We start from the raw sequence: 428375 nt of genomic DNA, 5'->3' as shown, positions 1-428375 counted from the left end.
TGAATCAAGGTAGGCCGCCATGTTGCCGTCGGGCGGGTCGATGATCGTGGTGCTGCCGTTGAGGACGTGGTCGCCCGAGAACAGCAGGCCGTCTTCTTCGACGACCAAGCACAAGTGGTTGGCGGCGTGGCCTGGCGTGTGGATCGCACACAAAGTCACCGGGTGCTCCGGGTCGGCAAGATGCACGCGCTCGCCGTCGCCGAGTTCGCGATCGGGCACGAACAGCGAATGATCCCGAGCGGTCGGTGCCGACGCCATGCCGAGAATGGGCGGACGCCGGCCGGTGCGGTCGGCGCAGAGTTGCGCCAGCGGCTTTGCGCCTGGCGAATGGTCGGGGTGCGAGTGCGTGCAGAGGATGGCCCGGATGTTCCCCTCGGTCGCCCCGAACAGGCGCGCCACGTGCTCGTCGTCGGGTGGGCCGGGGTCGATCACGACGAAGCCGCCGGCCGCGCTGCCGATGATGTAGCTGTTCGTGCCGGGCCCTGTCATCACGCCGCGGTTCGGCGCCGTCAGCCGCCACAGGTGGCGCAGCAGTTGCACCGGCCGTTCGTGCTGCCAGTCGAGCGCATGTTCGAGCTGGCCGTCGGGGCAGACCATCTCGAGCTCGCCGAAGGGCAGGTCGTGCTCCATGTAGCGTTGCGGCTGGCCCTTGACGAGGGCGCCGCGCGGGCACGACTCCCACAGCGGCCGGCCGCTCGCGCAGGCCTGCAGCGCGGCGTCGACGTCGCGGAACGGCGCCAGCCAGCGCAGCGTGCGCAGGGTCGGGAAGATCAGCGGCAGCGTGCCGCCCTGGTGACGCTGCAGTGCGTCCTCGGCACGCAACCAGACCGGTTCGAACTGTTCGGCGTCGTCGGCCACCGCGGTCTGGCCTGCGGGGATGCGCGCGATCAGGAAGGCGGTGTCGAAACGCCGCGGTCCGACGTCCCGATCGGTGGTCCAGCGCGCCAGCGTGCGCACCTCGGTCGCCGCCAGCTTGAGCCGGTGTGCCCGCAACTGCGGGTACAGGGCCTGGTCGCGCCGCAACGATGCAATGTCCCGATGGGTCAAGGGGCCGCCGTCGTCGCGCACGGCGTGCAGAATTCCCAGTTCCTCGAAGCTTTCGCGCAGCGCGGCCAAGGCCGGCGTCAGACCCTCGGCCGGGTGGCCGGCAGCAGCGCCGTGGACCAGGTCGAGGGCGTCCGCGTCCTCGGCGTCGATGCGTCCGCCGGGGAACACGAACACGCCGGGCAGGAAGCTCGCGGTCGGCGAGCGCCGCGTCAGCAACACCTCGGGGCCGGCGGCGCTGTCACGCAACCACAGCAGGGTGGCCGCCGGCCGCGGTGTGGCCGGGGTGCGGGCGGCATGGAGCTGCAAGGTGGGACGGACCATCGGTTCGGCTTCCTCTGTCAGGCACTGGCGCTGTTGGTGCGCAGCAGCTCGTCGAGCGTGCGCTCCAGATGGCGCAGCGAATTGCATTCGCGCGCGATGTGGCAGTAGGGTGCGTAGCGCTTCATCTCCGAATCGCCCAGGCCCCAGAACGACACCGGCTCGGGGTTCAGCCAGATCACGCGCCGCGCGCGCCCGTACAGCGTCTTCATGATCTCGGCGTGCGCCTCGCCGCGGTTGTTGCGCGCGTCGCCCAGGATCAGCACCGTGGTGCGGCGGTCGATGCGGTGCATCAGCTGCTCGTCGATGTCCTCCAACACCTGGCCGTAGTCGGTGCCGGAGCCCCCCACCGCCTGCATCACCTTGTCGACCGCCTGCTCGACCGGCAGCGACTCGAAGGTCGCGCTGACGTCGACCAGGTGGTTAGTGAAAGCGAAGGACTGCACGTCGGACACCAGCTCGTCCAGGCTGTACAGGAACAGCAGCAGGAAGCGCGCGTACTGGCGCACCGAACCGCTCACGTCGCAGATCGCCACCACGCGCGGTCGCTCCACTTTCGTGCTGCGCCAGAAGGTCTCGAACATCACGCCGCCATAGGCCGCGTTGGCGCGCATCGTGCGGCGGAAGTCGAGCTGACCGCGCTGTTCGCGGCGCTTGCGGCGCGCGTGACGCTCGGCCAGGCGGCGCGCGATCTTGCGCACGATCTCGTGCATGCGGGCGAAGTCGCGACGGTCGATGTTCGACAGCTTCTGGGTCTGCAGAAAGTCGTCGTGCAGTTCGCGCGTCGGCGCGGTGCCGTACATCGAGAGCTTGCGTTCGACGAAGTTGCGCACCTCGTTGAACAGGTGCTTGCGGGAGCGCTCCAGCGCGGCCAGGCGCTCGGGCGCCAGTGTCTGCCGGCGCGCGTCGCTGATCTCGCGGTCGAGCAGCTCCAGCCCCATCGCCTGCTGGATCTTCTGGGTGTAGTAGCCCTTCTGCGTGAAGAACCAGATGTCGGTCAGGCCGACCTCGCGCGCGGCCTGCTGCATGCGGCGCGACAGCGCCGCCGAGTCGCCCGACTGCAGCAGCTGCGACAACGCCTGGCCCGCGCTGCCCTGGCAGCCGCCGGGTCCGCCGCTGCCCCCCCCGCCTTCGGCGTTCGAGGGCTGATCGGCCTGCGGCGGCGGAGCCGGTTCGGCACCGGCCGGCGCCGGGGCCAGCTGGCGCGTGCCGAAGGACTCGAAGCGGAAGAAGCGGTCGAAGGTCTGGTCGAACACCGCGCGGTCGGGCAGCGTCTTGGCCAGGGTCGCACCAAGCGCGCTCTTCAGCAGATCGCGTTCGCGCCAGCCCACCAGCGCGGTGGCGCGTGCTGCATCGATCTGCGCGTTCAGGCTGATCTCGAGGTCGCTGCCGCGCAGCGCCTTGAAGAAGTCTTCAAGAGTGGCTTGCAAGAGGTAACTCCGCGCCCTTGCGCGCCTGGGCCAGCAGCGCCGGGAGCTGCTCGGTGGCCGACGCGATGTCTTGCTCGAACTTGAGGAACACGTTGAGGGTGTCGCGCACCAGGTCGAGGTTCAGGTGCTCGGCATTGAGCAGCAGCAGGGTCTTGGCCCAGTCGATTGTCTCGCTGACCGAGGGCTGCTTCTTCAGGTCGATGGCGCGCACCGCCTGCACGAAGGCCACCAGTTCGCGGTTCAGTGTCTGCGACAGGCCGGGCACGCGGCGTTCCAAGATCTGCCGTTCGACCACCGCCTCCGGAAACGGGATGTGCAGGTGCAGGCAGCGGCGCTTCAGCGCGTCACTCATCTCGCGCGTGTTGTTGCTGGTCAGGAAGACCAGCGGCTTGACCTTGGCCACGATCGTGCCGAGCTCGGGCACCGAGACCTGGAAATCCGACAGCACCTCGAGCAGGAAGGCCTCGAACTCGGGGTCGGACTTGTCGATCTCGTCGATCAGCAGCACGCAGCCGCGTTCCTGGTGCAGCGCCTGGTAGAGCGGCCGCGGCTCGAGGAAGTGCTCTGAGAAGAACAGGTCGTCGTGCGCATGCAGCTTCTCGATCGATGCCGCGAGGCCGACCGCGCCCTGCATCATCTCGGCCAGCTTGTCCTTGAGGAGTTGGGTGTACAGCAGTTGCTTGCCGTACTTCCATTCGTACAGCGCCTTCGACTCGTCGAGGCCTTCGTAGCACTGCAGTCGGATCAGCGGCACTTCGAGGATGCTGGCCATGCTCTTGGCGAGCTCGGTCTTGCCGACCCCGGCCGGCCCTTCGACCAGCACCGGCTTCTCGAGGTTGAACGCGAGGTAGACCGCGGTGGCGAGCTGCCGGTTGGCGATGTAGTCGACGTCCGAGAGTCGCGACAGCACGACATCAACGGTATCGAAATGGGAATCATGCAGGGACTTCATCGGGTTCCTTCTTGGTGAGCAGGCCGGTGCCTGCCGTCAGTTGTCGCGCTTCGCCGACGCCGCGTGCGATGCCGAGCACCGTGCGGATGTCGCGTCTGAGTTCGAGCAGATTGCGGCCGTGATCGTCCAGCGGCGCGGCAAACGACTCGCAGGCGTTCTGCCAGCGTTCCAGCGCCAGGCGAACGCCGACGTTCAGGTCGGCCAGACGATCGTCCGCACCCTGTTTGTCGAGGTGCGAGGCGGTTACGGCGGCCAGTTGCGCCAGCGCCGCGAGCTCGAGTTGCAGCGCACCGAGGGTGCGCAGGGTCGCGGGCGTCGGTGCGGCGCCGCGTTGCCACGCCGCCAGCGCGTCGAGCTCGGCCTGCATCGCGCCGCACACGACACCTGCCAACAGGGCGTCTTCGAGCGCGCGCAGCGGCCGGGCGATCAGATCGAAGGCGCGGCCATCGGTGCGCAGGCGGCCGGCGCGGGCCACGTGGCAGGCGTCGAACGCAAGCCCGCAATGGCCGAGCGGCGGCAGCGCGGCCGGGCGACCGTTGGGCAGCCGCTTCAGGCCGGTCGCATCGGTATCGACGACGAAAGCATCGAACATCTTGCGGCCGCCCGCCTCGCCGGTGACGGCCAGCACGACGACGGCGTCGGCGGCAGGGCCGTTGCTGACGAAGGCCTTTTCGCCGTCGAGCTGCCAATGGTCATCGTGACGGCTGGCGAAACAGCTCAGGTGCTTGGGGTGCGCTCCGACCTTCGGTTCCGAGATGGCGAGCGCCACGATCTTGGCGCCGCGCGCCATCATCCGCACGAGTGCCCGCTGGGCTTCGTTGCGGGCGTGCGGGCCGATCACGAAGCGCCCCAGCATTTCGTTCATCAGCCACGCGAGCGCCAAGCCCACGCTCGCCGTCTCGCGTGCGATCAATCCTGCCAGTGCCGAGATGACCGTCCAGTCGGCGCGAGCCGTGCGGCCGTCGGCATCGAAACCCACGCCGAGCAGACCGCGGGTAGCCAAGTGCTGCCACCAGGCGCGCGGGAACGCACCCTCGCGGTCGACGGGTGGTGCGCAGCGCAGGGCGATTCGCATCGATTCGAGCAGGTCTTCATCACAGGTGGCGATGTCGGCGGGGCGGATGTTCATGGCATGCGGCCTGCACTGTGGAACCCGAGCTGGCGCGCGGCGAGGTCGCGCATCACTTCCTCGGCGCCGCCGCCGATCGCGTTGACCTTGACCTCTCGGTAGATGCGCTCGACCGTGACGCCGCGGATGAAGCCTGCGCCACCGTGCATCTGCACCGCTTCGCTCGCGCAATGCGCCATGGTCTGGGTGGCCTGGTTCTTCAGCAGGCAGATCTCGCCCACCGGCGTGTCGCCCTGTTCGACGCGCCAGGCCAGCAACTCCAGCAGAGCCTGCGTCGCCTCGATGCGCATCGCCATGTCGGCCAGCTTGTGGCGCGTGACCTGCTGGTCGATCAGCCGCCCGCCGAACATCTCGCGCGCGCGCGCCCAGGCCAGCGCCTCGTCGAGGCAGACGCGTGCGAAGCCGTTCGCGCCGGCGGCCAGGAAGATGCGCTCGCGGTTGAAGTTGAGCATGATGGCCTTGAAGCCCTGGTTCTCGGTGCCCACCAGATTGCCCACCGGCACGCGGCAGTTGTCGAAGTACAGGGTGGCGGTGTCGGAGCACAGCCAGCCCATCTTCTCGAGTCGCGTCTGCGTGAAGCCGGGCGTGCCCTTTTCGACCAGCAGCAGCGACACGCCGCCCGCGCCCGCGCCGCCGGTGCGCACCGCCACGGTGTAGAAGTCGGCGCGCATGCCCGAGGTGATGAAGGTCTTGGAGCCGTTGAGCACGTAGTGATCGCCATCGCGCCGCGCCGTGGTCTTCAGGTTCGCGACGTCCGAGCCGCCCGACGGTTCGGTGATGCCCAGGGCGCTGATCTTCTCGCCGCTCAACACCGCGGGCAACACCTTGCGCTTGATCGCCTCGGACCCCACGTTGACGATCGGCGGGCAGCCGATGGTGTGCGACAAGAGGCTCGCCAGCACGCCGCCGGCGCCGCAGCGCGCCAGCTCCTGTGCCGCGATGATGGTCATGAACAGGTCGCCGTCGTTGCCGCCATGGGCTTCTGGAAAGCCCAGGCCGAGCAGGCCGATCTCGGCTGCTTTGCGGTACAGCTCGAGCGGGAAGCTCGCAGCCGCTTCCCAGGCCTCGACGTTCGGCGTGATTTCGCGCGCGACGAAGCGCCGCATCGCGTCGCGGAAGGCCGCGTGCTCGGCGGTGTAGAAGGGGCTGCTGGCAGGGGTGGCGTTCACGGTGTTGCTCATGGGGGTCGATGCCGCGCTTAGGGCGCCGCAACCTCGTCGATCAGGGTGACGATGACGGCCCGGTTCGCGACCTGGTCGCCGGGCCGCACGCCGACCCGTTCGACCACGCCGTCGCGACGCGCGACCAGCTGGTGTTCCATCTTCATCGCTTCAAGCACCGCCAGGCGCTGGCCCTTCGTGACCGCGTCGCCGGGCTGCACCAGCACCGCCAGCACGCGCCCGTTCATCGGCGCGGTGACGCTCGACTCGGCCGCCTGTTCGCTGCCGCGCGGTGGTGCATGGGTGATGTCGTCGAAGGCGTTCACATGGCCGTCCAGCGCCAGGTGCAGCGTGGCGCCGGCGAAGGCGCGCGTGCCTTGACACTGCAGACCGTCGATCGACAGCGGCACGGCCGCGCCGTCGGCCGTGCCGATCGCGATGTCGTGCGCCGTGTCACCGTCGAGTTCGACGCGGAATCGCCCGTTGCCCAGCGCCGTGACGTGGGTGGGGTGTCGGCGCTCGCCCTCGGTCAGCTCGAGCGGCCAGCGCGGCGTGCCGTTGGAGCGCCAGTTGGACTGCGCGCCGCGATACGCCGTGGCGTCGAACCACAGCGCCGCTGCCACGGCCACGGCTCGGTTGGCGGCCGTCGGGCGCTGCAACACCTCGGGGCCGAAGTGTCGGTCGATGAAGCCGGTGGTGGCCGCACCCGTTGCGAATTCGTCGTGCGCGGCCGCCGCCTCCAGAAAGCCCAGGTTGGTCGGCAGACCCAGCACGCGGGTGTTGCGCAGCGCGCCCAGCAGGCGCCGCCGGGCCTCGTCGCGGGTCGCGCCGAAGGCGATGATCTTCGCGATCATCGGGTCGTAGAACGGGCTGACGGTCTGGCCGCTGACCAGCCCGTGGTCGACGCGGATGCCGGTGCCGGTCGGCGGCTGCCACAGCGCCACGTCGCCGCTTTGCGGCAGGAAGCCGGCCCACGGGTCTTCGGCGTAGAGGCGCACCTCGATGGCATGGCCCTGCAGCCGCACCTGGTCCTGCGTCAGCGGCAGCGCCTCGCCGCGTGCCACCGCCAGTTGCCAAGCCACCAGGTCCTGCCCGGTGATGCATTCGGTGACCGGGTGCTCGACCTGCAGCCGGGTGTTCATCTCGAGGAAGTAGAAGCTGCCGTCGCGGTCGAGCAGGAACTCGACCGTGCCGGCGCCGACGTAGTCGACCGCACGCGCGGCGGCCACGGCCGCGGCGCCCATGCGTTCGCGCAGCGCCGCGCCGACGGCGGGTGAGGGCGCTTCCTCGAACACCTTCTGATGCCGGCGCTGGATCGAGCAGTCGCGCTCGCCGAGGTGGATCACATGGCCGAGCCGGTCGGCAAAGACCTGCACCTCGACGTGGCGCGGCTCGACCACCGCGCGTTCCAGGATCAGCTCATCGGAGCCGAACGCGCTGGCGGCCTCGGAACGCGCGCTGACCAGCGCCGCCGGCAAATCGGCCATGTTGGTGACCAGCCGCATACCGCGGCCGCCGCCGCCGGCCGCCGCCTTGACCATGATCGGCACGCCGATCTCGTGCGCCTGTGCCAGCAAGGTCTTGTCGGACTGGTCGGCGCCCTGGTAGCCCGGCACACACGGCACGCCGGCCGCGAGCATCAGGCGCTTGGCCGCGGCCTTGTTACCCATCTGCTCGATGGCATGCGGGTCGGGGCCGATGAAGACCAGCCCGGCGGCCTGCACGGCACGCGCGAACTCGGCGTTCTCGGACAGGAAGCCATAACCGGGATGCACCGCGCCGGCGCCGCTGGCGGCGGCCGCGCGCAGCACCGCCTCGATGCTCAGGTAGCTGTCGCGCACCGGCGGCGGGCCGATGCACAGTGCCTCGTCGGCCTGCCGCACATGCAACGCGTCGGCATCGGCCTCGCTGTAGACCGCCACCGTGCGATAACCCTCGGCGCGCGCGGTGCGGATCACGCGGCAGGCGATCTCGCCGCGGTTGGCGATCAGGATCTTGGTGAACGCGGTCCGGGTCATGCCGAGCTCACATCCGCGCCACGCCGAAGCTGTTCGGCCGCGGGTTGCGCGCACGCCCCTCGCGACACACCGCCAGCGTCATGGCCAGCACCTGGCGTGTGTCGCGCGGGTCGATGATGCCGTCGTCCCACAGCCGCGCGGTGGCGAACAGCGATTGCGACTCCATGTCGAAGCGCTGCAGGATCTCGGCCTTCATCGCCTCCAGCATGGCCGGCTCGGGTGTCTTGCCGGCGCGCGCCATCTTCTCCTCGGTGACGATGCGCATCACGGTCGACGCCTGCTCGCCGCCCATCACCGCGACGCGGGCGTTGGGCCAGGCGAAGACGAACTGCGGGTCGTAGGCGCGGCCGCACATTCCGTAGTTGCCGGCGCCGAACGAGGCCCCGATCATCAGCGTGATGCGCGGCACCGTGCTGTTGGTGACGGCCTGGATCATCTTGGCGCCGTGCTTGATCATGCCGACCTGCTCGACCTCCTTGCCGACCATGAAGCCGGTGGTGTTCTGCAAATACACCAGCGGCGTTCCCGACTGGTTGCACAGCTGCATGAACTGGGTGGCCTTGTTCGCACCCTGCGGGTCGATCGGTCCGTTGTTGCCGATGAAGCCGCAGGGCTGGCCCTCGATCGCGCCATGCCCGCACACGGTGGCGGCACCGAATTCGGGCTTGAAGTCGAGGAAGTCGGAATCGTCGATCAGTCGCGCCAGCAGTTCGCGCACGTCATAGGGCTGGCGGTAGTCGGGCGGCACCAGCCCGGCGATTTCTTCGGCAGGGTATCGCGGCGGCTTCCAGGCGCGGCATGCCTGCGCCGGCAGCTGGTCGTTCCAGGGCATGCGCGCCAGCACGTCGCGGGCGATGCGGATGCCGTCGGCATCGTTCTCGGCCAGGTATTCGGCGACGCCGGAGATGCGGGTGTGCATCTCGGCCCCGCCCAGTTCTTCGTCGGTGGCGATCTCGCCGGTGGCCGCCTTCAGCAGCGGCGGGCCGGCCAGAAAGGCCTTGGCCCGCCCGCGCACCATGACCACGTAGTCCGACATGCCTGGCAGGTACGCGCCGCCGGCGGTGGAATGGCCGTGCATCACCGTCACCTGCGGGATCCCGGCCGCCGACAGCCGCGCCTGGTTGGCGAAGCCGCGACCGCCTTCGATGAACACTTCGCCGACGTGCATCAGGTTGGCGCCGCCCGATTCGACCAGCCGCACCACCGGCAGCTTGTTCTCGAGTGCGATCGCCTCGGCGCGCAGGCTCTTGCGCATGCCCATCGGCGTGATCGTGCCGCCCTTGATCGCGCTGTCGGAGGCGAACACCATGCAGCGCACGCCCGAAACGATGCCGATGCCGGTGACGATGCCGCCGCCGAGCACGTTCTTCTCGCCGTCGTCGTCGTGCATGCGGTAGCCGGCCAGCGTGGACAGCTCGAGCCAGGGCGAGCCGCGGTCGAGCAGGCGCGCCACGCGCTCGCGCGGCAGCAGCTGCTTGCGGGCGCGGAACTTCGCCTCCATGCCGTTCGAGGTGTCGCGGACACGGGTTTCGAGGCCGCGAAACTTGGCGATCATCGCGAGCATCTGTTCGCGATGCTGCATGACTCGCTCCGAGCCGGGGTCGATCAGGGTCTGCAGAACTGGCATGCGTCTCGGGTGGGTTCGATCCGGATCAGAGGCTCGGCCGGCGACGACGCTGGAAGCGCCGCCATCGCTCGAAACGAAGGCTGCTGGCCGCAGGAGCGAATCAAGCGACGGCGCTCTCGAACAAACCTAACGACCGTTAGAAAGCGAGATGGTACAGGAAAACCGGCCGGCGGTCAGGCCGCGCCGGTTGGACACCGCTCAGCGCGTGATGCGCAGTTCCTTCAGCAACCCGTCGGGATCGACGATCGTGCGCAGCACCGCCAGTTCCTGTGGCGTGGGCGGCTCGGTTTCGACCACCGTGGCCGGCACCCTGACCTCGAAACCGGTCGCCGCCTGCACGTCGGCCACGGTGACGCCGGGGTGCAGCGAGAGGATGCGCATGAAGCCGCTGTCGGGCGCGAAGTCGAACACGCCCAGCGGCGAGAACACGCGCTTGGGCGGCATGCACAGCGTCTGCACGTGCTTCGCCCGGTCGGCGGTGTGGCCGGGCGAGCTGATGAAATCGACCTCGTCGACGAAGATCTTGCGGTTGTGGTGCATCGTGAAGAAGTACAGCACCCCGAACGACACGCCGAAGCACAGCCCCACCGTGCCCACGCCGCGCACCTTGGGCGCGGCGTAGTCGCCGACGCAGACCATGTTGCTGCTGCCGCGCTTGTCGATCTGGATGCCGCCGATGACGGCGACGATCTGCTCGTTGCCGCGGTTGTGGCGCCACATCTCGATGTCGACGATGTCTTCCATGTCCATCACGTACTCGGCGCCGCGGATCATGCGGTGGTCCGAGGTCGAGGTCTGCAGCTTCGAGCTGGAATTGATGGCGCCGCCGCCGCCGGCCAGCCACCACAGGTTGGGGGCGTAGAGGATGCGCGCGAGTTTGATGCCGGCCGCGGGCAGCTGCGAATAGGCGCCGACCGCGGCCCAGTCGCCGTCGTGCTCCTTCATCTGGCGCGCGATGGCCACGGCCATCAGTTCGCCGACCGAATAGTCCTGTGCTGTCTTGATGTTCGACATGGCGGCTCCTCAGATCGATTCACGCAGGTTCAGCAGGCGCTCGATGCCGAACTTCTCGAGGTACGCGAAGTGGTCGGCGGGGCCGAACACATGGTCGCGCAGGTAGGCGTCGATGTCTCCGTCGCGGTAGGCGATCAGCGCCGGCTCGTCGTGGTTGTAGACGCCATGGCACGACAGCGGGTGCGAGCCGTACGGCACCTTGACCACCATGTCGATGTAGTGGCCCGGGATGCTGGTGCGCTTGGGGTCGGCCTGGATGCTTTCCAGCGTGACGATCTCTTCGGTCGTGACGATGGTGCGGCGCGAGGCCTTGGCGATCAGCGCGTCGCCGACCACCGAGCCGAGGTGCACGACGTTGCCGAAAGGGTCGCACTTGGCGGCATGGATGATCGCCACGTCGGGCGCGATCGCCGGCGAGACGATGATCTCGCGTCCGGTGTAGGGGTCGGTGGTGCGCCGGTAGGTAGGTTCGCGCTTCGGGTTGTCGCGCGCCTCGTGGCCGGGCGGGTAGGGCACGAAGGGCAGGCCCAGTGCGCCGGCCTTCAGGCCCAGCACGTAGTAGATCTCGTCGCCGTCGATGACCTTGATGCGCTTTTCCTCGACCGCCTTGCGGTAGCGCGGCGCCATGCCCAGATGCTCCATGCCGACGTAGCAAACCGTCAGCGTGTCGACGCAGCCGGCGCCCACCAGCAGGTCGGCCGGCATGCCGGCGCTGACGTTGGCGATCAGCTTCAAGCCCTTGGTGCCGCGGCGGACGATCTCGCGGATCAGCGCCATCGGCCCGTTGTGCGAGTGGATGCCGCCGAAGGCCAGGGTGCTGCCGTCGGTGATGAGCGCGGCGGCCTGCGCGAGCGTGCCGAGCTTGGGGGTGCGCTGCGGGGTGTCGATGACTTCCATGGTCTTGGTCTTTCGTCGGTCGGAGTTCAGTTGAAGCTGACGCGCGCGGGCAGCTCGCGTTGCAGGATGTCGCGCGCCTGGTCGATCATGCGCGTCACGATCTCGTGCGCCGGCAGCACGCTGGCTATGCGCGCCACGCCCTGGCCGCAGAAGATGCCCGACTCGAGGTGGCGCCCGACGCGCGCCGCGCCCAGCGGCATCGGCGTGGTCAGCAGCGCCTGCTCGGGCATCGGCAGCGCCGCCAGGCCCGAGGCGTCCCAGGCGGTGTCCCATTCGCTGCGCAGGTGGCGGCAGGTCTTGCCGGTGTACCACTTGCTGCGCACCGTGGCGCCGTCGCCGGCGTCGACGATGCGCTGCTTGTACCAGTCGGGCGCGCTGCATTCGCGGCTGGCGATGAAGCGCGAGCCGACCCAGACGCCGACCGCGCCCAGCGCCAGCGCCGCGGCCAGGCCGCGGCCGTCGACGATGCCGCCGCGCGCGACGCTGACCGCGTCCTTCACCTTGCCCACCAGGCTCATCACCTTGATGCCGAGCGCATGCGCTTCGGCGACCATGAACGCGGGGTTGCCCAGCGCCGAGACGAACAGCGCCGGCCGCGCCAGCAGGATCGCCTTGACCTGTTCGCGGCTGAAGGTCTCGCCGAGCTTGAACGAGGCGACCGAGCTCATGCCCGGCGTGGCGCGCGCGTCGTCGTCGTCGAAGGGGATGCCGCGCTCCTGCAGGAAGCGCTCGCGCAAGGCCAGGTGCTGCGGCGGGAAGTGGGCCTTGGCAGCGGCGGCGCGGAAGTCGTGGCCGTAGGTTTCCACGCGCGCCGGCAGGCCGATGTCCATGCCGAAGGGCTTGCCGGTCAGCTTGCGGGTCTCGGCGGCCATCGCGATGATCTGCTCCGGGTCCTTGTCGGCGCAGGCCAGCACGCCGATGCCGCCGGCTTCCGAGACCGCGGCGACCAGCTTGGGGTCGGAAATGTCGGGCGCCATCGCGGCGAGCATGATGGGCAGCTCGATGCCCAGCAGGTCGCACTGCGGGGTGCGGAAGCTGGTTGCGGCCATGCCGGTTCTCCTGTGGCCTCGCTGGCTGCGGCGGCCGCTTTCAGCGGCGCGGGTACAGCCCGAGGTTCTTGCTGATGATCTTCAGCATGATCTCGTCGGCACCGCCGCCGATCGAGCACAGCCGGCCGTCGCGGTAGAAGCGTGACACCGGCGTTTCGTTGACGAAGCCCATGCCGCCATAGAACTGCAGGCAGCTGTCGGCGACCTCGCGTTGCAGGCGCCCGACCTTGAGCTTGGCCATCGAGGCCAGCGTGGTCACGTCCTGGCCGCCGATGTAGAGCTCGGCCGCGCGGTAGACCAGCGCGCGCAGGGCCTCGATCTCGGTCTGCAGTTCGGCGAGCCTGAAGTGCAGGTACTGGTTGTCGAGCAGCGGCGCGCCGAAGGCGGGGCGCTGGCCGGTATAGGCGGCGCATTCGCGGATCGTGCGCTCCATCAGCATCAGCGAGGCCGCGCCGGCCCACAGGCGCTCTTCCTGGAACTGCTGCATCTGGTACTCGAAGCCGCGGCCCTCGTCGCCGATGCGAAAGCGCTGCGGGATGCGCACCTCGTCGAAATACAGCGGCGCCGTGTCGGAGCTGCGCATGCCCAGCTTGTCGAGGCGCTTGCCGCGTGTCACGCCGGGCGTGCCCAGCGGCACGCACAGCAGGCTCTTGTTGCGGTGCGCCGGGCCGTCGCCCAGGTTCACCAGCAGACAGACCCAGTCGGCCTGGGTGGCATTGGTGATCCACATCTTCGAACCGTTGACGATGTAGTCACCGCCGTCGCGCCGCGCCGTCGTCGTGATGGCCGCCACGTCGCTGCCGGCGTGCGGCTCGGAGACGCCGATCGCCGCCACCCAGTCACCGGCGATCGACGGCACCAGGAACTCGCGCCGCAGCGCGTCGGATCCGAAACGCGCCAGCGCTGGCGTGGCCATGTCGGTCTGCACGCCGATCGACAGTGGCACGCCCATGCTGTGGGCATGGCCGAGGGCTTCGGCCATCACCAGCTCGTAGCTGTAGTCCAGGCCCTGGCCGCCGTACTCGGTGGGTTTGTGAATGCCCAGCAGGCCGAGCGCTCCGAGCTTCTTGAAAACCTCGTGCGCCGGGTAGATGCCCGCGGCCTCCCACTCGTCGACGTGCGGGTTGATCTCGGTTTCGACAAAGCGCAGCACCGTGCGGCGCAGCTGTTCGTGCTCGGCGGTGACAAGCATGGCGCGCCCGTTACGCCTGTGGCGGCGAGTCGGCACCGGAGCAGGGCTCGGCGCGCAGCCTGCGCGCGTGGCCTGGCAGCTGGGCCAGAATCAGGACGGCGCAGCCACCGATGAGCCAGGCGCTGATCGGCCGGTGCAAGAACGCCATCAGCTCACCGCACGCCGATGCAAATGAAAAACAGCGCGCCCGTTTACAGGAACTGGCAGCCATCCGAAAGTGTCCTCTACGCGGGTCAGACCATCACCCGACCCGAACGGCGAGTCGAGTGACCTTCCTAACGATTGTTAGATAGATGGTAGAGTATAGGCAATGACAGGGCTGCGCGACAACGGGCGTCGAGAGTTGATCCTGCGGACGGCGGCCAGCCTGATCCGGGAGCGCGGGTTCGAGCGCACCTCGGTGCGCCACATCGCTGAGGCGGCGGGCATCACCTCGGGCTCGCTTTTCTATTACTTCGAAAGCAAGGAAGAACTGCTGGTGGCGATCATGGAGGAAGGCGTGCGTGACATCATGAAGTCGGTCCGTGAAGGACTGGAAGGCGAGTCGCGTCTGCCGGAGCGGCTGCTGGCGATGCTGCGCCACCACCTCACTGCCTTGCTCGGACCGAAGCTGGATGCGATGTCGGTCGTGCTCTACGAATGGCGCAGCCTGTCGCCGCCTGCACGGGCGCGGGTGCTGAGCGCCCGCGACGACTACGACGATCTCTGGATGCTGCCGCTCGGTGAAGCCGCCGCGCTGGGCTTGGTGGACGCCGACACGGTGCTGGTGCGCCAGACTGTGCTCGGTGCGCTGAACTGGGCCACGCAGTGGTACCGGCCCGGCGGCCGCCTGGATATCGATGCGTTGGCGCGATCCTTGTTCTTGCTGCTGCTGCCGCGCGTGGCGGGCCGCGCAGCGAGCTCTTCCTTTCATGTACCGATGGAGATCAAGTGAAGATACTCGTGGCTGTCAAGAGGGTGCTCGACTACAACGTCAAGGCCCGTGTCAAATCCGATGGGTCGGGCGTCGATCTGGCGAACCAGAAGCTGTCGATGAACCCGTTCGACGAAATCGCCTGCGAAGAGGCGGTGCGGCTGAAGGAGGCCGGTGTCGTCACCGAGATCATCGCGGTCTCGTGCGGCGCCTCCGGCTGCCAGGAGACGCTGCGCAGCGCGATGGCCATCGGCGCCGATCGTGGCGTGCTGATCGAGACCGACGCCGTGCTCGAGCCGCTGGCCGTCGCCAAGCTGATGCAGCACGTCGCCAGCAAGGAAGGTGTGCAGCTCGCCATCTTCGGCAAGCAGGCGATCGACGACGACGCCGGCCAGACCGGCCAGATGTTCGGCGCGCTGATGGGCTGGGCCCAAGCCAGCTTCGCCTCCAAGGTGCAGGTCAACGGCGAGACCGCCACGATCACGCGCGAGATCGACGGTGGCCTCGAAACGCTGGAGATGAAGCTGCCGGTGGTCATCACGACCGACCTGCGCCTGAACGAGCCGCGCTTCATCACGCTGCCCAACATCATGAAGGCGAAGAAGAAGCCGCTCGAGGTCCTGAAGGCGGCCGAACTCGGCATCGACGTCGCGCCGCGAACCACGGCCCTGCGGGTCAGCGAGCCGCCGTCGCGCAAGGCCGGCATCAAGGTGGCCGATACCGCCGAACTCGTGAAACGCCTCAAAGAAGAAGCGAAGGTGCTCTGATGACGATCCTGATCCTTGCGGAACACGACAACACCGCGCTCAAGGGCGCGACCCTGAACACGATCGCGGCGGCCTCGAAGCTCGGCAGCGACGTCCATGTGCTGGTCGCCGGCGCCGGCTGCGCGGCGGCCGCCCAGGCGGCGGCGGCGCTTTCGGGCGTGGCCAAGGTGCTGCTCGCCGACGCGGCCCACTACGGCGACCAACTGGCCGAGAACCTGGCCGCGCTGGTGGTCGATCGGGTCCGTGCCGATGCGGCTTGCAGCCACGTGCTGGCACCAGCCACGCCGTTCGGCAAGAACGTGCTGCCGCGCATTGCCGCGCTGCTCGACAGTTCGCAGATCTCCGACGTGATCGCGATCGAGTCGGCCGACACGTTCCAGCGGCCGTTCTACGCGGGCAACGCGATCGCGCGGGTGCAGTCGAAGGACACGATCAAGGTGCTCAGCATCCGCACCACGGCCTTCGACCCGGTCGCCGCCGGCAGTGCCGCGGCACCGGTGGAAGCCGTCGCCGCATCGGCCGATCTGGGCCTGACCCGACTGGTCGGTCGCGAGGTGGTCAAGCTCGAGCGCCCCGAGCTCACCGCGGCGTCGGTCATCGTCTCCGGCGGGCGCGGCCTGGGCGCGGCGGACAAGTTCCATGCCGTGCTGGAGCCCCTCGCCGACAAGCTCGGTGCGGCGCTGGGGGCGTCGCGCGCGGCGGTCGATGCCGGTTACGCGCCGAACGACTACCAGGTCGGCCAGACCGGCAAGATCGTCGCGCCGCAGCTGTACGTCGCGGTCGGCATCTCGGGCGCGATCCAGCATCTGGCCGGCATGAAGGACAGCAAGGTGATCGTCGCGATCAACAAGGATCCGGAGGCACCGATCTTCCAGGTCGCGGACTACGGGCTGGTCGGCGACCTCTTCGTGCTGGTGCCCGAGCTGGCCGCTGCGCTCTAATCCAGGTTTGCACATGGCGTTCGGGGCGGCGTCGCGAGTCTGACTCGAGCGCTCGTCCGCTTGACGCGTCCCCCCAATACTCCTTGCACACCCCAATCCCATGTCCGAAGCCCGCGAACGTCATCCCGAACTGCGCGCGGCATTGCGCGATCTGTTCAAACGCTTCCCCGACGCGTACTTCCGCGGTGTCGACGAGGCGCGCGGCTACCCGGTCGAGTTCGTCGATGCCTTGACGAAGGCCGGCTGGCTGGCGGTGATGATCCCGCAGGAGTACGGCGGCGCCGGCCTCGGCCTGGGCGAGGCCTCGGTCGTGATGGAGGAGGTGAACCGCTGCGGCGGCAACGCCGGCGCCTGCCACGGCCAGATGTACAACATGGGCACGCTGTTGCGCCATGGCTCCGATGAGCAGAAGCGCCGCTACCTGCCCGGCATCGCGACCGGCGATCTGCGCCTGCAGTCGATGGCAGTGACCGAGCCCGGCACCGGCACCGACACGACTCGGCTGAAGACCACCGCGGTGCGCAAGGGCGACCGCTATGTCGTCAATGGCCAGAAGGTCTGGATCTCGCGCGTTCAGCACTCCGACCTGATGATCCTGCTCGCCCGCACCACGCCCTTGGGCGAGGTCAAGCGCAAGTCCGACGGCATGTCGATCTTCATCGTCGACCTGAAAGACGCGATCGGCAAGGGCCTTGCCGTCACGCCGATCCGCAACATGGTCAACCACGAGACCAACGAGCTGTTCTTCGACAACCTCGAGATCCCGGCGGAGAACCTGATCGGCGAGGAAGGCAATGGCTTCAAGTACATCCTGGACGGCCTGAACGCCGAGCGCACGCTGATCGCCGCCGAGTGCATCGGCGACGGCCGCTGGTTCGTGCAGCGCAGCACCGCCTATGCCCGCGAGCGGCGCGTGTTCGAGCGCCCGATCGGCCAGAACCAGGCCGTGCAGTTCCCGATCGCCGAGAGTCACATCGAGATCGAGGCCGCCGACCTGATGCGCTGGCAGGCCTGTGACCTGTTCGACGCCCACGAAGCCTGCGGGGCCGAGGCCAACATGGCCAAGTACCTGGCGGCCAAGGCCTCGTGGGAAGCGGCCAATGCGGCGATCCAGACCCACGGCGGGTTCGGCTTCGCCTGCGAATACGACATCGAGCGCAAGTTCCGCGAGACCCGCCTGTACCAGGTGGCGCCGATCTCGACCAACCTGATCCTGTCGTACGTGGCCGAGCATGTGCTCGGGCTGCCGCGCTCGTTCTGAAGGATTCCGATGCTTCCGTTGCAAGGCATGCTGGTCGTCACGCTGGAACACGCCATCGCGGCGCCGTTCTGCACCCGGCAACTGGCCGACCTGGGTGCACGCGTCATCAAGGTCGAACGCCCCGGCGAGGGCGACTTCGCCCGCGCCTACGATACGCGCACGCGCGGCTCGGCCTCGCACTTCGTCTGGTGCAACCGCAGCAAGGAAAGTCTGACGCTGGACCTGAAAAACGCCGGCGCGCGGGCGGTGCTGCAGAAGCTGGTCGAGCGTGCCGACGTGCTGGTGCAGAACCTCGCGCCCGGTGCGGCCGCACGCATGGGCCTGGACCATGGCAGCCTCGAGCCCATCAACCCGCGCATCGTGGTGTGCGACATCTCCGGTTACGGCGACGGCGGCCCGTACACCGAGAAGAAGGCCTATGACCTGCTGATCCAGGGCGAATCGGGCTTCGTCTCGGTGACCGGCACGCCCGAGCATCCGTCCAAGGCCGGGCTGTCGATCGCCGACATCGCCGCCGGCATGTACGCCTACAGCAGCGTGCTGGCCGCGCTGCTGGAGCGTGGGCGCACCGGCCGCGGCCGGCGGCTCGAGATCTCGATGCTCGAGGCGATGTCGGAATGGATGGGCTACCCGCTGTTCTACACCTTCGAGGGCCAGCCGCCGCCGGTGCGTGCCGGTGCCTCGCATGCCGCCATCTACCCCTACGGCCCCTTCACCTGCGGCGACGGCAAGTCGGTGGTGCTGGGCGTGCAGCACGACCGCGAGTGGACAGCCTTCTGCGACAAGGTCTTGCTGCAGCCGGCGCTGGCCAAGCAGTACCTGGGCAACGCCAACCGCCTGGCGCAGCAGGACAAGCTGTTCGGCATCATCGACGCCGTGCTCTCCAAGCTGACGGCGGCGCAGTTGATCGAGCGTCTGGAAGACGCGCAGATCGCCAACGCCCAGCTCAACGAGATGGCCGACCTGTGGAAGCATCCGCAACTGCAGGCGCGCCAGCGCTGGGCGGAGATCGGCACGCCGGGCGGGCCGGTGCCGGCCTTGTTCCCGCCGCACCACCTGTCGGGCGACGAGCCGCCGCCGATGGGGCCGGTGCCGGCGCTCGGCGAGCACACCGACAGCATCCTCGCGGAGCTCGGCTACGCGGCGGACGACATTGCGCGCTTGCGCGCCGACCGGGCGATCTGACCCACCCCGCATGGCCATGACCACTTCGAGTTCACCCACGGCGGCGCTGGCGGCCTTCGCGGCCGGCCTGCGCTACGACGACATCCCGGCGCCGGTGCTGCGCCGCACCGAGGATTTGCTGCTCGACTGGACCGCGTCGGCGCTGGCGGGCAAGGGGGCGCGGCCGGTGCAGGCGATCGAGGCCTATGCCCGCGCGATGGGGCCCGGCGCCGGCAGCGCGGAAGTGCTGATCACGCGCCGCACCACGTCGCCGCACTTCGCCGCCATGGTCAACGCCGCGGCCTCGCACTTCGCCGAGCAGGACGACGTGCACAACGGCTCGGTGTTCCACCCGGCGGCGGTGGTGTTCCCGCCCGCCCTCGCGGTGGCCCAGGCGCTCGGCGCAAGCGGGCGCGAATTGCTCACCGCGGCGGTGGCGGGCTACGAGGTCGGCATCCGGGTCGGCGAGTTTCTCGGGCGTTCGCATTACCGCGTCTTCCACACCACCGCCACGGCCGGTACGGTGGCTGCCGCCGCCGCGACCGGTCGGCTGCTCGGTCTGGACGCGACCACCATGCTGCATGCTTTCGGCAGTGCGGGCACGCAGGCCGCCGGGTTGTGGGAATTCCTGCGCGATGCGGCCGATTCCAAGCAACTCCACTGTGCCCATGCGGCATCGAGCGGGCTGGCGTCGGCCTACCTGGCGCGTGAAGGGTTCACCGGCGCGCGCCAGATTCTCGAAGGTGCGCAGGGCATGGCTGCGGGCATGTCCAGCGACGCCGACCCGGCGCGCCTGACCGATGGCCTGGGCACTCGCTGGGCCACCGCCGAAACCTCGTTCAAATACCACGCCTCGTGCCGCCACACCCACCCCAGCGCCGACGCACTGCTGCAGCTGATGCGCACGCACGGCCTGAAGGCCGACGATCTGGCGAAGGTGACCGCGCATGTGCACCAGGGCGCGATCGACGTGCTCGGCCGTGTGGTCGTGCCCGGTACGGTGCACCAGGCCAAGTTCTCGATGGGCACGGTGCTCGCGCTCGTGGCCGAGTTCGGCTTCGCCGGCCTGGACGAGTTCGACCAGCAATTCCTCGCCCCTCGCGTGGCGGCGCTGCGCGACCGCGTCACGATGCAACTCGACGCCGAGATCGACCAGGCCTACCCGCGGCGCTGGATCGGCCGCGTCAGCGTCACCACCCGCGACGGCCGCGAGCTGGGCGCCCGCGTCGACGAACCCAAGGGCGACCCCGGCAACACGCTCACGCGACCCGAACTGGAAGACAAGGCGCGCCGCCTGGCAACCTACGGCAAGGGCGCGACGCCGGCCGAGATGGACGCGCTGATCGCACGCATCTGGTCGGTCGCCGAGTGTCCCCGGATCGAACGATGGATGGCCGAATGAGCGACGCCGGCCTGATCGCGCCGCTGCCGCGCGCCTACCTGTTCGTTCCCGCCGATCGGCCCGAGCGTTACGCCAAGGCGCGTGCCTCGGGCGCCGACGCGGTCATCGTCGACCTCGAGGACGCGGTCGCCCCCGAGGCCAAGGTTCGGGCGCGCGACGCGCTCGCCGCCGCGCTCGACGAAGCGGCGCCGCTGGTGGTGCGCATCAACGCGCACGGCACGCCGTGGTTCGCCGACGATCTCGAACTGTGCCGTCACCCGGGTGTCGCGGCCGTGATGCTGCCCAAGGCCGACGGCTTCGACGCCGTCTGCCAGGTCGTGGAAACCACCTTCAAGGATGTGCTGCCGATCATCGAGTCGGCACGCGGCCTCGCCGAGGTGCGCGCGATCGCCCGCGTGCCCGGGGTGGTGCGTCTGGCATTCGGCAGCGTCGATCTGGCGCTCGATCTCGGCATCGACTGCAGCCCCGACGGCCATGAAGAGGAGTTGCTTCCTTTCCGCATGGAGCTCGTGCTGGCATCGCGGCTGGCCGGCCTGGCGTCGCCGGCCGACGGGGTCAGCACCGCCATCGACGACGCCGACCGCCTGCGCGCGGATACCGAGCGCGCCAGGCGCATGGGGTTCGGCGCCAAGCTGTGCATCCATCCCAAGCAGGTCGCACCGGTGCAGGCCGCCTTCTCGCCCACGGCGGCGCAGGTGGCGTGGGCCCGCCGGGTCCGCGACGCCTTCGCGGCCGCCGGCGGCGCCGCGGTGTCGGTCGACGGCCAGATGATCGACCGCCCCCTGAACGAACTCGCGCTCGTCATTCTTCGCCGTGCCGGCGCCGCGACCTGACCCATCATTCACTCAAAGGACACTCCATGCCCCGCAAGACCAAACCGATCCGCTCCGACATCGCCTGGAGCACCCCCGACCGCATCGAGGTCCGCGGCAAGAGCCTGCCCGATGAACTGCTCGGCAAGATCAATCTCGGCGACATGGCCTTCCTGCAGATCCTCGGCCGCATGCCGACGCCGCAGGAGTCGAACATGTTCAACGCGATCTCGGTGACGCTGGTGGAGCACGGCATCACGCCGAGTGCGCTGGCCGCCCGCCTGGCCTACGCTGGCGCGCCCGAGTCGCTGCAGGCGGCCGTGGCGGCCGGCCTGTGCGGGCTGGGCACGGTGTTCGTCGGCTCGACCGAGGGCACGGCCAAGATGCTTTACGAGGCGTTGCCGCAAGGCACGAAGGGCGCCGACCTGGAGCGCATCGCGCGCGACACCGTCGCCGGATTCCGGGCGCGCGGCCAGATCGTGCCGGGCCTGGGCCATCCGCTGCACAAGCCGGTCGACCCGCGGGCGCCGCGGCTGTTCCAGATCGCCCAGGACAACGGCTTCTTTGGCGACTACATCCGGCTCGAACAGCTGATCTGTGCTGAGGCCGAACGGGCGTCGGGCAAGATGCTGCCGGTCAATGCCACCGGCGCGATCGGCGCGATCTGCTGCGAGCTCGGGCTGCCGTGGAAGATCGTGCGCGGCATCGGCGTGTTCGCGCGTGCCATCGGTCTGGTCGGCCACATCCTCGAGGAGAGCAACAACCCGATCGCGGTGGAGATCTGGCAGCGCGTCGAAGACGAGGCGACCCTGCACATCCGGCCGGCCGCCTGAGCCGGGCAGCCGCTCGACCGTGGCCCGCCCCAGTCCGCCCCGTGCTCGATAGCCCGACCCTTCAAGAGCGCAGCCGCCGCGCCGTCTGGCATCCGTGCAGCCAGATGAAGCAGCACGTGTCGCAGCCGCTGCTGCCGGTTGCCCGGGCCGAGGGGGTGTGGCTTTTCGATCCGGAGGGCCGGCGCTACCTGGACGCCACCAGTTCCTGGTGGGTCAACCTGTTCGGCCACCAGCACCCCGACATCAAGGCCGCGCTGGCCGACCAGCTCGATCGGCTCGAGCATGTGATGCTGGCCGGCTGCACCCACGCGCCGGTGGTGGAACTGTCGGAACGCCTGGCGGCGCTCACCGGTCTGGGCCATGCGTTCTATGCGTCGGACGGAGCCTCGGCGGTGGAGATCGCGCTGAAGATGAGCGCGCACTACTGGCGCAACCGGGGTCGGCCGGAGAAGTCTCGCTTTGTGGGCCTGGAACAGGCCTACCACGGCGAAACCGTGGGCGCGCTCTCGGTCACCGACATGGCGTTGTTCCGATCCGCCTACGCCCCGCTGGTGCGCCTGAGCGACACGGTGCCGAGCCCCGATGCCCGCCGCGCCGAGCCCGGGGTGGGCGCGCTCGAGCATGCGCGCCACTGCGCGCTGGCGCTAGAGCAGTATTTGAAGGCGCAGCACCGGCAGACGGCGGCGCTGGTGCTGGAGCCGCTGGTGCAATGCGCGGCCGGCATGGGCATGCATGACCCCGAGTACCTGCGCTTGGCGCGCGCGTTGTGCGAGCGTTATGAAGTGCATTTGGTGGCCGACGAGATCGCGGTCGGCTTCGGCCGCACGGGCAGCATGTTTGCGCACCAGCAGGCGGGCATCCGGCCCGATTTCATTTGTTTGTCCAAGGGCTTGACTGGCGGTTTCTTGCCGCTGTCGGCGGTGCTGACCACCGACGAGGTGTTCGACGCCTTCTACGACGACGAAACCGCGCGCGGTTTCCTGCACTCGCATTCCTACACCGGCAACCCACTGGCCTGCCGGGCGGCGCTGGCCACGCTCGATCTGTTCGAGCGTGACGACGTGCTGGCGCGCAACCGGGGCACCGCGCAGCGCCTGAACGCGCTGGCGCAGCCGCTGGCATGCCACCGCAAGGTTCTGCGCTCGCGTCACATCGGCATGATCTGGGCCTTCGACGCCGCCACCGACGATCCCACATTCGCGCGCCGCTTCCACGCGGCGGCGCTGAAGCGGGGCGTGCTGCTGCGGCCCATCGGCAACACGCTCTACTTCATGCCGCCCTACGTGATCGACGACGAGGCCAGCCAATGCCTCGTCGAAGGCACCTTGGGCGCGCTCGACGCCTGCGTCTGAGCAAGTGGCTCGCGCAACATGAGCACGGGTCTCGGGGTCTTCGTCGCCGGTACCGATACCGGAGTCGGCAAGACGCTGGTGAGCTGCGCATTGCTGCACCGCCTGCACGGGCAGCACGCCAAGGTCGTGGGCATGAAACCGGTTGCGGCCGGCGCGCAGCGCACCGCGCTCGGGTGGGACAACGACGATGTGCGCGCATTGCGTGCCGCCAGCAGCCTGCGTGTGCCGGGCGAGCTGGACAACCCGTACCTGCTGCCCGAAGCCATCTCACCCCATCTCGCTGCGCGGCGTGCCGGTCAGCGGATCGACATCGCGCTGATTGTCGAACGTTACCGAAGCTTGGCCGCGCTGGGTGATGCGGTGGTGGTGGAAGGGGCGGGTGGCTTTTGCGTGCCCTTGACCGACACGCACACCGGTGCCGATCTGGCGCAGGCGTTGGGGCTGCCGGTCGTGCTGGTAGTGGCGTTGCGCCTGGGCTGCCTGAGCCATGCGCTGCTGACGCAGGAGGCCATCCGCGCGCGCGGTCTCGTGCTGGCCGGCTGGGTCGTCAACCGCATCGACCCCACGATGGCGGCGCAGGAAGAGAACGTCGCCACGCTGCGCTCGCGGCTGCAGGCGCCCTTGCTCGGCGACATCCCGTGGTTGCAGCGACCCCAGGCGGATCGCTTGGAGTTGGGTCTGCCGGACGGGCTGGTGAATCGGCAGGTGCCGGCATGACGCTGCCATTGGCCACAGTGGCCCAGAACGATTTCGAGGCCGGCCTGGCGGCGCTGGACCACACCGGCACGCGCCGCAGTCGGCGCGTGGTGCAGGCCATGGACGGCCCCCGCTTGCAAGTCGACGACCAGTGGTTGTTGTCCTTCAGCAGCAACGACTACCTGGGGCTGTCCCAACATCCCGCGGCGGTCGAAGCGGCACAGCGGGCCGCCGCGCAGTATGGCGTGGGCGCGGGTGCGTCGGCGCTGGTGAACGGGCACAGCGCGGCGCATGAGGCGCTCGAGCGCGAACTGGCCGATTTCGTCGGCCTGCCGCGGGCGCTGTACTTCGGCGCCGGCTACTTGGCCAACGTCGGCGTTGTGCCGGCGCTCGTGGGACGCGGCGACGCGGTGTTTTCGGATGCGCTGAACCACGCCTGCCTGATCGACGGTGCGCGGCTCTCGCGCGCCGCCATCCATGTCTATTCGCACAACGATGTGGTGTCGCTCGATCGGCTGCTTGGGGCATCCACCGCGCGGCGCAAGCTCGTGCTCACCGATGCGGTGTTCAGCATGGACGGCGACATCGCGCCGGTGCCGCAGCTACTGGAATTGTGTGAGCGCCACGACGCATTGTTGCTGATCGACGATGCCCATGGCTTCGGTGTACTGGGTCCGCAAGGGCGCGGCACCGCGGCCCATTTCGGGGTGCGCTCGCAGCGGCTCATCTACATGGCCACCCTTGGCAAAGCCGCGGGCGTCGCCGGGGCCTTCGTGGCCGGCCCGGCCACCGCCGTCGAGTGGCTGTTGCAGCGCAGCCGCACCTACATCTTCGCCACCGCCGCGCCAGCCATGATCGTCGAGGCGGTGCGCGCCAACCTGCGCGTGATCGAAGCGCAGAGCTGGCGGCGCGAGCACCTGGGCCGGCTCATCGAGCAACTGCGTGTCGGCTTGGCGGGGCTTCGTTGGCAGCTGTCGCCGTCGAGCACGGCGATCCAGCCGATCATCGTCGGAGCCAACCAGGCCGTGCTCGAGGCCGCCGCCGCACTGCGCGCGCAAGGCCTGTGGGTTCCGGCGATTCGCCCACCGACGGTGCCGCCGGGCTTGGCGCGACTGCGCATCTCGTTGTCGGCCGCGCACACCCAAGCCGATGTGGCGCAGCTCGTCAAGGCGCTCCAGGCCGTGGCCGCAACCTGATACACAACCAGAATGCGACCGCGCGCAGCGCGCCGACCCACCATTGAAACCCACTTGAAACCGATGCCCATGAACAACCCGACACTTTCCGCCCAACCCATCACCGTGATCCGTCCCGCTGCGCGACCTGCCGGGGCGGCCACGGCCGAGCGTTGGTCGGTCGACGCGGTGCAGGCGCTGTTCGACCTGCCTTTCAGCGACCTGCTGTTCCGCGCCCAGCAGGTGCACCGTGAGCACTTCGACGCCAACGAGGTGCAGCTGTCCACCTTGCTGTCGATCAAGACCGGCGGTTGCCCGGAAGACTGCTCGTACTGCCCGCAGTCGGTGCATTACGACACCGGCGTGGAAGCCAGCAAGTTGATGGAGGTCGATGAGGTGGCTGCCGCGGTGAAGGCCGCGCGCGACCAGGGCGCCACCCGCTTCTGCATGGGTGCCGCGTGGCGCGCGCCCAAGGACCGCGATGTCGAGAAAGTGGCCGAGCTCGTGCGCGTCGTCAAGGACCACGGGCTGGAGGCATGCTGCACGCTCGGCATGCTCAGCGACACCCAGGCGCGCACGCTCAAGGGGGCCGGCCTGGACTATTACAACCACAACCTCGACACCGCGCCCGAAGCCTATGGCCGCGTCATCACGACGCGCGACTACGCCGACCGCCTGAACACGCTGGGCCATGTGCGCGACGCCGGCATCCACGTGTGCAGCGGCGGCATCGTCGGCATGGGCGAGTCGCGCCGCGAGCGAGCCGGCCTGATCGCCCAACTGGCCAACCTCGAGCCGTACCCGGAGTCGGTGCCGATCAATCACCTCGTGCAGGTCGAGGGCACACCGCTGCACGGGATCGCGCCGCTCGACCCGTTCGAGTTCGTTCGCACCGTTGCGGCGGCCCGCATCACGATGCCGCGCGCGCGCGTGCGCCTGTCGGCGGGGCGCCAGCAGATGGGCGAAGCGGTGCAGGCGCTTTGTTTCCTGGCCGGGGCCAATTCGATCTTCTACGGCGACAAGCTGCTGGTCACCGGCAACCCCGACTGGGCCGCCGACAGGCGCCTGTTCGACACACTCGGCATCGCCGCGTGCTGACAACCAGCTTCGAGGTCAGATCATGTTCCGAACGCTTCTGAAATCCAAGATCCATCGCGCCACGGTCACCCACTGCGAGCTGCACTACGAGGGCTCGTGTGCGATCGACGACGACCTGCTCGACGCCTGCGACATCCGCGAGAACGAGCAGGTCCACATCTGGAACATCAACAACGGCGAGCGCTTCGTCACCTATGCGATTCGCGCCGAACGCGGCAGCGGCATCGTCTCGTTGAACGGCTCGGCTGCACGGCGCGCTTCGGTGGGCGACCTTGTCATCATCGCGGCGTTCGGCATGGTGTCCGATTCGCAGCCCGAGCCCCATCTGCCGCGCCTGGTGTTCGTCGATGCCGGCAACCGCGCCACCGGGCTCAAGCACCAGGTCGAGGTGCAGGCGGTCGCGAAGTGAGCGAGACGCGCAAGTCCGTCACGCTGCACCGGCTGCGTGCGATGCACGCGGGCGGTGAAAAAATCGCGATGCTGACCTGCTACGACGCCAGCTTCGCGCGGCTGCTCGACGCGGTGGGCGTCGACGTGCTGTTGATCGGCGATTCACTCGGCATGGTGCTTCAAGGCCATGCCAGCACGGTGCCGGCGTCGCTCGACGAGATGGCGTACCACACGCAGTGCGTGGCGCGTGGCAACACGCAAGCGTGGATCGTCGGCGACCTGCCGTTCGGCAGTTACCACGAAAGCACCGATCAGGCGATGCGCAGCGCGGCCCGCCTGATGCAAAGCGGCGCGCACATGGTGAAGCTCGAAGGCGGCGGCTGGACGGTGGACACAGTGCGTTTTCTGGTCGAGCGCGGCATTCCGGTGTGCGCGCACCTCGGGCTGACACCGCAGTCGGTGCATGCGCTCGGTGGCTACCGCGTGCAGGGGCGGGACGCACAAGCCGCCGACACCTTGCGCCGCCATGCCCATGCGCTGGCCGACGCCGGTGCCTCGATGCTGGTGATCGAGCTGATTCCGAGTGCGCTCGCCACCGAGCTCACGCAGGCCCTGCCGATCCCCGTGATCGGCATCGGTGCCGGCCCCGGCTGCAGCGGCCAGGTGCTGGTGCTGCACGACATGCTCGGCATCTCCTCAGGCCGGCTGCCGCGCTTCGTGCGCAACTTCATGGAAGGTGGCGGCAGCATCGAGGATGCCGTGCGCCGCTACGTCGCCGCCGTGCGCGACGGCAGCTTTCCCGTCGAGTCGATCCACACCTACTGAACCCGTTCCACCATGCGCGTCATCCACACCATTGCCGAACTGCGCCAGGCGCTGGCCGGCACCACCCGGACCACCCTCGTGCCCACCATGGGCAACCTGCACGCCGGCCACCTGTCGCTGATCGAGTGCGCGAAGGAAGCCGGCGGCCCGGTGGTGGCGAGCATCTTCGTCAACCGGCTCCAGTTCGCACCGCACGAAGACTTCGACACCTACCCGCGCACGCTGGAGCGCGACTGCGAGATGCTGCGCGCCGCGGGCTGCAACTTCGTGTTCGCACCGAACGAGGCCGAGCTGTACCCGGAGCCGCAGGCCTACAAGGTGCAGCCGCCCGGCGCGCTCGCCGACATCCTCGAGGGCCATTTCCGCCCCGGCTTCTTTACCGGCGTGTGCACCGTGGTGCTCAAGCTCTTCAATTGCGTGCAGCCCCGTGTGGCGGTTTTCGGCAAGAAGGACTACCAGCAGCTGATGGTGATCCGCCAGATGGTGCGGCAGCTCGCACTGCCGATCGACATCGTTGCGGGTGAGACGACCCGCGCCGAAGACGGCCTGGCACTGTCGTCGCGCAACGGCTACCTCGATGTCACGCGGCGGGTCGAGGCGGTCACGCTGTCGCGCGAACTCAAGGGCATTGCAGCGGCGCTGCGCAGCGGCCGGCGCGATTTGGCGGCGCTGGAAGACGCGGCGATGCAATCGCTCACCGCCCGTGGCTGGTCGCCCGACTACGTGGCAATCCGGCGCCGCAGCGATCTGGCGGCGCCATCGAGCGGCGAGGCGCTCGTTGTGGTGGCGGCGGCGAAACTCGGCACAACACGCCTGATCGACAACCTCGAACTCGACGCGGCAAGTTAGGCGATGCCCGACAGCGCTGCCCTGCCCATCGTCATCGTCGGTGCCGGCCTGGCCGGGCTGTGCACGGCCCTGCATCTGGCCGACCAGCGCCGCGTGATCGTGCTCGCCAAGCGCGGCCTGCACGAAGGCGCGACGGCGTGGGCGCAAGGCGGCATCGTCGGCGTGCTGGGCGCCGACGACAGCGTGGCTGCGCACGTGCGCGACACGCAGGAGGCCGGTGCCGGCCTCGTCGACGAACACAGCGCGCGCTTCATCTCGCAGAACAGCGCCGCCGCCGTCGAGTGGCTGATGCAGCAAGGCGTGCTCTTCACCGACGATGCGGCCGGCCCGCTCGGCCTGCACCTCACGCGCGAGGGTGGCCACGGCGTGCGGCGCATCGCGCACGCGGCCGACGCGACCGGCAAGGCGATCCACAGCGCCCTGCTCGCACGCGCCGCGGCGCACCCGAACATCGAGCTGCGCGAACACACGATGGCCGTCGACCTGATCACCTCGCGCCACCTGAAGCGCGCGCCGGCGCAGCGCTGTTACGGCGTCTACGCGCTCGACATCGCCCAAGGCCGCGTCGAAACACTCGCCGCCAGCGCGGTGGTGCTGGCCACTGGCGGCATCGGCAAGGTCTACCGCTACACCACCAACCCCGACACCGCCACCGGCGACGGCATCGCGATGGCTTGGCGCGCCGGCTGCCGGGTGGCGAACATGGAGTTCATCCAGTTCCACCCCACCTGCCTGTACCACTCGCAGGAACGCAGCTTCCTGATCACCGAAGCGTTGCGCGGCGAGGGTGCGATTCTGCGCCTGCCCGATGCACCCGCCGGCGATCCCGCCGGGGGCACACGTTTCATGCCGAACCACGACGAGCGCGCCGAGCTTGCCCCGCGCGACATCGTGGCCCGCGCGATCGACTTCGAGATGAAAAAACACGGCTTCGACTGCGTGCTGCTCGACGCCACGCACCTGGGCGAAGCCTTCCTGAAAGCGCACTTCCCGACCATCCACGCGCGTTGCCTGCAACTCGGCATCGACATCGCGCGCCAGCCCATTCCCGTGGTCCCGGCCGCGCACTACACCTGCGGCGGCATCGTCACCGACCTCGATGGCCGTGCCGACCTGTCAGGCCTGTATGCGGTCGGCGAAGCCGGCTACACCGGGCTGCACGGCGCGAACCGGCTCGCCAGCAACTCGCTGCTGGAATGCGTCGTGATGGGCCGCACCTGCGCCGAGCACATCGTGTGTCAGGCGCAGAGCGCGGGGCCGTCGGTGCCGGACTGGGACGAAAGCCAGGTCGAGGACGCCGACGAGCAGGTCGTGATCTCGCACAACTGGGACGAGCTGCGCCTGCTGATGTGGAACTACGTCGGCATCGTGCGCACCACGCGCCGGCTCGAGCGCGCGCTGCACCGCATCGCGCTGCTGCGCGGCGAGATCGACGAGTACTACGCCAATTTCCGTGTCAACCGCGACCTGCTGGAATTGCGCAATCTGGTCGACTGCGCCGAGCTGGTCGTGCGCTCGGCGCTGATGCGCCACGAGAGCCGCGGCCTGCACTACAGCCGCGACTTTCCGAACCCGCTGCCGGTGAGTTTCCCGACCGTGCTGACGCGGCCGGCGCGCAGCGAGGCGCAGGGCCATGCCGATGGCCCGCCGAGGGTGGAGGTTTGAGTTGCACGCTCGCGTCCAAGCGCTGAGTTGCGCCGGGATACTGTTCGCCAATCGTTCGCCGACAGGCGGCGACTCCTGCTGATCCCGGTCTGCGCTTGCGCTGTTCGGGGCCTTCGTCGGCGGCCCCGTATCATCCTCGGCAAGGAGCAAATAGTGTCACGGGTTTCAATGAGTTTGGCGGTCGATACGCGAACCAGGATCGCCGTGATGGGCGCGGGCGCCGTCGGCTGCTATTACGGCGGGATGCTTGCGCGTGCCGGCCACGACGTGGTGCTGATTGGTCGTTCGGAGCACGTCCGGGCGATCGAGCGGGATGGGCTTCGGCTCGAAGCGCACGGTTGGGACGAGCGGGTGCATCTGTCCGCCAGTGCGGAAGCGAGCGCCGTCAGCGGGGCGAACCTGGTCCTGTTCTGCGTGAAGTCGACCGACACCGAACCCGCAGCGGCCCAGATGCGCACGCACCTCGCACCCGACGCGGTGATCCTCACCTTGCAGAACGGCGTTGACAACGGACAGCGATTGCGCGCGCTGCTGCCTCAAGTCGTGGCGACCGCGGTGGTCTATGTCGCCACCGAGATGGCCGGCCCCGGGCACGTCAGGCATCACGGCCGCGGCGAACTGGTCATCGAGCGGTTCAGCGGCAGCCATGCCGTGCAACAGATTCTGATCGAAGCAGGCGTGCCGACCGAAATTTCCGACAACGTTCGTGGGGCGCTCTGGACCAAGCTGATCCTGAACTGTGCGTACAACGCCCTCTCGGCAATCGCGCGCCTGCCCTATGGCCCCCTGGTCCAGGGCGACGGCGTGAGCGAGGTGATGCGTGACGTGGTGGCGGAGTGTCTGGCCGTCGCGCGGGCCGACGGGGTTCAGATTGCGGGCGACGTCGATGCGGCCGTGCGCCAGATCGCGCGGACCATGCCAGCCCAATACTCCTCGACGTCGCAGGATCTCGCGCGCGGAAAGCGCAGCGAGATCGATCATCTCAACGGCTTTGTCGTACGTCGAGGCGAAGCGCTTGGCGTTGCGACGCCGGTCAACCGCGTGCTGCATGCGCTGGTCAAGTTGCTGGAGAGCAGCAGACCACCGATGTGCGCTGCTCGGGAGCCGATGGGACGTTCGACACTGTCCGCTGCGGTGGCGTCGAACGACTCAATGGCCGCTCATTCGACCCCGCCAGACACCCGCATCGAGTAGTCCACCGCCCGAACGTCCTTCGTCAGCTTGCCGACCGAAATGCGGTCGACGCCAGTGGCGGCGATGCTGCGCAGTTGCGCAAGCGTGACGCCACCCGAGGCTTCAAGCACGGCGCGACCTGCCGTGATGGCCACGGCCTCGCGCATCGCCGCCTCACTGAAGTTGTCGAGCAACACGCTCGTCGCTCCGGCGGCGAGCGCTTCGCCCAACTGGCCCAGCGTCTCGACCTCGCACTGGATCTCCACGCCCGACTGCAGTGCGAATGCACTCGCCAGCGCTGCCGCCACGCCGCCGGCCGCGGCGATGTGGTTTTCCTTGATCAGCATGCCGTGCCACAGCGCGAGCCGCTGGTTCTGCCCACCGCCCACCCGCACCGCGTACTTCTGGGCCAGGCGCAGGCCGGGCACGGTCTTGCGCGTGTCGAGCACGGCGCAGCCGGTCGGCTTCGGCGACGCGCCTTCGATCGCGCGCACGTGCTCGCGCGTGGTCGTGGCGGTGGCCGAGAGCAATTGCAGGAAGTTGAGCGCGGGCCGTTCGGCCGAGAGCAGGGCGCGCGCATCGGCTTCGATCTCGCAAACCTGGGCATCGGCTGCGAGGTCAGCCCCTTCGTCGAAGAGCCAGACGATGCGCGCTGTCGCATCGAGTGCGTGTACGCAACCGTCGAACCAGTCGCGCCCCGCCAGCACCGCGTTCTCGCGCACCTTCACCGTGGCGCGCACGCGGCGGCCGGTGGGGATCAGGCGGCCGGCCCAGTCGCCGGTGCCGAGGTCTTCGCGCAGCGCGTCGCGGATGTTGCGCTCGCGCGCCTGTTCCAGCGTTTCGTTGTGCTCGAACATGTCAGGCGGCGCCGAGGTGCGGGACGTGTGCCAACGGTTTGCCGGCCGGATGCGCCGCCACGAAATCGAGCATGCGTTCGATGCAGCCCAGCGCCTGGCCGCGCACCGGCTCGGGCACGCTGATCTCGCCGCGGCCTTGCAACAGACAGTCGAGCACCCCCTGCAGTTTGTTCATCGCCATCCAAGGGCAGTGCGCACAGCTCTTGCAGGTGGCGCTCTGGCCGGCGGTGGGCGCTTCCAGCAGTGTCTTGCCGGGGGCCAACTGGCGCATGCGGTGCAGGATGCCGTTGTCGGTGGCCACGATGTAGGCCGGCGCCTTGCCCAGCGCTACCGCGTTGAGCAGCTGTGTGGTCGAGCCCACCACATCGGCCTGCGCCACCACGCTGGCGGGCGACTCCGGGTGTACCAGCACCAGCGCCTGCGGGTGCTCGCGGCGCATCAGCTCCAGCTCCAGGCCCTTGAACTCGTCGTGCACGATGCAGACGCCGTCCCAGAGCAGCATGTCGGCGCCGGTTTCCTGCTGGATGTAGAGACCGAGATGGCGGTCGGGCGCCCACAGGATCTTCTGCCCCATGCCCTGCAGGTGGCGCACGATGGCCACGGCGCACGAGCTCGTCACCATCCAGTCGGCACGCGATTTCACGGCCGCGCTGGTGTTGGCGTAGACGACGACGCTGCGCCCGGGGTGGGCATCGCAGAACGCCGCGAACTCGTCGGGCGGGCAGCCCAGGTCGAGCGAGCAGGTCGCTTCCAGGTCGGGCATCAGCACCCGTTTGTGCGGCGACAGAATCTTCGCCGTCTCGCCCATGAAACGCACGCCGGCCACGACCAGCGTCTGGGCCGCGTGGTCGCGGCCGAAGCGCGCCATCTCGAGCGAATCGGCAACGCAACCGCCGGTCTCCTGCGCCAGGTCCTGCAGATCGCCGTCGACGTAGTAGTGGGCCACCAGCACCGCGTTGCGCGCCCGCAGTTCGTGCGCGATCTGCTTTTTGAGATCATGCCGAGTGGAGACCAGCGATGCGTCCTGAACGAGGTCACCTCCGGCTGCGGCACTGCCGTGAGCAGGCGCGGGGCGCCCGTTGAACCCACTCGAAAGAACGACCATGTCGTCGCGACCTGTTCCGACCGGGTCAGGCCGACGCGCGGTTGAGCGCGAATTGAAATTTCTCAACAGAGTCCCCATCAAGATCAGCCGCAGGTCACGCGGTCTCGCCCGTCATTCTTCGATTCATACAACGCTGCGTTGGCGCGGCAGATGAGCGCCCGGTTGAGCGCGGTCTGTGGCGGCAGGATCGCGAATTCCCCGCCGCCGTATCTTGTCACCGCATGCGGGGCGTTCGCCACCGAGTTACGCATGATCTCGCCCACCGCCCGGATCACGCGGATCCCCCACATGGCCATGGGTGTCGCCCGAATTCTTGACTTCAGCCGTCCCAGCCCAGATCTCGTTCAGCCGCGGCGAAGTATGCACATTCAGCGGCTTAACAATCGCTGACGGAGTGTACTTTGACAGCATTTCAATGCGGCCAGTGATGTTGCTTCATCGACGCTCGTGAACGTTGTCGTCCGGGATCCGGACGCGATCGCGCGCAGTGAACGTCAGAACCTTGGCGGCGACTGTCATACAAGAACATCCAAGGTCGAACGTCGATGCCGGTCCCCTCCATGGTGCACGACCCTGCACCGCCTCCGAGATGTTGGATCACGCCACCATCGGGCCGCATCGGTTCGCCTCCCGACCACCATCGGCCAACCTGCGAGAGAGGCATTTCAGAATGGCTGCCGGCTGGACAGGCCTTTCGTCTGTCATTTTGACGAGGCATCGAGCAAGGTGCCGAGGCCATGGACTTACAGCGCTTCTCGATCAGGGAACGGGTTCTCAGCGTCGATCATCCGCTGCTGCAGGATGCGTTGGCGCAAGTCCACAACACGCCCGAACGACCTCGGTGTCTGTGCGTCGCGGGGGGATTCGAGATGTATGTCTCCCCCCTACGGCACTTCGTCGTCAAGCGCATGCCGGCGGGCCAACGGCACCATCCCGGCTGCCCCTCCTACGAGTCGGACCCGGCACTGTCAGGCTTGGGTGAACTGGTGGTGATGCGGTTCGCGAGTCCGCCGTCGGCGCCATCGAACTGTCCGTGGACCTCCCTTGGACGCGATCCCCTGGCCACGGTGGTCACGCTCGGGCGTCGACTTGCCCGGCGATGTGGATGTGGGACGCCATCGCATCAACTTGCGCGGCCTGATCCACTTCCTGTTCGAGCGCGCAGGGTTCAACCGGTGGACGCCTGCGATGGAGGGCAAGCGCAACCAGGGCGTGCGCCGCAAATACCTGACCGCGGCCGCACACGAGGTGATTGCGAAAGGCGTTCCACTGACGGAGCGACTGTACGTGCCAGAGCCGTTCAACGAGGCCTCCCACCCGGCGGTGGCCCAGCGTCGCCGTGTGAAGCTCGACATCCTGCGACCCGTCGAAGGCCGCAGTCCTCTGGCGAACGTTCTCGGAGAGTTCAAGGCCGTCGAGTCCACCTCCTCGGGCCACCGAGTCTGGATTCGCCACATGCCCGATGCGCCTCTGCTGGTGGACACCAAGACATGGAAGCGGATCGAGAGGGTGTTTGCTCCATTGTTCGAGTCGCGAGGCGCAGACAAGGGATGCCGGGTGCACCTCGTGATGGCCGCGCTGATCCGCGCGCGCCGAGAGCACACCTACGAGATCGACGCGGCCAGCCTGGTGCTGACCAACGGGCACTGGATTCCGCTGGAGGGCGTGCACGAACTGCCGCTGGTGCAGTCGCTGATCGCGCAACGGCGCCGTTTCGTCTAGCCCCTGCGGTATGACGCGCAGCGTGCAGCGCGGTTTCCGAACGCGCTGTTACTGGACGTGGGCGAAGCGCCGGTGCCCCTGCGAGTCTTCAGCCCCTTCGTGACCGGCAGGGACCGCGAGATCAAGGAAGCCGCCCTGCGTGCTTGCGATCACGGCTGGGTCTGGCCCGCGGACACATCCGTCATGCCGGCGCTGCCGCTTGCAAGCCGATGATTCGCGCCCTTGACGCGGTCCGTTCGCGCGAGAGCATGTTTTGTCGAGATGTCTCGACACGCATGAGGGAGCGCAATCATGGTAAACGCCATCGTGACCATCCACGGCGGGCCGATGGCCCCCGCCACGTTGCTGGGCCAGTCGGCGGCTCGCTTCCCCACGGCCGGCAAGATCAGGGCAGGCATCAAGGTGCTGTCGCGCGCCGCAGCCGAACAACCGCGCGCCCGCGAAATCTACGACCAGGGCGTGACCGCTGGCGAGTCCTTCGACCAGATCGAGAAGTCACTGGCCGATGCATTGCCAAACCTGAAGACGCCGCTGATCCCGCGCAACGTGGCTTGGTTCACGGTGCGGGGTCAGGACTTCGCGAACCCGGCGCTGGCGGCGCAACTGCTGGACGCACACGGCGAGGACCGGGGTGAGGGCCGTCGGCTGTATCGCTTCCCGGTGGTATTCCCTTCGGACCACTGGCAGACCGTGATGCCGCACGAACTGGCCGCTTGGGGTGCCAACGAGAAGCGCTTCTGGTCGGAGTACTCGGCCGATGGTCACGTGCGGCACTGCCGCTGCCACGCGCCGGTGCCGCTGGTCGACAACGGCAAGCGCGCCATCCGGTTGTTCGGCGGCCGCAAGACGATGCTTCGGCAGGAAAACGGAGGCGTGTGCGAGCCTGAAACCTGCCTCGAGTACCAGACGAAGCAGTGCAATCTAAGCGGTCGTTTCCTGTTCTTCGTGCCTGGCATCCGCTCGATCAGCGCCTTCGAGCTGCACACCAACAGCTTCTACGCGATGAACGCCGCGATCCAGAAGTTCGAGACGATCGGCTTCCTGCGCGGCGGACGAATCTCCGGCTTCCTCGACCGACAGCGCACGCCGTTCTACCTGAGCAAGCGGCTGATGGAGGTCAGCCACATCGACGAGCAGGGCTGGGCGGTGCGCGTACCGCAATGGATCATCGAACTCGAGGCACCGGTCGATGTGTCGGCGCTGCTGCGCGGCCCTGAGGACGACGATGCCGCCATCGTGCAGGGCGAGTTGGCGAGTCAAGTGCTCGAAGGCGCTCAGTCAGTCGTTGAGGCCTCAGGGGTCACCGCCCGCGTGGCGGACTCGGGGACTGGGTCGGCCGGTGATGGCGGCGAACCGACACTCGACAAGGTGATCGCTCGCGCGTGCGCCATCGGCCTGAGCGCAGATGTGTACTTGGCCTACACCGACCGTCGATGGGGCAGCGGCTGGAAGCTCAACCGGCAGGGCCGTCGCCGGGCGTGGGACGAATTGGAGCGGTATCGAAACGATGCCCAGGGGTACGTCGACAAGGTCGAGAGCGAAATGAAGGCGGCCTCATGAACGCCGGCGCCCCGATCCGGATCGCACACTTCTCCGACCTGCACTACGGCCCGAAGAATCTGGCCGAGGCCGACCGCTGCTTCGGTGATGCCCTCGACCAGGCAATCCGTCTGAACGCCCAGGCGGCGGTCATTTCCGGCGACGCCACCGATCACGCGATGGACCTGCACGCCCCGGCCGTCGCTAGGCTGGCCGCCCAGGTTCGGCGGCTGGCCGATCACTGCCCGGTGCTGTTGCTGCAAGGAACGTACTCGCACGAGCCGCCGGGAACGCTGGCGATCTTCCGCTTGCTCGGCGGGCGCTATGCCGTGCATGTGGCGGATCGCATCCAGCAAGTGGGCTTGACGGCCGATCACGGCTGGGCCGCGTCCGAGGGCTGGCGCTTCGATTCAATACCGGCGGGCCTGCTGGCCTTGTTCACCTGCGTGCCCACCGTGAACAAGGCGGTCGTCGCAGCAGCGGTCGGTGCCGGCGCAGCGGCGCAGGCCGTGGGTGAGCAACTGACCGATCTGCTGCAGGGGTTCGCGCCGATTCATTGCGCCGCCCGCGCACTCGGCATGCCGACGATCGGCGTTTCGCATGGGACCGTCTTCGGTTGCGTGTCCGAGCACGGCGTCCCGATGGCGGGTTTCGACCACGAGTTCACTACCGGCAGCCTTTTCGCCGCACAGGCCCAAGCGTTCTTGCTGGGACATATCCACCGACACCAGTCGTGGCAATTCGACGGAGCGGCAGGCCGGCAGTGCATCGCTTACCCCGGTTCCATCGGGCGCTTCCACCATGGCGAGGAAGGCGCCAAGGGTTTCCTGCTGTGGGACGTCGATGCCAACGGAGCCCAGTTCACGCTGGAGCTGACACCTGCACGCCGCACCATCGATATCGTGTTCGACGGCAAGCCGGACCTTGATGTGTTGCGTGCAGCCACGGCACGGCAGGACATCGCAGGTGCGTTCGTGCGCGTGCGTTGGACCGTCGCCGAAGAAGACCGCCACGAGGTTGACCGCGCTGCCATCCAGCGGCTGCTGGAGAGTGCGGCGCAAACCAAGCTGGAGGGACGCATCGTGCCCGTGCTGCGCACCCGGGCGGCCGGTATCTCCCGGCTGGGGAGCCTGGAAGACAAGGTGCATATTTGGGCGCAGGCGACGCAAGCTGATCCCGCGCCCTTGCTGGCCTGTCTGGCGCAACTGGCCTCTGCGCCGCCGGAAGAGATCGCCGAGCGCGTATTGCGCTCTGACGCCGCCGTCACAGCCGTCAACGGTACGCCGGTGCTGCCGACCCCGCCGGAAATATTGCTCGACGCCAACGCAGCGCTTGCCGCCTGAGCGGCGTTCAGCGCGATCGAATTCTTGGAGGGCTCACCTGCTGGGCGCAGCGTCGACCTTCTTCTGTCGAGAGCGGGCCAGGTGGCCGACCATGTACTGTCCGATGCGGCTCATGCTACCCGGCGACAGCGCCGAGCTTGCCAAGGGCATGCCGGGTGTGACGCCCAGTTTGGCGGCAACTGGCCGCGCGCGCGGCGCGACCACGGCCCGGAAATCGTCCCCCTGCAACTCGAAGCTCAAGAGGTGCCGATCGAACAGCTTGTCGACATGCACGGCGATCAGCAACCCATTCGTCGGATCGAGGCGCTCGACGTTGCTCGAGTCTCGCCACGGCTTGATGTGCGACGCGATCAGCAACTCCGGCAAGGGAGACCGGTCAAGGCGCAGGTTTCGCCCAGGCCCCACAGGCGCGTGACATCTGCCTTGAAACGGCCCTGCCCGATGCGGGCTTGCACCAGCGCTTCCCGCTGGGTGACATCGGACTCGTTGCGTTCGATGGCGGCCAGATCGTCCGCCAGTTCGCTTGCGTCGGCCTGACCAAAGCCAGACAAGCAGGGTGTCGAACCGTTCCTTGTAGTCGGGCGAGGTCGGCAAGGGGTTGAAGTTCTGCCCGCTCGAAAAGTACCGGTGCACTTCCTGGCGGTCGTACCAGTCCGCCCTGGACAAGGGGATGGGCGCATCCGGAACCCGCACCGGCTGCATCGTCAGCTTGTACTGGAAGTCTGCCGGCTTGCCTTTGAGGTTGGCGAGTTGGAAGGGCCCGTCGCTGCGGCGGTGAATCTTGAAGAGGCCTTCCAACGCATAGTCCTTGCCGCCGTCCACCGCCACGTCCCCGGACACGACATACACGAGATCGCTCTCGCGCGCGTGGGAGCTGTTGGTGTGGTAGCTGCTCAGGCTGAACGGACCGAAGTAGTGCGTCAGGTGGTAAGCGAAGAAGATGCGGATCAAGCGGGGCCTCGGCTCTGGAGCATAGTGGTTCGAAGGGGCAAAGCATATCCGGGCAGGCATTGGGCGAGGGCAGGTGGCGTGCGGCCTGGGCTTGACCGCGACAACGTGCGCGCGAGACTGGGTCGGTCAATCCCGGGAGCGCCACCATGCAACCTCTGTCTCTGACTCTCAAGGGCTTTCGCGGCATTCGCGACGGCCTGGGTCTCGATGTCCTCACACTGGATTTCGAGCGTTTGGCCAATGGCGCACAACTCGTTGCCATCGTGGGCGCGAACGGGCGCGGCAAGAGCACCGTCATGGAATGCGCGCAGCCCTTCTTGACCATGCCATCGCGTGCGGCGGTGGCTGGCCCAGGGGGCTTCTCCTACTACGACCACGTCTGTCTGCCGGAGAACGAGAAAGACCTGACCTGGGCCCACGAGGGCAGGAGTTACCGTTCTCAGGTGGTGGTCCGATTGAACGGCCGGCGCCGCACCGAAGCGTTCCTGTTCGTGCTCGACGATGCCGGACGCTGGCAGCCCATGCGGCTCGATGACGGCACCGTCTCCGACGGCAAGGTGGAGACATACACGCGCTGCGTGGAGGTCATTTGCGGCAGTGCCGATACCTTCTTCACGTCGGTGTTCGCCGCGCAGGGCAAACGCCAGCTCAGCACTTATCGCAACGCCGAAATCAAGACCTTGCTGGCCGACTTGCTGGGACAGGAGGAGATCCGCGCTCTGGGCCAGCAGGCGGTCGAGACGGCGCGTCTGCTCAAGGCAGGGCTGACAGCCGTGAGGCAGGAACTGATCGCACTCGACGCCGAATCGACACGGGTTGCCGCTGAACAACTGCGCCTCGGCAGTGCTGGCGCAAGTGTGACGCAGGGGCTTGCTGCGAGGCACGCTGCGCAAACGGCGCTGGAGGTCGGGCGGACAGCGCAAGCTCGATTGGTGGCGCAGCGCGATCAGTCGCGAGCCACCGAAACGCGCCGCGCACAACTGCTGGCCGAACGCCAAGCCCTGGTCGATGCTGGCATCCAGGCGAGCGATGCGCTCGACGCCCAGGCCTCGAATGAGCAGCGGCGATTGGATCGTTTGCAGCAAAGCATCGCCCAGCGGTGGGCTCAGCAGCGCACCCGGTGGCAGGGGCTGATGAGCAAGCGGCAGCAGTGTCTGCGCGCCCTGGCAGTCGCCGATGTCGTGCAGCGGGCAGGCGCCCGACTGCCATTGGCCGAACAGGTGCTGTCGCTGCGCCTCGCGCGCATCCCGGCTTGCCGGCAGAGGGTGCAACTGCTCGCGCAATGCGAAGGTACCGAGCGCGTGGTCGTGAACCAGATCGCGGGCATCGAACGCGAGGCCGGGAAGGCTGCGCTCAAGGCCGATGAACTGGCTCGCCGTTTCGGGCTGACCAGCGAAGTGCCTTGCGTCGGAACCGATCTGCAGGGGCTGTGCAAGTTGCTGGGCGACGCACGCGAAGCGCAGGCGCTGATCCCGAGCGCGAAGGGGCAGATCACCCGGCTGGCGCGGGAGAAGGCGCAAGCCCAGCGGGAACTGGCGGCCGTGCGTCAGCAGCGCGCCGCCTTGGCGGAGGCACCGCAGGCGCTTGCCTGGGCCGAGCACCGATGCCAGATGGCCCGTGGACGGGCATCGAGCTTCGCTGTGTTGGCAGCCAGGCGCGACGAGATGTCTCAGGCTCGGATTTCGCTGGCCGACATCGACAGGGAATTCACGGTACTCGGGCCGGGCGGCGCCGATGGCCGCGTCACGGAGACTGCCGACGAACAGGCGGAACGGCAGCAGATCGCGGCAGCCAGGCAAACCATCGCCAGCCAGACCGAGCTACAAGCAAGACGGCTCAGCGCGTCGCTTGTCCGACTCGACGAATCGCTCGCGGCCTTGCCGGCGCCGTTCGATGGCCGGCAGTTGGATGCCGCAGCGCAGGCCATGAAATCGGCTGGTGAAGCAGTCGCCGCAGCCGAGGCATCGCACCTTACTGCGCTGCGCGACGCACAAGCGTTGGAAGTGCTGGCGCAGCAAGCGCATGTCTTGGCCACCCGACGCGGCAGTATTGCCGCCCGCGTGGTCGCGATCGAGACGGAACTGGGAGGCTGGAATCTCTTTGCGCGCTGCATGAGCAACGATGGCCTGATCGCGCTGGCGATCGACGATGCAGGGCCGACCCTGTCGGGGCTGGCCAACGACCTCCTGCTGGCCTGCTACGGTCCACGCTTCACGGTGTCCATCCGCACCTTGGTCGAGACGGGCAAGGGAGAGCAAAGAGAAGGCTTCGACATCATCGTGCACGACGGCGAAAGCGGCGAGAGCAAAAGCATCGGGTTGATGAGTGGCGGCGAAAGAACCTGGATAGAAATGTCCCTGACGCGCGCCATTGCCCTGTACCTGGCGCAGCACTCGGGCCGGCGCTACACGACGCTGTTCTCGGACGAGGCAGACGGTGCGCTCGACCCGGATCGCAAACGCATGTTCATGGCCATGAAGCGCGAGGTGTTGCGCCTGGGCGGCTACGAACGGGAGTTCTTCATCTCCCAGACGCCCGAGTTGACGGCGATGGCCGATGCGGTGATCGACCTGGATGCCTTGCAGGCGGATGCGGCGGAGAGGGTGGGGAGCGGGGCGAGGAAATGTCTGCTTTGAGAAGCAATGCGCCATAGAGCAGGTGCCCTGACCCGGAAGGGAAATCCTTCCAGGCCAGGCCCCTGTCAAGTTCATCGAAAACTCTTCGGCTCAACCGTCTCGCCGCGCATGAATGCGAGGTAGGCGCCAGCCTTGCCAATATCCTTGAAACGTGCGATCTCCTTGTCGTGCAGCAGCACGGCCCACGGATGCACGCCGTCGTCTGTCGGCTTGATGCCGAGGTCCGGTGCTTGGTAGGCAGGATGCCGGTACCGCGTTCTGCCACTGCGCCAGTCGATGATGCACAGGACGCAAGCAGTGAGGATTGCCCCACCGCCGTACTCACCATCCTCGATCAGCAGCGGAACCTTGAGCGAACCGGTCGAGCGCCCGATGGTGCCGACGACGTCGTACTCGTCGAGCCACGACTCGCCGGTGGTTGTGTCGCCAAGCACCAGGCGCACCTTGTTGCCGGCTTTGCGGCACGACTCCAACATCCGTGCAACCTCGGGCGCCGTGCCCGGGTCGAAGTAGGTCCGCCGGTTCAGCGCCGATTCGCCCCAGGCCCGCGTCGCCTGCAGGTACTTGGCATAGCCGGTGAGCGCCGAATGGTCCGAGGCAGAGAACGCGAGCTCGGGCTGGCAGAGCCGCTCGGCGATCTGATTGGCGTGGGCGCGAGCGTTGTCGAAACCCAGGCAACTGACACCACCGTCGAAGGCGATGACGTATAGCCGCTGTTCGTGATTGAGCGTCACCGTGTTCATCGGGTGACGTCTATGAAGTGAGGCATGTGAAAAGCTCCTGAAACGAAACAGGGCGTCGGCCTTGCGGCGCGACGCCCTGCGGGGACTCGGGGCCACCGAACGGTGGCGATGAATTCAGCGGACGATGGCGAGAGGCTGGCGCATCAGCCGGCGTCCTCCTCGTCGAATACCGGCAAGCCATTGACGAGGGCGGCGTCGCTGTCGAATTTCAGCCAGACGATGCCGGCGTTCTCGGCGACTTCGAAGATCGTGGCCAGGTCGGCCTCGGCGGGCACGTTGTAGCGTGGCGCGCCAACGTAGACGAAGCCGCCGAACTCATTGGGATAGGCGTTGACCGACAGGTCGTCTGCGGCGAGCCTCTGGCGCGTGGACGGCGTCAGATGCGTGATCGACAGCGCGGCCAGCGGTTCGGCCAGTTGCAGCAGGGATGCCACGGTGGACTTATCCAAGGCGGACTCCCTCTCGTTGGGGTGAGTGACTCGGTGAGGGCCGGGTGCGGGACGGACGATTGAAATCCATCCCGCAGTCGCAGCAGCGGTACCAGCGCAGCCGTCCCAACGTGCCGAGCAGCACGCCGTGCCCGGGGCAGATCGGGCAGCGCGGTGCGGTGCTTGTGGGCATGCGGTTTCCTTCGCTTGAATGAAGGGCATGCCCGGCCCGGTGAGGCAGGGCGCCCCTCGGGGGTGAGTGAATCGTGATGCGCGTGCGCCGCACGGCGCTACAGCAGGCCTCGCTCCGCAAAACTGAGCAGTTGGTCGCCGGATACGATGAAATGGTCGATGAGGCGCACGTCCACCAGGGTCAACGCGGCCCGCAGGCATTGGGTCAGGTGTTCATCGGCACGGCTCGGTTCCACGCTGCCGCTGCCCGGGTGGTTGTGCGCGACGATTAGCGCGGCGCAATTGCGAGCGAGGGCACCCTTGACCAACTCCCTCGGATAGACCGAGGTCTGGGTGAGCGTGCCGCGAAAGAGCTGCACCGCTTCGATCAGCGCAAGGTTCACGCTCAAGTAAAGCACGAGGAAGACCTCATGCTCCAGCCCGGCGCAGTACAGGCGCAGCCAGTCGCGGATTGCCTGCGGCGACTCCAAGACCGGGCCTTTGCGCATCTGCGCCTGCAGGTCGCGCAGCAGCAGTTCGCGGGCGGCGCCGAGCTTGCGGGCAAGCAGGCCGTCGCGCGAGGTCGCCGAATCGTACCTGGGTTCGACATCGCCGACGCCAATTGTTTGGGCAGCGCCAGCCATGGCCGGAGGTGCCATCAGTTCGGCGACCAGTTCCGCTCGTGACAAAGTGGATGCGGTCAAGGCGTTCTCCTTCAAATGAAAGCGGAACGCCGAACCCGTGACGGGAACGAGGTCCCCGCATGAGGTTGATGAGGCAGGTAACGACTGCGACGCCGGCTGCACGCCGGAGAGCATTCCGCGATGGAATGCAGAGAGCAGAGCAAAGTGTTGCCGACGGACGAAGGATGTTCAAGCCGGGCCGGTGCGGCGCCACCGCAAATCGCCGCGAGGCAAAGGGGTTGGTGGGTGGCGCCCCAGGGGGACGCACGGCGCCGCCAGCGTGTAGGTGTTGGCGCAAGCCGACAGCGCCGCTCGACAGCGTTGCGGACGCGGCGCAGTGTGATTGCAATGACACTGAAATCACGCTGGAGAAATCTTTGCTCGAAGTCTTGCCGATCAGCAGACAAGCCCTTGAAGTTCCGCCAAGATGGTGCGCAAACCGTTCGCTGCGACATCCTCATGATCCGCTTCGGCCAACAGATTCGACTCACCCGCCTGGAGGTCGAACGCTTCACCAAGATCACGGCCATCGAGCCGGTGGACATCCGCTCGCTCGCCGATCTGGACGCCTACATTGCGCGATGCAAGGCCCACTACTGGGGAGCGTCGCGCGACACCCAATTCCTTCACTGGCTGATCGACCGAGAGTACGGGCATTGCCGGGAGGCGGCGTAGCACGACGAAGAAATGCCCGGTCCGCCCACCGAGCTCGACGCGCCGGGCTTCAAGGGAGTTGATCTCATCGGTCCTCATGTTCCCTTCCTCTTTGCAAAACGGAAGAAGGTACGACCTCGCCACGGCTCACGAAGCGGCACTGGCAGGCCCCCCCTTTGGGGCCGGTGTCCTTCGGGGTGGGATGGCAGGACGCGACGCGCCCTGCCGTGGTTCAGGCGGCTTCTAGCATTCGGCCGAACAATTGCCCGATGCGCGAAGCGTCGCCGGTCCGCAGTGCGTCACAGGCATCGAGCACAACGGGTTGCGTCATGGGCGTGCGGCTGTCATCGGCTTCGATGCGGGCCAAGACCATGCCGCTTGGCGTCGCGACCGTCATCTCGCCCCGGTGCTTGATCCAACTGGCGGTGATCACATAGTCACCGTCGCGCGCGAGCCGGTCGCGAACCAGCTGAACCCCGGCGTCGAAGGATTCCACGGTGACGACATCTTCGAGGTCGCCGTAATCGTGCGCGTAGAAGTAGGCGCGATAGGCCTTCGGCAGAGAAGTCTCGAACACTGTCAAGCTCAGCGTCGGCATCAGAAAGTCCGGCGCGCTGGATTCGCTGCGCGGAGCACCGACTTGTTCACGCTCCCGATGGTCGAGTTTGAGCAGCAGTGAGTCGGCGTGAGCACGGTCTTCCAGCACGAGCTGGGTGCGCAGGCCGAGGATCTCTTGCATCATCAGGCGCAGTTCCTGGACGATGGCGCGTTCGGCGCGCGCTTCGATGGCGCGCAGGGTATCGGCAGCAGTGGCCATGGGAAGGTCCTTTCATGAGGGGTGCCGATCGGCGCTGGGCAGATCGACGGGAAGGTGGAGTCCTGGGCGGTGCCGCAGGCAGGCATCGGAGGCGGCAGGGCGCCTCGAAACGAAGGAGGAAAGAGGTGGGCGGCCGAACGCCACGCACCACCGGGTGGTGGGCGTGAACGTTCGGCGACACGGGACTGCGCAGCGAGCGCTGCGCAACCGCAACCCGGGACGGTGAAGCTCCGGTGCTCGGGGTCAAGCCGCCGTGCGGGTGGGCTTGGACCGAGGTGAGCGCGCGGCTTGAACCTGCGCGTCTGTGGTGGCGGGTGCCACGGTCGGCCGAGTGGCTTGCGGGCCGAAGCTCGATGCCGCTTGCGCGAACTCGGGCTCTCGGGTCAGCTTGCGCACCTGGGGCACGGCCGGTTCCTTGACGGACTCCGGCAGACACTCGACGGCGATGTCGCCGCCAAGGTGCAGTGCGCGTTGCAAGGCTTGCGCCGGCACGACGAACAGTCCGTGGCAGAACCGGCGGACGAACTGGCCGATCCGCTTGTTGCGCGCCTGTCGGGCCTTGTGCATGCGAAGGGACTCCTTGCAGCACAGGTACAGCGCCAGGTGGGCACGCTTCATTTCCGGATCGCCTTCGAGCTGGGCCAATACTTCCGTGGCGATGGTCACATCGTGACCGACGCGCCGGTAGAAAGTGACCCAGGCTCGCTCTTCCTCGAACTCGACGCCGGAGCGTCTTGCGCGAGGACGGAGTTTCTCAGGGGACATGGTGTTGACTCCAATGAAAGAGGGAACACCCATCCCCGGCGGGGAGCGGTGCGCTCCCCGAGGGTTGCAGTTGTGTGCGGTGCTGGTACGCTGACCAACTCACGCGTGGAGACCCACACGATGCTTCGTGCAGGCAAGGCACTACGGTTCACCCCCAACGAAATCGAGGAATTCCGATCGCTCGGTCTCGACTTCGACGGGGCGCGAACACAGGACGACATCGAACAAGCGCTGGCCGCGTGGACCGAAACGCTTGCCGATGAACGTCCCGATCTGCTGAACAAGATCGTCGCGGAGATGGCTAGAGGCAAAGGCGTCAAACTGCCTGCGCAGCTCACCGTGGTGAAAGACGCTTCGTCCTCATCCGGTTCTCTTCGGCAATCCTGATCCAGCGGTCGGCGATCTGGTCCAGGTAGGCCAGGTCGTCGGGCTCGATCTCGCCAGCCTTTCTCAGGCGGGCGATCACTTCCTTGACCAACGGTGGGTCATCCTTGGCGAGTTGAATCGCCAGGGCGGCTATGCGCTTGCGGTACAGACTGGTCAGCATGACCCGTCTTCCGCGGCGCGGTTCTCGGCAACCCCGCACGTCTGCACGAAGGCAGGCACAAAGGGCTTCATCAACGCGGCGACCTGCGGTACGCGCGTGGTCAGCATCCGGGCACGCCCGGAACCTCCCAGCAGCACGCCGACGGCGCGTATCTCTCTTGTCACAGTGACAGCGAACATGGTGTTCTCCTTCAGCGAGTGAAAGGGAACACCCATCCCTGGCGGGGAACTTGGGGTTCCCCGTTTGGGATGCTCCAGCCGTGAAACGGCGGAGCGGCTTCGTGGCAACACCTGGCGGTGCGCCATGGACTACTGACCTGAAGTTCTCTTGAACCCAGGCGACGACTCGATGCTGATCGACCAGCGGTCGATCAGCACAGCGCACTGTTCAGCCCGAAGGCCGAACCTGACATTCAGCCATTCGGAGGGCTGGACCGGATCGGAGTCCGGCATCTACAAGGCAGGTAACGACTGCGACGCCAGCAAGCTGGACTTCAGGAAGACCGAGGTCCCCGGTGAAGGCTGCGGGGACGCGATGTCCGCAAATAGCTCTTTGAGTCTGGCAGCGACTTCGATGCGGTTCAAGGCGGCAGGGAGCGGCGGCATTCGATGCCACCCGAAACGGCCGGTGATGTCGCGGGGTTTTGGGTGGCGGCTTGGTTGGGCCACTCCGCCATCAACCGCGTTCTGCCTTGAATGGGGCTGCAGTGCCGGACAATCGCTGCACCCGCAGGTGCGGGGGCAACTCAAATGACTCAGACATGAACAAAGCCGAACTGATCGAACACCTGGCCGCCAAGAATTCCCTGTCCAAGGCCGAATCCGGTCGCATCGTCGAGGCCTTGCTCGACGCCATCGTCACCACGGTCAAGAAGGGCGGCTCGGTGGTCATTGCCGGCTTCGGTTCGTTCAAGCCGCACGCGCGTGCGGCCCGCAACGGTGTGAATCCATCCACCGGCGCGAAGATCAAGATCGCCGCTGCGAAGCTGCCCAAGTTCACCCCGGGTACCGGCTTCAAGGCCGCTGTCGATCCGAAGGCTGCTGCCCGCAAGGCAGCGAAGGCGGGGGCCCCCAAGGTGGTGGCAAAGCCGGCAAAGAAGATGGCGAAGGCCTGAGACCGGGACTGAAGTCACGAGCTGGCGAGCGATACGGCTCGTACGAGCCTTGATGGCCCGGCACTTTCTTCGATTTCGGCCGCGCCAAACAAAAAACCCCCACAGCCTTTCGGCCATGGGGGTGAAGTTGTTCATCAGGCTGCCTGTTGCACCTCTTCGGCGTCGACCTTCGCGCTGCCCGCCTCGTCCTTGTCGAGGTCGAGTTGCCTGAGCAACTCGCGCTGTTTGACGAGCAGATCGGTGAGCCGCCCTTCGTGCTCGAACGGGCGGGCCAGATCCAGCCGGATGGCCTCGAGCCGCTTGCGGCGGGTCTCCAACTGTGCCATCGCATCGGCATGCAGTTTGCCGACCGATGCCAGCGCCGCCAACACCGCTGCCACCAGCGCCGGGCCTGTCTGATAGGGCTCGGCGTTGTACAGGCAATGCCCGGCCAAGTACAGGTTGGGTGTCTCTTCGCCGCGTGCGGCGATGATGGCGAGGTCGAAGCCGCCGAAGCGGCCGACGACCCGTTCGATCATTCGGCTGCCCGTGCGCACCTCTTCCCTGGCGGCCTTCACCAATCCGCGCAGCGCGTCGCCGGCCGCGTCCGGGCCCACGATCTTCCGCCCGGCCAACTCAAGGCAAATGCCCTGCATGGTCTGCGGCTCGATCCGGGTCGCATCCTGTGAATACAGTGCAATTTTCTTCTCCAGCGCCTCGATCATCATCGGCAGTCGGCCCACCTCGCTCTCGTTCGCATAGCGCTGGTTGCGCCACACCGAGAACAGGGTCGAGAGTTTGGCCACCTCTGCGTCGACGCCTGCCTTTTCGATCACGAGCGGGTTGCCTGAGGCCAAGGCCTTCACTTCGGCATACGACAGCGCCGCCAACTCCACGTCTTCCAGCGACCGCAGTCCTTTGTCGCCGCTCATCACCTGAGCGATGAAACGCGCCTTGGTCTCCAGGGTCTGCCACATATAACTGTCAAAGCTTCCTTCCGTCACGTACCGGAAGATCTCCACTTCTTCGCACTCGTTGCCTTGGCGCAGGATGCGTCCCTCGCGCTGTTCGACGTCACAAGGACGCCACGGCGCATCGAGGTGATGCAAGGCCACCAACAGGGTCTGCACGTTGGTGCCGATCCCCATCTTGGCGGTCGACCCGAGCAGCACCCGGACCCGGCCTTCTCGCACGGCTTTGAACAGCGTTGCCTTCTGCACGTCGGTCTCTGCATCGTGCACGAAGGCGATCTCCTTTTCCGGGATGCCGGCCTCGATCAGCCGCTCCCACAGGTCGTCATAGACACTGAACTCTCTGCCGCCCTTGGGCGACGACAGGTCGCTGAACACCAACTGTGTCCCGCGGAAGTCCGCCGTCCGTTGCCAGATGACGTGAATCTCCCGCGCGCAGGCTGCGACCTTGCCGTTCTCATCGAAGCGCGCGCTCGGCGCCACCAGCCGGAAGTCCAGCGCGGCCTTGCGGCCGTCGGTGGTGATCGCCAGCATGTTGTCGTCTTGCGGCTTCACCTTTCCATTGCGGATCGCTTCGGCCCGTTGCACGAGCGTCTGAACAAAGGCCTTCAACGCCTTGCTCGCCGGGCAAGGCACGATGCGCGGTTTGCCGCCACGCAATTTGGGCACCGGCAGGTTCAGCATCTCCGCCGTGCGGATGTCGGCCACTTCGCCAAACACCGCCATCAGCTCGGGCACGTTGATGAAACGCGCGAAGCGCGTGTGCATCCGGTAGCCGCTGCCGTCCGGCGCAATCTCCAGTGCCGTGACGCTCTCGCCGAACGTGGCCGCCCAGGCATCGAACTGCTGCAGCCCGAGTTCCTCCAGCCTTTTGGGCTGGAGGTAGCGCATCATCGTGTGGATCTCGGCCAGGGTGTTGGCCACCGGCGTCGCGGTTGCGAACACCACCCCACGCTGCGCATGCCCATGAATCTGCATCGTGTAGCGCGTCTTCAGGAATAGATCGAACGCGCGCTCCGAGCTGGTCATCGGCAGACCCGCCACCCGCGTCATCTTCGTGAACCGGTACAGATTCTTGAACAGATGCGCCTCGTCGGTGAACAGGCAATCGATGCCGAGGTGCTCCCACGTGAGCAGGTCGTCCTTCTTCTTGTCGGACAGCAGCCTCTCCAGCCGCACCGCCCAGTTCTTCTTCATCGCCTCGAGCTGCTTGACGATCCGGTTGGACCGGTCGTTGCTCTTCTCGGCGCGTACCGCCATCTCTATCTCGTGAATGATCTCCTTGATGAAGGTCTCGGTGAATTGCGGCGACATCTTGATGCGCTCGAAGCTCGAGTGCGTGATGACTACCGCGTCCCAATCGCCCGTGGCGATGCGCGACACCAGCTCGCGCCGGCGGTCGCCTTCCAGGTCTTCCTTGCTGGCCATCAGCACCGACGCGTTCGGGTAGAGCCGAACGAACTCTGCCGTGTACTGCTGCAACACGTGATTGGGGACCACATGGCACGGCTTGTTGACGAACCTCAGCCTGCGCAGCTCCATGCTGGCGATCACGCACACCGCTGTCTTGCCGGCGCCGACCACATGGAACAGCCCGGTGTTGCCGGACTGCACGATGCGCCAGACCGCATCTGGTTGATGCGGATGCAGTTCGTAGCAGCGTGAGAACCCCGGCAGCTTCAGATGCGAACCATCGAAGCGCCGCGGCCGTGTCGCGTTGAACAGGTCGTTGTAGATCCTGCACAGCTTCTCGCGGCGCTCGGTGTCCTCGAAGGCCCAGGCCGCGAAGCGCTCCTTGATCAGCCCCAGCTTCTCGCGTGCCGCCAGCGTCTCGTCCGGATTGACGAAGTACTTGTCGGTTTCCGGATCGCGGTCCCGCACGGTCGGCACTTGCACATTCAATGCGCACTGCACCAGCTCGATCGCGTTCATCCGCGAGGTGCCGAACTCCTGAGTCACCTTCACGTTCTGGCGTGCTTCCCACTCGCCGTACTTCACCGACCAGGCGCCGGCCTCGGCCGAATAGCCCACCTGGCAGTCCTTGAGCTCCAGCACTTGCTGGATGAAGCCCTCGACCTCCATCGCCGGAATCCACACGGCGCCCAAGCGCGGCTCGATGGCCGCAGGCAGCAGGTCTTCCGGCTGCACCTGTTCCAGTGCGTCAATGTTGCGCTGGTAGTCCGAGCCCGACATCGCAACCCGCTTGAGCTTTGCTTTCACGTTGCCCGACAGGTAGTCGTCGGCGGTTTTCCACTCTCCGTCGGATGGATCGAGGAACACCTGGCCCGCTTCGGCGAGCGCGTCCAGCACCGCCTGTTCGGGTGCAGCCAGTAACGCTGCCATGTAGGTCGGATCGACCCGGCCGCGCCATTGGATGGACGCGGCCAGCGCTTCGACTGGCTCGCCCGCCGTGCTGGGCTCCACCACCCGGGTCAGCGTGCGCCGCGTGAACAGCGCTGCCTTGCGCGCGGTGTCGCTCTCATCGTCGTAGTGCTCCAGCGACAGCAGCAGCGGGTAGTCCGGGTCGCGCCGAAACGCCAGTGCGTTGGCCCGCGTGGACAGGCATCCGTGCTTGGCGACGTAGCGGTCGTAGGTTCCGTTGAGCATGGCCCGCAGGTGCCCCAGCCGTCCATCGTCGTCGTCCGCCAGTTGCGCATCGAGCAAAGCCCGGGCATGGTCCCGGATCGCGCACAGTCCCGTCACGCGGGCGCGTTGCGTGGCGTTGAGCTGGTCATGGACATCGACCATCTCGCTGCCCTCGACCCGATGCACCCGCCCCTGATGGAGGCGATAGCTGCCCGGTCGGGCCCCGGCTTGCGCCGCAACCACCACCCGCAGGGGCGCAGGCTTGGCCGCCACCGGCTGGAAGACGCCCGCGGGCAACAGCGCGATGCGCTCCCGCAAGGCGGGCTCGAGGTCGCCTTCGAATACCGCCACCGGCACTTCCTCGTATCCGTTGCTCTCGCGGCGGATGCGGCCGATGCAGAACTCGGGATGCTGCGCGTACCACGCGTTGATCGTCAGGTAGCGTTCATGGCACTGCGGGTGCTTGAGACTCTCAGGCACCATGCCCAAGGTGAGCCACTCCGCCTTGACTTCTTCTGCTCGCTGCCGCTTGCGCAGGAACAGGATGTCGGCCTGCACATCCGTCGACGCAATGCCGGCGAACGCGCCCGTGGGCAGCCGGATGGCGCCCAACAGATGCGCCTGAGAGGCGACGTACTCGCGCACGCCGTCGTACTGGGCATCCATCGTGTGGCTGCTGGTGATGAAGCACACCAGCCCGCCGGGCCGCACCAGGTCGAGCGCGCGGCCGAAAAAGTAGTTGTGGATGCTGAAGCGGGCGTAGGCCCGGTTGCTCACGTCGGCGACCTTGTACTTGCCGAAGGGGACGTTGCCGATGACCAGGTCGAACCAGTTGTCGGGCAGCGCCGTCTTCTCGAACGGCGCGATCCTCACGTCCACGCCACTCGGCACGTAGAGCGTCTTGAGCAATCGCCCGGAAACCCGGTCGATCTCGATGGCCGTCGTCGTGCTGCGCTCGGCGAGTGCACGCGGCATGGCCCCGATGAAGTGACCGATGCCGGCGGCAGGCTCCAGGACGCGCCCGCCGGTGAAGCCGAAGCGTTCCACGGCCTGCCACATCGCCTCGATCACGTGGACCTCGGTGTAGTGGCTGTTGTTGACGGAAGCGCGCGCCGATTCGTAGTCCTCGGTGGCGAGCAGCGCTTGCAGGCGACGCGAACGGTCGGCCCAGCTTCTGTCTTCGGCTTCGAGGTTGAAGCTCGCGGGCAGACCGCCCCAGCCGGTGTAGCGCAGCATGATCTTCCGTTCGGTTGCGGTGGCTGGACGCTCTTCGGCTTCGATCTGGCGCAGCGTGTCGATGGCGGCCAGATTGGCTTCGAACTTCGCGACCGCGCCGGTCAGACCGTTCAGGTCGGAGCGTGTCAGCGGCGGCCAGACAACGCGGCCTGTGGCCTCTGAGGTCGCAGCGACCACGCGCCAGTTGGCACGGACGTTCGCTGGAGCTTGCTCCGGGCCAGCGTCGAGAGTGCTGGCTACAAGTGCCGACTCGACAGGCCCAGCGGGCTCGCAAGTGGCGGTTGAGGAAACGCCCTCGGTCAGGGATGACGGGGCAGGGGGCTTAGGCGTGTCCGGGTCGAACCCGGGCAGCCACAAGGAAGGCGCGGTAATGCGGGCCATCGGTGTGTTCTCCAAATGAATGGGGAACACGGCGACCCATCGGGGAGGCGTGCTCCCCGGGTGGGTTGGGCAAAGAAGGTCGTGGCCGACCCGCAGGCATTTGCCGGCGTCCGTGGACGCACGGGAGTTCAAGGCGAAGCGGTCAAGTCCGTCGCGCGGTGTCGACCGTGATGCGCGTGATGAGCCGGCCGGGCAGACACAGGACTCAGTTCGGCGCAGGGCGCGGAACCAGGTGGCAGCGGCGAGGCGCTGCCGATACATGAAGGCGGGTAACGTCCGCAACGCCCGACACGAATCGGGAGCGCTCCAAAGAGCGCGCGTGGCCGAAGCCGGGTGCCCGCTCAGTGTGCGGGCCAGCGCTCGGCGAGATCGGCCCGCCGATCAGCCGCCTGCCGAAATGCCTGCGAATTGGTGGTCATTGAGGGTGGCAATTGGTACTCGCCGACCGCGCGCTGTCATGGCGACAGGATGTTCGCGCGGAGATACCCAGCGAGTGGCATGACGGTGCGTGGATGTGGACAGGGGCGGGGCTTGCACAGCAGCCGCACTGCGCGAGGCTGCTCGCATGGACTCACGACACCCTGAACTCATCGGCCCGCTCCACCACGGCACCCGCTCGCAGGCGGCGACAGTCATCCTGAGGGAGGGCTTTCGTCGCGGCCGAAGTCGGAGCTACACCGGCACCGGCGTCTGTCTCAGCGAGACGCTCTCGGTGGCCTACGAGTACGGCATGTACGAGACGGGCGGCTGCGTGTTGCAGACCTGGCTGTCGCCGACTGCACGGTGGGTTGATAGAAGTGGCTGCATTGCATTGGAGCGCTCAGCCGAGCACGACACCTGGGATGACTTCTTCAAGACCTCCGGGCTGGACGCCGTTGGCGCCTACGCCGGCAACGTCTGGGTGGTCTGGAACCCGCAGGCCTTGACCCTGGTTCGCAGGCTGTCGCACCGCGACGCCATCCAGGGGCTGTGCGCGCAGTTCGACAGCGATGGCCCCGACCACGGCTACAACGGGGTGGTGTCGGACTACGCCGGCATCTGGTGGGGCCGCGAGACGGAAGACCCCAACCTCGGGCGCCTTCCGGATCATCTGCGCCGGCTGCAGCGCACGCTGGAGCGCTGCGTGGGCCGCACGCAGTCGCAGTTGCTGCGTTCCGTGACCGCACCGGCGGAACACGCCGCCTGACCGTCGCCGCGTCCCGCAACTCCGTGTCGACCGGTTCATCGCTCGACCTTGAAGACCTTGCCAGCGCGGGGACCATGAAGCATGCCCCGTGCGGGCCGCAACCCAGGAGAACCCATGCAACTGACCTTACCGATCTCTCGGATCGTGCAGGGAAAGAATCCCCGCGAGTACTTCGATCCCGACGAGATGGCCGAACTCGAAGAAGGCATTCGCGCCTTCGGCGTGATCGAGCCCATCATCGTGCGCCCCGTCCCGGACAGCGACCTGCTTGAGATCATCGCCGGCGAGCGCCGCTGGCGCGCCGCCAAGAACGTGTTCGGCGACAGCTACGACATGCCCGTCGTCGTCCGCGAAGCCAGCGACGCCGACAGCGAGGCTATCGCGTTGATCGAGAACTACCACCGTGCCGGCATGTCGGTGGCAGAAGAGGCGCGCACCGCGCAGCGCCAGTTGCTGAGGAACCGCGGTGACAAGCAAGAAACTGCGCGCAACCTTGGCTGGTCGCCGGACGTGCTGGAGCGCCGGCTGGCGCTGATGGCCTGCACGCCCGCCGTACTCAAGGCTCTGACGCAGCGTCAGATCAGGGAGGGACATGCCGAACTGCTGGCGGGTGTTCCCCCCGAGAAGCAGGACACCGTGCTCTCCGCCATCGTCGCGCACAAGGTGCCGGTCGTGGTGCTCAAGTCGCAACTGGGCCAGTACGTGCGACGACTGGCCGACGCCCTCTTCGACACGGCGCCATGCACCGGATGCCCACACAACTCTGCGCGGCAGGCGGGACTGTTCTCCGAGTCGCTCGGCGACGGCTACTGCCAGCACCCGACGCACTTCGACGAACTGACGTTGCAGGCCGTGGTCGCCAGGGCCGCGGCCTTGAAGGACGAGTACCCGGTGATCCGGATCGTGAAGCTCACCGATGGATTCACGCCACTGACGGTTTCGGCGGAGGGGGCGCTTGGCGTCGGTGACGATCAGTACGTTTCATGCCGAGGGTGCCAGTCATTCGGTTGTGCCGTCTCGGCGATGCCCGGCTCCTACGGTGAGGTCACGCGGTCGCTGTGTTTCGACGCGGGGTGCAACAGCCAGAAGGTCGCGGCGTGGCGCAAAGCGCAGCGCGACGCGGGTCCGAAGCCTGAGCCGCTCGGCGGAACGAGCCGGAAGAAGAGTGGTGCGCACAAGAGCGGAAAGCACACACACGAGCCGGCGAGGCGCGCGGTCGCAACCAAACCCTCGAACCAGACGCCACAACGCGTTGTGGATCACCGTATCGCGCAGTGGCGCCGATGGGCAGCGAACGCGCTCATGACGCAGCCCGAACGGAATCACCGCGTCCTGATCGCTCTCGCGCTGGCCGGACGCGGCAGCGATCTTCGCAGCGAGCAACTCGGCAAGGTGATCGAGAAGCTTGCAGCGAGCGGAGGCCTCCGTCACTCGGACCTCGGAGGCCACCTGCGCCGCGCGGACGCCATCGGAGCGGATCAACTGGCGAAGCTGGTGCAGGCCGTGGCCGCATCTGCTGCGTTCGGCGTCGATGTGCACAACCTTGAGCTGCTGTTGAACTACCTGGAGATCGATGAATCGCGCCACTTCCTACTGGACAAGACCTTCCTCGATCTGTTCACGATGAGCGAGCTGGAAAGCCTCGCCGGGGAGATCGGCTTGAAGCGAGCGATGGGTCAGGGCTTCAGGACTGCGCGGGCTGCCAAGAAGGCCGAGTTCATCGCAGCGCTGCTGGCTGTCAAGGGATTCGAGTACCGTGGCACGGTGCCGCAAGTCATGCGCTATCCGCGCCATGCCGTCACCGGCGCTGCATCCGACGAACAGGAGATGCCGCAAGAGACCACAGAGGATGGCGCCGCCGACGCGCCGTCCGACGACGAAACGCAGGCTCTGGCAGCGTGAACGCCGAACAGGCACTGGACACCCAGGGGACGCCCCATAGGATGAATCCATCGGGTGTTCCCGTTCAAGGAGTGAATGACATGAAGATGTTCGAAGAACTGCATGCGCTGGCGATCGGCGCGACCCTCACGATGACCGTGAGCGCAGACGAGAAGACCGGCAGGATGACGATCAACGTGATCCCGAAGCCGAAGAAGGACGTGGATGAACCGGCGCTGACGAAGGCGCTCAGCCTGACGGCCACGCCGCAGGAATTCGATGCCGGATTCGTGCAGGCCCTGCGGGGCTATCGCGAGGTCCGACACAGCCTCGCTGAACAGGCGGAGGCGACCAAGGAAGTGCTGGAAGCGGCCAAGCTGGCTTCGGTCAAGAAGGCCGGGGACGCGGCATCCAAGGCCGCAAAGCCTGCCGCTTCGGCCCGCTCCACCCCGGCCGCGGTCGCGACTGCGATCCATACCGCGAACGATGTGGCCGACGACGAGATCGAGAACGACAGCGCCGTGCCCGCAGCGACCACCGGCGGTGCCTCGTTGGACCTGTTCGGCTGAGAACGTGTGTCCTCCGATGACCGACCGCGATGCCTCGCCTGCACGACGGGGCTTGATGGTCGGCAGTCCGCTGAGAGACTGACTGCAAGGCAACCGAACTCTGGTTGCCGTCATTGAAGACACAAGGAGTGACGATGTCCATCGAAGTCAATGAAATCCAGCGGCGCTTCCGCTACAACGGCATCCTGCTGCCGGACGTGCCGGGGCTGGAGCCGCGTGAAGTGCGCGATCTGTACAGCGCGCAGTACCCCGAACTGGTCAGCGCCGAAGTCGAACCCGGCGAAGTACGCGACGGCGTCCAGGAGTTCACCTTCAGGAAGGCGGTCGGCACCAAAGGGGCGACACACCGTATTGGATCGCGCCTCGCCGCCTTGTTGGCAGAGGTCGGCGCCGAGGCCGATGGTGGCGTCTCGGGTGTGGACGGCAAACTGGTCAAGGCCATGAGTCGCGGCAGCGTGAAGCGTTGTGCGCAGGCCTGGAGTGCCTTCGTGCAGCGCGCGTACGCGGCCAATCCGAGGCAACGCGATGGCTCACGGCTCACGCCGCCGAGCGAAGCGCTTGCGCCACTGCCGTGAATGGCTCGATGACGCTGCCGCGTCTTGAAGCAGCCATCCCCAGGACCTTGGTGCCCTATGAGTTGGCGAGCGCCAACGCCGCCGTCTCGCGCTTTCTGATCCAGGCGGGTGCCGTCCGCGAGGGTGACATACCGGCCACGTGGGACGACACGCTGCGAGTCTGCGAGCAGGCCCTCGATGCATGGGTCAAGCGCGAAGTCGGCCCGCTGCATTGCCTCTCGCCGGGTTTCGCGATGGTGGCCGTGAGTGACAGCGGCGGTCATCGGGTTGCACGCTCCGGCGTGCCACTGAGATACAGCGCCGTCGACCTCTACTGGTACGAGACGCGGGAGCACGAGTGGCCGATAGGCGAGGGGCTGGAGACACTGGAACGCGCGCACCCGGGCTTGGGCGCCGTCGTACTGAAGGTGCTGAACGATCAAAGTCGTTACGTCTATCCGCTCTTCACGCCCGATCTGGCCTGCGACGTGGCGACCTACGTCTACTGGTGCGGCGAGGAGAACGAGGAGATCGCGCTGGACATGCAGTGCGGGGAGGATGATGAGGCGAGGGCAGTGACGCGCGAAGAGATGGTCACCCGCGCGACGCTGGAAGCGGCCTATCCCGAGTGGGCGAGGCGCTGGCCTCACACGGACCGGCGGCAAGGTCGGACGCCGAGCTTGCGCAGTGCGGCACGAACGCTCAAGGACCCGAAGGCGCAGCAGATCGCTGCCGATGCGCTCGCGTTGTCCCGTCTGCGGTTTGAAGACCAGTTCCGGCCCGACATCGAAGGCGAGTACATCGGCTTCGGCGCGGTGCTGTCCTGGCACGAGAGCGACGTCACGGTGCGCATCTACGACGATCTGCTGAACATGGCGCATCAGGCCGAGTGCTGCGACCGCATCGGTGAACTGCAAATTGCGCTGGACGCGCCACAGAGCATGGGCGCGTGGCAGAAGGCCATGCGCACGCGCTTCAAGGCCATCGGGCTGATCGACCGCTTGATCCACCAGCTTTCGGCGTGAGACTGGATGCCAAGGGGACGGATATGAATCAAGCGGAGTTTTCGATAAGGACCCAGACGGATGGCGTGCTGCGGCTGGATCGCGCAGTGCTGATCTACCACGGTGCATCGGGTAGCGCGTTTGCGACCGTGCATGCGGTCGAGGACGCGGATGGCGAGGCGGTGATCGGGGCGGGACAGGCGATGACGCCGCGCGCCGCCATCGATCTGGCGCGTGCACTCAGCAAGAGCGTGGCGCATGCCGGCTTCCTGCCGGAGACCGTGCTCTACATGGACGGCGACCTGTTGGTGTGGTGGTTGCCACCGGGTAAACGGCACATCTCGTTTCGTACCGAAGGGCACGAGCAACAAATGGGCGCGGTCGAGCGTGGCGAGACGGTGCCGCAGCCCGGGTTGGTGTTTGCGGCCTCGAACCGGGCCTGGAAGGTGTGGGCTGTCAAGGGCAGCGCCCGGCCCACGCCCGCCACACCGCTGTACCAGGCCCCGTACTTCAACGTGTACGCCAACGGCGACATCTGCCAGGGCAACGTGCCCGTGCCCGAGGGCACCACCGCAGAGAAGATCGGCGCGTGGAACGATGCTTTCTTGCGCTCCTACTTCACCCACCCCAACGCTCAAGGCGAGCTCGTGAGCTATCGCGGTGGTGCCTATGCGTTCTGGCGCGACATGCTAGACGGGAAGTTCAGCCGCTTCCCGGAGCGCGTTCTGGTGGACGCGAAGACCACGCTTGGGGCACTGCTCGGCATGAAGGAGGTCGCGTGATGGACCCTCGCGAAGTCGCACTGCAGACGGCCTGTCCGCTGGTCGCCGCGCCGCGCTTCGGCGAGCTGCCCGACATGCCCAACGGCCAGCGCGTGATCATGGCGGCCAATGGCGTGTTCGTGCAGATCAAGCTGGACTGGCTGGACTGCGTGCAGCGCTTGATGCCCTCCGTCCCCGGCATGCCCCTGCCCTATGGACAGGTGGACGAACGCATCGCCTTCTCGTTCGGCGTATTGCCGATTCGTCTGATCGAGGCTTTCGTGAAACAGGGGCGGTGGGGGCTGCCCGATGAAGTGGCCGGTGCCCTGATCTACTCGCGCAGCACGCGCACCCTGCGCCTGGAGATGTGCGAGGCGGTGCGAAGCTCACCGACCCGCATCGACTATCGGATGCTGGCGCTGGCCGATGACGAGACGCTGGCGGTGGACCTGCACACCCACGGTCAAGGCGCGCCGTTCTGGTCGGACGACGACGACAGGGACGACCAAGGCATCAAGGTCGCCGGTGTCTTCGGATGCCTGCACCACGATCAGCCCAGGGCCGAATTCCGCTTGGTGCTCAACGGCATGTACAAGGCACTGCCGCACCCTTGGCAGGCGGCGGAGCGAATGGCCGAGGACCACCGGGAGGACGCACTTGAGACAGGCGTCCTGCGAAAGATACTGAACTTGTTGCACAGAGCGAGGGGCTGACCGTGGAGCATCGAATCGACAGGGCACTGCTGGATCGTCGCGTCGCCATCCACTTGGTTGGCGTCGGCGGCAATGGCGCACAGATGGCGCCGTGTCTGGCGCGGCTGGACATTGCGATGAAGGCGCTCGGGCATCCCTACGGGCTGCATGTCGCGGCCTTCGACGCGGACCGCGTGAGCGAAGCCAATGTGGGACGCCAACTCTACAGCCCTGCCGACGTGGGGCGCTTCAAGGCACTGGTGACGATCCACCGCCTGAACCAGTTCTACGGCTTGGACTGGACGGCGCATCCGGTTCGCTACGAGGACTACCAGCGCGAACGCAGAATCCACCTGGATGCTGACATCCTGATCAGTTGCGTCGACAGCCGAGCGGCCCGTCGCGCGATGCACGCCCTTGTGTTCCATCCGCATACCAACTATCGCTACTGGCTGGACCTCGGCAACACCGAATCGACCGCCCAGGTGGTGCTCGGCCAAGCGCCCAAGCGAACCGGGTCGGTCGAGGGCGCGTCGCACCTGCCCTGCGTCACCGAACTGTTCCCCGAACTGTTGGACGAGACCGTGTCGGACGACAACCGACCGTCATGTTCGGTGCGCGTGTCGCTGGCCTCGCAGGGACTCTTCGTCAACGATGTCGCGGTGCGCTTCGCGGCGCAACTGCTCTACGAGTTGTTCTCCAGGGGAGGCATCTCGGAGCATGGCGTGATGGTCAACCTGGACTCGAAGCGCTGCGGTCCCATCGAAGTCGATCCGAGGACGTGGCAGCGCTTCGGGTACGTGGAAGCGAACGAGGAGGAAGCCATCCACGTAGGGTGAAGCAGTGGGTTTGATGGAATTGATGAGAGTGTATAGAATATCATCTGTTCCATCGGAGACCGGCGCAATGAGCAAATCCTCTTCTCAAGCGGCAGTGCCCGGCGATGTGCTGTCGTTTCAGCCCTGGACGCCGACCGCGGCGCAGACTCGGGCCGATCCCGCCCCGGAGAAGTCCAGCCATTCGTATCTGCTGCAGGTGCACAGCGACGCGATGTCGCGGGTACTGGAAGCGGTCATGCCGATGCTGGACCGCGTGCTGTCGCAGAAGACCGCGGAAATCCGCGAACAAAAGCTGGAAGAGTTGGTTGACTTCATCGCCGGGCAGATGGTGGTGCCGAGCCGGATCGACACGAAGATGGCGCAGCGGCTTGCGGCTCGGCACGCCCGGGTGCTGAACGAGTTCGGCTTTGCCACCGCCGAGCAGCTGGCCGACGCGAATCAGTCCCGCGCCGGGAACCGCAACGCGCTGGCAGACAACTGGAAGAAGCGGCGCCAGGTGTTCGCCGTGCGCCATCGCGACGAATCCGGCCGGCCGCGGGAGGTGTTCCCGTTGTTCCAGTTCGAGGACCACAAGCCGATCAAGGTGGTGCAGTCAATCCTTGAAGCCTTCGGCGAGCACAAAGCACCCTGGAAGCTCGCGCTGTGGTTTGCCTCGAACAACGGCTGGCTACCGGGGCAGGCTCGCCCGGTCGACCTGCTGGAGTCGGCACCGGACGCGGTTGTGCAGGCGGCCCGGCGCGACGCGGCCGGGAGCGCGGCTTGAGTTGTCGAGCGCCGGGAACGAAGCTCGACCCGCTGATCGAGCCATGGCCTGCGGGGCAGGCGATCCACGTCATCCACGATGCGGCGCTCGAACCGGAGAGCTTCAATCCGGGCATCGACGCCGCCGGCACGCTGCGCAAGCCGACGCGGTTCGCGCCGATTCGTGACGCCAAGGGTCGCGTCGTGCCGTACCTGTACGGCGGCTCATCGCGTGACTGCGCAATCTTCGAGACCGTGTTCCACAACGTGCCGATCGACGCGCCGGACAAGTTCGTGGACCTGGACGATTTTGCGAATCGCGCGTACGGCCGGATCGTGCCCAACCGCGACTTGCAATTGGTCAACCTGACCACGGACGGACTCCATCGCCTGAAGGTTCCGAAGTCCGAACTGATCACGAGCCCGCCCATCGACTACCTCGATACGGCGCGCTGGGCCGAAGCGATCCACCATCAGTTCGCCGGCGTGGACGGCTTGTTCTGGATGTCGCGGCAACGCGATCGTGATCAGGCGCTGGTGCTGTTCGGGGATCGCGCAGCCGCAGCGCTCACGGGCACGCGCATGGGTACCGCGCTGCGAGGCAACGACGTGCTGCGCCAGGCCATCCTGACGTTGGCCTTGCGCGTGGGCATCGATGCGTCGTGACGGGTCATCGATGTGCGCGGTGCGCGTATAGGAATGGTGACTCTGCCGCCGCGAAAACTTCGCGACAATTCAGCTCCATGAAAATTCCCAAACGAATCGCCGATGGGGCGGACCTGAGCGCGGTCGAGGTACGTCGAAGCGACGTCCACGGACGGGGCGTCTTCGCGCTGCGAAATCTGCGCGCCGGCGAGGTGATCGGGCACTACGCGGGCCGGCGCTACGGACCCGACGACACCCACCCTGGCTGGAACGACCAACTCACCTACTTGTTCGGATTGTCGGACGGGTCCGTCATCGACGGCGCGCAGGGCGGCAACGCGACGCGGCACATCAATCACGCCTGCATACCCAACGTCGAGGCAGTCGAACGACGAGGCGCCGATGACGAACTGTTGATCGTCGTTCGCACCATTCGCGCAATCCAAGCCGGCGACGAACTGTTCCTGGACTACGCGCTCGTGATCGACGGCGACGATCCGTCCGACTATCCGTGCGCGTGCGGCACGGATGCGTGCAGGGGCACCATGGCCGCGCCCGCCGCGATGACGACTTTGGCGGCCTGAGTTCACGCCGGGATCAGAGGACCGTTAGCTCAGGTGCGCGTTCACGAGCTTGGTCATCTCGAACATCGTGACCTGGCGTTTGTCGAACACGGCGAAGAGCTTGTCGTCGGCGTTGATGAGCCTGCGGTTCTGCTCGTCCTGAAGTTTGTGCGCCTTGATGTAGTCCCAGAGCCGCTTGGTGACCTCGGTGCGCGGAATGGGATCGGCGCCGACGACAGCAGCCAGCACCGGGCTGATCGTCATCGGTTTCGCAAACGCCGGGTTTGGCGCGCGCTTCTTGCCTTCGGGCTTCGCTGCGGTGGGCTTGGTGACGATGGTCGTACTCCTTGAAGTGTGTGGAACGGGCGTGGGCGGGAACCGCCTGCCTGAGGGGGCCGAATCATACGTGCGGCGCCTGCTGCGCTTCGTCCGCCCGCACCGACGAAGGTGTTGTTCGCGGCCGGTCACGGCGACGTGACTCCGGCTCCCGATCATCGTCCGGCCTTGGCGTCGGTGGGTTCAGTTTCTGGCTGGCAACTGCACGCTCTACTGCGCATAACAACCGACTGACCTAAATAAGCACCAGACGCGCGAATACGCGAATGCCCCGCCAGCCGGGACACCGCCTGCCGAGCTGCCGCATCGGCTTCCGGCGATAACGCATCACCACCACGCACCGGCGGCGCATGGCCGGTCAGTGACTCGAAGTGATCGATCAAGGCCTCGTGGCGCAGGCCATGCGCCGTCACCCCGAGTTGCTTGAACGTGATGCCGAATTTCTCCAGCACATAGTCGAAGCGCCGAAGGTTCTTCTTCAGGTCGTTGGCGGGATCGCCCATGTGGGCGTCCCGGCCGCTCACCACTTGCTGAGCGAAGGCCAGCGCGTCCGCGCGGGCGGGCCGGTCCAGCGCGATGTGGCGAACGCGACCGCCCTTGCCCTTGACCCACACATACCGATCCGCTGTCTGCTCTTCGTCCGGCAATCCGGTATCGGCAAAAGACACGACGTTTTCGTAGGGACGAAACAGAACCGACTCCTTGCGGCGCAGACCCATTGACTGGATCAGCCGCAGCGAAGCGCCGACGTAGCGGTCGTACTCGCACACCTTTGCGATCAGCGCGTCGATGTCCACGCCGTTCGCCGACCAGCTCTTGTCACGCTGCGCGTACTCGTGGCGCTGGTATTGCTCGACATTCAGCCCGTAGTACGCGGGCTCGCGCACGAAGCCGTTCTTGCCCATCCACATGCCGAGCCCCCGCAGAAAGCTCAGGTACGTCTGGATGGTGGCCGGCGCCTTATGCTCCCGCTGCCACACCTGCACCATCGCGCGCAGGTGCTTCTGCCCGAGGTTGCGCGGATCGGGCAGCTTTTTGAAGCCGGCCTTCTCGTTCAGATCACGAAAGAAGCGCCGCAGGAACTGAGCGCGTTCGTGCCGCGTCTTGTGCGACACGGTCTTGTCCAGCGAGGTGTGTCTGGCATTGAAGAGTTCCAGCAACAGGCCCAGGACTTTGAGCGGTGGTGCCCTGCCCGGCCGATAGCGTTCGAGGATCTGGTGCGGGGTCTGGCCCGCCCATTCTTGCCGGCGCACGGGGTCGTGCTGTGCCATGCGCCCAGCGCTCGCCGGCTCTTGGCGGCGGCGACGCGAGGAACGACGAGATGGGCGAGGAGGGGCCGGGCGCGAAGTGGTGTCAGACATGAGTTGTGCTCCGAGGTCGAGTGCCCGCCGCCCGAACGGCAGGCACGTTGTGATGAACGTGGAATCGCGTGGAAGACATCGGCAGGGCGGACTCCGTCGCCCTTGCCGGTGCGTGGTCGTGTGTTGGAGCGCAGCCCGCGACCACGAACGTCGCTGCGCCTACCCAGGGGTTTGCCGATCCGCACACATGCGCGGATCGGCTCGGTCGTTCTTAAAAATGAAACGGGGGTGATCCGTCCCACTCGCGCATTTCTGCGGCCGTGGGGTTGGTGATGCCGGCACACCTCGAGGGCGTGACGATCGACATCGGCGGCAAAGTCAGGCCTTGCACGCCACTGGTGGATCAGTTCTGGATTCGTGGCGCCATCCACTCGCATGGGTCCACCCCTGACCGAAAGTCCAGGGCGGTGTCGAGTCTGTGAGCGAGGGCGCGCGGGGAGCCTAAGAAGGCAAACACAACCGCGCGGTGCGTGGAACGCGTGCTCAAACGATGGCGGGAACATCGGTGCGGCATCAGGTGCCGACCGGAGGATCGAAGGCAGTGGCGCGTTTCAGGAACGCCCGGCGATGAACGCCGGCAAGCCACGGCACATGCACTACGAAGAAGACCTCGGGGCTACCACCTCGGGGGCGACAGCTGTTCCGGTTCGAGACCGGAGCTTGAAGGGCAGGTAACGACTGCGACGCCTTTTGCTCCATCAGGAGCATGGCCAGGACGGCCATCGGGAAACCGTAGTTGACGCCGGCGACGGCGATGGGTCAAGCAGGTATCGCCAAAACCGGCCTGATTCCGCGGGGGTTGCGGGTGGCGAATTCGGGTGTCGGGACGCGCGCTTGAGCAGTGCTTATTTTCCGGGAAGGGAGGGGAGCGAGACTGCATGCGGGGTTGACAAGGGAAAGTGCTGCCTCTGGTCCCTGGCGGAACATTGGCGGCGTTCGCTGAGGTGATCGACCCAGTGTCAGCCGCCGCGACCTGCGGGGTTGACGCGCGAACTTCGGGTGAGAGCGTGGTGACACACGTGGAGGCTCCCAAAGAAGTCTCGATCTCGAGTGTCAGCGCACTGCCTGCGCGTTGTCGGTTGACTGACGCTCAGCGGAGGCTGATCGCGATATCGGGCTCTTCCGGCGGGGATTCTGCGTGGCGCGACCGCATCGACCTGTCAATGCTGGTCACCCTCGAACCTGCCTTGGAGTCTTGAAATGGAATTGATCGTCAGAGCGGTGGATGTCGGGTCCGGCAACACAAAGTTCGTCACGGCCGCCGCGGGCACCGACATTCGCTGCATCAGCTTCCCGTCCATCGCCTATCCCAGCAGCGATGCGTCGCCATTGTGGCCGGCCAGCGAGCGCAGAAAGACCGTGTGCATCCCGGTTGGCCCGCTGTTCTATGAGGTCGGTCCCGACGTCGGCCTTGCGGCGGACACCTTTCGCGCCAAGCAACTGCACGACGAATACACCGAGTCACCCGAATACCTGGCGCTGCTGCGAGGTGCGCTCAGCATGATGAAGCTCAGTCACATCGACCTGCTGGTGGTCGGCCTGCCTGTCGCCCTCTTTGCGGTCAAGAAGGCCGCACTGGAGAAGATGATGGTCGGCAGTCACGACATCGGAGGCGGCAAGACCGTGACCGTCGGCAAGGCGCTCGCGGTGGCGCAGCCTCAGGGTGCGTTGGTTCACTACGCGTCCGAGCACAAGAAGATGGCCACCATCGGGAGCGAACAGAGCCTGATCATCGACCCAGGTTCGCGCACTTTCGACTGGCTCGTAGCTCGGGGCATGCGGCTGGTCCAGAAGCAGAGCCACTCGTTCAATCGGGGCATGTCGGACGTGTTACGCATCCTGGCGGCCGAGATCACGAAGAGCATCGGTTCACCGTACCGGGACTACGACGCCATCGACCTGGCGCTTCGCTCCGGTAAGTCGCCTGTGATCTATCAGAAGGCCTACGACATGAGCCGTCATCTGCCGCTGGCGGAGTCGGTCGCCGAGCAGGCCGTGTCGACGATGAAGGAATGGATCGCGTCGCCGCACAGCCTGCAGAACATCATCCTCGTTGGAGGCGGGGCGTTCCTGTTTCGCAAGGCGGTGAAGGCGGCGTTTCCGATGCACCGCATTCACGAGGTCAAGGAGCCGATGTTCGCCAACGTCCGCGGTTTCCAGCTCGCGGGGCAGAACTACGCGCGCAGTTCCATGGCAGGCGCTGGACGTGAGCGCGCGTCGGATACGGCGGGAGAGGGCGCATGACCAACGACGCGTCGAAGGATGCCGCGACCATCCGCCTGGTGTTCGAGCTTGCGCGCGCGGACCATCCCCGGCTGTACGACGATCTGATTCGGTTTCCGAAGGGTACGAAGCGGATCAACCGACTGCGTGTCCTGGCCTACGACGGCCTGCTGACCCAAATGGGCCAACTTGTGGCCGTCGACCTGGCGCCTCGCACGCGAGTGACACGGAGCGACGCCGAGGAAGGATGCGGCGAGGTGACGAACGAAATGTTCGCGCCGTCGCACGCGGAGTGAGGCCTCGATGGCAAAGCATCGCAAAGGGCCTCCGGGTGATCGCCCGATCAGCGCCTCAGAGCTGGCGCAAATGGGACGGTGTGAGAGGCTAGTGCTGTTCGAGCATCTGCATGGAACGCGCCGAACGGAGAGCCAGCAAAGAGACAGGAAGCGGGGACTGCTCGCACATCAGAAGTTCGAGCAAGAAGGACTCGATGCCTTGTCTGGAGACGTGCGGCGGCGAGGTCGATGCTTCATCTCCACCTGCTTGTTCGGTGAGGCATGGCAAACCGAGGTCCTTCGTCGGTTCCGGGAGGTCGCGTGGCGCCCAAGGCCTTGGGGGCGCTGGCTCATCAAGCTCTACTACCGCATGGCACCGGGCATCTGCTCGGTGCTGTGCCGATGGCCTGTCCTGCAGAAGCCTGTTCGAGTGGCGTTGGGTTTGATCGCGGTGGGCTCCCGCTGGTGGCTGAGACGACGTGGAGACGACGAATGAACGCGCTGGTATGGATCGTTTGCGGCTTCTCTGTTCTCGTCGCCCTACTGATGGTATTCCGGGCGCGAAGGGGAGTACCAGGTGCCCAGACGGCTTCGACAGAGCGAGCTTCCAGGCCTGCGGCGCTGCTCGATGCGGAACTGCTCTACATAGAGAAGTCGTTTCGTTTGTCGAGGCCAGTACACATGGTTGCCAAACTCGACCGGGCATACCGGAAGCCATCCGGCTTCGTCGTGCTGGTGGAGTTCAAGAGCCGGCGGATCCGCCGGCCGTTCCTGTCGGACGTGATTCAGTTGTCGGCCCAGCGGATGGCAGTGGCAGGCCAGACGCGACAGAACGTAGCACCCTACGGGTACGTGGTGGTCAAGACGCCGAGCAGGGCAGCCCAGCACACAACGCACCGTGTTGAATTGATGTCGGAGGAGGTCGTGGTCGCCTTGGTCAGACGACGGCAGGACATCCTTGCAAGTCGAGTCGAGCCTCGTTACGCAGAATCGAAAGCGATGTGCCGAACCTGTGCGTTCCGGTCGGAATGTGACGGTCCCCATCTTGCAGTCTCGCGCCGCCATTGAGTTCTTCGAAACGGTCGGCGCTTCGGATAGGTGCACGAGGATCCGCGTCTCCGAGACGTTGATGACGCCGGGGAGAGGCCCGAACACAACCTCGCGCGCACGAGCGTGGCCGCGGAGGTCGGTGGCGGCGAAGACGCAATGGCGTCAGGTCACTGCCCGGCATGGCTGACCCAACGCCGTTGGCGTGAAGTCAGACGCGCACGACCGATGACGTCGAGCCGAGCCTAGTCGCGTCGCAGCGTTCCGCCTTTCGAACGCCTACAGCATTTCTGGACGAGTTTCGAAGGCCTTTGGGCGGCGGCGCTTCCGCATCAGCAGATGTCGAAACGCCGCGTCCTTTGCCGTGTCTGGTGCTTGGGGAGTTGCGTGAGTCCACGTGACCATGATGACTCCTTGCCCTTCCAGCACCGCCAACAACCGATCCACTTCATGAACCATCAACAGGTCAGCGAGATATGCTTCGAAGAGACCTACGTCGTGCCAACCGATCAAACCGCACGTTCGCTGTTTACGCGCTTACCGCACGGAAAGGCCTACGCCGAAACGCTGATCGAGTGCCTCGCCACGGGGTATCTCATCGCAGTTGTTGAATCGATCTGCATTCGGGAAATGCAGCGGCATATCGATCCGGCGGCAGAGGTCGTTGTCGGACGCGACATCCGGATCGAACATTGCGGGCCGATCCCTTCCGGCGCGAAGGTTCGCCTCTCGGGTTGGGTGGAGCGACTGGGAAACCGCAGCACGACTTTCTGCGTGCGTGCCCATGATGACCATGAGCTTGTTTGCATGGGCCAGGTGACGCTGGTCGCGGCCGATCGCGCGTCAATCGAATCAAGGATCGCGACAAAGGTCAAATGCTTGCGGAAGATGGGCTTCGAGGACTAGGCTTGGTTGTCGAACAGCATGCGGCAGTAGTCAGAGGCCCAGGCCCAGGGTCCGAACGGGCTCAGTGCGTCCGCACTGAGCGCCTGCTCCGTTGCTACGCGTGAACGGGTACTCGGGTCGTTTTGCCAGGCGCGGGAAGGGAAGCCGACGCCTGCTTTCTTGCCGGCGTCCGCGCAATCCTCTGTCGGGGACTGCTGTCAACTGATCGACTCTTGGAGAGCCGGCGGACCTTCAAGACACGCGCCAGCTCGTTCTCCCAGAGCGCGAGAGCAGCACGCTTTTCGTCAAGGTAGTCGTAGCGCTCGTAGTGCTTCCCCTGCACTCCGGACGTGCGGCCGTGACTCAACAACTGCGCGCGCTCGTCGCGCGATACGCCCAGGGCCTGCAGGCGCGTCTCGACCGTTCGGCGGACGTCGCCCGGACGGTACCTCGTGTCAGCGGGGCAAGTTGCGGTGGCGATGGCCGCGATAGTGGAACCGAGCGTTGTGTGATGGATGGGCTTTTCGCCGAGCGTGGTCGAAAAGATGTAGGAGCCTTCGGTGTTCGCCTTGAGAAGTATGTCGAGTTCTCCGGCAACCGCATCCGAGACCGGCAGCAGGTGTTCGACAGGGCGCGCGCGTTTGCCCTTGGGATCCGCCAGTTTGAGCACACGCGCCGCCGCGGTGTAGTCGTCCTTCCTTGCCCGAAGGAGCTGCCTGAATCGCTGGCCGGCGAGCAACAGCACGCAACGAATCGTGACGGCAAGGTGCGGATGGACGGTTTCGAGCGATGTCCACAGCAAGCGCAATTCGTCGTTTGTGAGCACGCGGTCTCGAGTGGTCTCGAACTCCTCGATTCGAGGAAGCAAGCTGACCGGATTAGTCGTCAGCCGGAAGATCTGTGCCTCGTCTGCCGCACGCCTGGGATCGAGGTCCGCATGGGCGCCATGAACGAAGGCAGCGTGCAAGTACGAACGCGCTACGTTGGTCTGGCGGCGAATGCCGGCTTTGATCATCTTGGCCAAGATGTCTCGAATCATTTCCGGTGTGATGGATCTGGCCGGCAGCTCAGCCAGTCGAGGCCAGGGTTTCAGCACATGACGTTCGAACAATTGCTCGACCTCCTTTGCCGAAGCCTTGCCCTTCGCGCGCAGATGTGCAACGTAGCTCGCAAGCAAGGTCCGGAAGACACCGAGCGCTGCCTGCTCCCGGTGTGCTTCGATCGTTGCTTGCCGTTGCTCGAACGCGGCGATTCTCGGGTCGACGCCTTGCTTGACTTGCTCGATGTGCGTTCGGGCACGGGTCCGGGCTTCTTCCAGCGTCAGCGCTGGGTAGTCACCGAGGTGCATCTTGATCGTGTTGTCGCCAGTCCGAGCGCGAAAGATCCAGGCCTTTCGCAGGGCGCCTCGCGCCTTCGTGCATCGGACCATCAGGCGGCCGTACCCGATCGGCAGGCTCCCATCGGTTCGCGATTCGCCTTCGCGAAGTCCACGGATCGCTGCATCGCTCAGCGCTCGAGCAACCTTTCTGCCGGTCGCAGTCTCTTCAGGAATGGGGACCATACTGAGGACCATATGGAGGTGGATGAGGTGGTTCGTCTTGACACCATCTTTATACACCAGTTGGCCTGAAAGCTAGCATTGGCGCGGGTTACAGCGTGGTTCCTGATCCGTTATGACACCTCGTGAAACCGAACTTTCTCCGACTCTTAATCCGTAGGTCGAGTGTTCGAGTCACTCAGGGCCCACCAAAATTAAGTAGCAAAAACAAGCACTTAGCGCCAAGCGGCTCTAAGTGCTTTTTGCTGCGCTCGCGCAAAGTAAGCGTTGGGTAAGCAACGCCCGCGAATGCGAGTTCGCCTCACAGACCCCGTATCGGTTGTGCGAAATCAAATCGCGCCAAAGCGCTTGAGCAGCTCGAGCTGCTCTTGCAGCTTCTCAAGGTCCAAGCTGGAGTCCACTGTTACGTTGATCAGCGATTGGAGGCACCAGCATCACGCGGCGCACGCGCACGTCGCACCCGTCTTCGAGGCGCGCAAGGCGAGCGCGCGTAGTGGGTGAGATGCGCGCGTTCATCAGAGCCGTGCCTACGAGCGACACCAGAAGTGCAGTTCCATCCTCCAGTTGTGCCGCGCGTCAGCCGCGCCGCCATCATCGTCTGCCGCACTCCGGGAATAGTCGAAGTCGATATACCCAGCACCCGGGTACGGGACGAACGGGTCTACGACCACAACGGCAAGGTGTTGGCAAGGCAACTGGTTCTTGAAGGCGGTCAGGTCGCAGGCATCCGGCACTGCGAGAACAGGGCTGGATTGCGCTCGCTCAACGAGTCGAAAAAGCCGCCCGGACTATTTCGCCTCTCCGCCGGATGTCACACAAAGTGACACGCAGTCAAAGCGTATGCTCCGCGTCCCCCATTGTTCTAAGAGAACTGCATGCCCAATACCACTGCCCCCAAGACCACCGCCTTCATGAAGGCCCTGAAGCCCAGCACCGAACTCGCCGCGGTGGTCGGCCCTGAGCCGCTCCCGAGGACCGAAGTCACGAAGCGCCTGTGGGACTACATCAAGGCCCACAACCTACAGAACCAGGCGAACAAGCGCAACATTCTCTGCGATGCGAAGCTCAAGGCCGTCATGGGCAAAGACGAGGTCACGATGTTTGAAATGACCGGCCTCGTCGGCAAGCACCTCAGTCAGCTCTGACCTGGCGCCTGCAGCATCGCCGCGGTGTCATGCGTGTGCTCTCTGCACGACTAAGGCGACGAAGCCACCACCTCCACCGGACCGACGAATGGAGAACTCTCCGGAGAGTGCGCGCATTGATGAACGCTGACCAACAGGTCTTGGAGCGGCGCTTGCGATCCGTGCCAATGATTCGAACTGCCGATGTCGACTCGCGGCATTGTCGAGGGTGACTGTGACTCGCTCGAACACGAACGCTGCTAGCCAGCGTGTGAGGAAGAAGCCGCAGCGCTAATTTGCAATGTATTGGACTCCGTCGCCGCACCGCGCAACGGCCGACTTCCCCAGGGATCAGTTCAGACTGATCTGAGACAGTCGCGGCCGAGACTCGGACGCCTGCTTCCACCCTCTCCAGACATTCGAGTACCGCGGCCTCGACCGGCAGTTTTGCCAAGGACACCAGTCGTTCGACGATAGTGGACCAGTAGGTTGGCACGAACGGCGGCTCTGGCGTACCGCGCCGGTCTCAAGCAGACCGTCCGCCGGGGAAGCTGTCGCGCAGCGGGTGTCAGGAAGACGACTTGAGGGGCGAAAGGGCGCTGACACGGCGGTCCTGCGTTTTCATCAGAAAGGCCCTCAAGTCGCCCTCGTCGTTGACCCTGTGTCCTCCCGCCGTCGGGCCGACCGCCTTGCTCAAGGTTTGTCGGTACAGGGTGAGTTGGGCATCGGTCAGGCGATTGCCATTTGGACCACCGTCGGCTGTCAGTCGGGATCGGTATACGCCTTCGCTAGAAGCCAGCACGCAGCCGGGCATGCGCGTCAACGGCTTGTACACATCTTGGCTCTGAAGGGCGATGGTGATTGTCTGACCAAGCGATTTCGCAGGCAGCGAGCCGTACGTGTCCGTCGCGAGGTTGATCATTTCCTTGGCGTTCTCGGTACTCTTGTCGATGAGGGCGCGCAGCGTGCCCTCGAGAATGACATGCTCGATCGGACCGCCCGCCCTAATGTAGAGACGCAATTGCAGCATCTCGTAGCAGGCCCCGAGGGCACGGATGGTGGTGGACAGATCGGCGTCCTGACCCTCAGCCAGCTTGACGAACTGTCGGTACGCGAGCGGCCCAAGATCCAAGAGCATCAGCGGTTGTGCCCGGGAAGTGCGTGAGTGCGATGGCAATGCCCGGCGCGCCGACCGATAGACATCGCCGGCTGCCTTAAAAACGCCGCCGTCCCGGTCGTAGCCATGTCGCTCGGCGTACCGCGCGACTGGCTCCCATGGGTGCGGGAAAGGCGTCCCCAGGAAGTACAAGCCCAGCCAGGTGCCAGTCAGATCACGCATCAAAGTCCGCTGGTCCGTGACCGGCACGTCCGACCGATCTATTTCCACCAGACGACGCGCACGCCGCAGCAGCAAGCGCTGCAGGCGCTTCGGCACCCCACTTCGCATCCCGGCCACAAGGCGGTCCGGCAGATCCTCCAGATCAAAGCAATGTGAGTCGTCGCGACGGTTAGGGAGTTCCTTCAGCAAAGCAACGATTGCCACGCGGATGGCGCGTAGCGCGACGTTGAGCGCGCGATCTGCAGTGCTCATGCCAATCGGCTCCAAAGGTCGTGGACCGAGACCCGGCTCTGTCCCGGGAACATCGTGGCCAGAGCCTTGACGAACACCTTGGCGGAGGACTCGAAGACCAACGCGTCATCGAGCATCCCCAAAGCGGCTGTGGACTTGCGGGCGGTGCTGTTGATCCAGGCCTGCGCGCCGAGCAGTTCAAGCAGGTAGAGGAGATCAGGGGTCGCGTCGCCGATTGCCACCAATTCGGCGTCCCCTTGTTTGGATGCCAGCGTGGCCGCGTGGCGCAGTATGGCGAGCAGGTAGTCCTCACCCAAGCAGCCACGATCCGCGTAACGCCGCACCTCCGCGCTTGCCCACTGGACCATGCCGCGGTAAGTCTCCTGGGCCCCTGCGCTCAATGACAAGCCGTCTCGGTCGGCGATGACAAGTACCGCCGAACGGCTCCGTGGCTCGCGTCGCAACACTTGGAAGACCACACGGTCGGTGGCATGCACCCAGCATAGCGGTCTTGATACCCAAGCCCGACATTCGACTTGCAGCGAGTGCCTTTGCACTTCCTGCAGCACAATCCATTGCCACGCAAAGCCCAGCAGGTCGCCGAACAGCGGTTCACCACCTGCCGGACTCATCCGCCGATCCCACTCCTCAGAACCCGGCATCGGCAGGTCCGTGACAAAGCAGGCTCGCAATTTTCTGTTGTCTGGGCGCGTCAGTGCCCGGGCGAGATTCCGGCGCGCTGCAGTCGCGTGTTCTGGTTCCGGCCGGCTCGTTGCGTCTTCGAAATACCCCTTCCACGGGTCCTCCGCGTGCTTCGCGAATGACCACCACACCGGATCGATGTCATGCATGCGCACGACCGCATGGATCTCCTCGGCGGCCGCGTACCGCTCGTAGACGTCGTGAACGAAATGGCTGAGGCCGGCGTCTTCGGCCAAGCGGCCGGTGTAGTCCTTGACTGTGGCAAGATTTGCGGCCGCAGAACTGAGTTCCTTCGATTGGGCATTGAGCTCTTGGCGCTGCTCTTTGAGGTCGTGTTGCTGGTCCTTGAGGCCACTGTAGTGCTCGGCCGCGACGATGATCGCGATCAGCGCCATAACGAGCACCGCCGGCTGGTAGGCCTGATGCATGGTGAAGGCAAACAGCAGGACGACGAAGGACGCCATGCCAACTGCCCACCACCCGCGGCAGATCCATTCGCCGAAACTGTGCAACTTGGCGGAGTGGATACTTGCCAGCCAAACTGGCTTCGGGAATGAACGCCGTTCCTGTGATTGCGCCCGTCCCAGAATGCGGAACGCCCCGAACCACATCCAAGAGATCGCCGCAGCCGCAAAGATTTGGACGGTTGCGGCGACGATATGCGGCGAGCCATGCGGCGCCCCGCTGTGCTCGGCAGCAACGGCCGAGGCGGATTGCCCCCACCACTTGGCCGCCGTTTCAGACTTCAGCGAATACCAGTTGAACCCGTGGAGACTCTTGGCCAGCGCGCGTCCCTAGTGATCGGACAACGGATATGCCGGATCAGCATAGGAGGTTCAGCTGCCTCCTGCAAGGCCCAGCGAGCGCCGAGATTGGGGCCAGTACGGCGTTCAGCGACACGAGCGGGGCCGAATCGGCGATGGCCAGCATCTTCAGCCGCAACCCGCAGAACCGCACTCACCTTCGGGAAACCCATCCGAGGGTTGGCGGTGATGCCACCCTCGATACGGGCCTGCGTCAGGGCTGTCACTTCCTAAAGCGTGCCGTGATGGTCGCAGGCATTGCTGGCGCGATGATCAAATGCGACTGTGGGCCGCCGTCCGACCAGGATTCGAACAACATCGTCTGCTTTCCCTTGACCTGTGCCGGCGCGCTCACGGTGTTGGTGGAGCCGACGATAACGGTTCGCTTGAATGTCGCGACGCTGGCTTCTGTGCCAACCACAAGCTGCAGCCCAGAGGGAACTGTCTGAAACGTGAGATCCGTCGTCAAGGGATCCAAGCGAAGCTTCTTTGTGTCCGTCAGCCCGCCCGAATTCGTGGCCGTGAGAATCAGCTCCAGGGACGAGGGATAGGCGTGATCAGGAGCCACGAACGTCCCAGAACTTACGCCGGGATAGGAGGTCTGCGGATGTTGATGGCACTGCCCCTGGCTATCGCAATGGTTCAACACCACGGACCAGGACAACTTGCTTGCTGCCAAGGCACCATCCTGTGCATCGGACGCGGATCCCGAGAACGAGATGCTGTCGCCCACCTTCCATTTGAAAGTTGCGGGCGGCGAGACGATGACTGCCACAGGAGGCGTGTTTCCGCCGACGTTGATGGTACTGGTCGCGATGCTCACGGCCCCTTTCGAGTCCGTCACCCGCAGGCTCGACGTGTAGGTCCCGGCCTTGGTGAAGGTGAAAGCGGCTTGCGGGGAACTTCCATCATTGAACACCCCGTCGCCGTCCAGATCCCAAGCGTAGGTCAGCGTATCGCCGGCGTCGGGGTCAGTTGATTTCGAACCGTCAAAGCTGACCGTAAGGGGCGCAGAACCCGAGACCGGGGTCGCACTGATCACGGCCGAGGGCGGGTTGTTCTGACTGCCGGTGTATTGAATGCGCCGGATCGTGCCGCCGTTCAGATCCGCATAGAAGATCTCTCCGGTTGGCGAGATCTGCAGGTCCACAGGATTCGCCGCGCCAACCATGAAGTTCTGCGCGCTCGCGATGCTCGGCTTGCCGTCGGTCCCGTTGAGCAAGGCCCAAATGCACCTGCGCGTGTAGTCGGCAAAGAAGAGAGCGCCGTTGTACTTGAGTGGGTATTGAGCACCGGCATAGAACTGAAACGCGAGCCCCGAGATCGAAGAGCCACCGGTCGGGCAGGGATCATTCGGAACGACCTTTGCGCTGTGCGCGTAGGCGAAGAACGGCGGCGTCACCGAATTGGGCTGCGCGTACAGGGCCGTGCAAATCGGCAGGTTTGCCGCTTCGTAGGCACTTTGTCGAGTGGTCCCTTCGTAGCAGGGCCAACCGAAGTTTCTGGCAACTCGATCGGTGGTGTTGCTCACCACGTTGATCTCTTCTGTGGTGTTCCATCCGACATCGCCGACCCAGAGTTCGTTGTTGGCGCCCGGGCGCACATTGATTCGAAATGGATTGCGAAGGCCGTAAGCGATCACCCGCCGCGCGTTTGCGTCAGGGCTTGTGGCGAAGGGGTTGTCGGCGAGCCCGGCCCCCGTTTCCGGGTCAATTCGCAGGATCGTGCCACTGAGGCCCACTGGATCAGAAGGGGTGCGCAGGTCCTGAGCTCGCAGGGCCCCGCCCTCCTGGGCTGGATCGCCACACGGATTGCCGATCTGCCCGAAGTCGACGAAATTGAAGCTGGCTCCGTCGCCGCCGCTTACGTAGAGCGCGCCGTCTCGCCCGAACGCCAGACTACCCACGGAATGACTCGGAAACTGCTGGCACCAGTCGGAGATCATGACGGTCTCCGGGCCCGCATACAACTGCCCAGTCGCATCGGTCTGAACTGCGAACCGGCTGAGGCGTCCGCTCACGACGCAGCCTTGATCTGTCGGCCCTGGGGGAGAGGGACAGGGGTCCGAGTCGACGCCAGGACTCCCGTACTTGGGCGCGATGCCGTTGATGTCACCGTCGTAGGTGTAAAGGAGATAGAGATAGGGCGTGGACGGGAAGTTCGGGTGCAGCGCGATGGCGAGAAGTCCGCGATCCCAGAAGTTGTAGACGTTCGTCCGCAGGTCGATCAATGTCTTCGGAGCGGTGTCGCTGAGGCTAGCGAAGACCTTGACCACACCACGCTTCTCGGCCACGTAGAGACGACCGTCCTGTGCAAATCTCAATGCGGTGGGCTGGACGAGGCCGCTCGCGAAGACCACCTCCTGGAACCCCGCCGGGAGAGGGGGAACGGCCGTGGAGGGAACGTTGACCTCGCACGACTTCACGGTGCCATATAGGGGGTCAGCACCGAAGAATGCGTTGGTGCACTGTCCGGAAGTGATGCCCGTCTTCTCGATCCATGATGAGCCCGCACCGTAGCGGACGGTTTGCCCGAGTTCGATCGTGAATGAGCTTCCCTCTTGAGCGATCCACGTCCAGGCCGATTGCGCGATCAAAGGTGAGGGTGCCATTGCCAACGTGATGAGAAACGCAAGACACCACGCGAGTGTTTTCATGGTCACCTCGTTGAAATGGCTGACGCAGCAGCACAAACAGCTTAGGGCACTTAAATCTGGTGCTTGTTCTGATCCAAAAGTCCAACGTTCGTGTGTGGAACTCTCAACCCACGGCGTTTCGCCTTGTGTTGATCAAAGTGCCGGATCGGACTGATCGCGAGGGAACAATTCGTAAGCGTCCGGCGAACTCATCTTGACGCCGAGGCGTTGCTCAGCGCAGCTTCCTGATCGCGCGGTTTGCGTCGTTGAGGCTGAAGCTCGTGGGGTCGAACGGCCCACCGTTCCAGCGCCACATTTGCAGATGATCGTTGTGCATCGGATCGCTCATGGCCTGGACGAAGTCCATGTACCCCGGTGGGCCACCAACGTCCTCTGGCGGGCACGCATTGGCGCCAGCGATGCACATCGGCCAGGTATTGCGCTCGGTGTCGGCCGCGAGGCGCTTGTCGACCGCGATGCGGTGCTCCCAGCCATCGCCGAAGTCGTAGTCGTAGAAGAACTCGTCGATGTGCTCACCCAGTACGCTTCCAACGGTGAACTTGCGTTCGTCGAGCAATTCGCCAGGCGGGTCCCACTCGGGGTCTGGAACGCCATAGCGCCGCCCGTCGATCTGCCAAGCGTGGAGATGGCTGTTGGTCCACCCCATAGCCGCCTGGATGACGCGGTCCAGCTTGGGCAGGGTCAGCGTCTCGGGAACAAGGATCGTGCGCCAGATGACCGGCTCGATGAAGAGCAGTTCGAGGCGCAGCTGGTAGACGCGTAGAGGCTCGATGCGGCGCGACGGCTTGCTGGGGCTCATGCGCCCAGCGTATCAGCGTCGGTGCCTCTCCAGCGGTGAGGCAGCAACTCGTCGACCCGGCTCGCCGGCTGCGTGGGCAGCCGCTCGAGGACGTCTCGGATGTAGACGTACGGATCGTGCCCGTTGAGCTTGGCCGAGTGGACCAGGCTCATGATGGCGGCGGCCCGCTTGCCGGCGCGTAGCGACCCAGCGAACAGCCAGTTCTGCCGCCCGAGCGCGATCGGCCGGATCCGGTTCTCGACCCAGTTGTTGTCGATCGGCAAGTCGCCATCGTCGATGTAGCGCGTCAGCGCGACCCATCGCTTCAGGCTGTAGTCGATCGCCCTGCGTGGGCCATGCAGCCGACCTCGGTGACGCCCATGTCGTAGCAGGCCTTGTAGCCGCTGAAGTCGTCCGTCACCAGGCGGCCCTTCCAACCCGGGGCCTCGGCGCTGCCCGGCAGCCCGAGGAACGCGCGCACATGCTGCCCGCCGCGGCTGTCTGCGAAGTCGAAGACGACCGCCTTCATCGGGTTGAAGCTCGTCGTGCAGTAGCTCCAGATGTACGCCCGGTGTGTCTTGCCATCCCTCAGGTTAGCGGGCTTGAGCATCGCCACTGGCGTCTCGTCGGCATGCAGCACGTCGTGCTTCAGGAGTTCGGCCGTCAGCGCGTCGACCAGCGGCTGCAACTGCACGCCGCACTCGCCGACCCACTGTGCCAGCGTCGAGCGTGCGATCGCCAGCCCCGCGCGCTCGAAGATTGCTTCCTGGCGGTACAGCGGCAGGTGGTCCAGGTACTTGGCAACCAGCACCTGGGCCAGCAGCCCGGTCGTCGGGATGCCCTTGTCGATGATGTGCGGTGCCACCGGTGCCTGCACCAGGGTCTCGCACTTGGCGCACACCCACTTGCCGCGGACGTGGCGCTCCACCGTGAAGACGCCAGGCTCGTAATCCAGCTTCTCGGCAACGTCCTCGCCGATGCGCTTCATCGCGCAGCCACAGCCGCAGGTGGTGTTCTCGGGCTCGTGGCGGAACTCCCGGCGCGGCAGGTGCGCAGGCAGCTTCTCACGCTTGGGTTGCTGCTTGTCCTGCGGCGCCTTCTTGCCAGGGGTCTGTTGTTCGATCTCCCGGGCCAGCGCCGCCAGGTCGGCGTCGATGGTCTCCTCGATCAGGCTCTTCTGCTCGGCGGTGAACGCCTCGCTCTTGGCAGCGAACTTCAGCCGCTTGAGCACGGCCATCTCGTGCGTGAGCTTGTCGATGGTGGCCTGCTTGAACGCCGACTCGCGCTCATGGCGCTGGATGACCTCGTCCTTGCGCGCCACCTCGGCCTGCAGCGCGCGCAGCGCCTGGCGCATCTGCTCCGGATCCAGGGTGTCGAAGGACGTGTCGGCGATCACGGATCGTGATCGTGCCAGCGCATGTGCCGCGTCGCATCGGCACATCCGGCAATTGCACTACAGCACGGTGATGACCCCGGCCTCGCCAAGACGCTGCCACGGCAGACCCAGTACGAGAGCATCGAGTTGAACGCGCGTCATCGCCAGCGTCGAGCCCGCATCCTTGGGCCAGACGAACTTGCCGCTGTTGAGCCGACGTGCCGCCAGCCACACGCCGATGCCGTCATGCACGAGCACCTTCATGCGATTGGCGCGGCGGTTGGCGAACAGGTAGGCGTGGTGCGGCCGGGCGGCGCCGAACACGTTGACCACTCGCGTGAGCGCCGCTTCGGTGCCCGCGCGCATGTCCAGCGGCTCAACCGCGAGCCAGACCGCGTCGACCCGGATCAACGCAGGATCTCGCGCAGCCAGGCTGCGCAGGACGAAGCTCCTGCCATCGGCCAGCGAACTCGTACGCTGATGGCTCCGCGCTGCAGCTCGAGATCGACGAACGGCGCCGGCTCGCTCATCACAGTCGGCGCGGCTACGGCCACAGGGACGAACGCTGCCGCAACGACCCCGTCGCCGCCCTGCGCCTGTCGCCTCCACTTGTGCACGAGGTTCGCGTTCAAACCGTGGGTCATTGCCACCTTGGCCACCGACGCGCCAGGCGTCGCGCACTCGGCCAGCACTTGCCGCTTCAACTCCGGGCCGTGCCGCCGGCGACTCCCGAACTTGGCGTCCTTCTTGGTGTCCACTTGAGCTCCTTGGTGGACACCATCGTTGCCGATGTATCAGCGGCTTTCAAGACGGGTTCGCCGGACGCTTACAACAATTCTTCCGATCCGGAAAGACTTCGTCTAGCGGACCTCGCGACATTAGGGGGTGCAAGCAATAGATCGTGGCCGTGCGCGACCGGCGCCCTTAGCGGACGGGCCAGGTCACGGGGGCGTTCCTCAGGTCGAGTGTCTAGTCTTGCGGATCTCGAACCAGGCGGGCCCACCGCAGCACCAGGTACAGCACAAACCCGCTGAAAGCGAGGCTGGCCGCCCACCAGCTTTCTAGGTGGAAGACGCTGACTACAGCAGACCCCGTACACACCCCCAGCGCGAATCTCTCGGCGAACACGGGCAGTTCCAGCGGCGGTGTCGGGTCGGGATTGGAGGCAAGCATTTCCGTCACCAACAGGCGGGTGATGACTCTACTCCTTCGCCGCTTTCGTCTGGCTTTGAGTTAGCGCGAATCGTCCGGCTTCGCTGCTGGTCTTGAAGCTTCAGGCTGCTCGCTGTCTAGCCTACTCCCCAACAACGAATCGCGATTCTTCTGTCGGACCGTTGCACGGCGGCCTTCCACACGATCGATCTCGCGTTGTCGGGCGGCGAGTGCCCTTTCGGCCTCCGGACTTTGCCCTGTTGCGGTCAGAGCGTTGCGGCGACGCTCCGCCTTGCGTTCGTCCATTCGCTTCATCTCGCGGCGTTTATCGAGCCCTGTCGCGTCGGAAAACTTCCACCATAAAACCGCGAGTGCCAGCGGGGCAACTGCAAGCCACCAGGGGCACTCTGCAAATGGACCAATCGCAGCGGCCTTGAGTGCAACCAGCGCCAGGCCAATGAGGACGAGCAGCATCGTGTTTCCTTGCTTCCCGATGAGCGAGATGAAGTGACTAGCGGATTCGCCGCGAGGCCGCCCACTCGCGCGCCGATCTATGGGGTGATTGGGTGCTCCAGTACGGCCAGAGCTTCAAAGCAGCCTTGATCGCAGACTTCTTCGGCATTGGCGGATATGCGTGAAGAACTATTTCCTTGACGAACTCCGTCACCCAAATGTCCTTGTCCGCGCTCATGCGCCGCGCACCCTCGTCATGGGACGTTCGTCCCCGGATGCCCAACATCTGCGGGCGGCTCTTCAAGAAGATAGACTTCCACGGCCTCTTCAGTTGTCAGCTCACCTGCTTCGGGGTAAGTGGCCTCGGCCAGCGCCAGGTTCATCGCTTCGTCGCCAGAGACCTCAGTAATCAACTCCCGCAGCTTTCTGGCGTAGCGCGGCACCCACTCGTCCTTCGGAATCTTCTGCATAGTTCTCACGCTGTGCGCCGCTCCGGCACCGGCTCGGCAACCTCGGGTCCACGCCGTTCGTCCGCAATCGACGCTGATGGCGCTGATCCGAATCGTCCGCCCCAGCCCGGACGAGCCGGGACAGAGAAACGCGCTTTGCGATGACGGATCCGTCCGACACCGATGTCCCGGCTTGTGCGCGGCCGGCCATCATTGATCAGGCCGAACGACCCGTTGTGGGCTGTCAGAGCGCGACTGGGGCCGGGCGAGGAAGCGGTAGGCCGAATCATGAGCCGTCAAGTAGTTTCCCTGGGTGGTTTTGGGAGCGCGACCCCTTCAACTCTTTGCCTCCTGGTCGTAGCATCTAACCGACCTCTCAAAGCAATTGTGGTGTCCTCAAACGTGGCTACGTTCAAGTCTGCGCATGGGCCGCCGGCCAGACCGAAGAGGATGGTCTGGCGTATCAGCGAGCGCGCTCCTTTGGGGGAGTGGGTAGACCCGGAGGCTTCTCCTGATCCCGTGCGACTGTCCCCAACTGAATTGCCCGAGGTGTCAACGAACGGTGGCTGGCTTGTCTCGTCGTTCGACCTCCTGAGCGGGACAGACGTGGAGGAGGTGGAGACCACCGTGCCGGGGGAACTCTTCGATCAGATGTTCCCACCGACGGACCCGAAGCAGCTCAAGAGGTAGAGCGCGACACACGCTGTGCAGCGTCTGAGCTCGACGGTGACGTCGCGCTGCAGGAGTTCATCGATCTGCAGCCCCATCGAGCGGCTCTATCCGATACAGATCCTGCCAACCAGCACCGCCAATGTCAGGCGGTCGCCTCTCCTCAGGATCTCCATTCGAAGCCGTTTGCCCTCGACATGGGCGTCTCGCCAGGCGACCGGGTTGAGCACAATGTCGTCGGTCCGCAGGCCTGCCCTCGAGGCCGGTGTGTCGTCGCCGACAAGGATGATGCGGTCTGTGCGCGGGTCCGCGGTGATACCAATGCCGACATAGCTGCTTCCTGCGCACGTTGCTCGCCGTGTACCGAGGGTCGGTCTGATGTCGACCGCGACGATCTGTTCCCCGCCCCCGCGAAGCTTCGTCGCAGACAACGCATACGCGACCTCCAGGGGCCGTGGAGGCACCGCAGGGGCGGTAGCGCGCAGGAATTCCGAGAGCGCAAGCCAATGCAGCAGCAGCGTCGCCACCGCTGCGGCCGTGCGCATCCCAGTGTCCATGTCCCCTTTCGCGCGGAGTCGCGACCTGAGTTGCAGTGCGAATGCGCGTTTCGCCGCGCCGCAGTTGGCCGCACTCAGTTCAGTCAGGGGCGACCACGAGATGATCTCTCCGCTGCGCAAAACTGCGGGCTACATGGGTCAGGAGGAACGCACTTTCGCCTTGGCGCTCAGGCCGGCCGGGGCTCGGCTACTTGCGCTGCATGCCCGCCAGAACGGCTCCCAATTGCTCGTCATCGAGCGCCGGGCGCACGTCCATCTCCATCAAGTCGTTCCACTCCAGCGCCCAACGCGCCACCGCGGCAGCGTCGTCCGCCTCGCTGACGGCAAAGCCGGTGCCGTTCGCCACGTCGTGCCAACGACCGAGCATCTTGACGCCCTTGGGCGGCTGACCGCCGGTCTTCGCGAAGCGCTCGATCGTGGTGTCGCGATGACCGGGAAGAATGCGCCAGTGAGAAATGAAAAGCATGCCGTTCCCCTTTTGGCACGTCCATCGAGCAGTGCGGACTCGTGCCGCGCCCGCAGCGCCGGGCTTCAAACGTCTCGCCCTTGGAGATTTTTCGTCGCCCTGCGCGAAACTTTCAAGTGCCGGTCGGTCCGTGGCTTCGAGCCCTCGCATATCCCGGTTGATGGCGCCGCGATCCAGCGCCTAACCTAGCTGCGAGATGACGCGCGGTTGCGCGCCGCTGACGGAGAGCGATCATGTCCACCTTGCGCCAATGCGTCGCCATCACGTTGTGCACGCTCGCCATGGCGGGTTCACCAGACGTCGCGGTCTCTCGGGCGCCGTCCGGCCAGGTGATCGGGAGCGTCACGCAGTTCGCGGCGGGACTGCAATTCCCGCGCGGTTTGAAGTTCGGCCCCGACGGGCAGCTCTACGTCGCGGAGGCTGGCGAGGGGCCGGCCCTGACGCCGGCGCCGGCCGGATGTGAACTGGCGGGGCCGGTGGTGCGACCCTATACCTCGAGCGCGACCGGGGGGCGAATCTCGCGCATCGACGCCGCAGGTCGGCGCAGCACGGTCACGGACAGCTTCCCGCGCGCCGTGAACGGCCTGGGCGACGTGCTCGGCGTGGCCGATGTGGCTTTCATCGGCACCGACCTGTATGCACTCGTGGCCAGCGGCGGCTGTTCGCACGCGGTGAGTTCGATCCCCTCGGGCATTGCGAAGGTACTTCCCGGCGGTTCGTGGTCGATGATCGCGGACTTCAGCGCCTACCAGCGCAGCCACCCGGTCAGGAGTCCGGAAGCGGGCGACTACGAGCCGGACGGCACCTGGTACAGCATGGTCGCCGTGCGAGGTGCCCTGTACGCGGTCGAGCCCAACCACGGTGAGTTGGTGAAGGTGTCTCCGGATGGCCAGATCAGCCGCGTGGTCGACTTCTCGGCGACGCTCGGGCATGTCGTTCCCACGGCGATCGGCGAGCACGGCGTTTTCTATGTCGGCAATCTCGGCGAGTTCGATCCTGACCAGATCAATCGCCAACAGATCCTGCAGGTGACGCCCAGCGGTCAGCTGCGGTCGGTCGCCACCGGATTGAGCAAGGTGCTGGGCGTGGCGTTCGACGCAATGCACCGGATGTATGTGCTCGAGATGACGACCGACAGCCAGTTCCCCGCGCCGGGGCTCGGACGCATCGTGAGGATCTCGAATCGGGGCGAGCCCAAACTGATCGCCGCCGGCTTGTCGTTGCCGACGGCGATGACTTTCGGGCCGGATGGGAATCTGTATGTCTCGAACTGGGGATTCGGCCCCCCAGGTTTGGGCGAGATCCTGAAGGTCGTGGTGCCGCGGGACGACTGACAGGCCGCCGCGCCGCGGTCTCGCGCGCCAGTCTTGGGCCCAGAACGCCGCGCCTCAACCTGTCGGAGGCACCGCGAACGATGCTGATCGTCCAGTAGGCCGCGGCCGACGTCTTCGCCGACACCGCGCCGGCGATCGACAGCATCCATCGCAACCGCGCGTTGAACGCACGCGCATTGGGCCGCCGCCGCAGGCGCGCGTCGAACCTCAGGCACGTAGTACCCCATAGGCCGGAATCCGCTGGGACGCTATGCTGCGGGACACTAATCATTTCAAGCCCGCTGCTCCGTCGCCGTGTCTTCCGCCGTAAAAATCTTCCAGGGCCGCTTCGGCCGTGTGGCGCTGCTGGACATGGACGCGCCCCTGGTCGGCCATGCCCACCACCACTGCCACATCCTGATCAAGGCGGGTGGGGCGGACGGTGCGTTCAGCGTGCGCGGCGAGCGCGCGCCATTGACCGACGATTCGGCGGTGCTCGTCAACGCCTGGGAACACCACGCCTACGAGCACCGGGCCGCGCCGGGCCAGCGCACGCTGATCCTGGCGCTCTACATCGAGCCCGGCTGGCTGGCCGATCTGCAGCGTTCGCTGGCGCTCTCGGGGCATCCGCGCTTCTTTCCGCAATCCTGCGTCCGCATCTCGTCGGCCACCCGCAAGATCACCGAGGAGTTCGTACTCGAGCTGTGGTGGGCCGACGAGGTTTCACCGGCGCGGCTCGAAGACCTGCTGTTCAACCTGATCGTCGCGGTGATCGAGAGTTATTCGGGCTGGCGCGACCTGGCCAGCCTGCTGCGCAGCAAGCCACCGGTGGCGATGGACCCGCGCATTCGCCAGGCCATCGCGCTGATGAAGCAGGACACCGCGCACGAGCTCGACATGGATTCACTCGCGGCCCGGGCCGGCGTCTCGCGCGCTCATTTCTTCACCCTGTTCCAGCGCGACACGCAGGTCACGCCGCTCGTCTATGCGAACGTGTTGCGCTTCGAGGCGGCGGTCAAGCGACTGACGCAGGGCAACGAATCGCTCGGCGAACTGGCGCACGACCTGGGCTTCTCGGCGCCGGGCCATTTCTCGCGTTTCTTCCGCCAGCACCTGGGCATCACGCCGAGCGACTACCGGCGTGTCGTCAACCTGTTCGAGCCCCCCGCTGCCGCGGTGTCGGCGCCGCCCACCATCTGACCCGCTGCTGCACCGCAGCACGCAAGTGACCAGACGATTGGGTCATTGACCCGACGATCTGGATCGTCACCGGACTCTTGCGTTAACGACCTTCGATCCTTGCTGTCGACACTGTGCTCCCCGCACAACGACATCCAGGAGACAAGGGTGCACAGAGACCCCGGCCTTGCCGCCGCCCATGCCCAGGCCCACCTCGGGCGACCGCTCGAACGCATCGAAGACGATGCGTTGCTGACGGGGCGTGGCCGTTTCGGCGACGACCTCGGCGTCACCCCGGGCACCTTGCATGCCGCCGTGCTGCGTTCGCCCCATGCCCATGCCGAAGTGGTGTCGGTGGATGCGAGCGCGGCCCTGGTTCTGCCGGGCGTGCGCGCGGTGCTCACGGGGCAGGACGTCCAGCGCTGGTCAGCGCCGTTTGTCGTCGGTGTGAAGCAACCGATGCAGCACTGGGCGCTCGCCGTCGATCGCGTGCGCTATGCCGGCGAGCCGGTCGCGGTGGTGGTGGCCGAAGACCGCTACCTGGCGGAAGACGCGCTCGATGCGATCCGCGTCGAGTACCGTGCGCTGCCTGCCGTGGTCGAGATCGAGCTTGCCATCGGTGCCGATGCCCCGGTGCTGCACGAAGCGGTCGGCAGCAATGTGGTCTCCGAGCGCAACTTCCGCTACGGCGATCCGGAAAGCGCGTTCGCGCAGGCTGCGCACCGGGTGGAACTCACGGTGCACTACCCGCGCAACAGCTGCACGCCGATCGAATGCGGCGTGGTCGTCGCCGAGCACCTGGGTGGCGACGAAGGCTATGACGTGCTGTCCAACTTCATGGGCCCGTTCTCGCTCCACGCCGTGATGGCGTTGGCCCTGCAGGTGCCGGGCAACAAGCTGCGCCACCGCGTGCCGCGCGATTCCGGCGGCAGCTTCGGCGTCAAGCAGGCGGTGTTCCCTTATGTCGTGTTGATGTGTCTGGCCTCGCGCAAGGCCGGCGCGCCGGTCAAGTGGGTCGAGGACCGGCTCGAGCATCTTGGTGCCGCCACGTCGGCGACCGCACGCCTGACCCGCATCGAAGCCGCGGTCGACGCGAACGGTCGTGTGCAGGCCTTGCGCTACGACCAGTGCGACGAGGTCGGCGCCTACGTTCGTGCGCCCGAGCCCGCCACGTTCTACCGCATGCACGGGGCGCTGACCGGCGCCTACGACATCCCGAACCTGGCCGTGCGCAACCGCGTCGTCGTGACCAACAAGACACCGACCGGGCTGGTGCGCGGGTTCGGCGGGCCGCAGGTCTACTTCGCGCTCGAGCGCCTGATGGACCGCATCGGGGTCGCACTCGGGCTCGACGCGTTCGAGCTGCGCCGCCGCAACTTCGTGCGCGCTGAGCAGTTTCCATTTCACGCGGCGGCCGGCGCGGTCCTCGACTCGGGCGACTACCACCGCGCGCTCGAACTGGCGCGTGATGCTGCCGACATGCCATCCCTCATGGCACGGCGAGACGCCGCGCGGTCCGCAGGCAAGCTCTATGGCATCGGCATTGCCGCGATCGTCGAACCGTCGGTGTCGAACATGGGCTACATCAGCACCGTGCTGACGCCGGCGCAGCGCGCCAAGGCCGGGCCGAAGAACGGCGCGATCGCGAGCGCCACCGTGGGCGTCGACCTGCTCGGCGGTGTCAACGTCAACATCGCGTCCGCGCCGGCGGGTCAGGGCCACATGACGGTGTGCGCACAGGTCGTGGCCGATGTGCTCGGGCTCGAGCCGTCACAGATCGCCGTCAACGTCGAGTTCGACACGGCCAAGGACGCCTGGTCCGTCGCGGCCGGGAACTACAGCAGCCGTTTCGCCGGTGCGGTGGCCGGCACGGTGCATCTGGCGGCCTGCAAGCTGCGCGACAAGCTGGCGCTGATCGCTGCATCGAATTTCGGGTGCCCGGCAGAACGCATTCGCTTCGAAGGTGGCCAGGTGTTCGACGCCGAACAACGTGAACGCGCCACGCCGTTCACCCGCATTGCTGCGAGCCCGCACTGGGCCCCGGCGCTGTTGCCCGAGGGCATGGAGCCGGGCCTGCGCGAGACTGCGTTCTGGACGCCGCAGACACTCGCCGCGCCCGATGCGCAGGACCGTGTCAACACCTCGGCGGCCTACGGTTTCGTGTTCGACATCTGCGCCGTTGAAGTCGATTCGGCCACCGGCCGCGTGCGGGTGGACCGCTACATCACCGCGCACGACGCCGGCCGCTTGTTGAATCCGGCGCTGGCCGACGGGCAGATCCGCGGTGCCTTCGCGCAGGGTCTGGGTGCCGCGTTGTTCGAGGAGTTCCGATACGCCGCCGACGGTGGCTTTCAGTCGGGCACGTTCGCCGACTACCTGGTGCCGACCGCCTGCGAAGTGCCCGACCCGGTGATCGTGCACCTCGAGACGCCCAGCCCGTTCACGCCGCTGGGCGCCAAGGGCCTGGGCGAGGGCAACAACATGAGCACACCGGTGTGCATCGCCAACGCGCTGGCCGACGCGCTGCGGCCGCTGCGCGATGTGGCCGACCTGCGGCTGCCCCTGACGCCGTCGCGCGTGCTCGACCTGATCGGCGCTGCCGAACCCGCGCCGCCGGCTTCGTTGGCGCGGGCCCCGGCGCCGGTGCTCCCGGTTGGGGATGGACTCTCCTTGCGGGCGAGCGGCAGCATCGAGATCGCCGCACCGCCCGAACGTGTGTTCGCGGTTCTGCTCGACCCGGCCGCGCTCGCGAAGGTCATCCCGGGCTGTCACGCGCTCGACACCATCGGCACGAACCGCTACCGGGCCGACGTGACGGTCGGCGTCGGCCTGGTCAAGGCGCGCTACGAAGCGCAGATCACGTTGAGCGAGATCGACGCGCCGCGCAGCCTGCGTCTGGCCGGGCAGGGCGCTTCATCCCTGGGCACCGGCGCCGGCAGCGGTACCGTGCGGCTGGACGCCACGCCCACCGGCACCCGCTTGCACTACGACTACGCGGCGCAGGTCGGCGGCAAGGTCGCGGCGGTCGGCAGCCGCATGCTGGAGGGCGCGGCGCGCATGGTGCTGGCCCAACTGTTCGAGTCGCTCGGGCGCCAGGCCACCGGAGCTGCCGCGTTGACGTGGTGGCAGCGCGCGCTGCGCTTCTTCGGGGTGAAGTCGTGAAGCCGGCCGCATTCGACTACCAGCGCGCCGACAGCGCCGAGATGGCGGTCGCCGCGCTGGGCGAACTCGGCGGCGACGCGCGGATCCTGGCCGGCGGCCAGTCGCTGATGGCGGTGCTGAACATGCGCCTGGCGCAACCGAAGCGCCTGGTCGACATCTCGCGCTCGAGCGCACTGGCCGAGGTGCGCATCGACGCCGGCTGGCTGCATATCGGTGCCGCCGCCACGCAGGCCAGCGTCGAATGGCGGCCGCGCCTGGCCCAGGAATTGCCGCTGCTGGCGCTGGCGTTCCCGCACATCTCGCACTTCCAGATCCGCAACCGCGGCACTGTCGCCGGTTCGATCGCCCATGCCGACCCGTCGGCCGAACTGCCGTTGTGCCTGCTTGCGCTCGAAGGCGAGGTACTGTTGCGCAGTTCGAAACGGCGTCGCACGCTCAAGGCCGCCGACTTCTTCACCGGGATGCTGACGACGGCGCGCAGCGACGACGAGATGGTCGAAGCCGTGCGCTTCCCGCTCGCGCTGCTCGGCACCGGCCACGGTTTCGAGGAGTTCTCGATGCGCCATGGCGACTTCGCCGTCTGCGCCGTGGCGGCGGTGGCCGAGGCGAAGCGCCTGCGTATCGCCGTCGGTGGCGTGGCCGACCAGGCCGTGGCGCGCGACTTCCCGCTCCTCGGCGGCAGCGCCCTCGGCGATGCGCTGAACGAGTTCGCCTGGTCGCTCGACGCACGTGACGAACCCCAGGCCAGCGCCGCCTTGCGGCGCCGGCTGGTGCGTGAGCTCGGCCGACGCGCAGCCGAGCAGGCCCTTGCCACACGGAGCACCCCCCCATGAGCGTCCTGTCCCGCGACTCCTTGCACGAGGTCAAGCTGCAACTGAACGGCAAGCCCCGCACCGGCCACGCCCACCCGCGCCTGCTGCTGAGCGATTTCCTGCGTCACGAACTCGGTGCCACAGGCACCCACGTCGGCTGCGAACACGGCGTGTGCGGCGCCTGCACGGTGCGCATCGACGGCGTGGCGCAGCGCGCCTGCATGATGCTGGCGGTGCAGGCCGACGGCCGCGAGGTGCAAACGGTCGAGGGCCTGGCCGAGGACTGTGTGCTCGGCGATCTGCAGGCCGCGTTCAAGCGCCACCACGCGTTGCAGTGCGGCTTCTGCACCGCCGGCATCCTGATGTCGTGTGCCGATTGGCTGGGCCGCGTGAGCGACCCGAGCGAAGCGCAGGTGCGCGAGATGCTCTCCGGCCACCTGTGCCGTTGCACCGGCTACACGCCGATCGTCGCTGCGGTGCTCGAGGTGGCACGCCTGCGCAGGGAGGCAGCTCATGCTTGACCTCGGTCGCACGTTGTTGCAGAGCATCGAACGCAGCCCCGACCGCGTGGCGCTGGTCGACGGTGCAACGCGCCTGAGCTATGCCGACTGGGCGTTGTGCGTCGGCGCAGTGCAGCGTGGCCTGACTGACGCCGGTCTGCAGCGTGGTGACCATCTGCTCGTCGTGCTGCAGAACCGCTGGGAGATGGCGACGCTGCACTGGGCCTGTCAGTTCGCCGGCATCGTGATGACGCCCCTGAACTGGCGCGCCAAGGGCGACGAGATCGACTACTGCCTGGCCGACTCAGGCGCACGCGCGCTCGTCAGCGAGCCGGCCATCGACGCAGCGCTCGACGAGGCTCAGCTCGCCAGTGGCGTCACCCGCATCGGCGTTGGCGGGGCACGCGGCGCGTCGATTCGATTCGAAGACTGGCTGGCCGCGCCTGGTGACCCGTTGCCACGGGCGCAGGCCGACGACCTGTCGCTCATGCTCTACACCTCGGGCACCACGGGCAAGCCCAAGGGCGTGCCGCGCCGCCACCACGCCGAGCGCATCGCCGCGCTCGCGCACGTGGCGCAGAACCGCTACGCGAACGGAGAGTGCACGCTCGGCGTGATGCCGCTCTATCACACGATGGGGGTGCGGTCGCTGCTGTCGCTGGCGCTGATCGACGGCCGCTTCATCTGCATCCCGCGCTTCGATGCGAAGAGCGCACTCGCGGCGATCGAGGCCGAGTGCGTCACGCATCTTTACCTGGTGCCGACGCTCTACCACGACCTGCTCGAACACCCCGATTTCCAGCACACCGACATCGCCAGCGTGCGCAAGCTCGGTTTCGCCGGTGCGCCGATGCACGACGCGCTGCTGCAGCGGCTGGACAAGGCATTCCGCCCCGAGCTGTTCGTCAACCACTACGGCAGTTCGGAGATCTACACCTTCGCGATCAACCAGGACGCGGTCGGCAAGCCCGGCTCGGCCGGTCGCGCCGGCATCAACACGCGCCTGCGCGTGGTCAAGCTCGACCAGCACGACCCCGCGCTGCGTGCCGCGCCGCTCGAGGAAGGCCAGATCATCGCCGAGCTGCGCAGCGACGAGGCCTTCGAGGGTTACCACAAGCGGCCAGATGCGAACGCCAAGAGCCTGCACGAAGGCTGGTACTTCACCGGCGACACCGGGTACGTCGATGCCGACGGTGACCTGTTCGTCAGCGGCCGCGTCGACGACATGATCATCAGCGGCGGCGAGAACATTTCGCCGGTCGACATCGAGTCGGTGCTGTCGCTGCACCCCGACGTTGCCGAAGTCGCGGTCGCCGGTCTGTTCGACGCACGCTGGGGCCAGAAGGTCGTGGCCTTCGTCAAGACCCGTGCGCCGGTGGCGGCCGACACGCTCGATGCGCATTGCCGCACCTCCGACCTCGTGAACTTCAAGCGCCCGCGCGAATACGTGTTCGTGCGCGAGATCCCCAAGTCGCCGGTCGGCAAGGTGCTGCGCCGCAAGCTGGTGGCGGGTGAGTACGAGACCGACCTTGAGCGCCCACCAATTTGACCCCGAAAGGACTGCCATGAATCTCCAGCAACTGAACCACCCCGCCGTCACACTGCCATCCGAACTCGACGGCTTCCGGGTAGAGATCGACACCGCACGCGAACGTGCCGACATCGTGCTCGACCGGCCGCCGTTCAACGTGGTCAGCATGCGCGCACGCGACCAGCTGCGCATCGTGTTCGAGGCGCTCGACGCCGACGAACGGGTGCGGGTGATCGTCGTGCGCGGGCAGGGCGAGCATTTCTCCAGCGGGGGTGACATCAAGGGCTTTCTCGACGCCTCCCCGGAGACCGTGTCGCAGCTCGCGTGGAACGTGGCGGCGCCGGCGCGGTGCAGCAAGCCGGTGATCGCGGCCGGCCGAGGTTACTGCTTCGGCGTGGGCTTCGAGCTGTCGCTGGCCTGCGACTTCCGCATCGCCACGGACACCTCGCTCTATGCCCTGCCCGAGCAGAAGCTCGGCCAGATCCCCGGTTCCGGCGGCTCGGCACGGCTGCAGAAGATGGTGGGCGTCACGCGCACCAAGGACATCGTGATGCGCTCGCGCCGCATCCCGGGTGCGCAGGCCTTCGCCTGGGGTGCGGTCACCGACTGCGTCCCCGACGCCGAGCTCGAACAGGCCACCGACGCGCTCGTCGACGAACTGCGCAGCTTTTCACCGCTGGCGCAGCGCACCGCGAAGAAGTTGCTCAACGACACCGAAGACTCGCCGCTCGCGATCGCGATCGAGCTCGAAGGCCACTGCTATTCGCGTCTGCGCAGCTCGGAAGACTTTCGCGAAGGCGTCGAGGCTTTTCACGCCAAGCGTAAGCCCAAGTTCGTGGGCCGCTGATTTCACATCAACACAGGAGACAGACATGAAAGCCATCGCACGCACCGTCATCGTCACGGCCCTCGCAGCACCGCTGCTCGCGCTGGCCCAGACCGGCCCGATCCGCATCGGCGTGGTCACGCCGCTGTCGGGCACTTACGCCGGCATCGGCCAGCAGGTCAAGTGGGGGCTGGACCTGGCCGCCGCGCAGATCAACGCCACCGGCGGCGTGATGGGCCGCAAGCTCGAGTTGATGTACGAAGACGAGGAGGCGAACCCGGCCGTTGCCACGCAGAAGGCCGAAAAGCTGTTCCAGGTGAGCAAGGTCGACTTTCTGACCGGCACGGTGAACTCCGGCTCCACGCTGGCGGTCGGCCAGGTGGCGGAGCGCAACAACAAGCTGATCGCCACCACCGTCTCGTTCGCCGATTCGATCACCGCCGACAAGTGCTCGCCGAACGTCTTCCGCGTCAACGCGCGCGCCGGCATGCAGTCGGCCGCGCTGGCCGACTGGATGGCCAAGGAGAAGCCGAACGCCAACGTGTTCTACCTCGGCCCGGACTACGAGATGGGCCGCAGCACCGTGGCCGCCTTCAAGGCGGCGGCCGAGGCCAAGGGTGCCAAGACGGTCGGCGAGGTCTTCGCGCCGCTCGACAACAAGGACTATTCGCCGTTCTTCGGCCAGGTGCGTTCGTCGAAGCCAGCCGTGATCTACACCTCGGTGGCCGGCAACGACACGGTGCGCCTGTTCACGCAGATGGCCGAGTTCGGCGTGAACCGCAACGTGCAGGTGGTCGGCGCTTCGGGGACCGTGACCTCGCAGAACCTGGCGGCGGTCGGCAAGGCGGCCGATGGCTTCGTCACCGGCGTCGGTTACTCGCCCAACATCGACTCGGCCGAGAACAGGAAGTTCGTCGCCGAGTTCGAAGCCGCGGCCAAGACCAAGCCCGACCTCTACGGTGCCGATTCCTACGGCGTGCTGTTCCTCTACAAGGCCGCCGTCGAGAAGGCCAAAAGCGTCGAGACCGACAAGCTGCGCGACGCCATGCGCGGCCTGCAGTGGGCCACCCCGCAGGGTACGAAGACGCTGCGCGCCGGTGACCACCAGGCGATGCAGGACATGTACGCGGTGCGCGTCAACAACGGCCAGTTCGAGATCGTCGGCAAGGTCGCGGCCGCGGCGGCGATCGGGCCGGACACCTGCAGCAAGTTCTGAGCAACCAGGGGCAAGTCATGACCGAAGCTCTGGAGTGGCTGCAGTTCGTGCTGGCACCGCAGGTCATCAACGGTGCGTCGATCGGCGTGGCCGTGGTGTTGATGGCGCTCGGCCTGACGATCATCTTCGGCCTGCTCGACGTGATCAACATGGCGCACGGCGAGTTCTATGCGATCGGCGCGTACGCCGCAGTGGCCTTGCTCGGCGTCGGCGTGCCCTTCTGGTGGGCGCTGGCGATCACGCCGCTGCTGATGGCGGTCATCGGCTACGTCACCGAACGGGCGCTGATTCAGCGTGTCTTCCACTCGAAGGACCGCCACACGCTGACGCTGCTGCTGACCTTCGGCCTGGCGATCATTCTCGAAGACGCGCTGAAGATCGTGTTCGGTGCCAACCCGCTGCGGCTGGACGCGCCCATCACCGGGGCCACCGAGATGTTCGGCCTGTTCTTTCCGAACTACCGGCTGTTCCTGATGGCCGTGGGCACGCTCGTCATCGGTGTCGTGTGGATCGTCGTGTTCCGCACCCGGCTCGGCGCGATGGTGCGCGCCGCCGCGTTCGACCGGCACATGGCCGCGTCGCTCGGTGTGCCGGTGGGCGTGGTGTACGCCGGCACCTTCGCGTTCGGCGTGGCGCTGGCCGGCCTCTCGGGGGTGCTGCTCGCGCCGATCTATTCGGTCTTCCCGACGATGGGGCGCGACTTCGTGCTGATCGCGTTCTCGGTCGTGATCATCGGCGGCATGGGCTCGATCAAAGGCGCCGTGATCGCCGGTCTGGTGCTGACGCAGGTGCAGGCGATCTCGAGCTTGTACATCTCGCCGGTTTGGGGTGATCCGTTGCTGTTCGGGATCATGGTGCTGACGCTGATGTGGCGCCCACAAGGTTTGTTCGGGAGGCTTGGCCATGCGTGACATCGGCATTCCGGTGGTGGTGCGTCTGCCCAGTGCGCGCGCGCCGCGCAGTGCCACGCGCTGGCTCGCGTTCGTGTTCTTCGGTGTGTCGCTGACGTTTGCCGGCGCTGCCGCACTGCTCGGCGACGTGTTCTTCTTCCGGCTCGCGACCGAGGCGCTGATCTTTGGCGGGCTGGCGTTGTCCGTCGACATCTTGCTTGGCCGCACCGGCCTGCTGCCGCTGGGCCAGGCGCTGTTCTTCGGCTTCGGCGCCTACGTGTCGGCGCTGGTGCTCAAGCAGGTCATGCCGTCGTTCTGGCTCGCGCTCGCGGTGGTGCTCTTGAGCGCGACGCTGGTGGGGCTCGCCGCCGGCATGATCGCGATCCGCGCGAAGGGGGTGTACTTCGCGCTCATCAGTTTCGGGCTGGCGCAGGTGGTTTCGAAGGTCGTGTTCAACACCCGCGAGCTGGGGGCGTCGGACGGCATCATCGGCGTTCCGGTGCCGCAGATATCGCTCGGGCTCGTCAGCGTGGATGCGGCGCACGCGCCGAGCTTCTTCCTGCTGGTGCTGTTCGCGATGGCGGCGTTGTACGCCGGTCTGGCCTGGCTGATGGACACGCCGTTCGGGCGCCAGCTCGCGGCGATCAAGGCCAACGAGACCCGGGTGCCGTTCCTGGGCTTCGACCCGTGGCGCTACAAGCTCGCGGCCTTCGTGCTGGCGGCCAACGTGGCGGCGCTGTCGGGCGCGTTCTACCCGATGTTGCGCGGCTTCGTGTCGCCCGAACTGATGTTCTTCCAGGTCTCGGGCAGCGCGATCATCAACGTGATCGTCGGCGGCACCGGCACGCTGATCGGGCCCCTGTACGGCGCGGCGATCCTGACGGTGCTGAAGTCGGTGGTCGGCTCGTTCACCGCGCACCATCAGATCGTGATCGGCGTGCTGTTCGTCGTGTCGGTCATCTTCTTTCCGAAGGGTCTGGTCGGCTACCTCGCGCCGGCGCTCGAGCGGCGCTGGAAGCGCAAGGAGGCTGCATGAGCGCAATCCTGGAAGTGCGGGACTTGACGGTGCGCTTCGGTTCGCTGATCGCCGTCGACGGCGTGAGCTTCGATGCGCAACGCGGCAGCATCACCGCCGTGATCGGGCCCAACGGTGCGGGCAAGAGCAGCCTGTTCAACCTGATCAGCGGCGCCATCCGGCCGAGCGCCGGCAGCGTGCGTTTCGACGGCGCCGACCTGACCGGCGCGCGCCCCGACAGCATGCTGGCCGCCGGCCTGGCGCGCTCGTTCCAGATCACCAACCTGTTCTTCGAGTTGCCGGTGCGCGAGAACCTGCGGCTGGCAGCGCAGTTCGTCGAAGGCGGGCGCGGGCTGTTGCGTGGCGTGGCGCACAGCCGCGCGGCGCTGGCGCGGGTCGACGAGCTGATCGAACGCTTTGCGCTGCAGGCCAGGGTGGACGAGCTGGCCGGCTTTCTGTCGCACGGCGAGCAGCGGCGGCTCGAGATCGCCGTGGCGCTGGCCGCGCGCCCGCGCATGCTGCTGCTCGACGAGCCGACCCAGGGCATGAGCCATGCCGACACCCACGACACCGAGACGCTGATCCGGGGCCTGGCGGCCGAAGGCCTGAGCATCCTGCTGGTCGAACACGATGTCGAGCTCGTGATGAACCTGTCGGACCACGTGGTCGTGATGCACCAGGGCCAGAAGCTGGCCGAGGGACTGCCGCAGCAGGTGCGCAGCGACCCGGCCGTGCAGGCCGCGTACTTCGGTGAAGCGAACCCGGCGGTTCCTCATGTTGGAGACGCGGCCCATGCTTGAACTGGTCGATGTACACACCCACTACGGGCTGAGCCACGTGCTGCAAGGCGTTTCGATCACCGTCGGCGCCGGCGAAGTGGTCGGCCTGTTCGGTCGCAACGGCGTGGGCAAGACCACGGTGATGAAGACCATCGCCGGCTGGGTGGCGCCGAGCGCCGGCCGCGTCAGCTTCGCGGGCGACGCGATCGGTGGCGCGACGTCGGAGTCGATCTGTCGCAGCGGCATCGGCTTCGTGCCGGAAGATCGGCGAATCTTCCCGGGCTTGAGCGTCGAAGAGAACCTGGTGCTGGGTTTCATGCAGAGCCCGGGGCGCTCGCGCGCCGAGTCGCGGCGCAAGCTCGACGAGATCTATACCCGCTTCGCGCGCCTGGGCGAGCGTCGCCACCAACTTGGCACCACGCTCTCGGGCGGCGAGCAGCAGATGCTGGCGATGGCGCGCGTGCTCGTCGGCACGCCGAAGCTGCTGCTGGTCGACGAACCCACCGAAGGCCTGGCGCCGAAGATCGTCGACGAGATCTTCGTGTTGATGGAAGGCCTGCGGCGCGACGGCATTCCGATCCTGCTGGTCGAGCAGAACATGCAGCGCGCCGTCGGCCTGACGCAGCGCTTCTATGTGCTCGAACGCGGCGCCGTGGTTCTGGAAGGACGGGGAGACCATGAGCCCGACCGCATGGCGCTGCGGCACCAGCTGGCGGTGTAGCCGTGAATGCGTCCACTGCGGGTGCCTGCATGATCGGCTGGGCGATGACGCCAGCGACCATGTGCGCCCCGTTCGCCGAGTTGAAGCGAACGTTGGAAGAGATCGCGGCTGCCGGGATCGACGCGGTCGAGGTCCCGATCGATGCCACGGCGATGGACTCGGTGCCTGCATTGCGCGACGCGGCCGAACGTCTCGGACTGACCTTTAGCGCCAGGATGAGCGGGACCCGCTTCGACCTGTCCCCGCAACAGGCATTCGGCATCGCCCGCGATCTCGGCTGCAGCTTTCTGGTGGCGGACGCCCTTTCGGCACGCGATCACGCTCGATGGCATGACGCTTCGCAAGAAGCCGAGGTGACCCTCGTGCTCGATGCTGCAAGCCTCGACGGCTGCGGCCCGAACTGCGGATTCCGGACGAAGGTGTTGGTGGAACTAGGGGTCACGAACGATCCGACACGCTCGGGCAGTGCGCTTCTCCGCGCTGCGGGTGAACGCCTCGGATGCGTCCGTCTCGTGTCCGCCGATGACGGAGCAGGTGGCGTGTCGTCTCGGCTCGAGCGGGAGTGGGCCGCCGCGCTGGCCCGTTGTGCCTATGCCGGACCGATCATCTGCAGCGGCGGCACCCAACTCCCGCCTTCGTCCGGCGAATTGACCGCTGCGCGAAGGCTCTTGCGCTGGGTGGAAAAGACTGAATGGGAGCTGAGCTTCGGGCCGCATCCCTAGGAGTGTGATGATGAGGGCATCAGTGGCAGCAGGCGTTTGAGCCGCTTCGCGCTGGAATAGCCAATGACTTGTTCCTCGGGGTAGCGCCTCGGCCGGCGCTACACGCGTCGGCCGCGCCAGAGTCTGCGAACGAGAGGAACGGTGCACATCATCGTCACCGATGCGCCGAGCGCCAACGGCAGCATGGAGCCACTTTCGCCAGTCGCCCAGGCGCCGGCGAAGGTAGCGCCCAGGCCAACAAGGTAGGTGCGGAACTCGCGTTTCGTCTTCATCGATTCCCTTCGCTGTCCCCGTGCATCCTCGGCGTTGGCACGTGGACGCAATCAAACGAATAGCGGCCTTGTAGGACGAAGGCGTAACAGCGCAATGCGCGTCGTCTTGCTGCGCGACTGAGTCACTTGCGGGACCATGCTTCACCGTTGAACAGCGGCCGGATTCGCTCCTGCGATTTCCGTACCAACCACCTCCCAAGGAGATATACCCATGGCTGACCGTCCTCTGATGACTGGACTCTTCCCTGACCGCGAGAGTGCGGAGAAGGGTTACAACGCGCTGACCGAGCGCGGCTATTCGAATGACGATGTGAACGTCGCGATGTCGGACGAGACGCGCAAGACGCATTTCATCGCGGCTGGTACCGAGACCGAGCTCGGCAACAAGGCCGCGGAGGGGGCAGGCGTCGGCGGCGCCATCGGCGGCACCATCGGCGCCATTGCTGCAGCTGTGGCGGCGGTGGGCACCACCATCGCGCTTCCGGGCCTGGGGCTGGTCATTGCAGGACCGCTCGCAGCCGCCATTGCGGGTGCCGGTGCGGGTGCGGCCACTGGTGGCCTCGTCGGCGCGCTGGTGGGCTGGAACATTCCTGAAGAGCGCGTGAAGCGCTACGAGGAAGGACTCAAGAACGGCGGCATCCTGATGGGCGTCCGTCCACGCAACGACGAAGATGCCGACTATCTTCATCAGAACTGGACGACGAACCGCGCTGCGGACGTCTACCGGCCATAAGCGGTAGGTGCGAAGGAGGGGCCTCGCGTCCCTCCTGTTCGCAGCGCGCCGAGCCACTCAAAAGCGCTGCGGATCGTCGGAACGCTTCTGCGAATCCCTGTAGCCGGCCTGCACCTCGTCCAGCTCCACGAGGACGGCATCGACGGCCGTCATGTCTTTCACGGGTGCGCAGAGCAGGTCTTGAAGCCGCTGGCGCAGCTCGTTGTACTTTGCCTTCAGGGCGCCCGGCTCCATCGCGCCAAGCTCATCGTATTTCGACAGATCCATTTGCATTCCCTTTGATGTTCAAGCGCGCTTCCGGGCCGCGCACTTCTCCGGCGCCTTCTTTCTCGCCGCCGGTGCGGCCTAGGCGGCAGCCATCCCCGCTCGTTTGCCGACGCTCGTCGTCGTTTGGCTCGCTCGCAGCGGCTTGGCGATGACGCTCTCCGGGAGCGACGTCACGACGTCGAACGCCGACCGCGGGCAGACGAACTTGTCACCCTTCCTCTTGAACAGCAGCCATTGTTCCTGCTTGGCGCCGGTCTTCGTGATGTTCACCAACTCCCACAGGCCCCCTAGCTTCTGACCGTGCAGCACGAACATCAGCTTCCCGTCGGCCAGGCCCTTGCGCGGGTCGCCGATCGGCTCCCAGCTGCCGTTGTCCCAGACGATGACCGTACCGGCGCCGTACTGTTTGGGTGGGATCACGCCTTCGAACGACGCGTAGCTCATCGGGTGATCTTCGGTGCGCACCGCCAGGCGCTTGTCCGCCGGATCCAGACTGGGACCTTTCGGTATCGCCCACGACAGCAGCACGCCGTCAAGCTCCAGGCGGAAGTCGTAATGCAGGCTGCTCGCAGCGTGCTTCTGGATCACGAAAATCAAGCGGTCACCAGCCACAGTCTGCTCCCCGCGCGGCTCGGTGCTGATGTTGAAGTCGCGTTTCGCCCAGTATTTCGCGAGCGGCCCCGCTGGGGTCGAAACCGGTTTTGGAGCTCCGGATGTGCGTGAGGTCATACGACCCGAACGTACTGCTCGCCCAAAGGGACTGGTGACGGCCGTCCGCTCCCACGGCTGTCAGACGACGCCCTGACCCGGCACGCTGCAACAGGCCACGCGCCGATCGTCGACGTCGATCAATACGGGCCGCAGTGCGGCCGGTGCGATGGCGCAGAACGTATCTCTGTTCAGTGCTTCGCAGGGCTTGGCGGCGGTGCTCCGCGCTTGGATTGACCGCGGCGCGTTGCATGCGGCCAGACCGTGGGAACGCGGCTCAGTGGCGCGTCGATGGTGATCGGCGTCGACCGACTGGATGCGCGGCTTCAGGTCGCACGCCGTCTTGGCGCGGACCATGTGGTCGACGCGAGCCGCGAGGATCCGGTCGAGGCCATCACGACGTTGACCCGCGGTCGCGGCGTCGACGTCGCCATCGAGGCGCTGGGCACCCAACAAACGTTCGAGACCTGCTTGCGCGTGCTGCGCCCCGGGGCACGTTGTCGAGTCTGGGCGTGTATTCGAGCGACGTCACGATGCCGGTCGGACCCTTTGCCGCCGGGCTCGGCGATCACACCATCGTCACGAGCCTGTGCCCAGGAGGGAAGGAGCGCATGCGTCGCCTGATGTCGGTCATCGAGGCAGGCCACGCGGATCTCGGCGCGATGGTGACGCATCGCTTCAGGCTCGATGAGATCGAACAGGCCTACGAGTTGTTCGGCCAACAGCGCGACGGCGTGCTCAAGGTCGCCATCACGCCGTGACGCGGCGATGCCCGGCGAATTGCGGTCGTCGCGTTGCGTCGCCCATTTCTACCGTGTGAATTGCTGCTCCATGCCGTAGCGGATCAGCGCCGCCATGCTCGGCAGCTGCAGCTTCTCCTGGATCCGTGTCTTGTGCGCGCTGACTGTCTTCACGGAGAGGTGCAAGGCGTCGGCGATCTCGGTCAGGCGCTGCCCGGCCACCAGGCGCTGGAGTACGTCGCGCTCGCGTTCGGAGAGGCCTTCGCGACGCGGTGTCGGCGCCCTGCCGTTCAGCTGGCGAACGACCCGCTCCGCCAGGCTGGCCGAGATGTACGTGCCACCATCAGCCACCTTGTGCAGCGCGATGATCAGTTCGGCCGCGGCGCTGTCCTTGGTCAGGTAGGCACTGGCCCCGGCCTTGAAGGCGCGCATCGCGTATTGCTCCTCGGCATGCATCGTCAGCACCACGATCGCCACGGTCGGGTGATCCGCCTTCATGCGGCGGATCAGATCCAGCCCCGTCATGCCAGGCATCGAGAGGTCGACGATGGCGATCGCATAGTTGCCGCCACGCATGCAGTCGAGCGCCTGCGCGGCGCTGCCGGCCTCGCTGACGGTCCATTTGCCGGCCAGTGGGGCAAGAAGGCGCTTGATGCCCTCGCGCACGATCGTGTGATCGTCCACCAGCAGCAGCGTCGCGGGAGATGTCTGCGTTGACGGGCGACTCATGAATCCACGACCTTCCCGTGACGATGTCGGTTCGGGACATTCCGAACTGGTCTCGAGAGTCGAGGGTAACGGATGCCTGGGATCGCAAGCGCGTCGCCCCCCTGTAATAGGGGGTCAGGTCACTTTCGCCTCGCCGTCGCTCGTGGGGGGGTCGACGGGGATGCGTGACAGCGACAGCAGCACCACCTCGCGCTCGGCAGGGCGGGCGACGATGCGCCGCGCACCCAGCCTGACCCGCCAGGTGTCGGCGTCCGCAAGCACGACGTCGACCTGGCGGGCCTCCGCCGCGCCGGCGCTCTGCCAGGGTGTGGCGAGCAGTTCGCGGATTGCGGGGAGATCCCAGCGCCGCGCATCGATCTCGAAGAACGAACTGCCCACGGGAATCTTGGCAGTGCTGGAGAGTTGATCGTGGAACGCCTGGTTGGCCGACATGACGTGCCGTCGCGCATCGAGCACCACGAGCGGGCTCGCGACGGCATCGACGATGGCCTCTGCGAGCGCGCGAGACTCCTGGGCCGCGATCGCGTTGACGCGATCGGTCACGTCGTCGAAGGTCAGCACGACGCCGTCGACGACGTTGTCGACCGTTCGATAAGGCTGGATGCGCGCGAGGTACCACTGGCCGGTGACCGAGCGGGCTTCTCGCTCGGTGGGTTCCAGGGAATCGAGGACGACCTGCGCATCGGCCAGGAGATCGCAGTCCACCAGACTGCTCCGGATGTTCGCCAATGGTCGCCCGACATCGCTGCCGACCAGCGGAAACAACTTGGCCGCGTCTCGCGTGAAGCGTCGGATCAGCAGGTTCCGGTCGAGGAAGATGGTGCCCAGGCGCAGGTTGTCGAGCAGGTTCTTCATGTCGTCCTGCATGCCCGACATCTGCTCGATCTTGATCTGCAGCTCCGAGTTGACGGTGACCAGCTCTTCGTTGACCGACTGAAGCTCCTCCTTGGACGTCTCCAGTTCCTCGTTGGTGGACTGCAGCTCTTCGTTGGTGGACTGCAGCTCCTCGTTGGTGGACTTGAGTTCCTCATTCGAGAGCTGCTGTTCCTCGAGCATCGCGCGCAGGCTTTCCTTGGCGCGGGTGAGCTCGCGTTCCAGTTCCTGGCACCGTTGCCCGTCGGCGCTGAGCTTGCCGCGCGACTTGCGAGCAGGTTTGGCGGACGGGCCGTCGTCGACCGCTTGGAAACTCACCAGCAGGACCCCGGGATCGAGATCCGGGTCCGCCAGCTTGCGCACGTTCAAGCTCACTTCGCGACGCTCGCCGCCGGTCGTCGTCAGCGTCGAGCGACGCGACGAGGTCTTCCCCTCCGTTGCCGCGATGCGCAGTGCGTCGCGCAGGTCGAGCTGGAGCTCTTCGCACGCCATGTCGACGACGTTGTGCGACGGTTGCCCGGGCGCCGGCCGCAGGTAGGGGCCGGTGTCGCCGTGGACGTACAGGATGTCGCCCTGCAGATCCGTGACGACCGCGGCCGGCGCGAACGACTGCAACAGCGCCTGCTTGGCCAGATCCGCGAGACGGCGCTCGCTGCGCCGATCGGCGCTTTCCGTGGGCGATTGCGCGGCATGGGTCGCGGCCCAGGACGATCGATCGGCCAGCACACGGCGCGTCGACACCGGCGTCGCCCTCGCGCGATAGAACTTCCACTTCCGATCGAGCGTCTCGAACAGTTCCCCATGCTCACCGATGCTCTCGGACGGCGAGAGGAACAGCACGCCCCCGGGCTTGAGTGCGTAGTGGAAGCTCGGAATCAGACGGTTCTGCAGTTCCGGCTCGAGATAGATGAGCAGATTGCGGCAGCACAGCAGGTCGAGCCGGGTGAACGGCGGATCCTTGATCACGCTCTGGACGGCGAACACGACCATCTCGCGCAGTTCCTTCTTCACCCGGTAGCCCGCGTCCTCCTTGTCGAAGAAGTGGCGCAGCCGCTCGGGCGCCAGATCCTGGGCGATGTTGGGCGGGTACAGCCCCGCGCGCGCGACCCGGATGGCGTCGTCGTCGATGTCGGTCCCGTACAGCTTGACCTTGATGTCGCGCTGCGTCTCCTCCATCCACTCGCGCACGACCATGGCCACCGAATACACCTCTTCGCCGGTGGCGCAGCCGGCCACCCAGATCCGCAGCGGTTCGCCTTCGGGCTTGTCCTCGAGCAGCAAGGGCAACACCTTGCGCTTCAAGGCCGTGAATGCGCCGGTGTCGCGGAAGAAGCTCGTCACGTTGATCAGCATCTCCCGGAACAGGGTTTGCAATTCGGACGGGTGCTGCTTGGTGTATTCAGCGTATGCCGCCAGCCCGTCGAGGTGGTGTTGTGCCATGCGGCGTTCGATGCGGCGGCCGAGGGTCGTCTTCTTGTACAGCGAGAAGTCGTGCCCGGTCGCCGCGCGCAACTGGGCGAGGAGCTGGTTCAGCGCGCTGGTCGCTGCCGCGCTCGGGGCCAGAACCGTCGTGCCCGGCGCGGGGCGCTTGTGCAGGCCGTCTCGCAGCGCTTGGGGCATCTGCTCCACCGGAAGCACCAGGCTCGCGTAGCCCGCATGGATCGCGCTGTTCGGCATGCTGTCGTACTTGGCCGAGGCGGGTTCCTGCACCAGGCACAGGCCGCCGCTGCCGAAGATCGCACGCAGGCCGAGCGTCCCGTCCGTGCCCGTGCCGGACAGCACGATGCCCACGGCGTGCTCGCCCTGGTCCTCGGCCAGCGAGCGCATGAAGGCGTCGATGGGCATGCGCAGGCCGCGTGGCTCCGCCGGCAGGCTCAACTGGAGCCTGCAATCGACGATGGTCAGATCCCGATTTGGCGGGATCACGTGCACCCGATCTGGAAGCACTTCCATCTGGTCGGTTGCCTCGATCACAGGCATCTTCGTACTGCGCTGCAAAATCTCGGCCAGCATGCTGGGATGGGTCGGATCGAGGTGCTGGACGATCACGAACCCCGCGCCGCTCGGGACGGGCAGGTTCCGGAAAAACTGCTCGAGTGCTTCGAGCCCGCCCGCCGACGCGCCAATGGCAGCGATCGGAAAGCCGGCCGGGCGGTCGACCGCAGCGCCACGCGAGGCCTTGTGGTCGACTGTCATGGAGGCGCGCCGACGTCGTCGCGCGGCGCTTGGGCCATCTCCGCGTCCACAGGGGACGTGCCGATGAACACGGTGATCCGGCGCGCCTCGTCGGACAGCTCGCCGTACTCGATCCGGCCGTTGAGCAGGTGGACCTGGTCCCTGAAGTTCTCCGGCATCGTCACGGAATCGGCCCACGTCGCGCCGGGGCGGTCGTGGCCGGGCACGCTCTGGAACTGCAGCACCCAATCTCTCGGCCGCCGCAGCAGCTCGACCGTGACGCCCCCCGTCACGCGCCTGGCGAAATGTTCCAGGGCCACCTCGGTCAGGCGGTACACGGCGATCGCCAGGCGTTTGTCCGCGGATTCGACGTTCTCCTCGACATGGAGTTCCGCGGCCAGACCCAGGCCCGATGCCGTGGTGTCGATCAGGGCCTGGAGGGCCGCGCCCAGCCCCAGGTTTTCGAGCATCAGGGGATGCAGGTCTGTCGTCAGGCGGCGCACCAGGGCCAGCGCCTCGTCGATCTCGGCCGCCATCGAGTCTGCAAGCGATTGATGGGTCGCCTCCGACGCCCGCGCCGTCAGCGCGCCCAGGGTCATCTTCAGTGCCACCAGTCGCTGCGCCAGGTTCTCATGCAGTTCTCCGGCCACTTCGCGGCGTTCGGACTCGCGCGTGATGCTGCCCATGGCCGCAATGCGTCGATTCCGCTCCGCCAGCTCGCGCTGCGACGCGTCGGACAGGGTCAGGCGCAACTGCGGCTTCGAGCCGGAGCGCACGACACGCCGGCAGTCCAGCTGCGCGTGGAAGGCCTGGCCACCTTCGCGCAGCAGAAGCAACTCAGTCCGACGGAAGTCGCCGCGTCGAAAGGCCGCGCCGGCCAGCCGCTGCCACCGATCGCTGTCCGACCTCGCGACGAAGCGCACGAACGGACTTCCCAGCAGGGCGTCCCGGGTCGTAGCGAACTCCTCCGCAGCGGTCAGGTTGGCCTCGACGATCCGGCCGCCGCGATCCAGCGTGAGGTAGCTGACCGGCGCAAAGTCGAACAGGTCGATGAACCGGTCGCGCGCGGCGGCCAGATCGACATGCGCGCGGCGCAACTCCTCGTTCTGCTGCTCCAGCTCGACCTGATGGACCCGCAGCTCGTGGACGAGCGCGCGCTTGGACAGCGCTGTGGTCGCACCCGACGCCACCATCGGGTCCGCAGGCTTTGACGATGCGACGGCAGTTCGTCGCGCGGGCGTTCCGTTTCTCATGCTCTGACGAGCTCCTGTTTTGCGCCACTGTAGCGGAGGCGACCCGGACAGCTACCGGCCGGCGCCAATGGTGCTGGCGCCTGCGTGCCCAGTCCAAGGATAGGCGCCCGCGGGAAGGCGGCCTTGAGTTCGGTCAACGTGGTCCGACGAGTGCTGCCGTCGAGGAACCGCCTGCCTGCGTCGCCGCCTTTGAGTCGGCTCAAGGCGCTGGTGTTCGCGGCGCAGACGCAGGCGCAGGCCGCCATGAAGACCGCGGCGCTCGACCTGGCCGATCTGATCCGCACCGATATTCTGGGCAAGGGCGGAAAGTACGTGGCGGTGACCACCTGTTGAACATGGCGCTGACCCCCGAGGCGGCGGCACTCTCCCCGAGGGCATCAGGCCGATGCTGACGATCCTGCCGGAAACCTTCGAGCTTTGGCTGCGCGAAGGCCTGGCCGGGCAGCCGGTGCAGTTCCTCGACGTGCACGCCCTGTTCGACGATGCGATCGCCCGTCCCGCGGCGCACGGATTCGTCAACGTCACCGCGCCCGCGTGCGATGCCGCCCGGATGCCGGCCGCCGCCAAGGGCTCGGCAATGCAGGGTGGCGCCAACAACAGCGCTTTGCCCGCACGTACGCCGATCTGCTGGCGAGCCGGCGCTACGGTGCCGCCGCCGGGTTCTTCCTGGAGCAGTTGTACGGTCCGGTCGACTTCGCACGGCGCGACGTTCAGTTTGCGCGCGTCGTTCCCGCGCTGGTGCGGCTGTTCCCGGGCGACGTGGTCGAAGCGGTCGCGGTGCTGGCGAACCTCCACGCGCTGACCGAGTCGCTCGACACGGCCATGGCGACCCATGCCGTCCACGCGCGGTGGACGCCGGACGATTGCGCAAGAGCGTGGAGGGTGACGGGACGGCGCGCGGATCGGGAGACGCAGATCGCGTCGATCCTGGCACTGGCGATGCGCCTCGACCGCCTGACCCGCAGCGCGGTCCTGCGCGAAAGCCTGCGGCTGATGCGCGTACCCGCGCGGGCCGCCGGCCTGGAGGATCTGCAGCGCTTCCTGGAGACCGGGTTCGACGCCTTCCGCGCGATGCACGGAGCAGCCGAGTTCACGCAAACAATCGAGACGCGGGAACGGGCGTTCGTCGCGGCGATGTTTCCAGCCGAACCTTTTCGCGACGGAATGTCCGGGTCCGACGCGATTCGCTCGGCGCTATCCCAAGGTCACCGAGTCGCTCGAATTGGCGCTCGAGGTGGGCATCCTGGCCGCGCAGGCGCTGAAGTAGATCGCCATCGGCGTGCGCGAAGGCATCAGAGAGGTGGCGCACCGGGACGCGGCGCCGAAAGTCCCCCGCAAGGTCACGCGCGCTGCGCGGCGATGAACGGATCGCACGGTCGCGCGTGAGGGCGGCCGTGCGGGCGACCGCCCGGTGCGCCGCGCTACTTGACGGCGGACGCGCCCGGGTCCGCGGCCTTCGGAGCCGACGCGCCCATGTCCGTGGACGGGATCGGCGGCTTCAGCTTGTCGCATGCGGCCAGGCTGAGCACGGACGCGAGCAGCAGGGATGAGACTGCGCGAAAACCATTCATGAGTCGTTCTCCTTGGGCGGCAGGGCGACCACGCCCCGACCGAACACCCAATCTACGTCGCCGCGGTTCCACGGCGTTGAGCCGACTCAACTCGCGACATCGCGCGCCCGGGAGGTCAGCGTTCTTCGATTTCGTCGCTGATGGAAGCGAAACGCTCCGGCCAGTCCGCTCCCGCCCGTTCGCTGGCACGCGCGGCCGGCGGTTCTGCGCTGTACTGGTCGAGCCCATGAAGGGTCGAGTAGCGGATCAGCGCGGCCATGTTCGGCAGCTGCAATTTCTCCTTGATGCGCGCCTTGTGATTGCTGACCGTCGCCACGGACAAGTGAAGCGCCGCCGCGATGTCGGTCAGCCGCTGGCCGGCGACGATCCGGTACAACACGTCGAACTCGCGGTCCGACAGGGCGGAGTGCCGAGGTCGTTCGGCCAGGCCGCACATCTGCTGCACGACCCGATCGGCAAAGCCCTCGGGCAGGAAGACACCGCCTGAAGCGACGACCTCGACGGCGCGCACCAGGCCTGTTGCGGCACTGTCCTTGGTCAGGTAGCCCGTGGCTCCCGCCTTGAACGCGCGGACCGCGTATTGTTCTTCGTGGTGCATGCTCAACACCATGACCGGCAAGCCCGGGAAGTCGGTGCGAATGCGGCGGATGAGTTCCAGACCCGGCATGCCTGGCAGCGACAGATCGACGACCGCGAGCGCGAAAGAGCGCTGGCGCAGGCACTCGATCGCCTTGTAGCCTGACTCCGCCTCGGTGATCGACCACCGCGAACCCGGCGACTCGAGGATGCAGCGGATGCCCTCCCGCACGATGGTGTGGTCGTCGACGAGCAGCAAGCCGCGCGCCGTGTCGTTGGCGTCCTGCGGCGACCGCCAAGCGATCGGGCCGATGCGCGGCTTGGCATGACGACTGGGAAGGTCGTTGAAGGGGTACGGCAGGTCCATCGTGTCGGCCATGCAACCATTGCCACCGGGCAAGACGCCTGCTCAGACGGCTGCATTCACCTGACACCGAGTGTGCAACGGCGCGTTTCCTTTTCTCTCCCCCAAGTTAGGGAGTTGTCACCCCAAGATTCGGGGGGACTACCCGATTCGAATCCGCTCACGCGCCGCGCTGCGACGGCTCGGCCGTACCGGGCGTCAGGCGCATTCGGCGGATACGCGCGCTAGGAATTTTCCGAATGAAGGGCGAGAAGAGTTGTTTATCCCTAGGGGACCTGCGAAGAGAAAGTGGGCGGTAGTTCCGATGTTCAAAATGTTTCGCCGATAGCAAGCTGGCAACAACTGCCCAACAGCGCGACCTCATTCCATGAACAACTGCCTCGCCGACTTTGGACCCGCCGCCGACTTTCCCACGTTCGTGACTCCCGGGAGAACCCCATCCCCCACGAGCACGACGATGGGCGATCTCTTGCGCTTGATGGGCGTGCGGGAGTTCGCTGCCGGCGGCCTGCTCGACCTGCCCGTGCCAGTTCGTCGGCTGCGAAGCGGCGAGACCCTCTTTCACGAGGGAGCGCGGGTCGAGTCGGTGCACTTCGTCAGGAGCGGATCATTCAAGATCTTTCACACCGAGCGGGATGGTTATGAACAGGTCCTGGGCTTCGCCGGCCGCACCGCCATGATGGGGTTCGACGCGTTGTGCCTCGACGATCACCCGAACGAGGCGATCGCACTGGAAGAGTCGACGACCTTTGTGCTGCTGGTGCGCGACTTGTTCGCCCATTCGGAGCGCACTCCTGCGTTCGGTCGTGCGCTTCACATGCTGCTGAGCAGCGCGCTGGCGCGGCAGAGCGAGCATGCCGATGTGATGGCGGCGGTGTCTTCGGAGGCCAGGCTTGCGCGGTTCCTCCTGCACTTGTCGCGCCGCATGGCTGCCGATGGCCAGTCGCCACGCCGGTTGCTGCTACGCATGACCCGGCGGGACATCGCCAGCTACCTTGGTGTTGCGCACGAGACCATCAGCCGGTCGTTGAAGATGATGGCGGCGTGGGGACTGCTGGATGTCGACAACCGGGAGGTCGAGATCCTCGACATCGCCCGCCTGCAGGCGTTCTCTCAGGGTGCGCGGCGCCAGACCGACGACGGAGCCGGTGAGCGTCGCAGGACGCACGGCGCCGCGGCGTGGCGGCCCGTGCCCGTGCCCTGCGCGCGGCCGTGACACGAATCCACGGCCGGACGTGGGCTGCCCATGTACGAGAGGCATTTCGGTCTGGAGGCCCCGCCGTTCCGGCTGAGTCCCGACCCGGATTTTCTGTTTCCCGGCTCCGGCCATCGCGAGGCGATCGAGGCGCTGCGCCACCTCTTCGAGGATCCGCGGCCACTTCTGGTGATCGACGGCGATCTGGGCGCCGGCAAGAGCACGATCCTGCGCTTCCTGATCGCACAGTGGCGGGCCGAGGGCGTGTCCGTCGGACATCTCGCGAGCACTCAGCTCGATGCGGCCGAGATCGTGACGGCCGTGGCCATCCAGTTCGACGCCGTTCAGGTGGGCGAGGCGCCGACGGATTCCGGAGAACGGCTGCTGCAACGCTTCCGGGGGTTGAACGGGGGCCGTGCGGTGCTCGCGATAGACGAGGCGCAGAACCTGTCGCCGCAGGCGCTGCACGCCCTGGTCGCCCTGACAGGCCTCGCCGAGGACACGCGGGTTGCGCTCAGGATCTGCTTGGTGGGGCATCCCGAACTGCGCGCCAATGTCGCCCGCGCGTTCGCGGCAACGCTGGACACCCTGACCCAGCCGATGTGCCACATCGGCGCGCTCGGACCCGGGCAGACTCAGGGCTACGTCGAGCACCGTCTGCGCAAGGTGGGGTGGGCGGGTGTGCCGTCGTTCCAGGCGGCGGCGTTTGACGAGATCCAACGCGTCACCGAAGGTATCCCGCGGCGCATCAACGTGCTGGCCAACCGGCTGTTGCTGGCGCAGATGCTGGCCGGTACCACGTGCATCGACGCGGCCTGCGTCGTCACCGTGGCACGTGCGTTGCGATCCGAAACCGACCACGAGCGGCCGGGCGGGGCGTGGCGCGTCGCGCACAGCGCGGCGCCGCAGCCGGCCCCCCGGCGCGGCGGACTGATGCTCGTGGCCGGCGGGCGCAGCGACCATGTCAAGGCTGTGCCACTGCTCCTGGCGCTCGAGGCGTGCGCTGACCTGCCGCCGCCGCACCTGTTCAGCGCATGCGGCCGCCAGGGGTGGGAACTGAATCGGCAACTCCACCGGTTTGTCGGGCTTGCCACCGAGCCGATGGAGTCGAGCGCCGACGTGCCGCTCGAGCTGGACGAGTTGTCGACCCGGTTCGAGGCGGCGCTGGCGCGGCACGAGCCGGACGCGGTGGTCGTGTTCGACGGCAACGCGCGCTCGCAATGTTGCGCATCGATCTGCCGCGAGCGCGACATGCCGCTGGTTCACGTCGGCAGCGATCCGCAGGGCGTCGCGGAACTGTTCGACCCGGGCGCACCGCGGGCCGCGATCGCGCGCTTCGCCGATCTGCGGTTCCACTGTCAGCCGTCGGGGATCATGACCGACGCAGACGTCACGTCGCGCACGGTCGATCTGGGCAACCCGCTCATCGATGCGGTACGCCTTGCGCTGGAGATGGAGATGCGCGATGCCGAACTGGCCAACCCGGCGATCGGCGCGGCGCTTCTGGATGAACGTCGTGGCTACGGCGTGGTGGCACTGAAGGCCTGGGACGACGACGCGACCTCGCGCCGCTCGCAGGAACTGCTGACGCTGCTGCGGGAGGTGAGCCGCGACCTGCCGCTCGTGTGGCCGATGCGACGCGCGAATATGGCGAATCCTCAGCTCGCGCGCATGCTGCAGGGGTGCCACGTGATCTGCGTCGAGGAACTGGGCCATTCGGGATTCGTGAGCCTCCTGCGCGACGCGACCTGCACGCTGACCGATTGCCTCGACGTGATCGAAGAGGCCGCTGCGCTGCACGTGCCGGCCATTTCGCTCGGCGCGCGTCATGTCGGGCAGGCCGCGGACGGCGGCTGGCTGAACGATGCCGAGACCGACCGCAGCGTGGCGCGCGTCACCCGCGCGGTCTGGCAGATCGTGTTCAACGGCGGGCGCGAGGTCGACACGCCGCCGCGCTGGGATGGTCACGCTGCGCCACGCATGGCCGCATTCCTGTCTGAGTGGCTCGGCCTTCTGGAGAGAATCAAATGGACACCTTCACGTTCGCCCGCAATCCCCTCGAAGCGCAGCGCGCCGATCGCCGGATAGCCGGCAGACGGCGGGCGCTCCTGGTCGTGCCGGTGATCGCGCTCGGCGCGGTCGCCGCCTGCTCGACCCGCCCGTCGTACCCACCTGCGCCCCAGGCGGTCGACGCACCGAGCCTGCGCTACAAGATCGGCCCGCTCGACACACTCAACGTCGTCGTCTGGCGCAACCCCGAGCTGTCCGCAACGATCACGGTGCGTCCCGACGGCATGATCTCGATGCCGCTGGTCGAGGACATGCAGGCGGCCGGTCGCAACCCGGCGGACCTGTCGCGCGATGTCGAACGGGCACTCGGCAAGTACATCCGCGAGCCGGTGGTCAGCATCGTCGTCTCGACGTTCCAGGGGGTCTATTCCGATCAGATCCGCATCGTCGGCGAGGCTGCGAAGACGCAGGCCGTGCCGTACCGGCAGAACATGACGATGCTCGACGTCATGATCCAGGTGGGCGGCCTGACCGATTTCGCCGATGGCAACGGCGCGATCCTGATCCGCGGCGCCGAGGGCGGCAAGCAGTACAGCATCAGGCTGAAGGATCTGCTGCGGCGCGGCGACATCTCGGCCAACGTCGCGATGATGCCCGGCGACGTGATCATCGTCCCGCAAAGCTGGTTCTGAGCCGCGTGGACCCGCGCCGCTCACGCCTCGTGTGCGAGGCTGTCGCGATCGCCTGGGGCAGTGTGCTGCCGGTCGCGATGGTGCACGCGCAGTTGACGCTGCCGGCAGAGGGCGAGGCGAGACAGTCGCCACCCGCGATCCTCGAGGTGAGCAGCCAGATCGGCGCGACGGACAACGGCCGCTTGGACCCCAAAGGGCAGGAGCGCAGTGACGTCATCCTGTCCGTCCGGCCGCAGCTGCGGATGTCGCGGCGCAGCGCCGCGATGAAGTTCGACCTGGACGCCGCGGTCACATTGTTCGGATATACAAACGGCTCGCAGCAGGGTGGGGCGGTGCCCGACCTGCGCGCGTCGCTTCAGTCGACGCTCGTGGATCGTTGGTTGTACCTGGACGCCCGTGCCCACATCCGGCAGTCGGAGGCGGACGAATTCGGAACGCGCGCCTACCAGGGAAGCGATGTGAATCGGCGCATCGAAGGCATCTACCAGATCAGTCCCTACGTCAACCGCGAGATCGCACCCAACACCACCGTGCTGGTGCGCCACGATCTGGGTCTGACGATCCACGCCGCGGGCAACTCGGCACGACTGGTGACGAACCAGTCGCTCGCGCGCATCGAACGCAAACCGACACCGATCGGCGGGTCCCTCGAACTGTCGCGCCTGGACACTGAGACACGTCGCGAGACGCGTAACCGGTTTACGCTCGAAAGCGGGCGCGCGCAGGGCAATCTGGCCTTGGCCGAGGATGTCGTGCTGGGCGCGATCGTGGGCGTGGATCGCAGCCGGTTCTCGGGCAGTGACTACACCGACACGCGCTACGGCGCCGCGGTGCAATGGAATCCCAGCCCGCGCACTGAGCTGGCGGGCGAACTCGAGCACCGCTTCTTCGGGTCATCGGGCAACGTCGTGTTGCGCCACCGTACGCCGTCGATGTCCTTCTCGCTGAGCGCGAGCCGGCAGCCGGTGCTGGTGACGAGTTCGTTCGGAATGCGAAGCGGGGCGGATATACGCAACTTTCTGGATGCCATCCTGACGACCCGCTTCCCCGATCCAGCGACGCGCCAGGGCGTCGTCGACCAAGTGGTGAACAGTCGCGGTCTGGACACCCGCAGCGCCGGTGCCGTGAACATCATTGCCAACTACCCGCAGCTTGTTACGAGCGTTCAGGTGGACTGGACTTGGCTGAGCGCGCGGAATGCCGCGTCGGTGATCCTGTACGCCAACACGGGAACGCAGCTCTCCCGCGACGGCGACCCGCTGACGTCGTTGACCCCTTCGAAGACCGACACCCGACAATCCGGTGGGTCGGTCCAGTTCAGTCGTCGACTGACGCCACAACTCTCGGCGAACCTGTTCGGGCGCTGGTCGACGGTCAAGGGACTTGCCGCCCGCGAGGGCGATGTCAGCGACGAGCGCACGGTGCGGCTGTCGCTGCAACAGGCACTCTCGCCGCGAACCAGTGTTTCGGCGGGCGTCGGGCACACGCGATTCAGGACGACCGTCGCCTATCTTCACGACTACGGTGCGACACTTGCGTTCGTCGGCATGAGCCATCGCTTCTGAGTCACCGATGTTCGAGTCCCACTACGGGTTCAGCGCGCCGCCGTTTCAGCTCAGTCCCGATCCGAGCTTCTACTTCGCGAGCAAGGGCCACGGTCAGGCCTTGTCGTACCTGAAATACGGGGTCTACCAGCGCGAGGGCTTCATCGTCGTCACCGGCGAGATCGGGTCCGGCAAGACGACGTTGGTGCGCAAGCTGCTGGAAGACCTGGATGCTGCCGACGTCGTCGCGGCGCAGGTCGTCAACACGCAACTGGACACGAACGAACTGCTCCAGGCGATCTGCATGGCCTTCGGCGTGCAGGCCGCCGGCTCCTCGAAGGCGCAGATGCTCGGGACGCTCGAGGCGTACTTCACCGCGCTGGCGGCGAATGGCCGCCGCGCGCTGCTCATCGTCGACGAAGCACAGAACCTGGGCCTCAAGGAAGTCGAGGAACTGCGCATGCTGTCGAACTTCCAGCTGGGCAACCAGGCGCTCATGCAGACGTTTCTCGTCGGGCAGCCGGAACTGCGCAAGATGTTGCACTCAGCCTCGATGGAGCAGCTGCGGCAACGCGTCATCGCGTCGTGCCACCTCGGGCCGATGAGCGTCGGCGAAACGCGTGGCTACATCGAGCACCGGCTGCGCAAGGTCGGATGGGTCGACCGGCCGCAGCTCGGCGAGGTGGCGCTTGCTGCCATTCATCGGCGCACAGGCGGCATCCCCCGGCGAATCAACGTGCTGTGCACCCGCGCGCTGCTCGCCGGATGGCTCGCGGAAAGCCAAGAGATCACGCCCGAGAATGTGGCCGAGGCCGCGGCCGAACTGGGCGCGGAGCTCGCCGGTGAGGACGCAGCGGAGAGCGCGAATCGGCCGCCGGAGCGATCAGCGACTGATCGTCTCCCCTCGTAATTGCTCAGAACTGTCACAAAGCGCGTCGGCGACATATCCCTAGAAATACGTATCCAGGGGTGTTTGCGCCGACGCTTTAGGGCAACCTTGTTTCAAGTGTGTTGCCGAAGCGCCATATCGCGTCAGTCGATCTGACGAAGTTCACGCATCGCCCCCGTGCCGAACCGCCGGCCAAGCGAGTTGTGGCGCAACCGCGTGTAAATACCACTTGATGTAACTGCGCGCTCCCTGACCTGATTGACGCATTCTGTATCGAGGGTCGGGTTCAGCACCGGCCCAATACATCCGAGACAACCGACTCAGACCGGTTCGTCATGGTCCCGATGAAGTTCTGTCAGGGACACCTCTGAAGCGAAGCCCACGTTCCACGTCATACCGACTTTGGTCGGTTCGCTCCTTCCGAGGCACCGCATCCCAGTCGCTCGAGCGCCAGCTCGGCGGAGTGGCTTTTACTCAATTATTCATCGACCCTATGCAACCTGACTTCATTCATCGCAAGGCCTTGCTTTCTGCCCTGATCTCCACTGTGTTCCTGACGGCCTGCGGCGGGGGCGGTGGCGGAAGCGGCGCCGCCGATCCGGCCGCCGAGGCGGCCACTGTCGGCAGTTCGGCGCCGACCGGCGACGAGGCCCAGCCGACAGCGAAGGCCCTCGCCTACACCGGCACCACGACGGCCACCGCCTCGACAACGGGCCTGCTGCTCGGCTCGAACGTTGTCCAGTCGGGCGTGGACAAGAACCCCGCGGGCACGGCCGAAGCGTTCCAGTTTGCCGCCGGAACCACCGGCACCGCGGACACGCTGAACGTGTACCTCGACGCCGGAAGCACGGCGACCCGCGCTGTGGTCGGCGTCTACGAGGATGCCGCCGGCGCTCCGGGCCGGTTGCTGACCAGCGTGGTGTCGGACAGTCCCAAGGCGGGCGCATGGAACGCGATCCGGTTGACGACTGCGGTCAACGTCGTGGCCGGGTCGAGGTACTGGATCGCCGTCCTTGCCCCTGTCGGCTACGGCACGCTGCAATTCCGCGATGTCGCCTACGGCGGCGGCGCCACCGTGACGACGCTGGCCACGAACCTGACCAGCCTGCCCGGCAACTGGGCGGTCGGTGCGAACTACGCCAATTCCCCGGTGTCCGCTTATCTGTCGAGTTCCGCTGCACCGGCACCGGCACCTGCACCTGCACCTCCGGCGACCACGACGACCTGGACCCAGATCGCGACCGAAGGCCAATCGCTTTCGATGAGGGGTACCGCCTTGGTCCGGTATGGGTACGGCTCGTCGTGGGTCGCGAAGTCGGTGACGAATTCAGGGAAGTGCACGAACAGCTTCTTTGGAACTGACCCGCTTCCGGGCACCAAGAAGGTCTGCCAGATACAGACTTCGGCACCGGCACCGGCACCGGCACCTGCACCTGCACCGGCACCGGCACCGGCACCTGCACCTGCACCTGCACCTGCACCTGCACCTGCACCTGCACCTGCACCTGCACCTGCACCGGCACCTGCACCGGCACCGGCACCGGCACCTGCACCGACTGCAAGCGCAACAGTTTCGTGGGATGCGGCGGTCGGAGCTGCGAGCTATCGGGTCTACTACGGCACGGCCTCGCGGACGTATTTGCAAGCGCTGGGTGGCGGAGTGTCGGCGGGCTCCGCCAGTTCGCTCGCAGTCAGTGGTTTGACGGCGGGGCTGACCTACTACTTTGCGGTCACTGCCGTCGATTCCAACGGGAATGAGAGCTCGTTGTCAATCGAAGCGAGCAAATTGGCGCAGTGATGCGCAATGGTCTTGCCAAAGGCCTGCTCGGGCGCCGCTTGGCGAGTGTAATTTCGAACATCTGGCACCCCGCCGAGGGCGGGAAGAGCCTACAACTTATTGTCTGGAACAACTGACATGTCACAACGAACCCTGCCGTGGATGCCTGCCGTTGCAGCACTCGGCGTTGCTGCAACCCTCTTCGCGACGCCCTCATGGGGCGCGACCCGGAACGTCACTTGCAGCGGAGACATCACGGCTGCCATGAACGGCGCCATCTCGTCGTCGGTCGACGGCGACATCGTCAACATCAGCGCCGGCTCGTGCAGCATGAGCCGGCTCAACAGCATCAGCGACAAGAACATCACGATTCAGGGGGCCGGCAAGGCGTCGACCCTCATCACCGCCAACAGCGGATTTGGCCAGATCGTCAGCAATGGCTCGAAGAGTCCGAAGTGGAAACTGAGCGGCTTCAAGCTGTCGGGCACCACGAGCAACACGCAGGCCATCGTCGTGTGGGCGGATGCCGCCGCATCCTGGCGAGGGCCGTTCCTGATCAATGACATCGAACTGTATTACCCCAACAATACCGGCCAGGGCATGGCAATTTTCGGCCCGATTTATGGCGTGATTTCGAACTCCAAATTCACCAATTACATGGAGAGCGCGATTCTCACGGGGCTGCAACTCACCGATTCGCTCGAGTCCGGTGCGTCCGCCAACTCGCTGAAGGGCAGCTACGCCGCGTCCCTGGCCTATCGACCCGGGGCATCGGACTACCTCTACATCGAGAACAACACCTTCGTCGGCACGTCGTCGGGCGGCATCGCGGCCATCGACACCGGCTACACGGGCGGGCGCATCGTGTTCCGCCACAACGTATTGCAACGCGCGACGCTCTACTCGCACTGGACGACCGGCGGCAACTGGAACACCCTGTGGTGGGAGGTCTACAACAACACCTTCATCTGGGACGGCAACTCCGGCTACCAGCCGATGCGGATGCAGGGCGGTGGCACAGGGTTGATCTACAACAACACGATCAGCGGGTTCAGCAACAACAACATCACCATCGGCGAGGACAGGCTGACCCGCGGGTCCTCTCCGCTCAACACCTGCTCCGGCGCCAATTCGTGGGATGGCAACACGGATGCCTCTGCCCCGGGCTGGCCGTGCCTCACGCAGACCGGACGCGACGCGGGCAAGACGATGGCGCAGATCCAGGCCGGCAACAAGCAGGCTTCGTTTCCGCTCTACCTGTGGAACAACGGTCCGCAGGCGAAGTGCTCGAACCCGAACGCCTCGAGCTCGACTTGCGATAACTCGTTTAGCGTCGACGCGCTCAATCCGGCTTACTTCAAGAGCACGGCTCACAGCACGAGCGGGTTCGGAAATGGCGATGTCGATTGGTGCAAGAACACGGCGCAGCCCGCGAAGTGCGGCACTCATAACCTGACGTACACGCCGTACGCCTACCCGCACCCCCTGACGACGGGCGGCAGCGCGCCCGTGGTCCTGAGCCCGCCGTCCAACGTTCGCGTGCAGTGACGGACAGCGTGCTCGCGGATTGCGATTTCTCGTCGCACCCCCGAACCGGGCGGCCTAAGATCGGCCGCTCTGTCTGCACGTCGGTGGTCTCGAGACCGGCGGGCCGGACCGCCCCCTGCCGAATGGCGCGCTTCGGGCGGCGGCGTCGAGTCAGACACCGCGGGGGGAATGACGATGAACATTGCCTATCTCATCATGGCGCACTCCAATCCGCGTCACCTCCAGGCCATGGTGGAAACGCTGTCGTGCGAGGACTGCTCGTTCTTCGTTCACATTGACAACAAGATCGACATCGGCGCGTTTGCTGAGATCCGCGGGCCGAACGTCTTCTTCATCAAGAACCGCCTGACGATCTATTGGGCGGAATACTCCCTGGTGGAGGCGACGTTGCGGCTGATCCAGGCGGCATTGGACAGCCCGCAGCGCCCCGACTACCTAGTGTTGCTCAGCGGAAGCGACTTCCCGTTGCGTACCAAGGAATACATTCATCGATTCTTCGATGAACACCGCGGGCGCGAATTCATCAGTGTCGTCGAGGTTCCCAGTCGGGAGGGCGGCATACGGCTCTCCCACATCAATGTCCTGCGCGTGCCCGCCGCCCGCCCCGTGCTCCGTTTCGTCGTGCGCTCGCTGGCCAAACTGGGTTTCGCGCGCCTCGACTACCGAAAGGAGCTTCGGCACATGGCGCCTTATGGCGGAAGCCAGTGGTGGGCGCTGTCCAGCGAGGCCTGCCGTTACGTTGTCGACTTCGCGAAGGACAACCCGGACATTTGCCGGTTCTTTGCCAAGACCTCGGCACCCGACGAGACGTTCTTCCATACCGTCTTGGCGAATTCCAGGCTGCGTCCCAGGATTTCGAGAAGTGTCATGTACGAAGACTGGCACCCTGGCAGCCCCCACCCCGAGATGATCGGCGAACGGCATCTCGCCCACTTTCGGGCACATGACAAGATCATGGCGAACGATGTCTTCGGAACGGGAGAGCTGTTGTTCGCTCGAAAGTTCTCCGATGCCACGCTGCCGCAGTTGAAGCAGTTGACCGAGATGGCGGGGCGTCTGGAGCGGTTCGATGCATCCCCCGCGGTCGCGTTGCCGGCCCATGCGCTGGTGTCTCCGTGACGAGCCGAATCTGCATGGTCGCGCACTCGTTCTACGAGAGCGACAACCGGATCATCCGCTATGCCGAGTCCCTGGCGACCCGGGGCGACGAGGTGCACGTCATCGCACTGCGCCGCAGGCCGGACCTGCCGGCGGACGAACTCAGTAACGGGGTGCATGTCCATCGCATCCAGGACCGCTATGGGAAACGGGAAAGTTCCAGTTGGTCCTTCCTGTGGCCGCTGTTACGTTTTACGCTCGCAAGTTCGCGCTGGCTGGGCGCACGCGGGAGGCCGCGATTCGACGTCGTCCACGTGCACAACATTCCGGACTTCCTAGTCTTCGCTGCCTGGTCCGCCAAGCTGCGCGGCGCCAAGGTCGTCCTCGACATCCACGACATCGTCCCCGAGTTCTTCGCCAGCAAGTTCGGCGTGGGGAGTGATGCGCCGATCGTGAAGGCCCTGCGTCTCATGGAGAAGGCATCGGCGGCAATGGCCGACCGGGTGATCCTGGGCAATCACCTGTGGGTGGAGAAGTACGCGTCGCGCTCCGCATCGCGGGGGAAATGCACCGCCATTGTCAACCACGTCGACGAGAAGGTGTTCCGTCCGCTGCCGCGGCAGCGGGTCGGCAGCGAGCCCCGGATCGTCTTCCCCGGCGGACTGCAATGGCACCAGGGTCTGGATATCGCCATTAGGGCCTTCGCCGTCCTGCGCCGCAGCTTGCCCGACGCGCGCTTCGACATCTACGGCGACGGCAACGTGAAGCCGCAACTGGTGGCGCTCGCGGCCGACCTGGGGCTCGAGGGCGCGGTGCGTTTCCACGAACCGGTGCCGTTGCGCGCCATCGCGCAGATCATGGCCGACGCCGATCTCGGCGTGGTGCCCAAGCGGGCCGATTCGTTCGGCAACGAGGCTTACAGCACCAAGATCATGGAATTCATGTCGGTCGGCGTTCCGGTCATCGTGTCGGACACACGCGTCGACAGGCATTACTTCAACGACGAGGTGGTGCGGTTCTTTCCCTCCGGCGATCACGAGGCGCTGGCCGCCGCGATGCTGCAGATGCTCGCGGAGCCGGAGCTACGGCAGCGCCAGGTGGCACGGGCGCGCGACTACGTGAGCCACCAGGGCTGGTCGCGCCATCAACAGGACTACTTTGACTTGATCGATGCGCTCCTGGCGGTCGATGGAGTGGCCGTGGGCCTAGGGGGCTGAAGGCGTGGAGAGGACCGTGCCCCTGCCATCGTCGACGCGAAACACCGAGCGAGCGAAGGCGCTGGCGGGGGTCGAGCGCCGCCTCGTGGAGAGCTTGGATCGGCTCGAGGCCTGGGTACTCGCCCACCGCTACCGCGCGTACGACCCCGGCGACGGGCAGATGTCCTTTCTGCGTCACCTGACATTCGGAAGCCTGCCGCTGGAGCGGGCGCTGACGGCGGCCGTGCTGCGCACACCCCTGAACATCCGTCCGCTGGTCGGCATCCGGCCGCACACGTCGACCAAGGGCATGGGCTACATGGCCTGGGGCCATGTGCGCCGCTGGCGTGCGCTGGGCCAACCAGCCGACGCGGAGCGCGCGCGGTACTGCCTCGAGTGGTTGATGGAACACCGATCACCGCGCCATGCGGCGCCGTGCTGGGGCAACGAGTTCACGTTCACGACCCGGGCCGGCCGCATTCCGCGCGGGGAACCGACCATCGTGTGGAGCGGTTTGATCGGCCAGGCGTTCATGGACGCCTTCGAGTCGCTGGGCGATCCGCGTTACCTCGACGTGGCGAGGAGCACGTGCGAGTGGATCATGTCTCTGCCGCGCGAACGCACCGACCGGGGGTCATGCCTCAGCTACGTCGACTTCCAGCAAGTCTCCATCCACAACTCGAACATGCTGGGGGCCGCACTGCTCGCCCGGGTCGGCGCAGCGACGGGCCGGCGCGACTTCCTGGACCTGGCCAGCGAGGCCATGGAATACAGTTGCGCGCGGCAGAACGCGGACGGTGCCTGGTTCTACGGCGAGGCTGCGAAGTATCACTGGATCGACAGCTTCCACACCGGCTACAACCTCGACAGCCTGCGCCGCTGCGGCGATGCCACGGGAGATGGGCGCTTCGACGCGGCGCTCGACCTCGGCTACGCGTACTTCCGCGACACGTTCATCGAGGCGGGCGGAAGGCCGAAGTACATGAACGACCGCGCGCTGCCGACCGACATCCAGTGCGCGGCGCAGTGCATCGACACGCTGGCCTATTTCTCGGACCGCGATCCCGCGTCGCTCGAACTCGCCATGCAGGTTGCGACCTGGACGATGGATAGGATGCAGGCGCCGGACGGTCACTTCTACTACCGCGACCTGGGCTGGATGACGATCCGCACGCCGATGTTCCATTGGGGCCAGGGCACGATGTTCAAGGCGCTCGCCCACTTGCTGACGCGGGTCCGGCTTTTCAAGGCCGAGCCGGCGGCTTCCGTTACCGTCGCGGCATGAATACGCGATCCGCGCTGCGCCTCGTGCTCGTCACGCCAGCACGCAACGAGGAGAACTACATCGACGCGACGATCCGCAGCGTTGCTGCGCAGAACCGTCGGCCAATGCGCTGGGTGATCGTGAGCGACGGTTCGACCGATCGCACGGACGAGATCGTTCGCGCCGCGGCCAGCGAGCACGACTGGGTCGAGTACCTGCGCATGCCCGACCACCGCGATCGCACGTTCGCGGCAAAGGCCGTCTGCTTTAACGCGGGCTTCGAACGGCTCAAGGACCTGGACTTCGACGTGGTCGGCAACCTGGACGCCGACATCACCTTCGAGCCCGACTACCTGGCATTCCTGCTCGAGCGCTTCGAGGCGCTGCCGCAACTCGGCGTCGCCGGCACGCCGTTCGTCGAAGACGCCGACCATCCCGGGCGACACACCTACGCCCATGGCGGGGCGAACCTCGAGCATGTCTCCGGTGCGTGCCAGTTGTTCCGGCGCGAGTGCTTCGAGGCGGTCGGTGGCTACGTGCCCGTCAACGGCGGGGCCATCGATTGGATCGCGGTGACGACGGCGCGGATGAAGGGCTGGCAGACGCGGACCTTTGTCGAGAAGACGAGCCGGCACCATCGCAAGCTCGGCACGGCCGAAAGTGGTGCGCTGAAGGCGCGTTTCCACTACGGGGGCAAGGCCTACTACGTGGGCGGCCATCCGCTGTGGGAGCTGCTGCGCGGCGCCTTCCAGATGCGCACGGCACCCTACATCCTGGGCGGGCTCTGGTTCATCGCCGGCTACGGGTGGGCGGCGCTGACGCGCACGCGTCGCCCGGTGTCCGCGGAGCTGATGGCCTTCCACCGCAACGAACAGATGATGCGGCTGAAGCGTCTGCTTCGACTGGCATGATGGCGACCCGGCGAGAGCCACATCACGACGATGACCATGGCCTACGGTGAGATCAGCTGGCGCGGGCGGACCCTGCGGGTGCCGGCGCAGCACGTGGACGGTGCGCTCGTCGTCATCTCCGGGCGCGCTGTGCGCACGGCGACGGTACGCGACGAGGAATGGCTCGACGAGCTGCCGATCCGTCACGCGGCGAGCTTCGTGGACCGGTTGCGAGCCAGTGGGCTGCGCGCGGACGTGCTGTCGTTCGGCACCGGCCCGGCGCCACTCGAGTCGGCGGTGTCCGTGCCCGGTGCGGTTGTCGAGGCGGACAACGTCGCCGTCATCAACACCAGCGACTTCAAGGCGTGGTGGGACGGGTTGCCGCAGGAGGCGCGCAAGAACACGCGCCGGGCCGCGAAGCGCGGCGTCGTCGTGACGGAGGCCGTCTTCGACGATCGACTGGTCCGGGGCATCAAGGGCATCTACGACGAGGCGCCGATCCGCCAGGGTCGACGCTTCTGGCATCACGGCAAGGACCTCGCGACAGTTCAGCGCGAGAACGGCACCTACCTCGACCGCAGCACCTTTCTCGTCGCCCGGCTGGGCGACGAGATCATCGGTTTCATCAAGTGGGTGCGCGTCGGCAATGTCGCGCGGATCATGCAGATCCTTTGCCTCAATGCCCACCAGGAAAAGCGGCCGATCATCGCGTTGATCGCCAAGGCCGCAGAGGTGTGTCACGCGCAAGGTCTGCACTACCTCGTCTACGGCAAGTACACCTACGGCAAAAAGGGCGACTCGAGCATCACCGAGTTCAAGCGCCGGCTCGGCTTCACGCAACTCGACTACGCGCGCCACCATGTGCCCTTGAACGCCTGGGGTCGCGTGGCGCTGGCGCTGGGCCTGCACCGTGGCTTTGTCGGGCTCATCCCCGCACCACTGCTGCAGCGTTTGCTCCAATGGCGTTCCGCGTGGTACGTGCGCAAGACCCGCAATGCGGGTGCTGCGGCCGCGGCATCGGCGGACGACTGAGAAGGCAACTTCGCGCGTCGTTGCGAAATGTGGTGCACCGATGCGCCGAAACTTGGATTGCGGAGGTGTGCCGCTCGCCCCCGTGGATAGAATGAGGCGTGCCGGTGTAGCTTAACGGTAAAGCAGCCAAATTGTTTTTGGCAGTTGGAGCGTTCAATTCCTTCCGCCGGCTCCACCAGACTCAAAACTGGAAGTAGATGAACTGGGTCTTGCGGTAGACGCCGAACATCACGATGCCGAGCGCGACCGACGCGTAGGCCGACCAGCGCAGCGGCGTCGCCAAACGCGCGAACAGGTCGGCGATCGAGACCCGGGTGTGGACGTACTGCAGCACTTCTAGCAGCACGATCGCGCCGACTGCGAGCGGCATCTGGCGCATCAGAAACTGCTCGGTCCCGATGCGGCTGACATCCCAGTTCTGTCCGACGTGGGTCAGGATGTACCAGCCGCCGGCCATCGTGTCGGCGCGAAAGAAGATCCAGCCGACACAGACCAGCGCGAAGGTCGCCAGCACCGATGCAGCCGCCCGCAGCGGCGAGAGCGCGGTTCGTAGCGCCTCGGGCAACGCGCCGCCGAGTCCCGAGCGCGCGAGCAGCGCGTTCTTCACGTGGCTGGCGACGAGGTAGACGCCGTTCAGAGCGCCCCACAGCAAGTAGGTCCACGCGGCACCGTGCCACAAACCACTGATCGAGAAGGTGAGCAGCAGGTTGGCGTAGTGGCGCGGCCGCGAAACGCGGTTGCCGCCGAGCGGGACGTAGACGTAGTCGCGGAACCAAGTCGACAGCGAGATGTGCCACCGACTCCAGAACTCGGAGACCGAGCGCGCCGCATAGGGCCGGTTGAAGTTCTCCATCAGCCGGAAGCCGAGCACTCGCGCCGAGCCGATCGCAATGTCGGAATAGCCGGAGAAGTCACAATAGATCTGGTAAGCGAAAAAGATCGTCGCGATCGTCAGCTGCAACCCCGTGTGCTGATCCGGTGCCGAGTAGACATCGTTGACGTACAGCGCGAGGCGGTCCGCGATCACGAGCTTCTTGAAGAAACCCCAGGCCATGCGCTTGAGGCCACTGACGACACGGTCGTACTCGAACCGGTGCTCGACATGGAACTGGTGCAGAAGGTTCTGCGGTCGTTCGATCGGCCCGGCGACGAGTTGCGGGAAGAACATCACGTAGGTCGCGTAGGTGACGAAGTCGCGCTCTGCCTTCTGACGGCCGCGGTACACCTCAATGACGTAGCTCAGGCTCTGGAAGGTGTGGAACGACAGGCCGATCGGCAGAATGATGTGGATCGTCGGGCCGGTGAGCTGCCAGCCGAACAGGCCCGTCAACCCGATCGCGTTGTCGATGAAGAAGTGGAAGTACTTGAAAACAGCCAGGATGAGGCAGGTGACGACGACGCTGAGAATCAGGAGTCGCTTGCGCGGGGCGCCCTCGCTGCGCTCGATCCAGATCCCGGCGACGTAGTCGACGACGATCGTCACGGCCAGGATGAGGATGTAGACCGGGATGAATGCCATGTAGAAAATGCAGCTCGCCACCAGCAGGTGGAGCGTCTGCAGACGGTGCGGCAACCAGAAATACAGTAGCGCAACGACCGGAAAAAATATCGCGAACTCGAGCGAGTTGAAAAGCATCGTATGCCGCCGGTCTGCAAGTTGTCAGGCAAGGGCTTCGCTGCGAAGCTGTTCGCAGGCGGCCGACACGGTCAGCACGCGCGAACCCGAAGCCACCACGCGCTGAACGATGGTCTCGAAGAAGGAGGTGCTGCAGCCGAACGCTGCGTCGCCCTCGGCGATGTCGTGTGCCGCGAAGATCAGCCAACCCCCCGCTTCGGCGTTGCGGTCGATCAGCGCGGATACGGAGTGCAGATCGACTCTCGCACGACGGTCGATGAAGCAGGCGTTCAGCAGGTTGAGGTCGGTGGTGCCGGTGTTGAAAGTCTGACCGCCACCGCGGCAGCACGCGAAGCGCTTCGCGAGCGCGGGCTTCACCGCCGCCGTGGCGCCGCTCTTGGGATAAGCGAAGCTGTGAAACGTGTGTCCGGGCAGGAGGTCGTGCAAGGCCGCCCGGTTGCGGTCCACCGAGGCGATGTAGTTCTCGGGCGTGGTAGACCAGGCGTCGTGGTGATCGAAGGTGTGGCAGCCGAGCTCGTGCCCACCCGCGACCGCGCGTTCCAGATCCTGCGGCTCGGCGATGGGGCCGAGTTCGCCCGTCGTCGACAGCAGGGCGAGCGACAGGTAGTACGTCCCGCGGGCGCCGTGGGCTTCGAGGACGGCCGCACCAGTGACAAGGGCCGTGCGCGGCGCGTCGTCGAAGGTGAAAGAGACCGTCGGTGTGTTCCCAGTCAGTCGCAGGTCGCGACGATGCCGCCGAACGGCCAGCGTGCGCCGCACTTTGCCTGTCGCGCGCTTCATCAACGACTCGAGCATCGTTGTCCTCGTTGAATGGCGTGGCGCGTCATGGCGTCCAGGTCCGCGCCGGTCCGGGCGCGACGGTGCGCGCGGGCTCGTTCAGTCGCGCCCTGAATCTTCCGACTGCGACTTTGTTGCGCGCCGGCGACACGACGATCAGGCCGCACAGGAGCAGCACCCACATGTTGCTGACGCCGTAGAACGCCGCCTCGGTGTAGTTGTACGTGGCTGCCGCGACCACGAAGCACAGCCGCAGGTGGGCGAACAGCGGGTCGCTGCGGGCCAGCGAGCGCGCACTGAACACGCCGTTTGCCAGCAGCAGCACGATGAATGCCACGCCCACGTAACCGAGGTTCAGGTATTGCTCGATGTAGCCGCTGTGCGCCTGCAGAACGGGGGTGCCCAGGCGGGTCCAGATGATCTGCATCCGTTCCCCGGTCCAGAAGCTCATAAAGCCCGCGCCGAGCAGCGGGCTGTCGGCCACCTCGAACAGGATGGCCCACAGGTCGATTCGATTGGTGAGGTCGGGTCGCCGCCCCAACAGCGCAAACACTTCTCGCTTAAGGTCGAAGGCGCTGTCGAGCGCGAGCAGAAGCAGTGCACCGAATACCAGCAGGCCGACCAGCCGCGTCGGGCTGCGTTCGATGATGCCGAATCGGGAAATCCACAGGATGCCGACGACCATCAGCAGCGTGGCCAGCGAGGTCTGGCTGTCAGCCATCCTCAGCAGCCAGGCGACCATCGCGACGAGCGCCCAAAGGCGCCAGCGGCGCGCGCGCTGCCAAGAGCGGAAGTTCTCGCGATCCACCAACACCTGCCATGCGAAGTACACGCCCGTCACCAGGCACAGGTTGCCGAGCGCGTTCTTCTGGTGGCCTATCCCGGTGTACATCGGCGCGCCGTCCGCGTGATAGCCGCGCCCGAGTTCCGGGTAGTAGCGGATGAAGAGCACGGACAACGGCAGCGTCAGGTAGGCCAGCCTCCTCAGCACGAGGCCGAGGGCCTGCAACGGCCGCGGCTCAGTAAGGATCACAAGCGCCATGACCGGGTTGCCGAGGTCCTTGACCCAGCGCTTGAAGCCGACGAAGGGCTCGTCGGACCACAACAGGCTGACCAGGCAGAAGAACAGGTAGAAGGCCAGCAGCTTGTTGTCCGCAAGGAGGCGGCCCCACGGCAGGCGGCGGCGGTATAGAACGATTAGACCGGCGATAAGCAGACCAAAGAACACGGCGCGGTCGATCGGGCTGCCCTCGTCGTACGAGCCCGCCGATCCGGGTCCACCGAGGCTCAGCCACGACGACACGTAGCGCGAGCCCGCCAGGAACATCCAGACCAGCGGAACCCACAGCGCAGGCGACGCATCGGGGTTCTCGCGCGCGTCGGCCCGGAACAGGTGGACGACGAACCACAGACAGACCAGGATGGCGATCACGCCCATTACCACGCCCTTCGCGCCACAAGTCGACCGACCGCGCGCGCGTTCATGCGAACATCCACCGATACGTGCGGTCGATGGCCGAAGACCGGCTCCGCAAGCGCTCTGTCCACACGCACAGCGTCACGGTCGCCGCAGCCACGGCAGCAGCGATCAACACGAAGGTCCCTTCATCCGGGGCAGCGCGCTGGCCGCCGAGCCCGCGAAATACGCACTGGATGAGCAGGATCTGCACGATGTAGGCGGGCAGCGAGTAGCGACCGACCAGCGCGGCCAGTCCCAGCCATCGATCAGGCAACCAGCGCACGGCGTCGTGCATGAACTTCAGCACGAGCGCCACGCCGATGCAGTAGAACACGGGCGAACTCCCGAAGCGGCCGGCAAGCCAGAGTGCCACCAGCAGTCCGAGAACGCTGGCGAGCAGGCTGGCACGCTGCGCGCCGATCAGGCGCTCGGCCAGCACTGGCGTCCCCAGGCACAGGCCGCACAGCCCGACCGGAAGGAAACCCGCGACCGGAGCGCGGTCGGCCGAGCCGCCCGCGAACACCAAGGCCGCAAGCAGCAAGACGCCGGGCACCAGCGAGGGGGCCTTCTGCGCCATCATCAGGAACAGCGGTGCGAGCATCAGCAGGTAGGCAATCGGCAGCAGGATCAAGAACGACGAAAGAAGGCCGTCGCCGCGCAGGAAGATCGTCGCGGCGTTGGCGACGAAACCCTCCGCGCCGAGTTGCGCCTTGGCCGCATTGCCGAAGCCACTCGCGTGGATCGCGAGGTTGAGTGCCGTGAAGATCAGCAGCACCTTCAGTCCGCGTTGGACCAGGCGCAGCGACGTGTCGCGCGGCGCGCGCGCGAAGCGCTCCCACATGAAGCGCACCACCACGAAGCCGGAAATCAGCAGGAACGAGCCGCTGAGGAACCGGAGGTAGCGGAAGGCCTCGGCCCCGGCCGTGGTCGCGATGCTCAGCACGTGGTAGACGACCATCAAGACCACGAGTACGCCCCTGACGCCGTCGAAGGCGCCGTCGCGTGCGGATGACGGAGTGGTGCTCACGAGGATGGCTCTCGCGGGTGTGCAGCCGCCTCGAGGAGCCGTCGCTCGACGAGCTCGAGGGTCAGCGCGCGATGGAGATCGAGCGTGTGGTTGGCCCGGCCGCACGTGTGGGCTTCGACCATGGCGTGCAGAACCCCGGGGGCGAACCAGCGGGACGCGCGAGCGCCCGAATCGAGCAGCATGTCGCGCAGGTAGCCCGCCAGAGGACCGCGATACCAGGCGCGGAAGTGATAGAACTTGTGGCGACCCAGGAACAGCCGTTCGAGCTGCAGTGACGAGAGTGCCGAGTCGATGCTCACCAGCGGGGCGGGCATGCCGTAGTCGTAAGCGTACTCGGCGCGAACGCTGAACTCGCGCAACGCATGGCGCAGACGGTCCGTCCACGCCGTGGGGCCGCAAGTCAGGCCCCGATCGGTGGGCAGCGCGGCCAGTGCGGGCGAGCCGGCGTGGATCAGTTGCAGCGACGGCTCGCGGCTCGCGCGCATGACCGGCGAGGCGCGGAACATCAGGTCGACAAGCCGGTTGTCAAGGAAGGGCGATCGCACCGTCAGGATCGACTGTTCAACCGCCAGGCGGGCGTGGTGGTGCCACGGCACCTGCTTGAACGCGACGAACGAGAGGTCGGAGACGGCACGTTCGGCGCGGTAGTGGGCCTCGGCGCGATCGACCAGGCCGGCGAGGCTCGACTCCAGCAGTGTGCGGTCGAGGCGTCGCGGGCGGAACGCGACGTTGCCGCGCACGATCTCCGAGCCGTAGTTGCCGGTGATGCGGATCGGCGAGATCGCACGCGCCAGCCGGTTGACGTGCACCTCGACGGCGCCCGACACGTCCATCGTCCCGTCGGACGCTTCGATGCAGTCCTCGGCCAGTTCGGGGAAACGGTCCAGCATCTGAGCGTCGGCCGGCAGCGTGTGATGGTCCTGGGACGTCAACGCGGCGATGCGTCGGCCCAGCATGACGTCGTGGCAGTCCCGGTACGGACCGCCGAACGAATAGCAGGGCAGGGCGCCAGGCGCCGCGTTCGCCCAGGCCATGATCATCCGACTGTCGAGTCCGCCAGTGAGCGACATCGCCGGCCGGGAGTCGTCGGCCCCTGGTCTGAGGTACGACGGAAGGATCGTTGCGAAGGTATCGCGGAGTGCCTCGTGAAAGTCGGCGTCGGGCAAGGGCTCACGCTGCTCGAGCCGGCTCGGCTCGAAGTGGCGACGCCGGTCGATGTTGCCGTCGGCGGCGATGGTCCAGAAGGAGCCGGGCGGCAACAACGTGATGCCCTCGAAAAGCGTGCGATCCTGAACCACGCAGCCCAACGAAAAGGTCTCGGCGACGGCAGCTGCGTCGAGGCACCGCGTCCTGGGGAAGAGTCGCAGCAACCCTTTCGCCTCGGAAGCAGCGTAGAGGCCGTCGGGCGTCTCGTGCAAATAGAGCCGTCCAGCGCCGTAGCGGTCGTTGAACAGCATCGACAGGCCGCGACGCCGATCGACAAGCAGGCCGCAAAAGCTGCCGTTGAGGCACTCGAGGAACCCGTCGCCGTGCTCTTCGTAGAGCTGCATGATGTGGCTGGCCTTCGTGGCATCGACCGGGTGGCCACCTCGGCCCAGCGCGGCCAGATGCTCGGGCGCCGTGAACAGTTCCCCGGTGAAGAGGAGCACGACGTCGTGCGAGCCGTTCCAGACCGGCAGGCAGTCCGCGAAGCCGCCGCGGTGCAACGCCCAGCCGGCGTGGACGCCGGCCGGCCCATCCGAGTGGGTGCCGCGCACCTGGTCAGCGTCGTGCGAGAACGCCCCCAGCATCTGCTCGAGTTGCCGGGCCGCATCTGGATGGCGGCTGAAGATGGCAGCGAGTCCGGGCATGTCGATGGTCGGTTGTAGCGTTCGGCGGGCGTTCAGCGCGGGTGCGCTGCGAGTGCCTGTGCTGCGGGAGCGCGGTTCAGCGCGCGGTTCAGTAAGGTCGCAATGCGCTCGAAGCAGCATCGGTATTCGGCGTCCTCCCGGCCGTGCGGATCCGCGATGTCGATCGGCCCGTGTGGCCGGCCCGCCAATGTGGTCAGCAGGTATACGCGCCCGCGCAGTTCGCTATGGCGCCCCAGCAACTCGACCACATGTCGGCGCTCGAAGCAGACGACCGCGTCGAACCCCGGCTGTCGCGCCATCGCGCGGCGCAGGCTGCTCGACCGTAGGCCGCCGGCCGGTCGGCCGAGTGTCTCCTCGACGTAGGAGTCGGCCGCACGGCTCGCGCGGCGTCCGCTCATGCCGATCAGGCCGGCCGAGGCAACGCGCTTGAAGCCGTGGTGGCGCAGCACCTGCTCGGCGACCAGGCTGCGATTGATGTTTCCTTTGCAGACAAACAGCACGGCGTCGCTAGGACGCAGTTGCCGCGCCGAGGCGTTGCCGCCGTGCATGCGCCAGGCCAGCGCACGGGCGCGCATGGTCAACTTGCTCGCGAGATGTGCGAGGTGCCCTATCGCGCGCGCGAGCGACGGCAGCGCGTCTAGGCACCCGGCGCGTGCCGGCGCGGTCGTTGCGCCGCCCAGCACGGCACGGACCGCGCGGACGCCGTCGGCGCAAGCGAGGTCGGGCACGTCCGCCGGTCCGCAGTGCAGGTCCGCGAAGACGGTCCGGCTGCCATGACGGAACAGCTCGACGTGCAGCAATCCGGTCCAGCGCAGGCGTCCGACCAGATTGCGCGCGAATTCGGTCAGTTCGGGACGCGCCGGCGCCGCGAACGTCAATTCGCCGTCGTGCGCGGCCAGGAGCAAGTCCAGCCGCCGCCCCTGCGGCGGCGTCTGCAGCAAGAGGCCCACGCGCGGAAGGTCGTCGCGCAGCTTGTCATCCAGCGCGCGGTGGGTCTCGATGCTCCGCGTGGCGTAGCTCGCGGGTTCGTCGGCATCGATGGCCGCCGCGCGCTCGGGCCGGACGATGCACGGCAGTGCGATCGCGGCGTCAGGCTGAGCGCCCCGCGGAAGATAAGTCGTCGGGAGCGTCCCCAGTCCGAAGGCGGCGGCGAGTTCGCGCGCGGTGAGACGGTTCGTTGCGCTCGCGTACCCGAGGGGCGGCGGGCCGAGCAGTTGGACGTCGGTTGGTGGGTGCCATCGGCCGGAGCAAAGCAGTTCATGCGCCAGTGCGTCGAGCGGCCAGATCGCGAGGAAGCGGCCGACGGCCAGCAGTTCGGAAAGCCGCTGTAGCCACAGTTCCACGCCGTCGTCGACGGCGCCGAGCCACACAGACTCCGAACAATGTTTGGAGAAGTCCGCGAACGAGCGCTGTGCGCTCCATCGCAGCAGTGCCGTTGCATGCCCCGCGCCGCCTAGCCAACGGCACGCGGCGAGAGACGCGGGTGCGTCGCCGCCGACCAGCAGAACCCTGCGAGCATTGCCCGGGCTCATGATCGCCTCGGCTTGGCCACGTTGCGCAGGATCGTGTAGTAGCAATCGCTCGCGAACACGCGCCAGTCATCGCTGCGCCAGTTGTAGAAGCTCCCGCCGGGATGCCGGCGTAGCACGTCGCGCAGCGCGGACCAGAAGCTCGGCCAGTGGCGCATCGCGAGCGAGCGGCGGCCGCGCACCACGAACAGCAGGTGCATGAACTCGCGGCCGAGATTGCGACAGACAACGCCGTCGCGCGGCGCGGGCAGCGCCTCAACAGATGGTGCCTCCCCTAACGCCTGTAGGACGCTCCAGGCGGGGTACTCGAGTTCCAGGCGTCGCGCCAGGGCCATGCTGCCCCAGGCGCGACCGTTGAACTCCACGAAATGCAGCCTGCCGCCCCCGTCGCGAAGGAGTTCGATCATGAACATGCCCCGCCAGCCTGCATTGCGCAGCATCGCTTCGATCGGCCCTTTTGACGCATCGTCCACATGGCGCGAGACGCAGGCGCTCGAGCCCGAGCCATGCGGATTCATCATGCGCAGTCGCCGGTGTGCACTCCAGCCCACCACCCCCGTGTCGGTCATCAATCCGAACACGCCTTCGCCGGTTCCCTCGATGTAGGGTTGGACGAGCAGGGGGCCGTCGCCATTCCAGACGCGCAGCGCGGTGGCGAGTTCGCCGGAATCGGAGCAGATCCAGTTGCGACCCTTGCCGATTTTTGGCCCCGCCAGGTGCACGGCTTGCGCCGGACGCAGAATGAGCGGAAAGCCGAACGGCAGGTGCTCCAGATCGGCCTGTGACTCGGCGACCACGGTCGGTGGCACATCCAGCCCTGCCGCGCGCGCGGCCTCAACTTGGCGTCGCTTGTCTAGCGCCAGGGCCAGCGTACCGTCGCTGCCCGGACCGGAGTACAGCCATCCGGCCTCCCGCGCCGCTCGACCGCAGAGCCAGACCGCGGCGTCGTCCAACGGCAGCAGGACGTGGCGGGTGAAGCCACCGTGCTGACCGATCTCGACGAGAAGGTCCGTCAATGCGCGCTGTGTGAGCGCCGCATCAGTCTCGGGGGGCGGCACATCGTGCAGCGTGACGAGGCGGCTGTGAGACAGCGCCGTCGGGGCACCGCGGCGGGTTACGCCGATCACGGCAAAGCCGGCATCGACGAGGCTCCAGACGACCTCCGGCGCCGCCAGCGCTTCAGCGAATGCGACGACCACAACTGTGTGAGAGTCGCCGCGGGAGGTGCGGGTGGTGGACGCGACCATGGGTTCAGCGGGCGCGCACGGGGTTCATCCTCATCGCGGCGAGCAGGCGGCCCGCGTGGTCGCAGAAGCGGATGCAATACTTCATGAAGACGTGCTGGCCGAGCAGAAGAGCGAACGGCAGCACCAGTGTGTAGGCCGGCAGGGCAACGATGGACCTCGCCAAGAGCGGAACGCGGCCGCCAGGATGCTTGAGGATGTTGCGGCCGCGCAGCAGAGCGCGCCTAAGCATATAGCGTCGCGTCCAGCGCAACGGTGGCACGGTCTCGTAGGTGATCCCTTCGTTACACCAGCGGAAGACGTGACCCAGACGCGTCATCCGCATGAAGAAGTCCTTGTCTTCCCCGCCGGTACCGAACTCCTCGAGGAAGGGCTGTGCCTCGTCCGCCACGATGGCGCGGCGGAACAGCAGATTGCCGGTGCGACTTTCCTCCCACGCCATGACGCGGCCCGTCGGGTGGTCGGGCCGCTCGCAGAAGCCGCCCTTGACTATCCAGGCCGGCGGAGGCGAATCGAAATGCGGGCGTACCGGACCCAGCACGCCAGCGGCGTCGTAGGCCAGGCAGGCGGCGAGCATCTTCGCCAGCCAGTCCGGCTCCGGGAACTCGTCGTCGTCGATGAACGCGACGAAGTCGCCGTGCGCATGGCGAAGCGCTTCGTTGCGCGCGAGCGCGATGTTCTTGCGCGGCTCCTGGCTGTACACCACGGGCACGGAGCGTGTGGCGCATCCGTCCACCACCGCGCGCGCAGAGCCATGCGGATCGTTGTCCGTCACCACGACGGACAGGCCGAACCGACCGCCGGTGCGCTGGCGATCCAGGGCGTCCAGCAGGCGCGCGAGCATCGCCGGGCGCTGGAAGGTGCAGATGCACACGGTGATGTGGGGCAGCGTCGTGCTCATAAGAGTCGACCGGTCAGGGTTGAGGCCGCCGGGGGCTGGGCGCCCACAGCGTCTGCAGCAGCGCCGCGAAGGCGTCGCTCATCAGGTAGTCGTATTCGAGCCGCCAGGCGGGGTGGGCCATCAACTCGACGTCGCGGTCGCGCGCGAGCGCCGCGACCGCGTCGAGACGCGCCGCGCTCAGCTGTTGCGACAGCGAGAAGAACTGGTCCACCAGCAGATGCCGCCTGGCCAGCGTCTGATCGATCAGGGCCCGGTACAGGCGGTTCAGGGCGCTCTTTTGTCCGGGCGCGAACGAGAAGCTGCGCCGCACCCTCACGCCTTCGGGCAGCAGGCGCTGCCACAGCACGTTCGTGCACAGGTGCATGTGCTGGTGGCCGTCGACATGCGCCGGCTCGCGTCCATAGAGCCGCTGGAACTCGGCGAACTGGGCATCCACGACCCGCGCGAAGTCGTCGGCGAGGAAGGGGCGGTACAGCAAGAGCGCGTACTTGCTGCTGCGCAGGAAACGGCAGACGCGCGCATGGCTCGCACGCAGCTGCGGGTGCACATCGGCCGTGAACGGCTCCGACAGGTTCAGGTGCAGCCCGACGCGCAGATCCGCCGCGCGCGCGAGTCCCGCCGCCCGCTCGGAGTCGGCCATGTGGACCATCGCGCTGGCCGAGTCGATGCGGCCGCGCGCGTGGCAGGCCAGCGCGCTGTCCGTATCCTGCGGGCGGCGTCCGAGGTCGTCGGCATTGACGATCAGCATGGTGGTCAGCGCTCTCCGTTCAGCCCTGCGAGAACCCCGTCAGCGTTCAGCCGCGCCACCAGCTCGTGCGTGAACGCTGCGGCGCCGACGGTGTTGAGGTGCTGCGAGTTGTAGAAGTACGCGGCCCGCGAGGAGATCGGCGAGTCCGCGAAATCCAGCAGCACCGCGTCGTACTGGTTGCTCAGGGCCGCGAAGCGCGCGAAGATCTCCGCGCGGTTTATCGTGAGGGCCTGCATCTCGCGGTATTCGGGCGAATACGCCAGCACCACGCGGATGCCTTGCGTGGCGCACAGGCGCAGCAATTCTTCCATCCGGGCGACGCCGGCCGGCTCGATGCCGACGTTCACCCCCTCGGGATGACGGACGCGAAATCGGTCGAACTCCCCAGTCCATTCCGTGTCCCGCGGCTGGTAGCCCCGAAAGTGCGTCGGCGCCGCGGGCGGGCGCAACCATTGGCGCAGCCCTTGCAGCCAGCCGAATCGCAGGTCCTGCGCGGCGTAGCCGTACAGGGGCAGCAGACGGGCCTTCCACGCGTCCGCATCGATGCGCACCAGCGCGTCGTACAGGTCGGGCTCGCGGAGATAGGGAACGTATTGCCCCGGGTCATACACGCCGTCGTGGCTCACCTGGAAGCTGAAGGCGTCCAGGTTGTGGATCACCAGTCGAGGCTTGCGGTTGTGGCGAAGGTAGGTCTTCAACCGCGCCAGCTGCATGTCGGTCTGCGAGCCGTTGAGGCCGATGTTGTAGGCCGACAGCCCGGTCGCCGAAGCAAGCAGCCGCGGGTCGTAGTGCGTCAGCGCGCGCGACGAGCCGCTGATGACGATGTCGGCGTTGATTCGCCCGTCCACGATGCGGTTCCACTCGCCGAAGTCGCCCGTCGAGACGCTCCGCAGGCCGAAGCCGATGAATGCGTCGAGTGCGAACGCCAGGGCGACGACCAGACTCAGGAAGGCAGCGATGCGCCAGCCGCCGCGGCGTGCGCGGTCGCCCGCCGGCCGCCGGACCGACGGCGTAAGCACCACGGACGCAGCGGGGCCTGCCGGGCGACTCATCGGGGATCCCCGAACGCGAGGGTGCGAAGCGGGCCGCGGCGACGCGCAGCAGCCAACCCCTCGGCCCGCAAACGACCCTCCCAGAGTCGGCCGAGGGTGCGCCTCCACAGGCTTTGACGACTGCGCCAGCTGCCCTCTTGCATGTGGACACCATAGTCGCCGAACTGGTGCCAATGCCGCTCGTCGCACACGTCGGGCGGAAAGAGAACGTGCACGTGCGCGGTCGCGTCGGGGAACTCCGCCAGTGTGCGCGACACGAGGCCGGGCCCGGTGGTGTCCAGCACGTAGAACTCCTCGCGAAACATGTGCGGAATCGGCCGCCACATCGCGGCCGGCCACGACGGCTCGCGCTGCGCGCGGACGCAGTTCTCGATGATGGCGCCGAGGAAGGGGTGGCCGGCGGCGGCGCCGAACGCGTAGTTGCCGATCTCCCAGTCCATCCCGTGGCGGTCGCGCAGAAGCGCGTGGATCGACAACTCCTCGAACGGGAACACGCAGCCTTTCGGGCACAGGTCCTCGAGTCCGCGAGCCAGGAAGAGGTCGAGGTCGAAATAGAAGCCGCCGTACCGATACACGGACAGATAGCGGAAAAAGTCGTACTTCTGGATGCGGTACGGAAACGCGTCGAACAGCGAGCGATATTGCGGAAACTGCGAGTCGATGAAATTCTCGACATCGGCGTCGTCGAAGAACAGGTACTCGAAGTCCGGGTTCAGCGCCCGCACACTGGCGGTCGACGCCCGGGCGACCATTGCAAGGTCGCGCGACTTGCCGGTTTGGATGATTCGCTTGGGGATGCTTGGCGCCTTCATTGGGCTTTGCATGCAGTATGTTGACCTGACGCGCTGCGATCCAAGCAGTAGATCGCTTGCGCGCCGCGGGCCATAGCGTCGGCTGAGAATTGCTGTCGGACTCGTAATTGACCCTCTTCTGCCATGCGGCGTGCAAGGGTGCAATCCGTCAAAAGTTCGTTAATAGCGGCAGCGAGTCTTCCGCTGTCGGCAGCCGGGACCAAACGTCCCGTCACACCATCGATCACCGCTTCGTCTGTTCCGCCAATAGACGTTGCGACTACAGGTTTGGCTGCAGCCATTGCTTCCAACACACCAAGCGGAAGTCCTTCATATAGGGAAGGCAGTACAAACAAATCGCATGCATCGAGCAAGGCGGCCACGTCATTTCGGTGCCCTAGGAGCCGAACGCGCCCACCTAGGCCGAGTTCCTGAATTCGAGCCTGCAGTCGTTGGCGCTCGGGACCGTCGCCAGCCAGTAAGAACAAGGTATTGGGAACGGTGGTGGCGGCCTCTAGGAGGAAATCGAGTCCTTTCTGACGATGAAGTCGGGCTACAGTCAATACGATCCGTAGGTCTTTTCCCTCCAGCAAGTGTTTCCGCAGGTCAGAGGCGTTCGAGTGCGAAGCAACGCTTGTCTCGATGCCATTGCGTACGACGTTTACTTTGTTTCGAGGCACATGCAGTTCGTTGCACAGCCGCATAGCGACTTCGGAAGATACGGCGATATATTGATCGATGGCCGTCGCCTGTATCCATTGCTTAACCCTGGCGCAGGAAATGCCGTCGAGTGGAAAGTACAGGTGCGCTGTGGCGACGACGTATGGCTTTCGCGCCAGCTTCGCCGCGACGATGCCGTGTCGACAGCCAAGAGGCCAGCTCAAGTGCGCATGAAAGACAGCTGGCTGGTCAATCAAGAGCTGGTTGCGAAATGCCTGCCATGCTGCGAGGTCCCCGGCGTGCCGGGGCAGTGGGACAGACCTGCATTCGACACCAAGCTCTCGGGCCCCCGCCACCAACCTGGCAATGCCGGGATTGCCGTGCATATAAAGTAGCGGACGCCAATGACTTCGATCGAGGCGTGACAAGAGCATCAAGACAACCTGCTCCACGCCACCGAAGGTCGCAGCGTCGACATAGTGAACCACCGTCCTAGGTAACGCCGAGGATTGCGAACCATCGGGGCAAGTCTGCTTGGACCTAGCGTTGGGCTTCATGAGTTCCATGACAGTGAATATCTGCTTCAGAAATCATCTGCCGATATCGTGGTACACGGCGTAGGAGTTGCGATTGCGCTGCTTGCCAGAGTCAGGAAGCAACTTGGATAGAGTTCGAGAAGTAAGTCTGCTCCGACAAAGGAAAGCCAAAAGACGGAACACTGGCAGTGCCAGTGTCACAGGCAGGAGAGGCAAGAGCCGATTAAGTAGTGGCTCCAAAACGATGGCGTGAATACTTCGGCCGCCGCGGAACAGGGAGGCCTGTCGACACTGCTGCGCCAACTTCTCGGTAAACGTAGGTCGAAGACCCAGCAGCATGGCGCGGACTACTGCGTGCTCAAGGGATTCCGCGTAAGGCGAGTCTGTCTGGTCGATGAACTCTGCCCAATGGCGGTAAATGTCTGCACTCGTCTTCTCGGCATCCAACGCGGGCCGGACCGCATGCACCTGCGGCGCCGCTTGAAGTGCCTCATGCAGATGGGCCTGCCATCCGCTCCCCGTGTGATGCTTCCGGATCGAAGCGGCCAGTTCGTCGCCCAGCCTGCGACGTTCGTCTGCTGATTCCAGTAATGACACGATTGCGTTTCGGTAAGCCTGCATGTCCGGCGGTCGTACCAGCACTGCGTCCAGCGCCACGCCGTCAGATCCATACGGGGGAGGTGATTCGGCGGGCGCGAGGACCACCGGAACGCCGCGCAGGCCCGCTTCGAGCAGCGACGTCGTCGTGCCGAACGGAAAGCCTTCAACATACACGTCCGAGATCGCGTGCAGCCGTGCGAGCGTCGTTTGATCGACCAAACCGAGCGTGTGAATGCGACCGCCGAGGCCAGCCGAAGCAGAAGCCCAACGCACATCGCCGACAACACCCACGGCAACAAGATGTGCGTCTGCCACCCGCTCTAACACGCACTTGATCGCGGCGAGAAAGTCGAGGCGCTCGGTCTGCCCGTACTTGAAGCTCGCGCCGACCGTAAGCAACACTTTAGCGCTTTCTGGTACCCCGAGGCCGGCCTTCAGGGACCGAAACATGTCGGGATCCGCGGTGAGGGCCGGCTTCATTGCCGGCAGGGGAATCGGAACCGTTGTGGCGGGAGCGCCTCGGTGGCGATGCGCCCATCGCGTTTCCAGGTCCGAACCGCGGCAGTTCACGATCACGTCTGCGATCGTCGACCCGACCCAGAAGATGTGGGCAGCATGGTTGACGAGGAGAACGGGTGGCCCGCCCGAACGGCCGAACGCAGCGCCGAAAACGGTGTCGGAGACGCCGACATGGAGTATCACTACATCGGCGACATGTAGTGCCAACCCGCGCAGCCAAGCGGCGCGCTCGACGAATGAAGGGTTTTCGCCTAGGCTCCAAACTTCACCTCCGGATGCCTGGGTCGCGTCTAAAACTCGTTGTGGTAGCGGTGATTGCTGAGCAACCAATGCCACGCAATGGACGCGTTCGACACTGTCGTTCTCAATCCAGCGCACGGCCATCGCCGTCAAGCCCCCGGCCGGCAGGGCTTCCTCCAACACATGCAGGCAGACTTTTTTGCCGGTTTGCCGAGTCGACTTTTCATCGCCGCAATGCGCTTCGAGTTCTGGGCGGTCTGCCACCCGCTGCAGCAGATGTTCCAGGCGAGCACAGGTCAACCGTCGGTTCTGACGTGTCAGCACGCTAGCGGCGATGTGGGCATTGCGCAGAGATGACTCCACGGCGTCGTTGGCCAGATTTTGGTCCGCTTCATCCAGGAACCAATCCGCGACAGCATCGGCGAAATCCAACTCCTGATCGATCAACCAGTCTGCGGGGGCATTCGGGATGTATTGCATTCAGTGGGTCCGGTATGGGGACGTCGCGACGCGTGCGACGCGTACTGAAAGTCGGCAGCCTGCAGCAACATATGGCTGGCGAAGCAAGGACGGTGTCGTTAGACCCCGGTTGTGGCAGTGATGTGCCGTGAACCAGATCATCCTTGCCCTCTCCCGAAGCGAAGCAGCCAAGCAAATCTCTTCGGGAGACGCTGAGGCGAGACCAAGCGGCGAAGGGCGATCAACGAGATCAACGCGCTCGCGACCACTGCGACGAGCCCGAACGCGAGCGCGATCGATGGGGAAAACCAGAGAAATGCAACGTGGACGGCCGCGATGACGGTGACAAAGGCCACCGCCGTCCGGGCCGTAGCGCTTGACCAGCGGAAGCCGCTCGCGCGGCGGCACATCGGATACACCACGCAGAAGTGGAAGAGATAGGAGCCGAAGAAGGCCATCCCCGCACCGACTAGTCCGAACCATTGCACGCACACCCAGGTCAGCCCGATGTTCACCAAGGTCCACAGCAGATCCGCCATCACGAACTGGGTCCGCCTTCCCTTGGCCACGAGGATGTAGCCCAGCGGCCAAGTGATCACGCGCAGGGCCATGCCGAGGCAAACCCAGCGCAACAGTTCGGTCGCCGGCGTGAACTTTGCGCTGTAGAGCAGGGTCACCACCCAGGGCGCCAGGGTCAACGTGGCCACGACGCCCATGCCGGACATCAGCAGGCTCACCATCGCCTGCTCGTTGACGAGCCGGTTGCACTCGGCGTTGTCGTTCGACGCGGCGACGAGCCGAGGATAGAAGTCCGCCCCCATCGCCTGGAGGACGAAGGTCACGTAGAGGCCTCCCACGGCCCACGCCGCCTGGAAGAGCCCGGCGCCCTCGAGGCCGTTGCTGGCGATGAGGATGAGGCGCACGGCGTAGGCCGCACCCATGGTGAGCAGCGCACTGGCCATGAAGGCGAGACCCAGGCGAAGCAGCACCCTGGTTTCCTCGGCCGCCTCGCTGAAGGACATCGTGACCGGTTCGACGCGCACTTGGCGCGTGTACCACCAGGAGGTGATCATGTAGGCGGCTGTCCCGCTCACGAGTGCAAGGGCGACGCCGCGCTCCCCGAGCCAGTAGACCAGCGCAATCGCCGGCGCCGAACCCGCGAGTGCGCTGAAAATGTTGATCCTCGCAATGTCACCGATGCGCCGCATTCCCTGCAGCAGTGCACCCTGGCCGTCGGCCACCAGCCGGAAGAAGATCGCCAGGCCCATGATGGCCACGGCCCAGGCATGCGCTTCGTTCCCGAACGTGATGGCCGCGACCGGTGCGGCGAACGCGGCGAGGAGGCCGCCGCCCAGTAGCCCGAGCACCACCGCCCCCCTGCGCAGCACTATCACCGTGCGCGCGATCTTTCGAACGTCGCCGGTGCCGACCGACTCCGCGATCTGGCGCACGCCACTGTTGTTGATGCCCAGTTCGGCCAGTATCCGCGCCAGGTCGGACACGGCATTCAATGCACCCATGAGGCCGAGTCCGCCCGGGCCCAGCATCAGGGCCATGGCCTTGGTGCGGACCAGACCGATCACCATGTTGGCAATCGACGAGCCGCCGATGATGGCCGACGAAAGGAGGATCTGGCGGTAGCTGTTGCGGGCGCCCACGCCGGGTCGGTCAGCGCAGTCGTGAGCCTGCTTCGGCGTCACGACGGCGGCGCCCGCCGGCGATTCTTGCGCAAGTTCCATGGCGCCGCGGTAATCAAGGCGCTTGGGCGGCGCTGGCCACGTGGCCATGGGTCACGCTGATGTCTCGCGCGCTCGCGATCGGCACGCAAGCGCCGCGCAGCGCCTGCGCCACTCGGCGTTGGTCTCCGCCGCTCATCCCGGGATAGAGCGGAAGCAGAACGACTTGGTCCTGGGCCAGTTCGGACTGCGTCAGCGGATGCGCGAGGGGCTGGTCTCGGTACGCCGGTTCCCGATGGCTGCACATGATGCCGCGACGTGTACTGATGCCCGAATCGAGCAGGGTCTGCATGACTGCGCGCTGATCCAGCCGATCGGTCAATCGAACAGCAAAGCTCTGCCAGTTGCTCCGCGCCCACGTCGGTTCCGGTGGCAGACCGAGGTCCGGAGTCCCTGCTAGCAATCCCGCATAGCGCTTCGCTAGCGCGCGGCGTTCCGCGACGATCCTCGGCAACCGCTCAAGCTGCTCGCGCCCCACCGCGGCCTGGATATCGGTCATCCGGTAGTTGAAACCGACCGTCGGGTACGACTCGAAGATCACCTGGTTCGATCCGTGGCGCACGGTGTCGGGAACGCTCATCGCATGCTGCCGCAGCAGCTTGAACTGCCGGTCCCAGTCGGCGTGCCGGGTCGTCAGCATGCCGCCATCGCCGGTGCTGATGACCTTGCGCGGGTGGAACGAGAAGCACGCCACGTCCCCATGCGGCTTGCCGATCTTTTCCCACTCTCCGTTCCATTGGATCTCGCTGCCGATCGCGCAAGCGGCGTCCTCGATCAAAGGCAGGCCATGCTTGCGCGCTATCGGCACGATGCGGGCCAGATCGCAGGGCATGCCGATCTGGTGCACGCAGAGGATCGCGCGGGTCCTCGCAGTGATGGCCGGCTCGATCAGTGCGGGATCGATGTTGAAGGTGTCGGGCTCGATGTCGACGAACACCGGCGTCGCGCCGCAGTAGCGGATGCTGTTGGCGGTGGCGATGTAGGAGTGGCTGACGGTGATGACCTCGTCGCCGGGCTTCACGCCCGCCACCAGCAAGGCCAGGTGCAGCGCGGTGGTGCAGTTCGAGACCGCGCAGGCGTGCGGCGCACCGACGTACTCGGCGAACTCCTTCTCGAAGGCCGCCACCTCCGGACCTTGCGTGATCCAGCCGCTGAGGATCACGCGACGCGCGGCCTCGGCTTCGGCGTCGCCCATCACCGGCTTGGCGATCGGGATCATGCGTGTGCCTCGAACTGCCGGGCCTCGTGCCACCACGCCACGAGCCGCCTCAGGCCATCGCCCAGTCCCACCCGGGCACGAAATCCCAGCATGCGTTCGGCCTTGGTCGTGTCGGCCAGTCGGCGCGACACTGGGTTGATGCTGCGTTCCGGGCCGTGGACCGGGGTCAGGTCGCTGCGGTCCATCGCCGCGGAGAGCGCGGCGGCCAGGTCGCGCAGCGAGGTCTCGGTACCGCTGGCGACGTTGAAGGCCTCGGCGGCGGTGTCGGCGCGCAGCGCGAGCACGTTGGCGCGCGCGACGTCGTCGATGTAGATGAAGTCCATCGTCTGCAGTCCGTCGCCGAGGATCAGCGGTGGCTGCCCCTCGTTGAGGCGCTCCATCCAGCGGATCAGCACCTCGGTGTACTTGCCGTGGATGTCCATGCGCGGGCCGTAGACATTGAAGTAGCGCATCGCCGCGAACGGCAGGCCGTACATCGCGTGGTAGGAGCGCAGCAGGCCCTCGAGCATCACCTTGCTCGCGCCGTACCAGGTGGCGTCGTTGTAGGGGTGGTGGTCTTCGCGGGTCGGAAACGAGTCGGCCAGGCCGTAGATCGAGGCCGACGACGCGGCCACGACGCGTTTCACGCCGGCCTTCTGCGCTGCGTCGACGACGTTGAAGCTGCCGTCGCACATCACCTGCAGCGCGCGGCGCGGGTCCGCCGCGCAGGCGGTGATGCGCAGCGCCGCGAGGTGGATCACCGCATCGATGCCGGCACTCGCCTCGCGCACGGTGGCGACGTCGCAGATGTCGCCGCGCACGAAGCTGACGCGCGGGTCGCGCAGTGCGTGTTCGAGGTTGGCGCGCGAGCCGCGCACCAGGTCGTCGAGGATCACGATCTGGAGCGGATCGTGCTCGCGCAGCAGCAGGTCGACCGTGGTCGAGCCGATCAGACCGGCTCCGCCGGTGACGAGGATGCGCGCGCCGTCGATGTTCATGGTCGGTCAGGTCTCGTGGTCGTCTCTGGAAGCCGGGGATTGCGTCAGACCGCACCCTCGCAGCGCGCCACGACGAGCACGGTGCGGAGCAGGATCCGGATGTCGAGCGCGAGCGAGCACTCGCGGCAGTAGCGCAGGTCCATCCGCACCATGTCGTTGAAGGTCACGCGGCTGCGGCCTTCGACCTGCCACAGGCCGGTGATGCCGGGCTTCAGGTCGAGGACGCGGCGCAGGTGCCACGGCTCGTATTGCGCCGCCTCGTACGGGATCGGCGGACGCGGCCCGACCAGGCTCATCTCGCCCTTCAGCACGTTGAAGAGTTGAGGCAACTCGTCGATGCTCGTCTTGCGGATCAGGCGGCCGATCCACGTCACGCGCGGGTCGTGCTGGAGCTTGTAGGGGGCGCCCGAGCCGGGGGCGCCGGCCGGCACCGCGTCCTTGATCAGGCTCGCGACATAGGCGCGGTGGATCGCGTCGTCGGCGCGCGGAATCATCGAGCGGAACTTGTAGAACGTGAAGGGCACGCCGCCCTTGCCGAGCCGGGTCTGACGGAAGATCACCTCCCCGCGCGACGTCGTCGCGATGACCAGCGCGACGACGAGCATCAACGGGGCGAAGAAGATGAGTGCGAGCGAGGCGCCTACGACGTCGAGCAGGCGTTTGGCCGCGTAGGTGCCGTTGCTGCGCTGCGTGCCGTCCCGGGCGATGAACGGGGCTGCCGCCGGCCGCGGCCGCGTGCCGGTGCCCAGGCTCTCGAACAGCGCGTCCGGGTAGGTGGCGGTTTCGACGTTCAGGGTGGCGCCGCCGCACTGCGTTCGCACCTTGTCCATGAAAGCCTGCATGCCGGCTTCGTCGGTGTCCGGGCAGAGCACCGCCACGGCCCGGTCCTGCTGCAGGCCGATGATGTCGGTCGCTCGGGTCGTGCAGTGCAGCAGTTCGAGCAGGCTGTCGGCACCGAATGCGTCGTCCGGTCGGGTGTCGTCGATGCGGAACACCAGCAGCGACAGCGGTGTGTGCGAGCGCTCGGCGCGACGCGTTTCGCGCGTCAGGTCCTTCAGGAAGTCGTTGCTCGGCAACGTGGTGCGCGCCCGACCGGCATCGGGCGGTGCCTGACGATCCCACTCCACCGCACGCAGGCGGCGTGAGGTGCGCAGGCGGCCGGCGACGTTCCGTAGCGTCGCGCCCTCGTGGGACGGCCTCGCGTCGCTCGCCGGGGAGAGGATCGGGGATCGCTCCGTCAGGCTCGGGTTGGCGGTGGCGGCTTGGGCGTCAGGCATGTGGTCGACCTCGTTGCCATCAGGATGCGCGAAGCGCCTCCGGTCCCATTGCGTTTTCGCAAGCGCGCGACGCGGGTGCCCCCATACAACTGAGTCCGGGCTGTCGCTCTATGGGGGTTCGACGGACTCGAGGCATCGCCGGCGGTCAGCGCCCGCGGAAAGGCAGTCAGGCAGTGGACAACCCGATCGAGGCGTTCGTCGCGAACGTTCGGCACATCGCGCAACAGGTGCTCAAGCGGCGCCGGCTCGCGCTCGGGGTCAGCACGGTGGTGGCCGTGCTGGGCGCGGTCGCCGTCCAGTTCGTGCCCAACCGCTACCAGGCCACCGCGCGGATTTTCGTCGACACCCAGACGGTCCTCAAGCCGCTGATGACCGGCCTGACCTACCAGCCCGACATCGATCAGCAGGTGGCGATGCTCGCCCGCACGCTGATCTCGCGCGCCAACGTCGAGAAGCTGATGGAGCGCCCCGATCTGAACCTGGGCGAGACCGACCCCGCGAAGCGCGAGGCGACGGCCCTCCGGCTGATGGAACGGATCAAGATCGTGCCGACCGCGTCGAGCAACCTGTTCGAGATCACCTACCGGGGCACGGCGCCGGCCGACGCGCGCAACGTCGTGCAGGCGACCGTCGACCTGTTCATGAACTCCGGGACCGGTTCCAAGAAGCGCGACTCGCAGGAGGCGGCCCGTTTCATCGACGAGCAGATCGCCGTGTACGAGGTCAAGCTGACCGACGCCGAGAATCGGTTGAAGGACTTCAAGGTCCGCAATTTCGGCGTCTCGGGCGTGTCCAATCAGGACTATTTCCTGCGCATCTCGACGCTCGGCGAGGAGGTGAGCAAGCTGCGGGTCGAACTGAACGCCGCGGAGCAGGCGCGCAACACCTACCGGCGCGAGCTCGAGTCGGAAGACCCGCAGCTGCCCGCGGAGATGCTGGCGCGCGGGAGTGGCAGCGACGGTGAATCGCGTCTCGACGAGCAGCGCCGCCGGCTCGACGACCTGTTGCGCCGCTACACGGAAGCGCACCCCGACGTGCTGAGCACGCGCCGCACGATCGCCGAGATCGAGGCCGAGAATCGCGCCCGCAAGGAAGCCGCGACCCGCCTGGGCATCAAGCAGGGGAAGGCGGCGACCAGCCCGGTCTACCAGAAGTTGCGCGTCTCGCTGGCCGAGAACGAGGTGCAGGTCGCGTCGCTGAGATCGCAGCTCGCCGCCCAGCAGGCGCGCCTGGAGCAGACGCGGGCGATGGCAGGCCGCCTGCCGCAGGTCGAGGCGGAGCTGGCGCAGCTCAATCGCGATTACGACGTGATCCGCAAGAACTACGAGGTGCTGGTCGCTCGGCGCGAGTCGGCCACATTGGGCGAACGGCTCGACGAATCGTCCCAGCTCGCCGAGTTCCGCCTGATCGAGCCGGCGCGGACCGCGGCGCAGCCCGTGTTTCCCGCGCGCATCCACTTCGCGGTGCTGGTCCTGTTCGTGTCGCTGGTCGCCGGTGTGGCTGCCGCGGTGTTCGTCGACATGATGCATCCGACCTTTGAAGACACCGCCTCGCTGCGCCAGTTTTCGGCTCGGCCCGTGCTGGGTTCGCTGTCCCTCCAGGGCGCGATGGGCGATGCCCGTTCGGCGGGCCTTCCGTCCTTCTGGGCGTTGCTCGGCCTGTTGGTCGTCACCCAGGTCCTGTGGGTCGCGTGGATGGCCACCCGAGCCCCGGTGCAGTGAGAACCCCATGAGCATCATCGAGCAAGCGACGCGGCGGCTGGAGCAACTCGAGCAGGCGGGGCTGGCGGTGCCCTGGGCGACCGCGGCCGCCAGGGCGCCCACCGTGCGCGCCCTGCCGCGGGTGGAGCCGATCCACCCCGAGGTGCGTGATCGGCCTGCCGGCACGGCCAGCGGCGCGCGGCGGCCGCGCGTCGAACTGGATCTGGACGCGCTGAAGCGTTTCGGGTGGCTGGGCGAGCAGCACGCCGGCTCGTCGATCCCCGAGGAGTTCCGCCAGATCAAGCGGCCTTTGCTGCGCCATGCGCGCGGCGCCGATGCGGCGGACGGCAGGCGGTCGATGATCATGGTCACGAGTGCGCTGCCGGGCGAGGGCAAGACCTTCACCGCGATCAACCTCGCGATGAGCTGCGCCCTCGAGATCGATACCTCGGTCCTGCTGGTCGACGCCGATGTCCTGCGGGGCGAACTGCCGAAGCGGCTCGGCTTCGACGCCGACGAGGGCCTGCTCGACCTGCTCGCCGATCCGAGCCGCTCGTGGACCGACCTCGTGTGCGAGACCAATGTGCCCAAGCTGTCGATCCTGACCGCCGGCCGGCGCAGCGCGGTCTCCACCGAACTGCTCGCCAGCGATGCGATGGCCGCGTTGCTGGATTCGCTCGCGGCCGACGGGCGCGATCGGATCGTGATCTTCGACGCGCCGCCGCTGCTCGTCACCAGCGAGGCCAAGGTGCTCGCGTCGTGGGTCGGCCAGGTGTTGCTGGTGGTCGAGGCCGCCGCGACGCCGCGCCGGGCGGTGGCGCAGGCCTTGACGGAGCTCGAGAAGTGTCCGCTCGTGATGTCGGTGCTGAACAAGTCGAGCGAGGCACGTGTGCCGTACGGCTACGGGGAGTACGCCGGCTGAGCCCGGCGACACCGGGCGCCACGCGGTTTTGACAGGGTTCAGGAGTTGCCCATGAAGATTGCCACCGATCCGATCCGCCGCGTCCGCAGGCTCGCGGCGTGCACGACCGTCGGCCTCGTGCTCGCGGCCTGCGGCGGAGGCGACGACGCCCGCGAGGAGCGCGCCGCGGCCGACGCCGCGGTCGCGACCGCAGCCGCGGTGGAAGCGCCGACCGCGAAGGCCCTCAGCGCGGCCAAGAAGCCGAAGGCCAGATCGCTCGCGCGCAAGGGCGTCACCGCGATCGCGGTCGCCCCCGACGGCGGCTCGATCGGCATCGCGACGTCGGACGGCGGCGTCAGCGTGCTCGACCCGGGCAGCCTGAAGATCAAGAAGCTGCTCAAGGCCGCCGGTGGACCGGCGAGTGCCGGGCTGCTGTTCAGCGCCGACAGCCGGAACCTGCTGAGCGCGGGTCGCGACAGTGCGGTGAAGCTCTGGCGCGTCGGCGCCGGCGATGTGCCGCTGACGCTGCAAGGGCACGAAGGTGTCCTGCGCGCCCTGGCCGCAAACAGCAACGGCACGCTGGTGGCCGCCGGCGGCGAGGAGACCCGCGTGATGCTGTGGGACACGACCACCGGCCGCCTTGTGCGGGTGCTGCGCGGCGCGACCGATTTCGTCAACGCGCTCAGCTTCACGCCGGACGGGCGCCTGGTGGCCGGCGGGGGCGGCGATGCCCGCATCCAGGTCTGGGACACGGCGGGCGGCAAGCTGGTGCGCGTGCTCCTCGGTCATGCCGACGAGGTGAACGCGCTGGCGTTCAGCCCCGACGGGAGGCTGCTCGCGAGCGCCGGCGAGGACGGCAAGGTCATCGTCTGGGACATCGCGAGCGGCCAGCAGGTGCAGGCGCTGAGCGGGCAGCGGGCGGCCGTCCGCACGCTGGCATTCAGCCGTGATGGCGCGGTGCTGGCCGGTGGCGGCGCCGACGGCACCGTCTCGGTCTGGGACGTCGCGCAGCACGCCCTGACTCAGGAATTCGCGGCCCCCGGGACCGCGGTCAATGCGATCGCGTTCGACGTGCGGGACCCGACGCTGCTGCTGGTCGGTGACGACCAGGGGCAGGTCTCGGCCAAGACGATCAAGCGCGGGAAGACCTGAGGCGGCGAGTCCCCAGGTCGACGGCGCAGGTTGAACCCAAGGAACGACGATGAAAGAGCTTGCAGGGGTCCGGGCCGCGTTCGCGCGGATGATGTTGGCGGCCGCGGTGCTCGTCGGCGGTCTGTTCGGCGTGACCGGCGCGGCGGTTGCCGCCGACCCGGCGCAGGGGCCGGGCGGCCCCATCCTGGTCGTCACGACCGCTGGCGCCAACTACGGCAAGTATTACGCCGAGATCCTGCGCACCGAGGGCTTCAACAGCTTCGCGGTGGCCGACATCGCCTCGGTCACCGCCAGCCAGCTCGCCGCCTACGACGTCGTGATCCTGGCGCGCATGCCGCTCGCGGCCGGCCAGGCCTCGATGTTCGCCACCTGGGTCAACAGTGGCGGCAACCTGATCGCGATGGCGCCCGACGCGTCGCTCAACACGCTGCTCGGCGTCACCTCGACCGGCACCACGCTGTCCAATGCGTACCTTCTCGTCGACACCGGCAAGAGCCCGGGCAACGGCATCGTCGGCCAGACCATCCAGTACCACGGCGCGGCGAACCTCTACACGGTCGGCAGCGCGCAGCGCCTGGCCACGCTGTACAGCACCGCCACGGCGGCCACGAACAGCCCGGCGCTGACGCTCAACGCGGCGGGCAGCGGGAAGGCGGCCGCCTTCGCGTTCGACTTGGCCGAATCGGTCGTCACGACGCGCCAGGGCAACCCGGCGTGGCTGGCCCAGGAGCGCGACGGCTTCGCGCCGATCCGTTCGGACGACAAGTTCTTCGGCGCCGCAACGAGCGACCCCCAGCCGGACTGGATCGACCTCACCAAGGTCGCCATCCCGCAGGCGGATGAACAACAGCGCCTGCTGGCCAATCTGATCCTGCAGATGAACGCGAGCCGCAAGCCGCTGCCGCGCTTCTGGTACTTCCCGAACGGCAAGAAGGCCGTCGTCGTGATGACCGGGGACGACCACGGCAACGGGGGCACCGCCGGCCGCTTCGATCAATTCGCGGCGGCCAGTCCGGCCGGTTGCTCGGTCGCCAACTGGGAGTGCGTGCGCGGCACGTCCTACATCTACACGCCCACGCCGCTCACCAATGCCCAGGCCGTGCAGTACGACGCCAACGGCTTCGAGATCGGGCTGCACATCAACACGGGCTGCGCCGATTACGACCGCGCGTCGCTCGACTCGTTCTACAGCGGCCAGCTCGCCGACTGGCGCGCGAAATACACCGGCCTCACCGGGCCGCGCACGATGCGCCACCACTGCATCGTGTGGAGCGACGCGACGACCGCTGCGGACGTCCAGTTCAACAACGGCATCCGCCTCGATACCTCCTACTACTTCTGGCCACCCGGCTGGGTCAATGACGCGCCGGGGCTGTTCACCGGTTCGGCGATGCCGATGCGTTTCATGCGGACCGACGGCAGCTTCGTCGACGTCTACCAGGCGGTGTCGCAGATGACCGACGAATCGGGTCAGTCGTACCCATTCACCGTCACCACGCTGCTGGACCGCGCCGTGGGATCGCAGGGCTACTACGGCGTCTACACGATCAACGCCCACACCGACGCCGTCTCCTCGCCCGAGTCCGACGCCACGGTCGCGGCCGCGCAGGCGCGCGGCGTGCCGATCGTCAGTTCGCGCCAGATGCTGACCTGGCTGGATGCCCGCAATTCCTCGTCGTTCGGATCCTTCGGCTGGAATGGATCTGCGCTGGGCTTCTCGATCACGCGCGACCCGGCCGCGGTCGGCCTGCAGGGCATGCTGCCCACGCGCGCCGGCAACGGCCTGCTCAGCGGGATCACGCGCGCGGGTGCGCCAGTCAGCTTCACGGTCAGCGTCGTCAAGGGGGTCGAGTACGCGATGTTCGCGGCCGACGCCGGCGACTATGTCGCCACTTACGGCACCGACGCCGCAGCGCCGCTGTCGACGCTGGTGACGCCCGGCAACGGCGCGACCGACGTCAGCGCGCAGGCCCGACCGGCGGTGACCTTCAGCGAGGCGATGGACGCGTCGACGATCGGCGCGGCGACCTTCGAATTGCGCGATGCGTCCAGCGCGCTGGTCGCGGCGACCGTCACGTACGACGCGGCGACGCGCACGGCGACGCTCGTCCCGAGTGCGCCGCTGGCCGCATCCACCACGTACACGGCACTGGTGCGCGGCGGCGCCGCCGACCCGCGCGTCAAGGATGCCGCCGGCAACGCACTGGCCGCCGACCTGACCTGGTCGTTCACGACGAGTGCGGTCGCGTTCCCGAACTGCCCGTGTGGCGGCTTCGCGGCCACGGCGACCCCGGCGTCCGCCTCGGTCAACGACCCCAATTCGGTCGAACTCGGCGTGCGCTTCACCGCCGACGTCAACGGCACCGTCAGCGGCATCCGCTTCTACAAGGGCAGCACCAACACCGGCACGCACATCGGCAACCTCTGGACGAGCACCGGCACGCTTCTGGCCCGGGCGACCTTCACCGGCGAGACGGCCAGCGGCTGGCAGCAGGTGAACTTCGCGACGCCGGTGGCGATCACCGCGAACACGGTCTACGTCGCGTCGTACTTCGCGCCGGTTGGCAACTACGCAGCCGATGGAGCCTACTTCGCCTCGGCCGGGGTCGACCGGCCACCGATCCACCTGCTGCAGAGCGGCGTCGGCGGAGGCGGCAACGGCGTCTACGCCTATGGCGCGTCGAGTGCCTTCCCGGTGTCGACCTTCAATGCGACCAATTACTGGGTCGACGTCGCGTTCACGCCGAGCGGTGCCGCGCCGCCGGACACCACGCCGCCGACGGTGACATCGAGCACGCCCTCCGGCGGAGCCACCGGTGTCGCGCTCGGCGCGACGGTCACGGCGACGTTCAGCGAACCGATCGATCCGGCGACGCTGACCACCGCCACCTTCACGCTGACCAGTGGCTCCGGGGCGGCCGTGGCCGGGACCGTGTCGTACAACGCGTCGACGAACTCGGCGATGTTCCTTCCGTCGGCGCCGCTGAGCGCGTCGACGAGCTACACGGCCGCGCTCAAGGGGGGTGCGACCGATCCGCGCATCAAGGACGTGGCCGGCAACGCGCTCGCGGCCACCGCGAGCTGGTCGTTCAGCACCGGCGCCGCCGGGGGGGCGTGCGCCGCGCCGGCGAATCCGGTCGTTGCCGAGAACTGCCAGAGCGGCAATCCGGCCTCTGAGTGGGACGTGAGCGGCGCCGGGGATTCGACGCTGCAAGGGTTCGCGACCCAGATCAGTGTGAACCGCGGCAGCACGGTCAGCTTCAAGGTCAAGACGACGGCGACGGCCTACCGCTTCGACATCTACCGCATGGGCTACTACGGCGGCCTCGGCGCACGCAAGGTGGCGAGCGTCAATCCGTCTGCCGCGCTGCCGCAGACCCAGCCCGCGTGCCTGAACGACACCGCCACCGGCCTGGTCGACTGCGGCAACTGGGCGGTCTCGGGCAGCTGGGCGATCCCGGCCGACGCGGCGTCGGGCATCTACTTCGCGCGCCTGGTGCGGCCCGACACCGGCGGGGCGAGCCACATCGTCTTCGTGGTGCGCGACGACGCCAGCACCTCGGACCTGCTGTTCCAGACGTCCGACACCACGTGGCAGGCCTACAACCAGTACGGCGGCAACAGCCTGTACACCGGCTCGCCCGCCGGGCGCGCCTACAAGGTCAGCTACAACCGGCCCTTCACGACGCGGGCGGTGGACAACGGGCAGGACTGGGTCTTCAACGCCGAGTACCCGATGGTTCGCTGGCTCGAGGCCAACGGCTACCACGTCACCTACTTCACCGGGGTCGACGCCGACCGATTCGGCAGCCTGATCCTCAACCACAAGGCCTTCCTCTCGGTCGGGCATGACGAATACTGGTCCGGCGGACAGCGCGCCAACGTCGAGGCGGCGCGCGCGGCCGGCGTCAACCTCGCGTTCTTCAGCGGCAACGAGATCTTCTGGAAGACGCGCTGGGAAAACAGCATCGACGGCTCCGGCACCGCCTACCGCACGCTGGTGAGCTACAAGGAGACCGCGGCCAACGCGAAGATCGATCCGACCCCGGCCTGGACCGGCACCTGGCGGGATCCGCGCTTCTCGCCGCCGTCGGATGGCGGCCGGCCGGAGAACGCGCTCGCCGGCACGATCTTCATGAACAACGACACCGGCACGCCGTACTCGATCACGGTGCCGGCCGCCGACGGCAAGATGCGCCTGTGGCGCAACACCAGCGTCGCGGCGCTGGGCAGCGGCCAGACCGCGACCCTGCCGATCGGCACCCTCGGGTACGAGTGGGACAGCGACCTCGACAACGGCTTCCGGCCGGCCGGCCTGTTCCGCATGTCGACCACCGCGATCACCTCGGGCGGCATGCTGCTCGACTACGGCAGCACGTACGGCCAGGGCACGGTGACGCACGCCCTGACGCTGTACAAGCATGCCAGCGGTGCCCGCGTTTTCGGCGCCGGCACGGTGCAGTGGAGCTGGGGCCTCGATGCCACCCATGACCGCGGCAGCACGCCGGCCGACCCGCGCATGCAGCAGGCCACGGTAAACCTGTTCGCCGACATGGGCGTGCAGCCGGCCGCGCTGCAGGCGGGCCTCAACGTCGCGGCGGCGTCGACCGATGCGGTCGCGCCGGTGTCGACGATCACCTCGCCCGCTTCGGGGGCGACGGTGGGCTCGGGCAGCCCCATCACGATCACCGGCACGGCCTCCGACACGGGCGGCGGCGTGGTCGGCGGCGTCGAGGTGTCGACCGACGGCGGCGCCACCTGGAACCGGGCGACCGGCCGGGAGAGCTGGAGCTACGCGTGGACGCCGGGGGCGGCATCGACCCCCGTGATCAAGTCGCGCGCGGTCGATGACAGCGGCAACCTGGAGACGCCGTCGGCGGGGGTGTCCGTCACCGTGGGCTCGCAGGTCTGCCCGTGCACGATCTTCTCGCCGCTGGCCGCCCCGGTGAACGCGAGCGAGGCGGACGCGGCGGCAGTCAACGTCGGCGTCAAGTTCACTGCCGACGTCGGCGGCGTCATCAGCGGCATCCGCTTCTACAAGGGCAGCGGAAACACCGGCACGCACGTCGGCACGTTGTGGACCAGCGGCGGCGCCCAGCTCGCCACCGCGGCCTTCACCAACGAGACGGCGTCGGGTTGGCAGCAGGTGAACTTCACGACGCCGGTCGCGATCACCGCGAACACGGTCTACGTCGCGTCGTACCTCGCGCCGGTGGGGCGCTATGCAGGCGACAACAACGGCTTCTCGGCCGCCGCGGTCGACAACCCGCCGCTACACGCGCTGAGGGACGGCACGAACGGCGGCAACGGCGTCTATGCGTACGCCGCCACCACGACCTTCCCGAACGCGAGCTACCAGGGCACGAACTACTGGGTCGACGTCGTGTTCTCGCCGTCGGGGGGGAGCACGGACACCACGCCGCCGACGGTGGCCACCGTGACGCCGGCCTCCGGGGCCACGGGGGTGAGCCGTTCGACGACCGTGACGGCCACCTTCAGCGAGGCGATGGACGCGAGCACGGTGGTCGCGGCCAACGTCGAGCTGCGCGATGCCGCGAACACGCTCGTCGCGGCCAGCGTCGCCTACAACGCGACGACGCGCGTGGCGACGCTGACACCCAGTGCCACGCTGGCCGCCGCCACGGTCTACACCGCAAGGGTGAAGTCGGGGGTGAAGGACGTGGCCGGCAACGCGATGGTCGCCGACCGGGTGTGGACGTTCACGACGGTCGCAGCGGACACCACGCCGCCCACCGTGACGGCGGTCTCGCCGGCGAGCGGGGCGACCGGCGTGAGCCGCACGACGGCGGTCACGGCCACGTTCAGCGAAGCGATGGACGCGGCGACGATCACCGCGTCCAACCTGCAGCTGCGCAACGCCGCCAACACCCTCGTCGCCGCGACGGTCGCCTACAACGTGACCACCCGGGTCGCGACGTTGACGCCCTCGGCCGCGCTCGCCGGATCGGCCACGTACACGATGACGGTCGGCACCGGCGTGAAGGACGTGGCCGGCAACGCCATGGCCGCGAACCGGGTGTGGAGCTTCACCACCGTCGCGGCCGACACGACGGCACCGACGGTCACCGCGATCTCGCCGGGCAGCGGCGCGACCAGCGTCAGCCGCACGGCCAACGTGACGGCCACCTTCAGCGAGGCGATGGATCCCGCCACGATCAACACCACGACCGTGCAGTTGCGAAACTCGTCCAACACGCTGATCGCGGCGACCGTGACCTACAACGCGACGTCCCGCGTGGTCACGCTGAACCCGAACTCCACGCTGTCGGCCTTCGCTCGTTACACGGTCACCATCCGGGGCGGAACGACCGATCCGCGGGTGAAGGACCTGGCGGGCAATGCACTGGGCGCCAACCGGACCTGGTCGTTCACGACCGGTCTGTTCTGACGTGCGACGGGCCGCCGGCGTGGCGGCCCGTGTGTGCTGGCCCGAACTCAGGGCCGGTGCGTGCGTGCCAGCGGACGGGCCGGGTTGCCCGCGACGACGGCGCCGGCCGCGACCGGCCGGATCACCGTGCTGCCGATGCCGACCAGCGCGCCGTCACCGATGTCGAGCCCGTTCATCACGCTCGAGCCGCTGCCGATGTAGCAGTTCTCGCCGAGCCGCGCGCCACCCGCCAGCGTGACGTTGGAGCCGATCAGGCTCCAGTCGTCCACCTGCACGTCATGGTGGATCACGCTGTTCGGCAACACGCACACGTGGTGGCCGATCCGGGCGTTGCTGGTGATCACCACGCCGGCCATCACGAGCAGGTTGTGGCCGAGCACGGCCAGCGCAGACACCCGCGCGGCCGGATGCACGACGCGCGCGAACCGGTCGGGCGCGACGCCCAGGCTCTCGATCAGCGCGCGCCGTGAGCGGAAGGACTGCGCGCTGCCCGGGACGGCCAGCACCATGGCCTCCGGCCAGTCGCCGAACGCCGCGCGCGGGAAGACCTCGTGGCCGTGCACCTGGCGGCCGAGCTTGGCGGGCGAATCGTCGACGAAGCCGAGCAGCCGGTAGTTGCTGCCCAGGCAGTCGAGCGCTTCGGTCGCGTTGCCGTTGCACGGGAAGATCAGCAGCGGCCGCGGGCCGGGCGCGGCCTCCGGGGTGGTCGGGTGCTCGACGCGCATCGCGGCTCACGCCGGCGATGTGACCGCCTCGCGCCGCGTGGCCTGCGTCGCGCCGCCCAGGGCGATCACCGCTTGCGCCACCTCGGCCGTCTGCGCGGCCGTCAGCTCCGGGAACATCGGCAGCGACAGCACCTCGTTCGCGGCGCGCTCGGCGTGCGGGAAGTCCCCGACGCGGTGGCCGAGTTCCGCGAACGCGGGCAGCAGGTGCACCGGCGTCGGGTAGTGGATGCCGGTCTGGATGCCGCAGGCGGCCAGGCCCTCCTGCAGGGCCTGGCGCCGGTCGGTGCGAATGACGTAGAGGTGATAGACGTGCCGGTTGACGGTGCTCGCCGCGGGCGCCGCGATCCCCGCGGCGCCGAGCAGCGCGTCGTAGCGCGCGGCGGCCGCGCGCCGCGCCTCGGTCCAGGCCTCCAGGTGCCGCAGCTTCACGCGCAGCACGGCGCCGGCCATGCCCTCGAGGCGGAAGTTGTAGCCCTTCAGCACGTGGTGGTACTTCTTCTCGGCGCCCCAGTCACGCAGCATGCGGATCGTGCGCGCGTAGTCCGGGCGGTCGGTGACGACCATGCCGCCCTCGCCATAGGCCCCGAGGTTCTTGCCGGGATAGAAGCTGAAGCAGCCGAGGTCGCCCAGGCTGCCGACGCGGCGGCCCTTGTAGTCGGCACCGTGCGCCTGGCACGCGTCCTCGATGACGACGAGGCCGTGGCGGCGCGCGATCTCCAGGATCGGGTCCATGTCGGCGGCCTGGCCGTACAGATGCACCGGCACGATCGCCTTGGTGCGCGGGGTGATTGCCGCTTCGATGGCATTCGGGTCCATCGTGTAGGTGCGCGGGTCGATGTCGACGAAGACCGGCCGGGCGCCGGTGTAGTCGATCGCGGACGCGGTCGCGATGAACGTGAAGGGCACGGTGATCACCTCGTCCCCCGCGCCGATGCCGGCGGCCAGCAGCGCGAGGTGCAGGGCGCTGGTGCCGGTGTTGACGCCGATGCCCTCGGCCGCGCCGCAGTACGCGGCGAACTCCTGCTCGAACGCGGCCACCTCGCTGCCGAGCGTGAACTGGCAGCTCTCGAGCACGCCGAGGATGGCCGCGTCGACCTCCTGCTTGATCGAGTGGTATTGAGTCCTGAGGTCGACGAAGGGAATCATGCGAGCTGCCTCGTGATGTAGACGGTTTCGCCCTTGGCGCGCATCGACTTGCTGGCGGCCTCGATCAGCTCGACCACGCGCAGACCGAGCTGCCCATCGGTCTTGGGCACCTTCCGGTTCTCGATGCAATCGATGAAGTGCAGCCCCTCGACGCCGAGCGCCTCGCTGACGGCCAGGCGCGGGGCCCACATGTCCCCGGTGCGGTAGCCGACGCGCATCTCGTGGATCTTCTGCGGGTCGTCGGTGAAGTCGACGCCCTTGTCGTAGACCTTGATCTTCTCGCTCGGCTCGAGGTCGTCGTACGTGATCATCTTCTTGCTGCCGCCGATCAGGATCTGGCGCACCTTCACCGGCGCGAGCCAGCTCACGTTGGCGTGCGCGATGGTTCCCGATTCGTAGAACAGCGTCACGTAGGCCAGGTTCTCCGGGGTGCCGGGGAAGTGATTGGTGCCGCTCGCCGAGACCGCGACCGGGTGTTCGTCGAGCAGGTGATCGAGGATCGAGAAGTCGTGGACCGCCAGGTCGGAGATCACGCTCACGTCGCGCTGGAACAGACCGAGGTTGACGCGGATCGAGTCGTAGTAGTAGATGCGCCCGAGCTCGCTGGCCTGGATGATCTCGGCCATCTTCGCGACCGCGCCGGTGTAAATGAAGGTGTGGTCGACGATCAGCACGAGCTGGCGCTTCTCGGCCTCGTCGACGAGCTGGCGGGCCTGCTGCGAGGTTTCGGTCATCGGCTTCTCGAGCCACAGGTGCTTGCCGGCACGCAGCGCGGCCAGGCCGAGCTCGAAGTGGGTCGAGACGGGCGTGGCAATCGCGATCGCGTCGATCGCCGGGTCGGCGAGCAGCTCGCGGTAGTCGGTGGTGGTCTTGACCGCCGGGAAGCGTCGGTTGACGATCGCGAGCTTCTCGGTGTCCAGATCGGCGACCGCCGCGACCGTCGCGCCGCGCGTCTCCGCGAAGTTGCGTACGAGGTTCGGGCCCCAGTATCCGTAGCCGATGATGCCGATGTTGATCACGTGTTCCCTCCTGCCTGCGATGTCTCGGGTTTCGAGGTCTGGTCGGCCGCCAGGCGCGTGCGCGTGTCGCCGATCACGCGGGCCGGGACGCCGGCCACGATCGCGTGATCCGGCACGTCGTGCGTGACGACTGCGCCGGCACCGACCAGCGCGTGACGGCCGATGGTGATGCCGGCAACGACGGTGGCGTTGCTGCCGATGGCGGCGCCGAACTGCACGCGGGTGCGCTCCAGCGTCCAGTCGGCCGCCGTCTGCAGGCCTCCGCCGGCGACAGTGGCCCGCGGCGCCAGATCGTTGGTGAACATCACGCCGTGGCCGATGAAGACTTCGTCCTCGATCAGCACGCCTTCGCAGATGAAGGAATGCGAGGAGATCTTGCAATGCGCCCCGACCTCGGCCCCCGCCTGGATCTCCACGAAGGTGCCGATCCGGGTCCCGGCGCCGATGCGGCAACCGTACAGGTTCACGAGCGCAGGATGGAATATCTGGACGTTCGCACCGAGGGTCGTGCTGTCGGCGATGGGCATCTGGTCGTCTCCCTGAGGTTGCTTCGCAGGGTCACAGGCGCCAGACGTGCAGCCCGCAGTCAGTCAGTGCAGCGCGGTCGTAGACCGATTTCACGTCCACGAAACAACCGTTGCGTATGACCTTGCTGGCCAGGTCCTGCGGCGTGAGCTCGCCGTACTGTCGATGGGCGACCGCGGCGATCAGCGCGTCGCCGCGCGGCAGGTCTTCCCACGCCAGCAGGCGAACGTCGAGGTCGCGCAGGGCCTCGTCGGCGTCGGCTTCCGGGTCGTGGACGAACACCTGCGCGCCGAAGCTCTGCAGTTCGCGGATGATGTCGACGACCTTGGTATTGCGGATGTCGGCGCAGTTCTCCTTGAACGTCAGCCCCAGGATGTTGACGCGCGCGCCCTTGACGCAGCTGCCGTTGGCGATCATCTGCTTGATCGTCTGCTCGGCGATGTACTTGCCCATGCCGTCGTTGATGCGCCGACCGGCGGTGATCACCTGCGGGTGGTAGCCCAGGGTCTCGGCCTTGTGGGTCAGGTAGTAGGGGTCCACGCCGATGCAGTGGCCGCCGACCAACCCGGGCTTGAACTTCAGGAAATTCCACTTGGTGCCGGCCGCCTCGAGCACCTCGTCGGTGTCGATGCCGATGCGGTCGAAGATGATGGCGAGTTCGTTCATCAACGCGATGTTCAGGTCGCGCTGCGTGTTCTCGATCACTTTGCAGGCCTCCGCCGCCTTGATGCTGGAGCAGCGGTAGACCCCCGCCTTGACGACCCGTTCGTACAGCGCGGCCACGCGCTCCAGCGTCTCGGGCGTGTCGCCGGCCACGACCTTCATCACGTTGTTCAGCACGTACTGGCGATCGCCCGGGTTGATCCGCTCGGGGCTGTAGCCCACAAAGAAGTCGCGTTTCCAGCGCAGGCCCGAGGACCGTTCGATCACGGGGATGCAGATCTCCTCGGTGGCGCCCGGGTAGACGGTGGATTCGAAGACGACGGTCGCACCGCGCTTGAGGTTCGCGCCGATGCTCTGAGAAGCGCTCTGCAACGGACGGAAATCGGGGATGTGCGCCGCGTCCACCGGGGTCGGCACGGCCACGAGGACGAAGTCGGCCTCGCGCAGCATGGAGGCATCGCTGGTGTACTCGGCGTGCACCGCGAGACGGAACTCCGAGCCCGGCACTTCGCGCGAGGGGTCGGTGCCGGTTCGGCAACGCGCGACTTTGGTGTCGATCACGTCGAAGCCGATCGTGCGCAGCTGCTTTCCAAACTCGATCACCAGCGGCAGGCCGACGTAGCCGAGGCCAATCACCGCAACGGTCGTCGTGTCGGGCGGCGTGGCCTGGTGCGTCTCGACGCGATCGGCGTCGGTCACGGGGCGCTCGCGCTCGACCACCACGCCGGAGGTGAAAGGGGCGCGCGCGCGGGCATGAATTGCTGAGTGCATTGGGATGGTTCCTGGCGCGAGGTGTCGGACAAAGTCTAGGGAGTCACCTGTCTGCGTGATTGCGTTCCGTCAACGCGGCCGGTTCCCTGTTTGGATGGGGGACAGGAGATGGATCGCGGCCGGATCGCGCGCGACCCGCAACGCGGCGGGCGTCGGTTCCAGCGCGCGCAGCATCCCGGGCAAGCGGTCCAGCTGCTCGGCAAGGTACCGGCGCGATTCGGCCAGGGTCGGTGTGCGCCCGATGCGCTTGCCGCCCCGCATGCAAGGCCGCAGCAATGTTTCTTCGTCGGCCGGCACGGGAGCGGCCGCCGCGTAGGAGCTCATCTCGCAGGACGCGCAGATGCGGGTGGCCTCGCTCTCGTTGAGCAACCACCCGCCCACCCCGAATTCGTCGATCGGCACGCCGTCGGTCGCGAGCGCGCCGATGCACATCTCGTCGAGGTCGCCGCTCGCGCGGATGGCCAGGTCGGCGAGGCCGGCCGCGTCGAGCCGCGCGCGCAGCGTCCGGGCCCGGGCGACCAGACCGGCGCCCTCGAGCTGCACGCCCTTGATCGCAATGCCCCTGCGCCGCATGGCGCCCGCGACGTCCACCGGGTCAGACGACGCGGTCAGGAGGTCGGTGGCGTCGAACGGCGGCAGCATGCTCGCCGCCGAACCGGGTGGGATTGAGAACAGCGTGCCCACGCCCGTCGCATCGGCGCGAAGGAAGAGCGTGTCCAGGGTGGGGATGCCGAAGCGTCGGGACGCTTCCATGGTGGCGCTGCCGTCGAAGCCTGCGAGGTAGGCGGCGCGCGCCGCGAGTAGGGCGGCCTCGCTGCCGTGCGCGCGACGCAGCCCCAGGTCCAGCAGACGCCGTCCGCGCGCTGCCAGAACGATCCGCGCCGCGCTCGAGGCGATCGCGGTCTCGAAGTGCACCAGGTTCAGCAGGCGGCTCTCTATCAGTTGCGCGACCGGCAGTGGCGCGGTGATCCGCATGATCGGCTCCCCGGCGAAGAACACCGTGCCTTCCGGCATGGCGTCCACATCGCCGTCGAAGCGCAGACCGTGCGCATAGTCGAGCAGTTGCGGCGAGAAGCCGCCCTGTTGACGCAGCCAGGCGAACTCGGCCTCGGAGAATGAAAGGCTCTTGAGGAATTGGAGCGCCTGCTCCAGCCCGGCCGCGACCAGGAAGTTGCGCTGGGGCGGCAGTGTGCGCACGACGAGCTCGAACACCGCGTGCTGCGTCAGCTGCCGTTCCAGGCAGATCTGCATCGCCGCCAGTCGGTCATGGTCGGTGACGAGCGCGCTCATGCAGATCGATTCATCGTTGAGGCAGGTCCGTGTGCTCGAGGACTTCGAGAATGGAATCGTGTGACGAGCGCGCGCCGCCCGATTGCGGAATCGCAACGGGGCCGCCGGTGCAGCCTCAAGCAGTCTTCCGCCACCCGCGGATCGACCGTTTGGGACGGTCGATTGAGTCAGCGCAGGTGCTCGCGGCGCGATCCCGAGGTGCTGCTGCGCCCGCAGTTCGAACTGCGCCTGGCTGCCCAGGCCCTCGACCGCCTCGACCTCGCGTTGCAGGAACACGCGGCACTGCTGCGAGAGCGTTGCGAACGGCAGTGCATCGTGGAGGGCCACGGCGACCTGCGACCGGAGCACGTGTGCCTGCTGAGGCCGCCGGTCGTCATCGACTGCATCGAGTTCAATCCCGGACTGCGCAGGTGGATCCTTTCGACGAAGTGGCGTATCTCGGCCTCGAATGCGATCTGGCGGGCGCGGCGTGGATCGGGCGCCATCTGCTGGCCGGCCTGTCCGCGCAGCTGCGGACGCGTCCGTCGAGGCGGTTGATGCTTCTCTACACCGCGCTGCGGGCCTTGCTGCGCTCGCGGCTGGTCATGGCGCACCTGCTCGACCCGCATCCGCGCAGCCCGGATCGATGGATGCCGCTGGCGCAGCGCTACGTGCAGCGTGCGCTCGACGTGCTCGACGAACTCGAGGGCGGCCCGTGCGGCGATCACCTTGAGGTGGCTCAAGGGAGGGGGACTTCCGCCCCGCTAACGTAGCAACGTCGACCACGAACCATGGAGGCTCCCCGTGTTCAAGCACATCCTGATTCCAACCGATGGCTCGCCGTTGTCCGAAGGCGCCGTGCTCAAGGGCGTCGAGCTGGCGCGTTCACTCGGTGCCCGCGTCACCGGTCTGCACGTCACGCCGCCATTCCAGGTGCTCACCTACCGACCGGACCTGCTGGAAGAGACCCGCGAGGAGTTCGATCGCGACAGTCAGGCGGCGGCCGATCGCCATCTCGCCTTCGTTCGCAAGGCCGCGAACGAGATGGGCGTGCCATGCGCGACGCTGCGCAGCGTCAGCGACGAAGTCGACCAGGCCATCATCGACACCGCGCGCGAGCATGTCTGCGATCTGATCGTCATGGCATCCCATGGGCGGCGGGGTCTGGGACGCGTGCTGCTGGGCAGCCAGACGCAGCGCGTGACCACTCACTCGGCCGTTCCGGTGCTGGTCTGCCATTGACGGGGTTCCGCCGGACCGGCCCCATGGCGCGCGCCTTGCCACACGGCGTCTGGATCGCGGTGGCGGTCCTGCTGACGGCCATCGCGGTGGGCTTGCTGGTCGGTCTCGGCGTGATCTGGATGCTGTCGTACTCGGACTGACGACGCCGCGCCCGGCCCCGTGCTCAGTGCGACATCAGCAGCGGCACGGTCGTCGATGCGAGCAGGTCGCGGGTGGCGCCCCCGAGCACCGCTTCCGCCCACCGCGCATGACCGTACGCTCCCATCACGAGCAGGTCGGCGCGCGATGTAGCCGTTCGCTCGCGCATCGCATGGGCGAGGGGGCCTCGGGCGGGGACGACCTCGGCGTGCGCCAGAACGTCATGCCGCGCCAGCCAGGCCCTCGGCGCGGCCAGGGCGGAGGTCCCCTCCGGTTCGTACGCGCCGTCGTCTTCGGTCCACCGCACGAGTTCGACGCGTTGCGCGCGTCGCAGCAGCGGCAATGCGTCGGACGCGGCCCGGGCCGCCTCGCGCGTGTCGTTCCATGCGACCAGGACGCGCTCGCCGAGCGTCCCGTGGTGACCGACGCGCGGCAGGACCAGGGTCGGCCGCGGGCTGTGCAGCACGATGTCCTCGACCAGGGTGTCGCCGCTCACGGCGTCGGCCTGGGTCAGCACCACCAGGTCACTGCAGCGTGCATGCGCGAGCACCGAGGTGAAGGTGTCCGTCTCGTCGATGCGGGCTTCGAACGACGCAACGCCTGCCGCATGGCAGGCGACACGGAACTGGTCGACGGCACGCTCGGCCTGGTCCCGCAGCCGGTCCCACACGCGCGCCGCGCTGGCGCTGAGGGAGTCGGCCCCGGCCGGCACCCGGCGCAGGTCGCGCAGGTCCGTGGAGGCCACCCCCAGCAGGTGCCAGTCGAGCACTGCGGCGAGTCGCACGGCAGCCTGGACGCGTTGCGCGCTCTCCTTGGATGGATCGAGCAGAACGAGCAGGCTTCCCTGGCTCATGCGTGGCTCACTGGATGGCGATCGTCTTGCTGACGCTGCCCTCGCTCTTCGGCAGCGTGAGCTTCAGAACGCCGTCCTCCAACTTCGCGACCACGTTGCGCGCGTCGATCTCGTGGGCCAGCGAGAAGGCGCGCGACGCGCTGCCGTGGTACGTCTCCTTCAGCACCACGCGCCCGGCCGACTTCTCCTCGTGTTCCTTCTTCACCTCGGCGGAGATCGACACGAAGTTGCGATCGACGTTGACCCGGATGTCCTCCTTCTTCGCGCCCGGGATCTCGGCGCGGACCTCGTAGGCCTTGTCCTTCTCTGTCACGTCGATGCGGATCTCGCCCGGCGCCTCTTCGCTGATCTGCGTGGGCATCCCCCAGCGGCGAAGCAGCTCGGGAAACATGCGATCGATCGGATCGAAGCGTGTCAATGCGGTCATGAGTCTCTCCTGGTGTGTTGCGGAAACAGCCGGTGCCGGGCCCATCGCCTCGGCTTCGTCCAGTCTAGGAAGCCGCTTGCACGCTGGATTGAGGCTGATCAAGGGATCAGCACCGCGGCGCCCTGGAGGCGGCCGGCGCGCAGGTCGGCCAGGGCCCGGTTCGCCTCCGCGAGAGCGTAAGAGGTTGCCGTAGCGACGAGCCCGATGCGGCCGGCCAGTTCGAGGAACTCGGTCCCGTCCGCACGGGTCAGGTTCGCCACGGACAGCAGCTGCCGCTCGCCCCACAGCAGGTTGTACGCAAAGCCGGGGATGTCGCTCATGTGGATGCCCGCGCACACGACGCGGCCACCCTTGGCCACGGCGCGCAACGCCATCGGAACCAGTTCGCCGGCCGGGGCGAAGATGATCGCGGCATCGAGCGGCCGCGGCGGTGCGTCGGTGGCGTCGCCGGCCCAGTCGACCTGCAACTCGCGGGCGAAGGCCTGGGTGCGCAGATCGCCAGCGCGGGTGAACGCATAGACCGTTCGCCCTTGCCAGCTCGCGACCTGGGCAACGAGGTGCGCCGCGGCGCCGAAGCCGTAGAGCCCGAGTTGCCGGCCCGGGCCTGCCATCTTCAACGCCCGCCAGCCGATCAGTCCGGCGCACATCAGCGGCGCAAGTGATTCGGCCGGCCGCTGTGTCGCACTTGCGCCCAGGGCGAAGGCGTAGCGGGCGTCCGCGACGACCGACGTGGCGTAGCCGCCGTCGCGTGTATAGCCGGTGAAGCTCGGGCGGTCGCAGAGGTTCTCGCGCTGCGCGATGCAGTAGGGACAGGCGCCGCAGGTGCGCCCCAGCCAGGGCACGCCGACGCGGTCGCCCAGCGCCAGGCCGGCAACGCCGGTTCCGATCGCGGCCACGCGGCCGACGATCTCGTGGCCGGGGATGACCGGCAGCTTCGGGTCCGGAAGTTCGCCGTCTATCAGGTGCAGGTCGGTGCGGCAGACTCCGCAGGCCTCGACCCGGACCCGGATCTCGCCCGGTCCGGGCGCCGGGTCCGGTCGCTCGGCCCACGTCAGCGGCTCGCCGATCCGGTTCAGGACCATCGCATGCATGGCATCGCCTTTCCGCGGCCATCGCAGGACGGCCGACGGCCAAAGCATCGGCGGCGAGGCGTTGCGCTTGTTGCGTTTGCTCAAGGAGCCGGGGGCCGGGGTGTCGGACCATCGTGCCACTCATCCGAGGCCCTTCCATGAGACCCGCTTCTTCCGGTCCCGTCACCCCGACGACCGGCGCCCTGTTGGCGTCGGCCTGCACGGCGGTGCTCGCCGGCGGGCGCGGCACGCGCTTTTGCGAGCTGACCGACACACGCGCCAAGCCGGCAGTCCCGTTCGGCGGCTCGTGGCGGCTGATCGACTTCACGCTCAGCAACTGCTTCAACTCGGGGCTGCGGCACGTCAAGGTCCTGGCCCAGTACCAGTCGCACTCGCTGGCGCGGCACATCGCCCGGGCTTGGACGTTCTCGTCCCCGTTCCAGGCGGATTCGGTCGAGACGGTCACCGCGCGCGAGCCCGCCGCGGGCGGCTACAGCGGAACGGCCGACGCGGTTCATCAGAACATCGACATCCTGCGCGCGATGGCGCCCGAACGGGTCGTCGTGCTGGCGGGCGATCACCTTTACAAGATGAACTACGGCGCAATGCTCGAGGAGCACGTGCGCCGCGACGCCGACGTGACCGTGGGCTGCGTCGATGTGCCGGTCGACCGCGCGTGCGAGCTCGGGGTCGTCCGGCTCGACGAGGACGGCCGGATACGGGCGTTCTGCGAAAAGCCGGGCCGAGCGGAGTCGACCTCCGGGACGCCCGGCTGGACGGTCGCGAGCATGGGCATCTACGTCTTCCGCGCGGAACTGCTCTGGCGGGAGCTGGCGCGGGATGCGGCGGACCCGCAGTCCTGTCACGACTTCGGGCGCGACCTCCTGCCGGCGCTGGTCGGGCGCGCCCGCGTGTTCGCGCACCACTTTTCCGGGTACTGGCGCGATGTCGGCTCGCCCGGCGCCTACTGGTCGGCTCACATGGATCTGCTGGGCCAAGCGCCGCGCCTGGATGTCGTCGACCCCGCGTGGCCGATCCGAGGCGATGCAAGCTCGGCCGCGGGTGTGCGTTGGGTACCCGCCGCAAGCGGGGAGGGCGGCACGGTGGAGGATTCGCTGCTGTGCGGCGGGGGCGTCGTGTGCGGCGGCCACGTGCGCCGCTCGGTGCTCCACCCGCGCTTCACGATCGGCGAGGGCAGCACGGTCGAGGCGTCGGTCGTGCTGCCCGGGGTGACCGTCGGGCGCCAGGTCGTCTTGCAGCGCGTGGTCGTCGACGAGGGTTGCATCCTCCCTGACGGCATCGGGATCGGCATCCATCCCGGCGAGGACCGTGCCCGATTCAACGTGACTGCGGAGGGAATCACGCTGGTGACCGCGCGCATGCTGGCGGCGGCACCCTAGGCGACCGGGCATGGTCGCAATGCTGAATCGACCGGAGCTCCCGGGCCCGCCCGGATGGCCCGGACTGCTGTCGATTCCCGAGGGCGCGCAATCGCTGGTCGTGATCCTGCCCGGCGGCGGCGGCCGCGCGGCTGGGTCGCGCGACGAACTGTCCGACGGCGTTGCACGGGCCTGCCGCCGGCGCGGCATGGCGACGTTCAGGTTTCCGGCGCTCTTCGAGCCGAACGACGGCCGGCGGCCGGTGGATCAGGGTCGCGCGGGCCGACGCATCGCGGACGTGCTCGACTGGGCGGTGACGCACCGGACGACGCGCGATCTCGCGATGGGCCTGTCGGCCGCCGGGTCCTGTGTTGCCGCGGCCGTGATCGCGGCGGCCGTGCGGTCGGATCAGCTCGCTGGACTGGTGTTCCATGCCGGTCGCCCGGACCATGCGCTCGACTGCCTGTCGGAACTGGAGGCCGCCACGCTGTTCGTCGTCGGTTCCGAGGATCGGCACCTGATCGAGGTCAACCGGGTCGCCTACCGACGGCTGCACTGCGTGCGGCGCTTCGAGATCCTGCCGGGCCTGTCCCGAACGTTGAAGGGTCCAGGTGCGATCGACAGCGTGGCCGAGCTGTCGGCCAGCTGGTTCGACGTGCACCTACAGGGCGACCATGCCAGCTGACGGAACGCCGGGCAGGCGATCCAGGTTCACGTGCGTGACCAGGAAGCTGTGCGCATCGATCGGTGCGACGTGCATGCGAAACCACAGGGCCTGCGTCGGGGAGTTGCACGGGTACTCCATCGAGAACTCGACGGCTCGACCATCCAGCACCTCGGTGATGCCACGCAGCGCGACCTGCGCCATCGGATCGCTCGCCGCACTGTGCCGACAGACGTCGAGGTAGTTGACGCCGGGTCCGCACCCGCGCATCTCCGGGTCGCCGCACTGCGCGGCGAAGGCGCGCCAGGCGCGATTGACGAGCACGATGGCGCCGCCCTTGTCGATCAAAACGACGTTGCCGCCGAGCGCGTCGATGATGGCGGGCAGCAGGTGCGGCGGCGGTGCCGGGGTGGCCGGGGGCGCCAGAAGCAGCGCCGCCGATGGACCCGGCACGCGCGTCTCCCACGGGCCCGGCACGCGGACGTCGATGGTCGTGCCGACGCCGGGCGTGCTCGTCACGGCCATGGTGCCTCCGATGGCGAGCACCCGCTCCTGCATGCCGAGCATGCCGAACGAACCCGGATGCCGCGGCGCCGCGATCGCCGTGCCGCAGCCGTCGTCGCGGATCCGCAGCAGGATGTCGCCGGTGCGCGTGCGCCGGTAGGTCACCTCGACCCGCCCGGCGTGGGCGTGCTTGGCGACGTTGCCGAGCGCCTCCTGCGCCGCGCGGTACAGGCAGGTGGTAACCGACGCCGCGAGCGGCGAGTCGGGCGGGCCATCGTCCGTGCCGTTGAACACGCACTCGATCCGGAAGCGCCGGCGGAACTGCGACAGCAGCGCCTCGAGCGCGTCGGTCAGTCCGAGATCCTCGAGCATCTGCGGCCGCAGGTCGTTGATGATCCGGCGCGTCGACTCCATCGCGGTACCGGCCAGCTCGCCGGTTTCGCCGAGCAACTGGGCCACGTCGGGCAGCGCGGCAGCGATCCGGTTCGCGGCCGCCGTGATGTCGATGCGGATGGCGGCCAGCGCTTGCTGCAGGTCGTCGTGCAGTTCTCGGGCGATGCGCCGGCGTTCGTTTTCCTGGACCCTGTCCTGCGCGGCAATCAGCCGCCGCAGGGTGGCGTGCGATTCCGACAGGGCCTGCCGGGCCTGCGCCAACTCGCTGGTGTCGCGCATCACCACCGCGATAGCGCCGTTCACCTGCTCCTCGAAGAAGGTCGAGGCGGCCTCGACGACCCGCACCGCCCCGTCCGGGCGCAGGACCTGAATGCGCGTGACCGGCGAAGCGGCGGCGGCCCCGTCGGGCTTGAGCAAGTGCGAGCGCACCAGATCGACCGAGTCGGGGTGGACCAGCACGAGCAGATCGGAGTGCAGCAGTTCCCGCTCGTCGCGGGCCAGCAGCAGTTCGGCAGCGCGATTGACGAAGGTGATGCGGTCATCGCGAACGACCAGCACGGCCTCGGGCAAGGCCTGCAGGAGGCGTCGCAGCGACGCCTCGTTGTGGCGCAACGCTTCCTCGGCATGCCGGCGCTCTGAGATGTCGCGCAGCACCGCGGTGAAGAGTCGCTCTCTGCCGATCTGCACCCGCGAGATCGCGACATCGACGGGGAACTCGGTGCCGTCGGCGCGCAGCGCCATCACGTCGCGCTCGCGCCCCATGTGGCGCGGCGCCGGGCCCTCCAGGCCGAAGCGTCGGACATCCGATTCGTGGCTGGCGCGGTGACGCTCGGGCATCAGTTTCGTCAGCGGACCACGCAGCAACTCGTCGGCTGCGTAGCCGAACATCGCGCAGGCCGCCCGATTGATCGTGAGGATCCGCTGCCGCGAGTCCATGGTGATGATGCCCACGCTTGCCGCACCGACGATGCCTTCGGTGAGCGCGTCGCCTCGCGCGCGCAGCGCGCGTCCCGCCTGGCCCGTGGCGGCCCGGCGCCCCCCCGCCTTACGGCGAAGGGGCACGTGCCGTTTGTCGAGCATGGAGGAGGCGGCGACGATCGGCCATCAGATCTCTTCCTCGGGCATCGACCGGGCGAGTGCGCCGAGGCCGGAATCGTTTGCACCCATATCGTTCTCGAGTCCATAGCGGATCAGGGCCGCTGAGTTCGGCAGCTGCAGCTTGTCGAGGATGCGGCTCTTGTGGGTGCTGACCGTCTTGACCGACAGGTGCAGCGCGTCGGCGATGTCGGTCAGGCGCTGGCCGGCCACGATGCGCTGCGCCACGTCAAGCTCGCGGTCGGACAGGCTGTCGTGGCGCGGCGCGCGTGCCACGCCGCTGAGCTGCTGCACCAGGCGCTCGGCCAGGCTCGCGGTGACGTAGGACCCGCCGTCGGCGACCTTCACGACTGCGGCGGCGAGCTCGGCAGCAGCGCTGTCCTTGGTCAGGTAGCCGTTCGCGCCGGCCTTGAACGCGCGCATCGCGTACTGCTCCTCCGCGTGCATGCTCAGCACCATCACGGCCATCGCGGGGTACGAGGACTTCATGCGACGGATGAGGTCCAGCCCGGGCATCCCCGGCATGGACAGGTCCACGATCGCCAGCGAAAAGGTCTCCTGGCGCAGGCGGTCGAGCGCCTGGAAGCCGGTCGCGGCCTCGGTGACGACCCAGTCCGCGAGCGGCTCGAGAATGCGCTTGATGCCTTCGCGGACGATGGTGTGGTCATCGACCAGCAACAGCGAGCGGGCGTGGCTCGATCGCGGGGGGGTCTGCATCGCATGCGCGTTCATATGCCAAGGGTAGGGCCGCCGCTCACGGCGGCGAGGGGTCCGATCGCTCGCTCAGTTGACAAACATCAACAATCGAAGCTTAGGGGTATTCGCCGCCGACACCACCCGGGGAAAGTCGGGTCTCCCGCGCCCGGAATGGTCGGGCGTTCGGAAAAGCCTGAACGGCGGCGCGCGAAGTCGCGGCCGGCCTTCAGCGCACCACAGGTCCAAATGGGCTGCGCTTCCGATAGGCGGCGCGACGACCGGATGTCATTCTTGGTGCATCGATGTCTGCCGGACCCTGGAATGAACGACCTCCGCGCCCTCGCTGATCCGTCCCCGGCCAGCCACGTCAAGTTGCTGGTGCCTGCCGAAGGAACGCCCAGCGGACGGGGCGCGCTCGCGGACCTGCTGCGCCTCATGTGCGTGAACATCGAGGAGCGCGCGGTTCCGGACATCGCCGTCCTCGTCCGCCGCGTCGGCGCCGGCGAGGCCCTCTTCCGCGAGGGGCTGCCGGCCCACTCGATCTATTTCGTTCGCAGCGGCACCTTCAAGACCCTGCATACCGGGCTCGACGGCTACGAGCAGGTGCTCGGGTTCTACGGCAAGACGGAGGTGCTCGGATTCGACGCGATCAGCGGGGCGGCCCACCCGAGCGAAGCGGTGGCGCTGGAGGACTCGAGCGTATTCGTGTTGAACGTGCATTCGCTGCAAAGCCGCCTCGACACCTGCCCCGTCCTGGCGCGCGTGGTCCATCGGGCCGTCAGCGAGGCGCTGGTGCGGCAAGGCGAGATTGCCGACATGATGGCCGCCGTGGCGGCCGAAGTGCGCCTCGCACGCTTCCTGCTCAACCTGTCGCACCGGATGCTGGAGTCGGGGCAGTCGCCGCACCGCTTCGTGTTGCGCATGACGCGCCGTGACATCGGCAGCTACCTCGGCGTGGCGCACGAGACGGTCAGCCGCTCGTTCACCGCGCTGGCGGCCTGGGGGCTGCTGACGGTGGCCAATCGCGAGGTCCGCATCGTCGACATGGAGCAGTTGCGGCACTTCTCGCTCGGCACGCGTCGCCAGATCGACGACGCGAGCCGCAAGGAGCTGAACTGCGCAGTCCGGCGCGCGGCGTGAGCCCGACAGTGCGACCGGCTCGGCCGGGGCGGAGCGCGGAAGGCCGACCGTGTTGAAGCTGCTCGTGGCGGTCGACGGTTCACCGCAAGCCTTGAAGGCGATCGAGGTTCTCGGGCAATGGACGCGGCGCGGCGTGCCGCTGGAGATCGTCCTGGTCAACGTCGTCGGCACCGATCCGTGCGTGGCGGTGATGGCGCCGGAGCAGCGCGAGGCCTTCAAGGCGACCCAGCGGCACGCGCAGCACCGGCTGCTGCTGGAGGCGGAGTCGCGGGCGCTGGGGTGCGGTGTGTCCCTGCACGGCATGCTCGCGCTCGAGGGCGCCCCCGCGCAGGAGATCGTTCGAACCGCCACGACGCAAGGTGTCGACCAGATCGTGATGGGTGCGCACGGGAGCGATTCGGTCGGCGGCGGGAGCCTGGTTCCCGGCTCGGTGGCGCAGCGCGTCCTGTGCCTGGCCCGGCACCCTGTGCTGCTGGTGCCGTAGCGTTGTCGTTTCAGGAGGGCTGCACCTTGAGTTCGTTCATGACGCTGGTGACGCCGGGTGCTGCCCAAGCGGCCGACGAGGCGGCACTCACGTCGCTCCACGACGCCACCGCTCCGCGCAGCGTCACCGACGAGCCGGCGACCTTGACCTCGATGCCCTTGGCCGCCTCTTCGGCATGGCGCACCAGCGCCTCGCGGATGCGGTCGGCCACGTTGGTTTGAACGATGCCCGGTTTCAGCGTGATGCCGTTGCTCACGCCGACCACGCCGGTCAGCGGTCGCACTGCGCGTTCCGCTTCCCGCCGCTGGTACTCCCAGCTCACGTCTCCCTTGAGCGTCACCCAGCCTTTCTCGACCATGATCTGGATGCGGTCGGCCGGGACCAGCGAATGCCACTTGAACGCCGATTCGATGGCCGCGGCGATCTCGGTGTCGCTGCGCCGGTGGCTCGGATCGAGCGTCACGTCGATCTCGACCGCGATGCCCTTGACGCCCTGCACCCGCTGCGTCGCCTTTTCCGCCGCGTACTTCTCGGCGTAGGTGTCGAGGTGACCTGTGAGCGTGACCACACCGTCCTTGACCGCGACGCCGATTCGTGTCGCGTTGAGCGACGGGTCCCAGTCGAGTTCGGCGATCACGTCCTTCTTCACTTGCGCGTCTGTCTTCATGTCCTGTCCTCCGGTACCGCGGCGCATCGAACGTCTCGGGAACCGCGGTGCGCCGAGGGCTATCGTGCTCGGTTCGCTTCCGGTGCGAATTGAGCCGAATCAATCCGGTCCTTCACCCTGCGGCGCGCGGTGCGCACCTGCCGTTGACGTGTGTCAAATGGCCCTTCGCGTGAGGGCCAACAATCGTTGGCAAGGGGGACAACCTCATGGAGTCGACATGTCGATCGGGCGCGCAAGGGGGCTGCTCCGCGATGGTGGTGTGGCGCGGCTGACATCCCTGATCGTCGACTGGGGCGCGACGGGGCGGCCCGCGTGGGCGGCGCCACGAGGAGCATCGCGCTGAACGCCTGGCGCGGGCCCCTGCTGGCGGCGGCCATCGCCCTGGCCGCCGTCGTGGGCATGCACAAGCTGCAGCGGCGCATGCAGCGGCATTTCGAATCGCGCCGCGCGGCCGCGCAGCAGCGCGCCCTGGTCGAGTCGGGTCAGGCCTCGGTGGTCTTCGAGAACGCGAGCGAAGGGATCATCGTCACCGATGCGGACGGCGTCATCCTGGCGGTCAACCCAGCCTTCACGTCGATCACGGGGTTCGATGCGAGCGACGCGATCGGCAAGCGCCCGGGCCTTCAGCATTCGGGCCGCCACGATGCCGTGTACTACCGGCAAATCTGGCACAGCCTGCTGACCACCGGCCAATGGCAGGGCGAGATCTGGAACCGCCGCAAGAACGGCGAGGTCTATCCCGCGTGGGAGAACATCAGTTCGGTGAGGGACGGCGCCGGCAAGGTAACGAACTACGTGGCGATGCTGTCCGACATCACGCCGATCAAGCGCGCGGAGCAGCAACTGACGCACCTCGCCCATCACGATCCCCTCACCGACCTGCCGAACCGGCTCCTGTTCTCTGGCCATTTGCAGCAACGCATCGACCGGACCCGGCGTCATGGCCGGAAGGTGGGCCTGCTCTTCATCGACCTCGATCGCTTCAAGCGGATCAACGATTCGATGGGGCACGCCGCCGGCGACGCCGTGCTCGTCGAAGTCGCGCGGCGGCTGCGGTCCACCGTCCGCAACCAGGACCTCGTGGCCCGGCTCGGTGGCGATGAGTTCACGGTCGTGCTCGAGGACTTCGACCAGAGCGAAGTCATGGCCGCGTTCGCGCAGAAGATCATCGCGGCGGTGTCGCGGCCGCTGTCGATCGCGGGACGCGAGGTCGTCGTCTCGGCCAGCGTGGGCATCGCGGTCTTCCCGGACGACGGCGACTCGACCGAGGCGTTGACCAAGGCGGCGGACTCCGCGATGTACCGCGCCAAGGAGCGTGGTCGCAACACCTTTGAATTCTTCACGCGCGAGATCACCGAGCGCGCGATGGAACGGCTGTCGATGGAATCGGGCCTGCGCTCGGCGATCGCGCGCGGCGAGTTGTTGTTGCTGTACCAACCTCAGTTCGACGCCGCGACACGGCGCTGCGTCGGCGTCGAGGCGTTGCTGCGCTGGCGGCACCCGCAGGAGGGACTGCTGCCGCCCGACCGCTTCATTCCGATTGCCGAAGAGAGCGACCTGATCAACGTCATCGGGCAGTGGGTGCTGCGCCAGGCCTGCGCCCAGGCCAGGACCTGGCTCGACCTGGGGCTGGCGCGGGTGCGCGTCGCCGTCAACGTGTCCGGACGCCATGTGCTTCACGATCACCTGGTCGAGCTCACCCGCGAGACGCTTGCCGCGCACGACCTGACGGCGTGCGGCGGCGTCATCGAACTCGAGATCACCGAGACCATGCTGCAATCGGTGGAACGCAGTGGCGAGGTGCTGCACGCCCTGCGCGCGCTCGGGGTGCTGATCGCGATCGACGACTTCGGCACCGGCTATTCGTCCCTCGGCATGCTCAGGCAGCTGCCGGTGGACACGCTCAAGATCGACAAGACCTTCATCCACTGCCTGCGCGACCAGGAAGACAGCCGCGCGATCGTGGCCGCGATGATTTCGATGGCGCACGCGTTGAGCATGCGCGTGGTGGCCGAAGGTGTCGAAAGCGAGAGCGAGTTGGCCCTGCTGTGCTCCGCCGGGTGCGACGAGGTCCAGGGCTACCTGCTGGGCCGGCCGATGAGCGCGGAGTCGGTGACCGCCCTGCTGCAGGGCGCGCTCGTGGCCGTGGGCGGAGTCACACGGCGCGGGCCTTGACCCGCGACCCGTCCTTCACGCCCGGAGGCGGGTAGACGATCACGCTGGCCCCCGGGGCCAGGCCGTCGCGGATCGACGCCTCGGTGGCATTGCGTTCGCCGACGCGGATCGCGACCAGGCGGGCGTGGCCCTGGTCCAGCACGAACGCCGCCATGCCGCCAGGGTGGCCAGCGTCCCCTTGCGGCGTCGGAAACACCGCGCTGACCGGCACCTTCACGGCGTTGGCGACCTCGGTCGTGACGATGCGCACGCCGACCCGAAAGCCGTCGCCGAGCGCGGCCCACCGCGCCGACGGGCTGGTGATGTCGATCAGCACCTTGACCCGCTGCTCCTCCACGCCGAGCGCCGAGACCTTGGTGAACGCCGAAGGCTCGACCAGGCGCACGCGGCCGTCGAGCAGGCCATCCCCGCCCCAGCGTTCGATCCGGACCCGGGTGCCGGGCGTGGCCCGCAGCGCATCGGTGGTCAGCAGCTCGGCGACGACCTCGAGCGCGCGCGTGTCGCCGATCTCGACCAGCGGTGCCCCGAGACCCACGGTCGTCTCGCTCGGCTGCACGACGCGCAGCACGCGCCCGGCGATCGGGGCGCGCACGGCGAAGGCCCGGTCGCGCGCGCCGGCGCCGGCCCGCACGGCCATCAGCGCGGCGGCAGCCTGTTCCAGCTCGTGGCCGGCGACGTGGCGTTCCTCGCGCGCCGCGTCCAGGTCCTTCTTCGCGGCCTGCACCGCCAGGCGATCGGTGTCGAGCTTGGTCGGCGAAACGAAGCCGTCGCCGGCGAGTTGTTCGCTGCGGCGCAGTTCGTTCGTCGCCTGTGCAAGCGCGACCTGCGCGCCCTCGACGCGGGCGTTCACGCGCCGCACCTGCGCCTCGGCGACCTCGACCCGCAACTGCTGCTCGCGCAGTGTGCGTTCGTCCGTCATGGCCGGCAGGGCGGGCATCAGCGTCGCGACGACCGTGTCGGCATCGACGGGGTCACCCTCGCGCAGCGCGATGCGCGCGAGCTGTCCCGCCAGCGGTGCCGAGACGACATAGCGGTCGCGCAGGCGGGTCTTGCCGTCCTCGTCGATCGTGGCCTCGAATCGCCCGGTCGTGACCTGCGCGACCTCCACCTCGATCGGGCGGGGCGCCAGCGCCCAGGCAGTGGCGGCCACTGCCAGCACGACACCGACGCCGAGGGTGAACCCTGTGGCTTTCTTCATCTCACTCCCTCGTCTTCAACGCTGACACCATGTCGAGCCGGTCGATGCGCCGGCGTACCACCAGCGCGCTGGCGGTACCGGCCGCGACCACACACAGGGCCGCCCAGGCGCAGGTGCGCGCGCGCAGCACCGCCGGAAAGAAGAACTGGTCGGAGCGCAGCAGTTCGGTGATCAGGTGGGTGAGCCCCCAGCCGAGCAGCATGCCCAGCGGCAGCGCGACCGCGACCACGATCGCCAGCTCGCCCATCAGCAGCGCCGAGACTTCTGCGCGCGTGAAGCCCAGCACCCGCAGGCTCGCCAGCTCCCAGGCGCGCTCGGCGAGCGCGATGCGGGCGTTGTTGTAGACCACGCCGACCGCGATGACGCTCGCGAACGCACTGAGGATCGTGCTCATGATGCGCACGTTGCGCGCGCTGATCTCCTCCATGTTGCGCAGCATCGTGGCCTTGCTCCACGCGCCGGCGATGCGCGGCAGCGCCTTGCTGGCCTCGAGCACGCGGACTTCGCCGCCGCGCTGCGCGGCAAGGACGAATCCGGTCGAGACATCGCCGTCGCCGAGCAGCCGGTCGAGTTCGCGGCGGTCCATGTAGGCGTTCAGGCCCATCATCTCGCGCACCGTCGCGCGCACCGGCAGCTCGAGGACGCGCTCGCGGCCTTCGAGTACCTCGACGCGCACGGTGTCGCCCACGCGCAATCCGAGCTTGTCCGCCAGGCGATCCGTGAGCACCAGGCCCCGACCCTCCAGCAGCGTCGCGTGCAGGTCCACGTCGATGACGCGGTACAGCTCGGCGCGGCCCGCGTAGCCGCGGATCATGCTGCGCTCCCGGCGGTGGCCGTGGACGAAGTTGACTGCCACGAAGCGGGTCGACTCGACCTGCGTCACGCCGGGCAGCCGGGCCAGCTCGTGGCGCACCGCATCGTCGACCGGTTCGGCCGTCCAGACCGTCACGTCGCCGCGCAGGCTCAGGTTGAACTGCGAGTCGACGACGACGTCGATCGCGTCGCGAAAGAAGTTGCCGAGCATCACGATCGCGACGGCCGCCGCGACGCCGGCGATCGACAGCGCCGTGCGCCAAGGCTGCCGCTCCATGTTGCGCAGGATCATCCGCGTGGCCGGGGCGATCCGCCGCACGCCGAGCGTCTCGAGCAGCGTGTGGCGGTAGTGCGCCGGTGCCGGCGGGCGCATCGCCTCGGCCGGCGGCAGACGCACCGTCGCGAAGATCGCGTTCAGGGTGCCCACGACCGCGGTCGCGATCGTGATGGCCGCACTCACGACGACCAGCCAGGGCGCGATCCGGTGCTCGAACGCCGGGAAGCGGAACAGCTCGGCGTAGAGGCCCGTGAGCAAGGTGCCGAGCCAGTCGCCCAGCGCCATCCCCAGCACCAGGCCGACCGCCACGATCAGCAGCACGAACTTCAGGTAGTGCAGCCCGATCGAGCGGTTCGGGTAGCCCAGCGCCTTGAGCGCGGCGATCTGCTCGCGCTGGGTCGCCACCAGGCGCGAGACCACGACGTTGAGCAGGAACGCCGCGACGCCGAGGAAGATCGCCGGCAGCAGCGTGCCCAGCACGCGCTGCTCCTTGATCTCGTTGTCCAGCATCGCGTGGGAGGTCTGTTCCGTGCGGCCGTGCGCCTCCCGGCCGCCGTAGCGCGAGAGCACGCGCGAGACCGCCGCGATCGCCGCGGGTTCGGACGCGCCGGGTGCGAGCTTCAGCGCGACGCGGTTGAACGCGCCCTGCATGTCGTAGGCGCCGGCCAGCGCGTCGCGGTCCAGCCAGAACACGCCGAAGCCGCGCGTGTCCGGCATGCCCCACAGGCCGGCGAAGATGAATTCGGGCGACAGCGCGGTGCCGACGATGACGAGATCGCGTTGCCGGCCGTTGACCAGCGCCGACAGACGCGCCCCCGGGACCAGGCCGCGCGCCTGCGCGAAGCCCTCCGACACCAGCACCTCGAGGCTGCCGTCGGTGTGCGCGGCATCGCCGCTGTCGAGCGCGCGGCCCCGGCTCACGGTCACGCGGTTCATGCGCGGCGCGACACGGCGGTCGATGCCGATCAGCTGGCCGATGACCGGGTCGGACAGGCCCGGGATCTCGATCCGCACGACCTCCTCCAGCGTGGCCTGGACATCGGCGACGCCGGGCACCTCGCGCAGGACCTCGACCAGGCTGTTGGGCGCGCGTTTGACCGCGGCGAACACGTCGGCGAAGCGCCCCTGCGCGTAGAAGCGATCGCGTGCCAGCGCGAGCGAATCGACGGCCGACAGGCTGGTGACGAACCCGCCGATGCCGCTGGCGACGACCAGCGCGATCGTCAGCGCCTGGCTCCACATCAGGCGCAGGTCGCGCAGCAGCTTGCGGTCGAGCGCCTTCACCAGGACAGCTCCGCCGGCTTGACCCGGTGCGCATTCGCCACCACGCGCTGGATGCGCCCGTCGCCGAGGTACACGACCCGATCGGCCATGCCGGCGATCGCCGCGTTGTGGGTGATGACGATCGCGGTCGTGCCGAGCTCCTCGTTGATGTGGGCGATGACCTCGAGCACGAGCTTGCCGGTCTGGTAGTCGAGCGCACCGGTCGGCTCGTCGCAAAGCAGCACGTCGGGGCGCTTGACGATGGCCCGGGCGATCGCGACCCGCTGCTGCTCGCCGCCGGAGAGCTGGGCCGGGAAGTGATCCCGGCGCGGCGTCAGGCCGACCCGGTCGATCGCTTCGTCGGCCGGCATCGGGTCGTCGGCGATGTCGGTGACGAGCTGGACGTTCTCGCGCACCGTCAGGCTCGGGATCAGGTTGTAGAACTGGAACACGAAGCCGACGTGGCGGCGCCGGAACGCCGTCAGCTCCGACTCGGTCGCCGCGCTCAGGTCCTGACTGCCGAAGTTGACCCGTCCCGCGCTCGGCACGTCCAGGCCCCCGAGGATGTTCAGCAAGGTCGACTTGCCGCTGCCCGATGGGCCGAGCAGCACGATGAATTCGCCGCGCGCGACATCGAGATCGACGTCGCGCAGCGCCTGCACCTCGACCTCGCCGGTGCGGTAGGTCTTGGTCAGCCCGCGCACCTCGAAGACCGGGGCGTCGCCGGTATCGTTCATGCCGGGCGGCCGGCTGACGGGCTCGCGGAGGCGGAGAAGCACATGGTGAATGGGCGGTGCGCACCACGGGCGCGCACCGCCGTTCAACGAGTTGCGCTCATCGTATGAACAAGCCGGACCGCCGCATTGACCGGCGTCAACGCGGCGCCGCCAGGCCGTCCAGGATCGGGCAGTCCGGTCGGTCGTCACCGCGGCAGCAGCGAACCAGGTGCTCGAGCGCGACCTTCATCGCGAGGATTTCCGCCGCCTTCTGCTCCAGGTCCCTGATGTGCGCCTCGGCCAGCGCCTTGACCTGGCGGCTCGGCCGCTTGCGGTCCTGCCACAGGCTCACGAGCTGCGCGATCTCCGACAGCGAGAAGCCCAGGTCGCGCGCATGGCGGATGAAACGCAGCGTGTGCACGCCGGCGGGTTCGTACTGGCGGTAGCCCGCCTCGCTCCGACGCGCTTCGGGCAACAGGCCCAGTGCTTCGTAGTGCCGGATCATCTTGGCCGACACGCCCGAGGCCTTCGCCGCTTCACCGATGTTCATCATGACCTGCGCCCTGGATGCTGCTGCGGGACGAGTCTAGACCGCGGGGCCTCGGCAGGGCCTTCTCGGCTATGCTGAATGGTTGATGGACGACCGGAACGCACTGCCCGCCGCCCCCGACCCCCACGTCGAGGCCCCGTCGTTCCTGGCCGGAGGCGGCGAGATGGGCGCGCTGATGCGCGGGCACGACTGGGCGGCGTCCCCGCTCGGCCCACCGGCGGCCTGGCCGCAGACGCTGCGGACGATGGTGCGCGTGTTGCTCAATACCGGCCATCCGATGTACATCTGGTGGGGACCGGAACGGGCGTGCCTCTACAACGATGCCTACCGCCAGTCGATCGGGCCGGAGCGGCACCCGCAGTCGCTCGGCCGTCCGGCGCGCGAGGTCTGGGCCGAGATCTGGGACATCATCGACCCGCAGATCGAGCAGGTGATGTCGGGCGGCGGCGCGACCTGGCACGTCAACCAGCTCGTTCCGATCACCCGCAACGGGCGCCGGGAAGACGTCTACTGGACCTACAGCTACAGCCCGATCGACGACGAGCAGGCGCCCTGCGGCGTCGGTGGCGTGCTGGTGGTGTGCACCGAGACGACCGCGAACGTGCAGCTCGCGACGCAACTGCGCTCCGAGCGCGACCGCCTGTCGCAGCTGTTCGAGCAATCGCCCACGTTCATGGCGATGTTCGAGGGCCCGCAACACCGCTTCGTCGCCGTCAACCCGGCCTACCGGCGGCTGGTCGGTGACCGCGAGCTGCTCGGCAAGACCGTGGCGCAGGCGCTGCCCGAGGTGGTCGGGCAGGGCTACGTCGATCTGCTCGACCGCGTGTTCGCGACCGGCGAACCGTACATCGCGACCGAGGCGCCTTACATGACGCCCGCGGCGGCAGGCAGCCCGTCGCCCGAGCGCTATGTCGACTTCGTCTACCAGCCGATCCGGCAGGAGGACGGCCGGATCAGCGGCATCTTCGTCAGCGGCGCGGACGTCACCGAGCGTGCGCTGGCCTTTGCGTCGGTGCGCCGCAGCGAGTCGCAGTTCCGGGTCGCGCTCAACGCCGGCCGGATGGGCTCCTGGGAGACCGACTACACCACCAATGTCCGGCGCTGGTCGGCCGAGGGCATGGCGCTGTTCGGCCTGTCGCTGCCGGGCGGCATCGGCCATGTGGGGGGCGCCGACGACGAGTACATCGCCGCCATCCACCCCGAGGACCGGGAGACGGCGCGCCACTACCGCGAGATCGCGCAGACGCAGGATTCGTTTCCCGCCGCCTACCGGGTCGTGCGCCCCGACGGCAAGGTCCTGTGGCTGGCCGGGCGCGGGCTGGTCACCGAGCGCGGGCCGCAGGGCGAGGCGCGCCGCCTCGTCAGCATCATGGCCGACACGACCGAGCAGCGCGCCGCCGACGAGCGGCTGCGCGTCGAGCGCGCGCGCCTCGGGCTGGCGATGAGCGCCGGCCAGATGGGCGCGTACGAGCTGGACATCGTCGAGGACCGACTCTGGTGGTCGCCCGAAACCTACGCGCTGTTCGGCGTGACGCCGGAGACCTTCGTGCCCACGCGCGACAGCGTCGCTGCGCTGATCCACCCCGACGACCGCGACGAGTTCGTGCGCAGCCGGGCCGAGGCCATCGCACGGCGGCGCCCGTTCGTCCACGAGTTCCGGACGCTGCGCCCCGACGGCACCGAGGCCTGGCTGTCCCATCGCGGCCAGGCCGAGTACGACGAGTTCGACCGCCCGGTGCGCAACTTCGGCATCACGATGGACATCACCGAGCGCCGCAAGGTCGAGCAGTTCCTGCGCGACGCCGACCGCCGCAAGGACAACTTCATCGCCACGCTGGCCCACGAGCTGCGCAATCCGCTGGCGCCGATCCGCAGTGCCGCGCATGCGCTGCACCAGGTCACGGTGCCCGATCCGCGCCTGGCCTGGTGCCGCGACGTCATCGAGCGGCAGGTGGCCCACATGACGCGCCTGCTCGACGACCTGCTCGACCTGTCACGGCTGAACCGCGGCGAGCTGCGGCTGCGGCGCGAGGTGGTGAACCTGGCCGAGGCGCTCGAACATGCGCAGGAGATCGCCCAGCCGCTGGTCCTGGCCGGCGGGCACCGGCTGTCGGTGGAACTGGCCGATCGTGGCCTGGCGATCGAGGGCGACATGACCCGGATGGCGCAGATCTTCTCGAACCTGCTGATCAACGCCGTCAAGTACACGCCCGGGGCGGGGCAGATCGAGGTGCGGCTCGCGCGCGACGGCGACGCGGCCGTGGTGAGCGTCAGCGACAGCGGCGTGGGCATCGCGCCGGAGAACCATGAGCGCATCTTCGAGATGTTCGGCCAGTTGCAGGCCGAGGGCGGGAACCAGGGCGGGCAGGGGATCGGCCTGGCGCTGACCAAGGCGCTGGTCGAGATGCACGGCGGCGGGATCTCGGTGCGCAGCCCCGGTCTCGGCCTGGGGAGCACGTTCAGCGTGCGCCTGCCGCTGCCGGCGGACGCGGCCCAGCGGCCTGTTCCCGCGGCACCGACAACGCTTCGATCCGATGGCGAACATCGCTTGCGCGTGCTGATCGCCGACGACTCCACCGACATCGCCGACACCATCGCCCTGCTGCTCGAGGACCTCGGGCACGAGACGCGCGTCGCCTACGACGGCGAACAGGCGCTGGCAATGGCCGCCGAGTGGTCGCCGGACGTGGCGCTGCTCGACCTCGGCATGCCCAAGCTCAACGGCTACGAACTGTGCCGCCGCATCCGGCAGCTGCCCGGCGGCCCCGGCATGACGCTGATCGCGCAGACCGGGTGGGGCCAGGAGGAGCAGCGCCGCCGCACGACCGAGGCCGGTTTCGATCACCATGTGGTGAAGCCGGCCGACATCGACGATGTCGTCGCGTTGTTTCCGCGCGCCGGCCGTTGACGCGGCCCACGGCGTCCTCGCCGCTGGCAGCGCCTCTCAGGCCCGACTGACGATCCGGCTGGCGATCGCCCGGCCCATGTCGGTCGTCGACGCTTGGCCGCCCAGGTCCGGCGTGTGCGGCCCCTCGATCAGCACGGCCTCGATCGCCCGGACGATCGCGTCGTGCGCGGCGCGCGCGCCGAGGAAGTCGAGCATCAGCGCGGCCGACCAGATCATCGCGACCGGGTTGGCGATGTTGCGGCCGTAGATGTCCGGCGCGGAGCCGTGCACCGGCTCGAACAGCGACGGGAAGTTGCGCTCCGGGTTCAGGTTGGCCGACGGCGCCAGGCCGATCGTCCCGGTGCAGGCGGGGCCGAGGTCGGACAGGATGTCGCCGAACAGGTTCGACGCCACCACCACGTCGAAGCGCGTCGGCTGCAGCACGAAGCGCGCCGAGAGGATGTCGATGTGCTGCTTGTCGACTGTCACGTGCGGGTAGCCGGCCGCGACGGCATCGGCCCGGCCGTCCCACCACGGCATGCTGATCGCGATGCCGTTCGACTTGGTCGCGACCGTCAGGTGCTTGCGCGGGCGCGACTGCGCCAGCTCGAACGCGTACTTCAGCACCCGGTCGGTGCCATGGCGCGAATACACCGACTCCTGGATCACGATCTCGCGCTCGGTGCCGGCGTACATCACGCCGCCGAGGTTGGTGTACTCGCCCTCGGTGTTCTCGCGCACGACGAAGAAGTCGATGTCGCCGGCCTTGCGGCCCGCGAGCGGGCAGGGCACGCCTTCGAACAGGCGCACCGGGCGCAGGTTGATGTACTGGTCGAACTCGCGGCGGAACTTCAGCAGCGAGCCCCACAGCGAGACGTGGTCGGGCACGGTGGCCGGCCAGCCGACCGCGCCGAAGAAGATCGCGTCCATGCCCTCGAGCTGGGCCTTCCAGTCGTCCGGCATCATCTGGCCGTGCCGTGCGTGGTAGTCGCAGCTGGCCCACTCGATGTGGGTGAACGCGAGATCGAGTTCGAACTGCTTCGCTGCCGCCTCGAGCACCCGCAGGCCTTCGGGCATCACTTCCTTGCCGATCCCGTCTCCGGGAATCACGGCGATCTTGAGCGGCTGGGTCATCGGGCGGGCCTCGCTGGACAGTGTCGGGAGAGCGAATGCTAGTCGCTCCCGCCGAACACGGTGTCGCGCCGGCCCGCCGCCGGAATCGGAGGTCTCAGCGGGCGCTGCGCCGCCTGGCGGCGAGCGCCAGCAGGCCGAGGCCGGCGCCCATCAGGATGACCGTGGACGGCTCCGGAATGCCCGGGACGGGCGGAAACACTTCGTCCGCCGAGCCCTGCACGCCGACGGTGAAGCCGTTCCAGAATTCGTTGGTCGAACTGCGCCAGGTCAGCGTGTCGAATGCGCCGAGAAAGCGCAGCGTGCCGTGCGGCTCGCTGCCGCCGACGCCGTTGCTGTTCAGCTGGTATTCGAAGTGACCGTTGCCGAGATCGACGATCACCTTGCTGGCGCCGCCGCAGCCCCAGTAGCCGCAGGCGTTGCCATCGACGCCACCCAGGCTGAGGAGTTCGAAGTCCTGGTCGAACGCATAGCCGTTGCCGTTGAGGCTGGCGAACGCGAAGACCGGGTTGGCGATCGCCTGCGAGAAATTCAAGGTCTGCGTGCCGGCCCTGCTGAGCGCGACGATGTCCGTCCCGGTCGGCCGGTTGTCGACGGCCGCGCTCGTGTACGGGGAGGTGGCGCCCGAGCCGCCGATCCAGTAGTCGGTGCCGCCGCTCGGCTGGTAGAAGCCGATGCCGTTGGCGTTCGTGTACGTCACCGTGATGGTGGTGGTGTTGGTCGTGATCGTGCCCTGGCCCTGGAAGCCGGTGGTGGCGGTGTTCGTGCCGGTCCAGTCGGTCCAGAAGATCGGGTCGGCCATCGCCGGTGGACTGGCGAGCGCGGCAAGGAGCGCACCGACGGAAAGGAAGGCGTGGCCACGACAGTGGTTCATGGAAGGTTCTCCTCGTTGGTGTCGGACGTCGCGTGCACCCGGTGCAGGGCCGCGGGCTTTGATCGACGGCCAACGTATCGGCCCACCATCACACTGTCAACTCTTCATTCTTGGGATGAGCGCACGAGGTAAGCTGATCGCCACCGCGCCGGCCCGGGCATGTCCCGGACGCGCTGAACACCCATCCTCAACAGGCTTGCACGGCATGACCCGGATTTCTCTGACGGCCGTTGAAATCAAGGCATTCGTCCCGGCGAAGGACTTCGCACGTTCGATCCGGTTCTACGAAGCGCTTGGCTTCACGTGCGCATCGGTCCACCAGGATGTCGCGTACTTGCGCTGCGGCGAGTCCAGCTTCCTGCTGCAGGACTTCTTCGTGCAGGCGCATGCCGACAACTTCCAGATGCACCTGCTGGTCGATGACGTGGACGCCTGGCACCAGGCCGCCAGGACGGTGGCGACCGAGTTCGGCGTCCGGATCGGCGAACCGGCAGACCGGCCATGGGCGATGTGCGACTTCACGCTCTTCGATCCGAGTGGCGTGCTGTGGCGCATCGGCCAGAACATCCCGCGCCCCATGACGCCATGACCCGACGGCTGCGACGCCTGCTGGCGGTCACCTGGGCCGCGCCGTGTTCGCTGATCGGGCTGTGCCTCGGCGCGCTCGCGCTGCTCGTCGGCGGCCGCGGTGCGCGCGTCGGCGGGGTACTCGAATTCTCGTTTCCAGTGCACCACGGGCTCGGCCGCTCGATCGCGGCGCGCCTGCCCTTTGCAGCGATCACTTTCGGCCATGTCGTGGTCGGCACCGCTCCCGTTCAACTGGCGCTGCTGCGCGCCCACGAGCGTGTCCATGTGCGGCAGTACGAAATCCTCGGGCCGCTGTTCCTGGTGGCTTATCCGCTGGCCAGCATCCTGGCGGCCGCGCGCGGCCGACCGCCGTATCGCGGCAACTGGTTCGAGGAACAGGCGCGCCGCGCGGCCGCCGCGGATGGCGGTGGGGCTGCGGGGCAGCCCGGTGAATGAACTTCGAAGGTCAGGCATGCAGATCCTTGCCACTTCGCGCTGGCCGGGATGGCGTCTCGGCGTTCTGAAGTAACGTTCCACCTCGTCCCCCACACAGTCCGCACATGAACATACCGTCGACGCTGGCGCTCGCCGCCCTGATCAATGCCGCCGCCGCGGCCGGCGCCGGTGCCGCCCCTGGCGACCTGGAAAAGATGCGCTGGCTTGCCAGTTGCTGGCAGAGCCAGGGCGCGGAGCCGGGGTCCGTGGAGCAATGGACCGACGCTGCGGGCGGGACGATGCTGGGGCTGAGCCGCACGGTCAAGCAGGGCCAGACGGTGTCGTTCGAGTTCATGCAACTGCGCGAGCTGCCGGATGGCCGGCTGGCCTTCATCGCGCAGCCGTCCGGTCGCAGCGCCACGGTGTTCCCGGCGCTGCGCCTGACCGAGGCGGAGGCGGTGTTCGAGAACCCGACCCATGACTTCCCGCAACGCGTGGTCTATGCCCGCGACGGAGCGGAACGCCTGCGTGCCCGGATCGAGGGCCAGCGCAACGGCGCGCTGCGCACGATCGAGTTCCCGATGGTGCGCGTCGGCTGCGATGCGCCCGCAGGCGCCGCGTCGAAATAGCATGCAGACGACCGACCCCGTGCTGGTGCTGAACTGTGGCTCGTCGAGCATCAAGTTCGCGTTGTTCGACACCACCGCCGCGAGCGTCGCGCGCGAGCCGTTCTGGAAGGGCCAGATCGACGACGTGATCGGCGGCGGCGCCCGCATCCGGGAGACCGGTCGAGAAGAGGCGCACCTGGCGCTCGAGGCCGGACATCCGTTTCTCGACGCGCTGCGCCACATCCGGGCGCGCGTGCTGGCGCGGCTCGACGGGCGGACGCTGCAGGCGGTGGCGCATCGGGTCGTGCACGGCGGTGCCAGGTACCTGGCACCCGCGCGGATCGATCGGACCGTGCTGGCCGACCTGCGCAGCTACATCCCGCTCGCGCCGCTGCACCAGCCGTTCGCGCTCGAGGCGATCGAGGCGCTGCTGGAGGCCAGCCCCGCGCTGCCGCAGATCGCCTGTTTCGACACGGCGTTTCATCAGCACATGCCGCTCGTCGAACGCCTGTTGCCGCTGCCGCATTCCGCGTGGGAGCGCGGCCTGCGGCGCTACGGCTTCCACGGCCTGTCGTACGAGTACATGGCGGTCGCATTGCCCGAGCGGCACGGCACCTTGGCGCACGGACGCGTGATCGTCGCGCACCTGGGCAGCGGCGCCAGCCTGTGCGCGATGGACGGCCTGCAGAGCGTTGCGACGACGATGGGCTTCTCCGCGCTCGACGGCCTGATGATGGGCACGCGCTGCGGCTCGCTCGATCCCGGCGTGCTGCTCTACCTGCTCGAGGTCGACGGCCTGTCGCCGAAGGCGCTCGGTCAGATGCTCTACCACGAGGCCGGGCTGCTCGGCGTGTCGGGCCGCTCGGCCGACCCGCGCGACCTGCTCGCGCACGAAGCGCAGGACGCGCAGGTGCGGGACGCGCTGGCGCTGTACGTGCGCCGCATCGTCCGCGAGATCGGTGCCTTGACGGCCGTGCTGGGCGGGCTCGACCTGCTGGTCTTCACGGCCGGCATCGGCGAGCACAACGCGCAGATGCGCGCGCGAATCTGCGCCGAGCTGGGCTTCCTCGACGTGCGCCTCGACGCGGCGGCGAATGCGGCCCACGCGTCGACGATCTCGTGGGCAGGCGACCGCGTCACCGTCGCGGTGGAACCGACCAACGAAGAGTGGATCGCCGCGCGCCACGCGCTGGCGCTCGTCGCCGCGGCCGACGCGCCATCCTGATCAGGCGCGGTCGGCCGGGCTCCAGCGCCAGTCGCGGATCTCGGGCAGGTCGTCGCCGTGCTCGGCGATGTAGGCCTTGTGGCGCGCGATCGTCGCCCGATGCCATTCGGTCGCAGCCGGGATCCGACCGGCCAGGCGCGGCACGCGCCGGACGACATCGAGCGCGAGGCTGTAGCGGTCCAGGTCGTTGAGGACCACCATGTCGAACGGTGTGGTCGTCGTGCCTTCCTCGCGGTAGCCGCGCACGTGGAGGTTGGCGTGGTTGTGGCGCCGATACGCGAGCTTGTGGATCAGCGACGGGTAGCCGTGGAAGGCGAAGATCACCGGCTTGTCGCGCGTGAACAGCGCGTCGAACGCGTCGTCGTCGAGCCCGTGCGGGTGCTCGCCGGGCGGCTGCAGCACCATCAGGTCGACCACGTTGACGACGCGCACGCGCAGGTCGGGCGCCAGTTCGCGCAGCACGGTCACGGCGGCGAGCGCCTCGACCGTCGGCACGTCGCCGGCGCAGGCGATCACGGCATCCGGCTCGCCCGCGCCGGGTTCGCTGCCGGCCCAGTGCCAGATGCCCGCGCCGGCCGCGCAGTGGGCCGCGGCGGCGTCGATGTCCAGCCACTGCCACTCCGGCTGCTTGCCGGCGACGATCACGTTGATGTAGTGGCGGCTGCGCAGGCAGTGGTCGGCCACCGACAGCAGGCAGTTCGCGTCGGGCGGCAGGTAGATGCGCACCACGTCGGCCTTCTTGTTGGCCACGTGGTCCATGAAACCCGGGTCCTGGTGCGAGAAGCCGTTGTGGTCCTGCCGCCAGACGTGGGAGGTGAGCAGGTAGTTCAGCGACGGGATCGGCTGGCGCCAGGCCACCTGGCGGCTGACCTTGAGCCACTTGGCGTGCTGGTTCAGCATCGAGTCGACGATGTGGATGAAGGCTTCGTAGCACGAGAACAAGCCGTGACGCCCGGTCAACAGGTAGCCCTCGAGCCAGCCCTGGCACAGGTGCTCGCTGAGGATCTCCATCACGCGGCCGTCGTGGCGCAGGTTCGTGTCGACGTCCGTCACGCTCGCCATCCACGCCTTGGGGGTCACCGCGTAGACCGCATCGAGCCGGTTCGACGCGGTCTCGTCCGGCCCGAAGACGCGGAAGTTCGCGCTCGCGAGGTTGCGCGCCATCACGTCGCGCACGAACCGGCCGAGTACCCGGGTCGATTCGGCGCGCACGCCGCCCGGCGTGACCACCTTCACCGCGTGCGTGCGGAAGTCCGGCATCACCAGCGGCTGGCAGACGGCGCCGCCGTTCGTGTGCGGGTTGCAGCCCATGCGCTGGACGCCGACCGGGGCCAGCGCCGCGAGTTCGGGGATCAGCGCGCCGTCGGCGTCGAACAGTTCGTCGGGCCGGTAGCTGCGCAGCCAGTCGCTCAGCTGGCCGAGATGCTCGTCCGACTGGAGGTCGGCCAGCGGCACCTGGTGCGAGCGCCACGTGCCCTCGACCGGCAGGCCGTCGACGGTCTTCGGCCCCGTCCACCCTTTCGGCGTGACAAGCACGATCATCGGCCAGCACGGCAGGGCGGGCGGCGTCGCGGCGTCGCCGCCGCGCGCCGCCGCCTGGATCTGCCGGATGCGTGCGTGCGCCGTGTCCAGCGCGGCGGCGAGCGCGCGGTGGACCTGCGCGGGATCGTCGCCCTCGACGAACAACGGTTCGTGGCCGTAGCCGGTCAGCAGCGCCGTCAAGGCCTCGCGGCCGATCCGCGCCAGCACGGTCGGATTGGCGATCTTGAAGCCGTTGAGGTGCAGGATGGGCAGCACCGCCCCGTCGCGGGCCGGATCGAGGAACTTGTTGGCGTGCCAGCTGCCGGCGAGCGGCCCGGTCTCCGCCTCGCCGTCGCCGATCACGCACGCGACGATCAGGTCCGGGTTGTCGAAGGCGGCGCCGTACGCGTGCGCCAGCGAATAGCCGAGCTCGCCCCCTTCGTGGATCGAACCCGGCGTTTCGGGTGCCACGTGGCTCGGGATGCCGCCCGGCCACGAAAACTGGCGGAAGAGCTTCAGCAGGCCGTCCCGGTTGCGCGCGATGCCCGGGTAGTGCTCGGTGTACGAGCCTTCCAGGTACGTGTTCGCGACGATGCCCGGCCCGCCGTGCCCGGGGCCGACCACCATCAGCATGTTCAGCGCGTGCTGCTTGATCAACCGGTTCAGGTGCACGTAGACCAGGTTCAGCCCCGGCGTCGTGCCCCAGTGACCGAGCAGCCGCGGCTTGACATCGGCGTGGGCCAGCGGCCTCTCGAGCAGCGGGTTCGCCTGCAGGTAGATCTGACCGACGGACAGGTAGTTCGCGGCGCGCCAGTACGCGTCGATCTTGCGGAACAGGTCGTCGTCCAGCATGCTCACGCCGGCGTTCACGCGCCTGCGCAGGTTGCGACGCTGCTCACCAGCGCGAACAGGACCAGGCCGCTGATCAGGCGCGGTGCGGCGAAGCCGTTGACCGCGTCGAGCCGGCAGCGAAGGGCAAACAGCGGTCCGCGCTGCGCGTCGCACCGGTCGAGGTGGTGGCGAAGCGCCGCCAGTTCGACGGCCGACGTGGCCACGGAGCCTCCGAAGGAGGAGGTTTTCCAGAACTGGCGATGGCGGGAGGACGTAGGCATCTGATGGATGTTCCGGTAGGGGTTCGAATGGGGCACCCAGCGTGTGCCCGACGGCCTGGTGGCCGTGTGGGGGAAACCGAAAACAGCGGCAACGCGAGTTGGCGTGCTGCGGCAGTATGCGCCATCAGATCTGCGGCTGGCGCGGGAGCGAGATCGTGAACACGCAGCCCGTGCCCGGCAGGCCGGTCACGTGCGAACCGTGGGGCGGCCCGGCCGGTGTGTTCGTTACCGAACATACAAACCGTCCGGCGCGCCTACACTTCAAACGTCCCGCCACTCAGGAGCCGCGCATCGGTGCTCTGCCAGACCCTCGAAAGAACCAGTTGCTCGCGGCGCTGCCGCCCGAAGAGTGGCAGCGCTGGGAATCGCGGCTGGAGGCCGTGGACATGCCGCTGGGCACTGTCCTGTACGAGCCCGGCATCACGCTGAGCCACGTCTACTTCCCCACCACCGCGATCGTCTCGTTGCTCTACGTGATGGAGAACGGCGCGTCGGCCGAGATCGCCGTGGTCGGGCGGGAGGGCGTCGTCGGCATCTCGATCTTCATGGGCGGCGGCTCGACGCCGAGCCGCGCCGTGGTGCAGAGCGCGGGCAAGGGCTACCGGATCTCCGCGAACTTCATCAAGGACGAGTTCGCCCGCACGCCGGTGCTGCATCTGCTGCTGCGCTACACGCAGGCGCTGATCACGCAGATGGCCCAGACGGCGGTGTGCAACCGCCACCATTCGCTCGACCAGCAGCTGTGCCGCTGGCTGCTGCTGAGCCTGGACCGGCTCCAGGGCCATGAACTGGTGATGACGCAGGAGCTGATCGCCAACATGCTCGGCGTGCGCCGCGAGGGCGTGACCGAGGCGGCGCTGAAGCTGCAGTCGGCCGGGATGATCCGCTATGCCCGCGGGCGGATCACGGTGCTGGACCGGCAGGCGCTCGAAGCGCGCACCTGCGAGTGCTACGCCGTCGTCAAGAAGGAATACGACCGGCTGCTTCCGGCGGTGACGGCCGCCTGACGCCCGATGCCAGCCAGCGCTGTGTGCGCTGGCAGACGGTGATCGCCCCGCGTCCGACCCAGACTGGGCGGTTCGCAGGGCTCCCGCCCAGCATCCACTTCGGCATGTGCAGCGTGCAGCATGCGACGTTCAGGAGTTGCATTGACCGCTGCCGAGAATCGCCTGATCGAACTGCTGCCGCCCCGCGACCGGGAGCGCCTGCTGGCCAGTTGCGAACCGTTCGCGCTCCGGCTGGGCGACGTGATCTACGAGCCCGGGATGGTCACGACCCACGCCTACTTCCCGGTCGAGAGCTTCATTTCGCTGGTCACCGTCATCGACGGCTCGCCGGGGCTGGAGGTCGGCATGGTCGGGCGCGAGGGCATGCTCGGCTGCAATCTCGCGCTCGACGTCGCCACGACGCCGTTCCGGGCGCTGGTGCAGGGGACCGGCCTGGCGCGGCGCATCGGCATGAAGGCGTTCCGGGCCGAACTGGCGCGCAGCGCGGTGCTGCAGCGCACGGTCGGCCGCTACGTGCATGTGCTGATGGCACAGATCGCGGATTCGTCGGCGTGCCTGCACTATCACCGGATCAGCCCCCGGCTGGCACGCTGGCTGCTGATGAGCCAGGACCGGGCACACGCCAGCGCGTTCCACGTCACCCACGAGTTCCTCGCGCTGATGCTGGGCGTGCGCCGCGTCGGCGTCACGACTGCGGCGGTCGCGCTGCAGCGCGCGGGGCTGATCGACTACCGGCGCGGCGAAATGAGCGTGCTCGACCGCGCCGGGCTGGTCGAGGTCGCCTGCGGTTGCTACCGGGCCCAGCAGGGCAACTACGAAACCCTGCTCGGCCACGCGCCGGTCGCCGTGCCTTGAGAATCGGGGTCGTGGCTCCACTTGGCAGCCATGGACTCGAAACCCCTGAACATCGCGTGTGCCCACTGCCTGGCGACCAACCGGGTGCCGGCGGACCGGCTCGGTGACGACCCCGTCTGCGGCCGCTGCGGCCTGGCGCTGCTCGACGGCCGCCCGGTCACGCTGACCGACGCGACCTTCGACCGCTTCACGCAACACACCGATCTGCCCGTGCTCGTCGACTTCTGGGCGCCGTGGTGCGGCCCGTGCGTCGGCATGGCCCCGCATTTCGACCAGGCCGCGCGCCAGCTGAAAGGCCATGCGCTGCTCGCGAAGGTCGACAGTGACGACAATCCGGCGACGTCGGCGCGTTTCGGCATCCGCAGCATCCCGACGCTGGTGCGGCTGGCGGGCGGCCGCGAGACCTCGCGCCGGACCGGCGCCCTGCAGGCTGCCCAGATCGTCGCGCTGGTACGCTGACGCCCGTTGACTTCAACGTTGTAAGGAAGGACGACCCATGCCCGACTACCGCAAGACCCCCGAGGCGATCGCCGCGCTGACGCCGGAGCAGTTCCGCGTCACGCAGCAGAACGCGACCGAGCGCCCCGGCACCGGCGAGTACCTCGACAATCATGAGCCCGGCATCTATGTCGACATCGTGTCCGGCGAACCGCTGTTCGCCTCGAGCGACAAGTTCGAGTCCGGCTGCGGCTGGCCGAGCTTCACCAAGCCGATCGTCCCGGCCCACATCAACGAACTGCGCGACACGGCGTACGGCATGGTGCGCACCGAGGTGCGCTCCGTGCACGGCGACAGCCACCTCGGCCACGTGTTCCCGGACGGCCCCGCCGACCGAGGCGGTCTGCGCTACTGCATCAACTCGGCCTCGTTGCGCTTCGTGCCGCGCGACGAGATGGAAGCCGCGGGCTATGGCGCCTTTCTGGACCAGGTGGAGGAGGTGAGATGAGTCAAGAGCGTGCGGTACTCGCCGGCGGTTGTTTCTGGGGCATGCAGGACCTGATCCGCCGCTACCAGGGCGTGATCTCGACGCGCGTGGGCTACTCGGGCGGCGACGTGCCGAACGCCACCTATCGGAACCACGGCACCCATGCCGAGGCGATCGAGATCGTCTTCGATCCGGCGCAGCTGAGCTTTCGCCAACTGCTCGAGTTCTTCTTTCAAATCCATGACCCGACGACGCCGAACCGCCAGGGCAACGACCGCGGCCTGAGCTACCGCTCGGCGATCTTCTACACCAGCGACGAGCAGAAGCGCGTCGCGCTCGACACCATCGCCGACGTCGAGGCCTCGGGCCTGTGGCCCGGCAAGGTCGTGACCGAGCTCGCGCCCGCCGGGCCGTTCTGGCAGGCCGAGCCGGAGCACCAGGACTACCTGGAGCGCATCCCGAACGGCTACACCTGCCACTTCATCCGGCCCGACTGGAAACTGCCCGCGCGCCAGCGCTGACGGCGTCGAACGGGTGAAAGTCGCCGCCTCGAAGGCGGCGCTTTCCTACAGGCGTCGCGCGCCCGCCTGCCCGAGACTGGGCAGGAACCGGAGCGACGCCATGAACCTTTATTTCTTGCCCAAGCCTCCGCCGCCCGATCCCGGCTGGCTGCGCAGTTTCACCGTTCACCTCGTCGAGCTCGCACCCAAGCTCGATGTCGTGACCGCGATGACCTTCGCGCGGCATGCGTTCGACGCGATGTTCCTGCTGCCGCCGAGCGAGGCGGCCGAGATCTGGGACGAGACGATGACCTGTCGCATCGTCAGCTGGCGCAGCTTGCACTGAGATGGTCGCGACCGCGCTGGCGAACCCCGATCGCGTGGTTCACCCGGCGGTGTCCGCGCCAGGCCCGGCCGTGTTCCACGACGCACGCGGCAGCGCCCGCACGGCGGGCCACGACACCACGACCAAGCTGAACATCGCCCGCGGGCTGGCGCGCCTGATCGGGGTCGAGCTGGCGCTGGACAGCGACGCGCGAACCGTGATGGCGCCATCGCTGGTGGTGCCGTCCGACACCATCACGAGCCTCGCCGAAGCGCGCCGGCTCGGCATCGGCGACGCGTCGCAGCTGTTCGGCGGCGTGGTGCCGCATGCCTGCATCGCGACCAAGGTCATCAGCCACCCGCTGCCGCATGTCGGCGCCGCCGCGCCGCCCGGCTGGTGCGCGGCGTTCGGCGAGCGCGTCCGCGACGTGGTGCTGGAGGGCTGGACCGCGTTCTCGCTCGCCGACGCGCAGCGCGCCGGCGAGGCCTTGCTGGCCGGTGGCGCGGTGCGCGTGAAGTCGCCCACCGGTGTCGGCGGGGCGGGGCAGCACGTCGTGCGCGACGCGGCGTCCCTGCGCGTGTGCCTGGACGGCATCGGTGCCGAGGCGATCGCCGAGGAAGGCATCGTGCTCGAACGCAACCTCGCGCAGGTGATCACGCACAGCGTCGGCCAGGTGCAGGTGGGCTCGCACGTCGCGAGCTACGTCGGCACGCAGCGGCTGGTGTGCAACCACCACGGGCACGAGGTCTACGGCGGCTCCGACCTGTGGGTCGTGCGCGGCGGCTTCGACGAGCTGGCGGCGCAGCCGTTCGCCGTCGCGCAGCGCCGGGCGATCGCGCAGGCGCTCGCGTTCCACCGCGCCGCGCTCGACTGCTTCGACGGCATGCTCGCGACGCGCAGCAACTACGACGTGGCCGAGGGCGTGGACGAGGCCGGCATGCCCCGCATGGGTGTGCTCGAGCAATCGTGGCGAATCGGCGGTGCGTCGGGCGCGGAATTGCTTGCGCTTCAGGCATTCGCGGATGATCCGGGCCTCGACTGCGTTTCGGCCTCCACGCACGAGATCTACGGCGAAGCGCCGGCACTGCCCGCCGGCGCGTTCGTCAGCTTCGACGGGATGGACGATGCCGGCACGGGCCGCCTGCTGAAGTACGCGGTGGTGGCGCGCGATGACCAACTCGCATGACGAGGCCGTCGAGATCCGTGTCGACGACGACGCGATCTCCGGCACCTTCGTCACGCCGGGCACGCTGGTGCCGGGCGTCCTGTTCGTGCACGGCTGGGGCGGCAGCCAGCAGCAGTACCTCGCGCGGGCCCGCGAAGTGGCGGCGCTGGGCTGCGTCTGCCTGACCTTCGACCTGCGCGGCCATGCGCAGACGCGCGGCCAGTACGAGACCGTGACGCGCGAACAGAACCTGCGCGACGTGCTCGCCGCCTACGACACGCTGATCTCGCGCCGCCATGTCGATCCGGGCAGCGTCGCGGTGATCGGCAGCAGCTATGGCGGCTACCTCGGCTCGGTGCTGACCTCGATGCGGCAGGTCAAGTGGCTCGCGCTGCGCGCGCCGGCGCTCTACATCGACACCGATTGGGACAGCCCCAAGTTGCGGTTGCACCAGCAGCAGGATCTGAAAGGCTACCGGCGCAGCGTCGTGCCGGCGACCGACAACCGCGCACTGCGCGCCTGCCGCGAGTTCGGCGGCGACGTGCTGCTGATCGAATCCGAGCACGACGCGATCATCCCGCAGGCCGTTCTCACCAGCTACCGCGCGGCCTGCACGCATGCGCGCTCGCTGACCTATCGTTGCCTGCACGGCGCCGACCACGGCCTGACCGCCGACGCGGACCAGCGCGCGTACACGCAGCTGCTGGTGTCGTGGCTGGGCGAGATGGTGTCGGGGGCGCGCGCCCCGCTGGCGGCGTCGCGCGGTCGCGAAAGCGGCGCCGATGCGGCCGGGCCGGAGACGCCGCCAGGCGCCGAGTAGCGCGGGCCGGCGCCGCCCGACTCAGCTGTTGTCGAGCGCGGGCGCCTGCGACAGATCGGCGTCGACGTTCATCAGCACGCTGGCGAGTTCCAACGTCTTCCAAAGATGCGCGGGCATCTGCAGGATCGCGTCCGGCGTGCGCGCGCTGGCCACCCAGGCGCGGATCTCGGCGTGCTGAGGCGCGGTGAGCAAGGCCCGGTGCCGCATCTCGTCGAGGGTGTTCATCGTGCGCTCAGGCGGCCGGGGCGGGGGACGCGCGCAGTTCGCGCAGGCGGGCGGCCGCTTCCTTCTTGCCCATCGAACGCAGCGAGGCGATGGCCGCGAGGTGGGACGCACGCGGGCGTGCCGTGCCGGCCTCCCAGTTGTAGACCGACTGGCCCGACGCGCCGACCAGCAGCCCGCAGTCGGCTGCCGACAAGGCCAGCCGCTTGCGCTGCGAGGCCAGGCCCTTGGCGCTGAAGCGCGTCGGCTTGACGGCCGCGTCGCGCGCCGCTGGCACTGCCTTGCCGACGGCTCGGGTCAGTCCCTTGACCTCGCGTTCGAGGTCTTGTGCGCGCCGTTTCAACGCGGCGATTTCCGCGCGGTGGGCGGCCGAGGCCTTTTTCAGCGCTGCGAGTTCGTTGCGGATCTCCTTGCGGGCCACGCGAACGATTTCATCCTTGAAGACGGAAGCGATATTTGGCATCTGGGGATTGTGCAACGAAGCCGTCAGCGGTAGGCGTTCCAAATTGGCGAGTGTGCGTCGCCTGCTACAACGGCGCCAGGATGCCGGTCGACGTGGCCTCGGCGGCGAGTTGGCCGGTGGCGTTGTAGAGCGCCGCCTCCATGAACGCGATGCGCTTGCCGCGCCGGATCACCCGGCCCTCGACCGTGCCCTCGCCCGGACCGACCTTCTCGTAGAAGCTCACCTTGATCTCGAGGCTGAAGACGGTCTGCGTGTGGCCGGTGTCGTGGATCACCGCGTGGGCCATCGCGGCGTCGAGCCAGGCGGTGATGAAACCGCCCTGCGCGATCGTGCCGTTGGTGTGGCAATACTCGCGCCGGACCGTGAACGCGGCGCTCGCGACCTTGCGTTGCGCGTCCCAGCCGGTCACGCGGAAGTTGCCCATCGACTCGCTCAGGGCCTGGCCGGAGCGGATGCGCGCATCCAGGTCGTCGTCCATCGATTCGCCTCGGTGGTGAAGAAGATGACGATTCTCGGTCAGGTCGACGGCCGGGCCGGCGCTTGGCCACAATACGGCGCGGCCGCCGGCTGCCCACACCACCCACGGAGACCCATCCCGCATGTTCTCGCACATCATGATCGGCACCAACGACCTCGACCGGGCCAAGTCCTTCTACGACCCACTGCTGGGCACGCTCGGCGTGCCGCCCGGCTTCGTCGACCGGCATCGCATCTTCTGGCGCTCGCCCACCGGCGTGTTCGCGGTCAGCCGCGCGATCAACGGTGAACCGGCGTGTCCGGCCAACGGCGGCACGATCGGCTTTGCGTGCCAGTCGCCGGAGCAGGTCGACGGTTGGCACGCGGCCGGCCTGGCCGCCGGCGGCACGACCTGCGAAGAGCCGCCCGGCGTGCGCGAGGGCGTCGGCGGCCGGCTCTACCTGGCCTACCTGCGCGATCCGGACGGCAACAAGCTCTGCGCGATGCACCGCCTGCCGAAGGCCTGATGCCGCCGCGTCAGATCGACGCGGCGGCCGCCGCTGTCGGCACGCCGCAGCGCCACCACCGCGGCAGCAGGTGCTGTACCTCGGGCCGGCGGTAGCGGTCGTCGATCAGCAGCACGCAGCCCTCGTCGGTCGGCGTGCGGATCACCCGGCCCGCCGCCTGGATCACCTTGCGCAGGCCCGGCAGCAGGTAGACGTAGTCGAAGCCGGCGCCGAACGTGGCCTGCATCGTGCGGCGCATCTGCTCGTTGACCGGGTTGAACTGCGGCAGGCCGAGCGTCGCGATGAAGGCACCGACCAGCCGTGTGCCGGGCAGGTCGATGCCCTCGCCGAACGAGCCGCCGAGCACCGCGAAGCCCACGCCGTGGCCGTCCTCGACAAAGCGCGCGAGAAAGGCGGCCCGGTCGGCCCCCGACATCGCACGCGTCTGGCGCCAGGCCGGCACGTCCGGGTGTTGCGCGACGAAGGCATCGAACGCGCGGTCGAGGTAATCCAGGCTGCTGAAGAACGCCAGGTAGTTGCCGGGCCGTGCGGCGACCCGGGTGCCGATCAGCGCGGCGATCGGGCCGACCGACGCATCGCGCGCGGCGTAGCGCGTCGAGATCGCATCGATGATCTCGACCGACAGCTGCGCGGAACGGTAGGGCGGCTCGATCGTCAGGCACGCGGTGTCGTCCGGCAGGCCCAGCACGTCGGCATAGAACCGGTGCGGCGACAGCGTCGCCGAGAACAGCACCGTGGCGTGCGCGGTCTCGAACCGCGCCTTGAGGAATGCAGCCGGCACGACATTGCGCAGGCACAGGACCGCGTCGACCCGGCCGCGGCCCGCCGACGCCGGCCGCGTCAGGTCCACGATCGAGTGCGCGCCGAAGCTCTCCGCCAGCCGCACGACGCGCAGGGCGTCGAAGTACAACGCCATCAGGTCGGGTGCCAGCGGCAGGCCGCCGGCGGTGTGCTCGCCGATCGCCGCGGTCGCCTGGCGCAGCGCGGCGAGCAGCGGCTCCGGCGGGCGCGGCAGCACCTCGTAGGCGTCGGCGGCCGGCGCAGGGGATGCCGGGTCGGACGCGGGCCAGGAACGCCGCACGCGCCGCAGCGCGGTCGCCAGCGGCGGCGGCGCGGCCCGCACCGCGGCGCGCACGGCCGCGAGCGACAGCGCCGCGCTGTACATCGATCTTGCCCGGTCGAGCAGGTTGTGCGCCTCGTCGACCAGCAGCGTGACGCGCCACTGGTTCGCGAGCGTCAGGCCGTGCAGCAGCGCCGACGCGTCGAAGTAGTAGTGGTAGTCGGCGACCACCACGTCGGCCCAGCGCGCCAGCTCCTGCGCCAGGTAGTACGGGCAGACGCGGTGGGCCGCGGCGATGCCGCGCACCGCCTCGCGGAACCAGCGCGGCGTCGCGATGGCCGCCTGCCGCGCAGCGGGCAGGCGGTCGTAGAAGCCGCGGGCCAGCGGGCACGACTCGCCGTGGCACGCCAGGTCGGGGTGCTCGCAGGCAGTGTCGCGGGCGACCAGCTGCAGCACGCGCAGCGACCCGGGCGGTGATTCGTCGCCCTCGGGCCACGCGCCGAGCTGCGCGAGCGCGTCGAACGCCGGCGCGTGACCGGAGTTCTTCGCGCTCAGGAAGAACAGGCGGTCCAGGCCGCGGTCGGGCAGGGACTTGAGCGCGCCGAAGAGCGTCGCGATCGTCTTGCCGATGCCGGTCGGGGCTTCGGCGAGCAGGCAGCGCCCGCGGCGCGCCGCGAGGAAGCTGTGCTCGGCCAGCCCGCGCTGCCCGGCGCGGTAGTCGGCATGCGGAAACGCGAGCGCACGCAACTGGTCATCGCGTGCGGCGCGGTGCTGCAGTTCGCGCTGCGACCAGGCGATGAAGCGCTCGCAAAGCGCCGCGCCCACCGTGCGAAGTTCGTCCGCGCTGCAGGCTTCGCTCGACACCGTCTCGGCCTGCGTGACCACATCGAAGTAGACCAGCGAGACCGTCAGCGCCGGTCGCTCGAACTGCGCGCACACAAGCCAGCCGTAGACCTTGGCCTGCGCCCAGTGGAGCGCGCGGTGGTTGGCGGGGATCGCGGCCACATCGCCCTTGTGCGTCTTGACTTCCTCGAGCACATCGCGCGCCGGGTCGAAGCCGTCAATACGTCCACGCACGGTGAGCGGGCCGTACGTGCCGCTGACGGGGACTTCGCTGCGGTGCGATTCGGGCCGGCGCCCGGCGACGGTGCGATGACCGGCCATGCCTTCCTGGGCGGTCGGCGAGGGCGTGAAGCGCAGGTCCAGATCGCCCTGCTTGGCGGCGAACTCGCAGAGTTCGCGCACGCCTATCGTGTATCGGGGGAGGGGGAATGAAGACATGGCAGACCGCAAGGGTCCGCCATGCTACTGTGGATTCGTACAGTCAATAACGGACGCGGCGCGCCGGCCGCATGATGGCCATCAGCACGGCGCCCACGCCGGCGGCGGCCAGCAGCGCCCGCACGGGCTGCTGCTGCGTGTACTCGATCAGCGAATCCAGGGGTGCCGACGCGTTGTTCAGCGCCGGAGACAGCTTGCCGCGCACCGTCTCGACCTTGTCGGAGACGCTGTCGAGCGCTGCATTGGTCGCCGCCTTGGTGGCATCTACTGCGCGCGTGGCGGAGTCGGCGGCCTTGTCGACGAGGTTGGCGGCATTGGTGCCGGGCGTGGCGGATGTCGTTTCGATCATGGTCTCGGCTCCTGGTGAATGACAGTCCTGACGGTAGGCAATCGCCGCGCCCGGGGGCAGCGGACAATCAGTGGCAAGCGCGTAGTACGCGTCCTACTGCCATGCGTTCGATCAGTGCCGGATGCGCCGACCGCTCTCGGTGATCCACTGGCGCGCGACCTTGCTCGGGTTGTCGTGCCGGCGCGCCGCCCACCGCTCGCCGGCCACCGCGCGGGCGCGCTTGTGCGACACGGCGGGCTCGGCATACACCATCACTTCGTTGGCGAAGAATGCGATCCACTCGTTCTTGGTCATGAGCAAGTGCCTCCTTTCGGCCGAAATCGTAGTGATGGGAAACATGCGCGCTTGTCGGACGCCGACCCTCGCGGTTGGAGGAATTCGGCGATCCGCGAACGCGGCGGACGCTTAGGCTAAGGTGCCGGCGTGCGCATCGCCACCTGGAATATCAACAACATCGCGACTCGGCTGCCGCTGCTGCTGGCCTGGCTGGAGACGACGCGGCCCGACGTCGTCGCGCTGCAGGAACTCAAGCTGACGACCGCGCGCTTCCCCGCCGCCGAACTCGAGGCTGCCGGCTACGGCGCGCTGGTCGTCGGGCAGGCGACCTGGAACGGTGTGGCCATCCTCGCGCGCGGCGCGGAGCCGGTGCCGGTCCGCCGGGCGCTGCCGGGGGATGCGGACGACCGGCAGGCGCGCTACGTCGAGGCGGCCGTGGCGGGCGTGATCGTCGGCTGCCTCTACCTGCCCAACGGCAACCCGGCGCCCGGCGCCAAGCTCGACTACAAGCTGGCGTGGTTCGAGCGCCTGTTGCTGCACGCGGCGCAGCTGTGGGAGAGCGGGCACCCCGTGGTGCTGGCCGGGGACTTCAACCTTGTCCCGACGGACCAGCCGGCGGACATCTATTCGCCCGCGAGCTGGCGTGACAACGCACTGCTGCACCCGGTGGCGCGCGCGGCCTGGCGACGCCTGCTCGCGCAGGGCTGGGTCGATGCGCTCGGCGCGTCACATGACGGCCCGCCGCGATACACGTTCTGGGACTATCGCCGCAACCGCTGGCCACGCAACGCGGGCCTGCGCATCGATCACCTGCTGCTGAGCCGCAGCGTGCAGCCCCGGTTGGCGGCCTGCGGTGTCGATGTCGCGGTGCGCGGCATCGAAGGCGCCAGCGACCATGCGCCGGCGTGGATCGAGCTCAATCCTTGAGATCGGCGGGTACCTTGCCGCCGTTCGCGGCCACCTTGTTCATCACCTGGCGGTGCAGCCAGATGTTCATTGCGGCCGAGTCGTTCATGTCGCCGGTGTAGTGCAGTTCCTGCGCGAGTTCCTTGCGCGCCGCCAGCGAGCTGTCGAGCCCGAGCAGCTTCATCAGGTCGACGATCGACGTCCGCCAGTTCAGCTTCTCGCCCGCGTTCTGCGCCATGCCGTTCAGCATCTGCTCGACGTCGACCTCGGTCATCGGCTTCGCTGCGGGCGCGGCGGCAGCCGTCGTGCCGGCGGTGCCGGTCGGCGGCGCAGTGCCGGCGCCCGGTGGTGTCGAGGGCGCCTGCGCCGTGGTTGTCGTGCCGGCATTGGCCGCGCCGGTGTGCGACGGGAAGATCTTGGCGAGGATGTTGCTGAGAATGCCCATGGAGTTTCCTTGTGAATGCGGAAGTCGCCATGTTCCGCGGTGCGCGCGCGGGCGCGCACGCAGACGCTGGCCCGCACGCTTGTAGGAGCGCGCGCCTGCCGCGTCGCCGGCCGCTTCCGCGGAGCCTCAACGCCGCAGCAACTGCCCCGCGGCCTCGCCGGCCGGCTGCAGCGGCCCGAGCGGATTGACCTGGCGCTCGACCCGGTCCCCGTGCGGCTCGCCGCCGTAGCTGCGGAACAGCACGACCTCGTCGCGCACCGCCACCAGGCCGTTGAAGTGCCAGCTGGTCACCCGCGCGGTGCGACGGAAATTCAGGAAGTCGAGGAGAAAGTTGCCTTCCCGCCGCGACTCCTCGCGTCCAAACCGGAACTCATAGGCCTGGCACGCCTGGCGCGCCAGCAGGCACTCGCGGATACCCGGATCGAGCGCCTCGAACGGGACGCCGGGGTCCGGCGACAGGCGCGCAGTGAGCTGCGGGTACGGGATCACCGTGACGTTCGCGCTCGCCGCGGGATCGAAGCCGAGCGCACGCATCTGCGCGACCGTGGTCACGTGGCCGAGGATGCGGTCGAATGCGGCCGCAGCGGCCGCGTAGCTGTCGAACGGCGAGCGGGCTTCGTTGTCGGCGCGCGGCAGCATGCCGGCACAGCCGGCGGTCAACATCGCGGCGAGCAGCGACGCGAGCGCGGCGCGGCGCGTGGCGAAGTGGCGTGACGGACGGCGAAACATGCTGCGGCTCTCCCCGGAGCGCGCGGGCCCCTGCTCGACGCACCGACCTTATCGAGCACCGACTCGCCCGGGCTTGACCCAGCGCAAGACCGGCAAGCCGGCCGCTCGCCACACTGGAGTCGCGCCGGACGCTGTCGGGCGGAAGAAAGCAGCGCACGTGTACGAATCCATCCTGGTGGCGGTCGATGGCAGCAATGCGGCCGAGCGCGCGCTGACCGAAGCGATCGCGCTCGCGCGCGGACTCGGCTCGGCGCTGCGGCTGCTGCACGTGGCCGATGCGCGCGTGCCGGATGGGTCGCTCGTCTACGCGCCGCCGGCGCAATTGGCAGAGGACTTTCGGGTCGACACCGAGGCCGTGCTGCCGCGAGCGGTCGAGCGGGCGCTGGCCGGCGGCGTGAAGGCGGAGGGCATCGTGCGGCGCGACACCAATCGGCGTGTGGCCGAGCAGATTCTCGACGAGGCGTCGCGCGCGCGCTCCGGCCTGATCGTGATGGGCACGCATGGCCGCACGGGCCTCGCCCGGGTGGCCCTGGGCAGCGACGCGGAAGCGGTGCTGCGCGAAGCGCCCGTGCCGGTGCTGCTGGTCCGCACGGCCGCGGCGACCGGGCCGGGCTGACCACCCGCCAGCGATCACCTCTCCATCGAACAGGACCTTCCATGCCCTCCCTCACCCCCACCGAGCTGAACCAGATCCGCGACCAGCTGAACCGGCGCCTGCAGGCGCTGCGCAGGGAAGTTCATGCCGCGCATCTGGCGCGGCAGGCGGCCGACCTGCCCGACACGCGCGAGGTCGGCGACCGCAAGGACGAAGCCGCCCGCCACCAGTTCAACGACCTGGACGATGCCCAGGAACAACGTGACCTGGATGAGCTGGCCGGCGTAATGGCCGCGCTGCAACGGCTGGACGCCGGCTCCTACGGCGAGTGTCTGGACTGCGGCGAGTCGATCCCGGCGCCGCGTCTGCGAGTCCAGCCCGCCGCCCCGCGCTGCGCGCCGTGCCAGGCCGCGCACGAGGCGGCGGCGGAACGGGCGCACTGATCAGCCTTCGGCCTGGCCGGGTTCGCAGGTTCCGGAATCGAGGGTGATCGCGCGGACCCGCGCGCGTTTCAAGCAATGCTGCGCAGCAGCAGCGCCTGGAGCGCGAACTTGCGCGCGTCGCTGCCGTCGCCGAGCAGTGCCGCCACCTGCGCCACGGGGTGCGCCGGATCCTCGAGGCCGCCCAGGATCGGGATGCCGGCCACCGCCCCCAGGCGCTCCATCAGGCGCGGCTCGATGTCCAGGCACACCACCGCGCTGTACAGCCGGCCCAGCATCTGCGCGGTCAGCTCGACGGTGTGCGGGTCGCTGTGTTCGCTCAAGTGGGGGCGGATGTGCGCGACACGCGCGCCGAGTTCGGTGGCGGCGTGGTCGATCATCGCCACGTCGACGCGATCGTCCTCTTCGGCGGCACACAGCACCGCAAGGATCCGCCCCTTGAGCGATGGTCGCGGCGCGCCCGCGCGTTCGGCGGCCTGCAGCGCACGTGCCGCCGCGCCGAGGGCCGCGAGCGGCTCGGAGGCGAGCGGTTCGGCCACGGCCGGACGAGCGGGGACGGGGGACGGTTTCATCGACGGCGGTCAGCGGCTTGCATGCGTCGGTCGCAGCCTATCGGGGTCGCCGGCCGGGCCTTTGACGCGGGTCAAGGTTCGCAGTGCAACCGGCCGCGGACACACGCCGGATACAGAGCATTCACACACCGTTTCGCGCCGACTCGTGCGGTTCTCACGGCGCTGCCGGCGGCTGCCTAGGATCCACCGCAAGCCACGAAACGACCGACCCGAGGAACCCGCCATGCTCCAGACCACGTTCGCCACCCCCAGCGCCACCGTCCATCTGCCCCGCGCCGCGATGACGCGCTCCGCCGACGCGATCGAGACCGCCCGCCGCGACGACGAGGCCGGCCGGCGCATGATTGCCGCGCTGGGGCAACTGAACACCGCGCTGGCGCCCCAGCGCCGCGTCGTGCATGCCGGCGACGTGATCTACCAGGCGGGCGAGCGCTTCGGCAACCTCTACGTGCTGAACGCCGGCTTCATCAAGATCGTCAACCTCACGTCGGACGGCCGCGAGCAGGTGGTCGGGCTCAAGTTCCGCGGCGACTGGCTGGGCTTCGACGGCATCGCCAACGGCCAATACTCGTGCGACGCGGTCGCGATGGACACCGGCGAGGTCTGGACGATCCGCTATGACGCGCTGCTGGCCGCGTGCGTGCAGCAGCCCGCGCTGCTCAACGTGCTGCACGAGGCGATGAGCCGCGAGATCGCCCAGGACCGCAACTCGCTGATGTCGGTGTGCACGCTGCCGGCCGACGCGCGCGTCGCCGAGTTCCTGCACTATTGGGCCGGCTCGCTGGCCCGCCGCGGTCTGCGCGCCGACCAGATCACGCTGCGCATGACGCGCGCCGAGATCGGCAACTACCTCGGCATGACGCTCGAGACCGTGAGCCGCGCGCTGTCGAAGCTGGCGCGCGGGCAGGTCATCGCGTTCCCGGAAAAGGGCCGCCGCGACATCCGCATCCCCGACATCCGCGCGCTGTCCGCGTTCGTGCAGCAGTCACTCGCGCCCGAAGCGGCGACGATGCTGCAGTGAACGGTCAGCCGCCGGACGCCTGACGCGCGCCCAGCGCGGCGCCGATTGCCTGCGCCAGTTCCTCGCGCGAGCACGGCTTGCGCAGCAGTTCCCAGCTGGCCGGCGAGGCGCTGTCGGCCTCGAGCAGTTCGGCGGAGAAGCCGGACATCAGCAGCACCGCGAGCGACGGCTTGCGCTGTTCCGCCCGCGCCGCCAACTCGGTGCCGCGCATTCCGGTGCCGAGCGCGATGTCGCTCAGCAGCAGGTCGATGCCTGCGCCCGCGTGCAACACCGCGAGCGCGTCCTCGGCGTTCGAGGTCGCCGACACGCGGCAGCCGAGCGTTTCCAGGAAGGTGCGGACGATCGTGCGCACCTCCTCGTCGTCCTCGACCAGCAGCACGCGCAGCCCCGGCGGCACCGCATGGCCAATGGCGGACGCCGCGGCTGGCGCGACCGCGACCTCGCGCGGCTCCGGGATGTAGAGCGTCAGCGTGGTGCCCGCGCCCGGGGCGCTGTCGATCGTGATCGCGCCGTTCGATTGCTTGACGAAGCCGTAGACGGTGCTCAGGCCCAGGCCGGTGCCGCGGCCGACGTCCTTGGTCGTGAAGAACGGCTCGAACGCGCGCTCCTTGACGTCGTCCGTCATGCCGCTGCCGCTGTCCGAGATCGCGATCGCGACGAATTGCGCGGGCGGCGGCGACGGATCGTCGAGCTCGGCGCGCAACTCCGCCGGCAGCGCCGCGCAGGTGCCGGCGCGAAACCGCAGCAGGCCGCCATCGGGCATCGCGTCGCGCGCATTGATCGCGATGTTCAGCAGCGCGGACTCCAGCTGCGAGGGATCGGCCAGCACGGTCGGCTGCGGCGACTGCAGCTCCACCTCGATGCGGATGCGCTGGTCCAGCGTGCGCCGCAGCATGTCGGCGAGTGATTGCAGCATCGCGCCGACGTCGACCTGCACCGGCTGCAGCACCTGCCGGCGCGAGAAGGCCAGCAACTCGCCGGTGAGGTCGGCGCCGCGCCGGCTGGCGCGGGCCGCCGCGGCGACCAGCTGCTTGCGATACGCGTCGTCGGCGTTCGAGGGCAGCTCGTCCAGCACCTGCAGGTTGCCCTGGATCACCGTCAGCAGGTTGTTGAAGTCGTGGGCGATGCCGCCGGTCAGCTGGCCCACGCTCTCGAGCCGCTGCGCATGGTTCAGCGCCTCTTCCGACTGGGCCCGTTGCAGGCTGGTCGCGAGCAGGCTGGCCATGGATTCCAGAAAGCGCAGCTCGTCCTCGCCGAACGCGCGGACCGTGCGCGAGCGCACCGTCAGCGCGCCGATGGTCCGGCCGCGATCCGAGATCGGCACCGCCAGCGCGCTGCGCAGGCCGGCCTCGAGGAATGCGGGCGGCACCACGAACCGCTGCTCGCTGGCGTAGTCGGGCACCAGCAGCGGCTGGCGCATCGACAGCACCAACCCGGGGGACGAATCCGGCAGATAAGGGATGCGCGTGCCGACCTCTTCGCCGGGCACGGGGCCGACGCCGCTGGCGACGCGCAGGCCGGCGCGGTCCGGTTCGAGCAGGAACACCCGCGCGACCTCGACCTCGAGCGCCGCCGCCGCAATGTGCGGCACCTGGTCCAGAACCACCTGCGGGTCGCGGGCGTCGACCGCCATCCGACCCAGGTTCGCCAGATGCTCGCTGTAGCGCGCCCGCTGCAGCGCCTGCTTGACGCGCGGGTACGCGCCGATGCCGCGGATCGACGCGACGACCAGCGGCAACCCGTGGTCCTGCATCGGGCTCAGCGCGATCTCGACCATCACCTCGGAGCCGTCCTTGCGCTTGGCGACCAGCTCCATCTGCGTGCCCATCGGACGGGCGCGCGGTGCCCGTGAATAGCCCTCGCGGTATTCGGCGTGGCGCGGCCGGATCGCGTCGGGCACGAGCGCGTCGACGCTCAGGGCGATCAGCTCGTCCGGCGCGTAGCCGAGCAGGGTGCTCGCCGACGGGTTGGCCATCACGATGCGGCCGCTCTGGTCGACCAGCAGCATCGCATCCGGATAGGCGAAGAACAGCGAGCGGAAGACCGTCCGCTCGTCGATGCTGGCCGGCAGGGCGGACGGCGTCGGCGGAGGCGCGGCGGGCTCGGTCATGGGTTCAACCGGTGGTCACCGGCGCGACGAGGATGTAGCCGGCGCCCCGGACCGACTTGATGATCTTCGGGTTGTCCGCGTCGTCGCCGAGCTTCTTGCGCAGCCGGCCGACCTGAACGTCCACCGTGCGGTCGAACGGGCCGGCTTCGCGGCGGTGGGTCTGCTCCAGCAGCTGGTCGCGCGAGAGCACGCGGCCCGGCTGCCTGGCGAACGCGCAGAGCAGATCGAACTCGCCGGTCGTCAGCGCCACGTCGTCGCCCCGCGGATCGAGCAGCTGGCGGGCATCCAGGTCGAGCTGCCAGCCGGCGAACTGCAGCACGTTCGCCGGGCCCGGGCCGCTGACCAGGGCGGGCGCGTTCGGCTCCGCCGGCGCCAGGCGGCGCAGCACGGCCTTGATGCGGGCGGCCAGCTCGCGCAGGTCGAACGGCTTGGTCACGTAGTCGTCGGCGCCCATCTCGAGGCCGACGACCTTGTCGACCGCGTCGCCGCGGCCGGTGATGATCACCAGCCCGCAGCGCCAGTGCTCGCGCAGCTGGCGGGCGATCGAGAAGCCGTCCTCGCCGGGCAGGCCGAGGTCGAGCAGCACCAGCGCGGGCGGGTCGGCCGGCATCAGCGCGGCCAGCGCGCGCCCGTCGTGCAATTGCGTGATGCGGTAGCCGTGGCCCTGCAGGTACCCCGCCAGCAGCTGGGTGATTTCGACTTCGTCGTCGAGGATGGCGATGTGGACGGCGCTCATGGGTTCTCGGTGGAGCACAAGCAACGCGGGCGAGCGTAACAGCATTGACGGGGGTCAAGCGGGCAGCGGCGGCGGCGGCCGACACTGCGTCACCCATGGACGCACGCATCGCCGATCCCGCCGCCGGGCTCAGTGAAAACGAGGCCGCGCAACGCCTGCTGCGCTGTGGGCCGAACCGGCTGCCGGCGCCGCAGCATCGCTCGCCCTTTGCGGTGGCCCGTGCGGTCGCGCTGCAACCGATGCTGCTGCTGCTGCTCGCCTGCACCGCGCTCTACGCGATGCTCGGCAACAGCTTCGACGCCGTCGCGCTCGGGCTGTCGGTGATCGGCGTCGCGACGATCTCGGTCTACCAGGAACTGCGCACCCAGCGCGTGCTGGAGGCGCTGCGCGACCTGTCCAGCCCGCGCAGCACGGTCGTGCGCGACGGGCTGGTCCGGCGCATTCCGAGTCAGGAGCTGGTCCCCGGCGACCGCCTCGTCGTGCAGGAGGGCGACCGGCTCGCGTGCGACGCGCAGCTCGTCGTGTCGCACGCGCTGCAGGTCGACGAGTCGCTGCTGACCGGCGAATCAGCGCCGGTCGCCAAGGACGCCGGCGGGTCCGATGCGGCGTCGGTCCGCCTGCAGGCGGGCACGCTGGTCGTGCAGGGCGACGGCACGGCGATCGTCACCGAGACGGGGGCGCGCACCACGCTCGGGAAGATCGGCGGTTCGCTGGCCGCGCTGGCGCCGCGCCCGAGCCGGCTGCACGCCGAGCTGACGCGGTTGGTGCGCGGCGTCGCGCTGATCGCACTGGTCACCTGCGTGATCGCGGCCACCGTGTTCGCGTGGCGCGACCAGTCGTGGACGGCCGGGCTGCTGGTCGGGTTGACGCTGGCGATGTCGATCGTGCCGGAGGAGTTCGCGGTCGTCTGGACCGTGATGCTCGCGATCGGCGCGTGGCGGCTCGCACAGGTGCGGGTGCTGACGCGCCAGCCGCAGGCGATCGAGACGCTCGGCACGATCACGGTGCTGTGCGTCGACAAGACCGGCACGCTGACCTGCAACCGCATGGAGGTGACGGCGCTGCACGACGGCGCCGACAGCGATGCCGACGGCGCGAACCCGGCGAACTTCGACGCGTTCGAGCCGCTGCTGCGTGCCGCCGCGCTGGCGAGCGTCAGGGAGGGCATCGAACCGATGGACCAGGCGATCTTCCGCCTGGCGAAGGGCGACCCGTACGACGGCATCGACAGCCTGGCGCAGCGCGAGGGCGTGGCACCGGGGCGGCCGTTCATGCGCCAGGCCTGGCGTCTGGCGGGTGGCGAGCGCGTGCTGGTGGCGATGAAGGGCGCGCCCGAGGCGGTGCTGGCGCGCTGCAACGACAGCCCCGAGCGCCTGCAGCGCCTGGCGGCACAGGCCCAGGCCTGGGCCACGCACGGCCTGCGGGTCATTGCCGTGGCGCGCGTGTATGGCGCGGTCGGCTCACCGCTGCCCGACACCGGCTACGAGGCCATCGGCCTGGTCGCGTTCCAGGACCCGCTGCGCGGCGACGTGCCGCAGGCGCTTCAGGCGTGCCGCCACGCGGGCGTGCGGGTGGTCATGATCACCGGCGACGCGGCTGCGACGGCGCTCGCGATCGCGCGCCAGGCGGGGTTGCTGGCGGCCGACGCTACCGAAGCCGGGACGGTGCTGACCGGTGCGCAGCTCGACGCGATGAGCGAGGCGCAGCTCGAGGCCGCGATCGGCCGCGTCGCGGTGTTCGCGCGTGTCGCGCCGGCGCAAAAGCTGCGCATCGTGCAGGCGCTGCAGCGGCGCGGCGAGGTCGTCGCGATGACCGGCGACGGCGTCAACGACGGCCCGGCATTGCGGGCCGCCGACGTGGGTGTCGCGATGGGCCAGCGCGGCACCGATGTCGCCCGCGAGGCGGCGGCGATCGTGCTGATGGACGATCGCTTCGGCTCGCTGGTCGACGCCGTGCGCGCCGGGCGGCGCATCTTCGCCAACCTGCAGAAGGCCGTGGGCTATCTGTTCGCGGTCCACGTGCCGATCGTCGGGCTCGCGCTGCTGCCGCTGCTCGGCGGGCCGGTGCTGCTGCTGCCGATCCATGTGGTGCTGCTGGAGCTGATCATCGACCCGGCGTGTTCGCTCGTGTTCGAGGCTGAACCGCTGCACGTCGACGGCATGAACGTGCCGCCGCGGCCGGCCGATGCGCCACTGTTCAGTCCGCGCGCGGTCGCCCGCGCGCTGGCGGTCGGTGGCGTCGCGCTCGCCGCCGTCGTGGCGGTGCAGTGGCTGGGGCATGCGGCGGCCTGGGACGATGCGTCGTTGCGGCTGGCCGCGCTGGGGACCCTCGTGGCCGGCAATGTCGCGATGCTGGAATGGTTCCGCACCGGGCTGCGCACCGGGCGGAGCGCGAACAGCGTCTTCGATGCGCTGGTGCTGGGCGTGTGTGCCGCGAGCTTCGTCGTGCTGCAGGTGCCGCCGCTGGCCGGCGCGTTCGGGTTGCCCACCGCGCTCGATGTGCGTTCGACGGTGGCGCTGCTGGCCTTGCCGGCAGGTTGGGCGCTGTGGCGGCTGGCGCTGGTGGTCGGCCGGCGGCGCTTGGCCTGACCGTTCGCGCCGCGCTCAGCCCAGCCACTGGTGCAGCGCCGCCAGCGCCGCCCGCGCCAGCAGCGCGGCGAAGTCGTGCCGCGCGATCGAGCGGCGCGCGATGAAAGACGGCAGCCACGCCGCCCGCCCCAGCATCCACTCAAGCGTCAACAGCAGCAGCGGCAGGCCGAGCACGGCCGATGTGCCGGGCAGTGCCGGGATCACGTTCGGCAGCGCGAACACCAGCACCAGCGCGACGACCGCGCCGTGCGGCCCGCCCGCGCTGAACACGTCGCTCACGGAGATGCGTTCGCGCCGCGGGTCGTCGGCCAGCGCCGCCAGGTGGCGCAGGAAGGGAGATTCGCGGGTCACTCGTTCATCCATCGGCCCCAGCCTACACGCCCGCGGCGCGCCGGCGAGCAGGCCACGCGCTGCGTTGACGCGCATCAAGGGGCACGCCGGCGCGCCTGCCTATCGTGGTCCGATCCACTCGATCGCGGAGGTCGCATGCGACTCACCTTCCTCGGTGCCACCGGCACCGTGACCGGCTCCAAGTACCTGCTCGAGCATGGCGGCCGGCGCCTTCTGGTGGACGCTGGCCTGTACCAGGGGCTGAAGCAGTTGCGGCTGCGCAACTGGGACGCGTTCGTGGTCGAGCCGTCGCAGATCGACGCGATCGTGCTCACCCATGCCCACCTCGACCACAGCGGCTTCCTGCCGCGGCTGGTGCAGCGCGGCTTCCGCGGTCGCGTCTACGCCACCGCACCGACGCGCGAACTGTGCGGGCTGATGCTGCCCGATTCCGGCCGCCTGCTCGAGGAGGAGGCCGACTACGCCAACCGGCACGGCTTCTCGAAGCATCACCCGGCGCTGCCGCTCTACACGGAGCAGGACGCGCGCGACGCGCTGCACCGCTTCACGCCGACGGCGGTGAGCGACGCCTTCGAGCCGATTCCCGGCGTGCGCGTGCTGTTCCGGCGCGCCGGACACCTGCTCGGTGCGGTCAGCGCGCGGGTCGAGTGGGATGGTGGTTCGCTGCTGTTCTCGGGCGACCTGGGCCGCGGCGACGACCTGCTGATGCGCCCGCCGGAGCTGCCCGACGCCGCCGACACGGTGATCGTCGAATCGACCTACGGCGACCGGGTGCACGCGCAAGTGGACCCCCTGGCCGAGCTGGCCGCGGTCATCAACCGCACCGCGGCGCGAGGCGGCGTGGTGGTGATCCCGTCGTTCGCGGTCGGCCGCGCGCAGGCGCTGATGTACTGCCTGCACCTGCTGCGCGAGCAGCGCCGCATCCCCGACCTGCCCGCGTTCCTGAACAGCCCGATGGCCGCCGACGCGACCCGCATCTACCGCAGCCATGCGGCGGAGCACCGGCTGACGCCGGAACAGTGCGAGTCGATCGGTCGGGAGGTCCGCATCGTCAGCAGCATCGAGGAATCGAAGCGGCTCAACGAGATGCGCTACCCGGCCATCATCATCTCCGCCAGTGGCATGGCCTCGGGCGGGCGGGTGCTGCACCACCTCAAGGCGTTCGCGCCGGACCACCGCAACAGCATCGTGTTCGCCGGGTACCAGGCGGCCGGCACGCGCGGGGCGGCGATCGTCGGCGGCGCGCCCTCGGTCAAAATCCACGGCCAGCAGGTGCCGATCCGTGCCGAGGTCGCGCAGCTCGATTCGATGTCGGCCCACGCGGACCGCAACGAACTGCTGGCGTGGATCGCGGCGCTGCCCGCGGCGCCGAAGCGCGTGTTCGTGACCCACGGCGAGCCGGTCGGCGCGGACTCGCTGCGCCAGGCGATCGAGGAGCGGCACCGCTGGCCGTGCTCGGTACCGGAGTACCGCGACATGCTCGAGCTGTGAGGCGTCAGGGCGGCGCGGTGGGCCGGGGCGCAGCGGGCTCCGTGCGCGCGGCATGGCGCAGCGCGTTGAGATCCTGGCGGATCGCGTGCAGCTCGCGGTGCAGCTCGTGCAGCAGTTCATGCTCGATGCGCCGTTCCTCGGTCTGGACCCACAGCGCCGCGATCGACGCCGTCACCAGCGACAACACCGCGAAGCCGAGCAGCACCACGAACACCGCGAAGATCTTGGCCGCCGGGGTGCTCGGCACGATGTCGCCGTAGCCCACGGTCGCGGCGGTGGTGAAGGCCAGCCACAGGCCGTCGCCGAACGTCAGCACCTTCGGCTCCAGCCACCAGAAGCCCAGCCCGCACAGGGCCAGCACGCTGATGCCCAGGGCCAGCAACGGCGGCAGGTTGCCGCGCCACGGTGCCGGCAGCACCGGCTCGGCGAGCCGCAGCACGATCAGCGCGGCCGTGCCCAGGCGCACGACGAGCAGATCGGCGTCGCCGCCGCCGGGCAGCACGCCGGACAGGAACAGCCCGGCGGCGAGCACGAGGCCGAGCTGATCGGTGGTGCGGGTCGGCGCGCCCGGCGCCTGCTCCCCGGGGTGCGCCTCGCGCCGACGCCGCGCGAACGCCCGGGCCGCGACGAGGGTCGCGCCGCCCGCGAGCAGGTACAGCAAGCTGCTGACGCTGCGATGGATCGACAGCAGCGCCAGGTAGAAGGCCGGGATGGTCGCGAGCAGCGCAACCCATTCGATCCGCTTGGCCCGGCCGATCGGGGGCAGGCGAAGCACGTCAGTGCGCCATCAGCACTGGCAGCGTCATGGTGCGCAGTACCGTGCGCGAGGCGCCACCCAGCACCAGCTCGCGGGCGCGGCTGTGGCCGTAGCAGCCCATCACCAGCAGATCGGCGCCGACATCGGCCGCGAGCGACAGCAGGGCATCGCCCGCCGGGCCGGCGGAGCTCAGCGGGTGGTGCTGGATCGGCGCATGCACGTCATGCCGGCGAAGGTAGGCCTCCAGCGAATCGGCGTGCGCGCGCTCGGTGCCGGGCTCGTCGGCGAGCGCCAGGTGGATCTGGTGGGCGCGCTGCAGCAACGGGATCGCGGCCGACACGGCATGGGCCGATTCGCGGGTCGACTTCCAGGCGATCAGCACCTGCCCGCCGACCGGTTCGCGGACGTCGATGAACGGCACGATCAGCGCCGGCCGCCCGCTCGCGAGCAGCACCGACGGCACGAAGTCGGCCGACACGCCGCTGGTCATCGGGTCGGACGGGTCGAACTGGCCAAGCACCATCAGGTCGGACCACAGCGCCTGCGTGGCGAAGCCGGGGATTAGCGGTTCGGCTTCGAGCTCGCGCCAGGCCACCGGCGCGGCGTCGCTGACCGACGCGCGGTCGAACCGTTCGCGGGCGGCATCGCGGTAGTCGATGTCCAGCTGCTGCAGCATCGCCATCAGATCGCCGGGACCGGCGTCGAGCACATAAGGTGCGCTCACGGCGCTGGGCGTGCTCGCATACAGCGCGGTGACGCTGGCGCCGTGCCGCGCCCCGAGTTCGCGGGCCAGGAGCAGGCGTCGCGTGCTGCGCGGCGACGGATCCAGGTGCACGAGGATCGAGCGCAGCGTGCTCATGGCGTCACGCCGGCAGGCGCCCGCACCAGCAGCACCGGCACGGGTGCGCTGCGCAGCACCTGCTCCGCATCGCTGCCCAGCAGCATCCGGCCGACGCCGCGGCGGCCGTGCGTGCCGATGACGATCAGGTCGGCCCCCCAGGTGGCGGCCTGCTCGGCCACCACCTCGGCCAGGCGCGGCCCCATGCCCTCGACCAGCTCGGTGTCGACCTCGAGGCCGGCGCGCTGGGCCCGGTCGCGCCCGTTGGCCAGGATCGTCCGGCCAGCCTGGCGCATCACCGGCAGCACGTCGGACAGGTAGACGGCCCCCGTCTCGAAGCCGGAGGCGTAGACCAGGTCGTCCACCAGGTGCAGCAGCCGCAGCCGCGCACCGGTCAGTTTGGCGAGCGCGATCGCCTCGTCCAGGCCCCGGGTGGACGTGGGGCTGCCATCGAAGGGCACCAGGATGCGTTGGTACATGACGGACTCCTGTGAGGGTTCGTCGTCACGATAGAGCGCGCCGCGGCGCCCCGACTTGACGGAGCGCAAGCGGCACGCGAGACTGCTACGCGCCCGGGAACAGCCCGCGCAGGTAGCCGATCTGCACCACCAGGTACAGACCCAGGCCGATGCTGAACGCCCCGACGAGCGCCGTCGCCGAACGGTGCAGGCCGACCAGCCGGGTCGCCGACAGGCGCAACGGCATCGCGATGACAACCGACAGCGCCGCCATGCCGAGCAGCGACCCGACCCCGAACACCGCGATGTACCCGAGTCCGAGCGCGACCGAGGGCAGGCCCTGCAGGCTCAACATCACCAGCGCCGCCGAGCCGGCCAGGCCGTGCATCGCGCCGACGGCGAGCGCGCGCACCGGCCAGGCCGCCGTCGCGCCGCCCGGCGTGCGCGCGGCGCGCTCCTGCCGCACGCGGCGCAGCAGGTCGGCACCGAGCAGGACCAGCATCACGCCGACGGCGGTTTCGAGCGCGCGCTCGGTCGACGGCGAGATCGAGTGGCCGAGGACGAACACCGCGCCCCCGAACAGCATCAGCGTCAGCGTGTGGCCGACGCCCCAGGCAGCCCCCTGGCGCAGCGTCTGCGCGAGCGAGGCCTGCCGCGCCGCGAGCGTGGCGACGGCGGCGAGGTGATCGGCCTCGGTCGCGTGCTTCATCCCGAGCAGCAGGCCCAGGGCCAGGATCGACAGTGTCGTCACGGTGGGCCGGGCGGGGCTGGGTCGCGCATGGACGCCACCCTAGCAGACCGCTGCCGAGACGCGGCGGTCGCGGCCGTCGAAATTCAGTCCAGCCGCACCAGCGTGCCGTCGCGCTCGGCGCTTTCCACCTCGACCGTCGGGACGACGACCGACTTCTCGCCGGCCCGGCCCCACACCAGATCGACCATGTCGCCGTCGAGCTCCTCGATCAGGCAGGGGCCGACCGGGATCGTCAGGGCCTGGCCGTCGTGGGCGACGACCCGGAGCGGTCCGGTGACGCGGGCGGAATGGGTCTCGTGCAGCATGGTCTTCGGCCTCGGTTGCGTGAATTTCGAGCCTAGGCAGCGCGGCGCCCGGTGTCGCGCGGAGATCGCCGGCGCTCGCCGTAGGACGGCGCCTGCAGGGCCGGCGTCGTACGCGTGCGCGCAATGAATGGCAACATCGAGCCCCCTCGCAGTTCCCCATCCCGATGAGCGATTCCATCTCCCACCCCGTCGCGGCCAAGTGGCCCGCCGCCCACCCCGACCGCCTGCAGCTCTATTCGCTGCCCACGCCGAACGGCGTCAAGGTGTCCATCATGCTGGAGGAGATCGGCCTGCCGTACGAGGCGCACCGCGTCTCGTTCGAGACGCAGGACCAGATGTCCGCGGCCTTTCTGGCGCTGAACCCGAACAACAAGATCCCCGCGATCGTCGACCCGAACGGGCCGGGCGGACGCCCGCTGGCGCTGTTCGAGTCCGGCGCGATCCTGCTGTACCTGGCCGAGAAGAGCGGTCAGCTGCTCCCGGTGGAACCGGCAGCGCGCTACGAGACGATCCAGTGGCTGATGTTCCAGATGGGTGGAATCGGGCCGATGTTCGGGCAGCTCGGGTTCTTCACCAAGTTCGGCGGCAAGGACTTCGAGGACAAGCGCCCCCGCGACCGCTACGTCGCCGAATCGGTGCGCCTGCTCGGCGTGCTGGACCAGCGCCTGGACGGCCGCGCCTGGGTCATGGGCGACGCCTACACGATCGCCGACATCGCGATCTTCCCGTGGGTGCGCAACCTGGTCGTCGGGTACGGTGCCGGCGAGCTGGTCGGCATCGACAACTTTGCCAACGTCAACCGTGCGCTGGCTGCATTCGTCGCGCGCGCTGCCGTGCAGCGCGGCCTGACCATCCCGGCCAAGCCGGACGCCTGAACAGGGAACCACCCACGATGAGCCTACCGACTACCCGCCTGGGCCGCACCGGCCTGACCGTCTCGCGCCTCGCGCTGGGCACGATGACCTTCGGGCTGCAGACCGACGAGGCGGTGTCGCACCGCATCCTCGACACCGCCGCAGCCGCCGGCATCAACTTCCTCGACGTCGCGGATGTCTACCCGCTCGGCGGTACGCTCGAGACGGCCGGCCGCACCGAGGAGATCGTCGGCCGCTGGCTGCAGGCGCAAGGGGCGGGCGGTCGCGGGCGCTTCATCGTCGCGACCAAGGCGGTCGGCCAGATGGGGCCGAACCCCTGGGACCAGGGCGCCTCGCGCAAGCACCTGCTGTCCGCGATCGACGCGTCGCTCGCCCGGCTGCAGACCGACCACGTCGACCTCTACCAGCTGCACTCGGACGACCGCACGACGCCGCTCGACGAGACCCTCGAGGCCTTGGACGTGATCGTGCGCTCGGGCCGGGCGCGCTACATCGGCGTCTCCAACTTCCTGGCCTACCGGCTGGCGCTCGCGCTCGGCCGCGCCGAGTTCCTTCGCCTGACGAAATTCGTCTCGGTGCAGCCGCGCTACAGCCTGCTGTTCCGCGAGATCGAGCGCGAGCTGCTGCCGCTGGCCGAGGAGGCCGGTCTGGGCGTGATCCCCTACAACCCTCTGGCCGGCGGCCTGCTGACCGGCAAGTACCGCGGCGCCGATGCGAAGCGCGAGGAGAACACGCGCTTCACGCTCGGCACGGCCGCAACCATGTACCAGGATCGCTACTGGAACGAGCGCAGCTTCGCGACCGTGGCGCAGCTGCACCGCCTCGCCGACGAGGCCGGCGTGCCGCTGGCGACGCTCGCGGTCGCGTGGGTCATGGCGAACCCGGTGATCACCGCGCCGCTGCTCGGCGCCAGCCGGCCGGAGCAGCTCGAGGCGACCATCGCCGCGGCCGATTACCGGCTCGACGCCGACCTGAAACGGCGGCTCGACGAGCTCACCGCCGAGTACCGCAAGGGCGACGCGCCGCGCTGAAGCGGGGTCAGCCGGCGGGCGCGACGATCGCGCCCTGGATGCCGTGGCGCTGCAGCGCCCGGGCGACGAAGCCGCTGCGCTTCGCCGACTCGACGAACGCCCGCAGGCTCGCCTGCGCCGCCGCGCCGCGCGCGGCCGGCAGGCCCATCGCCTGTTCGATCACCATGAAGCGCCCGGGCAGCAGGCGCAGCCCGCCGAGTCGCTGGGCGTCGGCCTGCAGCTGCTGCTTGACGCCGGCGGCCACGTCCGCGTTCTGCGCCAGGAAGGTATCGACGACCGTCGGCGAGGTCGGTGCGCGCAGCACTTCGGCGGCCTTCAGCGTGCGGCTCAGGTACAGGTCGTAGACGCTCGCGCGGCCCACCATCACGCGCGTGCCCGGGCGGTCGACCTGCGCGTTGTCGGTCAGCGGCGACGCGTCGCGGACCAGGTAGGCGCCTTTGATCAGCACGTAGGGCGCGGTGAACAGGATGCCTTCGCTGCGCAGCGGGTCGATCGCGAAGAAGCCGATGTCGAGCTGGCCGCTGCGCACCGCGTCCACCGACTGGCCCGCCGACTCGAAGACCATCAGCTCCGCCTCGACACCGAGCCGTTCGGCCAGCGCCCGCGCCAGGTCGACCGACACGCCGGCGACCTGCCCGGTGGCGGCATCGCGCCGCGCGAGGATCGGGTTGCCGAGGTTGATCGACGCGCGCAGGCGGCCGCCGGGCGCGAGCAACGCGGCGTCGGCGCGGCGCGCGCTCGCGCAGGCGCCCAGACCCGGCGCGGCCGCGCCGACCAGCGTGCCCAGCAACGCGCGGCGTGCGGTCGAGGCCGGGTTGGTGCCGTGGTTCGCTGCGGTCATCGGCGTTCCCTTCACGGCGCGTCCGGCCGGTCCCGCGCGACGCGTTGCAGATGTTCGGCAACCGTCGCGTCGCCGAACGGCTTGACCATCACGCGCACGGTGTTGAGGCGCGCGCCCATGGCGACGCCGGCGCGCTGCCGCACCTCGACGTACCCGCGGCGCGTCCAGAAGCGCTCGGCGGGTTCGTTGCCGACGACCGCACCGAGCCGGCACCAGCGCGCGCCCTGGCCGATCATCCACGCTTCCAGCTGCGCGTACAGCGCCGCTGCGGCGCCGCTGCCGTGCAGGTGCGTGGCGACGATGAACAGGCCGATGTGACAGACCTGCGACGCCAGGAAGTCCGACAACCCGAACACCACGCCGGCGAACGGATCGTCGTCGAGCGCGCCGCGCAGCGCCCACACGCGGGAGTAGCTCATGTCCTGCGGCGGCCGGTCGTCGAATTCCTGCTGCGCCTCGTCGGCACGCGGTGGTGCCCCGGTGATCGTCTCGAAATAGCGCGGATTGGCGTCGAAGAAGCGCTGCAGCGCCGGCACGTCCTCGGCGCCGAGCGCGTGCGCCTGCCAGCGGCCGGGCGGAAAGGCGGGTTCCATCGCGCGATGGTGCCACGTGCGCGTTCTGGGGATGGAGCGGGCCGCGCGGCCGCGCTTCAATGCCGCTCGATGACCGCCACCCCGATCTTCATCAGCTACCGGCGCGACGACACCGCCGGCTATGCGCGGGCGCTGTACGACGCGCTCGCGGCAAGATTCGGGGCCGAACGCGTGTTCATGGACGTCGACGACATCGGGGCGGGCCAACCGTTTGCCGAGGTGCTGCGCCAGGCGGTCGACGGCTCCAGCGTGCTGCTGGTGCTGATCGGCCCGCGCTGGCGCGGCGAGCGCGCGGGGCAGCCGGCACGGATCGACGAGGCCGGCGACTTCGTGCGGCTCGAGGTCGCGGCGGCACTGGCCGGCGGCGCCCGCGTGGTCCCGCTGCTGGTCGACGCCACGCCGATGCCGACCGCGGCGCAACTGCCGCCGGACCTGCAGGCGCTGGCGGGCCGCCATGCACTCCAGCTCGGCAACGCGCGCTTCGCCGCCGACGTCGACCGCCTGGTAGCCGCGCTGCGCGGTGACCTGCCGGCGCCAGCCGCGTCGCGGCGGCGGATTGCGACGGCGTGGCTGGCGGTCGGCGCCTTCGCCGGCGGCGCCGCGCTGTGGGCCGCGCTCGGCCGCCGTGCCGGCGGTCCGTCCCCGGCGGCCAGCGCCGCGGCAGCGGTTCGGCCTGCCATCGACGGCGAGTGGGTGGCACAGGTCCGCTACGACTGGCCGAACGCGGACCATGCCGAACGCTTCTCGTTCGCCGGCAGCGCTGACTCGCTGCACGGCAGCGCGTCGTTCCTCGGCGTGCCGCGCGGCGTCCTGGAAGGCCGCGTCACCGCGGACGGGCTGCAGTTCGTCACCCGGACGAGCGAGTTGCCGGGTCCGGTCGAGCTCGTGCACCGCTATCGCGCCCGGCTGAGCGGCGCCGAGTTGCGGTTCGTGATGCAGACCGAGGGCGGTAGCTCGGCGCATGGGCCGGTCGAGTTCGTCGCACGCCGCGGGCCGGCATCGTCGGCCGGCAAGCGCTGATCCCGGGCTAATCGCGCCCGTCGGCGCAGGCCGGCGCGGCCGACGCCGGCCGGGGCTCGGTCAGCGCGACGACGGGCTTGTCGAACGCGCCGCTGACCCTGATCGACCGGTCGAGCGCGAGCAGCGCGGCCTCCTTGCGTTGCGGCGTCAACAGCAAGTCGACCGTGCGCGCGCCGAGATCGACGCTGCCGCCACCGACGATCGCGACGCGTTCGGTCTCGAAGCCCAGGCGCCGCAACCGGCCGTGGCCGTTCTCGAACTCGAGCGCCACGCGCGCGCAGCGCACGCCGACCCGCGACGGGTCCGCCAGCCAGCTCCGCAGCAGCGCGCCGCCGTCGAGCGCGAGCCGCGCGTCGAGTTGCCGCGTGACGCTGCCGCCCTGCAGCGCGGCGGTCAGGGTGCCCGCCAGCGAGCGGGTCAGCGCGGCGACCGAGTCGCCCCGCGCGCGCAGCACTGCATGTCCGTTGACGGCGCCTTGCAAGGCGCCCCGCGCCTTGCCGATGCCGACGGTGAAACGCTCGGCGCGCATGCCGTTGAGCCGCGCGTCGAGCGCCAGCGTCCGCGGGCTCGTCGTGGTGTCGAACTGCAGGGAGCCGGCCAGGTGTCCGCCCGCGGCGCCGAGGTCGAACGGCGCCAGCGCGAGCTTGCCGCGGCGCCACTGCGCCTGCAGGGCGAGGCTGTCGAGCCAGGGCGTCGCGGCGCGGGTCAGGCGGGTGGCGTGCCAGGCGATGTCGGCGTCGAACGGGCGCGGCGGCGGGCCGGTGCGCGGCGGCAGCGCAGCCAGGCCGGCCTGGAGCTCGTCGAGCATCAGCGTGGCGCTGCGCAGGTCGGCGCGCAGCAGCGGCACGTCGCCCGCAGCGTCGCGCGTGTCGAGGTGGAGTTCGCCGCGCGCATCGCTGCGGCCGACGCGCGCTTGCAGCGCGGTGACGTGGCTGACGTCGCCGGCCTTGTTGAGGTGCGCGGTGCCCGTGATCGGCCAGGCCGGCCAGGGCAGGGCGGGCAGCAGCGGGCGCAGCTTGTCCAGGTGCGGCACGTCGACGGTCAGGTCGAGGTCGAGCGCGGCGAGGTCGCGCACGTCGGTCGCGCTGCCTTCGAGCTGCACCCGGCCGGCGTCGGCACGAAGCTGCCCGCGCAACGCGAACGGCTGGCCGGTGTCGGCCATCGTCTGGATCGCGCTCACGTCGGCATCGGCGTCGAACGGCGCGCCGCCGCGCCGGCCTTCGAGGCGCAGGTGCTTGACGAGCGGCAGCGCCGGGGTCGCCGCCAGCGTGACCGGTGCCGGCAGCGGCGTGACGTGCGCCTCGACGTCGAACGCGCTGCCGTGGTCGGCAAAGCGGATGCTGCTGCGTGTCGCGTCGAGCGAGAGCACGCGGATGCGCCCCGGACCGCGGTCCAGCGGATCGGACAGGCGCCAGTTGCGCAGCTCGTCGGCGCTGCGTTCGAGGTCGATGCGCGCGTCGACCAGCACCGCGCGGTTCACCGTGATGCGCGGGCCGCTGAGGCTCTGCCAGGCGAACTCGAGGCGCAACAGGCCGGCGTCGGCCAGAGGCCGCCTCGGGTCCGCCCACGGGGCGTTCTCGACCTGCAGGCCCCGGAACTCGACCCACGGATCGAACCCAGGCGTGAGGCCGAAGCGCAGGTGATCGAAATGGATGCTGCGGCTGGCGTGTTCCCGGACGTAGTGCTGAACCAACGGTCGGAACCAGGTCCAGTCGAACACCAGGACCAGCAGCACGAGCAGCAGCGCCACGACGCCGAGCACGCGCGCGCGGCGTCTGAGGCGGGGCCGGGGCCGTGGAACGGGCGGCGCCGTGACCGGATCGTCCGGCGGCCCAGGCGCCCGCGAGATCGGGTCGAGGGTGGTCTGCACGTTGCCGCGATGTTGCGGGCCCGCTCGACCCGGCGCCCGCGGCGGACGGCGCGCCGGCCTGTAGGAGGAATCCGCTACACGGCAGTGCGCGACGGCTGGGCGACCGCGCGCAGCGCCAGACCGTCGAGCACCACATCCAGCCAGGCGTCGAACGACCGGTTCAGCGGCCGGTCCGTGCCGTTCTCCCAGCGGAGGATGAACGCGTTGCCGCGCAAGCGGGGCAGGTGGCGGGCGAGCGCCGGATGGCCGGCTGTCGACAGGGCATCGACGCGCGCGCGGTGCGCTTCGGCCCACGCCCGACCCGCCTGCAGCGGCGCCGTCGCCAGCTCCAGCGTGACGAAGCCGCACATCGCCGCGATGACGACGTTGAACGCGTCGACCAGCGCAATGCCGTCGAAGCCGGCCTCCTCGAGTGCGGCGACGATGTGATCGAGCATCAACAGATCGAGCGCGCCGTTGCTGAGCAGTTCGCTGCCGACGACCGGCGCGAGCTTCGGATGGCGACGCAGCGCGGTGCGGAAGCGCCGCAGCAGCACGCGCAGCCGCTGCGGCCAGGGCCCGCGAGGCAGGCGGCTGCCGACGCCGCGCAGCGCGAGTTCGACGGCGCCGGCGATCAGCGCGTCCCGGTTCGGCACATGCCAGTAGATCGCGGTCGGGTAGACGCCGAGCTGCTGCGCGAGCCCGCGCAGGCCGAACGCGGCGACGCCGTCGCGGTCGATCAGCGCCAGCGTCGCGCTCAGGATGCGCTCGCGGCTGAGCGCTTCGGCGCTCACGCGCGCAGCGCGCGATGCGTGTCGGCGAATCCGGCGAACGCGTCGACGAAGCCGTCGATCTGCGCGTCCGACAGCGGCAGCGACAGCGCGATGAAGCCGCGCCGCGCGATGTACCAGCCGTGCTCGATCAAGTGGAAGAACAGCAGGTCGCGCACGCGCGGGTCGGCCTGCTGCAGATCGCCGCTGTGGCGCAGCGGCGTTCGGCCCGGGTGCAGGTTCAGCAGCGAGCCGAGGCCGGTGCATTGCATGTCGAGTTGCCGGTCGCGGCAGATCGCGTTGAGCCGTTCGCGCAGTGCGTCGCCGCGCGCGTTCAGCGCCAGGGCCGCTTCGGCGGTGTAGACGGTGCCGAGCCCGGCCGCGCCTGCGGCCATCGTCAGCACGTTGTTGTTGAAGGTGCCGGCATGGGCGAGCGCGTTCGGCCGGCGCGGGTCGAACTGCGCCATCACGTCGGCGCGCCCGCCGAACGCGCCGAACGACATGCCGCCGCCGATGTACTTGCCCAGCGTCGTCAGGTCGGGCGCGATGCCCAGTTGCGCCTGGCGCCCGCCGGGGGCCAGCCGCGAAGTCATCACCTCGTCGAAGATCAGCAGCGCTCCGGCTGCCCTCGCGCGCTCGCGCAGCAATTGCAGGAAGGCCGGGTCGCCGGGGATGCAACCGCCCGAGCCCTGCATCGGCTCGACCAGCACGGCGGCGATCTCGGCGCCGTGCGCGTCGAACAGGCGCGCCACGTCGGCGGCATCGTTGTACGTGCCGATCAACCAATCGTGCGGCACGTTCACCGGCGAGGGACCGTGCGCGAACGTCAGCACGCCGCCGTGGTAGCCGCCGCGGAACACCAGCACCTTGCGACGCCCGGTGAAGGCGGTCGCGGCGGCCAGCGCCATCAGGTTGGCCTCGGTGCCCGAGTTGGTGAAGCGCACCCGCTCGATCGAGGCGAACCGGGCGCACACCAGCTCCGCCAGCCGTGCCTCCAGCAGGTTGTGGCCGGACAGGTTGATTCCGCCGTCGAGGGCCGCGTCGATCGCCGCGCGGATCGACGGGTGCGAGTGGCCGTACAGGCCCGCGGTGAACTCGCCGAGCAGGTCGACGTACTCGTGGCCGTCGGCGTCCCAGAGCCGGCAGTCCCGGCCGCGCGCGATCGCGAGCGGGAAGGGCGCGTAGAACAGCACGCTGCGGGTGTTGCCGCCGGCAAGCACGTGCTCGGCGGCGGCGTACTGTGCGCGGCTGGCCGGGTTTCGGGCCTGGTAGCGCTCGATGTGTGCGGCGAGTGCGAGGTCGATGGCGTCGGCGTGTGGCATGGCGATCCTGCAGGGCGCGGCGGAGCATTTCATTGTACGGTGTACAAGAAATCGCAGACACTCGTGCGCGCCCCGGGAATCTGGCCGACCGGTCTTGAAGCGGGCCATGGCCCGGTGTATACCGTGATCATGGCCCACCCGCTGCCGCTCGCCCCGGACGCCCGCATCGCGCCGGACTGGCGCGCTGGCGCGTTCGCCGGGTTCGCGGGCGCGACGATGCTGATGGCGGCCGAACTGGCCTGGACCAGCGCGACCGACGAGGCGGGGCCGTGGCGCATCGCACAGCTGGTCGCCGCGCTGGTGCTGGGGTCCGACGTGGCGGCCCCGGATGTGTCGCCGGCCTTCGATCCGCTCGTCGCCGGGGCGGCGCTGCTGGTCCACTTCGGACTCGGCCTGGTGTTCGGTCTGCTGCTCGCGTGGGTCGAGACGCGCGCGTTCCTGCAACAGGAATGGTCGAACGCGTTCTGGGTCGGGCTGATCTTCGGCGGCGCGCTCTACGTGCTCGATTTCCACGCGATGGTCGCGCTGTTCCCGTGGTTCGGCGAGTTGCGGGGCCTGCCCACGCTGATCGCACAGCTGGGCTTCGGGGTCGTCACCGCGCTGCTGTACCGGCAGCTCGCCCGCGAGCCGGCCGAGTTCCCACGCTAGCTCAGGCGGCGGCGCCGCCGGGCGTCAGCTTGAAGACCGCGACCGTGTCGACCAGCCGCTGCGCCTGGGTGCGCAGGCTTTCCGCGGCCGCGGCGCTCTCCTCGACCAGCGCGGCGTTCTGCTGCGTGGTCTGATCCATCTGCGAGACGGCCTGACCGATCTGCGCGACGCCGCCGCTCTGCTCGGTGCTGGCGGCGCTGATCTCGGCCATGATGTCGGTGACGCGCTTGATCGAGGCCACCACCTCGGTCATGGTCTCGCCGGCCTTGTCGACCAGCGCCGTGCCCTGCTCGACCCGCTCGACGCTCGCCGAGATCAGCGTCTTGATCTCCTTCGCGGCATCGGCGCTGCGCTGCGCCAGGCTGCGCACTTCCGAGGCGACGACCGCGAAGCCTCGGCCCTGCTCGCCGGCGCGTGCCGCCTCGACGGCCGCATTCAGCGCCAGGATGTTGGTCTGGAACGCGATGCTGTCGATCACGCCGATGATGTCGGCAACCTTTTTCGAGCTGTCGTTGATGCCCTTCATGGTCTGGACGACCTGACCGACGACCTCGCCGCCCTGGATCGCCACCGTGGACGCGCCGCGGGCCAGCTGTTTGGCCTGGCTCGCGTTCTCGGCGTTCTGGCGCACCGTGGCGCCGAGCTGCTCCATCGACGCGGCGGTTTCCTGCAGCGCCGAGGCCTGCTGCTCGGTGCGGCCGGACAGGTCGTTGTTGCCCTGCGAGATCTGCGCCGAGGCGCTGGCCACGCCCTCGGCGTTGCCGCGCACGTCGCCGACGATGTGCGCCAGCCGCGTCTTCATCTCGTGCAGCGCGCCCAGCAGCAGGCCGGTCTCGTTCTTGCCGTCGGCGCGGAACGTCATCGACAGGTCGCCGCCGGCCACGCCGCGTGCCACCGAGACGGCTTCCGCCAGGGGCCGGGTGACCGAGCGGATGATCCACAACGCCATCAGCAGCGCGATCACCGCGGCGCTGGCGAGCAGCACCAGGATCGTCACGCGCGCCTGGGCGACGACGCGCTCGACGTCACCGCCCGCCTCGACCATCAGCTTGTCCTGCAGCTTGACCAGGTCCTCGAGCCGGTCCATGTAGGCGACCTGTTTCGGGCGCAGCTCGAGCAGCAGCGCGATCTTGGCCTCCTCGGTGCGGCCGGCCTTCAGCAGCTCGATCACCTTGTCGCGCGGCTTGCGGTATTCGGCGCGGGCGACGTTCAGCTTGGCCAGGGCCTGCTTGCCGGCGTCGCTCGTGATCGTCTGGGTCAGCCGCTCCATGTTCGCGTTGGTGCGCTTGGAGCTGCCGTCGATGACGTCGAACTGGGCCTTGATGTCGTCCGGGTCGGAGACGACGAACAGGTTGCGCAGCGCCTGCGACACCTCGTTGTTGACGGCCTTGATCTCGCCGGCGATGCGCAGCTTCGGGTAGCGGTCGTTCATGACCATGCCGAACTCGGTGTGGATCGCGCCGAGCGAGTGCAGCGAGGCGGCGCCCAGCAACGCCATCAACGCGGCCACGGCCGAGAAGCCCAGGATGAGGCGGGTACGGATCTTCAGGTCTGCGAGATTCATCGGGAATGGGCCGGGAGAGTTGACGGTTGTTGACGGTCTGTTTCGACCGATCCGCCGCCGACTTGAGCCCGGCCGGGGCGCCCGACGCGCCCCTTTTCACCCGATCAGCGCTCGACCGTCTTGTTCCACCGCGCATTCCACTCCGGCCGCGACGCGTTGATCGCGTCCCAGTCGAGCGTGATCACGGTCTTCATGTAACCCTTGAAACGCTCGACCGTCGCGTTGGCATTGGCGTTGGCGGTCGTCGTCTTCTGGTTCGACGGGATCTGGTTGCCGAACTCGAGCGCCGCGGCCTGGGCCTGGGGCGTCAGCAGGAATTCGGCGAGTTTCTGCGCCATCGCCGGGTTGCTGTTGTTCGCGACCACGCACTCGGCCACCATCAGCAGCACCGAGCCTTCCTTGGGCTGCGCATACTCCATCGGCACGCCGCGTGCCTTCTGCGTGGCGACGGCGGTCGGCGTCAGCGGGAAGATCGCGGCCTCGCCGGTCTGCACCATCTCCGACAGCTTGGCCGAGCTCGGGATGTACTCGAGCACGTTCGGGCCGATGGTCGACGCCCACTTCGTGAATCCGGGCTCGACATTGTTGTCCTTGCCGCCCTGGATGCGGTTGAACATCAGGAAGCCGTGCAGCCCGAAGGTGCTGGCCGGCATCGACTGGAACACGACCTTGCCCTTGAACTTCGGATCGGCCAGGTCCATCCACGAGGTGGGCGCGGCCCACTTCTTCTCGTCGAACATCTTCTTGTTGTAAGCGATGCCGGTCATGCCGACGTTGACGCCGGCCGACATGCCGCCGGCCATGCGCGCGGCGGGGTACAGGTCCTTCAGCACCGGCGAGTCGTCGAGCTTGCTGCACAGGCCCATCTTGACGGCGCGGACCATCACGCCGTCGTCGAGGAACATCACGTTGACCGGCGGCTTCTCCTTGCTGGCCTGCACCTTGGCGAGGATGTCGCTCGAGGTGCCGGGCACGACCACGACCTTGACGCCGTGGATCTTCTCGAAGGCCGGGAACACGTACTTGGTGTAGGAGCGCTCCATGTCGCCACCGTTCATGCCGATGTAGAGCGTCTTGGCGTCCTGCGCGAGCGTGTGCGTCGATACGCCGGCGGCGGCGACCAGCAGCGCGGCGGCGAGGGGTTTGAGGGTGAGGGTCATGTCAGCGCTCCTTGCGGTGTCGTGGGGAAAGCGGGGGAAGCAAAACGGGTGAGGGAGAACGGGTTCAGGTCGATCGGAGACTGGCCTCGGTGGACGAGCTCGGCGAGCACCTCGCCGACGGCCGGCCCGGTCTGGAAGCCCGCGCCGCAGAAGCCGAACGCGTGGACCAGGTTCGGCACCCGCGGGCTCGGCGAAATGATCGGCTGGTGATCCGGCAGCGAGCCCTCGACGCCGCTCCAGAAGCGGATCACGTGGGCATGCGCGAGCGCGGGGAACAGGTCGCCCATGCGCTGGCAGAGTTCGCCGATCGCCTTTGAGGTCGGCACCGCGTGCAGGCCGCCGCTGGCTGCGCCGCGGCTGCCGCCCATCACGCAATTGCCGCGCGCCGTCTGGCGGCCGTAGATGCCGCCGCCCTCGACGCCGACGTTGACGTCGATGAAACGCGGCACCGGCTCGGTCACGCACATGCCCGGGTGGATGGCCGTCAGTGGCGCGCTGTCGCCGAAGCGCTCGGCCACCGCCAGCGACCACGCGCCGGCGCAGTTGAGCAGCGTGGTCGATCGAACCTCGACGCCGCGGCCGTCGCCGACCACGAAACCGCTGCCGGTGTGCGCGACCTCGGTGACCGCGCAGCCTTCGATCACGCGTGCGCCGGCCGCTTGCGCGGCGCGCGCGAAGGCGGGCGACACGAGCCGCGGGTTCGCATGGCCGTCTTCGGCGCAGAACGAGCCGCCGACGGCCTGCTCGCCGACCCACGGGTGGGCGCGACGGAACGATTCGCCGCTGCTCAGCGCGAGCACCAGGCCGTGCTCGCGCACCGTGGCCGCGTACGCCTCCAGCGCCCCCAGGTCGGCCGGCGAGCGGGCGAGTTTCAGGTGGCCGGACCGCACGTACTCGCCGTCGATGCCGATGTGCTGCCGCAGGGTCTCCCAGATGCGCCGCGCGCGCAGCGCCAGCGGCAGCTGCGAGACCGGTCGCCCCTGCACCCGCACGCCGCCGTAGTTGACACCGCTGGCCGCCGCGCCGCACAGACCGCGTTCGAGCAGCACGACTGACAGCCCCAGGCGACGCAGGAACAGCGCTGCCGAGCTGCCGACGATGCCGCCGCCGATGATCGCGACGTCGGCACTCAGGCGCTCAGTCATCGCGTTCCTCCGGCGGCACCACGTCGGCGGTGACCGCGTCGCGCAGCAGGTGGATCGGCAGCGGCTTGACGGGCGCCTGGCCGCGCAACCGACCCACGTCGGGCAGCGCGCATCCCGCCGCCTCCGCCAGCAGCCGCGCCGCGGCCGGCGCGCACATGCGGCCCTGGCAACGGCCCATGCCGATGCGGGTCAGCGCCTTCAGGCGGTTCAGCTCGCGCGTGCCGGTGTCGCGCACGCAGGCGCGCAGCTCGCCGGCGGTGATCTCCTCGCAACGGCAGACGATCAAGTCGTCGGGCGCTTCCGCGGCCCAGCGCGGCGGCAGCGCGAACGCGGTCTCCATGCCGTGGCGGAACGCCACGTGCACGAGGCTTTCGCGCTCCAGCCGCGCGGCTTCATCCATCGACGTCGGTTGCACGGTGTCCTGCAACGCAGCCAGTGCTGCACGCGCGCCCGACAACTCGGCCGCGTCCGCGCCGAGCACCGCGGCGCCATCGCCGGCCAGGTAGACGCCGCGCACGCTGCTGCGGCCGGCGGGATCGCACGTCGGCAGCCACGCCTGGTCGAGGGGATCGAACGCGAACGTGCAGCCGGCCAGGTCGGCCAGCTGCGTTTCCGAACGCAGGCCGTGGCCGACACCGATCGCATCGCAGGGCGTGACCTGCTCGGTGCGCCCGTGTCGCCAGCGCAGCCCGCTGACGCGCCGCTCGCCTTCCGCGCGAAGCAGCGTCACGCCCCCGTGCACCGGCACACCGGCGAGCCGCAGCCGGGCCAGGAAATACGCGCCCTTTGCGGCCACGGACGAGCGCGCCAGCATCTTCGGCAGCGCGCGCAGCTTGGCGGCGAACGGCGCGGTGTCGAGCACCGCAGCGACCTGCCCGCCATGGCTCGCGTACTGCCATGCGACCAGGTACAGCAACGGCCCGGTGCCGGCGAACACGACGCGCGGGCCGATCAGGCACGCTTGGTATTTCAGCGCGACCTGTGCTGCGCCGAGCGATACGACGCCGGGCAGCGTCCAGCCGGGAAACGGCAGCACCCGGTCGGTCGCGCCGGTGGCCAGGATCAGCGCATCGAACGGCACGGCGGTGCTGCGGCCCGCGTTCAATGTCTGAAGAACGCCGGGTTCGACCTGCCAGACGAGGGTGTTCGGGCGGTAGTCGATCTGCTGCAGCAGGGCCTCGAACCGATCCAGCACTGCGCTCGCCCTGTGCGCCTCGAAGCCATACAAGTCGGCACGCGCACGCTTGAATTCGGCTGGCGGCTGGCGATAGATCTGCCCGCCGAAACGCGGCGCCTCGTCGATCACGATCGGCCGCTGGCCCGCGGCGACGAGTTGCTCCGCCGCTCGCATGCCCGCCGGGCCGGCGCCGACGATCACGAACTGCTTCGTCACCGCCGCACTCCCGACACCAGCCGCATGCCGCCGTCGATCAACGTGGTGCAGGCCCGCAGGCGCTGACCGTCCTCGGTCATCACCCAGCAGTCCTGGCATGCGCCCATCAGGCAGAAGCCGGCACGCGGCGCGCCGCCGGCTTCACTCACGCGCAATTGCTCGGCCTGGGTGAGGATCGCCGTCAACACCGTGTCGCCGCGCTGTGCGACGCACGGCTTCCCGTCGAGCACGAACTCGACCTCGACCCGGGGCGCCAGCGGCAAGCGGTGCAGCAAGGGGCTCAATGCTGCCCCACCAGGATGCGGTCGAGCCCGTACAGCCGGTCGAGCACGATCATCACCAGCGCCGTCACGCCGACCATCAGCGCCGACACCGCGGCCATCATCGGGTCGATCGATTCGGTCGCGATCATGTACATGCGCACCGGCAGCGTCACGGTCTGCGGCGAGGTGATGAAGATCGACATCGTGACCTCGTCGAAGCTGTTGATGAACGCGAGCATCCAGCCGCCGGTGATGCCGGGCAGCATCAGCGGCAGCGTGATGCGGCGGAACACGGTGAGGTGGCTTGCGCCGAGCGACAGCGCCGCCTGCTCGGCGCTGCGGTCCAGCCCGGCGAGCGCCGCGACGACCAGGCGCAACGCATACGGCGTGACGATCACGACGTGGGCGAGCGTCAGCCACAGCGAAGAGCCCCTCGCGCCGAACAGTGCGAACAGCCGCAGCATCGCGACGCCCAGCACCAGGTGCGGCACGATCAGCGGCGACAGCAGCAACCCGTTCAGCGCCTGACGGCCGGGGAAGTCGTGGCGCGCGATCGCGATGCCGGCCGGCACCGCGAACAGCACCGCGACGGTCGCGGCCGCCGTCGCGACGCCGAGACTGTTCCAGAACGACTGCATCAGGTCCGAGTGTTCGAACACTGCGCGGAACCAGCGCAGCGAGTAAGTGCCCCACGGGATCGACAGCGTGTTCTCGGGCGTGAACGCGACCAGGCAGACGATCACCAGCGGCGCGAGCATGAACACGGTCACTGCCGTGTGGAAGGCAAGGGCGATCGGGCCGGTCCTGTGCATCGCTCAGCCCATCCGCTTCTTGTACGCGCCTTCGAGCACGGCGTTGTAGCTGAGCATGACCCCGAGGTTGATCAGCAGCAGCGCGAGCGCCACGGCGGCGCCGAGCGGCCAGTTCAGCTCGTGCAGGTACTCGTCGTAGATCACGGTCGCGACCATCTTCAGGCGGCGTCCGCCGAGCAGCCCGGGGATGGCCAGCGCGCTCGCGCTCAGGCCGAACACGATCAGGCTGCCCGAGAGCACGCCTGGCGTGATCTGCGGCAGCACGATGCGCCGCATCACGGTGAACTGCGAGGCGTTCAGCGACAGCGCGGCGTTCTCGACCATCGGGTCGAGCTTCTGCAGCGAGGTCCACACCGGGATCACCATGAACGGCAGCATCACGTGGACCAGCGCGACGACCACCGCGGTCGGCGTGTAGAGCATCCGCACCCGGCCGATGCCGAGCCACTCGAACACCTGGTTGACGATGCCGTTCGGCCCGAGCAGCAGGCTCCAGCCGAACGCGCGCACGACCACCGAAACCAGCAGCGGCGCGAGGATCACGAGCAGGAAGATCGAGCGCCACGGGCTGGCCATGCGGCTCAGGATGTAGGCCTCGGGCGCGCCGACGAGCACGCAGATCAGCGTCGTCAGCGCGGCGATCCAGCCGGTGCGGAAGAAGATTTCGTAGTAGTACGAATCGCCGAGCACGTGCGCGTACGCGGCGAGCGTGAAGCCGCCCTGGGCGCCGCGTTCGGCGTCGTAGACCTGGAACGACAGCAGCGCCGTCAGCACCAGCGGCAGCAGCACCATCAGGCTGAACAGCGCCAGCGACGGCAGGCTCAGCAGGTAGGGCGTCCAGCGGGACTTCATGTCGCGGCCTTCGCGGCATTCGGCGCGACCAGTCTGGCCACATCGCGCGCCCAGGCGAGATGCACGACCGCGTGCTCGGGCAGCGGCGCGCTGCCGTCGTTCGCGCAGCTGACCTCGAGCTCGCCGAGCGCGGTGCTGACGCGGTACAGCCACTGGCTGCCGAGGAAGAAGCGCTCCTCGATCCGCGCCTCGACGGTGCCGTCGGCCTCGGCGGTGAAGAACAGCTTCTCCGGCCGCAGGCAGACGGTGACCGCCGCGCCGCTCGCGAATTCGCCGCCGTCGACCTCCACCCGCTGGCCCTGCGCCAGCACCACCTCGGTGCGGCTCGCACCGCGCGCGACCGTGCCCGGCAGCAGGTTGGTCTTGCCGACGAAGCTCGAGATGAACTCGGTCCGCGGGTGTTCGTAGAGGCGATAGGGCGCGTCGATCTGGGTCGCGCGGCCGGCCTCCATCACGACCACGCGGTCGCTGATCGACAGCGCCTCGGCCTGGTCGTGCGTGACCATGATCGTGGTCGTGCCGACCTTGCGCTGGATGCGGCGAAGCTCGAACTGCATCTCCTCGCGCAGCTTGGCATCAAGGTTGGACAGCGGCTCGTCGAGCAGCAGGACCGGCGGCGCGATCACCAGCGCGCGCGCGATCGCGACGCGCTGGCGCTGGCCGCCGGACAGCTCGCGCGGGTAGCGGCCGGCGTGCGCGTCGAGGTGCACGAGCTTGAGCATCGCCGTTATGCGCAGGTCGCGTTCGTGCTTCGCGACCTGCCGCATCTCGAGGCCGAAGCTGACGTTCTCGGCAACCGTCATGTGCGGGAACAGCGCATAGCTCTGGAACACGATGCCGAGACCGCGCTGGTTCGCCGGCAGGTTCGTGATGTCGCGCCCGTCGAGTCGCATGCGGCCCCGTGTGACCGGGATCAGCCCGGCGATCGCCTGCAGCGTGGTCGTCTTGCCGCATCCCGACGGGCCGAGCAGCGAGATGAACTCGCCGCGCTCGACGGTCAGGTTCATGTCGATCAGCGCGCCGAAGTCACCGTAGTACTTCGAGACGCCTTCGAGGATCAGAAACGACATGGGCAGGCTCCCGGGGCGGTTCAGTGTCGTACGCGCCCTTTAGGTGCGTCATCGATGAAAACCCGATAGATAGAACAAGATTCATGCCGGTTCCGTTGAGCGGAAAAATTGGCTAGGATGCGGGTCATGCAATCCGATGATCGAAATTCCACCGCAGACGACAAGGCGATCTCCAGCCTCCACCGGGCCGTCGAGATCCTGCGTGCGCTGGCCGCGAATGCCGAGTCGGGCATGCGGGTCAGCGAGCTGTGCGCGCAGCTCGGGCAGACCCAGGCCACCACCCACCGGCTGCTGCAACAGCTGATCGACGAGGGCCTGGTCGAGCAGGCGGTGCCCGGCAAGCGCTACCGGCTCGCGATCGATTTTTTCGCGCTCGCGGCCCGCGCCGGCGACAGCGGCGGTCTGCGCGCGCTGTGCCGCCCCGCGTTGCTGCGGCTCGGTGCGTCGCTGGGCGACAGCGTGTTCCTGCTGGTGCGCAGCGGCTTCGATGCCGTCTGCCTCGACCGCTGGGAAGGGCCGTTCCCGATCCGCTCGTTCACCGGCGACATCGGCGGGCGCGTGCCGCTCGGCGTCGGGCAGGGCGCGCTGACGATCCTGGCCCACCTGCCGCCGGCCGAACAGGACGAGGTGATGCGCTACAACGTGCCGCGCATCCGCCCGATGGGAGCGTTCGACGAGGTGTTCCTGCGCACCGAGGGCGCGAAGGTGCGTGCGCAGGGCTATTCGAACACCAACTCCGGTCTGCTCGAAGGCATGGCCGGCGCCGCGGTGCCGGTGTTCGACCGCAACGGGCGGGTCGTCGCGGCGCTCAGCGTCGGCACGCTGACGAACCGCTTGAACGCGGAGCGGTTGCCGGTCGTGATCGAGCTGTTGCAACGCGAGGCCAAGGCGCTGTCGGCGCAGATCAACCCGTTCGACGCGGCCTTGCGTCGGCCGTCGGACAGCCTGCGGCTGGACGGCCCGACGCGCGCCCCCTGAAGGCCCGCTAGGCCCCGGCGACGCGGCCCAGCCACTCGCGCACGACATGGCGCACGTCGGTCAGCCCCTTCGACGACGGCATCCAGTTCAGCACAGGCAGTTCGGTGCCGCGCGCCAGCCCCATCGGCGCCGGCTCGATGCGGATGTCCGGCCCGGCCGCGTCGCGGAACGCGCGCAGCGCGCGCGGCATGTGCCAGCCGTGGGTCACCAGAACGATGTGGCGGATGCCGGCCGGCCGCAGCAGCGCGACGGTGCGGCCGGCGTTTTCGCGGGTGTCGCGCGACTGGTCCTCGACCCACTTGAGCGGGCGGCCGAACTCGCCGACGGCAATCGTTGCGGCGATGCGGGCTTCGGGCATCGCGTCGGGCTGCGCCCAGCCGACACCGCCGCTGAACGCGACCGGCAGCCCGGTCTGGCGCCCGAGCCAAACGCCGTAGCGCAGCCGTTCGAGCGACGCGTAGGCGAGGTTGCCGGTGCCGTATTCGGGCGCGAGCGGCTCGAGCCCGCCGCCGAGCACCACGATCGCGGTCGACGGGTTCGACGGCGCGCCCAGCGCCTGCACGCGGGCGGCGCTCAGCGCGGCCGGGGGCTGCAGCAGCGTTTGTGACAGCCATTGCGCCGCGCCGACGCAGCCGCTGAGCCAGATCAGCACCGCGCCCAGCAGCACCACCGACCAGCCCAGCCCGCGCCGCGGCAGGATCAGCCGCGCGCCGACCAGCATCATCAGCAGGAACGGCACCGGCGGCAGCAGCAGCGCCGTGACGACCGGCTTCCAGGCAGTGATGTCGAGCAGGGCGAAGAGGCTGTTCACGGTGTGGAGGTCGGCAGGAGCGTGCGGCGGCCCGGGATTGTGCAGCAGGGTATTGCAGCATCGGCGCATCATCCGGCGCTGGTCGACCACGAGGATGCCCATGAACGAGAAGTCCGCCCAACTGCGCGAGCGACTGATCCGCAACCACCACACGATCGAGAAGCACCGCGAGTTGCGCGCGCCGCTCTACGACACGTTGTGCGCGCGTCTGGGCACCGGCACTGCGGCAGGCAAGCTCGGCATCAACGTCGACACGCTCGCGCCCGGCATGCGCGGCTGCCCGTACCACTTCCACTATGCGCAGGAGGAGGCGTTCGTCGTGCTCGAGGGCGAAGGCAGCCTGCGGGTCGCCGGCGAGATGCTCCCGCTCGTCGTCGGCGACGTGGTGTTCATCCCGCCCGGGCCGGACTACCCGCACCAGATCGTCAACACCTCCGGCGCGCCGCTGACCTACCTGTCGATCAGCACGCGCGAGAGCCCCGAGGTGGTCGAGTACCCGGATTCGGGCAAATACCTGGCGATGGCGCGCGGCACGCGCGAGGGCGTCGCCCATTCATTCGATCACGTTCACCGCGCGGCCGACGAGCTGGACTACTGGGATGGCGAGCCCTGAGGCGTCGCGTTGTGACACGATGGCGCCCTCGGCAAGCGGCCGGTGATGCAGGAGGTGGATGGTGGTGGTCTGGCTGAGGCGCTTGGCGTGGGTCGTGGGAGCGGTGCTGCTGCTGTGGATCGCCGTGTGGCTGGCCGTGCCGCCGTTGCTGAAGTGGCAGTTGCCGCTGCGCGCCAGCGAGGCGCTCGGTCGGCCGGTGACGCTCGGCGCCGTCAGCTTCCACCCGTGGACGCTGGAGCTCGCGCTGTCGGACCTGGCCGTCGGCGGACCCGCGCCGGCGTCTGAGCCGCTGCTGAAAGTCGGGCGGCTGCGCGCCGATGTCTCGACCTCGTCGCTGTTCCGGCTGGCGCCGGTGATCGAGGCGCTCGATGTCGACGGCCTGCGTGTGCGCGTGGCTCGGACGGCCGAAGGGCGCTACGACATCGACGACCTGCTCACGCGCTTCACGCCGAAGCCGGATGCGAAACCCGGCGCAGAACCCGCGCGCTTCGCGCTCTACAACCTGCAGGTGCGCGATGCGCAGCTGCGCTTCGACGACCAGCCGGTGCAGCGCGTGCACAACGTCGATGCGCTGCAGTTGACGCTGCCGTTCATTTCCAATCTGCCGGCGCAAGTGCAGGTCAAGGTCGAGCCGCGACTCGCGTTCCGGCTCAACGGCACCCCGTTCGACAGCGGCGCCCAGGCCACGCCGTTCGCGCAGACCAAGGCGGGCGACCTCAAGCTCGCGATGACCGATCTGGATCTCGCGCCGTACCTGCCCTATCTGCCGGCGTCGCTGCCGGTGCGCGTCACGCAGGGGCGCGTCTCGGCGGACATCGCGCTCAGCTTCTCCGTCCCCCCGGGGGGTGCGCCGAGCGTCGCGTTGAAGGGGATGGTCGGCGCCCGCGAACTCGCGCTCACCGATGCGGGCGGCGCGCCGCTCGCCGCGTGGCGGCAGCTGAGCCTGCGCTTGAACGACGTGCAGCCGCTGGCGCGCAAGGTGGGCCTCGACAGCCTGAAGATCGACGGCCTGCAGGTCCACGCGAGCCGCGACGCTGCCGGGCGGATCAACCTGCTGCGGCTCGCGACGCCGGCGGGCGCGGCGGCGTCCGCACCGGCGTCCGTCGCCGCGGCATCGACCGCTTCGGCCGCTTCGGCGGCTGCGCGGCGCGCCGAGGCGCCGGCGGCATGGCAGGCCAGCCTCGAATCGCTCGATGTAGCCGATGCGCGCGTGCTCTGGTCTGACGCCGCCGTGCAGCCCGCCGCCGGTCTGCAGCTCGACGGCCTGTCCGTCGCCGCGAAGCAGCTGCGCTGGCCGATGGACAAGGCGGTGAACGTGTCGGTCAAGGGCGCGCTGCGCAGCGCGCCGTCGGGCGCCGCGCCGCGCGCGATGGCGGCCGCGGCAAGCGCCGCAACCGCGTTCGCCGAGTTCACGGCGGCGGGCCCGGTGACCGACCATGACGCCAAGCTCGACGTGTCGATCTCGCGGCTCTCGCTCGGCCTGTTCGCGCCGTACCTGGCGCAGGCGCTGGTGCCCAGCGTGGCCGGCCAGCTCGCGGCCCAGGCGCGGCTCGACTGGTCCGGCGCGGCCGATGCGCCGCGGTTGCTGCTCTCGGTCGACCAGCTCGCGCTCGACGACCTCAAGCTGCGCGAGGCGCGGCCGGCACGCAACGCGCCCGATGCCGTCGCGCTGAAGCAGCTCGCGCTCGCGGGCGTCCAGGTCGATCTGCTTGCGCGCACCGTGACGCTCGGCAGCGTCAAGCTGGTGCAGCCGGCCGTCTCCGTCACCCGCGACCGGGAGGGGCGCCTCAACGTGGAGCGCTGGGTCGTGAACGAGCCGGCCGGTGCGCGACCCGTCGACCCGACCGCGCGACCGGGGACGTCGACCGCGCCGTGGCGCGTGCAGGTCAAGGACTTCCTGATGGATGGCGGGCAGGTGCGCTTTGCCGACGAAGTCGTGCGGCGCGGCGTCAGCGCGCCGGTTCGCGCCGAGGTCGCCAACCTGCGCGCAGCAATGCAGAACGTCGAGTGGCACGGCGACCGCGCGGTGCCCGCCGCCAACGTGCAGCTGAGCGGCCGCGTTGGCGGTGTCACGCGCGACCGTCAGCGCGCGAACGGCACGTTCGACTACAAGGGCCGCGTCGGCCTGCAGCCGCTGCTGGCCAACGGCAACCTGAAGGTCGAGCGCGTGCCGGTGCAGTTGTTCAAGCCGTACTTCGCCGATCTGGCGCAGCTGACGCTGCAGCGCGCCGAGGTTGGCTACGTCGGCAAGTTCGACGTTCGTCGACTTGCGGACGGCCTGGACGTGAGCGCCGCCGGCGACGTGCTGCTCGGCGACGTGCACGTCTCGACGCTGCCCGAGAAGGGCGCGCCGGCCAGCGTGCAGGACGGCGAGGAGCTGCTGAGCTGGCAGTCGTTCGCGCTGAAGGGTGTGAAGGTCGCGATGAAGCCGAAAGCGCGGCCGCGGATCGAGATCGGCGAGGCCGCGCTGAGCGACTTCTACTCGCGGCTGGTGATCACGGAACAGGGTCGCTTCAACCTGCAGGACGTCGCTGCCGGTTCGGCGCCCGAGCCCGTGCCGCTGGGCGGCGTGGCGCCCGCGTCACCGCCCGCGTCGGCTGTCGTGGCCTCCACGCCGGCGAGTGCACCCCCCGCAGCTCGACCCGAAAGCGAACTGCCGGTTGACCTCCGCATCGGCGGCACGACGCTGACCAACGGCCGCGTCGACTTCACCGACCGCTTCGTGCGCCCGAACTACAGCGCGGCGCTGACCGAGTTGAATGGCACGCTCGGTGCATTCAGCTCGGGCAGCCGCGAGATGGCGACGGTCGCGTTGCGCGGCCGCGCCGCCGGCACCGCGCTGCTCGAGATCAGCGGCCAGGTGAACCCGACGGTCAAGCCGCTCGCGCTCGACATCCAGGCCAAGGCGACCGATCTCGAACTCGCGCCGCTGTCGCCCTACGCCGGCAAGTATGTCGGCTACGCGATCGAGCGCGGCAAGCTGACGATGGACGTCGCCTACAAGATCGACGCCGACGGCAAACTCGACGCACGCAACCAAGTCGTGCTGAACCAGCTGACCTTCGGCGACAAGATCGAGTCGAAGGACGCGACCAAGCTGCCGGTGCTGCTGGCGGTCGCGCTGCTGAAGGACCGCAACGGCGTGATCGACATCAACCTGCCGGTCAGCGGCAGCGTCAACGATCCGCAGTTCCGCGTCGGCGCGATCATCTGGAAGGTGATCGTGAACCTGCTGACGAAGGCGATCACGTCGCCGTTCGCGCTGCTCGGCGGGGGCAGCGGAGGCGATGACCTGAGTCTGGTGGAATTCAAGCCCGGCACTGCGCAGATCACCGGCAGCGGCGCCGGCGCGATCGACAAGGTCGCGAAGGCGTTGACCGAGCGGCCCAGCCTGAAGATGACGGTGACCGGCGCGGCCGACCCGAACTCGGAGCGCGAGGCGTTCCAGGCCGCCGCGCTCGAGGCGCGCCTGATCACCCAGCAGCGCCGCGAAGGCTTGCGCAACGGCGCAGTCGCTGCGCCGGCGCCGGCGAGCGGCGCCGCCAGCGCGGCGCCGAGCGCGCCGGTCGTGCTCGGCGCGGACGAGCGCGCCCGGCTGCTGAAGGAGGTCTACAAGGACACCGACCTGCCGAACAAGCCGCGCAACCTGATCGGCTTTGCGAAGGACATCCCGGGCCCCGAGATGGAAGCGTTGCTGAAGGGGCGCGCGCCGGTCACCGCCGAGGCGATGCGCGAGCTCGCGTTGCAGCGCGGCATCGCGGTGCGCGATGCGCTGATCGCGAAGGGGCTGCCGAGCGAGCGCCTGTTCCTGGCTGCGCCGAAGCTGCGCGTGTCGGGCGACGACGATGCGAGCTGGACGCCGCGGGTGCAGCTCTCGCTCGCCGTCAACTGACCCGGCTCGCGCCGCGGGTCAGGGCGCGAGGCGCTCGCGGATCCAGGCGCCGTCGGCCAGCCTGTAGCGCAGCCGGTCGTGCAGGCGCGAGGCCCGGCCCTGCCAGAACTCGAAGGTGTCGGGCACCAGCCGGTAGCCGCCCCAGTGCGGCGGGCGCGGCGGGTTCATCAGGTAGCGGGCGCCGATCTTCGCGGCGTTCGCGACCAGCACCGCACGCGAGTCGATCACCGTGCTTTGCGGCGAGGCCCAGGCGCCGATGCGCGAGTCGAGCGGGCGGGTCGCGAAATACGCGTCCGATTCTTCGGCCGAGGTCTTCTCGACGCGGCCCTCGATCCGCACCACGCGCTCGAGCTCGACCCAGTGGAACTGCAGCGCCGCGAATGGCTGCGCCGCCAGTTCGCGGCCCTTGCGGCTGCCGTAGTTGGTGTACCAGGTGATGCCGCGCGCATCCACGCCCTTGATCAGCACGATGCGGCTCGAGGGCCGCCCGTTCGCACCGACGGTGGCCAGCGTCATCGCGTTCGGCTCGGGCAGCTTCGCCTCGATCGCCTGCTGCAGCCAGTGCTCGAACTGCGCCGTGGGGTCGGCCAACGAAGCCGATTCGTCGAGCTCCGCACGCTCGTAGCTCTTGCGCAGGTTGGCGAGGTCGTTCATGCGGCGAGTATAGGAAGACGCGTCGGGACGGCCGCGACGACCGCCGCGACCGCGTCGACGTACGGGGTTGGCCTTAGGTAAAGGCACCACTTCCTGAAAGCGATCCCGGCTCCCATTCTTGGGCCATCGACAACCGGAGAGCGTGAGATTCGTCCGGTTACAAGCGCTAACGTGCAACACAGGGAGGATGCGATGGGCGGGCGGCCTGCGGTGATCGTGCTGGCAGCGGGGAAAGGGTCCCGCTTTCTGAGCGCGGAGCACAAGCTCGCGCAGCACCTGGGCGCGACCACCGTGTTCGGCTGCACGTTGCAGCATGCGATCGCGAGCCACCTGCAGGTCATCGTCGTCACGACCGAAGGTCTGGCCGATATCGCGCGGCGCAGTGTTGCGGCGCGCGACGTGGTCGTGCTGCCCGATGTCGGCGCGCCGGGCCAGGCGCAACTCGGCATGGGCTACTCGATCGCGTGCGGCGTGGCGGCCCGGCCCGATGCGGACGGCTGGCTGATCCTGCCCGGCGACATGCCGCGCGTGCAGCCGACCACGCTGCAGGCCGTCGCCCGCGAACTGGACCATCACGCGGTGGCCTACGCGCAGTACAAGGGGCGGCGCGGCCACCCTGTCGGCTTTTCGCCCGAGCTTTATTCGGAGCTCGCCGAACTCAGCGGCGACGAAGGGGCGCGACGCTTGATCGCGCGCTATCCGGCGGTCGGCGTCGAAGTCGACGACCCGGGCGTGCTGGTCGATGTGGACACGCTGGCCGATCTCGATGAAGTTCGCCGCACCGGCGCTGCGGTCGCCGCACCCGCGCCGCGCTGGTAGCGCGCTGTCGCGTCAGGCCAGGTGGTGGTGGCGCGCCAGCGCGACCAGGCGTTCGATGTCGCGGTCGTGGATGCCGCAGTGCTTGAGTGAGCGGTAGGTCTCGAGCAGGTAGTCCAACGTGCTGCCGAAGCGGCCGGTCGCACGGCGCAGCACCTCGAGCATTTGTGCATCCGACAGCGGCCCGGTGTGCGCCGGGCTGCGCCGGCTGAGCGTGAATGCCAGTGCGCGCACCGGTCCTTGCGCGGTGCGGCAGGCGAGCCACTTCGGGTCGTACACGCCGGTCGGCATCTCGCGCACCCACAGGCGCTCCAGTTCGGTCGCGGCACGGGCGCGGTCGATGCGATAGGCCATGCCGCGGCACGAGCCGCCCGGCACCAGCGCGAACACCAGCCCCGGGCACTCGGGCGTGCCGCGATTGACCCGCGAGCGCATCTCGAGCGCGCGGTGCCAGCCGTGGACGACGGCGCCGCGCTGCTCGTCGGCGTCGAACTCGGGCCGCCAGATCAGCGAGGCGTAGCCGAACACCCAGAGATCGTGCTCGCCGCCCCAGTCCCGCAGCGCCTGCGCCAGCATCGGTTGCGGGTCGCGCAGGTGCAGGGCCGAGAACGGGGACGTCATGACGCGACTCTAGAATGGAAACCGTCCCAGCAGGAGAGACCCGTGAACGATCAAAACGACGAAACCCAGAATTACGCACTGATGGTGGTGGCGGGACTGATCGCGCTGGTGGTGGCCGGCGTCCTGCTGCTCGCGGCCCGCGCCGGGACGGGCGGCGCGGCCAAGCCGCCGAGCACCACCACCACCGCGGTGGCGACCGCGATCGCCGGAGAACCCGAGGGCCGGGTCTACTTCGCGCTCGGCTCCGACGCGCTGCCGCCGGACGCCTCGGAGACGCTGGTCAAGGTCGCCGACGCGGCCCGCGCGCAGAGCGGCAAGGTCGTGCTGATCTCCGGTTTCCACGACGCGAGCGGCGATGCCGCCACCAACGCCGAACTGGCCAAGAAGCGCGCCCTCGCGGTGCGCCATGCGCTCGAGGCGAACGGCGTCGCGCCCGACCGCCTCGTGATGGACAAGCCGATGGTCACCACCGGTGGTGCCGACGATCGTGCGGCGCGGCGCGTGGAGATGCGGCTGCGCTGAGGCACGGCCCTTGCCTGTGCCGAACCTGGCGTGCTGCACCGATTGATTTGACGATGTAACTCGGTTACTCGAAAATCCGTGGTGTGGTTACGAAGGAGCCCGCCATGAAGCCAGCCGTCAACGAAGTCACCGCCCGCATCCGCGAGCGCAGCGCCGCCACCCGCGGCGCCTACCTGGCGCGCGTCGACGCCGCGATCGCCCGCCCGCGCGGCGCCGACCGCATGGGCTGCGCCAACGTGGCGCACGCGTTCGCGGCGCTGCCGGGGGCGGACAAGTTGCGCATCGTCGCCGAGCGCGCGCCGAACCTGGCGGTCGTGACCTCGTACAACGACATGCTGTCGGCGCATCAGCCCTACGCCGGCTTTCCGGCGCTGATCCGCGACGAGGCGGCCCGCCACGGCGCGACGGTGCAGGTCGCCGGCGGCGTGCCGGCGATGTGCGACGGCGTCACGCAGGGCCTGCCCGGCATGGAGCTGAGCCTGTTCTCGCGCGACACGATCGCGATGGGCACCGCCATCGCGCTGACCCACGACGTGTTCGACGGCGCGCTGCTGCTCGGCGTGTGCGACAAGATCGTGCCCGGTCTGCTGATCGGCGCCTTGCACTTCGGCCACCTGCCGTGCGTGTTCGTGCCGGCCGGGCCGATGAGCACCGGGTTGTCGAACACCGCCAAGTCCAAGGTCCGCGAGCAGTACGCGCAGGGCCTGGTCGGCCGCGATGAACTGCTGCAGGCCGAATCGGCCGCGTACCACGGGGCCGGCACCTGCACCTTCTATGGCACCGCCAACAGCAACCAGATGCTGCTCGAGGCGATGGGCCTGCACGTGCCCGGCGCGGCGTTCGTGCACCCGCATGCGGAGCTGCGCGAGGCGCTGACGCGCGAGTCGGTGCGCACGCTGCTCGGCATCACGAAGGGGGCCGGCTTCATGCCGATCGGCCGGCTGGTCGACGAGCGCGTGATCGTCAACGCGATGGTGGCGCTGCTCGCCACCGGCGGCTCGACCAACCACCTGATCCACTGGGTCGCGGTCGCCCGCGCCGCCGGCATCCTGATCGACTGGACCGACTTCGCCGACCTCTCCCGCGCGACGCCGCTGCTGGCGCGCGTCTACCCGAACGGCGTGGCCGACGTGAACCAGTTCCAGGCTGCGGGCGGCCCCGGCTTCGTGATCCGCGAACTGATCGACAGCGGCGCGATGCACGGCGACGTGAGCACCGTGGTCGCCGGCGGCCTGCGTGAATACGGCAAGGTGCCCGAGCAAGCGTCCACCGATCGCCTGACCTGGGCCGACCTGCCGGCCGTGCCGATCGACGACAGCATCGTGCGCACGGCCGCTGCGCCGTTCGGCGCCGAGGGCGGCCTGAAGCTGCTGACCGGCAACCTCGGCCGCGCCGTCATCAAGGTCTCGGCGGTCCCGGAAGATCGGCACATCGTCGAGGCGCCGGCGATCGTCTTCAACACGCAGGAAGAACTGCTGGCCGCGTTCAAGGCCGGCACGCTCGAGCGCGATTTCATCGCGGTCGTGCGCTTCCAGGGACCGGCCGCCTGCGGCATGCCCGAGCTGCACAAGCTGACGCCGCCGCTGGGCGTGCTGCAGGGCCGCGGCTTCAAGGTCGCGCTGGTCACCGACGGGCGCATGAGCGGTGCGTCGGGCAAGGTGCCGGCCGCTATCCATGTGAGCCCCGAGGCGATGCACGGCGGCGCGCTCGGCAAGGTGCGCGACGGCGACCTGATCCGCCTCGACGCGGTCGCCGGCACGCTCGCCGCGCGGGTCGACGACGCGACCTGGGCAGCGCGCGAGCAGGCCGTGCTGCCCGACGCGCAGGCCGACATCAACGGCCACGGCCTGGGCCGTGAACTCTTCGCCGGCATGCGGCGCAACGTGCTGAGCGCCGAGCAGGGCGCCTGCACCTGGCTCTGACCTCTGGATCATCACCATGAACGACACGCTCGAACTCGTCTCCTACGGCCCGGTGATCCCGGTCATCGTCATCAACCAGCTGGAGGACGCCGTGCCGATGGCGCAGGCGCTGGTCGACGGCGGCGTGCGCGTGCTCGAGGTGACGCTGCGCACTCCGATCGCGCTGCAGTGCATGGAGGCGATCGCGAAAGCAGTACCCGACGCGATCCTCGGCGCCGGCACGGTGCGCAGCGCCGCCGACGCGCAGGCCGCGAAGGACGCTGGCTGCACGTTCGCGGTCAGCCCCGGCTACACCTCGGCGATCGGCCACGCCTGTCGCGACATCGGTCTGCCGCTGCTGCCTGGCACCGCGACCGGCAGCGAGGTGATGCAGGCCAACGCCGACGGCTACTTCTTCCTGAAGTTCTTCCCGGCCATGCAGGCCGGCGGCATCCCGATGCTGAAGGCGCTGGCCGGACCGTTCACCGACGTGGTGTTCTGCCCGACCGGCGGCATCACGCTGGCGACCGCGCCCGACTTCCTGGCGCTGCCGAACGTCAGGGTCTGCGGCGGCTCGTGGCTGACGCCGGCCGATGCGGTCGCGGCGAAGGACTGGGCGCGCATCACCACGCTGGCGCGCGAGGCAAGCGCGCTGCGGCGCTGAACCGCCGGTCGCTCAGGCCGGCTTCGGCACCGCGGGCGCGACGCGCCCCTGCAGCCGGATCATCAACACCGCCGCCGCGGCCAGCAGGCAGGCCGCACCGGCCGCGAACAGCGCCGGGTTATAGGTCAGCAGCAGCGTGCGGGTCAGGCCCGCGCCGTAGGCGGCGGTCGCGGCGCCGAGCTGGTGCGCGGCGAAGACCCAGCCGAAGATCATGCCGGCCTTCTCCTTGCCGAACTCCTGCGCGGCGAGCTTGACGGTCGGCGGCACGGTGGCGATCCAGTCGAGGCCGTAGAACATCGCGAAGATCGACAGGCCGTAGAACGTGAAGGTCGAGAACGGCAGCCAGAACAGCGACAGACCGCGCAGGCCGTAGTACCAGAACAGCAGCTTGCGGTTGTCGTAGCGGTCGGACAGGTAGCCCGACAGCGTGGTGCCGACCAGGTCGAACGCGCCCATCAGCGCCAGCACCGAGGCGGCCGGCACGGCGGTCATGCCGTTGTCGCCGCACAGCGAGATGAAGTGGGTCTGCAGCAGGCCGTTGGTGGACAGACCGCAAATGAAGAAGGTGCCGGCCAGGATCCAGAACGTGCGGTTGCGCGAGGCCTCGGCCAGCACCTGGAACGGGCCGAGGAAGTTGAGCCGGGTCGCCCGCGGCGGCGGTGCCTCGATCGGCCCGCCGGCGGGCTCGCCGAACGCGCGCAGGCCGATGCTGCCGGGGTGGTCGCGCATGAACAGCGTGGCCAATGCCGCGACGACAACGCAGGCGATGAACACCGGGATCACCGCGTAGCGCCAGCCGATGTTCTCGATCATCCACGCGGCGATCGGCAGGAAGATCAGCTGCCCTGTCGCCGTGCTCGCCGCGAACAGGCCGACGACGAGCCCGCGGTTGGTCGTGAACCAGCGGTTCGCGACCATCGCGCCGAGCACCAGCGCCGTCAGGCCCGTGCCGCAGCCGAGCACCAGGCCCCACAGCAGGAACAGTTGCCACAGCTGCGTGACCTGGGTCGCGAGCACCATCGCGACGGCGATGAACGAGGCCGCCGCGACCATGATCGTGCGCAGGCCGAAGCGCCCGATGAACACCGCCGCGAACGGCCCGAGCAGGCCGAACAACGCGAAACGCACCGCGAACACCGACGAGAGCTGGTCGGTGGTCCAGCCGAACTCCTTGCTGAGCGGCTGCAGCATCGCCCCCGGCAGCCCGAGGGCCGCCGAGGTGGTGAGCATCGCGAGGAAGGTGACGGCCGCGATGACCCACGCGTAGTGGAAGCCGCGGCGCTCGAGCGAGCCGGAAACGGTTTGAGCAAGCATCAAATGTTGGGCCGTTCGATCAGTTCGATCTTGTAGCCGTCCGGGTCGGTGATGAAGGCGATGACGGTCGTGCCGCCCTTGACCGGGCCGGCCTCGCGCGTGACGTTGCCGCCGCCGTGGCGGATCTTCTCGCAGGCCGCCGCGACGTCGGGCACGCCGATCGCGATGTGGCCGTAGGCGCTTCCCATCTCGTAACTCGAGACACCGTGGTTGTAGGTCAGTTCGAGCTCGGCATGTTCGGGGTTCTTGCCATAGCCGACGAACGCGAGCGAGTAGTTCTGCGACGGGTTCTCGGACTGGCGCAGCAGCGTCATGCCCATGATCTGGGTGTAGAAGTCGATCGAGCGTTGCAGGTCGCCGACTCGGAGCATCGTGTGGAGGAATCGCATGGTCAGGGGGCGTCGAAGATGAAGCAGGTGGTGGAGGCGTGAGCGTACAGCTTGCCGTCCGGCCCCACGAGGCGCCCCTCGGCAGTGGCCATGCGGTTGCCGAGGTGGATGACAGCGCCGATCGCGCGCACCAGGCCGACCTTCTCGGTCACTGGGCGCACGTAGTTGACCTTGAGTTCCGCGGTCGTGTAGGACTTGCCGGCGGGCAGCGAGACATGCACGGCACAGCCGACGCAGGAGTCGAGCAGCGTCGCGATCCAGCCGCCGTGCACGGTGCCGAGCGGGTTGTAGTGGCGCAGCTGTGGGCGACCCTGGAACACCGCCCGCAGAGGCGCGCACTCGACCAGGATGAAGTCGCTGGTGTCGTTGATCGGCGGGTACGGAAGCTCGCCGGACAGCAGCTTCTCGAACACCTGGGCGCCGCTCAGGCCGGCCACCTGGTCCGGCCGCGACACGCCGCTCTTGAACATCGACTGGCGGCGCAGCGCCTCGTCGGCTTCCCATTGGGCCAGGACGGCGGAGGTATCGGGGGTCGGATTCATGGGGCGGATGCCGGAGATCAGTTGCAGGTGCAAAGATTGTAGCTACAATCGTCCGATGATGTCCACACGACCTCGTAGCGCCTCGTCCGGCCCGCTCGGCTGCAGCAGCTTCAAGCTGCGGCAGCTGTCGCGCCGCGTCAGTCAGCACTTCGACCAGATCGTCGGCGCGGCCGGCTTGAAGACGACGCAGTATTCGCTGCTGTCCCACGTGGTCACCCTCGGCCCGGTGCGCCCCGGCGACCTGGCCGCCTCGATGGAAATGGACGCCTCCACCCTGACGCGCAACCTGCAGCCGCTGGTGGCGCAGGGCTGGGTCGAGGTCGGCCCCGGTGACGATGGCCGCAGCCGCTTCGTCACCGCGACCGACGCCGGCCGCGACAAGCGCAGCGAGGCGCAGCGCGAATGGAAACGGGCCCAGCTCGCGTTCAATGAGCAGGTGGGCACGACCCGCGTGGCGCGCCTGCACGCGCTGATCGACGAGTGTCTGGCGGCGATGAACGAGCCGCCGGCCGAGTGATCTACTAGGCGCCGCGCGTGGCGTCGACGCCGGGTTTCACGTCGTCGCCGTAGTTCGCCTTCCAGCGCGCCATGATCGGCTCGAACGCATCGAGCCGTTGCCCCGGCAGGCCGTCGTCGTGATGCCACGCATCGACGCGCGTCTCGATCGCGAAATGCGAGGTCGGCCGGAACACGCCCGGCTCGTCGAGACTGCCCACCGACAGGTCCATGCGCTGCGAATCCAGGTATTCGAAGCTCAGCGGCGTGCCGCAGCGCCCGCAGAAGCCCCGCTGTGCGAACGCCGACGATGCGTAATGCGCGGGGGCGCCGCGCGTCCACTCCACTTCGTCCTTGCGCAGGTTGATGAACGTGGCGCGCGTGTTGCCGAACGCGAGCTGGCACATCCGGCAATGGCAGTAGTAGCCTTCGCGGTGGGTCGGGCGGGCGCGGAAGCGCACCGCGCCGCACAGGCAGCCGCCTTCAACCGGGGGCAGGGTGGTGGCGGGGTCGTTCATAGGCAATGTCCCACTCGTCGTTAGAGACCTCGACGCAGCCGTGGCGTTGGTGGAAGCGGTTGGCATCGTTTTCGCGCAGCGCGCCGACCCGAAAGATTCTGACGCTCGACGCAGCTTCGTTCAAGAATCGCTGCGGCAACGCGCTGCCGAGCCCGCGGCGCTGGAATCGGGCGCAGTGCGATGTCGGTGTCACGGCACGACGGTGTAATTCAACGTCATGCGACCGCCGTCGATGTAGACGATCTCGCCGGTGATGTAGCTCGACGCGCTGCTGGTCAGGAACGCGCACACGTCGGCGATCTCGCTCGGCTCGCCGAGGCGGCGCATCGGCGTGCGGCTCATGATGCGGGCCTTCGCTTCCTCGCTGCCGAGCACGGCCTTCTGCGCGAGCTCGGTTGCGATCGTGCCGGGCGCGACCGCGTTGACGCGGATGCCGTGGTCGGCCAGCGCCAGCGCCATCACGCGGGTGAGCTGGTTCACGCCGCCCTTGCTGGCGTTGTAGCTGGCGATGCTGGGGATCGCCATGATCCCGTTGACCGAACTCATGTTGACGATCGTGCCCGGCGTCCTCGAAGCGACCATCGCGCGCGCGACCGCCTGGCCGACCAGGAACGAGCCCTTCAGGTTGATGTCCAGCACCGCGTCCCAGTCGGCTTCGGTGATATCGAGGAAGTCGGCGGCCTTGAAGATGCCGGCGTTGCTGATCAGTGCGTCGACGTGGCCGAAGGCCTGCAGCGTCGCGGCCAACGCGGCATCGACCTCGTCCTTCGCCGCGACGTTGCAGTGAACATAGATCGCACGCTGGCCCTGGCCGACGAGGCGGTCGGCGAGCGCCTGGCCGCGCGCGTCGTCGACGTCCCACAACGCGACCGCCGCGCCGTCCTGCGACAGCCGCTCGGCGCAGGCGGCGCCGATGCCCTGCGCCGCGCCGGTGACGATCGCGACCCGGTCCTCGAGGTGGAAATGAACGGCGTGGGTCATGCGGTGGCTCCTTCGGTCTTCTTCTCGCGGTTCTTGCGGTTCAGCCACACGGCGATGCCCTGGGCGTTGAGCTCGTTGTCCAGCGCGAGCAGCTCGCGCACGCGCTCGGCATCGAGCGCGCTGCCGTGGGCGCGCAGGCTGGCGAGGTGGATCGCGCCCAGGCCGTCCATCAGCGCCTGGTGGCGCCGCGCGTCGTCGGGCAGCGCGAGCGCCAGCGCCACCATCGCGTCGAGCTGGGCGAGCAGGAGCCTTGCCAGCCGCGGCACATCGGTCACCGGGCCGTAGTGGGTCAGGTACATGCGCTCCGGTCGATAGGCGAGCATGCGTTCGATCGAGCGGCGCAGCGCATCGGGCTCGAACTGCACCGGCGTGGTCGTCGGCATGATCCACGCGCCCTGGGGCGTGTCGAACTCGCGGTAGGACAGGCCGAAGGTGTCCCCGGTGAAGAAGCCGCGGCTGCGCTCGTCCCAGATGCAGTGGTGGTGGCGCGCGTGGCCGGGCGTGTCGAGGAACTTCAGCGGGCGGCCCGCGAAGTCCAGCACCATCTCGTCGGCGGTGCGCAGCACGCGCGCGGCCGGCACGCCGACCACGTCGCCGTAGGTGCGCGCCACCTCCTCGGCACCGTAGACGGCGCGCGCGCCGTCCATTAGCCGGCTCGGCTCGATCAGGTGCGGCGCGCCGATCGGGTGCACGACCAGCTGCGCGCGCGGCAGCTGCTGCATCAGCAGGCCGACGCCGCCGGCATGGTCGAGATGCACGTGGGTCGGGATCACGTAGTCGACATCGTCGGGGCCGAGACCGGCGGCGCCCAGCGCCGCCAGCAGGCGCGGCACCGAATCGTTGGTGCCGGTGTCGATGAAGGCGGCGCGGCCGTTCTCGACGATCAGGTAGGCGGCGTCGAACACCGGCCGATGGAAGCCGGTGTCGATGACATGGATGCCGTGCTCGATCGGGCGCACGAAGGGCAGGGAGGTGGTCGAGGTCATGGACCGATTCTATGGAGCCCACGTCGGGAACCGGGCTGGCCGAGGCGGGTCAGAATGCGTCGAACGCAGAACGTGGAGACGACGATGAACCCCAACACCTTCCCACGCCGCCGCGCGGCATGGCTCGGCGGGCTGGCGGCCTGCGCCGTGCTGGCCGGCTGCGGCACGCTGGCCCCCGGAGGCCTGCCGCCCGGCACGCCGATCGCGCAGGCCCGCGGCGCGCTGTTCGCGCCGACCGGCGAATATGCGCTGCCCGATGGCGGCACGCGGCTCGAGTTTGCGCAGGGCTCGTTCGGCAAGCAGACCTACATGCTGGACTTCGACCGCAGCGGCCGGCTGATGACTTCGCAACAGGTCTTGACCGAACTGAACCTCGCGACCATCACGCCCGGCATGACAGCCGAGCAGGTGCGCATGCGCTTCGGCCGCCCGGCGTGGGTATTCGGCGTCAACTACCCGCGCGGCCAGGTCTGGAACTACCGGTTCGACGGTGGCGACTGCGTCTGGTACCAGGTCTCGATCGCCGATGCCGACCACCGCGTCGTCGAGGCCAACCTCGGCACCGACCCGGCCTGCGACGGCCCGAACAGCCGGGACTGACGCGATGGCCTTCACGCTCTACGGAATTCCCAACTGCGACACGGTCAAGAAGGCCCGCGCCTGGCTGGCCGCGAGCGGCCACGACGCCGCGTTCCACGATTTCAAGAAGGCCGGTGTGCCGCCCGATCGGCTCGACGCGTGGCTGCGCAGCGCCGGCTGGGAGCGGGTGCTGAACCGCAAGGGCACCGCCTGGCGCGCCCTCGACGAATCGGTACGCGACACGGTCGTCGATGACGCCAGCGCGAAACGCGTGATGCTTACGCACGCGAGCGTCATCAAGCGCCCGGTCGTCGAGTGGCCCGACGGTGCGATCACGCTCGGCTTCGACGCCGACGACTGGGCACGACGTTGAGATAGTTGGCCAAGTCGGCGATGGAATTTCTATCGAGCGTCGAATGCCCCCCGCACCTAAACTGACTCGATGGATGCCTTCGTGGACTTGCGCTGGGTCGAGCGGGCCGCCGGGCGGCTGTGCCTGCTGGATGCGCTGCTGAGCCCTTACGACGCATTCCAGATCGCCCGCGGCCTCGCGTTGCAGCCGGCCTGGCAGGTGTCCGATCCCGAGGCGGTGGTCGACCTGAACTTCCTGCGCGAGAGCGCGCAGGAGGCCATCGAGCCGCCGCTGGCGGTCGAAGCCACGCGCTGACCCGTCAGGCGGCCAGCAGCTGCCGCAGCACGAATGGCAGGATGCCGCCGTGCTTGTAGTAATCGACCTCGATCGGCGTGTCGATGCGCAGGATCAGCGGCACCTTGCGGGCGACGCCGTCGCTGTGGATCACCAGCGTGGCCTGCTGCTGCGGCGCGATCTCGTCGGCAAGTTGAATGTCGAAGCGTTCGTCGCCGCGGATGCCGAGCGATTCCCATGAATCGTTGCCGATGAACTGCAGCGGCAGCACGCCCATGCCGACCAGGTTGCTGCGGTGGATGCGCTCGAAGCTGCGCGCGATCACGGCCTTCACGCCGAGCAGTTGCGATCCCTTGGCGGCCCAGTCGCGGCTCGAGCCGGTGCCGTATTCCTCGCCGGCGAAGATCACGGTCGGCGTGCCCTGCTCGATGTACTTCATCGCCGCGTCGTAGATGAACATCTTCTCGCCGGAGGGCTGGAACAGCGTCACGCCGCCTTCCTCGCGCGAGCCGTCGGCGCCGGGCGGGATCATCAGGTTCTTGATCCGCACGTTGGCAAAGGTGCCGCGCATCATCACGTCGTGGTTGCCGCGGCGCGAGCCGTAGGAGTTGAAGTCGGCCTTCTGCACGCCGTGGGCCTTGAGCCAGATGCCGGCGGGTGAGGATTCCTTGATCGAGCCGGCAGGGGAGATGTGGTCGGTCGTGATCGAGTCGCCGAACAGCGCCATCGCGCGGGCGCCGCGCACGCCGGCCACCAATTGCTTCGGCTCCATCGTGAAGTCGTCGAAGAACGGTGGCCGCGCGATGTAGGTCGAGCCCGGCCAGTCATAGACCTGGCCCTTGACGCCCTTGATCTTCTCCCACAGCGCGCCCGGTTCCTTCGCGACCTTGTCGTAGTTCGCCTTGAACGCCTTGCCGTTCATCGCGTACTTCATCAGCGCGTGCACCTCGTCGCTGCTGGGCCAGATGTCGCCGAGGTAGATGTCGCGCCCGCCCTTGCCCTTGCCGAGCGGCTCGGTCATCGGGTCCTTCAGCACCGTGCCGGCGATCGCGTAGGCGACCACGAGCGGCGGGCTGGCAAGGAAATTCGCCTTCAGGTTCGGGTGGATGCGCGCCTCGAAGTTGCGGTTGCCCGATAGAACCGCGGCGCAGATCAGGTCGTTCTTGGTGATCGCGTCGTTGAACTCGGGGCGCAGGTCGCCGGCGTTGCCGATGCAGGTGGTGCAGCCGTACGCGGCGACGCTGAAGCCGAGCTTCTCGAGGTAGGGCAGCAGCCCGGCCTTCTCGAGGTATTCGGTGACGATGCGCGAGCCCGGCGCGAGCGAGGTCTTGATGTGCGGCGCCACCTTCAGCCCGGCCTCGACCGCTTTCTTCGCGAGCAGCCCCGCGGCCAGCAGCACGCTCGGGTTCGAGGTGTTGGTGCACGAGGTGATCGCCGCGATCAGCACGTCACCGTTGCCCAGCGACATGTCGCCCACCGCCGGCTGCTTCGATGCCGCTTCCGACTGCGCGGCCGCCAGCGTCGGCCGGTTGCCGACCATCTCGACGACCTGGCGCGGCGCGCCCGGCGGCTCGGCAAGCTTTTCGTGCGGCACTTTCTCGGCCGCGTCCTCGGCCCGCACCACGTGGCGCGTCAGCAGGTGCGCGGCTGGCTGGTTGAAGCCGTTCTCGGCCGGCGGCTTGCTGAACAGCGAGGTGAATTGCGCCTTGACGTTGCCGAGCTCGATCCGGTCCTGCGGGCGTTTCGGGCCGGCCAGGCTCGGCGTCACGCTGCCCAGGTCGAGCGTGACGACGCGGGTGTAGTCGACCTCGCCGGCGCGCGGCGCCCCGAACAGGCCCTGCGCCTTGAAGTAGGCCTCGAAGGCCTCGATCTCGGCCGTGGTGCGGCCGGTGCCGCGGAAGTACTCGATCGTCTTCTCGTCGACCGGGAAGAAGCCCATCGTCGCGCCGTATTCGGGCGCCATGTTGCCGATGGTCGCGCGATCCGGCAGCGCCAGGCCGGAGGTGCCTTCGCCGAAGAACTCGACGAACTTGCCGACGACCTTCTCGCGGCGCAGGATTTCGGTGACGGTCAGCACCAGGTCGGTCGCGGTCACACCCTCGCGCAGGCGCCCGGTGAATTCGAAGCCGACCACGTCCGGCGTCAGGAAGTACACCGGCTGACCCAGCATGCCGGCCTCGGCCTCGATGCCGCCGACCCCCCAGCCGACGACGCCGATGCCGTTGATCATCGTCGTGTGGCTGTCGGTGCCGACCAGCGAGTCGGGGTAGTAGACGCCGTCGGCCGTCTTGTGCACCCCGCGGGCGAGGTACTCGAGGTTCACCTGGTGCACGATGCCGAAGCCCGGCGGCACGACGCCGAAGGTGTCGAAGGCCTGCATGCCCCACTTCATGAACTGGTAGCGCTCCTCGTTGCGCTTGAACTCCAGCTTCATGTTCAGGTCGAGCGAGTTCTTCTTGCCGTAGTGGTCGATCATGATCGAGTGGTCGACCACCAGGTCGACCGGTACCAGTGGCTCGATCGTCTTCGGGTTCTTGCCCATCGCCGCGGCGACGTTGCGCATCGCGGCCAGGTCGGCCAGCAGCGGCACGCCGGTGAAGTCCTGCAGCACGACGCGGGCGACGACGAACGGGATCTCGTTGGTGCGCTCCGCGTTCGGTTGCCAGTTCGCGAGCTCGGCGACGTGCTCCTTCGTCACCTTGACGCCGTCGCAGTTGCGCAGCACCGATTCGAGCACGATGCGGATCGACACCGGCAGCCGGCTCACGGTCGGGAACTGCTTCGCCAGCGCCGGCAGCGAATAGAGCTCGCCAGGCCTGCCGGAGGCGGTGCGGAACGATTTGCGCGTGCCGGCGAAGGCATGCGCGGCGGATTTGGCGGTCCTGGCGGTCGAAGAATTCTTGGTCTTGGGCATGGCGGGAACCTCGTCGAAAAACGCCGGCTGGGCTGAACGAACCATTGTGTCAGCAGACGGTGACGCCCGCTCCTTCAGCGCGGGGCGAGCTCGTCGATCTGCGCGAGCACCCGGTCGAGTTCGACCGCGACGTGCTCCATCTCGCCCAACGCCGGCTGGGCCTGGCGCGCGACCAGCGCGGTGTGCAGCGCCTGCGCCGCCGCGAGCAGCGCGTGGGCGCCGAGCGTGCCGGCGAGCCCTTTCATGTCGTGCGAGCGGCGCAGCGCGTCGCTCCAGCGCTGCTCGGCCAGGGCTGCGCCGACCTCGGCCACGAAATTGGCCTCGGCGTCGCGAAAGCCCTCGAGTAAACGCCGGTAAAGATCGTCGTTGCCCATGCAGAACGCGCGGCCCGCGGCGACGTCGATCGGGGTGCCGTCCGGCAGCTCGATCGGCCCCGCCGACGCAGTCTGGCCAGCGTCGGCCGGCGCACCCGGGACCGCGATCCACTGCGCCATCGTGCGCAGCATCGATTCGACATGGATCGGCTTGGTGATGTGGGCGTTCATGCCACTGGCGAGTGCCCGTTCCCGGTCCTCGGTGAGTGCGCTCGCGGTCATGGCGATCACCGGCAGCTTCTGCCACTCGGGCCGTCCGCGCAGTTCGCGGGTCGCGGTGTAGCCGTCCATCACCGGCATCTGGCAGTCCATCAGCACACCGTCGAACGGGCCCTCGGTCGCGAGCTTGTCCAGCGCCTCGCGCCCGTCCTTGGCGACGACCACCTCCATTCCTGCGCGCCGCAGCAGTTCGCAGGCGAGCTGCTGGTTCAGCGGGTGGTCCTCGGCCAGCAGCACGCGGGCACCGGCCAGGCGCTGGCGCACCGCGAGCGACAGCGGCGGCGTGCCGGTCGCGCGGCGCGCGACCACCGGCGGCGGCTCCTGCCGGCGCGCCTGGACCAGCGCGTCGTGCAGGCTGGACGGCGTCACCGGCTTGTGCAGCACGCCTGCCAGGGGCAGGTCGGCGCAGGCCCGCACGGCGTCGTCCCGGGCGAACGCGGTCACCAGCAGGATGCAGGGATGGAGGTGCGGGTGGCGCGCCAGAATGCGCCGCGCGCACTCGACGCCGTCGATGCCGGGCATCTTCCAGTCGATCAGCAACCAGGTGTAGTCGGCCGGTCGCTCCGCGAGAATGGCCAGCGCCTCCTCGCCGCTCTGTGCGCGATCGACCACCACGCCGAGCGCCTCCAGCATCCCGCCGAGCACGTCGAGGGCGGCGGCGCTGTCGTCGACAAGCAGGGCGCGGCGGCCGCGCAGTTCGTTGGCCATCCAGGCGCGGGCGGGCGCCCGCGGCGCGCTGCGGCCGAAGCGCGCGGTGAAATGGAAGGTGGACCCCACACCCGGCGTGCTTTCCACCCACATGCGCCCGCCCATGCGCTCGACCAGCTGGCGGCTGATCACGAGGCCCAGGCCGGTGCCGCCGAAGCGGCGCGTCGTCGAGCTGTCGGCCTGCACGAAGGGCTGGAACAGGCGCGAGATCTCCTCGGCGGACAGCCCGACGCCGGTATCGCGCACCCAGCCATGCATCTCGATCACGTCGGCGTCCTGGTGGGTCACTTCCATGCCGACCGTGACGTCGCCGGCGTCGGTGAACTTGATCGCATTGCTGCCGAGGTTGACGAGCACCTGGCGCAGACGCGTCGGGTCGCCGATCAGCCGGCGCGGCAGATCGGGCGCGGCGGTGAACAGCAGCTCCAGCCCTTTCTCGTCCGCCTTGAGGCCGAGCACGTCGGCCATTTCGCCGACGACCGATTCGAGTTCGAAGTCGATGCGCTCCAGCGCCATCTGCCCCGCCTCGATCTTCGACACGTCGAGGATGTCGTTCAGGATCTGCAGCAGGTTGCGGGCCGAGCTGTGCGCCTTCTCGACATAGTCGCGCTGCTTGTCGGGCAGGCCGTCTTCGAGCGCGAGATGCGTCATGCCGATGATCGCGTTCATCGGCGTGCGCAGCTCGTGCGACATGTTGGCGAGGAAGCTCGACTTGGTCTGGCTGGCCGCCTCGGCGGCGGCCCGCGCGCGCTCGGTCGCGGCCTGCAGCTGCTTGCGCGCGGTGATGTCCTGGATCACCGCGCAGAACTCCGGCGTGCCGGCCCATTCGAGTGCGATGACGTTCACGTCGGCGTCGAACTCGGTGCCGTTCAGACGCCGGAAGCGCCATTCGAAGCTGTGCACGCGGTCGCCGCGCGCGGTGTGCGCGCGCAGGTCGGCCAGCGCGCGGTCGCGGCTTGGCTGGCCATCGGCCTGGGTGTCGGCCGACAGCCCCGGGAACCACGGCACGCGGCCCAGCAGCAGCTGCGCGTCGCTCGTGCCGAACAGCTTCAACGCGGCCGGATTGCAATGCGTGATGCCGCGTCGCGGATCGAAGAACAGGTAGCCGGTCGGGGCGTGCTCGAACAGCGCGGCGAAGCGCAGCTCGGTCTCGCGCCGCGAGGTCACGTCGAGCCAGTAGCCGTTGTAGGTCGTGCCGCCGTCGGCCTCGCCGCGCGGCGAGCTGTCGGCCAGCACCCAGCGGCCGCCGCGCTCGCCGGCCGGGTCCGCCGGGACGCGGAATTCCTGCGGCAGCGTGGGTGGCGCATCGCCGGTGCCAGCCAGGCGCCAGGGCAGCGTCGGATCACGTTCGATCTGCTCCGGCGGCACGCCGAACAGATCCTGCGCGCCGCGCCCGATGAACGCGAAGCGCGGCGCGCCGCGCGCCGGGCGGGTGTAGCGGAACACCGTCAGCGGCAGCGCCTGCGCGAGCTCGACGATGTCGCGACGCGCCTGCAACGCGGCGTCGACCGACTGCAGGCGGCGCCAGCTCAGCCAGATCAGCAGGCAGCCGACGGCCCATAGCAGGAGGCCGCCGGTCCACGCGCTGTGGGTCAGGGGCGCTTCCTCGTCGAGCGGTTCCAGCACCCAGACCTTCAGCGGCGCGAGGTCGCCCAGTGCGGACGACAGCGTCACGTGGCGCATGCCGGCGACCTGCGTGAACAGCGGGCCGTGCACGGCGTCGCCGAGCCGCCCCTGGGTCCAGTCCAGCTCTGGCGGCACGCGTTGGTAGACCTCCTGCCAGAGCGCGTCGGGGCGGGGCGGGGCGCCCGGCACGCGCTGGAGCATCAGGTCGTCGTGGTTGGACAGCACGACCACGCCGTTGATGTCGGTGACGAACACGCGCGCCCCGTCGGTGTCGCTGAGCAGGCGGTTCAGACGATCGGTGTCCTGCTTGACGAGCGCGACGCCCACCGGCTGGCCGTCGTTCAGCACGCGGTTCGCGAAGTACAGCCCCGGCACGCCGCTGGCCCGGCCGAGCAGGAACTGCACCGCTGCGCCGCTGGCCATCGCCTCGACAAAGTAGTCGCGCTTCGCGAAGTTGCCTTCGATCGCGGCGCGCGCGCTGCGTGCGCTGCCGTTGATCGCGACCAGCGTGCCGGTGCGGTCGATGAACGCGGCCAGCGGGATGCCGAAATCGGCCGCCATCCGATCGAGGGTCTGTTGCAGTTCGACCTGCTCGGAAACTGCGTTCGGCCCATGCGATCCGCTGACGAAGGCAGGCACGAGCCGGCGGTGCGACAGGTCCAGCGGCAGCGCGGCCAGTTGTCGGAAGGTGATCGAGAGGGTGTCCTTCACGCCCGTCAGGCGCACGGCGGCCGTGGCGGCCGTGCGCTCGCGATGCTCGGCGAGTCGGTCCTGCAGCCACCAGTACGACATCGCGGCAATCGCCAGCGTCCACGCTCCGGTCAGGATCCAGAGATGACGCGGCCGGCGCGGGCGCCGGTCCCCTGCAGTTTCACCCTGGTTGTTCGCCACCCGACTCCTCGTAGCGCGCCCGGCGTGTTGCCCGGGTCACATTTGGTTCACATTTCTAACAGAAATGCGAAGCGTCGAGCTGCATGGCCTAGGGGGTTTGATAGGGCAAATAGCGCACAGACAACACTCCGTCGATCGCGCGCAGCGAATCGAGCACCGCGTCAGTCACCGGGCTGTCCACGTCGACCAGCGTGTAGGCCATGTCTCCGCGCGACTTGTTGACCATGTTGTGGATGTTCAGGCCGGCCGTGGCCATCGCGGTCGAGATCTGCCCGAGCATGTTCGGCACGTTGGCATTGGCGATCGCGACGCGGTAAGCCGATTCGCGTGCCATGTCCACCTGCGGGAAGTTGACGGCGTTGACGACGTTGCCGTGCTCGAGAAAGTCGCGCAGCTGGTCGACGACCATGATCGCGCAGTTCTCTTCCGCCTCCGCGGTCGACGCCCCCAGGTGTGGCAGCGCGAGCACCTGCGGGTGGGCGTTCGCGGCCGCGCTCGGGAAGTCGCAGGCGTACCAGGCGAGGCGGCGCGCATCGAGCGCCTTCAGCACCGCCGCCTCGTTGACGACGCCGTCGCGCGAGAAGTTCAGCAGCACCGCGCCGGGGCGCATCAGGCTCAGGTTGTCGGCATTGACGAGGTCTCGCGTCGCGTCGACCAGCGGCACGTGCAGCGTCACGAAGTCGGCGTTCTTCAGCACGTCGGCGACGCTCGCGGCTTTCCGGACCTGCGCGGGCAGGCTCCAGGCCGCGTCGACCGTGATGTGCGGGTCGAAGCCGTGGACCTCCATGCCGAGCTTGATCGCCGCATCGGCGACCAGGCAGCCCACCTTGCCGAGGCCGACGATGCCCAGGGTGTGGCCGGCCAGCTCGAAGCCGGCGAACGCCTTCTTGCCGTCCTCGACGGTCTTGTCCAGGTGGGGCGACGCGGTGTCCAGCCCCGCGACGAAGCGCAGCGCCGGTGCCAGGTTGCGCGCGGTCATCAGCATCGCCGCGAGCACCAGCTCCTTGACGGCGTTGGCGTTGGCGCCCGGCGCGTTGAACACTGGCACGCCGCGCTCGCTCATCGCCTTGACCGGGATGTTGTTGGTGCCGGCACCGGCCCGTGCGATCGCGACGACGCTGGGCGGGATCGACAACGCATGCATGTCGGCCGAGCGCACCAGCACCGCGTCGGGCGCGGCCATGCCCTTGCCGACCGCGTACAACTCGGGCGGCAGCCGCTTCAGGCCGTTGGCCGAGACCTGGTTCAGCACCAGGACCTGGAACCTCGACGCCTCAGCCATGGCGGGCCTCGAACTCCTTCATGTAGGCGACCAGCGCCTGCACACCTTCGATCGGCATCGCGTTGTAGATCGACGCGCGCATGCCGCCGACGGCGCGGTGGCCCTTCAGCTGCAGCATGCCGCGTTCCTCGGCACCCTTCAGGAACGCGGCGTCGAGCGCCTCGTCCTTCAGCTTGAACGGCACGTTCATCAGCGAGCGGTCGGCGCGCTGGATCGGGCTGTTGTAGAACGACGTGGCGTCGAGGAAGTCGTAGAGCACAGCCGCCTTCTTGCGGTTGTGCGTCTCCATCGCGGTGAGGCCGCCGCGCTCCTTGATCCACTTGAACACGAGGCCGGCGATGTAGATCGCGTAGGTCGGCGGCGTGTTCAGCATCGAGTCGTTGGCGGCCTGCTCGGCGTAGTTGAAGGCCGACGGCGTGATCGGCAGCGCGCCGCCGAGCAGGTCCTCGCGAACGATCACGATCGTCAGGCCCGCCGGCCCGATGTTCTTCTGCGCGCCGCCGTAGAGCAGGCCGAACTTCGACACGTCGAGCGGGCGCGACATGATGTTGGACGACACGTCGGCGATCAGCGGCACGTCGCCGACGTCGGGGGTGAAGTGGTACTCGACGCCGCCGATCGTCTCGTTTGCGCAGATGTGCACGTAGGCGGCGTTCGGGTCGAGCTTCCAGGTCTCGCGCGGCGGAACACGGTCGAACTTCGTCGCTTCGGAGCTGGCGACGACGTTGATCCTGGCGTACTTGCCCGCCTCCTTGATCGACTTCTTCGACCACTCGCCGGTGTTGACGTAGTCGGCGCTGGCGCGGCCGCGCAGCATGTTCATCGGCACGATCGCGTTCTCGCCGATCGCGCCGCCCTGCATGAACAGCACCTTGTAGTTGACGGGCACGGCCAGCAGTTCGCGCAGCAGCGATTCGCACTCGGCGTGGATCGAGATGAACTCCTTGCCGCGGTGGCTCATCTCCATCACCGACATGCCCGAGCCGTGCCAGTCGAGCATCTCGTCGGCCGCCTGGCGCAGCACGGATTCGGGCAGGGCGGCAGGGCCGGCGCTGAAGTTGAAGACACGGGTCATGGGAGCGGTTCTCCGGGGGCGGGTTGCAACGGGGCTGGCTAGCTTAGCCGAAGCGCCTGTTAGATTCCTCGCATGGCCGACACGACCTTCTTCTGGCACGACTACGAAACCTTCGGCCGCGTGCCGCGCCGCGACCGGCCGTCCCAGTTCGCCGGCGTGCGCACCGATGCCGACCTGAACGAGATAGGCGCGCCGCTGATGCAGTTCTGCCAGCCTGCGCCCGACTTCCTGCCCGAGCCGGGCGCCTGCGTGCTGACCGGCATCACGCCGCAGCAGTGCCTCGCGCAGGGCGTGCCGGAGCACCGCTTCGCCGACGCGATCGAGCAGGAGCTGGCGCGTCCCGGCACGATCGGCGTCGGCTACAACTCGATCCGCTTCGACGACGAGGTCACGCGCCACCTGTTCTGGCGCAACCTGATCGACCCGTATGCGCGCGAATGGCAGAACGAATGCGGCCGCTGGGACCTGCTCGACGTGGTGCGCACCACCTGGGCGCTGCGACCCGAAGGCATCGAATGGCCGGTGCACGACGACGGCCGGCCGTCGTTCAAGCTCGAGCACCTGACCGCCGCGAACGGCATTGCGCACGCGGCCGCGCACGATGCGCTGTCGGACGTGCGCGCGACCATCGCGCTGGCCCGGCTGGTCAAGGCGCGCCAGCCGCGGCTGTGGGACTTCTGCCTGCGGCTGCGCAGCAAGCACGAGGTGGTGCGCGAGATGGGCGTGGGCAAGCCGTTCCTGCATGTCTCGGGCATGTACGGCGTCGAGCGCGGCTGCATCGCGCCGGTCTGGCCGCTGGCGCCGCACCCGACCAACAAGAACGAGGTCATCGTGTGGGACCTGGCCTCCGCGCCGGACGAGCTCTTCACGCTCGGCGTCGACGCGATCCGCACCCGCATGTTCACCCGCAGCGATGAGCTGCCTGAGGGCGTGACCCGGCTGCCGATCAAGACCATCCACATCAACAAGTCGCCGATCGTCATCGGCAACCTGAAGACGCTGAACGATGCGACGGCCACCAAGTGGGGCCTGGACATCCCGCAGGCGCTGCGCCATGCCGAATCGATCGCGGTCAAGGCGCACCTGCTGGCCGGCATGTGGCCAGCGATCTTCGAACGCCCCGCGCGCGAGGCTGCGACCGATGTCGACGAGGACCTGTACGGCGGCTTCGTCGGCAACGAGGACCGGCGCACGCTGCAGAAGCTGCGCACGCTGAACGGCGCGCAACTCGCACAGACGCGGCCCGCGTTTGCGGACGCGCGCCTGAATGAATTGCTGTTTCGCTACCGTGCCCGCAACTTTCCCGAGACCTTGAACGACGCCGAGCAGACACAGTGGACGGAGCACTGCGCGCACCGGCTGCACGACGGCGCTGGCGGCGCGCTGACGCTGCAGGCGTTCCTCGACGAGGTCGATGCGCTCGGCGAGGATGCCGACGAGCGCACGCAGGAGATCCTCGGCGCGCTGGTCGACTACGCGACCGAGATCGCGCCCGAGCGGGACTGACCCTTCAGGGCGCCGACGCGGCGCTGGCCGGCGGCATCGCAGCGGAAGCGGCCGCGGCGGGCGGCATCGGCGTGATCACCATCGGCTCGGCCTTCGGCTCGACGAGTTCCGCATCGGCCACGAGGTAGCGCTGCAGCAGCTTGTAGAAGCGGTCGTAGAAGGGCGCCGACGTGATCGTCTCGCTCGCGACCTTGACCAGCGAATCGTCGCTCGACGTGAACGGCAGCGACAACGAGCCGATCGCGCCGACGCCCACGCTGGCCGAGTTGTTGCTCTTCTTCAGCGCGTAGCGGTCCTGCAGCGCGTTGACGAACGCCAGCGTGGCGCGACCGCCGCGCCCGTCCGGCGCACAGACGGTGTGGAACTCGAGCTGGACGTGCACCTCGGGCTCGGGCTGGAAATACTTGCGGCCGTTGACCCGTTCGCCGTCGGCCGCGGTGATCACGAAGCCCTGGCTCAACAGCGCGCGCCTCGCCGCCTCGCAGGTATAGGCGGGCGCGCTGTCGAAGCGGCGCGAGTGCGTCGTCGTCGAGCCGAACGCTTCCGGCTCGAGCTTGACGCGGCCGCCGCCGAGGCTGCCGCACGATGCCAGCAGCGCTCCCGCGACCAGCGAAGAAAGCGCGGCCCCGAGGGGCCGCCACGCCTTGTGCATCACGCCCCGACGCTGGCCGCCGCGTCGGTGAACTCCTCGATCTGATCGAAGTTCAGGTACTTGTAGACCGTGCCGCTGGCGGCAGTCAGCACGCCCATGTCGACCATGTACTCCTCGCGGGTCGGGATGCGGCCGAGCTTGGAGCAGATCGCCGCCAGTTCGGCCGAGCCGAGGTAGACGTTCGAGTTCTTGCCGAGCCGGTTCGGGAAGTTGCGGGTGCTGGTGCTGAACACGGTCGCGCCTTCCTTCACCTGCGCCTGGTTGCCCATGCACAGGCTGCAGCCGGGCATCTCCATGCGGGCGCCGGCATTGCCGAGCACGCCGTAGTGGCCCTCGTCGCTGAGCTTCTTGGCGTCCATCTTGGTCGGCGGGGCGACCCACAGCTTGACGGGGATGTCGCGCTTGCCTTCGAGCAGCTTGCTGGCGGCGCGGAAGTGGCCGATGTTGGTCATGCACGAGCCGATGAAGACCTCGTCGATCTTCGCGCCGGCGACATCGGACAGCGTCTTCACGTCGTCCGGGTCGTTCGGGCAGGCGACGATCGGCTCGTGCACGTCGGCCAGGTCGATCTCGATCACGGCGGCGTACTCGGCATCGGCGTCACCCTCGAGCAATTCGGGGTTCGCGAGCCAGGCTTCCTGCGCCTTGATGCGGCGCTCGAGCGAGCGGGCGTCCGAATAGCCGTTCGCGATCATCCACTTCATCATCGTGATGTTGCTGTTGATGTACTCGGCGATCGGCTCCTTGTTGAGCTTGACCGTGCAGCCGGCGGCGCTGCGCTCGGCCGAGGCGTCGCTCAGCTCGAACGCCTGTTCGACCTTCAGGTCCGGCAGGCCCTCGATCTCGAGGATGCGGCCCGAGAAGATGTTCTTCTTCCCCTTCTTCTCGACCGTCAGCAGCCCGGCCTTGATCGCGTACAGCGGGATCGCGTTGACCAGGTCGCGCAGCGTGACGCCGCGTTTTGAAGCATCCGCCATCGTGCCCTTGAATCGCACCAGCACGCTCTCCGGCATGTCGAGCGGCATCACGCCGGTGGCCGCGGCGAACGCGACCAGGCCGGAGCCGGCCGGGAAGCTGATGCCGATCGGGAACCGGGTGTGCGAGTCGCCGCCGGTGCCGACGGTGTCGGGCAGCAGCAGGCGGTTCAGCCACGAGTGGATGACGCCATCGCCCGGGCGCAGCGAGATGCCGCCGCGGGTGCTGATGAAGTCGGGCAGCTCGTGGTGCATCTTCACGTCGACCGGCTTCGGGTAGGCCGCGGTGTGGCAGAACGACTGCATCACCAGGTCGGCGCTGAAGCCCAGGCAGGCCAGATCCTTCAGCTCGTCGCGGGTCATCGGGCCGGTGGTGTCCTGCGAGCCGACGCTGGTCATGCGCGGTTCGCAATACGTGCCGGGGCGCACGCCCTGCTGCTGGCCGTTCACGACGGGCAGACCGCAGGCCTTGCCGACCATCTTCTGGCCCAGGCTGAAGCCCTTCTTGGTGTCGACCGGGTTCTGCGGCAGGCGGAAGAGCGTGCTGACCGGCAGGCCGAGCGCTTCACGTGCCTTGGCGGTCAGGCCGCGGCCGATGATCAGCGGGATGCGGCCGCCGGCGCGCACCTCGTCGAACAGCACGTCGCTCTTGACCGTGAACTCGGCGATCACCTTGCCGTCCTTCAGCGCCTTGCCGTCGTACGGACGCAGCTCGATCACGTCGCCCATGTTCATCTGGCTCACGTCGAGCTCGATCGGCAGCGCGCCCGAGTCTTCCATCGTGTTGTAGAAGATCGGCGCGATCTTGCCGCCCAGGCAGACGCCGCCGAAGCGCTTGTTCGGCACGAACGGGATGTCCTCGCCGGTGAACCACAGCACCGAGTTGGTCGCCGACTTGCGCGACGAGCCGGTGCCGACCACGTCGCCCACGTAGGCAACGAGGTTGCCGCGCGCCCGCAGTTCCTCGATGAACTTCACCGGGCCGCGCTTGCCTTCTTCCTCCGGCACGATGCCCGGGCGCGGGTTCTTGTGCATCGCCAGCGCATGCATCGGGATGTCGGGGCGGCTCCAGGCGTCGGGCGCGGGCGACAGGTCGTCGGTGTTGATCTCCCCGGCGACCTTGAAGATGCTGACGGTGATGGACTTCGGCACTTCCGGACGCGAGGTGAACCACTCGGCGTCGGCCCAGCTTTGCAGCACGGCCCTGGCGTTGGCGTTGCCCTTCTCGGCCTTTTCCTGCACGTCGTGGAACTGGTCGAACATCAGCAGCGTCTTCTTCAGGCCCTCGGCGGCGACCGCGCCGACCGAGACGTCGTCCAGCAGGTCGACCAGCGAGCTGATGTTGTAGCCGCCCAGCATCGTGCCGAGCAGCTCGGTGGCGCGCACGCGGCTGAGCAGCGGCGAGTTCTCGGTGCCATGGGCGACCGCGGCGAGGTAGCTCGCCTTGACCTTGGCCGCGTCGTCGACGCCCGCGGGCACGCGGTGCGTGATCAGGTCGAGCAGCGTGGTCTCCTCGCCGGCCGGCGGGGCCTTCAGCAGCTCGATCAGTTCTCCGGTCTGCTGGGCTGACAGCGGCAGCGGCGGGATGCCGAGGGCGGCGCGTTCGGCAACGTGTTGACGGTAGGCTTGCAGCATGGGAGCTCCTGGTGTTCGTGAGAGAGTGGGTGAGGGCGGGCGGAGGAGGAACGTCAGGCCGCTTTCGGCACGATGACCTTCAGGCCCTTGAAATAGTCGCGGAAGAAGCCGGCGTCACGGGTGATCAGCGCGCTGCACTGAAGCAAGGCATGTGCCCCGACGATGAAGTCGGGCACGGCCCGCTGACCGGCGCTCTCCCTGCCGAGCGCGCGCAGGCGCTGCTTGTAGCGCCGTTGCATTTCCCCGGCCCGGATCGCAGCCTTGCGCTCGACAGGCAGGAAGCTCATGCCCATCTCCTCGACCACGTCCATGATCTCGGAGCCGTGGCCGAGCCCGGCAGTGATCTCGCTGACGACCACGTCGCACAGCACGACGGGGCCGTGGGCGAGCGCGTCGCGCACGCAGGCCTCCGCGGAATCGGCGCCGGCGTCTTCGCCGAGCAGGTCGATCAGGACCGAAGAGTCGATTGCGATCATCAGGCGTCGACGGGATCGCCCGGTGCCCGGCCGCGCAGCTCGCGCATCACGTCGTCGGTCGTCAAGCCTTCGGCGAGCTTGAAGCGGCCGCGCGCCCGCGAGATCGCGTCGTCGACGTTCTTGCGCAGGATGATGCGGCCGCCGTCGAGCTCGACCTTCAGTTGCGTTCCCTTGGTCAACCCGAGCGCATCGCGCACGGCCTTGGGCAGCGTGATCTGTCCGCGTTCGGCAACGGTGGCTTCCATGGCGCGCTCCTTCGATGAAGTATGCATGAATTGTACATACTTCTCGAAGCGTACTTGCGGCGCGGGGTTACTTCAGCGGGGCAGACGCGGGCGCCGTGGTCATTGCTGGCGCCGATGCGGCGTCCGACGCGCTCGACGTGGCGGGTGCCGGTGGGGTCGGCGTCGGCGCCGGGCCAGACAGCATGTTCCCGGCAGCCGGCGCGGCGCCGGAGGCGGCCGCGGCGGCCTTGGCGACACGGGCCGCCTCGATCAGCTCGCGCTGCTTCGGGCTGACGCAGTCGTCGACGATGCGCTGCGCGGTCTTGACGTTCAACAGCATGGACTTGTTGACGATTTGCACCATCAGCGTCTCGCCGCGCACGTCCTCGAGTCGGATCGCGCCGGTCGACGACAGCACCGGCTTCATCAGGTAGTCGGCCTTGCCGTGCTTGACTTCCACATACGCCGGGAATTTGGCGCTGGCCACGATGTCGATCGTCTGCTTGAACTCGCAGTCGTAGACGCCGTAGAAGACGCGCTCGGCGGCGTCGATCTGCTCCGGGCCTGCGGCGGCCGGCGGCGGCGGCGGCTCGACGACCTTCTTGGGGGCGGCTGCCTTCTTCGGTGTGCTCTTCGTCGGCGCGGCCTTCTTGGCGGGCGCCGTCTGCGCAAGGGCGACCGGCGCAGCGACACACAGGGCGAGGGCGGCGGCCAGGGCGAACGTCGAAGATTGAATCGTCATGGTGTGTGGGTGACTGAATGAGGAGCCGCGATTGTGGCCGCGTGGGGCCATCGTGCGTGCCGGTGCGCAACGGACGCGCGGCGCAGCCGTGCAGCCATCACGCCGCGGCCGCAACCGGCGGAAAGAACCGTGTCAACACGTTGGCAGGCAGCGGCTGGCCGGTTCGCTTGGCGCGTTCCAGCACCTGCCAGAAGTAGCGGTAGCTCGCGCGGTCATGCAGCGTGCTGCGGTGGCTGATCGGCGCCCACTGGGCGTCCTGCGCCGCGGTGATGATCTCGATCGCCAGATCGGTTTCGGCCGCGGTCGGCGCGAACGCCTCGACGATCGGCTCGATCTGGTTCGGGTGGATGCTCCACATCCGCGCATAGCCGAATTCGCGCGCGGCGCGCGTCGCCGCAGCGGAGATGGCGCGTTCGTCGTTGAACTCGGTGACGACGCAGTGGGACGGCACCTTCGCGAACCCGTGGCAGGCCGCGGCGATCTCGAGCTTGGCGCGCACCACCAGCGGATGCGTGAACTGACCGTCGGCGCTCATCGCGGAGGCCGGGATCGCGCCACGATGCGCGGAGACGAAATCCATCAGTCCGAACGACAGCGACTCGATGCGCGGGTTCGCCGCGATCGCCGCCACGTCGCGCAGCGCGCCGTGCGTCTCGATCAGCGCGTGGACCGGAATCGGCCGCGCCAGCTGGTGGACGCGGCTCTGGTGGTCGATTTCGGCGCAGGCGCGCTGCAACTCCTGCGCGTCGCGCGGCTTGGGCACCATCAGGTACGCGAGCCGGGTGCCGGCGCGGGCGACCAAGGTGGCCACGTCGTCGGCGAAGCTCGGGTGAACGACCGGGTGAACCCGCGCGCCGACGCGACCGAACCAGTTGGCGGACGACATCACCAGTTCGGCCGCCATGCGCGCGTGCTCGGCCTCGCCGCCGACCGGCGCGCCGTCCTCGCAATCGAGCGTGACGTCGAACACCGGGCCCATCTCGGCCTGCAGCGCGAGGCTCTTGCGCATGCGCACCTCGACGCCGCAGTAGTGATCGCACACCGGGATCGCCGGGGCGGCGTCCCCGCTGTCGAACAGCGCGTCGCGGGGGTGGGTCACCTTACAGCAGGTGCTTGACGCCGTCTTGCTCGCCCTGGAGTTCCGCCAAGGTGACGTTGATGCGCTCCTGGCTGAACGCGTCGATCGGCAGGCCCTCGACGATCTTGTACTGGCCGTTCTCGGTCGTGACCGGGAAGCCGAACATCACGTCCTTCGGAATGCCGTACTCGCCGTTCGACGGCACGCCCATCGTGACCCACTTGCCCTGCGTGCCCAGCGCCCAGTCGCGCATGTGGTCGATCGCGGCGTTGGCGGCGGAAGCGGCAGATGACACGCCGCGCGCCGCGATGATCGCCGCGCCGCGCTTGCCGACGGTCGGCAGGAAGGTCTCGGCGTTCCAGACCTGGTCGTTGATCATGTCCTTGACGCTGGCGCCGCCGATCGTCGCGAAGCGGTAGTCGGCGTACATGGTCGGCGAGTGGTTGCCCCAGACCGCGAGCTTCTCGATGTCGGCCACCGGTTTGCCGGTCTTGGCCGCGACCTGGCTCAGCGCGCGGTTGTGATCGAGACGCAGCATCGCGGTGAAGTTCTCGCGCGGCAGGCTGGGCGCGCTCTTCATCGCGATGTAGGCGTTGGTGTTGGCCGGGTTGCCGACCACCAGCACTTTGACGTTGAGGCTCGCGACCTTGTCGAGCGCCTTGCCCTGGGCGGTGAAGATCTCGGCATTGACGGCCAGCAGTTCGGCGCGTTCCATGCCGGGGCCGCGCGGACGCGAGCCGATCAGCAGCGCGTAGTCGGCGTCCTTGAAGGCGGTCATCGGGTCGCCGTGCGCTTCGATGCCGACCAGGAGCGGGAACGCGCAGTCCTCGAGTTCCATGATCACGCCCTTCAGCGCGGCCTGCGGCTTTTCCATCGGCACTTCGAGCAGGCTCAGGATCACCGGCTGGTCCTTGCCCAGCATCTCGCCCGAGGCGATGCGGAACAGGACGGCGTAACCGATCTGGCCAGCGGCGCCGGTGACGGCGACGCGAACGGGTTTCTTGCTCATGCGGATTCTCCGAAGGAATGGTGAAAAGATCGTCTGCGAGTTTAGGCCAGAGTGCAGGCCGCACTGCGGGTTGTCACCGATTTTCCGAGCCGGGGCGCCCAGTCTGATGTCTTCTATAAGACATAAACCAGTCGTCGGACGGTGATTCGGGCCGCTTTGTGCTGCAATCGGGGCATGTCCGTGATCTCCCCGCCCACCTCGGCCGACGCGCCGGTCGGCCCCGCCTTCAGTCCGCTCTACCAGCAGATCAAGGCGCTGATGACCAAGAGCCTGCAGCACGCCGAGTGGCGGCCGGGGGAAGCGATCCCGAGCGAGATGGAACTCGCGGCCCGTTTCAAGGTGAGCCAGGGCACCGTGCGCAAGGCCATCGACGAGCTCGCCGCCGAGAACCTGCTGGTGCGCCGCCAAGGCAAGGGCACGTTCGTCGCGACGCATGCCGAGCAACACGTCCAGTTCCGCTTCCTGCGCCTGATGCCGGACAGCGGCGAGGCCGGCGGCATGACGCGTCGGCTGATCGACTGCAAGCGCCAACGCGCGCCGGCCGAGGTGGCGCGCGCGCTGCATCTTCGCGCCAGCGATCCGGTGATCCGTGTCCGCCGGGTGCTGTCGTTTCGCGAGACGCCCGTCGTGTTCGACGACATCTGGCTGCCGTCCGCACTGTTCAAGGGGCTGACCGGCGAGCGGCTCGCGGCTTACCGGGGGCCGCTGTACGGGCTGTTCGAGACCGAATTCGGTGTGCGCATGATTCGCGCGGAAGAACAGATCCGCGCCGTCGCCGCGCAGGCGGCCAGCGCCGAGCTGCTCGCGCTGCCGCTCGGCGCGCCGCTGCTGAGCGTGGAGCGCTTGTCGATGACCTACGGCGACAAACCGGTCGAACTGCGCCGCGGCCTTTACAGCACGGCGTCTCACTACTATCGCAATGACCTCAGCTGACGTGATTTCGGCTCGGGCCACGGCGCGTGGTGCTGCATTGCAATAAAATTGTTCGGTTACGCACCGGTTTCGACAGATCAGAACAAGGTTTCTTCATGGCACACACGGCAGAAGCAGTCAAAAAAACCAGGCCCGGCGAGAACATGCGGCTGATCGATGCGCTGGGGTACCGGCTCCCGCTGGCCGGCGTCGTGTCGATCCTGCACCGCGCCAGCGGTCTCGTGATGTTCGTGCTGCTGCCGTTCGTGATCTGGATGTTCGACACCAGCCTCACGTCCGAAATCAGCTACAGCCAGTTCGCCTCGGTCTTCCGGTCGGGCACCGGGCTGCTGCCGGGCTGGTTCTACAAGCTGGTCGCGCTCGCGTTGATCTGGGCCTACCTCCATCACCTGATCGCCGGCCTGCGCCACCTGTGGATGGACGTGTCGCACGAGGCGGTGAGCAAGGAGTTCGGCCGCACCTCCGCCATCGTCACGCTGGCCGTCAGCATCGTGCTGACCCTCGCGCTCGGCGCCAAGCTGTTCTTCTTCTGATCGCTTTCCCAAGTCACCACTGAGGCGCCCCTTCATGGCACAGAGTTTCGGTTCGAAGCGCACCGTCGTCGGCGCGCATTACGGTCTGCGCGACTGGCTGTCGCAGCGCGTCACGGCCACGCTGATGGCGCTGTTCACGCTGGCGGTCATCGTTCAGGTGCTGCTGCCCGGCGAGATGGGCTATGACAAGTGGGCCGGCATCTTCTCGCGGCAGTGGATGAAGGTGCTGACCTTCGTCGTGATCGTTTCGCTGCTCGTGCACGTGTGGGTCGGCGTGCGCGACGTGTTGATGGACTACGTGAAATCGGTGGGTGCGCGCCTCGCGCTGCAGGTGGCCACGATCGTCTGGCTGGTCGGCTGCGCCGGCTGGGCCATCCAGGTTCTTTGGAGACTTTGAGAATGCAATCGGCAATTCCCAAGATGTCGGCCGGCACGGCCTCGCTGTCGCGACGCAAGTTCGACGTCGTCATCGTCGGCGCCGGCGGCTCCGGCATGCGCGCCTCGCTGCAACTGTCGCTCGCGGGCCTGAACGTGGCCGTGCTCTCCAAGGTGTTCCCGACCCGCTCGCACACGGTGGCGGCGCAAGGCGGCATCGGCGCCTCGCTCGGCAACATGAGCGAGGACAACTGGCACTACCACTTCTACGACACCGTCAAGGGTTCCGACTGGCTCGGCGACCAGGACGCGATCGAGTTCATGTGCCGCGAGGCGCCGAAGGTCGTCTACGAGCTCGAACACTTCGGCATGCCGTTCGACCGCAACCCCGACGGCACGATCTACCAGCGTCCGTTCGGTGGCCACACCGCCAACTACGGCGAGAAACCGGTCCAGCGCGCCTGCGCCGCGGCCGACCGCACCGGTCATGCGATGCTGCACACGCTCTACCAGCAGAACGTCAAGGCCCGCACCAACTTCTTCGTCGAATGGATGGCGCTCGACCTGATCCGCGACGCCGACGGCGACGTCGTCGGCGTGACGGCGCTCGAGATGGAGACCGGTGAAGTCCACATCCTCGAAGCCAAGACCGTGCTGCTCGCCACCGGCGGCGCAGGGCGCATCTTCGCCGCCTCGACCAACGCGTTCATCAACACCGGCGACGGCCTGGGCATGGCGGCGCGCGCCGGCCTGCCGCTGGAGGACATGGAGTTCTGGCAGTTCCACCCGACCGGCGTGGCCGGTGCCGGCGTGCTGCTGACCGAAGGCTGCCGCGGCGAAGGCGCGATCCTGCGCAACAGCGACGGCGAGCGCTTCATGGAGCGCTACGCGCCGACGCTGAAAGACCTGGCGCCGCGCGACTTCGTCTCGCGCTGCATGGACCAGGAGATCAAGGAAGGGCGCGGCTGCGGGCCGAACAAGGACTACATCGTCCTCGACATGACCCACCTCGGCGCCGAGACCATCGCCAAGCGCCTGCCCAGCGTGCTCGAGATCGGCCACAACTTCGCGAACGTCGACATCACGAAGGAACCGATTCCCGTCGTCCCGACGATCCACTACCAGATGGGCGGCGTGCCGACCAACATCTTCGGGCAGGTGGTCGCACCGAAGGACGGCAACCCGAACTCGGTGGTGAACGGTCTCTACGCGGTCGGCGAATGCTCATGTGTGAGCGTTCACGGTGCGAACCGCCTGGGCACGAACTCGCTCCTCGACCTGCTGGTGTTCGGCAAGGCCGCCGGCAACCACATCGTCGACAGCGGCCTGAAGGCGAAGCAGCACAAGCCGCTGCCGGCCGACGCGGCCGACTTCACGCTCGCACGCCTCGCGCGCCTGGATGGCAGCACCGGCGGCGAGTACGCGCAGGACGTCGCCAACGACATCCGCAACTCGATGCAGCAGCACGCCAGCGTGTTCCGCACCCAGAAGCTGATGGACGCGGGCGTTGTCGAGATCAAGGCGCTGGCCGAACGGGTCAAGGGCATCCATCTGGCCGACAAGTCGAAGGTGTTCAACACGGCGCGGATCGAGGCGCTCGAGGTCGACAACCTGATCGAGGCCGCGATGGCCACGATGATCTCGGCCGCTGCGCGCCACGAGAGCCGCGGCGCGCACACCGTCGACGACTACGCGGACACGCCGGAGCACCCGAACGGGCGCAACGACGAGGTCTGGATGAAGCACACGCTCTGGTACTCGGAGGGCAACCGCCTCGAGTACAAGCCGGTCAACCTGAAGCCGCTGACCGTCGAGTCGGTGCCGCCGAAGGTTCGCACGTTCTGATCCGGGAAAGAATCACATGAAGCGCACGTTCCAGATCTACCGCTACGACCCCGACACCGACGCCAAGCCGCGCATGCAGACAATCGAGGTCGAGCTCGACGGCCACGAACGCATGCTGCTCGACGCACTGAACAAGCTCAAGGCGGTCGACCCCAGCCTGAGCTTCCGGCGCTCCTGCCGCGAGGGCGTGTGCGGCTCGGACGCGATGAACATCAATGGCAAGAACGGCCTGGCCTGCCTGACCAACATGCGCACGCTGCCCGGCGTGATCGTGCTGAAGCCGCTGCCCGGCCTGCCGGTGATCCGCGACCTGATCGTCGACATGACGCAGTTCTTCAAGCAGTACAACTCGATCAAGCCGTACCTCGTCAACGACGAGACGCCGCCCGAAAAGGAGCGCCTGCAGTCGCCCGAAGAACGCGACGAGCTGAACGGCCTGTACGAGTGCATCCTGTGCGCGAGCTGCTCGACGAGCTGCCCGAGCTTCTGGTGGAACCCGGACAAGTTCGTCGGCCCGGCCGGCCTGCTGCAGGCCTACCGCTTCATTGCCGACAGCCGCGATCAGGACACCGCCGGCCGCCTCGACAACCTCGAGGACCCGTACCGCCTGTTCCGATGCCACACCATCATGAATTGCGTCGACGTCTGCCCAAAGGGCCTGAATCCGACGCGCGCGATCGGCAAGATCAAGGAACTGATGGTGCGCCGCGCCGTCTGACCTCGAGATGGAAGCGTTGATTGACGAACGGGCGTTGAGCAAGCTGCGCTGGCGGTGTCGCCGCGGCCTGCTCGAGAACGACCTGTTCATCGAGCGCTTCTTCAAGCGCCACGCGGCGCAGTTGACCGAAGACCAGGCCCGGGGTTTGCTGATCCTGATGGACCTGTCCGACAACGACCTGCTCGACCTGCTGCTGGCCCGTCAGGAGCCCGCCGGGGAGCTGGAGAGAGACGACGTGGTGCAGGTGCTGCGCATGATGCGCGTGCCCGCGTGACGCAAGCGAGTTCACACCCCTTAGGCACTCTAGGCACTTGAAGGAAAGATCATGACCCCGTCCGACGTGAAAGCCACGCTGTCGTTCTCCGATGGCAGCCCCACCATGGATCTGCCGATCTACAAGGGCAGCATCGGCCCCGACGTGATCGACATCCGCAAGCTCTACGCGCAGACCGGCAAGTTCACCTACGACCCAGGCTTCCTGTCGACGGCGTCGTGCAACTCGACGATCACCTACATCGACGGCGACAAGGGCGAGCTGCTGTACCGCGGCTACCCGATCGAGCAGCTCGCGGAAAACTGCGACTACCTCGAGACCTGTTACCTGCTGCTCAAGGGCGAGCTGCCCAACGCGACCCAGAAGACCGACTTCACCAAGCTCGTCACGAACCACACGATGGTCAACGAGCAGATGCAGTTCTTCCTGCGCGGCTTCCGCCGCGATGCGCACCCGATGGCCATCATGACGGGCCTGGTCGGCGCGATGTCGGCGTTCTATCACGACAGCACCGACATCCACAACGCCGAGCACCGCGACATCGCGGCGATCCGCCTGATCGCGAAGATGCCCACGCTGGTGTCGATGGCCTACAAGTACACCATCGGACAGCCTTACATCTACCCGAAGAACGACTTGTCGTACGCCGGCAATTTCATGCGCATGATGTTCGCCACGCCGTGCGAGGAGTACGAGCCGAACGAGGTGCTGGTGCGCGCAATGGACCGCATCTTCATCCTGCACGCCGACCACGAGCAGAACGCCTCGACCTCGACCGTGCGCCTGTGCGGCTCGTCGGGCACCAACCCGTTCGCGGCGATCGCGGCCGGTGTGGCCTGCCTGTGGGGCCCCGCGCACGGCGGCGCCAACGAGGCGGCGCTGAACATGCTCGAGGACGTGCAGCGCATGGGCGGCGTCGAGAAGATCGGCGACTTCATCAAGCAGGTGAAGGACAAGAACTCGAATGTCAAGCTGATGGGCTTCGGGCACCGCGTCTACAAGAACTACGACCCGCGCGCCAAGCTGATGCGCGAGACCTGCCATGAGGTGCTGGACGCGCTCGGCCTGCACAACGACCCGATCTTCAAGCTCGCGATGGCGCTCGAGAAGATCGCCCTCGAGGACGACTACTTCGTCTCGCGCAAGCTCTATCCGAACGTCGACTTCTACTCGGGCATCGTGCAGCGCGCGATCGGCATCCCGGTCACGCTGTTCACCGCGATCTTCGCGCTGGCCCGCACCGTCGGCTGGATCGCGCAGCTCAACGAGATGATCGGCGACCCGGAATACAAGATCGGCCGGCCGCGCCAGCTGTTCAGCGGCTCGACGCCGCGCAACGTCGCGCCGATCGCGCAGCGCCGCTGAGCGCTGCAGGAACTTCGCGGCGCGCAGGCGCTGCGCCCACGGCCCCGCGGCGACGCGGGGCTTTTTTTTGTCCGGCCCCCCTGAACAGGTGGGGCGTCCGAGGGTTTCCCGGGAACGGCTTTTGCATCGTCATCCCCTATCGTGGCTTCGCCGCGCGTGGCGCTACGAGTGACCTCGACGGTTCCTTTCCACCCTACCCACAGGAAGCTGCAATGACACTTGCGATCAATCCCATGGCGTTGGCCGGCGCGGCGTTGTGCCTCGCGGCCTTCGCGACACCGGCGGCGATGGCCGGCAACGACAGCATCGGCATGCGCGTGGTGCGCGACCCGGTCACCGGGGTGCTGCGCGCGCCGACCCATGAAGAATTCAAGGCGATGCAGGACGAGGAAAAAGCCGCCCGTGCAGCTGCTCGCACCCCTTCGACAGCCGCTGCCGAAGCGGCCGCCGCACCGGTGCGCATCCAGGGCGCCAACGGCGCGAAAGGCGTGCGCGCCGGGGATGCATTCCTGTCGTATTCGGTCGTGACCCGCCAGGCCGACGGCAGCCTCGACACCGCGTGCGTCACCGGCGCCGAGGCGGCCGAGAAGATCGTTCTCGCCAAGCCGACCGCCGCCACGAGCGCCAAGGCCAGCAAGAAGGGGCACGACCATGACCACCAATAAATCCGCATGGGGTCGGGTCGGCGGCGCGCTCGCCGGAGCGGCCCTGGTTGCCGCACTGGGCACATTGACGGCCACGGCGCAGGCCGCGGCCACGATCGTGATCATGAACACCAACGCGCCTGGCGTCGGCTTCAACGACCCGACGCCTGCCGCGCCGGTCGGCGGCAACGCCGGCACGACGCTGGGGCAGCAGCGCCTGATCGCCTTCCAGGCCGCGGCCGACATCTGGGGCGCGACGCTGACGAGCTCGCAGACCATCAAGATCCGCGCGTCGTTCGAGCCGCTGACCTGCACCGCCACCAGCGCAGTGCTGGGCAGCGCTGGGGCGTACAACATCTGGAGCGACTTCCCGAACGCGGCGAAGGCCGGCGCCTGGTACCCGCAGGCGCTCGCCAACAAGCTGGCCGGTACCGACCTGAGCGAAGGTGACCCGCAGGGCCAGGACATCCAGGCCCGCTTCAACTCGCGCCTGGGCCTGTTCTCGAACTGCCTGCCGGGTTCGCCGTTCTACCTCGGCCTGGACAACAACCACGGCACCGCGATCGACCTGGTCACGGTGCTGTTGCATGAGTTCGGCCACGGTCTGGGCTTCCAGACCTTCACGAGCGGTGCCACCGGCGACGTGTTCTTCGGTCAGCCGTCGATCTGGGACTACTACCTGATGGACGACACCACCGGCAAGCTGTGGATCAACATGACGAGCGCCGAGCGCGCTGCGTCGGCGTTGAAGCCGCGGCAGCTGTCGTGGACCGGGGCGAACGTCACCAAGGCGGTGCCGACGGCGCTGTCCGCGGGCACGCCGCGCCTGCAGGTCTACGGCGCAGCCGGCGGTGCCGCCGGCACCTACGACGTCGGCGGGGCCTCGTTCGGCCCGCCGCTCAGCACCACGCCTGTCACCGGCCAGATGGTGCAGCTGGTCGACCAGCCGAACGGCACCGGGCTCGCATGCACGCCGGTGGCGGGCAATGCCTTCCAGGGCAAGGTCGCCGTGGTCGATCGCGGCGTCTGCGGGTTTGCGGTGAAGGCCGCGATCATGCAGGCGGCCGGCGCGAAGGGCGTGGTCATCGTCGACAACGTCGCCGGCGGGCCGCCAGCGGGGATGAGCGGGACCGACCCGACCATCACGATCCCGTCGGTGCGCATCACGCTGGAGGCCGGTACCTTGATCAAGAAGGCGCTGGCCCAGCGCTCCGGCGGCGTGATCGGCCGCTTCGACGTGAACACGGCGCAGTACGCAGGAGCCGACGCCTTCGGTCGCGCGCTGATGTACACGCCGAACCCGTACCAGAGCGGGTCGTCGGTGTCGCACTGGGACACGATCGCGTTCCCCAACCAGCTGATGGAACCCGCGATCAACGCCGACCTGCTGCACACCGTCGTGATGCCGGCCGACATGACCTTCGAGCTGCTGAAGGACATCGGCTGGTAAGAACGGTCGTTTCCACCTCGAAAGGCACGGCACACGCCGTGCCTTTTTCTTTGGATCGCGGTACAACCGGCGCATGAGCGACAGGGCCTTCCCCGCGATCCCGATGCTGGCGGCGTTGGTGCTGGCCGGCGGTTGCGCCGCGCAAGGTCGAGAGGACGCAGCCGGCCCGCCTGCGTCACCCGCCGCGAAGGAGTCGATGCCGATGAATGCCGATCTTCACGCGATGGCGCAGGCCGCCCTGGCCGATGCGATGCGCCGCGCAGCGCCGGGTGCTGCGGCCCCGACGCTGCTGAGCGCGGAGCGCGTGACTTGGCCCGACGGCTCGCTCGGCTGCCCGATGCCCGGGCGCATGTACACGATGGCGCTGGTGCCGGGCTACCGGATCCGCATCCAGTCCGGCACCGAACAACTCGACTACCACGCCTCGATGCGTGGCCAGCCGCAGCTGTGTCCGCCGGGGCGTGCGACCGACCCGGCGCCGCGCTCGGCCGTGTACTGACCTTCGTCCGCGCCAAAAAAATAGGCCCCGCGGTCGGTACCGCGGGGCCCTCTTTCTTTGTGTGCCGGCCGGCGACGTTGGCCGGCCGAGGGCGGTCAGGGCGCGTCGACCCGCACGATCGTCGGGTTCGGCATGCCGGATGCGCCGCCGTAGGCCACCGAGCCGAGGTACTTCGTCTTGGCGTCCAGGCCGCCGAACGTCAGGCCGATGTTGGCGGTCTGGCCGAGCGTGGCGGTTGCCGGTGCAGCCACCGTCATGTTGCCGGCCGAGGCGCTGCCGAGCGTCCAGCTGAACAACGTGAAGTCCGCCGCGCCGACCGGCACCGCGAACCCGACGACGCGCGCCGTGTACGTGCCCGCGGGCGGGTTGACGAAGTTCACCTCTTCGGCCGAGGTGCCGCTGCCGCTCGAGCCCACGAGCACGCCGTTGCGGTAGACCTCGAGGTCGAGGTCGCTCGCCTGGCTGACATTGGCGTCGAACAGTGAGAAGCGCAGGTAGGTCTGGCCCGCCGGCACGTCGACGGTGAAATCCTTCGAGGTGTTGGTCTGGACCGAGCCGGCCTGCGTCGCTGCCGGCACGAGCCCGCGGGCGGTCGCCGTGAACGGACCCGAATAACCGAAGGTCACGTTGTACGAGCCCGTCACCTCGATCGGCGCCGCGAGGGCGACCGGGTTCGCCACCATCGGGATGCGAACGACGTGCCCCTTGTTGCCGGTCAGCGTGAGCTGGCCGCCGGTGTAGGCGTTCAGCGCCGCCGTGGTCGTCGTGAAGGTCAGCTCGAACTTGGCGGACTTGCCTTTGCCCACCGTCAAGGCGCCGGGCAGCGTCACGTTGATGCCCGACATGCCGGCCACCGAGAACGTGTACGTTTCTTCGGCACCGCCGACGTTCGTGACCGTGCGCGTGACCTTCTGCGAACCCGCCAGCTTGCCCAGCGCGATCGACGCGCCGTTGAAGTTGCTCGGCTCGATCACCGGCACGCCGGCCGACGTGCAGAACGACACCGGCAGCTGCGTACCGCACAGGAACCCGAACCAGTCGCTGAAGCCCGAATCGAACACCAGGCCCGGATCGGCCGCGTTCATCGGCCGCACGTGGCCAGCGCCCTGGCGGAAGATGACCAGCGGATTCGTGTTCGGGCCATCGAGCACGTCCGTGCCGGTGGTCATCAACGCCGACTTGATCGCCATCGGCGACCAGTCCGGGTGAATCTGCTTCATCAGCGCCGCGATGCCGGCCACGTGCGGGCTCGACATCGAGGTGCCGCTGTACAGGTCGAACAGCTTGCCGTTGTTGTTCGGCGGCGCGACGCCGGCGAGGATGTCCTGCCCCGGCGCGATCAGGTCGGGCTTGAGCAGACTGCCGCTCGCGCGCAGCGGGCCGCGCGAGGAGAAGTCGGCGGTGAACGGCGCGGGAACGTTGGTGACGATGTCCGCGGGGCCGATTCTCGCGGTCGCACCCGGGGTGGCCGCATACGCCTTGATCGGCGCGTAGGCTGCGACGGTCAGGTGCACCGCCGGGATGTCATAGGCGACGAACGGCGTCGTGGTGTTGCTGGTCGGGGTGTTGACCAGCACCATGCCGACCCCGCCCGCTTCCTTGACAGCCGCGGCCTTGTTGACGAGCACATTGCCGCCGCGGTTGCACACGACGATCTTGCCGGACACCTTGGCCGGATCCAGACGAGCCCCGCCATCGGCCGTGCCGTAGCACAGCCCGAGGGTCGCCGCGTCCGCGCCGGCCAGGCCGGCCGCGCCGGCATCGACCAGCGGTGCGGGACCGACCGACAGCAAGTAGCCGGTACCGTTGTACGTCACGCCGTTGCCCAGGGTGACCGAGCCGCCGACGATGCCGCGGTTGTGCGTACCCGCCGCCACGGTGGTGATCCACGGGCTCGGGTGCGCGACGGTGCTGACCGTCGGGCCGCTGTTGCCGGCCGACGCGGCGACGAACACGCCGGCGTCGCTGGCGTACAGGAACGCGATCTCAACCGGGTCGCGGAAGCTGGTCTGCGAACCGCTGATCGAGTAGTTGATCACGTCGACGCCATCGGCCACGGCCTGGTCGATTGCGGCGACCAGGTCGTCCGTCGTGCCCGAGCCGGTGCCGTCCGCCTGCGTCCACAGTGCCTTGTAGGCCGCAATGCGCGCGCGCGGAGCCATTCCGGAAATCTTGCCGAAGGCCGATGCCACACCGGTCGCCTGAACGCCCTCATTGCCGCCGGCCGTGCTCGCCGTGTGGGTGCCGTGGCCGTCGTAGTCGCGCGGTGAATTGAACTCCCATGGCAGTTCTGCGGCGATACCGGCATTGCCGCCGAAGCCGGCGTTGTAGTAGCGCGCGCCGATCAGCTTCTGGTTGCAGTTCGAGTTGTTGAACTGGTCGCCGTTCTGGCATTTGCCGTGCCAGCCAGGGATCTGCTGGTACGACAGCTTGCCGTCCTGCGTGCCGTTGCCGTTGGTTCCGGTGCGGTCCGAGAAACTCGGATGTTCGGGCCAGATGCCGGTGTCGATGATGCCGATGATGACGCCTTCGCCGGTGCCCTTGGTCGCCCAGAAACCGGTCGGGCCGCTCAGGCCAAGAAAGGCCGGAGTCGTCGAGGTGTCCTTGGTCCGGATCTCGTTGCGCGACACCGAAAGTACGCCGGGCGTCTGCGCCAGTTTCTGCGCCTGCGCTTCGGTCAGCTTGGCGGCAAAGCCATTGAAGACATAGCCGTAGCTGTACACCTTGGTGCCGCCACCGACCGCGGCGAGCGCGGCGTCGTGGCGCGCGGCGAGGTAGCCCTTGTAGTTGCCGACGGCCGGTGAATCGGGATCGATCTTCTTGCCGGCGGACGGCTTGGTCGCGGCGTAGCCCTTCAGCCCGCCCTTGTACGCCGTGACCGGTTCGTCGGCCATGCGCACGACGAAGGTGGCGGTGCCGGTGGCGCGGGCCGCGACGTCCGATGGCTCGATTTGTCCGGCCGTGACGTTCTTGACCGACAGCGCGGTCGACATCGCGGCGGATTGGGCGGTGGACGAGCTTGCCCCGCCGTCGCCGCCACCGCAGGCCGTCAGCGCCAGGGTGGCCGCGGCCACCAAAGCCGGTTGCCAGATATTCAGTTTCATCGGTAGGCCCTGAGTGGGTGTGATTGAGGTGCTTTGGCAACTTGTGGTCACCCAAGCGTGAAGGATCGTGAAGTTTCACCGCTGAGTGTGGTCGAACCAACCGTACTGTCCCTACCCCCTGGTTCGGGGGTCGTGCGGGCGCTGCGCCTAAAATCATCGTCCTGCCGCAAGAACGCCGGCGCCACCGGTCCGACCATGCTCCGCACGCTGTACGACAAGATCTGGGACGAGCATGTCGTCCACACCGAGGACGACGGCACTGCCGTGCTCTACATCGATCGCCACCTGGTTCACGAAGTGACCAGCCCGCAGGCGTTCGACGGCCTGGACCTGGCGGGCCGCAAGGTCTGGCGCGTTTCCGCGAACCTGGCGGTGAGCGACCACAACGTGCCGACGACCGACCGCTCGCACGGCATCGCCGACCCGATCTCGAAGCTGCAGGTCGACACGCTGGATGCCAACTGCGACCGCGTCGGCATCACGCAGTTCAAGATGAACGACCGCCGCCAGGGCATCGTCCACGTGATCGGACCGGAGCAGGGCGCCACGCTGCCAGGCATGACGGTGGTCTGCGGCGATTCGCACACCTCCACCCACGGCGCGTTCGGCGCGCTCGCCCACGGCATCGGCACCAGCGAGGTCGAGCATGTGCTGGCCACGCAGACGCTGCTGGCGCGCAAGGCGAAGAACATGCTCGTCAAGGTCGAGGGCAAGCTCGGTGCCGGCGTCAGCGCGAAGGACGTCGTGCTTGCGATCATCGGCAAGATCGGCACCGCCGGCGGCACCGGCTACACCATCGAGTTCGCCGGTTCGGCCATCCGCGCGCTGAGCATGGAAGGCCGCATGACGGTGTGCAACATGGCGATCGAGGCCGGGGCACGGGCCGGGCTGATCGGCGTCGACGAGACCACGGTCGCCTACGTCAAGGGCCGCCCGTTCACGCCGAGCGGCATCGAGTGGGATCAGGCGCTGCGCTACTGGAGCACGCTGAAGACCGACCCCGGCGCGCACTTCGACGCCGTGGTCGAGCTCGACGCGTCGACGATCCGCCCGCAGGTGACCTGGGGCACCTCGCCCGAGATGGTGCTGTCGATCGACGACCGCGTGCCGGACCCGGACCGCGAGAAGGACGCCGGCAAGCGCGGCGCGATCGAGCGCGCGCTGCAGTACATGGCGCTGGAGCCGAACAAGCCGATCGTCGACATCCTGATCGACAAGGTCTTCATCGGCTCGTGCACCAACTCGCGGATCGAGGACCTGCGCGAGGCGGCGAACGTGGTGCGCCACCTGCGCAAGCGCATCGCCAAGAACGTGAAGCTCGCGATGGTCGTGCCGGGTTCGGGGCTGGTGAAGGAGCAGGCCGAGCGCGAGGGCCTGGACGTGATCTTCAAGGGCGCCGGTTTCGAGTGGCGCGAGCCCGGCTGCTCGATGTGCCTGGCGATGAATGCCGACCGGCTCGAGCCGGGCGAGCGCTGCGCCTCGACCAGCAACCGCAACTTCGAAGGGCGGCAGGGCGCGGGCGGCCGCACCCACCTGGTCAGCCCGGCGATGGCGGCGGCGGCCGCGATCGAAGGCCACTTCGTCGACGTCAGCCGCTTGAGCTGAACCCCCACAGGATTCCCATGACCCCGTTTCGCATCCACACCGGCCTGGTCGCTCCGATGGACCGGGAGAACGTCGACACCGACGCGATCATTCCGAAGCAGTTCCTGAAGTCGATCAAGCGCTCGGGCTTCGGTCCGAACCTGTTCGACGAATGGCGCTACCTGGACCACGGCGAACCCGGGCAGGACCCGGCGTCGCGCCGCCCGAACCCCGACTTCGTGCTGAACCAGCCACGCTACCAGGGCGCCTCGGTGCTGCTGGCCCGCAAGAATTTCGGCTGCGGCTCGTCGCGCGAGCATGCGCCGTGGGCGCTCGACCAGTTCGGATTCCGCGCGCTCATTGCGCCGAGCTACGCCGACATCTTCTTCAACAACTGCTTCAAGAACGGCCTGCTGCCGATCGTGCTGCCGGAGGAGCAGGTCGCGCGCCTGTTCGACGAGGCGGCGGCCTTCATCGGCTACAAGCTCACGATCGACCTCGAGCAGCAAGTCATCGTCAAGCCGGACGGCGCGACGATCCCGTTCGACGTGCAACCGTTCCGCAAATACTGCCTGCTCGGCGGCTTCGACGACATCGGCCTGACGCTGCGCCATGCCGACAAGATCCGCGCCTTCGAGGCCGAACGGCTGCTGACCAAGCCGTGGCTCGCGCACACGATCTGATCCATCACGACAACGACAGAAAGCTCCCCCGTGAAGATTGCAATCCTGCCGGGTGACGGCATCGGCACCGAGATCGTCGCGCAGGCCGTGCGCGTGCTGGGCGCGCTCGACCTGCGTTTCGAGACCGAAACCGCGCTGGTCGGCGGTGCCGCGTACGACGTGCATGGTCACCCGCTGCCCGAGGCGACGCTCAAGCTCGCGCAGGGCGCCGACGCGGTGCTGTTCGGCGCCGTCGGCGACTGGAAGTACGACAAGCTCGAGCGCGCCCTGCGCCCGGAGCAGGCGATCCTCGGTCTGCGCAAGAGCCTGGGCCTGTTCGCGAACTTCCGCCCGGCGATCTGCTACGAGCAGCTGACTCACGCGTCGAGCCTGAAGCCCGAGCTGGTCGCGGGGCTGGATATCCTGATCATTCGCGAGCTCACCGGCGACATCTATTTCGGCCAGCCGCGCGGCCGCCGCGAGTCGCCGGACGGCGCGTTCGCCGGCGCCGAGGAGGCGTTCGACACGATGCGCTATTCGCGCCCGGAGATCGAGCGCATCGCGCATGTCGCCTTCCAGGCCGCACGCAAGCGCAACAAGCGCCTGACCAGCGTCGACAAGGCCAACGTGCTGGAGACCTTCCAGTTCTGGAAGGACGTCGTCACCGAGGTGCACGCGCAGTATCCGGATGTCGCGCTCGACCACATGTACGTCGACAACGCGGCGATGCAGCTGGTCAAGGATCCGAAGAAGTTCGACGTCATCGTCACCGGCAACATGTTCGGCGACATCCTGTCCGACGAGGCCGCGATGCTGACCGGCTCGATCGGCATGCTGCCGTCGGCCTCGCTCAATTCGGCGGGCAAGGGGCTTTACGAGCCGAGCCACGGCAGCGCGCCCGACATCGCCGGCAAGAACCTGGCGAATCCGCTGGCTACAATACTGTCTGCCGCCATGATGCTCCGCTTCTCGCTCAACCAGCCCGCCGCCGCCGACCGCATCGAGTCGGCCGTGCAGCGTGTGCTCGCGCAGGGCTTGCGCACGGCAGACATCTGGTCCGCGGGCACGACCAAGGTCGGCACGATCGAGATGGCCGACGCGGTCGTCGCTGCGCTCTCGTCCGCCACCGCGAAAACCACGATTACCAAGGGCTAGCTGGCTCCGGTTCGTGTCGCCCCATCCCTTGGCGAGCGAGCCGGGGGAGCAAAGAGGTTTCGATCAACTTTTTCACTGGGGCAACTTTGATGACAGCACTCACGGGTTTGGTTGGATGGCGCGGGATGGTCGGTTCCGTGCTGATGGATCGCATGCAGGCCGAAGGCGACTTCGACCACATCGAGCCGATGTTCTTCAGCACCAGCAATGCCGGCGGCACCGCCCCGGTGATGGCGAAGAACGAGAAGAAGCTCTTCGATGCCTATGACATCGACGCGCTGAAGCGCTGCGAGATCATCGTCACCGCGCAAGGCGGCGACTACACGTCGGACGTGTTCCCGCGCCTGCGCGCAGCAGGCTGGAACGGTCACTGGATCGACGCCGCCTCGACGCTGCGCATGAAGGACGACGCCGTGATCGTGCTCGATCCGGTCAACATGCCGGTGATCAAGGACGCGCTGGCCCAGGGCGGCCGCAACTGGATCGGCGGCAACTGCACCGTGAGTTGCATGCTGATGGGCGTGGGCGCGCTTTACAAGGCCGGGCTGGTCGAGTGGATGAACACGATGACGTACCAGGCCGCCTCGGGCGGTGGTGCGGCCCACATGCGTGAACTGTTGACGCAATACGGCACCTTGAACGCCTCGGTGCGCCACCTGCTCGACGACCCGAAGAGCGCCATCCTCGAGATCGACCGCCAGTTGGCCGCTACCCAGCGCGGCCTGTCCGACGCCGAGACCGCCAACTTCGGCGTGCCGCTGGGCGGCAGCCTGATCCCGTGGATCGACAAGGATCTGGGCGACGGCATGAGCAAGGAGGAGTGGAAGGGCGAGGCCGAGACCAACAAGATCCTCGGCCAGGGCGCCGGCTTCGGCACGGACGCCACGCCGGTCGATGGCTTCTGCGTGCGTGTCGGCGCGATGCGCTGCCACAGCCAGGCGCTGCTGTTCAAGCTCAAGAAGGACGTGCCGCTGGCCGATATCGAGGCGCTGATCGCGGCCGACAACGCCTGGGTCAAGCTGGTGCCGAGCACCAAGGAAGCGACGCTGCGCGACCTGACGCCGGTGGCCGTCACCGGCACGATGACGATCCCGGTCGGCCGCTTGCGCAAGATGTCGATGGGCCCGCAGTACCTGGGCGCGTTCACGATCGGCGACCAACTGCTTTGGGGCGCGGCCGAGCCGCTTCGGCGCATGCTGCGCATCGTGGTCGACGCCTGATTCGGGTTAGGCCGCACGGCGACACTTGTTGCAGGGCTGCCACGCCACGATCCGGCCGATTCGTCGAACAGCGCAGAATGTCAGCCATTGCATTAGCTTGTCAACGTATCTTGTTGATGTTATTGTGATTTCCAAGATTTTGCGTTGGTGCCGACTTTTCCGCGGTGCGTGACGCGAGATGGACGCTGTCGATATCGGCGGTCGCGCGCAGGCGCTCGCCTCGTCTTTTTGGGAGACGCCTTGAAAAGAAGCTTGACGTTCTCGGGGCGTTTCGCCCTGACCGGGGTGGCCGCGGCCGCGTTGATCATGGCGGCGCCCGCGGCCTGGTCTCTGGGTTTGGGGCGGGTTCAGGTGCAGTCGGCGCTGGGCGAGGTGCTCCGTGCGGAGATCGACGTCACCAGCATGACGCCCGAAGAGGCGTCGAACCTGCGCGTTCGCGTGGCGCCGCCCGAGTCGTACAAGGCCGCCGGCGTGGACTACAACGCGGTTCTGCCCGGCACGCAGGTCGAACTGCTGCGCCGCGCCGATGGACGGCCGTACCTGAAGCTGACGAGCGACCGCGGCGTCCAGGAGCCGTTCGTCGACGTCATCCTCGAACTGAACTGGTCCACCGGCCGATTGGTGCGCGAGTACACGATGCTGTTCGATCCGCCGGTGACGGCCCGTGCAGCGCCGCCCGCGCCGGCACCGACGACAGCACCGGCACTGAGCGCCGCGACGCCGGTGCCGGCCGCACCGCCGCGTGCCGCCGAACGCCGCCCGGCGCCCGCTCCGGCGGTTGCGGCTGCTCCCGCGCCCGCGGCCGAACCGCCGACACCGCGTCCCGCGGCCGCGCCCCGCGAGCCGCGCGCCGTGGCCGTCAAGCCGGCCGATGCGCCGGCCGCAGCCGGGGCCGACGACTACAAGGTTCGCCCGGGCGATTCGCTGTCGAAGATCGCCGCCCGCACCCAGCGGCCCGGCGTGTCGCTCGACCAGATGCTGGTGTCGCTGTACCGCGGCAATCCGCAGGCGTTCATGGACAACAACATGAACCGTCTCAAGGCGGGCGTGGTGCTGGCCGTGCCGAGCGCCGACGCCGCCAAGGGCGTGACGCCGAACGAAGCGCGTCAGGTCATCCAAGCCCAGAGCGCCGACTTCGGCGCTTACCGTCAACGTCTCGCCGGCGCGGTTCCGACGACCCGGCCGGAGGGCAGTGCGCGCCAGGCCAGCGGCAAGGTAACGGCCTCGGTCGATGACCGCAAGCAGGCCGCCGCGGCGACGCCCGACAAGCTCACGCTGAGCAAGGGTGCGGCGGGCGCGAAGGTCGAAGAACAGATTTCGAAGGATCGCGCGAAGAAGGCAGACGACGTGCGCGTTGCCGAACTGGCGAAGAACGTCGACGAATTGAAGAAGTTGTCGGGTGCGACCGCGAGTGCCGCTGCGCCGAAGACGGCCGCACCGCCGCCGGCGCCCGCGCCCGCTGCTGCTCCCCCCCGCCGGCTGCACCGGTGGTCGTGGCTGCTGCGCCCGCTCCCGCGCCTCCGCCGGCGCCTGTGGCGCCGCCGCCTCCGGCCGCGCCCGTCGTCGTCGCCTCGGCGCCGATGGCCGCTTCGGCGCCAGCGCCGGCGGTGGCCGCTTCAGCGGCTCCGGCCGCTCCGGTCGTCGCGGCGAAGCCGGCCGCCAGCGCACCGGCGGTGGTCAAGTCGCCGGTCAAGGCGCCGCTGCCCGTCGAGGAGCCCAGCGTGATCGGCTCGCTGCTCGACGACAACCCGATGGCGCTCGGCATCGGCGGGCTCGCGCTTGCGCTGCTCGCCGGCTTCGGCGTCTACAAGTTCGCGCGGCGCGCCGGCAAGGACAGCGGCGAGACCTCGTTCCTGGAGAGCCGCCTGCAGCCCGATTCGTTCTTCGGCGCCAGCGGCGGCCAGCGCATCGACACGCGGGACGCCGGCGGCACCTCGTCGTCGATGAGCTACTCGCTGAGCCAGCTCGATGCGATCGGCGACGTCGACCCGGTCGCCGAGGCCGACGTGTACCTGGCCTACGGTCGCGATCTGCAAGCCGAGGAAATCCTGAAGGAGGCGATGCGCAGCAACCCGGACCGCATGGCGATCCGCACCAAGCTGCTCGAGGTCTACGCCAAGCGTCGCGATACCAAGGGCTTCGAACTGCTGGCGACCCAGCTCTACTCGCTGACCCGCGGGCAAGGCGAGGACTGGGCCAAGGCGCAGGAACTCGGCACCCAGATCGACGCCGACAACCCGCTCTACAAGCCGGGCGGCGTGCCGGCCGGCATGCACCGCGACGGTGGCGAAGTCCTCGAGCCGCTCGACGCGAGCACCATGCCGCAGTCGGTGCTGCCGTCGCCATCGCAGTTCGGCAATTCGGTGCGCGGGGCCTTGATGACCGACAGCGGCGGCAGCGTCGGCGCCGATCTCGACCTCGACCTGGGCAACCCCGAAACCGGTCAGCCCAGCGTGCGCGGCAACCTCGAGACCACGCAGGCCTTCGCCCCGTCTCCGCCGCCGCCTGCCGACGACATGTCGCTCGATTTTGCGCTGCCCGACGTGCCCGAACTGCAGGCCAAGCCGGTCCCGCGTCCGGCCGAGCCGTCTACGTTCGACCTGTCCGACATCTCGCTCGACCTGGACATGCCGCCCACGCACCCGATGATGACCGAGGCCACGCGCGCGCCGGCCGCCGAATCGACGTCCGCATTCGGCGCGCTGGACCTGTCGGCCCAGGACGGCGCCGAAGACGACCCGATGTCGCGCAAGCTCGAGTTGGCCGAGGAATTCCGCCAGATCGGCGACAACGATGGCGCGCGCGATCTGCTGCACGAAGTCGTTGCCAAGTCGAGCGGCAGCGTGAAGAGCCGCGCGCAGAGCATGCTGGCCGACCTCGGGTGACCGGCGGCGGCGGGGCGCCCTCGTGAGGGTGGTGCTCGGCGTCGCCTACCGCGGCCAGGCTTACCGCGGCTGGCAGAGCCAGCCGGACGGCCAGACGGTGCAGGATCGGCTCGAGCACGCATTGGGCCGGTTCGCCGACGTGCCGCTGCGCACCGTCTGCGCGGGCCGCACCGACACCGGCGTCCACGCGCTGAACCAGGTTGTGCACCTGGACACGCCGATCGAGCGTGCCGAATCGTCGTGGGTGCGCGGCACCAACCGCTTCCTGCCGCCGGACATCGCGGTGCAGTGGTGCCGGCGCTTCGACGACGAGACCTTCCACGCCCGCTACTCAGCGCTGGGCCGGCGCTACGTCTACGTGCTGCTCGAGTCGGCGGTGCGCCCGGCGGTCGAGGCCGGTTCCGTCGGCTGGAGCTTTCGCCCGCTCGATGGCGCGCGCATGGAAGCGGCCGCGGCCTTGCTGCTCGGCGAACACGATTTCAGCGCGTTCCGCTCGTCGGAGTGTCAGGCGCCGACACCGATCAAGACGATCCGCTCGATCGCCATCACCCGCCGGGGTGCCTACTGGCGCTTCGAATTCGACGCCAATGCGTTCCTGCATCACATGGTGCGCAACCTGATGGGTGCGCTGCTTGCCGTCGGATCAGGTACGCGGGACGGCGCGTGGCTGGCGGCGGTGCTCGCAGGACGCGACCGCGGCCGGGCGGCGCCGACCTTTCCGGCGGATGGCCTCTACTTCGTCGGGCCGTACTACGATGCCGTCCACGACATCCCGCAGCGCACGCCGGCGCTCGACTGGTTGCCGTGATCCACACGACCATGAACCAGCGCACCCGAATCAAGATCTGCGGCCTGACCCGCGAAGCCGATGTCGACGCCGCCGTCGAGGCGGGCGCCGACGCGATCGGCTTCGTCTTCTATGCCCGCAGCGCACGCCACATCGACCTGGCCCGCGCCGAGGTGCTGGCGCGGCGGCTGCCACCTTTCGTGACGCCCGTGGGCCTGTTCGTCAACGCGTCGGACACCGACATCGCGGCGGCAATCGCGGCGATACCGGGGCTGCTGCTGCAGTTCCACGGCGACGAGACCCCCGCGGCCTGCGCGCGGCCGGGTCGCCCTTATTTGCGCGCCGCTCGGATGGCCGCAGGCTTCGATTTGCTAGACTTCGCGTCCCGGTTCACGCAGGCCCAAGCCCTCCTGCTCGACGCGCATGTCGACGGATATGGCGGCGGTGGAAAGGTTTTCGATTGGTCGCTCATTCCCTCCGACGTGCCCCTTCCAGTCGTTTTGTCTGGTGGGTTGCATGCCGGAAATGTGATCCAAGGCATCCAGACGCTGCGGCCGTGGGCCGTTGACGTCAGCTCCGGCGTGGAGTCCGCGAAAGGCATCAAGGATGCCGTCGCGATCCGCCGGTTCTGCGATGCAGTGCGCGAGGCCGATGCACGCAGCGCCGCATCGCCCGCCTGATCAATCCGAATCTTTCATCATGTCGAACTATCAACAACCCGATGCCTCGGGCCACTTCGGCCCCTATGGCGGCAGCTTCGTCGCCGAAACGCTGGTGCATGCGCTCGATGAACTCAAGCGCGCCTATGCCGACGTCCAGAACGACCCGGCGTTCCTTGCGGAATTCCAGTACGAACTGAAGCACTTCGTCGGCCGCCCGAGCCCGATCTACCACGCGGCGCGCATGAGCCGCGAACTCGGCGGCGCGCAGATCTTCCTGAAGCGCGAGGACCTGAACCACACCGGCGCGCACAAGGTCAACAACACGATCGGCCAGGCGATGCTTGCGCGCCGCATGGGCAAGCCGCGCGTGATCGCCGAGACCGGCGCCGGCCAGCACGGCGTGGCCACCGCGACGATCTGTGCGCGCTACGGCCTGGAGTGCGTGGTCTACATGGGCAGCGAGGACGTGAAGCGCCAGTCGCCGAACGTCTACCGCATGAACCTGCTCGGCGCGACGGTGGTGCCGGTCGAAAGTGGTTCCAGGACGCTGAAGGATGCGCTGAACGAGGCGCTGCGGGACTGGGTCACGAACGTCGAGAACACCTTCTACATCATCGGCACGGTGGCCGGCCCGCACCCGTATCCGACGATGGTGCGCGACTTCCAGCGCGTGATCGGCGACGAGTGCCTGGTGCAGATGCCCGAGATGGTCGGCCGCCAGCCCGATGCCGTGATCGCCTGTGTCGGCGGTGGCAGCAACGCGATGGGCATCTTCTATCCGTACATCGACCATGCCGGCACGCGCCTGATCGGCGTCGAGGCGGCGGGGCAGGGGCTGGAGACCGGCAAGCATGCCGCGTCGCTGAGCGCCGGCTCGCCGGGCGTGCTGCACGGCAACCGTACCTATCTGCTGCAAGATCAGAATGGCCAGATCACCGAGACCCATTCGATCTCGGCCGGGCTCGACTATCCCGGTGTCGGCCCCGAGCACGCCTACCTGAAGGATATCGGCCGTGCCGAATACGTCGGCATCACCGACAAGGAGGCGCTGGAGGCATTCCACCGCCTGTGCCGCACCGAGGGGATCATCCCGGCGCTCGAGTCGAGCCATGCCGTCGCCTACGCGATGAAACTCGCGCCGACGATGCGGCCCGACCAGCACCTGCTCGTGAACCTGTCCGGCCGCGGCGACAAGGACATCGGCACCGTCGCCGACCTGTCCGGCGCGGCGTACTTCGACCGCCCGTCGCAAGGCGGCCAGAGCGTGAAGGGCGGTGTGCAATGAGCCGCATCAAGGCCACCTTCGATGCGCTGCAGGGGAGCGGCCGCAAGGCGCTGATCCCGTACGTCACCTCGGGCGACCCGTTCGGCGACGCCACGGTCGACATCATGCTGGCCTTGGCGAGCGCGGGCGCCGACGTGATCGAGCTCGGCGTGCCGTTCTCCGATCCGATGGCCGACGGCCCGGTGATCCAGAAGGCCGGCGAGCGCGCGCTGGCGCGTGGGATCGGTCTGCCGCAGGTGCTGGACTTCGTGCGCGGCTTCCGCAAGACGAACGACACCACGCCCGTCGTGCTGATGGGCTATGCGAATCCGGTCGAGCGCTACGGCGTCGAGCGGTTCGTGGCCGACGCCAAGGGGGCCGGCGTCGATGGCGTGCTGGTGGTCGACTACCCGCCGGAAGAGTGCGAGGAGTTCGCGGCGAAGCTGCGTGCCCAGGGGATCGATCTGATCTTCCTGCTCGCGCCCACCTCGACCGAAACGCGGATGGCGCAGGTCGGCCGGATCGCCAGCGGCTACGTCTACTACGTGTCGCTGAAGGGTGTGACAGGCGCCGGGAACCTCGACACCGCCGCGGTGGCGGCGGCGGTGCCGCGCATCAAGACGTTCGTGAAGCTGCCGGTGGGCGTCGGCTTCGGCATCCGCGACGCGAAGACGGCGCAGGCCGTGGCCGCCGTGTCGGACGCCGTCGTGATCGGCACCGCCCTGGTGCAATTGCTGGAAACGCAGACGCGCGAGAATGTCGCCTCTGCCGCGGGCCGCTTCATCGGCGAGATCCGCGCCGCGCTAGATTCCTGAAAGGACCACCATGAGCTGGTTGGAAAAACTGCTGCCCCCGAAGATTCAGCCGAACGAGCGGGGCGAGCGCCGCACGGTGCCGGAAGGCCTGTGGATCAAGTGCCCGCAGTGCGAGACGGTGCTCTACAAGACGGACCTCGAGCAGAACATCAACGTCTGCCCGAAGTGCAGCCACCATCACCGCATCGGCGCGCGAGCGCGGCTCGATGCGTTCCTCGACGCCGAGGGCCGCTACGAGATCGGCCAGGAGGTGTTGCCGGTCGATGCGCTGAAGTTCAAGGACAGCAAGAAGTACACCGAACGCCTGAAGGACGCGCTGGAGAACACCGGCGAGACCGATGCGCTGGTCGTGATGGGCGGCTCGGTGCTGAGCGTGCCGGTCGTCGCCGCGTGCTTCGAGTTCGAGTTCATGGGCGGCTCGATGGGCTCGGTGGTCGGCGAGCGCTTCGTGCGCGGCGTCGAGACGGCGATCGAGCAGAGGACGCCGTTCGTCAGCTTCACCGCCACCGGCGGTGCGCGCATGCAGGAGGGCCTGCTGAGCCTGCTGCAGATGGCCAAGACCAACGCCGCGTTGACGCACCTGGCGAAGGCGCGCCTGCCCTATATCAGCGTGCTGACCGACCCGACGATGGGCGGCGTCTCGGCCAGCTTCGCGTTCGTCGGTGATGTGGTCATCGCCGAGCCGCAGGCGCTGATCGGCTTCGCCGGCCCGCGCGTGATCGAGAACACCGTGCGCGAGAAGCTGCCCGAGGGCTTCCAGCGCGCCGAGTTCCTGCTGCAGACCGGCGCGATCGACACGATCGTCGACCGCCGCGAACTGCGCGGCGTGATCGCCCGCGCGATCGCGATGCTGCAGCGCCAGAGCGCCGACGCGGTGACCTGATGCCCGCATCCGACCCGGCGGGCGTGCCGCCGCGCACGCTCGCCGACTGGCTGGCGCACTGCCTGCGCCTGCACCCGAAAGAGATCGACATGACGCTGGCGCGCGTGCGCCGCGTCCGCGAGCGCCTGGGTCTCGATTTCACGATGCCCGTGATCGCCGTGGCGGGCACCAACGGCAAGGGATCGACCTGCGCGATGCTGGAGGCGATCGCGCTGTCAGCCGGCTACCGCGTCGGGCTCTACTCGAAGCCGCACCTGGTGCACTTCGAGGAGCGTTGCCGCGTCAACGGCACGATGGTCGATGCGGCGGCGCTGTTGCCGCACTTCGAGGCCGTCGAGCAGGCGCGCGGCGACACGGCGCTGACGTACTTCGAGTTCACGACGCTGGCGATCTTCCGCCTGCTGTCGCAACAGCCGCTCGACCTCGTGATCCTCGAAGTGGGCATGGGCGGGCGGCTCGATGCCGTCAACGCGTTCGATGCCGACTGCGCGATCATCACCAGCATCGACATCGACCATGCCGAATTCCTCGGGCCCGACCGCGAGACGATCGCCATCGAGAAAGCCGGGATCATGCGCGCCGGCGCGCCGGTGATCGTCAGCGACCCGCGGCCGCCGCAGAGCCTGGTGGACACTGCCGCACGCGTCGGCGCCGACCTGTGGCTGGTCGGGCGCGATTTCAGCTTCGGCGGCGACAAGCAACAGTGGAACTGGGCCGGACGCACGCGCCGCTACAACGGCCTGGGCTATCCAGCGCTGCGCGGCGCGAACCAACTGCTCAATGCCGCCGGCGTGCTCGCTGCGTTCGAGGCATTGCGGGGGCGCGTGCCGATCACCGCGCAGGCGGTGCGGCAGGGCTTCGCCACGGTCGAACTGCCGGGCCGGTTCCAGATCGTCGCCGGCCAGCCGACGTTGGTGCTCGACGTCGCGCACAACCCGCACGCGGTCGCCACGCTGGCGCAGAACCTCGACCAGATGGGCTTCTTCCCCCGCACCCATGCGGTGTTCGGCGTGATGGCGGACAAGGACGTCGACGCGCTGCTCAAGCGCATGGCGCCGCTGGTCGACCACTGGCACTTCACCGACCTGCCGCTGCCGCGCGCCGCGACGGCTGCGCAGCTGGCCGCGAAGCATGCGGCGCTGGGGCTCGCCGGCCCCGGCCCGGTGACGGTCCGGACCCATGCGAGCCCGAAGGAAGCGCTCGCGGCGGCCCTGGCCGCGGCCGACCCCGCTGATAGAATCGTCGTCTTTGGATCGTTCAACACCGTCGGTGGCGTGCTCGCAGACGGCGTGCCCCGTCTGACGGGACAACACGCGGTCTGAGGGCTGCGCAGACGGCTCGAAGTCCGTCGATCGAGGCGCCTGCGCGGTCATGGCGCATGCCGCGCGACGGGGCAACCGTCGCCCGCTCATCTCAGGCCCTCACTGGAACTCGCATCGCATGGGTTTGCTGTCCGTTTTCAAGCGCCGCACCGACACCGCGGCAACCAGCAGCGCAGCGAGCGATACCGCCGACGCGGTCCAGCAGGCGCGAGTGCGCGCCCGCCAGCGACTGATCGGCGCCGCGGTGCTGGTCGTGATCGGCATCGTCGGCTTTCCGCTGGTGTTCGAGACGCAGCCGCGGCCGATTCCGGTCGACATCCCGATCGAGGTGCCGCGCAAGGAAGGCGCGCCGCCGCTGGTGATGCCCACGAAGGCGCCGGTCGTGACCGCCCCGGCGTCCGCTGCCGCGCCCGCACCGGTCGCGACGGCGTCCAACGACGTCATCACGGAGACGCGCGAGGAGGCAGGGCGCACCGTCGCGCCCGCTGCGGCGCCCGCACCCAAGCGCGTCGAGGTCAGGCCCGAGCCGAAGCCGGAACCCAAGGCGGAGCCCAAGCCCGAGCCGAAAGCCGCCGCCAAGCCCGCGCCCAAGGAAGAGCCGAAGCCGACGCCGGCCGACGCAGGGCGCTTCGTCGTGCAGGTCGGTGCCTTCGCCGACGCGGCCGCGGCGCGCGAGACCCGCGTCAAGGCCGAGAAGCTCGGGCTGAAGACCTACACGCAGGTCGCCAGCACGCCGTCCGGCAACCGCATTCGCGTGCGCGTCGGCCCGTTCGCTTCACGCGACGAAGCGGCCAAGGCGCTGGCCAAGGCCAAGGCCGCCGGCCTCACCGCCGTCGTGCTGACCCTCTGAGGCGCCGGTGAACATCGAGCTCGGCTGGGTGGACATCGGTCTGGCGGCGTTCCTGCTGCTGTCGGTGCTCGTCGGCCTGATGCGCGGGGTCGTGTTCGAGTTGTTGTCGCTGGTCGGCTGGTTCGTCGCCTACTTCGTCGGCCTGTGGCTCACGCCGATGTTCGTGGCGTACATCCACATCGGCGCGCCCGGGTCGATGCTGAACTACGTCGTCACCTTCGCCTGCGTGTTCCTGGTCGCGCTCGTGGTCTGGAGCATCGGCGCCCGCCTGGTGCGCGCGCTGATCCGCGCGACGCCGCTCAGCCCGCTCGATCGATTGCTGGGCGCCGGCTTCGGCTTCGTGCGCGGGCTCGTCGTGCTGCTGATCGTCGCGGCGGTGGTCGGCATCTCGCCGTGGGGGCGATCACCGGCATGGCAGAGTTCGCAAGGCGTCGCGTTGCTGAATGCCGTGGTGCATGAACTGCGTCCGGTGTTCACCAACCAGGTTCCTTCTTCACCTTCTTCTTCGACAGCGTGACGACTCGCTCGGCGCGCTGAACCAAGGCATCAAATCATGTGCGGCATCGTCGGCGTCATCTCCAAGGGCGCGGTCAATCAACTCATCTACGACTCGCTGCTGCTGCTGCAGCACCGCGGGCAGGATGCGGCCGGCATCGTCACGATGCAGGGCACCAAGTGCTTCATGCACAAGGCGCGCGGCATGGTCCGCGACGTGTTCCGCACGCGCAACATGCGCGGGCTGCCGGGCACCGTCGGCCTGGGGCAGGTGCGCTATCCGACCGCCGGCAACGCGTACAGCGAAGAGGAGGCGCAGCCCTTCTACGTCAACGCGCCGTTCGGCATCGTGCTCGTGCACAACGGCAACCTGACCAACGCGCTCGCGCTGAAGCAGGAACTGGTCGACATCGACCGCCGCCACATCAACACCACCAGCGACACCGAGGTGTTGATCAACGTCGTGGCGCATGAGCTCGCGCTCGCGACGCGTGACCGGCCGCTGACGCCGGACCTCGTGTTCGACGCGGTGCGCGCGGTGCACAAGCGCATCAAGGGGTCGTATGCGGTGGTCGCGCTGATCGCCGGCCACGGGCTGCTCGCGTTCCGCGATCCGTTCGGCATCCGGCCGCTGTGCGTCGGCGAGGGCGTCGGGCCCGAGGGCCGCGAGGTGATGGTCGCGAGCGAGTCGGTCGCGATCGAGGGCACCGGCCACCAGGTGCTGCGCGACGTGGCGCCCGGCGAGGCGCTGTTCATCGATCTCGAAGGCACCGTGCATGCGCGCCAGTGCGCCGAGAACCCGAGCCTGAACCCGTGCATGTTCGAGTACGTGTATCTCGCGCGTCCCGATTCGATCATGGACGGCATCTCGGTCTACCAGGCGCGCCTGAACATGGGCGAGACGCTCGCGCAGCGGCTGATCTCGACGATCCCCCCGAACGAGATCGACGTGGTGATCCCGATCCCCGAATCGAGCCGGCCGTCGGCGATGCAGCTGGCGCAGCGCATCGGCAAGCCGTACCGCGAGGGCTTCGTCAAGAACCGCTACGTCGGCCGCACCTTCATCATGCCGGGGCAGGGCGCGCGCAAGAAGTCGGTGCGCCAGAAGCTGAATGCGATCGGCGTGGAGTTCAAGGGCCGCAACGTGCTGCTCGTCGACGACTCGATCGTGCGCGGCAACACCAGCAAGGAGATCGTGCAGATGGCGCGTGATGCCGGGGCGCGCAAGGTCTACATGGCCTCGGCCGCGCCGCCGGTGCGCTTCCCGAACGTCTACGGCATCGACATGCCGACCAGCGAGGAGCTGATCGCCCACGGCCGCACGATCGAGGAGATCCGCCAGTTCATCGGCGCCGACGCGCTGATCTACCAGGACGTCGACGCGATGAAGCGCGTGGTCGGCGCGTTGAACCCCAAGCTGCGCAGCTTCGAGGCCTCGTGCTTCGACGGCCACTACATCACCGGCGACGTGAGCGCCGCCGATTTCACCGCGATGGCCGAGCAGCGCAAGGCGCAGGTCGATGAGGAAGAGAGCGACGACCGGACCCGGCTCGCACTGCAGAACGGCGAACCCGCATGACGACACGCGACGATGAAAGCCGCCGAATCGCGCGCGCGGTCCTGCCCGAGGGCCTGCGCCGCGAGACGCTCGCGGTGCGCACCGCGCTCGCACCGAGCCAGCACGGCGAGAACTCCGAAGCGCTGTTCCTGAGCAGCGCCTTCGTGCAGCCGGATGCCGCGACGATGGCGCGGCGCTTCGCCGAATCCGAGGACTTCACCTACGCGCGCACCAGCAACCCGACGGTACGCAGCTTCGAGGCCCGCCTCGCGGCGATGGAGGGCGCCGAAGCGGCGATCGCGACCAGCACCGGGATGAGCGCGATCCTGCTGCTCGGCATGGGTCTGCTGAAGGCCGGCGACCACGTGATCTGCTCGCGCTCGGTGTTCGGCTCGACGATCAACCTGTTCGCGAAGGAGTTCGCGAAGTTCGGCGTGCGCACCACCTTCGTCTCCCAGACCGACCTGGGCGCGTGGCGCGCTGCGCTCGACCCGGCCACGCGGCTGCTGTTCGCCGAGACGCCGACCAACCCGCTGACCGAGGTGTGCGACATCCGTGCACTCGCCGAGATCGCGCACGACGCCGGCGCGATGCTCGTCGTCGACAACACCTTCTGCTCGCCGGCGCTGCAGCGTCCGATTGTGCACGGTGCCGACATCGTGATGCACGCCGCGACCAAGTACCTCGATGGCCAGGGTCGTGTGATGGGCGGGGCGCTGGCGGGCCCGGCCAAGGTGATCAAGGACGTGATGGGCCCGGTGATGCGCACCGCCGGCATGGTGCTCGCCCCGTTCAACGCCTGGGTGCTGCTCAAGGGCATGGAGACGCTCGACATCCGCATGCGCGCGCAGAGCGCCAACACGATGCAGGTTGCGCAGTGGCTCGAGCAGCAGGCCGATGTGGAACGCGTGTACTACCCCGGCCTTGCGTCGCACCCTCAGCACGCGCTCGCGATGCGCCAGCAATCCGAACTGGGCGGGGCGCTGTTGTCGTTCGACGTGCGCGGCGCCTCGCCCGAGGCCGCGCGCGCGAATGCGTTCCATGTGCTCGACAGCACGCGTGTGCTGTCGGTCGCGACCAACCTGGGCGACACCAAGTCCATCATCACGCACCCGGCGACGACCTCGCACGGGCGCCTCACCGAAGACCAGCGCCGCGCTTCCGGCATCGGCCAGGGTCTGGTCCGTCTGGCGGTCGGCCTCGAGCACCCGCTGGACGTCATCGACGACCTGCAGCGCGGCCTCTCCACCTTGACCTCCTGATGAGTTCCATCGTCCGCACCCGCATCGCCCCGTCGCCTACGGGCTTCCTGCACCTCGGCACGGCCCGCACCGCGCTCTATTCGTGGGCCTACGCGCGGCATTTCGGCGGCCAGTTCGTGCTGCGCATCGAGGACACCGACGTCGCCCGCTCCACGCAGGATTCGGTCGACCAGATCCTCGCATCCATGCAGTGGCTCGGCCTCGACTACGACGAGGGCCCGATCTATCAGATGCAGCGCCTCGAGCGCTACCAGGCGGTCGTGCAGCAGATGCTCGTGGCCGGCACCGCCTACCGCTGCTACTGCACGCCCGAGGAACTCGAGGCGATGAAGGCCGCGCAGGAAGCGCGTGGCGAAAAGCGTCGCTACGACGGCACGTGGCGCCCCCAGCCCGGCAAGGTGCTGCCGCCGGTGCCGGCCGGCGTCGATCCGGTCGTGCGCTTCTGCAACCCGCCGGACGGCGACGTGAGCTGGGAAGACCTGGTGAAGGGCCGCATCACGATCTCCAACCGCGAGATCGACGACCTGATCATCATGCGTCCGGCCGCCGGCTCCGGGCCCGATGCGCTCGGCGTGCCGACCTACAACTTCGCCGTCGTCGTCGACGACTGGGACATGGCGATCACGCACGTCTTCCGCGGCGACGAGCACGTCAACAACACGCCCTGGCAGATCAACATCTTCAACGCGCTCGGCGCGCCGCTGCCTCTGTTCGGCCACCTGCCCGTCATCCTCGGCGACGACGGACAGAAGCTGTCGAAGCGGCGCGGCGCGGTGAGCGTCACGGCGTACGAGGAGAACGGCTACCTGCCCGAGGCGATGGTGAACTACCTGGCGCGTTTGGGCTGGAGCCATGGCGACGAGGAACTGTTCAGCCGCGAACAGATGGTGCAGTGGTTCGACGGCGAGCATCTGTCGAAGAGCCCGGCCCAGTGGGATGCGGCCAAGCTGGCGTGGGTCAACGCGCACTACCTGAAACACACCGACGACGCGACGCTCGCCCCGCTCGTCGCCGCGCAGTTCGCGCGTCGCGGCATCGCGGCGGCAATCGACGATGTGCTGGCGCGTCGCTGCGGTCTGTTCAAGGACCGCTGCGCGACCACGGTCGAACTCGCCGATTGGCTGACGATGTATTTCGCCGCGGTGACGCCCTCGACCGACGACCTCGCTGCACACGTCACCGACGCCGTGAAGCCCGCCGTGCAGACGCTGCGCGGCAAGCTCGAAGCGGCCGAGTGGACCAAGCCCGCGATTGCCGCGGCCATCAAGGAAACGCTGACCGCCCATGGCCTGAAGATGCCGCAACTTGCGCACGCCGTGCGGGTCCTGGTGTGCGGTCGCGCGCAAACGCCGTCGCTCGATGCGGTGCTCGAACTGTTCTCACGACAGCAAGTGTTGGAGCGTTTGCAGAGCCGCTAAAAAGCTGGCTATAATCGCAGTCTCGCTTGAAATTGCGACGGCTGAACCGGAAGTTTGGAGCAGCGTGTGAAACGTCGATACGACGTGTTCATGCGATGCAAAAGATCAGGGGGTATAGCTCAGCTGGGAGAGCGCTTGCATGGCATGCAAGAGGTCAGCGGTTCGATCCCGCTTACCTCCACCAACAGGCCAAGGTAAGCCGCCGCAGATCAAGTCGCGATGAAGGTTCAAGTCCCCTTCGTCTAGAGGCCTAGGACACCACCCTTTCACGGTGATTACAGGGGTTCGAATCCCCTAGGGGACGCCACGTTGCACAGCGCGCTGCCGATTTCTCACGAGATCCCAGCCCTGTGAGGCGAGGTCAAGAGTTGAATGCAAACGGCGCCTCGTGCGCCGTTTCGCTTTTCCGGGCGCCGCAGGTCGAGGCCTCGGATGCTGCGCAATAATCGCACGTCGTGCGCTCCTTCCGTCTCATCATCCTCGTGCTGCTGTGCGTGCTGCTCCCGGTGCGGGGCGCCATGGCCGCGACCTTGCTCTGCCCGGGCGGGGCGGGGGCGCCGATCGCCGCCACCAGTGCCGCACACGCACACCACGCCATGCATGACCATCACGCCGAAGGCACGATGGCAGCCGATCACGCGGCGCATCACCTCCACGCCAGTCCTGAGGTGCCGACCACGGACGGCGCATCCGGCGAACACCCGACCACCTGCCACTTCTGCGCGAGCGGGTGCTGCATGGCGTCCCTGCTCGGTACCGTGCCAACACTCGGCGAGCCGGTCGTCACGGCGCGTGCCATCTTCCCCACGCTGACGGCGCTCGTCGCGGCCTTCCAGTCGGACGGCCAGGAACGCCCCCCACGAACCAGCTGACCCCTCCAGGCCTCTGCTGAGAGGCCGAATCGGGCTCGCGCGTCCAGCGCGCGAGGATGCGCCGTATTCCGATGCGGCGGCGAATCAGATGGAAGTGAAACGATGAAGCACATTCGATCAGCCTGGGCGCTCGCCCAGGCGGCCTGCGTGCCCGCTGCCGCTCCGGCGCAGCCGGGCCACACCGATGGAGGGCGGCCGCCACGGTCACCATCTTGTCGGAGACAAGACATGCTGCGCCTGACCGCCACGGCCCTGGCTGCGCTCGTGCTCGGCGGCTGCGCGTCGTTCTCGCCGGACGGGGGCTTCGACCAGGTCGCGCAACTCACCCGCGAGCGCATCGGACAGGCGCCTGTCTATCAGCGCACCGGCGAGCCTGCCGAAACGACGCGGGCGCGCATCGCCGCGTTGCTCGCACAACCGCTCGATGCCGACAGCGCGGTGGAACTCGCGCTGCTGAACAACCGCGCCCTGCAGGCGAGCTACGCCGAACTCGGGATCGCCGAAGCCGAGTTCGTGCGCGCGGGTCGCCTGGCGAACCCGCGGTTCAGCTTCGGGCGACTCAGCGGCGGCGGTGCCGCCGAGATCGACCGCGCGGTGATGTTCGACGTGCTGAGCCTGTTCGTGATGCCGTGGGCGCGCCAGGTCGAGCAACGGCGCTTCGAGCAGACGCAGTACCAGGCCGCATACGACACCGTCGGCGTCGCCGGCCAGGCGCGCCAGGCCTTCTTCGAAGCTGCTTGCGCGCAGCAGCTGGTCGCCTATTTCGGACAGGTCAAGGACGCGGCTGATGCGTCCAACGAACTGGCCAGGCGCATGGTCGTCGCCGGCAACTTCAGCGCGCTCGCACAGATGCGCGAGCAGTCGTTCCACGCCGACGCGACCGCCCGGCTTGCGCGTGCCCGGCACCAGGCCGTGGTGGCGCGCGAGCGGCTGAGTCGTGTCCTGGCGCTGTCCGGCGACCAGCTCGCCTTCCGGTTGCCCGAACGCCTGCCCGATCTACCGGCCGCGCCCGCCGACCTGCGGGATGCCGAACAGGTCGCAATGGACAAGCGTCTGGACGTGCTGATGGCCCGGCGCGCCACCGAAGCCACCGCCAGATCGCTCGATCTCTCGCGGGCGACGCGCTTCGTCAACGTGCTCGACGTGGGCTACCAGAACCAGAGCCAGACCGGCGAGCCGCGCAGGAACGGCTACGAGATCGAACTCGAGCTGCCCTTGTTCGACTTCGGCACCACGCGCGTGGCCAGGGCCGAGTCCACCTACCTGCAGTCCCTGCACCGGACCGCGCAGATCGCGCTCAACGCCCGCTCCGAGGTGCGCGAGTCCTACTCGGCCTACCGCACTGCCTACGACCTCGCGAAGCACTATCGCGACGAGGTCGTGCCGCTGCGCCAACGCATCTCGGACGAGAACCTGCTTCGCTACAACGGCATGCTGCTCAGCGTGTTCGACCTGCTCGCGGACGCGCGCGACCAGGTCGCGAGCGTGACCGGCGCCGTCGAAGCGCTGCGCGACTACTGGATCGCCGAGACGCAGTTGCAGGCCGCACTGACGGGCCGCTCGCCCGTTTCGGCGCCGACCAACCGTGGCGCAGGCGCGGACATGCCCTCGGCGCGTCCGGCCGCCCATTGAAGGACATGACCATGACCCATCGCAGGACATTCTTCAGGGCCGCCGGCGCCACCATGCTGGGTGCCGCCGCGGTCAGCCGTGCCGGCGCGGCGCTGCTGCCGGAGGCGGCGTCGCAGCCGTCGGCGGCCATGCAGCTCCCGCCATTGCCGCCCAACGGGCGCCCGTACCAACCCATCGTGACGCTGAACGGCTGGTCGTTGCCGTGGCGCATGAAGGACAACGTCAAGGAGTTCCATCTCGTCGCCGAGCCCGTGGTGCGCGAGATCGCGCCGGGCATGAAGGCCAACCTCTGGGGCTACAACGGTCAGAGCCCGGGGCCGACGATCGAGGCGGTGGAAGGCGATCGCATCCGCATCTTCGTCACCAACAAGCTGCCCGAAGTCACCAGCGTGCATTGGCACGGTGTGCTCGTGCCGTCCGGCATGGATGGCGTCAGCGGCCTCACGCAGCCGCCGATCGGCGTCGGCAAGACGTTCCTCTACGAATTCGTGCTGCAGCGCTCCGGGACCTTCATGTACCACCCGCACGCCGACGAGATGACGCAGATGGCGATGGGCATGATGGGCCTGTTCATCGTGCACCCCAGGGACGCGCGGCAGTTCAAGGTCGACCGCGACTTCGGCTTCATCTTGAACGCCTACGACATCGATCCGGGCAGTGCGACGCCCAAGGTCAACACGATGCTCGACTTTAACCTCTGGACATGGAACAGCCGCGCCTTCCCGGGCATCGATCCGCTGGTGGCGCGCACCGGGGAGCGGGTCCGGATCCGCGTCGGCAACCTGACGATGACCAACCACCCGATTCACATGCACGGGCCTCATTTCGAGGTGACCGGCACCGACGGCGGTTGGGTGCCGAAAAGCGCGCGCTGGCCGGAGGTGACGACCGACATCGGCGTCGGCCAGATGCGTGCGTTCGAGTTCGACGCGCTCGCCGGCGACTGGGCCCTGCATTGCCATAAGTCGCACCACACGATGAACGCGATGGGCCACGCCGTGCCGACGATGATCGGCGTCGACCAGCGTGAAGTGGCGAAGCGGATCTCGAAGCTGGTGCCCGACTACATGGTCATGGGCGACAAGGGCATGCACGACATGGCCGCCATGGCGATGCCGATCCCCGAGAACACCTTGCCGATGATGACCGGCACCGGTCCGTTCGGGCCGGTGGGGATGGGCGGCATGTTCAGCGTCGTGAAGGTGCGCGACGACGTCGCGCGCGGCGACTTCAGGGATCCCGGGCCCTACCAGCATCCCGCGGGCACGCTGGCCTCCGAATACGTGGCCACCGGCATGCCCGCGACAGTCCGCGCGCCCGCCCCGAAGGCCGACGCCGAGACCTTGCGCGTTCGCAAGCCGTCCGGGCATCACGAGCACTGAGGCCGCAGCAGTAGGCAAGAGACGCCGAAAGCTGTGCTAAAGTAGAGGGCTCGGGTCAAGACCGCCCGAGACGGTCTTGCAGACCATGGAGTGGTAGTTCAGTTGGTTAGAATACCGGCCTGTCACGCCGGGGGTCGCGGGTTCGAGCCCCGTCCACTCCGCCAAATACTCGAATGAAAACAGGCACTTAGCAGTGCCTGTTTTTCTTTGGTCTCGCGCCGAGCCGCTGGCTCAGATCGAGCGTTGGTTCACCCGCCTCGACAATTCGTCCGCCGTTTCCCTGCGTTCGCTGTAGCGGTCGACCAGGTAATCCGCGACGTCACGCGTCAGCAGCGTGAACTTCATCAGCTCCTCCATCACGTCGACGACGCGTTCGTAGTAGGCGGAAGGTTTCATGCGCCCGGCCTCGTCGAACTCGAGGTACGCCTTCGCGACCGACGACTGGTTCGGGATCGTGATCATGCGCATCCAGCGCCCGAGCACACGCAACTGATTCACCGCGTTGAACGACTGCGAGCCACCCGACACTTCCATCACCGCCAGCGTCTTGCCCTGCGTCGGGCGGACGGCGCCGACGCTCAGCGGAATCCAGTCGATCTGCGCCTTCATGATGCCGGTCATCGCGCCATGGCGTTCGGGTGAGGTCCAGACCATGCCCTCGGCCCAGGCCGCGGCTGCGCGCAGCTCCTGCACCTTCGGGTGCGTATCGGGTCCGGCGTCGGGCCATGGCAGTCCGGCGGGGTCGAAGATGCGCACCTCGCCGCCCAGGGCGACGAGCAGACGCGCTGCTTCGAGCGTCAGCAGTTTGCTGTACGAGCGTTCCCGCAGGGAACCGTAGAGCAGCAGGAAGCGCGGCGCATGGGTCGAGGCGCCGGCGCCGCGCAGCCGGGTGGCCGTCGGCGTGTCGAACAGCGCCATGTCGACATGGGGCAGGTCCGGATCAGGAGGCGACACGGCGGCCTTTCGCATCGTTGGTGGGCTGTCCGGCTTCATACCAGGACTTGCTGTCGTTCACGACCTTCACGACCAGGAGCATGACCGGCACCTCGATCAGCACGCCGACCACCGTGGCGAGCGCAGCGCCGGACTCGAAGCCGAACAGGCTGATCGCCGCGGCGACCGCCAGCTCGAAGAAGTTGCTCGCCCCGATCAGCGCCGAGGGGCAGGCGACCGCATGCGATTCGCCCAGGCGCCGGTTCAGCCAGTACGCGAGACCGGAATTGAAGAAGACCTGGATCAGGATCGGAACGGCCAGCATCGCGATGACGAGCGGCTGGTCCAGGATGGCCTGGCCCTGGAATGCGAAGAGCAGCACCAGCGTCGCGAGCAACGCGGTCATCGACCACGGGCCGATCCTGGCGAGTGCGGCGTCGAATCCCGCCTGGCCGCGCCCGAGCAGCGCCTTGCGACAAAGTTGCGCGATCCCCACCGGGATCACGATGTACAGGACGACCGACGTGATCAGCGTGGCCCACGGCACCACGATGGCCGACATGCCGAGCAGCAAGGCGACGATGGGCGCGAACGCGAACACCATGATCGCGTCGTTGAGCGCCACCTGCGACAGCGTGAACAGCGCATGCCCGCCGGTCAACCGGCTCCACACGAACACCATCGCCGTGCAGGGCGCGGCAGCGAGCAGGATCAAGCCGGCGATGTAGCTGTCGGCCTGGCCGGCGGGCAGGTAGGGCGCGAACACATGGCGGATGAAGATCCACCCCAGCAGGGCCATCGAGAAAGGCTTCACCGCCCAGTTCACGAACAGCGTGACGCCGATTCCGCGCCAATGCTGCTTGACCTGCGACAGCGCCGCGAAGTCGACCTTCAGCAGCATCGGGATGACCATGACCCAGATCAGCAGGCCCACGGGGACGTTCACGCGGGCGATCTCCATGCGGCCGATGGCCTGGAACGGCCCCGGCAGCACCTGCCCGAGGGCGATGCCGACGACGATGCAGAGCAGCACCCACACGGTCAGGTAGCGCTCGAAAACGCTCATGGGAGCCGGCGAGGCGCTGGGTGCGGGCAGGGCGGTGGGCGTCATCATCAGCTGCGACCGATGTCCACCAACGCGGCTTGCAGTGCAGCACGGTCCATGGTGTCCAGGGGCAGTGCGAGCAGCTGCAGCATGCGGTATCCGAGGGCCTGGCGCGTCGATTCGAAAGCCCGGCGCTGGCCGTTCTCGCCGCCTGCCGCGTTCGACGGATCCGGGTAGCCCCAGTGCACCTTGACCGGCTGACCCCCGGTGCCGCCGAAGAAGACCGGGCAGGTCTCCGAGGCAGCGCTGTCACACACCGTGATCACGATCGACAGGGGCGGCGCGCCATCTCGGCTGAATTCGTCCTAGCTCTTGCTGCGGCAGGCGCCGGTGTCGATGCCGGCGTTGTTCAGCGCTTCGATGGCGAGCGGGTTGATGCGACCGCTGGGTGCGCTGCCGGCACTGAAGGCGCGCACGTCGCGGCCGAGCCGGCAGGCCCACGCATTCAACATGCCCTCGGCGAGCACGCTGCGCGCGGAGTTGTGGGTGCACAGGATGAGGACGTTGGTGGTCATGGGGTCGTGGGGGTGGGACTCAGCGGTCGGCACAGTGCGCTGCCGGCGTTGCCGCGCACGCTGTCCCTTGGCAGCAATGGGCGGACAGGTAGTCCATCAGATCGTTCATCTGCGTGATCGACGGCCGGTAGATCAGGTGGCGGCTTTCGCGCTCCTGCGTCACCAGGCCGGAGTGGGTCAATTCCTTCAGGTGGAACGACAGGGTCGAGGCCGGAACGTCCAGCAGGGCGGCCAACGCACCTGGCGTCATTCCGCCCGGCCCCGCGCCGATGAGCGCGCGAAATATGCGCAGGCGAACGGTTTGTGCGAGCGCGGCGAGCGACGCAATGGCTGTCTGTTCTTCCATATTTCAATTTTCATGGAAATATGTGTGGTGGTCAACCTGGACTGGTTTGTGAAGACTGCGGTCTGGGCTTGATCGTCAGGGCGCATCAGACATCGTTGCGATCGCCGCAACCCGCCCCGGTCCTACAGGCCGACAAAGGTCTGACCGACACGAAACCGCTGGCCGACTCCTAAAGTGGGCTCATCACTTCCCGGAGTTCGCTGTGAAAACCTTGACCACCATCGCTCTCGCCGCCGCCATCGCGGCGCTGTCCGGTTGCGTCGCTGCCCCGGCGCGCGGCTACTACCAGAACCGGGACCCTTCGTACGACCGCGGCTATCAAAGCCGCGACGGCCACTACTACCGCCATGAGCGCGATCGCCGCTGGCGCGACGGCGACCATGCCGGCGGGACCGACGCGCGGGACTGAGTCCGACGCGCCGCGCGCCGCTTACGCCGCGTCGAGATCGTCGAAGCCGAGCGTCGAGGCGTTCGAGGCGGTCTCGTCGAACGAGCCGTGCGCGGCTGCCATCATCGCGCTGTCGAGCGACATCTCCATGTAGCGGTAGCTCGCCCGGATTGCGCGGCGCACCGACGCGATCTCGGCCGGGTGCGGCGCGTGCCCGAGCAGCGTCGCGACGATGTCGAGCGCCTCCCAGGGGTGGGTGTCGTCGTACTCGGCGTGCACCTTGAGCCAGCGCATCGCGGGCGCACGGATCTCGTCAGGCAACGATCGGGCGTAGGTGTCGCGCGAGCAGACCACGCACGACCATTCGCCGGTCGCACCTTCGACCGCATAGTTGGTGGCGGCCATCGCCACCGCGAGACTTTCGGCGTCGCAGACGTACCAGCACCAGTGCGCCAGGGCCTGGAGCTCCTCGGTGTCGCCGCCAGCGCGCAGGTCGGCCAGGCCGAGCCCGACGGAGCCGGCCCAGGCCGCCCAGTGCTCGGCGTGTTTCTGTTCGACCCGGATGTTCTGGATCAGGTAGCGGCGCGCCATGTCCTCGCCCACACTGTCGCCGTACCCCATCTTCTTGAGGTTCATCGCCATGAACCGCGGGAACTGCTCGATGGTCGGCCACACGCCGATCATGAAGCGCTTCATCGCGGCGGTCGGGAGCTTGGCGTCGCGCATCAGCGAAAACAGTTCGTGCTCGACGACGCGCCGCTTGTGCACCGTGGTCTCGTGCACGACGCGCTGCAGCCAGACCGGGTAGCTCCCGATGCTCTTCAAGTCGCCGGAGCGACGAAATTCGTTCGACATGCAACCCCCAACGTTGTTGATTCTGTGAAAGCCGTCGCAAAAATCGTACCGGCCGGGTCGCGAACGGGCAATCGGCGCAGGCACCGTGTGGTCGTGCTGCCACGAACTATGCGATCACACGTTGCGCGTAGCTGTCGAGTGTGGCCAGCAACTGCTGGAAGTCGATCGGTTTGGTGAGGTAGGCCTCGAACCCGGACTCCATCGCGGCACGGATCTGTTCGGGCAGCGCGTCGGCGGAGAGGGCGACGAGCGGCACCTCGCGCGTTGCGCGGTCGGCCCGCAGGGCGCGCGCGAGTTCGATGCCGGTCATGTCGCCGAGGTTCATGTCGACGAGCATCAGATCGGGCGGATCGAGCAGGGCCATCTCGATCGCCTGTGCGCCGTTGGTGGCCACCCGCAGTGTCACCGAACTGCGCAGCCGCACCAGTTGCCGCACCAGCTCGGCGTTGACTTCGTTGTCCTCGGCGTAAAGAACGCACAGGTGGCCGCCGCCGCGGGCCGCGGGCGCATCCGCCAGTTCCATGCGAGAGCCCGATGCGGGCGGTTCCGTGAGTGGAAGCGCCAAGCTGGCGACGGTACCTTCGTTCACGCGGCTCGATAGATTGAGCTCGGCCCCCATCATGTGCGCGAGCTGGCGCGACAGCACCAGACCGATGCCCGTGCCCTCGACGGTCGACGCCTCGGCGCCGAGGCGGTTGAACGGCTGGAACAGCTTGTCGAACTGCTCTGCGGAAATCCCGCGCCCGGTGTCGATGACCCGCACGATGCAACTCTGCGCGGAAATCTGCCAGGTCAGGCGGACGTTGCCCCCGGGCCGGTTGTACTTGACCGCATTGCTCAGCAGGTTCACGAGGATCTGCCGCAGACGCACCGCGTCCGCCCGGACCCAGATCTCGGGCAGCGGGCCGGCGGGGCGCGCCGCGGGCCCGGCGCCGTCCTCTTCGGGCACGACGAAGACCTCGATGCCGGCTTCGGTGACCAGCGGCGAGATTATCGTCGCGGCCTCCTCGATCACCTTCAGCAGCGACACCGCCTCGGTCGCGACGGCCATCTCGCCGGATTCGATTCGCGACAGGTCGAGCACGTCGTTCACCAGCGCCAGCAGGTGCGCGCCGGCGCTCTCCACGTGCTGTGCGCGCTCGAGCTGCTCCTTCGACAGCGGGCGCACCTGGTCGGTTCGCATCAGCTGCGCGAAACCGATCACCGCGTTCAGCGGCGTGCGCAGCTCATGGCTCATGCGCGAGAGGAACTCGGACTTGGCCCGGTTCGATGCTTCGAGCGCCTCGTGCGCGCGGCGCTCGGCGTCCGCGGTGTAGCGCGCCGTCACGTCGCGCAGCACCACGGTCGTCAGCGTGCCGCGCTGAACCCGCAGGCGCGACAGCGAGGCCTCGACCGGAAAGCGCGTGCCGTCGCGGCGCCGGCCCCTCATCTCGCGCAGGGCGCCCGGCGCCAGCGCGAGCGGTTCGGCCGCCGCGGCAGCCATGGTCGCGCCGGTGTCGACGAACTGGTCGATCGGCTTGCCGAGCGCCGAGGTCGCGTCGGTGCCGAACATGGTCTCGGCGGCGCGGTTGAACAGCACGATGCGGCGGTCCTCGTCCACGGTCACGACGCCATCGGTCACCGCATGGATCAGCCGCTCCATGCGCAGCTCGGCGGCGGCCTGCAACCGCGCGCTGCGGCGCACGAAGATCAGCCCCGAGACGGTCAGCAGCGCGGCAATCAGTGCGTTCAGGCCGAGCAGCAGCGTCTGCGTGGTGCGCGAGGCCTCGCCGAGCTGCGCCGAGAACAGGCTCGTGAGCTGGGTCAGCCGGTCGTTCATCAGCGGGGCCTGTCGGCGCATCTCGAGCACCGCCGGCGCCTGCGCATCGCCCGCGAGGATGCGCTCGCGCGCACGCTCGACCATCGTGATGACTTCCTGGATGGTCCGGTCCCCCTCGGTCCAGGTGGCGATCGGCCGCGACATGAAGGGCACGTGCTGGAACAGCCGGAACATGCGGACCAGCCCGTCGATGTCGTCGGGGTGGTTGCCACCTTGCAGGAAGCCGCGCTTGGCGGCCGCGATGTCGGGCTGCGCCCGCTGCAGCGCCTCGCGCGCGGCGCGGTCGCCGAGTGGCATCGACAAGGCGGCGCTGAAGCGCTGGAAGTCCGCCTCCTGCTGGCGCTCGACGTAATCGAGCAGGTAGATCTGGGCGTCCTTCTGACCTTTCGAGTAGAGGCTCTCGCCGGTGACGTAGGCGCGAACGGTGGAGAGCAGCTGGATGCTGACGGCGGCGACCGACGCCTGCAGCAGCGTCATCGCGACGAACACCGCGACGATCGGCCAATAGCGCGGACCGGGTTCAGCGTTCGCGATCACGTGAAGGTCTGGGGAGTCAGGATGTTCATTCGCTCCGAGGGGCTCCGCCGATGGCCGTGGGCGCCGAAGCGTGCATCGGCTGGCCAACGGGCGGGACGATAGCATCCCCGTGCTCCAGTTCCATCCCCAACCACGAGGGCGCGCGTGAATGAATGCCCGACCATCCCATGCCCCCGGCGGGTCGCACACCGGCGCACGCGTGGTCGCGCTGACCGCGATGGCCATGGTCGCCTTCGCCGCCAACTCGCTGCTTTGCCGCCTGGCCTTGAGCCGGACGGCGATCGACGCTGCAAGCTTCACCGCGATCCGACTGGTTGCCGGCGCCGCCGTGCTGCTGCTGCTGAGCTGGCGTTCAAGCGCAGCGGACACAGGCCGCGGCGACTGGACCTCGGCGCTTGCGCTCGCGGTCTACGCGGTGTGCTTTTCGTGGGCCTATGTCGGTTTGCCGGCGGCGACCGGCGCGCTGCTGCTGTTCGGCGCGGTGCAGCTGACCATGATCGGCTGGGGATTCGCACGCGGCGAGCGGCTGGCGGCGCGGCAGGCGGTCGGCCTGCTCGCGGCGGTCGGCGGGCTGCTCGCGCTGCTGCTGCCCGGCGCGCAGGCGCCGGCCTGGGACCGGGCGGCGCTGATGCTGGGTTCGGGGGTCGCCTGGGGCATCTACTCGCTGCGCGGGCGCGGCGCCGGTGACCCGCTGGCGGTCAACGCCGGCAACTTCTGGCGCGCGGCGCTCCTGTCGCTGGCGCTCCTGCCGCTGTTCTGGGCGAGCGTCTCGGTCGACACGGCGGGCGGGCTGTATGCCGTCGCGTCCGGCGCGGTCGCTTCGGGCATCGGCTACTCGATCTGGTACGCCGCGGTGCGCGGCCTGAGCGCGACGGGCGCGGCCTCGGTGCAGTTGTCCGTGCCAGCCATCGCGGCGCTCGGCGCGGTCGCGCTGCTGGACGAGCCGCTGACGCCGCGGCTGGTGGTCGCGTCGATCGTGATCCTCGGCGGCATCGCACTCGTCATCCGCGGTCGCCGCAACCGTTGACCTGCATCAACGGTCGGCGCCTCCCGCACCGGCGCCTGAGACCGCGGCGCAACACCTGCGACCAACCCTTGACCCGTCTCAAGGTGGCGGCGCGGGGTCCGGTCTGAAATGACCATCGACAACAACAGTCGCTCATTTCAAACAGGACCCGATCATGAGAACCCGCCGTTTCGCTACCGCCGCCACCGCCGTCCTGCTCGCAGGGGCCACGGCGTGGCCCCTCGCATCCCAGGCGCAGGACATGCCCTTCCTCGTGCGCGTTCGCGCCGTCGATCTGCAAAGCGCCAACACCGACTCGACCGGGCTGGACCTGTCGATCAACAACAAGATCATTCCCGAGATCGATTTCTCGTACTTCATCACGCCGCAGTGGGCGCTCGAGCTGGTGCTGACCTACCCGCAGAAGCAGACCATCCGCGCCGGCGACACCGAGATCGGCTCGCTCAAGCACCTGCCGCCGACGCTGACCGCGCAGTACCACTTCACCGGGCTCGGTGCGTTCCAGCCCTACCTCGGCGCCGGCGTGAACTACACGCGCTTCTCCAACGTCACGTTCGTCCCCGCGGTGCAGACGGCGTTGCAGCCGAGCCTGAGCAAGAACAGCTTCGGCCTCGCGCTGCAGGTCGGCTTCGACTACGAGTTCATGAAGAACACGACCCTCAATCTCGATGTCAAGAAGGTGCAGATCCGCACCGACGTGAGTTCGGCGGGCACGAAGGTGGGCACGTTCAAGGTCGATCCGTGGCTGATCGGCGTCGGCCTCGGGCGGCGCTTCTGATCCGCGCATGACTTCGCTCTCATCGCCGGCCGTCGACCGGTCGGTCGCCGCCGCCATCCCGCACCGCAAGGAGATCCGCACCTGGCTGGCGCCGATCACCGCGCGCAGCACCGTGCGGGCCCTTGCGCTCACGGTGGTCGACGTGCTCCTGTTGGGCGCCTGCATCGCGGCCGTGTTGCTGGCGCATCAGGCCGGTTTGCAGGTGCTCGCGGGCTTCGGTGCCGGCGTGGTGATCAGCCGCCTGTTCATCCTCGGGCACGATGCCTGCCACCAGAGCTTCACGCCCCACCGCGGGCTGAACCGCTGGCTCGGGCGCCTGGTGTTCCTGCCGTCGCTGACGCCCTATAGCCTGTGGGAGGTCGGTCACAACGTCGTCCACCACGGCTACACCAACCTGCGCGGGTTCGACTTCGTCTGGCAGCCGCGTTCGCTCGCGGAGTTCCGCGCGCTGCCGCCGTGGCGGCGCGGTCTGGAGCGCGTCTACCGCAGCGGCTGGGCGCCCTGGCTGTACTACCTCGTCGAGATCTGGTGGGCGCGCATGTTCTTTCCGAGCCGCGCCACCATGCCGACCCGGCGCGCCGTGTTCACCTGGGACTGCCTGCTCGTCTCCGCGTTCGCCGTCGCGTGGGTCGGCGGCCTGGCGTTCGCCGCGGCGCGCACCGGTCAGTCGACCGGGTGGCTGCTGACCGTCGGCTTCGCGCTGCCGTTCCTCGTATGGAACGGCATGATCGGCTTCGTCGTCTACGTCCATCACACGCACCCCGGTGTCGCGTGGTACGAGGACAAGAAGAGCTGGTCGGCCTCGCAGCCTTTCGTCTCGACGACGGTGCACCTGACCTTCCGCTCGGCGATGGGCGCGCTGCTGCACCACATCATGGAGCACACCGCGCACCACGTCGACATGAGCGTGCCGCTGTACCGCCTGCGTCGCGCGCAGGCGCTGCTTGAGAGCCGGCTCGCCGGTGCGATCGTGGTGCAACCCTTTTCTTGGCGCTGGTACGCCGACACGGCGCGCCGCTGCAAGCTCTATGACTTCGAGGCGCGCCGCTGGACCGACTTCTCGGGCCGGCCGACCACTGCAGCGCCTTCCCACGTTTCCTGACCGGTGAACCCATGGCCGCCTTCGACATCCAGCACGTCCTCTCCGTCCATCACTGGAACGAGACGCTGTTCAGCTTCACGACCACGCGCGCGCCAAGCTTGCGGTTCGAGAGCGGGCAGTTCGTGATGATCGGCCTGGAGGTCGACGGTCGGCCGCTGCTGCGGGCCTACAGCATCGCCAGCCCGCACTACGCCGAGCACCTCGAGTTCTTCAGCATCAAGGTGCAGGACGGTGCGCTGACCTCGCGGCTGCAGCATCTTCAGGTCGGCGACCCGGTGCTGGTCGGCCACAAGCCGACCGGCACGCTGGTGCTGTCCGACCTGCTGCCCGGACGGCACCTGTACCTGCTGGCCACCGGCACCGGCCTGGCACCGTTCATGAGCCTGATCCGCGACCCCGAGGTCTACGAGCGCTTCGGCAAGGTCGTGCTGGTGCATGGCGTGCGCGAGGCGAGCGATCTCGCGTATGCGCAGTTGATCGAACGCGACCTTCCGCGCGACGAGTTCCTCGGCGAGGCGATCTCCAGGCAGCTGATCTACCTGCCGGTCGTCACGCGCGAGGCGTTTCGTCACCAGGGGCGCCTGCCCGACCTGATTGCCAGTGGCGCGCTCGCGCACAAGGTGCGGCTGCCGGCGCTCGACCCGGCCCGCGACCGCGCGATGCTGTGCGGCAGCCCGGCGATGTTGCGGGACACGCGCGAGGCGCTGGACCGGCTCGGCTTCCAGGTGTCGGCGGGGCTGGGCCAGCCCGGCGGCTACCTGATCGAACGTGCGTTCGTCGAGCGCTGAGTTCGTCGTTCAGATCGCGCCGCGCAATCGCGACGTGACGATGCGGCGCAACCACCGGCGCACGCCCCACGACAACGTCAGACCGATCGCCACCGAGGCCAGCGTGCCGGCCAGGCCGCGCGTCGGCCGCGCCGCGGGGCTCGGACCGTCCAGCGGCGCGGGGGGCGGGGTGGGCGCGCCCACCGGCACCGCGGTGGCCGCGCGGACCGTCTCCTCCAGATCGAGCGGTTCGCGTTCGACTGTCGCACGGGCATGCGCGTGCGCCTCGTCCGGCGCCGTCGCCGTCGGTGCCTGCAAGTGCCGCTGCGAACCGAAGGTGCGGGCGAACACCCAGGTGAACTCGGCACCGAGCAGGAAGATCTGCGCCGAGTAGTACACCCACACGAACACCACCGCGATCGACCCCGCAGCGCCGAAGCCCGAGGCGACGCCGCTCTTGCCGATGTACAGCCCGATCAGGAAGCGGCCGAGGCTGAACAGCAAGGACGTCACGAGCGCGCCGACCCACACGTCGCGCCACTGCACCGCGACACGCGGCATGAACTTGTAGATCAGTGCGAAGCCGCAGGTGGTGATCGCGAAGCCGACGATGAAGTTGATGACCTGAACCAGCACTTCCCAGCCGATGAAGTACGAACCCCACCAGCGCCCGAACGCCGCGACGCCCGCGCCGATCACCAGCGACACCATCAGCAGGAAGGCGACGCCGAGGATCAGGCCGAACGACAGCAGACGCGTCCGCAGCAGCTTCCAGGGCCCGCTGCTGCCGGTCCGCACCGGGGCGCGCCAGATGCGATCGAGCGCGTCCTGCAACTCGCCGAACACCGTCGTCGCGCCGATCACCAGCACGACGACGCCGATCACCGTACCGAGCGCGCCGGCGGCCGGCGTGCTCATGCCGGCCAGCATGTCCTGGATGCCTTTGGCGGCCTGCTCGCCCATCAGCCCGTTCAGTTGTGCGAAGACTTCGCCGCGCACCGCCTCGGCGCCGAAGACCAGGCCGGCCACCGAGATCACGATCAACAGGAACGGCGCCATCGAGAACACCGTGTAGTACGACAGGGCTGCGCCCATGCTCGGTGCGTAATCGTCGATCCAGGCATTGACCGCGCCCTTCGCGAGCGTCCAGGCCGACTTGAAGTTCAGCGCGGGCGGATCGTCGCGATCCGGCATTGCGTCTGTCACGGCCTTGTCCATTCCATTCCCCCGTCGTCGGCTGCCCTCGATCCGCTTGGCGGCGTCGAGACCGAAGCATCGCCTGTCATGCGCTGCCCCCGCGTGGGAGCATGCTGATCACGCCCGTAGGACTGCGGCGCTTGCCGGTTCGTGCGCCGGCGCGGCAGGCGGGTCGTCGGGCGGCGCGGCGTGGTTCGCCGCGACCGCTTCGTCCTGTACCGGCTCGATCGCGGCCGGCGACGAGAAGTTCATCGGCATCTCGCCGCGCCCCGCCGCGCCGATCACGCGGTGGATGAAATCGAGCTTGGCGACGACCGGCGCAGGGACGACGAACGGGTAGCTGTCGTGCAGGCCCAGCGCGCGGTTCATCGCGTTGCAGAACTGCGAGACCGGCAGCCACTGCTCGATGATCGACGGCTCGACGGAATCGCCGTCGCTCGGCACCGGCTGCGCGACCAGCGCCGCGCCGCCCGGCACGGCATGGTCCAGGTGCAAGCCCCAGGCGGCGGCGGTCTCGAGGCCGTCGACCATGTGCAGGTAATGCGCCCAGCACTCGGCCCAGTCCTCCCACGGGTGCGAGCTGGCATAGGCGCTGATGTAGTTGAGGTTCCAGTCCGGCACCGGCGAGGTGTAGTGCTGGCGCAGCGCGGCGTCGTAGTCGGCGCGTTCGTCGCCGAACAGGCTGCGGTACTCGTCGATCCAGGCCGTGTTGTTGATCAGCCGATCCCAGTAATAGTGGCCCGATTCGTGGCGGAAATGGCCGACGAGCGAACGGTAGGGTTCGTGCATGTCCGTCCGCATGCGCTCGCGGGCCGCGTCGTCGGCCTCGGCGATGTTCAGCGTGATGATGCCTTCGTCGTGCCCGGTCAGCACCCGGTCGTTCGGGTCGACCTGCTCCAGGAACTGGAACGACAGGCCGTGCACCGGGTCCAGGTGGCGGCTCGGGGCCGGCAGCTTCAGGCGGATCAGCGTGTAGAAGAGCCGCCGCTTCGCGAGCTCGAGGTTCGCCCAGTAGACCCGGTTCTCGGGCTTGGCCAGCGCCGGGATGATGCGCGTGGTGCGGCAGGACACGCACAGCGGCGCCGGGTCGTCCGCGGCGACCATCCAATTGCAGACCGACTCCGTCGTGTAATTGCTGCAGGGGCGCTGCGCCGGGCCCTCCGGGCCGAGGCGCCGCCAGGTGCCGTCGTCGGTGACCTCGAACGCGACCATCTCGTCTTCGGCCGGCACGAAGCCGAGGCTGGCGCCGCAGGATTCGCAGCGCAGGTTGTCGAAGAACACGCGCTGGCCGCATCGGCCACATTGGAAGAGCTTCAAGAAACGACTCCGGACAGGAACGGGGTGCACGCCACGAGGCAAGCGGCGGGCCGGCGGGTTCGGGCGACGGAGCGGGTGTGATGGATCACGCGTTCCAGTCGAGTCGGGCGGCAGAAGCCGGCGCATGCGCGCTCGGCCGCGTGTCGTCGGAACTGCCATCGCTGCCGGGTGCCAGGCCTTCGCGCACGTCCGCATCCGCATTCTCGAGCAGGCCGATCCGGTCGTCCGGGCGCGCCTGTTCAGCGCGACCGCGACCGGATACGACGGCGGCCACTGCGGCCGCGATTGCAGCAAGAACCCACGCCGTGCCCATGCGTCACCTCGTATGACGAGCAAAAACGGCAGGGTAGCGGGCGGCGCACCGGTCGTCGAGCCGTGGCCTGCGCGCCTCTGTGTCAGCCACCGTCGCGGGTCGTTGTAGGACCGCGCAGACGGGCGATCCCCGCCGCCTTGCCCGCCGCGCGCCACTCGCGTGGCTTGAGCACGCCGGTCGCCAAGCCGGTGCCGACCAGGATGACGGCGCATCCCAGCAGCATGGCTGGGGTCAGCGCCTCGCCGAGGAACATCCAGCCCCACAACACCGCGAACGCGGGAATCAGGAAAGTCACTGCGATCGCGTTGGCCGGCCCGACGTGGGCGATCAGCCGGAAATACAGCAGGTACGCGACGCCGGTGCACAGCACGGCGAGCATCGCTGTCGTCATCCAGGCCTGTGGTGACGGCGTGGCCGTCGGCCACCACAGCGCTGCGGGCACGGCCATCACGAGTGCAGCCGCCAGCTGGCTGCCGGCCGCGACCGCGAGTGGCGGCACGCCGGACAGGTGCCGCTTGGTCACGCTGGCCGAGAGCCCGTAGAACAGCGCTGCCGCAATGCATGCCGGCGCTGCCCAGCCGCTGCCGCCGGTCTTGAAGCCGGCGCTGTCCCACGCCAGGCCGAGCACGCCGGCGAAGCCGATGGCCAGGCCGACCACGCGCGGGGTCGTCAGCCGGTCCTTCAGCCACGCCCAGGCGATCAGGGCGCCGAACAGCGGTGACGCGGCGTTGAAGATCGCCGCGAGGCCGGCCGTGATCGACAGTGCCGCATACGCGAACAGCAGGAACGGCAGCGCCGAATTGGTGATGCCGACGACGAGGATCGGTCGCCAGTGCCGACGCAGTGCGCCCAGCTGGCGCCGCGCGGCCAGCAGCGGCATCAGCACGAGCGCGGCGCCGGTCACGCGCAGGGCCGCCAGCGCGACCGGCCCGAACTCGCCCGCCCCCATGCGCACGAACAGGAACGACGCGCCCCACAGCGCCGCGAGGGCGACCAGCTCGAGCAGGTCGCTGCGCTTCATGCGTGGGCCTGCGTGCGCACTGGCGCCAGCGCGGTCGCGCGTTCGAGCGCGAGCAGCGCGCGCTTGCGGTCGACGCCGCCGGCGTAGCCGGTCATCGAGCCGTCGGTGCCGACGACGCGGTGGCACGGCACGATCACCGACAGCGGGTTGCGACCGACTGCACCACCGACGGCGCGCACCGCCGACGGCGAGCCGAGGGCCTTGGCGATCGCGCCGTAGCTCGTCGTGCCGGCGCTCGGGATCGCGAGCAGCTGCTGCCACACGGCACGCTGGAAGTCGGTGCCGAGGAGATCGAGCGGCAAATCGAAATCGTCGCGCTCGCCGGCGAAGTAGGCGAGCAACTGGTCCGCCGTGCGGCCGAGCAGCGCGTCATCGGGCCGGCGCACCGCGGTGAACGGGGCCGGGTAATGCTTCTGGCCTTCGAACCAGGCGCCCGCCAGCCCGCGTTCGGTGCGCGCGAGCAGCAGCGTGCCGAGTGGCGTCGCGAGGGTGGTCTGCGCGGTGCAGGCGGCGGCGAGGGTGGTCAGGGTCGTGGTCATGGGGTTGTCGTCTCCAGGGAATTCCAAAGCCGCAGCACCGCATACGCGCGCCACGGTTGCCAGGCCTGCGCCTGCGCGTCGGCCTCGCGTTGACCGGCGGTGCCGAAGCGCTGCCGCATCGCCTTCAGCACCGCCACGTCGTTGGGCGGGAAGGCATCGGGCCAGCCGAGTGCGCGCATCGCGATGTAGTGCGCAGTCCACGGCCCGATGCCGGGCAGCGCGCACAGGCGGTCGATCAGCGGCTCGGGCCGCGCCCGCGTGATCACCAGCGGGCTCAGCTCGCCCCAGGCCTGCGCGATCGCCTGGATCGCGCCGGCGCGGGTGCGGATGATGCCGAGCTCGGCGATGCGCTTGAGCGGCGCTGCGGCCAGCCCCTGCGGCGCCGGGAAGGTGCGGATCACGTCGGGCCACGGCGTACGCAACGGCTCGCCGAAGCGCTCGACGAGACGCCGCGCCAGCGTGCGCGCCGCGGCGACCGTGACCTGCTGGCCCAGCACCGCGCGCACCGCGAGTTCGAACGCGTCGAGGCTGCCTGGCAGGCGCAGCCCCGGTGCACCGGGGATGTCGGCCAGCACCGCGTCGATCGCCTGCGGTTGCGCGTCCAGGTCCAGCCAGCGCCGGGCCGCGGCGACGACCCGCCCGCTCGCCGCGGCCAGTTCGGGCGCGAAGCGCAGCAGCACGACTGGCGCGTTCGCTGCGAACTCGACCTCGATCCAGCCGGCGACCGGCGCCAGCGTGCCGGCGCGCAGGCTGCGCCGCACGCTGCGCTCGCCGACCACCTCGACCTCCGGCACCGCGCGCAGCGCGATGAAGCGCAGCAGGGCGGCCACGTCGTAGGGTGCGCGGTACGCGAGCTTGACGGTGATCGCGGCGCTGCGGTCGAACTCGTTCTCGTCGGCCTCGCCGCGCAGCCGGCGCGGGCTCATGCGGTAGCTGTCCGCGAACGCGGCGTTGAAGCGCCGCAGGCTGTTGAAGCCGCTCGCCAGCGCGACCTGCGCGACCGGCAGCCGCGTGTCGGTCAGCAGCTGCTTGGCGAGCAACAGGCGGCGCGTCTGCAGGTACTGCAGCGGCGTGACGCCGTGCTCGGCCTGAAAGATGCGGCGCAGGTGCCGGTCGCTGACGCCGAGCCGCGCGGCGATCTGAACGAGGCTCGGCGGCTCGCCGCTCGCCGCCTGGGCGTCGAGCGCGTCGGCGGCCTGGCGGGCGAGGGTGCGCGAGGCGTCCATCACCGTCCATGGCAGACCGGCGCCGGGCGCGATCTCGGGGCGGCACTTCATGCACGGGCGGAATGCGGCCGCCTCGGCCTGCGCGGGCGTGTCGAAGAAGCGGCAGTTCTTGCGCAGTGGCGTGCGCACGCGGCAGATCGGCCGGCAGTAGACGCCGGTCGACGTGACGCCGACGAACAGACGCCCGTCGAAGCGTGCGTCGCGGGCCGTGATGACCTGGTAGGCGGCGGTGTCGTCGAGGAGGTCGGCGTTCGGCATGGCGTCGATTATCGCGACCGTGCCGCGGCCGACTGGCCGTTTTCGGACATGTTCCCGGCGGTGCCGGATCAGCGCCCGTCGTCGTCGAAGCGGCCGTGGCGGCCGGTGCCCTCGGTGAAGCGCCGGGCGCCCTGGACCGATTCGCCCGACGCGAGCGTGCGCTGGCCGAGCGCGAACTCCTGCGCCAGTGCCGCCTGCAGCGGCAGCCCGTGCTGCGCCATCACGCTCGCGCGGTCGTTGCGCAGGCACTGCTGCGGGAACGCGGCGATCTGCTGCGCCAGCTCGATCGCGGCGGCCAGCGCCTGGCCGGCCGACACGACGCGGTTCGCCAGGCCGAGCGCGAGTGCCTCGTCGGCCGCGACCGCGCGGCCGGTCAGGATCAGGTCGAGCGCGCGGCTTTCGCCGATCAGCCGCGGCAGTCGCACCGTGCCGCCATCGATCAGCGGCACGCCGAAGCGGCGACAGTACACGCCGAACACCGCCGTCGCGCTTGCCACCCGCAGGTCGCACCACAGCGCGAGCTCGAGGCCACCGGCGACGGCGTGCCCCTCGACCGCGGCAATCACGGGCTTGCTCAGCTGCAGGCGCGTCGGGCCCATCGGGCCGATCGCGCGCATGTCCGCATCGAGCGGATTGGCCCGCGACGCGTCGCCGAAGCCGCCCGCCACCGCCTTCAGGTCGGCGCCGGCGCAAAACTGGCCGCCGGCGCCCTGCAGGATCGCGACGGCGGCGTCCGCATCGGCGTCGAAATCGCGAAACGCCTTCCAAAGCGCGCGCGCGGTCGGGCCGTCGACAGCATTGCGCACCTCGGGCCGGTTCAGCGTGACGGTCCAGACCGGCCCGTCGCGATCGATCTGGACCGCGTCGCTCATGCCGGGTGCAGCACCAGAGCCACCGTCTGCGCGGCCAGTTCGTCGAGATCGACGCGATGCGTCGCGGCGCGCGCGGACTTGGGGCGCGCGCGGTACCAGGTCGCGGAGAAGTTCATCGCGCCGAGAATCATGAGCCGCGCCAGCTTGGCGTCCGCGCGCAGCAGGCCCTGTTCGTGCAGTTCATCGAGGGTGCGCTGCCAGATCGCGTCGTAGCGGTCCTTCAGCTCGATGATGCGGCGCTTGTACTGCGCCGGCAGCGAGCGCCAGTCGTACAGCATCACCGGGATGAAATCGCTGCCGGTGTCGTGCAGGATGCCGTAGTGCGTGCGCACCAGCTGCCGGAAGCGCTCGCTTGCCGACAGGCTGGGATCGACCGCGTCGGTCGTTCGGTCCAGGCCGAGGCGCAGGCCTTCCTCCATCACCGCCATCAGCAGTTCGTGCTTGTTCGCGAAGTGATAGAACGGACTGCCCGAGCGCATGCCCACGGCGTGCGCGATGTCGCGAATCGTCGTGCCGTCGAAGCCCTTTTCGCGGAACAGCCGGGCGGCGACGCGCACCAGATCGGCACGCCGGTTGTCGGGGCCTTCGCTGGCAGGGGGGCGGGGTTTGACCGGCATGGGTTTCGGGTTTGTACGCTGACGCGCCGCAATCGACTTCGATACAAAGCAACTGCTTGCTTGGCAAGCCGAGCATATCAACAAGAAGCAGCTGGCCGCAACGATCGCCGCCACGAGCATCGCATGCAGGCCGTCCTGGAGACTTTGGGGTGCAGGCTCTTCAGATCGTCATCAGCGGCATTGCGCAAGGCTGTATCTACGGCCTGATCGCGCTCGGCGTGGTGCTGATCTACAAGGCCACCGAGACCGTGAGCTTCGCGCAGGGCGAACTGATGATGCTCGGCGCATTCATCGGGCTGGTCGTGATGAGCTCGCTCGGCTTCCCGTTCTGGCTCGCGTTCGCGGCGGCGGTGCTGGCGATGGGCGTGTTCGGCATCGTGCTGGAGCGGCTCGTGATCCGGCCTATCCTGGGCCAGCCGGCGTTCTCGATCGTGATGCTGACGATCGGCATCGGCTACGTCGCACGCGGCGCGATCACGATGGTGCCGGGCATCGGTACCGAAACCCACACGCTGCCGGTGCCCTACAAGGACCAGGCCTGGAACGTCGGCGCGCTGGTGCTGAACGTCGAGCAGATGGTCATCATCGCCGCGACGGTGGTGCTCAGCGGCGTGCTCTATGCCGTCTTCAAGTACAGCAAGGTCGGCGTCGCGATGCAGGCGGCCTCGCAGAACCAGATCGCGGCGTACTACATGGGCATCCCGGTCAAGCGGTTGAACGGGCTGGTGTGGGGGCTGGCCGCTGCGGTCGCCGCGGTCGCCGGATTGCTGCTCGCGCCGATCACGTTCGTGCACGCGAACATGGGGTTCATCGGGTTGAAGGCGATGCCGGCGGCAGTGGTGGGGGGCTTCGGCAGCTTGCCGGGGGCGCTGGTCGGCGGATTGATCATTGGGATCGTCGAGTCGTTGTCGGGGTTTTATCTGCCGGAAGGGTTCAAGGACATCGCTGCTTACGTGGTCGTGCTGATCATGCTGGTCGTCAAGCCGAACGGGCTGTTCGGCGAGAAGTTGCGGAAGAAGGTCTGACGATGGCCTGCCGCGACAACCTCCACCTGACCTTTTCCACCGAACTGCTCCGACGGTTGCAGCCAAGGCGCGCCCGGGTGGGTTGCGCGGCGCCTGGGAGGCGTCGAGCGGCGCAGGGCAGTCATCGCGCAGCGATCGCCTCCGAGAAGCGGAGCAGGTTGCCCGGGCGCGCCTTTGCCGCTCCACTGCGAACGAACCGCTGATACCCATGCGCTTCATCTTCAAGACGGATTACGCGCAGGACATCAAGCTCGCCAAGCACGGCGGTCAGGTCTTCTGGTATTCGGCATTGATGCTCACGATGCTCGCCGCACCCTGGGTGTTCTCGGAATACTGGCTGGCCCAGCTGACCTTCGTGCTGATCTACTCGGTCGTCGGGCTCGGGCTGATGCTGCTGTCCGGCTTCACGGGCCTGTTCTCGCTCGGACACGCCGCGTTCCTCGGCGTCGGCGCGTACACCCAGGCGGCGCTCACGAACGCAGGCGTGCCGGCGCCGATCGCGCTCGCGATGGCGGGATTGATCTCGGCGGCAGTGGGCATGGTGGTCGGGCTGCCGGCGCTGCGCGTGAAGGGGATCTACCTCGCGATCGCGACGCTCGCGTTCGGGTTCATCGTCGAAGAGGTGTTCGCGCGCTGGGAGCGCGTGACGGGCGGCAATGCGGGCATCCACATCAAGGCGCCCGACGTGTTCGGGCTGGTGCTCGACACCGACGCCTCGTTCTACTTCGCCTGCCTGGTCATCACGGTGCTCGCGACGCTGGCGGTGCTGAACCTGCTGCGTTCGCCGACCGGCCGGGCGTTCGTCGCGATCCGCGACTCGGAAGTGTCGGCGCAGAGCATGGGCATCCACCTCGCGCGCTACAAGACGCTGTCGTTCGCGATCTCCGCGGCGCTGGCCGGCATCGGCGGCGCGCTGTACGCGCACAAGCTGCAGTTCATTTCGCCCGATCAGTTCAACATCCTGCAGTCGGTCGACCTGGTGCTGATGATCGTGATCGGCGGCATCGGCTCGATCCACGGCGCGTTCCTCGGCGCGATCTTCCTGATCACGATGCCGCAGGTGATCAACCTGTCGAAGGACTGGCTCCCCGCGACGATCGGCCAGGCGCCGGGCCTGCAGGGGCTGGTCTACGGGCTGGTGCTGATCGCGTTCGTGCTGTTCGAGCCCCTCGGGCTGTACGGGCGCTGGCTGAAGATGCGCACCTACCTGCAGATCTTTCCGTTCTACCGCAAGGGCATGTTCCAGCGGCAGAAGAGCTACCTCAAGTCGGACCGCCTGAAATGAGCGACGTGCTGCTTTCGGCGACAGACCTGAGCGTGCGCTTCGGCGGCGTGCTCGCGGTCAGCAAGGTCAGCTTCGACGTCAAGCGTGGCGAGGTCTTCACGCTGATCGGCCCGAACGGTGCGGGCAAGACGACGGTGTTCAACCTGATCTCGCGGCTCTACACGCCGACCACCGGCTCGCTCGTTTTTGAAGGCCAGCCGCTGGCCGAGAAGGCGCCGCACGACATCGCCAGGCTCGGCATCGCGCGCACCTTCCAGAACATCGAGCTGTTCGAGCACGCGAGCGTGCTGCAGAACCTGCTGATCGGCCGCCACACGCACCGCCAGACGAGTCTGTGGAGCGAGCTGCTGTTCACGCGCAAGACGCGTGCGGCCGAGATCGCGGCGCGCGAGAAGGTCGAGCAGGTGATCGACCTGCTCGATCTGCAGCACCACCGGGAGTCGCTGGTCGCCGGGCTGCCGTACGGCGTGCGCAAGGTCGTCGAGCTGGCGCGCGCGCTGTGCACCGAGCCGAAGCTGCTGCTGCTGGACGAACCGTCGTCGGGTCTGAACGTCGAGGAAACCGACGACATGGCGTTCTGGATCGACGACATCCGCAACGAACTCGGCATCACGGTGCTGATGGTCGAGCACGACATGGCGCTGGTCTCCAAGGTCTCGGACCGCGTGCTGGCGATGAACCAGGGCGAGGTGCTGGCGCTCGGCACACCGGCCGAGGTGCAGCGGCACCCGGGCGTGATCGAGGCCTACCTCGGGTCGGTCGACGACGTGGCGAGCTTGCGCAGGAAGGTGACCGCATGAGCGCCGACGAGCCGATCCTGAAGCTGCTGAACGTCGAGAGCGCCTATGGGCCGATCCGCGCGATCCGCGGGGTCAGCCTGCAGGTCCGGCCCGGCCAGATCGCGACCGTGCTGGGCTCGAACGGCGCCGGCAAGTCGACGATCCTGAAGACGATCTCCGGGATCATCGACCCGCGCAAGGGCAGCATCGCGTTCAAGGGCGAGGACATCACCGCGCGCGACCCGGCGCTGATCGTGCAGCGCGGCCTGTCGCACGTGCCCGAGGGCCGCGAGGTGTTCCCGCTGCTGTCGATCCACGACAACCTGATGATGGGCGCCTACACGCGGCGCGATCGCGACGGCGTCGCGCGCGACCTCGAGGTCGTCTATGGCTACTTCCCGATCCTGCGCGAGCGGGCAGGGCAGGACGCCGGACTGCTCTCCGGCGGCCAGCAGCAGATGCTCGCGATCTCGCGCGCGCTGATGGCGGCGCCCGAGCTGATCCTGCTCGACGAGCCCAGCCTCGGCCTGTCGCCGCGGCTCACGCGCGAGATCTTCGAGATCGTGATCCGCATCAACCGCGAGCGCGGCACGACGATCCTGCTGGTCGAGCAGAACGCGAACATGGCACTCAACGTGGCCGACTTCGGCTACGTGCTCGAGAACGGTCGCATCGTGATGGAGGACAGCTGCGACAAGCTGCGCGAGAAGGACGACATCAAGGAGTTCTACCTCGGCATGAAGGAATCCGGCGTGCGCGGCGAGCGGCGCTGGAAAAAGAAGAAAACCTGGCGTTGATCGACGACATGAGCAACCTCTGGGACCTGAGCCACCTGAAGCCACGCGAGGATGTGGTCGTCGAAGGCGACACGCTGTCCGCGATGTTCTGGAATGCCGCCGCGCAGCGGGCCGGGCGCGTGTTCATGCGCCAGAAGAAGCTCGGCATCTGGCGCGAGTGGACCTGGGACGAGACCGCGCAGGCGGTGCGCGAGATCGGGGACGGCCTGCTCGCGCTCGGTTTCCGGGCCGGCGATTGCGCGTCGATCGCGTCGAACACGGTCGTCGAATGGGTGCTCGCGGACCTCGCGGTGCTGAGCTGCGGCGGCGTCTCGAACGGCATCTACCCGACCGACGCCGCGCCGCAGGTGCACTACCTCTGCGAGGACTCGCGCACCCGCGTGCTGTTCGTCGAAGACGAGGAGCAGCTCGACAAGGCGCTCGAGGTGCGCGCCGGCCTGCCGCTGCTGCGCAAGATTGTCGTGTTCGACCCGAAGGGCCTGCGCGAGTTCACCGACCCCGACGTGATCGACCTGGCCGCGTTGCGTGCGCTCGGCCGCGCGCATGCGCAGTCGCACCCGGGCGAGCTCGATGCGCGGGTAGCCGCGTGCCGCCCCGAGGACCTGGCGATCCTGGTCTACACCTCCGGCACGACCGGCAAGCCCAAGGGCGCGATGCATTCGCATCGCGGCCTCGTGTACACCGCGCGCGGCTACAACCGCATCGTCGCGCAGGACGAAACGGACGAGCGCATGTGCTTCCTGCCGCTGTGCCACATCGCCGAGCGCATGGGCGGCGAGTACTTTGCGCTCTATACCGGCTCGAAGCTGAACTTCGTCGAGAACCCCGAGACGGTGCCCGAGAACGTGCGCGAGATCGCGCCGACCGTCTTCACCGCCGTGCCGCGGATCTGGGAGAAGTTCTACAGTGGCGTGATGATCGCGCTGCGCGAGTCGGGCAAGGCACAACAGCTTGCGTACGCGTGGAGCATCGGCGTGGGCACGCGCATCGCCGACAAGGTGCTCGCGGGCGAGTCGGTCGGCGCGTGGCTGAAGCTGCAATTTGCGCTGGCCCGCCTGCTCGCGCTGAACAACGTGCGCAAGCTGATCGGCATCCACCGTGCGCGCTTCTGCGTGACGGGCGCGGCGCCGATCTCGCCCGACCTGGTCAGGTGGTACCTCGCGCTCGGCGTGCCGATGGTCGAGGTCTGGGGCATGACCGAGACCTGCGGCGCCTCGACCTACACGCCGGCCGACCGGATCAAGCCCGGCATGATCGGCCCCGCGTGCCCGTTCAACGAGGTGAAGCTCGACCCGGCCACCGGCGAGCTGCTGGTGCGCGGCCCGAACGTGTTCATGGGCTACCTGAACCTGCCGGACAAGACGGCGGAGACGATCGATGCCGACGGCTGGCTGCACACCGGCGACGTCGGCCTGGTCGACGCCGACGGCTACTTCCGCATCACCGACCGGATGAAGGACATCATCATCACCGCCGGCGGCAAGAACATCACGCCGAGCGAGCTCGAGAACGACCTGAAGTTCTCGCCGTACATCACCGACGCGGTGGTGGTCGGCGACAAGCGGCCGTACCTGACCGTGATCGTGATGATCGACCAGGAGAACGTCGAGAAGTACGCGCAGGACCGCGACATCCCGTTCAGCAACTACACCAGCCTGACGCTGAGCGCCGAGGTGCAGGCGCTGATCCAGGGCGAGGTCGAGCGGGTCAACAGGAAGTTCGCGCGGGTCGAACAGATCAAGAAGTTCTGGCTGCTCGACACGCAGCTGAGCGCCGAAGACGACGAGCTGACGCCGACGATGAAGTTGAAGCGCAAGCTCGTCGAGAAGAAGTACGCTGCCCGCATCGACGCGATGTACGGCTGACGCCGAAGTCACTCATTCATCACCCAAGGAGACAGACGATGAAGACCGTTCTCACATTCACCGCCGCGGCAATGGCGCTGGCGACGAGCGCTGCCTTTGCGCAGTCCAAGGCCCCGCCGCAGGGCGTGAGCAAGGACGAGATCGTCGTCGGGTCGATCCAGGACCTGTCCGGCCCGATCGCCGGCTTCGGCAAGCAGGTGCGCAACGGCATGCTGCTGCGCGTCGACGAGATCAACGAGCAGGGCGGCATCAACGGCCGCAAGATCAAGCTGATCGTCGAGGATTCGGCCTACGACCCGAAGAAGGCGGTGCTGGCGGCGCAGAAGCTGGTCAACCAGGACAAGATCTTCATCATGGTCGGCCACATCGGCACGGCGCAGAACAACGCGGCGATGCCGGTGCAGTTCGAGAAGAACGTGATCAACTTCTTTCCGGTGACTGCGGCGCGCGAGATGTACGAGCCGTTCAACCGCCTCAAGTATTCGTTCGCGGCGACCTACTACGACCAGATGCGTGGCGCCGTGCCCAGGCTCGTGAAGGAGAAGGGCGCCAAGAAGGTCTGCACGATGTACCAGGACGACGAGTTCGGCCTCGAGGTCGTGCGCGGTGGCGAGGCGGGCCTCAAGACCATGGGCATGGACTTCGTCGAGAAGACCAGCTACAAGCGCGGCGCGACCGACTTCTCGTCCCAGGTGGCGCGCATGAAGGCGGCGGGTTGCGATTTCGTCGTGCTCGGCACCATCATCCGCGAGACGATCGGGGCGATCGCCGAGAGCCGCAAGACCGGCTTCAGCCCGACCTTCCTCGGCTCCAGCGCCGCCTACACCGACCTGATCCACAAGCTCGGCGGCAAGGCGATGGACGGCCTGTACGCGACGATGACGGTGCAGAACCCCTACCTCGACGACGCCTCGAAGGCGATCAGCTTCTGGGCCGCCAAGTACAAGACCAAGTTCAGCGAGGACCCGACCGTGTTCTCGGTCTACGGCTACAACGCGATCGACGCGTTCGCGGTCGCCGCGGCCAAGGCCGGCGCCGGGCTGAACACCGACAGCTTCATCAAGGCAATGGACAGCACCAGCTTCGCGAGCGACATGTTCGGCAGCGCGCCGGCGACGTTCACCGCGACCAAGCGGCTTGGCAGCGACGTGTCGCGCCTGTCGCAGTTGCAGGATGCCCGCTGGAAAGTGATGTCGGAGTACTTCAAGCCGCAGTGAGGCGCAGGCAGCCTTCCGTCACCTTTTCGATAATTGCGGCTCAGGACACGCGGAAGGCTGCCGATAGGACATGAGGCGCGCCGCAGCGGCGCGGCCTCGTCAACCGTCCTGGAAGCCTCGAATGAATTCTCTGCGTACCTGGTTGCGCCGCCTGACGATCAAGACCCGCATGCGCAGTGCGGTCGGCCTCGGGCTGGGTCTGTTCCTGCTCGTCGGCGCCGTCGTGCTGGCCGGCGGGGCGCACTTGAAGGCGCTGAACCGCGACCTGGTCGCGCAGGCGGTCACGCAGCAGCGGCTCGTCGGCGATTTGCGCGGGGCCCTCGGCGACGTGCGCCGCTGGGAAAAGGACATGGTCATCAACTACGAGGACGGCGTCGCCGTCCTGAAGGCGCGCGAGGCCTGGGCGGCCTCGATCGCCGCGGCGCGCAAGGGCCTCCAGACGCTGCTGGCGACCCAGGACGACGCGAACGCGCGCCAGGCGCTGGAGCGGCTCGACGCCTACGCCAAGGCCTCCGAGCCGGTGCTGCAGCAGATCCAGAACGGCGCCTTCGACACGGCCAAGGTGGCCGACAAGATGCTCGGCAAGGCCAAGGAACACGTGACCGCCGTCGAGCGCGCACTCGATGCGGTGTCGACGGCGCTGAACGCCGAGGAGGCGGCGGCCCAGGCGCGGTTCGACCGCACCATCCTGCTCGTGCTGGCCGGGTTCGCGGGGGCGCTGGGCGTCGCCGTCGTCGTGATCGTGCCGCTGACGCTGGCGAATACCGCGTCGATCGTCGGCCCGATCCGCGCCGCCAGCGAGGCCGCGCAGGTCATCGCCGACGGCGACCTGACCCAGTCGATCGACACCGAGGGCAGCGACGAGCTCGCCGACATGCTGCGCTCGCTGGCGCGGATGCAGGCGGCGCTGCGCGTGCTCGTCGGCGAGGTGCGCAGCACCAGCGACAGCATCGGCACCGCCAGTGCCGAGATCGCCACCGGCAACCAGGACCTGAGCTCGCGCACCGAGCAGACCGCGTCGAACCTGCAGCAGACCGCGTCGTCGATGGCGCAGCTGACCGACACCGTCAAGCAATCGGCCGATTCGGCGCGCCAGGCCGATCAGCTGGCCCGCTCGGCGGCCGACGTGGCGGCCCGCGGCGGTGCGGTCGTCGCCGAGGTTGTGACGACGATGGAACGCATCAACGCCAGCTCGCGCAAGATCGCCGACATCATCGGCGTGATCGACGGGATCGCGTTCCAGACCAACATCCTGGCGTTGAACGCGGCCGTCGAAGCGGCGCGCGCGGGCGAGCAGGGCCGCGGCTTCGCGGTCGTCGCCGGCGAGGTGCGCAGCCTGGCGCAGCGCTCGGCGGCGGCGGCGCGCGAGATCAAGGGCCTGATCGGCGATTCGGTCGAGAAGGTGGCGGGCGGCTCGCGTCTGGTGACCGATGCCGGACGGACGATGCAGGAGATCGTCGGCTCGGTGCAGCGCGTGAGCGACATCATTGCCGAGATCACGTCGGCGGCGTCGGAACAGAGCGACGGCATCGGCCAGGTCAATGGCGCGGTCGGACAGCTCGACCAGATGACGCAGCAGAACGCCGCGCTGGTGGAGCAATCGGCCGCCGCGGCCGAGAGCCTGCAGGCGCAGGCGGTGACGCTGGCCCGTGCGGTCGGCGCGTTCAAAGTCGCCGCCTAGGCGACGATGTAGGCGGCGGCGCCGGTGCTGACCAGCGTGCCCTTCGCGTCGATGAATTCCATCCGCGTCGAGGCCAGCCGGCTGCCCAGCCGCAGCACCGAGGCGCGCGCCGTGAAGCGCGGGCCGATCGCGGGCCGCAGGTAGTCGATCCGCAGGTCGATCGTGCCGAGCTTGCCGAAGCGGGCCAGCCGGGCGTCGACCGGTTCGTCGAGATGGCGCGCGCCGATCGCGGCCATCACCGCGAGGCCGGCCATCGCGTCGAGCGTCGCGCTGATCACCCCGCCGTGCAGGCGATTGTGGGTGAAGTGGCCGATCAGCTCGGGCCGCATCTCGATCTCGCCGGCGACCGCCGCCGCCTCCATCGACGTGATGCGCAGGCCGAGCAGCCGGTTGAAGCTGATGCGCTCTTCGAACATCAGTGCCAGCTGCGCGACGAAGGGCGGATCGAAGATCGACGAGGTGATGGTCATACGCCCAGCTGGCGCGCCGCCAGTTCCTTCATGATCTCCTCGGCGCCGCCGCCGATCATCATCACCTTGACCTCGCGGTAGATGCGCTCGCTCCGGGTGCCGCGCATGTAGCCCATGCCGCCGAGGATCTGGACCGCGGCGTCGGCGCACCACTGCATCGTCTGTGTCGCGTGGTTCTTCAGCAGGCACAGCTCGGCGATCCAGTCGGCGTCGGTTTCGCCGGCGTCGAGGCGGTCGACCATCGCGTGCAGCCAGGCGCGCGTGCTCGCCAGGCGCATCTTCATGTCCATCAGCTTGTGGCGCGTGACTTGGTGCTCGACCAGCGGTGCGCCGAAGGTCTGGCGCTGCCGCGCCCAGTCGAGTGCCTCGTCGAAGCAGACCTGGGCGAACGCGGCCGCGCCGGCGGCCATCAGCAGGCGCTCGCCGTTGAAGTTCTCCATGACCATGCGGAAGCCGGCATTCTCGTCGCCGATCAGGTGATCGAGCGGCACGCGGCAGCGGTCGAAGTGCAGCTGCGCGGTGTCGCTGCACCACCAGCCCATCTTCGCGAGCGGCGTGCGCGTGAGGCCGGGCGTGTCGCCGGGCACGGCGATCAGCGAGATGCCGGAGGCCCCGTTGCGGCCGGTGCGCACGGCGAGCGTGATCCAGTCGGCGCGCAGGCCGGAGGTGATGAAGGTCTTGTCGCCGTCGACGACCCAGTGGTCGCCGTCGCGGCGCGCGGTGCAGCGCAGCCGCGCGACATCGGAACCACCCGACGGCTCGGTGATCGCGAGCGCGGCGATGCGCTCGCCGGCCAGCACGCCGGGGACGACGCGCTGCTTCAGCGCGTCGCTGCCGTGCGCCAGGATCGGCGGCAGCCCGATGTTGTGGGAGAACAGGCTCGCCATCAGCCCGCCGCTGCCGGCGCGGGCGATCTCCTCGGTGGCGATCACGCGGAACCAGGTGCCCGCCGGCGTGCCGCCGTACGCCTCGGGGTAGCCCAGGCCGAGCAGGCCGAGCTGCGCGGCCCGGCGGTACAACTCGCGCGGGAAGCTGCCCGCCTCGTCCCACGCGTTGATGTGCGGCACGATTTCCGCGTCGACGAACGCGCGCACGTTGTCGCGGAACAGCGCGTGGTCGGGGTTCCGTGTCATCGCGCGATCTCGATCAGCACCTGCCGCGCGCCGACCTGGTCGTCGACCCGGGTGTGCAGCGCACTCACCGTGCCGTCGAACGGCGCGATGATCTGGTGCTCCATCTTCATCGCCTCCATCACCAGCAGCAGTGCGCCGGTCTGCACGGTGGCGCCGGTGACGGCATGAACCTGGGTGACGCGACCGTGCATCGGGGCGCGCAGCGCACCGGCCGTCGCGGTCTGCGCGCCTTGCGTGCCGATCAGCCGCAGGTCGCGCAGCGCGGCCTCGGCGCCATCGCACAGCCACCAGGAGTCGTGGTCATCGTGGACGCAGCGGGCCGTGACCGGGCGGTCGTCGACGAGCGCGCTCACGGTGGACCGGCTGTCTCGAACGAGCCCGGCCAGCGTGTGCGTCGCGTCCCCGCACTGCGCGACCAGCATCCCGGGCGAGCCCGTGAGCCGCCAGGTCTCGGCCGCTCCGTCGACCTCGACCGGCGCGAGCGTGTCGACCCAGTGCGACGAAGTCCAGCCGGCCCACAGCATCGGCAGCGCGGCCGGCGGCAGCAGGGCATGGGTCGCCGCGGCAAGGGCGCGCAACCAGGAGGGCGCGGCGTCGGTGCGCGCGGCGTCGTCGCCGAAGTGCTGGCCCAGGAACGCGGTGGTGACGTCGTCGCGGGCGAACGCCGGATGGCGCAGCACGCGCGCGAGGAACGCGCGATTGGTCGTGACGCCGAGGCAGGTGGTCCGATCCAGCGCGTCGGCGAGCTGGTGGAGCGCGGCGCCTCGGCTCGTGCCGTGCGCGACGACCTTCGCGAGCATCGAGTCGTAGAACGGGCTGACGCTGCAGCCGGTGGCCAGCGCGTGGTCGCAACGGACTTCGCGCGGTGGCTGCCAGTGGTGCACGGTGCCGGACTGCGGCAGGTAGCCGTGGGCCGGGTCTTCGGCGCACAGGCGTGCCTCGATCGCGTGGCCGCCGGCCTCGAAGCGGGTCAGCGCGTCGTCCTGCGTCAAGGGCAACGCTTCGCCGGCGGCGATGCGCAGCTGCCACTCGACCAGGTCGACCCCGACCAGCGCCTCGGTGACCGGGTGCTCGACCTGCAGCCGCGTGTTCATTTCCATGAACCAGAACGCGCCGCGCTCTTGCCCCTGGCTGTCGAGCAGGAACTCGACCGTGCCGGCGCCAACGTATCCGACCTCGCGGGCGACCGCGACGGCGACTTCGCCCATGCGCCGGCGCAGCGCCGGCGACACGGCCGGTGACGGCGCCTCCTCGATCACCTTCTGATGGCGGCGCTGCACCGAGCAGTCGCGTTCGCCGAGGTGGATCACCCGGCCGTGGGTGTCGGCGAAGACCTGGATCTCGACGTGGCGCGTGTTCAACAGCGCGCGCTCGATCAGCAGCCGGGCATCGCCGAACGCGGCCCGCGCTTCGGCGGCGGCGGAGGCGAGCGCGGCATCCAGCGCCGCGGCGTCGAGCACGAGGCGCATGCCCCGCCCGCCGCCGCCCGCACTGGCCTTGACCATCAGCGGGAAGCCGGTGCGCAGCGCCGCGTCGCGCAAGGCCTCGGGCCGCTGGTCGTCGCCGTCGTAGCCGGGCAGCACCGGCACCCCGGCCGCGGCCATGCGCCGGCGCGCGCGCGACTTGTCGGCCATCGCGCGCATCGCGGTCGGCGGAGGGCCGACCCACACCAGGCCGGCGTCGATCACGGCCTGGGCGAATTCGGCGTTCTCCGACAGGAAGCCGTAGCCGGGGTGCACGGCTTCGGCGCCGCTCGCCCGCGCGGCGCCAAGCAGCTTGTCGATGCGCAGGTAGGAATCGGCGGGCCGTTCGCCGCCGATGTTCATCACCACGTCGCAGCCCTGGGTGTGCGGCGCGTGCCGGTCCGCCGCGGAGGCGACCGCGACCGTCTTCAGGCCCATCGCGCGTGCGGTCCGGGCGACCCGCGTGACGATCTCGCCGCGGTTGGCGATCAGCAGCGAATCGAAGCGCGTCATCGGTTCCCCTCGTCCGGCCGCACGACCCACGCCGCAGGGCGCTTGCCGGTCAGCGCCGCGAGGCCTTCGGCAGCGGTGCCGCTGCGCAGCGCGTGCGCGAAGGCTCGCGCGGCGTGATCCAGCGTGGCCGCCAGCGGCTCGCTGCGGCGGCCCTGCAGGATCGCCTTCGTCGCGCGCAAGGCGGCCGGTTCGGCGCGCCCGAGTTCGGTGAGCAACGCGGCGAGCCGCGCGTCGAGCGCGGCACCCTCATGCACTTCATCGGCGAGGCCGCAGGCCAGCGCCTGCGGCGCCGACAGGCGCCGGCCGGTGAGCAGCAGACGCAGCGCGGCAGGGTGGCCGAGACGTGCGGCGATGAACGGCGCGATCTGCGCCGGCGGCAGGCCCAGCGTGACCTCGGGCGTGCCGAACTGCGCGGTGGCGCTGGCGAGCACGACATCGCAGCCCGCTGCGAGCCCGGCGCCACCGCCCATGGCCGCACCCTCGACGACCGCGATTGTCGCGACCGGGCTGGCCTGAAGACGCTCGAGCAACGCGCCGAAGCCGCGGTTGAAGCCGATGATCGGATCGATGCCATCCGACGGCACCGGCTGCGCCATCAGCGCGCGAAAGCCGCTGAAGTCGCCGCCGGCGCAGAACGTGCCGCCGGCGCCGCGGATCACCAGCGCGCGGGTGTCCGCGTGCGCCTCGGCGAGCGCCAGCGCGTCGGCGAGGCGCGTGACCATCGCGTCGCTCAACGCATTGCGCGTGGCCGGCGCATCGAGCGTCGCGAAGACGAACGCGCCGCGCTGGTCGATCCGGAGCATGTCTAGCGCTTCCCGGGCAGGGTGTGCATGAACTTGCTGATGATCCCGAGCATCACCTCGTCGGCCCCGCCGGCGATCGACGCGAGGCGGCCGTCGCGGTACATGCGCGAGACCCGGTTGTCCCAGGTGTAGCCCATGCCGCCCCAGTACTGCATGCAGCTGTCGGGCACGGTGCGCAGCAGGCGGCTGGACTTGAGCTTGGCCATCGACGCCCATTCGGTCACGTCCTTGCCGGCGATGTACTGCTCGGTGGCCATGTAGACCAGGCCGCGCAGGGATTCGATCTCGGTCTTCAGCTCGGCCAGCTTGTAGTGCACGACCTGGTTGTCGAGCACGCTCTTGCCGAAGATCTGGCGCTCGCGGGTGTACTCGATCGTCTCGTCGATGCAGTTGGTCAGGCCCTGGATCGCGTTCGCGGCCGCCCACAGGCGCTCCTCCTGGAACTGCATCATCTGGTAGGTGAAGCCCATGCCCTCCTGGCCGATGAGGTTGCGCTGCGGCACGCGCACGCCGTCGAAGTGGATCAGCCCGGTGTCGCTGGACATCATCCCGATCTTGCGGATCTTCTTCGCGCGCTCGACGCCGGGCGCGTTCATCGGCACCATGATCAGGCTCTTGTTCTTGTGCGCCGCGCCTTCCGACGTGTTCGCCAGCACGCACATCCAGTCGGCCTGCAGCGAGTTGGTGATCCACATCTTGCCGCCGTTGATCACGTAGTCGCCGCCGTCCTTCTTCGCGGTGGTCTTGATGCTCGCCACGTCGGAGCCGGCGCCGGGCTCGGACACGCCGATGCAGCCGACCGCGTCGCCGCTGATCGCCGGCGCGAGGAACTCGCGGCGCAGCTCGTCGGAGCCGAAGCGGGCGAGGGCGGGCGTGGCCATGTCGGTCTGGACGCCGACCGCCATCGGGATGCCGCCGCAGTCGCAATACCCGAGCGCCTCGGCCATCACGACCGAGTACGAGTAGTCGAGCCCCATGCCGCCGTAGTCGGTGGGCTTGGTCAGTCCGAGCAGGCCCAGGTCGCCGAGCTTCTTGAACACCTCGTGCGCGGGGAAGGCCTCGGCCGCCTCCCATTCGTCGACGTGCGGGTTGATCTCGTCCTCGATGAAGCGCTTCAGCGTGCGGCGGATCTCTTCGTGCTCGTGGGTCAGTTGCATGGGGGTCTCCTGGATGTTCAGGCGCGTGCGACGCCGAATTGCATCGGGTTCAGCGTGCGTCGTTGGGCCTCGTCGCACAGCGCCAGCGTCAAGGCGAGTACGCGGCGGGTGTCGCGGGGGTCGATGAGGCCGTCGTCGAGCAGCAGCCCCGAGGTGTAGAACGCGTGCATCTGGCGCTCGAAGGTCTCGACGATCTTCGCGCTCATCGCGGCGAGCTTCGCTTCGTCGACCGGCGCGCCCTTGCGGGCTGCGCCCTCGCGCATCACGATCTCCATCGTGCCGGCGGCCTGTTGCGGGCCCATCACGGCGGTGCGCGCGGTTGGCCAGCTGAAGACGAAGCGCGGGTGAAAGCCGCGGCCGCACATGCCGTAGTTGCCGGCGCCGAACGACGCGCCGCAGTGGATCGTGATCTGCGGCACCGTCGCGTTGGACAGCGCCTGGATCTGCTTGCTGCCGTGCTTGATCATGCCGGCGCGCTCGGCCTCGGTGCCGACGATGAAGCCGGTCGTGTTCTGCAGGTAGACGATCGCGGTGCCGGTCTGGCAGCAGCTCTGGATGAAGTGCGTGACCTTGGTGCTGCCGGCCGGGTCGAGCGGGCCGTTGTTGGTGACGATGCCGACCCGGGTGCCGGCGATGGCCGCGTAGCCGCAGACCGTCGCTGGCCCGTAGTCGGGCTTGAATTCGAGGAAGTCGGAGCCGTCGACGATGCGCGCGATCACGTGCCGCATCTCGACCGGCTTCTTCATGTCGGCCGCGAACAGCCCGAGCAGGTCGTCGGCATCGAATTTCGGCGGCGGCCCGTCGGGCCACATCGCCTGCGGCTGCCAGCCCAGCGCGCCGACGAGTTCCCGCGCAAGGCCGAGCGCGTGCGCGTCGTCGTCGGCCACGTACTCGGCCAGGCCGGAGACGGTCGAATGCATGTCGGCGCCGCCGAGCGCCTCGTCGGTCGCGATCTCGCCGGTCGCGGCCTTGAGCAGCGGCGGGCCGGCCAGGAAGGCGCGGGCGCGGCCGCGCACCATGATCACGTGGTCGGACAGGCCGGTCATGTACGCGCCGCCGGCGGTCGATGACCCATGCACGACCGCGATCACCGGCAAGCCGGCCGCCGACAGCCGCGCCAGCATGTAGAACGCGCTGCCGCCGTGGATGAACTGCTCGACCCGGTAGTTCATCAGGTTCGCGCCGGCCGATTCGACCAGGTGCACGAAGGGCAGGCGGTTCTCGAGCGCGATCGCCTGCGCACGTTGCAGCTTCTCGAGTCCGCGCGGCTGGAGTGCGCCGGCATCGATGCCGGCGTCGTCGGCGACAAGCATCACGCGCGTTCCGCTGATCACGCCGATGCCGCAGACCGTGCCGCCGCCGGGGATCGACTTCTCGGGGTCGGGCACGTCCTGCAGCCAGCCGGCGAGCGTGGACAGCTCGAGGAACGGCACGCCCGGGTCGAGCAGGCGCGCGACCCGCTCGCGCGGCAGCAACTGGCCGCGCCTGTCGAACAGCGGCTGGGCGCGCGCGCTGGCTGCGCGGGTGCGGGCTTCGAGCGCGCGCCACTGCTCGATCAGGCCGAACGCGTGGGCGCGGTTGGCGGCGAAGGCTTCGCTGCCGGTGTCGAGGCGAAGATCGAGCGTCGGCATGCTCAGCCTTGAAGTACCTTCGGCGTCGTCGCGAGGTGGAAGCCGTCGAACGGCTCGGTGCTGCCGCCGGCGCCGACTTCGGGCCAGATGCGCTTGGCGTTCGGCGCGGCGCCGTCGACGCGCAGGCACGCGCCCGAGATGAACGATGCCGCCGGCGAGAGCAGGAACACGATCGCCGCCGACACCTCGCTCTCGGTGCCCAGGCGCTGCAGCGGCACGAGCTTCTTCATGCCGCGGATCGTGTCGCGCATCGCCGGCGGGTACTGGTCCATGCCGCTCGACGCGATCCAGCCGGGGGCCACCGCGTTGACGCGGATCGGCGCCCATTCGAGCGCGGCCGTCTCGGTGAAGTTGAGCATGCCGGCGCGCGCCGCGCCGGAGTGACCCATGCCGGGCATGCCGCCCCAGATGTCGGCGATGATGTTGACGATCGCGCCGCGGGCCGCGTCGCCCATCCATTGCGTCACGCACTCGCGCGCCATCAGGAAGCCGCCGGTTAGGTTGTTGCGCACGACCGCGTCCCAGCCCTTCGCGCTGATCGCCGCGAGCGGCGAGGGGAACTGGCCGCCGGCGTTGTTGACGAGCCCGTCGATGCGGCCGTGATGCGCGAGCACGTGCGTGACCGTGGCGCGCACGGCGTCTTCTTCGCGGATGTCGCAGACGTGCGTCGAGCACACGCCGCCCGCCGCCTCGATCTCGGCACGCACCGCATCGAGCTTCTCGGCCTTGCGCCCGACGATCGCGACCGCCGCGCCGAGTGCGGCGAGTTCGTGCGCGGTGCAGCGGCCGATGCCCGAGCCGCCGCCGGTCACGATCACGACGTTCCCGGCAAACAGGCCGGGCTGAAAAACCGATCGATAGGAACCCATCCGCGGCCTCGAAAACAATTCAACCAAGCACTTGCTTGGTAAGTTGCCGGGGAGTTTGCCTCTGGCCATAATGGACTGTCAATTGGAGACCTCACCATGCCAAACGCGATGATCTTCGACGCCGTGCGCACGCCGCGCGGCAAGGGCAAGAAGGACGGAAGCCTGCACGAGGTCAAGCCGGTCGATCTGCTCGCCGGCCTGCTGACCAAGCTGCAGAAGCGCCTGGACTTCGACCCGGCGCAGCTCGACGACGTGGTGATGGGCGTGGTCTCGCCGGTCGGCGAGCAGGGCTCGGTGATCGCGAAGACGGCCGCGCTGAAGGCGGGCTGGGACTTCAAGGTCGCCGGCATGCAGATCAACCGCTTCTGCGCCTCCGGCCTGGAGGCGGTGAACCTCGCGGCGCAGAAGGTCGCGAGCGGCTGGGAGGACATGGTCGTGGCCGGCGGCGTCGAGAGCATGTCGCGCGTGCCGATCGGCGCCGACGGTGGCGCCTGGGCGCAGGACCCGGCGACGAATTTCGCGACCGGCTTCGTGCCGCAGGGCATCGGCGCCGACCTGATCGCGACGCTCGCGGGCTGGGAGCGCGACGATGTCGACCGCTATGCGCTGACCTCGCAGCAGCGTGCCGCCGCGGCGCAGGCGGCCGGGCATTTCGACCGTTCGGTGCTGAGCGTCGACGACGACATCGGCCTGGCGGTGCTCGAGCGCGACGAGTTCATCAAGCCGCGCACCACGCTGGAGGGCCTGGGGTCGCTGAAGCTCGCGTTCGATGCGCTCGGCGCGATGGGTTTCGACGCCGTTGCGCTGGCGCGCTATCCCCAGGTCGAGCGCATCCGCCACGTGCACACGGCCGGCAACTCGTCCGGCATCGTCGACGGTGCGGCCGCGGTGCTGATCGGCAGCGAGGCGAAGGGCCGCGAAATGGGCCTGACCCCGCGCGGACGCATCGTCGCGACCGCGCTGTCCGGCGCCGACCCGACCATCATGCTGACGGGGCCGATGCCGGCCACCCGCAAGGCGCTCGCGAAGGCGGGGCTCACCATCGACGACATCGATTTGTTCGAGGTCAACGAGGCGTTCGCGGCCGTGCCGATGCGCTTCATGCTCGAGATGGGCGTGCCGCACGAGAAGGTCAACGTCAACGGCGGCGCGATCGCGCTGGGCCACCCGCTCGGCGCGACGGGCGCGATGCTGGTCGGCACGCTGCTCGACGAGCTGGAGCGGCGCCAGCTGAAGCGCGGCCTGGTCACGCTCTGCGTGGGCGGCGGCATGGGCATCGCGACCATCGTGGAGCGGGTGTGACCATGGAAACCTTGCGCTACGAACTCGCCGACGACGGCATCGCGACCCTCACCTTCGACGAGTCCGGCTCGCCGGTCAACACGATGAAGCTGCAGTGGCAGCATGATCTCGCCGAGGCGACCGACTGCCTGGTGCGTGACAGTGAGAAGATCAAGGGCGTGCTGCTGGCGTCGGCCAAGAGCACGTTCTTCGCCGGCGCCGAGCTGAAGGGCGTGTTGAAGCTGAAGGCCGCGGACGCAGCCGGCGGATTTGCGCAGATCGAGGCCTTGAAGCGCAGCTTTCGCCGGATCGAGACGCTCGGTCGGCCGGTCGTCGCGCTGTTGAACGGCGCCGCGCTCGGCGGCGGCTGGGAGGTCGCGCTGGTCGCTCACGCGCGTTTCGCGCTCGACGACCGTAAGATCCAGTTCGGCATGCCGGAGGTGTCGCTCGGCCTGATTCCGGGCGCGACCGGCATCACCAAGACCGTGCGCCTGCTCGGCCTGCAGGCCGCGAACCCGCTGCTGCTCGAAGGCAAGCTGTTCGGTCCGCGCGAGGCGCTCGAAATGGGCCTGGTCGACGGCCTCGGCGACAGCGTCGAGAGCCTGCGCGCGCAGGCGCTGGCGTGGATCGCCGACCACCCGGACGCGATCCAGCCCTGGGACCGCAAGGACTACAAGATGCCCGGCGGCACGCCGAGCAACCCGAAGATCGCCGCCGGCCTGGTCGTGGCGCCGGCCATGCTGGCGCAGAAGACGCGCGGGCTGTACCCCGCGGCGCAGGCGATCCTGGAGGCGATGGTCGAGGGGGCGATGGTCGACTACGACACCGCCACCCGGATCGAGAGCCGCAAGCTCGCGAAGACGATGGTCACCCAGACCACGAAGAACATGGTGAGCGCGTTCTTCTTCGACATGAATGCGGTGCGCTCGGGCAAGTCGCGCCCGAAGGACGTGCCGAAGTGGAAGCCGTCGAGGATCGGCGTGCTCGGCGCCGGCATGATGGGCGCGGGCATCGCGCACGCGGCGGCGTCGCGCGGCATCGCCTGTGTGCTGAAGGACGTGGACGCCGACAAGGCACGCGCCGGATACGAGGCGGTGCGCAAGGTGACCGCGCCGGCGGTCGCGAAAGGGCGGATGACCGAGGTGCAGCAGGCGCAGCTGCTGAACCTGATCACGCCGACCGGCGACGCGGCCGACCTGGCGGGGTGCGACCTGATCATCGAGGCGGTGTTCGAGCAGCGCGCCCTGAAGGCCGTCGTGACGCGCGAGGCCGAGCCGATGCTCGCCCCGGGCGGGGTGTTCGCGTCGAACACGTCGACGCTGCCGATCTCCGGCCTGGCCATGGCGAGCGCGCGGCCGGACAAGTTCGTCGGGCTGCATTTCTTCTCGCCGGTGCACAAGATGAAGCTGGTCGAGATCATCCGCGGCGCGCAGACCGACGACGAGACGGTGGCGAGGGCGTTCGACGTCGTCACCGCGCTCGGCAAGCTGCCGATCGTGGTCAACGACTCGCGCGGTTTCTTCACCAGCCGGGTGTTCGGCACCTTCGTGATGGAGGGGGCCGCGATGCTCGCGGAGGGCGTGCCGGCGCCGCTGATCGAGCACGCGGCGCTGGCGGCGGGCATGCCGGTCGGCCCGCTCGCGGTGCTGGACGAGACCTCGCTGGCGTTGTCGGTCCACGTGCTCGACCAGACCCGCGCCGATCTGGCCGCCGAGGGAAGGCCGTACGAGGCCGGGGCCGGCGAGCTGCTGGTCGAGCGCATGGTCAAGGAACTGAAGCGCCCGGGCCGCGCCGCGGGCGGCGGCTTCTACGACTACCCGAGCGGGTCGGCGAAGCGGCTGTGGCCGGAGCTGCGCGCGCTGTTCGAGAGGCCGCAGGCCGTGCCCCCGTCGATCGACCAACTCCGACAGCGCCTGCTCTACCGCCAGTCGATCGAGACGGCGCGCTGCCTTGCCGAGGGCGTGCTGACCAGCACCTTCGAAGCCAACATCGGGTCGATCTTCGGCATCGGCTTCCCGGCCTGGACGGGCGGTGCGATGCAGTTCATCGAGTCCGAAGGGCGCGAGACCTTCATCGCCAACGCCGCTGGCCTGGCCGCGCGGCACGGCCCGCGGTTCGCGCTGTCGCCCGACGTGGTCGAGCGGATCCGGCAACTGCCCTGAGCGCATGAAAAAGGCCCCGCGTGCGGGGCCTTCTCGTGCTGCGCGTGGAGGCTTATTTCAGCGTGAGGATCCAACCGACCAGCTGCTTGGCTTCCGCTTCGCTGACCTGCGGGTTCGCCGGCATCGGGATGTTGCCCCACACGCCGGTGCCACCCTTCATGACCTTGGCGGCCAGCTTGTCCGCCGCGTCCTTCTGGCCGGCGTACTTGGCGGCCACGTCCTTGTAGGCCGGGCCCAGCACCTTCTTGTCGACCGCATGGCACGCCATGCAGTTCTTCTTCTGGGCCAGATCGGCCTGGGCGAACACCGGGCCTGCGACGGCGGCCAGCAACAGAACTGCGAGTGATTTCATGTCTTGTTCCACCCCTGCGGGCGCCTCAATTGGACTACATTGCGCTCAACGCATTGTAGCGGTGGACGGTTGACGCCCGGGCTGGGGTCGGGCGCCGTCGACGCGAAAGGATCGAGATGTTTTTTGTCGTTCTGGGGTGTTTGCTGCTTGGCATGAAGTACTTCGAGCTCGGGCCCGTCACCGCCTGGCCGTGGTGGCTGGTGCTGGCCCCGTTCGGTCTGGCGGTGCTGTGGTGGTGGTATGCCGACGCCTCGGGCTACACCAAGCGCCGCGAGATGGACCGCATGGAAGAGCGCAAGGCCGAGCGCCGGCGTACCTCAATGGAGCGGCTGGGCCTCAAGTACCGCAGCGCGGACAAGACCGACCGCCGGGCGCAAAAGGCGCTCGAAGCCCGCCGGCGCGAGATCGAGAAGATCGAAGGCAAGCGCACCGCCAAGCGGATGAAGGACCGTGACTCGATCCTCGGCAGCCGCTTCGACAGCCAGCAGGACGCCAGCCGCCCCGGCAAGACCGACTGAGCGCCGGGCCGCCGGGTCCGGGGATCAGCCGTCGCCGTCGAGCACCGCGCCGGTGCTGGCGCTCGATGCATTGCGCGCGAACTTCGCCAGCACGCCACGGGTATAGCGCGGCGCCGGCGCCTTCCAGGACTGGCGGCGCCTGGCGAGCGCGGCGTCGTCGACATTCAGCTGCAGCGTCAGCGTGTGGGCGTCGATCGTGATCGAGTCACCCTCGACGATCAACGCGATGTTGCCGCCCGCATAGGCCTCCGGCGCCACATGACCGACGACCATGCCCCAGGTGCCGCCCGAGAACCGCCCGTCGGTGATCAGCCCGACCGACTCGCCCAGCCCCTGGCCGATCAGCGCGCCGGTCGGCGCGAGCATCTCCGGCATGCCGGGCGCACCCTTCGGGCCGAGGTAGCGCAGCACCATCACGTCGCCCGCGACGATCTTCTTCGCCATGATCGCGGCGAGCGCCGACTGCTCGTCGTCGAACACGCGCGCCGGGCCGGTGATCACCGGGTTCTTCAGGCCGGTGATCTTGGCCACGCAGCCTTCGGGCGACAGGTTGCCCTTCAGGATCGCCAGGTGGCCGTGGTCGTACATCGGCTTGTCGATGGTGCGGATCACGTCCTGGTCGGCGCGCGGCACGTCGGGGATCGCGGCGAGGTTCTCGGCCACCGTCTTGCCGGTGATCGTGACGCAGTCGCCGTGCAGCAGGCCGGCCGCCAGCAGCGTCTTCATCACCTGCGGGATGCCGCCGGCGCGGTGCAGGTCGACCGCGAGGTACTGGCCCGACGGCTTCAGGTCGCACAGCACGGGCACCTTCTGGCGCACGCGCTCGAAGTCGTCGATCGTCCACTCGACGCCGGCCGCGTGCGCGATCGCCAGGAAGTGGAGCACCGCGTTGGTCGAGCCGCCGGTGGCCATGATCACCGCCACCGCGTTCTCGAGGCTCCTGCGAGTGACGATGTCGCGCGGCTTCAGGTTCTTCTTGACCGCCTCGACCAGCACCCGCGCGGCCTCGGTCGTGTGGGCGACGATCTCGTCGTGCACGTTGGCCATCGTGCTCGAGAACGGCAGGCTCATGCCGAGCGCCTCGAACGCCGAACTCATCGTGTTGGCGGTGTACATGCCGCCGCAGGAGCCGGTGCCGGGGATCGCACGGCGCTCGATCTGGCAGAAGTCCTCCTCGCTCATGTTGCCGGCGCTGAACTGGCCGACTGCCTCGAACACGCTGACGATGTTCAGGTCCTTGCCCTGGTAGCGGCCCGGCAGGATCGTGCCGCCGTAGACGTAGATCGCCGGCACGTTGGCGCGCAGCATCCCCATCATGCCGCCGGGCATGTTCTTGTCGCAGCCGCCGACGACGAGCACGCCGTCCATCCACTGGCCGCCCACGCAGGTCTCGATGCAGTCGGCGATCACCTCGCGCGAGACCAGGCTGTACTTCATGCCCTCGGTGCCCATCGCCATGCCGTCGCTGATCGTCGGCGTGCCGAAGATCTGCGCGTTGCCGCCGGCGGCCTCGATGCCGGCCACCGCGGCGTCGGCGAGCTTCTGCAGCCCGGCGTTGCACGGCGTGATGGTCGAGTGGCCGTTGGCGACGCCGATCATCGGCTTCTTGAAGTCGCCTTCCTCGTAGCCCATCGCGTAGAACATCGAGCGATTCGGGGCGCGCGCGACGCCCTCGGTGATGTTGGCGGAACGGCGGTTGATCTTCTTGTCGGCGGCGTCGGTCATGGCAGGGTCTCCTTCGGAGCCGCAGAGTATCCGGTCCCGGCCGGATCACTGTCCAATAGATATCAAAGGTCTTGTTGATATGCTGCGCGGATGAGCGAATCGGAACCGACGATCGAGTTGCGCGTCTGGCGCCAGTTCCTCACGTTGGCGCAGACGCTGCACTTCGGCCGCGCGGCGCTGCAGCTGCACATCACCCAGCCGCCGCTGACGCAGGCCATCCAGCAACTCGAGCAGCGCCTGGGCGCGCGGTTGTTCGAACGCACCCGGCGCAGCGTCGCGCTGACGCCGGCCGGGGCCGCCCTGGTCGAGCCGGCGCGCCAGTTGCTGCTGCAGGCGGCGGCGCTGCAGGCGCGGGCGCGCGACGCGGCCGCCGGCGACATCGGGCTGGTCCGGCTGGGGTTCATCTCCACCGTCGGCTTCGGCCCGTTGCCGCTGTGGCTGCGGGCCTTCCGCGCGCAGTGCCCGGGCATCGCGGTCGAACTGATCGAAGCCACCAGCGACGTGCAGGCGCGGGCATTCGAACGCGGCGAGATCGATGCCGGCTTCATGCTGCATGCGCCGGGGCAGTCGCCCGACCTGCCGTCGACGCCGGCGCGCGCGCAGCGGCTTTCGCTCGGCGTGGAGGCGCTGGTGCTCGCGCTGCCCGAGGGCGCGACCTGGGCAACCGGCCGTCGGCTGCGGCCGCGCGACGTGCTCGACCAGCCGCTGGTGATCTTCCCGCGCAGCGCCACTCCGTCGCTGTACGACGCGGTGCTCGCGTTCTACCAGCGTCACGGCGTCACGCCGGCAATCGCGCAGCAGGCCACGCAGATGCAGACGATCGTCAACCTGGTGTCCGCCGGCCTGGGCATCGCGCTGGTGCCGCAGGCGGTCACGCAGTTGCAGCGCCCCGGCGTCGTGTACCGGCCGCTGCCCGCGTCGCTCGCCGCCGACGCGCCGCGTGCCGAGACCACGATGTTCTGGGCCGCGCAGCCGGCCCCGGCCGTCGAGCGCTTCGTGGCGTTCGTGCGCGGCGTGCTGGCGCAGCCGCTGGGTTATCGTTCGCGCTGATTTTTCTGAACGACTTGTCGATGCTTCATTACCCTCAGTTCAATCCGGTCGCGCTGCAGATCGGCCCGGTGGCGATCCACTGGTACGGGCTGACCTACCTGGTCGCGTTCGGCCTGTTCGCCTACCTCGGTGCGCAACGGGTCAAGCTCGCGCAGTTCGCGAGCCGGCACTGGTCGCGGCGCGACATCGAGGACCTGCTGTTCTTTGGCGTCCTCGGCGTGGTGCTCGGCGGGCGCCTGGGCTACGTGCTGTTCTACAAGCCGGGCTATTACGCGGCGCACCCGCTCGAGATCTTCATGGTGTGGAAGGGCGGCATGTCGTTCCACGGCGGCATGCTCGGCGTGCTGGTGGCGATGGCGCTGTTCGCGCGCACCCGCGGGCGCCAGTTCCTCGACGCCACGGACCTGATCGCGCCGTGCGTGCCGCTCGGGCTGGCGTCGGGGCGGATCGGCAATTTCATCAACGGCGAATTGCCGGGCCGCGTCGCCGACCCGAGCCTGCCGTGGGCGATGGTCTATCCGAACGCCGGGCCGCTGCCGCGCCACCCGTCGTCGCTGTACCAGTTCGCACTCGAAGGGGTGCTGCTGTTCGTCGTGCTCTGGTTCTATGCGCGGCAGCCGCGCGGCCTGGGCCAGGTCTCGGGGGCCTTCCTGTTCGGCTACGGGGTGCTGCGCTTCATTGCCGAATACTTCCGCGAGCCGGACGACTTTCTGGGCCTGCTCGCGCTGAACCTGAGCATGGGCCAGTGGTTGTGCGTGCCGATGATTCTGGCCGGCATCGCGATGTGGGTCTGGGGCCGCGGCCGCCAGCCGCGCTGAAGTGACGGGCTCCTAGAATCCTTCGATGCGCCAGATCTTCCTCGACACCGAAACCACCGGCCTGAATCCCGAATCCGGCGACCGCATCATCGAGATCGGCTGCGTCGAGATGCTCAACCGGCGCCTGTCCGGCCGCAACCTGCACTTCTACGTCAACCCCGAGCGCCCGAACCACGAGGACGCGGTCAAGGTCCACGGCCTGACGGACGACTTCCTCGCCGACAAGCCGCGCTTCGCGGCGGTCGTCGACGAGTTCCTCGAGTACGTGGACGGCGCCGAGATCGTGATCCACAACGCCGCGTTCGACGTGGGCTTCCTGAACGAGGAGTTGCGGCGCCTGGGCCGGCCGAAGTTCCCGGGCTTCGTGCGCCAGGTCACCGACAGCCTGGCGATGGCGCGCGAGTTGTTCCCGGGCAAGGCGAATTCGCTCGACGCGCTGTGCCGCCGGCTCGAAGTCGACAACTCCAACCGCTCGCTGCACGGCGCGCTGATCGACGCGGCGCTGCTCGCCGAGGTCTACATCCGCATGACGCGCGGCCAGAACGCGCTGGTGATCGACACCGGCGAGGGCAGCGCGAGCGGCAGCGTCATCGAGGCGATCGACTTCAGTGCTTTCGTGCTGCCGGTGATCCTGGCCAGCGAGGCCGAACTCGAGGCACATGCCGCGGTGCTGGGCGAGCTCGACAAGGCCAGCGGCGGCAAGACGGTCTGGCGGCGTCTCGAGGCCGCTGTGGCATAATCCAAGGCTGTCCGGCGCGTGCCCCACACCACGCCGAACACGCGACATCTTCGCGAACAGGGCGGTTAGCTCAGGGGTAGAGCACAACATTCACACTGTTGGGGTCGGGGGTTCGAAACCCTCACCGCCCACCATCACGGACCGATCGTCAGCGCCTGAACGGCGCCACCAATTGTCGCCAGATCGACGGCGGCGTCGGTTTGTCGATGCCATAGGCCGCGGGCCATTCGCGTGGCAGGTGCAGCGTACCGAACAGCCGGTCGATCCATGGAAACATCGTCGCGTAGTTGCGGTCGAGCGGGCCGTGGCGGGTGTGGTGCCAGTGATGGAAGGCTGGCGTCGTCACCATGTGTTCCAGCACGCCGAAGCGCCAGCGCAGATTGGCGTGGATCAGGAAACCCCAGACGGTCGTCACCAACGCGAACGCGATCGATTGCGCGTGGCCGTCCTGCACCTGCAGCAGGCCCGATGCGTACACTGGCACCAGCCCGCACAGGCGGACGAATACCATGTCGACCGGATGCGCACGGGTGTTGCAGAGCCAATCCAGGTGTTCCGGTGCGTGGTGCGTGGCATGGAAGCGCCAGAGCAGCGGCCACGCGTGGCTCCAGCGATGGCCCCAGTACATGCCGACCTCGGCGAGCACCAGCGCCAGCGTCCAGCGCGCGGGCGCGGGCAGGGCCGCGGCCCAGGTCTGCCAGGCCGCCGGCATCGTGCGGTGGAGGGCGGTGGCGAGCAGCGCCATCGGCGGCGCAATCAGCGCGGCCGGCAGCAGGCTCGAAAGAAAGTAGTAGCCGATGTGCGTCGGCGTTTCCGCGCGCCACCACCGTGCCGGCCGAACGGCGAACAGCCGCTCGAGCGGAATGAACACGGCGCTCAGCAGCGCCAGCCAGACGCCGAGTCGGGCCACGTCGACGAGAAGGTGTTGGAGCGTTTGCATCGAGCAGGGCGGAAACGGGAACGCCGGGCGGCGCGCTGGCGTGGCCCGGCGTGAGCGTCGGAACTGGTCCGACGGGGTGGGGACTCAGTTGTTGCGCTTGCGGAGCATGAAGCCCATCGCGCCGACGCCGGCCAGCAGCATCGCCCACGACGACGGTTCCGGCACGGCCGGGACGGTGCTGTCGACCAGGGACACGCCGTCCAGCAGCGAGACCGGCGGCAGGCCCGTTGGCGTGCCGACGGCCAGGAACGACAGGATCTGGCTCGTGCTGCTCGCGGTGAAGGTCATCGACTGGCTGATCCAGTCGGTGAAGCCGTGCGTGGTGTTGGTGATGATCGTGGAATCCCGGGTCTGGTTGCCGAAGGTGACGCGCCAGCTGTCGGTCGTGTTGCCGAACTTGTCGTCTTCCTGCGCACCGGCCATCAGGAACGACAGCGTGTAGGTGTGGCCGACGGTCAGGCCGCTGATGGTCTGGCTCAGCACGGCGCTGAAGCCCGGGTCGCCGTCGATCGCGATGAAGTGACCGCCGTCGCTGCTGTCCTTCGCGTTCAGACTTGCCATGACCCAGTATGGATCCTGGTCGTCCGTGCCGGTGGCGCCTGTCGTCGTGGCCGCCGCAGCCGAATAGTAGACGGCAGCGAACTTGTACGCGGCGCCCGCGAAGGTGCCCGTGTAGTTCACGGTCCAGCCGGGCAAGTCCGAGTTGGTGATGACCGACGACGCGGTGATGCCGCTCGTGGTCTCGAAGCTGCCGTTGGTGACCAGGTTCTGGGCCGAAGCGGACAGGCTGGTGATCAGCAGACCGGCGGCGATGCCGATGGCGGAAAGGACTTTGCTCATGGTTTCTAAGTTCAGGTGAAGTTGCAGTCGACCCGCAAGGCTGCTGCGGGACGTGACGGTTTGTAACTTAGGGGGGTCGGCGTGTCGCACGCGAATGTCCGTTCTGGGACAGTCGAGGGACGAGTCGGTCGTGATGCGCAACTCTGTCGGGCCGCCGTCTCGGCGCAGAGACACAGCCCCGAGTTGGGGGGTTGCACGGGTCAGCGCACGCGTGCGACATCGGTAATCTGTCGCTCGTCGGTAACACGTCAACGCATAGTCGTGATGTCCTACATGCAACAAGCGCTTGATTGGGCGATATTTCCCACAGTTCGCGTGCAGGCCAACGCGTCACCTACAGGGATAAAGATGATGAACAACAACTGGTTCCGCGCCTTGGCGCTCGTGCCGTTTCTGGGCTTGGCGGCGTGCGGCGGCGGAGGCGGTGGCGGCGGCTCGAGCATTGCCGACACCACGCCGATCGCGAATTTCGCACTGGCGTGCAGCGACCTCACCTGCACCTTCACCGACACCAGTTCCGATGCCGACGTCGGCGATGGCGTCGCTTCCTACAGCTGGGATTTCGGCGATGGCTCTGCGGCGTCAACCGTCGCCAGTCCGGTTCATGCGTATGCTGCGGCTAACACTTACAGCGTCTCGTTGACCGTTACCGACAAGTTCGGCCTGAAGTCGACGCTCACCCGGTCCGTCACTGTCACGGCAGCGCCCGCGCCGGCCGCGCCGCATGCCAATTTCACCGTCAGCTGCACGGCGCTCACCTGCGTGTTCAACGACACGAGCACCTTCGACGCCGGCAGCGTCTTCCAGTCGCGCAGCTGGGACTTCGGCGACAGCACTGCCACCGCATCCGCGGCCACCACCACCCACGCCTACGTGACCGCCGAACTGAAGACGTACACCGTAAGGCTCACGGTCACCGATGCGGCCGGCAAGGTCAGCACCAACACGCAAAGCATCCCGGTCTCGCCGCCCGCCACCTCGTTGAACTGCACCGGAGGGAATTGCTCGCTGTTGCTGGCCCAGGCGTCGAAGGTAACGGCAACCCTCGTCAGTTCATCTTGCTCCGCCCACGGCAATGTCGTGAACCTGACCGCGCCGGTGCAGCAGACGTTGTTCGGCGACGGCTGCTTCAATGCGATCGGTACTGTCGTGGCCTTGAACGGCGGTGCCACCTTGCCGATCAACACCGAACTCCAGTTCGCGGTGCTGTCCGGCTTGTCCGGCACGTCCAAGCTGGCGTATCCGCCGACGATCCGCGTCGCCGGCGACTTCGCCAGCGGCTGGACGCTGACCTTCGACGACGGCTTCGGCGGTCCCGGCGAACCCGACTTCAACGACGTGGTCGTGCTGATCAAGGCCACGCCCTGATCGACTCGACGCGGCGGCACGCCGCGTAGACTTCGGTGCATGTTCATCACGCCGGCCACGGCGGAAGGGAATGACCATGCACCAGGTCGCCGTCATCGTCGGGAGCCTGCGCCGGGAATCGATCAACCTGCGGCTCGCCCACGCCCTCGCCGGGCTGGCCGGCCCCGCGCTGCAACTGAACCTGCTCGACCTGTCGGACCTGCCGCTCTACAACGACGACCTCTGGCAGTCGCCTCCCGACGGCGTGCTGCGCCTCAAGCGCGAACTCGGCGCTGCCGACGGCGCGCTGTTCGTGACGCCCGAGTACAACCGCGGCATCCCGGCGGTCACCAAGAACGTGGTCGACTGGGGCTCGCGGCCGATGGGGCAGAGCGTCTGGCCCGGCAAGCCCACGGCCATCGTCGGCACCAGCCCGGGCGCGATCGGCACGGCGGTCGCGCAGTCGCAGCTGCGCGGCGTGCTGGCCAGCTGCGGCGTGCGGCTGCTCGGCCAGGCCGAGGTCTACCTCCAGAACAAGCCCGGCCTGATCGCCGACGATTTCAGCGTGACGGACGAGAAGACGCGCGGTTTCCTGCAGGGGTTTCTCGGCAAGTTCGCCGCGCACCTCGAGCCTGGCGCGGCGCGTTGATGGACCGCGTCGACGCGGTCGTCATCGGCGCGGGCGTCGTCGGGCTGGCGATCGGGCGAGCCCTGGCCCGGCGCGGGTTGGAGACGATCGTGCTCGAACGCGCCAACGCGATCGGCACCGGCACGAGCTCGCGCAACAGCGAGGTCATCCACGCCGGCATCTACTACCCGGCCGGCTCGCTGAAGGCGCGCCTGTGCGTCGCCGGTCGCGAGGCGCTGTACCGCTATTGCGAAACGCATGGCGTCGAACACCGGCGTTGCGGCAAGTTGCTGGTTGCGACGAACGAGGCGCAGCGCGGCAAGCTCGAGCAGATCCGCACGCAGGCCGCCGTCAATGGCGTGCACGACCTGCGTCCGCTGGACGCGTCGCAGGTGCGCGCGCTCGAGCCCGAACTGGCGGCGATCGCGGCACTGCACTCGCCGTCGACCGGCATCGTCGACAGCCACGGCCTGATGCTGGCGCTGCAGGGCGACCTGGAAGCCGCCGGTGGCGCGCTCGCGCTGCTGTCGCCCTTCGTTGCGCTGGAGCGCGGCGGTGACGCGCACGTGGTCACGATCGGTGGCGACACGCCGATGCAACTGGCCGCGCGCTTCGTCGTCAATGCTGCGGGGTTGTGGGCGCCGGCGGTGGCCGCCCGCGTCGCCGGCCTCGCGCCGGCCCAGGTGCCGCTGGCGCGCTACGCGAAGGGCAACTACTTCTCGCTCGCGGGCCGGGCGCCGTTCACGCACCTGATCTACCCGATTCCCGAGGCCGCCGGCCTGGGCGTGCACCTGACGCTCGACCTGGCCGGACAAGCGCGCTTCGGCCCCGACGTGGAATGGATCGCGCCCGCGACGCCGGACGACATCGACTACCGCGTCGACCCGGGCCGCGCGACAGGTTTCGAGGCCGCGATCCGTGCGTACTGGCCCGGCCTGCCGGCCGGCGCGCTGCAGCCGGCCTACAGCGGCGTGCGGCCCAAGCTGCAGTCGCCCGGCGAGGTCGCGCACGACTTCGTGCTGCAGGGCCCGGCGGAGCACGGGATCGACGGGTTGATGAACCTGTACGGGATCGAATCGCCCGGGCTGACCTCCAGCCTGGCGCTGGCGGACGAGGTGGTCAGCCGGCTGACGGCGTAGCCGCGGCCGGCTCCGCCGCGCTGGCATCGCCGTCCTGCCATTGCCCGTTCACCAGCAGCTCGTGCGGGCGGAATTGCGCCTTGTACGCCATCTTGCCGCTCTGGCCGATCCAGTAGCCCAGGTAGACGTGCGGCAGCTTCAGCAGCCGCGTCTGCTCGATCTGCCAGATCACGCTGTAGGTGCCGTAGCTGGTGTGCGGCTCGGGTTCGTAGAACGTGTAGACCGCCGAGAGTCCGTCGTTCAGGACGTCGAGGATCGAGACCATCTTCAGCACGCCCGGCCGACCGTCGACGCCCGGCTCGCGGAACTCGACCAGCCGCGAATTGACCCGGCTCTGCAGCAGGAACTGGGTGTACTGGTCGACGCTGTCGTGGTCCATGCCCCCACCTTCGTGGCGGCCGGCCTGGTAGCGCAGGTAGAGCTGGTAATGCTCGGGCACGAAGCACAGCCGCAGCACCCGCGCTTCGAGCCGCGCATGGGCCTTGACGGCGCGGCGCTGGCTGCGCGTGGGCACGAAGCGGGCCACCGGGATGCGCAGCGGCAGGCAGGCCTTGCAGCCGTCGCAATACGGCCGGTAGGTGAACATCCCGCTGCGCCGGAAGCCGTTGGCGACGAGGCCGGAGTAGGCGTCGGCGTGGATCAGGTGGCTGGGCGTGGCCACCTGCGAGCGCGCCCGGCGGCCCTCGATGTAGCTGCAGGGGTAGGGGGCCGTCGCATAGAACTGCAGCGAGGCGAGCGGAAGTTCTTTCGGGTGGGTCACTGGCCGGGATCCTGGTCAGGGCGCTGGGCGGCGGCATCGTCGAGATGTCGCCACATCGACAAATCATAGGTCCAATCGAGGATCGGCGGTTCCCCCAGACTGCGGGACAGGCGGGCCTCGAACTCCGTGCGACGGAGCTCGCGCGCGCCCATCGAGGCGAGGTGGCTCGTGTGCTGCTGGCAGTCGATCATCGGCACCCGGTGCTCGCGGCAGAAACACACCAGCGCGGCGAACGCGATCTTCGAGGCGTCGGTCCGGTGCGCGAACATCGACTCGCCGAAGAACATGCGGCCGATTCCGATGCCGTACAGGCCGCCGACCAGCTCGCCGTCGATCCAGGTCTCGACGCTGTGCGCATGGCCGAGCGCGTGCCATTCGCAGTAGGCCTCGATCATCTCGGGCACGATCCAGGTGCCGTCCTGCCCCTCGCGCGGCGTCTGCGCGCAGGCGGTGATGACGCGGCGGAACGCGGTGTCGATGCGAAGTTCGCAGCGCGCGTCGGCGGCGAACCGCCGCACCGTCTTGCGCAGCGAGCGCGACAGGCGGAACTCCGGTGTCAGCAGCACCATGCGAGGGTCAGGGGACCACCACAAGACCGGCTGGCCTTCGCTGTACCAGGGGAAGATGCCGCGCGAATAGGCCTCGGCCAGGCGCTGCGGCGTCGGGTGGCCGCCGGCGGCCAGCAGGCCAGGGGCATCGCTGCCCAGCGGCAGCGCCAGGCCCGTCGCGGGCAGCGGATCGTCGGGGCCGCGCAGCCAGTGGATCACGGCAGCCCCCGTTCGATCACTGCATGAACCAGCCGTGGCTCACCACCAGCGACTGGCCGGTCAACGCGTTGGTCTCGAAGCCGGCGAACAGCAAGGCGACTTCGGCCACGTCCTGGACGGTGGTGAATTCACCGTCGACCGTGTCCTTCAGCATCACCTTCTTCACCACGTCCTCCTCGCTGATGCCCAGCGCCTTCGACTGCTCCGGGATCTGCTTCTCGACCAGCGGCGTGCGCACGAAGCCCGGGCAGATCACGTTGGCGCGGATCTTGTGCTTGCCGCCTTCCTTGGCAACCGTCTTGCACAGCCCCATCAGTCCGTGCTTGGCGGTCACGTAGGCCGACTTCAGCACCGACGCTTCCTTCGAGTGCACCGAGCCCATGTAGATGATTGAGCCGCCGGTGCCCGACTTCTGCATCAGCGGCACGACCGCCTTGGTGGTCAGGAACGCGCCGTCGAGGTGGATCGCGAGCATCTTCTTCCAGTCGGCGAACGGGAACTCCTCGACCGGGTGCACGATCTGGATGCCGGCATTGCTGACGAGCACGTCGACCGTGCCCCAGGCCGCGACGACCTCGGCCACCGCCGCATCGACCTGCTCCTCGCTGGTCACGTCCATCGCCACCGCCATCGCGGTGCCGCCGGACGCCGTGATCTCGTCGGCGGCGGCCTGCGCGGCGGCCTTGTTCAGGTCGGCGATGACGACCTTGCCGCCTTCGCGCGCGTAGGTCTGCGCGATGGCCTTGCCGATTCCGCTGGCCGCGCCGGTGACGATGCAGACCTTGTCCTTGAGCTTCATGAACGGTTCCCCTGTGCTGTGAGATGGTGGGCTATGGATGTCGATCGGGATTCTGCGGTCAGATCGAAGACGTGCACGCCGCCGTCGGCGCGCCGGTGCGCGATCCAGCGCGGGTCGTGCAGCGTGTGCGCCATGTCGGTGCGGCCCGCGTCCCAGTGCTCGCGCATCGACAGGCGCGAGAACTCGTAGTCCTTCGACTGGCTCTCGTAGTGCTTGCTGCGGTAGATCAGGTGCACCACGTCGACGGCGTACTCGGGGCGCAGTTGCGCCAGGGCGCGCACGTCCGGGTCGTCGCGCAGCGCGGGCGGCAGCTTGTCGATCAGGCGCCGCGCCGCCTGCGCGATCACCTGACGATCGAGTTCGTTGGTGGTGTTCAGCCGGGTGCGGCTCGAGAAGCGGATGTCCTTCTCGCGCTCGGTGACTTCGGCCAGCGTGCGCGGCAGCGCGCCGGTGGCCGGGAACAGGTCGACCTGGAACACCACGCGGCGGCGCTGGCCGGGCTGGTCGAGGACGTACTGCAGGGGCGTGTTCGAGACCAGCCCGCCGTCCCAGTAGTGCTCGCCGTCGATCTCGACCGGCGGGAAGACCGGCGGCAGCGCGCCACTGGCCATGATGTGGCGGGCATCGATGGCCTGCTTCGTCGAGTCGAAGTACTCGAAATTGCCGCTGCGCACGTTGACCGCACCGATCGACAGCCGCAGCGGGCCGGCGTTGATGCGGTCGAAGTCGACGAGCCGTTCCAGCGTCGCTTTCAAGGGCGCGGTGTCGTACCAGCTGATCGACCCGACGGAGCCGGCGGGCTGGACGGGGGCGGGTGGCCATCTTGGAGAAAAGAAGCCCGGCACGCCGAACAGCATGGCCTGCGAGGCACTGAACTCGTTGATGCGCTCCCGGACCGGGGGCAGCGCGGGGTGCGACGGCGCGGTGACCGCTGAGCTGACCAGATCCCAGAACTCGCGCAGGCGCTCGACCCGTCGCTCGGCAGGGTTGCCGGCGATCAGCGCGGCGTTGATCGCGCCGATGGAGATGCCGGCCACCCAGGTGGGCTCGCTGTACACGCCGGCCAGCGACTCGAACACACCGGCCTGGTAGGCGCCGAGGGCGCCCCCGCCTTGCAGCACGAGGATGCAGTCTTCGTCGGGACGGTGCAGGCGCACCGCGGGTGCAGAAGGGATCGGACGCGACGAGGACATGGGCTTGGCGACAGCGGAAAGCCGCCTCGGGCGGCGGCTGTGTTGCCAAGCATAGCGCGGGCCACCCGGTGGCCCGCGTCGACTAGATCTTGCCCATCACCAGCAGCACGATCACGATGATCAGCACAAGGCCGAGACCGCCGCTCGGGCCGTAGCCCCATGAACGGCTGTGCCCCCAGCTCGGGAGTGCGCCGATCAGCAGCAGGATCAGGACGATCAGAAGAATGGTGCCCAGGGTCATGTAGTTCTCTCCTTGTGGTTGTCGATGTCGAAACGTTATGCGAACGTATCCGTTCGTGACACGTGCGCACCCCGCGAGGGGCTGTGGGCGGCGGACGCGTCTCGCGGTGGGGGTCTGTCCTACACGAAGGCTGCAACCTGGTCGCGCAGCGCCGCTTGACATCGACCCGGGAGCACTCCAAAATGCTTCATAACTGAATGATTCATGACTCCATGAAAATCGTCTGCATCGGCGGCGGCCCGTCGGGTCTTTACTTCGCGCTGTTGATGAAGCAGCAGGACCCGGCACACGACGTGACCGTCGTCGAGCGCAACCGGCCGTACGACACCTTCGGCTGGGGCGTCGTGTTCTCCGACCAGACGCTGGGCAACCTGCAGGCGGCCGACCCGACCAGCGCCGCGCAGATCCTCGATGCGTTCAATCACTGGGACGACATCGAGGTCAACATCCGCGGGCACAAGGTGCGTTCCGGCGGTCACGGTTTCTGCGGCATCGGCCGCAAGCGGCTTCTGAACATCCTCCAAGCGCGCTGCGAGCAGGTCGGCGTGAAGCTCGTGTTCGAAACCGACGTGCAGGGCGACGATGCCTATCCCGACGCCGACCTGATCATCGCCAGCGACGGCCTGAACAGCCGCATCCGCACTCAGCACGCTGCCACCTACCAGCCCGACATCGACACCCGCCTGTGCCGCTTCGTCTGGCTCGGCACGCACAAGCTGTTCGAGGCCTTCACGTTCGCGTTCGAGGAGACCGAGCACGGCTGGTTCCAGGCCCACGCGTACCGTTTCGACGACACGACCTCGACCTTCATCATCGAGACGCCCGAGCGCGTGTGGCTCAAGGCCGGGCTGGACAAGATGGAGAAGGAGGAGGCGATCGCGTTCTGCGAAAGGCTGTTCGCCAAGCACCTCGACGGCCACGCGCTGATCTCGAACGCCAGCCACCTGCGCGGCTCGGCGCAGTGGATCAAGTTCCCGCGCGTCGTCTGCAAGCACTGGGTGCACCACAACGGCCACGCGCCGGTGGTGCTGATGGGCGACGCCGCCCACACCGCGCATTTCTCGATCGGCTCGGGCACCAAGCTCGCGCTCGAGGACTCGATCGAGCTCGCGCGCAGCATCGCCCAGCACCCCGGCGACCTGGCCGCCGCGCTGCAGCACTACGAAGACCTGCGCAGCATCGAGGTGCTGCGGATCCAGAACGCGGCGCGCAACTCGACCGAGTGGTTCGAGCATGTCGACCGCTACGTCAATCTGCCGCCCGAGCAGTTCGCGTATTCGCTGCTGACTCGCAGCCAGCGCATCAGTCACGAGAACCTGCGGCTGCGCGACAAGGCGTATGTCGAGAACTACGAGGACTGGATCGCCGAGCGGGCAGGCGCACCGCGCGGCGCAGGCCACGGCCCGGTGCCGCCGATGTTCACGCCCTTCACGGCGCGCAGCGTGACGTTGAAGAACCGCATCGTCGTCTCGCCGATGGCGCAGTACTCGTGCGTCGACGGGCTGCCCGCCGACTACCATTTGGTGCACCTCGGCGCGCGCGCGATGGGCGGTGCCGGGCTGGTCGTGGCCGAAATGACCTGCACCTCGGCCGACGCGCGCATCACGCCCGGCTGCCCGGGCCTGTGGAATGCCGCGCAGCGCGACGGCTGGAAGCGCATCGTCGGCTTCGTGCACGGCAACAGCGACGCGAAGATCGCGATCCAGCTCGGCCACGCCGGCGCCAAGGGCTCGACCCGGGTCGCCTGGGACGGCATCGACCGCCCGCTGGAGGCCGGCAACTGGCCGCTGCTCTCGGCCTCGCCGCAGCAGTACCTCGACGGTGTCAGCGACTGGTCGCGGGCGATGACCCGCGCCGACATGGACCGCGTGCGCGACGACTTCGTCCGCGCGACGCAGCTCGCCGCCGAGGCCGGCTTCGACTGGCTGGAGCTGCATTGCGCCCACGGCTACCTGCTGTCGTCGTTCATCTCGCCGCTGACCAACCAGCGCACCGACGAGTTCGGCGGTTCGCTCGCCAACCGGCTTCGCTACCCGCTCGAGGTGTTCGCGGCGGTGCGCGCCGTGTGGCCGGCGCAGCTGCCGATGTCGGTGCGGATCTCGGCGCACGACTGGGTCGAGGGCGGCATCACGCCCGACGACGCGGTCGAGATCGCCCGGGCCTTCAAGGCCACCGGCGCCGACCTGATCGACTGTTCGTCCGGCCAGGTGAGCAAGCAGGAGCAGCCGGTGTTCGGCCGCATGTTCCAGACGCCGTTCGCCGACCGCGTGCGCAACGAGGCCGGCATCGCGACGATCGCGGTCGGCGCGATCAGCGAGGCCGACCACGTCAACAGCATCATCGCCGCCGGCCGCGCCGACCTGTGCGCGATCGCGCGCCCGCACCTCGCCAACCCGGCGTGGACGCTGCTGGAGTCCGCCAAGATCGGCTACACCGAGATCGAATGGCCGAAGCAGTACCGCGCGGCCAAGTCGCAGCTCGAGCGCAACCTCGAACGCGAGCGGGCCGCTGCCGCGCAAGGCGCCGGCGGCTCCGCGATCGAACAGGCGAACCGGGCGCCCGGCGTCTGAACGGGACCGCGATGAAGCACCACGACGCCTCCCACGCGCTGCTCAGCGAAGCGCACGAGCTCGGCCACGAGGGCCGCGCCGCCAGCGACGACCACGCCGCGCTGAAGCTGTGGCTGCGCATGCTCGCGACCACCACCCACATCGAGGCCGAGATCCGCACCCGGCTGCGCGAGCGCTTCGACATCTCGCTGGCGCGCTTCGACTACATGGCGCAGCTGTTCCGCCACCGCGAAGGCCTGAAGATGCGCACGCTGTCGCGCTACCTGATGGTGACCGGCGGCAACGTCACCGGCCTGACCGACGAGCTCGAACGCGACGGTCTGGTGGCGCGCGAGGCCAGCCCCGACGACCGCCGCGCCTGGATCGTGCGCCTGACGACCAAGGGCCGCCGCGCATTCGAGGCGATGGCGCACGAGCACGAACAGTGGATCCTCGAGATGTTCGCCGGCCTCGACGCCCGGACCGTGCAGCAGCTCTACACCCACCTGGGCGCGCTGCGCGTGCAGCTCGTCCACCATGACCAACCTGCCGAGGAGAAGGCATGAACACCCTTGCGACGCCGGAGCGCGTCGATCCGGCGCTGGCCGCCGGCAACCGCCGGCAATTCGCCGGCTACCGTGCCACGCACTTCGCCTGGGCCGCCGCCGAGGGCGTCGCGACCGTCACGCTGAACCGGCCCGAGCGCAAGAACCCGCTGACCTTCGAGTCTTACGCCGAGCTGCGCGACCTGTTCGGCGCGCTGAAGTACGCGACCGACGTGCACGCCATCGTGCTCGCGGGCGCCGGGGACAACTTCTGCTCCGGCGGCGACGTGCACGAGATCATCGGCCCGCTGGTTCGCCTGAAGGCGCCCGAGCTGCTGATGTTCACCCGCATGACCGGCGACCTGGTCAAGGCGATGCGCGCGTGCCCGCAGCCGATCGTCGCGGCGATCGACGGCGTCTGCGCCGGTGCCGGCGCGATCATGGCGATGGCCTCCGACCTGCGGCTGGGCACGGCGCGCAGCAAGACCGCGTTCCTGTTCAACCGCGTCGGCCTGGCCGGTTGCGACATGGGCGCCTGCGCGATGCTGCCGCGCCTGATCGGCCAGGGCCGGGCGAGCGAACTGCTCTATACCGGGCGCGCGCTCGGCGGCGAGGAGGGCGAGCGCTGGGGCTTCTTCAACCGTCTCGTCGCACCGGAGGCGCTGCTGAACGAGGCCACCGCGCTGGCGCGCGAACTGGCCGCCGGCCCGACCTTCGCCAACGGCATCACCAAGACCATGCTGCATCAGGAATGGGCCATGACGATCGAGCAGGCGATCGAGGCCGAGGCGCAGGCGCAGGCGCTGTGCATGCTGACCGAGGACTTTGCGCGGGCCTACCACGCGTTCGTCGCCAAGACGAAGCCGACGTTCGAGGGCAACTGAGCATGGCCGACGTTCGCTACCTCGACTGGCCGTTCTTCGAGGACCGGCACCGCGCGCTGGCCCGTGCGCTCGATGCCTGGGCGGCGCATCACATCACCGACGCCCATGGCGATGTCGACGCGCAGTGCAAGTCGCTGGTGCGCGCGCTGGGGCAGGGCGGCTGGCTGCGTCACGCGGTCGGCGGGCTGGCGCACGGTGGTGCGTCCGACCAGATCGACACCCGCGCGATCTGCCTGATCCGCGAAACGCTGGCCCGGCATTCGGGGCTGGCCGATTTCGCGTTCGCGATGCAGGGCCTCGGCTCAGGTGCGATCAGCCTGGACGGCAGCGCGGCCCAGAAGGACGCCTACCTCGGCCGCGTCGCGCGCGGCGAGGCGATCAGCGCGTTCGCGCTGTCGGAACCCGACGCCGGCTCCGATGTCGCGGCGATGGCCTGCGAAGCGCGCATCGATGGCGACCACGCGGTGCTGAACGGCGAGAAGACCTGGATCTCGAATGGCGGCATCGCCGACTTCTACGTCGTGTTCGTGCGCACCGGCGAGGCGGCCGGTTCGCGCGGCATCTCCGCGTTCATCGTCGACGCTGGCACCCCGGGCTTCGAGATCGCCGAGCGGATCGACGTGATCGCGCCCCACCCGCTGGCGCGGTTGCGCTTCACGGACTGCCGTGTGCCTCTCGGCCAGCGCGTCGGTGCCGCCGGCGAGGGCTTCAAGGTCGCGATGCGCACGCTCGACGTGTTCCGCACCTCGGTCGCGGCCGCTGCGCTCGGCTTTGCGCGCCGCGCGCTCGACGAGGCGCTCGCCCGCGCGACCACCCGCAAGATGTTCGGCGGCGTGCTCGCCGACTTTCAGCTGACCCAGGCCAAGCTCGCGCAGATGGCGCTGACGATCGACAGCGCCGCGCTGCTGACCTACCGCGCGGCCTGGCAGCGCGACGAGGGCCGCAACGTGACCCGCGAGGCGGCGATGGCCAAGCTGGCCGCCACCGAAGGCGCGCAGCAGGTGATCGACGCCGCGGTGCAAATGTGGGGCGGCGCCGGCGTCGAGCACGGACGGCCGGTCGAGAGCCTGTACCGCGAGATCCGCGCGCTGCGCATCTACGAAGGCGCGAGCGAGGTCCAGCAACTGATCATCGCCCGCGAACTGCTGAGGGACGCGCGCGCCGCGTCCTTCACGTCCCTCAAGGAATGAACGCCATGGAAGTTCTTCTCCCCCCCGGCTGGCCGCGCCCCAAAGGCTACGCCAACGGCGTCGCCGCGACCGGCCGCCAGGTCTTCATCGCCGGGATGATCGGCTGGGACGCGCAGGGCGTGTTTCACACCGACGACTTCGCCGCCCAGGTGCGGCAGGCGCTCGAGCACATCGTCGCGGTGCTGGCCGAGGCCGGCGGGCGGCCCGAGCACATCGTGCGCATGACCTGGTACGTGACCGACAAACGCGAATACCTCGCCGCCGGGCGGGAGATCGGCCGGGCGTTTCGTGAAATCATCGGGTCCTACAACGCCGCGATGACCGCGGTCGAGGTCAAGGCCCTGATCGAAGACCGCGCCAAGGTCGAGATCGAGGCCACGGCCGTGATTCCGACCTGATTCAACGACCTGGAGAGCACCCCGATGGCCACCACCAAAGCATCCTTCCACTGGGACGACCCGCTGCTGCTCGACCAGCAGCTCACCGACGACGAGCGCGCCGTGCGCGACGCCGCTGCAGCCTACTGCCAGGAGCGCCTGGCCCCGCGCGTGACGATGGCGTTCCGCGAGGGCACGACCGACCCGGCGATCTTCCGCGAGATGGGCGAGCTCGGCCTGCTCGGCGCCACCATCCCCGAGGCCTACGGCGGCGCTGCGCTCAACTACGTCTGCTACGGCCTCGTGGCCCGCGAAGTCGAGCGGGTCGACTCCGGCTACCGCTCGATGATGAGCGTGCAGTCTTCGCTCGTGATGGTGCCGATCAACGAGTTCGGCACCGAGGCGCAAAAGCAGAAGTACCTGCCCAAGCTCGCCCGCGGGGAGTGGATCGGCTGCTTCGGCCTGACCGAGCCGGACCACGGCTCCGACCCCGGCAGCATGGTCACCCGCGCCAAGAAGGTGGATGGCGGCTACAGCCTGACCGGCGCGAAGATGTGGATCACCAACAGCCCGATCGCCGACGTGTTCGTCGTCTGGGCCAAGGACGACGGCGGGCAGATCCGCGGCTTCATCCTCGAGAAGGGCGCCAAGGGCCTGAGCGCGCCGGCGATCCACAGCAAGGTCGGCCTGCGCGCCAGCATCACCGGCGAGATCGTGATGGACAATGTGTTCTGCCCCGAGGAGAACGCGTTCCCCGAGGTGCGCGGCCTGAAGGGCCCGTTCACCTGCCTGAACAGCGCCCGCTACGGCATCGCCTGGGGTGCGCTCGGCGCCGCCGAGGACTGCTTCCACCGCGCCCGCCAGTACACGCTGGACCGCAAGCAGTTCGGCAAGCCGCTCGCTGCGAACCAGCTGATCCAGAAGAAGCTGGCCGACATGCAGACCGAGATCACGCTCGGCCTGCAGGGCTGCCTGCGGCTCGGTCGCATGAAGGACGAGGGCACGGCGTCGGTCGAGATCACCTCGATCATGAAGCGCAACTCCTGCGGCAAGAGCCTGGACATCGCCCGCGTCGCGCGCGACATGATGGGCGGCAACGGCATCTCCGACGAGTTCGGCGTGGCGCGGCACCTCGTCAACCTCGAGGTCGTCAACACGTACGAGGGCACGCACGACGTGCATGCGCTGATCCTCGGGCGCGCGATCACCGGCATCGCGGCTTTCTGACGGAGAAGGGCGGCCATGGCTGACAGCGCGCACGTCGACACCTTCGCACGCGATCACCTGCCGCCCGCGGACCAGCAGCCGGAGTTCATCTTCGAGCTGCCGGAGCTGCAGTTTCCCGACACGCTGAACTGCGCCACCGAGCTGCTCGACCGGCATGTCGCCGAGGGCCGCGGCGACCGCCTGTGCCTGCGCGCGCCCGGCGGGCTGGCGTGGACCTACGCCGAGCTGCAGCGCCACGCCAACCGCATCGCCAACGCGCTGGTGCGCGACATGGGCCTGGTGCCCGGCAACCGGGTTCTGCTGCGCGCGGCGAACAAGCCGATGCTGGTGGCGTGCTGGTTCGCCGTGATGAAGGCCGGCGGCATCGCCGTCGCGACGATGCCGCTGCTGCGCGCGAAGGAGCTCGGCCAGATCATCGACAAGGGCCGGGTCACGCACGCGCTGTGCGATGTGGCGTTGCGGTCCGAGCTCGACGCCGCGGCGGCCGCTCACCCGATGCTGGCACGCACGTTGTGTTTCGGCGACGCGGCCGCGGCCGACGGCCTCGAGGCGCACATGGCCGCTCGGCCGGCGACGTTCGACAACGTGCCGACCGCCGCCGACGACACCTGCCTGCTCGCGTTCACCTCCGGCACCACCGGTCAGCCGAAGGGCACGATGCACTTCCATCGGGACGTGATGGCCAGTTGCGCCTGCTTCCCGCCGCACGTGCTGCGTGCAACTGCCGACGACGTGTTCATCGGCAGCCCGCCGCTCGCGTTCACCTTCGGCCTGGGCGGGCTGACGCTGTTCCCGATGAGCGTCGGCGCGTCGACCGTGCTGCTCGAGAAGGCTTCGCCGCCCGACCTGCTCGACGCGATCGGCCGCTTCGGTGCGACGGTGCTGTTCACCGCGCCGACCTCGTACCGCGCGATGGCGCCGGGCGCACGCGAGCGGCGCCTGTCCGCGCCGCTCGGCGGCCCGCTGCGCAAGTGCGTGGCCGCCGGCGAGGCGCTGCCGGCCGCGACGCGCCAGCTCTGGTTCGAGGCGACCGGGCTGCAGATCATCGACGGCATCGGCGCGACCGAGATGCTGCACATCTTCATCTCCGCCGACGAGGAACACGCGCGCCCCGGCGCGACCGGCGTCGCGGTTCCCGGCTACCGCGCCTGCGTGATGGACGAGCAGGGCGTCGAGGTGCCGCGCGGCACGATCGGCCGGCTCGCCGTGAAGGGCCCGACCGGCTGCCGTTACCTCGACGACCCGCGCCAGGCGAGCTACGTCGGCCAGGGCTGGAACTTCACCGGCGACGCCTACCTGCAGGATGCCGACGGCTACTTCCACTACCAGTCGCGCACCGACGACATGATCATCTCGTCCGGCTACAACATCGCCGCGCCGGAGATCGAGGAGGTGCTGCTCACGCACCCGGCGGTTGCCGAGTGCGCCGTGATCGGCGTGCCCGATGCCGAACGCGGCCAGATCGTCAAGGCCTTCGTGGTGCTGCGTGAGCCGGGCTCTGCGGGCGAGTCGACCGTGCGCGCGTTGCAGGACTTCGTCAAGGGCGCCGTCGCGCCCTACAAGTACCCGCGCGCGATCGAGTTCCGTGACGCACTGCCGCGCACCGGCACCGGCAAGCTGCAGCGCTTCCGGCTGCGCGACCCGGGCTGAGCGCCCCTCAGGCCGCCGGCACCCGCTCGGTCGGCCGCAACTGCAGGTAAAGCGGCTGCGGCGACAGCGTGCCGCGCAACAGCTTCAACGCGCAATCGCGCTGGATCCGGCTCGCGTCCAGCGTCTGGTGCAGGCGGTCGACCGAGTCGATCGCCACGCCGTCGATGCCGATGATCACGTCGTCGACCCGCACGCCCGCCACATCGGCCGGGCTGCCTTTCTCGACCTGCAACACGCGCACGCCGCTCGCCTGGCTCAACCCGTGAGCCAGCACCACGCGGCGGTGCAGCGGCGTGGTGTTGCCGCCGACGCCGAGGTGGCCGCGCCGCACCCGGCCGTGCTGCAGCAGCTGCGGGATGACCCAGGTCGCGATGTCGATCGCGACCGCGAAGCAGATCGAGTTGGCGCCGCGGATGATCGCGGTGTTGACACCGATCACCTCGCCGCGCGCGTTCAGCAGCGGACCGCCGGAGTTGCCGGGGTTGAGGGCCGCGTCCGTCTGGATCACGTTCGGGATCAGCCGGCCGGTGCTGGTTCGCATGCTGCGGCCGAGTGCGCTGACGATGCCCGAGGTCACGGTGTGCTCAAAGCCCAGCGGGTTGCCGATCGCGATCGCGATCTCGCCGCGCTTGAGCCCGACCGAGGTGCCCAGCGGCGCGTGCTGCAGCGGGCCTTGCGACAGGCCGTCGATGTGCAGCACCGCGAGGTCGGTGTCCGGGTCGTCGCCGACCCAGCGCGCCCGGTACTCGCGCGCATCGGCCAGCGAGATGCGGTAGGCGGGCCTGGGCGCGCCGGCCGGCCACCCCGGCTTGCCCGCGCGCACGACGTGCGAGTTCGTCAGCAGGTAGCCGTCGGGCGTGAACAGGAAGCCCGAGCCGCCGCCCGCATCCGCGGCACCCGCGTCCCCGACCTGCACTGCGGCCACGCTCGGCCCGAGCCGCTCGACGACCTCGCTGACGGTGTGCGAATAGGCATCGAGCAGGAAAGCATCCGTTGCACCCATGAGTCAACTCCCCCAATGCATCCGGAGTTCGGGGTGGCGCGCCGATTTGCAAGCACAATCCAGCCCTTCCTCCGCCCTACGTTCGCGTTCCATGTCCGACCCCACTCCGCTGCCCACGACTACCGAGCCCGTGACCCCGCCCGCGACCGAGGCGACGCCGGCATCGCAGGCCGCAGCCGATGCACCTGCGCCCGCGCCCGCGCCGGCGTCGGCACCCGCCGCCGCGCCGATGTCCCCGGCCGAGTGCGCGCAGCAGCTGAAGCAGCGCTTCCCCGCGCTGTTCGGCGGCGCGGTCAAGCCGCTGAAGCTGCGGATCCAGGTCGACATCCAGGAGCGCGCGCCGGGCGTGTTCTCCAAGCAGGCGCTGTCAGCGTTCTTTCGCCGGCACACCGGCAGCACCTCGTACCTGATCGCGGTCACCAAGGCACCGACCCGCTTCGATCTGGACGGCCAGCCGGCCGGCGAGATCACCGACGAGCACCGCAAGGTCGCGCAGGACGAGCTCGCACGCCGCCGCGGCAACCAGGAGGAGCGCCGCCAGCTCGAGGAGCAGCAGCGGCGCAACCGCGCCGGCCTGCTGCACGACTTCCAGACCACCACGCTGACGAAGGCGAACTTCTGCGCGCTGAAGGGCGTGCCGATCGAGGAGCTCGACGGCCTGCTCGAGATCGCGCGCACCGAAGCGCAGGAGCGCGCGCGCCAGCTGCCGCCGGCGTTCGAGCAGCGCCAGCAGCGGCCGCCGCAGCGACCGCGTGCCGACGGCCCGGACGCCGGCCCGCGCGGCCCGCAGCGCCGTCACGGTGGCGGCAATCCGCCGCCGCGCCGACCGCGCTGACGCGCTGGCGCGTCGCTAGGCCGCGGCGGCCACGCCGGCCTCGAGCGACTGGCGGCGCCGCCGCAGGCGGCTGAAGGTCAAGGCGACGGCCAGCACCCCCGCGGCGCCGAACGCGATCACCGGGCCCGTTCCGATCCGCACCACGAGCGCGCCGGCGATCCCGACGCCGACGGCCTGCCCGAGAAAGAAGCTCGAGGCGAATGCCGACACCGCTGCACCGCGCCGCTCGGGCGCCATCTGCGTCGCGTTGATCTGCAGCGTGTTGTGCAGCATGTAGAAGCCCAGCCCGGCGACGAAGCAGGCGGGCATCGCCCACCACCAGGCGGGCGCCAGGCCGACCGCGGCCAGGGCCGCCGCGAGGATCACACCGCCCACCCCCGTCAATCCGACTTCGCCGAGCCGCCGCACCAGCAGCGCCGAGGCCAGCGCGAACAGCAGGCCGCCGAAGCCGAACAGCATCACCATCGAGCCGGCGGTCGACAGCGCCACGCCGAAGTGTTCGTGCAGGTGGGTGGCGATGAAGGCGAACGATCCGTACAGGAAGCCGCCCTCCAGGAACACGGTGGCGAGCACGACGCGCGCCCACGGCTGCCGCAGTACCTGCGCGAACTCGCCGGCCATCCGCGCGACGGCGTGACCGTCGCCACGGCGGGTCAGGCGGGCCGCGGCGGGCAACTGGCGGTTCATCGCGAAGAGCGCCGCGCTGATCAGCGCGAAGCCGACGCCGATGGCGAAGAACGGCAGGCGCCAGCTCGCCTGCTCGGCCGCGACGCCGCCGACGAACACGCCGGCGGACAAGCCCAGGATCTGGCCGATCAGGAAGCGTGCGAGGACGGGTTGGCGGCGCTCGTAAGGCACGACGTCCCCGATCCAGGCCATCGCCAGCGGGATGATCGCGGCGGCCGTGGCACCGGCCACCAGACGCGCCGCCACCAGCAGGGGGAAGTCGGGTGCGAGTCCGCAGGCCGAGGCGGTGAGTGCGCACGCGGCGCAGCCCCAGGCGATCACGCGGTATTTGCCGAAGCGGTCGCCGACCGGGCCGAAGAACAACTGCGACAGGCCGTAGGCGATCGAGAAGGCCGTGATGACGGCGGCCGCCTGGCCGAGGCCGATGCCGAATTCGCGTGCGAAAAGCGGCAGCATCGCGTCGGTCAATCGCAGCGATACGCCGCTGCCGAAGGCCGCGAGCGCCAGCGCGGGGACCGCGAGCGGCGGCAGGGTGGGTGAGGTCGGTGCGGCGTCGTCAGCGGTCAGGGCCATGCCGCATTCTCGCGGCTGCGCGCAAGACCGTGCGCCGCCGCCGGCGCGCTCACCGTGCTAGCGGGTGCGAGCGGGGTGCTAGCGCGCGAAGCTCAGCAGCGCGTCGTTGCACTGCTCGTCGGCCGGTTGCAGCGAGGCGATCTCGCGCTCGGTGGCCGACAACTCGTCGGCCAGCCGGTCGATCCGTCCGCTGTGCCAGGGCTGCGCGCGGTAGGCGATCGACAGCTCCTGCTTCAGCCGAAAGTACCGCCCCATCAATTGCTCGAGGTCCATGGAAAGCTCCTTTGCTGCAGTGCAGTATGGAACAGCCCGCAAGGCCCGCGTGTAAGACAACACCCACTGAGATCCCCGCGATCGCGGGGGAGCGACGCCCACAATGTCACGCTTGAGGTGTCTGCATGTTTCCGAGGCCTCAGTAGATCATCCGGCCGTCCCCCAGCAAGTGGGAATGGCAGTCCTTCTTGGCGACCAGGCAGTGCTTGAACCAGGCCTCGCTGACGTCGTGCTTCCAGCCGTTGAACCAGTCGCCGTGGGCCGAGTAGCCGCCGGGCTTCTGCGCGTCGTACAGGTCGCTCGCCAGGCGCCAGTTCCTGGACGCGTCGAGCGTCTTGGCGGTGTAGATGACGTTGAAGGTGATCTGCGGCAGGATCACCGGGTGCGAGCGGGGGCACACGTGCATGAACCAGCCCTTCTTGCTTGCCGGGTCGCGCACCTGCACGGTGTAGCTCATGTGGCTCTTGTGGTCCGGGCTGTCGAGGTTGACGCCGTCCCAGCACTGCGGAAAGAAGATCTCCTGCCAGATCGACGCGCCGAGATCGCAGTTCGGGATCTCGCTGCCGTACTTGTCGTTCTCGTTGCGCGGGCCGCCGATGCACTTGTAGCGGTAGGCGAACGGGTCGCCGGGCTTCGGCGGCCCGCTGGACGCCGGATTGCCGGCGATCATCCGCAAGCCCTCGGGGATGCCTTGGGTCAGCTTGTCCCCGGTCGTGAAGCCGCTCTTGTAGTAGACGCCGATGTCGTCGGGCATCACCGGTTTGCCGGTGGCGGTGTCGATCATCGTCGGCACCCAGTACGCCGATCGGTTCGCGGTGCCGCCGCGGCAGGTGCTCGCGCCCGAATCGAGCAGGCTGCGGGTGGTCGAGTTCTCGTCGACCTTCACGTTGCCGAAGAAGGTGTGCAGGTGCGACTGGTCGACCTTGCCCGGGAACACGATCGGATCGATGCGCGCCACCTTGGCCAGCGTGCACGAGGTGCGGAAGGCGCCGCTGTCGCTGTCGGGCGCGACCTCGTCGGTGCGCTTGACGCGGAACTCGTTGCTGCCGGCGCCGCGCGGGACCAGCCCCGGCGGAATGCGGATGATCGGGCCCACGTTGTCGACCATGACCGTGCGGTCGTCCGGGGTCGCGGTCGGCTCGGGCCCGGCTTGGGCGCCGCCGCCGGTGGCGAGCGTGGCCAGCAGCGCGAGCAGTGCAGAACGGGTCATGCGAACGATCCTGTCTCGGTGTCGGGCCGGGCGAACCGGCGATCTGGGCGATTCTCGCCGCCTGCAATACCCCACCGGCGCGTGCTGCCAAGTGCCTGGCGTGGTGGCCTACACGCGCCCGCGCGGGCTGCCTACAGCGCTGGCGCCTGCCCCGCGCGAGCATCTGGGCCGGCCGATCTGGCCGCTTCGGTTTGCCAGCGGCGACCGACATTCAACCACTCCCTCGGGGACGACTCATGAATAAAGCAATTGCCCTCCTCACCGCGCTGTTCGTTGCCGGCGCTGCACACGCCCAGGCGGGTACCGCCGTCAAGGAGGCCGGCAAGGCCACCGCGGAGACCGCGAAGCAGGCCAAGGAGAACGTCGAAGGCGCAGTGACCGGCGAGCCGAAGAAGACGTTGCACAAGGCCAAGGCCAAGGTCCACAAGGCCAAGGCCAAGCAGCACGGCGAGAACGCCAAGGCCGCGGCCAAAGCGATGTAAGGCCGCCACAGCGGCACGCTTATCATGGCGGCCGCTGAGATCGACAGGCGATCCAGAACATCAATCAGTACAAACGGAGTGACCCCATGAACAAGCTTCTCATCGCCCTGGCCATCGCCTTCGCCGGCACCGCCTCGTTCGCCCAGACCGGAACCGCCGTCAAGGAATCCGGCAAGGCCGTCGCCGAAAAGGCGAAGGAAGGCAAGGAAACCGTCCAGGCCGCCGTGACCAGCGAGCCGAAGAAGACCGCGCACAAGGCCAAGGCCAAGGCGCACAAGGCCAAGGCTGCCAAGCACGACGCGAAGGCCAAGGCCGCCGGCGACCAGATCGCCAAGTAAGACCCGTCGGCCCGGCGCCCGCCGGGCCGCTCCGAACATGCGCCGACCGCGCGGCGCGATGCGCTGAAGCGTCGTCAGACGTGGCCCACCGGGCTCAGCAAGCGACGCATGTTCTTCAGGAACGAATCGAATTCCAGCGGCTTGGTCCAGTACTGCAAGGCGCCCGCCTTCGCCGCCGCGTCGACCTCCTCGGGCATCGCGGTGGCCGACAGGGCGACGACGCGCAAACCCCGCGTGGTCGGTTCGAGACGGAGTTCGGCCAGAACGTCCGCGCCCTCCATGTCGGGCAGACGCATGTCGAGCAGGACCAGGTCGATCGCCGCCGAGCGTGCCAGCGCGACTCCCTGCGCGCCGGTCTCCGCATGCAGCAGCGTCACGCGGGGCCAGCGCAGCAGCAAGTGCTCCACCACCATGAAGTTGACGGCGTTGTCCTCGATGTAGAGCACGAGCCCGGCGGGCTCGTCGGCGTCGACGCCGCCCTCGCTCTGTGGCTCTAGCGTGCCCGGCTGCGAGTCGGGCTCGAGGTTGGTGCGCAGAGTGACGCGCATCCGGGTGCCGACGCCGACGGTGCTGTGGACCTCGATCTCGCCATGCATCAAGTGAACGAGCTGGCGCGAAAGCGCCAGGCCAAGGCCGGTGCCCTCGATGCCGTTGCGCTCGCGGCCGAGACGGTTGAACGGCTCGTAGAGGTGCTCGAGTTGCCCGCTGTCCATCCCGATGCCGGTGTCGATGATGTCGATGTGGGTGTGGTGCGCATCGCCTGCGACGCGAACCTCCACCGATCCGGCCGGACGGTTGTACTTGATCGCGTTGGACAACAGGTTGATGACGATCTGCCGCAGGCGTCGCGGATCGCCCCAGACGGAGACCGGTTGCGCCTGCCGACACGTGGCGATGACGCGAATGCCCAGTTCATCGGCGCCGGGCTGGTTGATCCGGATCGCTTCCTCGAGCACGTCCAGCACGTCGACCCGGCGGTCCTCGACGGAGACATGGCCCGCTTCGATCTTCGACACGTCCAGCACGTCGTTGATCAGTGCGAGCAGGTGCCAACCTGCTACCCGGATGCGCTCGACCTGGTTGAATTGGGACGACGTCATCGGTTCCTGCTTGTCGCCCTGGAGCAACTGCGCAAATCCGAGCACCGCGTTGAGCGGCGTGCGCAGCTCATGGCTCATGCGCGAGAGGAAATCGGTCTTGGCGCGGCTCGCCGACTCGGCCGCGACTTGCGCGATGCGCGCCTCCTGCGCCTGGCGCAAGTCGGTCGCGTCGCGGATCACCACGGTCATCAACGCCGACTCGCCCTGGCCCAGCCGCGAGATCGACGCTTCAATCGGGAACTCACGGCCGTCCGCGCGCACGGCGCTCAGACTGTGCAGCCCCATGCGGCGCGCCGTGCTGCCGGTCTTCGAGAATTGCTCGAGATGCCCGTGGTGGGCCATTTGCAGGCGCCGCGGCACGAAGCGGTCCAGCGTCTGGCCGAGCACGCTGCCAGGCTCGACGAGAAACATCTCCCCGGCCGCGCGATTGAACAACTGGATCCGGTACCGGGCGTCGATCGAGATGATCGCGTCCATCGCTGTGTCGACCAGACCGGCCAACTGCTGCTCGTGCATCCGCAGCGCCTCGGCGCGGGCAAAGTTGTCGAGCGCGAACGACATGTCCTCGGTCATTTCGTCGAGCAGGTCGATCACGCGCTCGCCGAAAAAGCCGACCGAGGTCATGTGCAGGGTCAGCGTGCCAATCGTCCTGCCGGCGCAACGGAACGGACAGGCCGCGATCGCATGCGTGCCGATGGCCGCGCCGAAGTCGCGCCATGGAAGGGTCCGCGGGTCCTTGTAGACATCGTTCGAGATCTGACGCTGACCGGTGAATGCGGCCAACCCCGACAGGCCCGAGCCTGTCACCGTGCGGTCGGCCACGTGGACCTTGAGGTTGCGTACGAAGTCGTCCGCGGGGCCGGCCCAGGCCACGTGCGTCAACGTGTCGCCGTCGACGAGCGAGACGTAGGCGATGCTCGCATGGCCGTTCTCGACGCAAATCCGGCAGATCTCCTCGTACAGCGCCTGCGCGCTGGTCGAGCGCACGATCGCGCCGTTCGTGCGCGACAGTGCCTTGTAGAAATCGAGATGGCGCGCTCCGGCGTCGAGCATCGTGTTGAACTCGTGCGCCACCTCGCCGAACTCGCCCGGCAGGTCGTGCGGGGCCCGCACGTCGAGTCTGCCGCCGCCGATGGCGCGCGCGGCTTCGACCAATGCATTCAGCGCGCCCACCATCCGGCGTGACATCAACAGCGCCAGCACGATCACGGCGATCAGCACCGCCGCCGTGATAGCGAGGTTCTCGCGGTACTCCCGGCGCGAGGGCCCGAGCAAATCGTCCGACGGGATGCTGACCCGCGCCTCCCATTGCATCAGCGGCACCGGCTTGTGAGCAAACGCACGTTCGACACCGTCGATGCCCGGCGCGATGCCGGTATCGCCCGGGTTGACGACTTGCGCGCGGGCCAGGGCGGCGCCGATGTCCTTGCCGACCAGGTCCCGAAACGCCGGACGCGCGGTCAGGATGGTGCCGCTCGCGTCGTAGAGCAGGACGCGGCTGTTGGGCGGGAGGGCGTAACGCGACCAATCGCCCTGGAGCGACTCCAGGTCGAGCAGAACCGTGACGGTGCCGACTCGCGTGCCGTGGGCGTCGCGCACCGGAGCGCTCGCCGCCGCGACCAGCCGCTCGATGACGGGAGCCATGAACGGCTTGCTGACGGTGAACCGGTCACTCGCCTGCGCCGCCTGGAACCACGGCCAGCCCGACCAGCTGTCGGGAACCGGCCCGGGGCCGCGAACCGAGAGGCAAGTGGGCTTGCCGGCCGCATCGGTCACCAGCACATTGGCAACGTGCCGGCGGCGCTTGCTCACGTCTTCGAGCAGCGGGTCGCAATGCCGGCTGTCCATCGACCGGACCATCGGCCGTCTGGCAATGAAATCCAGGTATTGGGAGGTGTCGACGAGCCAGGTCTGAGCGTCGTGCGCGATGCCTGCGGCATCGTTCTCCATGGCGCGGAACGCCGCCTCCCTGGTGTGCCGCGAGTCCTGCTCGAGCTGGCGAAACTGGAGAAACAACAACGGCACCGCGACCGCCGCGATCAGCAGGACCAACTGGCGAAACATGTACCGCGGTTGGCGCATCGCACCTCGACTGAGGACCAACACGCATGAGCGTGCTGTTGATAATCGTAAGCTTGGCAGAAGCGAGCGCGAAATGCGCATCCTAAATCGATGTTGGAAGCACTCTATCCCGATAGCGCTTCTATCTGCGCCGTGCCTGCTTCGTCGCGCGCCTCTCGGCGTCGAGCGCGTGCGCGCGCGCGGTCCACTGCGCGAAATCCTCGGGCGACTCCAGGGTGATGCGACCCCACGCGCCGGCGCGGAAGTCGTTGATGGCGATCTCCGCGGCCTTCTGCAGGTTGACCTGGCCACCCGCCCGCAGGCCGCCGCGCTTGCGGCCGACCTCGGCCAGCAGATCCTCATCGCTCAACGATGCCGGATCACCCAGAGGGTAGCGGGCCTGTAGCCGCTCGGCATGGCGACGCCGGATGTTCGACAGCAGCGCCAGCGCCACCTCTTCCTCGTCATACGCATTGCGACCGATCCCACCGCTTGCCGCCAGGTGATAACCGCTTTGCTCGACGACGATGCGCGGCCACAGCATGCCCGGCGTGTCGAACAGCTGGAAATCGCTGGCCAGCATGATCTTCTGCTCGACCTTCGTGATGCCCGGTTCGTCGCCCGTCTTGGCCGCGCGATGACCGGCCAACGTGTTGATCAGGGTCGACTTGCCGACGTTCGGAATGCCGCAGATCAGCACCCGCAGCGGCTTGACCATGCCGCCGCGCAACGGCGCCAACGCGCGGCACGCAGCCACGAGCTGGCGCGCCGGCGCCGCCACGCTCGCGTCGAGGGCCAGTGCGTTCGTGCCGGGCAGTGCACGGTAGTAGGCCAGCCAGCGCTCCGTGAGCTCCGGTTCGGCGAGGTCCTGCTTGTTGAGCACTTTCAGCGCAGGCTTGCCGCGCGTCAACTCCGCCAGCAGCGGATTCGAGCTCGAACCGGGCAGCCGCGCGTCGAGCAGTTCGATCACCACGTCGATCTCCGGCAATCGCTCGGCGATTGCCTTCTTCGTCGAGTGCATGTGGCCGGGGAACCATTGGATGGGCATGACGGGAGCCTACAGCGAAATCCGCCATCGCCGGAACCGATGCGCGCTTGAGCGCCTGTCGTCGAACGCCATGATGCGGCTGCGGTAGATTCGAGTCGGGCATGACCGAATTTGCCTTCCAGATTGCACTTGCCCTCGGCGTCGTTCTCACGTTGAGTGGAGGGAGGGGGCGGCAGTTGTGCTGAACGTTGAAGCGGCGAGCCCAGGCCGCGGAGGGCGGCCTCAAGCAGGTTCTAAAGGCGGCACCGGCGGCTGCTCCGAAGGCAGTTGAGGAAATAACACCGCGTCGCGCCCGACGGTTCAGCCCGAAGACGTTGCAAGCGCAGCGCACACGCCTGGGCCTGTCTGCGGGTGACGTGGGCCTGTTAGTGGGCGCCACTGGCCAGTCGATCTACCACTGGGAGAGTGGGAGTGCGGTTCCGCGTCAGAAGCATCTTGCGGCCATTGCTGCGCTAAAGACTCTGGGCAAAAAGACCGCGGCAGCGCATCTCGAGTCGATCGGACAGGCCAACACGACTGCAGAGGGATGAAGAGGTCAAGACGCCGATCAAGTGACCCCGCCAGTGGACCCAGAGCGTCACAGCATTCAACGTCGGCTCCCTTCTGTGTCACGATCGAGAAATGAAAGCTCTTCTTCTCGGCTTCTCGATCATCCACGGCCTCATGGCATTTCTCTTTGCCGCCGCCGCCGTTGTCTTAATCACAATCGCAGGCAAGGTAGGGTGGCTTGCGGTTGCGAGCGGGCTCAATCGAGATGCAGCGCAGCAGATCATTGAAGGACTCGGTTTGCTTGCCGCAGCCGTCGTAGCCCTTCAAATTGCTCAGACGATCGCCGAAGAGGAGGTCGTGCGCGACGCTCAGATCAGCGGTCCCACTCGCGTCCGACGCTTTCTGTCCAGATTTCTTGTCGTCGTCGTCGTTGCTCTGACCATTGAGGGCCTGGTGGCAACTTTCAAGGCGGGCCATGAGGACCCTGCACACCTCCTGTATGCGGCTGCCCTAGTTTCGTCCGCGGGAATTCTTCTGATCGGTTGGGGAGTGTTCCTCCGGATGAATCGATACGCAGAAGAACTCGAGCCTGAAGCCATGGCGGAAGCGAAGCAAGAAGACAAGAAGATGAAGTGAGAGGCCTTACTGCCGGACGCCCGCAGAGTCCGCGCGTCTCATCCTGATTCTGGTCGCCATTTGAATCCTGCTCTTGTTTCTGTTCGCTTTCGAGATCGTCAGTCCAGATTCGCTGATGACCGGCTTTCGAGTGGGGCTGACCTGCAGCTGCAGCGGCGCAATTCCCCCTGATCGCCGACAGGGCCGTTAAGTAGGAGACGAAATGAATCGCAGGCGTTGGTTAAGCGGAGTTGCCATCGGTTCGTGGATTGGCACGGGACCAGCATTGGCGCAGTCGGCCGCTCCAGCGCGAAGCCTCACCGTTCTGGACTTTGAGCTGGTTGACGACCAGAACAACCCATTGACGAAGGCGGCGCAGGTGATCCGCTTGGCCAACGCCACCGCGCAGCTACGCCGCGAGCTCGATGAGCGCCGTCTTTATCGTGTCGTCGACCCGGCACCTTCGCAACCGCTGCAGGATCAGCTCCGCGCGCAGCAAGAGTTCATCTATCGCTGCGACGACTGTGCCGCACAGATTGGCCGTCAACTCGACGTCGACCTTGTGATGACGCCCTGGGTGCAAAAGGTCAGCGAGTTGATCCTGAACCTCAACGTGCAGATCTACGACGTGAAGGCGGCGAAGGTGCTGTTCAGCAAGTCAGTCGATCTGCGCGGAAATGATGATGTGTCGTGGACTCGGGCAGTCAGATACCTGGTGCGCGACATGGCAGAGAAACGTGAGCGCAATCCGAAATACGGACTCTGACCGGGACTTTCACCACTTACGGCCCTTGGCCCTGTTAGCCCTTGCCGCGGCTTCCTGGATCGCCTTCTGGTCCGTCGCGTTGTACCCGTAGGTGCGCGGGTCAGGTAAGTCTTCTCGCTTCGCGCCCCATGAGGCCAGCAGTTCGGGCTGCGGTCCGGAGTGATCTGATGGGCCTATTCCAGCGCCCCGATGCACCACTGCCTGACGCCACGCAGCAGGATCCGCGAAGGAAGCTGCACCAGCAGTGGCCAAGAGTGGGCCCCGGCGACTTGGTCAACGTGGCCGAGGCCCTGCAGCGCGAGGATCGGTGGAAGGGCCTGGACCCTGCGGACGCGGCGCTGGAATGGCTTCGGCAAGGCATTCCGGCGGGTGATGTTGCCAAATCGGCAAGGCCACGCGCTTAGCTATCAGAGGTGCGATTTGCAATGCGCTCGTACCACTCGGCGTACGGGGTGTTTCGAGCCATCCGGCGGTTGTAGTCGGGGCTGCCGTCGGTCCACCACACGGGCCCGCGCTCTCCTAAGCTGCGTTTCGCCGCGTCGACCGCTGCTTTTGCCTTGGCCCGATCCTCAGGCGGCCGCTTCCCTCGAAGCTTGCGTCGAGCGTCCATTAGTGCTTTGACGAAGCGTTCTCTTTCGCCGTCCGTAAGGGCGGGATTGGACTTCGCACAAATAGGTCTTCCCGCTCCCGTAGGTCGACGCACGAACGTGAAACGCAGGAGCAATCGCGAGGGTAGGGCGCAGCACGGCCGTGAAGATTGCCGCGAGAGCTGCGGCTTCATCATGCTCTCCGACGAAATGAAACTCGGCCAGCAACTCCTTGAGCTGGGCCATAGGGCGTGGGCGCCTTCGAGTGTCGGGACGCCCATCTGAAACTGGCGCGAATCGAACACGCCGAAGCGTTGGGACGCGTGGTCATATCCGGGCTGCGAAACCAGAACGCCGTCAGCTTCCCGGTAGAACGGCTGGCGCGCGACACCCTGCAGAACCGGCAGATGCCTGTAGGCCTGGCCTTCGAGCAGAACCTGAACGTGCCGATGCGGCGGATCGGTCGCGACCCAATCGCCGAGTCGGCCATCGAACTTCTGCCAGCCTGTGATCCGCGACAGCTCGCGAGTCAGGGCCGGGTTGCTGAGCGGCGAGATGGCCGGGTCGCCAGTGACGGGATCGGTCTTGATGCGGGCGATGATTCCGCCGGATTGGAAGAGGTTGCCTCCCTGGGCCAGCTTTGCTTCCGCAGCATCAACAACTGCGTCAAGCTCACCGTTCACGATGTAGATCTCGTCGAGGTTCTGTGCGTCGCGCTTGGAGACGCCCAAGTGCTTAAGCAGTTCACCGATATGCAAGTCGCCTCCGTGCGAGTGCTGGCAGCAAAAGCCTCCGTACGGGAACTCCGCCGAGGGCTCGAAGTACACGGTTCCGCCGTCGTGCGCGTCCGTGTGCTCGTTGACCCACGGGCACGAGATGTCGTGCTTCCCCTGGCCCAACGGCGCTTTATAGAGGTCGTGCGCCTTGAGCGCAGTAATCGTCGGGTTCTCCTCCTTGCCCGGCAGGAGCACCTGTTGAGCATCCTTCACACGCGCCGTTGGCGACCGCTTCGCCGAAGTCGCTGGGCCTGCGACTGTCAGATTGAACCGCTCGATGATCTGCGTAGTCGTAAAGCGACGCGCCGGGTTCCAGCTCGCGAGGCGGCAGCGAAATGGTCTGCCGAAATCGTCGAGGTACTTCCGCTTCGCATTCACCCCCTGGGGGAGGCGCGCCCAGCGACTGGCGGCGCCTGCGGAACCCGGGTCGCACAGGCCAGCGTTGATCAGCGCCTGAAGCAGGGCGGCCGCTTCGTCAGCCTTGAGCAAGGGCTCGTCGAGGACCAGCCCGGCTTGGAAGTTGCCGGGACTCGTCTCGATCAGCCATGTCGGCTCGAAGCCCGCGAGTTGTTCGTGGGCGACCTTGGTGCCGATGTCGTCCAGCATGAACAGATGGCAAGCGGCAAAGCGCTCTTTGCGCGCGTTGAACGACCCATCCGTACCGTGCCGGAAGCTGGCGCAGTTCAGGTAGTTATTGTGATCGGCCCGCAGTCGGCTGTTGCCCTGATTCGCGGGAAGCGCCCGCCAGCCACCGGTCGTCGGGTCGCCGTGTTTCGTGCATACAGCAGGCGACGCGCCGTTCGGTACGCCCGACATGATCGTCGCAATGAAGTCGGCATTCGAGACGTTGAGAGCACCACCTTCGCCAGGTTTGCCGACATCGTTCCGGCCGACTACGAGCGATGCGGCTGCAGTGGCATCGGTAATAGGGTCATCGTTCGCGCTGAGCAGCAGGCTTCCATTAGCTGGCAGCGAAATCGCAGCAGGTTGACCGGGGTCGGTGGTCGAGATGGAGAAGGATGCGCGGTTCAGGTCGTCGTTATGTGTATTCGTCAGATTTTGCATATAGGTTGTGGGCGAGTGCGTCCCCGGAAGTCTTGCGACAACCGAAAACGCGGTTCTGTACTCTCCGGTCAAGCGCCCTTTTTCTGGGTGGGTAGCTGCTTGCCATAGAGGACCAAAATGAACGTCTCGCCCCGCCTTACGCAATACACATCGACTGCAGGAAGCAACGGGGAAGGGCAGCGATTCTGGTGGAAGTTTTCGCCGGTTGCAAGACCCGCGTGAAAATAATTTCAATCGATCGCCGCCACGATCGCACCGGCTTCCGGGTGATCGAGCGAGTGGGCGCGCAGCAAGTGGAACTGCTCCGAGTACGCCTCGCTAAACGCCTCGTATCTCGCGAACGAAAGGTGGCTCAGCGCGTACAGGCACGAGGTGATGCCGAACGCGTCCGCCGACATCGCCCCGTCAAAGCCGTTCGCGGCAGCGACCCGGAGGCGCCCGTCTGACCTTGGCGCCATATAGAAGCCGCCGTTGCTGAGCCCGAAGAACGCCCAGTCGCCGCCGCTGTAGTCGGCTGACAGTCTGCGAGCGAACTGGCAGATCGTCGGCTCGAGTCGGAACGGGAAGTTCAACCCGAACACGCGGCCGGTGAATTGGACAGTCTGTTGTGGGGTGAGCTCTTCGCGGTAGATAGTGGTCATGATGAAACTCCAGACGCAAAAAAACGGCACAAGGCCGATGCGGTGTGGGTGGGAGGGGGTGGCAGGTCAGTCAAGTGACCCCGCCTGGTCGAGGTCGAGTCCGGCCAGGTGTGCGGCCTCGGAGGTGAGCGCCTGCGGGCACACGTCGTCGGAGAGGTCCCAGGACAGAACACGGTCAAGAGCGGCAAGAACGAACGGGTCAATTTGCATATCAGTGATCCTTTCTGTTGAAGAGTGCTACCCCGCCCGCCACCAAGATCAGCGGAAGGGCGAGCAGCGGGCACACGAGGAGGGCCGCCACGAGGGCGACGGGGAACAGCCAGCGGCCGATGCCCAGGAACAGGCCGAGAACGCAGGCGAGGAACAGCGAAGCGATGAAGTGATCTCCTTGGGGTTGGATTGAAGGAAGGCGGTAGAGCCGGCGAAGGCGGTGTGACGCAGGCGGAGCGGCCGGTGCTGCCATGGCGGTGACAGGCGGTCCCGGGGGCGTCAGCAAAGGGCCGCAAGGGACGGCAACCCGAAGTGGCTCGGTATTGGGCCGGTATTGGCCTTGGTGCTGGGTGGTCCGTCTAGAACCCTTTGCGGTTCAACGACTTACTGACGGCTGGTCCGGGTGAGCGCCGGACGCCTTGTCGAGCTGTGAGGACAGCCCGCTATTGGGGGGCCAGTCAGAGAGCGATGCGACGCATTACTTTCTCAAGGGCGCCGCTTTCTTGCCGGCCGCTGCAGCCTTCACCGGCTTCACCGCCTTCGCCGCCTTCCCAGCCGTCCCCGACGAAACAATCAGCGCCTGCACCTCAGCGATGAAGGCCCTCCCATCGAGCCTCTCGTAACACCGCTTGTTGGTCTCCATGCGCCGCAGCAGGCCTTCGTTCTTCAACGCGGCAAGCAGGAACCCTGAGGTGTTTGCCGAACGCCCCTTGAGAAGCGGTTCCAGGGTGAAACAGGTGATCGGCTTGTCGCCGTGCTTCTCCAGGACGGAGACCAGACGGGTCCATGGGATCCAGTCGTCGTTGAAGTAGCCGGCCGCCGAGTTGGCGCAGATCCGCAGCATCACTTCATCCTCGGCGCTTGCACCGATCTCGTAGCGCAGCTTCGACTTGCCCGACAGCGACGGACAGCCGGCAGCTTTCAAGATGCGCACATCGGACGGCGCAGCTTGCGTGTGATTCCTCTTTGACATCTCTTCTCCTCGGTTGGTTGGGGTGGTTGGGGTCTTCCAAATAAGATGCTGAAACGTGCGCAGTCAGCCGAAGCGCACCAGCAGGGCGGTTCCACCGAAGTGCGTTTTGATCGCCTCAACGGGATCAACGATGTCAATGACCGTCACTCCCAGAGTGGGTAGCTGGTCCCTTGCTCGATCGATGTAAGTGGTCAGCACGAACGCCGGCTTTCCGCGGTTCTCGACCTGGACAGCCGTGAGCCCGATGAGTGCGCCGGGGTGAGTCCGCAGCAGGTCGATGAGGGCGAGCGCCTCCGCCTCATCCCGAGATAGCCCCCCGTCGAACTCGATGATCCCGGCACGCTCCTCGAACTCGTACCGCCGCTCCACGTCCAGCAGATCTAGCAAGTCAGCGATTAGTGAAGTGCTCATGTGAACTCCAGAAATGAAGAAGCCACCCGGAGGTGGCCTAAGGGGGTGAAGCTGGTGAAGGTGGCGGCGCCATCATCGGGTTGTTTCCAAGTGCGCTGAACACATCGAGAGCAACCGAGGATCGACACCTGAGGCCTTCGAGATGAAGACTTCGATCCCGTAGCCATCGTCGCTCACAACGAAGACCAGCTCGTACCAATCGGGGTGATCGGCGAGCAGTTCAAACGGACGGGTAAGGATCGGGAAGCCGAGTGCGGTGTCGATCGCCTCCAACAGGTCCCCTGGCTCAATGACGATGAATGTCACGAGTTCGGCCAGGTCGTAATCGTCGAAGCCGGAGGTGAGGGACGCGACGCACTTCTCCAGCAGTGCGTGAAGGTGAAGGTCAGGGACAGATGCGAGGGACTCGTAGTCCCGAACGACCTGCATAGGCAATCTCCTTTGTGAGGGGCAGGATGGTGGGTGGTGGGCGGCGGGTTTGAGCTCCTTGGTGAACAGACGAAGAAAAGCGCCCAGGGTTTGAGACCAAGGGCGCGGCTAACTGGGGGCGCCGTCAGGGCAAAGGACACCGATTGCTTAGCGACGGGGACTAAGGCAGGATCGAGACGTTCTGTCTTTCAGGATCCGCGATGGAGATGCTCGACCCGGCAAGGCACTCGCCAAAGGAACTGGAGGGCAAAGGACTCGTGATTGCCGGGTGCCCTTACGTCGTCGGAGCGCTCTTCCGCGAGAGTGAGCAAGGGTTTGCCCACCACCTTACGAACCTGCGTTCGGGTCTATCGCTGTATATCGTGCAGCTGCGGTATTGCTATCAGGTCGATCCAGCGGACGCGACGGCGAAGAGCAAAGTGAAGGCAGACCTCACCCGTGAGCTTCGTACTGGAATCATGAAGCGAGGCGACGACCTGATCGTGGACCCGATTCGGACGATTCAGATCGGTGACATCGCGGTGGAGCTGCACGAGTTTCAGCATGGGGATATGCGCATTCCTGCGGATGCCCTCGATTACGGGAAATCGCTTCGGTGGCCAGATGTAGTTGCATCTCTCAATCCGGCTGTTGACTCCCAACCGAATAACACTCAGGTTCTGGCTTTGCGCGCACGTGCTCATCAGCAGATTGGAAACTGCACGTTCGCAGTCCGCGACATTGCTGCTGCACGCGCGATTGAGCCGAATCTTTCCCGCTACCGTCTAGAGCAGATCGAGTACGCACTGCATTCGGGCAACCTTGCAGATGCGCAGACCTACCTCGATCAGTTCAAATTGGACTTTCCAGGTGAGCGTGACGCCGACTCGTTCGAGTTTCACATTGCGATCCGGCAAGGCCGGTGGGATGCAGCGGAACTAGTTTTGCGCGAAGGGGCTCTGCCGTCGTCGGAGGTTGAGCGACTTGGCAAGTCTCTGGTGGACGTACGACGAGCAGCAAGGACGCTGCGATTTCGTTCTTGGTGGTCCAAGATTCGCAGCAGATAGTTTAAGGAATCTTGCTAGTTTTCCGCCGGTGCTAATCTCGGGCATCTCCATTGCAACCCGCACAGCGCCTTGCCCATGCCAAACTTTGCCGCCTCGCTGAAAGCCGAACTCGCTCGAATTGCCCGAAAGGAAGTCCGCGTCGAGATCGAGGCGCTCAAGAAGGCGGTTGCCGGCCATCGTGCCGAGATCGCATCGTTGAAGCGGCGAGCCCAAGCTGCGGAACAGGCCCTCAAGCAGGTTCGAAAGGCGGTGCCGGCGGCTGCTCCGAAGGCGCTTGAGGACTCTGCACCGCGAATTCGGCGGTTCAGCCCGAAGACGTTGCAAGCGCAGCGCATGCGCCTGGGCCTGTCTGCGGGTGACGTGGGACTGTTAGTGGGCGCCACTAGCCAGTCGATCTACAACTGGGAGCGCGGAAGTGCAATCCCGCGCCAGAAGCACCTTGCGGCTATTGCTGCGCTGAAGACTCTCGGTAAGAAGACCGCAGCTGCTCACCTAGATTCACTTCGCCAGACCGCAGCGTGAGTTTTTTTCAGGCCGCGGGATGAGCGCACGCTTACGTTGCTCGCGACCTGAGTTCTTAGGGCACCGCATCCAAATAGCCATCGCTGATTGCATGGATCGCTCGTGCGGAGTGACGAGTCGACCCCGAGGGGAAGCTTAAGCACTTCGCACTATTTCTTGCCCTTGTACCTATTCGCCCTCGCGGCCGCCTCTTGGATCGCTTTCTGGTCCGTCACGTTGTACCCGTAGGTGCTTGGGTCAGGCACGTCATCTCGTTTCGCGCCCCATGTGGCCAGCAGCTCGGGCTTTGGTCCGGAGTGATCCGATGGACCGATTCCAACGCCCTTATGCGCGAACGCCGGAGTGCCTGACGGTTGCGCCTCTGCCTGACGCCATGCAGCAGGGTCCGCGAAGGTCGCACTGCACCCGCTGCAGCGATAGAGGCCGCTGTACGTCATCACTCCCACGTCGCTTCGGTGGGTCAATCGGCGGTAGCTGGCAGACCCGCATAGACGGCAACGATAGGGGGTCTTCACGGGCTCCATCGCAATACTGTACATCCATACAGCACATACGATACGATGAGGCGCTCATGAACATGAATCAGGAGCGACAGATGGACCCGCACGAGTGGACGTGGAGGTGCGCCGAGAAGCTGCACCAGCAGTGGCCAAGAGTGGGCCCCGGCGACTTGGTCAACGTGGCCGAGGCACTGCAGCGTGAGGATCGTTGGAAGGGGCTGGAGCCCGCCGAGGCCGCTTTAGAATGGCTACGGCAGGGCATCCCGGCGGGCCATGTGGCCGGTGCCTAGCGGAAGAGCTCACACACGTAGTTCGAAGTCATAGATGCCGCAGTCGACTCCGTCGTCTGGCTGGCGAACGTGCAAGCATCAATCGGTGGAGCCAAGAATGCGCTCTACCGGCAGCTTTGGAATCGGCCTGGCGACCCAAGTGAACGGCTTCTCGTGCCGATTCGAAGTGACCATACCGAATCTTTCAAGGTAGTTGAGCAGCTCCATGCTGAAGTAGTTCGATCCGGGCGATGGATATTTGTCAGGCAAGCCCATAGAGCGGGCGAGTTCCGCAGCTGTCATGTGGGGGCTAAGCTCGATTGCGCGATGGACTCGCAACAGGAACGCGAGAAATACGCGATCGTCGTCCTCGATCTCTCGCGTCGTTTTTTCGGCTTCAGTGAGGGGAAACATCTCGTCGGCAAGCGCTCGAAGCTTCTGAGCCTCGGCTTCAAGAAGATCGGCGCGTTCGCGCAACGCGGTACGAAAGACAAGGTTGCTCATGGCGACGGTTCCAGAGGGTTTCAACAAGAGGGTCAATTCCGTTCAATGCTAAGGTGCATGAAGGCACCGCACGCGTTGCATTTCCAGCTGGGAGATTCATCGTGCACCGTACAGCCACCGAGGATGATCTCGCCGCGTGCAATCGCATCAGTATCGATGCTCGACGGATAGCCGTACATGATCGTGGCGATGCTGTCGCTCCCGCAGGTGGGACAAGTAGCAGGCTTTGTAGAAGACGACAGTTTCATAAATGCTTCCACGTTTACATCGGCGCAGGCTTGGCGGTCATCTCAGGAGCGGGTTCACCTGGGAATATTACGATCACCCGATACTCAGGCTCGGTCCCCCACTGCCTCGTCCCGAGCAGCCAAGTGGCCACGAATGACTTCACAGTCACCCTTGCAGCGTCCCTCACGATCTGATCGTACTGAGGACTCAATGCACGGGCCTGCAACTGCCCGGTCATTGTCTTCTCAAGCTCCCTCAAGTTCTCGTTCTTGTCGAATCTGGCCCAACCGCTCTCCGTGTACTTCTCGACGGTGGCAGTGTCGAACGCGACGGGCAGGGACGGCTTGATCTCCGGTGATCTCACGACGGCCGTCTTGCCGCTGATCGAGACCGGCCACTTCTTCTCCATCTCGATGTAGTAGCGGTAGGTGACGCTTGCCTGAACGTGCGACTTTGTCCGTCCGAGTGGTAGCTCTCGCCCGAAGACCTCCATGGTGGACTCTCGGCTGAACCGCTCTTTTGCCTTCACGGTCGCAACAGTGAGCTCGCCCCCATTTGTCGAGATGACGATCGGAGCTTCCGGCGTAAGAACCGATGTGTCGACCTTCGTAGTTGGTCCGAGCTGTGTGTTGTGGTACCAATACAAGCCTCCTGCAACTGCGGCTGCAACGAGAAGAGCCGGTGCGGTGATGCGAAGATCGATGTGCAATGTGACGCTCCTTTGGCTTGTGGGGTAAGGCAGTGGATGCGGGCCGGGCATGGATTGATGTAGCGCGCGCTGTGCACATCCCTAGAATAGAACGCCATTGCATGGAGGGGGTTTCTCCACGGCGAGCCACAGTGCATCATGCGTGCGTTGGCAACTTCTAGCTGTACCCATGAAACTTCCCTCCCTGCAACTCCTCAGTATTTGCGCGATTGGCCTCTCGACTTCCTTGCCGATTTCGACGCAGGCTCAGTCCGTCACGAACGGATTGACCTACACCTACTATTTCGATGGGGATCGTTATCCTTGGGATGGCCCGGCAATAGGCTTTGCCAGCGCGGGGACCCTCGGGAGCCAGACTGCATTCGGTCACTCAGAGTTTGATCTGGCGGGGAAAACGTTCGGCAAAGCCGTCGTGTCTTTCCGACTGGCTGGAGCTTACTGCGGCAGCTCAGAGTGCCTGCCAGGTTCGTCTACTGTCTATCTGGGCGTTTATGCGGGCGACAACCTAGCCAAGCTACCAGGCGTAAACGCACCCCCGTTTGACAATCCCGGATCGAACGAATTCGGTCAGGAGTTCGCGAGCTTCTCGACCGGCAACGATGGACAAGGCAACAGCCTGCTTGAAGTGGGCCAGACCTTCTCGTACAACGTGACGAACTTCTACAATCAAGCGCTCTTGAACGGTGACCTGGCGCTCGGTATCGGCATTCAAGCGACGACTCCCTATCGAACGACCTTTGCTTTTGACAGTTTCACCCTGACCGTTTCGCCGAACGAGTTCACGCCTGCTGTGCCGGAACCGGAAACCTACGCACTCCTCCTAGCAGGATTGATCGTCACTGGCGCGGTCGCACGTCACCGCGCCCGGTCCAGAGCCTGAAGACTCAGTGTCGCAGCCATAGGCGGAGAAGTCCTAGTACGACAAGGACAATCAGTAGCACCAGTACGACTACAAGTGCGACGGGAGTGGTGCGCTCCTCGGTACCTTTGCCCCAAGTTCGAGGACGACCAAGCTCTCGCCGGAAGTCTGCTCGCTCCTCGTAGCCCTGGTGTCGACGAATGCGATCGCGGTGGTAGTCGCGAGTGTCAATAGCCATGCAGTAGGACCGTATGCATCACGGCTTATCGGGCAGCTTCGGGGCCTTCTCGACGCGCTGCATCATTTCCTTGCCGCTCTTGTAGACCCTTCTTGCCGTCTCGCCTACTGCGTCAACGGTGCTGCTCATGGCGTTGCCCGTAGCGGTTGTTGCATCGGTCAGGACTTCCCCCACCCTGGTACTCGTAGACACTGCAACACTTCGCGTCTCTTCAAGGGCGATGTTCGCATGTCGCTTTATCGCCAACCCTGCGTCGCTAATCATGTCGACTGTGAGGTGAGTGACATCCGACAAGCTCCGTCCGAAGAGGGCGGCTTGGTCGCTGATGAAGGCCTTGAGGTCTTTAGTGAACTTCGAGTCGAACATTTCCTTGGTCTGCGCGATCACGAAGGCGATGATTGACTTGATCAGTTGGATGCCGATTTCGAGACCGGAAGAGAGTTGCGCCAGGATGTCGTTCCGCTCCTGGTCCGATAGCGCCGTCCATCCATAGACGATCGCCCCGATGGCTGCGCATGCCATCGCGATGGGATTGCTCAGGGTGGCGGCAGTCGCCATCGTTGAGAGCGCGGCTAGCGTGTTGCCCAACAGAAACTGCCCGACTGCGATGATCGTGACTGAGCTCACGTAGGCGAGCCCGAAACCCAGCTTGGCCATCTCCAGAACACGACCGGTTCGTGAGACGGTTGGATTCGCCGAGGCCTTCATCTCTTCAATGTGCTTGTCAATGAAAGCGTTGACGTCAGTCGCAATCCCATAGAGCGCCTTAATCGCCGTCACTATTGGCGCAAAGGCAAGGTTATTGAGCGATCCAGGACCAGGGAAGGGGACGGTCGTCATGACTGCCTCAGTGATGAAGTTCAACTCGATTCTTGGGCGATTCTCTTGACTGCCAACCACCGATTTCGGGGGGTAAGGCCTGAAAGCTACGCGTCGCCTTTGTAGGGATGGTCTTCGTTTACGGCCGCTGTTCGAACGACTCCACGACAGCTGATCCGCGACTTCTCGCATCTAGTCGCGCTTGTTGCGATTAACCCCTCGTACTAGGGGGCCGCGCACGGACACAGTCAGATACATTCCCCGGGTCAGTGGGGATGCGGGTCTATCCCTTCAATGCAGTTCCCAAAGGGAGACCCGATGCGCTTTCGCAGCCTTTTCACTCTTGCGGCCGTCTTGTTCGCGTCGGGGTGCGCCTCGATCGTCAACGGCGTCAATCAACCTGTCTCAGTGGTCGCCAAAGCGGCCGACAACACGGACGTCGTCGGAGCGCGATGCACGCTGACCAACAGCAAAGGGGAGTGGTACACGACCACGCCCGGGTCAGTGGTGGTCCACAGGGCTTACGGCAACATGGGCGTCAACTGTGTGCACCCGACGTCCGCAGGCGTGGCATCGGTGAAGTCGACGACGAAGGCGATGGCGTTCGGAAACATCATCTTCGGCGGACTCATCGGGGTCGGCATTGATGTGGGTACGGGCTCGGCATATGACTATCCCGACCTGATCTCGGTGTCCATGATGTCATCGATAGGGGGAGTGACCCAATCGCCGCAAGTATCAGTAGTCCAAGCTACAACCGCGGCACCCGTTCCCGCCCCGCCTCCGCCCGCTCCCGTGGCGGTGGCCGTAGCGCCGCCTATCGCCGCGCCTTCACCACCTTCACCTGCTTCACCGGCTTCTGTCCAGGGCTTGAAGGGTGGGCAGGATGGATTCAACGCAGAGCGGCTGGCGAAATCGCAGTCGTGCAGTGCTATCCCGCGAGCGGTCCTGACCGGCAAAGGCCCTGGCTTCGAAACCTACAGCGTGGCATGCGAAAGCGGAGATGCGCTATCGATGCGCTGCGAGTTCGGCAACTGCCGAGTTCTGAAGTAGCAAGCTCTGTCCCTGGACCACTGCAACATTCTTCCCCTGGAGTGCGCGGCCCGCGGTCTTTATAACGGAGGCAACGATGTCGTATGGCGAATTTCTCCATGTTGATCGAACGGGTGCCACTGAGCTATGGACCCGGTTGCCGCTCGGAGACATTGGAGGTCGAAACGAGGCGTGGCTGCGGGATTTATTGCAGAGCGATCCGAGACTCATACCCATTGCTGACATCGATTCAAGCTTCGGGCCATTGACTCCGGTTTGTACAGAGATGCATGTCGGTTCGGGATACATCGACAATGTTTTTATCGATGGACGCGGGAGACTGACACTCGTTGAATGCAAGCTTTGGAGTAACCCGGAATCTCGCCGGAAAGTCGTCGCGCAAATCCTCGACTACGCGAAGGAACTGTCGAGGTGGTCGTATGCAGATTTGCAGCGTGAGGTGAGTGCGAGAACCAAGCTGCACGGAAATGTCGTGTTCGACTTGATCAAGGCTAGCCATACCGATCTCGTGGAGCAACGCTTTGCCGATTCAGTGTCGAAGGCGCTGCGAGCAGGTCGCTTCCTGTTGCTCATTGCGGGAGATGGCATTCGCGAGGATGTCCAGGCCATGGGGGAACTGATCAACCGAAATGCAACAAGTGGCTTCTCTTTTGGAATGTTCGAGGTTGGCCTCTATGAGGGTCCAGGCAAAGCTCTGCTCGTGCAGCCTCGGTGCGTTGCTCGCACTCAGATCATCCAACGAAGCGTCGTTGTACTTCACGAGGGAAGACTGGAGCTGGTAGACGAGCTGTCGGAGAACGAAGACCCCCAGGACTCGCCGGCAGCTGAGGCCGCAAAAAAGGTGCACGCTGAAGCTGAGGCGTGGTGGGGTCCGGTCTTAATTGCCCCGCTGGATGATCCTGAACAGCCGGCGTTTCGATATCGCTGGCCGCACAACATTAGAGGTTCATTGCCGTGGCCAGGTACCTGGATAACAGGTTTTCGCACCACGGGGGCGAAGGCGACCCTTGGCGTGTTTGTTAGTGGTCAGGAGGTTGCGCGGACAGAGCTGTTGCGTGCTATTGCTCCCGAAATTGACCAGATTCTGGGAGCTTTGCCAGAGGGCGCCATCTACGAGGAAGGGAAGACTCTTGAACTTTCACGAGGCTGGAGCGAGTTTAGAAGCGACGACGAGCGACGGGACTGGCTAGCCACAGCAATCAATGCCTTTGTGAATCAGCTTCGGCCGCGAGTCGAGCGACTGCGCGAGAAGGTGTAGGGGATTCGAAGCAATGCCTAGCGAAAAGCAACTTGATCAAGCATTCGATGCTGAATTGCGCGACAACAGCGCATTCCTTGCCTGGCTCACAAACAGGCTAGCCCACGGACAGACCTATTCGCGGTGGCATTGGTCTCGCGCGAACTACGCATGGGGAAAGGTGAAGCTGCTGCTCCCCAACCACGTTACCGGTGCGCTCGAGTCCGTGTGGCGGGAGGGGGAGACGGACGTGCTCGTAGTGCTTGAGGGAGCCGAGGGAGGTCGACTTGGGGTTCACATTGAGAACAAGCGCGCGACAGGCTCGTTCACACCCTTTCAACCCGACGTCTGTGCTGCACGGGCGGAAGCCTGGGTTGGCAATCCGAAGTACGAGAGCTATCACCAGTGGGAGACTGTCCTGCTGGCACCGCGAGCTTTCTATAAGCGAAACGAGCTTGAGGCGCGAAAGTTCACCACCTTTGTTCCGCACGAAGAAGTGGCACCTTGGGTACCGCTCTTCGGCTGACATTCGATCTTCGATGAAGCAGCCGTCAAGTGTCGATGCGAAGGTTGCAGTCCTGGTGGACTGTGACAACACAACTCCGGAAATCCTTGAGCACGCGCTCCGAGTAGTCGCGCAGTTCGGACGCGTTGTGCTGCGCCGCGGATACGGCAATCATTCGACTCTGGCCAACAAGTGGCAAGAGGCCTTGGTCCGGTTGGCCTTCACGCCGTGCCTTCAATACCAGTACGCCCCAGGCAAGAACACTGCCGACATTGCGCTCGCGCTTGATGCGTTGGAGGCCATGTTCGATCATCGCGCAGATACGTTCTGCCTGGTCACAAGCGACTCCGACTTCGCGTACCTCTGCCGGAAACTGCGTGAGCGCGGGGCGACGGTTCATATCGTCGGAGAGGCCAAGACCCCAGATGCTCTGCGCAATGCCAGCGATCAGTTCTTCGAGTGGGTGCCCCCGGAGCCCTCTTCAGAGCCGTCCGACCCGGCAAAGCCCAAGATCGCAGCTGCGAAGCCGTTGCCCAAACGTCGTCCGAAGGCCTTGATCAGCGCAGTCGTACTGCTGGCAGCAGACACGCCGGATGGTCGAGTGGGACTTGGTGCTCTTGGGCAATACATGAAGCGTACTGATCCAGCGTTCTCGCCGAAGGCCTTCGGACATTCCGCGCTCTCAGACATGGTGCGAACGTATCCTGACCTAGTCGTGACGCAGCAAGACGGTTCCGGATTTTGGGTGAGTCTCAAACCCAGACCAGAGTCGATCGAGACATGACGCGCAGATGAAGCTTCGCTAAGAAGCTAGCTTCCCTATCAGTGAGTGACAAACGCCCATTCGCATGTATGAACTGCACCCAAGCCAAGAACTTAGAGACGTGTTTCGACATCGACCATATCAAGGAGTCGAGCCCGAAGCCGCAACCTTCCTTTTTGTCGGGCTCGACGCGAACTACGCCCGCGATCTTGAGCACTCGGATTGCTTTCGCAGCGTGCTGGAGTACCACCGAGATGGCGCGGCGTTCTGGCGTCGGTACGGAGTGCACCATCCATTCCTACTGCCTAGCTATTGTGGTGATGGCCGCCGATACCACCGAGCATTCGCCCGTATCGGCTTTACGCAGGCTCATGCAGACAGTGTTTCCTTTGCTGAGTTGCTTCATGTCCCAACTGTCGGAAGGAGCGCTCTTGCTCCTCAAGATCTCGATCCCGCGCATCTGAATAGACTCAATTCCGCCATTCTTCGCGGCAAATCCAAGTACATCTTCGTCTCAGCAGGCGTCGGGCGACTTATGCGGGCAAGCGGCGCTTTCCCTTGGCTACCGAACGAGGCGCGTGCGACTTCGGGGCCGCTCGGCATCCTCTACATCGAAGGTTCCCGAACGGTGTATTCGCACCTTCACTTCTCGAATTACGGTAAGTTCGAGCAGCGACTGCAACTGGAGGCGTTGGCGATCGCAGCTCTCCTGCCTCACGCCTAGATCACCACACTGCGAATCAACACGGGGCAAAGTGCGCCTCGACTTTCTTGGAAGCGATCACTGTGCCGAAAACAATCTATGAGAAGCCGACGCGGGCGTTACTCAAGGACATGCTCGCCGATCTGGGGCTTCAGCCCGGCCAGGTCTTCACGAGCAGCCGAACGGTGTCCTGGTTCGCAGAGCACTATCCTAAGTTGAAGCCAAACAGCATCCGCGCTCACTTGGTCCAGGCTTCGACCAACGACCCTAGTCGGCTGCATCACCCGTCTACCAATGCCACGGATGATCTGCTGTTCAAGGTCGCGTCTGGGCAATACCGGTTATACGAACCAGGCAAGGATCCGACACCCATTCACGAGCTGGTCCAAGGCGACGTTGCAATCGAAGAGGAGTTGACTGCGACGGAAGGGGAGGAGGACGGCGAGGCTTCACCTGGATCCACTGAGTTCCTCCTTGAGAGGGACTTGCAGCGCTATCTTGCTGACAACCTCAACTGCATCGAACAGGGGCTGATGCTGTACGAGGATGATGGAATCAAAGGCCTCGAATTCGAGGCGGGTGGCGGAAGGCGCATTGACATCCTTGCTGTTGACAAAACAGGCGCGCTTGTAGTGATTGAGCTGAAGGTTTCAAAGGGATATGACCGAGTCGTGGGGCAACTCTTGCGCTACGTGAACTGGGTGCGCATGAATCTCGCCGAAACTGGTCAGAGGGTGAGGGGAATCATCGTATGCAGAAACATGTCGGACGATTTGCGCCTCGCATGCTCAAGCATCAAGGACGTTGAGTTGCTCGAATACCAACTGTCTGTCACGGTGTCGAAGGTTCCGCCCCTCGGCATCAACGGCGGATGATCTCTGACGTCAACGCGTCAGAAGAGATTGAGTTGAAGGAGTTTCGTGTGTCAACACCGCAAGTAGCTCGTACGCTGATGAAGCAGTTGCAGATCCAGCACGTCATTGCCGCAGTGCAGCGAGTTGATGCTGGCGAAGGTGGCGGGTTCTCCGAGTCGACCAAGTACGACCTCTTGCTCAACGGAAAGAGGTACGCGCCAAAGCGAGTCGTCGGGCTCGCCCTATACGAACTGTCCGGCACGCCGTTTGGACCCTACGCGTTCAAGGGCGGAGAGGCTTCGCTCTGCTTTCGTTCGCTGCAGAGGCTCGGTTTCGATGTTGTCGACAAGGAGTGCAAGTCCTATCCCGTGGGCGAGGCTGTTGAGTTCCACGTAATCCTGACCCGCCTTTTCCATTCAATAGTGACCCACCCGTATTTGAGCCCCGCGGGCTCACGTTGTGGATAACTTCTTGGTCTTGGACTCCTTCTTGGGTTGGGTTGGTTGGGCTGAACTGTTCTTGAAGCGGTAGCTGTCGTTGCCGGTCTCCAGGATGTGGCAATGATGCGTGAGCCGGTCCAGCAGCGCCGTCGTCATCTTCGCATCGCCGAACACGCTGGCCCACTCGCTGAAGCTCAGGTTGGTCGTTATCACCACGCTGGTCCGCTCGTAGAGCTTGGACAGCAGATGGAACAGCAACGCCCCGCCTGACGCGCTGAACGGCAGGTAGCCCAGCTCGTCGAGGATGACCAGGTCGGCGTACATCAACCGGTGCGCGATCTGACCGGCCTTGCCCGTGGCCTTCTCGAGCTCCAGCGCATTGACCAGCTCGACCGTGGAGAAGAACCTTACGCGCCGATGATGATGCTCGACGGCCTGCACCCCGAGCGCAGTGGCCAGGTGCGTCTTGCCCGTGCCCGGCCCGCCGACGAGCACCACGTTCTGCGCATCCTCTAGGAACTCGCATCGGTGCAGCTGACGCACCAGTGCTTCGTTGACCTCGCTCTGCCCGAAGTCGAAGCCTGCGAGGTCGCGGTAGACGGGCAAGCGCGCCAGCTTCAACTGGTAGGCCACCGAGCGCACCTCGCGCTCCGCCGTCTCCGCCTTGAGCAGCTGCGACAGGACCGGCTGCGCGTCTTCGAAGGCGGGTGCACCTTGTTCGGCCAGTTCCGCTACCGCGTGCGCCATGCCGTGCATCTTGAGTTCGCGCAGCATGATCACGATCGCCGCGCTCGCAGGGTCATGACGCATGGCAGTTCTCCTTGGCCGCGTAGGCGTGCACAGCGGCCTGGGCCTTGCCCCGCAGCGCGTCGTAGCGCAGCACGTTGGCCTGCGGCTCGTTGACCAGGCGCAGAGCCTGCGGCGCGGTCACCGGCGGCGCGGGCGGCTTGCCGTCGAGCAGCCGGTGAAGCACGTTGAGCACATGCGTCTTCGTCGGCACGCCGGCTTCCAGCGCCAGCTCCACCGCGGCGAGCACGGCCTGCTCGTCATGGTGCAGCACCAGCGCCAGGATCTCCACCATCTCCCGGTCGCCGCCGGGTTGTCTGAGCAACGAGCCTTGCAGCCGCCGGAAGCCCTCGGGCAGCTCGGCGAACGGCGCGCCGTTGCGCAGCGCTCCCGGCTTCCTCTGCAGCACCGCCAGGTAGTGGCGCCAGTCGTAGACGGTCTGGCCGCTCGTGTCGTGGCGCCGGTCGATGATGCGAACGTGCTCGCACACGATCTGGCCCTCGGCCGCGACCACGAGCCGGTCGGCATAGGCCCGCAGGCTCACCGGGCGGTTGGCATACGACGCCGGCACGCTGTAGCGGTTGCGCTCAAAGTGCACGAGGCATGTCGGCGAGACACGCTTGGTGTGCTCGACGAAGCCGTCGAAGGCGCGAGGCCGCTCCATCAGGAACGCCTTCTCTTGCGCCCACACGTCGGCAACGGTGCCGGGCAGCCTGCCGTGGCTGATCTCGGCCCACAGCGCCTTGCAGCGTTGCTCGAGCCAGTCGTTCAAGGCGTCCAGCGTCGGGAACGCAGGCGTCGGTTGCCACAGCCTGTGCCGAGCGTCGCGCACGTTCTTCTCGACCTGGCCCTTCTCCCAACCGGAGGCGGGGTTGCAGAACTCGGCCTCGAACAGGTAGTGGCTGACCATGGCCTGGAAGCGCGCGTTGATGTCGCGCTCCTTGCCGCGTCGAACCTTGTCGACGGCGGTGCGCATGTTGTCGTAGATGCCGCGGCGCGGGACGCCGCCCAGCACCTCGAAGGCGTGGTTGTGCGCGTCGAACAGCATCTCGTGGGTCTGCAGCGGGTAGGCCCGCAGCAGGAACGCCCGGCTGTGGCTGAGCTTGAAGTGCGCAACCTGCAGCTTGGTGCGCTCGCCGGCAATGACGGCCCAGTCCTCGCTCCAGTCGAACTGGAAGGCCTCACCCGCGCCGAAGGTCAGGGGCACGAAGGTGCCGCGTCCAGTGGTCTGCTCGACCTCGTGCCGCTGCGCGGTCCAAGCTCTGGCGAAGGCAGCGACGCGGTTGTAGGAACCCGCGTAGCCGAGCACGACGAGGTCGGCGTGCATCTGCTTCAACGTTCGCCGCTGCTTGCGCGACTTGGTCGCCTCGGCCTTGAGCCAGCCCGAGAGTTTGTCGGCATACGAGTCGAGCTTGCTCGGGCTCGCGCGCTTCGCGTACCGGGGCTCGACCGTACCGGCCCGAAGGTACTTCCTGATGGTGTTGCGAGACAGGCCGGTGCGTCGGGCTATCTCGCGGATGGACAGCTGCTCGCGCAGGGCCCACCGCCTGATGACACTCAGTGTCGCCACGTCAATCACTCCTACTGCTCCCTGCCACTCAAAGCAGCAGGTTAGGGTTCTTGCGTGGGTCAGTTTTAAATGGAAATCAGCGGGGTCAGTGGATCACTTCTGGATGGAAATCAACAATCTGGCATTGCTGTGCGCCAACTGCCATCGAGTGGTGCATGCGAACCGACCGTGGCTGACTCTGGAGCAACTGCGAGCGGCGATCCGTTCCTGATGAGATGACTGCCTTCGCAATTCAAACCGCTCTCGTTCTCGGAGTCCTTGCTACGTTTGCCCTCGGGCCAGGACTGGCGATCGCGTTTCTGATCTTGAGGAAGCGACGACGGCGCGCACGAGGACGATCCCCGATCGGCATCGACCTTTTGCGGACCCCGGGACACACCGTCAGGGAGCAGCTTGATGAAGCAATGACCGATCTGATCTGGGATGTGATGCTTCTCAGCCTGATGCCGATGGGCTTTTTGTCTGTCTATCTCGCGCAAGGACATGTCATCGGGCTCCCAAGGATGGTCCCTTTGATGCCGTTGTATATCGGAGCCGGCTTGCTCATCATCGGTGTTGTCATCCGAAAGATGATCAAGTCAGGTGAGCGCATCGACAACCTAAGAGCTGGCTTCGATGCCGAGCTAGCTGTCGGCCAAGAGCTGGACAAGCTGATGCTCAGCGGCGCTCGGGTGTTCCATGACTTCCCCGCGGAGAACTTCAACATCGATCACGTCGTCATCTCGGCTCAGGGTGTTTTCGCGGTCGAAACGAAGGGCTACACCAAGCCCGGGGACATGAAAGGGAGGGACGGGGCGACAGTTGTGCTGGACGATCAAGCGCTGAGGTTCCCCCACTGGACAACGAGTGAGCCCCTAGAGCAGGCCACGAGACAAGCGAAGTGGCTGTCGAAATGGATGGCGAGTGCGGTCGGTAAGCCGGTCTTCGTGACACCGGTGCTGGCATTGCCCGGGTGGTATGTGAACGATCGACGGAAGGCTAGATCCGAGCTGGGGGTTTTCGGTGGTAAGGCTTTGGCGTGGCTGCTTGATGAACCGAGGCACCCCCTTAGCCCGCAAGACCTGCAACAGGCGCTCCATCAGGTGTATCAGAGGTGTCGAACTGTGGTGCCGACTTATCGACGCGACCCGGAGAAGGCTCGATAGGCGCTCAAATTCAGCATTACTTCTCAGTAAAATAGTGTGACGCTCATCGTAGCAATGGCTCCGCGAGGTATCCCAGTAATAGTTGGGGACTTGATCCTGTCCGGCCCCACTTCTGAGAAGCGTTCGGCCGTCTATATTCCAACACTAGGAGATGTTACTGATTTCTTCGGTGACTCGGGTTGGGGCATACACGGTTTGCGACAGAAAATACGTGTAATAGGACCAAAACTTGCCATCGCATGGACGGGATCATTGGTCGGAGCAGGAGTCGCGATTCGAAACCTCGCCACTCGCTTCGAGACGGCAGATGTTATTGAGCCAGAAGCACTAATCGCGATGTTGCGCGAGACGCCGGAATTAAAGGACTTTCCCGCTTCGTTCGTCGGCTGGATATCCGTAAATTCAGGCTTTATACAGTTCAGCTATGGCGACGACATTAGGACTTGTACATCGAGCGTTCTGGGGAAAGTGGCATTCGGCGGAAGCGGCGGCGATGCTGTGAACAAGATCTCGGCATTGTTTTCTGCCGCGTCCGTCGACTCCCGAAGCGGGCAATATTCGCCTTATTCAGTCGCTCCGGGTATGGCGGCAGCCTTCGCATCCCTTCTATTGCGAAGCAGAGCAAGCGGCTGGTGATATGGCCACGGACTATACGAAACGCTTTTGGTGGAGGGTACGAAATCATTTCGTTCCGCGATGGCGGCTTTGCAAAATATACGGATTTAACCTACGTTTTTTGGGAGGCAACAGTTTTAAACGAGAACGTCGATCTCGTTCCTATTTTTATAGTTGTTCAGTCTTACGTCGGTGACACGCTTCTGATTCGTCGACTTGGCATCGTTGGTGCTGATAACTCGCAGGTTGCGTTAACCGGTATCGATACGTATCCAGTATACCCAATAGGGATGGTCGCTGACCGCATTGAGGTTGGACGCTTGGTGGCGTTAGAGGTTCTTGAATCCAGGTCGTTTTGTAATTGTGTGATCGTAAACAAGGGACCAATCCTCACTCATACCATTTTCAATGAAAGCGAGTCTCCTCAACTATATTTCGAAACCACCGACAATAACAGTAGCTTGCGGTATACGCCCAAATTTGCGATGACGATGAGCCGAGCATTCTACCAAACCGCGAAGGGCATTCGGCTCTAAGTGGCAATTCGAACATAGGCAGCCCTGGGGTGGATGTGTTGTCTGGAGCCAAAGCAGCTGCTTAGGAGCTCGGCAACGAGCGCTGCATCGCTCATTGGCTACGCATCGTCCCATTCGTCCGGCTCCTCGAATAGCGTCTCCGCCGCGAGCATCTTCTTCTTGTATTTGAGGCCCCACTTGAGCACGGTGATTAGAGCTTCGCCATCCTCCTGCAGAGCAACGTGTTGATAGCCGATCGGGATGCCCTCGTAGTACACCTCGATCAGATTGAGATAGGCCTCGACAGCTAGTAGGCTGTTCTTGATGTCCTTGTAGTAGATGTCCGGCAGCTTAGTGAGTCCCTTTGCTTGCTCTATCGAATAGTGCGCGATCAGATTATCCCGATGCTCTTTGAATGGCGCTGCTAGCGAAACAAACGCTATGAGCGCGACAGAGCATTTAGAAGCAAACTCTTTCGACTCATTGCCTTCCAGAAGCTTCTGCATGTACAAGAGGGAAGCCGTGCCTTTCGATTTATCAGCAAGTCGCGCGAGGCTAAGCAACAGTTCGTCAATCATCACGTACTGCAGGCTATGGAAGAACGTTCCTGCAACCTCGTTTAGGAGGTCGACACGCTTCTCCGTATGGTCGTAGAGCTGCGTGAACAGCAACCACCGCGCAAATGCCCACTGGACTTCTTTCGCTAGAAAGTCGTAGATTTCCTTTACCTGGGGTGGCCAAGTCTTCTGGGGTGAATCAGACATGATTGTTCGTGCTTAAGGGAGGTATTGCGAGGACGATGCAGTGCCCGGTGAGGCATACACGCCCGTCCCTGACGCCATGCGTTTGTATCAGGATCGCCGCGCTCGACTTATCGTTCCTCGGGTGCGGCGGAGCAAAGAACGATACATAGATCTGGATCGATTGAAGATTGATTGAGGAAGCGTGCTTGTGAGAGCTCCAAAAACTGAACAATGGTTCCGTTTCCATGGCATCGCTTGCACTTCTTCGAGAGGACGATCTGCATAAGACAGCCTTACGAGCCAATGATCGTGCAGAATGCCTCAAACCGTTAGGAAGATGCCATGAACAAGAACCGACGAGCCATCACCCTGGGCGTGGCGATGTGCGCGACCTCAGCGACGTCATTTGCTCTTAGGCCCGGGCCCGTGGACCCGACGAAGCCGCCACCGATCATCTTAGACACCGCGATCCCTGAGCAATTCGGCGAATGGGCACCGATGCCGAATCAACCTGTGCAGGTTCTGGATCCTGCAACGGTGGAACTGATCAGAAAGCTCTATGGGCAGGTCCTCACGCGCACCTATCTCAGTAGAGATGGGTATGGGATCATGTTGTCGGTGGCTTACGGGGCGGATCAAACGGGCGGACTGACTGCGCACAAACCCGAGGTTTGCTATCCCGCACAGGGGTTCAAGCTTGAGGCGCTGTCACAGGGCTCTTTAGCGACCCCGCTCGGACCTGTGGCGGTTGTCCGGCTGGAGACCACTCTTCGAGAGCGACATGAACCTGTCACGTATTGGTTCACGCAGGGAGATCAGGTCGTCAAGAGTCAGTTGGACAGACGAGTCGCACAGATTAGGGCGTTTCTGACTGGACAGATCCCCGACGGCATTCTGTTTCGGGTGTCCTCTATCGACAGAGCGCCGAAGAACGCGTTCGCCCGTCAGCAACAGTTCGTGGCCGACCTCGTCCCGTTCCTGAAGGCCAAGGATCTGAAACGGCTTACGGGATTGGCGCCGGCAACAACTGCCTAATCCCCGCGCCGCCCTCGCGATCCTAAAGAAAAAACCCCCAGGTCGTTTAACTTGAGGGCTTCGTTTGTTTACGTCCCCGTGGCGCTCAGTCGTCGGTAGCATTTAAATAGTAGGAGCAGAGGAAGTGAGCACCTGACCCCTTAAGGCCCAAGTTCTCGGCCCTCTACTCTGAACTATTGAACCCGTCGGCGTTTCGCTACGTTCCACAGGTCACGTTGGAGCGAATGCTGGCCGCACAGCCATGTCTTCAGGTGCCAAGCCAAGTGCTTGCGACTCCCCTGGGCCTCTTGTTTAGCCACATAGTTGGCGATTTCCGGAGATTCGGCCACCACTGCCTCCATTGCCTTCAGTCCGATGACCGCTACAAAGAATGGGCCCGCAGACGGATTCTGTGCAAAGGAAGCTTCGATTTTCGGCCAAGCGATGTTGTGGAAGAGGTGCGAATTTCGTTCCGACGAGTCGGCACCGGCAACAGGAGGGGTCCGCCACCGAGTACGAAGGCGACCTTTGCTTTCGCCCACGTACCGAATTGAACCCGAGCCGTCAGTGAGCAGGTAGAGGACTTGGCCGTCCGCTCTGTACACGGCCTCATCCAGGATGCTCCAGTCTGCCGCGCGCCAAGGACCGAGTCGGAAATCGTTCGGGTTATCCCCCATACGGCGTCGCCAGGTCTCAGCGCGAAGTCCATCGATCCGCAGCACTGGGCGTGCGGCCTCGATTACGGCACGTAGTGTTCCAGCGCTTGGTTGGGAGTCGCCCGCCGTCGTTTGAGGCGTCGTAGTCATCAGTTGCCTTTCGAAGGTGCAGCGCGACATGCCCTGCTTCAAGGCTTACTGTCGGCCGGCCGTCTTGGCGCAGTAGCTGGATCAAGTGCGATAAATCTGGTGGCATCACGACCCGTCAATCTCGGAGGCGCGCTTGCGCAGGACTTCCTCCACCCGCCACTTCTTTGCGATCTCGGCGCTCATCGAACTGAGCTGTGCGACCGAGAGTCCGGGAAAGAGCTTGGCGGTTGCCCGACTCAAAATCTCCGAAACCGTCGACTCACCGGGCGCGCCGTCAGGTGATTGGGCGTCCAACAGTGCTCGAAACGCTGTCCGAACAGATACCCGTGAGAACCAGGTGGCACCATCCTGAGCGATGGCTTTGCGCAAGAGCTCCACTTCTGCATCCTCGGATACGAGTGAGCGGCGCCGACCTCCATGCGCTGCTGGCGGCGGCTGTCCGCGCATGAACCTATTCCTCGCTCGCGATGTCCAGTGACGATCCTTGCCGATTGCCGCTGCCGTCTCTTTTAGATTCAAGCCTAGAAGTGGCAACAGTGTCGCCTGTGCCGCTTTGAGGGAGTCAAGATTTGTGGCCTCCAGGATTGCCGCAATGGCCCTCAGCTTTGTATCAACCGACTCAGCTGGTGGACGACCCATTCTTTGCCTCCATGCAATCGACCGAACTTGACTCCGACCCGAGCGCGCTCATCAAGAAAAAAGCCCCCAGGTCGTTCAACCTGAGGGCTTCGTTCGTTTTCTGTCTTGGCTCCCCGACCTGGGCTCGAACCAGGGACCTACGGATTAACAGTCCGGCGCTCTACCAACTGAGCTATCGAGGAACAGCCTCGCATTATAGCTGGCTTTTACAACGGGTCAGAGGTCGACCTGCATCGACAGGCGGAAGGTGCGGGGTGCGAGGGGGTACAGGTAGACGTGGCTGAACTGGTACGGGGACTCGCGCCAGGCGCGCTTGTCGAACAGGTTGTCGACGCCGGCACGCCAGGTGGTGCGCACACCGGCCACCCGAGACTCGTAGCGCAAGGCCGCGTCGACCCGCGTCCAGCCGGGGATGCTCGCGCTGTTGTCGGGCAGGACCATGCGTGCGCTCTCGTGCACCAGGCCGGCCTGCAGGTTCAGGCCGGGCAGGGCGGCGACGTCGTAGGCGGCCTGCAGCTTCAGCGTGCGCTGCGGCACGTTCGTGGGCTGCTTGCCGTCGATCGTCGGATCGGCGCTGCCCTCGACCTTCGCGCGCAGCCACTGCGCGCCGCCGCGCAGCGCCCAGGCGCCGCGGCGCCAGCCGGCGCTGGCTTCGACGCCGCGGTGGTGCGCGGAGCCGTCCAGGCGAGTGGTGCAGGTGGCGTCGGCATCGCAGCTGCCGAAGTCCTGGGTGCGCGGGCGGCGGATGTCGAAGGCGGCGAGGTTCCAGTCGAACGCGTCGCTCGCGCCCTTCAGGCCGATTTCGGCCTGGCGGCTCTTGGTGGTGAAGACCTCGCCGGCGTTGCTGTAGCGCGGGCGATTGGTCACGACGTTCGACTCGACGCCCTGGCCCCAGCTGGCATAGACCAGTTGATCCCTGGCAAACGCATAACTGAGCGCAATCGAAGGCGTGACGAACGACTGCGCGTAGTCGGTCGGGCGCGAGCCGTCGGTGCGCACGCTTCCGCGCTCGATGCGGCTGTGGCGCACGCCGAGCCATGCCGTGGCGGCGTCGGTGAGCGCCACCGCGTCGCGCAGGTAAAGCTCGGTCGAGCGTTCGCCGCGGTTGGTGTTCTCGTCGGTCAGCGACGGGTCCGCCGACGTGAAGAGCGTGCCCTCGACATTGCCGGTGCCGACGTAGTTGTAGGCCTGCTGCTGGAAGCGGTTGCGCACCCGCGACTGCAGCACGCCGGCCGTCAGCGTGTGGGCGATCGCCCCGGTCTGCAGCTTGCCTTGCAACGACAGGTCCAGCGCGTCGGTGCGGCGGCGTTCGTTCTCGCTGCGGAAGTCGTAGAGGTCGTAGGTGCCGTTCGGGCAGTAGCGGTCGGCGTAGTAGGTGCCGTCCGGCGCCGGGTTCGGATCGAAGCAGCCGAACGGGAACGCGAGCCGGTCGTCGGTGCGCAGCTGCTGCGTGGCGGCGTGCGCGACGAAGCGCCAGGCGGTGGAGAGCCGCTGCTGCCAGCGCAGCGATGCGGTGGTCGCGTTCATCACCACGGGCAGCGACCAGGGCTGGTTGTTCAGGCTCAGGCGCGGATCGCCCGGGGGCGGCACCGTGTCGCCGAGCATGCTGAACCCCGGCTGGCTGGGCTGCGAGCGGCGACTGGTCTCGATCTCGGCTTCGAGCAACGTGTCGGGCGAGACGCGCCAGTCTCCCGCGAGCGCGAACAGGTGGCGTCGGCCTTCGCTGTCCCGCACCATCGGGTCGAGGTGCGCGGCGGCGGCATTCAGGCGCACGCCGAATGCGTTGTCGACGCCGAAGCGCCGGCTCAGGTCGAACGCAGCGGTCACGGTGCCGGGCTGGCGCCATTCGAGGCCGATCGAGCTCAGCGGCGCGTCGAGTGGGCGCTTGACGACGTAGTTGACGAGCCCGCCCGGCGCGCTGGTGCCGGCCTGCATGCCGCTGGTGCCCTTGAGGATCTCGACCCGCGCCTTGTTGTCGAGCGGGATCGAGGTCTCGGCGTTGATCGGCAGCCCGTCGCGGCGGAAGTTGAAGCGGTTGTCGATGACATAGCCGCGCACGGTCAGGAAGTCCCAGTAGCCCTCGGCGTTGTAGGCATCGCTGACGGCGGGATCGGCCGCCGTCAGGTCGGACAGGCGCTGAACGCCGCTGTCCTTCAGTTGGGCCGCGTCGAACACGCTGGCCTGCACCGGCGTCTTGGCGAGCGGGATGTCGCCCCAGCCGCTGACGCTGGCAGGCGGCGTCGCGCGGCCGGTGACGGTGACCGGCTGCAGTTGCGCTGAGTCCGGCGCGGTCTGCGCCAGCGCGTGCGTCGCAAGCAGCCATGCGGCGGCGGCGATGGGAGAGAGGGTAGGGAGTCGTGCGGTCAAGCGTGCCATCGTGGGTCCGTGGTCGATGGCAGGGCGGCGGGCCTGCGGCCACCACAGGACGTGATGCCGGTCTGGCCGAGCTTCCCTGCGCGAGGATTACCTCAATCAGGTTCAAAGGGACTGTCTCAGTCGAGCGGTTCGGGGGAACCGTTCAACACCCCTAGCGAATGCTGCGCAAACGAACCGCGCAGCGGGCGAATTATGACTCAGCCTTTGGGAGCGACGCCCAGCGCCCTGTGCAGGCGCGGGCTGGTGGTCGTGTATTCGAGGTGGATGGGCGTGTCCGGGAACACGATCGCCGCGGCGCCGAACGCGGCCAGCGCGGCCTCGTGGAAGCCGCAGAGGATCAGCTTCTTCTTGCCCGGGTAGGTGTTGACATCGCCGACCGCGAAGATGCCGGGCTCGCTGGTCTGGAAGCGCGCGGTGTCGACGACGAGTTGCTTGCGCTCGAGCGCGAGGCCCCAGTCGGCGATCGGCCCGAGCTTGGGGCTCAGGCCGGTGAGCACGAGCAGCCTGTCCAGCGGCAGCGTTTGCGTCGTGCCATCGGCGGCGAGCACCTGCAATGCGGTCAATCGGCCGCCGGCGTGGACAATGCCGCTGGGTTGCGCCGCGACGAACCGCAGCTGCCCGTCGCCGCGCATCCGGCGCAGCGTCGAAATCGTCTCGGGGGCCGCCTTGAACTCGTCGCGCCGGTGCATCAGGGTGACCTGGGCGAGCGGTGCCAGCGCGATCGCGCAATCGAGCGCCGCATCGTCGTCGCCGATCACGACGACGCGCTGGCCGCCCAGCGCCCGCAGGTCGTCGGGCGCGCCGTAGCGCAGCTGCGTGCCTTCGAACGCGGCAACCCCGTCGACCTTGAGCCGCCGCGGCTGGAACGAGCCGACGCCTCCGGCGATGAGCACCGTCTTCGCGAGCCACTGCGTGCCGCGCGAGCTGGCGATGCGAAACCGCCCGTCCGGCTGCCGTTCGACGACGTCGACCTGTTGCCCCAGGTGGAAGACCGGCGCGAAGGGTTCGATCTGCTGCTGCAGCTTCGCGACCAGCTCGCGACCGGTGCAGACCGTTGTTGCCGGGATGTCGTAGATCGGCTTGTCGGGGTAGAGCTCGATGCACTGGCCGCCGGCCACCGGCAGCGAGTCGATCACATGGGCGCGGATGCCGAGCAGGCCGAGCTCGAAGACCTGGAACAGGCCGACCGGCCCGGCGCCGATGACGAGCGCATCGGTCTCGATCAACGGGACGTCGACGGCCGTGGTCACGGCCGGGCTTACCGGATCAGCTCGCCGAGCTTGCCGGTGCGGTCTTTCCACTCGTCGGCGTCGGGCTGCGGGGCCTTGCGCTTGGTGATGCTGGGCCAGTTCTTCGCCAGGTCGGCATTCAGCTGGATCATGTGCTGCTGGTCGCCGGGCACGTCTTCTTCCGGCACGATCGCGTTGACCGGGCACTCGGGAATGCAGACCGCGCAGTCGATGCACTCGTCCGGATCGATCGTCAGGAAGTTCGGGCCTTCGCGGAAGCAGTCGACCGGGCACACGTCCACGCAATCGGTGTACTTGCAGCGGATGCAGGATTCGAGAACGACGTGGGTCATGGTGGTGGAACTCTTCTGTTGGAGGTGGCCGGCGAGCGCCGGCTCAACGGGGATTTTAGGGCTTGGCGCGCGCGCCACGCTTCGAGCGGACGATGCCCGCGTTGGCGGTGCCGGAAGCAGCGGCGGGCGCCGCCGCGAGCGGCGCGGCCCCGGCGCCGATCGTCATGACGCTGGGCCGGCCCGCATGCAGCATCGCGGCGCCGCCCAGGCTCGCGACGGTGTGGTCGCTGCGCAGCTGGTCCGGCCAGCCGGCGCGCGAGACGACGTGGGCCGGCGTGTCGTCCGGCCAGCCCGCCGCGCGCAAGCGGCGCGACAACGCGGCGAGCTGCTTGCCGGCCATGTAGAACACCTCGGTGTCGGCGCTGCGCGTGGCCTGCAGCTGGCCTTCGCGCGTCATCGCGGTCGACAGGCTGACGCTGCGGCCCGTGCCGCGGCGCGTCAACGGGCGCTGCGTGGCGGCAGCTGCCGCAAGCGCGGCGGTGACACCCGGCACGACCTCGCAGGCGATGCCGGCCGCGGCGAGTGCCTCCAGCTCTTCCTCGAGCCGGCCGAACACGCTCGGATCGCCGCCTTTCAGACGGACCACGGTGGTCGCCTCAGCGGCGTAGCGGACCAGCAGCGCGTTGATCGTCGCCTGGCCGGTGCTGTCGGCGAAGCCGCGCTTGCCGACGTCGACCCACTTGGCGTTCGGCGCGAGCGCGCGCAGCGCCGGATCGGTGAGCGCATCGAACAGCACGACTTCGGCCTGGCCAAGCCGCGCGGCGCCGCGCATGGTGATCAGGTCCGCCGCGCCGGGGCCGGCGCCGATGAAGATCACCGTGCCCATGGTCAGGCCGCCTCTTTGACCAGCAGCGCGCCGCTGGTGCGGTTGCTCGCCGGGTCGACGATGATCAGCGAGCCGCCGATGCGGTTCGAGGCGTACGCCTCGACCGGCAGCGGCTGCTGGGTCTCGATCACGACGCGGCCGATCTCGTTGACCGCCAGCTCGTGGGCGTCGGTGGCCTGCAGCGAGTGGATGTCGAGGCGGCTCTCGATTGCGGTGATGCGAGCCGGCACCCAGCGGTTGCCGTGGCGGACCGAGTACTTGCGGCCGATCACCGCGGGCTCGGTGTCGAGCCAGGCGAGGGTGGCGGAGAAGCGGTTCGTCTCGTGGACGGTGTCGGGCGTCGCGATCCAGTCGCCGCGCGAGACGTCCAGCTGGCGGTCCAGGCTCAGGCCGGCGGACTGGCCGGCCACGGCCGCATCGACCAGGTCACCGGCGACGCGCACCTCGGCGACGATCGCCTTCTGGCGGCTCGGGAACAGCTGCACCTCGTCGCCGGCGCGCACGCTGCCGTGGGCGATGCGGCCCCACAGGGTGCGCGGCTGGTCGCCCCGACCGTCGCCGTCACGCGCCACGTACTGCACCGGGATCAGCAGGTCGCCGACGGTGCGCTCCTGCGCGGTCGGCAGGCTTTCCAGCAACTGCAGCAGCGACGGGCCGCTGTACCACGGAGCGTTCAACGGCTGCGTCACGTTGTCGCCGCGCAGGGCCGAGACCGGGACGATGCCGGCAATGTCCATCTTCGCCTCCTCGGCGAAGTCGAGCAGCGCGGCGCGCACCGCTTCATAGGCCCGCGCCGGATCGTCGACCGCATCGAGCTTGTTGATCGCGAACACGATGCTCGGCACGCGCAGCAATTGCGCGAGCAGCGAGTGGCGGCGCGTCTGCGCGAGCAGCCTGACCGGCACGGCGTGCGCGTCCAGCTTCGTGATGTCGACCAGCACAACCGCGGCGTCGCTCCCGGCCGCGGCTGTCACCATGTTGCGGGTGTATTGCTCGTGGCCGGGCGCGTCGGCGATGATGAACTTGCGCTGCCGGGTCGCGAAATAGCGGTAGGCCACGTCGATCGTGATGCCTTGCTCGCGCTCGGCCTCGAGGCCGTCGGTCAGCAGCGACAGGTCGAAGCTTGGCCCGCCTGCGGCTTGGGGCGCACCCAGGGCGCGCTTCTCCAGCGTGTCGAGCTGGTCGGCGAGGATCGCGCGCGAGTCGTACAGCAGGCGGCCGATCAGCGTGCTCTTGCCGTCGTCGACGGAGCCGGCGGTCAAGAATCGAAGTGCGCGGTGGTCGCTCATCAGAAATACCCTTCCTTCTTGCGCCGCTCCATCGAGGCCTCGGAGGTGCGGTCGTCCATGCGGGTCGCGCCGCGCTCGCTGACGGTCACCTGCAGTGTCTCGGCGACGATCTCGGCCGCGCTCGCGGCGGGGCTCTCGACCGGGCAGGTGCAGGTCATGTCGCCGACGGTGCGGAAGCGCACCTCAACCGTCTCGACCGTTTCGCCCGGCAGGGCCGGCGTCACCTCGGTCAGCGGCACGAGCAGGCCCTTGCGGCGGATCACTTCGCGGTCGTGTGCGAAGTAGAGATCGGGCAGCGGGATGTTCTCGCGGGCGATGTAGAGCCACACGTCGAGCTCGGTCCAGTTGCTGATCGGGAACGCGCGCATGTGCTCGCCGGGCTTGATGCGGGTGTTGAACAGCGTCCAGAGTTCGGGGCGCTGCTCTTTCGGCTGCCATTGGCCGAAGCTGTCGCGGTGACTGAAGATGCGCTCCTTGGCGCGCGCCTTCTCCTCGTCGCGCCGCGCGCCGCCCATCAGCACGTCGAAGCGGTGTTCCTCGATCGCCTCGAGCAGCGCGACGGTCTGGTGGCCGTTGCGCGATTCGAGCGGGTGACCCAGCCGCACGGTGCCGCGCCGGATCGAATCCTCCAGGTCGCCCACGATCAGGCGCTCGCCCATCTGGGCAACGCGGCGGTCGCGAAACGCGATCACCTCGGGGAAGTTGTGACCGGTGTCCACGTGCAGCAGCGGGAACGGCAGCCGGCCTTCGTACTGGCCTTGGGCGTTCTTCTTCTTGAACGCCTTCTCCGCCAGCCGCAGCACCACGCACGAGTCCTTGCCGCCGGAGAACAGCAGCGCCGGCCGCTCGAACGCAGCGACGGTCTCGCGCAGGATGAAGATGGCTTCTTCCTCGAGCCAGTCGAGGTGGGTGTGGTCGAGCTCGGGCAGCAACTGCTCGACCTTCAACGGGGCATTCATGCGTGGGCTCCGATCGGGGAAATGGGTGACTGTTCGGCGGGATGCGCGTCGTGGACGTGGAGTCCGCATTCCTTCGCGCCTTCGGCCTCCCACCACCAGCGGCCCGCGCGAAAGTCCTCGCCCACCGCAATCGCGCGGGTGCAGGGCGCACAGCCGATGCTCGGGAAGAACTGGTCGTGCAGCGGGTTGTACGGAACGTCGTTCAGGGCGATGTACTGCCAGACGTCGGCCCAGCTCCAGTCGGCGAGCGGGTTGAACTTGGTGCGGCCCTTGTCGTCCTGCTCGGTGAACTCGACGGTGCCGCGGTTTGCCGACTGTTCGCGCCGCATGCCGGTGATCCACGCGCTGCGCTCGGCGAGCATGCGTGCCAGGGGTTCGAGCTTGCGGATCGCGCAGCAGCCCTTGCGCAGGTCGATGCCGTCGTACATCGCGCGCTCGCCATGGCGGGCGACGAAGTGCACCACCGATTCCTGCACCGGCTCGTAGATCTCCACGTCGAGCGCATAGCGCGCCACGATCGTGCCGATCAGCCCGACGGTCTCGGCATGCAGCATGCCGGTCTGCAGCGTGCCCACCGCGATCGGGAGGTCGTACCGGGCGATCAGGTCGGTAATCACCATGTCTTCGGCGCCGAGGCTGGTCGCCTGGACGATCCGGCCCGGGTGGTCGACCGCGGCGCGGCGCAGCAGCGCCAGCGCCTGCGCGATGCGGGTCTCGAAGCCGGCCGACTGGCGTGCGTAGAGCTGGATCGCGTTGCCGCCGCTCATATTGCCGCCCCGGCGTTGAGGAATTCTTCCTGCGCCCGCACCAGCGCGTCGGCGGTGCCGGGCGGCTTGGCGAACAGCGGCGTCGGATCGTCGACGCCGCCCTGGTAGAAGCCGGGGAAGAAGGTCAGCGCGCGGTGCGCCGCCTCGAGCGACTGATCGGCGCGCAGCACCACCGAGGTGAAGCCGCTGCGCGCCATCAGCAGCACCATGTCGACCAGCGCCTCGCCGGTCGCGCGCACCTCGCCGGTGAAGCGGTAGCGCATGCGCAGCGTGTGCGCCTGGCTGTAGGCGCGGCCGTCGACCCACTTCGGGAAATGCAGCTGCACCAGCGTCAGGCGCGTCAGGTCGGCGGCGATGTCCTTCACCTCGGCGTCGTTGGCCAGCATCACGCCGACCGGCATGTCCTGCGGCCACTGCGCACGGAAGGCGTGCCATTGCTCGACGGTGAGCAACAGGTGCGGGCGTGGGTCGATGTAGGCGGCCGGGCCGTCCTCGCCGCCGAGGGTGCGCCAGGGGTCTTTCTGCAGGTTGATGAATTTCATGGGCGGGCTCCTCAGACGGGCACGGTCGCGGTGCTGCGGCGCACGGCGTTGGCCGAAACCTTGAACGGCTCGAGGCCGACGCGCTTGACGGTGTCGATGAACAATTCGTTCGGACTGCGCTGCTCGCGGTAGGTCTCGATCACCGACTCGATCACGTCGGCCACCTCGTCGGCCGCGAACGACGGGCCGATCACCTTGCCCGGCACCGAGGCGCCGCTGATCGTCGAGCCGTCGGAGCCGCCGAGCGAGATCTGGTACCACTCCTTGCCGTCCTTGTCGACGCCGAGGATGCCGATGTGGCCGCTGTGGTGGTGGCCGCACGAGTTGATGCAACCGCTGATGTGCAGGTCGATGTTGCCGATGTCGTAGAGCTCGTCGATCTCGTCGAAGCGCTGGGTCAGCTCCTCTGCGATCGGGATCGAGCGCGCGTTCGCGAGCGCGCAGAAGTCGCCCCCCGGGCAGGCGATCATGTCGGTCAGCAGCCCGATGTTCGGCGTCGCGAAGCTGGCGTCCCGCGCGGCCTGCCACAGCGCGTGCAGCTCGGTTTCGCGCACCCACGGCAGCAGCAGGTTCTGGTCGTGGGTGACGCGCAGTTCGCCGTGGCTGAAGCGGTCGGCGATCGCGGCGGCGGCGTCCATCTGGTCGGCGGTCGCGTCGCCGGGCGCCTGGCCAGCGCGCTTCAGCGACAGCGTCACCGCACGGTAGCCGCTGAGCTTGTGGGCGTGCACGTTGCGTTCGAGCCATCGGCCGTAGGCCTGCGGCGCGTCGAAGGCGGCGAGCGGCGTTTCCGGCACGGCGGCGACGCCGGCGGGCAGCACGAAGCTCCTCGCGACGCGCTCGAACTCGGCCTGCGGCAGAAGGTGGGCGGTGCCGGCAACGTCGTTCTCGAGGATGTCGGTGAACTCGGCGTTGACCGCATCGATGAACTTCTGGCCCTCCGCCTTGACGAGGATCTTGATGCGCGCCTTGTACGCGTTGTCGCGCCGGCCGTAGCGGTTGTAGACGCGCACGATCGCCTCGATGAACACGAGGATCTGCTGCCACGGCAGGAACGCGCGGATCTCGGTGCCGATGACCGGCGTGCGGCCCATGCCGCCGCCGACCAGCACGCGGAAGCCGATCTCGCCGGCCGCGTCCTTCTTCAATTGCAGGCCGATGTCGTGCCAGGCGATCGCGGCGCGGTCTTCCGTGGCGCCGGTGATCGCGATCTTGAACTTGCGCGGCAGGAACGCGAACTCGGGATGCAGCGTGCTCCACTGGCGCAGCAACTCGGCGTAGGGGCGCGGGTCGACGACTTCGTCGGGTGCGATGCCGGCCAGCGCGTCGCTGGTGATGTTGCGGATGCAGTTGCCGCTGGTCTGGATGCCATGCATGTTCACGGCTGCGAGCGCATCCATCACGTCCGCGGCCTGAACGAGCGGGATCCAGTTGTATTGCAGGTTCTGGCGCGTCGTGAAGTGGCCGTAGCCGCGGTCGTACTGGCGGGCGATGGTGCCGAGCGTGCGCAGTTGCGCAGCGCTCAGTTCGCCGTACGGCACCGCGACGCGCAGCATCGGCGCGTGACGCTGCACATACCAGCCGTTCTGCAGGCGCAGGGCCTTGAAGTCGTCTTCGGGCAGTTTGCCCGCGAGATGGCGCTCCAGCTGGTCGCGGAACTGCGCGGCGCGCTGGTGGACGAATTGCTTGTCGAAGTCGGTGTATTGATACATCAGGTGATCACTTTCAATCCGGCGCTCACGAGGGCGACGCACAGGAGCGTTCGCACGAGCTTTTCGGGCATCTTGCGGGTCAGCTGCGCGCCGATCCAGATGCCGGGGATGGAGCCGATCAGCAAGGCGCCGAGCAGGTTCCAGTCGATGTGGCCGAGGGTCGCGTGGCCGATGCCGGCCACGAGGGTGAGCGGCACCGCGTGGGCGATGTCGGTGCCGACGATCTCGTGCGACTTCAGGCGCGGGTACAGCAGCAGGATCAGCGTCGCGCCGATCGCGCCGGCGCCGATCGAGCTCAGCGACACCAGCACGCCCAGCAGCACACCGCACAGCACCGTCAGCAGGGGCTTGCGATGCTCGGGAATCCAGCGCTCCAGCCGCAGGCCGACGCTCTGCCAGACGCGCTTGTAGGCAACGGTGACGGCGGTCAGCAGCAGCGCGACGCCGAGCGTCAACGTCAGCGCGGCGGCCCAGCCCTTGGTCACGCCGGTGAGGTGCATCAGCGCCACCGTACCGATCGATGCCGGGATGCTCCCGGCCAGCAGCAGCGCCGTGATGCGCCACCGCACGTGGCCGGCCTGGTGGTGCGAGAGCGAACCGGCCGTCTTGGTGACCGCGGCGAACCACAGGTCCGTGCCGATCGCCACGGCCGGGTTCAGCTTGAACACCGACAGCAGCAGCGGCGTCATCAGCGAGCCGCCGCCCACGCCGGTCAACCCGACGATGGCGCCGACGCCGAAGCCGCTGACAATCGCGATCCAATCCATCCCGAACGCACACCCGAAGCAGCGCCTCGATGGCGCAGAAGTACGGGAATGTACGGAGCAGTCATATATTACGGAAGAACATTATCAAACTTTGCTTATGTCTTGAAGGCATATCGCCGGGCGAACCGAGTCGACGGCGCCTGCTGATCGCCGGCGGCGCTCTGGCGCTGGCCCTCGCCGGGTGCCAGACCGCCCCGCCGCCCGTTCCGATCGTCGCCGCGCCGCCGCCGTCACCGCCTGTCGATCCGGTGCCGCGCCCGCCGCCGAAGCCGCCGCGGATCGGGCTCGCGCTGGGCGGCGGCGCGGCGCGCGGCTTCGCGCACATCGGCGTGATCCAGGTGCTGGAGGAAAACGGCATCAAGCCCGACCTGGTCGCCGGCACCTCGGCCGGCAGCCTGGTGGCGGCGCTCTATGCCTCGGGGCAGAGCGGCGCGCAACTCGCGGCACTGGCCGATTCGATGGACGAGACCGCGTTCACGGACTGGTCCTTCCCCGGCCGCGGCCTGATCCGCGGCGAGGGCCTGGCGAAGTACGTGCGTGACCACACGGGCGGGCTGCGGATCGAGCAGATGAAGGTGCCGCTCGGGATCGTCGCGACCGACCTGGACAGCGGCGACGCCGTGTTGTTCCAGCGCGGCGACCCGGGCGTGGCCGTGCGCGCCTCGAGCGCGGTGCCGGCGGTGTTCCAGCCGGTGCGGATCGGCACCCGCGAGTACGTGGACGGCGGCCTGGTCGCGCCGGTCCCGGCGCGCTTCGCCCGCCAGATGGGCGCGCAGCTCGTGATCGCGGTCGATATCTCCGCGGTGCCGGACGGCAATCCGACCGGCGACGCGATGCGCATGCTGCTGCAGACCTTCGCGATCATGGGCCGCAGCATCAACACGCTCGAACTGCGCGATGTGGACGTCCTGCTGCGGCCCAAGCTCGCGCAGGTCTCGGGCGCCGACTTCTCGGCCCGCAAGCGGGCCATCCAGGCCGGGCGCGAGGCCATGCTGGCCCAGCTCGAGCCGCTGCGCGAGCGCATCGCCGCCAAGACGCATTGAGGCCGCGCGCCAAAACAAACGGCCCGACGCATTGCTGCATCGGGCCGAAAGGTAGCCGAGAGGAGGAAGAGGCTACCGAGGAGACAACCTTCAGGAGAGCCGCCAACCCGAAGGCTGGCGGTCACTCTCAGATGGGCGACTCCCCGACAAGTTCAAGCCGTCTACAAATGTTTACGGCGGGCTCCTCGTCGAGCTGAAGCCGGGATCAGGCGGCGCGCTTGGCCTTGGTGGCCTTGGTCGCGGTGGCGCTGATGGCCTGGAAGTTGGCTTCGGCGGTCTCGGTGGCTTGCTTGACAGCCTTCTGCACGCCTTCGAACGCGTTGTTCGCAGCGGCGACGGCCGACTTGACCAGCGCGACGGCGTTTTCGCTGCCAGCCGGGGCGTTCTTGACGGCGGTATCGACCACCGACATGAACTTCGTCTGCGCGTCGGCGGCGGTGGCTTCGGCGACCTTGGTCACTTCGGCGCCGGTGGCGGCAGCGATGTCGTACAGGTGGCGGCTGTAGGCAGCGGCCTTCTCGGCGGCCGGCTGCAGGAGGCTGGCTTGCAGGGCCATGAATTCTTGCGCGTCCTTGGCCGACAGCACGGCCTTGGTGTTCTCGGCGGCTTCGCCGATCGCGGCGCGGGCCACTTGCAGGTTCAGCTCGACGAGCTTCTCGACGCCTTCGAACGCCTTGTTGGTCAGGCCGAAGAGGACTTCGACGTTGGACTTGTGGGCGGCCATCAGTTGTTCAGCGGTCATCATGGTGAGAGTCTCCAGACAGGGTGGGTAGAGGGACAAGGAACGAATCGGAAATCGGTTCTGCGTGCATTTGCTGCACTGCAACATAGATCGAAGTATAGCGACCCTGTCCCAGGGCGCAAGTGTTTTTTGTTGCACTGCAGCAGAAACGTCGGGTTTTGGTGTATCGGGCGTTTCGGCAGGGTTTCCATCGCGTCGTCACAATCGCGCCCCATGCCGATGCAAGCCTTCTACGCCGACCAGTTCGTGCTGCCGCTGCCGGCGGGTCACAGCTTCCCGATGTCCAAGTACCGGTTGCTGCGCGAGCAACTGGACGGTCTGCCGGGCCTGGAGATGTGCCAGGCCTTGCCGGCCAGCGACGGCGAGCTGGCGCTGGCGCACACGCCGGCGTATCTCTCGGCCGTGGTCGAAGGCACGCTGAGCCCGGCGTTGCAGCGCGAGATCGGTTTTCCATGGAGCGAGGCGATGGTCGAACGCGCCCGCCGCTCGGTCGGCGCCACGATCGCTGCCGCGCGGGCCGCGCTGGCCACGGGTGTCGCCGCCAACCTGGCCGGCGGCACGCACCATGCCACGGCGGAGAAGGGAGGCGGCTACTGTGTCTTCAACGACGCCGCGGTCGCGGCGCGGCTGATGCAGGCCGAGTGCCACCGCACGCGGCGCCAGTTGCTGCGCGTCGCGATCGTCGATCTGGACGTCCACCAGGGCAACGGCAGCGCCTCGATCTTCGCCGACGACCCGACCGTGTTCACGCTGTCGATGCACGGCGCGAAGAACTTCCCGTTTCGCAAGGAACGCAGCGATCTGGACGTCGACCTGCCGGACGGCTGCGGCGACGCCGCCTATCTGGAGGCGCTCGACCATGCGCTGGCCGAACTGTGGCGCCGGCATGACGCCGCGCCGCCCGGGCTGATCTTCTACCTGGCCGGCGCCGATCCCCACGAGGGGGATCGCCTCGGCCGCCTCAAGCTCACGACCGCGGGCCTGGCAGAGCGCGACCGGCGCGTGCTGGCGGCGGCCCGCGAGCGCCGCATCCCGGTCGCGCTGTCGATGGCCGGCGGCTATGGTCGGGTCGTCGACGACACGGTCCAGGTGCACCTCGGCACGATCCGCGCGGCGATCGACAGCTGGCGGCAATGGAACAATGCGCCCCCATGAGCGCTTCACCCTCCGCCACCACGCGCCCGGCGCCGCAGCCGCGCGACGCCTACCGCCACTTCAGCAGCATCTCGACCCGCTGGATGGACAACGACGCCTACGGCCACATCAACAACGTCGTCTACTACAGCTACTTCGACACGGTGGTGAACCGCTACCTGATCGAGGCCGGCGTGCTCGATGTCGAGCGCGGCGCGGTGATCGGCCTGGTCGTCGAGACCCACTGCAACTACTTCGCGCCGCTGTCGTTCCCGCAGGTCGTCGACGCCGGCTTGCGCGTCGCGCAGATCGGCAGCTCGAGCGTGCGCTACGAGATCGGGCTGTTCGGTGGCGGCGCGGCGCTGAGCGCGGCCTGCGGCCACTTCGTCCATGTCTACGTCGACCGCGCCACACGCCGGCCGGCGCCGCTGCCCACCCCGCTGATCCACACCTTGCAAGGACTGCTGTGACCGCCACGCCCGTGCCCACGCCCGAACAGACCGCCGCGGTCGACACCGCGATCATCACGCGCCGCTCGCTGCGTGCCTTCCTGCCCACGCCGGTGCCGCGCGAGACGATCGAGGCGATCCTGCAGGTCGCGGCACGCTCGCCGTCGGGGACCAACACCCAGCCGTGGAAGGTCTACGTGCTGACCGGCCACGCCAAGGAAGAACTCTCGCGCAAGGTCGCTGCGGCCTACGACGATCCCGAGCAGCGCGCGCAGCACAGCGAGGAGTACGCGTATTACCCGACCGAGTGGAAGTCGCCGTTCATCGACCGCCGCCGCAAGGTCGGCTGGGACCTGTACGGCCTGCTCGACATCGCCAAGACCGACAAGGCGCGCATGCATGCCCAGCACCGCCGCAACTACGAGTTCTTCGACGCGCCGGTCGGCCTGATCTTCACGATCGACCGGGTGATGCGCCAGGGCAGCTGGCTCGACTACGGCATGTTCCTGCAGAGCGTGATGGTTGCGGCGCGCGGCCGCGGGTTGGACACCTGCCCGCAGGCAGCGTTCACGCAGTTCCACCGGATCATCACCGCGCACGTCGGCGCGCCCGACAACGAACAGGTCGTTTGCGGCATGTCGCTCGGCTGGGCCGATCCGGACGCGATCGAGAACACGCTGGTGACCGAGCGCGAGCCGGTCAGCGGCTTCGCCCGTTTCCTGGAATGAGCGTGTCCGGGGCCGAGCTGGCGGCGTTCTGGGGCCTTCCGTTCGCGGGCATGCTGCTGTCGATCGCGCTGCTTCCATTGCTCGCGCCGTCGTTCTGGCACCACCATGCCGGCAAGGTGGCGCTCGGTTGGTCGCTCGCGTTCCTGGGGCCGTTCGCGGCGCGCTTCGGCGTCGCCGAGGCCGGCCACGGTCTGGCGCACACGCTGCTGGCCGAGTACCTGCCGTTCATCATCCTGCTGACTGCGCTGTTCACCGCGGCCGGCGGCATCCACCTGCGCGGCAACCTGCGCGGCGGCCCCGGGCTCAACACCGGGCTGATGGCGATCGGCGCCGTGCTGGCGAGCGTGATGGGCACGACCGGCGCGGCGATGCTGATGATCCGCCCGTTGATTCGCGCCAACGACAACCGCCGGCACGCGGCTCACGTGATCGTCTTCTTCATCTTCATCGTCGCCAACGCGGCCGGCTCGCTGACGCCGCTCGGCGACCCGCCGCTGTTCCTCGGCTTCCTGCAGGGCGTGTCGTTCTTCTGGACCGTTTCGCACCTGCTGCCCGAGACGCTGTTCCTGGTCGGCGCGTTGCTGGCGATCTTCTACGCCATCGATGTGTGGCACTTCCGGCGCGAGGGCGTGCTGCCGGCCGATCCTACGCCGTGCGACGCGCCGCCGCTGGGCATCGTCGGCGCGATCAACCTGCTGCCGCTGCTGCTGATCGTCGCGCTGGTGCTGCTGAGCGGCACCTGGAAGCCAGGCGTCGCGTTCGACGTCTTCGGCGTCGAGCTGGGCCTGCAGTCCCTGGTGCGGGACGCCGGCCTGATCGCGGTCACGCTGCTGTCGCTCGCGATCACGCCGCGCGGCGTGCGCGCCGCCAACGAGTTCTCGTGGGCGCCGATGAAGGAGGTGGCCGAGCTGTTCGTCGGCATCTTCGTCACGATGATGCCGGTGCTCGCGATGCTGAAGGCCGGCGAGGCCGGCGCCTTCGCCGGCGTGGCCCGCGCCGTGACCGGCACCGACGGCGCGCCGCTGCCCTGGGCCTATTTCTGGTTCAGCGGCGTGCTCAGCTCGTTCCTCGACAACGCGCCGACCTATCTGGTGTTCTTCAACCTCGCCGGCGGTGACGCGCAGGTGCTGATGACGAAGCTCGCGACCACGCTCGCGGCGATCTCGGCCGGCTCGGTCTTCATGGGCGCGAACACCTACATCGGCAACGCGCCGAACTTCATGGTCAAGGCCATCGCCGAGAGCCGCGGCATCCGCATGCCGAGCTTCTTCGGCTACATGGTCTGGTCGGGCGCGGTGCTGCTGCCGCTGTTCGTCCTCATCACTTTCATCTGGATGCGTTGAAAGGATTCATCGTGAGCAAACCCGCCGTACTCGTCTGCCGTGCCGTGTTCCCCGACATCGTCGATCGGCTGCGCGAGCATTTCGACGTGGAAGACAACCCGAGCGACGTGGTCTGGACGCCGGCCGAACTGATCCAGCGGCTGCAGGGCAAGGCCGGTGTGTTCATCACCGGCACGCAGCCGATCGACACCGCGCTGCTCGACGCCTGCCCGCAACTCAAGGCCGTGTGCAGCATGGCAGTCGGCTACAACAACGTGGACGTGCCGGCCTGCACCGCGCACGGCGTCGTCGTCAGCAACGCACCCGACGTGCTGACCGAAACCACCGCCGACTTCGGCTTCGCGCTGATGATGGCGGCCGCCCGCCGCATCGCCGAAAGCGAACATTTCCTGCGCAGCGGTGCGTGGTCCAAATGGAGCGTCGATGCCTTCGCCGGCACCGACGTGCATGGCGCGACGCTGGGCGTGCTCGGCATGGGGCGGATCGGCCAGGCCATCGCGCGGCGCGGCGCGCTCGGCTTCGGCATGAAGGTGATCTACCACAACCGCTCGCGGCTCGACGCCGCGATCGAGGGCGAGCTCGGTGCGCGCTGGGTCGACAAGGAAGCATTGCTGCGCGAAAGCGATCATCTCGTGATCGTGGTGCCGTACAGCGCCGCGTCGCACCATTTGGTCGGCGCCGCCGAGCTGGCGCTGATGAAGCCGACCGCCACGCTGACCAACATCGCGCGCGGCGGCATCGTCGACGACGCGGCGCTGGCGCAGGCGCTGCGCGACAAGCGGATCGCCGCGGCCGGGCTCGACGTGTTCGAAGGCGAGCCGAGCGTGCATCCCGATCTGCTGACCGTGCCGAACGTGGTGCTGACCCCGCACATCGCCAGCGCCAGCCTGCCGACGCGCCGTGCGATGGCCCACCTCGCGGTCGACAACCTGATCGCCGCGCTCGGCTTCGGCCCGCAGGCCGGTCACCCGCCGACCGCGCTGAATCCCGAAGCGCTGTAGGAGCATCCCCACAGCCGAAGGCGCGCCTTCCCGATGAGCGAGCCGGTGCCCCCATGCGAGCATGGGGAATGAATGAAGCGACCGTCAGGCCTGCACGCTGGGGCCGCATCGCGGGTGCCGCGGTGCTGTTGCTGGTCGTGGCCATCGGCGTCTGTGAAGCACTCGGCTGGCCCTTCCTGGCGGGGCCGATGCAGCAATGGCTGGGCAGCGCGCTGCAACGCCGGGTGAGCCTGAGCGCCGATCCGGCCATTGCGCCGCGCGTCAAGATTCACCTGCTCGGCAGCGTCGACCTGAACGCGGCGTTCATCGAGATCGGCGCGCCGGCCTGGAGCGCCGAGCCGTACATGCTTCGCGCCCGCGATGCGCGCATGAAGCTCGGGTATGGGGACTTGTGGCGGGCGCGCGGCGGCGAGCCGCTGCGCATCCGCGAATTGCGCGCCGCCGAACTGGACAGCCACGTCGAGCGTCGGGCCGACGGCCGGGCCTCCTGGCAGTTTGGCAAGCAGACCGACACGCCCGACACCGCCGACACACCGCAGCGCCTGCCGGTGTTCGGCCGGTTGCAGGTCGACTCAGGCCGCCTGAGCTACCGCGACGCGCTGATCGTCGCGGACCTCGATGCCACCTATTCGCTGGTCGAAGGCGAGAGGGTCTCGGCCGCCGGCGTGCAAGGCAAGGCGACGGGGCTGCAGTTCGTCGGCAAGGGCTCGTACCAGAAGCAACCGGTGCGCATCGAGCTCAAGACCAATGGCGTGCTGCCGGTGATCGCCGAGGACGCCGCCCAGATCGCGCTGCCGGTCATGCTGGACGCACGCATCGGCGGCGCGGTGCTGAGCTTCAACGGCACTGCAACCGATGCCTTGCACCTGACCGCGCTGAAAGGGCGCTTCAGCGTCCGGGGTCCATCGCTGGCCGCGCTCGGCGACCCGCTCAACGTGACGCTGCCGACGACACCGCCATTCCGCGCCCAGGGCCTGGTCGCGAAGGAGGGCGTGGTGTGGAACGCGGTGTTCGAGCAGGCGACGATCGGTTCCAGCCGTCTCGCCGGAGCCTTCACCTACGACCCGCGCCCGGCGCGCCCGGTGCTTGCAGGCCGGCTCAGCGGCACCAAGCTGCTGCTCGCCGACCTCGGGCCGAGCGTGGGCGCGCCCGCGAAGAAGTCGCCCGCCGTGCCGGAGGTGACGCCGACCGCCGCGGCGCAGCGCGACACCGCCGCACCCGGCCACGTGCTGCCGAACCGCGAGTTCGACCTGCCGTCGCTGCGCGCGATGGACGCCAACGTGCTGGTCGACATCGACAACCTGGACCTTGGCAGCAGTTTCCTCGAGCCGCTCAAGCCCCTGCACACCCACCTCGTGCTGATCGACGGCGTACTGACGTTGCGCGAGCTCGAAGCGCGCACCGGGCAGGGACGCCTGTTCGGCAGCGTCGGGCTGGACGGGCGCGCCGCCGTCGCCAAGTGGACCGCCGACCTGCGCTGGAGCGGCGTCCGGCTGGAAAGCTGGATCCGCCAGGCACGTGCCGACAATGCCCCGCCGTGGGCCACGGGGCGACTCGAAGGCCAGGCGCGCGTCGCCGGGGAGGGCAAGTCGACTGCCGCGATCCTCGGCAGCCTGCGCGGTGGCGTGCGGATGCAGGTGAAGGACGGCACCGTCTCGCACCTGGCCGTCGAAGCGGTCGGCCTGGACATCGCACAGGGCCTGGGCATGCTGATCAAGGGCGACGACGCCTTGCCCGTGCTGTGCTCGGTCGTCGACCTGGTGGCCGACCGCGGCGTGCTGAAGCCGCGCGCGCTTGTGGTCGACACACGCGATTCGACGCTCTGGGCCGACGGCTCGCTGTCGCTCGTGAACGAGTCGATGGATCTGCGGGTGGTGGCCAGCCCGAAAGACTTCAGCCCGCTTGCGCTGCGCACGCCCGTGCACATCCAGGGCACGTTCGCCAAGCCGTCGTTTTCGCTCGAAAAGGGCCCGCTCGCCAAGCGGGTGGGCGCGGCAGCGCTGCTGGCCTTGCTGAATCCAATGGCGGCGATCCTGCCGCTGATCGACACCGGCAGCGGCGACGACGCGAAGCAGGGCAGCGACACCTGTCGTGCGCTGTCCCAGCGCATCGCCGCGCGCCCCGCGCTGGGTGCGCCGCCGCCGCCGAAGGCTCCGGCGAAGGGCGCGCCCAGACCCGCGGCGCCGTTGCGGTAGGACAAGAACTACGGGGCCCTGCGGCAGCGTCCGCTGGCTCGTGACCGGGGCTGTTTCGATACTTCGTTCACCGCGGGACCACCCCGCAAAACGAAAGGGACAACTCCATGATCACGATCCGACACTGCAAGACCGGCCTGGCCATCGCCGCGATGATTGCCGCTAGCGGCTCGTTCGCCGCCACCGGCAACCGCGCCGACTACACGGCCGCGAAGGACCGCATCGGCGCCGAGTACAAGGCCGACAAGGCAGCGTGCGACTCGCGCTCGGGCAACCAGAAGGACATCTGCATGGAGCAGGCCAAGGGCAAGGAAAAGGTGGCCCTGGCCGAAGCCGAATACAACTACACCGGCAAGCCGGCCGACGCCAACAAGATCGCGGTCGAGAAGGCCGATGCCGGCTATGCCGTCGCAAAGGAAATGTGCGACGAGAAGGGCGGCAACGCGAAGGATGTCTGCGTGGCCGAGGCCAAGGCCGAGCACAAGAAGGCGCTCGCCGATGCCAAGATGAGCAAGAAGGTCGGCGAGGCGCGCAACGACGCGGTCGAAGACAAGCGCGAGGCCGACTACAAGGTCGCGACCGAGAAGTGCGACAGCCTGGCCGGCGACGCGAAATCGGCGTGCATCAGCGCCGCCAAGTCGAAGTACGGCAAGACTTGATCCGCTTCGGCTTCCGCCTGAACAAAAGCCGGCAGATGCCGGCTTTTGTCGGTGAGGGAGGTCCAGGCAGGCTCGACCTATTGCTTGCCCGGCGGCGGGGCACGGTCCTCGCCCTTCGAGTGCGATTTGCCGATCTCCTCGGCGCGCTTCATCTCCTCGGCCTCGGCCGCGTTTTCGGGGGCGGCTGCCGCGGCGGCGTCGTCGACGCTGCCCGATTGGACGAATTCGCGTGCCGACTCGTCGTAGCGCCGGGTCGCGTCGTAGTTGCCCTCGCCTTGGAGGTCCTTGTCGCGGGGTGGGTGGGCCATCGTCGTCTCCTGGGGTTGCAGTGGTCCGACAATAGAAACTCCGCCGCGGCCCCGAGAGCGGGCGACACCGCTCGCCGCGGTAGGTCGAGTCCGACAGCCGCGCTCGCGCGCCGAGTCCTGGAGAAGCCATGAAAGTCGTGCCCTGCACCACCTGCCCGCTGCGGCCGATGCCGTTGTTCATTGCGCAGACGGATGCCGAGAACGCGCTGATCGAGACCCTGAAGCGCGACCAGGTCGTCGTGCTCGCCGACCGCGCGCTGATCCACGAAGGGCAGGCCGATGCGCCGCTCTACACCGTGCTGAGCGGCTGGGCGTTCCGCTTCAAGACCTTGAGCGACGGGCGCCGCCAGATCCTGAATTTCCTGCTGCCCGGCGACTTCATCGGCGTGCAGCAGAAGATGGGCGATGCCGCGGCCCACGGCGTGCACACATTGACCGACACCGTGCTGTGCGTGTTCCAGCGCGACGCGCTGTGGGAACTGCACCGCTCGGCCCCATCGCTCGGCTTCGCCGTGACGTGGCTGACGGCGCACGAGGAATCGGTGGTCGACGACACGCTGCTGTCGGTCGGCCGACGCAATGCCGAGGAACGCATCGCGACGCTGCTGATCGTGCTGTACAAGCGCGCCGCCGCGCTGCTGCCGGATGCGGACATCAACGGTGTGCCCTTCCCGCTGACGCAGCAGCACATCGCCGACGGGCTCGGGCTCTCGCTGGTGCACACCAACAAGACCCTGCGCAAGCTCGAGCGCCGCGGGTTGCACCGCATCGAGGACGGCCGGCTGCACCTGCTGGACGTGAACGCGCTGGCTCGCATCGCGGACCTGTATGGCGACGGCAAACCCGCGCCGCGTCCGCTCATCTGACACTCGCGACGCAGACGCGACGCGTTTTCGTCCTACGTGGCTTTCGGTGCGCTCCGACCGAACGCTCGCGCGCGCCTGGATACGCTTGCGTCATGGTCAGGCGCACGGAGGGGCCGCAGCGCCGCCAGATCCCTCGTAGGAGTGCCACATGCACCGCGATCGCCAGCACCAGGCCGGGTTCAAGTCGGAACGTCACCCGGGCCGCCGCGAATGGGAACCCGCCGCGCAGGACGTCCACCAGCTCGAGGCACGCGAACACGCCCGCCAGCACGTCAAGGGTCACAAGACCCACGCGGTGCGCTCGGCCGAGGCGGAGCGCCAGATCCGCGAACTGCGCAGCCGTTACTGAACGGGATCGCCAGCCGGAGACAGGCACCATGCAGCGCACCGCTCCCCTGATCGCCCTCGTCGCGGCGCTGGCGCTGGCCGGCGGGGCGCGGGCCGACGACGATTTCGAGGGCAGCGCCGCGTCCCTGCGCAGTGTGGCCGCGCTGACCGGTGCGGCCGGTGCCGGGCAGAACGATTCGCCTCGCTTCGTTCGGGACGACGCGGTGCCCGAGCCATTGCGGACCGCACCGAACTTCCGTGGCGAGGCGACCGAAGTCGGCTACCGCTGGTGGATTTCCCGTGGTCGCGCAGACCTGGGCCTGGGGCTCGGCACGCTGGCGTATTCCGTGCGGCCGATCACCAGCACGGCCGGGCTGCTGCCGGAGGCGCCGGCCAATGTCGTGGGCTCCGGCACCGTGCTGACGCTGGGCATGCGCTACCGGACCTCGGACCGCTCGTCGCTGTTCGCCGACGCGGCGAGCTGGCGCGGTGCCGGCATCGGGGGCGGCGACGCGGTCGCCGGCAAGGTCGGCATCGAATTCAAATCGGCGCAATCGCGCTTCAACATCGCGTACGGCGGCCTCGGCCTCAAGCTGGCCGGCGATGCCCGCATGACGCTGCGGATGCGCCGCGGCGGCCTCGCGCTGTTCATGCGCAGCACGTTCTGATCCCCTTCACTCCGAAAGTCCCGATGAGCCTGCCCGCACAGCGCAAGACGCGCCGTTCGCCACCGAGCGTCGACCTCGTCGACCCCGGCGATTCGACCAACCCGCACATGCCGCACGACCGCGACGAGCGCGTCGGGATGACCGACGGGAAGCCCAGCGAGGCGATACGGAAGGCGCACGACGACGTGGAGCGCGGCGTGAAGGACACCACCCGCGCTCCCGAGGCGGACGCTGCCTACAAGAAGCTCAAGACCGGTCGTTGAGCGACCGCGCCAGCGGCGCGTCACCCCTGCATCAGGTGCGCGAGCCGCTGTCCCGGTCGGGTGTGCTCGGCCACGACCTTCAGCAGCACGACCAGGGCCGGGCCGAGCAACAGGCCCCAGATCCCCCAGATCGCGCCCCAGAAGACCACGCCGATGAAGACCGCGGCCGGGTTCATCTTGGCGGCCCGGCCCTGCAACCAGGCCGTCACGACGGTGCCGATGAGCGTCGAGAGCACCACCACGAAGCCGGCCATGCCGAGCGCCGCGCTCAGCGTGCCGTGGGCCAGGAACGCCTCGGCCGCACCGAGGCCCGTCAGAAGCGCCATGCCGAGGTACGGCACCACGTGCAGGATCGCCGCGGTGAGCCCCCAGCCGCCGGCATCGGGGAGCCCGGCGAGCATGAATGCGGCCCAGACGGCGAGGCCGACGACGGTGTTCGTCACCAGCAGCACGCCGCCGTAGATGTGGATCTGGCGCACGCACTCGCCGGCCGCGTGCTCGGCGCGCAGGCGCAGACCCGGCCGCTCATCCCACAGATCGAGGACGCGCGTGGCCAGCGGCTCGCCGCCCACCAGCACGAAGAACGCGATGAAGAAGATGATGGTCAGGTCGGCCGCCAGCTTGAACAGCACGCCGGAGCCGCTGACGGCACTGTCGCGCAACGCCACCGTCGCCGTCTGGGAGATGGACACCGCGGGCTCCGAGGCCGCCGTCGCAGCGGCGCTCGCGGCGGCTGCCGCAGCCGCACTCGCAGCGGCGGCCTGGCGTGAAATGGCGGCCTTGCTGCGCACTGGCGCTGTCGTGACCGGCCTTGGCCGCGCTCCCGCCAGGCGATCGGCCGCGCGATCCAGGTCCCGGAATGCTTCGCGTGCGCGCTTGAGCACCGACTCGGCACCCGGCTCCGTCTCGGCCACCTGCTGGGCCACGAGCGTGATCATGTCCGGCACGCGGCCGGCAACGCGGGCCAGCTGCTCGCCGAAGGCCGCGCCTGCCATGCCGATGGCGCCCATCACGATCGCCAGCGTGACCGTCACCGCGATGATGCGCAGCCGCACGATGCGCGTCAGCAGCGCGGTCAGCGGCATCACCAGCAGCGCCAGCATCAGACCGGCGGTCAGCGGGATCAGGAACGACCGTCCGAACCACAGCGTCGCGACGATCGCCAGTGTCGCGATGACGGTCGCTGCGACGCTGGAGTTCGGTCTGGTGCTCTCGGCGGGCACAGCGCTCATGGCGGTCCTGGTGGGGGTCGGTCGGGCAAATGAAAGCCCCGCGATTCGCGCTGAATCCGGGGCTCGTTGTCGGGCCGACTTGCTGCCGGCCCCTGGATCGCTGCGCGCGAATTATGGGCGCACGGCAACCGAGTTCTTGACGCTCTTGACGCCCTTGACCTTCATCGCGATGTCTTCGGCCATGTTGCGCTCGGCCGAGTTCTTCGCGAAGCCGGACAGCATCACGGTCCCGTTCAGCGTCTCGACCTTGATCGACGCCGCGTCGACCGTCTTGTCCTCGACGAACTTGGCCTTGACCGCGGTCGTGATCGCCGCGTCGTCGACATAGGCGCCGACGGTTTCCTGGCCGCGCGTGACGGCGCAGCCCGAGGCCGTGATCAGCGCGAAGACGCAAAGGGCCGAAGCGAGGGTGGTGCGTGCTTGCATGGTGTGTTCTCCTGATTGTTGAGCAGAGTTATGACGTGTGAGGTGGCTGGGGCCCGCCACCGTGGGCGAACGCTAGTTGTCGGTCATCCAGTCGCTGAGTTCGTCGGCGTGTTCCTGCTCCTGACTCAGGATCCCTTCGAGCATGCGGCGCGTCGTCGAGTCCTTGTCGCCGATCAGGTGGATCATCTGGGTGTAGGCCTCGATGGCCACGCGCTCGGCGATCAGGTTGGCCTTGATCATGGCCTTGAGGTCGGTCGAATCGTCGTAGTCCGCGTGGCTGCGCGAGAGCAGGGTGGCCGGCGAGAAATCGGGCTCGCCGCCGAGCTGCACGATGCGCTCGGCGATCTGGTCGCCGTGCGCCGTTTCCTCTTGCGCGTGGACCAGGAACTCCTCGGCGATCTTGGGCGACGACAGCCCCTTGGCCGTGAAGTGGTGGCGCTTGTACCGCATGATGCAGACGATCTCGGTGGCGAGCGCATCGTTCAGCAGCTTGATGATGTCCTCGCGCCAGGGCCCGTAGCTCGGCACCACCGCGCCTTGATCCAGCGAACGCTTGGCGGCGTTGAGGCCGGCTTCGTCAAGCGCCAGGCGTTCGACGTTGGTAGGCAGCGTGGTGACGTTGCCGGTTTCGGTGTTCGCACTCATGAAGACTCCTGGAATGTGAGGTGGATCAACTGACGGCGCCGATGCCGAGCAGCGCCAGCAGCACCACGACGACGAACAGCACCAGGAACACGACGAACAGGATCTTCGCGATGCCAGCGGCACCGGCCGCAATGCCGGTGAATCCGAACAGGCCCGCCACGATCGCGATCACCGCGAAGATCAGCGCCCACTTCAGCATCACATCCTCCTGCGCACGAGCCCCGGCATCACACCCGAGCTCGCCTTGTTATCGATGCTGAACTGTAAGAAGGCGTGGCGCTGCGGCCCATCGGAGCGCCACGCGGGGCGCTGTAGGACGGAACCGCGGAACGCAGCGGGCGTGCCGCGAGGCCCTCAGCCTTCGGGCGTGTGGCAGACCGCCTCGAGGTTGTGACCGTCGGGACCGATCACGAAGGCCGCGTAGTAATGCGGGTGGTAGTGAGGCCGCAGTCCGGGCGCGCCGTTGTCCCGGCCGCCGGCCGCGAGCGCCGCGCGGTGGAACGCATCGACCTGCTGCCGCGTGGCGGCGCTGAAGGCCAGATGCAGATGCGCGGGCTTCTCGTCGGTCTGGAGCAGGCACAGCGAGGTCGGGCCTGCGGCGCAGAGCTCGACACCATAGGCCGGCTCGCCCTCGGCGACGATGGCCACGCCGAGCGGTTCGAGCGCGCTCGCGTAGAACGCCTTGCTCGCCGCGAAGTCGCTGACGCCGAACTTGACGTGGTCAAACATCCGTCACACCCGCAGCAGACCGCGGAAGCCGCGCGCGGCGTAATAGGACTGCACGCCGTTGTGATAGACGAACACCCTGCCGTAGCGCCGATCGCAGAACAGCGCACCGCCCAGCTCGCGCACCTCGGCGGGTGTGGCGATCCAGCTCGACGTCTTCAAGTCGAACTCGCCCAAGGTCTGCAGCGCACGGTACTGTGCCTCGTCGAGCAGCTCGATGCCTATCGCCGCCGCCGCATCGACCACATTGCCCGCCGGCTTGTTCTCCTTGCGCGCGTCCAGCGCCTCGCGGTCGAAGCACAGGCTGCGGCGGCCGGACGGGCTCTCGGCGGCGCAATCGCAGAAGAGGAATTGGCCGGTGGCCTCGTCGCAGCCGATCACGTCGGGCTCGCCGCCCGACGCTTCCATCGCCTGCAGCGTCGCCAACGCCGCTGTGCTCTTCGCCAGCCGGGCTTGCACCTTCGCCCAGTCGAGACCGCGATGCCGGTGCATGTGCTTCTCGAACCGCGTCTGAAGCAGGCGCAGGAACGTGTCTTTCTCGGTGGTTTTCATCAGCGGACCAACCCAGTCGAAGTGGCGCGGCGGGTGCAACTGTAGCGCGGGGACTGGCGTGCAACGGGCGTGCAACCTGCGTCGAAGGCTTTCGACCACAGCGCGGCGCCGCGTGGCAGGCCACACGGAGCTTGTTTCCATCGGGGTCTCTGAAGTAGGCGCCCTGGCAGTGCTGCGACGGTTTGACGCAGTGACTGGCTGGAACCATAATGGTTCCATAATGGTTGGAGATGCAAATGCCCACGACACTGACTCTGAAGAACATTCCGGATGACGTGTACGCGCGACTGAAGGCTTCGGCAGAAGCGCATCGACGAAGCATGAACAGCGAGGCGCTCGTGTGCCTCGAGGCAATGCTGCTGCCGGCCAATGTGTCACCCACGGAGCGCCTGGCGCGCGCGCGCGCGCTGCGAGAAACCTTGCCGCGAGGGAAATTTCGCGTGCGCGACATTGATGCGCTCAAGAGGGAAGGTCGCCCGTGATAGTGGTGGACTCCAATATCTTGGCCTATCTGTATTTGCCGGGTGACAGGACCGCGGCCGCCGAAGCACTGCTCGAGCAAAATCCAGAATGGGCTGCGCCGGTGCTTTGGCGAAGTGAGTTTCGCAACATTCTTGCCGGTTACTTGCGGCGAAAGACGATCACCTTTGGCCAAGCGTGCAGCTTGCAAAGCGAAGCCGAAAGCCTGCTTGCAGGGGCGGAATTCGAGGTGGACTCCACTTCCGTGCTTGACCTTGTGCGTGACAGCGACTGCTCGGCGTATGACTGTGAATTCGTTGCACTGGCGATCAAACTCAACACCAAACTTGTGACGATGGACAAGAAGCTACTTCGGGAGTTCCCGACACGGACCGTTGTTCTTGCTGCGGGCTAACGCGCGAGTAAGCGGCAGACACCGGTACCCGGTGATTGAGTCCGCTCCAGAAGGGGTTTGATGCCTGCGGGATGACACATGCGGCGCCGACCGCTGAGAGACATGCCAGCCAGTGCGAGTGCAGTGAATCTCTCGCACACCACCGGACTTGCCCGAACCTGCTCGACCCCAACGCACTTTACGAGTGCCACCGGATTGGGGCACGACATCTCCGGCAGTAGGGCGCTCCGCGATATGTGCCGCGAAGGCGCCTCTCCTCTTCCGTCCAGTAGAGCGGCCACTGCCGCTGGAACAGCAACGCTTTCAACGACGGTGAGCATTCTTCTACTAGTACTTAAGCGGCAGACCGCGGCTTGCCGTGCGCTGTCCGCTTGAAGGAAGGGCTAGCCTTTACTGCGGATGCCATTCAAAGTGACTCTCCCCCAGAGTGAAAACACCGACTCCGGAGGCTTGGGGAGGAAGACGAAACATGATCTCTCCATCTGGCGCTGCAACGGTGCTGCCGCCGCCGTCAATACTCTCCTCGGGTCGATTGAGCGCATTGGGCCAGTTGGTCTGGATCACGTAGGACCTTGTCGTAGCAGCCAGGCGCCGAATATCGTGAACGTATGCAGGCGGATCAGTTCTTGGCTTCTCAGGATCTTGGCGCAGTGCCCCCGGGACAAAAATGAGATCTACTGTTCCGGGTGACAACTCGAGGGAGACCAGATCGATGTCTTCGACCTCGCGACAGATGACCGCGGAGCAGCGTAGGCCGTGCAGGTTCCCTATCGGCCGTGACGCACCTCTCTTGAAGAAAGTGGCTTCTGGTTCAGTCAGCCCACGCTTAGGAATCACCGCCGAAGTCATTCCGCGTTCATTGATAAGCAGATGCGAGTTGTAGATCGCACCGTCGGCGCCGAAAGTTGGTGCTCCGGCGGCTATGCCCAGCGACAGCTTCGCAGCGTGAGTTTGCAACTCTTGAACGGCTGGCGACACTACCTCAGGCCTTGCTTCGCGACCAATCAGTCGATGGAACCCGGTGACGGCTAGTTCGGAGAAGCCACAAAGTTGCGCGCCTCGCGAATGTGCCAAGTCCATGGCCTTTCGAATCGACGCCACATTCTCCGGTGTCGACCAGTGCATGTTGATCTGGGCTATGGCAATTCGGTGGGTCATCCGGATAGGTCGTCGTGAAGCCTAACGTTTGAGCTGAGGCGCGAGCGCCGGGATGGTGCTTGGCCCGCGAGGCGGAAGATAAGAACCACCGCTTCGCGGGCCAAGTGCCATGCCGGTGCGAGTCGGCTCCAGCGAAGGGTTAGGCCTCATGCATCCTGATGGCAGGCTCGTTGGTGGATGCCACGTTGACGATGTGATCGAGGCACAGAACCGCCCAGTGCTTATTGGAGCCCGGATAGTCCGATGTAGCAAACGAGACCCTGGACAGATAGTCGAGGTATGCCGACTTCTTGTACAGCTTGAACAATCGACCCTCAGCCTCTGAGTCTTCGGGCTGACCAAGGGCGTAACTCTCGTTCTCGATAGCGTAGGCGATGTAGTTGGGCCAGTAGATATCAAACACCTTGCAGCCAGGACCGTGTTCGATCGCGCTCGAAGATGCGAGCACGGCTCGGAGTTCTGGTAGAGGTTCGGCGGCGAGAGTCTCCGCGGCTACCGGACCACCCGCTCTGGCCTCGTGGACTACAAGGCGTAAGCCACCGTCTTCGGGTTCGGAGACTGAGGCGAGGTAGAGGTATTTGCAGCCGTCGATGGCCGCTATGGCTGCGTTCATGAGGCCTAACGTGATATGGATGGAATGGCCCGCCGTTGGCTGTTCGGCCTAAATAGAGTGGTGCGTACGGCGCTTCCCTTCGAAATCTCCCCCGACAGAGGGCTTCGCCAGGTCCCACGCGGAGGGATCGACTCGCCGATATGGGCGGCTCAAAATCTTCGGCATGTCGGGCTCCTTGCTCGGTCCGGCGCAGACACCGCCGCTTCCCCTGAAATGTCGCCCGACTCCTTGCGCCCCGTCAATCCGGACGATGCCGCGTCGCAGCCTGCTGCACCGCCGCGCCTGCTCGACCAAATGCGCCATGCGATCCGCGTGCGTCATTACTCGATCCGCACCGAAGCCACCTATGTCGACTGGGTGCGGCGCTTCATTCTTTTCCATGGCAAGCGCCACCCGTCGACTCTGGGCGCGGCCCAGGTGAGCGCGTTCCTGACTCATCTCGCGGTCGATCGCGGCGTCGCGGCTGCAACACAAAATCAGGCGAAGTCGGCAATCCTGTTTCTTTACCGCGTCGTTTTAGACCTGGAGTTTCCTTGGCTCAACGAGATCGTGGCGGCCAAGGACGCGCGACGCTTGCCGGTGGTGCTCACGACACACGAGCTTCGCGATCTGCTGGCGCACATGAGCGGGCCGGCCGGCCTGATCGCCGCTTTGCTATACGGCACCGGCATGCGCTTGCTCGAAGGGCTGCGCCTGCGCGTCAAGGATGTCGACGTCGAGCGGCGCGAGGTCCTGGTGCGCGACGGCAAGGGCGGCAAGGACCGGGTCACCATGCTGCCCGAGAACCTGATCCTGCCGTTGCAGCAACAGATCGCCGCAGCGTGGACGCTGCACGATCGCGATCTAACGGAGGGCTTCGGCCGCGTCTGGTTGCCGAATGCGCTGGCGGTCAAGTACCCGAACGCCGACCGCGCGCGCGGCTGGCAGTGGGTGTTTCCGAGCGGCACGCGTTCGATCGATCCGCGCAGCGGCGCGTGCCGCCGGCACCACCTGCACGAGGCGTCGATCCAGAAGGCCGTAGCCGGCGCGGCCCGGCGCGCCGGGATGGTCAAGCCGTGCTCGCCGCATGTGCTGCGCCACTCGTTCGCGACCCACCTGCTGCAGGCGGGCTACGACATCCGCACGGTGCAGGAACTGCTCGGTCACAGCGACGTGTCGACGACGATGATCTACACCCACGTGCTGAACCGCGGCGGGCGCGGCGTGCGCAGCCCGCTGGACTCGATCTAGCCTGATGGACTCGCGGACTTGAGCTGCACCCGCGCGCTGGCGTCGGTGGCGAGCGCGTCCCAGCGCAGCATCTGCCCCGGCGCCAGCCTCACCATCGCGGCATCGGCCCCCTCGGCGCGCCGGCTGAAGACCACGCGCAGGCTGCGTCCGCCGCGCTTCAGCGTCAGCTCCGCCTCGTCCCAGTGCGATGGCAGGCACGGCACGAAGCCGATCTCTTCGCCGCGCTGGCGCAGGCCGAACAGGTGCTCGATCGCCGCGCGGTGCATCCAGGCGGCCGATCCCGTGTACCAGCTCCAGCCGCCGCGGCCGACGTAGGGAGGCTCGGTGTACACGTCGCCGGCCATCACGTAGGGCTCGATCGCGTAAGGCTGCGCCTGCGTCGCGTGGGCCGAGCGGTGCGCAGGGCTCAGGTAGGTGAAGTAGCGGTAGGCGGTGTCGCCGTCGCCGCGCATCGCCTGCGCGATCAGCGCCCAGACGCCGGCGTGCGAGTACTGCCCGCCGTTCTCGCGCACGCCCGGCGGGTAGGCCTGGATGTAGCCGGCGCTGGGTTGCTGGTGTTGCAATGCGGGGGTCAGCAGCTTGATCAGGCCGGCGTCGGTGTCGACGAGGTGGCGGTCGAGCGCCTGCATCGCAGTCTGCTGCGATGCCGCCGGCGCCGCGCCCGAGATCACGGCCCACGACTGCGCGATCAGGTCGATGCGGCACTCGACGTTGGTGTGCGAGCCGAGCGGCGTGCCGTCATCGAAGAACGCGCGCTTGTACCACTGGCCGTCCCAGGCCTGCGTCTCCAGCGCCGTGCGCCAGGCCGCGGCGGCCTCCTGCCAGCGTCGGGCACGCGCGGTATCGCCGCGCGCGTGGGCGAGCGGCGCGTACACGTCGACGATCTGGCACAGGAACCACGCGAGCCACACCGATTCGCCGCGGCCCTCGGCGCCGACGCGGTTCATGCCGTCGTTCCAGTCGCCGGTGCCCATCAGCGGCAGGCCGTGGGTGCCCGCCGTGAGGCTGCGATCGAGCGCGCGCGCGCCGTGCTCGAACACGCTGGCGGATTCGGCGGCAGCGGTCGGCACGTAGTAGGCATCCTCGGCGCCCGACGGGATCGGGCCGCCCTCGATGAAGCCGACGGTCTCGTCGAGCAGCGAGGTGTCGCCGGTGCACTCGACGTAGTGGGCGCAGGCATGCGGCAACCACAGCAGGTCGTCCGAGAAATGGGTGCGCACGCCGGCGCCGGTGGGCGCGTGCCACCAGTGCTGCACGTCGCCCTCGGCGAACTGGCGCGAGGCATTCAGCACGATCTGCGCGCGCAGCAGCGCCGGGTCGGCCCAGGCGAGCGCCATCGCGTCCTGCAACTGGTCGCGGTAGCCGAACGCGCCGCCGGCCTGGTAGAAGCCGGCCTTGGCCCACAGCCGGCATGCGACGGTCTGGTAGAGCAGCCAGCGGTTCACCATCGCGTCGAACAGCGGGTCGGGCGTCTTGACGGTGGTGGCGCCGAGCAGCGTGTCCCAGCGCGTGCGAACGGTCTCGAAACGCTGCTTCGACGGCAGCGCGGCTGCCGTGGTCGCGAGGTGACGCGCCTCGCTCGGGGTCGCACCGAAGCCGAGCAGGAACACGCATTCAACCGTCTCGCCGGCCGGGATCGTCAGCGCGGTCGAGAGCGCCGCGCACGGGTCGAGCCCGGCGCCGCTGCGCATGCCGAACGCATCGGGCACGGCGAGCCGCCCGCGGGCGTCGAAGCATTCGCGGCGATCGCAGGTCCAGTCGGGTGGATCGCTGGCCGCGTTCGACGTCACGCCGAAGAACGCCGTGCCGTCGCCGAAGCCGGCCGCACGGTCGCGCTGGGTGCAGGTGAGGGCGGTCAGGCGCGGGCCGCCGTCCGGCCCGGGCAGCCGCTGGGTGAACGACGCGGTGTCGGTGCTCAGGCGGTCGCTGCGGTTCGCGCCCATGACCCATTCGGCGATCCCGATCGCGCGCAAGCGCTGCGTGCGGTGGCCGCGGTTGACGATGCGGATGCGGACCTGCTTGACCGCCGCGTCCGCATCCACGCACCATGCCACGTTGACCTCCAGGTCACCGCGCCGATGGCTGACGACGCTGTAGCCCTGGCCGTGCGCGACGCGGTAGGTGGCCGCCGGATCGGCCCAGGCCGACGGGCTCACGCTCCACAGCTCGTGGGTGCGACGGTCCTGCAGCAGGAACCACTCGCCCGGCGGGTCGCCGAGCGGGTCGTTCGACCACGGCGTCAGCTGGTTCAGGCGGCTGTTGAGCGCCCAGGTGTAGCCGCCGCCGGCCTCGGAAATGTGTGCGCCGAACAGCGGGTTTGCGAGCACGTTGACCCACGGCCGCGCCGGCCGCTGGAAAACGCTCACATCAAAGCGGAATTCGCCGCCCTCGGGCATGAACCGCCCCTGCGAGACGCGCGGTAGCGCCCCGGCGCCGGCGGCTACCGGGAGCGCGCTGACCGCGCCGGCCTGGCGCTCCTCGAGCGCAGTCTCGTGCAGCTCGGTCCACTCCTGCATGTGGTGGGTCAGCGGCCGACCGTCGGCGTTGAAGTGGACGCGCG

At 67.9% G+C, this 428375-nt stretch carries 411 protein-coding genes, 6 tRNA genes, 4 pseudogenes and 1 riboswitch (1 of these 422 only partly in view); of the genes and pseudogenes, 216 read left to right on the top strand and 205 right to left on the bottom strand.

Translation table 11 applies throughout. The annotated features are described in order from the left end of the window. From ACWH49_RS27095 to ACWH49_RS27045, 11 genes are all read right to left on the bottom strand, one after another. Positions 1-1368 (bottom strand): MBL fold metallo-hydrolase (locus ACWH49_RS27095; protein ID WP_448174276.1); only part of this gene is annotated, 1368 nt, incomplete at its 3' end. A gap of 17 nt (positions 1369-1385) precedes the next feature. Continuing rightward, the gene (locus tag ACWH49_RS27090) at positions 1386-2795 is read right to left on the bottom strand and encodes a vWA domain-containing protein (protein WP_448174275.1); all 1410 of its coding nucleotides are present in this window, start codon (positions 2793-2795) and stop codon (positions 1386-1388) included. Then, positions 2779-3747: an AAA family ATPase gene (locus ACWH49_RS27085; RefSeq protein ID WP_448174274.1), complete on the bottom strand. Its 969-nt coding sequence runs from the start codon at positions 3745-3747 to the stop codon at positions 2779-2781. The genes ACWH49_RS27090 and ACWH49_RS27085 overlap by 17 nt, the downstream gene beginning before the upstream one ends. Further along, entirely contained in the window at positions 3731-4726 is a 996-nt protein-coding gene (locus tag ACWH49_RS27080; protein ID WP_448174273.1) for an acyl-CoA dehydrogenase family protein, read from the bottom strand. The genes ACWH49_RS27085 and ACWH49_RS27080 overlap by 17 nt, the downstream gene beginning before the upstream one ends. A 146-nt stretch (positions 4727-4872) precedes the next feature. Further along, a complete protein-coding gene (locus tag ACWH49_RS27075; protein WP_448174272.1) occupies positions 4873-6045 on the bottom strand; it encodes an acyl-CoA dehydrogenase family protein in 1173 nt (390 codons plus the stop codon). Between the two features lie 29 nt (positions 6046-6074). Continuing rightward, the gene (locus ACWH49_RS27070; protein ID WP_448174271.1) at positions 6075-8054 is read right to left on the bottom strand and encodes an acetyl-CoA carboxylase biotin carboxylase subunit; all 1980 of its coding nucleotides are present in this window, start codon (positions 8052-8054) and stop codon (positions 6075-6077) included. Between the two features lie 7 nt (positions 8055-8061). After that, the gene (locus tag ACWH49_RS27065) at positions 8062-9681 is read right to left on the bottom strand and encodes an acyl-CoA carboxylase subunit beta (RefSeq protein ID WP_448174270.1); all 1620 of its coding nucleotides are present in this window, start codon (positions 9679-9681) and stop codon (positions 8062-8064) included. A 198-nt stretch (positions 9682-9879) separates the two neighbouring features. Next, positions 9880-10695 carry a CoA-transferase subunit beta gene (locus tag ACWH49_RS27060; protein WP_448174269.1) on the bottom strand — a complete coding sequence of 272 codons (816 nt, stop codon included), beginning with the start codon at positions 10693-10695 and terminating at the stop codon, positions 9880-9882. Positions 10696-10704: 9 nt separating this feature from the next. After that, positions 10705-11592: a CoA transferase subunit A gene (locus tag ACWH49_RS27055; protein ID WP_448174268.1), complete on the bottom strand. Its 888-nt coding sequence runs from the start codon at positions 11590-11592 to the stop codon at positions 10705-10707. 26 nt (positions 11593-11618) lie between these two features. After that, positions 11619-12641 (bottom strand): NAD(P)H-dependent flavin oxidoreductase, encoded by a 1023-nt coding sequence (locus ACWH49_RS27050; protein ID WP_448174267.1) that lies wholly within the window; start codon positions 12639-12641, stop codon positions 11619-11621. Between the two features lie 40 nt (positions 12642-12681). After that, entirely contained in the window at positions 12682-13833 is a 1152-nt protein-coding gene (locus ACWH49_RS27045; protein WP_448174266.1) for an acyl-CoA dehydrogenase family protein, read from the bottom strand. A gap of 310 nt (positions 13834-14143) precedes the next feature. Here ACWH49_RS27045 and ACWH49_RS27040 point away from each other — a divergent pair, with 310 nt between their 5' ends. The 17 genes from ACWH49_RS27040 (at position 14144) to ACWH49_RS26960 (ending at position 31170) form a co-directional block, all read left to right on the top strand. Beyond that, the gene (locus tag ACWH49_RS27040; RefSeq protein WP_448174265.1) at positions 14144-14767 is read left to right on the top strand and encodes a TetR/AcrR family transcriptional regulator; all 624 of its coding nucleotides are present in this window, start codon (positions 14144-14146) and stop codon (positions 14765-14767) included. Beyond that, positions 14764-15513 (top strand): electron transfer flavoprotein subunit beta/FixA family protein, encoded by a 750-nt coding sequence (locus tag ACWH49_RS27035; RefSeq protein WP_448174264.1) that lies wholly within the window; start codon positions 14764-14766, stop codon positions 15511-15513. The genes ACWH49_RS27040 and ACWH49_RS27035 overlap by 4 nt, the downstream gene beginning before the upstream one ends. Then, a complete protein-coding gene (locus tag ACWH49_RS27030) occupies positions 15513-16454 on the top strand; it encodes an electron transfer flavoprotein subunit alpha/FixB family protein (RefSeq protein WP_448174263.1) in 942 nt (313 codons plus the stop codon). The genes ACWH49_RS27035 and ACWH49_RS27030 overlap by 1 nt, the downstream gene beginning before the upstream one ends. Positions 16455-16554: 100 nt before the next feature. Further along, positions 16555-17715 (top strand): acyl-CoA dehydrogenase family protein, encoded by a 1161-nt coding sequence (locus tag ACWH49_RS27025; protein ID WP_448174262.1) that lies wholly within the window; start codon positions 16555-16557, stop codon positions 17713-17715. Between the two features lie 9 nt (positions 17716-17724). Then, positions 17725-18900 carry a CaiB/BaiF CoA transferase family protein gene (locus tag ACWH49_RS27020; RefSeq protein WP_448174261.1) on the top strand — a complete coding sequence of 392 codons (1176 nt, stop codon included), beginning with the start codon at positions 17725-17727 and terminating at the stop codon, positions 18898-18900. A 10-nt stretch (positions 18901-18910) separates the two neighbouring features. Beyond that, positions 18911-20281 carry an MmgE/PrpD family protein gene (locus tag ACWH49_RS27015; protein ID WP_448174260.1) on the top strand — a complete coding sequence of 457 codons (1371 nt, stop codon included), beginning with the start codon at positions 18911-18913 and terminating at the stop codon, positions 20279-20281. Further along, positions 20278-21114 (top strand): HpcH/HpaI aldolase/citrate lyase family protein, encoded by an 837-nt coding sequence (locus tag ACWH49_RS27010; RefSeq protein ID WP_448174259.1) that lies wholly within the window; start codon positions 20278-20280, stop codon positions 21112-21114. Before ACWH49_RS27015 ends, ACWH49_RS27010 begins: the two co-directional genes overlap by 4 nt. Before the next feature lie 26 nt (positions 21115-21140). After that, the gene (locus tag ACWH49_RS27005; RefSeq protein ID WP_448174258.1) at positions 21141-21926 is read left to right on the top strand and encodes a citryl-CoA lyase; all 786 of its coding nucleotides are present in this window, start codon (positions 21141-21143) and stop codon (positions 21924-21926) included. Between the two features lie 104 nt (positions 21927-22030). After that, entirely contained in the window at positions 22031-23278 is a 1248-nt protein-coding gene (bioA, locus tag ACWH49_RS27000; protein WP_448174257.1) for an adenosylmethionine--8-amino-7-oxononanoate transaminase, read from the top strand. Between the two features lie 18 nt (positions 23279-23296). Further along, positions 23297-23995, top strand: coding sequence for a dethiobiotin synthase (gene bioD / locus ACWH49_RS26995; protein ID WP_448174256.1), 699 nt, complete (start codon positions 23297-23299; stop codon positions 23993-23995). Then, a complete protein-coding gene (gene bioF, locus ACWH49_RS26990) occupies positions 23992-25170 on the top strand; it encodes an 8-amino-7-oxononanoate synthase (protein ID WP_448174255.1) in 1179 nt (392 codons plus the stop codon). The genes bioD and bioF overlap by 4 nt, the downstream gene beginning before the upstream one ends. Before the next feature lie 69 nt (positions 25171-25239). Next, positions 25240-26247, top strand: coding sequence for a biotin synthase BioB (gene bioB, locus ACWH49_RS26985; RefSeq protein ID WP_448174406.1), 1008 nt, complete (start codon positions 25240-25242; stop codon positions 26245-26247). Positions 26248-26269: 22 nt separating this feature from the next. Further along, positions 26270-26656 (top strand): aspartate 1-decarboxylase, encoded by a 387-nt coding sequence (gene panD, locus ACWH49_RS26980; RefSeq protein ID WP_448174254.1) that lies wholly within the window; start codon positions 26270-26272, stop codon positions 26654-26656. Continuing rightward, positions 26653-27462, top strand: a complete 810-nt coding sequence (gene panB, locus ACWH49_RS26975; RefSeq protein ID WP_448174253.1) for a 3-methyl-2-oxobutanoate hydroxymethyltransferase — start codon at positions 26653-26655, stop codon at positions 27460-27462. The genes panD and panB overlap by 4 nt, the downstream gene beginning before the upstream one ends. Before the next feature lie 12 nt (positions 27463-27474). Then, entirely contained in the window at positions 27475-28311 is an 837-nt protein-coding gene (panC, locus tag ACWH49_RS26970) for a pantoate--beta-alanine ligase (RefSeq protein WP_448174252.1), read from the top strand. A 3-nt stretch (positions 28312-28314) separates the two neighbouring features. After that, positions 28315-29976, top strand: coding sequence for an L-aspartate oxidase (nadB, locus tag ACWH49_RS26965; protein ID WP_448174251.1), 1662 nt, complete (start codon positions 28315-28317; stop codon positions 29974-29976). 207 nt (positions 29977-30183) lie between these two features. Beyond that, the gene (locus ACWH49_RS26960) at positions 30184-31170 is read left to right on the top strand and encodes a ketopantoate reductase family protein (RefSeq protein WP_448174250.1); all 987 of its coding nucleotides are present in this window, start codon (positions 30184-30186) and stop codon (positions 31168-31170) included. Here the strand turns inward: ACWH49_RS26960 and nadC are convergent. From nadC to ACWH49_RS26945, 3 genes are all read right to left on the bottom strand, one after another. Next, the gene (nadC, locus tag ACWH49_RS26955; protein ID WP_448174249.1) at positions 31137-32006 is read right to left on the bottom strand and encodes a carboxylating nicotinate-nucleotide diphosphorylase; all 870 of its coding nucleotides are present in this window, start codon (positions 32004-32006) and stop codon (positions 31137-31139) included. The genes ACWH49_RS26960 and nadC overlap by 34 nt on opposite strands. A 1-nt stretch (position 32007) precedes the next feature. Further along, positions 32008-33111 carry a quinolinate synthase NadA gene (nadA, locus tag ACWH49_RS26950; protein ID WP_448174248.1) on the bottom strand — a complete coding sequence of 368 codons (1104 nt, stop codon included), beginning with the start codon at positions 33109-33111 and terminating at the stop codon, positions 32008-32010. 83 nt (positions 33112-33194) lie between these two features. After that, positions 33195-33407, bottom strand: a complete 213-nt coding sequence (locus tag ACWH49_RS26945; RefSeq protein WP_448174247.1) for a hypothetical protein — start codon at positions 33405-33407, stop codon at positions 33195-33197. Between the two features lie 441 nt (positions 33408-33848). Between ACWH49_RS26945 and ACWH49_RS26940 the strand changes: the two are divergent. The 4 genes and pseudogenes from ACWH49_RS26940 to ACWH49_RS26925 all read left to right on the top strand — a co-directional run. Beyond that, a pseudogene (locus ACWH49_RS26940) lies at positions 33849-34040 on the top strand (DUF1173 family protein); the annotation flags it as partial. Between the two features lie 115 nt (positions 34041-34155). Beyond that, complete coding sequence (locus tag ACWH49_RS26935) at positions 34156-34833, top strand: DUF1173 family protein (protein WP_448174246.1); 678 nt, start codon at positions 34156-34158, stop codon at positions 34831-34833. Between the two features lie 291 nt (positions 34834-35124). Next, complete coding sequence (locus ACWH49_RS26930) at positions 35125-36393, top strand: recombination directionality factor (RefSeq protein ID WP_448174245.1); 1269 nt, start codon at positions 35125-35127, stop codon at positions 36391-36393. Next, positions 36390-37715: a metallophosphoesterase family protein gene (locus ACWH49_RS26925; RefSeq protein ID WP_448174244.1), complete on the top strand. Its 1326-nt coding sequence runs from the start codon at positions 36390-36392 to the stop codon at positions 37713-37715. Before ACWH49_RS26930 ends, ACWH49_RS26925 begins: the two co-directional genes overlap by 4 nt. 33 nt (positions 37716-37748) lie before the next feature. On the opposite strand, the gene ACWH49_RS26920 is transcribed toward ACWH49_RS26925, so the two are convergent. After that, the gene (locus tag ACWH49_RS26920) at positions 37749-38666 is read right to left on the bottom strand and encodes an HNH endonuclease (RefSeq protein ID WP_448174243.1); all 918 of its coding nucleotides are present in this window, start codon (positions 38664-38666) and stop codon (positions 37749-37751) included. A 146-nt stretch (positions 38667-38812) separates the two neighbouring features. Here ACWH49_RS26920 and ACWH49_RS26915 point away from each other — a divergent pair, with 146 nt between their 5' ends. Beyond that, the gene (locus tag ACWH49_RS26915) at positions 38813-41302 is read left to right on the top strand and encodes a DNA repair protein (RefSeq protein WP_448174242.1); all 2490 of its coding nucleotides are present in this window, start codon (positions 38813-38815) and stop codon (positions 41300-41302) included. Positions 41303-41373: 71 nt separating this feature from the next. On the opposite strand, the gene ACWH49_RS26910 is transcribed toward ACWH49_RS26915, so the two are convergent. From ACWH49_RS26910 to ACWH49_RS26900, 3 genes are all read right to left on the bottom strand, one after another. After that, positions 41374-42045 carry a hypothetical protein gene (locus ACWH49_RS26910; RefSeq protein ID WP_448174241.1) on the bottom strand — a complete coding sequence of 224 codons (672 nt, stop codon included), beginning with the start codon at positions 42043-42045 and terminating at the stop codon, positions 41374-41376. 143 nt (positions 42046-42188) lie between these two features. Then, positions 42189-42479, bottom strand: a complete 291-nt coding sequence (locus tag ACWH49_RS26905; RefSeq protein ID WP_448174240.1) for a DUF5983 family protein — start codon at positions 42477-42479, stop codon at positions 42189-42191. 284 nt (positions 42480-42763) lie between these two features. Beyond that, positions 42764-43348 (bottom strand): JAB domain-containing protein, encoded by a 585-nt coding sequence (locus tag ACWH49_RS26900; RefSeq protein ID WP_448174239.1) that lies wholly within the window; start codon positions 43346-43348, stop codon positions 42764-42766. 390 nt (positions 43349-43738) lie between these two features. Between ACWH49_RS26900 and ACWH49_RS26895 the strand changes: the two genes are divergently transcribed. After that, entirely contained in the window at positions 43739-44002 is a 264-nt protein-coding gene (locus tag ACWH49_RS26895) for a hypothetical protein (protein WP_448174238.1), read from the top strand. A gap of 211 nt (positions 44003-44213) precedes the next feature. On the opposite strand, the gene ACWH49_RS26890 is transcribed toward ACWH49_RS26895, so the two are convergent. Both ACWH49_RS26890 and ACWH49_RS26885 read right to left on the bottom strand, forming a co-directional pair. Continuing rightward, positions 44214-44798: a hypothetical protein gene (locus tag ACWH49_RS26890; protein ID WP_448174237.1), complete on the bottom strand. Its 585-nt coding sequence runs from the start codon at positions 44796-44798 to the stop codon at positions 44214-44216. Between the two features lie 243 nt (positions 44799-45041). Continuing rightward, positions 45042-45464 carry a hypothetical protein gene (locus ACWH49_RS26885; protein WP_448174236.1) on the bottom strand — a complete coding sequence of 141 codons (423 nt, stop codon included), beginning with the start codon at positions 45462-45464 and terminating at the stop codon, positions 45042-45044. A gap of 219 nt (positions 45465-45683) precedes the next feature. Here ACWH49_RS26885 and ACWH49_RS26880 point away from each other — a divergent pair, with 219 nt between their 5' ends. Then, on the top strand, positions 45684-45950 hold the full coding sequence (locus ACWH49_RS26880; RefSeq protein ID WP_448174235.1) for a hypothetical protein: 267 nt from the start codon (positions 45684-45686) through the stop codon (positions 45948-45950). Here ACWH49_RS26880 and ACWH49_RS26875 read toward each other — a convergent pair. Next, the gene (locus tag ACWH49_RS26875) at positions 45898-46110 is read right to left on the bottom strand and encodes a hypothetical protein (protein WP_448174234.1); all 213 of its coding nucleotides are present in this window, start codon (positions 46108-46110) and stop codon (positions 45898-45900) included. The genes ACWH49_RS26880 and ACWH49_RS26875 overlap by 53 nt on opposite strands. Further along, the gene (locus tag ACWH49_RS26870; protein ID WP_448174233.1) at positions 46104-46289 is read right to left on the bottom strand and encodes a hypothetical protein; all 186 of its coding nucleotides are present in this window, start codon (positions 46287-46289) and stop codon (positions 46104-46106) included. Before ACWH49_RS26870 ends, ACWH49_RS26875 begins: the two co-directional genes overlap by 7 nt. A 169-nt stretch (positions 46290-46458) precedes the next feature. Between ACWH49_RS26870 and ACWH49_RS26865 the strand changes: the two genes are divergently transcribed. Both ACWH49_RS26865 and ACWH49_RS26860 read left to right on the top strand, forming a co-directional pair. After that, entirely contained in the window at positions 46459-46863 is a 405-nt protein-coding gene (locus tag ACWH49_RS26865) for a hypothetical protein (protein WP_448174232.1), read from the top strand. A 7-nt stretch (positions 46864-46870) separates the two neighbouring features. Beyond that, positions 46871-47224: an HU family DNA-binding protein gene (locus tag ACWH49_RS26860; protein ID WP_448174231.1), complete on the top strand. Its 354-nt coding sequence runs from the start codon at positions 46871-46873 to the stop codon at positions 47222-47224. Positions 47225-47358: 134 nt separating this feature from the next. On the opposite strand, the gene ACWH49_RS26855 is transcribed toward ACWH49_RS26860, so the two are convergent. Continuing rightward, positions 47359-52377, bottom strand: coding sequence for an Eco57I restriction-modification methylase domain-containing protein (locus ACWH49_RS26855; protein WP_448174230.1), 5019 nt, complete (start codon positions 52375-52377; stop codon positions 47359-47361). 565 nt (positions 52378-52942) lie between these two features. Here ACWH49_RS26855 and ACWH49_RS26850 point away from each other — a divergent pair. The 11 genes from ACWH49_RS26850 to ACWH49_RS26800 all read left to right on the top strand — a co-directional run bounded on the left by ACWH49_RS26850 (position 52943) and on the right by ACWH49_RS26800 (position 61833). Then, the gene (locus tag ACWH49_RS26850; RefSeq protein ID WP_448174229.1) at positions 52943-53563 is read left to right on the top strand and encodes a hypothetical protein; all 621 of its coding nucleotides are present in this window, start codon (positions 52943-52945) and stop codon (positions 53561-53563) included. Positions 53564-53677: 114 nt separating this feature from the next. Beyond that, positions 53678-55465, top strand: coding sequence for a PRTRC system ParB family protein (locus tag ACWH49_RS26845; RefSeq protein WP_448174228.1), 1788 nt, complete (start codon positions 53678-53680; stop codon positions 55463-55465). Further along, entirely contained in the window at positions 55462-56013 is a 552-nt protein-coding gene (locus ACWH49_RS26840) for a PRTRC system protein E (protein ID WP_448174227.1), read from the top strand. The genes ACWH49_RS26845 and ACWH49_RS26840 overlap by 4 nt, the downstream gene beginning before the upstream one ends. Positions 56014-56147: 134 nt before the next feature. After that, positions 56148-56588 (top strand): PRTRC system protein C, encoded by a 441-nt coding sequence (locus ACWH49_RS26835; protein ID WP_448174226.1) that lies wholly within the window; start codon positions 56148-56150, stop codon positions 56586-56588. A gap of 8 nt (positions 56589-56596) precedes the next feature. Beyond that, on the top strand, positions 56597-57592 hold the full coding sequence (locus tag ACWH49_RS26830) for a PRTRC system protein F (protein WP_448174225.1): 996 nt from the start codon (positions 56597-56599) through the stop codon (positions 57590-57592). Positions 57593-57615: 23 nt separating this feature from the next. Next, a complete protein-coding gene (locus ACWH49_RS26825) occupies positions 57616-58353 on the top strand; it encodes a PRTRC system protein B (protein WP_448174224.1) in 738 nt (245 codons plus the stop codon). Next, positions 58353-59045 (top strand): PRTRC system protein A, encoded by a 693-nt coding sequence (locus ACWH49_RS26820; protein WP_448174223.1) that lies wholly within the window; start codon positions 58353-58355, stop codon positions 59043-59045. Before ACWH49_RS26825 ends, ACWH49_RS26820 begins: the two co-directional genes overlap by 1 nt. 2 nt (positions 59046-59047) lie before the next feature. Further along, on the top strand, positions 59048-59863 hold the full coding sequence (locus ACWH49_RS26815) for a PRTRC system ThiF family protein (protein WP_448174222.1): 816 nt from the start codon (positions 59048-59050) through the stop codon (positions 59861-59863). A gap of 67 nt (positions 59864-59930) precedes the next feature. Continuing rightward, positions 59931-60626, top strand: coding sequence for a hypothetical protein (locus ACWH49_RS26810; protein ID WP_448174221.1), 696 nt, complete (start codon positions 59931-59933; stop codon positions 60624-60626). Beyond that, a complete protein-coding gene (locus ACWH49_RS26805; RefSeq protein ID WP_448174405.1) occupies positions 60623-61270 on the top strand; it encodes an RES family NAD+ phosphorylase in 648 nt (215 codons plus the stop codon). Before ACWH49_RS26810 ends, ACWH49_RS26805 begins: the two co-directional genes overlap by 4 nt. 77 nt (positions 61271-61347) lie before the next feature. Next, positions 61348-61833, top strand: coding sequence for an SET domain-containing protein (locus ACWH49_RS26800; protein ID WP_448174220.1), 486 nt, complete (start codon positions 61348-61350; stop codon positions 61831-61833). 24 nt (positions 61834-61857) lie between these two features. On the opposite strand, the gene ACWH49_RS26795 is transcribed toward ACWH49_RS26800, so the two are convergent. Both ACWH49_RS26795 and ACWH49_RS26790 read right to left on the bottom strand, forming a co-directional pair. Beyond that, positions 61858-62076: an SWIB/MDM2 domain-containing protein gene (locus tag ACWH49_RS26795; RefSeq protein WP_448174219.1), complete on the bottom strand. Its 219-nt coding sequence runs from the start codon at positions 62074-62076 to the stop codon at positions 61858-61860. 227 nt (positions 62077-62303) lie between these two features. Beyond that, positions 62304-63419, bottom strand: coding sequence for an integrase domain-containing protein (locus tag ACWH49_RS26790; protein WP_448174218.1), 1116 nt, complete (start codon positions 63417-63419; stop codon positions 62304-62306). A 1290-nt stretch (positions 63420-64709) separates the two neighbouring features. On the opposite strand from ACWH49_RS26790, the gene ACWH49_RS26785 reads away from it, so the two are divergent. The 5 genes from ACWH49_RS26785 (at position 64710) to ACWH49_RS26765 (ending at position 67960) form a co-directional block, all read left to right on the top strand. Continuing rightward, a complete protein-coding gene (locus tag ACWH49_RS26785; RefSeq protein WP_448174217.1) occupies positions 64710-65753 on the top strand; it encodes a PRTRC system protein D in 1044 nt (347 codons plus the stop codon). Continuing rightward, complete coding sequence (locus ACWH49_RS26780) at positions 65750-66028, top strand: hypothetical protein (protein WP_448174216.1); 279 nt, start codon at positions 65750-65752, stop codon at positions 66026-66028. The genes ACWH49_RS26785 and ACWH49_RS26780 overlap by 4 nt, the downstream gene beginning before the upstream one ends. A 7-nt stretch (positions 66029-66035) precedes the next feature. Next, positions 66036-66503 (top strand): CFI-box-CTERM domain-containing protein, encoded by a 468-nt coding sequence (locus ACWH49_RS26775; protein WP_448174215.1) that lies wholly within the window; start codon positions 66036-66038, stop codon positions 66501-66503. Beyond that, complete coding sequence (locus tag ACWH49_RS26770; RefSeq protein WP_448174214.1) at positions 66500-67075, top strand: PD-(D/E)XK nuclease family protein; 576 nt, start codon at positions 66500-66502, stop codon at positions 67073-67075. Before ACWH49_RS26775 ends, ACWH49_RS26770 begins: the two co-directional genes overlap by 4 nt. Positions 67076-67504: 429 nt before the next feature. Continuing rightward, positions 67505-67960 carry a thioesterase family protein gene (locus tag ACWH49_RS26765; RefSeq protein ID WP_448174213.1) on the top strand — a complete coding sequence of 152 codons (456 nt, stop codon included), beginning with the start codon at positions 67505-67507 and terminating at the stop codon, positions 67958-67960. Between the two features lie 94 nt (positions 67961-68054). Here the strand turns inward: ACWH49_RS26765 and ACWH49_RS26760 are convergent, their stop codons facing one another. Next, complete coding sequence (locus tag ACWH49_RS26760; protein WP_448174212.1) at positions 68055-69512, bottom strand: tyrosine-type recombinase/integrase; 1458 nt, start codon at positions 69510-69512, stop codon at positions 68055-68057. Between the two features lie 860 nt (positions 69513-70372). Between ACWH49_RS26760 and ACWH49_RS26755 the strand changes: the two genes are divergently transcribed. Next, a complete protein-coding gene (locus tag ACWH49_RS26755; protein ID WP_448174211.1) occupies positions 70373-70642 on the top strand; it encodes an SWIB/MDM2 domain-containing protein in 270 nt (89 codons plus the stop codon). A 547-nt stretch (positions 70643-71189) separates the two neighbouring features. Here the strand turns inward: ACWH49_RS26755 and ACWH49_RS26750 are convergent. The 11 genes and pseudogenes from ACWH49_RS26750 to ACWH49_RS26700 all read right to left on the bottom strand — a co-directional run bounded on the left by ACWH49_RS26750 (position 71190) and on the right by ACWH49_RS26700 (position 82251). Further along, positions 71190-72212 carry a hypothetical protein gene (locus tag ACWH49_RS26750; RefSeq protein ID WP_448174210.1) on the bottom strand — a complete coding sequence of 341 codons (1023 nt, stop codon included), beginning with the start codon at positions 72210-72212 and terminating at the stop codon, positions 71190-71192. After that, entirely contained in the window at positions 72209-73357 is a 1149-nt protein-coding gene (locus ACWH49_RS26745; protein ID WP_448174209.1) for a hypothetical protein, read from the bottom strand. Before ACWH49_RS26745 ends, ACWH49_RS26750 begins: the two co-directional genes overlap by 4 nt. Before the next feature lie 562 nt (positions 73358-73919). Next, the gene (locus ACWH49_RS26740) at positions 73920-76352 is read right to left on the bottom strand and encodes a PQQ-dependent sugar dehydrogenase (protein WP_448174208.1); all 2433 of its coding nucleotides are present in this window, start codon (positions 76350-76352) and stop codon (positions 73920-73922) included. A gap of 211 nt (positions 76353-76563) precedes the next feature. Next, entirely contained in the window at positions 76564-77151 is a 588-nt protein-coding gene (locus tag ACWH49_RS26735; protein WP_448174207.1) for a plasmid pRiA4b ORF-3 family protein, read from the bottom strand. After that, a pseudogene (gene tnpC, locus ACWH49_RS26730) lies at positions 77148-78484 on the bottom strand (IS66 family transposase). Before tnpC ends, ACWH49_RS26735 begins: the two are co-directional and overlap by 4 nt. 99 nt (positions 78485-78583) lie before the next feature. Next, a complete protein-coding gene (gene tnpB, locus ACWH49_RS26725) occupies positions 78584-78916 on the bottom strand; it encodes an IS66 family insertion sequence element accessory protein TnpB (RefSeq protein ID WP_448174206.1) in 333 nt (110 codons plus the stop codon). Continuing rightward, positions 78913-79263 carry an IS66-like element accessory protein TnpA gene (gene tnpA / locus ACWH49_RS26720; protein WP_448174205.1) on the bottom strand — a complete coding sequence of 117 codons (351 nt, stop codon included), beginning with the start codon at positions 79261-79263 and terminating at the stop codon, positions 78913-78915. The genes tnpB and tnpA overlap by 4 nt, the downstream gene beginning before the upstream one ends. Before the next feature lie 475 nt (positions 79264-79738). Further along, a complete protein-coding gene (locus ACWH49_RS26715; protein WP_448174204.1) occupies positions 79739-80131 on the bottom strand; it encodes a TIGR04438 family Trp-rich protein in 393 nt (130 codons plus the stop codon). A 233-nt stretch (positions 80132-80364) separates the two neighbouring features. After that, positions 80365-80580 carry a hypothetical protein gene (locus ACWH49_RS26710; RefSeq protein ID WP_448174203.1) on the bottom strand — a complete coding sequence of 72 codons (216 nt, stop codon included), beginning with the start codon at positions 80578-80580 and terminating at the stop codon, positions 80365-80367. Positions 80581-81335: 755 nt separating this feature from the next. Beyond that, the gene (locus ACWH49_RS26705; RefSeq protein WP_448174202.1) at positions 81336-81773 is read right to left on the bottom strand and encodes a hypothetical protein; all 438 of its coding nucleotides are present in this window, start codon (positions 81771-81773) and stop codon (positions 81336-81338) included. Positions 81774-81972: 199 nt separating this feature from the next. After that, a complete protein-coding gene (locus ACWH49_RS26700; RefSeq protein ID WP_448174201.1) occupies positions 81973-82251 on the bottom strand; it encodes a DUF3303 domain-containing protein in 279 nt (92 codons plus the stop codon). Between the two features lie 233 nt (positions 82252-82484). On the opposite strand from ACWH49_RS26700, the gene ACWH49_RS26695 reads away from it, so the two are divergent. From ACWH49_RS26695 to ACWH49_RS26635, 13 genes are all read left to right on the top strand, one after another. Continuing rightward, positions 82485-83585, top strand: coding sequence for a ScyD/ScyE family protein (locus ACWH49_RS26695; protein ID WP_448174200.1), 1101 nt, complete (start codon positions 82485-82487; stop codon positions 83583-83585). Between the two features lie 294 nt (positions 83586-83879). Then, a complete protein-coding gene (locus ACWH49_RS26690) occupies positions 83880-84764 on the top strand; it encodes a helix-turn-helix transcriptional regulator (protein ID WP_448174199.1) in 885 nt (294 codons plus the stop codon). A 147-nt stretch (positions 84765-84911) separates the two neighbouring features. Then, positions 84912-87905, top strand: a complete 2994-nt coding sequence (locus ACWH49_RS26685; RefSeq protein WP_448174198.1) for a xanthine dehydrogenase family protein molybdopterin-binding subunit — start codon at positions 84912-84914, stop codon at positions 87903-87905. Continuing rightward, complete coding sequence (locus ACWH49_RS26680) at positions 87902-88738, top strand: FAD binding domain-containing protein (protein WP_448174197.1); 837 nt, start codon at positions 87902-87904, stop codon at positions 88736-88738. Before ACWH49_RS26685 ends, ACWH49_RS26680 begins: the two co-directional genes overlap by 4 nt. Next, complete coding sequence (locus ACWH49_RS26675) at positions 88735-89238, top strand: (2Fe-2S)-binding protein (RefSeq protein WP_448174196.1); 504 nt, start codon at positions 88735-88737, stop codon at positions 89236-89238. The genes ACWH49_RS26680 and ACWH49_RS26675 overlap by 4 nt, the downstream gene beginning before the upstream one ends. Continuing rightward, positions 89231-90766: an AMP-binding protein gene (locus tag ACWH49_RS26670; RefSeq protein WP_448174195.1), complete on the top strand. Its 1536-nt coding sequence runs from the start codon at positions 89231-89233 to the stop codon at positions 90764-90766. The genes ACWH49_RS26675 and ACWH49_RS26670 overlap by 8 nt, the downstream gene beginning before the upstream one ends. 16 nt (positions 90767-90782) lie before the next feature. Next, entirely contained in the window at positions 90783-91595 is an 813-nt protein-coding gene (locus tag ACWH49_RS26665; RefSeq protein WP_448174194.1) for an enoyl-CoA hydratase/isomerase family protein, read from the top strand. A gap of 25 nt (positions 91596-91620) precedes the next feature. Further along, a complete protein-coding gene (locus ACWH49_RS26660; RefSeq protein ID WP_448174193.1) occupies positions 91621-92790 on the top strand; it encodes an ABC transporter substrate-binding protein in 1170 nt (389 codons plus the stop codon). A 17-nt stretch (positions 92791-92807) separates the two neighbouring features. After that, on the top strand, positions 92808-93701 hold the full coding sequence (locus ACWH49_RS26655) for a branched-chain amino acid ABC transporter permease (protein WP_448174192.1): 894 nt from the start codon (positions 92808-92810) through the stop codon (positions 93699-93701). After that, a complete protein-coding gene (locus ACWH49_RS26650; RefSeq protein ID WP_448174191.1) occupies positions 93694-94716 on the top strand; it encodes a branched-chain amino acid ABC transporter permease in 1023 nt (340 codons plus the stop codon). The genes ACWH49_RS26655 and ACWH49_RS26650 overlap by 8 nt, the downstream gene beginning before the upstream one ends. Next, entirely contained in the window at positions 94713-95495 is a 783-nt protein-coding gene (locus ACWH49_RS26645; RefSeq protein ID WP_448174190.1) for an ABC transporter ATP-binding protein, read from the top strand. The genes ACWH49_RS26650 and ACWH49_RS26645 overlap by 4 nt, the downstream gene beginning before the upstream one ends. After that, a complete protein-coding gene (locus tag ACWH49_RS26640; protein WP_448174189.1) occupies positions 95488-96195 on the top strand; it encodes an ABC transporter ATP-binding protein in 708 nt (235 codons plus the stop codon). Before ACWH49_RS26645 ends, ACWH49_RS26640 begins: the two co-directional genes overlap by 8 nt. Before the next feature lie 2 nt (positions 96196-96197). Continuing rightward, positions 96198-96917, top strand: a complete 720-nt coding sequence (locus ACWH49_RS26635; protein WP_448174188.1) for a hypothetical protein — start codon at positions 96198-96200, stop codon at positions 96915-96917. Between the two features lie 98 nt (positions 96918-97015). Here ACWH49_RS26635 and ACWH49_RS26630 read toward each other — a convergent pair whose 3' ends face one another. Beyond that, the gene (locus tag ACWH49_RS26630; RefSeq protein WP_448174187.1) at positions 97016-97189 is read right to left on the bottom strand and encodes a hypothetical protein; all 174 of its coding nucleotides are present in this window, start codon (positions 97187-97189) and stop codon (positions 97016-97018) included. Positions 97190-97400: 211 nt separating this feature from the next. Between ACWH49_RS26630 and ACWH49_RS26625 the strand changes: the two genes are divergently transcribed. Further along, positions 97401-97922, top strand: coding sequence for a hypothetical protein (locus ACWH49_RS26625; RefSeq protein ID WP_448174186.1), 522 nt, complete (start codon positions 97401-97403; stop codon positions 97920-97922). A gap of 57 nt (positions 97923-97979) precedes the next feature. Here the strand turns inward: ACWH49_RS26625 and ACWH49_RS26620 are convergent, their stop codons facing one another. Both ACWH49_RS26620 and ACWH49_RS26615 read right to left on the bottom strand, forming a co-directional pair. Beyond that, the gene (locus ACWH49_RS26620) at positions 97980-98189 is read right to left on the bottom strand and encodes a hypothetical protein (protein WP_448174185.1); all 210 of its coding nucleotides are present in this window, start codon (positions 98187-98189) and stop codon (positions 97980-97982) included. Between the two features lie 78 nt (positions 98190-98267). Further along, entirely contained in the window at positions 98268-98918 is a 651-nt protein-coding gene (locus ACWH49_RS26615) for a DNA polymerase ligase N-terminal domain-containing protein (RefSeq protein WP_448174184.1), read from the bottom strand. 240 nt (positions 98919-99158) lie between these two features. On the opposite strand from ACWH49_RS26615, the pseudogene ACWH49_RS26610 reads away from it, so the two are divergent. Then, a pseudogene (locus tag ACWH49_RS26610) lies at positions 99159-99658 on the top strand (zinc-binding dehydrogenase); the annotation flags it as partial. A 48-nt stretch (positions 99659-99706) separates the two neighbouring features. On the opposite strand, the gene ACWH49_RS26605 reads toward ACWH49_RS26610, so the two are convergent. The 3 genes from ACWH49_RS26605 to ACWH49_RS26595 all read right to left on the bottom strand — a co-directional run bounded on the left by ACWH49_RS26605 (position 99707) and on the right by ACWH49_RS26595 (position 104667). Beyond that, positions 99707-100366, bottom strand: coding sequence for a response regulator (locus tag ACWH49_RS26605; protein WP_448174183.1), 660 nt, complete (start codon positions 100364-100366; stop codon positions 99707-99709). A gap of 114 nt (positions 100367-100480) precedes the next feature. Further along, positions 100481-103435, bottom strand: a complete 2955-nt coding sequence (locus ACWH49_RS26600) for a chemotaxis protein CheB (RefSeq protein WP_448174404.1) — start codon at positions 103433-103435, stop codon at positions 100481-100483. Next, the gene (locus ACWH49_RS26595) at positions 103432-104667 is read right to left on the bottom strand and encodes a histidine kinase (RefSeq protein ID WP_448174182.1); all 1236 of its coding nucleotides are present in this window, start codon (positions 104665-104667) and stop codon (positions 103432-103434) included. The genes ACWH49_RS26600 and ACWH49_RS26595 overlap by 4 nt, the downstream gene beginning before the upstream one ends. A gap of 123 nt (positions 104668-104790) precedes the next feature. On the opposite strand from ACWH49_RS26595, the gene ACWH49_RS26590 reads away from it, so the two are divergent. Beyond that, positions 104791-105000: a hypothetical protein gene (locus ACWH49_RS26590; protein ID WP_448174181.1), complete on the top strand. Its 210-nt coding sequence runs from the start codon at positions 104791-104793 to the stop codon at positions 104998-105000. A gap of 201 nt (positions 105001-105201) precedes the next feature. Continuing rightward, positions 105202-106053 (top strand): FFLEELY motif protein, encoded by an 852-nt coding sequence (locus ACWH49_RS26585; RefSeq protein ID WP_448174180.1) that lies wholly within the window; start codon positions 105202-105204, stop codon positions 106051-106053. A 35-nt stretch (positions 106054-106088) separates the two neighbouring features. Here the strand turns inward: ACWH49_RS26585 and ACWH49_RS26580 are convergent, their stop codons facing one another. Then, a complete protein-coding gene (locus tag ACWH49_RS26580; protein ID WP_448174179.1) occupies positions 106089-106238 on the bottom strand; it encodes a hypothetical protein in 150 nt (49 codons plus the stop codon). A gap of 115 nt (positions 106239-106353) precedes the next feature. Next, complete coding sequence (locus ACWH49_RS26575; protein ID WP_448174178.1) at positions 106354-107193, bottom strand: response regulator transcription factor; 840 nt, start codon at positions 107191-107193, stop codon at positions 106354-106356. Between the two features lie 442 nt (positions 107194-107635). Here ACWH49_RS26575 and ACWH49_RS26570 point away from each other — a divergent pair, with 442 nt between their 5' ends. The 13 genes from ACWH49_RS26570 (at position 107636) to ACWH49_RS26510 (ending at position 122488) form a co-directional block, all read left to right on the top strand. Continuing rightward, positions 107636-108394 (top strand): Crp/Fnr family transcriptional regulator, encoded by a 759-nt coding sequence (locus ACWH49_RS26570; protein ID WP_448174177.1) that lies wholly within the window; start codon positions 107636-107638, stop codon positions 108392-108394. Positions 108395-108424: 30 nt separating this feature from the next. Further along, a complete protein-coding gene (locus tag ACWH49_RS26565; RefSeq protein WP_448174176.1) occupies positions 108425-110461 on the top strand; it encodes a UDP-N-acetylglucosamine 2-epimerase in 2037 nt (678 codons plus the stop codon). Further along, positions 110401-111075 (top strand): XrtA/PEP-CTERM system exopolysaccharide export protein, encoded by a 675-nt coding sequence (locus tag ACWH49_RS26560; RefSeq protein WP_448174175.1) that lies wholly within the window; start codon positions 110401-110403, stop codon positions 111073-111075. The genes ACWH49_RS26565 and ACWH49_RS26560 overlap by 61 nt, the downstream gene beginning before the upstream one ends. Positions 111076-111080: 5 nt before the next feature. Beyond that, positions 111081-112640 (top strand): TIGR03016 family PEP-CTERM system-associated outer membrane protein, encoded by a 1560-nt coding sequence (locus tag ACWH49_RS26555; RefSeq protein ID WP_448174174.1) that lies wholly within the window; start codon positions 111081-111083, stop codon positions 112638-112640. A 7-nt stretch (positions 112641-112647) separates the two neighbouring features. Continuing rightward, positions 112648-113529, top strand: coding sequence for an XrtA/PEP-CTERM system-associated ATPase (locus tag ACWH49_RS26550; RefSeq protein ID WP_448174173.1), 882 nt, complete (start codon positions 112648-112650; stop codon positions 113527-113529). A 502-nt stretch (positions 113530-114031) separates the two neighbouring features. Beyond that, the gene (locus ACWH49_RS26545) at positions 114032-115306 is read left to right on the top strand and encodes a fibronectin type III domain-containing protein (RefSeq protein WP_448174172.1); all 1275 of its coding nucleotides are present in this window, start codon (positions 114032-114034) and stop codon (positions 115304-115306) included. Between the two features lie 117 nt (positions 115307-115423). Further along, complete coding sequence (locus tag ACWH49_RS26540; RefSeq protein WP_448174171.1) at positions 115424-116833, top strand: hypothetical protein; 1410 nt, start codon at positions 115424-115426, stop codon at positions 116831-116833. A gap of 174 nt (positions 116834-117007) precedes the next feature. Next, positions 117008-117952: a beta-1,6-N-acetylglucosaminyltransferase gene (locus tag ACWH49_RS26535; RefSeq protein ID WP_448174170.1), complete on the top strand. Its 945-nt coding sequence runs from the start codon at positions 117008-117010 to the stop codon at positions 117950-117952. A 14-nt stretch (positions 117953-117966) separates the two neighbouring features. After that, a complete protein-coding gene (locus ACWH49_RS26530; RefSeq protein WP_448174169.1) occupies positions 117967-119148 on the top strand; it encodes a glycosyltransferase family 4 protein in 1182 nt (393 codons plus the stop codon). A 16-nt stretch (positions 119149-119164) separates the two neighbouring features. Next, on the top strand, positions 119165-120412 hold the full coding sequence (locus ACWH49_RS26525; RefSeq protein WP_448174168.1) for a hypothetical protein: 1248 nt from the start codon (positions 119165-119167) through the stop codon (positions 120410-120412). Next, a complete protein-coding gene (locus ACWH49_RS26520) occupies positions 120409-121302 on the top strand; it encodes a glycosyltransferase family 2 protein (RefSeq protein ID WP_448174167.1) in 894 nt (297 codons plus the stop codon). The genes ACWH49_RS26525 and ACWH49_RS26520 overlap by 4 nt, the downstream gene beginning before the upstream one ends. A 30-nt stretch (positions 121303-121332) precedes the next feature. After that, entirely contained in the window at positions 121333-122313 is a 981-nt protein-coding gene (locus tag ACWH49_RS26515) for a hypothetical protein (protein ID WP_448174166.1), read from the top strand. A 100-nt stretch (positions 122314-122413) separates the two neighbouring features. After that, positions 122414-122488: transfer RNA gene (locus ACWH49_RS26510), tRNA-Thr, on the top strand. Between the two features lie 6 nt (positions 122489-122494). Here ACWH49_RS26510 and ACWH49_RS26505 read toward each other — a convergent pair. From ACWH49_RS26505 to ACWH49_RS26425, 17 genes are all read right to left on the bottom strand, one after another. Then, the gene (locus tag ACWH49_RS26505; protein WP_448174165.1) at positions 122495-123949 is read right to left on the bottom strand and encodes an MBOAT family O-acyltransferase; all 1455 of its coding nucleotides are present in this window, start codon (positions 123947-123949) and stop codon (positions 122495-122497) included. Positions 123950-123973: 24 nt separating this feature from the next. Further along, positions 123974-124744, bottom strand: a complete 771-nt coding sequence (locus ACWH49_RS26500; RefSeq protein WP_448174164.1) for a polysaccharide deacetylase family protein — start codon at positions 124742-124744, stop codon at positions 123974-123976. Positions 124745-124772: 28 nt separating this feature from the next. Further along, on the bottom strand, positions 124773-126158 hold the full coding sequence (locus ACWH49_RS26495; RefSeq protein ID WP_448174163.1) for an O-antigen ligase family protein: 1386 nt from the start codon (positions 126156-126158) through the stop codon (positions 124773-124775). 49 nt (positions 126159-126207) lie between these two features. Beyond that, entirely contained in the window at positions 126208-127212 is a 1005-nt protein-coding gene (locus ACWH49_RS26490) for an acyltransferase family protein (protein ID WP_448174162.1), read from the bottom strand. Next, complete coding sequence (locus ACWH49_RS26485) at positions 127209-129062, bottom strand: asparagine synthase-related protein (RefSeq protein ID WP_448174161.1); 1854 nt, start codon at positions 129060-129062, stop codon at positions 127209-127211. Before ACWH49_RS26485 ends, ACWH49_RS26490 begins: the two co-directional genes overlap by 4 nt. Before the next feature lie 32 nt (positions 129063-129094). Then, positions 129095-130594: an arsenate reductase/protein-tyrosine-phosphatase family protein gene (locus tag ACWH49_RS26480; RefSeq protein ID WP_448174160.1), complete on the bottom strand. Its 1500-nt coding sequence runs from the start codon at positions 130592-130594 to the stop codon at positions 129095-129097. Beyond that, on the bottom strand, positions 130591-131838 hold the full coding sequence (locus tag ACWH49_RS26475; protein ID WP_448174159.1) for a hypothetical protein: 1248 nt from the start codon (positions 131836-131838) through the stop codon (positions 130591-130593). Before ACWH49_RS26475 ends, ACWH49_RS26480 begins: the two co-directional genes overlap by 4 nt. Positions 131839-131842: 4 nt before the next feature. Continuing rightward, the gene (locus ACWH49_RS26470) at positions 131843-132736 is read right to left on the bottom strand and encodes a glycosyltransferase family 2 protein (protein WP_448174158.1); all 894 of its coding nucleotides are present in this window, start codon (positions 132734-132736) and stop codon (positions 131843-131845) included. 13 nt (positions 132737-132749) lie between these two features. Beyond that, on the bottom strand, positions 132750-133484 hold the full coding sequence (locus ACWH49_RS26465; RefSeq protein WP_448174157.1) for a ChbG/HpnK family deacetylase: 735 nt from the start codon (positions 133482-133484) through the stop codon (positions 132750-132752). Between the two features lie 5 nt (positions 133485-133489). Then, positions 133490-134536: a hypothetical protein gene (locus tag ACWH49_RS26460; RefSeq protein WP_448174156.1), complete on the bottom strand. Its 1047-nt coding sequence runs from the start codon at positions 134534-134536 to the stop codon at positions 133490-133492. After that, on the bottom strand, positions 134533-135348 hold the full coding sequence (locus ACWH49_RS26455; RefSeq protein ID WP_448174155.1) for a glycosyltransferase family 32 protein: 816 nt from the start codon (positions 135346-135348) through the stop codon (positions 134533-134535). The genes ACWH49_RS26460 and ACWH49_RS26455 overlap by 4 nt, the downstream gene beginning before the upstream one ends. Next, positions 135345-136553, bottom strand: coding sequence for a glycosyltransferase (locus ACWH49_RS26450; protein WP_448174154.1), 1209 nt, complete (start codon positions 136551-136553; stop codon positions 135345-135347). The genes ACWH49_RS26455 and ACWH49_RS26450 overlap by 4 nt, the downstream gene beginning before the upstream one ends. A 24-nt stretch (positions 136554-136577) precedes the next feature. Beyond that, positions 136578-138362: a glycosyltransferase family 4 protein gene (locus tag ACWH49_RS26445; RefSeq protein WP_448174153.1), complete on the bottom strand. Its 1785-nt coding sequence runs from the start codon at positions 138360-138362 to the stop codon at positions 136578-136580. A 137-nt stretch (positions 138363-138499) separates the two neighbouring features. Next, the gene (locus ACWH49_RS26440) at positions 138500-140080 is read right to left on the bottom strand and encodes an O-antigen translocase (protein WP_448174152.1); all 1581 of its coding nucleotides are present in this window, start codon (positions 140078-140080) and stop codon (positions 138500-138502) included. Positions 140081-140093: 13 nt separating this feature from the next. After that, the gene (locus ACWH49_RS26435) at positions 140094-141296 is read right to left on the bottom strand and encodes a DegT/DnrJ/EryC1/StrS family aminotransferase (protein ID WP_448174151.1); all 1203 of its coding nucleotides are present in this window, start codon (positions 141294-141296) and stop codon (positions 140094-140096) included. After that, positions 141293-142273 (bottom strand): NAD-dependent epimerase/dehydratase family protein, encoded by a 981-nt coding sequence (locus tag ACWH49_RS26430; RefSeq protein ID WP_448174150.1) that lies wholly within the window; start codon positions 142271-142273, stop codon positions 141293-141295. Before ACWH49_RS26430 ends, ACWH49_RS26435 begins: the two co-directional genes overlap by 4 nt. 44 nt (positions 142274-142317) lie before the next feature. After that, positions 142318-143550 (bottom strand): sugar transferase, encoded by a 1233-nt coding sequence (locus ACWH49_RS26425; protein ID WP_448174149.1) that lies wholly within the window; start codon positions 143548-143550, stop codon positions 142318-142320. 173 nt (positions 143551-143723) lie between these two features. On the opposite strand from ACWH49_RS26425, the gene ACWH49_RS26420 reads away from it, so the two are divergent. The 4 genes from ACWH49_RS26420 to ACWH49_RS26405 are packed head-to-tail and all read left to right on the top strand — an operon-like array spanning position 143724 to position 153712. After that, the gene (locus ACWH49_RS26420) at positions 143724-145271 is read left to right on the top strand and encodes an XrtA system polysaccharide chain length determinant (protein WP_448174148.1); all 1548 of its coding nucleotides are present in this window, start codon (positions 143724-143726) and stop codon (positions 145269-145271) included. A 7-nt stretch (positions 145272-145278) separates the two neighbouring features. Then, the gene (locus ACWH49_RS26415) at positions 145279-146172 is read left to right on the top strand and encodes an XrtA-associated tyrosine autokinase (RefSeq protein ID WP_448174147.1); all 894 of its coding nucleotides are present in this window, start codon (positions 145279-145281) and stop codon (positions 146170-146172) included. Between the two features lie 51 nt (positions 146173-146223). Further along, positions 146224-147303 (top strand): WD40 repeat domain-containing protein, encoded by a 1080-nt coding sequence (locus tag ACWH49_RS26410; RefSeq protein ID WP_448174146.1) that lies wholly within the window; start codon positions 146224-146226, stop codon positions 147301-147303. A 49-nt stretch (positions 147304-147352) separates the two neighbouring features. Continuing rightward, complete coding sequence (locus ACWH49_RS26405) at positions 147353-153712, top strand: Ig-like domain-containing protein (RefSeq protein ID WP_448174145.1); 6360 nt, start codon at positions 147353-147355, stop codon at positions 153710-153712. Between the two features lie 47 nt (positions 153713-153759). On the opposite strand, the gene ACWH49_RS26400 is transcribed toward ACWH49_RS26405, so the two are convergent. The 6 genes from ACWH49_RS26400 to ACWH49_RS26375 all read right to left on the bottom strand — a co-directional run bounded on the left by ACWH49_RS26400 (position 153760) and on the right by ACWH49_RS26375 (position 160178). After that, entirely contained in the window at positions 153760-154437 is a 678-nt protein-coding gene (locus ACWH49_RS26400; RefSeq protein WP_448174144.1) for a NeuD/PglB/VioB family sugar acetyltransferase, read from the bottom strand. A gap of 6 nt (positions 154438-154443) precedes the next feature. Continuing rightward, positions 154444-155583 carry a DegT/DnrJ/EryC1/StrS family aminotransferase gene (locus ACWH49_RS26395; protein ID WP_448174143.1) on the bottom strand — a complete coding sequence of 380 codons (1140 nt, stop codon included), beginning with the start codon at positions 155581-155583 and terminating at the stop codon, positions 154444-154446. After that, positions 155580-156602, bottom strand: a complete 1023-nt coding sequence (locus ACWH49_RS26390) for a Gfo/Idh/MocA family protein (protein WP_082548823.1) — start codon at positions 156600-156602, stop codon at positions 155580-155582. The genes ACWH49_RS26395 and ACWH49_RS26390 overlap by 4 nt, the downstream gene beginning before the upstream one ends. Then, positions 156599-157129: an acyltransferase gene (locus tag ACWH49_RS26385; RefSeq protein ID WP_448174142.1), complete on the bottom strand. Its 531-nt coding sequence runs from the start codon at positions 157127-157129 to the stop codon at positions 156599-156601. Before ACWH49_RS26385 ends, ACWH49_RS26390 begins: the two co-directional genes overlap by 4 nt. A 31-nt stretch (positions 157130-157160) precedes the next feature. Continuing rightward, complete coding sequence (locus tag ACWH49_RS26380; RefSeq protein ID WP_448174141.1) at positions 157161-158561, bottom strand: nucleotide sugar dehydrogenase; 1401 nt, start codon at positions 158559-158561, stop codon at positions 157161-157163. A 69-nt stretch (positions 158562-158630) separates the two neighbouring features. Then, the gene (locus tag ACWH49_RS26375; RefSeq protein WP_448174140.1) at positions 158631-160178 is read right to left on the bottom strand and encodes a nicotinate phosphoribosyltransferase; all 1548 of its coding nucleotides are present in this window, start codon (positions 160176-160178) and stop codon (positions 158631-158633) included. A gap of 83 nt (positions 160179-160261) precedes the next feature. On the opposite strand from ACWH49_RS26375, the gene ACWH49_RS26370 reads away from it, so the two are divergent. Continuing rightward, positions 160262-160603: a hypothetical protein gene (locus ACWH49_RS26370; protein ID WP_448174139.1), complete on the top strand. Its 342-nt coding sequence runs from the start codon at positions 160262-160264 to the stop codon at positions 160601-160603. 31 nt (positions 160604-160634) lie between these two features. Further along, positions 160635-161072: a universal stress protein gene (locus ACWH49_RS26365; protein WP_448174138.1), complete on the top strand. Its 438-nt coding sequence runs from the start codon at positions 160635-160637 to the stop codon at positions 161070-161072. Between the two features lie 163 nt (positions 161073-161235). Here ACWH49_RS26365 and ACWH49_RS26360 read toward each other — a convergent pair whose 3' ends face one another. The 3 genes from ACWH49_RS26360 to ACWH49_RS26350 all read right to left on the bottom strand — a co-directional run bounded on the left by ACWH49_RS26360 (position 161236) and on the right by ACWH49_RS26350 (position 163581). Then, positions 161236-162063 (bottom strand): universal stress protein, encoded by an 828-nt coding sequence (locus ACWH49_RS26360; protein ID WP_448174137.1) that lies wholly within the window; start codon positions 162061-162063, stop codon positions 161236-161238. A gap of 7 nt (positions 162064-162070) precedes the next feature. Further along, on the bottom strand, positions 162071-162490 hold the full coding sequence (locus tag ACWH49_RS26355; protein ID WP_448174136.1) for an Hsp20/alpha crystallin family protein: 420 nt from the start codon (positions 162488-162490) through the stop codon (positions 162071-162073). Between the two features lie 98 nt (positions 162491-162588). Continuing rightward, complete coding sequence (locus tag ACWH49_RS26350; RefSeq protein ID WP_448174135.1) at positions 162589-163581, bottom strand: zinc-dependent alcohol dehydrogenase family protein; 993 nt, start codon at positions 163579-163581, stop codon at positions 162589-162591. A gap of 137 nt (positions 163582-163718) precedes the next feature. On the opposite strand from ACWH49_RS26350, the gene ACWH49_RS26345 reads away from it, so the two are divergent. Continuing rightward, positions 163719-164960 carry a sugar phosphate nucleotidyltransferase gene (locus ACWH49_RS26345; protein WP_448174134.1) on the top strand — a complete coding sequence of 414 codons (1242 nt, stop codon included), beginning with the start codon at positions 163719-163721 and terminating at the stop codon, positions 164958-164960. Between the two features lie 10 nt (positions 164961-164970). Beyond that, complete coding sequence (locus ACWH49_RS26340) at positions 164971-165624, top strand: hypothetical protein (RefSeq protein ID WP_448174133.1); 654 nt, start codon at positions 164971-164973, stop codon at positions 165622-165624. On the opposite strand, the gene ACWH49_RS26335 is transcribed toward ACWH49_RS26340, so the two are convergent. Next, positions 165601-167580: a PAS domain-containing sensor histidine kinase gene (locus tag ACWH49_RS26335; RefSeq protein ID WP_448174132.1), complete on the bottom strand. Its 1980-nt coding sequence runs from the start codon at positions 167578-167580 to the stop codon at positions 165601-165603. The two genes, ACWH49_RS26340 and ACWH49_RS26335, sit on opposite strands and share 24 nt — an antisense overlap. Positions 167581-167604: 24 nt before the next feature. Next, positions 167605-168312, bottom strand: coding sequence for a response regulator (locus ACWH49_RS26330; RefSeq protein WP_448174131.1), 708 nt, complete (start codon positions 168310-168312; stop codon positions 167605-167607). A 300-nt stretch (positions 168313-168612) separates the two neighbouring features. Here ACWH49_RS26330 and ACWH49_RS26325 point away from each other — a divergent pair, with 300 nt between their 5' ends. Both ACWH49_RS26325 and ACWH49_RS26320 read left to right on the top strand, forming a co-directional pair. Next, positions 168613-169431: a Crp/Fnr family transcriptional regulator gene (locus tag ACWH49_RS26325; protein WP_448174130.1), complete on the top strand. Its 819-nt coding sequence runs from the start codon at positions 168613-168615 to the stop codon at positions 169429-169431. Positions 169432-169480: 49 nt separating this feature from the next. Continuing rightward, positions 169481-169915, top strand: a complete 435-nt coding sequence (locus ACWH49_RS26320; protein ID WP_448174129.1) for a universal stress protein — start codon at positions 169481-169483, stop codon at positions 169913-169915. 10 nt (positions 169916-169925) lie between these two features. Here ACWH49_RS26320 and ACWH49_RS26315 read toward each other — a convergent pair whose 3' ends face one another. Next, positions 169926-170582 (bottom strand): BON domain-containing protein, encoded by a 657-nt coding sequence (locus tag ACWH49_RS26315; protein WP_448174128.1) that lies wholly within the window; start codon positions 170580-170582, stop codon positions 169926-169928. Positions 170583-170732: 150 nt separating this feature from the next. On the opposite strand from ACWH49_RS26315, the gene ACWH49_RS26310 reads away from it, so the two are divergent. Continuing rightward, on the top strand, positions 170733-172757 hold the full coding sequence (locus tag ACWH49_RS26310; RefSeq protein ID WP_448174127.1) for a putative bifunctional diguanylate cyclase/phosphodiesterase: 2025 nt from the start codon (positions 170733-170735) through the stop codon (positions 172755-172757). On the opposite strand, the gene ACWH49_RS26305 is transcribed toward ACWH49_RS26310, so the two are convergent. From ACWH49_RS26305 to cueR, 4 genes are all read right to left on the bottom strand, one after another. After that, on the bottom strand, positions 172738-173955 hold the full coding sequence (locus ACWH49_RS26305) for an efflux RND transporter periplasmic adaptor subunit (RefSeq protein ID WP_448174126.1): 1218 nt from the start codon (positions 173953-173955) through the stop codon (positions 172738-172740). The two genes, ACWH49_RS26310 and ACWH49_RS26305, sit on opposite strands and share 20 nt — an antisense overlap. A 1-nt stretch (position 173956) precedes the next feature. Continuing rightward, positions 173957-176329 carry an ABC transporter permease gene (locus ACWH49_RS26300; RefSeq protein ID WP_448174125.1) on the bottom strand — a complete coding sequence of 791 codons (2373 nt, stop codon included), beginning with the start codon at positions 176327-176329 and terminating at the stop codon, positions 173957-173959. Continuing rightward, entirely contained in the window at positions 176326-177045 is a 720-nt protein-coding gene (locus tag ACWH49_RS26295; RefSeq protein WP_448174124.1) for an ABC transporter ATP-binding protein, read from the bottom strand. Before ACWH49_RS26295 ends, ACWH49_RS26300 begins: the two co-directional genes overlap by 4 nt. 136 nt (positions 177046-177181) lie before the next feature. Then, entirely contained in the window at positions 177182-177574 is a 393-nt protein-coding gene (gene cueR / locus ACWH49_RS26290) for a Cu(I)-responsive transcriptional regulator (protein WP_448174123.1), read from the bottom strand. Between the two features lie 85 nt (positions 177575-177659). Between cueR and ACWH49_RS26285 the strand changes: the two genes are divergently transcribed. Next, complete coding sequence (locus tag ACWH49_RS26285; RefSeq protein WP_448174122.1) at positions 177660-180482, top strand: PAS domain-containing protein; 2823 nt, start codon at positions 177660-177662, stop codon at positions 180480-180482. Positions 180483-180518: 36 nt separating this feature from the next. On the opposite strand, the gene ACWH49_RS26280 is transcribed toward ACWH49_RS26285, so the two are convergent. Together ACWH49_RS26280 and ACWH49_RS26275 are read right to left on the bottom strand one after the other, a co-directional pair. Continuing rightward, positions 180519-181595 carry a tartrate dehydrogenase gene (locus tag ACWH49_RS26280; protein WP_448174121.1) on the bottom strand — a complete coding sequence of 359 codons (1077 nt, stop codon included), beginning with the start codon at positions 181593-181595 and terminating at the stop codon, positions 180519-180521. Between the two features lie 94 nt (positions 181596-181689). Continuing rightward, positions 181690-182466: a PEP-CTERM sorting domain-containing protein gene (locus ACWH49_RS26275; RefSeq protein ID WP_448174120.1), complete on the bottom strand. Its 777-nt coding sequence runs from the start codon at positions 182464-182466 to the stop codon at positions 181690-181692. Between the two features lie 205 nt (positions 182467-182671). On the opposite strand from ACWH49_RS26275, the gene ACWH49_RS26270 reads away from it, so the two are divergent. The 4 genes from ACWH49_RS26270 to ACWH49_RS26255 all read left to right on the top strand — a co-directional run bounded on the left by ACWH49_RS26270 (position 182672) and on the right by ACWH49_RS26255 (position 185301). Then, complete coding sequence (locus ACWH49_RS26270) at positions 182672-183055, top strand: VOC family protein (RefSeq protein WP_448174403.1); 384 nt, start codon at positions 182672-182674, stop codon at positions 183053-183055. Further along, positions 183052-183489 (top strand): signal peptide prediction, encoded by a 438-nt coding sequence (locus ACWH49_RS26265; protein ID WP_448174119.1) that lies wholly within the window; start codon positions 183052-183054, stop codon positions 183487-183489. Before ACWH49_RS26270 ends, ACWH49_RS26265 begins: the two co-directional genes overlap by 4 nt. Positions 183490-183593: 104 nt before the next feature. Further along, the gene (locus tag ACWH49_RS26260; protein WP_448174118.1) at positions 183594-184097 is read left to right on the top strand and encodes a DUF6265 family protein; all 504 of its coding nucleotides are present in this window, start codon (positions 183594-183596) and stop codon (positions 184095-184097) included. Between the two features lies 1 nt (position 184098). Beyond that, the gene (locus ACWH49_RS26255) at positions 184099-185301 is read left to right on the top strand and encodes an acetate/propionate family kinase (protein ID WP_448174117.1); all 1203 of its coding nucleotides are present in this window, start codon (positions 184099-184101) and stop codon (positions 185299-185301) included. Here ACWH49_RS26255 and ACWH49_RS26250 read toward each other — a convergent pair whose 3' ends face one another. Continuing rightward, positions 185302-187674, bottom strand: coding sequence for a phosphoketolase family protein (locus ACWH49_RS26250; RefSeq protein ID WP_448174402.1), 2373 nt, complete (start codon positions 187672-187674; stop codon positions 185302-185304). A 14-nt stretch (positions 187675-187688) separates the two neighbouring features. Next, positions 187689-187877, bottom strand: a complete 189-nt coding sequence (locus ACWH49_RS26245; protein ID WP_448174116.1) for a hypothetical protein — start codon at positions 187875-187877, stop codon at positions 187689-187691. Between the two features lie 347 nt (positions 187878-188224). Between ACWH49_RS26245 and ACWH49_RS26240 the strand changes: the two genes are divergently transcribed. The 8 genes from ACWH49_RS26240 (at position 188225) to ACWH49_RS26205 (ending at position 193531) form a co-directional block, all read left to right on the top strand. Further along, positions 188225-188941, top strand: coding sequence for a Crp/Fnr family transcriptional regulator (locus ACWH49_RS26240; RefSeq protein WP_448174401.1), 717 nt, complete (start codon positions 188225-188227; stop codon positions 188939-188941). 141 nt (positions 188942-189082) lie between these two features. After that, entirely contained in the window at positions 189083-189796 is a 714-nt protein-coding gene (locus tag ACWH49_RS26235) for a Crp/Fnr family transcriptional regulator (protein WP_448174115.1), read from the top strand. A gap of 30 nt (positions 189797-189826) precedes the next feature. Beyond that, positions 189827-190255, top strand: coding sequence for a thioredoxin TrxC (gene trxC / locus ACWH49_RS26230; RefSeq protein ID WP_448174114.1), 429 nt, complete (start codon positions 189827-189829; stop codon positions 190253-190255). A gap of 37 nt (positions 190256-190292) precedes the next feature. Continuing rightward, a complete protein-coding gene (gene msrB, locus ACWH49_RS26225; RefSeq protein ID WP_448174113.1) occupies positions 190293-190742 on the top strand; it encodes a peptide-methionine (R)-S-oxide reductase MsrB in 450 nt (149 codons plus the stop codon). Continuing rightward, a complete protein-coding gene (msrA, locus tag ACWH49_RS26220; RefSeq protein WP_056463883.1) occupies positions 190739-191242 on the top strand; it encodes a peptide-methionine (S)-S-oxide reductase MsrA in 504 nt (167 codons plus the stop codon). Before msrB ends, msrA begins: the two co-directional genes overlap by 4 nt. A 100-nt stretch (positions 191243-191342) precedes the next feature. Continuing rightward, positions 191343-191567, top strand: coding sequence for a hypothetical protein (locus tag ACWH49_RS26215; RefSeq protein WP_448174112.1), 225 nt, complete (start codon positions 191343-191345; stop codon positions 191565-191567). 1 nt (position 191568) lies between these two features. After that, positions 191569-192732 (top strand): DUF3182 family protein, encoded by a 1164-nt coding sequence (locus ACWH49_RS26210; protein WP_448174111.1) that lies wholly within the window; start codon positions 191569-191571, stop codon positions 192730-192732. After that, positions 192716-193531 (top strand): alpha/beta hydrolase family protein, encoded by an 816-nt coding sequence (locus tag ACWH49_RS26205; protein ID WP_448174110.1) that lies wholly within the window; start codon positions 192716-192718, stop codon positions 193529-193531. The genes ACWH49_RS26210 and ACWH49_RS26205 overlap by 17 nt, the downstream gene beginning before the upstream one ends. A 21-nt stretch (positions 193532-193552) precedes the next feature. Here the strand turns inward: ACWH49_RS26205 and ACWH49_RS26200 are convergent, their stop codons facing one another. The 3 genes from ACWH49_RS26200 to ACWH49_RS26190 form a co-directional block, all read right to left on the bottom strand. Next, positions 193553-193756 carry a hypothetical protein gene (locus ACWH49_RS26200; protein ID WP_056463869.1) on the bottom strand — a complete coding sequence of 68 codons (204 nt, stop codon included), beginning with the start codon at positions 193754-193756 and terminating at the stop codon, positions 193553-193555. Positions 193757-193763: 7 nt separating this feature from the next. Beyond that, positions 193764-194174 carry a hypothetical protein gene (locus ACWH49_RS26195; protein ID WP_448174109.1) on the bottom strand — a complete coding sequence of 137 codons (411 nt, stop codon included), beginning with the start codon at positions 194172-194174 and terminating at the stop codon, positions 193764-193766. Positions 194175-194280: 106 nt separating this feature from the next. Further along, positions 194281-194694 carry a PaaI family thioesterase gene (locus tag ACWH49_RS26190; protein ID WP_448174108.1) on the bottom strand — a complete coding sequence of 138 codons (414 nt, stop codon included), beginning with the start codon at positions 194692-194694 and terminating at the stop codon, positions 194281-194283. A 121-nt stretch (positions 194695-194815) separates the two neighbouring features. On the opposite strand from ACWH49_RS26190, the gene ACWH49_RS26185 reads away from it, so the two are divergent. Beyond that, complete coding sequence (locus ACWH49_RS26185) at positions 194816-195199, top strand: VOC family protein (protein WP_448174107.1); 384 nt, start codon at positions 194816-194818, stop codon at positions 195197-195199. A 10-nt stretch (positions 195200-195209) separates the two neighbouring features. Here ACWH49_RS26185 and ACWH49_RS26180 read toward each other — a convergent pair whose 3' ends face one another. The 3 genes from ACWH49_RS26180 to ACWH49_RS26170 form a co-directional block, all read right to left on the bottom strand. Then, positions 195210-197504 carry an ATP-dependent DNA helicase gene (locus ACWH49_RS26180; RefSeq protein ID WP_448174106.1) on the bottom strand — a complete coding sequence of 765 codons (2295 nt, stop codon included), beginning with the start codon at positions 197502-197504 and terminating at the stop codon, positions 195210-195212. Positions 197505-197583: 79 nt separating this feature from the next. Continuing rightward, positions 197584-197889 carry a hypothetical protein gene (locus ACWH49_RS26175; RefSeq protein WP_448174105.1) on the bottom strand — a complete coding sequence of 102 codons (306 nt, stop codon included), beginning with the start codon at positions 197887-197889 and terminating at the stop codon, positions 197584-197586. Between the two features lie 111 nt (positions 197890-198000). Next, entirely contained in the window at positions 198001-198183 is a 183-nt protein-coding gene (locus ACWH49_RS26170) for a hypothetical protein (RefSeq protein ID WP_448174104.1), read from the bottom strand. A 129-nt stretch (positions 198184-198312) separates the two neighbouring features. Between ACWH49_RS26170 and xth the strand changes: the two genes are divergently transcribed. Beyond that, positions 198313-199092, top strand: coding sequence for an exodeoxyribonuclease III (gene xth / locus ACWH49_RS26165; RefSeq protein ID WP_448174103.1), 780 nt, complete (start codon positions 198313-198315; stop codon positions 199090-199092). On the opposite strand, the gene ACWH49_RS26160 is transcribed toward xth, so the two are convergent. Together ACWH49_RS26160 and ACWH49_RS26155 are read right to left on the bottom strand one after the other, a co-directional pair. Beyond that, complete coding sequence (locus ACWH49_RS26160) at positions 199082-199516, bottom strand: DUF3597 domain-containing protein (RefSeq protein WP_448174102.1); 435 nt, start codon at positions 199514-199516, stop codon at positions 199082-199084. The genes xth and ACWH49_RS26160 overlap by 11 nt on opposite strands. 126 nt (positions 199517-199642) lie before the next feature. Continuing rightward, positions 199643-200245: a hypothetical protein gene (locus ACWH49_RS26155; RefSeq protein ID WP_448174101.1), complete on the bottom strand. Its 603-nt coding sequence runs from the start codon at positions 200243-200245 to the stop codon at positions 199643-199645. Positions 200246-200318: 73 nt separating this feature from the next. Between ACWH49_RS26155 and ACWH49_RS26150 the strand changes: the two genes are divergently transcribed. Together ACWH49_RS26150 and ACWH49_RS26145 are read left to right on the top strand one after the other, a co-directional pair. After that, complete coding sequence (locus ACWH49_RS26150) at positions 200319-200861, top strand: universal stress protein (protein WP_448174100.1); 543 nt, start codon at positions 200319-200321, stop codon at positions 200859-200861. Between the two features lie 41 nt (positions 200862-200902). Next, positions 200903-201283, top strand: coding sequence for a TraR/DksA family transcriptional regulator (locus ACWH49_RS26145; RefSeq protein ID WP_448174099.1), 381 nt, complete (start codon positions 200903-200905; stop codon positions 201281-201283). Between the two features lie 68 nt (positions 201284-201351). Here ACWH49_RS26145 and ACWH49_RS26140 read toward each other — a convergent pair whose 3' ends face one another. Then, positions 201352-201852, bottom strand: coding sequence for an ornithine carbamoyltransferase (locus ACWH49_RS26140; RefSeq protein ID WP_448174098.1), 501 nt, complete (start codon positions 201850-201852; stop codon positions 201352-201354). A 223-nt stretch (positions 201853-202075) separates the two neighbouring features. Here ACWH49_RS26140 and ACWH49_RS26135 point away from each other — a divergent pair, with 223 nt between their 5' ends. Then, on the top strand, positions 202076-202873 hold the full coding sequence (locus tag ACWH49_RS26135) for a Crp/Fnr family transcriptional regulator (protein WP_448174097.1): 798 nt from the start codon (positions 202076-202078) through the stop codon (positions 202871-202873). 4 nt (positions 202874-202877) lie between these two features. Here the strand turns inward: ACWH49_RS26135 and ACWH49_RS26130 are convergent, their stop codons facing one another. After that, positions 202878-204983 (bottom strand): PAS domain S-box protein, encoded by a 2106-nt coding sequence (locus ACWH49_RS26130; RefSeq protein WP_448174096.1) that lies wholly within the window; start codon positions 204981-204983, stop codon positions 202878-202880. Positions 204984-204987: 4 nt separating this feature from the next. Next, positions 204988-205719: a winged helix-turn-helix domain-containing protein gene (locus ACWH49_RS26125; RefSeq protein ID WP_448174095.1), complete on the bottom strand. Its 732-nt coding sequence runs from the start codon at positions 205717-205719 to the stop codon at positions 204988-204990. Positions 205720-205814: 95 nt separating this feature from the next. On the opposite strand from ACWH49_RS26125, the gene ACWH49_RS26120 reads away from it, so the two are divergent. Beyond that, positions 205815-208307 carry a cation-translocating P-type ATPase gene (locus ACWH49_RS26120; protein WP_448174094.1) on the top strand — a complete coding sequence of 831 codons (2493 nt, stop codon included), beginning with the start codon at positions 205815-205817 and terminating at the stop codon, positions 208305-208307. A 15-nt stretch (positions 208308-208322) separates the two neighbouring features. Here ACWH49_RS26120 and ACWH49_RS26115 read toward each other — a convergent pair whose 3' ends face one another. Beyond that, a complete protein-coding gene (locus ACWH49_RS26115; protein WP_448174093.1) occupies positions 208323-208658 on the bottom strand; it encodes an exopolysaccharide biosynthesis protein in 336 nt (111 codons plus the stop codon). A 135-nt stretch (positions 208659-208793) separates the two neighbouring features. Here ACWH49_RS26115 and ACWH49_RS26110 point away from each other — a divergent pair, with 135 nt between their 5' ends. Then, complete coding sequence (locus ACWH49_RS26110; RefSeq protein ID WP_448174092.1) at positions 208794-210149, top strand: MBL fold metallo-hydrolase; 1356 nt, start codon at positions 208794-208796, stop codon at positions 210147-210149. A gap of 4 nt (positions 210150-210153) precedes the next feature. Here ACWH49_RS26110 and ACWH49_RS26105 read toward each other — a convergent pair whose 3' ends face one another. The 5 genes from ACWH49_RS26105 to ACWH49_RS26085 form a co-directional block, all read right to left on the bottom strand. Beyond that, positions 210154-210924 (bottom strand): potassium channel family protein, encoded by a 771-nt coding sequence (locus ACWH49_RS26105; RefSeq protein WP_448174091.1) that lies wholly within the window; start codon positions 210922-210924, stop codon positions 210154-210156. Between the two features lies 1 nt (position 210925). Continuing rightward, entirely contained in the window at positions 210926-211765 is an 840-nt protein-coding gene (locus ACWH49_RS26100; RefSeq protein WP_448174090.1) for a universal stress protein, read from the bottom strand. Then, on the bottom strand, positions 211762-212223 hold the full coding sequence (locus ACWH49_RS26095; RefSeq protein ID WP_056463809.1) for a universal stress protein: 462 nt from the start codon (positions 212221-212223) through the stop codon (positions 211762-211764). Before ACWH49_RS26095 ends, ACWH49_RS26100 begins: the two co-directional genes overlap by 4 nt. An 85-nt stretch (positions 212224-212308) precedes the next feature. Then, complete coding sequence (locus tag ACWH49_RS26090) at positions 212309-212953, bottom strand: urease accessory protein (protein ID WP_448174089.1); 645 nt, start codon at positions 212951-212953, stop codon at positions 212309-212311. 83 nt (positions 212954-213036) lie between these two features. Further along, positions 213037-213258 (bottom strand): hypothetical protein, encoded by a 222-nt coding sequence (locus tag ACWH49_RS26085; protein ID WP_448174088.1) that lies wholly within the window; start codon positions 213256-213258, stop codon positions 213037-213039. A 164-nt stretch (positions 213259-213422) separates the two neighbouring features. On the opposite strand from ACWH49_RS26085, the gene ACWH49_RS26080 reads away from it, so the two are divergent. Both ACWH49_RS26080 and ACWH49_RS26075 read left to right on the top strand, forming a co-directional pair. Further along, a complete protein-coding gene (locus tag ACWH49_RS26080) occupies positions 213423-214133 on the top strand; it encodes a glutathione S-transferase N-terminal domain-containing protein (protein ID WP_448174087.1) in 711 nt (236 codons plus the stop codon). 17 nt (positions 214134-214150) lie between these two features. Then, complete coding sequence (locus ACWH49_RS26075) at positions 214151-215164, top strand: aldo/keto reductase (protein ID WP_448174086.1); 1014 nt, start codon at positions 214151-214153, stop codon at positions 215162-215164. Between the two features lie 7 nt (positions 215165-215171). Here the strand turns inward: ACWH49_RS26075 and ACWH49_RS26070 are convergent, their stop codons facing one another. After that, positions 215172-216005, bottom strand: a complete 834-nt coding sequence (locus ACWH49_RS26070; protein ID WP_448174085.1) for a transporter substrate-binding domain-containing protein — start codon at positions 216003-216005, stop codon at positions 215172-215174. Between the two features lie 11 nt (positions 216006-216016). After that, positions 216017-216598, bottom strand: coding sequence for a GNAT family N-acetyltransferase (locus ACWH49_RS26065; RefSeq protein ID WP_448174084.1), 582 nt, complete (start codon positions 216596-216598; stop codon positions 216017-216019). Positions 216599-216667: 69 nt separating this feature from the next. Here ACWH49_RS26065 and ACWH49_RS26060 point away from each other — a divergent pair, with 69 nt between their 5' ends. Then, positions 216668-217618 (top strand): toll/interleukin-1 receptor domain-containing protein, encoded by a 951-nt coding sequence (locus ACWH49_RS26060; protein WP_448174083.1) that lies wholly within the window; start codon positions 216668-216670, stop codon positions 217616-217618. Positions 217619-217625: 7 nt separating this feature from the next. Here the strand turns inward: ACWH49_RS26060 and ACWH49_RS26055 are convergent, their stop codons facing one another. The 3 genes from ACWH49_RS26055 to ACWH49_RS26045 form a co-directional block, all read right to left on the bottom strand. Further along, complete coding sequence (locus tag ACWH49_RS26055; RefSeq protein ID WP_448174082.1) at positions 217626-219488, bottom strand: AsmA family protein; 1863 nt, start codon at positions 219486-219488, stop codon at positions 217626-217628. 74 nt (positions 219489-219562) lie between these two features. Beyond that, entirely contained in the window at positions 219563-220261 is a 699-nt protein-coding gene (locus ACWH49_RS26050; RefSeq protein ID WP_448174081.1) for a TetR/AcrR family transcriptional regulator, read from the bottom strand. Further along, complete coding sequence (locus ACWH49_RS26045; RefSeq protein WP_448174080.1) at positions 220258-221559, bottom strand: aspartate aminotransferase family protein; 1302 nt, start codon at positions 221557-221559, stop codon at positions 220258-220260. Before ACWH49_RS26045 ends, ACWH49_RS26050 begins: the two co-directional genes overlap by 4 nt. A 114-nt stretch (positions 221560-221673) precedes the next feature. Between ACWH49_RS26045 and ACWH49_RS26040 the strand changes: the two genes are divergently transcribed. After that, positions 221674-222207, top strand: a complete 534-nt coding sequence (locus ACWH49_RS26040; protein ID WP_448174079.1) for a hypothetical protein — start codon at positions 221674-221676, stop codon at positions 222205-222207. A gap of 1 nt (position 222208) precedes the next feature. Here ACWH49_RS26040 and ACWH49_RS26035 read toward each other — a convergent pair whose 3' ends face one another. The 8 genes from ACWH49_RS26035 to ACWH49_RS26000 form a co-directional block, all read right to left on the bottom strand. Beyond that, on the bottom strand, positions 222209-223771 hold the full coding sequence (locus ACWH49_RS26035; RefSeq protein ID WP_448174078.1) for a methyl-accepting chemotaxis protein: 1563 nt from the start codon (positions 223769-223771) through the stop codon (positions 222209-222211). Positions 223772-223875: 104 nt separating this feature from the next. After that, positions 223876-224931 carry an ABC transporter substrate-binding protein gene (locus tag ACWH49_RS26030; protein WP_448174077.1) on the bottom strand — a complete coding sequence of 352 codons (1056 nt, stop codon included), beginning with the start codon at positions 224929-224931 and terminating at the stop codon, positions 223876-223878. Continuing rightward, positions 224928-226076 (bottom strand): NAD(P)/FAD-dependent oxidoreductase, encoded by a 1149-nt coding sequence (locus ACWH49_RS26025; protein ID WP_448174076.1) that lies wholly within the window; start codon positions 226074-226076, stop codon positions 224928-224930. Before ACWH49_RS26025 ends, ACWH49_RS26030 begins: the two co-directional genes overlap by 4 nt. Beyond that, positions 226069-227469: an FAD-dependent oxidoreductase gene (locus ACWH49_RS26020; RefSeq protein ID WP_448174075.1), complete on the bottom strand. Its 1401-nt coding sequence runs from the start codon at positions 227467-227469 to the stop codon at positions 226069-226071. The genes ACWH49_RS26025 and ACWH49_RS26020 overlap by 8 nt, the downstream gene beginning before the upstream one ends. Beyond that, a complete protein-coding gene (locus ACWH49_RS26015; protein WP_448174074.1) occupies positions 227466-227753 on the bottom strand; it encodes a (2Fe-2S)-binding protein in 288 nt (95 codons plus the stop codon). The genes ACWH49_RS26020 and ACWH49_RS26015 overlap by 4 nt, the downstream gene beginning before the upstream one ends. Further along, the gene (locus ACWH49_RS26010; protein ID WP_448174073.1) at positions 227750-228544 is read right to left on the bottom strand and encodes an ABC transporter permease; all 795 of its coding nucleotides are present in this window, start codon (positions 228542-228544) and stop codon (positions 227750-227752) included. The genes ACWH49_RS26015 and ACWH49_RS26010 overlap by 4 nt, the downstream gene beginning before the upstream one ends. A 3-nt stretch (positions 228545-228547) precedes the next feature. Further along, complete coding sequence (locus tag ACWH49_RS26005; RefSeq protein ID WP_448174072.1) at positions 228548-229396, bottom strand: ABC transporter permease; 849 nt, start codon at positions 229394-229396, stop codon at positions 228548-228550. Then, the gene (locus tag ACWH49_RS26000) at positions 229393-230466 is read right to left on the bottom strand and encodes an ABC transporter ATP-binding protein (protein ID WP_448174071.1); all 1074 of its coding nucleotides are present in this window, start codon (positions 230464-230466) and stop codon (positions 229393-229395) included. The genes ACWH49_RS26005 and ACWH49_RS26000 overlap by 4 nt, the downstream gene beginning before the upstream one ends. A 126-nt stretch (positions 230467-230592) precedes the next feature. Here ACWH49_RS26000 and ACWH49_RS25995 point away from each other — a divergent pair, with 126 nt between their 5' ends. Continuing rightward, the gene (locus tag ACWH49_RS25995; protein ID WP_448174070.1) at positions 230593-231444 is read left to right on the top strand and encodes an IclR family transcriptional regulator; all 852 of its coding nucleotides are present in this window, start codon (positions 230593-230595) and stop codon (positions 231442-231444) included. Positions 231445-231451: 7 nt separating this feature from the next. On the opposite strand, the gene ACWH49_RS25990 is transcribed toward ACWH49_RS25995, so the two are convergent. Beyond that, entirely contained in the window at positions 231452-232255 is an 804-nt protein-coding gene (locus tag ACWH49_RS25990; protein ID WP_448174069.1) for a YdcF family protein, read from the bottom strand. 100 nt (positions 232256-232355) lie between these two features. Between ACWH49_RS25990 and ACWH49_RS25985 the strand changes: the two genes are divergently transcribed. Together ACWH49_RS25985 and ACWH49_RS25980 are read left to right on the top strand one after the other, a co-directional pair. Beyond that, positions 232356-232868: a cupin domain-containing protein gene (locus tag ACWH49_RS25985; RefSeq protein WP_448174068.1), complete on the top strand. Its 513-nt coding sequence runs from the start codon at positions 232356-232358 to the stop codon at positions 232866-232868. Positions 232869-232929: 61 nt separating this feature from the next. Then, positions 232930-236760: a DUF748 domain-containing protein gene (locus tag ACWH49_RS25980; RefSeq protein ID WP_448174067.1), complete on the top strand. Its 3831-nt coding sequence runs from the start codon at positions 232930-232932 to the stop codon at positions 236758-236760. An 18-nt stretch (positions 236761-236778) separates the two neighbouring features. Here ACWH49_RS25980 and pdxH read toward each other — a convergent pair whose 3' ends face one another. Continuing rightward, on the bottom strand, positions 236779-237414 hold the full coding sequence (gene pdxH / locus ACWH49_RS25975; protein ID WP_448174066.1) for a pyridoxamine 5'-phosphate oxidase: 636 nt from the start codon (positions 237412-237414) through the stop codon (positions 236779-236781). 171 nt (positions 237415-237585) lie between these two features. Here pdxH and ACWH49_RS25970 point away from each other — a divergent pair, with 171 nt between their 5' ends. Further along, on the top strand, positions 237586-238233 hold the full coding sequence (locus ACWH49_RS25970) for a nucleotidyltransferase family protein (protein ID WP_448174065.1): 648 nt from the start codon (positions 237586-237588) through the stop codon (positions 238231-238233). Positions 238234-238245: 12 nt separating this feature from the next. Here ACWH49_RS25970 and ACWH49_RS25965 read toward each other — a convergent pair whose 3' ends face one another. Next, the gene (locus ACWH49_RS25965) at positions 238246-238851 is read right to left on the bottom strand and encodes a gamma-glutamylcyclotransferase (protein WP_448174064.1); all 606 of its coding nucleotides are present in this window, start codon (positions 238849-238851) and stop codon (positions 238246-238248) included. A gap of 42 nt (positions 238852-238893) precedes the next feature. On the opposite strand from ACWH49_RS25965, the gene ACWH49_RS25960 reads away from it, so the two are divergent. The 3 genes from ACWH49_RS25960 to eda all read left to right on the top strand — a co-directional run bounded on the left by ACWH49_RS25960 (position 238894) and on the right by eda (position 241938). Then, a complete protein-coding gene (locus ACWH49_RS25960; RefSeq protein ID WP_448174063.1) occupies positions 238894-239373 on the top strand; it encodes an OmpA family protein in 480 nt (159 codons plus the stop codon). Between the two features lie 104 nt (positions 239374-239477). Further along, positions 239478-241295 carry a phosphogluconate dehydratase gene (edd, locus tag ACWH49_RS25955; RefSeq protein WP_448174062.1) on the top strand — a complete coding sequence of 606 codons (1818 nt, stop codon included), beginning with the start codon at positions 239478-239480 and terminating at the stop codon, positions 241293-241295. 16 nt (positions 241296-241311) lie between these two features. After that, entirely contained in the window at positions 241312-241938 is a 627-nt protein-coding gene (gene eda, locus ACWH49_RS25950) for a bifunctional 4-hydroxy-2-oxoglutarate aldolase/2-dehydro-3-deoxy-phosphogluconate aldolase (protein WP_448174061.1), read from the top strand. Positions 241939-241950: 12 nt separating this feature from the next. Here eda and ACWH49_RS25945 read toward each other — a convergent pair whose 3' ends face one another. The 3 genes from ACWH49_RS25945 to ACWH49_RS25935 are packed head-to-tail and all read right to left on the bottom strand — an operon-like array spanning position 241951 to position 244183. Then, positions 241951-243252 carry an MFS transporter gene (locus ACWH49_RS25945; protein WP_448174060.1) on the bottom strand — a complete coding sequence of 434 codons (1302 nt, stop codon included), beginning with the start codon at positions 243250-243252 and terminating at the stop codon, positions 241951-241953. After that, positions 243252-243641, bottom strand: coding sequence for a lactoylglutathione lyase (gloA, locus tag ACWH49_RS25940; RefSeq protein ID WP_448174059.1), 390 nt, complete (start codon positions 243639-243641; stop codon positions 243252-243254). The genes ACWH49_RS25945 and gloA overlap by 1 nt, the downstream gene beginning before the upstream one ends. Positions 243642-243643: 2 nt before the next feature. Then, a complete protein-coding gene (locus ACWH49_RS25935) occupies positions 243644-244183 on the bottom strand; it encodes a PaaI family thioesterase (RefSeq protein ID WP_448174058.1) in 540 nt (179 codons plus the stop codon). 55 nt (positions 244184-244238) lie between these two features. Between ACWH49_RS25935 and ACWH49_RS25930 the strand changes: the two genes are divergently transcribed. Next, on the top strand, positions 244239-244700 hold the full coding sequence (locus ACWH49_RS25930; RefSeq protein ID WP_448174057.1) for a MarR family winged helix-turn-helix transcriptional regulator: 462 nt from the start codon (positions 244239-244241) through the stop codon (positions 244698-244700). Between the two features lie 4 nt (positions 244701-244704). Here ACWH49_RS25930 and ACWH49_RS25925 read toward each other — a convergent pair whose 3' ends face one another. From ACWH49_RS25925 to ACWH49_RS25915, 3 genes are all read right to left on the bottom strand, one after another. Next, on the bottom strand, positions 244705-245196 hold the full coding sequence (locus tag ACWH49_RS25925) for a GFA family protein (protein WP_448174056.1): 492 nt from the start codon (positions 245194-245196) through the stop codon (positions 244705-244707). 189 nt (positions 245197-245385) lie between these two features. Next, positions 245386-246177, bottom strand: a complete 792-nt coding sequence (locus tag ACWH49_RS25920; protein WP_448174055.1) for an SDR family NAD(P)-dependent oxidoreductase — start codon at positions 246175-246177, stop codon at positions 245386-245388. After that, positions 246174-247163 carry an MBL fold metallo-hydrolase gene (locus tag ACWH49_RS25915; protein ID WP_448174054.1) on the bottom strand — a complete coding sequence of 330 codons (990 nt, stop codon included), beginning with the start codon at positions 247161-247163 and terminating at the stop codon, positions 246174-246176. The genes ACWH49_RS25920 and ACWH49_RS25915 overlap by 4 nt, the downstream gene beginning before the upstream one ends. 84 nt (positions 247164-247247) lie before the next feature. Here ACWH49_RS25915 and ACWH49_RS25910 point away from each other — a divergent pair, with 84 nt between their 5' ends. The 3 genes from ACWH49_RS25910 (at position 247248) to ACWH49_RS25900 (ending at position 248409) form a co-directional block, all read left to right on the top strand. Continuing rightward, positions 247248-247763, top strand: coding sequence for a hypothetical protein (locus ACWH49_RS25910; protein ID WP_448174053.1), 516 nt, complete (start codon positions 247248-247250; stop codon positions 247761-247763). Between the two features lie 4 nt (positions 247764-247767). Next, entirely contained in the window at positions 247768-248115 is a 348-nt protein-coding gene (locus ACWH49_RS25905) for an arsenate reductase (RefSeq protein WP_448174052.1), read from the top strand. A 69-nt stretch (positions 248116-248184) separates the two neighbouring features. Continuing rightward, positions 248185-248409 carry a hypothetical protein gene (locus tag ACWH49_RS25900; protein ID WP_448174051.1) on the top strand — a complete coding sequence of 75 codons (225 nt, stop codon included), beginning with the start codon at positions 248185-248187 and terminating at the stop codon, positions 248407-248409. Positions 248410-248413: 4 nt separating this feature from the next. On the opposite strand, the gene ACWH49_RS25895 is transcribed toward ACWH49_RS25900, so the two are convergent. From ACWH49_RS25895 to serC, 4 genes are all read right to left on the bottom strand, one after another. After that, entirely contained in the window at positions 248414-251302 is a 2889-nt protein-coding gene (locus ACWH49_RS25895) for an aconitate hydratase (RefSeq protein ID WP_448174050.1), read from the bottom strand. Positions 251303-251376: 74 nt separating this feature from the next. Beyond that, complete coding sequence (locus ACWH49_RS25890; protein WP_448174049.1) at positions 251377-255120, bottom strand: response regulator; 3744 nt, start codon at positions 255118-255120, stop codon at positions 251377-251379. Between the two features lie 88 nt (positions 255121-255208). Then, positions 255209-256402 carry a phosphoglycerate dehydrogenase gene (locus tag ACWH49_RS25885; protein WP_448174048.1) on the bottom strand — a complete coding sequence of 398 codons (1194 nt, stop codon included), beginning with the start codon at positions 256400-256402 and terminating at the stop codon, positions 255209-255211. Continuing rightward, the gene (serC, locus tag ACWH49_RS25880; RefSeq protein ID WP_448174047.1) at positions 256395-257477 is read right to left on the bottom strand and encodes a 3-phosphoserine/phosphohydroxythreonine transaminase; all 1083 of its coding nucleotides are present in this window, start codon (positions 257475-257477) and stop codon (positions 256395-256397) included. Before serC ends, ACWH49_RS25885 begins: the two co-directional genes overlap by 8 nt. Before the next feature lie 72 nt (positions 257478-257549). Here serC and sbcB point away from each other — a divergent pair, with 72 nt between their 5' ends. Beyond that, entirely contained in the window at positions 257550-258983 is a 1434-nt protein-coding gene (gene sbcB, locus ACWH49_RS25875) for an exodeoxyribonuclease I (protein WP_448174046.1), read from the top strand. 4 nt (positions 258984-258987) lie between these two features. Here sbcB and ACWH49_RS25870 read toward each other — a convergent pair whose 3' ends face one another. The 7 genes from ACWH49_RS25870 to ACWH49_RS25840 all read right to left on the bottom strand — a co-directional run bounded on the left by ACWH49_RS25870 (position 258988) and on the right by ACWH49_RS25840 (position 265773). Next, positions 258988-259635, bottom strand: a complete 648-nt coding sequence (locus ACWH49_RS25870; RefSeq protein ID WP_448174045.1) for a DUF2242 domain-containing protein — start codon at positions 259633-259635, stop codon at positions 258988-258990. Further along, complete coding sequence (locus ACWH49_RS25865; RefSeq protein WP_448174044.1) at positions 259635-262244, bottom strand: bifunctional aconitate hydratase 2/2-methylisocitrate dehydratase; 2610 nt, start codon at positions 262242-262244, stop codon at positions 259635-259637. Before ACWH49_RS25865 ends, ACWH49_RS25870 begins: the two co-directional genes overlap by 1 nt. 53 nt (positions 262245-262297) lie before the next feature. After that, on the bottom strand, positions 262298-262720 hold the full coding sequence (locus tag ACWH49_RS25860) for a type II toxin-antitoxin system VapC family toxin (RefSeq protein WP_448174043.1): 423 nt from the start codon (positions 262718-262720) through the stop codon (positions 262298-262300). Beyond that, complete coding sequence (locus ACWH49_RS25855) at positions 262720-262965, bottom strand: AbrB/MazE/SpoVT family DNA-binding domain-containing protein (RefSeq protein WP_056463684.1); 246 nt, start codon at positions 262963-262965, stop codon at positions 262720-262722. Before ACWH49_RS25855 ends, ACWH49_RS25860 begins: the two co-directional genes overlap by 1 nt. A 67-nt stretch (positions 262966-263032) precedes the next feature. Then, on the bottom strand, positions 263033-263686 hold the full coding sequence (locus ACWH49_RS25850) for a hypothetical protein (RefSeq protein WP_448174042.1): 654 nt from the start codon (positions 263684-263686) through the stop codon (positions 263033-263035). 97 nt (positions 263687-263783) lie between these two features. Then, positions 263784-264785 (bottom strand): HpcH/HpaI aldolase/citrate lyase family protein, encoded by a 1002-nt coding sequence (locus ACWH49_RS25845; protein ID WP_448174041.1) that lies wholly within the window; start codon positions 264783-264785, stop codon positions 263784-263786. 1 nt (position 264786) lies between these two features. Then, entirely contained in the window at positions 264787-265773 is a 987-nt protein-coding gene (locus ACWH49_RS25840) for a malate dehydrogenase (protein WP_448174040.1), read from the bottom strand. 174 nt (positions 265774-265947) lie between these two features. On the opposite strand from ACWH49_RS25840, the gene ACWH49_RS25835 reads away from it, so the two are divergent. The 10 genes from ACWH49_RS25835 (at position 265948) to ACWH49_RS25790 (ending at position 274409) form a co-directional block, all read left to right on the top strand. Then, a complete protein-coding gene (locus ACWH49_RS25835; protein ID WP_448174039.1) occupies positions 265948-266706 on the top strand; it encodes a GntR family transcriptional regulator in 759 nt (252 codons plus the stop codon). Positions 266707-266849: 143 nt separating this feature from the next. Further along, complete coding sequence (gene sdhC, locus ACWH49_RS25830; RefSeq protein WP_056463668.1) at positions 266850-267239, top strand: succinate dehydrogenase, cytochrome b556 subunit; 390 nt, start codon at positions 266850-266852, stop codon at positions 267237-267239. A 34-nt stretch (positions 267240-267273) separates the two neighbouring features. Next, positions 267274-267636: a succinate dehydrogenase, hydrophobic membrane anchor protein gene (gene sdhD / locus ACWH49_RS25825; protein WP_448174038.1), complete on the top strand. Its 363-nt coding sequence runs from the start codon at positions 267274-267276 to the stop codon at positions 267634-267636. Positions 267637-267659: 23 nt separating this feature from the next. Beyond that, positions 267660-269459, top strand: coding sequence for a succinate dehydrogenase flavoprotein subunit (sdhA, locus tag ACWH49_RS25820; protein WP_448174400.1), 1800 nt, complete (start codon positions 267660-267662; stop codon positions 269457-269459). A gap of 16 nt (positions 269460-269475) precedes the next feature. Beyond that, the gene (locus ACWH49_RS25815) at positions 269476-270177 is read left to right on the top strand and encodes a succinate dehydrogenase iron-sulfur subunit (RefSeq protein ID WP_056463662.1); all 702 of its coding nucleotides are present in this window, start codon (positions 269476-269478) and stop codon (positions 270175-270177) included. 7 nt (positions 270178-270184) lie between these two features. After that, entirely contained in the window at positions 270185-270451 is a 267-nt protein-coding gene (locus tag ACWH49_RS25810; RefSeq protein WP_448174037.1) for an FAD assembly factor SdhE, read from the top strand. A 51-nt stretch (positions 270452-270502) separates the two neighbouring features. Further along, complete coding sequence (gene gltA / locus ACWH49_RS25805) at positions 270503-271816, top strand: citrate synthase (RefSeq protein ID WP_448174036.1); 1314 nt, start codon at positions 270503-270505, stop codon at positions 271814-271816. A gap of 212 nt (positions 271817-272028) precedes the next feature. Then, positions 272029-272481: a post-PEP-CTERM-1 domain-containing protein gene (locus ACWH49_RS25800; protein ID WP_448174035.1), complete on the top strand. Its 453-nt coding sequence runs from the start codon at positions 272029-272031 to the stop codon at positions 272479-272481. Then, on the top strand, positions 272468-273910 hold the full coding sequence (locus ACWH49_RS25795) for a PA domain-containing protein (RefSeq protein ID WP_448174034.1): 1443 nt from the start codon (positions 272468-272470) through the stop codon (positions 273908-273910). The genes ACWH49_RS25800 and ACWH49_RS25795 overlap by 14 nt, the downstream gene beginning before the upstream one ends. A 73-nt stretch (positions 273911-273983) precedes the next feature. Further along, positions 273984-274409: a hypothetical protein gene (locus ACWH49_RS25790; protein ID WP_448174033.1), complete on the top strand. Its 426-nt coding sequence runs from the start codon at positions 273984-273986 to the stop codon at positions 274407-274409. Positions 274410-274504: 95 nt separating this feature from the next. Here ACWH49_RS25790 and ACWH49_RS25785 read toward each other — a convergent pair whose 3' ends face one another. Next, positions 274505-277513 (bottom strand): S8 family serine peptidase, encoded by a 3009-nt coding sequence (locus ACWH49_RS25785; RefSeq protein WP_448174032.1) that lies wholly within the window; start codon positions 277511-277513, stop codon positions 274505-274507. A gap of 195 nt (positions 277514-277708) precedes the next feature. Between ACWH49_RS25785 and leuC the strand changes: the two genes are divergently transcribed. From leuC to ACWH49_RS25670, 23 genes are all read left to right on the top strand, one after another. Next, positions 277709-279118 (top strand): 3-isopropylmalate dehydratase large subunit, encoded by a 1410-nt coding sequence (gene leuC / locus ACWH49_RS25780; RefSeq protein WP_448174031.1) that lies wholly within the window; start codon positions 277709-277711, stop codon positions 279116-279118. A gap of 17 nt (positions 279119-279135) precedes the next feature. After that, positions 279136-279780 (top strand): 3-isopropylmalate dehydratase small subunit, encoded by a 645-nt coding sequence (gene leuD / locus ACWH49_RS25775; RefSeq protein WP_448174030.1) that lies wholly within the window; start codon positions 279136-279138, stop codon positions 279778-279780. Between the two features lie 30 nt (positions 279781-279810). Continuing rightward, positions 279811-280914: a 3-isopropylmalate dehydrogenase gene (gene leuB / locus ACWH49_RS25770; RefSeq protein WP_448174029.1), complete on the top strand. Its 1104-nt coding sequence runs from the start codon at positions 279811-279813 to the stop codon at positions 280912-280914. A gap of 89 nt (positions 280915-281003) precedes the next feature. Further along, a complete protein-coding gene (asd, locus tag ACWH49_RS25765) occupies positions 281004-282134 on the top strand; it encodes an aspartate-semialdehyde dehydrogenase (protein WP_448174028.1) in 1131 nt (376 codons plus the stop codon). 285 nt (positions 282135-282419) lie between these two features. Then, entirely contained in the window at positions 282420-283859 is a 1440-nt protein-coding gene (locus ACWH49_RS25760; RefSeq protein WP_448174027.1) for a type IV pilus assembly protein FimV, read from the top strand. Further along, positions 283808-285019 carry a FimV/HubP family polar landmark protein gene (locus ACWH49_RS25755; protein WP_448174026.1) on the top strand — a complete coding sequence of 404 codons (1212 nt, stop codon included), beginning with the start codon at positions 283808-283810 and terminating at the stop codon, positions 285017-285019. Before ACWH49_RS25760 ends, ACWH49_RS25755 begins: the two co-directional genes overlap by 52 nt. 22 nt (positions 285020-285041) lie before the next feature. Next, positions 285042-285827, top strand: a complete 786-nt coding sequence (truA, locus tag ACWH49_RS25750; RefSeq protein ID WP_448174025.1) for a tRNA pseudouridine(38-40) synthase TruA — start codon at positions 285042-285044, stop codon at positions 285825-285827. 11 nt (positions 285828-285838) lie between these two features. Further along, entirely contained in the window at positions 285839-286486 is a 648-nt protein-coding gene (locus tag ACWH49_RS25745) for a phosphoribosylanthranilate isomerase (protein ID WP_448174024.1), read from the top strand. Between the two features lie 19 nt (positions 286487-286505). Then, complete coding sequence (gene trpB / locus ACWH49_RS25740; protein WP_448174023.1) at positions 286506-287753, top strand: tryptophan synthase subunit beta; 1248 nt, start codon at positions 286506-286508, stop codon at positions 287751-287753. Continuing rightward, positions 287750-288547 (top strand): tryptophan synthase subunit alpha, encoded by a 798-nt coding sequence (gene trpA, locus ACWH49_RS25735; protein WP_448174022.1) that lies wholly within the window; start codon positions 287750-287752, stop codon positions 288545-288547. Before trpB ends, trpA begins: the two co-directional genes overlap by 4 nt. 10 nt (positions 288548-288557) lie before the next feature. After that, positions 288558-289430, top strand: a complete 873-nt coding sequence (gene accD / locus ACWH49_RS25730; RefSeq protein ID WP_056463612.1) for an acetyl-CoA carboxylase, carboxyltransferase subunit beta — start codon at positions 288558-288560, stop codon at positions 289428-289430. Continuing rightward, positions 289430-290752, top strand: a complete 1323-nt coding sequence (gene folC / locus ACWH49_RS25725) for a bifunctional tetrahydrofolate synthase/dihydrofolate synthase (RefSeq protein ID WP_448174021.1) — start codon at positions 289430-289432, stop codon at positions 290750-290752. Before accD ends, folC begins: the two co-directional genes overlap by 1 nt. A 118-nt stretch (positions 290753-290870) precedes the next feature. Continuing rightward, positions 290871-291602, top strand: coding sequence for an SPOR domain-containing protein (locus tag ACWH49_RS25720; RefSeq protein ID WP_448174020.1), 732 nt, complete (start codon positions 290871-290873; stop codon positions 291600-291602). 7 nt (positions 291603-291609) lie between these two features. Next, positions 291610-292119 (top strand): CvpA family protein, encoded by a 510-nt coding sequence (locus ACWH49_RS25715; protein WP_448174019.1) that lies wholly within the window; start codon positions 291610-291612, stop codon positions 292117-292119. 36 nt (positions 292120-292155) lie between these two features. After that, positions 292156-293676, top strand: coding sequence for an amidophosphoribosyltransferase (purF, locus tag ACWH49_RS25710; protein WP_448174018.1), 1521 nt, complete (start codon positions 292156-292158; stop codon positions 293674-293676). Next, positions 293673-294917 carry an O-succinylhomoserine sulfhydrylase gene (locus tag ACWH49_RS25705; protein ID WP_448174017.1) on the top strand — a complete coding sequence of 415 codons (1245 nt, stop codon included), beginning with the start codon at positions 293673-293675 and terminating at the stop codon, positions 294915-294917. Before purF ends, ACWH49_RS25705 begins: the two co-directional genes overlap by 4 nt. Beyond that, positions 294917-296335 (top strand): glutamate--tRNA ligase, encoded by a 1419-nt coding sequence (gene gltX / locus ACWH49_RS25700; protein WP_448174016.1) that lies wholly within the window; start codon positions 294917-294919, stop codon positions 296333-296335. Before ACWH49_RS25705 ends, gltX begins: the two co-directional genes overlap by 1 nt. Positions 296336-296443: 108 nt before the next feature. Then, positions 296444-296519, top strand: a tRNA-Ala gene (locus ACWH49_RS25695). Positions 296520-296566: 47 nt separating this feature from the next. After that, positions 296567-296642 (top strand) — tRNA-Glu (locus tag ACWH49_RS25690). A 148-nt stretch (positions 296643-296790) separates the two neighbouring features. Then, positions 296791-297207 carry a hypothetical protein gene (locus ACWH49_RS25685; protein WP_448174015.1) on the top strand — a complete coding sequence of 139 codons (417 nt, stop codon included), beginning with the start codon at positions 296791-296793 and terminating at the stop codon, positions 297205-297207. 228 nt (positions 297208-297435) lie between these two features. Next, positions 297436-298839, top strand: coding sequence for a TolC family protein (locus ACWH49_RS25680; RefSeq protein WP_448174014.1), 1404 nt, complete (start codon positions 297436-297438; stop codon positions 298837-298839). An 11-nt stretch (positions 298840-298850) separates the two neighbouring features. Then, positions 298851-300221 (top strand): multicopper oxidase family protein, encoded by a 1371-nt coding sequence (locus ACWH49_RS25675; protein ID WP_448174013.1) that lies wholly within the window; start codon positions 298851-298853, stop codon positions 300219-300221. Between the two features lie 87 nt (positions 300222-300308). Beyond that, a tRNA-Asp gene (locus tag ACWH49_RS25670) sits at positions 300309-300385 on the top strand. 67 nt (positions 300386-300452) lie between these two features. Here ACWH49_RS25670 and arsH read toward each other — a convergent pair. The 4 genes and pseudogenes from arsH to ACWH49_RS25650 form a co-directional block, all read right to left on the bottom strand. Then, positions 300453-301190: an arsenical resistance protein ArsH gene (arsH, locus tag ACWH49_RS25665; protein WP_448174012.1), complete on the bottom strand. Its 738-nt coding sequence runs from the start codon at positions 301188-301190 to the stop codon at positions 300453-300455. Continuing rightward, positions 301162-302265: an ACR3 family arsenite efflux transporter gene (arsB, locus tag ACWH49_RS25660; protein ID WP_448174011.1), complete on the bottom strand. Its 1104-nt coding sequence runs from the start codon at positions 302263-302265 to the stop codon at positions 301162-301164. Before arsB ends, arsH begins: the two co-directional genes overlap by 29 nt. 2 nt (positions 302266-302267) lie before the next feature. After that, positions 302268-302774: pseudogene (locus ACWH49_RS25655) on the bottom strand (arsenate reductase ArsC). A 19-nt stretch (positions 302775-302793) separates the two neighbouring features. Next, positions 302794-303120 (bottom strand): ArsR/SmtB family transcription factor, encoded by a 327-nt coding sequence (locus ACWH49_RS25650; RefSeq protein ID WP_448174010.1) that lies wholly within the window; start codon positions 303118-303120, stop codon positions 302794-302796. Between the two features lie 211 nt (positions 303121-303331). Here ACWH49_RS25650 and ACWH49_RS25645 point away from each other — a divergent pair, with 211 nt between their 5' ends. Beyond that, on the top strand, positions 303332-303529 hold the full coding sequence (locus ACWH49_RS25645) for a hypothetical protein (protein ID WP_448174009.1): 198 nt from the start codon (positions 303332-303334) through the stop codon (positions 303527-303529). A 21-nt stretch (positions 303530-303550) separates the two neighbouring features. Here the strand turns inward: ACWH49_RS25645 and ACWH49_RS25640 are convergent, their stop codons facing one another. Continuing rightward, positions 303551-304333 (bottom strand): TenA family transcriptional regulator, encoded by a 783-nt coding sequence (locus ACWH49_RS25640; RefSeq protein WP_448174008.1) that lies wholly within the window; start codon positions 304331-304333, stop codon positions 303551-303553. Between the two features lie 136 nt (positions 304334-304469). After that, on the bottom strand, positions 304470-306719 hold the full coding sequence (locus ACWH49_RS25635; protein WP_448174007.1) for a PAS domain-containing hybrid sensor histidine kinase/response regulator: 2250 nt from the start codon (positions 306717-306719) through the stop codon (positions 304470-304472). A 148-nt stretch (positions 306720-306867) separates the two neighbouring features. Here ACWH49_RS25635 and ACWH49_RS25630 point away from each other — a divergent pair, with 148 nt between their 5' ends. The 4 genes from ACWH49_RS25630 (at position 306868) to ACWH49_RS25615 (ending at position 310414) form a co-directional block, all read left to right on the top strand. After that, a complete protein-coding gene (locus tag ACWH49_RS25630; RefSeq protein WP_448174006.1) occupies positions 306868-307746 on the top strand; it encodes a DMT family transporter in 879 nt (292 codons plus the stop codon). 154 nt (positions 307747-307900) lie between these two features. Next, positions 307901-308524, top strand: a complete 624-nt coding sequence (locus ACWH49_RS25625; protein ID WP_448174005.1) for an OmpW/AlkL family protein — start codon at positions 307901-307903, stop codon at positions 308522-308524. Between the two features lie 7 nt (positions 308525-308531). Beyond that, positions 308532-309626 carry a fatty acid desaturase gene (locus ACWH49_RS25620; RefSeq protein ID WP_448174004.1) on the top strand — a complete coding sequence of 365 codons (1095 nt, stop codon included), beginning with the start codon at positions 308532-308534 and terminating at the stop codon, positions 309624-309626. 11 nt (positions 309627-309637) lie between these two features. Then, positions 309638-310414, top strand: coding sequence for a ferredoxin--NADP reductase (locus tag ACWH49_RS25615; protein WP_448174003.1), 777 nt, complete (start codon positions 309638-309640; stop codon positions 310412-310414). A 9-nt stretch (positions 310415-310423) separates the two neighbouring features. On the opposite strand, the gene ACWH49_RS25610 is transcribed toward ACWH49_RS25615, so the two are convergent. From ACWH49_RS25610 to ACWH49_RS25575, 8 genes are all read right to left on the bottom strand, one after another. Beyond that, a complete protein-coding gene (locus ACWH49_RS25610) occupies positions 310424-311599 on the bottom strand; it encodes a YihY/virulence factor BrkB family protein (RefSeq protein WP_448174002.1) in 1176 nt (391 codons plus the stop codon). A 108-nt stretch (positions 311600-311707) separates the two neighbouring features. After that, complete coding sequence (locus ACWH49_RS25605; protein WP_448174001.1) at positions 311708-312907, bottom strand: zinc-binding metallopeptidase family protein; 1200 nt, start codon at positions 312905-312907, stop codon at positions 311708-311710. An 85-nt stretch (positions 312908-312992) separates the two neighbouring features. Further along, the gene (locus ACWH49_RS25600; protein WP_448174000.1) at positions 312993-313220 is read right to left on the bottom strand and encodes a hypothetical protein; all 228 of its coding nucleotides are present in this window, start codon (positions 313218-313220) and stop codon (positions 312993-312995) included. A gap of 82 nt (positions 313221-313302) precedes the next feature. Further along, complete coding sequence (locus ACWH49_RS25595; RefSeq protein ID WP_448173999.1) at positions 313303-314241, bottom strand: DMT family transporter; 939 nt, start codon at positions 314239-314241, stop codon at positions 313303-313305. Continuing rightward, on the bottom strand, positions 314238-314780 hold the full coding sequence (locus ACWH49_RS25590; protein WP_448173998.1) for a methylated-DNA--[protein]-cysteine S-methyltransferase: 543 nt from the start codon (positions 314778-314780) through the stop codon (positions 314238-314240). The genes ACWH49_RS25595 and ACWH49_RS25590 overlap by 4 nt, the downstream gene beginning before the upstream one ends. After that, positions 314777-316264, bottom strand: coding sequence for a DNA-3-methyladenine glycosylase 2 family protein (locus ACWH49_RS25585; RefSeq protein WP_448173997.1), 1488 nt, complete (start codon positions 316262-316264; stop codon positions 314777-314779). The genes ACWH49_RS25590 and ACWH49_RS25585 overlap by 4 nt, the downstream gene beginning before the upstream one ends. 68 nt (positions 316265-316332) lie before the next feature. Continuing rightward, the gene (locus ACWH49_RS25580) at positions 316333-317136 is read right to left on the bottom strand and encodes a crotonase/enoyl-CoA hydratase family protein (protein ID WP_448173996.1); all 804 of its coding nucleotides are present in this window, start codon (positions 317134-317136) and stop codon (positions 316333-316335) included. Beyond that, positions 317133-317753 carry a TetR family transcriptional regulator gene (locus tag ACWH49_RS25575; protein WP_448173995.1) on the bottom strand — a complete coding sequence of 207 codons (621 nt, stop codon included), beginning with the start codon at positions 317751-317753 and terminating at the stop codon, positions 317133-317135. The genes ACWH49_RS25580 and ACWH49_RS25575 overlap by 4 nt, the downstream gene beginning before the upstream one ends. A gap of 149 nt (positions 317754-317902) precedes the next feature. Between ACWH49_RS25575 and ACWH49_RS25570 the strand changes: the two genes are divergently transcribed. From ACWH49_RS25570 to ACWH49_RS25540, 7 genes are all read left to right on the top strand, one after another. After that, positions 317903-318778: a branched-chain amino acid ABC transporter permease gene (locus ACWH49_RS25570; protein WP_448173994.1), complete on the top strand. Its 876-nt coding sequence runs from the start codon at positions 317903-317905 to the stop codon at positions 318776-318778. 208 nt (positions 318779-318986) lie between these two features. Then, positions 318987-320063, top strand: coding sequence for a branched-chain amino acid ABC transporter permease (locus tag ACWH49_RS25565; RefSeq protein WP_448173993.1), 1077 nt, complete (start codon positions 318987-318989; stop codon positions 320061-320063). Continuing rightward, positions 320060-320863 (top strand): ABC transporter ATP-binding protein, encoded by an 804-nt coding sequence (locus tag ACWH49_RS25560; RefSeq protein ID WP_448173992.1) that lies wholly within the window; start codon positions 320060-320062, stop codon positions 320861-320863. Before ACWH49_RS25565 ends, ACWH49_RS25560 begins: the two co-directional genes overlap by 4 nt. Continuing rightward, positions 320860-321639 carry an ABC transporter ATP-binding protein gene (locus tag ACWH49_RS25555; protein WP_056463513.1) on the top strand — a complete coding sequence of 260 codons (780 nt, stop codon included), beginning with the start codon at positions 320860-320862 and terminating at the stop codon, positions 321637-321639. Before ACWH49_RS25560 ends, ACWH49_RS25555 begins: the two co-directional genes overlap by 4 nt. Before the next feature lie 8 nt (positions 321640-321647). Then, on the top strand, positions 321648-323504 hold the full coding sequence (locus ACWH49_RS25550) for an AMP-dependent synthetase/ligase (protein ID WP_448173991.1): 1857 nt from the start codon (positions 321648-321650) through the stop codon (positions 323502-323504). A 38-nt stretch (positions 323505-323542) separates the two neighbouring features. Beyond that, positions 323543-324721, top strand: a complete 1179-nt coding sequence (locus ACWH49_RS25545; protein WP_448173990.1) for an ABC transporter substrate-binding protein — start codon at positions 323543-323545, stop codon at positions 324719-324721. A 121-nt stretch (positions 324722-324842) separates the two neighbouring features. Further along, entirely contained in the window at positions 324843-326402 is a 1560-nt protein-coding gene (locus ACWH49_RS25540; RefSeq protein WP_448173989.1) for a methyl-accepting chemotaxis protein, read from the top strand. Here ACWH49_RS25540 and ACWH49_RS25535 read toward each other — a convergent pair. Genes ACWH49_RS25535 through ACWH49_RS25505 form a run of 7 tightly spaced genes read right to left on the bottom strand, consistent with a single transcriptional unit; the run spans position 326399 to position 334441 of the window. Further along, positions 326399-326872, bottom strand: a complete 474-nt coding sequence (locus tag ACWH49_RS25535) for a thioesterase family protein (RefSeq protein ID WP_448173988.1) — start codon at positions 326870-326872, stop codon at positions 326399-326401. The genes ACWH49_RS25540 and ACWH49_RS25535 overlap by 4 nt on opposite strands. Then, positions 326869-328005: an acyl-CoA dehydrogenase family protein gene (locus ACWH49_RS25530; RefSeq protein WP_448173987.1), complete on the bottom strand. Its 1137-nt coding sequence runs from the start codon at positions 328003-328005 to the stop codon at positions 326869-326871. The genes ACWH49_RS25535 and ACWH49_RS25530 overlap by 4 nt, the downstream gene beginning before the upstream one ends. Continuing rightward, complete coding sequence (locus ACWH49_RS25525) at positions 328002-329981, bottom strand: acetyl/propionyl/methylcrotonyl-CoA carboxylase subunit alpha (RefSeq protein ID WP_448173986.1); 1980 nt, start codon at positions 329979-329981, stop codon at positions 328002-328004. The genes ACWH49_RS25530 and ACWH49_RS25525 overlap by 4 nt, the downstream gene beginning before the upstream one ends. Then, complete coding sequence (locus tag ACWH49_RS25520; RefSeq protein WP_448173985.1) at positions 329978-330784, bottom strand: enoyl-CoA hydratase/isomerase family protein; 807 nt, start codon at positions 330782-330784, stop codon at positions 329978-329980. The genes ACWH49_RS25525 and ACWH49_RS25520 overlap by 4 nt, the downstream gene beginning before the upstream one ends. A 2-nt stretch (positions 330785-330786) precedes the next feature. Further along, complete coding sequence (locus tag ACWH49_RS25515) at positions 330787-331941, bottom strand: acyl-CoA dehydrogenase family protein (RefSeq protein ID WP_448173984.1); 1155 nt, start codon at positions 331939-331941, stop codon at positions 330787-330789. 17 nt (positions 331942-331958) lie between these two features. Further along, entirely contained in the window at positions 331959-333572 is a 1614-nt protein-coding gene (locus ACWH49_RS25510) for an acyl-CoA carboxylase subunit beta (protein WP_448173983.1), read from the bottom strand. Positions 333573-333574: 2 nt separating this feature from the next. Then, positions 333575-334441 (bottom strand): SDR family oxidoreductase, encoded by an 867-nt coding sequence (locus tag ACWH49_RS25505; protein ID WP_448173982.1) that lies wholly within the window; start codon positions 334439-334441, stop codon positions 333575-333577. Between the two features lie 96 nt (positions 334442-334537). Between ACWH49_RS25505 and ACWH49_RS25500 the strand changes: the two genes are divergently transcribed. Both ACWH49_RS25500 and ACWH49_RS25495 read left to right on the top strand, forming a co-directional pair. After that, the gene (locus ACWH49_RS25500; RefSeq protein WP_448173981.1) at positions 334538-335743 is read left to right on the top strand and encodes an acetyl-CoA C-acetyltransferase; all 1206 of its coding nucleotides are present in this window, start codon (positions 334538-334540) and stop codon (positions 335741-335743) included. Between the two features lie 2 nt (positions 335744-335745). Then, positions 335746-337884: a 3-hydroxyacyl-CoA dehydrogenase NAD-binding domain-containing protein gene (locus ACWH49_RS25495; protein WP_448173980.1), complete on the top strand. Its 2139-nt coding sequence runs from the start codon at positions 335746-335748 to the stop codon at positions 337882-337884. 52 nt (positions 337885-337936) lie between these two features. Here the strand turns inward: ACWH49_RS25495 and ACWH49_RS25490 are convergent, their stop codons facing one another. Continuing rightward, complete coding sequence (locus ACWH49_RS25490) at positions 337937-338236, bottom strand: c-type cytochrome (RefSeq protein WP_448173979.1); 300 nt, start codon at positions 338234-338236, stop codon at positions 337937-337939. Positions 338237-338352: 116 nt separating this feature from the next. On the opposite strand from ACWH49_RS25490, the gene ACWH49_RS25485 reads away from it, so the two are divergent. Then, the gene (locus tag ACWH49_RS25485) at positions 338353-338754 is read left to right on the top strand and encodes a TIGR04438 family Trp-rich protein (protein ID WP_448173978.1); all 402 of its coding nucleotides are present in this window, start codon (positions 338353-338355) and stop codon (positions 338752-338754) included. 24 nt (positions 338755-338778) lie between these two features. Here the strand turns inward: ACWH49_RS25485 and ilvD are convergent, their stop codons facing one another. Continuing rightward, positions 338779-340479, bottom strand: coding sequence for a dihydroxy-acid dehydratase (gene ilvD / locus ACWH49_RS25480; RefSeq protein WP_448173977.1), 1701 nt, complete (start codon positions 340477-340479; stop codon positions 338779-338781). 90 nt (positions 340480-340569) lie between these two features. On the opposite strand from ilvD, the gene ACWH49_RS25475 reads away from it, so the two are divergent. From ACWH49_RS25475 to ACWH49_RS25460, 4 genes are all read left to right on the top strand, one after another. Beyond that, positions 340570-341529: a LysR family transcriptional regulator gene (locus ACWH49_RS25475; protein WP_448173976.1), complete on the top strand. Its 960-nt coding sequence runs from the start codon at positions 340570-340572 to the stop codon at positions 341527-341529. 20 nt (positions 341530-341549) lie between these two features. Continuing rightward, on the top strand, positions 341550-342347 hold the full coding sequence (gene lgt, locus ACWH49_RS25470) for a prolipoprotein diacylglyceryl transferase (protein WP_448173975.1): 798 nt from the start codon (positions 341550-341552) through the stop codon (positions 342345-342347). A 25-nt stretch (positions 342348-342372) separates the two neighbouring features. After that, positions 342373-343086, top strand: coding sequence for a DNA polymerase III subunit epsilon (gene dnaQ / locus ACWH49_RS25465; protein WP_448173974.1), 714 nt, complete (start codon positions 342373-342375; stop codon positions 343084-343086). 59 nt (positions 343087-343145) lie between these two features. Further along, positions 343146-343220: transfer RNA gene (locus tag ACWH49_RS25460), tRNA-Val, on the top strand. Positions 343221-343234: 14 nt separating this feature from the next. Here the strand turns inward: ACWH49_RS25460 and ACWH49_RS25455 are convergent. Together ACWH49_RS25455 and ACWH49_RS25450 are read right to left on the bottom strand one after the other, a co-directional pair. Further along, the gene (locus ACWH49_RS25455; protein ID WP_448173973.1) at positions 343235-344026 is read right to left on the bottom strand and encodes a sterol desaturase family protein; all 792 of its coding nucleotides are present in this window, start codon (positions 344024-344026) and stop codon (positions 343235-343237) included. 84 nt (positions 344027-344110) lie between these two features. After that, complete coding sequence (locus ACWH49_RS25450) at positions 344111-344866, bottom strand: PEPxxWA-CTERM sorting domain-containing protein (protein WP_448173972.1); 756 nt, start codon at positions 344864-344866, stop codon at positions 344111-344113. A 264-nt stretch (positions 344867-345130) separates the two neighbouring features. On the opposite strand from ACWH49_RS25450, the gene ACWH49_RS25445 reads away from it, so the two are divergent. The 3 genes from ACWH49_RS25445 (at position 345131) to ACWH49_RS25435 (ending at position 347980) form a co-directional block, all read left to right on the top strand. Further along, the gene (locus ACWH49_RS25445; protein ID WP_448173971.1) at positions 345131-346234 is read left to right on the top strand and encodes a PKD domain-containing protein; all 1104 of its coding nucleotides are present in this window, start codon (positions 345131-345133) and stop codon (positions 346232-346234) included. 70 nt (positions 346235-346304) lie between these two features. Then, positions 346305-346862 (top strand): NADPH-dependent FMN reductase, encoded by a 558-nt coding sequence (locus tag ACWH49_RS25440; protein ID WP_448173970.1) that lies wholly within the window; start codon positions 346305-346307, stop codon positions 346860-346862. After that, positions 346862-347980, top strand: coding sequence for an NAD(P)/FAD-dependent oxidoreductase (locus ACWH49_RS25435; protein WP_448173969.1), 1119 nt, complete (start codon positions 346862-346864; stop codon positions 347978-347980). Before ACWH49_RS25440 ends, ACWH49_RS25435 begins: the two co-directional genes overlap by 1 nt. On the opposite strand, the gene ACWH49_RS25430 is transcribed toward ACWH49_RS25435, so the two are convergent. From ACWH49_RS25430 to ACWH49_RS25410, 5 genes are all read right to left on the bottom strand, one after another. Then, positions 347961-348740: an arginyltransferase gene (locus ACWH49_RS25430; protein ID WP_448173968.1), complete on the bottom strand. Its 780-nt coding sequence runs from the start codon at positions 348738-348740 to the stop codon at positions 347961-347963. The two genes, ACWH49_RS25435 and ACWH49_RS25430, sit on opposite strands and share 20 nt — an antisense overlap. After that, positions 348737-349507 (bottom strand): leucyl/phenylalanyl-tRNA--protein transferase, encoded by a 771-nt coding sequence (gene aat / locus ACWH49_RS25425; RefSeq protein ID WP_448173967.1) that lies wholly within the window; start codon positions 349505-349507, stop codon positions 348737-348739. The genes ACWH49_RS25430 and aat overlap by 4 nt, the downstream gene beginning before the upstream one ends. 16 nt (positions 349508-349523) lie before the next feature. Further along, on the bottom strand, positions 349524-350306 hold the full coding sequence (locus ACWH49_RS25420; protein WP_448173966.1) for a 3-hydroxybutyrate dehydrogenase: 783 nt from the start codon (positions 350304-350306) through the stop codon (positions 349524-349526). Beyond that, positions 350303-351499 carry a patatin-like phospholipase family protein gene (locus tag ACWH49_RS25415; RefSeq protein WP_448173965.1) on the bottom strand — a complete coding sequence of 399 codons (1197 nt, stop codon included), beginning with the start codon at positions 351497-351499 and terminating at the stop codon, positions 350303-350305. Before ACWH49_RS25415 ends, ACWH49_RS25420 begins: the two co-directional genes overlap by 4 nt. Positions 351500-351581: 82 nt before the next feature. Continuing rightward, the gene (locus ACWH49_RS25410) at positions 351582-351740 is read right to left on the bottom strand and encodes a DUF3309 family protein (protein ID WP_082548784.1); all 159 of its coding nucleotides are present in this window, start codon (positions 351738-351740) and stop codon (positions 351582-351584) included. 212 nt (positions 351741-351952) lie between these two features. Here ACWH49_RS25410 and ACWH49_RS25405 point away from each other — a divergent pair, with 212 nt between their 5' ends. The 7 genes from ACWH49_RS25405 to ACWH49_RS25375 are packed head-to-tail and all read left to right on the top strand — an operon-like array spanning position 351953 to position 360162. Then, complete coding sequence (locus ACWH49_RS25405) at positions 351953-354310, top strand: bifunctional salicylyl-CoA 5-hydroxylase/oxidoreductase (RefSeq protein ID WP_448173964.1); 2358 nt, start codon at positions 351953-351955, stop codon at positions 354308-354310. Between the two features lie 11 nt (positions 354311-354321). Then, positions 354322-354855 carry a MarR family winged helix-turn-helix transcriptional regulator gene (locus ACWH49_RS25400; RefSeq protein WP_056463431.1) on the top strand — a complete coding sequence of 178 codons (534 nt, stop codon included), beginning with the start codon at positions 354322-354324 and terminating at the stop codon, positions 354853-354855. Then, entirely contained in the window at positions 354852-355718 is an 867-nt protein-coding gene (locus ACWH49_RS25395) for an enoyl-CoA hydratase family protein (protein WP_448173963.1), read from the top strand. Before ACWH49_RS25400 ends, ACWH49_RS25395 begins: the two co-directional genes overlap by 4 nt. Positions 355719-355720: 2 nt before the next feature. Then, positions 355721-356908, top strand: a complete 1188-nt coding sequence (locus tag ACWH49_RS25390; RefSeq protein ID WP_448173962.1) for an acyl-CoA dehydrogenase family protein — start codon at positions 355721-355723, stop codon at positions 356906-356908. Positions 356909-356913: 5 nt separating this feature from the next. Continuing rightward, a complete protein-coding gene (locus ACWH49_RS25385; protein ID WP_056463424.1) occupies positions 356914-357306 on the top strand; it encodes a RidA family protein in 393 nt (130 codons plus the stop codon). Positions 357307-357330: 24 nt separating this feature from the next. Continuing rightward, a complete protein-coding gene (locus ACWH49_RS25380; protein ID WP_448173961.1) occupies positions 357331-358512 on the top strand; it encodes an acyl-CoA dehydrogenase in 1182 nt (393 codons plus the stop codon). A gap of 15 nt (positions 358513-358527) precedes the next feature. Continuing rightward, complete coding sequence (locus ACWH49_RS25375; RefSeq protein ID WP_448173960.1) at positions 358528-360162, top strand: AMP-binding protein; 1635 nt, start codon at positions 358528-358530, stop codon at positions 360160-360162. A gap of 7 nt (positions 360163-360169) precedes the next feature. Here the strand turns inward: ACWH49_RS25375 and ACWH49_RS25370 are convergent, their stop codons facing one another. Next, entirely contained in the window at positions 360170-361165 is a 996-nt protein-coding gene (locus tag ACWH49_RS25370) for a S1C family serine protease (RefSeq protein WP_448173959.1), read from the bottom strand. 91 nt (positions 361166-361256) lie between these two features. Between ACWH49_RS25370 and ACWH49_RS25365 the strand changes: the two genes are divergently transcribed. Further along, positions 361257-362000 carry a ProQ/FINO family protein gene (locus ACWH49_RS25365; protein ID WP_448173958.1) on the top strand — a complete coding sequence of 248 codons (744 nt, stop codon included), beginning with the start codon at positions 361257-361259 and terminating at the stop codon, positions 361998-362000. A 15-nt stretch (positions 362001-362015) separates the two neighbouring features. Here the strand turns inward: ACWH49_RS25365 and ACWH49_RS25360 are convergent, their stop codons facing one another. The 3 genes from ACWH49_RS25360 to ACWH49_RS25350 form a co-directional block, all read right to left on the bottom strand. After that, on the bottom strand, positions 362016-363260 hold the full coding sequence (locus tag ACWH49_RS25360; protein WP_448173957.1) for an MFS transporter: 1245 nt from the start codon (positions 363258-363260) through the stop codon (positions 362016-362018). Positions 363261-363338: 78 nt separating this feature from the next. Then, the gene (locus ACWH49_RS25355; RefSeq protein WP_056463409.1) at positions 363339-363533 is read right to left on the bottom strand and encodes a hypothetical protein; all 195 of its coding nucleotides are present in this window, start codon (positions 363531-363533) and stop codon (positions 363339-363341) included. A 139-nt stretch (positions 363534-363672) separates the two neighbouring features. Continuing rightward, positions 363673-364743 carry a DUF1996 domain-containing protein gene (locus ACWH49_RS25350; protein WP_448173956.1) on the bottom strand — a complete coding sequence of 357 codons (1071 nt, stop codon included), beginning with the start codon at positions 364741-364743 and terminating at the stop codon, positions 363673-363675. Positions 364744-364979: 236 nt separating this feature from the next. On the opposite strand from ACWH49_RS25350, the gene ACWH49_RS25345 reads away from it, so the two are divergent. Next, positions 364980-365225, top strand: a complete 246-nt coding sequence (locus ACWH49_RS25345) for a hypothetical protein (RefSeq protein ID WP_448173955.1) — start codon at positions 364980-364982, stop codon at positions 365223-365225. Positions 365226-365311: 86 nt separating this feature from the next. Continuing rightward, complete coding sequence (locus ACWH49_RS25340; RefSeq protein WP_448173954.1) at positions 365312-365563, top strand: hypothetical protein; 252 nt, start codon at positions 365312-365314, stop codon at positions 365561-365563. 74 nt (positions 365564-365637) lie between these two features. Here the strand turns inward: ACWH49_RS25340 and ACWH49_RS25335 are convergent, their stop codons facing one another. After that, positions 365638-368826, bottom strand: a complete 3189-nt coding sequence (locus ACWH49_RS25335; RefSeq protein WP_448173953.1) for an ATP-binding protein — start codon at positions 368824-368826, stop codon at positions 365638-365640. Between the two features lie 40 nt (positions 368827-368866). After that, positions 368867-369772 carry a ribosome biogenesis GTPase YlqF gene (ylqF, locus tag ACWH49_RS25330; protein WP_448173952.1) on the bottom strand — a complete coding sequence of 302 codons (906 nt, stop codon included), beginning with the start codon at positions 369770-369772 and terminating at the stop codon, positions 368867-368869. Positions 369773-370393: 621 nt separating this feature from the next. On the opposite strand from ylqF, the gene ACWH49_RS25325 reads away from it, so the two are divergent. Then, positions 370394-370897, top strand: coding sequence for a hypothetical protein (locus ACWH49_RS25325; RefSeq protein WP_448173951.1), 504 nt, complete (start codon positions 370394-370396; stop codon positions 370895-370897). A 202-nt stretch (positions 370898-371099) separates the two neighbouring features. Beyond that, positions 371100-371642 carry a DUF3280 domain-containing protein gene (locus tag ACWH49_RS25320; RefSeq protein ID WP_448173950.1) on the top strand — a complete coding sequence of 181 codons (543 nt, stop codon included), beginning with the start codon at positions 371100-371102 and terminating at the stop codon, positions 371640-371642. Positions 371643-372042: 400 nt separating this feature from the next. Here the strand turns inward: ACWH49_RS25320 and ACWH49_RS25315 are convergent, their stop codons facing one another. The 7 genes from ACWH49_RS25315 to ACWH49_RS25285 all read right to left on the bottom strand — a co-directional run bounded on the left by ACWH49_RS25315 (position 372043) and on the right by ACWH49_RS25285 (position 376734). Next, positions 372043-374070: a DNA-primase RepB domain-containing protein gene (locus tag ACWH49_RS25315; protein ID WP_448173949.1), complete on the bottom strand. Its 2028-nt coding sequence runs from the start codon at positions 374068-374070 to the stop codon at positions 372043-372045. Between the two features lie 230 nt (positions 374071-374300). After that, positions 374301-374711 (bottom strand): antirestriction protein, encoded by a 411-nt coding sequence (locus ACWH49_RS25310; protein WP_448173948.1) that lies wholly within the window; start codon positions 374709-374711, stop codon positions 374301-374303. A 66-nt stretch (positions 374712-374777) separates the two neighbouring features. Beyond that, a complete protein-coding gene (locus tag ACWH49_RS25305; RefSeq protein ID WP_448173947.1) occupies positions 374778-374921 on the bottom strand; it encodes a hypothetical protein in 144 nt (47 codons plus the stop codon). Position 374922: 1 nt separating this feature from the next. Next, positions 374923-375174, bottom strand: a complete 252-nt coding sequence (locus tag ACWH49_RS25300) for a hypothetical protein (protein WP_448173946.1) — start codon at positions 375172-375174, stop codon at positions 374923-374925. Between the two features lie 225 nt (positions 375175-375399). Next, positions 375400-375894, bottom strand: coding sequence for a hypothetical protein (locus ACWH49_RS25295; protein WP_448173945.1), 495 nt, complete (start codon positions 375892-375894; stop codon positions 375400-375402). A gap of 63 nt (positions 375895-375957) precedes the next feature. Continuing rightward, a complete protein-coding gene (locus ACWH49_RS25290; RefSeq protein WP_448173944.1) occupies positions 375958-376305 on the bottom strand; it encodes a hypothetical protein in 348 nt (115 codons plus the stop codon). A gap of 72 nt (positions 376306-376377) precedes the next feature. Beyond that, on the bottom strand, positions 376378-376734 hold the full coding sequence (locus ACWH49_RS25285; protein WP_448173943.1) for a hypothetical protein: 357 nt from the start codon (positions 376732-376734) through the stop codon (positions 376378-376380). A gap of 200 nt (positions 376735-376934) precedes the next feature. On the opposite strand from ACWH49_RS25285, the gene ACWH49_RS25280 reads away from it, so the two are divergent. The 3 genes from ACWH49_RS25280 to ACWH49_RS25270 all read left to right on the top strand — a co-directional run bounded on the left by ACWH49_RS25280 (position 376935) and on the right by ACWH49_RS25270 (position 379092). After that, complete coding sequence (locus ACWH49_RS25280; RefSeq protein WP_448173942.1) at positions 376935-377780, top strand: tetratricopeptide repeat protein; 846 nt, start codon at positions 376935-376937, stop codon at positions 377778-377780. Between the two features lie 75 nt (positions 377781-377855). Next, complete coding sequence (locus ACWH49_RS25275; protein WP_448173941.1) at positions 377856-378302, top strand: helix-turn-helix domain-containing protein; 447 nt, start codon at positions 377856-377858, stop codon at positions 378300-378302. 571 nt (positions 378303-378873) lie between these two features. After that, positions 378874-379092: a hypothetical protein gene (locus tag ACWH49_RS25270; RefSeq protein ID WP_448173940.1), complete on the top strand. Its 219-nt coding sequence runs from the start codon at positions 378874-378876 to the stop codon at positions 379090-379092. Positions 379093-379170: 78 nt separating this feature from the next. On the opposite strand, the gene ACWH49_RS25265 is transcribed toward ACWH49_RS25270, so the two are convergent. Both ACWH49_RS25265 and ACWH49_RS25260 read right to left on the bottom strand, forming a co-directional pair. Next, complete coding sequence (locus ACWH49_RS25265) at positions 379171-379575, bottom strand: hypothetical protein (RefSeq protein WP_448173939.1); 405 nt, start codon at positions 379573-379575, stop codon at positions 379171-379173. Between the two features lie 262 nt (positions 379576-379837). After that, the gene (locus ACWH49_RS25260; protein WP_448173938.1) at positions 379838-380512 is read right to left on the bottom strand and encodes a hypothetical protein; all 675 of its coding nucleotides are present in this window, start codon (positions 380510-380512) and stop codon (positions 379838-379840) included. Between the two features lie 169 nt (positions 380513-380681). Between ACWH49_RS25260 and ACWH49_RS25255 the strand changes: the two genes are divergently transcribed. Next, the gene (locus ACWH49_RS25255; RefSeq protein ID WP_448173937.1) at positions 380682-381392 is read left to right on the top strand and encodes a PEP-CTERM sorting domain-containing protein; all 711 of its coding nucleotides are present in this window, start codon (positions 380682-380684) and stop codon (positions 381390-381392) included. A 235-nt stretch (positions 381393-381627) separates the two neighbouring features. Here the strand turns inward: ACWH49_RS25255 and ACWH49_RS25250 are convergent, their stop codons facing one another. After that, the gene (locus tag ACWH49_RS25250) at positions 381628-382449 is read right to left on the bottom strand and encodes a hypothetical protein (RefSeq protein WP_448173936.1); all 822 of its coding nucleotides are present in this window, start codon (positions 382447-382449) and stop codon (positions 381628-381630) included. A 297-nt stretch (positions 382450-382746) separates the two neighbouring features. Here ACWH49_RS25250 and ACWH49_RS25245 point away from each other — a divergent pair, with 297 nt between their 5' ends. From ACWH49_RS25245 to ACWH49_RS25215, 7 genes are all read left to right on the top strand, one after another. Further along, on the top strand, positions 382747-383481 hold the full coding sequence (locus ACWH49_RS25245) for a hypothetical protein (protein WP_448173935.1): 735 nt from the start codon (positions 382747-382749) through the stop codon (positions 383479-383481). A gap of 76 nt (positions 383482-383557) precedes the next feature. Continuing rightward, positions 383558-384739 (top strand): hypothetical protein, encoded by a 1182-nt coding sequence (locus ACWH49_RS25240; protein WP_448173934.1) that lies wholly within the window; start codon positions 383558-383560, stop codon positions 384737-384739. Positions 384740-384752: 13 nt separating this feature from the next. Continuing rightward, positions 384753-385244 (top strand): hypothetical protein, encoded by a 492-nt coding sequence (locus ACWH49_RS25235; RefSeq protein ID WP_448173933.1) that lies wholly within the window; start codon positions 384753-384755, stop codon positions 385242-385244. A 13-nt stretch (positions 385245-385257) separates the two neighbouring features. Continuing rightward, positions 385258-386007, top strand: a complete 750-nt coding sequence (locus ACWH49_RS25230) for an NYN domain-containing protein (protein ID WP_448173932.1) — start codon at positions 385258-385260, stop codon at positions 386005-386007. Positions 386008-386071: 64 nt separating this feature from the next. Further along, positions 386072-386710, top strand: a complete 639-nt coding sequence (locus ACWH49_RS25225) for a hypothetical protein (protein WP_448173931.1) — start codon at positions 386072-386074, stop codon at positions 386708-386710. A gap of 47 nt (positions 386711-386757) precedes the next feature. Next, the gene (locus tag ACWH49_RS25220; protein ID WP_448173930.1) at positions 386758-387564 is read left to right on the top strand and encodes an endonuclease NucS domain-containing protein; all 807 of its coding nucleotides are present in this window, start codon (positions 386758-386760) and stop codon (positions 387562-387564) included. After that, complete coding sequence (locus ACWH49_RS25215) at positions 387561-388010, top strand: hypothetical protein (RefSeq protein ID WP_448173929.1); 450 nt, start codon at positions 387561-387563, stop codon at positions 388008-388010. The genes ACWH49_RS25220 and ACWH49_RS25215 overlap by 4 nt, the downstream gene beginning before the upstream one ends. Here the strand turns inward: ACWH49_RS25215 and istB are convergent. Both istB and istA read right to left on the bottom strand, forming a co-directional pair. Next, positions 387996-388793, bottom strand: coding sequence for an IS21-like element helper ATPase IstB (istB, locus tag ACWH49_RS25210; RefSeq protein ID WP_448170693.1), 798 nt, complete (start codon positions 388791-388793; stop codon positions 387996-387998). The two genes, ACWH49_RS25215 and istB, sit on opposite strands and share 15 nt — an antisense overlap. Next, a complete protein-coding gene (gene istA, locus ACWH49_RS25205) occupies positions 388783-390348 on the bottom strand; it encodes an IS21 family transposase (protein ID WP_448170694.1) in 1566 nt (521 codons plus the stop codon). The genes istB and istA overlap by 11 nt, the downstream gene beginning before the upstream one ends. A 206-nt stretch (positions 390349-390554) precedes the next feature. Here istA and ACWH49_RS25200 point away from each other — a divergent pair, with 206 nt between their 5' ends. Both ACWH49_RS25200 and ACWH49_RS25195 read left to right on the top strand, forming a co-directional pair. Further along, positions 390555-391484, top strand: coding sequence for a nuclease-related domain-containing protein (locus ACWH49_RS25200; protein ID WP_448173928.1), 930 nt, complete (start codon positions 390555-390557; stop codon positions 391482-391484). A 90-nt stretch (positions 391485-391574) separates the two neighbouring features. Next, the gene (locus ACWH49_RS25195) at positions 391575-392120 is read left to right on the top strand and encodes a hypothetical protein (RefSeq protein WP_448173927.1); all 546 of its coding nucleotides are present in this window, start codon (positions 391575-391577) and stop codon (positions 392118-392120) included. A 613-nt stretch (positions 392121-392733) separates the two neighbouring features. Here ACWH49_RS25195 and ACWH49_RS25190 read toward each other — a convergent pair. Further along, positions 392734-393378, bottom strand: a complete 645-nt coding sequence (locus tag ACWH49_RS25190) for an AbiU2 domain-containing protein (RefSeq protein ID WP_448173926.1) — start codon at positions 393376-393378, stop codon at positions 392734-392736. 321 nt (positions 393379-393699) lie between these two features. On the opposite strand from ACWH49_RS25190, the gene epsI reads away from it, so the two are divergent. Further along, positions 393700-394392, top strand: a complete 693-nt coding sequence (epsI, locus tag ACWH49_RS25185; RefSeq protein ID WP_448173925.1) for an exosortase-associated protein EpsI, B-type — start codon at positions 393700-393702, stop codon at positions 394390-394392. Positions 394393-395282: 890 nt separating this feature from the next. On the opposite strand, the gene ACWH49_RS25180 is transcribed toward epsI, so the two are convergent. The 12 genes from ACWH49_RS25180 to ACWH49_RS25125 form a co-directional block, all read right to left on the bottom strand. Beyond that, the gene (locus ACWH49_RS25180) at positions 395283-395546 is read right to left on the bottom strand and encodes a hypothetical protein (protein WP_448173924.1); all 264 of its coding nucleotides are present in this window, start codon (positions 395544-395546) and stop codon (positions 395283-395285) included. Positions 395547-395922: 376 nt separating this feature from the next. After that, positions 395923-395998, bottom strand: a tRNA-Asn gene (locus ACWH49_RS25175). A 34-nt stretch (positions 395999-396032) separates the two neighbouring features. Next, positions 396033-398192: a TonB-dependent siderophore receptor gene (locus ACWH49_RS25170; RefSeq protein WP_448173923.1), complete on the bottom strand. Its 2160-nt coding sequence runs from the start codon at positions 398190-398192 to the stop codon at positions 396033-396035. 56 nt (positions 398193-398248) lie between these two features. Next, a riboswitch (TPP riboswitch) is annotated at positions 398249-398355 on the bottom strand. Between the two features lie 34 nt (positions 398356-398389). After that, positions 398390-399442, bottom strand: coding sequence for an NAD(P)/FAD-dependent oxidoreductase (locus tag ACWH49_RS25165; protein ID WP_448173922.1), 1053 nt, complete (start codon positions 399440-399442; stop codon positions 398390-398392). An 8-nt stretch (positions 399443-399450) separates the two neighbouring features. Next, a complete protein-coding gene (fdxA, locus tag ACWH49_RS25160) occupies positions 399451-399774 on the bottom strand; it encodes a ferredoxin FdxA (protein ID WP_056463388.1) in 324 nt (107 codons plus the stop codon). A 55-nt stretch (positions 399775-399829) separates the two neighbouring features. Beyond that, a complete protein-coding gene (gene cobA, locus ACWH49_RS25155) occupies positions 399830-400600 on the bottom strand; it encodes a uroporphyrinogen-III C-methyltransferase (protein WP_448173921.1) in 771 nt (256 codons plus the stop codon). A 2-nt stretch (positions 400601-400602) separates the two neighbouring features. Continuing rightward, positions 400603-401889, bottom strand: coding sequence for a sulfate adenylyltransferase subunit 1 (locus tag ACWH49_RS25150; protein WP_448173920.1), 1287 nt, complete (start codon positions 401887-401889; stop codon positions 400603-400605). Continuing rightward, positions 401889-402848 carry a sulfate adenylyltransferase subunit CysD gene (gene cysD / locus ACWH49_RS25145; protein WP_448173919.1) on the bottom strand — a complete coding sequence of 320 codons (960 nt, stop codon included), beginning with the start codon at positions 402846-402848 and terminating at the stop codon, positions 401889-401891. The genes ACWH49_RS25150 and cysD overlap by 1 nt, the downstream gene beginning before the upstream one ends. Next, positions 402845-403615 carry a phosphoadenylyl-sulfate reductase gene (locus ACWH49_RS25140; RefSeq protein WP_448173918.1) on the bottom strand — a complete coding sequence of 257 codons (771 nt, stop codon included), beginning with the start codon at positions 403613-403615 and terminating at the stop codon, positions 402845-402847. The genes cysD and ACWH49_RS25140 overlap by 4 nt, the downstream gene beginning before the upstream one ends. Beyond that, the gene (locus tag ACWH49_RS25135) at positions 403612-404157 is read right to left on the bottom strand and encodes a DUF934 domain-containing protein (RefSeq protein WP_448173917.1); all 546 of its coding nucleotides are present in this window, start codon (positions 404155-404157) and stop codon (positions 403612-403614) included. The genes ACWH49_RS25140 and ACWH49_RS25135 overlap by 4 nt, the downstream gene beginning before the upstream one ends. 11 nt (positions 404158-404168) lie before the next feature. Continuing rightward, positions 404169-405866 (bottom strand): nitrite/sulfite reductase, encoded by a 1698-nt coding sequence (locus ACWH49_RS25130; protein ID WP_448173916.1) that lies wholly within the window; start codon positions 405864-405866, stop codon positions 404169-404171. Further along, positions 405866-406633 (bottom strand): sulfite exporter TauE/SafE family protein, encoded by a 768-nt coding sequence (locus ACWH49_RS25125; protein ID WP_448173915.1) that lies wholly within the window; start codon positions 406631-406633, stop codon positions 405866-405868. Before ACWH49_RS25125 ends, ACWH49_RS25130 begins: the two co-directional genes overlap by 1 nt. Before the next feature lie 146 nt (positions 406634-406779). Between ACWH49_RS25125 and ACWH49_RS25120 the strand changes: the two genes are divergently transcribed. Then, a complete protein-coding gene (locus ACWH49_RS25120) occupies positions 406780-407676 on the top strand; it encodes a patatin-like phospholipase family protein (RefSeq protein ID WP_448174399.1) in 897 nt (298 codons plus the stop codon). 205 nt (positions 407677-407881) lie between these two features. Here ACWH49_RS25120 and phaP read toward each other — a convergent pair whose 3' ends face one another. Next, entirely contained in the window at positions 407882-408421 is a 540-nt protein-coding gene (phaP, locus tag ACWH49_RS25115; protein WP_056463364.1) for a TIGR01841 family phasin, read from the bottom strand. Between the two features lie 216 nt (positions 408422-408637). Between phaP and ACWH49_RS25110 the strand changes: the two genes are divergently transcribed. The 7 genes from ACWH49_RS25110 (at position 408638) to ACWH49_RS25080 (ending at position 415927) form a co-directional block, all read left to right on the top strand. Beyond that, positions 408638-409573, top strand: coding sequence for a histone deacetylase family protein (locus ACWH49_RS25110; RefSeq protein ID WP_448174398.1), 936 nt, complete (start codon positions 408638-408640; stop codon positions 409571-409573). Continuing rightward, the gene (locus tag ACWH49_RS25105) at positions 409570-410022 is read left to right on the top strand and encodes an acyl-CoA thioesterase (protein WP_448173914.1); all 453 of its coding nucleotides are present in this window, start codon (positions 409570-409572) and stop codon (positions 410020-410022) included. The genes ACWH49_RS25110 and ACWH49_RS25105 overlap by 4 nt, the downstream gene beginning before the upstream one ends. Continuing rightward, a complete protein-coding gene (locus tag ACWH49_RS25100) occupies positions 410019-410729 on the top strand; it encodes a nitroreductase (RefSeq protein WP_448173913.1) in 711 nt (236 codons plus the stop codon). Before ACWH49_RS25105 ends, ACWH49_RS25100 begins: the two co-directional genes overlap by 4 nt. Next, a complete protein-coding gene (locus ACWH49_RS25095; RefSeq protein ID WP_448173912.1) occupies positions 410726-412072 on the top strand; it encodes a sodium:proton antiporter in 1347 nt (448 codons plus the stop codon). The genes ACWH49_RS25100 and ACWH49_RS25095 overlap by 4 nt, the downstream gene beginning before the upstream one ends. An 11-nt stretch (positions 412073-412083) precedes the next feature. Then, positions 412084-413073, top strand: a complete 990-nt coding sequence (locus ACWH49_RS25090; RefSeq protein ID WP_448173911.1) for a 2-hydroxyacid dehydrogenase — start codon at positions 412084-412086, stop codon at positions 413071-413073. 68 nt (positions 413074-413141) lie between these two features. Beyond that, positions 413142-415268, top strand: coding sequence for an AsmA family protein (locus ACWH49_RS25085; protein ID WP_448173910.1), 2127 nt, complete (start codon positions 413142-413144; stop codon positions 415266-415268). 107 nt (positions 415269-415375) lie between these two features. After that, a complete protein-coding gene (locus ACWH49_RS25080; RefSeq protein WP_448173909.1) occupies positions 415376-415927 on the top strand; it encodes a hypothetical protein in 552 nt (183 codons plus the stop codon). Between the two features lie 77 nt (positions 415928-416004). Here ACWH49_RS25080 and ACWH49_RS25075 read toward each other — a convergent pair whose 3' ends face one another. Further along, positions 416005-416235 carry a hypothetical protein gene (locus ACWH49_RS25075; RefSeq protein ID WP_448173908.1) on the bottom strand — a complete coding sequence of 77 codons (231 nt, stop codon included), beginning with the start codon at positions 416233-416235 and terminating at the stop codon, positions 416005-416007. Between the two features lie 128 nt (positions 416236-416363). Here ACWH49_RS25075 and ACWH49_RS25070 point away from each other — a divergent pair, with 128 nt between their 5' ends. The 4 genes from ACWH49_RS25070 to ACWH49_RS25055 all read left to right on the top strand — a co-directional run bounded on the left by ACWH49_RS25070 (position 416364) and on the right by ACWH49_RS25055 (position 418359). Continuing rightward, a complete protein-coding gene (locus tag ACWH49_RS25070; protein ID WP_448173907.1) occupies positions 416364-417101 on the top strand; it encodes a Crp/Fnr family transcriptional regulator in 738 nt (245 codons plus the stop codon). A gap of 148 nt (positions 417102-417249) precedes the next feature. Further along, positions 417250-417450: a hypothetical protein gene (locus tag ACWH49_RS25065; protein WP_448173906.1), complete on the top strand. Its 201-nt coding sequence runs from the start codon at positions 417250-417252 to the stop codon at positions 417448-417450. Positions 417451-417478: 28 nt separating this feature from the next. Then, positions 417479-418096, top strand: a complete 618-nt coding sequence (locus ACWH49_RS25060) for a hypothetical protein (RefSeq protein ID WP_448173905.1) — start codon at positions 417479-417481, stop codon at positions 418094-418096. Positions 418097-418119: 23 nt separating this feature from the next. Further along, complete coding sequence (locus ACWH49_RS25055) at positions 418120-418359, top strand: hypothetical protein (RefSeq protein WP_448173904.1); 240 nt, start codon at positions 418120-418122, stop codon at positions 418357-418359. 20 nt (positions 418360-418379) lie between these two features. On the opposite strand, the gene ACWH49_RS25050 is transcribed toward ACWH49_RS25055, so the two are convergent. The 6 genes from ACWH49_RS25050 to ACWH49_RS25025 form a co-directional block, all read right to left on the bottom strand. Then, positions 418380-419591 (bottom strand): AI-2E family transporter, encoded by a 1212-nt coding sequence (locus ACWH49_RS25050; RefSeq protein WP_448173903.1) that lies wholly within the window; start codon positions 419589-419591, stop codon positions 418380-418382. A gap of 111 nt (positions 419592-419702) precedes the next feature. Then, the gene (locus ACWH49_RS25045; RefSeq protein ID WP_056463335.1) at positions 419703-420017 is read right to left on the bottom strand and encodes a BON domain-containing protein; all 315 of its coding nucleotides are present in this window, start codon (positions 420015-420017) and stop codon (positions 419703-419705) included. Positions 420018-420089: 72 nt separating this feature from the next. Continuing rightward, positions 420090-420662: a ferritin-like domain-containing protein gene (locus ACWH49_RS25040; protein WP_448173902.1), complete on the bottom strand. Its 573-nt coding sequence runs from the start codon at positions 420660-420662 to the stop codon at positions 420090-420092. Between the two features lie 25 nt (positions 420663-420687). Further along, on the bottom strand, positions 420688-420861 hold the full coding sequence (locus ACWH49_RS25035; RefSeq protein WP_082548777.1) for a DUF1328 family protein: 174 nt from the start codon (positions 420859-420861) through the stop codon (positions 420688-420690). A 155-nt stretch (positions 420862-421016) separates the two neighbouring features. Continuing rightward, positions 421017-421391, bottom strand: coding sequence for a VOC family protein (locus ACWH49_RS25030; RefSeq protein ID WP_448173901.1), 375 nt, complete (start codon positions 421389-421391; stop codon positions 421017-421019). 3 nt (positions 421392-421394) lie between these two features. Then, positions 421395-422066 (bottom strand): DUF4256 domain-containing protein, encoded by a 672-nt coding sequence (locus tag ACWH49_RS25025; protein WP_448173900.1) that lies wholly within the window; start codon positions 422064-422066, stop codon positions 421395-421397. A gap of 110 nt (positions 422067-422176) precedes the next feature. Here ACWH49_RS25025 and ACWH49_RS25020 point away from each other — a divergent pair, with 110 nt between their 5' ends. Further along, positions 422177-422422 carry a FitA-like ribbon-helix-helix domain-containing protein gene (locus ACWH49_RS25020; RefSeq protein ID WP_448173899.1) on the top strand — a complete coding sequence of 82 codons (246 nt, stop codon included), beginning with the start codon at positions 422177-422179 and terminating at the stop codon, positions 422420-422422. After that, on the top strand, positions 422419-422814 hold the full coding sequence (locus ACWH49_RS25015) for a type II toxin-antitoxin system VapC family toxin (RefSeq protein WP_448173898.1): 396 nt from the start codon (positions 422419-422421) through the stop codon (positions 422812-422814). The genes ACWH49_RS25020 and ACWH49_RS25015 overlap by 4 nt, the downstream gene beginning before the upstream one ends. Positions 422815-423204: 390 nt before the next feature. Here the strand turns inward: ACWH49_RS25015 and ACWH49_RS25010 are convergent, their stop codons facing one another. Together ACWH49_RS25010 and ACWH49_RS25005 are read right to left on the bottom strand one after the other, a co-directional pair. Then, entirely contained in the window at positions 423205-423972 is a 768-nt protein-coding gene (locus ACWH49_RS25010; RefSeq protein ID WP_448173897.1) for a carbon-nitrogen hydrolase family protein, read from the bottom strand. Between the two features lie 139 nt (positions 423973-424111). Next, complete coding sequence (locus ACWH49_RS25005; protein ID WP_448173896.1) at positions 424112-424585, bottom strand: hypothetical protein; 474 nt, start codon at positions 424583-424585, stop codon at positions 424112-424114. Positions 424586-424798: 213 nt separating this feature from the next. Between ACWH49_RS25005 and ACWH49_RS25000 the strand changes: the two genes are divergently transcribed. Continuing rightward, complete coding sequence (locus ACWH49_RS25000; RefSeq protein WP_448174397.1) at positions 424799-425815, top strand: integron integrase; 1017 nt, start codon at positions 424799-424801, stop codon at positions 425813-425815. Here ACWH49_RS25000 and ACWH49_RS24995 read toward each other — a convergent pair. Continuing rightward, a protein-coding gene (locus ACWH49_RS24995; RefSeq protein ID WP_448173895.1) for a GH36-type glycosyl hydrolase domain-containing protein crosses the window boundary here: on the bottom strand, positions 425812-428375 show its 3' end. 5971 nt of this gene lie beyond the right edge of the window; the window shows 2564 of its 8535 coding nt (coding positions 5972-8535); its start codon lies beyond the right edge, outside the window — the gene reads right to left on this strand; its stop codon occupies positions 425812-425814. The genes ACWH49_RS25000 and ACWH49_RS24995 overlap by 4 nt on opposite strands.

The organism is Rhizobacter fulvus (genome assembly GCF_964020785.1).
This window is presented reverse-complemented; position numbering and strand designations above follow the sequence as displayed.

What these genes read in the sequence shown, in the direction of transcription:
- ACWH49_RS26470 (WP_448174158.1), bottom strand. Translation starts at nt 132,736, where the DNA reads ATGAGCACGACGCTGCCCCACATCACCGTGTGCATCTGCACCTTCCAG.
- ACWH49_RS26700 (WP_448174201.1), bottom strand. Translation starts at nt 82,251, where the DNA reads ATGCTTTTCATTTCTCACTGGCGCATTCTTCCCGGTCATCGCGACACC.
- ACWH49_RS26645 (WP_448174190.1), top strand. Translation starts at nt 94,713, where the DNA reads ATGAGCGCAATCCTGGAAGTGCGGGACTTGACGGTGCGCTTCGGTTCG.
- ACWH49_RS25515 (WP_448173984.1), bottom strand. Translation starts at nt 331,941, where the DNA reads ATGCAACTGACCCACGAGCACGAAGAGATCCGCCGCACGCTGAAGCGC.
- ACWH49_RS25125 (WP_448173915.1), bottom strand. Translation starts at nt 406,633, where the DNA reads ATGGATTGGATCGCGATTGTCAGCGGCTTCGGCGTCGGCGCCATCGTC.
- ACWH49_RS25080 (WP_448173909.1), top strand. Translation starts at nt 415,376, where the DNA reads ATGATCACGATCCGACACTGCAAGACCGGCCTGGCCATCGCCGCGATG.
- ACWH49_RS25800 (WP_448174035.1), top strand. Translation starts at nt 272,029, where the DNA reads ATGACACTTGCGATCAATCCCATGGCGTTGGCCGGCGCGGCGTTGTGC.
- ACWH49_RS26740 (WP_448174208.1), bottom strand. Translation starts at nt 76,352, where the DNA reads ATGAAAACACTCGCGTGGTGTCTTGCGTTTCTCATCACGTTGGCAATG.
- ACWH49_RS25010 (WP_448173897.1), bottom strand. Translation starts at nt 423,972, where the DNA reads ATGACCCACCGAATTGCCATAGCCCAGATCAACATGCACTGGTCGACA.
- ACWH49_RS25295 (WP_448173945.1), bottom strand. Translation starts at nt 375,894, where the DNA reads ATGTCAAAGAGGAATCACACGCAAGCTGCGCCGTCCGATGTGCGCATC.
- ACWH49_RS26640 (WP_448174189.1), top strand. Translation starts at nt 95,488, where the DNA reads ATGCTTGAACTGGTCGATGTACACACCCACTACGGGCTGAGCCACGTG.
- ACWH49_RS25360 (WP_448173957.1), bottom strand. Translation starts at nt 363,260, where the DNA reads ATGGCCCTGACCGCTGACGACGCCGCACCGACCTCACCCACCCTGCCG.
- ACWH49_RS25325 (WP_448173951.1), top strand. Translation starts at nt 370,394, where the DNA reads ATGAAAGCTCTTCTTCTCGGCTTCTCGATCATCCACGGCCTCATGGCA.
- ACWH49_RS26100 (WP_448174090.1), bottom strand. Translation starts at nt 211,765, where the DNA reads ATGAGCACGCTGCGCTCGATCCTCGTGCACCTGGATCCGTCGCCGCGC.
- ACWH49_RS26065 (WP_448174084.1), bottom strand. Translation starts at nt 216,598, where the DNA reads ATGGAACCCGCCTTTCCGCCCGGCCGCTGGCAGGCGCACGCGCTCGGC.
- ACWH49_RS27030 (WP_448174263.1), top strand. Translation starts at nt 15,513, where the DNA reads ATGACGATCCTGATCCTTGCGGAACACGACAACACCGCGCTCAAGGGC.
- ACWH49_RS25925 (WP_448174056.1), bottom strand. Translation starts at nt 245,196, where the DNA reads ATGAACGACCCCGCCACCACCCTGCCCCCGGTTGAAGGCGGCTGCCTG.
- ACWH49_RS25865 (WP_448174044.1), bottom strand. Translation starts at nt 262,244, where the DNA reads ATGCTGCAAGCCTACCGTCAACACGTTGCCGAACGCGCCGCCCTCGGC.
- ACWH49_RS26250 (WP_448174402.1), bottom strand. Translation starts at nt 187,674, where the DNA reads ATGCTGGACGACGACCTGTTCCGCAAGATCGACGCGTACTGGCGCGCC.
- ACWH49_RS25400 (WP_056463431.1), top strand. Translation starts at nt 354,322, where the DNA reads ATGAAGCACCACGACGCCTCCCACGCGCTGCTCAGCGAAGCGCACGAG.
- ACWH49_RS25390 (WP_448173962.1), top strand. Translation starts at nt 355,721, where the DNA reads ATGGCCGACGTTCGCTACCTCGACTGGCCGTTCTTCGAGGACCGGCAC.
- ACWH49_RS25105 (WP_448173914.1), top strand. Translation starts at nt 409,570, where the DNA reads ATGAGCGCTTCACCCTCCGCCACCACGCGCCCGGCGCCGCAGCCGCGC.
- cueR (WP_448174123.1), bottom strand. Translation starts at nt 177,574, where the DNA reads ATGAACATCGGTGAAGCGGCGAAGGCCTCGGGCGTGTCGGCCAAGATG.
- accD (WP_056463612.1), top strand. Translation starts at nt 288,558, where the DNA reads ATGAGCTGGTTGGAAAAACTGCTGCCCCCGAAGATTCAGCCGAACGAG.
- ACWH49_RS25560 (WP_448173992.1), top strand. Translation starts at nt 320,060, where the DNA reads ATGAGCGACGTGCTGCTTTCGGCGACAGACCTGAGCGTGCGCTTCGGC.
- ACWH49_RS26500 (WP_448174164.1), bottom strand. Translation starts at nt 124,744, where the DNA reads ATGCTCGAGTCGTTGATGAAGCGCGCGACAGGCAAAGTGCGGCGCACG.
- ACWH49_RS25850 (WP_448174042.1), bottom strand. Translation starts at nt 263,686, where the DNA reads ATGACGATTCAATCTTCGACGTTCGCCCTGGCCGCCGCCCTCGCCCTG.
- ACWH49_RS26400 (WP_448174144.1), bottom strand. Translation starts at nt 154,437, where the DNA reads ATGCGCGTCGAGCACCCGACCACCCCGGAGGCCGCGCCCGGCCCGCGG.
- ACWH49_RS26565 (WP_448174176.1), top strand. Translation starts at nt 108,425, where the DNA reads ATGTACGAGAGGCATTTCGGTCTGGAGGCCCCGCCGTTCCGGCTGAGT.
- ACWH49_RS26265 (WP_448174119.1), top strand. Translation starts at nt 183,052, where the DNA reads ATGACCCGACGGCTGCGACGCCTGCTGGCGGTCACCTGGGCCGCGCCG.
- ACWH49_RS26890 (WP_448174237.1), bottom strand. Translation starts at nt 44,798, where the DNA reads ATGGCCACTGCTGCCGATACCCTGCGCGCCATCGAAGCGCGCGCCGAA.
- ACWH49_RS25485 (WP_448173978.1), top strand. Translation starts at nt 338,353, where the DNA reads ATGTTTTTTGTCGTTCTGGGGTGTTTGCTGCTTGGCATGAAGTACTTC.
- ACWH49_RS26260 (WP_448174118.1), top strand. Translation starts at nt 183,594, where the DNA reads ATGAACATACCGTCGACGCTGGCGCTCGCCGCCCTGATCAATGCCGCC.
- ACWH49_RS25575 (WP_448173995.1), bottom strand. Translation starts at nt 317,753, where the DNA reads ATGCCGGTCAAACCCCGCCCCCCTGCCAGCGAAGGCCCCGACAACCGG.
- ACWH49_RS25590 (WP_448173998.1), bottom strand. Translation starts at nt 314,780, where the DNA reads ATGACCACGACCCTGACCACCCTCGCCGCCGCCTGCACCGCGCAGACC.
- ACWH49_RS25110 (WP_448174398.1), top strand. Translation starts at nt 408,638, where the DNA reads ATGCAAGCCTTCTACGCCGACCAGTTCGTGCTGCCGCTGCCGGCGGGT.
- ACWH49_RS26945 (WP_448174247.1), bottom strand. Translation starts at nt 33,407, where the DNA reads ATGGCCATGTGGGGGATCCGCGTGATCCGGGCGGTGGGCGAGATCATG.
- ACWH49_RS25045 (WP_056463335.1), bottom strand. Translation starts at nt 420,017, where the DNA reads ATGCAAGCACGCACCACCCTCGCTTCGGCCCTTTGCGTCTTCGCGCTG.
- ACWH49_RS25680 (WP_448174014.1), top strand. Translation starts at nt 297,436, where the DNA reads ATGCTGCGCCTGACCGCCACGGCCCTGGCTGCGCTCGTGCTCGGCGGC.
- ACWH49_RS26915 (WP_448174242.1), top strand. Translation starts at nt 38,813, where the DNA reads ATGCAACCTCTGTCTCTGACTCTCAAGGGCTTTCGCGGCATTCGCGAC.
- panC (WP_448174252.1), top strand. Translation starts at nt 27,475, where the DNA reads ATGCGCGTCATCCACACCATTGCCGAACTGCGCCAGGCGCTGGCCGGC.
- ACWH49_RS26485 (WP_448174161.1), bottom strand. Translation starts at nt 129,062, where the DNA reads ATGCCCGGACTCGCTGCCATCTTCAGCCGCCATCCAGATGCGGCCCGG.
- ACWH49_RS26130 (WP_448174096.1), bottom strand. Translation starts at nt 204,983, where the DNA reads ATGACCGAGCCCGCCGCGCCTCCGCCGACGCCGTCCGCCCTGCCGGCC.
- ACWH49_RS26070 (WP_448174085.1), bottom strand. Translation starts at nt 216,005, where the DNA reads ATGACCGCAGCGAACCACGGCACCAACCCGGCCTCGACCGCACGCCGC.
- ACWH49_RS25900 (WP_448174051.1), top strand. Translation starts at nt 248,185, where the DNA reads ATGGATGCCTTCGTGGACTTGCGCTGGGTCGAGCGGGCCGCCGGGCGG.
- cobA (WP_448173921.1), bottom strand. Translation starts at nt 400,600, where the DNA reads ATGGGCACGGTGATCTTCATCGGCGCCGGCCCCGGCGCGGCGGACCTG.
- msrA (WP_056463883.1), top strand. Translation starts at nt 190,739, where the DNA reads ATGAGTCAAGAGCGTGCGGTACTCGCCGGCGGTTGTTTCTGGGGCATG.
- ACWH49_RS26575 (WP_448174178.1), bottom strand. Translation starts at nt 107,193, where the DNA reads ATGGCCGACACGATGGACCTGCCGTACCCCTTCAACGACCTTCCCAGT.
- ACWH49_RS25650 (WP_448174010.1), bottom strand. Translation starts at nt 303,120, where the DNA reads ATGGAAGAACAGACAGCCATTGCGTCGCTCGCCGCGCTCGCACAAACC.
- arsH (WP_448174012.1), bottom strand. Translation starts at nt 301,190, where the DNA reads ATGCGAAAGGCCGCCGTGTCGCCTCCTGATCCGGACCTGCCCCATGTC.
- ACWH49_RS26185 (WP_448174107.1), top strand. Translation starts at nt 194,816, where the DNA reads ATGTTCTCGCACATCATGATCGGCACCAACGACCTCGACCGGGCCAAG.
- ACWH49_RS26350 (WP_448174135.1), bottom strand. Translation starts at nt 163,581, where the DNA reads ATGCATGCGATGGTCCTGAACCGGATCGGCGAGCCGCTGACGTGGGCC.
- ACWH49_RS25395 (WP_448173963.1), top strand. Translation starts at nt 354,852, where the DNA reads ATGAACACCCTTGCGACGCCGGAGCGCGTCGATCCGGCGCTGGCCGCC.
- ACWH49_RS27055 (WP_448174268.1), bottom strand. Translation starts at nt 11,592, where the DNA reads ATGGAAGTCATCGACACCCCGCAGCGCACCCCCAAGCTCGGCACGCTC.
- ACWH49_RS25930 (WP_448174057.1), top strand. Translation starts at nt 244,239, where the DNA reads ATGATGTCCACACGACCTCGTAGCGCCTCGTCCGGCCCGCTCGGCTGC.
- ACWH49_RS25995 (WP_448174070.1), top strand. Translation starts at nt 230,593, where the DNA reads ATGCAATCCGATGATCGAAATTCCACCGCAGACGACAAGGCGATCTCC.
- ACWH49_RS26835 (WP_448174226.1), top strand. Translation starts at nt 56,148, where the DNA reads ATGTCCATCGAAGTCAATGAAATCCAGCGGCGCTTCCGCTACAACGGC.
- ACWH49_RS25200 (WP_448173928.1), top strand. Translation starts at nt 390,555, where the DNA reads ATGACTGCCTTCGCAATTCAAACCGCTCTCGTTCTCGGAGTCCTTGCT.
- ACWH49_RS25595 (WP_448173999.1), bottom strand. Translation starts at nt 314,241, where the DNA reads ATGAAGCGCAGCGACCTGCTCGAGCTGGTCGCCCTCGCGGCGCTGTGG.
- ACWH49_RS26305 (WP_448174126.1), bottom strand. Translation starts at nt 173,955, where the DNA reads ATGAAGAAAGCCACAGGGTTCACCCTCGGCGTCGGTGTCGTGCTGGCA.
- ACWH49_RS27085 (WP_448174274.1), bottom strand. Translation starts at nt 3,747, where the DNA reads ATGAAGTCCCTGCATGATTCCCATTTCGATACCGTTGATGTCGTGCTG.
- ACWH49_RS25315 (WP_448173949.1), bottom strand. Translation starts at nt 374,070, where the DNA reads ATGCAAAATCTGACGAATACACATAACGACGACCTGAACCGCGCATCC.
- ACWH49_RS25140 (WP_448173918.1), bottom strand. Translation starts at nt 403,615, where the DNA reads ATGAGCGGCGGCAACGCGATCCAGCTCTACGCACGCCAGTCGGCCGGC.
- ACWH49_RS26460 (WP_448174156.1), bottom strand. Translation starts at nt 134,536, where the DNA reads ATGAGTCGCCCGGCAGGCCCCGCTGCGTCCGTGGTGCTTACGCCGTCG.
- ACWH49_RS25065 (WP_448173906.1), top strand. Translation starts at nt 417,250, where the DNA reads ATGCACCGCGATCGCCAGCACCAGGCCGGGTTCAAGTCGGAACGTCAC.
- ACWH49_RS27065 (WP_448174270.1), bottom strand. Translation starts at nt 9,681, where the DNA reads ATGCCAGTTCTGCAGACCCTGATCGACCCCGGCTCGGAGCGAGTCATG.
- ACWH49_RS25860 (WP_448174043.1), bottom strand. Translation starts at nt 262,720, where the DNA reads ATGATCGCAATCGACTCTTCGGTCCTGATCGACCTGCTCGGCGAAGAC.
- ACWH49_RS25235 (WP_448173933.1), top strand. Translation starts at nt 384,753, where the DNA reads ATGCCTAGCGAAAAGCAACTTGATCAAGCATTCGATGCTGAATTGCGC.
- ACWH49_RS27025 (WP_448174262.1), top strand. Translation starts at nt 16,555, where the DNA reads ATGTCCGAAGCCCGCGAACGTCATCCCGAACTGCGCGCGGCATTGCGC.
- ACWH49_RS26085 (WP_448174088.1), bottom strand. Translation starts at nt 213,258, where the DNA reads ATGCTGCACGAGACCCATTCCGCCCGCGTCACCGGACCGCTCCGGGTC.
- ACWH49_RS26540 (WP_448174171.1), top strand. Translation starts at nt 115,424, where the DNA reads ATGTCACAACGAACCCTGCCGTGGATGCCTGCCGTTGCAGCACTCGGC.
- ACWH49_RS26875 (WP_448174234.1), bottom strand. Translation starts at nt 46,110, where the DNA reads ATGCTGACCAGTCTGTACCGCAAGCGCATAGCCGCCCTGGCGATTCAA.
- ACWH49_RS26340 (WP_448174133.1), top strand. Translation starts at nt 164,971, where the DNA reads ATGGTCGCAATGCTGAATCGACCGGAGCTCCCGGGCCCGCCCGGATGG.
- ACWH49_RS26800 (WP_448174220.1), top strand. Translation starts at nt 61,348, where the DNA reads ATGAAAATTCCCAAACGAATCGCCGATGGGGCGGACCTGAGCGCGGTC.
- ACWH49_RS26750 (WP_448174210.1), bottom strand. Translation starts at nt 72,212, where the DNA reads ATGAGCACTGCAGATCGCGCGCTCAACGTCGCGCTACGCGCCATCCGC.
- ACWH49_RS26205 (WP_448174110.1), top strand. Translation starts at nt 192,716, where the DNA reads ATGACCAACTCGCATGACGAGGCCGTCGAGATCCGTGTCGACGACGAC.
- ACWH49_RS25370 (WP_448173959.1), bottom strand. Translation starts at nt 361,165, where the DNA reads ATGGGTGCAACGGATGCTTTCCTGCTCGATGCCTATTCGCACACCGTC.
- ACWH49_RS25585 (WP_448173997.1), bottom strand. Translation starts at nt 316,264, where the DNA reads ATGCCGAACGCCGACCTCCTCGACGACACCGCCGCCTACCAGGTCATC.
- ACWH49_RS26475 (WP_448174159.1), bottom strand. Translation starts at nt 131,838, where the DNA reads ATGGTCGCGTCCACCACCCGCACCTCCCGCGGCGACTCTCACACAGTT.
- ACWH49_RS25440 (WP_448173970.1), top strand. Translation starts at nt 346,305, where the DNA reads ATGACCATGCACCAGGTCGCCGTCATCGTCGGGAGCCTGCGCCGGGAA.
- ACWH49_RS25130 (WP_448173916.1), bottom strand. Translation starts at nt 405,866, where the DNA reads ATGTATCAATACACCGACTTCGACAAGCAATTCGTCCACCAGCGCGCC.
- ACWH49_RS26345 (WP_448174134.1), top strand. Translation starts at nt 163,719, where the DNA reads ATGAGACCCGCTTCTTCCGGTCCCGTCACCCCGACGACCGGCGCCCTG.
- ACWH49_RS27015 (WP_448174260.1), top strand. Translation starts at nt 18,911, where the DNA reads ATGGCCATGACCACTTCGAGTTCACCCACGGCGGCGCTGGCGGCCTTC.
- ACWH49_RS25870 (WP_448174045.1), bottom strand. Translation starts at nt 259,635, where the DNA reads ATGCACAAGGCGTGGCGGCCCCTCGGGGCCGCGCTTTCTTCGCTGGTC.
- ACWH49_RS25905 (WP_448174052.1), top strand. Translation starts at nt 247,768, where the DNA reads ATGGCCTTCACGCTCTACGGAATTCCCAACTGCGACACGGTCAAGAAG.
- ACWH49_RS26325 (WP_448174130.1), top strand. Translation starts at nt 168,613, where the DNA reads ATGAACGACCTCCGCGCCCTCGCTGATCCGTCCCCGGCCAGCCACGTC.
- ACWH49_RS25275 (WP_448173941.1), top strand. Translation starts at nt 377,856, where the DNA reads ATGCCAAACTTTGCCGCCTCGCTGAAAGCCGAACTCGCTCGAATTGCC.
- ACWH49_RS26745 (WP_448174209.1), bottom strand. Translation starts at nt 73,357, where the DNA reads ATGGCGTCCTTCGTCGTCCTGCTGTTTGCCTTCACCATGCATCAGGCC.
- ACWH49_RS25335 (WP_448173953.1), bottom strand. Translation starts at nt 368,826, where the DNA reads ATGCGCATTTCGCGCTCGCTTCTGCCAAGCTTACGATTATCAACAGCA.
- ACWH49_RS25745 (WP_448174024.1), top strand. Translation starts at nt 285,839, where the DNA reads ATGAACCAGCGCACCCGAATCAAGATCTGCGGCCTGACCCGCGAAGCC.
- ACWH49_RS27020 (WP_448174261.1), top strand. Translation starts at nt 17,725, where the DNA reads ATGCTTCCGTTGCAAGGCATGCTGGTCGTCACGCTGGAACACGCCATC.
- ACWH49_RS25170 (WP_448173923.1), bottom strand. Translation starts at nt 398,192, where the DNA reads ATGGCACGCTTGACCGCACGACTCCCTACCCTCTCTCCCATCGCCGCC.
- ACWH49_RS26425 (WP_448174149.1), bottom strand. Translation starts at nt 143,550, where the DNA reads ATGCCTGACGCCCAAGCCGCCACCGCCAACCCGAGCCTGACGGAGCGA.
- ACWH49_RS26430 (WP_448174150.1), bottom strand. Translation starts at nt 142,273, where the DNA reads ATGAACATCGACGGCGCGCGCATCCTCGTCACCGGCGGAGCCGGTCTG.
- ACWH49_RS26820 (WP_448174223.1), top strand. Translation starts at nt 58,353, where the DNA reads ATGGACCCTCGCGAAGTCGCACTGCAGACGGCCTGTCCGCTGGTCGCC.
- ACWH49_RS26780 (WP_448174216.1), top strand. Translation starts at nt 65,750, where the DNA reads ATGACCAACGACGCGTCGAAGGATGCCGCGACCATCCGCCTGGTGTTC.
- ACWH49_RS25070 (WP_448173907.1), top strand. Translation starts at nt 416,364, where the DNA reads ATGAAAGTCGTGCCCTGCACCACCTGCCCGCTGCGGCCGATGCCGTTG.
- ACWH49_RS26315 (WP_448174128.1), bottom strand. Translation starts at nt 170,582, where the DNA reads ATGAAGACAGACGCGCAAGTGAAGAAGGACGTGATCGCCGAACTCGAC.
- ACWH49_RS25240 (WP_448173934.1), top strand. Translation starts at nt 383,558, where the DNA reads ATGTCGTATGGCGAATTTCTCCATGTTGATCGAACGGGTGCCACTGAG.
- ACWH49_RS26530 (WP_448174169.1), top strand. Translation starts at nt 117,967, where the DNA reads ATGGTCGCGCACTCGTTCTACGAGAGCGACAACCGGATCATCCGCTAT.
- ACWH49_RS25520 (WP_448173985.1), bottom strand. Translation starts at nt 330,784, where the DNA reads ATGCTCCGGATCGACCAGCGCGGCGCGTTCGTCTTCGCGACGCTCGAT.
- ACWH49_RS26670 (WP_448174195.1), top strand. Translation starts at nt 89,231, where the DNA reads ATGCTTGACCTCGGTCGCACGTTGTTGCAGAGCATCGAACGCAGCCCC.
- bioB (WP_448174406.1), top strand. Translation starts at nt 25,240, where the DNA reads ATGAACAACCCGACACTTTCCGCCCAACCCATCACCGTGATCCGTCCC.
- ACWH49_RS26765 (WP_448174213.1), top strand. Translation starts at nt 67,505, where the DNA reads ATGAACCATCAACAGGTCAGCGAGATATGCTTCGAAGAGACCTACGTC.
- ACWH49_RS25340 (WP_448173954.1), top strand. Translation starts at nt 365,312, where the DNA reads ATGAACAAGCTTCTCATCGCCCTGGCCATCGCCTTCGCCGGCACCGCC.
- ACWH49_RS26095 (WP_056463809.1), bottom strand. Translation starts at nt 212,223, where the DNA reads ATGTACCAACGCATCCTGGTGCCCTTCGATGGCAGCCCCACGTCCACC.
- ACWH49_RS25895 (WP_448174050.1), bottom strand. Translation starts at nt 251,302, where the DNA reads ATGCCCAAGACCAAGAATTCTTCGACCGCCAGGACCGCCAAATCCGCC.
- ACWH49_RS26770 (WP_448174214.1), top strand. Translation starts at nt 66,500, where the DNA reads ATGAACGCGCTGGTATGGATCGTTTGCGGCTTCTCTGTTCTCGTCGCC.
- ACWH49_RS26295 (WP_448174124.1), bottom strand. Translation starts at nt 177,045, where the DNA reads ATGAACGATACCGGCGACGCCCCGGTCTTCGAGGTGCGCGGGCTGACC.
- ACWH49_RS25495 (WP_448173980.1), top strand. Translation starts at nt 335,746, where the DNA reads ATGGAAACCTTGCGCTACGAACTCGCCGACGACGGCATCGCGACCCTC.
- ACWH49_RS25270 (WP_448173940.1), top strand. Translation starts at nt 378,874, where the DNA reads ATGAACATGAATCAGGAGCGACAGATGGACCCGCACGAGTGGACGTGG.
- ACWH49_RS25795 (WP_448174034.1), top strand. Translation starts at nt 272,468, where the DNA reads ATGACCACCAATAAATCCGCATGGGGTCGGGTCGGCGGCGCGCTCGCC.
- ACWH49_RS26630 (WP_448174187.1), bottom strand. Translation starts at nt 97,189, where the DNA reads ATGAAGACGAAACGCGAGTTCCGCACCTACCTTGTTGGCCTGGGCGCT.
- ACWH49_RS25835 (WP_448174039.1), top strand. Translation starts at nt 265,948, where the DNA reads ATGTCCGTGATCTCCCCGCCCACCTCGGCCGACGCGCCGGTCGGCCCC.
- bioA (WP_448174257.1), top strand. Translation starts at nt 22,031, where the DNA reads ATGAAGCAGCACGTGTCGCAGCCGCTGCTGCCGGTTGCCCGGGCCGAG.
- fdxA (WP_056463388.1), bottom strand. Translation starts at nt 399,774, where the DNA reads ATGACCCACGTCGTTCTCGAATCCTGCATCCGCTGCAAGTACACCGAT.
- ACWH49_RS25230 (WP_448173932.1), top strand. Translation starts at nt 385,258, where the DNA reads ATGAAGCAGCCGTCAAGTGTCGATGCGAAGGTTGCAGTCCTGGTGGAC.
- ACWH49_RS27060 (WP_448174269.1), bottom strand. Translation starts at nt 10,695, where the DNA reads ATGTCGAACATCAAGACAGCACAGGACTATTCGGTCGGCGAACTGATG.
- ACWH49_RS26785 (WP_448174217.1), top strand. Translation starts at nt 64,710, where the DNA reads ATGGAATTGATCGTCAGAGCGGTGGATGTCGGGTCCGGCAACACAAAG.
- ACWH49_RS25965 (WP_448174064.1), bottom strand. Translation starts at nt 238,851, where the DNA reads ATGACGTCCCCGTTCTCGGCCCTGCACCTGCGCGACCCGCAACCGATG.
- ACWH49_RS26135 (WP_448174097.1), top strand. Translation starts at nt 202,076, where the DNA reads ATGCTCCAGACCACGTTCGCCACCCCCAGCGCCACCGTCCATCTGCCC.
- ACWH49_RS25095 (WP_448173912.1), top strand. Translation starts at nt 410,726, where the DNA reads ATGAGCGTGTCCGGGGCCGAGCTGGCGGCGTTCTGGGGCCTTCCGTTC.
- ACWH49_RS26860 (WP_448174231.1), top strand. Translation starts at nt 46,871, where the DNA reads ATGAACAAAGCCGAACTGATCGAACACCTGGCCGCCAAGAATTCCCTG.
- ACWH49_RS26275 (WP_448174120.1), bottom strand. Translation starts at nt 182,466, where the DNA reads ATGAACCACTGTCGTGGCCACGCCTTCCTTTCCGTCGGTGCGCTCCTT.
- ACWH49_RS26200 (WP_056463869.1), bottom strand. Translation starts at nt 193,756, where the DNA reads ATGAACACCCTCGACGAGATGCGGCACCGGGCCTTGCTCACCGCGCCT.
- istB (WP_448170693.1), bottom strand. Translation starts at nt 388,793, where the DNA reads ATGCGTCATGACCCTGCGAGCGCGGCGATCGTGATCATGCTGCGCGAA.
- ACWH49_RS25435 (WP_448173969.1), top strand. Translation starts at nt 346,862, where the DNA reads ATGGACCGCGTCGACGCGGTCGTCATCGGCGCGGGCGTCGTCGGGCTG.
- ACWH49_RS26675 (WP_448174196.1), top strand. Translation starts at nt 88,735, where the DNA reads ATGAGCGTCCTGTCCCGCGACTCCTTGCACGAGGTCAAGCTGCAACTG.
- ACWH49_RS26335 (WP_448174132.1), bottom strand. Translation starts at nt 167,580, where the DNA reads ATGCTCGACAAACGGCACGTGCCCCTTCGCCGTAAGGCGGGGGGGCGC.
- ACWH49_RS26795 (WP_448174219.1), bottom strand. Translation starts at nt 62,076, where the DNA reads ATGACGATCAGCCCGGTGCTGGCTGCTGTCGTCGGCGCCGATCCCATT.
- ACWH49_RS26045 (WP_448174080.1), bottom strand. Translation starts at nt 221,559, where the DNA reads ATGCCACACGCCGACGCCATCGACCTCGCACTCGCCGCACACATCGAG.
- ACWH49_RS26705 (WP_448174202.1), bottom strand. Translation starts at nt 81,773, where the DNA reads ATGCGCACGGCCGCAGCGGTGGCGACGCTGCTGCTGCATTGGCTTGCG.
- ACWH49_RS26655 (WP_448174192.1), top strand. Translation starts at nt 92,808, where the DNA reads ATGACCGAAGCTCTGGAGTGGCTGCAGTTCGTGCTGGCACCGCAGGTC.
- ACWH49_RS25525 (WP_448173986.1), bottom strand. Translation starts at nt 329,981, where the DNA reads ATGACGCGCTTCGATTCGCTGCTGATCGCCAACCGCGGCGAGATCGTC.
- ACWH49_RS26910 (WP_448174241.1), bottom strand. Translation starts at nt 42,045, where the DNA reads ATGAACACGGTGACGCTCAATCACGAACAGCGGCTATACGTCATCGCC.
- ACWH49_RS25500 (WP_448173981.1), top strand. Translation starts at nt 334,538, where the DNA reads ATGCCAAACGCGATGATCTTCGACGCCGTGCGCACGCCGCGCGGCAAG.
- ACWH49_RS25625 (WP_448174005.1), top strand. Translation starts at nt 307,901, where the DNA reads ATGAGAACCCGCCGTTTCGCTACCGCCGCCACCGCCGTCCTGCTCGCA.
- dnaQ (WP_448173974.1), top strand. Translation starts at nt 342,373, where the DNA reads ATGCGCCAGATCTTCCTCGACACCGAAACCACCGGCCTGAATCCCGAA.
- ACWH49_RS25445 (WP_448173971.1), top strand. Translation starts at nt 345,131, where the DNA reads ATGTCCTACATGCAACAAGCGCTTGATTGGGCGATATTTCCCACAGTT.
- ACWH49_RS26715 (WP_448174204.1), bottom strand. Translation starts at nt 80,131, where the DNA reads ATGCTGCTCGTCCTCATTGGCCTGGCGCTGGTTGCACTCAAGGCCGCT.
- msrB (WP_448174113.1), top strand. Translation starts at nt 190,293, where the DNA reads ATGCCCGACTACCGCAAGACCCCCGAGGCGATCGCCGCGCTGACGCCG.
- ACWH49_RS25510 (WP_448173983.1), bottom strand. Translation starts at nt 333,572, where the DNA reads ATGCCGACGCTCGATCTTCGCCTCGACACCGGCAGCGAAGCCTTCGCC.
- ACWH49_RS27045 (WP_448174266.1), bottom strand. Translation starts at nt 13,833, where the DNA reads ATGCTTGTCACCGCCGAGCACGAACAGCTGCGCCGCACGGTGCTGCGC.
- ACWH49_RS26830 (WP_448174225.1), top strand. Translation starts at nt 56,597, where the DNA reads ATGACGCTGCCGCGTCTTGAAGCAGCCATCCCCAGGACCTTGGTGCCC.
- sbcB (WP_448174046.1), top strand. Translation starts at nt 257,550, where the DNA reads ATGGCCGACACGACCTTCTTCTGGCACGACTACGAAACCTTCGGCCGC.
- ACWH49_RS25910 (WP_448174053.1), top strand. Translation starts at nt 247,248, where the DNA reads ATGAACCCCAACACCTTCCCACGCCGCCGCGCGGCATGGCTCGGCGGG.
- sdhD (WP_448174038.1), top strand. Translation starts at nt 267,274, where the DNA reads ATGGCACAGAGTTTCGGTTCGAAGCGCACCGTCGTCGGCGCGCATTAC.
- ACWH49_RS26925 (WP_448174244.1), top strand. Translation starts at nt 36,390, where the DNA reads ATGAACGCCGGCGCCCCGATCCGGATCGCACACTTCTCCGACCTGCAC.
- ACWH49_RS26960 (WP_448174250.1), top strand. Translation starts at nt 30,184, where the DNA reads ATGGGCGCGGGCGCCGTCGGCTGCTATTACGGCGGGATGCTTGCGCGT.
- ACWH49_RS26480 (WP_448174160.1), bottom strand. Translation starts at nt 130,594, where the DNA reads ATGAGCCCGGGCAATGCTCGCAGGGTTCTGCTGGTCGGCGGCGACGCA.
- ACWH49_RS25855 (WP_056463684.1), bottom strand. Translation starts at nt 262,965, where the DNA reads ATGGAAGCCACCGTTGCCGAACGCGGACAGATCACGCTGCCCAAGGCC.
- ACWH49_RS26410 (WP_448174146.1), top strand. Translation starts at nt 146,224, where the DNA reads ATGAAGATTGCCACCGATCCGATCCGCCGCGTCCGCAGGCTCGCGGCG.
- ACWH49_RS25615 (WP_448174003.1), top strand. Translation starts at nt 309,638, where the DNA reads ATGGCCGCCTTCGACATCCAGCACGTCCTCTCCGTCCATCACTGGAAC.
- ACWH49_RS26850 (WP_448174229.1), top strand. Translation starts at nt 52,943, where the DNA reads ATGGACTCACGACACCCTGAACTCATCGGCCCGCTCCACCACGGCACC.
- ACWH49_RS25415 (WP_448173965.1), bottom strand. Translation starts at nt 351,499, where the DNA reads ATGTCCTCGTCGCGTCCGATCCCTTCTGCACCCGCGGTGCGCCTGCAC.
- lgt (WP_448173975.1), top strand. Translation starts at nt 341,550, where the DNA reads ATGCTTCATTACCCTCAGTTCAATCCGGTCGCGCTGCAGATCGGCCCG.
- ACWH49_RS25215 (WP_448173929.1), top strand. Translation starts at nt 387,561, where the DNA reads ATGATCTCTGACGTCAACGCGTCAGAAGAGATTGAGTTGAAGGAGTTT.
- ACWH49_RS25540 (WP_448173989.1), top strand. Translation starts at nt 324,843, where the DNA reads ATGAATTCTCTGCGTACCTGGTTGCGCCGCCTGACGATCAAGACCCGC.
- ACWH49_RS25705 (WP_448174017.1), top strand. Translation starts at nt 293,673, where the DNA reads ATGACGACACGCGACGATGAAAGCCGCCGAATCGCGCGCGCGGTCCTG.
- ACWH49_RS26615 (WP_448174184.1), bottom strand. Translation starts at nt 98,918, where the DNA reads ATGACCTCACGCACATCCGGAGCTCCAAAACCGGTTTCGACCCCAGCG.
- ACWH49_RS25255 (WP_448173937.1), top strand. Translation starts at nt 380,682, where the DNA reads ATGAAACTTCCCTCCCTGCAACTCCTCAGTATTTGCGCGATTGGCCTC.
- ACWH49_RS25305 (WP_448173947.1), bottom strand. Translation starts at nt 374,921, where the DNA reads ATGCAAATTGACCCGTTCGTTCTTGCCGCTCTTGACCGTGTTCTGTCC.
- ACWH49_RS26380 (WP_448174141.1), bottom strand. Translation starts at nt 158,561, where the DNA reads ATGCACTCAGCAATTCATGCCCGCGCGCGCGCCCCTTTCACCTCCGGC.
- ACWH49_RS26880 (WP_448174235.1), top strand. Translation starts at nt 45,684, where the DNA reads ATGCTTCGTGCAGGCAAGGCACTACGGTTCACCCCCAACGAAATCGAG.
- ACWH49_RS25250 (WP_448173936.1), bottom strand. Translation starts at nt 382,449, where the DNA reads ATGACGACCGTCCCCTTCCCTGGTCCTGGATCGCTCAATAACCTTGCC.
- ACWH49_RS26355 (WP_448174136.1), bottom strand. Translation starts at nt 162,490, where the DNA reads ATGACCGCATTGACACGCTTCGATCCGATCGATCGCATGTTTCCCGAG.
- gltA (WP_448174036.1), top strand. Translation starts at nt 270,503, where the DNA reads ATGACCCCGTCCGACGTGAAAGCCACGCTGTCGTTCTCCGATGGCAGC.
- ACWH49_RS27005 (WP_448174258.1), top strand. Translation starts at nt 21,141, where the DNA reads ATGCCCCGCAAGACCAAACCGATCCGCTCCGACATCGCCTGGAGCACC.
- ACWH49_RS26030 (WP_448174077.1), bottom strand. Translation starts at nt 224,931, where the DNA reads ATGACCCTCACCCTCAAACCCCTCGCCGCCGCGCTGCTGGTCGCCGCC.
- ACWH49_RS26210 (WP_448174111.1), top strand. Translation starts at nt 191,569, where the DNA reads ATGGTCGCGACCGCGCTGGCGAACCCCGATCGCGTGGTTCACCCGGCG.
- ylqF (WP_448173952.1), bottom strand. Translation starts at nt 369,772, where the DNA reads ATGCCCATCCAATGGTTCCCCGGCCACATGCACTCGACGAAGAAGGCA.
- ACWH49_RS25410 (WP_082548784.1), bottom strand. Translation starts at nt 351,740, where the DNA reads ATGACCCTGGGCACCATTCTTCTGATCGTCCTGATCCTGCTGCTGATC.
- ACWH49_RS25075 (WP_448173908.1), bottom strand. Translation starts at nt 416,235, where the DNA reads ATGGCCCACCCACCCCGCGACAAGGACCTCCAAGGCGAGGGCAACTAC.
- ACWH49_RS25550 (WP_448173991.1), top strand. Translation starts at nt 321,648, where the DNA reads ATGAGCAACCTCTGGGACCTGAGCCACCTGAAGCCACGCGAGGATGTG.
- ACWH49_RS25785 (WP_448174032.1), bottom strand. Translation starts at nt 277,513, where the DNA reads ATGAAACTGAATATCTGGCAACCGGCTTTGGTGGCCGCGGCCACCCTG.
- nadC (WP_448174249.1), bottom strand. Translation starts at nt 32,006, where the DNA reads ATGTTCGAGCACAACGAAACGCTGGAACAGGCGCGCGAGCGCAACATC.
- ACWH49_RS25050 (WP_448173903.1), bottom strand. Translation starts at nt 419,591, where the DNA reads ATGAGCGCTGTGCCCGCCGAGAGCACCAGACCGAACTCCAGCGTCGCA.
- ACWH49_RS26845 (WP_448174228.1), top strand. Translation starts at nt 53,678, where the DNA reads ATGCAACTGACCTTACCGATCTCTCGGATCGTGCAGGGAAAGAATCCC.
- ACWH49_RS25375 (WP_448173960.1), top strand. Translation starts at nt 358,528, where the DNA reads ATGGCTGACAGCGCGCACGTCGACACCTTCGCACGCGATCACCTGCCG.
- ACWH49_RS25365 (WP_448173958.1), top strand. Translation starts at nt 361,257, where the DNA reads ATGTCCGACCCCACTCCGCTGCCCACGACTACCGAGCCCGTGACCCCG.
- ACWH49_RS26595 (WP_448174182.1), bottom strand. Translation starts at nt 104,667, where the DNA reads ATGAGAAACGGAACGCCCGCGCGACGAACTGCCGTCGCATCGTCAAAG.
- ACWH49_RS26665 (WP_448174194.1), top strand. Translation starts at nt 90,783, where the DNA reads ATGAATCTCCAGCAACTGAACCACCCCGCCGTCACACTGCCATCCGAA.
- ACWH49_RS25030 (WP_448173901.1), bottom strand. Translation starts at nt 421,391, where the DNA reads ATGTTTGACCACGTCAAGTTCGGCGTCAGCGACTTCGCGGCGAGCAAG.
- ACWH49_RS26620 (WP_448174185.1), bottom strand. Translation starts at nt 98,189, where the DNA reads ATGGATCTGTCGAAATACGATGAGCTTGGCGCGATGGAGCCGGGCGCC.
- ACWH49_RS26570 (WP_448174177.1), top strand. Translation starts at nt 107,636, where the DNA reads ATGGGCGATCTCTTGCGCTTGATGGGCGTGCGGGAGTTCGCTGCCGGC.
- ACWH49_RS26825 (WP_448174224.1), top strand. Translation starts at nt 57,616, where the DNA reads ATGAATCAAGCGGAGTTTTCGATAAGGACCCAGACGGATGGCGTGCTG.
- ACWH49_RS26385 (WP_448174142.1), bottom strand. Translation starts at nt 157,129, where the DNA reads ATGCCCATCGCCGACAGCACGACCCTCGGTGCGAACGTCCAGATATTC.
- ACWH49_RS25310 (WP_448173948.1), bottom strand. Translation starts at nt 374,711, where the DNA reads ATGACCACTATCTACCGCGAAGAGCTCACCCCACAACAGACTGTCCAA.
- ACWH49_RS25920 (WP_448174055.1), bottom strand. Translation starts at nt 246,177, where the DNA reads ATGACCCACGCCGTTCATTTCCACCTCGAGGACCGGGTCGCGATCGTC.
- ACWH49_RS27070 (WP_448174271.1), bottom strand. Translation starts at nt 8,054, where the DNA reads ATGACCCGGACCGCGTTCACCAAGATCCTGATCGCCAACCGCGGCGAG.
- ACWH49_RS26280 (WP_448174121.1), bottom strand. Translation starts at nt 181,595, where the DNA reads ATGACCCAGCCGCTCAAGATCGCCGTGATTCCCGGAGACGGGATCGGC.
- ACWH49_RS26775 (WP_448174215.1), top strand. Translation starts at nt 66,036, where the DNA reads ATGGCAAAGCATCGCAAAGGGCCTCCGGGTGATCGCCCGATCAGCGCC.
- ACWH49_RS25620 (WP_448174004.1), top strand. Translation starts at nt 308,532, where the DNA reads ATGACTTCGCTCTCATCGCCGGCCGTCGACCGGTCGGTCGCCGCCGCC.
- ACWH49_RS26605 (WP_448174183.1), bottom strand. Translation starts at nt 100,366, where the DNA reads ATGAGTCGCCCGTCAACGCAGACATCTCCCGCGACGCTGCTGCTGGTG.
- ACWH49_RS26710 (WP_448174203.1), bottom strand. Translation starts at nt 80,580, where the DNA reads ATGCAGAAGATTCCGAAGGACGAGTGGGTGCCGCGCTACGCCAGAAAG.
- ACWH49_RS25345 (WP_448173955.1), top strand. Translation starts at nt 364,980, where the DNA reads ATGAATAAAGCAATTGCCCTCCTCACCGCGCTGTTCGTTGCCGGCGCT.
- ACWH49_RS25935 (WP_448174058.1), bottom strand. Translation starts at nt 244,183, where the DNA reads ATGAATCCGACCCCCGATACCTCCGCCGTCCTGGCCCAATGGGAAGCC.
- bioF (WP_448174255.1), top strand. Translation starts at nt 23,992, where the DNA reads ATGACGCTGCCATTGGCCACAGTGGCCCAGAACGATTTCGAGGCCGGC.
- ACWH49_RS25475 (WP_448173976.1), top strand. Translation starts at nt 340,570, where the DNA reads ATGAGCGAATCGGAACCGACGATCGAGTTGCGCGTCTGGCGCCAGTTC.
- ACWH49_RS25420 (WP_448173966.1), bottom strand. Translation starts at nt 350,306, where the DNA reads ATGAAGCTCAAGGACAAGGTCTGCATCGTCACCGGCGCGGCCAGCGGA.
- ACWH49_RS25885 (WP_448174048.1), bottom strand. Translation starts at nt 256,402, where the DNA reads ATGGCTGAGGCGTCGAGGTTCCAGGTCCTGGTGCTGAACCAGGTCTCG.
- ACWH49_RS25265 (WP_448173939.1), bottom strand. Translation starts at nt 379,575, where the DNA reads ATGAGCAACCTTGTCTTTCGTACCGCGTTGCGCGAACGCGCCGATCTT.
- ACWH49_RS25790 (WP_448174033.1), top strand. Translation starts at nt 273,984, where the DNA reads ATGAGCGACAGGGCCTTCCCCGCGATCCCGATGCTGGCGGCGTTGGTG.
- ACWH49_RS25135 (WP_448173917.1), bottom strand. Translation starts at nt 404,157, where the DNA reads ATGAAATTCATCAACCTGCAGAAAGACCCCTGGCGCACCCTCGGCGGC.
- ACWH49_RS26855 (WP_448174230.1), bottom strand. Translation starts at nt 52,377, where the DNA reads ATGGCCCGCATTACCGCGCCTTCCTTGTGGCTGCCCGGGTTCGACCCG.
- ACWH49_RS25285 (WP_448173943.1), bottom strand. Translation starts at nt 376,734, where the DNA reads ATGCAGGTCGTTCGGGACTACGAGTCCCTCGCATCTGTCCCTGACCTT.
- cysD (WP_448173919.1), bottom strand. Translation starts at nt 402,848, where the DNA reads ATGAATGCCCCGTTGAAGGTCGAGCAGTTGCTGCCCGAGCTCGACCAC.
- nadA (WP_448174248.1), bottom strand. Translation starts at nt 33,111, where the DNA reads ATGGTCGTTCTTTCGAGTGGGTTCAACGGGCGCCCCGCGCCTGCTCAC.
- ACWH49_RS26405 (WP_448174145.1), top strand. Translation starts at nt 147,353, where the DNA reads ATGAAAGAGCTTGCAGGGGTCCGGGCCGCGTTCGCGCGGATGATGTTG.
- ACWH49_RS25085 (WP_448173910.1), top strand. Translation starts at nt 413,142, where the DNA reads ATGAATGAAGCGACCGTCAGGCCTGCACGCTGGGGCCGCATCGCGGGT.
- ACWH49_RS27010 (WP_448174259.1), top strand. Translation starts at nt 20,278, where the DNA reads ATGAGCGACGCCGGCCTGATCGCGCCGCTGCCGCGCGCCTACCTGTTC.
- trpA (WP_448174022.1), top strand. Translation starts at nt 287,750, where the DNA reads ATGAGCCGCATCAAGGCCACCTTCGATGCGCTGCAGGGGAGCGGCCGC.
- ACWH49_RS25840 (WP_448174040.1), bottom strand. Translation starts at nt 265,773, where the DNA reads ATGAGCAAGAAACCCGTTCGCGTCGCCGTCACCGGCGCCGCTGGCCAG.
- ACWH49_RS25380 (WP_448173961.1), top strand. Translation starts at nt 357,331, where the DNA reads ATGGCCACCACCAAAGCATCCTTCCACTGGGACGACCCGCTGCTGCTC.
- ACWH49_RS26455 (WP_448174155.1), bottom strand. Translation starts at nt 135,348, where the DNA reads ATGAAGGCGCCAAGCATCCCCAAGCGAATCATCCAAACCGGCAAGTCG.
- epsI (WP_448173925.1), top strand. Translation starts at nt 393,700, where the DNA reads ATGAACAAGAACCGACGAGCCATCACCCTGGGCGTGGCGATGTGCGCG.
- ACWH49_RS26005 (WP_448174072.1), bottom strand. Translation starts at nt 229,396, where the DNA reads ATGAAGTCCCGCTGGACGCCCTACCTGCTGAGCCTGCCGTCGCTGGCG.
- eda (WP_448174061.1), top strand. Translation starts at nt 241,312, where the DNA reads ATGAACGACACGCTCGAACTCGTCTCCTACGGCCCGGTGATCCCGGTC.
- ACWH49_RS26075 (WP_448174086.1), top strand. Translation starts at nt 214,151, where the DNA reads ATGAGCCTACCGACTACCCGCCTGGGCCGCACCGGCCTGACCGTCTCG.
- ACWH49_RS26145 (WP_448174099.1), top strand. Translation starts at nt 200,903, where the DNA reads ATGCCCTCCCTCACCCCCACCGAGCTGAACCAGATCCGCGACCAGCTG.
- ACWH49_RS26035 (WP_448174078.1), bottom strand. Translation starts at nt 223,771, where the DNA reads ATGAATCTCGCAGACCTGAAGATCCGTACCCGCCTCATCCTGGGCTTC.
- ACWH49_RS26535 (WP_448174170.1), top strand. Translation starts at nt 117,008, where the DNA reads ATGAACATTGCCTATCTCATCATGGCGCACTCCAATCCGCGTCACCTC.
- ACWH49_RS25225 (WP_448173931.1), top strand. Translation starts at nt 386,072, where the DNA reads ATGTATGAACTGCACCCAAGCCAAGAACTTAGAGACGTGTTTCGACAT.
- trpB (WP_448174023.1), top strand. Translation starts at nt 286,506, where the DNA reads ATGTCGAACTATCAACAACCCGATGCCTCGGGCCACTTCGGCCCCTAT.
- ACWH49_RS25190 (WP_448173926.1), bottom strand. Translation starts at nt 393,378, where the DNA reads ATGTCTGATTCACCCCAGAAGACTTGGCCACCCCAGGTAAAGGAAATC.
- ACWH49_RS25290 (WP_448173944.1), bottom strand. Translation starts at nt 376,305, where the DNA reads ATGAGCACTTCACTAATCGCTGACTTGCTAGATCTGCTGGACGTGGAG.
- ACWH49_RS26600 (WP_448174404.1), bottom strand. Translation starts at nt 103,435, where the DNA reads ATGACAGTCGACCACAAGGCCTCGCGTGGCGCTGCGGTCGACCGCCCG.
- ACWH49_RS25530 (WP_448173987.1), bottom strand. Translation starts at nt 328,005, where the DNA reads ATGACACGGAACCCCGACCACGCGCTGTTCCGCGACAACGTGCGCGCG.
- ACWH49_RS26025 (WP_448174076.1), bottom strand. Translation starts at nt 226,076, where the DNA reads ATGACTGAGCGCCTGAGTGCCGACGTCGCGATCATCGGCGGCGGCATC.
- ACWH49_RS26560 (WP_448174175.1), top strand. Translation starts at nt 110,401, where the DNA reads ATGGACACCTTCACGTTCGCCCGCAATCCCCTCGAAGCGCAGCGCGCC.
- ACWH49_RS26060 (WP_448174083.1), top strand. Translation starts at nt 216,668, where the DNA reads ATGACCGCCACCCCGATCTTCATCAGCTACCGGCGCGACGACACCGCC.
- ACWH49_RS25985 (WP_448174068.1), top strand. Translation starts at nt 232,356, where the DNA reads ATGAACGAGAAGTCCGCCCAACTGCGCGAGCGACTGATCCGCAACCAC.
- ACWH49_RS25000 (WP_448174397.1), top strand. Translation starts at nt 424,799, where the DNA reads ATGTCGCCCGACTCCTTGCGCCCCGTCAATCCGGACGATGCCGCGTCG.
- ACWH49_RS27050 (WP_448174267.1), bottom strand. Translation starts at nt 12,641, where the DNA reads ATGGCCGCAACCAGCTTCCGCACCCCGCAGTGCGACCTGCTGGGCATC.
- ACWH49_RS26155 (WP_448174101.1), bottom strand. Translation starts at nt 200,245, where the DNA reads ATGTTTCGCCGTCCGTCACGCCACTTCGCCACGCGCCGCGCCGCGCTC.
- ACWH49_RS25490 (WP_448173979.1), bottom strand. Translation starts at nt 338,236, where the DNA reads ATGAAATCACTCGCAGTTCTGTTGCTGGCCGCCGTCGCAGGCCCGGTG.
- ACWH49_RS26120 (WP_448174094.1), top strand. Translation starts at nt 205,815, where the DNA reads ATGGACGCACGCATCGCCGATCCCGCCGCCGGGCTCAGTGAAAACGAG.
- ACWH49_RS25915 (WP_448174054.1), bottom strand. Translation starts at nt 247,163, where the DNA reads ATGACCTCGACCACCTCCCTGCCCTTCGTGCGCCCGATCGAGCACGGC.
- bioD (WP_448174256.1), top strand. Translation starts at nt 23,297, where the DNA reads ATGAGCACGGGTCTCGGGGTCTTCGTCGCCGGTACCGATACCGGAGTC.
- ACWH49_RS26550 (WP_448174173.1), top strand. Translation starts at nt 112,648, where the DNA reads ATGTTCGAGTCCCACTACGGGTTCAGCGCGCCGCCGTTTCAGCTCAGT.
- asd (WP_448174028.1), top strand. Translation starts at nt 281,004, where the DNA reads ATGACAGCACTCACGGGTTTGGTTGGATGGCGCGGGATGGTCGGTTCC.
- ilvD (WP_448173977.1), bottom strand. Translation starts at nt 340,479, where the DNA reads ATGACCGACGCCGCCGACAAGAAGATCAACCGCCGTTCCGCCAACATC.
- ACWH49_RS26395 (WP_448174143.1), bottom strand. Translation starts at nt 155,583, where the DNA reads ATGATTCCCTTCGTCGACCTCAGGACTCAATACCACTCGATCAAGCAG.
- trxC (WP_448174114.1), top strand. Translation starts at nt 189,827, where the DNA reads ATGGACTCGAAACCCCTGAACATCGCGTGTGCCCACTGCCTGGCGACC.
- ACWH49_RS25450 (WP_448173972.1), bottom strand. Translation starts at nt 344,866, where the DNA reads ATGAGCAAAGTCCTTTCCGCCATCGGCATCGCCGCCGGTCTGCTGATC.
- ACWH49_RS26580 (WP_448174179.1), bottom strand. Translation starts at nt 106,238, where the DNA reads ATGAATGGTTTTCGCGCAGTCTCATCCCTGCTGCTCGCGTCCGTGCTC.
- ACWH49_RS25720 (WP_448174020.1), top strand. Translation starts at nt 290,871, where the DNA reads ATGGGTTTGCTGTCCGTTTTCAAGCGCCGCACCGACACCGCGGCAACC.
- leuC (WP_448174031.1), top strand. Translation starts at nt 277,709, where the DNA reads ATGCTCCGCACGCTGTACGACAAGATCTGGGACGAGCATGTCGTCCAC.
- ACWH49_RS26125 (WP_448174095.1), bottom strand. Translation starts at nt 205,719, where the DNA reads ATGAGCGCCGTCCACATCGCCATCCTCGACGACGAAGTCGAAATCACC.
- ACWH49_RS26625 (WP_448174186.1), top strand. Translation starts at nt 97,401, where the DNA reads ATGGCTGACCGTCCTCTGATGACTGGACTCTTCCCTGACCGCGAGAGT.
- ACWH49_RS25150 (WP_448173920.1), bottom strand. Translation starts at nt 401,889, where the DNA reads ATGAGCGACCACCGCGCACTTCGATTCTTGACCGCCGGCTCCGTCGAC.
- ACWH49_RS26140 (WP_448174098.1), bottom strand. Translation starts at nt 201,852, where the DNA reads ATGAAACCGTCCCCCGTCCCCGCTCGTCCGGCCGTGGCCGAACCGCTC.
- ACWH49_RS26415 (WP_448174147.1), top strand. Translation starts at nt 145,279, where the DNA reads ATGAGCATCATCGAGCAAGCGACGCGGCGGCTGGAGCAACTCGAGCAG.
- ACWH49_RS25020 (WP_448173899.1), top strand. Translation starts at nt 422,177, where the DNA reads ATGCCCACGACACTGACTCTGAAGAACATTCCGGATGACGTGTACGCG.
- ACWH49_RS25320 (WP_448173950.1), top strand. Translation starts at nt 371,100, where the DNA reads ATGAATCGCAGGCGTTGGTTAAGCGGAGTTGCCATCGGTTCGTGGATT.
- ACWH49_RS25545 (WP_448173990.1), top strand. Translation starts at nt 323,543, where the DNA reads ATGAAGACCGTTCTCACATTCACCGCCGCGGCAATGGCGCTGGCGACG.
- ACWH49_RS25055 (WP_448173904.1), top strand. Translation starts at nt 418,120, where the DNA reads ATGAGCCTGCCCGCACAGCGCAAGACGCGCCGTTCGCCACCGAGCGTC.
- purF (WP_448174018.1), top strand. Translation starts at nt 292,156, where the DNA reads ATGTGCGGCATCGTCGGCGTCATCTCCAAGGGCGCGGTCAATCAACTC.
- ACWH49_RS25535 (WP_448173988.1), bottom strand. Translation starts at nt 326,872, where the DNA reads ATGACCATCACCTCGTCGATCTTCGATCCGCCCTTCGTCGCGCAGCTG.
- nadB (WP_448174251.1), top strand. Translation starts at nt 28,315, where the DNA reads ATGCCCGACAGCGCTGCCCTGCCCATCGTCATCGTCGGTGCCGGCCTG.
- ACWH49_RS26465 (WP_448174157.1), bottom strand. Translation starts at nt 133,484, where the DNA reads ATGCTGATCGTCAATGCCGACGACCTCGGACGCCGCCCGCAGGATACG.
- ACWH49_RS25945 (WP_448174060.1), bottom strand. Translation starts at nt 243,252, where the DNA reads ATGCTTGCTCAAACCGTTTCCGGCTCGCTCGAGCGCCGCGGCTTCCAC.
- ACWH49_RS25385 (WP_056463424.1), top strand. Translation starts at nt 356,914, where the DNA reads ATGGAAGTTCTTCTCCCCCCCGGCTGGCCGCGCCCCAAAGGCTACGCC.
- gloA (WP_448174059.1), bottom strand. Translation starts at nt 243,641, where the DNA reads ATGCGATTCCTCCACACGATGCTCCGAGTCGGCGACCTGCAACGCTCG.
- ACWH49_RS26360 (WP_448174137.1), bottom strand. Translation starts at nt 162,063, where the DNA reads ATGAGCCAGGGAAGCCTGCTCGTTCTGCTCGATCCATCCAAGGAGAGC.
- ACWH49_RS26160 (WP_448174102.1), bottom strand. Translation starts at nt 199,516, where the DNA reads ATGGGCATTCTCAGCAACATCCTCGCCAAGATCTTCCCGTCGCACACC.
- arsB (WP_448174011.1), bottom strand. Translation starts at nt 302,265, where the DNA reads ATGACGCCCACCGCCCTGCCCGCACCCAGCGCCTCGCCGGCTCCCATG.
- ACWH49_RS27040 (WP_448174265.1), top strand. Translation starts at nt 14,144, where the DNA reads ATGACAGGGCTGCGCGACAACGGGCGTCGAGAGTTGATCCTGCGGACG.
- ACWH49_RS26930 (WP_448174245.1), top strand. Translation starts at nt 35,125, where the DNA reads ATGGTAAACGCCATCGTGACCATCCACGGCGGGCCGATGGCCCCCGCC.
- pdxH (WP_448174066.1), bottom strand. Translation starts at nt 237,414, where the DNA reads ATGAACGACCTCGCCAACCTGCGCAAGAGCTACGAGCGTGCGGAGCTC.
- ACWH49_RS26285 (WP_448174122.1), top strand. Translation starts at nt 177,660, where the DNA reads ATGGACGACCGGAACGCACTGCCCGCCGCCCCCGACCCCCACGTCGAG.
- ACWH49_RS26755 (WP_448174211.1), top strand. Translation starts at nt 70,373, where the DNA reads ATGCCCAATACCACTGCCCCCAAGACCACCGCCTTCATGAAGGCCCTG.
- ACWH49_RS26515 (WP_448174166.1), top strand. Translation starts at nt 121,333, where the DNA reads ATGACCATGGCCTACGGTGAGATCAGCTGGCGCGGGCGGACCCTGCGG.
- ACWH49_RS26270 (WP_448174403.1), top strand. Translation starts at nt 182,672, where the DNA reads ATGACCCGGATTTCTCTGACGGCCGTTGAAATCAAGGCATTCGTCCCG.
- panD (WP_448174254.1), top strand. Translation starts at nt 26,270, where the DNA reads ATGTTCCGAACGCTTCTGAAATCCAAGATCCATCGCGCCACGGTCACC.
- edd (WP_448174062.1), top strand. Translation starts at nt 239,478, where the DNA reads ATGAAGCCAGCCGTCAACGAAGTCACCGCCCGCATCCGCGAGCGCAGC.
- ACWH49_RS25565 (WP_448173993.1), top strand. Translation starts at nt 318,987, where the DNA reads ATGCGCTTCATCTTCAAGACGGATTACGCGCAGGACATCAAGCTCGCC.
- ACWH49_RS25810 (WP_448174037.1), top strand. Translation starts at nt 270,185, where the DNA reads ATGGAAGCGTTGATTGACGAACGGGCGTTGAGCAAGCTGCGCTGGCGG.
- ACWH49_RS26190 (WP_448174108.1), bottom strand. Translation starts at nt 194,694, where the DNA reads ATGGACGACGACCTGGATGCGCGCATCCGCTCCGGCCAGGCCCTGAGC.
- ACWH49_RS26440 (WP_448174152.1), bottom strand. Translation starts at nt 140,080, where the DNA reads ATGGAACTTGCGCAAGAATCGCCGGCGGGCGCCGCCGTCGTGACGCCG.
- ACWH49_RS25815 (WP_056463662.1), top strand. Translation starts at nt 269,476, where the DNA reads ATGAAGCGCACGTTCCAGATCTACCGCTACGACCCCGACACCGACGCC.
- ACWH49_RS26865 (WP_448174232.1), top strand. Translation starts at nt 46,459, where the DNA reads ATGCTGATCGACCAGCGGTCGATCAGCACAGCGCACTGTTCAGCCCGA.
- ACWH49_RS26520 (WP_448174167.1), top strand. Translation starts at nt 120,409, where the DNA reads ATGAATACGCGATCCGCGCTGCGCCTCGTGCTCGTCACGCCAGCACGC.
- ACWH49_RS26080 (WP_448174087.1), top strand. Translation starts at nt 213,423, where the DNA reads ATGAGCGATTCCATCTCCCACCCCGTCGCGGCCAAGTGGCCCGCCGCC.
- ACWH49_RS25245 (WP_448173935.1), top strand. Translation starts at nt 382,747, where the DNA reads ATGCGCTTTCGCAGCCTTTTCACTCTTGCGGCCGTCTTGTTCGCGTCG.
- ACWH49_RS26330 (WP_448174131.1), bottom strand. Translation starts at nt 168,312, where the DNA reads ATGCAGACCCCCCCGCGATCGAGCCACGCCCGCTCGCTGTTGCTGGTC.
- sdhC (WP_056463668.1), top strand. Translation starts at nt 266,850, where the DNA reads ATGCGGCTGATCGATGCGCTGGGGTACCGGCTCCCGCTGGCCGGCGTC.
- ACWH49_RS26000 (WP_448174071.1), bottom strand. Translation starts at nt 230,466, where the DNA reads ATGTCGTTTCTGATCCTCGAAGGCGTCTCGAAGTACTACGGTGACTTC.
- ACWH49_RS25555 (WP_056463513.1), top strand. Translation starts at nt 320,860, where the DNA reads ATGAGCGCCGACGAGCCGATCCTGAAGCTGCTGAACGTCGAGAGCGCC.
- ACWH49_RS26255 (WP_448174117.1), top strand. Translation starts at nt 184,099, where the DNA reads ATGCAGACGACCGACCCCGTGCTGGTGCTGAACTGTGGCTCGTCGAGC.
- ACWH49_RS25035 (WP_082548777.1), bottom strand. Translation starts at nt 420,861, where the DNA reads ATGCTGAAGTGGGCGCTGATCTTCGCGGTGATCGCGATCGTGGCGGGC.
- sdhA (WP_448174400.1), top strand. Translation starts at nt 267,660, where the DNA reads ATGTCGGCCGGCACGGCCTCGCTGTCGCGACGCAAGTTCGACGTCGTC.
- gltX (WP_448174016.1), top strand. Translation starts at nt 294,917, where the DNA reads ATGAGTTCCATCGTCCGCACCCGCATCGCCCCGTCGCCTACGGGCTTC.
- phaP (WP_056463364.1), bottom strand. Translation starts at nt 408,421, where the DNA reads ATGATGACCGCTGAACAACTGATGGCCGCCCACAAGTCCAACGTCGAA.
- ACWH49_RS25350 (WP_448173956.1), bottom strand. Translation starts at nt 364,743, where the DNA reads ATGACCCGTTCTGCACTGCTCGCGCTGCTGGCCACGCTCGCCACCGGC.
- ACWH49_RS26215 (WP_448174112.1), top strand. Translation starts at nt 191,343, where the DNA reads ATGAACCTTTATTTCTTGCCCAAGCCTCCGCCGCCCGATCCCGGCTGG.
- ACWH49_RS26450 (WP_448174154.1), bottom strand. Translation starts at nt 136,553, where the DNA reads ATGGAACTCATGAAGCCCAACGCTAGGTCCAAGCAGACTTGCCCCGAT.
- ACWH49_RS26870 (WP_448174233.1), bottom strand. Translation starts at nt 46,289, where the DNA reads ATGTTCGCTGTCACTGTGACAAGAGAGATACGCGCCGTCGGCGTGCTG.
- ACWH49_RS25505 (WP_448173982.1), bottom strand. Translation starts at nt 334,441, where the DNA reads ATGGGTTCCTATCGATCGGTTTTTCAGCCCGGCCTGTTTGCCGGGAAC.
- ACWH49_RS25600 (WP_448174000.1), bottom strand. Translation starts at nt 313,220, where the DNA reads ATGGGCACGGCGTGGGTTCTTGCTGCAATCGCGGCCGCAGTGGCCGCC.
- ACWH49_RS25280 (WP_448173942.1), top strand. Translation starts at nt 376,935, where the DNA reads ATGGAGATGCTCGACCCGGCAAGGCACTCGCCAAAGGAACTGGAGGGC.
- ACWH49_RS25580 (WP_448173996.1), bottom strand. Translation starts at nt 317,136, where the DNA reads ATGAGCGACGCGGTCCAGATCGATCGCGACGGGCCGGTCTGGACCGTC.
- ACWH49_RS25300 (WP_448173946.1), bottom strand. Translation starts at nt 375,174, where the DNA reads ATGGCAGCACCGGCCGCTCCGCCTGCGTCACACCGCCTTCGCCGGCTC.
- ACWH49_RS26810 (WP_448174221.1), top strand. Translation starts at nt 59,931, where the DNA reads ATGAGCAAATCCTCTTCTCAAGCGGCAGTGCCCGGCGATGTGCTGTCG.
- ACWH49_RS26695 (WP_448174200.1), top strand. Translation starts at nt 82,485, where the DNA reads ATGTCCACCTTGCGCCAATGCGTCGCCATCACGTTGTGCACGCTCGCC.
- ACWH49_RS25455 (WP_448173973.1), bottom strand. Translation starts at nt 344,026, where the DNA reads ATGCAAACGCTCCAACACCTTCTCGTCGACGTGGCCCGACTCGGCGTC.
- ACWH49_RS26650 (WP_448174191.1), top strand. Translation starts at nt 93,694, where the DNA reads ATGCGTGACATCGGCATTCCGGTGGTGGTGCGTCTGCCCAGTGCGCGC.
- ACWH49_RS26445 (WP_448174153.1), bottom strand. Translation starts at nt 138,362, where the DNA reads ATGCAATACATCCCGAATGCCCCCGCAGACTGGTTGATCGATCAGGAG.
- ACWH49_RS25040 (WP_448173902.1), bottom strand. Translation starts at nt 420,662, where the DNA reads ATGAGTGCGAACACCGAAACCGGCAACGTCACCACGCTGCCTACCAAC.
- folC (WP_448174021.1), top strand. Translation starts at nt 289,430, where the DNA reads ATGCCCGCATCCGACCCGGCGGGCGTGCCGCCGCGCACGCTCGCCGAC.
- ACWH49_RS25630 (WP_448174006.1), top strand. Translation starts at nt 306,868, where the DNA reads ATGAATGCCCGACCATCCCATGCCCCCGGCGGGTCGCACACCGGCGCA.
- ACWH49_RS26110 (WP_448174092.1), top strand. Translation starts at nt 208,794, where the DNA reads ATGCGACTCACCTTCCTCGGTGCCACCGGCACCGTGACCGGCTCCAAG.
- ACWH49_RS26760 (WP_448174212.1), bottom strand. Translation starts at nt 69,512, where the DNA reads ATGGTCCTCAGTATGGTCCCCATTCCTGAAGAGACTGCGACCGGCAGA.
- ACWH49_RS26175 (WP_448174105.1), bottom strand. Translation starts at nt 197,889, where the DNA reads ATGATCGAAACGACATCCGCCACGCCCGGCACCAATGCCGCCAACCTC.
- ACWH49_RS26735 (WP_448174207.1), bottom strand. Translation starts at nt 77,151, where the DNA reads ATGAGCCCCAGCAAGCCGTCGCGCCGCATCGAGCCTCTACGCGTCTAC.
- ACWH49_RS26505 (WP_448174165.1), bottom strand. Translation starts at nt 123,949, where the DNA reads ATGCTTTTCAACTCGCTCGAGTTCGCGATATTTTTTCCGGTCGTTGCG.
- ACWH49_RS25060 (WP_448173905.1), top strand. Translation starts at nt 417,479, where the DNA reads ATGCAGCGCACCGCTCCCCTGATCGCCCTCGTCGCGGCGCTGGCGCTG.
- leuD (WP_448174030.1), top strand. Translation starts at nt 279,136, where the DNA reads ATGACCCCGTTTCGCATCCACACCGGCCTGGTCGCTCCGATGGACCGG.
- serC (WP_448174047.1), bottom strand. Translation starts at nt 257,477, where the DNA reads ATGACCCGTGTCTTCAACTTCAGCGCCGGCCCTGCCGCCCTGCCCGAA.
- ACWH49_RS25355 (WP_056463409.1), bottom strand. Translation starts at nt 363,533, where the DNA reads ATGGACCTCGAGCAATTGATGGGGCGGTACTTTCGGCTGAAGCAGGAG.
- ACWH49_RS26010 (WP_448174073.1), bottom strand. Translation starts at nt 228,544, where the DNA reads ATGCACAGGACCGGCCCGATCGCCCTTGCCTTCCACACGGCAGTGACC.
- ACWH49_RS26170 (WP_448174104.1), bottom strand. Translation starts at nt 198,183, where the DNA reads ATGACCAAGAACGAGTGGATCGCATTCTTCGCCAACGAAGTGATGGTG.
- ACWH49_RS26660 (WP_448174193.1), top strand. Translation starts at nt 91,621, where the DNA reads ATGAAAGCCATCGCACGCACCGTCATCGTCACGGCCCTCGCAGCACCG.
- ACWH49_RS25005 (WP_448173896.1), bottom strand. Translation starts at nt 424,585, where the DNA reads ATGAACGCAGCCATAGCGGCCATCGACGGCTGCAAATACCTCTACCTC.
- ACWH49_RS26790 (WP_448174218.1), bottom strand. Translation starts at nt 63,419, where the DNA reads ATGGCACAGCACGACCCCGTGCGCCGGCAAGAATGGGCGGGCCAGACC.
- ACWH49_RS25675 (WP_448174013.1), top strand. Translation starts at nt 298,851, where the DNA reads ATGACCCATCGCAGGACATTCTTCAGGGCCGCCGGCGCCACCATGCTG.
- ACWH49_RS26435 (WP_448174151.1), bottom strand. Translation starts at nt 141,296, where the DNA reads ATGATCCCGATCGCCAAGCCGGTGATGGGCGACGCCGAAGCCGAGGCC.
- ACWH49_RS25405 (WP_448173964.1), top strand. Translation starts at nt 351,953, where the DNA reads ATGAAAATCGTCTGCATCGGCGGCGGCCCGTCGGGTCTTTACTTCGCG.